The organism is Klebsiella sp. R390, assembly GCF_051131745.1.
Lineage (GTDB): Bacteria > Pseudomonadota > Gammaproteobacteria > Enterobacterales > Enterobacteriaceae > Klebsiella.
The window spans coordinates 4523120-4984492 of sequence record NZ_CP180445.1 but is presented as its reverse complement, the minus strand read 5'-3'; the positions used below and the strand labels follow the sequence as shown (position 1 = coordinate 4984492).

Genomic DNA, 461373 nt, shown 5'->3' with positions numbered 1-461373 from the left:
TGCAGCTGCTCGACGGAAACGTGACGACTCGGTTCGGTGATGATCAGATCCGGTTTTGCCGCCGCCACCGCTTCCAGATCGATATCCGCCGTGCCGATAAACTGAATGGTGCTGTTATCAAAATCGACGCCGGTCAACTGGGCGCTGGAGCGCAGGAAATGGCTGCCGTCCGGGCGCGTCCGTCCGTGGCTGGCCACCGGCGGCACCCCAAGCTCAATCAGCGGGATCGTGATATCGAGGTCGTGCATTGAGACAATGCGCTGCGGATGCAGCGGTACCGTCACCACCCGACCGAGATCGTCGGTAAATGTTTGAGTCTGACGCTCGGCGGCGCCAGCGGTAGCACCCACCACCAACAACAAAGAGATCAACCAACGCATAGCAACCCTTCAACATTACAGGGCGTCACGACGACGCCACAGCAGCAAGATAAAAAACGGACACCCGACCAGGGCGATAACGATCCCGGCCGGAATTTGCAATGGCGCAAAGGCCAGACGCCCGATGGTGTCGGTCAGCAACACCAGCAGCGCACCAATCAATGCGCTACCGCAGAGCAACGCCACCTGGCCGCCGCGCAGCACAAAGCGCGCCATATGCGGTGCCATCAGCCCGACAAACCCCAGGCTGCCGACGCAGGATACGCTGGCGGAGGTCAGCAGCACCGGGGCGAAAAAGCGCAGCAGGGTCAGGCTCTGCAGCCGCACCCCCAGACCGACGGCTGTACGATCGCCAAGCAGCGCCACGTCCGCCGCCCGGGCGGTGAGCAACAGAATCAGTGCGCCAGGAAGCACCCAGATGAGGGCAACCGCCAGCAGCGGCCAGGTTGCCGCATGCAGGCTCCCGGCAAGCCAGATCATGGCGGTCTGGACATCACGGACATCGGCAGTGGTCATAAAAATGCCCACTGCCGACGCCAGCGTCCAGGAGACGCCGATACCGATCAAAATAAAGCGCGGACGCGCGCAGTCGCGGGCCAGCGCCAGGACCAGCAGCGCCACCAGCAGCCCGCCGACGATCCCCGCCAGCGGCCGCCAGACCAGCCCCACCGCCGGGAAAAACAAAATCAGTGCCAGCACCACTACGCTGGCCCCCTCTTTAACGCCAATCAGCCCCGGATCGGCCAGACCGTTGCGGGTGATACTCTGCATCGCCGCGCCCGCCAGGCCGAGCATTGCCCCGCACAGCAGCGCCATCAACAGCCGGGGAAGGCGGATATCAAACAGGATAAAGCGCGGCTGTTCCGCCAGCGCCTGCGGAGCGAACAGCGCGCGAGCCAGGGTACCCGTCGGCAGCGGGAAGCTGCCGCGTGCCAGACCAAAGCACGCCAGAAGCAGGATCGCGACAATCAACACACCGGCGATTTTCAGCGCCGCCGGGCGGATTAACAGCTGGCAGTGCCCGACCCGCAGCGGGCGAAAACCGGCGTGAGCGGCAACGTCTTTCATTTAAAAAATCTCGCGGCAATAAAGATAAATACCGGGGCTCCCACCAGCGCGGTCATCGCCCCGGTCGCCAGTTCCTGCGGCGCGACGAGAGTACGCGCGGCAATATCGGCGACCACCAGCACCAGCGCCCCGACCGGGGCAGCCAATGGCAAGGCCAGACGCAGATCTTCGCTGATCAGCCGGCGCACAATATGCGGGACCACCAGCCCGACAAAGCCGATCGGCCCGGCCACCGCCACCGCCGAGCCGCACAACAGGGCAATGGCCGCCAGGCCAAGCAGCCGGGTCTGGACGATCTTCACTCCCAGGCCCAGCGCCACGTTCTCGCCCAGCGCCAGAATATTCAACCGCGGCGCGATAAACAGCGCCAGCAGCGCACCTGCCAACGCCGGCACCGCCGCCGACCGCAGGATGGCGCCGTTCAGACCGGCAAGATCGCCCGCCAGCCACGTACGCATCGCCAGCAACGTCTGTTCATCGAGGATCAGGATGGCCGCGGTTACCGCAGAGGCAAAGGCCGAAAGCGCCACGCCGCACAGCGTGATGCGCAACGGCGTTGCCCCGCCGCGCCCGGAGGTTGCCAGCAGCATAACCCCGCCAAACAGCAACGCCGCGCCGCAGCCGGCAATCAGCGGACGCTCCCACGCCAGGCCGCCCAGACCCAGCGCGGAGGTGACCACCACCGCCAGCGATGCGCCGGCGTTCAGGCCCAGAATATGCGGTTCTCCCAATGGGTTACGAATCACCGTCTGCAGCAACAGCCCGGCTACGCCGAGCACCGCCCCGGTGAGCAGCGCCGCCAGAAGGCGGACCAGCCGCAGATCGACGATGATCCGATGGTCAAAATTGCGCGGATCGTAATGGGTCAGCGCCTGCAGGATCGTTTGCGGTGCAATCCAGCGCGCACCAAGCCCCAGATGGATCACCGACGTCACGGCCAGCAACAGCATCAGCAGGACCAACGCCAGCAACGGGCGCGACTGACGACGGTGCGACAGCACCAGCGCGGCGGCACTCATTGCCCCGCTCCCTGCGACGAGCGGAACGGCATAAAGAACGGTTTGCCGGTTTGCGGGTTGAGGGACATCTGGACCTCAACGTCAAACACGGTTTTGATTAGCGCCGGGGTGCAGCGTTCGTTTTCTCCTACCACACCGGCGATCCGTCCCTGTTTGAGAAACACCAGCAGATCGGCGTAATTGACCGCGAAGTTCAGGTCGTGCAGCACCGTGACCACCGTACGCCCGTGTTCACGGGTGAGGGTTTGCAGCAGTTCGAGGATATCGACCTGGTAGCGCAGATCGAGCCAGGTCGTGGGTTCGTCAAGCAGAATGGTCGCCGTTTGCTGGGCCAGCGCCATGGCTATCCAGCAGCGCTGCCGCTGGCCGCCGGAGAGGCTGTCTACCGGCAGACGGGCGAATTCCGTAGTGCCGGTGAGCGCCATCGCCTCTTCCACCGCCTGTTGGTCGGCATCAGACCACTGGCGCATAAACCCCTGCCAGGGATAGCGCCCGCGCGAAACCAGTTCAAACACCGTCAGCCCTTCCGGGGTTAGCGGCGACTGCGGCAGAATGCCTAACTGGCGTGAAACCGCCCGGGTCGGCATCTCATGAATGGACTGACCGTCCAGGCGAACGCTGCCGCCAAGCGGTTTCAGCATACGGGCGATGGTCGACAGCAGCGTGGATTTACCGGAACCATTGGCCCCGGCCAGTACCGTCATTTTACCGTGAGGGATCGTCAGATGAATATCGTCGACAATCAGGGTCTGGCCATATCCGGCCGACAGGGCATCCAGTACGATCCCCTGCTCTGCAGGCATCACCCGCTGTGGCATAACTCGCTCCTGCGCCGCAACGGCGTGGCATTGGGCCCGCACGTTCGCACTCAAACAAAAATAAATCTCATTCTCTTTTGATCATGCGGCGGATGAATGTAGTAGTCAATAGCCAAACGCTTCAGGAAACCCTCGTCATCACTACGGAATAAGCCACGGTCGACGCTACCTACTTAAGTATTAATAAACAAGGTGTTAAACAGAATACTCAACGCAATCCTGAGGCAAGGCAGGTGCATTAGCGGGCGGCAATTTTTTTATGTTACATAACATTTACTACTACATCCCCTCGTGATTGAATGATTCTCAATTACATGCCTGAACGCAAATCATCGCGAATAACGGGCAGATAATATTATTAAGGGCAATGATTTAATTGGCTTTTCTGTCCGCAAAGGGCAGATGCGTTCACGAGAAACAGATAATGACTCAATCAACGATCCCTTTCACTACGCTGAAAGGGCGCGCACTTTTTTCACTGATATTTTTAGGTTCCTTTGCCTCACCGGGATTAGTTGCAGCAGAAAACAGCACCACCAGCGATAAAACCACCGCAGATGAAACCATCACCGTGGTCGCCGACAAGTCGCAGCAGCCTGCGACCAACGGCTATCAGCCGGTAAGCAGTTCAACCGCGACGCTAACGTCGATGCCGCTGATGGATATTCCGCAGGTCGTGAATACCGTCAGCGATAAGGTGCTGGAAGACCAGCACGTGACCACCCTCGACGAGGCTTTGTATAACGTCGCCAACGTCGTTCAGACCAATACGCTGGGCGGCACGCAGGATGCCTTTACCCGCCGGGGTTTTGGCGCCAACCGTGATGGTTCGATCATGACTAACGGGCTGCGTACCGTCCTGCCGCGCAGCTTCACCGCCGCCACCGAGCGCGTCGAAGTGCTGAAAGGCCCGGCGTCGACGCTATACGGTATCCTGGATCCCGGCGGATTAATTAACGTGGTGACGAAACGCCCGGAACGCACCTTCGGCGGCTCGATTTCCGCGACCTCCACCAGCTTCGGCGGCGGAACCGGCCAGTTCGACGTGACCGGCCCTATCGAAGGGACCCGTCTGGCCTATCGCATTATCGGTGAGTATCAAAATGAAGATTACTGGCGCAACTTCGGCAAAGAGAAAAGCAGCTTTATCGCCCCTTCTCTGACCTGGTTTGGCGACAACGCGACGGTGAACGTCTCTTATTCGCACCGCGATTACAATACGCCGTTCGATCGCGGAACCATCTTCGATCTCAATACCGGCCACGCGGTCAACGTCGATCGGAAAACGCGCTTTGACGAGTCGTTTAACATTACCGACGGCTATTCCGATCTGGCGCAGCTGAATGCCGAATACCGTCTGAACGACGCCTGGACCGCCCGCTTCGACTACAGCTACAGCCAGGATCACTACAACGATAACCAGGCGCGGGTCATGGCCTACGATTCAGCCACCGGCGATCTGACCCGCCGCGTCGATGCGACCCACGGCTCGACGCAGAAAATGCACTCGACCCGAGCCGATCTCCAGGGCAACGTGGTCGTCGGCGGCTTTTATAACGAAGTGCTCACCGGCGTCGCCTATGAGTATTACGATCTGCTGCGTACCGACATGATTCGCTGTAAAAACGTCAAAGGGTTCAATATCTACAACCCGGTATACGGTACGGTCGGTACCTGCAACACCGTGTCAGCATCCGATAGCGACCAGACCATCCAGCAGGAAAGCTACGCCGCCTACGTTCAGGACGCGCTGTATCTGACCGATAACTGGAATGCCGTCGCCGGGGTCCGCTATCAGTACTACACCCAGTATGCGGGCAAGGGTCGACCGTTTAACGTCAACACCGACAGCAACGATCAGAAATGGACGCCGAAGTTTGGTCTGGTCTATAAGCTGACGCCAAACGTGTCGCTGTTCGGTAACGTGGCTCAGTCGTTTATGCCGCAGTCGTCGATCGCCAGCTACATTGGCAACCTGCCGCCGGAAGAGTCCACCTCTTATGAAGTCGGGGCGAAGTTTGATCTGTTAAACGGCATTACCGCCAATATCGCGCTGTTTGATATTCATAAGCGCAACGTGATGTACACCGAAAGCGTCGGCGATGAGACCGTTGCCAAGACCGCCGGCAAGGTGCGCTCCCGCGGCGTCGAGGTGGATCTGGCCGGCTCGATCACCGACAACCTGAGCGTGATCGCCAGCTACGGCTATACCGACGCCAAGGTGCTCGACGATCCGGACTACGCCGGCAAGCCGCTGCCCAATGTGCCAAAACACACCGGCTCGCTGTTCCTGAGCTACGACATCCATAACGTCTACGACAGCAACACCCTGACCGTCGGCGGCGGTGGTCGTGCGGTCAGCAAGCGCTCCGGCACCAACGGCGCGGATTATTATCTGCAGGGCTACGCGGTGGCCGATGTCTTTGCCGCCTATAAGATGAAACTGCAGTACCCGGTCACCCTGCAGGTGAACGTGAAGAACCTGTTTGATAAGACCTACTACACCTCCTCCATCGCCACCAACAACCTGGGCAACCAGATTGGCGATCCGCGCGAAGTGCAGTTCACGGTGAAAATGGACTTCTGAGCCCGTCACCCTGTCCCGGACCGTGCCGCTGTTGATGCTAACGGCGGCCTGTCCGGGCCTGTTTTTCCCAGCGACCTGACGCTACCAGTCCTCCTCCTGCCCGAGAATACGCAAAATACTCTGCCGGTATTCCAGCAGTTGCGGGTTGTCACGATGGCGTGGAAACGCCAGCGGCAGCGTGAATTCCGCAATGATTCGTCCCGGGCGCGGCGACATCACCAGCACCCGTTCACACAGCAACAGCGCCTCTTCGATGTCGTGGGTCACCAGCAGGCTGGTATAACCCTGCTGCTGCCACAGCCCAATCAGCTCACGTTGCATGCTGATGCGGGTCAACGAGTCCAGCTTGCCGAGCGGCTCATCCAGCAGCAGCAGACGAGGCTCGTTGAGCAGCGCCCGCGCCAGTGCCGCGCGCTGGGCCATGCCACCGGAGAGCTGTCGCGGCCATGCCTCGCTGAAGGCCTGCAACCCGATGCGGGTAATGAGCGCATCGGCCCGGGCTTCCCAGCCCTTCTTCCCCTGCGCCTGCGGCCCGAGCAGGACGTTTTGCCGCACCGTCAGCCACGGGTAGAGCGTCGGGTCCTGAAACACCAGAATCCGCTCCGGTCCCGGTCCGGGCATCGGGGCGTTATCGATGCGGATCTGCCCTTCCTGCAACGGCTCCAGCCCCGCCAGCAGCCGCAGCAACGTGGATTTCCCGCAGCCCGAAGGCCCGAGCAGCGCCACGCTCTCCCCGGCACGCAGCTGCAGGCTAATATTTTGCAGCACCGGTACCGGCGCGTTGCCGAGGGCAAAAGCATGTTGCAGATGCTGGATCTCAACCGCCGCTCCTGATGCTGCCGCGATACGGGTCTGTGCCAGCGCTACCATTTCATTCCTCCTCGCTGCCATTTCAGCAGCCGGTCGCGTACCAGAAAGAGGCCGCTGATCAGGCTTGAACATAACAAGGCCATCACCAGCAGCGCGGCGTACATATTGGGATAGGCGGCCCAGCCCTGCGCCCACTGTAGATAGAACCCAATTCCCGCTTTCACCCCCACCATTTCGGCGACAATCAGCACCGAAAACGATGCCCCCAGCCCCATAAACAGCCCGACGAAGACGTTCGGCAACGCCGCAGGGATCGCCACCCGTAAGATCAGAAAGCGCTGGCTGGCCCCCAGCGTCCGCGCCACGTCATACCAGGCTTTATCGATGCTCACCACCCCCGACCAGGTCAGCACGGTGACCGGAAACCAGGTGCTGAGGGCAATCAGGAAGACGCTGGCGCCAAAGCTTGAGGGAAAAATAAACAGGCACAGCGGCAGCAGCGCAGTAGACGGAACCGGCCCCAGCAGGCGCAACACTGGATGCAGCCAGTAGCCAATCCGCTGAGACCAGCCAATCGCCAGCCCGCTGATAAAACCGCAGGTGGTGCCGAGCAGAACGCCAAGGCTCAACAGCCCCAGCGAGTGCAGCAGGCTGTCCAGCAGACGCGACCAGTCCTCCACCAGCACGCCAATCAGCGCTTGCGGCGGCGCAAAAAACGGCACCGGCAGAATCGTTGTTTTGGCCGTCAACCACTCCCACAGGACAAACAGCAACGGCAGTAGCGCCAACCATTTACCGGCATGCAGAAGACGAGCGCCCCGCTGGTGCCAGTAGCGATAGCTCAACGCCAGCACCAGCAACCCGCCAGCGAGGCTGAACTGCATCAGCGCCCAGGTCTCGCTGTAGGGCCAGCGCCGCCCGGCATCCGGCCAGGCGAGGGTAAAGCCGCCTGCCGCCAGCCACAGCGCGGCGGCCAGCCATCCTTCACCCCATTGAGGATAACGCGCCCCGGCCAGCGGCAGCCGCCGTTCAGGCGAATACGTTGGCATAGATACTCTCCGCAAACTGATGAGGATCGGTCCCCGGTTTGATCACCTGCACCCGTTGCAGGTCGGTGACGTACTGGGTCAATTCGTTGACAAAAGCCTCTCCGACCGCGTGATGTCCATGGCCCTGGCCGTGAATAATCCCCGACACTTCGGCTTCATCGGTATTTAAGGCATGGGCCATAAACGACTGTGCCACGCTTTCAGGATGGGCCGCCGCGTAGCTGTGCGCTTCGAGGATCGCCTGGGTCAGCGCCGCAGCCACCGGCCGGCGATCGCGAGCCAGCGCCCCACTCACCCCTAGCACGCAGCAACTGAGGTTGGCGTAATCGCCGGTCATGTTGCTGGCAATCAGCTGATATTTGCCGCTTTGCAGCAGACGATAGCTGAACGGTTCGCTACCGCTGATGGCGGCGATCTCCTGTTTATCCAGCGCAATACTGAGCAGATCCGCCGGATAGACTTTCCACTGCACGTCGCTGATCGGGTCAATGCCGTGGCGCTTAAGCAAAATAGCGAAAAAGTTTTTATCCGGGCCGGCCATATCCGTGACGCCGATGGTCTGCCCCTTCAGGCTCGCAAGGCCGCTGAACGTCGAGTTTTTGGCGGTTAGCAGATTCAGGCAGCCACCGTGGGTTCCGGCGGTCAGCTTGACGTCAAACCCTTGCTCCAGCGCCTTCAGCCAGCGCAGCGCCATCCCGACCCCGGCATCGGCTTTACCCGTAGCAATCGCCTCCAGCAGGACGTCGGTCGAGTTGCCAAAGTTGACGAACTCCACGTCCAGATTGTATTTGCTGAAGAATTTTTGCTGTTCGGCAACCGCCACCGGGGCGAGACACACCGCACTCTTGTTGATCGCCAGCTTCAGCTTATAAGGCTGGGGCAGCCGCAGCGCGAGATTTTCACCGCTGTCAGCCATCGCCGCCATATCATGCGCCCACAGCGGCCACGCCGCCGCGGCCAGCGCGCTGCCGCCGGTCAGTTGTAAAAAACGACGACGGGAAAGAAGGTGCTGGCTCATGGTGTGGCCTCCTGGGCGGCGGGAACGTCCGGCAGCGTAAACGTCAGGTCAAACGTCGGGCTGACGTCGAGCTTTGTGCGGATCAGGCCGTTGGCCTGGTAAAAATCGGCGGTCGCCTGCTGCTGTTCCACGGTGCGGGAGTCCAGACGCTGCCACTGCGACTGGCGGTTGGCAAACTGCGCCCGGGCAATCTCCGGCGGGAAACGAATAATCTCGCCGAGCGTTTTGCCATAGCTGTCGAGGTTGGCGTACGCCCAGCGTTCCGCTCCTGCCAGACGGGTCAGATAATCCTGTAGCGCCGCCCGCTTCGCCGGGTCCTTTAAGCTCTCATCGGTAGCCGCCAGGAAGGTATTGCCCGGCAGCAGCCCTTTGCCACTCACCAGAATCTGCCCCTCGGCGGTTTTCACCAACTGGGTGGTATAGGGCTCCCAGGTCGCCCAGGCGTCCACCGACCCGTTAAGGAGCGCCACCTTGGCATCCACCGGACCGAGGAAGACCCACTGCACGTCCTTCGGCGAAATCCCGGCCTGCTGCAACGCTTTCAACGCCACAAAGTGGCCAATCGACCCTTTGCCGGTGGCGATCCGCTTGCCTTTTAAATCCGCGGCGTCCTTCAGCGGGCTACCGGGAGACACCAGCACGGCGGTGCCTGCCGGGTTGCTTTTATCCACGGCAATGGCTTTTACCGGCGCCCCGTTGGCCAGGGCGAACAGCAGCGGCGCATCGCCAATAATCCCGGCATCCACCGCGCCGGCATTGAGGGCTTCCGCCAGCGGCGCGGCGGCCGGGAATTCGGCCCATTTGATGTCATAGTTGAGGTTTTGCAGCGCATTGGCCGCTTCAAGCTGCGAGCGCATGCCGCCTTTCTGGTCGGCGATCCGCAAGGTGATGCGCTCCTGCGCCGTCACATAGCCGCTGAGCGCCAGCAGCATCAATGCCCCGGCGATTCGGGTGAGAGTGGGTTTGCCCATAGACATTATCCTTATTAGTGAAAAGCGTGTTGACCTGCCGCCAGCCATGCGCTGTCGTTCTGCGGCGTATGCACGCGTGCGCACAGCACGTTGCGATAGTGACGTTCCAGAGGATGCTGCCGACTCAGACCATGATTACCGGTCAGTTCCAGCGCCAGCGCGACCGCCTGAATGGCGTTTTCAGTGATGGTGACCTTCGCCAGGCCGGCGTCGCTGGTGGAAAATGCCAGTCCGGCCGCTTGCTGAAGCAGGCAGCGGTTGGTCAGTAACCAGCTCTCTATCTGGCCGACCTTTTCCTGTACTCTCGGCAATGTGGAGAGCGGCTTTCCGAGATTGGCCGGCGTGCGCGAACGCAGCCACCCCAGCAGCCAGTCGCGCGCCGCGTGGGCCACGCTGTCATAGATGGCCGCCAGTAAGGCGGTCTGGCGGTTGGCAAAACGTCGCACGCTTTCGGCATCCGTGGCGGGCGGTGCGCTTAGCGGCCAGATATCCACCGCATGGTCCCGGGGGATCACCACATCTTTCAGCACCACTTCGTGGCTACCGGTGGCCCGCATGCCGGCATGGTCCCAGCTTTTGATAATAGTGACACCGTCACTATTTCGCGGAACCAGCCAGGTGCCAACCAGCGGCTCGGCATCGTCGCTACGCGCCCAGATTGCCAGCCAGCTCAGCCCTTCAATGCCGGTGGTATACAGTTTGTGTCCGTTCAGCCGCCAGCCGTCGGCGGTGCGTTCAGCGACCGTCTGCGGCAATCCGCCGCGCGCCGGCGAGCCCAGCTCCGGCTCAACCCGCAGGCTGTTGATAAGCCCTCCCTGTTCCACCGCATCACGATAGACCTGGCGGCGCAACGGTTCCGCCCAGCCGTCGTTTTCCGCCAGTCGCAGATGGTGGATATACTGCATGCAGACGATCAACGCGGTTGCCGGTTCGCCCCACGCGATAGCGGCGATCGCCTGCTGAAGACGCGGTAAATCGGCGCCCGCTCCGCCGTACTGCACCGGCGTCGCGAGACTCAGAAAGCCGGCCTGCTGAAGCTGTGCCAGCGGCCCTGCGGGAAAGTCGCCGCTGTGGTCAAGGGCCGCCGCCTGCTCCGCTATCTGCTGGCGAATGGTGGTCAGCTGCTGCGCCCAGCAGCTCGTCGGCTGCGCTGACGATTGGCCTGCAATGGTCACGATGCGCGCTCCTGCAGGGCGCGCTGTGCAGCTTTCTCCCGGGTAATCGGCAGCAACGCTTTGCCATATTGCTGGGCATCATTGAGAGGGTCGAAACCGCGGATCAGGAAGTTGCGAACCCCAAGGTCGTAGTACTCCAGCAGCGCGTCGGCGACCTGTTCCGGGGTGCCGACCAGCGCCGTCGAGTTATGCCCGCCGCCGACCAGTTTGGCGATCCCGGTCCACAGTCGCGTATCCACGACATTGCCCTGGGCCGCGGTGGCGCGCAGACGTTGCGCCCCCACGCTGTCAGGTTTGGCTTTAAAGCCGTTGCCCGACTGAGCCGCCTGCTGGGTCGCCACGTGCAAAATGTGTTCGGCTTTCTCCCAGGCCTCGGCTTCGGTATCGGCGACGATCGGCCGGAAAGAGACGCTAAAATCAATCTCGCGCTGGTGGCTGGCCGCTTCGGCCCGTACCCGGCGGATCGTCTCCTGCGTCTGCGCTAACGACTCGCCCCACAGGGCAAAGACGTTGGCGTGCTTGCCGGCCACCCGAATCGCGGCCTCAGAGGAACCGCCAAAATAGATGGGCAGATGCGGCTTCTGCAGTGGGCGGATCGCCGACCACGCCTGCTGCGCCTGATAATAGTCGTTGGCAATATCCACGGGCTGCTCGGCGGTCCAGATTTGACGCACCGTATCGAGGAAGGCATCGGTTCGGGCGTAGCGCTGGTCGTGATCCAGATAGTCGCCGTCCCGGCGCTGTTCGGCATCGTTACCGCCGCTGATGATATGCACCGCCAGGCGACCGCCAAGCAGGTGTTCGAGAGTAGCAAATTTACGGGCGGCGACCGTCGGCGAGACAAACCCTGGACGGTGGGCCAGCAGGTAGCCAATCTTCTGCGTCGACAGGCCCGCCAGCGCGGTCACCAGAAAGCCGTCAGGTTGATCGGACCAATGACCGACCAGCAGACGATCGAACCCGGCGGCTTCGTGAGTTTGCGCAAAGCGCACGATATAATCGCGGTCAAAGATTGGGCCGACCGGGGCGATGGTTTCGGATGAGAGGCGATGACCAATCATGCCGAGAAACTGAATGCTCATAACTGAACTCCTTGTGTCAGGATAACGGTTGGCCGCCTCGGCGGCACCTGTCGTTACCCTATACACCGGCATTCAATGAGCAAAATGCATTTTTATCATATCTTAATATGCAAAAATGGCATTTAACTTATTTCCATACTATTTTCAGTCAGATAGCTGTAGCTGCTGCGCCACTTTCCCGGCAAAAAAAGTGAAGGGCTGCTGCAGATTGACCAGGTTATGCGCGTTGACCTGCCACAGCGACACCGCCGGCTGAAAATCCGCCAGCGTCAGCACCGTCACCTCATCGCGCCACGGGCTGGCAACCAGCGCCGCCCGCGGCACCAGGCCGAGTCCTTGCCCCTGAGCAACAAGACCAATTTGCAGTCGGGCGCCCGCGGTTTCGACATTCAGCTGCAGCCGCAGCCCCTGGGCCTGCAGTTCGCGGATTAGCCCCGCACGCAGCCCGCAGCCGTCGGGGTTGAGTACCCAGCCCTGCGCCGCGCAATCCCGCAGCTCCGTCGCCCGCAGGCGCAGGCTTTTCGCGGCAATCACCACGATATCCAGCGGGCACAGCAGCCGCACGCTGTAGCCGTCGGCAAAGGTCTGCTGCGCCGGGCCCATCGCCAGCATACCGTCCAGCTCGACGCTCTCCAGCCGCTTTTGCAGCAGCCCGCTCCAGCCGCAGGTTACCTGAGGTTGCAGCTGCGGAAACTGTTGCCGCAGCGCCAGAAGCGCCGGCTGGAGGGCGATCTCCGCCACGCTCTGCGGCACCCCAAGGCGCAAGATACCGTGCGGCTCCGCCTCCGGGTCGAGCAATCCGTACAGTTTTTTGGTCTCTCGCTTGATGCTCAGGCACTGCTCATACACCCGGTGGCCGGTGGCGGTCAGCGTCAGCGGCCGGGTCTGGCGCTCCAACAAGGTGACGTCCAGCGTCTGCTCCAGACGCTGCAGCCGACGGGTGATGGCCGACTGGGTGATCCCCAGATAGTCCGCCGCCTGATTGAGGGAGGAAAACTGGACCGTTGCCAGCAGTGCGTCAATGTCGTCGATGCGCATAGAATCCTTAATGTGATTTTTGCATATTAATATATGCGTAAATTGCATTTAAATAATATTAACGCCTTTGTTAGCGTAATGACCAGTCCCTCTGACAGGAACCGCTCATGACCGCACCACGACTGGAAAAATTACGTCATTTTATTCAAGAGGTTGATGCTCTGCATCGCGAGTTCTCCTCTCCCTCGCCGCTGCTCGACGCGGTGGCGCAGCGTCTGGCGCTGCTGGTGAAACACGACGACTGGCTACCGGAAGAGTACAGCCTGCCGCACCCTCACCACTACCAACAGTACCTGCTGTACGCTGACGCCGGGCAACGTTTTTCGATCGTCAGCTTTGTCTGGGGACCGGGGCAATCTACGCCGATTCACGATCACCGGGTCTGGGGCGCCATCGGCATGCTGCGCGGCACGGAGGAGAATCAGCGCTATCGCCTGAATGGCGCGGGGCTGCCGGTGGTGGACGGGATTGCCACGCGACTCTCCCCCGGCGAGGTAGAAAAAGTCTCTGCTCAGGACGGGGATATTCACCGGGTCAGCAACGCGCTGGCCGACGGGGTATCCATCAGCATTCATGTCTACGGCGGCAATATCGGCGCCGTGAAACGGGCCGTGTACACCCCGGAAGGTCTCGTCAAACCGTTTATCTCTGGCTACTCCAATCGCCACCTCCCCAATCTCTGGGATTTCTCGAAGGATAATTAATATGCCCGTTTATCTGTATCGCCAGGCCGCTGAAGTGCGCCAGGCCCTGCTCGACCACGCCGAAATGGCGTTGATTGATGTGCGTGAAGAGGCCGATTTCGCCGATGCGCACCCGCTGTTCGCCGCCAATCTGCCGCTGAGCAAGCTGGAGCTGGAGATCCATCGTCGGGTACCGCGCCTGACTACCTCGATCACCGTTTACGATAACGGCGAAGGTCTTGCTGCAACGGCGTACCAACGCCTGCGTGAGTGGGGGTATCAGGATGTCACGCTGCTGGAAGGTGGCCTGAGCGGCTGGCAGCGCAGCGGCGGTGAGCTGTTCCAGGATGTGAACTCCGCCAGTAAAGCGTTTGGCGAGCTGGTAGAGAGCGTGCGCCATACCCCGTCGGTCACCGCCGAGGCGCTGAACGCGCTGATCGATGCCCGGGAGCCGCTGTTAATCGTTGATGCCCGGCGCTTCGATGAGTATCACACCATGAGCATTCCCGGCAGCATCAGCGTGCCGGGCGGCGAACTGGCGCTGCGCATTGAAGGTCTGGTGAACTCAACCCAGACGCCGATCGTGGTCAACTGCGCGGGCCGGACCCGCAGCATTATCGGCGCCCAGTCGTTAATCAACGCCGGCGTGCGCAACCCGGTCTACGCCCTGCGTAACGGCACCATCGGCTGGACCCTGGCCGGACTGCCCCTCGAACACGATCAGCAGCGTCGCTATGCCAACGAAACGCTGGCCTCAAGCGCGCGTCTGCAGCAGGCTAACCAGCTGGCACAACGTGCCGGCGTGACCTTTATCGATCTCCCGACGCTCCAGCGCTGGCAGCAGCAGCCGGACCGCACCACCTACCTGTTCGATGTCCGCAGTCCGCAGGAATATGCCGATGGCCACCTGCCGGGCAGCCTCAGCGCCCCAGGCGGCCAGCTGGTGCAGGAGACCGATCACCACGCCAGCGTACGCGGGGCGCGCATTGTGCTAGTGGATGATGACGGCGTGCGCGCCGCGATGAGCGCCTCGTGGCTGGCACAGATGGGGTGGGAAACCGCGGTCCTGCACGGTCTGAGCGCCGCCCACTTTAGCGAACGCGGCGTGCCGGCCGCCAGCGTGCCGCCGGCGCCGCAGGCGGATGAGATCGACGACGAGCAGCTGGCGGCGCAGCTGCTGACGCCGGGCACGGTGGTGCTCGACTTCACCACCAGCGCCAACTACGTGGCGCGGCATATCCCGGGCGCTTACTGGCTGGTACGCTCGCAGCTGAAACAGGCGCTGGAGACCATCCCGCCCGCCAGTCGCTACGTGCTGACCTGCGGCAGCAGCCTGCTGGCACGTTACGCTGTCACCGAGGTAGCGGCGTTGACCGGCAAACCGGTGCAGGTGCTGCGCGGCGGAACCAGCGCGTGGATTGCCGCCGGACGCCCGCTGGAACAGGGAGAGACCGCGCTCGCCACCCCGCGTCGCGATCGCTATCGTCGGCCCTATGAGGGCACTGATAACCCCCGCGAAGCAATGGCGGCCTACCTGGAGTGGGAGTATGGCCTCGTCGACCAGCTGGCACGCGACGGCACCCACGGCTTTCGGGTGATCTAAGCCAACCTCCCGGGCATCAGGCGTCGCGCATAATCCACGAGTACTGGAAGGTTTTCTCTGCCGGGAAGTGGGTGCGACGCCGGAACGATCCCAACGATTGCGGCGTGCAGTAGGTACAGCTCCCCAGCCATTCGATGTTGCGCTCGGGCACTCCGGCATGGTCCAGCAGCAGCTGGCCGAACGCTCGCAGATCGAACCACTGATTATCCGGCCCCGTGGCCCTGGCTTGTGCTGCGCCGGTGGATAGCGCATCTCGCGGCGCAAATAAGCGCTCCCGGTGCTGGCAGGCCAGCTCGCCGGCGGGGGTCGCCAGCAGCTGCGGATAAAAATCCGGGGTCACTTCATAACAGCAGGCCTGAATATGCGGCCCGATCGCCACCACCACCTCTTCCGGCGCAACGCCCTGTTGCGCAAAGCAGGCAAGACTATTGGCGATAATGCCGTTTGCCGCACCGCGCCAGCCGGCGTGGACGCTACAGACAAAGCGCCCATCGCGAGAAGCCATCAGCATCGGCAGGCAGTCCGCCGTCACCACCCCGACCTTTTGCCCGCCGCGTTCGGTGAAGACCGCATCGGCGTGCGGACGTTCCGCCAGCGGCGCCTGGTAGTGATGCACCACATTGCCATGCACCAGCTTCACCGGCGCCATCTCGTGATAGGGAAAGGCGGCGGTTTCATGGACGTCAAGAAAGGCATAGCGAATGCCGGGAATATCGCTCAGTAAACGGGAGTGAAAGGACATGGTGGCAGAACGTATCGATGGAGGATGATTTACCCTAGGTCAAAGTCTGCCGCAACGCAAGACGCAAACCGGGCCATGCCGGCCCGGCAACAGGTGCCAGGCCGGGTGGATTCATCAGGCGAGCGACTGACGCCGTTGGCGGTTCATCAGCCAGAATACCGCCACCCCCGCCAGCAGGATCCCCGGCGCCGAAGCGGCCATCACCCCCACGGTGCCGGTCCCTAAGGCCAGCATTTTCCCCGCCAGCAGCGGGCCGCTCATCGCCCCCAGCCTTCCGACCGCCACCGCCGTGCCGACGCCGGTGGCACGAATTTCAGTGCGATAAAACAGCGGGGCCAGCGCGTACAGCACGCTTTGTCCCCCGGTGGCAAACAGCCCGGCGACAAAACCGGAGGCAAGCATCGCGGTCAGGGTGGATGCGCTGCCGAGCGCCAGCAGCGACGCCAGCATGCCGCTATAGATAAGCAGCGACATCAGTAGCGGGCTGAGCTTGTCCATCAACGCCCCCAGCAGCAAGGTGCCGCAGGCCGCCCCCAGCTGCAGCACAAACATCACGCCAGCCGCCTGACTGCCGCTGAATCCCTGTTCAACCAGCAGCATCGGCAGCCAGTTGATCAGCATGTAGACCACCAGCAGGGTGAAGAAATAGCACAACCACAACAGCAATGTCGCCGAGGCGTTGCCGGGTGCCAGCAACGTGCGCAGCGGCGCCGGTTGCACGCCGGTGTGAAAAACGGCGGACTCCGGCAGCCAGCGCATCAGCATCGGTACCAACAGCAGCGGCACAACACCGCCGACCCAAAATACCGTCTGCCAGGCTGACGCCAGCCCCGAGAAGCCCAGCGCCGCCGCCAGCGCGGCGCCAATCGGCACGCCGCAGTACATCAGGCTCACGGCGGTCCCACGAAAACGCGGCCCGGCGGCTTCAGAGGTTAAGGCGATGAGGTTCGGCAGCGCCGCCCCCAGCCCTACGCCGGTCATCAGACGGGCCAGCAGCAGCGTCGGGAAGCTCCACGCCAGCGCGGTAGCAATGGAGAACAGGCCAAACAGCATCACCGAGATAATCAGTACCCGCTTGCGTCCATGGCGGTCAGCGAGCATCCCGCCCACCAGCGCGCCGGGCAGCAGGCCGAGGATCCCGGCGCTGAAAATCCAGCCCATCTGCATTTTATCCAGCGCGAACGCCTGGGCCATACCGACGGCGGCAATCCCGGCGGCCTGCAAGTCCAGCCCCTCCATCAAAGCCACCATAAAACAGAGCCCGATGGTTAACACCAGGCGTGAAGCCGATCCAGAGGTCGTTGTGGTCATAAAAGTACCTGTGCGATAGGGGTAACAGAGCAGGTGAATCGCGGCTGATACGTTGCCAGCCGCCTGTTGTTTTATTTCGCGCGGTTCAGCAGATCCAGCGCCACATCGACGATCATATCTTCCTGGCCGCCTACCATCCGGCGTTTACCCAACTCAACGAGAATATCCACCGCGCTGAGGCCGTAACGCGCCGCGGCCACTTCGCTATGGCGCAGGAAACTGGAGTAGACGCCGGCGTAACCCAGCGCCAGGGTTTCGCGATCGACCCGAACCGGACGATCCTGCAGCGGTCGCACCAGCTCATCGGCGGCGTTCATCAGGGCGTACAGATCGGTACCGTGATCCCAGCCGAGCTTGTCCGCCGCGGCGATAAACACCTCCAACGGCGCGTTCCCGGCACCGGCCCCCATCCCGGCGAGGCTGGCGTCGATACGATCGCAACCCTCTTCCACTGCGGCCAGCGAGTTCGCCACCCCGAGGCTCAGGTTATGGTGCGCGTGGATCCCGGTCAGGGTTTCCGGTTTCAGCTCCGCCTTCAGCGCGCGGAAGCGATCGCGGATGTCGTTCATGTTCATCGCCCCGCCGGAATCGACGACGTAGATACAGGTGGCGCCGTAGGACTCCATCTTTTTCGCCTGCTGCGCCAGCTGTTCCGCGCTGGTCATGTGGCTCATCATCAAAAAGCCGACGGTGTCCATCCCCAGCTCGCGGGCAAAGGCGATATGCTGTGCGGAGACATCCGCTTCGGTGCAGTGGGTCGCGACGCGCACCACCCGCGCCCCTGCCTGATAAGCCTGTTTCAGATCGTGCAGAGTGCCGATCCCCGGCAACAGCAGCGTGGCGATTTTGGCCTGTGATACCGATTCCGCCGCCGCCTCAATCCATGCAATATCGCTATGAGCACCGAAGCCGTAGTTAAAGCTCGACCCTTGCAGGCCATCGCCGTGGGCCACTTCGATAGAGTCAACGCCGGCCTGGTCCAGCGCACGGGCGATCTGGCGTACGTTATCCAGCGAATATTGGTGCCGGATGGCGTGCATCCCGTCGCGTAAGGTCACGTCCGAGATATAAAGTTTCTTACCGTTCATGCGTTTTCTCCCGCCGCGTCGTTCATTGACTGGGCCATTTTCTCCGCCGTTGCCAGCGCCGCCGAGGTCATAATATCGAGGTTGCCGGCGTAAGATGGCAGGTAGTGGGCGGCCCCTTCGACTTCCAGATAGACCGCGGTTTTCAAGCCCGAGAAGCGGCCGATACCCGGCAGGTTGACCGGGTTGTCTGCCGCAATCACCTCAAACTGCACCCGTTGCTTCAGGCGGTAGCCCGGCACATAAGCCTGCACTGCCGCCGCCATGTCGTTGATGGATGCTTCGATCGCGTCCTGTGATGCGGCCTCGCTGAGGACGTACACCGTGTCGCGCATCATCAGCGGCGGCTCTGCCGGGTTGAGGACGATAATCGCCTTGCCCTTCGCCGCCCCGCCGACTTGTTCAATCGCCTGGGAGGTGGTTTCGGTAAATTCGTCGATGTTGGCGCGGGTGCCCGGCCCCGCCGATTTACTGGCGATGGAGGCGATAATTTCCGCATAGTGGACCTTCGCCACCCGTGAGACCGCCGCCACCATCGGAATCGTGGCCTGCCCGCCACAGGTCACCATATTGACGTTGTGCTGGTCGAGGTTGTCCGCCAGGTTAACCACCGGCACACAGTACGGGCCGATTGCCGCCGGGGTCAGGTCAATACAGCGGATCCCCGGTTTCGCCTCGCGCAGCGCGGCGTCGTTTTTGATGTGCGCGCCGGCGCTGGTGGCATCAAAGACAAAATCGATATCGGCGAATTCCGCCATCTGCATTAACCCGCCCACACCTTCGTGGGTGGTCGCGACGCCCATCCGGCGGGCCCGCGCCAGGCCGTCAGATTGCGGGTCGATACCGACCATCACCGCCATCTCGAGGTGCTGCCCGTGACGCAGGATCTTAATCATCAGGTCGGTACCGATATTTCCGGAACCGACGATCGCCACTTTACGTTTACTCATGCCACCTCTCCTTTATCTACCGCGTCGGTCGCCACAAAACTGGCGGCAACCGAACCAATACCTGCAATGTGCGCCTCGAAGCGATCGCCTTCGTTAATTGCCACCATCGGCCCCAGCGCCCCGGTCAGCACGATATCGCCGGCGCGCAACGGCTCCCCAAGAGTGGCCATTTTGCGCGCCAGCCACACCGCGGCATTCAGCGGATGGCCAAGGCATTCACTGCCGAGTCCGCGCGAGACCTCTTCCTGATTACGGGTCAGGCTCATGGTGCAGTTTTTCAGATCCAGTCCCGCCGGATGCCGGGCCGGACCGCCGAGGACATACAGGCCGCAGGAGGCGTTATCCGCCACGGTATCGACAAAGCCTATCGACCAGTCGCGGATCCGGCTGCCGACCACTTCCAACGCCGGAAGCACCCACTCAATGGCGGCATACAGCTCATCGAAGGTGGTATCGACGTGGGGCAAATCCTGTTTCAGCACCAGCGCAATTTCTGCCTCCACCTTCGGCTGGAGCACCCGGGAAAACGGCACCAGGGCGTTATCGCCATAACACATATCAGCAAACAGCGTGCCGAAGTCGGGCTGATCGACCCCCAGCTGCTGCTGCACTTTCGGGTGGGTCAGGCCCACTTTGCGCCCGACGATCCGCCGCCCGTGGGCGACGTGGTGCTGAACGTTGAGACGCTGGATGGCGTAGGCGGCGTCGGCATTATCTACACCAATCAGTTCGCGCAGCGGCTCAATGGCCTGGCCGTGGGTCTCGGCATCGCGCAGTTGTTGCGCCAGTTGTTCGAGAGAAAATGTGCTCATTGCGGCTCCTTATTGGCGCGCCAGGAAATCCAGCACCAGCTGGTTGAAACTGTCGGCGTGTTCCCACTGCGCCCAGTGGCCGCAGTCGCGGTAGATATGCAGTTCGGAAGCGTTGATCCCGGAGAGCAGGCGCAGGCCGGCATCCATCGGGACGAAGCGATCGTTGCGGCCCCAGACGATCAGGGTCTGAGCGGCAATCTCGCCCAGCCGCGGACCAAAATCCGGGAACTGTTTCGGGTTGGCCTCGAGGCTTTTCACAAAGCTGTCGAGGTGATCCCGGCGCGACAGCATGTTGTTCAGCCGTGCTTCAAACAACGCCTCGGTCAGATCGCGGGTGTCGAAGACGAAAATGCTCATCATGCGCTTCAGGTTTTCGATAGTCGGTTCGCGATAGAGCGCGTTCAGAAGCTTGATCCCTTCAGTCGGCATCGGCGTAAACAGGCTCATGCCGCCGGTTCCGCCGCCCATCAGCACCAGTTTGCCAACGCGCTCCGGCCAGCTCAGGGTGAAGGCCACCGCGCTGTGTCCGCCCATCGAGTTCCCCAGCAGATGGACCTTGTCGATCCCCAGCTGATCGACAACCTGCTTGAGGATCCGCGCGTTGAGGTCGGAGCGGGAGCCGGTATTGACGATTGTGTCGCTTTTCCCCCAACCGGGGCAGTCCAGCAGCAGCACGCGGTAGCCTGCGGCCACCAGCGGGTCGATATTGCGGCTAAAGTTGGCCCAGCCGGTGGCGCCCGGTCCGGAACCGTGCAGCAGCACCACGGTTTCAGCGCCGTGGCCACAGTCGTTAAAGTGAACGCGCAGCGTATTTCCGGCTTCTTCGACGGTCAGAAAACGGCTGGTTGCGGCTTCGGTCTGCGGTTGATAAGTCATATTTCTCTCCTGATGATTCAGTTCCGGGGGGTGGCGCTCAGTGAGCCAAATCCAGCAATCCATTCCGGTATTGGCCGGTAGTAGCGCCCTTCGCAGCGCCAGTCGCCAAACGCGGACAGCGCCGCGAAGGCCGCCACCCAGGTTTTAATTTCGTGAGTTGATTTACCGGCCATCGCCGACAGTTCGTCATTGCTGACGGCATCCAGCTCCGTCAGTCGTCCCTGCTCCAGCAGGCTCATAAAGCGGTTATCCCAGACCGGGTTCAGCGGATAGAGCGAGTTCTGGTCGTCAACGAACTGCTTCGCGGCGCTGATCACCCGATGCTGGCGCCGTTCGCGCTCTTCCGGCGGCAGCTGCCTGCCGCTGCCCAGCAGACGATCGCGCATATGGGCATCGGCCTTCGCCAGCTCCGGCACCGGCGGCTGATGCGACAGGCCGCCCGACCCCAGAATCAGCACCCGTTTGTTAAGGGTGGTGAGGAACTGCCCCATCGCCTCGCCCATCATGCGGGTACGCTGGAAACCCGGCAGCGGCGTGGCGACACCGTTAATAAACACCGGCAGCACCGGCACGTTATCGAGGCCGCCCAGCAGGAATTCCAGCGGCTGTGCGAAACCGTGATCCACCTGCATGCAGTAGGAGACCGCCAGGTCTATGCCGCTTTTCATCACGGAATGCGCACAGGCTTCCGCCAGCGCAGCCGGTACCGGTAAGGTCCCGCTGGCGCTGGAGAAATCTCCAATGGAGGTCGCGCCTACCCCTAAGCAAAACGGCGGCATCACATCGTAGAAAAAGCCGTTGTAGTGATCGGGTGCAAACAGCACCACCAGTTCAGGGTTGAACGCGGCGATCCGCGCCCGGGCTGCGGCGATCACGCCGTTCACTTCGTCGAGTACCGCCGGTTCCGGGTCAACATAACCCACCAACGGGGTGTGAGAGAGACAGTGCAAATAGGCATTCATATCAGGCTACCTTGTTGATAACGCTGGCGTCACCGACGGGCGCCAGACTCATTTTGCTTGCCAGACGGTCCAGCTTGCCGCCGAGGGTTTGCGGGATTGCTACCGTCGCCACGAAACGGTCTGGCCGCACCACCGCGATGGCGGTGTCGTATTCAGCAAACCAGCTTTTCAGGCGGTTTTGCGTGTCGCCGACGCGCAGCACTCCGGCGAAATTATCCTGCTGGCGGTGTATCTGGACATCCGGCACCACCTGAATAAAGCGCACGCCGACCGCATGCCACTGGGCGATCTGCTCGCGATTGAGCCCCCACTGCGGGTTACAGCCCCAGGCGATAATCGCGAAACGGGCGCCGAGCACCTCATCCAGCAAGGTGACCGTGCCGTCTTCCAGCGTCACTTTTGGTTGGATGAACATTTTTCCCACCGGCGAGGTCTGGCTTGCGCCTTCCGTCAGCAACGCGCCATCGCGGTACTGCGGCATCGGCTTAAAGCGCATTTCAAGGAAGTAACGCTTCACCGGCGGAACGTAATTCAGAAGCCAGCTGATCCCATCGCGCAGGGTGCCATGCCAGCGTTTAGGCGGCGCCAGCACGTTGCCGGCGGTGACCGAGAGGTCAATCATCGCTTTGGCATGGTCGCGTCGCTCCTGCTGATAGCTGTCGAGTAAGCCGCTCCCCGCCTTGCCGTTGACCACCAGCGCCAGTTTCCAGGCGAGGTTAAAGGCATCGCGCATCCCGCTGTTGTAACCCTGCCCCTGCCACACCGGCATGATGTGCGCGGCATCGCCCGCCAGCAGGATACGGTCCACCCGGAAGCGTTCGGCAATACGGGCGTTATGGGTGTAGACGCGCTGGCGGATCAGTTCGACGTTGTCCGGGTCCGGCAGCACTTTGCTCAGCAAGTTGCGCATATTCTGTGGTTCGCTTAGCTGTGCTTCGGTTTCGCCCGGCATCACCATAAATTCGAAGCGGCGCACGCCGTGCGGCAACGCCGCCGAGACATACGGGCGTACCGGGTCGCAGCACAGATAGACGTGCGGCGTCGCCAGCGGGTCATTAGCAATATCAATGACGATCCACTGGTTGGGCGCGGTTTTGCCCTCAAAGGGGATATTTAAGCTGCGGCGAATCAGGCTTCCGCCGCCGTCGCAGGCCACCAGCCAGTCGGCCTGAACCGTTTCGCGCTCGCCTTCCGGCCCTTTCAGATTTAAGGTCACCGCCTGCGCCGACTGGCTGAAGGCTTCGACTTCACGGGAAAACAGGCAGCGCACGTGGGGAAAGCGTTGCAGCCCTTCGTACATCACCGCATCAACCTGCGGTTGAATAAAGGCGTTACGGCGCGGCCAGCCAAACTCGTCGGTCATCGGCTGAATATCGGCGAAGCAGCGACCTTTCGGCGTCAGAAAACGCATCGCGTGCCACGGGGTGGTATGCGGCAGCACGTTCTCCACCAGCCCGATGCCCTGCATCGCCCGCAGCGATTCGTCATCAATACCGATGGCGCGCGGGTAATCAATCAGCTTGTCGAGCTTTTCGACCACCAACACGCTGACCCCCATCTGGCCAAGGTAGTTGGCTATCATCAGCCCAACCGGACCCGCGCCGGCGATGACCACCTGGGCAGAGTGCTGTACAGCGGGTTGAATATCCGGATTTGATGTTGTCATTTCAGAACCTCACGACTCAGACAAAGTGCCCTGCGCCGGAGACCTGGCGCGGCACAATTTGTTAATCAGATGTGAATGTATTTTTATAGTGAGGCCAGTATAGGCAGGGAGATTTGCGCTACAATCAAAACATCGCCTGATGTGCACCAGGTGCACAACGTTGTTTGCATAGATATTTATCGAGGTATTATGCGAGAAAATAGCGCAGCAGATTACAAAACGGTGCGCGGTTTGACCCGCGGGTTATTGTTATTAAATTTGTTAAATAAATTCGACGGAGGGGCCACGGTCGGCACCCTGGCGGAGTTTAGCGGCCTGCATCGCACCACCGTCAGACGGCTGCTGGAGACGCTTCAGGAGGAGGGTTATGTCCGGCGCAGCCGCTCGGATGACAGCTTCCGTTTAACCATCAAAATCCGCCAGTTGAGTGAGGGATTTCGTGACGAGCATTGGATTTCTGCCCTCGCGACGCCCCTGCTGGGTGAGCTGCTGCGGGAAGTCTTGTGGCCGACGGACATCACCACGCTGGACGTCGACGCGATGGTGGTGCGCGAAACCACCCACCGTTTTAGCCGCCTCTCCTTCCACCGGGCGATGGTCGGGCGCCGCCTGCCGCTGCTGCTGACCGCCTCGGGATTAACCTGGCTGGCCTTCGCACCGGATCACGAACGTCAGGCGATGATCGAGCTGCTTGCGGCCCGTCCGGAAGCGGAGTACCAGCTGGCGCGGGAGCCGGCCAGGCTGGCCGCAATCCTCGAACGCACGCGCCTCAACGGCTACGGCGAGAACTTTCGCGGCTGGCAACAGGAGGAGAAAATCGCCTCCATCGCCGTGCCGATCCGCCTTCAGCAACGGGTGATTGGCTGCCTGAACCTGGTGTATATGGCCAAAGCGATGACCATCGAACAGGCCGCTCAGAAATATCTCATGCCGCTGCAAAACGTCGCCAACCAGATTGAGGCGCGAATGGCCGAAGAAGAGGTTTTTTACGAGTAAAGTTGTTCTGAACGGCTATATCGGTCGCTAAAAAATTGCTTCCTTCATCGCTATATATTTTAATACACAGCGATTCTTCTTACGCAACCGAGCCTTCTCATGCCAACTCTCTCCCGTCTGTTACCGGGGCTGACGCTGATCGGCGCCTGCCTGTTTGCCAGCCATGCTTTTGCTGAACGTACCGTCACCGACCAGCTCGGCCGTGCAGTGACGATTCCTGACCATGTGACCCGCGTCGTGGTGCTCCAGCATCAGACCCTGAATCTGCTGGTGCAGCTCAACGCCGCCGACGATATCGTCGGGGTGATGAGCAGCTGGAAAAAACAGCTTGGCCCGGCATTCGCCCGCTTTATGCCGGCTATCGAACAGCTGCCGATGCCCGGGGATTTAACCCAGGTCAATATCGAAAGCCTGATGGCGCTGCACCCACAGGTGGTGTTTGTCGCCAACTACGCCCCGCCGGCGATGATTCAACAGATTCAGAACGCCGGGATCCCGGTAGTTGCGGTATCTTTGCGCCAGGATGCCGCGGGTGAAAAAAACAAGATGAACCCGTCGATGGCCGATGAAGAGCAGGCCTATAACCAGGGGCTACAACAGGGGATCCGCCTGATTGGCGAGGTGGTCGAGCGCCAGAGCCAGGCGCAAGCGCTTATTCACTACACCTTCGAGGCCCGTAAAGCGGCCAACGCTCCGGTGGCCGATATTCCAGACGACCAGCGGGTCCGCGTGTATATGGCCAACCCGGACCTCAACACCTATGGTTCGGGCAAATATACCGGGCTGATGATGAAGCACGCCGGCGCTTTAAACGTCGCGGCGGCAACGGTCAAAGGGGCGCGCCAGGTTTCGCTGGAACAGGTATTACAGTGGAATCCGCAGGTGATCTTTGTGCAAGACCGTTACCCGCAGGTGGTGAAGCAGATCGTCAACGATCCGCAATGGCAAGGCATTGATGCCGTGAAAAACCACCGCGTGTGGCTGATGCCGGAATATGCCAAAGCCTGGGGCTATCCGATGCCTGAGGCACTGGCGCTCGGTGAACTGTGGATGGCGAAAAAACTCTATCCTTCCCGCTATCAGGGGGTCGATGTTGACGCCCGTGCTGCGGATTACTACCAGCGCTTTTATCGCGTGAAATGGACCCCGGATGCGCAGTAATCGTCATCCGGCCCTGCTACAGAGCGGGCTGGCGCTGGCAACTCTGGTGATTGCTGTCGCCTCGCTCTGCGTCGGCCAGTATCACCTGAGCCCCGCGGCGGTGATAACCCAGCTGACGCAAGCACCGCCCGGGGAGGGGATCGCCGGGCAGATCGTCTGGTCGGTACGGCTGCCCCGGGTGGTGATGGCGCTGCTGGCCGGTGGTGCATTGGGGCTGTGTGGGGCGACGCTGCAGGGTGTGTTCCAGAATCCGCTGGTCGACCCGCATATTATCGGCGTCACCTCCGGCTCGGCGTTTGGCGGCACCCTGGCTATTCTGCTGGGGCTGGACACCTTGCTGATGATGACCTCCACCTTTGGTTTTGGCCTGCTGGCGCTGATGCTGGTGTATCTGATTGCCGCGCTGCAGGGACGGGAAAATACGCTGGTGCTGATCCTCTCCGGGATCGTCCTCAGCGGTTTTTTCGCCGCCCTTGTCAGCCTGATGCAGTATCTGGCCGATAGCGAAGAGACGTTGCCAAATATCGTCTTCTGGCTGCTGGGCAGCTTTGCCACCGCTAACTGGCACAAAGTGACGATGATGGCGCCGCCGATCCTGATTACCGCGGCGATCCTGCTGGCGCTGCGCTGGCGGATTAATCTGCTGGCGCTGGATGAGAAAGACGCCCGCGGCCTCGGCGTGCCGGTGACCGCGCTGCGCCGTGGCGTGCTGGTGTGCTGCGCCGTGCTGGTTGCCGCGCAGGTCGCGGTCAGCGGCAGCATTGCGTGGGTCGGGCTGGTGATCCCCCATCTGGCACGACTGCTGGTAGGCGCTGACCACCGTCGCCTGCTGCCTACCGCCTTCTGGCTTGGCGGCGGGTTTATGATCGTCGTCGATGACCTGGCACGTTCGCTGACCCAGGCGGAGGTCCCGGTGGGCATTATTACCGCCCTGCTCGGCGCCCCGCTGTTTACCTGGCTGCTGGTGCAGTCCCGCCGCCGGAGTGCCGCCTGATGACGCCATCCCTTAGCCTGACGGCCCTGCAGTTTGGCCATCGTCAGCCACTGTTTACCCCGCTCAGCCTGCAGTGCCAGCACGGTGATATCTGGGCCATACTCGGCGCCAACGGCCGTGGAAAAAGCACGCTGCTCGACACCCTGACCGGAGTCCTGCCGCCGCTGGCGGGCGGTTTCCACGAACAGGGCGGCGTGGCGATTGTGCCGCAGTCGTTCCGCCCGGCCTTTAGCTGGCAGGTCGCCGATGTGGTGCTGATGGGGCGCGCGCGCCAGGTCAACCTGTTCGCCCAGCCCGGCGACGACGATCGCCGACGGGTCCACGACGCCCTGAACCAGTTAGGTATCGCCGATCTGGCGAGCAGCGCCTTTCGCTCGCTCTCCGGCGGCCAGCAGCAGATGGCGCTCATTGCCCGGGCGCTGGTGGGCGACAGTCAGAATATCTTACTGGATGAGCCCTGCTCGGCGCTGGATCTCTCCAATCAGCAGGTGGTACTGCAGTTGATCAGCGACCTGGCGTATCGCCAGTCGCGCACGGTGCTGTTCACCACCCACGATCCGACCCATGCCCTGCAGGTCGCCAGCCATACCCTGCTGCTGTTGCCGGGCGGCGAGTGGCTGGCCGGGCGCTCTGACGAGGTACTCAGCGAGCGCCATCTGCAGCGGGCTTACGGGTTACCGGTGCATAAAATCGAGCGCCCCGATTCTGGGGGACCGCTGCTGGCCCCGCAGTTTACGATTCGACGCTAGCCGCTAAAAAGCCAGCGTTACGCAGGTACTGCTGGCCGTCGGCACCGAGGATAAATCTGCATAACTGCTGCGCTCCGGCGCTGGGCTGGGTCATCGTCAGCAGATATTCCGCCTGTACATTCCAGGGGGCGGGGATTGCCACCGTGCACAGGTCGTCTCTGGCTGTCATCTGGCGGGCGTAGTGGGCATAGCCAATAAACAGGTCGGTTAAATTCTCACCGATCAACCATGCGCCGGCGGTCTCCCCCGGCGGCACACTGAGCGAGGTTCTGCCCCCCACCAGTTGCTGAGCGCGGGCCATCAGCGCGCGCCCGACGCCGGGGAAGTCGGCCTCAATGCGGGTAAACAGTTGCCAGGTATAGTCGCCGGAAGGGTCGCAACCTGGGGTTGAGGTTGCCAGCCTAAGCTGCGGGTTGCTGAGCAGCGCCAGCCAGTCGGCATCGTCAGTCGACGCCTGGCGTCGGGCGGTCAGCATCAGCTGGTTGCAGGCAAAGGGATAGCACTCCCCTGCCAGCCCGGCCTGCTGCAGCGCCAGAGGGTGCTGGCTATTGGCGGAGGCAAACACTGAACAGCGCTCGCCGGATTCAATACGCTCGCGCAGCAGGCCTGCGGGGCCAAAACGGGCCTCGACCTGAATGCCGGTTTGCTGATGGAAACGGGCCAGCAGCGGGATAAATGCCCCTTTCAGGCTCCCCGCTGCCAGCAACACGATGGAAGATGTCATACAGATGCTCGCTGAATGCCCGGAAACAAAACGCTATGTTACCCGGGCGCTTAGCGATTCAGTAGTCAATTTGCGCCAGTTCACGCAACTGTTCCGGCGTCGCCACCGGCAGATGGAAGAAACGCAGGTAGGCAGGGATCATTTCAAACAGCATATCGGTACCGCGCTGGATCGGGCAGCCCCGGGCCTGGGCAGCCTGCAGCAGCGGCGTGTATTCTTGCGTCATCACCACTTCGCCCACCCAGGTGCCGGGAGCCAGTCGCTGCGGATCGACGGGCAGCGGATCGCTGGCTTTCATGCCCAGCGGCGTGGCGTTGACCACCAGGTCATGCCCTTGTGGATCGCACTGCATCAGGCTGATATCCAGCGCCGGATAGTGTTGCCATAGCCGGGTCGCCAGCGCTTTGGCGGCCTCCTGGCGGCTATCGAACAGCGTCAGGGCGCGCACTCCCGCCGCCGCCAGCGATGCGGCAATGGCCGAGCCGACGCCGCCGCAGCCAATCACCAGCGCCCGGGTGCCCGCCGGCTGAAAGCCTTTACGGCGGATACCAAGGACAAAGCCGTCGCCGTCGAACATATCGCCACTCAGGCTGCCATCCGCCTCACGGCGAATGGCGTTGCAGGCGCCGGCAATCATCGCCGCCGGACTGAGGTGATCGACCAGCGCGCAGGTGGCAATCTTGTGCGGCATGGTGACCAGCGCGCCGATGATGTTGGTCATCGTAAACAGCGCCGGTACCAGGGTCGCGTACGCCTCGGGCTTCACCCCCGTGGGCACCACTTTGACATCCACCTGCTGACGGTCAAACCACGGGTTATAGATCATCGGCGCTTTAAAGCTGGCGGTCGGATAGCCCAGATGGGCGATCAGCCGCGTATTACCACTAATTATCATTCCCTGCTCCTTGACGGCGATAACTCAATGCGTTTGACATCGCCCAGAATAAACAGATACGCCACCACGCCGAGCAGCGCCGCGCAGCCGATATAGACCAGCGCATAGAAGAAGCTGCCGAAGGCCGCCACGATAAAGCCGATCACCAGCGGAGTGAGGATCCCGGCGAAGTTGGCGCAGAAGTTAAACAACCCGCCGGTCAGGCCACCAAAGCCCTTCGGCGCAATATCAGAGATCAGCGTCCAGCCTAAGCCGACCATCCCCTGGCCAAAGAAGGCGAACGACATCACCAGAATGACCGCCAGATCGCTGGTCAGCCAGTTGGCGGAGATAATGCTGCTGGCCATCAGCAGGCCGGCGACGATCGGTAATTTGCGCGCCAGGTTGGCCGAGCCGGTGGCTTTCAGCAATTTGTCGGAAACCCAGCCGCCGAACATCACCCCGCCCGCAGCGGCGAGAAACGGCAGAATGGCGAAGAACCCGACTTTCAGCCACGGCATATGACGCTCGGTCGCCAGATAGGTCGGGAACCAGGTCAGGAAGAACACCAGCACCGTATTGCCGGCGAACTGGCCAATGCTGGCGCCGAGAATCTGCCGTTTCGCCAACAGCTGACCCACAACCGACCAGTTGAACGCCACCTGCTGGTCGCTGACCGTCGCCAGACCGCCGCCGTTGACGATATGATCGCGCTCCTGCTGGCTGAGGCGTTGGTCTTCATGAGGCTCGCGATAGCAGCGCCACCACACCAGCGCAAACAGCACGCCCGCCACACCGACGCTGATAAACAGCGCGCGCCAGCCGAAACTGCCCATGATCCAGAACAGCAGCGGCGAGAAGCAGGCCAGCCCAAGATATTCGCCAACGGTATACACCGCCGTGGCTTTGGCCCTCTCCTGCTGAGGGAACCAGACACTGACCACCCGGCTGTTGACCGGGAAGCACGGCGCTTCGCTGACCCCTAAGCCAAAGCGGCACAACAGCAGCGTTTTCAGACCGATGGCCATGCCGTGAAACAGGGTAAACAGCGACCACAGGGTTAACGACAGAAAGTAGGTGATCTTGTTACCAAAGCGGTCGAGGAACAGACCGCCGGGAATTTGCGCCAGCGCGTAGGTCCAGGCAAAGGCCGAAAAGACGATCCCCATGACCGCCGCGTCGATACCCAGTTCAGACGTTAAGCCGGGAGCGGCAATCCCGAGTATCGTGCGGTCGAGATAGTTAATCATGGTGCCGACGGCCAGCAGCGCGAGGATCCCAATGCGCCGCCGGGAACGCGGAACGGTAGCCGCGGCGTCCGCCGCCGCCGTCGGGTTATGGCTGTACGAGTTCATAGTCGTTTCCTGTCGTAGGGTGCAGATGAATGTTGTTGTTATGCTTGCGCTATTATTTTTAATGAACCAATTGATACAACACTAGCTGTACTGCATCGCCGAAAGACGCACTGCCGCGTTTGCCGCGCCATACAGCGCGTAGCCGCCCCGCCTTTCGGTCAATTCGAAGAAAAAGCGTCCCGCCGAGAACGGCCGCGTGTACAGATGCAGGAATTCGCCGTCGTACGGCCCCCGGTCATAGAGGATCTGCAGGCGTTTCAGGGTCTCCACGTTCGTCGCATCACCAAAACGCGCCAGCAAATCGTCGTAGTAGTTCGCCGGGATCGGCAGCGCGTTCAGCGACACCTGCGGCAGGTCGTCAAGCGTGGCCGGCAGGTCATGACAGGCGAACGCTGCGTGCTGCAGGCCTGCGCCCTGATAACAGGCGACGGACCGGGCAATCTGGGTTGCGCGGCTCTGTGAGATATTCAGCGCCAGGCGGATGTTGCCCTGCGGGCTGTGTACCGCCAGGCTGCGCACCAGGCCATAAGGGTCGGGCAGCGTCTGCTCATGCTCCAGCGTGAAGCCGAAGACGCTGCGGAAAAACATCACCCAGTTGTCGCGTTGATCGGCTTCCATGCCCAGCGCCAGATGGTCGATACCGCTGTAGTCATGGCGCAGCGTCGGGCTATCAGACAGATGGAAATCGCGGGCGTAGATATCGTCCCCGGCTTCGATGAGGTAGATCAGGCTGCCGTCGGGGGCGCAAATCGCCGGAATGGGGCTTTCATTAGGTCCGGCGTCGCCCTGCCAGGTGGCGTAGCCGTAGGCGCGGGCCCGTTCAACAATCGCGGCGCTGCGGCTCACGCGCAGGGCCATGGCACATAACGAGACGCCGTGACGCTGGTGAAAATGATCGGCCCAGCTATGGGGCTGATAGTTAACGATCGCCCGCGCTCCGCCGTTGCGCCACAGCGCTACCTGTTTCGAACGGTGGCGCCCCTGCTGGCAAAAACCAAGCTGCGTCAGACGCTCGCCGAGCGCTTGCGCTTCTGACGGGCTGGCGGCAAATTCGATAAATTCCAGGCCGAGGTATTCCGGCAGCGCCGCCGGTGCAAACAGCTCTGCATCACTGTCGCTCAGGTGCTGGCGGGTTTGTTCTTCCAGCCACTGCAGCGAGCGGTAACCATCTTTGGCGGTGGCGCCATTTGGCGAGGCGCGGAAGCTGTCGTTGAAGATCTCCAGCGACCACGGCCCGCGATAGCCGCAGCGGGTTAGCTCGCAGGCAAACTCCACCAGCGGCAGCTGTCCCTGTCCGGGAAAACAGCGGAAATGGCGGCTCCATTCGAGCACGTCCATCTTCATCAGCGGCGCATCGGCCAGTTGCAGGAAGGTGATTTTGTCGACCGGGACGTCCGACAGACGTTGCAGCGTGTCGCCGCGTGCCAGAATATGGAAGCTATCCAGCACAATCCCCAGCGCCGGGCTGTCGACGCTTTTCACCCGCTCCCAGGCCTGATGCCAGCGGTTTACGTGGGTGCCCCAGGCCAGCGCCTCGTAGCCGATGACAATCTTTTCCTGTTCGGCCAGCTGTGCCAGCGCCGCTAAGTCCGCAATCTGCAGCGAGACGTCCGCGGAGCAGTCTGGCTGCACGTTGCTACACAGTAGTAACGTGTCGCAACCCAGTTCATGCATCAGCGCAAATTTACGCTTCGCCCGCTCCATATTGGCGGCAAACTGGCTACGGCTTGCCCCCTCAAAATCGCGAAATGGTTGAAAAAGCGTGATTTTTAGCCCTAAATCCGCCGCCAGATTGCGAATATCCGCCGGTGTACCGGTATAATAGAGCAGGTCGTTTTCGAAAATTTCGACGCCCTGATAACCCGCAGCCGCAATAGCATGGAGCTTTTCGGGCAAGGTGCCAGAAATCGAGACGGTGGCAATGGATCGCAGCATAAGTCCTCGTGTCATCAGTCGACGTGAGCACTGAATATGTATCATTTGGTTCATTCACGCCACACAAGGTTGCAAAATTGTGATCGTTATGTGTATTTTTTGTCCATTGAAAAAAGGAGTCGTTATGTCTGTCGTGGATCACGTGGATCAAGATGAAGCGCAACCGCTAAAGGAGCGGATTTTTGCCGCAGCCATCGTCGTCTTTGCCGAACATGGCTTGTCCGGGGCGCGAATGGAACAAATTGCAACCGAAGCGCAGACAACCAAGCGAATGGTGGTGTACTACTTCAAAACCAAGGAGCAGCTGTACCAGGCGGTGCTGCAACACGTCTATGCGCGCATTCGCGAAACCGAGCAGCAGCTCGGACTGGAGCACCTTCCTCCGGTAGAGGCGCTGGTGCAGCTGGTTCGCTGGAGCGTGCGCTATCACGCCACCCATGCGGACTATATGCGGGTTATCTGTATGGAGAACATGCAGCGCGGGAAGTGGCTGAAGTCGTCAGGGCAGTTAAAGCCGCTGAACCGTACCGCCCTGTCGATTCTGGAGGATATTCTCCAGCGTGGGCAGCAGCAGGGTGTTTTTCAGGAGGGATTGCAGGCGCGGGATGTCCACCGGCTTATCAGCAGCTTTAGCTTTTATCAGGTCTCGAACTTTTACACCTTCAATAGCCTGTATCTCGACGATCCGTTGCCGGCCATCGACGATGAAGCAATGGTCGCGCACCACTGCGATATCGCAGTCAAAGCGGTGGTTCGCTTTGTGATTTCCTGAGTGCCTTTCAGCGTGATGCCGGCTGACTACTCATGGCCGGACAACGCATGAACCACTTTCTCCATGGCGGCTCTGGTCAGTTCGCTGCGCGCAATTTTCGGGTTGGCCAGCGCGGTGCGAACCACCCCGGCGATGACAATGTGTTTCGGCTCCTGGCCCAAATCGCGCATTTCAAGCACCACTTTCCCGACAACCCGGCACATTTCCTGATACAACTCGTCGTCTTTGGCTTTATTTCCCATTCTTTTTTGCTCATAAATTATCATTATCAATCAAATCATTATTGATAGGATTTTGGGATAAATCAAACTCCCCTCCTTTTTTCTCGCCAACGAAGTATTTCCATGGCTGAACCGTGACAGGCAACCCCTGATAGCCGCCAGTTAACTGTGCGGTTGGTGGAAATTTGTGTTGCGAATACGATTGCTATTGGTATGAGTTTTGTTACATTTTTATGGCATATAATGAAACGCTGTTTTCATTTTCTTTTTTTGTTTCAGCGTCGTATAATGCCCACCGATTCTTTCTTGAATGGTTTCAGCGCATTGGACTGCACAACTAAACGCATAAAATACTGCTCCTTTTTATGGGCTGAACCGCCAGCACACTTTCTTCTGCACGCTCTTTTGTTGTCACCTATTCTTAGAGCGTGGCATAGCAACTTTCGCAATACAGGTTTGACTCCACGGCGGCATGCCAACGGAGCGAGTTTTCCATATCCTTCACAACTTAAAGACTAAAACTTTCATGAAAAAGACCAAAATTGTTTGCACCATCGGTCCGAAAACCGAATCCGAAGAGATGCTGTCCAAAATGCTGGACGCGGGCATGAACGTCATGCGTCTGAACTTCTCTCACGGTGACTATGCTGAACACGGTCAACGCATCCAGAACCTGCGTAACGTGGTGAGCAAAACCGGTAAGACAGCCGCTATCCTGCTGGATACCAAAGGCCCGGAAATTCGTACCATCAAGCTGGAAGGCGGCAATGACGTCTCCCTGAAAGCGGGTCAGACCTTCACCTTTACCACCGACAAATCCGTGGTCGGCAACAGCGACATCGTGGCAGTGACCTATGAAGGTTTCACCACTGACCTGTCCGTCGGCAACACCGTACTGGTAGACGATGGTCTGATCGGTATGGAAGTGACCGCCATCGAAGGTAACAACGTTATCTGTAAAGTGCTGAACAACGGTGACCTGGGCGAAAACAAAGGCGTTAACCTGCCGGGCGTTTCTATTGCTCTGCCGGCACTGGCAGAAAAAGATAAACAGGATCTGATCTTCGGTTGCGAACAAGGCGTCGATTTCGTTGCCGCTTCCTTTATCCGTAAGCGTTCTGACGTAGTGGAAATTCGTGAGCACCTGAAAGCCCACGGCGGTGAGAACATTCAGATTATCTCCAAGATTGAAAACCAGGAAGGCCTGAACAACTTCGACGAAATCCTCGAAGCCTCTGACGGCATCATGGTTGCTCGTGGCGACATGGGCGTTGAGATCCCGGTTGAAGAAGTTATCTTCGCCCAGAAAATGATCATCGAAAAATGTATCCGTGCACGTAAAGTGGTTATCACCGCGACTCAGATGCTGGATTCCATGATTAAAAACCCGCGCCCGACCCGTGCTGAAGCCGGCGACGTCGCGAACGCCATCCTCGACGGTACCGATGCGGTAATGCTGTCTGGCGAATCCGCCAAGGGTAAATACCCGCTGGAAGCGGTCACCATCATGGCGACCATCTGTGAACGTACCGACCGTGTGATGACCAGCCGTCTGGAGTTCAACAACGACAACCGTAAACTGCGTATCACTGAAGCAGTTTGCCGTGGCGCTGTCGAAACGGCTGAAAAACTGGAAGCACCGCTGATTGTGGTCGCCACCAAAGGCGGTAAATCTGCACGTGCCGTACGTAAATACTTCCCGGATGCAACCATCCTGGCGCTGACCACTAACGAAACCACTGCCCGTCAGCTGGTGCTGACCAAAGGCGTTGTACCGCAGCTGGTTGCACAGCTGGATTCCACCGATGACTTCTACCGTCTCGGCAAAGAGCTGGCGGTACAGAGCGGCCTGGCGCGTAAAGGCGACGTGGTTGTGATGGTATCTGGTGCACTGGTACCGAGCGGAACCACCAATACAGCATCCGTACACGTGCTGTAATCTTTTACAAGTTAATTATTTTTATAAAACGCCTCTTCGGAGGCGTTTTTTTTATTCAATCCTTAGCTCCTCTTAATAAAAATGCAAATCGGAATTTACTATTTAATAAGAGATTATCTAAGATGAATCCGATGGAAGCGTGCTGTTTTCACAAAGAATTTTTAACTCGCCCGTCAAATTCGATGGTTCTTTGAGCGAACGATCAAAAATAAGCGTATTACCGTAAAAAAATATTCTCATCCCAAAAAAGTTTGTGTAATACTTGTAACGCTACATGGAGATTAACTCAATCTAGAGGGTATTAATAATGAATCGTACTAAACTGGTACTGGGCGCGGTAATCCTGGGTTCTACTCTGCTGGCTGGTTGCTCCAGCAATGCTAAAATCGATCAGCTGTCTTCTGACGTTCAGACTCTGAACGCTAAAGTTGACCAGCTGAGCAACGACGTGAACGCAATGCGTTCCGACGTTCAGGCTGCTAAAGACGACGCAGCACGCGCTAACCAGCGCCTGGACAACGCTGCTACCAAATACCGTAAGTAATAGTATTTGTAGCTGTGTTATAAAAATGGCGCACATTGTGCGCCATTTTTTTTGTCTGTGATTCGCCGTTCCCTTCCCTGTTTATCCATACGCTATTGCGTTACCCGCGTTTCTGACGCCGTCGCCGGCGTACCGTTCAGGACTGACTGCACCGGATTTTCCCCACTGACCTCAGGCGTCGCACCGGCTGAAACCACCACTGGTACTCCCATCCGACGATGCATCGCTTTATCCGCCATCGCCTTATCTGTTCCCTTGTCACTGGCGAACTGCGCGTAGCCTTCCGGCAGCACGTAGGCAATGGTCTGCGGGTTCTGCGTTTCACTCTGGGTCATCGGGCGATGTACCTCCAGATAGCGCGTGCCGTTCGATTCGATGGAAAACTTCACCGGCTGGTTGATAACCCGCACCGGCGTGCCCACGCGCACCTGGGCAAACAGCGCTTTGATATCATCGGTAAACATCCGCATGCAGCCGGAGCTGACGCGCAGCCCGACGCTGTTCTGCGCATTGGTACCGTGAATCAGGTATTCGCCGTTACCGTACGCCAGGCGCAGGGCAAAGCGGCCTAATGGATTGTTCGGCCCGGCCGGCACCACCGCCGGCAAAGTGATGCCCTTTTCCAGCGAGCGCTGGCGAATACCGGCGGTCGGCGTCCAGGTCGGATTAGGAATTTTTTGCCCAATGCGGGTCGTCATCTCCGGCGTTTCAAGCCCAAGCTGCCCAATACCTAACGGGTAGACCTGCACCGTGTTGCCGTCCGGCGGGAAATAATAGAGCCGCAGCTCTGCCAGGTTCACCACAATCCCTTCACGCGGCACATCGGGCAGCAGCAGCTGCAGCGGAATCAGCATCTGCGTCCCGGGCTGCGGGACGGGGGCAACGGTGTTGTTGGCTTCCAGCAGGATCATCGCCGCAGTATCAAACCGTCGGGCAATAGTCTGCAGGCTGTTATCGCCCTCCTGCACCGTGTAGGTCTGATTCTGTCCCACCAGACGACTGCCGTTGGCCGGTAACGTGTATTCAACCGCTCTGGCGGCCTGAGACGCGCCTAGAGCACCTAAAAGCATAAGAGTGAGCAGAGACGCGCGTTTCATACTGAGTTTCCCTCTTAGTCACTGACAGGCCGTCAGAAAGTTGAACCACCCGCGAGACGGATACCCCGTCTCGCTTAACAGAATGAAAGCTTCAACAATAGTTTAGCTAAAAGTGAGAGCCTGCGCGCGAATTGCGCGGATCATTGCTTCCAGCCCCTGCGAACGCGAGGGCGTGAGGTGTTGCGTGAGCGCCATTTTTTCAAACCACGGGCGCACGTCGAAGTCAGTGATGTCTTTAGCGGTCATCTGATCATACAGAATGAACACCACGGCGATCAGCCCTTTGACAATCGCGGCGTCGCTATCTCCGCGCAGCGAAAGCACGCCGCCTTCGCGCTGCTCCACCACAATCCACACCTGGCTCTGGCAGCCCTGAATGATGTTTTGCGCGGTATGTTCTTCGGCCGGTAACGGTACCAGGCGCTGGCCGAGCTCGATAATATAAAGGTACTTCTCTTCCCAGTTGGCGCAACGACTAAAGTTGCGCAACAGTTTGTCTTTATCCGGTAACGCCGCCATGATTGCTTCCTTTAGCCTAATAGCGTGTGGATGCGCTGCAGCCCTGCGACCAGCCGATCCACCTCTTCCGTCGTGTTGTACATCGCCAGCGATGCCCGACACATTGCCGGCACCTGATAGAACGCCATCAGCGGCATTGCGCAGTGGTGACCGGTGCGGATCGCAATCCCATAGTTATCAAGGAAGCTCCCCACATCGTAGGCGTGATGCGTGCCGAGGTTAAAGGCAATCACCCCCAGGCGATGGTCAGGCCCATAAATGGTCAGATCGGGCACGTTCTTCAGCGCCTGCAACGCATAGTGCATCAGCGTCTGCTCATACTCACCAATCTGGGTCAGGCCCAGCGCGTTAATGTACTCGAAGGCTGCTCCGAGGCCGATAATCCCGCCGGTATTGGGCGTTCCCGCTTCAAAACGCCATGGCGCTTTCGCCCAGGTGGTGCCTTCGGTCAGGCTGACGGTGGCGATCATCGCCCCGCCGCCTTCCCACGGTGGCATTGCCTGCAGCAGCGCCTCTTTCACATACAGAACGCCAATCCCGGTCGGGCCATACAGTTTGTGCCCGGAGAAGACATAAAAGTCGCAGTCCAGCGCCTGAACATCGACCGCATGATGCATCACCGCCTGGGCGCCATCGACCAGGACTTTAGCCCCGTGCTGATGGGCCAGTGGGATCAGGGCCGCCAGCGGGTTTTCCGTTCCCAGCACGTTGGAGACCTGAGTAATCGCCAGCAGCCGGGTGCGCGCATCGAACAGCCCGGGGATCGCGTCCAGCTGCAGGGTGCCGTCCGGATTGAGCGGAATGACCCGCAACTGCGCCCCGACCCGGGCGCACAGCATCTGCCACGGCACGATATTGGCGTGGTGCTCCATGGCGCTGATGATAATGTTGTCCCCGGCACCAACGTTGGCATTCCCCCAACTGTTGGCCACCAGATTGATCCCTTCGGTGGTCCCACGTACAAACACCAGCTCTTCTGCAGAGCGGGCGTTCAGGAACGTGGCCGCCTGCTGGCGCACCTGCTCCATCCGCGCCGTGGCTTCTGCGCTGAGCGTGTGGATACCGCGATGAACGGCGGCGTAGCCATGGCGATAAAACTCCGCCTCGGCGCGAATCACCGCCTCTGGTTTTTGCGCGCTGGCGGCGCTGTCGAGATAGGCCAGCGGCTGACCGTTAACCTCCCGGCTGAGCACCGGAAAATCCGCGCGTATCCGTTCGGCAGAAAATGTCATGCTGATTCTCCCGGTAAACGTTGGCCAATTCGCGCCAGAATGGCAGCCCTGAGCGTGTCGTCGGCGACCGCTTCCGTCAGTTCGGCGGCGAAAGCGTAGAGGATCATATGCTGTGCTGCCTGCCCGGAGATACCGCGCGAGCGCAGGTAGAACAGCTGTTCGTCGTCGATGCGCCCGATGGTGGCGCCGTGGCTGCACTTGACGTCGTCGGCATAGATTTCCAGCTGCGGCTTGGTATCCACTTCGGACAGGCGCCCCAGCAGCAAATTGTTATTGGTCATCTGGCCATCGGTTTTAATTGCATGCTTCGCGACATTGATCAGGCCGTTAAAGACCGCCCGCCCCTTATCGTTGACGATGGTTTTATGCAGCTGGCGGCTATTGCAGTAGCCCACCTGATGGTCCAGCCAGGTGCGGCTGTCGCACACTTCATTGTTCACCGGCATCGCCAGCGAGTTGATCCGCAGGTCGCTGTTCTCACCCTGCAGCCGGGTGCTGGTATGATGACGCAACACCGCGCCGCCAAGCAGGAAACTGCTGCTGAAGGCCGAGGCGTCACGGCCAAGCGTGAGGTCATTGTGTGAAAAATGGTAGCTCTGGGCATTTTCAAACGCCAGCTTGAGATGCTGCAGATGGGCGTTATCCGCCACCGACATGGTCAGGCGCGCGCCGGTAAAATGGCGCTGTTCATCGAGGCTCAGGTAGTGCTCCACGACGGTTGCTTCAGCACCGCTCTCCAGCTCCAGATGGTGGCGGTAATGCGCACTGTTCATCTCGCTCCCCGCCAGCCCACGCGTCACGTGCATCAACAGCAGCGGCTTTGCCGGGCGCTGATGGCGTTTGACACGGATACGGGTCACCGTCTGCGCCAGGCTTTCAGTGAGGTGCAGAAAAACTTCCGGCTGTAGCGCCTCGGGTATCCCCTGGCGCTGGTTATCGACGCTGACCTCATAACCACTGTCGGCCAGATCGTCACTCAGCGCTTCGCTAAACTGTCCGTCGATAAACACCAGACGCCAGGCATCCAGCCCCAGCGCGCGTTCGTCCCGCTGCGCCGCGCTGAAGTCGCCGGGCTGCAGGGCCACGAAGGTATCGTTGCACAGCGCCTCCAGCGGCGTATATTTCCACTCTTCATGTTTGCGCGTCGGCAGGCCAAGACGCAGCACCTGCTGGAGATGCTGGCGGGCCTCTGGGGTGCGCTGCGCGCCCTGCGCCTCAAACAGATGGTGCCACTGCTGCAATGTGTTACTGCTGTTCGGTAAGCCAGCCATAGCCCTGCTCCTCCAGCTGTTTGACCAGCGTAAAATCACCGGATTTAACGATCCGCCCTTGATAGAGCACGTGAACAAAGTCGGGCTTGATGTAGTCGAGAATACGCTGGTAGTGCGTCACGATAATAAACGCGCGCTTGCCGTCGCGAAGCGCGTTGACGCCTTCAGAAACAATTTTCAGGGCATCGATATCCAGACCGGAGTCGGACTCATCCAGGATGCACAGCTCCGGCTCCAGCACCGCCATTTGCAGGATGTCATTACGCTTTTTCTCGCCGCCGGAGAAACCAACGTTGACCGAGCGGGTCAGTAAATCTTCCGGCATCTTCAGCAACTGAATTTTCTCTTCCATCAGGTCCTGGAAGTCGAAACGGTCCAGCGCCTCCTGACCACGATATTCGCGTACCGCGTTGAGCGCGGTTTGCAGGAAGAACTGGTTGCTGACGCCGGGGATTTCGACCGGGTACTGGAAGGCCATAAAGATCCCCTCACCCGCGCGTTCTTCCGGCGCGAGGCTCAGCAGATCTTTGCCTTTAAACTCCACGCTGCCGCCGGTGACTTCATAGTCTTCCCGTCCGGCAAGCGTCGCGGATAACGTACTTTTTCCGGAGCCGTTCGGCCCCATAATGGCATGTACTTCGCCTGGACGGATGTCCAGATCCAGGCCACGCAGGATCGATTTATCTTCAACGGCAACCTGCAGGTTTTTAATACTTAACATCTTGTTTCCCTTAATTCGTGTCGCCTGGCGCTTAGCCGACGCTGTGTTCCAGACTGATAGCCAGCAGTTTTTGCGCCTCGACGGCAAATTCCAGCGGCAGTTCTGAGAAGACGTCTTTACAGAAGCCGTTGACGATCATCGAGATGGCGTCGTCTTCGCTAATGCCGCGCTGCAGGCAGTAGAACAACTGGTCTTCACCGATCCGCGAGGTCGTTGCTTCATGCTCAAGCTGGGCACTGTTGTTGCGGCATTCAACATACGGGAAGGTATGCGCCCCGCAGTCCGGTCCAATCAGCATCGAGTCACACTGGGTGAAGTTGCGCGCATTGGTGGCGGTGGGCATGATTTTAACCAGCCCCCGGTAGCTGTTCTGGCTCTTCCCGGCAGAGATCCCTTTCGAGATGATCGTCGAGCGGGTGTTTTTGCCGATATGAATCATTTTGGTGCCGGTGTCCGCCTGCTGGTGACCACTGGTGAGGGCGACGGAGAAGAATTCGCCGATCGAGTTATCGCCGCGCAGAATGCAGCTCGGGTACTTCCAGGTGATGGCGGAACCGGTCTCGGACTGCGTCCACGACATTTTGCTGTTCTCGCCTTCGCACAGCGCACGCTTGGTGACAAAGTTGAGGATCCCGCCGGTGTTGTTATCTCCGGGGAACCAGTTCTGCACCGTGGAGTATTTCACTTCGGCGTCTTTGTGAATGATCACTTCGACCACCGCCGCGTGCAGCTGATAGCTGTCGCGCACCGGCGCCGAGCAACCTTCGATATAGCTGACGTAGCTCCCCTCATCGGCCACCAGGATCGTCCGTTCAAACTGGCCGGTTTTTTCGGCGTTGATGCGGAAGTAGGTGGACAGCTCCATCGGGCAACGTACGCCTTTTGGCACATAGATAAAGGTGCCATCAGAGGCCACCGCCGCATTCAGCGCGGCAAAGAAGTTATCGTTACCGGGTACTACGGTACCGAGATACTTTTTCACCAGGTCCGGGTGGTCGTGAATCGCCTCTCCGAACGAGCAGAAGATGATCCCCTGCTCCGCCAGTTTTTCCCGATAGGTGGTGGCCACCGACACCGAGTCAAAAATCGCGTCAACCGCCACTTCACGCCCTTCACGGACCGGCACACCCAGCAGGTTAAAGGCCTCTTCCACCTCTTGCGTCAGGTAGGCCGCCGGACCCGTTTGCTGTACCGCACCAGGTTCTGATGCGCAGGTGTCATCGCAGTTTCCACAGGAGGGCGCGGAGTAATAGCTGTAATCCTGATAATTAAGGTGCTCATATTGCGCTTTCAGCCAGTGCGGCTCTTCCATCTCCAGCCAGGCGTTAAACGCACGCAGGCGGAACTCGAGCATCCATTCGGGCTCATTACGACGGGCAGAGATGGCGCGCACCACCTCTTCATTAATGCCTTTCGCCAGCTCATCGGTTTTTAGTTGGGTAAAAAAACCTTCTTTATAATTCAGTGAGCCGTCGGACCAGGTTTTGACATCGTCAGTTGCTTCAGTATTACGAGACATAATTACTCCGCCTGAACCCCAAAGCTTTCACCGCAACCACATTCATGCTGCGCTTTTGGGTTATGAAACTTAAAGATTTCATTTAATCCTTCCCGGACGTAATCCAGCTCCGTGCCATCGATAAACGGCATGGCCTGCAGCGGCGCCCACAGCTTCGCACCGTCACGTTCAAACAGCAGATCGTCTTTCGCCGGTTCGGCAATCAGTTCAAGTACATAGGCAAATCCGGCACAGCCGCTGGTTTTAATCCCCAGACGCAGGCCTTGCTTGTCGGGCTGCTTCGTCACCAAATCACGAATATGCGCGGCGGCGGTCGGGGTCATCATCAGACCACGCCAGCTAAACTCATCGGGATTGAAGGTTCCAGTATCTAATTCCATCGCTCTACCTCATTGGTTGGCGCCATCAGGGCATACGGCTATGTTAATGATAACGATTATCACTTCAACCCAGCCGGAGAAGGGATATTCGCTGCTCTGATGCTTTTTTAGCGCTTTTTATAAGCATAGACCCTGCCTCGCAGGTTAACAGCGGTCAATTTACAAATATAAAATATTGATAAATAACGAATTAATTCAGCAATCACCGGGCGATTTGGCGCAAGATAAAAGATGCATCGGAAATGCCTATTTTTGAAATAGAAAATGGCCCCTTCTGTGAACAACAGGCCTAACAAAATCAATGGATTAATCGCGAATAACGCTTTTCAGTGGTTATTTCCCCCGTGACCAACCACAACAATCAATAAATATCGATCGGCAAGATTGTCGGTTATCTGGAAAAATGAAGCCGCGATTCTGATAAATTCGGACAAAACCCTGGATTAAAGCGTATTAGTCTGGTGGCAAAGTGATGTACAATTCCCGCTCATATTTCCAACAGTTTTCGGCCCGTCGTCGGAGTCACTGCTCACCCGGAGTTACGTAGTACAGAATGATAGATATCAGTATTATGTCGATGTGCATGGTAGTGCTGCTGGTGATGAGCGTACTGTTGAACTAAATCAGTCCCCTTTCCGCTATAGACCGCCCGGGCTTCACATTCGTGATGAAATGAGGAGTTTTGGAGGATTCGTCCCCCGTGGGATTGTTCACTAACCTGGTTATCTCTAAGATTTCGCTCACATTCAAAATCTATACCCTAAATAATTCGAGTTGCTTGTAGGCAGCAACTTGAAGTATGACGGATATAAAGAGGTAACGAAGATGAAAAGAACGATTATTGCTCTGTTAGCCACTGTATCTGTTGTCGCCGCCAGCGCGTTTGCGGCAGATAAAACCGAGAGTCCTGCCCCTGCCGACCATTATGCCGGTCAGCCAATGATGGATATGCCTCAGGGCCGCGGCGCGATGCCCATGCCGCCATTCCCGCCGAGAAAACCGGTGATATTCTCCGCCACCGTCGCCACCGATAACCCGGTTGAGACCATTAACAAACTCACTCCGCTTATCCCGACGGATAAAGCAAAACATTATGAAGTGCGTGTGGAAGTGGTTCCCGTCCCGGATATGCCTGAACGCGGCTGAATTCGTTTATCTGATTCCACTTTGAAGACAAAAAAAGCTGCCGGTGTTGAGGGCAGCTTTTTATTTTACGTCTGACTTCGTGCTACAAATCTTTATCCTCGTGGCAACCTGCACCGAGGACGCATGAATGACGACGGGATATTAACTTTTAATCTTTCTGTAGATAAACAGTACAACTAATGCACCAATTACCGCGACGACAAAGCTACCGAAATTAAACCCATCGACCTTGCCGAAGCCAAAAAACGTGCTAATCCAACCACCTACAACCGCACCGATAACCCCCAGAACGATAGTGACGATAAAGCCGCCGCCGTCTTTGCCTGGCATAATCCACTTAGCCAAAATACCGGCAATAAGACCAAAAATGATCCAGGAAATGATACCCATAGTTAACTCCGTCCTCTATGTTACTCACAAGTATATCGTTCTTAAATAGTAGCATAAATAACGTGAATGATTCATGAATTATATTTTTTGATGTTCTACCTTGCTGCATAAACAATCATAGTCTACATATCAAGGGGTCATTGTTAATCCGCAAAGGAGTTAAAGATGGGGTATTACGTTATTAAAAAGTCTGAGAAAAGCGTGTCCCAGCCGTGGTATTTCCTGCTAAAAGCCGATAACCACGAAACCATTGCCACCAGTGAAATGTATTCCTCGAAGGATGCGGCGAAAAAGGGAATTGCCTCGGTGCAAAAGAATGGGCCGAGCGAGACTATCAAAGATGAGACCGCATCCTAATGCGTGACTGAAGCAAGGAGATAAGGGGGAAACCGCGCCCCCTTATTGGCTAATGAACGGCGCGAAACGCCGTGGGGCGAAGAGATAAACTCTCTTCGCCGATGACCTCAGACAACTGCGGTGGTGAGGCGCGAAGAGCAGCACAAACGCCCCTGTTCATCAGAGATGTCAATCTGCCACACCTGATGACGCGAGCCGACATGGAGCGCCCGGCATACGCCGCGCACCCGGCCGCCGCGCACCGAACGAATGTGGTTGGCATTGACCTCCAGTCCCACTACTTTTTGCTCACCCTCACTGCACAAATAGCCGGCAACCGAGCCGAGCGTTTCAGCCAGCACCACAGAGGCACCGCCGTGCAGCAGGCCAAACGGCTGATGCGTACGCTGATCCACCGGCATGGTGGCTTCGATAGTCTCATCGGTAAAGACATCAAACTGAATATCCAGCAGCCCGACCATATTGCCTTCGCCCATACCGTTGAGCTGTTCCAGGGTTGTCTGACGTTTCCAAATCATCCAATAATCTCCAGCAGCGCCTGCAGCGGATGACGAACCCCGCTGCCTTCAATACGCTTCACCTGGCTACGACAGGAGTATCCGGTCACCAGGCAACGGTTGCGCGGTAAACGCTGGATCGCCTGTTGCCAGGAAAGCGCGTAGATATCCAGCGAGTTGGCATGGTTTTTCACCTCATGACCATAGGTTCCGGCCATACCACAACAGCCTACGCTGACGTTTTCCAGCTTCGCGCCGAAGCGCGCAAAAATCTCGGCCCACTGCTTCGGCGCGGCGGGTAGCGCCGTCACTTCGGTACAGTGACCAAACAGATACCACGCTTCGCCGCCGCGATCCTGCTCGCGGCTCTCCGGCAGCGCTTTAGGCAGCCACTCGTGCACCAGCATCACGTGGAAATCGCCGCGTTTGTCGCCGAGTACCTGGTTGTACTCATCGCGGTAGCACAGCACCAGCGCCGGGTCGACCCCCACCATCGGCATGCCCAGCTGCGCCACGCGGTTGAGGAAGTCTGCGGTCTTTTGTGCCGTACGGGCGAAGCGCGACAGGAAGCCTTTGATGTGCTGAGCCTTACCGTTCGGTGAAAACGGCAGCAGCACCGGCTGGTAGCCGACTTTTTCGACCAGCCGGACAAAATCAGCCACCACCTGCGCATCGTAGTAGCTGGTGAACGGATCCTGCACCACCAGCACCATCCTGGCTTTTTGCTCCGCACTGAGGCTTTCCAGCAGCTCGAGAGTCATATTCGCCGAGCGATGACCTACCATTTGTTGCTTCAGCGACGGCGTCGAGAGCAACGGCAGATCGACCATGCCGATATGCTTCTCGGAAAGCTTGCGCACCCACGGCTGATTAATAAAGAAGTTAAAGGTCCTGGGTGCATGAGCCATCAGCGGCGCATAGGACTCGACCGTCGCCACCAGATGGTCGCGCACCGGCCGCAGATAGCGGCTGTGATAGAGTTGCAGGAAGCGTGAACGGAATTCCGGCACGTCAATTTTAATCGGGCACTGGGTCGAACAGGCTTTACAGGCCAGGCAGCCGGACATCGCCTCTTTCACTTCGTGGGAGAAATCATACTCCCCCTTGCGCGCATGCCAGCTATTGCGGGTACGCTCTACCAGGGTGCGTAGGCTAGCGCGTTTTTCCGGCAGCCCCTTCTCCAGCTGATTGGGGTCAACGCCACGGTCGGCCAGCAGGCGCAGCCATTCGCGCACCAGCGTCGCCCGCCCCTTCGGCGAATGGATCCGGTGATTGCTGACTTTCATTGACGGGCACATTGGGCTTTTCACGTCAAAGTTAAAGCACAATCCGTTGCCGTTACACTCCATCGCCCCGCGCCAGGAGGTGCGCACCGCGATCGGGATCTGGCGATCCCAGGTGCCGCGCTTCACCGCGTCCACCTTCATCATCGGCGCGTCCACGCCTTCCGGCGAACAGATTTTACCTGGATTGAGGCGGTTATGCGGATCGAACGCCGCTTTAATTTTGCGCAACTCACCGTACAGAGCCTCACCAAAGAACGCCGGACTGTATTCCGCCCGGAACCCTTTGCCGTGTTCACCCCACAGCAGGCCGCCGTATTTTGCCGTCAGGGCCACCACCTCATCAGAGATCTGCTTCATCAGCACTTCTTGCTGCGGATCGCACATATCCAACGCCGGACGGACGTGCAGCACCCCGGCGTCCACGTGACCAAACATGCCGTAGCTCAGGCCGTGGCCATCCAGCAGGGCACGAAACTCAACGATATAGTCGGCAAGATGTTCCGGCGGTACGCAGGTATCTTCGGCGAACGGAATCGGCTTGGCGGCACCTTTGGCATTCCCCAGCAGACCAACCGCTTTTTTACGCATCGCGTAGATTCGCTCAACGCCGTCCAGTTCGTTACACACCTGCCAGCCGATGACACCGGCTTCGCTGGCGGCGATCAGTTCATCCAGACGCTGGCACAGCGTGGTCAACTGATTGTCGATAAGCTCCGCATCATCGCCGGCAAATTCGACAATATTCAGCCCCAGCATCTCTTTATCCGGGACATCGGTGATCAGTTCACTGACCGAATGCCAGACGATATCTTCCCGCGCCAGGTTAAGCACTTTCGAGTCGACAGTTTCCACCGACAGCGCTTTGGCCTCGACCATAAACGGCGCGTTGCGTAACGCCGAGTCAAAGGAGTCATATTTGATATTCACCAGACGGCGTACTTTCGGCAGGCGGGTAATATCAAGGCGTGCTTCGGTGATAAAGGCCAACGTCCCTTCCGAACCGGTAAGAATACGCGTCAGATCGAACTCGCTCATGTCGTCATTAAAGACGTGGCGCAGGTCGTAGCCGGTCAGGAAGCGGTTAAGTTTGGGGAATTTATCGATGATCAGCTGACGCTGCGCTTTGCAGCGCTGGTATACCGTGCGGTAAATGCGCCCTATCGCCGACTGCTCCTGGCTTAGCGTTTCAGCCAGCGCCACGGGGACCGCCTGGGTATCAAGAATGTCGCCGCCCATCAGCACCGAGCGAACACCCAGCACATGGTCTGAGGTTTTGCCATACACCAGCGACCCCTGACCGGAGGCGTCGGTATTGATCATCCCGCCCAGCGTCGCACGGTTGCTGGTCGACAGCTCCGGGGCAAAAAAGTAGCCGTAGGGTTTCAGATATTGGTTGAGCTGATCTTTAATCACCCCGGCTTCAACGCGTACCCACCCTTCTTCAGGGTTAATTTCGAGGATGCGGTTCATATAGCGGGACATATCGACGATGATCCCGGCGTTCAGCGCCTGACCATTGGTTCCCGTGCCGCCGCCGCGTGGGGTAAAGACCAGTGATTTGAAACGTTCTTCCGCCGCGATCCTTGCCAGCAAAACCACATCTGCCGTCGAGCGGGGAAATAATATGGCATCCGGCAACAGTTGATAGACACTGTTATCTGTTGCCATGGTCAGCCTGTCGGCATAACTTGTGGCGGTATCGCCGGTAAATCCTTGTTGCTCCAGTACCTGCAAAAAATTCAATACCAGTTGAACGACACCTGGTGCTTGAGAAATTTGTGGGATCATAACGCTTGACCCTGCCTGACTATGTTGTGTTGTATAGACGTCATCCTTCAGATTGCCTCTCGTTGGCGCATTGGCGTGCGAATCCAGGCGTGACGCAGAACCTTACGGGTCAACGCCCTACGCGAGTGATTCGGGACACCATTATTTCCCGGGGGGTTTACTGACGTAAAACCGAGGGACCCATTCGCCGCCTTAATGCATCCTGGATGATTTTGTGTATAGGTAACTAAACGATTGCGTAGTGCACTCAACTTTTTATCACATTTTTTTCATATGCGCCCACCAGATTTATGTGCAAAATCAGGCCCGTGAAATTATTGATATTATTATCAGTACATGGATTTACGCAGCGTCAGCATTTTGGCGCCACTGGAAAGGTAAAATTTCTCTATGATTAACGATCGCCAGCCCCGGGATATACCACAAGTTCTGCTGTCGGTACTGTTCTTGTCCCTGATAATTATCTCCTGCTTATGGGTGGTGCAACCTTTTATTCTGTCTTTCGCCTGGGCCGGTACCGTGGTCATTGCCACCTGGCCGGTGCTGCTACGCCTGCAGCGTGTGTTATTCGGCAAACGCGCCCTTGCGGTGCTGGTGATGACCGTATTGCTCTTTTTATTGTTCGTCATCCCCATTGCATTGCTGGTCAACAGCCTGGTGGATAACAGCGCGCCGCTGATAAAACTGATCTCGACCGGGAATGTCACGCTGCCAGATTTTGCCTGGCTCAATAGTGTTCCACTGATCGGTGACAAACTCTACGCAGCCTGGCACGGCCTGCTGGATATGGGCGGCGCGGCCATCATGGCTAAAATTCGTCCCTATATCGGCACCACCACCACCTGGTTTGTCGGCCAGGCGGCGCATATTGGCAAGCTGCTGGTTTACTGTGGTCTGATGCTGCTGTTCAGCGCCCTGCTGTACTGGCAGGGTGAAAAGGTTGCCTACGGTTTCCGCTATTTTGCGACCCGTCTGGCGGCTAAACGCGGCGATGCGGCAGTGCTGCTGGCTGGTCAGGCGGTTCGTGCCGTGGCACTGGGCGTCGTGGTCACCGCGCTGGTCCAGGCCGTGCTCGGCGGGATTGGTCTGGCCATCTCCGGCGTGCCTTACGCCGCCTTGCTGACCGTGGTGATGATCTTCACCTGTCTGGTGCAGCTGGGGCCATTGATTGTGCTGATCCCGTCAATTATCTGGCTCTACTGGACCGGAGATACCACCTGGGGCACGGTGTTGCTGGTGTGGAGCTGCGTCGTGGGCACCATGGATAACGTTATCCGCCCGATGCTGATTCGAATGGGCGCCGATCTGCCGATGATCCTGATTCTTTCCGGCGTTATCGGTGGCCTGATCGCCTTCGGGATGATTGGTTTGTTTATCGGTCCGGTGCTGCTCGCCGTCTCCTGGCGCCTGTTTGACGCCTGGCTGCATGAGGTTCCGCCACCGCCAAAAGATCCGGATCAGGTGCTCGCCGAACTGGAAGAGCTCAATGCGGTGAATAACCGCTGCGAGAAGTAAAAAATGAGGCGGGGAAACCCGCCTTAAATATAAGAAAATCTAATAAAAACACCCTTAACTTTCACGTTCATCGCCGTAACTTCCCTCATTCTCGCAATCATACTTCACATCAATTTAACTATTGAGATGAATCCGATCGACGCATTAATCAGCGATATCTACTATTAGGGCACGGTTATGAATCAATACATTGATTTATAAGCATGGAAATCCCCTGAGTGAAACAACGAATTGCTGTGTGTAGTCTTTGCCCATCTCCCACGATGGGCTTTTTTTTATCCTGTTGCGTCAGATTTTTGTGATGGCGACCGGTCTTCAGGGTCACAGGCCGCCTCCCCCGAATAAATACCTGAACGATTAACTTACCTCGCAGCGGCTCATCATCTGCCAGTTTTGCGGTAGTTCGCGCACCTGACCGCCTACCGTCACGGTGGCTGTACCGCGGATATCCGCCGAAGACGCCCCGATCTGCAGCTCAAATTCACCCGGCTCGACGATGCGTTTGCCATCACGGCGGGTGAAGTTCAGCATGTCTACCGGCACGGAGAAGGTCAGCGTGGCGCTGGCACCGGCGTCAATCGTCACCCGCTGGAAGGCTTTAAGCTCCTGCAGCGGACGCACCATCGACGCCACTTTATCGCGGACGTAAAGCTGGACGACTTCGCTCCCGCGACGTTCGCCGCTGTTGCGTACCGTGACCTGAAGAGCGATTTCCCCGTCCGACGCTACCTGAGCCGCCAGTAATTTGGGCTGACCGTACTTAAAGGTGGTCCAGCTTTGCCCGTAGCCAAACGGATAACGTGAGCCAAAGTGGAAGGCAAACGGTGTTCCGCCGCTTTTGAGCTTGTGGTTGTAGTAATAGGGCATTGCACCGGCGCTTTTCGGCACGCTGACCACCAGTCGTCCCTGCGGCTCCTCGCGTCCGGTAAGCACGTCGGCGATGGCCCATCCGCCCTCCTGTCCCGGCGCCCAGGCCATCAGCAATGCCGCCACGCGATCTTCAAGCCCTTGCAGGTGATAAGGCCGCCCGCCGGTCATCACCACAATCACCGGCTTGCCGGTGGCCACCAGCGCCTCCAGCAGCTGCTGCTGTACCCCTGGCAAATTCAGACTATCGGTATCGGACCCTTCGCCTACGGTTCCGCTCTGGAACAGCCCGGCCAGATCGCCCACGCAGGCAACGATGACATCGCTTTCCTGGGCCACCCTGACCGCCTCAGGGATCAGGCGGGTATCGAACGACACCGGCGACGTCTGCATCGGTTTACCGCCGCTGTCGCCGGGGAAGACCGGTGCCCCCGCCATACGCTGTTCGATGATATGACAGCCTTTGGCGTACTTGACCCGCGCCTCACCCAGGGTGTGGCGCAGGGCCGCCAGCGGCGTGGTCACCTGAGATACTTCATCAACCATATCGCTAATAATCAGGTGTACCGGAAAACTGTAGCCGCTAAGCAGCGCCAGCGGGTCGTCGGCGGTGGGTCCCACCACCGCGACCCTCGGCTGCCCTTTCAGCGGGAGGATGCCGCGGTTTTCCAGCAGCGTCAGCGAACGTGTCGCGACGTCACGCGCCGCCTGGCGTGCCGCAGGTGACTGCAAAGTAATGCCGGCCACATCGGTATAAGGCTGCTCAAACAGGCCAAGCCGGAACTTCTCCGTCAAGGTTCGACCGACAATTTCGTCGATTTTCTCCAGGGAGATCAGCCCCCGCTCCAGCGCCTGCTGTAGATGGCGCGCGCAGTCATCTTTCGGCAGTTCGACATCGAGACCGGCGTTGAAGGCCAGCGCGGCGGACTCCGCCGCATCATGGGCAATACCGTGGTGCTGATGCAGCAGACTGACGCCGCCATAGTCGGCCACGATAATGCCGTCAAACCCCCACTGTTCGCGCAGGATGGTGGTTAACAGGAAGTGGTCGCTGTGCCCGGGCTGATTATCAATATCATGGTAGGCTGGCATCACCGATCCGGCATTTGCCAGTTTGACCGCCATCTCAAACGGCAGCAGGAAGGTATCGTTAAGTTCGCAAAATCCCAGATGCACCGGTGCGTGGTTGCGGGCGCCTTCACTGAACGAGTGGCCGACGTAGTGCTTCAGGGTTGCCAGCACATCGCGCTTTTCCCCCTGCAATCCTTCGACATAGGCACAGGCCATGACGCCAACCAGCCACGGGTCTTCACCGAACGTCTCTTCGGTGCGTCCCCAACGCACGTCGCGTGACACATCTAACACCGGCGCCAGCCCCTGCTTACAGCCGGTCGATCGCGCTTCAGCGCCGATTTCCCGCGCCGCCCGCGCCACCAGCATCGGGTCCCAGGTCGAACCATAGTTAAGCGACGAGGGGAACAACGTCGCCTCTTTGCACAGCAGTCCCACCAGGCACTCTTCATGGAACAGCGCCGGGATCCCAAGCCGGGTCTCCTCGACCAGCATTTTTTGCAGGCGGTTGGCCGCGCGCACGCCGCTTTGTGCCGTCACGATGTGGGTCCCTAGCGGGCGGGTTATCTGCCCGACGCCGAGCGTTAAGCGTTCGGCCAGGGAAGTCTGCACGCTGACGCCAGCAAACTCATCGCTCATGTCGCTGCGTTCCCGGTGTTCGCCATCCTCCGACAACACCAGCCAGTAGGCGTGCATCTGGGCAATTTTCTCGTCCAGCGTCATGCGCGACAGTAAATCTGCGACACGTTCCTGAATCGGGCGATGGGCATCCTGATAGATTTCGGTCATACAATTACTCCTGTAAGGCGGTATTCAGCGCCGGTTTCGCGGTTTCAGTGAGGTTGGTTTCGCGGCGAAGGATAAGCTCGCGGGCAATGCTGTCCGCCGTGGCGCTGTTGAGCTTGTAGAACACCAGCAGCAGCGCCATCGCGATAAACAGAATCGCAGGGATCAAGGTGAACAGGGTATTAATGGTGCTCAGCACCGCCGCCGACTGGGTCGTGGCATTAGGGATATAGTCGACAATACCGAGGACCCACCCCACCACCGCGCCCCCCAGCGCAAGGCCAAACTTAATGGCGAACAATGCCGTGGAGAACACCAGCCCGTCGAGGCGACGGCCGCTGCGGTGCTCTTCGTAATCCACCACGTCCGAAAACATCGTCCACTGCAGTGGCGTAGTCAGGTTTTGAATAAAGCTAAAGACCACGTTAACGCCAAATATCAGCCAGACCTGATTCGCCGGGATAAAGAAAATAGCCGTAGCAAAACAGACGAAGGTAATAATTGTCCATTGATAGGCACGTACCCGGTCGAATTTACCCAACAACCGTTCAGATAATAATGCCCCGAGCAGAGCCGCAATCATTCCGGAGACAATAAACGTAAACACCATATCCGGGCGCTGCATCACGTACTTGACGTAATACATGGTCGCCGAACCGCGCGTAACAACAGCCGTTAATAATAAAATATTAAAGACGAAGATGATTCGCCACTGGCTATTGCCGGCCAACAGTTTGAGGTCCTTTAATAATGAACCGGAGGTATCACGCGGTGGCGTATAGCGCTCACGTGTGAGGAAAAAGCAGCTAAAGAAAAGCACGATGCCAAGCAGTCCCATCAGGCTCATGGCATAAAAATAGCCTTTCTGCGCATTCCCGGCCCCCAGTTGAGCCACCAGCGGCAGCGCAATCACGGTAACAATCAGGCCGCCGATAAACGACAACGCAAAGCGCCACGATTGCAACGAATGCCGTTCGTGCGGATCCATAGTCAGGGCGCCAGGCATCGCGCAATACGGGACGTTAATTGCCGAATAGATAAAGCTCAGAATGGTGTAGGTCAGGCAGGCGTAGATGATTTTTCCGGTTTCGCCGACGTCAGGAACGTAAAAGGTGATGATGCAACTGACACCAAAGGGAATCGCAAACCACAGCAGCCAGGGACGGAACCGTCCGTGACGAGTCTGGGTACGATCTACCAGCGCGCCAATACAGGGATCGACCACGGCATCCACCACCCGCACGACTAAAAACATCGTGCCCATAATCGCCGCTGGCAGACCAAAAACGTCGGTATAAAAATAGGCCAGAAACAACGTGGCGGTTTGCCACACCAGCGCGCTGGCCATATCGCCAAGGCCGTAACCAATTTTATTTTTTATCGTCAATACAGAGGAGATAGTCATTATTATCCTTCCACGCAAGATAGCGTTTATCACTAAGTCGTTAGTATCAGAATCCGATGACGCGCTATCAGTATTGAGAATGTCCGGCAAGGCAACAATTGTCGAAATTCACTGCGTGATTACGATATTTTGTTTTTTTCTGTTTATGTGACTGACTGCAAATATGCAGATATGAACCAGGAAGTGAAAATAAAAAAATCCCCGTCATTACTGACGAGGATTTTGTGGTTTTAACGCAGGACTTATTTATTCAGTTCAGCCAGGCCAAGCCAGGTTTGCACAACGGTGTCCGGGTTGAGGGACAGACTGTCGATCCCTTCATCCATCAGCCACGCGGCAAAATCTTCATGGTCTGACGGGCCCTGCCCGCAAATGCCGACATATTTACCCTGTTTCTTCGCCGCGCGAATCGCCATCGACAGCAGCGCTTTCACCGCGTCGTTACGTTCATCAAACAGCTCAGAAACCACGCCGGAATCGCGGTCCAGACCCAGCGCCAGCTGCGTCATATCGTTCGAACCGATAGAGAAGCCGTCAAAATACTCAAGGAACTGATCGGCCAGTAACGCATTCGATGGGATTTCGCACATCATAATGATTTTCAGGCCGTTCTCACCGCGCTTAAGCCCCTGACGCGCCAGCTCTTCAACCACCGCTTTCGCCTGGGCAACGGTACGCACGAACGGCACCATGATTTCGACGTTGCTCAGTCCCATATCGTTACGCACGCGCTTAACCGCATCACACTCCAGTGCGAAGCAATCGCGGAAGCTATCGGAGACGTAACGACCGGCGCCGCGGAAGCCAAGCATCGGGTTCTCTTCTTCCGGCTCATAACGCTCGCCGCCGACCAGGTTGGCGTATTCGTTAGATTTAAAGTCAGAGAGACGAACGATCACGCGCTTTGGATAGAACGCCGCACCGAGGGTAGCGATCCCTTCGGTCAGACGACCGACGTAGAACTCTCTCGGTGAGTCATAGCCTTTCATCAGCTCGCGGATTTCGTTCTGCAGCGTCGGCTCCTGGTCATCAAACTCCAGCAGCGCGCGCGGGTGAACGCCAATCATCCGGTTGATGATAAATTCCAGACGCGCCAGACCCACGCCTTCGTTTGGCAGACAGGCGAAGTCAAATGCGCGATCCGGGTTACCGACGTTCATCATGATCTTCAGCGGCAGGTCCGGCATTTCACCGACGCTGGAGCTCTTAATGCTGAAGTCGAGCAGTTCGGCGTAGACGTAGCCGGTATCACCTTCGGCGCAGGAGACGGTCACGTTCTGGTTTTCCTGAATGCGATCCGTCGCGTCACCGCAACCCACCACCGCCGGGATCCCCAGCTCACGGGCGATAATCGCCGCGTGGCAGGTACGGCCACCGCGGTTGGTCACGATCGCCGAGGCTTTCTTCATGATCGGTTCCCAGTCCGGGTCGGTCATGTCGGTCACCAGCACGTCGCCCGGCTCGATACGATTCATTTCACTGATATCGTGAATCACCTTAACCGGACCGGCCCCAATACGATGGCCGATGGCGCGGCCTTCAGCCACCACCTGACCTTGCGCATGTAGGGTATAGCGCTCCATCACCTGACCGCGAGAACGGACGGTTTCCGGACGCGCCTGCACGATAAACAACTCACCGGTGTGGCCGTCTTTCGCCCATTCGATATCCATCGGACGGCCGTAGTGTTTCTCGATTTGTACCGCCTGGACGGCCAGCGCCTGCACTTCCGCATCGGTTAACGAGAAAATGTCGCGCTGTGCTTGCGGCACGTCTTCGATACGCACCTGCTTGCCATGCTCCTGGGTCGGCGCGTAGATCATGCGGATCTTTTTCGACCCCATGGTACGGCGCACGATCGCCGGGCGGCCAGCGGCCAGCGTCGGTTTGTGAACATAGAACTCATCCGGGTTCACCGCCCCCTGCACCACCATTTCGCCGAGACCCCAGGCGGAGGTAATAAACACCACCTGATCAAAACCGGACTCGGTATCAATGGAGAACATGACGCCGGACGAGGCGAGGTCGGAGCGTACCATCCTTTGAACCCCGGCGGACAACGCCACGCCGCGATGGTCATAACCCTGATGCACGCGATAGGAGATCGCGCGATCGTTAAACAGTGAAGCAAATACGTGCTTCACGGCGACGAGCACGGCATCAAAGCCCTGCACGTTGAGGAATGTCTCTTGCTGCCCGGCGAAGGAGGCGTCCGGCATATCTTCCGCGGTGGCGGACGAGCGCACGGCAAAGGAGGCCTCGGCATTGTCAGCGGACAGCTGTCGATAAGCATCGCGAATGGCGTCTTCCAGTTCGCTCTGGAATGGCGTGTCAATGATCCACTGACGGATCCGGGCGCCCGCTTTCGCTAATGCGGAAACGTCGTCAATGTCGGTTTCATCCAGCAACTCATAGATGCGCTGGTTAACACCGCTTTGGTCCAGGAATTGATTAAAAGCATCAGCGGTGGTGGCAAAGCCGTTCGGTACGGAAACACCCATACCGGACAGATTCGTAATCATTTCACCAAGGGAGGCATTTTTGCCCCCAACTCTGTCTACATCATTCATGCCGAGTTGGTTATACCAAAGCACCAGCGGTGACGAGCCATTGTTGGACATCGAGACAATCCTTTTGTGATTTAATACCAGTGATAAAAAACTCACGATCAACTACGGGATTTATCCTGACATATTTATGCGGCTGAAAAAAACGGTGAATCGTTCAAGCAAATTATTTTTCCTGTTTTAGGACAGTTCCAGCAATATACCTAAGCCAATGATTCTGCTGAAATCTGCTGCAATTTGATACAGGATGCAGAAAAAACAGAAAACTGAACCATCCTTTTCATTAAAAATAAAAATACCGTTTCATTTTTAAAGTGAGACAAGCCGAGGGGGGATATGCTTAAATTTAATATCTGCTTTCAGGTAATTAATCTTCTTATACCGGATGGTCAAAAATGGAAAGTGCTGTAGATCGCCACGTATTTTATATTTCTGACGGTACTGCCATCACGGCAGAAGTGCTGGGGCATGCGGTAATGTCGCAATTTCCTGTTGCCATCAGCAGCTTTACCCTGCCGTTTGTCGAAAACGTCAGTCGCGCGCGGGCCGTCAAGGAGCAGATTGATACCATCTACCAGCAGAGCGGCATCCGTCCGCTGGTATTCTACTCCATCGTGATCCCGGAAATTCGCGATATCATCGTGCAAAGTGAGGGATTTTGTCAGGATATCGTGCAGGCGCTGGTGGCCCCGCTACAGCAAGAGCTGCGTCTCGACCCGACCCCCATCGCCCATCGCACTCACGGCCTGACGCCGGGAAATCTCAATAAATATGATGCTCGTATCGCGGCCATCGACTACACCCTCGCCCACGATGACGGTATTTCGTTACGTAACCTCGATCAGGCCCAGGTGATTCTGCTCGGGGTTTCCCGTTGTGGTAAAACCCCAACCAGCCTCTATCTGGCCATGCAGTATGGTATCCGGGCGGCAAACTATCCGTTTATCGCCGACGATATGGATAATTTAATCCTGCCGGCCTCCCTTAAGCCGTTACAGCATAAGCTGTTCGGACTGACCATTAACCCGGAGCGCCTCGCGGCTATCCGCGAAGAACGTCGCGAAAACAGCCGCTATGCTTCGATGCGCCAGTGCCGGATGGAAGTGACCGAAGTGGAAGCGCTCTACCGCAAGAATAAAATTCCGTGCCTGAATAGTACTAATTATTCGGTCGAAGAAATTGCGACTAAAATCATGGACATCATGGGGCTGAATCGAAGAATGTACTAATGCGCTAGTACATTGGAGGAAATTTGTTTATGCTATCACTCGTGGCCTATACAGGATCATGACCTGCTCTTGCAATAAGCAGAGATTGGTTTATCGTGATGCGCATCACTTCCCGGCATTTTCGCCGCGGAAGAAACAGATTTTTTGAGACCCCAATGAATAAAACAGACGAATTGCGTACCGCGCGCATTGAAAGCCTGGTGACGCCCGCGGAACTGGCGCAGCGCCACCCGGTGTCTGCCGATGTTGCGGCACACGTAGCCGCCTCTCGCCGTCGGATAGAAAAGATCCTTAATGGTGAAGATCGCCGTCTGCTGGTGATCATCGGCCCCTGCTCCATTCACGATACTGAAGCGGCGATGGACTATGCCCGCCGCCTGCAGGAGATGCGTGAGCGTTACCAGCCACAGCTGGAAATAGTGATGCGCACCTACTTTGAAAAACCGCGAACCGTAGTGGGCTGGAAAGGGTTAATTTCGGATCCTGACCTGAATGGCAGCTACCGGGTGAACCATGGTATCGAACTGGCACGCCAGCTGCTGCTGCAGGTGAACGAGCTGGGCGTGCCCACCGCAACCGAGTTTCTCGATATGGTGACCGGGCAGTTTATTGCCGATCTGATTAGCTGGGGCGCCATTGGCGCGCGTACCACCGAAAGCCAGATCCACCGTGAAATGGCCTCGGCGCTCTCCTGCCCGGTGGGCTTCAAAAACGGCACCGATGGCAACACCCGAATCGCCGTTGACGCCATTCGCGCCTCTCGCGCCAGCCATATGTTCCTGTCGCCAGATAAACAGGGGCAGATGACCATCTATCAGACCAGCGGCAACCCGTATGGCCATATCATCATGCGCGGCGGCAAACGGCCGAATTATCACGCAGAAGATCTTGCCGCGGCCTGCGAGGCGCTGCGCGAGTTTGACTTGCCGGAACAGCTGGTGGTGGATTTCAGCCACGGCAACTGCCAGAAGCAGCACCGTCGTCAGCTGGAAGTATGCGCCGATATCTGCCAGCAGATCCGCGCAGGCTCCACCTCAATTGCCGGCATTATGGCCGAAAGCTTCCTGCTGGAAGGCACCCAGAAGGTGGTTGCCGGACAGCCGCTGACGCGCGGGCAGTCGATCACCGATCCTTGCCTGAGCTGGGAAGATAGCGAGCGTCTGCTGGCCGAACTGGCCGCCGCGACCGCTACCCGCCTGTAGTTCACGTATCGCCCTGTCCCTGCCACTCTGTGGCAGGGCTGTTTCCCCCTTCGTTGCGCGCAATTCCCTCGCTAACGCCCCCCCAAATATAGGGTTTTCACAAATAACGCTTGCCGTGAAAATTAACATTACTGATAATGATTATCATTGTTGCTTTTATTTTTATTTTGGTGCTATGACGCGAATGGATAACACTGCCACAGCAGAAAAAACAAAAGACAATGCCCCTTACCCCGTGCCGACGGATCGTAAGGTAAACAGCCGCACGCTGCTTGGGCCAGAAGGCCGGGTGGTGATTGAACACGGCGGTCAGCACTATTTGCTGCGCCAGACCCATGCGGGAAAACTGATCCTCACCAAATAAGCCCTCTCCAGCTACTCGGGCGGAGAAGGCACTTAGCGCGGCATCAGCTTGAGCAACTGACCTCGAGATGCCTTCCCCAGTCGGGTGGACGGTTAACATAATCGTCCTGCCGGTCGCTAAACGGCTGGGTTAATACCTCATGCAGACGCGCTAGTTCCCCCATATCCCCCTGTTCCGCCTGCTCAATAGCACGTTGTGCTAACCAGTTTCGTAACACCAGCGCCGGATTAATACTCTGCATGTGCTGCTGACGCCGGGCGTCATCAATCTGCTCGTCACGCAAACGCGCACGATAGCGCTCGAACCAGCTATCAAAGCCTGCCCGGTCGATAAATTCGTCGCGCAGCGGCGAAGCGGCGCTGTGCTGTTCGCTGACGCTGAGCATGCGGAAGGTACGGGTATAATCGCTGCCCTCATGGATCATCAGGGCGAACAGGCCATCCAGCAGGTCGTTGTCGCCTTTCTGCTGGCTAAACAGACCCAGTTTGTCACGCATACGGCGGCCATACACCGTCAGCAAAGCATGCTGATAGCCGTCTAGCGCCGCATTCAGCGCCTCAACCGCAATGAACGGCGACAGCGACTGCGCCAGGCGCTGGAGGTTCCACAGGCCAACAGCCGGTTGATTCTCAAAGCTGTAGCGCCCCTGATAATCAGAGTGATTACAGATAAAATCAGGTTTGAAGTCATCGAGGAAGCCGTAAGGGCCATAGTCCATGGTCAGGCCAAGAATCGACATGTTATCGGTATTCATCACCCCGTGGGCAAAGCCTACCGTCTGCCAGCTGGCGATCATCGTCGCCGTTCGCGTGACAACGTCACGGAACCACAAAACATATTTATCCGCTTCATCGATCAATTCTGGCCAGTGATGGCGGATCACATAATCCGCCAGCTGCTGGACTTTCTCCGGCTCGCGGCGGTAGTAGAAGTGCTCAAAATGGCCGAAGCGCACGTGGCTCTCGGCAATACGCATCAACATCGCCCCGCTCTCGAGGGTTTCGCGCTGTACCGGCGTATCGCTGGTGACCATGGCTAAGGCGCGGGTCGTCGGGATCCCTAAGGCCTGCATCGCTTCCGAGGCCAGACTTTCACGAATCGTTGAGCGCAGTACGGCCCGCCCGTCTCCCATTCGTGAATACGGGGTCAGCCCGGCGCCTTTCAGGTGCCAGTCGACGCGACGACCATCAGTCAATTGCTGCTCGCCGAGCAGTATCCCCCGGCCATCGCCCAGTTGACCGGCCCAGGCGCCAAACTGGTGGCCGCTGTAGACCTGCGCCAGCGGCGACATGCCGGGCAGTAACGTTTCACCGCCCCACACGCCAGCGCCCTGCGCCGGGTGGAACAGAGCATCAGGGACGCCCAGGGTTTGCGCCAGCGCCGGGTTATGCCAGATAAGCCGGGCATTGTGCAGCGGTGTGGGCGCGAGCGCAGTATAGAAATCCGGCAGTTCATCACGCCAGTGGGTAGTAAAAGACAGGGTCATGGTTCCTCCTGTCTCCAGTGTAGTGCCTTCAACAAGGTATTAACACGGGTGAACCGCAGGGTTATCCACATAAAAAAAGGAAAGCTCACGCTTCCCCTTTCACGGCATCCACGATACATACACGATGCTATATTCTGCGTGCCTGCCAGAATTTCTTATTCCAGTAGACGTTATCCAGTGAAGAACGTGTTACGCCCTGGCTGGTAGAGGCGTGGATAAACTGATTATCGGTATCGTAGATCCCCACGTGCAACCCGCTGTCACCGGAACCGGTTTTGAAGAACACCAGATCCCCCGGCAGCAGGTCGCTTTTATCAATTTTGGTGCCGACTTCCGCCTGTTCACGCGTTTCGCGCGGTAGCTGCATCGAGAACTTATCGCGGAAGGTCATCACTACGAAGCCGGAACAGTCCACGCCGCGTGGTGACATGCCGCCGTAGCGGTAAGGCGCGCCTCGCCAGTTGCGCAGCTGCTCATTGAGGTTGGCGATAACGGTGATGGAATCTGCCAACCGCGGATTCGGCGGCGGCGCCCGATGGTGGCTACAGCCAGCCAGAAATAGCGCCGTCAATAAAATGAACCACAAACGCATCTCAGACGATTCCTCTGTTCCCTATGATTTCGTCAGGATAATTTAGCTGGTTTATCAATACACTGGCAAGGTAGCATCGTGCTACTGTGATGCAACGAGCATAAAATGACCAGCAACCGCAATACGCTCAAAGGGAATGTCGTAAGCGGCGATCAAATTCTCTTCGGTTAATACCGCGCATGTTTCACCACAGGCGATCGCCTGCCCGCGACAGATCAGCCACGCCCGCTGCGCGTGCCGCAGGGTATGATTCAGATCGTGACTGCTCATCACCACCGCTACCCCCGCCTCGCACAGCCCGGCCAGTACGCGGTCAAGTGCCGCCTGTTGTGCGACGTCAAGGCTGTTCATGGGTTCATCCAGCAGCAGCAACTGCCCCGCCGGGTTGGCCTGCGGATGGACCTGCAGGATCACGGCTGCCAGACGCACGCGTTGCCACTCCCCGCCCGACAGATGGCCGACCTGACGCCCGAGCTTGTCGCTCAGGCCCAGCTGCGCGGCAACCGTGCCGAGCACTTCGTTTTGCACACCGTTTTGCAGATGCAGCGACAGATAGTGCCAGACCGGCATGGCGAAGGGCGGCGCCTGGTGTTGACTCAGATAGGCCCGGTGCCGGGAGAGTTCCTGGGCCGGCCACTGCGTCAGCGGGCGTTCATTGAAGAGAACCTGTCCGGGGCCACTGCTCAGCCCCGCCATGCGCATCAGCAACGTGCTTTTACCGGCGCCATTTGGCCCCACCAGATGCACCATTTCTCCAGGGCGAACCTGCGCGCTAAACGGCGCCAGGCGTCCGGCCTCTTCGACATCTTCAAGCTGCATCAAAAACGGCATTATTTCGCGAGCGCCCCTTTAATGGCGGCAACCAGCTGCGGATCGTCCGGGGTCATATCCGGCGAGAAACGCTGGATAACCTGACCATCTTTACCGAGCAGGAATTTTTCGAAATTCCACAAAATGTCGTTGCTGTTGACCGGTGCGCGACCTTTGCTTGCCATCCGCTCGTAGAAACCGCTACCTTCCGGGGCCACGGCCTGGGGGGCTGCATCGACCAGTTTCTGATACAGCGGATGACGATGCTCGCCATTGACATCAATTTTGCTGAACAGCGGGAAAGTCACGCCGTAGGTGGTGCTGCAGAAGGTTTTAATCTCCTCTTCGCTCCCCGGCTCCTGGCCCAGGAACTGGTTGCACGGGAAACCAAGCACGGTAAATCCGTCTTTTTCAAGATCCTTCTGCAAAGTTTCCAGTTGCTCATACTGCGGCGTCAGACCACATTTTGACGCCACGTTCACGATCAGCAGTACCTGACCCGCGTAGCCCGCCAGCGTCGTTTTTTCGCCATCGATAGTGGTGACTTCCGTATTCAGAATATCGTGTTGCATAGCCTTCCCTCAGTCGATAAAACCGGTTTTTGTTTAAGGTGATCCCTATCTACTGTAGCGGATTCACGGCGCGCTATTGTACTTTGAATCCGCTATCGGTGACACCGCACCGACCCTCTGGCAACATGAATTCCTCTCAATATGGTCGGCAGGCAATTCAGTGTACAGTGTTAAATGGATGTAATAGCATTTTCTTATGGACTAATTTGAGAGAGTTTTTGAGATGAAAAAGTTGTTAAGTTCGGCGTTAATCGCTGCATCGGTGGTGTTGTTATCGGCCTGCTCTCCTGACGATAACAACAAGGTGAAAGTGGCGATCAACACCGGTCCGGATGAAGCTATCTGGAAGGTCGTTGAGCAGGTTGCCAAGGAAAAATACAACCTCGATGTCGAGGTGATCTCCTTCAATGATTATGTGCTGCCTAACGAAGCGTTAAATAATAAAGACGTGGATGCTAACGCCTTCCAGACGCTGCCATACCTCGAGGCACAGTCAAAAGAGCGTGGCTACAAATTTGCTGTCGTCGGCAAGACCTTTGTCTTCCCGATTGCCGCCTATTCGCGCAAAATTAAAAACCTCAACGAGCTCCCGGATGGCGCGACGGTGTCTATCTCGAATGAAACCACTACGCTGGGCCGCAGCCTGCTGCTGTTACAGGCGCAGGGCTTAATTAAGCTCAAAGACGGCGTCGGCTATCTGCCAACCTCGCTGGATATCATCGATAACCCGAAACATTTGAAAATTGTTGAAGTGGACACCCCGCAGCTGACCCGTACGCTGGACGACCCGAACGTCGCGCTGTCGATTATCAACACCAACTTCTCGGCGCAGGCGGGGCTTTCTGCCGCTCGTGACGGTCTGTTTATGGAAGGACCTGACTCGCCGTATGTCAATGCGATCGTCTCTCGCGAGGACAACAAAGACAGCAAGAAGATTCAGGAGCTGACCGCGGCCTTCCAGACCAAAGAAGTCGCGGATAAAGCGATGGAAGTCTATAAAGGTGATGCCATCAAAGGCTGGTAATCCCTGTGCTGGCGCGGCGGCCCGCGCTGCGCCAGCGTACTCGAGCGTTTTTGCTTAATGCGAATGAACAGATTTCAGTAACAGCCAGATAAAGACCGGCGCCCCCAACGTCGCGGTAACGACCCCGATCGGCAGTTCCGCCGCCGACAGCGCCAGGCGGGCAATAATATCCGCCCCTAACAGCGCGCTGGCGCCGCTGAGCACGCAGGCAGGTAACAGGACGCGGTGATCGCTTAATCCGCAGAGTCGCAGAATATGGGGGATAACCAGACCAATGAAGCCAATCGCCCCCGCCAGCGCCACGCTTACCCCCACCAGCCAGCCGGTTGCGACCACCAGCAGCCGCCGCCATAACCACAGCGGTAGACCCAGCTGACGGGCCGAGACTTCACCCAGCGCCAGAAGATTCAGCGCTTGCGACTGCAGGCATCCCCAGACCAGCACCGGCAACAGCGCCAGCATCAGCCAGAGCTGCTGCCAGTCCACGCCGCCAAACCCGCCCATCATCCAGTACATCAGCTGACGCAGGTCGAAGGAGGTCGAAAAGTAGACCGCCCAGGTCATCAGCGCGCTACAGATGATCCCCAGCGCCACCCCCGCCAGCAGCAGGCGGCTGGTTGAAAGATGGCGGCGGGCAAAACGCAGTAGAATAAAGGTGATCAGCAGCGCGCCGGCAATGGCGCACAGTCCCAACGCCCAGCCCGGTAGATAGCCTTTCCCCAGCAATACCGCGGCAATTAACCCGACTCCGGCGCCGTTAGAGACCCCAAGCAACCCCGGCTCCGCCAGCGGGTTTTCAAAAAGCGCCTGCATAATGGCCCCGGAAAGCGCCAGCGCACCGCCCACCAGCAGCACCGCTACGGTGCGCGGCAGGCGGATCTGCCAGATAAACAGCTGCCCTTTGGCGCTGAACCACTCTTGCGGGCCGATCCATTGTTCTCCGGCGCAGAGGCTGACGACGACCATGGCGAGGAGCAACAGCAGTAAAGCAATAAGCCAGCGCCGACTGCGGCGCTGTTGAATCTGAGCAAAGGTCAGCATAATTTCCGTGACGCAAGAAAGAGATGCCGTTGATTTTACGGTGGGGATCCGGGGGAGAAAAGCAAAACCTCCGTCGACAGCATTTATCGCGGAGGTTTCGGGGAGCGCGGCGCCAGAGATTCAGGCGCGTCGCGCAACGTCTGAAGAGCGGTTACACCAACACCTGGAACAACAGTGCAAAGAGGATAATATTGGCGATAACGATAGCCCAGCCGTTATAAAGCATATATTTGAGATGCGTCGATTGCGCCAGCCCCATCTGACCAAACATATCCGAGGACGGGAACGGACCAAACCAGTCAACCTGCGATGAGGCCAGCAGCACCGCAGTGGTTCCCTGCGGCGGCACTCCGGCAGCCATCAGCATCGGGCCAAAGATTTTATGGGTAAAGGTCATCTGCGCCACCGCCGCACCGGGCACGTGGCCAATAATATTAAACGCAAAGATACAGAAGCACAGCCAGGCCGGCGAGATCCCCTCCAGCAGCGGCTGGGTATAATCCAGCAGGCCCTGGTAAGCATGGAGTCCGTCCATCAGCTCAAGGATCGGGTTATACAGCCAGTAGAGGATAAACATCCACACCAGACGACCGCAGCCATGATACAGCGCCTGCAAAATCTGCGTAGGCCGCAGCCCGCCGACCAGCCCGGTGATCAGCGCCACCAGCAGCATGACAATAATCGCGAAGCTAAAACCGGCTTTAATTACCACCCCAATCACCGCCATCACGATGATCGTTGCCGCAAAGGCCAGGGCGCTCAGCTTCTTGCGGCGAGAGACGGCGGGGTTCTCTTGCTCCTGGACTTTTTCAGACAGGTCAACTTCATAACTCAGTTTGCCTTCGGTCATTTTCTGAATCCGCCCCGCCATCACCCAGCCGGCCAGCAGGGTTACGGCACTCATTGGCAGCCCGACATATAGCAGGTAATCCGGGTAGCTCAGCCCCCCGAGTTTGAGGATGGTCACGGTACTGGGGGTAAACGGCCCGGTAAAAAGGCCGATGGAACCGGCGGTCATCATCAGTGCGGCAACCGTCGGCGGCGTCAGCCTGACCGCGGCAGCAACGGGAATAATCACCGCCACAATGATCGCGTTGCCGCCGGCCATCGTGCCCAGCGCCCCGCAGATCAGGATCGACGAGATGACGATGCCAAATTTAACCCGGGTCTGGCTGGAAAGACCAATGCGATGCACCACAAATTTTACCAGTTCCACCGCTGCACCGGTGCGGGTGGCCACTTCGCCGACTCCGGCGCCGAGCATAATAATCAGGCCGACGGTGGCGATAAAAGAACCGGTGGACTTCGCCAGCATCGTGCCCATTTCAGGCAGGCTGGTAGAGGTCATGATCATCGCGATAATAATGGAAGAGATCACCGCCAGCACAATATCCACGCCGACAATCGACAGCACCGCTAATGCGACCAGCGGCGTAAAACTCAGCAAGCCTAATTCCGCGACGGGCTGGTTGTGACACCAGAGCGCAGTCAATAAAAACACCCCTAACAGCAGGCCAATAAAAATATTTTTTCTGGTGATATTTTGTCTGGATATCGGTTTGCCAGAGAGCGTTGAGTCACTCATATAACTCCTTATTGCCAATCAAACCGGCCGTTATTTCAGCGCGGCGTTTCGGACCTGCTCAGAAAATATCCCCCCTCGTTATCGTTGTTGGCTCTGTCGCCTGAGGGGTATGTAGGGTTTACAGATCATGTTCTGAGAATCGGATTATCCGCCTGACGGCGGCGCAGCCAGCGCAATATGTGAACGGTGCGCTGAACGCGGATTAAATTTATGTTAACTTACTGTTATTAGAAAATGACTTTTTATCTGTTCTCTATAACCCTGAGTTAACTCGTCATGAAACTGCGTCACCTGGAAATCTTCCACGCCGTGATGACCTGCGGCACACTTTCTCGCGCGGCGGAGTCGCTTAATATCTCTCAACCCGCCGCCAGTAAGGCGCTCAAAAACGCCGAACAAAAGCTGGGTTTTCAACTCTTTCAGCGGGTTCGCGGCAAGCTGCTGCCAAGCAGCGAGGCGCTGACGCTGTTCGAGAAAGCCCAGAATATCTATCAGGATCTCGATAACCTGCGTCTGCTCGCCGATAACCTGGCCCGTGACCCGAGAGCGAAAATCAGCCTTGGTTGTCTGCCGAGCCTCGGCCTGAGCCTGGTCCCGGAACTGGTCACCGATTTCTATCAGCAAAACAGCAATCTGGTGATGACGCTCAGCACCGAACATACTGAGACCCTGGTCAAAAAACTGGACCTGCGCGAGATCGATCTGGCTCTGACCTTACAGCCCGTTCAGCAAGGAGAGATCACATCCATCGTGATTGCCGAGGTTCCATTGGTCTATATCGACCGGGATTTCCGTCAGAGCCCGGTGGCGATTGACGAAATTGACCAGCAGCGCTGGATCTCGCCCAGCCCCCACTCGCTCTCCGCCGCCATCGCCACCCGCCGTGATTTTTTAACCACCCGCCTGAACGTGCAAACCTATTACATGGCCACCGAGTTCGTGAAACGCGGAATGGGATGCAGCATTACCGATATTTTTTCCGCCCGGCATAATCTCGAACCGGCGCTGATTCACCCTATCGAGCCGCCGATGCTGCTCCCCCTGTGCCTGCTGCGACGGGCGGACGTTTCGCTTAGTCCTATTAGCCAGAAGCTGGTCGATTTTCTCTGCAAGCGACTTCGCCATCAGCTGCAGGAGATTAACCTGGAGTTATACCCTGAAAATAAAAAGTCAATTGCGCCACACCGGTAAATGCTTTGACATAAAGCGCAGGTATTTATCAGTGGCGGATATATCAGGATATGAAAAAGCGCATTGTCATTATCGGCGGCGGAGTGATTGGGCTGGCAACGGCCTATGAGTTAATTAAAGGCGGCCACCAGGTTCAATTGCTGGAGCGTCAGGCACAACCCGGTATGGCGACCAGTTTCGCCAATGGCGGACAGCTCAGCTACCGTTATGTGGCACCGCTGGCCGACCGTGGCGTTCCCCTGCAGGGAATAAAGTGGATGGGGAAAAGCGACTCTCCGCTGAATATGCGTTTGAAAATGGCGCCGGATCAATGGCGCTGGCTGCTACAGTTTCTTCGTGCCTGTAACAGCCAGACCAATAAGGTCAACGGCGACCATATTCTGCGTCTGTCATTATTGAGCCGTCAGGTGATGCAGGAGTGGCTGAATGAGGATAATCTGAGCGACTTTCACTGGCGACGTTCCGGGAAATTAATTGTTCATCGCCGGGCATATGACTTCAATAAAGCCGCCAAAGGTATTAACCCGCAATATCAGCAGGCGCTGAATGCCGATGAGTGTATTCAGCTTGAGCCGGCATTGAAATACATTCACTCCGCGCTGCAAGGCGGTATTTATTCCCCTGGCGATGAAACCGCCGACTGCCAAAAATTCTGCCAGGCGCTGCTTCGCAAGCTGAACGCCAGCCCCAGTTTTACGTTGACCAGCCATTGCGAAGTGCAACAGTTGAATAAGCAAGGCGGCCGTATCCACTCCGTCGACACCAGTCAGGGAACTATTGTCGGCGATGAGTACATCGTGGCGGCAGGTAACGGCAGCGCCCCCTTACTGGCAACGACCGGCGTGCGCGTGCCGCTGTGTGCGCTGAAAGGCTACAGTCTGACCCTGCCCTTCCCGACCACACCCGGTATCGCCCCCGACATCAGCGTGACCGACTACGGCCATAAAGTGGTCTACGCCCGCCTGGGCGACCGCCTGCGCATTGCGGCGATGGTCGACATTGGCTATGACGGCGATGAACTGCGCCCGGAGCGGATCCAGGCGCTCAAAAAGATCGTCACCCGCAGCTTTCCGCAGCTACAGGGCATTGAGGATGCTGAAGCCTGGTGCGGAATGCGCCCTTCGACACCCGCCGGGCCGCCGCTGCTTGGCCGTGCCGGCTATCAGAATTTGTGGATGAACCTCGGTCAGGGGAGCCTTGGCTTCACCCTGGCTGCCGGCAGCGCGGTGATCCTTGCCGCCCTGCTCAACGACGATAACCCTGCTATTTCTCTGGCAGGTCTGACATGGGAACACGCCGTATGACAATCCAACGTAACCACCCGCAGCCCCGACTTTCCGCCAGCGTCGGCTATGGCGATCTAATTTTTTTATCCGGGCAAACCCCAATAAGCAGCGACCAGGACATCCGGCTACAGACACAGGAGGTGTTAGCGAAAATTGATGCGCTGCTGGCTGAAGCCGGGAGTGATAATCGTCATCTGCTTTCCGCGCAGGTGTGGCTAAAGAATATGGCGCGAGATTTTGCCGGGTTTAATGAGCAGTGGGTTGCATGGTTGCCGGAAGGTCACAGCCCGGCACGAGCGGCGGTGCAGGCCGAGATGGCGCGTCCGGACATTCTGGTCGAAGTGATGATAACGGCCGTAAAGTCGTAACGTTCGATGCAACAGAAAAAGGCAATAGAAAAAGAATGCCAAAGAAAAAGGCCGCAGAAGCGGCCTTTTTAGTTAGTTCAGATTATTTTTCTCTGGGCGAAGCGTTTTCGACACGGCTTTTCAGTTTCTGACCGGGTCTGAAGGTCACCACACGCCGGGCTGTAATGGGAATATCTTCCCCCGTTTTCGGGTTACGACCCGGGCGTTGGTTTTTATCCCGCAAATCGAAGTTGCCGAACCCGGAGAGTTTAACCTGTTCTCCGTTTTCCAAAGCACGACGAACCTCTTCGAAAAACAACTCTACCAGTTCTTTGGCATCCCGCTTGCTAAGCCCAAGCTTATCAAACAGATATTCTGACATTTCAGCTTTTGTAAGCGCCATAGGTTCAATCCCTCAATGATGCCTGGAATCGCTCTTTTAATGCCTCTACACATTTGGCAACGGTAGCGGCAATCTCCTCTTCTTCGAGTGTACGGCTGGTATCCTGAAGGATTAGGCTAATCGCAAGGCTTTTACTGCCTTCCGCCACACCTTTACCACGGTACACGTCAAATAAGTTTACGCCAACTACCTGATTTACGCCAACTTTCTTACACTCGGTCAAAACATCAGCTGCAGGTACGTTTTCAGCGACCACAACAGCGATATCGCGACGGTTCGCCGGGAAACGTGAAATATCGCGCGCCTGAGGCACCACGCGGTCTGCGAGCTTGTTCCACTCCAGTTCGAAAGCTAAAGTGCGGCCGTTCAAATCCAGTTTACGTTCCAGTTCCGGGTGAACAACCCCAATGAAACCAATACGTTCACCTTTCAGATAAATCGCTGCTGACTGGCCCGGATGCAGTGCGCTGTGCGTTTCTGCACGGAACTCGATGTCGGCTAATTTACCGGTCAGGTCCAGAACGGATTCCAGATCGCCTTTTAAATCATAGAAATCGACGGTCTCTTTTGCCAGATTCCAGTGCTCATCATTGCGGTTACCGCAGATAACGCCGCCCAGCATCACGTCCTGGCGAATCCCCAGCGGCGCCTGAGTATCAGGTACGAAGCGTAAACCGCTCTCAAAGATACGCACACGGCTTTGCTGACGGTTCTGGTTATAGACCACCGTTCCCAGCAGGCCGGTCAGCAGCGACAGGCGCATAGCCGACATTTCACTGGAGATCGGGCTTGGCAGAATCAGTGCTTCTTCACCTGCGTGAATCAGTTGCTGTACTTTCGGATCAACGAAGCTGTAGGTAATCACTTCCTGATAGCCTTTGTCGTTGAGCATCGTTTTTACACGTTTCAGCGACAGATTGGCTTCGCGGTGGGTGCCCATAATCAGCCCCGCCTGCACCGGCTCATCAGGAATATTGTTATAACCGTAGACCCGGGCCACTTCTTCCACCAGATCTTCTTCGATTTCCATATCAAAACGCCAGCTCGGTGCCACCGCCTGCCATTCGCCGTTGCCTGCTGTCACTTCACAGCCCAGACGGGTAAGGATGTCGCTGACCTGCGCATCATCAATATGATGGCCGATCAGACGATCGAGCTTGCTACGGCGCAGCGTAATGGTCGCCGCCTTCGGCAAGGCCGCTTCGTTGGTCACGTCGATGACCGGGCCGGCTTCACCGCCGCAGATATCGATCAGCAGACGAGTTGCGCGTTCCATTGCTTTATACTGCAGCGCGGAATCAACACCACGCTCATAGCGATGAGAGGCGTCGGTGTGCAGGCCATGACGGCGCGCGCGACCGGTGATTGACAGCGGGCTGAAGAAAGCACACTCCAGCAGCACGTTCTGGGTTTGATCATTGACGCCAGAGTGTTCACCGCCAAAGATGCCGCCCATTGCCAGCGCTTTGTGATGGTCAGCAATCACCAGGGTGTCGGTATCGAGTTTGGCTTCGCTGCCATCCAGCAGCACCAGCGTCTCGCCCTCTTTCGCCATACGCACCACGATGCCGCCGTCAATACGGTCGCAGTCGAACGCGTGCATCGGCTGGCCCAGCTCAAGCAGCACATAGTTGGTCACGTCAACCACCGCATCGATCGAACGAATGCCGCAGCGACGCAGCTTCTCTTTCATCCACAGCGGCGTCGGCGCGTTGACGTTGATGCCTTTGACCACACGGCCCAGATAGCGCGGACAGGCGTCCGGCGCTTCAACGCTGATAGGCAGCGTATCGGCAATGGTCGCCGCGACCGGTGCGATCTCCGGCGCATTCAGCGGAGATTTGTTCAGCACCGCCACATCACGGGCCACGCCGATGATACCTAAGCAGTCAGCGCGGTTCGGCGTGACGCTGATTTCGATGGTGTTATCGTCCAGCTTCAGGTATTCACGGATATCGGTGCCAATCGGCGCATCCGCCGGCAGTTCGATAATACCGCTATGATCGTCGGAAACTCCGAGCTCGGAGAACGAGCACAGCATTCCTTCAGACGGCTCGCCACGCAGTTTAGCCGCTTTAATTTTGAAGTCGCCCGGCAGTACGGCACCGATCGTCGCCACCGCAACTTTCAGCCCCTGACGGCAGTTTGGCGCGCCGCAGACGATGTCCAGCAGACGTTCACCGCCGACGTTGACTTTGGTCACACGCAGTTTGTCAGCATTCGGGTGCTGGCCACACTCAACTACTTCACCAACTACCACGCCATTAAACGTACCCGCTACCGGCTCAACGCCGTCAACTTCCAGACCAGCCATGGTGATCTGGTTCGCCAGCGCTTCGCTGTCGATCGCCGGGTTTACCCACTCGCGTAACCACAGTTCACTGAATTTCATTATGCTGTCCTGCCCTTATTTAAACTGTTTGAGGAAACGCAAATCGTTTTCGAAGAACGCACGTAAATCGGTCACGCCGTAGCGCAGCATCGTCAGACGCTCCATCCCCATCCCGAAGGCGAAGCCGGAGTAGACTTCCGGGTCAATGCCGACATTACGCAGGACGTTCGGGTGCACCATGCCGCATCCAAGCACTTCCAGCCACTTACCGTTTTTACCCATCACGTCAACTTCAGCGGACGGTTCGGTGAACGGGAAGTAGGACGGGCGGAAACGAATTTGCAGGTCTTCTTCAAAGAAGTTATTCAGGAAGTCGTGCAGCGTCCCTTTCAGGTTGGTGAAGTTGATGTTGGTGTCAACAATCAGGCCTTCCATCTGGTGGAACATTGGGGTGTGGGTCTGGTCGTAGTCGTTACGATAGACGCGGCCCGGGGCAATGATACGGATCGGCGGCTGCTGGTTTTCCATGGTGCGGATCTGCACGCCAGAGGTTTGGGTACGCAGCAGACGCGTGGCATCAAACCAGAAGGTGTCGTGATCGGCACGGGCCGGGTGGTGGCCCGGAATATTCAGCGCATCAAAGTTGTGGTAGTCATCTTCGATTTCCGGACCGGTCGCCACGGTAAAGCCCAGCTCACCGAAGAAGTTTTCGATACGGTCGATGGTGCGGGTTACCGGATGCAGGCCACCGTTTTCAATACGGCGCCCTGGTAAAGAGACGTCGATGGTCTCAGCGGCGAGGCGGGCGTTTAACGCAGCGCCTTCCAGGTCAGCTTTACGCGCGTTAAGCGCCTGCTGAACCTGCTCTTTCGCTTCGTTGATGACCGCACCAGCAGCCGGACGCTCTTCTGGCGGCAGCTCACGCAGGGTGGTCATCTGAAGGGTCAGATGCCCTTTCTTACCCAGGTATTCCACGCGGACGTTGTCCAGCGCGGCAACATCTGATGCCTCATTAATGGCTGCCTTCGCACTGGCAACCAGCTCTGCGAGATGTGACATGGTTTTCCTCATTATGTCGGTGCAGACACCGGTTATGGTCATTATGTCGTTCTGACTATTTCGAGTTACAGGCAGCGCCGCGCATCACGTGGCAAAAAGAGCTCTGTCGTCGCAGGCGCAAACTCACTAACGCCCCTGCAGCTTGAAATAGCATGAACGGGTTCATATACGAAAAAAGCCTCCACAGTGGGAGGCTTTCTGGCGCTGTTTTCCGTTTCATCTTTCACGCGCTAGCCTCCTGGATTCAGGTGCTAAAGTAAAAAAAGAAGCGGAAAATAGCAGCATTCATGCTTGCATTACCTTGTCAGGAACTAAACGTCAGAGCTGTATTGAAAAGCTTACAGCAATAAAAGTCAATCTTCTTATAGGGTTATGCCCGAAATAATTCTAAGACGGGCATAAACAAAAAGAGGGAGACAAGCTCCCTCTTTCAACTGGCTTATGCCAGAGCTGCTTTCGCTTTTTCGACCAGCGCGGTGAACGCTAATTTGTCGAATACGGCGATGTCAGCCAGGATCTTACGGTCGATTTCAACAGAGGCTTTTTTCAGGCCGTTGATGAATTTGCTGTAAGAAATACCGTTCTGACGTGCTGCTGCGTTGATACGCGCAATCCACAGTTGACGGAACTGACGCTTTTTCTGACGACGGTCACGATAAGCGTACTGACCTGCTTTGATAACAGCCTGGAAGGCAACGCGGTATACGCGAGAACGCGCACCGTAGTAACCTTTAGCTTGTTTCAAAATTTTCTTGTGACGTGCACGGGCAACTACACCACGTTTTACGCGAGCCATATGTGCTCTCCTGTATCTATTCTAATTAAAAAGTTAAAAGGGTTAACGACTTATGCGTACGGCAGGCACGCGATTACCAGGCCCAGATCGCCTTTGGAAACCATGGCTTTCGGACGCAGGTGACGTTTACGCTTGGTAGCTTTTTTGGTCAGAATGTGACGCAGGTTAGCGTGCTTGTGCTTAAAACCACCTTTACCGGTTTTTTTGAAGCGCTTAGCAGCACCGCGTACGGTCTTAATTTTTGGCATTTTAATAACTTCCACTTCGCATTGTTAATAAACGAAACGTAGGCGAACAACAGCTGCGGAACCTAAAAGGCTCCACAGACATTGCTACTTGAAGGCCTTACTGTTTCTTCTTAGGAGCGAGCACCATGATCATCTGGCGGCCTTCGATCTTCGTTGGGAAGGATTCGACTACTGCCAGTTCACTCAGATCGTCACGGACGCGCGTAAGCACTTCCATACCGATCTGTTGGTGGGCCATCTCACGACCGCGGAAACGCAGCGTGATCTTGGCCTTATCGCCATCTTCCAGAAAGCGAATCAGGCTGCGGAGTTTTACCTGATAGTCGCCATCATCGGTACCAGGTCGGAATTTAATTTCCTTAACCTGGATAACTTTTTGCTTCTTCTTCTGTTCCTTAGAAGACTTACTCTTTTCATAAAGGAACTTGCCGTAGTCCATAATACGACAAACTGGCGGTTCGGCGTTAGGGCTGATTTCAACTAAATCTACTCCGGCCTCTTCAGCCTTTTCGATAGCTTCTCTCAGACTCACAATACCCAGCTGCTCACCTTCCAGACCTGTTAAGCGAACTTCCAGGGCGCGAATCTCGCCATTGATACGATTCGGACGTGCCGTTTGAACTCGTTTTCCGCCTTTAATACCTTATTCCTCCAGTTGTTGAAGACTGCGGCTGCGAATCTCTTGTTGCAGCTTTTCGATCACTTCGTTTACGTCCATGCTGCCGAGGTCTTTACCACGACGGGTACGCACCGCAACTTTGCCGGCTTCGACTTCTTTGTCGCCACAGACCAGCATATACGGGACACGACGTAAAGTGTGCTCGCGGATTTTAAAGCCAATCTTCTCATTTCTCAAGTCCGCTTTTACCCGAATACCCGCATTTTGTAGTTTACGGGTCAATTCGTTAACGTATTCAGACTGAGAATCAGTAATATTCATCACCACGACCTGCACCGGCGCAAGCCAGGTTGGGAAGAAGCCGGCGAACTCTTCGGTCAGGATGCCGATGAAGCGCTCCAGTGAACCAAGAATTGCGCGGTGAATCATTACCGGGACCTGACGCTCGTTGCTTTCGCCAACATAAGAGGCGCTTAAACGCTGCGGCAGGGAGAAGTCCAGCTGTACAGTACCGCACTGCCATGCACGATCGAGGCAGTCATACAATGTAAATTCAATTTTCGGACCGTAGAACGCGCCTTCACCCAGTTGATATTCAAACGGGATATTGTTTTCTTCCAGCGCGACTGCCAGATCCGCCTCAGCACGATCCCAGGTCTCATCACTACCGATACGTTTTTCCGGACGAGTTGAGAGTTTGACGACGATTTTCTCGAAGCCAAAAGTGCTGTACATATCGTAGACCATACGAATACAAGCGTTAACTTCATCACGTACCTGATCTTCAGTACAGAAGATGTGTGCATCATCCTGCGTGAAGCCGCGTACGCGCATCAGGCCATGCAGTGCACCCGATGGCTCGTTTCGATGGCAGCTACCGAACTCTGCCATACGCAACGGCAGATCGCGGTACGATTTCAGACCCTGGTTAAAGATCTGTACGTGACCCGGGCAGTTCATCGGCTTGATGCAGTATTCACGGTTCTCAGAAGAAGTAGTGAACATCGCATCTTTGTAGTTGTCCCAGTGCCCGGTTTTTTCCCACAGCACACGGTCCATCATGAACGGGCCTTTCACTTCCTGATACTGGTACTCTTTCAGTTTAGAACGTACGAAAGTTTCCAGTTCGCGGAAGATAGTCCAGCCGTCATTATGCCAGAACACCATTCCCGGTGCTTCTTCCTGCATATGATACAGGTCGAGTTGCTTACCGATCTTACGGTGGTCACGCTTAGATGCTTCTTCCAGACGCAGCAGATGCGCGTTAAGCGCTTTTTTATCAGCCCATGCGGTACCGTAAATACGCTGCAGCATCTTATTGTTGCTATCGCCACGCCAGTACGCGCCTGCCGTTTTCATCAGTTTGAAGTGATGGCAGAAGCGCATATTCGGTACGTGCGGTCCACGGCACATATCGACATATTCTTCGTGATGGTACAAGCCAGGCTTGTCATCATGGGCGATGTTTTCATCAAGAATTGAAACCTTGTAGGTTTCGCCACGCTTAACGAAGGTTTCACGCGCTTCGTGCCAGCTGACTTTCTTCTTAATGACGTCGTAGTTCTTTTCGGCGAGCTCGTGCATACGTTTTTCGAGCGCGTCGATATCTTCCTGGGTCAGCGTATGGTCGAGGTCGACATCATAATAGAAGCCGTTGTCGATAACCGGGCCGATAGCCATTTTGGTATTGGGCCACAGTTGCTTGATCGCGTGACCTAACAGATGCGCGCAGGAGTGACGAATGATCTCCAGGCCATCTTCATCTTTAGCTGTGATGATAGAGAGCGTTGCATCGTTTTCGATAGGGTCGCAGGCATCAACCAGCTCACCATTAACACGTCCGGCGATAGTCGCTTTCGCGAGGCCTGGACCGATATCCAGAGCGACATCCAGCGGGCTGACTGCGTGGTCAAAATGGCGTTGGCTGCCATCAGGAAGCGTAATTACAGGCATTTCATGTCCTTATTTGCAGTGGTGCCCCGCACGAAAGAGCACATACAAAACAATATAATCATAATTATCAACAAGTTGTAGCACAGCTCCCGCTTCACTCTGCGAAATATGAGGACGCCCGTTTACCGAACCGTTCCCACCTGTAGCCGCCTGCTGATAACACCGACCTTTAGTCTACACATCATTTCTGCGGGTTAAAAGTCTGAACAGGATAAATGGTTGCAATGATTGATAAAACAAGAGGGGTGGATAAAAAACTATGAGGTCATTCGTCAGTGGATAAACCACGAGAGCGCGCTGCCGTCATTAAAATAATCCGGCGCGGAATACAGGAAAAAACATAAATGACTGCTGAGCAAAACTCGGGAAATAAACCGGTACATCTTTACCCGGCTTTATATTTCCTGAATTTAATATACGCGATGTACAGGCGAAATATCAGGACCACTCACCGGCAACAAGAGTATGCACATTAAAAGCATCATCCATAGTGTGACCAGTTGATTGTGAACCGGGAGCAATATTAGAACCCGCTTCGACATCCGTCGCTTTGGCAATGCCAATTTGTGTATGTTCGGTAGCGCCTGACGGAGGAACCTGATCGGCGGCGAACGCGCCAAACGACAGGGTGCACAGCACGGCAGCCGCCATTGCGATTTTGCTATTTTTCATGATGGTGGTTCTCTTATTTACTTAAGGTTTTTCGGCAAAGCATTCATCTCTGTCGATAAGCCACAGTATAGATCCAGATCACAACTTTGTCCGAGCCAATATTTAGCTATTTGTGTCAAATTAACGTAAAACTTGTCAGAAGGCGTGTCGAAAAAACCGATTATGGAGAAAGTATGGAGGCTATTTTCTTTTTATAAAAAACAAAACTGAAGACCAAAAATAATAATGTCACTTATTGCTAATTTTAAAACAATCAGGCCGGATTTACCGGCCTGAAATATATTACATTTTATAACCTAGCGACAGCGTGGTGCGACGATCGGTGTGCTCTGGCGCCGATGCCGGCGGCTCGGAGTTCCAGGTCAGATTGTAGGCAACCCGCAGTGCAAAATGCGCATTGATCGCGACGTTTAATGCACTTTCCGAGTTCAGCGTCGTGTCCTGCGCGCCAAAGACCGATACACCCTGAGTGAATTTGGTGTTATCCGTCATCTGCCAGGCCCAGGTACCGGACGCATAGCCCAGCGGCTGGGTATCATTGTCGCCGTCGGTGTATTCGTCATAACGTACGCCAGGACCGAATTCAAAACGCAGGCTGTGGACCGGGCCGTTGAGGATCTGGCGACCGTAACCTGCAGTTAATACATCGCGCTGCTGATAACCGTTATAGCGGTCAGTCAACCAGCTGGCCTGACCAAAGACATAGTTGCTGTCGGTCAGGTTGTAACGACTACGACCACCCACCGCATACTTCTCGGAAGAGCGCTGGTCGTTCGACGAGGTGTTGCTGGCATTACCCCACAGCGACCATGCGGTCGTATTGCCGTACCAGGTGAGCGTTGAATCCGCAGTCATTGAAGAACTTTTCGTATTACCGGACTGCGCCAGATAACCGGCGTTAACAGCACCTTCGAAAGGTTTTTTGGCAGTGGAAGGGTCATCCATAACAGTAAAAACGGAATCATCGGCCAGTGCGTGCATAGACGCAAAGAGCCCCCCCGCCAGCAATGCCGCTGCGGGTACTGTCATCAAAAGCTTCATTTAATTTAGAGTCCGTACAACAAAAAGAGAGACCCGCTGGGTCCCGGAAACTTTCGCAAGGATCGCTATACGCGTCATCCTTCAGGCTACTTCTTTTCTGGCGCCACTAAGACTTCCTCTATCACAGCATGTGCTGTGCTCCCGGAGGTAAATCTTTCCTTGCCGCCTCGACGCATCTTGAATGATTTTTTGTATCTTGCAGGTCCAATGAAAGGCAAAGAATTATAAAAAAGCACGATTAACATAGCAATCAATTACTATTTCATTTTTTGAATAAGACAGCTCTCAGAACAATCTTTATTTCATAATGATAAAAATAAATAGCGCTTTACAAAACACCACCTGCCACCGCTTCCCCTTCCTGACAAGAAGTGCCATGCTTAAAACCACAGCAGCTAAATTCGTATCATGGAGGAACCTGGATGACCAAAATTTATACGCTTACGCTGGCCCCTTCGCTCGACAGCGCCACGCTGACCCCGCAAATCTACCCTGAAGGTAAACTTCGTTGCAGCGCGCCGGTTTTCGAACCCGGCGGTGGCGGCATTAATCTCGCACGAGCCATCACCTTCCTTGGCGGTGCAGCTACGGCGATTTATCCGGCCGGTGGCGCCACCGGAGAGCACCTCACCGCCCTGCTGGAAAGCGAACATGTCCCGGTTGACACCATCGAAGCCCAGGACTGGACACGGCAAAACCTGCATGTACACGTCAGCGCCAGCGGCGAACAGTACCGTTTTGTCATGCCAGGTGCTGCCATAACGCCAGAGGAGTTCCAGCGCCTGGAAGAAAAAGTGCTGGCTATCGAACCAGGCTCATTGCTGGTGGTCAGCGGCAGCCTTCCGCCGGGAATTAGCGTGGATGACCTGACCCAACTGGTAAAAAACGCGCAGCAGCACGGACTGCGCTGCATTATTGATAGCTCCGGCGACGCGCTGGCGGCTGCACTAACAGTCGGAAATATCGAGCTGGTCAAGCCCAACCAAAAAGAGCTCAGCGCTTTGGTCCAACGCGATCTCAGCCAGCCGGATGATGTGCGCCAGGCCGCGGAAGAGCTGATCCACTCGGGTAAAGCACGCCGGGTGGTGGTGTCGCTCGGTCCACAGGGAGCGCTGGGTGTTGATGCCAGCGGTAGCGTTCATGTGGTACCGCCGCCGATGAAAAGTCAAAGCACCGTCGGCGCCGGTGACAGCATGGTCGGCGCCATGACCCTGCGTCTGGCTGAAAATGCCAGCCTGGAAGACATGGTTCGCTTCGGCGTCTCCGCCGGCAGCGCCGCCACCATCAACCAGGGCACCCGTCTGTGCTCGTTGGAAAACACGCAAAAAATCTACCGTTACCTCTGCGGCCGCTAATTCCCCTTCCCTCTGCTCGCGCAGAGGGAGTCGCCAAATCATCATCTTGGTCTATGCTAAAAATTTCATGGATTACAACAGGGTGAAAAATGAGCACAGAAATTGTTACTCACGTCGCAACGGTTAACTTTCAGGAAGAGACGCTAACCGAAATTAACGAACTCAGTAATCACCTCACCCGTGCAGGATTCACGCTCGTGCTCAATGATGAGAACGGCAAAGTCCATGAACTGGGCACCAACACCTTCGGCATGATCTCTGTTCAAACCGCGGATGAGGTCAAAGCGCTGTGTGCCGGACTGGCGGAAACCGCGCTCGGTCGCCCCGTTGACGTTACGGTCACCACATTTGATGCGTGGTTGAAAGCTCAATAAGTGCGATTAGCGCAGCGGAAAGCACCAGTTGTGCGTCAGTTCGAATTTTACACCGGGGTTATGAGCTAACCTTATGAAATGGTGGAAATCAAGGGGAGAGACAGCATGTGGCAAGCTATCAGTAATTTGTTAAGCGACTGGCACACTGAAGCAGCTGAAATCGAACTGCGCAATGAACTACCCGGTGGTGAAATTCACGCAGCCTGGCACCTGCGTTTCGGTGGGCGAGATTACTTTGTCAAATGTGATGAACGTGAATTGCTGCCTATCTTTACCGCTGAAGCCGACCAACTGGAACTGTTGTCGCGCAGTAACACCGTTAGCGTCCCGAAAGTTTATGCCGTCGGCAGCGATCGCGATTACAGCTTTGTGGTGATGGAGTATCTGCCCCCTCGCCCGCTGGATGCGCACAACGCCTTTTTGCTCGGACAGCAAATTGCGCACCTGCATCAGTGGAGCGATCAGCCGCAGTTCGGGCTGGATTTTGATAACGATCTTTCCACCACGCCGCAGCCCAACGCCTGGCAACGTCGCTGGTCGACATTTTTTGCCGAACAGCGCATCGGCTGGCAGCTGGAGCTGGCCGCCGAAAAAGGGCTCAACTTTGGCGACATCGATACGATTGTCGACCATGTGCAACAACGTCTCAGCAATCACCAGCCTCAACCGTCGCTGCTGCACGGTGATTTGTGGTCAGGTAACTGCGCGCTTGGGCCAAACGGCCCCTATATCTTCGACCCCGCGTGTTACTGGGGTGACAGAGAGTGCGACCTTGCCATGCTGCCGCTGCATCCGGAACAGCCGCCGCAAATCTACGATGGCTATCAGTCGGTTTCGCCGCTACCTTCAGGTTTCCTCGACCGCCAGCCGGTCTACCAGCTTTACACGCTGTTGAACCGGGCGATTTTGTTCGGCGGGCAGCACCTGGTGGTGGTGCAAAAAGCGCTGGATGACGTGTTACTGGAAAAGGCCCCATAGGGGCCTTCTTTTTGGTGAACTGCGCGGTTAACTGATTTCCACCCCTTTCAGGCGGAATTTGATGGTCATCGTCACGCCGGTGCCCGGTTTGCCCGGCTCGTAGCGCCATTTACGCAACGCGTTTTTGACTTCACGTTCAAACATATTCGCCGGCTGTGCGGAGAGAATTTCCACGTTATCAATCCGCCCATCCGGGGTCACATCAAATTTAACGCGAACTGAACCTTCAATACGCAGCGCCTGGGCACGTGCCGGGTATGCTGGTTGGTTTCGGCTCAATGCTCTCGGGCCGCTCGGCGCCGTTAGCGTAGGCTTAGCGTTTGCCGTCGCGGTGCTCGGTTGGGTACGCGCCGGTGCGGTATTCGTCGATTCAAACGGTGAGACCGCCTTCGGTTCTGCCGGCTTCACTTCACGCTTCGGCTGCTCAACTTTTTTCTCAGGTTTTGGCTTCGGCTTCGGCTTTGGTTTCGGCTCGGGCTTATGGATTACCACCGGCGCTTCTTTCGGCGGCTCCGGCACCACTTCCGGTTCAGGTTCAGGTTCCGGCTCAACAACAGGCTCAGGCACCGGTTGTACTGCCTGAGGCGGTTCGAGATCCGCCGGCGCGACCATGGTTATCTCAATGGGCTGAGAGGGCGATGGCCGTTCAATAACCTGATGTACCGAGGTGTAAAGCAGCCCGGCAACAACGGCACCGTGGATAACCACGGACAGCAGCGTCGGCCACGGGAAGCGGCGAGGTAAATCAAGGGTCATTGCGCTCATAGTCGTTTCTGTTGAAAAATGATGGTCTGATTTTAAATGCAAATAGCAATCATATTCAATAAGCCGTGTTATCTGGCATCAATATTTGCCTCATTTTGTGGAAAAAAAGCGTTGGGGCCAGACATTTTCGTGCTGACTCGCATCTTTACATTGCAGTCAACGGTGGATTCACTTAACGTGATTCGCCAATTTATTGATAAGGAGCCTTGCCGTGCTTTACGTTATCTACGCTGAAGACATCGCCGATTCTCTGGAAAAACGCATGTCGGTTCGCCCTGCCCATCTGGCACGTTTACAATTATTACGTGATGAAGGTCGTCTGCTGACCGCCGGGCCAATGCCGGCAGTTGACAGTAATGAACCTGGCGCGGCTGGCTTTACCGGTTCAACGGTCATTGCAGAGTTTGAATCGCTGGAAGTGGCAAAAGCATGGGCAAATGATGACCCTTATAACGCCGCTGGGGTATATCAGAACGTGTCAGTAAAACCTTATAAGCAGGTTTTCTGAGACAGGTTGGGCGCTTAAAGAACAGAGGCACCGTAAACGGTGCCTTTCTTATCGGTACTCAGCTATCAGTAATCAGTGAAGACAAACAGCAGGGAGCCACGTTGTCGTTTCACCAACTCCTTTCTGATAGAAAGGATGCGCATGTTGCGGCGCGATTGGGCCTCCAGCCAGCGGGACTTACGGCGACTCACCTGTCTTAGCATACGCCAGCGCCCTACTTCCGTTCTACTACGCTTCATTGCTACTACTCTACAAGTGAAAAACAGTCCACATTATAAACCTATGAATCTGGCAGACCAACGCTTTCGCTGTGTTTTTATTTGCCAGATGCATGTTGATGCGTAAACTCATGACATAGAGTAATTCAAAAGGATTTTTCATCTATGACAACCTTTTACACGGTAGTGAACTGGCTGGTCATTCTTGGTTACTGGCTACTCATCGCCGGTGTAACATTACGCATATTGATGAAACGGCGTGCCGTTCCCTCCGCAATGGCGTGGTTGCTCATTATCTATATTCTGCCGCTGGTCGGGATTATCGCCTATCTCTCCTTCGGCGAACTGCATCTGGGCAAACGCCGGGCAGAGCGAGCTCGCGCGATGTGGCCTTCTACCGCCAAATGGCTTAACGACCTTAAGGCCTGCAAACATATCTTTGCCGATGACAACAGCCCGGTTGCGGAATCCTTGTTCCAGCTCTGCGAACGCCGTCAAGGGATTGCCGGTGTTAAAGGTAACCAGCTCCAGCTGCTAACGGAATCGGATGATGTGATGCAGGCGCTGATGCGCGATATCCAGCTGGCCCGGCACAACATCGAGATGGTGTTTTACATCTGGCAGCCTGGTGGTATGGCCGATAACGTTGCCGAATCGCTGATGGCTGCGGCACGACGTGGCGTGCATTGCCGCCTGATGCTCGATTCGGCCGGGAGCGTCGCCTTCTTCCGCAGCCCATGGGCGGCGATGATGCGCAACGCCGGGATTGAGGTTGTCGAAGCGCTGAAGGTCAATCTGATGCGTGTGTTTCTGCGTCGCATGGACCTGCGCCAGCACCGCAAAATGGTCATGATTGATAACTATATTGCCTACACCGGCAGCATGAACATGGTCGATCCGCGTTTCTTTAAACAGGATTCCGGTGTGGGCCAGTGGATTGATTTGATGGCGCGCATGGAAGGCCCGGTCGCCACCTCGATGGGTATTGTCTACTCCTGCGACTGGGAAATTGAGACCGGCAAACGCATTCTTCCACCGCCGCCGGACCTCAACATCATGCCTTTTGAAGAGGCCAGCGGCCATACTATCCACACTATCGCCTCGGGCCCGGGCTTCCCGGAAGACCTGATTCATCAGGCATTGCTGACCGCCGCCTATTCCGCCAAAGAACACCTGATCATGACCACGCCGTACTTCGTGCCCAGCGACGATCTGCTCCATGCTATCTGTACGGCAGCGCAACGTGGGGTCGACGTCAGCATTATCCTGCCGCGTAAGAATGATTCGCTGCTGGTCGGCTGGGCCAGCCGGGCCTTCTTTACCGAGCTGCTGGCTGCCGGAGTAAAAATTTATCAATTCGAAGGCGGTCTGCTGCATACTAAAAGTGTTCTGGTTGACGGCGAGCTTAGCCTGGTGGGTACTGTGAACCTCGATATGCGCAGCCTGTGGCTTAATTTCGAAATCACTCTGGTGATAGATGACGTCGGATTCGGCGGCGATCTGGCGGCCGTTCAGGATGATTATATTTCCCGCTCGCGCCTGCTGGATGCGAAGTTGTGGTTAAAACGTCCGCTGTGGCAGCGGATCGCTGAGCGACTGTTTTACTTCTTCAGTCCGTTGCTGTAAAACGTGCCAATCAGATGTTTAACGGGTAGCAATCATGGATATGGATTTAAACAATCGCCTGACCGAAGACGAAACGCTTGAACAAGCGTATGACATCTTCCTGGAGCTGGCTGTCGACAACCTCGATCCGGCGGATGTCATTCTGTTCAACCTGCAATTTGAAGAGCGCGGCGGTGCTGAGCTATTTGACCCTGCGGCGGACTGGGAAGAGCATGTCGATTACGACCTGAACCCGGACTTCTTCGCCGAAGTGGTGATTGGCCTTGCCGATACCGATGGTGGCGAAATTAATGATATCTTCGCGCGCATTCTGCTGTGCCGTGAAAAAGATCATAAGCTGTGCCATATCCTGTGGCGTGAATAAGCGCCCCGCTCACCGCATCAGCTAAAAAAAATGGCAGCCGCTCATCAGACCGGCTGCCATTTTATTTTCACTCTCCCGTCACTCCGGCAGTTCACTCCCGCAGGCATTGCAATAACGTGCATTTTTATCATGCGCCGTATGCTGACAGCTGGGGCACGTCCGGCGAGCGCGACGCTCCTGCAACGAACTGGTCATATGGGTGGTAATCAGCCCCGTCGGTATCGCAATAATCGAGTAGCCGATTAAGATTAGGATCGACGCCAGCACCCTTCCCATTGGAGTATGCGGGGTGATATCCCCATAGCCGACCGTTGTGATAGTGACGATTGCCCAGTACACCGACGCATTTAAGGTGGTGAAACCATATTCCGGGCCTTCAATCAGGTACATCAGCGATCCGAAAATCACCATCACAATCGCAATAAATGAATAGAACAGGATTAACTGATGGCGGGCGCTGACAATCGCTACCCAGAAAATATTCAGTGATGGCATAAACCGCAGCAGTTTGAGAATACGCAAACAGCGGATCGCCCGCATTGCTCGCCAGGCAAAAACATAATTAAGGCTCATTTCTGGCCACATCCACATCACATAGAGCGGCAGAATCGTGGCGAGATCGATGACGCCCCAAAAGCTGAAAATATAGCTCAGCGGTTTCGGCCAGGTGGCAATGCGCAGGAAATATTCCAGGGTGAAAACGACGGTAACAAAAATCTCAAGCCAGACAAAAATATGCCATTCATCAAAGGTCAGATGATATTGCGTGCCAAGACCAGACTCGATAAATATTACCAGCACGCTAAGCAGCGCAAACATGCCGCACAACGCTTCAAAGCGGCGCCCGGAGCGTCGGGTTTGATCGAAGAGTAAATGATACAGCCGCTGGCGGGCGGAATAAGCATGAACGGCCACGTTAACCTCTCAAAAAATAAGGGGCTGACCTACGTCAGCCCCTGAGATTATAACGGGTCTACCTTCAGACAGGAAACCGCATGACGGAAGCTCCCCTCCAGTACCGGCCGCGTTTTCGCACACTCCGGCCCGGCGATAGGACAGCGCGTGCGGAACACGCATCCCGAGGGCGGGTTAATCGGCGAGGGTAGCTCGCCCTCCAGCAGCTGGATGGTTTTATTCTTTTCCAGGTCCGGGTCAGGAACCGGCACCGCTGACATCAGCGCCTTGGTATAAGGGTGCAGCGGATTATGGTACACCTCATCATAGGTGCCCAGCTCCACCGCATGCCCGAGATACATCACCAGGACGCGATCGGAAATATGCTTCACCACCGCCAGGTCATGAGCGATAAAGATCAGTGACAGGCCCATTTCCCGTTGCAACTGCTGCAGCAGATTGACCACCTGCGCCTGAATCGACACGTCCAGCGCCGATACCGGCTCATCACAGATGATCAGTTTCGGTTCCAGGATCAGCGCGCGGGCAATACCAATACGCTGACACTGGCCACCGGAGAACTCATGCGGATAGCGGTTAATCAGGTTGGGCAATAGCCCCACCTTCATCATCATCGCTTTCACCCGGTCACGCACTTCCTGACGCGTCATTTTCGGATGATAGGTACGCAGCGGCTCTGCAATAATCTCACCGATCGTCATACGCGGGTTCAGCGAGGCCAGTGGATCCTGGAAGATCATCTGGATATCGCTGCGCACCGCACGCCACTCTTCCTGCTTCATGCCGAGCAAATCTTTACCGAGCCAGGCGACTTTGCCATCGGTCGCTTTCACCAAGCCAATAATCGCCCGCGCAAAGGTCGATTTGCCGCAGCCAGACTCGCCAACGACGCCAAGGGTCTCACCTTCGTACAGACGTAACGTGACGCCATCTACCGCTTTCAACGTTTTGGCGGGCTGCCAGAACCACTGTTTCCCATCCTTAATATCGAAATGGACTTTCAGGTCGGCGATTTCGAGCAGGACTTTTCTTTGTTCGGTAACGGCATTCATAGCAGATCCCCTACTGGTTGAAAGCAGGCGCGCAGGCGGCCCGGTGCAAACTCCTCCAGCGGTGGAGCACTATGGCAAATTTCCATCGCATGCGGGCAGCGCGGCTGGAACGGACAGCCTTTCGGCAGACGCAGCAGGTTGGGCGGATTGCCCGGAATGGTCAGCAGCGACTCGCCTTCGGCATCCAGGCGCGGTACCGCATTCAGCAGGCCAATCGAATACGGATGCGAAGGATGATAAAAGACATCGCGCGCCATCCCGTATTCCATGGTCCGCCCGGCGTACATCACCAGCACTTTGTCACAGATCCCGGCAACCACACCGAGATCGTGAGTAATCATGATGATCGCGGTATTAAACTCGCGTTTGAGTTCATTCAGCAGGGTCATAATTTGCGCCTGGACGGTCACATCCAGCGCGGTCGTCGGTTCATCAGCAATCAGCAGTTTTGGCCGACACAGCAACGCCATGGCAATCATCACGCGTTGACGCATCCCGCCGGAAAACTCGTGCGGATACATTTTCATGCGCTTGCGCGCTTCCGGCATTTTGACCGCATCAAGCATCTTCACCGACTCTTCAAACGCTTCGGCTTTGCCCATCCCCTTATGCAACATCAACACTTCCATCAGCTGCTCACCCACCCGCATATAGGGGTTCAGGGAAGTCATCGGGTCCTGGAAGATCATTGAAATTTGTTCGGCACGCAGCTTATTCAGCTCGTGTTCCGGCAGATTAAGGATCTGGCGGCCGTTAAACAACGCCGAGCCACCAATATTGCCGTTAGAAGCCAGCAGGCCCATTAACGCAAACGCGGTCTGCGATTTACCGGAGCCCGATTCGCCGACGATACCCAGGGTTTCCCCGGCGCGCAGGTTAAAATTAAGATCATTAACCGCCGTAACATCGCCATCCGGGGTCTTAAACGTCACCCGGAGGTCTTTCACATCCAGCAGCAGGCCAGAGTGTTGCTGGGCCTGCGGCGCTTTTGCCGTTTCAATTATGCTCATGACGGCGCTCCTTAGCGGTCTTTCGGATCGAGGGCATCACGCAGGCCATCGCCGATAAAGTTGAAACAGAACAGCGTTACCACCAGGAAACCGGCAGGGAACAGCAGCAGCCATGGCGATACTTCCATGGAGTTGGCACCGTCACTGAGTAATGCGCCCCAGCTGCTCAGCGGCTCCTGGGTACCCAGACCAAGGAAGCTTAAGAAGGATTCAAACAGGATCATGCTCGGCACCAGCAGAGAGGCATACACCACCACCACCCCCAGCACGTTCGGCACGATATGGCGAACCACAATATTAAAGGTGGATACCCCGCCAACCTGTGCTGCTTCGATAAACTCTTTGCGCTTAAGGCTCAGCGTCTGACCGCGCACGATACGCGCCATATCCAGCCAGGAGACCATCCCAATAGCCACAAAAATCAGCAGGATGTTCTGACCGAAGAAGGTGACCAGCAGGATAACGAAGAACATAAACGGGAAGGAGTTGAGGATCTCCAGCAGACGCATCATCACCGAATCCACTTTGCCGCCCAGATAGCCGGAAAGTGAACCGTAGAGCGTCCCCAGCACCACCGCCACCAGCGCGGCAGCGACGCCGACCATCAGCGAGATACGCCCGCCGATCGCCACCCGAACCAGCAGGTCACGGCCGGAAGAGTCGGTGCCAAAGTAGTGACCGGACTCCATCTCCGGGGCACTGGACATCATGCCCCAGTCGGTATCAAAGTAGGAGAACTGGGATACCATCGGTGCAATCGTCACGAACAGCGCGATAATCACCAGCACAATCAGGCTGGCAACCGCGGCGCGGTTATGCATAAAGCGGCGGCGGGCGTCCTGCCACAGGCTACGACCCTCAACTTCCAGCTTTTCACTGAAGTTTTCCAGCGCCTCGCTATTTTTCTTACTTAACATCATGGCGAACCCCGGCTTCAGTAGCGAATCTTCGGATCGATGACGGCATACAGCACGTCAACAATCGCGTTAAACAGAATAGTCAGCGCGCCGACCAGAATGGTCAGACTCAACACCAGTGAATAGTCGCGGTTCAACGCGCCATTCACGAACAGCTGACCAATTCCCGGAAGACCGTAGATCGTTTCGATGACCATTGAGCCGGTGATGATCCCAACAAACGCGGGCCCCATATAAGAAAGGACCGGCAGCAGCGCAGGCTTCAGCGCATGGCGGAAGATAATACGGCGCATCGGCAGCCCTTTCGCCCTGGCGGTACGGATGAAGTTAGAGTGCAGGACTTCAATCATTGAGCCGCGGGTAATACGCGCGATACTGGCGATATAAGCTAACGACAGGGCCACCATCGGCAGGATCATAAATTTCAACGCCCCGCCGTTCCAGCCGCCACCGGGCAGCCAGTGCAAGGTGATGGCGAATATCATCACCAGCAGCGGCGCGACCACGAAACTGGGTATAACGACCCCGGTCATGGCCACCCCCATCACCGCATAATCCCACTTGGTGTTTTGTTTCAGTGCCGCAATCACCCCCGCCGTCACGCCGAGAATGACCGCCAGCAAAAAGGCGGCAAGGCCTAATTTGGCAGAGACCGGGAAGCTCGAAGCCACCAGATCGTTTACCGAATAGTCTTTGTATTTAAAAGAAGGACCGAAATCACCGTGAGCCAGTTGTTTCAGATAATGAAAATACTGGGTCATGATGGGGTCATTTAAATGGTATTTGGCTTCGATATTCGCCATCACTTCCGGCGGCAGCGTGCGTTCACCGGTGAACGGACTCCCCGGCGCAAGACGCATCATGAAGAAAGAAATAGTAATTAGAATGAATAGCGTCGGAATCGCTTCCAGACAGCGACGAAATATAAATTTTAACATTGCCCGTACCTTCTGGCCTGTGCCTATCGAGTGCGATGAATTCAGACACGGTGGGGCAAGCTGCGCCTGCCCCACGTATTGCCATTAATGTTTGATAATATACAGATTTTTAACGTAGATATTATCTAACGGGTCTTTACCGGTGTAGCCACCCACCCACGGTTTAACCAAACGGGCGTTGACATAATAGAACACCGGTACGATCACAGAGTCTTTATCCAGCTGTTGTTCCGATTGTGCGTACAGGTCTGCACGTTTCGCATCATCAGTAGTCTGCAGGGTTTCAGCGATGATCTTATCGAAGGCCGGGCTCTTATAATGAGAGGTGTTGTTTGAGCTATCGCTCAACATGGTATTAAGGAAGGAAGTCGGTTCGTTGTAATCCGCACACCAGCCGGCACGTGCCACATCGAAGGTCCCCTGATGGCGATTATCGAGGAAGGTTTTCCATTCCTGATTTTCCAGCTTCACGTTGGCACCCAGGTTTTTCTTCCAGATGGAGGCAACGGCAATCGCCAGTTTTTTATGCAAATCAGAGGTGTTATACAGCAGATTAAAGGTCAGCGGTTTATCCGCGGTATATCCCGCTTCAGCCAGCAGTTTTTTCGCTTCTTCGTTACGCTTGTCCTGAGTCCAGTTGAACCACTCAGGTTTAACAACTTTCATTCCATCGGTATATGGCGGCGTATAACTATAAGCCGGCAGATCGCCCTGGTTTTTCACTTTATTGACAATGATGTCGCGATCCAGCGCCATTTTAAGGGCGGTACGTACACGCACGTCGGTAAACGGTGCTTTCTGGTTATTAATTTCGTAGTAATAGGTGCACAGATACGGATCGACGTGAACTTCTTTCGGGATCTCTTTCTTCAGTTTCTGGAACAGTTCAATCGGCATGTTGTTATAGGTCATGTCGATTTCGCCACTGCGATAACGGTTAACGTCAGTTACTTCCGATGAAATCGGCAAATAGGTAACCTGATTAACGACCGTTTTCGCGTTATCCCAGTAGTTGGTATTACGCTCAAGCACAATGCGCTCGTTTACCACCCAGTCTTTCAGTTTATAGGCGCCGTTGGTGACGATATTAGCAGGCTGAGTCCACTTCTCACCGTATTTTTCAATGGCCGCTTTAGGGACCGGAGAAACAGATGGGTGCACCAGCAGCTTATAGAAATATGGAACGGGTTCGCTCAGCGTGACTTCAAAGGTTTTATCATCGATGGCTTTCACGCCGAGGTCGCTGGTCGGTTTTTTGCCGGCGATAATCTCATCGACATTCAGCACGTGGCCGTATTGCAGGTAGCTGGCGTATGGGGAAGCCGTTTTTGGGTCAGCCAGACGCTGCCAGCTGTAAACGAAATCTTGTGCGGTAACCGGCGAGCCGTCAGACCATTTTGCGTCTTTGCGAATATGGAACGTCCAGACTTTAAAATCTTTATTATCCCAGGACTCCGCCACGCCAGGAATGGGATGGCCTTCTACATCGCCGATCACTAATCCTTCAAACAAATCACGGTTAATGTTGGATTCCGGCACGCCTTCAATTTTATGCGGATCCAGCGATTGCACTTCTGCGCCGTTATTACGAACCAGCGTTTGTTTGTCCGCCAGCTGCACTCCAGCAGGAACATCTGCCGCCATGGCAACATTGGCGGTAATTAGCGCAGAGAGAACCCCTGCAGCTACCAGACTTTTTTTGGTGATGATGGTCATTGTGTTGTTACTCCATTCATTATAATTACTGGCTATTTAACCAGCCTGTTTTTTTCCCCTTTCGGGATTCTGTACAGTGCAGGAGTTTATGCTGCTGTCAGACTTTACTGCTTGCTATCACCGACTTATTTATTACGGCCGCTCAAACGGCAGCCTTAGCGTCGATTCTTTCACCCGCTTATTCAGGGTGCTCGCAATGAGTTAATTAATAATGATTCTCATTTACGTGTATTATTGAGCGAAGGATCAGGCCGGAAAATATCAAAAGGCCATCACCACCGCCAATGCAATTTGCAAATATGTTACCGAATTCTCTTTTATCTTTTTTCTTACCCTGCCGCCCCGCCCTGTTTTCAAAACCCCGGCAAGGTAAAATTCTTTTATTTCATACAGATAAGATTTCACCCTTCGCGCAGAGCTCCGGAAACGTGGTGATGATGCTTTTTTGTACGAAAATTTAACAATAGATTATTTTTTAGCACATTCATCTGCTCTGATAGTGAAATTACTAATATCATTTCAATTATCTAACGGCAAGCACCAGAGAATGATGTGAAGAAAATAACAGTTGTTACGATGGGGAGAAAATGAGGGAAGTAGAGAAAAAACACGATAACAACATGATAATTAACGATAAAAACAACTATCACAGAAAAGTATTTTACGCGCTTATATCAACCATATTGATATGTTTTGCTAATAATCAAAAAAGGCGAAGCGCTCCGCTTCGCCGTATGTCAGTTGGCTTACCCCACCAGGCCAGGAAACAGCGCTTTAATGCCGGTGACGATAAACTCAATACCCAGCGCCATCAACAACAGGCCCATAATACGCGTGATGACGTTGATCCCCGTTTGCCCGAGCAGGCGAACCAGCCATGGTGCCATGCGGAAAATGCCCCAACAGCACAGCGCAAACAGCGCGATCGCGACCGAGAAACCAAACAGGTGCGCCACGGTGTGATAGCGAGTTCCCCAGACGATGGTCGAACTGATTGCCCCTGGCCCGGCCATTAACGGCAATGCCAACGGCACGACGCCAATGCTTTCACGAATCGCCGTTTCTGATTTTTCCTGCTTGTTTTGCTTATCCTCACCCAGCTTGCCGCTGATCATCGACATCGCAATCGTCACCACCAGGATCCCGCCGGCAATACGGAATGAATCAATAGAGATGCCGAATATTTGCAGAATGGAGTCGCCGAGGAACAGCGAAGTCCACAGAATGATGGCGACGGAAAGATTGGCCGTCAGGTTGGTTTTATTGCGGATCGCCGCCGTCTGGTAGCTGGTCATACTAATGAAGACGGGAATGATGCCGACCGGGTTTACCAGCGCAAATAACCCGATGAAAAACTTGAAGTAAGCTGAAAAATCAAACAACGGTTGGATCACAGTGCGCTCCGCAGCATCATTAATAATGGCTGTTGACAGTTAGTCACATAAAATATTCGCGCAGAAGATACGCTTTTTGGCAGCATAATTCATCTCAAATGTGCGTAAAACTGTGACAAAACCGGATGTTATATATTTGTTTCCACCCTGCTACTTACTCACTTATTTTGCATAATTATTATTACACTTGAGTTGATCGGTCAATAAACAGCCAGCTGAAAGGTGTCAGCTTCACGTAAACTTGATCTAAATCACGTAAATCGTACTCAGAAGTGAGTAACCTTGTTCACACCAAAGAGTGCAAAACAGCGGTACCTGAGAGGCAACACCAGCAAGCTTATTTAGTAAATCAATGAAGCCAGCAGCGTCTGAATCGTCCCCTTAACATTTAGATGCAAGCTGTTAACAGGCTGACTATACTGTCGAATCGAGCTACTGATTTACTAAAAAAGTTTAACATTATCAGGAGAGCATTATGGCTGTTACTAATGTCGCTGAACTTAACGCACTCGTAGAGCGCGTAAAAAAAGCCCAGCGTGAATATGCCAGTTTCACTCAAGAACAAGTTGATAAGATCTTCCGTGCTGCCGCTTTGGCTGCCGCAGACGCTCGAATCCCTCTCGCTAAAATGGCCGTTGCCGAATCCGGCATGGGCATTATCGAAGACAAGGTCATCAAAAACCACTTCGCTTCTGAATATATCTATAACGCATATAAAGATGAAAAGACCTGTGGCGTTCTCTCTGAAGACGACACTTTCGGTACTATTACCATCGCCGAGCCTATCGGTATTATCTGCGGTATCGTTCCGACGACCAACCCGACTTCTACAGCAATCTTTAAATCACTGATCAGCCTGAAGACGCGTAATGCGATCATCTTCTCCCCACATCCGCGTGCTAAAGATGCAACGAACAAAGCTGCTGATATCGTGCTGCAGGCTGCCATCGCCGCTGGCGCGCCGAAAGATCTGATTGGTTGGATCGATCAGCCTTCTGTTGAACTGTCTAACGCACTGATGCATCACCCGGACATTAACCTGATCCTCGCGACCGGTGGTCCAGGCATGGTTAAAGCAGCATACAGCTCCGGTAAACCAGCAATCGGTGTTGGTGCAGGTAACACGCCGGTTGTTATCGACGAAACGGCTGATATCAAGCGTGCCGTTGCTTCCGTACTGATGTCTAAAACCTTCGATAACGGCGTTATCTGTGCTTCTGAACAGTCCGTTGTCGTCGTTGACTCCGTATATGACGCCGTTCGCGAACGTTTCGCTAGCCATGGCGGTTACATGCTGCAGGGCAAAGAGCTGAAAGCAGTTCAGGACATCATCCTGAAAAACGGCGCACTGAATGCCGCTATCGTTGGTCAGCCGGCAGCCAAAATTGCTGAACTGGCAGGCTTCACCGTTCCGGCTACCACCAAGATCCTGATTGGTGAAGTGACCGACGTTGATGAAAGCGAGCCGTTTGCTCACGAGAAACTGTCTCCGACGCTGGCAATGTACCGCGCGAAGAACTTCGAAGACGCTGTTGATAAAGCTGAAAAACTGGTTGCGATGGGCGGTATCGGTCATACCTCTTGCCTGTACACCGACCAGGACAACCAGCCGGCTCGCGTGACCTACTTCGGCCAGATGATGAAAACCGCACGTATCCTGATTAACACCCCGGCATCTCAGGGTGGTATCGGTGACCTGTATAACTTTAAGCTTGCACCTTCCCTGACTCTGGGTTGTGGTTCCTGGGGTGGTAACTCCATCTCTGAAAACGTTGGTCCGAAACACCTGATCAACAAGAAAACCGTTGCTAAGCGAGCTGAAAACATGTTGTGGCACAAACTTCCGAAATCTATCTACTTCCGTCGTGGCTCACTGCCAATCGCACTGGATGAAGTGATTACTGATGGTCACAAACGCGCGCTGATCGTGACTGACCGCTTCCTGTTCAACAACGGCTATGCTGACCAGATCACCTCCGTGCTGAAAGCATCTGGCGTTGAAACTGAAGTCTTCTTTGAAGTTGAAGCTGACCCGACACTGACCGTTGTCCGTAAAGGTGCCGACCTGGCGAACTCCTTCAAACCTGACGTGATTATCGCCCTGGGCGGTGGTTCCCCGATGGATGCGGCCAAAATTATGTGGGTGATGTACGAGCACCCGGAAACCCACTTCGAAGACCTGGCGCTGCGCTTTATGGACATCCGTAAACGTATCTACAAGTTCCCGAAAATGGGCGTTAAAGCCAAAATGATCGCGGTCACCACCACTTCCGGTACCGGTTCTGAAGTCACTCCGTTTGCGGTTGTAACCGACGATGCAACTGGTCAGAAATATCCGCTGGCAGACTATGCGCTGACTCCGGATGTTGCGATTGTCGATGCTAACCTCGTCATGGATATGCCGAAATCACTGTGTGCATTCGGTGGCCTCGATGCCGTAACTCACGCCCTGGAAGCTTATGTTTCCGTGCTGGCTTCTGAGTTCTCCGACGGTCAGGCTCTGCAGGCTCTGAAACTGCTGAAAGAGTACCTGCCAGCGTCCTACCACGAAGGTTCTAAGAACCCGGTAGCACGTGAGAAAGTACACAGTGCAGCGACTATCGCCGGTATCGCGTTTGCTAACGCCTTCCTGGGTGTATGTCACTCCATGGCACACAAACTGGGTTCTCAGTTCCACATTCCGCACGGCCTGGCTAACGCCCTGCTGATCAGTAACGTTATCCGTTACAACGCGAACGATAACCCGACTAAGCAGACCGCATTCAGCCAGTACGACCGTCCGCAAGCACGTCGTCGTTACGCTGAAATTGCTGACCACCTGGGCCTGAGTGCACCGGGCGACCGTACCGCAGCGAAAATTGAAAAACTGCTGGCATGGCTGGAAAGCATTAAAGCTGAACTGGGTATTCCTAAATCTATCCGTGAAGCTGGCGTGCAGGAAGCTGACTTCCTGGCCCACGTTGATAAGCTGTCTGAAGATGCCTTCGATGACCAGTGCACCGGCGCTAACCCGCGCTACCCACTGATCTCCGAGCTGAAACAGATTCTGCTGGATACCTACTACGGTAACGAATTCAGCGAAGGTGAAACTGCTGCAAAGAAAGAAACCCCAGCAGCGCCGAAAGCCGATAAAAAAGCGAAAAAATCCGCTTAATCGACCCGGTTAACACCTCTACAAGCCTCATCTTCGGATGGGGCTTTTTTTATGCCTGGCCTTGCCGAATATGCCCGCCCCAAAGCTGAATAGCGCAGGCACACCTGCCCACTGGCCCCCTCTATTCCCACGCAGGAACAGGCCGAGGTGAAGGAAGCCATCATCATTGATGTTTTGTTCTGTCAGGAGTGCGTCTGAGGGACAGGATATCGTCAACTATACGGGGGGCAGGAACTGAACACAGACGCCGTCGGTGTGCGCCTGTGGGGTTATTATCGCTGCAGCCTTAACCGGCGCGAGATTGATTCTGTACCAGCGTGAGGGATCCCTCGCTCAGCGCTTCTTTATAATGCTTACGGCAAACGGAAACATAACGTTCATTCCCGCCAATCACTACCTGTTCTCCTTCATTGTAAGGCCGTCCCTCTTGATCAAGACGCAGCACCATACTGGCCTTACGGCCGCAGAAACAGATCGTTTTTAATTCAACCAGCTTATCGGACCAGGCTAATAAATACTGGCTGCCGATAAACAGTTCGCCGCGAAAATCCGTTCGTAAACCGTAACACAGCACCGGAATATCCAGTTTGTCGACAACCTCAGATAATTCATGCACCTGCTCACGCGTAAGGAACTGGCTTTCATCCACCAGAACGCAGTGAACGGACTGCTTCGCGTGCTCGCTGGCGATATCGGTAAACAGCGATGTCTGAGGGTTAAACAGTCGGGCTGGCGACGAGAGACCGATTCGTGAGCTGACTTTTCCGGAACCAAAACGGTTATCAATTTCGGCGGTATAAACCAGGGCGCGCATGCCACGTTCCTGGTAATTGTATGACGACTGCAACAAGGCCGTCGACTTACCTGCATTCATTGCAGAATAGTAAAAATAAAGTTGAGCCATTGGCTGCCTAACCCCAATCAGTATGTTTTATCGCGGCGGAATTGTAGCATATTTTCTACCGTTATCGGTCTTTTCAGCGTCACGGCTACGCTGAATGTGAGCCTGCCTGCATCCTGATAGATTAAGGATTTTTAATGAATATTGGCGGCGATCATTTGCTCAACTCTGGCACCATCGCCGCTAATGATTGTCCTTTCGTGCGAATCATCCGATTTTCCAGGGCGGCGATAACGCGATTTCCTCACGCGTTATATTAAAGATTGCCCCAACTAATACGCTATTACCTCAGGGGGATATTTATCCCTGCAAACTATAATTTTACTCCCGGCCCCTCGAGAAAAGCATACTATCTCAGGGTTTTAGCTAAGGGTTTGCCCTAAGCTATAAGCGAAAAAGATGTGAACTCGCACGAGAAATTTAACTTAAATTAATTAATTATCGAGACAAATAACAAGTAATTTTGAATTACTTACATTCAACCCTATTGCACATCTGATTATATCGCTCTATTATTACTTCAACAAACCACCCCACAATATAAGTTTGAGATTACTACAATGAGCGAAGCACTTAAAATTTTGAACAACATCCGTACTCTTCGTGCGCAGGCGAGAGAATGCACCCTTGAAACGCTAGAAGAAATGCTGGAAAAATTAGAAGTTGTTGTTAACGAACGTCGCGAAGAAGAAAGCGCTGCGGCTGCAGAAATTGAAGAGCGTACTCGTAAACTTCAACAATACCGTGAAATGCTGATTGCCGATGGCATTGACCCGAATGAACTGCTGAGCACCATGGCAGCGGTTAAAGCGGGTACTAAAGCTAAGCGTGCTGCACGCCCGGCTAAATACAGCTACGTTGACGAAAACGGCGAAACCAAAACCTGGACCGGCCAGGGCCGTACTCCGGCAGTGATCAAAAAAGCAATGGACGAGCAGGGTAAAACCCTGGACGACTTCCTGCTGTAATTGAAGATCGTATTTGAAGAATCCCGCTTCGGCGGGATTTTTTTTGTCTCGGGTATACCACAAGTAAGCTCGGGGTATAAAAAAACCGGAAAGCGAACTCGCCTCCCGGTTATCTGCTCAGCAGAAAACGATTACTTAGCTACAGCGTTTTCCAGCCAGGCTTTAAAATCCGCGCCCAGGGTTTTATGACGAATGCCATATTCTACAAACGCCTGCATATAACCCAGTTTATTACCGCAGTCGTGGCTCTTGCCTTTCATGTGATAGGCTTCAACGGTTTCTTTGGCGATAAGCATATCGATCGCATCGGTCAGCTGAATTTCGTCCCCGGCTCCCGGAGGAGTTTTAGCCAGCAGCGGCCAAATATCCGCGCTCAGCACATAACGGCCTACGACTGCGAGGTTAGACGGCGCCACATCAGCTTTTGGCTTTTCAACCACGCCAACCATCGGCACGCTTTCACCCGGCTGCAGAGATTCGCCTTTGCAGTCAACCACGCCGTATGCCGTTACATCAGCAACCGGCTCAACCATAATCTGGCTGGATCCGGTTTCATCGAAACGGGAGATCATTTCAGCCAGGTTATCGCGGGAAAGATCAGATTCAAACTCGTCCAGAATAACGTCAGGCAGAATAACCGCTACCGGCTCATCACCAACTACCGGATGTGCGCACAGCACCGCATGACCCAGCCCTTTTGCCAGACCCTGACGAACCTGCATAATGGTCACGTGCGGCGGACAAATAGATTGAACTTCTTCCAGCAGCTGGCGTTTTACACGTTTTTCCAGCATCGCTTCCAGTTCAAAACTGGTATCGAAATGGTTTTCAATAGAGTTTTTCGAAGAGTGAGTCACCAGAACAATTTCAGTAATCCCGGCCGCAATACACTCGTTTACAACATATTGAATTAAAGGCTTATCTACCAGTGGCAGCATTTCTTTCGGAATAGCTTTAGTAGCGGGTAGCATCCTGGTGCCTAATCCCGCAACCGGGATAACAGCTTTTCTTACTTTAGAATTAATGGCAGCCATTGAAATCTCCTGGACTGTTCGTTTTTTAAACTTTTCGTTAATAATAACGGTATGAGTATATCAGTCCGCTCAGGCAAACCCGGTCAGAAAGGTTTGGATTCCCTCGAATTAGGACTATTACTTATAAACTTCAATGATAGTACCACCGCAAAAGATTGGCCGGTAATCCCATCAGCTTAAAAAAATACACAATTGTTCATTCCGCAGACAACATCAGGCGTAAACGCCCGCCTGCCCCCCAAATTTGGCACTGCCACGATGTGCAGCGTTGGCTAATTTGGTTGAGATAAGCATTGCCCAGCGTCCCCAACGGGACACCGTTACTGATCTGAATTTGATGTTCCCCGGTATTGAGTGTGCCATTCAATCCCGCAGACACCAGAATCAAATTTTTCAAACCGCTGTGGTAATACCCCACCAGTAATGGAAATTGCCCCGGCAGGTTTGCCTGACGCAGTAACTGGTTTACCTGTTTTAACAGGCTACCCATTTCCGGCAAACGTTGACCCTGATGAGCAAGCTGCTCCTGCAGTAAGCCATTAAACAGTGCCCGTAGCAGCAACGCCGCGAGGACACCATTATCACCTGCTCGTGTGACATCCAGACAGTAGAAAGCCAGATCGTTTTCAGATAATGGGGCAATATCCAACACCAGACCGGGCCGGTCAGCCGATACCAGTTGACGATAATGAATACGACACTTCGATATTTCCTGCTGAACCGGCGGCTGGAGCTCCTGCAATAATCGTGATGCTGCGGTCGGGTCGCTCACCAGCGCATCCCAGTCTTCAAACAAACGCTCTTCTTCTTCAACCCGCGAGCTGAACATATTGGGATACAGGCAGGCATACACCGTTTCCCGCAGGCGATTGAAATCTTTAACCGGCTTTAACAACACATCCTGAACACCCAGCCGCAGCGCTTTTGCGATATCAGCCATATTTTCCGTGGCAGATATCATCAGAATCGGCAATTGCTCGCCCCGGTTACGCAAATGCTCGACCAGCTCAAGACCGTTCATTCGCGGCATAGAGATGTCACAAATCATCAGGTCGGGTTGTGACTCGGCCATTTTCTGGAGCGCATCAACGCCATCCTCCGCCTGCACCGTTGCGGCGCCCAGTGAGGTTAGCCAGGAGTGCAAGAGTGAGCGGAAAACGGCTTCGTCTTCAACTATCAGAATCAGTTTTCCCGCCAGTGGCTGCGTCATGATCTCTCCTCTGACTGACGATGACTAAATAGTGGCATGCAATTCACACTATCGCCTGTCAGAATTTACTTAAGTCTAAGCCAAATGGTGTCACACCGCAGTGGGAACCAGAGGTAATAATTCATCCATTTTCTTTTCAACAGACAAATATCCGGCAGCAATCGCTTCACCGGCGCGATGAAAATCTAGCGTGGAGATTTGCGGACAGAATGGCTGCAGCAGAATATCGGGCGGATCGCCCGCCATACGATTACGTTTCAGGCGATTTTCCAATACCTGTATAGAGGTGGACATAATTTCCATCGCGGTCGGGGTGGCCGCACGACGCGAGGTCATTCCGCTAAGGCGTGCGCGAATGCGCGCATGCCAGGAAAAATCCCTGTCGTCTTCCAGCGGTGGCTTTTCGAGTGACCACATATCTTGCTGCATCAGATGCGCGTCATGCTGCAAGTCAACGGCAATCACGATATCGGCGCCCAGCGCACGGGCCAGGGAAACCGGTACGGGATTGACCACCGCGCCGTCCACCAGCCAGTAGCCATTATGCATCACCGGAGACATCAGGCCCGGCATACTGCAGGAGGCGCGCACCGCCTGGTGCAAATCGCCCTCGGTGAACCACAGTTCGCGGCCGGTGCTTAAGTTGGTCGCCACCGCCGCAAAGCGACGGTCGCAGCGTTCGATCTCAGAAACAGGCATGACGCGTCGGAACTGATTGAATACGCGTTCCCCGCGCAGCAGGCCCCCACGACGCCAGGACAGGTCCATCAGCCGCAGTACATCCCAGTTATTAAAGGAACAGACCCATTTCTCCAGCGCCGGAAGACGGTTGCAGGCATACGCGGCCCCCACCAGCGAACCGATGGAACATCCTGCGACGATATCGACTTCAATACCCGCGCGCTGCAGTGCCTTAATCACACCAATATGCGACCACCCGCGGGCCGCTCCTGCGCCTAACGCCAGACCAATCTTAAGCTTTCTCATTATTCCCGATATACTTCCTTCCGCTGCGAACATAGCATCATTGCTACAGCTCAGTTAACATAAAACAGGTTGGCGCCACTGCGCCGTGAATTTTTTCCATGGAGGCCGATTTGTCGCCATTATGCCCTTGTGGCAGCGCTCAGGAGTATAGCTCATGTTGTCAGCGATATCTGACCGGCTCACTGCTTGCGCCAGATCCATCACACTTGATGCGCTCCCGCTACAGTGCGTTTGTCATGAAGGATGCCGATTACCTGATCAAAACCTGGCACCCTTCCTGCCAACCGCAGCTGTTTCGTGCCGATCTGGAAAAGGGCTTCGCCAAAACACACTGGCAAGGCCTGACGGTATTCGCTGCCGATGAAGGCAGCCATCCCGACGAGGGCTTTGTCAGTTTCGTCGCACGGTTTGATGAAGATAACCGCCCCGGCGCCATAATTGAACGTTCCAGATTCTTAAAAGAAAAGGGACAGTGGTACTATATCGACGGTACACGACCACTGTTTGGTCGTAACGACCCCTGCCCTTGTGGTTCAGGTAAAAAATTTAAAAAATGCTGTGGCCAGTAATACGGCACCAGCAATAGCAAACACTACAGGATTTTCCTCGCGATGCATTCATTACAACGTAAAGTACTACGCACCATTTGCCCTGATCAGAAAGGACTCATCGCGCGTATCACGAACATTTGCTACAAGCACGAACTGAACATTGTTCAAAATAACGAGTTCGTCGATCACCGCACCGGCCGTTTCTTTATGCGTACCGAGCTGGAAGGGATTTTTAATGATGCCATTTTACTGGCAGACCTCGACAGCGCACTGCCGGAAGGTTCCATTCGCGAGCTGACCCCAGCCGGCCGCCGCCGGGTAGTCATTCTGGTGACCAAAGAGGCACATTGCCTGGGCGATCTGTTGATGAAGGCCAACTATGGTGGCCTGGATGTAGAAATTGCTGCCGTCATCGGCAACCATGAAACACTGCGCACGCTGGTTGAGCGTTTTGACATTCCGTTCCAACTGGTGAGCCACGAAGGTCTGACCCGTGAAGAGCACGATAAACAGATGGGTGATGCTATTGAGTCTTATGCCCCGGACTACGTGGTGCTGGCGAAATATATGCGGGTACTGACGCCGGAATTTGTTTCCCGCTTCCCGAACCAGATTATCAATATCCACCACTCCTTCCTGCCGGCCTTTATCGGTGCCCGTCCTTATCATCAGGCTTATGAGCGTGGCGTGAAAATCATCGGTGCGACCGCCCACTACGTCAACGATAACCTGGACGAAGGCCCGATCATTATGCAGGACGTGATTCACGTCGATCACACCTATACCGCTGAAGATATGATGCGTGCAGGGCGTGATGTTGAAAAGAATGTGTTGAGCCGCGCACTCTATAAGGTTCTGGCCCAGCGCGTGTTCGTCTACGGCAACCGAACGATTATTCTTTAATCAATAGTAAAATTAACTGGTTAGCTTTACGCCTTTGCGCATAAATTTCAGGCAACCAGTTTATTTTTCTCAACGGAAAGCTTTACAGGGGCGCGTCATTTGATATGATGCGCCCCGCTTCCCCAGAAGGAAGCCGGCCAGTAATAAGCATTACCCCGTGGTGGGGTTCCCGAGCGGCCAAAGGGAGCAGACTGTAAATCTGCCGTCATCGACTTCGAAGGTTCGAATCCTTCCCCCACCACCATCAAAATTCTACGCTCAATAAGTACATACCCCTGGCGGGGTTCCCGAGCGGCCAAAGGGAGCAGACTGTAAATCTGCCGTCATCGACTTCGAAGGTTCGAATCCTTCCCCCGCCACCATCACTTCCTTGCAGTACGTCAGCCAAATCAAACCGCAAAATCTTATATTCTGCCCATGCGGGGAAGGATGAGAAGCTTCGACTAAGGTTCGATTCGAGCACCAGCGAGAAAGCGTTGCCGCAGGCAACGACCCGAAGGGCGAAGCGCGTAGCGCTAAGTCATCCTTCCCCCGCCACCATCACGTCCTTGCAGTACATCAGCCAAATCAAACCGCAAAGTCCTATATTCTGCCCATGCGGGGAAGGATGAGAAGCTTCGACTAAGGTTCGATTCGAGCACCAGCGAAAAAGCGTTGCCGCAGGCAACGACCCGAAGGGCGAAGCGCGTAGCGCTGAGTCATCCTTCCCCCGCCACCATCACTTCCTTGCAGTACATCAGCCAAATCAAACCGCAAAATCCTATATTCTTCCCATGCGGGATCGGCTCCCATATGGCACTACGTTTACCGGGATTACCAGCCCCATCCGGAAGGCATAAAAAAACCCCGACAATGCGGGGTTTATCAGGTTCTGATTGCGACAATCAGCGACGTGCGCGAACAATCTGGTATTTGCGTGTCAGATACTCTACCGGCACGCTCCAGATATGAACCAGGCGCGAGAACGGGAACAGCACAAACAGCGTCATACCGAGCACCAGGTGCATACGGAAGATAAACGCCACGCCGTCGAGGTGCGCAGACGCGCCACCGTGGAAGGTCACCACCGACTGCGCCCAGCCAACCAGCTTCATCATTTCACTGCCGTCCATATGCTGGGCAGAAAACGGAATCGTCAGCAGACCCAGCGTACACTGGATAACCAGCACCGACATCACCAGAATGTCCGCCCCGGTCGTTGTTGCGCGAATGCGCGGATTGAACAGGCGGCGCTTGAGCAGCAAAATACCACCAACCAGACACATCAGGCCCGCGGCACCGCCGCCAAACATTGCCATCTTCTGCTTCACGTCAAGCGGCAGCCAGGCTTCATACATCCAGTGTGGTGTCAGCATCCCAAAGGCATGACCCGCAATCACACCGAGGATCCCAATATGGAACAGGTTCGATGCCAGGTTCATCCCTTTTCGATCCAGCATCTGGCTGGAGGCAGCGCGCCAGGTATATTGCCCGTAGTCGTAACGCAGCCAGCTCCCCACCAGGAATACCGCCCCGGCAATATACGGATAGATGTCAAAGAAGAACATATTCAGGAAGTGCATTATTGCTGTCCTCCGTTAGAGATATTCAAATATTGCGGGGCAACGGCTCCGGCAAAACGACGCTGGTGAGCGGCGATATCTGACTCAGCGCAGCCCTGATCGGCAAAGAATTTCACCTGTTCTTCTTCCCACACCGCATCCAGCGCCTGCGGCGTATCATCGCGGGCCTCATCGGCAATTTTCTCGGCCACCTGTTGGCTGTCAACTTGGGTGTTGGCCAACGTCAGCAGCAGTTCAAACAGCACCGCGTAGTGGCTTTCACGCTGTCGCAGACGGGCGCTGAGCAGACCGAGAATCGGCGCCACATCCTGCAGCCCGGCAATGGCTTCGTCCGCGGGCAGTTGCGCAAGATATTCCAGATACAGCGGGAGATGGTCCGGCAGTTCACGACTGTCGAGCGCCAGGCCGTGGCGTTCATACTGCGCCATCAAATCCACCATCGCCTGACCACGATCGCGAGATTCACCGTGAACATGTTCAAACAACAACAGGGACGTTGCCCGGCCGCGGTCGAACAGTTCGCTGTAATACGCCTGCGCGTCTAGCGGATCCTGCGCGGTCAAATCACGCAGGAAAACGCCCAGTTGCTGGGCATCCTCTTTACTCAGCGTTTCCGAGGACGCCAGCGCCTCGAACATCTCCTGCTGATGCTGCCACAAGGCAGCATCCGGGTACTCCAGCAGGCGCGACACAATGACGAGTTCAATCATGAGTGCGGCTCCGTTTTGCTGGTGACATTGATGGCATCGATACGACGGCTGTTGAACAGGTTGAACTTGCTATCTGAGCCATGACAACCATCACCAAAGGTGAAGCCGCAGCCACGCTGCTCCGGGAAAGCATCGCGAGCTTGCTCACGATGGCTGCTCGGGACCACGAAGCGATCTTCGTAGTTTGCAATTGCCAGGTAGCGGTACATCTCCTGCGCCTGAGCTTCGGTCAGACCGACCTCTTCCAGCGCACGGGTATCAACCACGCCATCCACGCTTTCTGCGCGTTTAAAGTGACGCATCGCCAGCATGCGTTTCAGCGCCAGCAGCACCGGCTGAGTATCCCCGGCGGTCAGCAGGTTAGCCAGGTACTGGACCGGAATACGCAGGCTTTCAACGTCTGGCAGGATCCCGTTACTGCCCAGCTCGCCGGCATCAGCCGCGGACTGAATCGGTGACAGCGGTGGCACATACCAGACCATCGGCAGCGTGCGGTATTCCGGGTGCAGCGGCAGCGCCAGCTTCCAGTCCATCGCCATTTTGTACACCGGCGACTGCTGCGCAGCGTCAATCACGCCCTGCGGAACGCCATCTTTCAGCGCCTGCTCGATGACTTTCGGGTCATTCGGGTTGAGGAACACGTCCAGCTGACGCTGATACAGATCCTGCTCGTTTTCGGTGCTGGCCGCATTTTCAATCGCATCAGCGTCATACAGCAGCACGCCGAGGTAGCGAATGCGTCCGACGCAGGTTTCAGAACAGACGGTCGGCATCCCGGATTCGATACGCGGATAGCAGAAGATGCATTTCTCGGACTTGCCGCTCTTCCAGTTGAAGTAGATCTTTTTGTACGGGCAGCCGGTAATACACATCCGCCAGCCGCGGCACTTATCCTGATCGATCAGTACGATGCCATCTTCTTCACGCTTATAGATGGCGCCGCTTGGGCAGGTCGCCACGCAGGCCGGGTTCAGGCAGTGTTCGCAAAGACGCGGCAGATACATCATGAAGGTGTTTTCGAACTGGCCGTACATCGCCTTCTGCATGTTGTCGAAATTGCGGTCTTTGGAGAGCTTTTCAAACTCGCCGCCAAGGTCATCTTCCCAGTTCGGACCGCTAGTGATCTTGTCCATCCGTTGCCCGGTGATCAGCGAACGCGGACGGGCGATCGGCTGATGCTTGCTCTCCGGCGCGGCCTGCAGGTTCTGGTAGTCGAAATCAAAAGGCTCGTAGTAATCATCGATGCCCGGCAGATGCGGGTTGGCGAAGATTTTACCCAGAAGCATCGCACGGTTACCCATGCGCGGCTGCAGTTTGCCGTTAATTTTACGGATCCAGCCGCCCTTCCATTTCTCCTGGTTTTCCCAGTCGTTCGGGAAACCAACGCCTGGCTTGGTTTCGACGTTATTGAACCAGGCGTACTCAGTCCCTTCACGACTGGTCCAGACGTTTTTACAGGTGACTGAGCAGGTGTGACAGCCGATGCATTTATCGAGATTCAGCACCATGCCGACTTGTGAACGAATTTTCATTTTACGCTCTCCTGTACCTGGTCATGACCTTCACCATCCAGCCAGTTAATATTCTTCATCTTGCGTACCACCACGAACTCATCGCGGTTAGAGCCCACGGTACCGTAATAGTTAAAGCCGTAAGCCAGCTGCGCGTAGCCGCCGATCATATGGGTCGGCTTCGGCGTAATGCGCGTGACCGAGTTGTGGATCCCGCCGCGTTGGCCGGTAATTTCCGAGCCCGGTAGATTCACAATACGTTCCTGAGCGTGGTACATCATGGTCATCCCCGCCGGCACGCGTTGGCTGACCACCGCACGTGCGGTCAGTGCCCCGTTACTGTTGAAGACTTCAATCCAGTCGTTGTCCTCAATGCCCAGTTCTTTGGCATCCGCTTCGCTCATCCAGACGATTGGCCCACCGCGTGACAGGGTCAGCATCAGCAGGTTGTCGCTGTAGGTCGAGTGGATACCCCATTTCTGGTGCGGCGTCAGGAAGTTCAGCGCCTTCTCCGGGTTACCGTTAGACTTCTCACCCATCACCGCTTTCACCGAACGGGTATCGATCGGCGGACGGTACACCAGCAGGCTCTCACCGAAATCACGCATCCACTGATGGTCCTGATACAAGGACTGGCGACCGGACAGGGTCCGCCACGGAATCAGCTCATGTACGTTGGTATAACCAGCGTTATAGGACACATGTTCATCTTCAAGACCAGACCAGGTCGGGCTGGAGATGATTTTGCGCGGCTGGGCCTGAATATCGCGGAAACGAATTTTCTCGTCTTCTTTATTCAGTGCCAGATGGGTATGGTCGCGACCGGTAAACTCACTCAGCGCAGCCCAGGCTTTCACCGCCACCTGACCGTTGGTTTCTGGGGCCAGCGTGAGGATCATCTCGGCGGCATCAATCGCCGTATTCAGCATTGGCTGACCTTTAGCCGGACCGTCGGCCTTGGTGTAATTCAGCTTACGCAGCAGATCCATCTCGCTCTGGGTATTCCAGGCAATGCCTTTACCACCGTTGCCGATCTTCTCCATCAGCGGGCCGATAGAAGTAAAACGTTCGTAGGTCGCCGGGTAGTCACGTTCCACCGGAATAATGTGCGGCGCGGTTTTACCTGGGATCAGGTCGCACTCGCCTTTTTTCCAGTCCTTCACGTCGAGCGGCTGCGCCAGCTCTGCTGCAGAGTCATGCTGAATCGGCAGCGTAACGACGTCCGTCTCTTTACCAAGATGGCCTACGCAAACTTCGGAGAATTTTTTCGCGATGCCTTTGTAAATTTCCCAGTCGCTTTTCGATTCCCACGCCGGGTCGACGGCGGCAGACAACGGATGAATAAAGGGATGCATATCCGAGGTATTCATGTCGTCTTTTTCGTACCAGGTCGCCGTAGGCAGTACGATGTCGGAGTACAGGCAGGTGCTCGACAGGCGGAAGTCCAGCGTCACCACCAGATCCAGCTTGCCGTCGAGGCCGTTATCGTGCCACTCCACCTCTTCTGGCTTCACGCCGCCCTGCTTGCCGAGATCCAGTCCCTGAATACCGTGCTCGGTACCCAGCAGATACTTCAGCATGTATTCATGACCTTTACCGGAAGAGCCCAGCAGGTTAGAGCGCCAGATAAACAGGTTACGCGGGTGGTTCTTACCGTTTTCAGGTTGTTCGGCGGCAAAACGAATCGTGCCGTCTTTCAGCGCCTTAACGGTGTAATCAACAGGCGTCATTCCGGCCTGTTTCGCGGCTTCAGCAATGCGCAACGGGTTGGTACCCAGCTGCGGCGCTGATGGCAGCCAGCCCATACGCTCGGCACGAACGTTGAAGTCCAGCAGATGGCCGGTATAGCGGGATTTATCCGCCAGCGGCGACAGCAGCTCCTGCGCGGTTACCGATTCGTAGCGCCACTGGCTGGAGTGATTATAGAAATACGACGTACTGTTCATATGACGCGCCGGACGCTGCCAGTCGAGGGCAAATGCCAGCGGCTGCCAGCCGGTCTGCGGACGCAGTTTTTCCTGGCCGACATAGTGCGCCCAGCCGCCGCCACTCTGACCCACGCAGCCGCAGAAAATCAGCATGTTGATCAGGCCACGATAGTTCATATCGAGGTGATACCAGTGGTTCAGACCGGCACCGACGATAATCATTGAACGCCCGTGAGTCTTATCGGCATTATCAGCAAATTCGCGAGCGGTACGGATAATCTGCGCCCGGGATACCCCGGTGATTTTCTCTGCCCATGCCGGGGTATAGGCCTTGACGTCATCGTAGCTGCTGGCGCAGTTTTCATCGCCGAGACCGCGATCCAGGCCATAGTTCGCCAGGGTCAGGTCATACACGGTAGTGACCAGCGCGCTGGTACCATCAGCCATCTGCAGGCGTTTCACCGGCAGTTTGTGCAGCAGCACGTTTTCCAGTTCAACTTTATTGAAATGCTCGGTGCCGTCGCCGCCAAAATAGGGGAAGCCCACATTCGCAATATCGTCATGGCCGCCCAGCAGGCTGAGGCGCAGTGCGACCTCTTCGCCGGTGCTGCCATCACGCTGCTCAAGGTTCCACTTGCCTTTGTCGCCCCAGCGGAAGCCGATCGAACCGTTCGGCACGGTCATTTCGCCCTTTTCATCAAAGGCAACGGTCTTCCACTCCGGGTTCTGCTGCTGGCCTAACGCATCGACCAGATCCGCCGCACGCAGCATACGGCCCGCTGCGTAGTAACCGTCGCGCTCTTCAAGCATCACCAGCATCGGCATGTCGGTGTAACGACGAACATAATCGGTGAAGTACTGGCTCGGCTTATCGAGATGGAATTCGCGCAGCATAACGTGGCCCATCGCCAGCGCCATTGCCGCATCGGTACCCTGTTTCGGCGCCAGCCACAGATCGCACAGCTTGGCGATTTCGGCGTAATCCGGGGTGATAGCGACGGTTTTGGTGCCTTTATAGCGCACTTCCGTAAAGAAGTGAGCATCCGGGGTACGGGTCTGCGGAACGTTGGAGCCCCAGGCAATGATATAGCTGGAGTTATACCAGTCGGCCGATTCTGGCACGTCGGTCTGCTCGCCCCAGGTCTGCGGGGAAGCCGGCGGCAGGTCGCAGTACCAGTCGTAGAAGCTCAGACAGGTCCCGCCAATCAGTGACAGATAGCGCGCGCCGGAAGCATACGACACCATCGACATTGCCGGGATCGGTGAGAAGCCCGCCACGCGGTCAGGACCATAGTTTTTCACGGTATAGACATTAGAAGCGGCAATCAGCTCGTTCACTTCCTGCCACGAGGAGCGCACGAAGCCACCGCGACCACGCGCCTGTTTGAAGCTTTTCGCTTTATCGGCATCTTCAATAATCGATGCCCAGGCATCCACCGGATCGCGATGCTGAGCTTTCGCTTCACGCCACATTTTCATCAGGCGTTTGCGCATCAGCGGATACTTAAGGCGGTTGGCGCTGTAGAGATACCAGGAGTAGCTGGCGCCGCGTGGGCAGCCGCGTGGCTCATGGTTTGGCATATCAGGGCGAGTACGCGGATAGTCGGTTTGCTGGGTTTCCCAGGTTACCAGACCATTTTTAACATAAATCTTCCAGCTACAAGAGCCGGTGCAGTTAACCCCGTGAGTGGAGCGCACAACTTTGTCATGCTGCCAGCGCTGGCGGTATCCCTCCTCCCAGTCCCGGTTAGTGTGTAGAAGCTGGCCGTGGCCATCGGCAAAGGTTTCACCCTTCTGTTTGAAGTAGCGAAACCGGTCCAGGAATTTACTCATCGGGTTTCTCCTGTGTGGAGCCTGGCGGCTCTCTGATAAATCGACATTGCTGGAATGCCAGCGAAGGTAACGCTCTGAAAGCGGGAGAGAATTGATAACGATCAAGACCAAATGGCTTATAAATCGGCCATACACCGACAAATACTCCAAAGGGAGTATCTTTTTCTATTTTCCATCCACTTGTTTTAAAAAGGTTTTATTGCAAAATTACCCCTAACTACCCTATTCAGACATGTCGCCGGGTATTAAGGGGTAGAGCGGTGTAAACCGGTAGGATGCCGTGCAGACGCGGCGCCGGAAGATGACACAAAAAAAGGGCGCAATCTGCATTGCGCCCTGAGTTAAACGGCGATACCGCTTAAGACTTCTGCTTACGGCCGTAAACTGCCCAGGTGATGATCACGCAGGCTACGTAGAAGACGAAGAAGATCTTCATCGCGCCAGCCGGCGAACCGGTCAGCTCCAGCGAAATACCAAATGCTTTCGGGATAAAGAAGCCGCCGATGGCGCCAATCGCGGAAATAAAGCCCAGCGCCGCTGCCGTATCGGTAGCCGCCTCACGCATGGCCTGCTCTTCGCTCCCACCCTGCGCTTTTACGCGGGTCATCGTCATCTTACGGAAGATTAACGAAATCATCTGGAAGGTGGATGCACTCCCCAGACCGGCGGTCAGGAACAACACCATAAACACGCCGAAGAAGGCAATGAAGTTACCGCCTTCACCATGAGAAGGCAGCGTCAGGAACAGCAGACCGCTGAAGATAGCCATCACCACGAAATTCACCAGCGTCACGCGCGTCCCGCCCAGACGGTCGGAGATCGCCCCGCCCATTGAGCGAGCCAGCGCGCCAATAAACGGCCCGAAGAAAGCAAAGTGCAAAATCTGCACGTCCGGGAACTGGGTTTTCGACAGCATGGCGAAGCCTGCGGAAAAGCCGATAAACGAACCGAAGGTTGCCAGATACAACAGCGCCATGATCCACAGGTGACCACGCTTAAGTACCGGTAACTGTTCACTAAGAGAAGCTTTTGAGGCGGACAGATCGTTCATAAAGAACCACGCCGCCAGCGTCAGTACCACCAAAAACGGCACCCAAATCCAGGCGGCATTTTCCAGGTACATAACCGAGCCATCCGGCTGTTGAGCACCGGTTCCGCCGAACACGGCAAAAACCGACAGCGAAATCACCAGCGGAGCAACCAACTGCATCACGCTGACGCCCATGTTACCCAGGCCACCATTCAGGCCAAGGGCGCCGCCCTGCTTCTGTTTCGGGAAGAAGAAGCTGATGTTAGCCATACTGGAAGCAAAGTTTGCCCCGGCGAAACCGCACAGCAGAGAGATGATCACAAAGATACTGAACGGGGTTGAGGTATCCTGCACCGCGAAGCCCAGCCAGACGCAAGGGACAATCATGATCCCGGTACTGAATGCGGTCCAGCGACGGCCACCGAACAGCGGCACCATGAAAGCGTAAGGCACGCGCAATAACGCCCCCGACAACGCCGGCAGCGCGGTCAACATAAATAACTGGTCAGTGGTAAACTGGAAGCCAACTTTATTCAGATTCACCGCCACCGCACTGAACAACATCCATACACAAAACGCCAGCAGCAGACAAGGAACGGAAATCCATAAATTTCGGCTCGCAACACGATGGCCTCGCTGTTGCCAAAACTCGGGATCTTCAGGACGCCAGTCGGTGATAACTGAAGAACTGGCCTTCTCCGGGAGGGAAGATTGACTCATAAATGCCTCTGATTATCTAGATTTTCTTCCGCTACATTAGGGGTTACGAAGGGCGGTAAGTTGATATAAATCAAAGGAAAAGTGGGCATCATTTTGCTTTAAAAAAAATTATCATCCGAAGTGAGTAGTCTTTCCTGCCAAAAAAAGTGTGGTTTTTCACATGGCTGCTGGGTTTATCTCCTGCTGTGCCGTAAACCTACCTATCACCGACAATTAAGGGGTAATACTTTATAGGTATGGGTATACTCCATGAGATAGCTGAGAATAGCCGCCACTCCCGGATGGTTTGCCGGTCAGGAGCCACGCATTCTATGTTAAAACGTCTTTTTACCCCGCTTACGTTAGTGAATCAACTGGCGTTAATCGTGCTGCTATCGACGGCGATCGGTGTTGCCGGTATCGGGATCTCAGCCCGACTGGTGCACGGCGTGCAGGGTAGCGCACACGCCATCAATAAAGCCGGTTCGCTGAGGATGCAAAGCTATCGCCTGCTGGCGGCGGTCCCGCTTACCGACGGTGACCAGAAGCTGCTGGAAGATATGAACGCCACCGTTTTCAGCGAAGAGCTGCAAAATGCCGCCCTCAGAGACGGGCAGGATCGCCAGCTTAAAGCCTTGCAGCAATACTGGCAGATGGAACTGGCGCCGGGCATGAAACGCGCGAAAAACCAGGCCACCGTCGCCACCGATGTTGCCAACTTTGTCGATCGTATCGACCACCTGGTTACCTCGTTTGACCACACCACCGAACAGCGTATCCGCTACGTGGTCTGGCTGCAGCGGGGGATGGCTTTCGGCATGGCGCTGCTGTTTTTATTTACCATCGTCTGGCTGCGGGCACGGCTGTTACGCCCGTGGAAACAGCTGCTGGCGATGGCCCGGGCGGTCAGCCATCGCGATTTTACCCAGCGCGTGAATATCAGGGGTCGCGATGAGATGGCCACCCTCGGCACGGCTCTCAACAATATGTCGGCAGAGCTGGCGGAAAGCTACTCCGTCCTCGAACGGCGGGTGCAGGAAAAAACCGCCGGACTAGAGCAAAAAAACGAAATCCTCGCCTTTTTGTGGCAGGCAAACCGCCGCCTGCACTCCAGTGCCCCGCTCTGCGAACGAATTTCACCGGTACTCAATGGCCTTCAGGGGCTGACGCTGCTGCGCGATATCGAAGTGCGGGTCTATGATTTCGAAGATGAAGACAATCATCAGGAGTTTGCCTGTCATTCCGATCTGCAGTGTGACGATAAAGGTTGCTATTTATGCCCGCGCGATCTGCCGCCGCTGCCGGATTCCGGCGCCACGCTGAAATGGCGGCTGTCGGACGCCCATAACCAATACGGGATCCTGCTGGCCACGCTGCCGGTGGGCCGCCATCTGAGCCACGATCAACAGCAACTGGTCGATACCCTGGTCGAGCAGCTCACCTCGACCCTCGCGCTGGACCGCCACCAGGAACACCAGCAGCAGCTTATCGTGATGGAAGAACGCGCCACCATTGCTCGCGAGCTGCATGACTCTATCGCCCAGTCGCTATCCTGTATGAAGATGCAGGTTAGCTGTCTGCAGATGCAGGGCGACAACCTGCCGGAAGAGAGCCGTCAGCTGCTGGGCCAGATCCGCAACGAGCTGAATACCTCCTGGGCACAGCTGCGCGAGCTGTTGACTACCTTCCGGCTACAATTAACGGAACCGGGACTGCGCCCGGCGCTGGAGTCAAGCTGTCAGGAATACAGTGCTCATTTCGGTTTCACGGTGCAGCTGGACTACCAGCTTCCACCGCGGTTTGTCCCCTCGCATCAGGCGATTCACCTGCTGCAAATTGCCCGTGAAGCGCTTAGCAATGCATTGAAACACGCCCAGGCGACTGAAGTGACCGTCAGCGTATCGCTCAACGATAACCAGGTACGGCTGGTGGTCGCCGACAATGGCTGCGGCGTGCCTGACCATGCAGAGCGGAGCAACCATTACGGCTTAATTATTATGCGGGATCGCGCCCAGAGTTTGCGCGGAGACTGTCAGGTGCGTCGTCGGGAAAGCGGCGGCAGCGAAGTGGTCGTCACCTTTATCCCGGAAAAATCGATTTCAATCCAATAAGGAGAACCCTATGAGTCAACAGGAACGGGCCACCATTCTGCTCATTGATGATCACCCGATGCTGCGCACCGGCGTGAAGCAACTCGTTAGCATGGCAAGCGATATTCAGGTTATTGGCGAAGCCAGCAACGGCGAACAGGGTATCGCCCTCGCGGAAACCCTCGATCCTGACCTGATCCTGCTGGATCTCAACATGCCCGGCATGAACGGCCTTGAGACTCTCGACAAGCTGCGTGAAAAGTCACTCTCCGGACGGATTGTGGTCTTCAGCGTCTCCAACCATGAAGAAGACGTGGTTACCGCGTTAAAACGTGGAGCCGACGGCTATCTGCTGAAAGATATGGAGCCCGAAGACCTGCTTAAAGCGTTGCAACAGGCCGCGGCCGGTGAAATGGTGCTCAGCGAAGCCTTAACCCCGGTGCTGGCGGCCAGTCTGCGCGCTAACCGTGCAACATCAGACCGCGATATCAACCAGCTGACGCCTCGCGAGCGCGATATTCTCAAGCTGATCGCCCAGGGGCTGCCGAACAAAATGATCGCCCGTCGTCTGGAAATCACCGAAAGTACCGTGAAGGTGCACGTGAAACATATGTTGAAGAAAATGAAGCTGAAATCCCGCGTGGAAGCTGCGGTCTGGGTGCATCAGGAACGGATTTTCTAAGGCGTTTCCTGCCAGGAGATGCCCTCGGCCGAGAACTTAACCAGCGGCTCGGTCAGCGCCAGCGCTATCTCATTGGAGGAGACGCGCTGACCCGCGCCATCTTCCACTACCACCGACAGATGCCAGACGTTTGCGGCCCCCGGCGTCGTGTCCCATACCGGCAGGATCACGCTCCAGCCATCCGTGCTGCTGGAGTTAGCTGGCGCAGTGAGGCTCAGCTGTTGGGTATCGCCCTGCCATTTCAGCGACTTAATGCCATGCAGGCTGCGAATCTGCAGCTTCAGCTGCACCGTTTCTCCCGAGTGCAGTTCCCACGGCGGCGTCGCCAGATAGACGGTCAGCGATTTACGCTGTCGATACTCCACCACCGGCAAATTATCACGCTCCGGGCTGTCGTAACGGCTGCCGCGTAATGACCGGCTGGCCGCCACTTCATCGGCCGCCAGTTGCTGTTTGAGCGGTACGCCAAAGCGGTAATTCAGATTCAGCCCCACATTATTCTGGCTGATGCCGTTCTCGCCCTGCTTATGTTTTGCCGTCATGGTCACCAGCGGCACCGGCGTGTAGTTTAGCCCCACCGAGACCGCCACCGGGTTATGGTAGCCGGTACCGGAATGGAACAGATCGACGCTATCGCCAAAATACTGCTCGACGCTGACGCTGGTATTAATGTGTTGATAAAACGGCAGGCGCGCCTGGGCGGTCACATCATACCCGCTGGCCATGCGCTGCTCCTGAGTCAGGCTTTCGTTGCGTTGCCAACTGCCGACAGGATGGTAATAGTTGGCCGACAGGCGCAGGTATTCACCCCACGCCTCAGCACCGACGCTGCCTCGCGCCATGCTTTCACCCAACACTTTATCGTAGAAAGAGTTGTAGCCCAGCAGCCAGTCGCCTTTTCTCCAGCGCTGCCCCAGGCCGATGTTACCCACCAGATCGTTATCCCGTTGGGTTACCGAATACTGGTTCCAGGTCAGATAATCGCCGTTATCCTGCAGCGGAATAAACCAGCTGCCTTTACTGCCGGTAAAGTGGCCTTCTTTATCCACCAGCAAGTCAACGTTGGCATTACCCCAGGGCGAAAGCCAGTTTTCCAGCTGATGGCTCACCTCGTTACCCAGCTTACCGATCGCCATCACGCGCGCCTGCTCGCCGGTTGTCAGGCCATTATCGCTCATGCTGGCCTCACCAAATTTTTTGGCCATTTCGGCAAAGTGACGGGCATCATCATCGACCTGCGGAGCGATCCCCAGGTCCGGCAATGCCGCCTGTTTTGCGCTGAACGGCTGGCTTTCTTGCAGAGCACAGGCAGGGCCCCCTGCCAGCAGCAAGGGTATCGCAAGGAGTGGGGCCACGCGGTACAACAACAACATTGAACGGATTACGTTAACTCATTAATAAATGACATCTACGGTAAGTTTACCGTTTTTTGCCGCCCCCCGCAGCCTCGGGGTCAACTTCAGGAATATACTGAATCTCACGCCGGCGTTTTCACCAGCGCCAGCAGCGCTTTAAGTTCCGGAATGCAGGAGCCGCAATTGGTCCCGCACTTCAGTGCCTTACCCAGCTCGCCGGGGGTACGGCAACCACTGGCAATCGCCTCGTTGATGGCACGCTCACCCACGCTAAAACAGCTGCAAACGATACGTCCCGGCGGCAGCACATCCCCCCCTTTTTTGCCACCAAGCAGCGCATGGCGCAACGCCGGTTCGGGCGATGGCACGTTAAAAGCGTCGGCAATCCACGCGACGTCGATCGTCGGCTCAGTGATATCGCTCCACCAGCCGAGCATCAGTTGCCCGTCGTGCCAGGCCAGCAGGTTCCAGACTGCACCGGCATCGGCGATCTGCATCTGCCACCCCTGCTGATGGCACCAGTCGGTTAACCACCGGCGCGGGCTCTCTTCTCCGGCTAACGAGAAATGGCTCACGCCCATTGCAGCGCGGCGCCGCCAGTGTATCGAGGCCGGGAGCAACACCGGCTGGCGACAAAACAGTTCCCCCTGCCAGGCCGGCTGCCACGGGGCTATCGCCACCGCCACCTGTTTGCTCTCCGGCTGACCGGACCACGGGTCAGTCACTGCTGCCAGCAGGTTGTTCACCCGCCCATGGCGCGCAAACTGGTTATTCCAGTGCATCGGGACGAACAGTGAACCAGGCCGCTGCCCGTTGCTGACGCTCACTTTCGCCACCATGACGCCATGACGCGAGCGGATCCGCGCCAGTGCACCATCGTACAGCTGTAAGCGCACGGCATCCGTCGGGGCGACTTCCACCAGCGGTTCGGCAATATGCTGCATCAGACGCGGCACGCTCCCGGTACGGGTCATGGTGTGCCACTGATCGCGGATACGGCCGCTATTGAGGATCAGCGGATAGAACGCGTCGGTTACCGCCCGGGTGCCCTGTGGCGTCACCGGTACCATCCGCAACCGGCCATCACGATGCCAGCCCTGATGGATATTGAGATCGCTAGCGTGTTGGCTGACCGGCCAGCGCACCGGGGCCAGGTCATCCCACGCCTCACGGCTCAGCTGCGCCAGCCCGCCAATATCAAACGCCCGCTGGCCATTATTTTCAAACCCCGAAAGCGCCGCATGCTCGCTGAACACATCATGTGGATGGTGCCAGGCAAACGCCTCGCCATATCCCAGTTGTTCGGCGACCCGGGAAATAATCCACCAGTCGGCTTTTGCTTCTCCCGGCGGCGGCAAAAAACTGCGCTGCCGGGAAATGCGCCGTTCCGAATTGGTGACGGTGCCATTTTTTTCGCCCCACGCCAGCGCCGGAAAGCGGATGTGGGCGAAGGCCGCGGTGTCGGTTCCGGCGGTGACATCGGAGACCATCACCAGCGGGCAAGCGGCCAGCGCCTGGCTGACGGCATGGCTATCCGGTAGCGACACCACCGGGTTGGTTCCCATAATCCATACGGCTTTCACCTCGCCGCGTCCGATCGCGGCAAACAGATCCACCGCCGTCAGCCCCGGGGTTTGCGCCAGCCGTTCAGTGCCCCAAAAGCGCGACAGCCGCTGCAGATCCTCGGGTTCAAAATTCATATGCGCCGCCAGCATGGTCGCCAACCCGCCCACTTCGCGCCCGCCCATGGCGTTTGGCTGTCCGGTCAGCGAAAATGGCCCGCAGCCCGCACGGCCATATTTGCCGCTGGCCAGATGGGCGTTAATAATGGCATTGCACTTATCGCTGCCGCTGGCCGACTGGTTGATCCCCATGGTGTATAGGGTAATCGCCCGCGGTGCGGTGATAAAATCGTGGTAAAACGCCGCCACCTGCTGCTCATCCAGCCCGCAAAAAGCGGCCACTTTCGCCGTCGTCCACGCTTCTGCTGCCGCCAGCGCCTGCGGCCGATCGCGAAAGTCCCCCGTTAGCTCGCCGGCCCCGGCAATGGCGTTCAGCAGGCCGACAAACAGCCCGCCATCGCTGCCGGGGGCCAGCGCCAGGTGGCTGTCGGCAATATCGCAGGTGGCGGTGCGCCGCGGATCGATCACCACCACTTTCATCTGCGGATTGTCGCGTTTCGCCTGCACCAGTCGCTGATAGAGGACCGGATGAGCCCAGGCGGCATTCGAGCCAACCAGTACCACCAGATCGCTACACTCCACATCCTCATAACTGCACGGCACCACATCGGCGCCAAACGCACGCTTATAGCCGGTCACCGCGGAGGACATGCACAGACGAGAGTTGGTGTCGATATTGGCGGCGCCGATAAATCCCTTCATCAGTTTATTCGCCGCGTAATAGTCTTCGGTGAGCAACTGCCCCGAGGCATAAAAGGCCACCGCCTGCGGACCATGCTGCGCAATGATTTCCTGCAGACGGCTTCCGGCCGCTTCCAGCGCCTGCGACCAGCTAACGGGTTCACCATCGAGTTCCGGCGTCAGCAGCCGTCCTGCCAGACCGGTCGTCTCGCCAAGCGCCGCACCTTTGACGCACAGACGCCCAAGGTTAGCCGGATGTTGTTCATCGCCGCGCACCTTGAGCTGGCCGTTCTCCGCCACCTCGACCAGCACGCCGCAGCCGACCCCGCAATAGGGGCACGTGGTTCGGGTTTCCACCATTAAGACGCCTCCGCCCGGGCCAGCAGCACCTGGTTTCCAACCCACACCGTGCCGTTTTCCACCTTCACCGGCCAGGCGCGAACCGCTGGCTCACCGCCCTCGCACGAGCGGCCATCGCGCAAGCGAATACGCTGTTTATACAGCGGCGAAATAACAATTGGTTCTCCCGCAGCATCGCCGAGGATACCGCGCGACAAGACGTTGGCATCGCTACCGGGTTCCAGATTATCGAGCGCATAAACCTGCTCGCCGAAGCGGAACAGCGCAATCTGCCGCTCTCCCAACCGCGCGCCAATTCCGGCCTCGGCGGGGATCGCATCCAGCGCGCAAATAGCCTGCCACGGGCGGGACGAGGCCGCGCCTTCACGGTGTATCGGCGTGGCGACCGGCTGCGGTTGGCCACGTAAGCTGTGTCGTTGTACCGCTTCATCCGGCTGTTCGCTATTGACGTAAGAGCGGAACAGCGCCAGCCGCTGCGGATCGTTCAGGGTGGTCTGCCACTCGCACTGATAGCTCTCCACCACCCGCGCCATCTCCTGCTCCAGCTCTTCGCCGATGCCGAGGCTGTCGTTGAGGATCACCTCCCGCAGGTAGTCGACGCCACCTTCAAGGTTGTCCATCCAGGTACTGGTGCGCTGCAGTCGGTCGGCAGTCCGGATATAGAACATCAGCAGACGATCCACCGTGCGGATCAGCGTCGCGTCGTCGATATCGCTGGCAAACAGGTCGGCGTGGCGCGGCTTCATGCCGCCGTTGCCGCAAACGTAAAGATTCCAGCCTTTCTCAGTGGCAATCACCCCAATGTCTTTCCCCTGCGCCTCGGCACATTCCCGGGTACAGCCGGAGACCGCCATTTTGATTTTATGCGGCGCGCGCAGCCCTTTGTAGCGATGTTCAAGGGTAACCGCCAGCCCCGTCGAATCCTGCACGCCATAGCGACACCAGGTCGAGCCGACGCAGGATTTTACCGTGCGCAACGATTTGCCGTAGGCGTGCCCGGTTTCAAATCCGGCGTCCGCAAGCTCGCGCCAGATATCCGGTAACGACTCCAGCCGGGCACCGAACAGGTCAATACGCTGGCCGCCGGTAATTTTGCTGTACAGTTGATAGCGTTTGGCAATCTGGCCGATGGCAATCAGCCCATCCGGCGTCACTTCCCCCGCCGCCATCCGCGGCACCACCGAATAGGTGCCGTCTTTCTGAATATTGGCAAAGTAACGGTCGTTGGTATCCTGCAGCGGCAAATGCGCCGGTTTAAGCAGGTACTCGTTCCAGCACGAGGCCAGAACCGACGCCACCAGCGGTTTGCATACTTCGCAGCCGTGTCCCTGCCCATAGCGGCTAATTAGCTGCTCAAAGGTACGGATATGGTTGACCCGCACAAGGTGATAAATCTCCTGGCGCGACCACGGGAAGTGTTCGCAGATATCTTTATTGACTTCAACGCCCTGTGTCGCGAGCTGGTACTCCATCACCTGTTTGACCAGCGCGCTGCAGCCACCGCAGCCGGTGGCGGCTTTGGTGCAGCTTTTCAGCGCCGCCATATCACCCGCACCGTCGTTCACCGCCTGGCAGATATCGCCTTTGCTGACATTGTGGCAGGAGCAAATCTGCGCGCTGTCCGGCAGCGCCGCCACCCCCAGCGCTTTCGGGGCGCTGCCCTCCAGCGCCGGCAGAATCAGACTTTCCGGGCGCGCGGGCAGCGCCATTGCGTTTAGCATCATTTGCAACAGGGTGGCATAATCGCTGGCATCCCCCACCAGCACGCCCCCGAGCAGCGTTTTTCCGTCCTCGCTCACCACGATTTTCTTGTAGATTTGCTCCGGTCCATGGGTCCATTGATAGCTTTGGCAACCTGGCGTACGCCCCTGCGCGTCGCCGAAAGAGGCCACGTCGATGCCTAACAGTTTCAGTTTGGTACTCATATCCGCGCCGCTGAAGCTGGCCGTTTCCCCGGCCAGCTGCGCCGCCGCGGTTCGCGCCATTTGATAGCCTGGCGCCACCAGCCCATAGATTTTGTTATCCCACAAGGCGCACTCGCCAATCGCCAGCACGTCGGGGTCTGAGGTGCGGCACTGGTCATCGATGCAGATCCCTCCGCGCTCTCCCACCGTCAGGCCGCCGCGGCGCCCCAGCGAATCCTGCGGGCGGATCCCGGCCGAAAACACCACCATATCGGTGGACAGCGTCCCGCCATCGGCAAAATTCAACACCAGGCCATCCTCGTGACGCACGATCGCCTGAGTTGCCTTACTGGTGTGGACGCCAACGCCAATGGCGGTGATTTTCTCACGCAGCATCGCCGCGCCTGGGCCGTCGAGCTGCACCGCCATCAGGTTGGGCGCAAACTCGACAACGTGGGTTTCCAGTCCCAGTTGCTTCAGGGCGTTGGCGGCTTCCAGCCCCAGCAGGCCGCCGCCAATCACCACCCCGCGTTTGGCGGTACTGGCACAGGCAGCGATGCGGTCGAGGTCGTCCAGCGTTCGGTAGACAAAGCAACCGTCACTGTCGTGGCCCGGCACCGGTGGGACGAAAGGATACGAACCGGTCGCCAGCACCAGTTTGTCCCAGTGGGTTTCATGCCCGCTGGCATCGCGCACCAGCCGCGCTTCACGGTCGATACTTGCCACCGGCTCAGACAACCGTAGCTCAATGCCATACTGGTTGAAGAAATCCCCTTCCACCAGCGACAGCGACTGCGCGCTGCGTCCGGCAAAGTACTCCGAGAGATGCACCCGGTCGTATGCGGCGTAGCGTTCTTCACCAAACACCACGATGCGAAACTGTTGATGCAGGTTGCGGCTGACGCACTGCTCAAGGAAATGGTGGCCGACCATACCGTGGCCGATCAGAACTAAAACAGGTTTTGTCATGGTGATCTGTCCTGCAGCACGCGGCTGCGTTGAAGAAGGGTCGAAAAGCCAGTCAGTTGGCGCGCTGGCGCCCAGCTGCGCGGTCAGCGGCGCCGCGTGCTGGCAGTCGCCAAACAGCAAAACGCCGCGCAGGATGCCGTCGCGAACCAGCAGACGCCGGTAGTGACGGGCCAGCGGGTCCCAACTGGTCCACTGTTGATCCTGTTCCGCGGCCCGCAAGTCGCCGGCGCTGAACAGTTCGATGCCGGTAACCTTCAGGCGAGTACCACTCTCCTGCCAGGTAAAGTCCTCTCCCGGTGTGCCGCAGAGCCGCTCGGCCAGCACTTCGGCCTGGCGCAGACAGGGGGCCACCAGCCCCCAGGTTTCGCCGTCAATTTCACAGCATTCGCCGAGCGCGCTAATTCCCGGCAGCGCGGTGGCCAGCTGGCGATCGACGACGATGCCGCGACGACAGGCCATCCCGCTACGCTGCGCCAGCGCAATATTCGGGCGCACCCCGGTCGCCAGCACCACCCGGCTGGCCGCAAAGGCCCGGCCATCCTCCAGCACCACCTCATGCTCGCGTATTGCGGCAATCGCACAGCCGGTGACACAGACGATCCCGCGTTCCGTCAGCTGCTGCTGGAGCTGCTGGCCAGCGAAAGCATCGGTTTGTGGCTCCATCAGCCACGCTCCGCGATGCAGTAAAGTGACGTTGTCACCATGGCGGCGTAACGCTGCTGCGGCCTCGACGCCCAGCACCCCGCCGCCGATGACCACCGCCGGGCCACCGCTCGCCAGAATGCGGCTAACGTCGGCAAACGTGCGGAACGGATAGACATGCGGCAGCTCTACTCCAGACAACGGCGGAATGAGGGCCTGCGAGCCGGTGGCAAAAATCAGTTCGTCCCAGCCATATTCCCCCTGAGTGGTACGCAGCGTGCGCGCCTCGGTATCCACCGCCAGTACCGCCTCGCCGGTCAACACCGTCACCCCGTGCTGCGCATACCACTCCGCGGGTAACAGCTGCGTTTGCTCTAGCGTTTTTTCCCCGCCGAGAACCGGTGACAGCTGGATACGGTTGTAGGCCTGATAGGGTTCGTCGCCGATGATCGTTATCTGAAATCTACCGCCTCCCCGCGCCACCAGCGTTTGCGCCAGTCGGGTGGCCGCGATGCCGTTGCCAATAATCACCAGTTGCCGTTTCATGGCCGCCCCTTACGCCGCTTTCGGCTGCTTTTCGTAGAGGAAATGCAGGATCTGCTGGCGCAGATGGTGGTAGCGGCTGTCGTCGGCGAGCTGGACCCGGTTCCGCGGGCGCGGTAGATCGACATTGAGGATTTCCCCTACCGTCGCCGCCGGGCCGTTGGTCATCATCATTACGCGATCGGAGAGCAGGACCGCTTCATCGACGTCGTGGGTGATCATCACGATGGTGGTATTCAGCGCCTGCTGGATCTGCATCACCGCATCCTGCAGATGGGCGCGGGTTAAGGCATCTAGCGCCCCAAACGGCTCGTCCAGCAGCAGCACCTTTGGCTTCATCGCCAGTGCCCTGGCAATACCAACCCGCTGCTTCATACCGCCGGAGATCTCCCCCGGGCGTTTGTACATGGCGTGGCCCATCTGCACCCGCTCGAGGTTGTGTTCGATCCACGCTTTACGTTCGGCTTTGCTCATGGTGCGGCGGAAAACCTGATCGACCGCCAGCGCCACGTTGTCAAAACAGGTCAGCCACGGCAGTAGCGAGTGGTTCTGGAACACCACCGCGCGCTCCGGCCCCGGTCCGGCGATTTCCCGGTTATCGCACAGCAGCCCGCCTTCCGTGGGGGAGGTAATGCCGGCGATGAGGTTTAACAGCGTCGACTTCCCGCAGCCGGAGTGGCCGATCAGGCTGACAGTTTCCCCTTCGTGGATATCAAAAGAGACGTTTTGCAATGCCAGAAACTCGCCGCTGGCGGTGTTGAAACGCTGGCTCACGGCCTGTACCTGAATTAATGGTTTCATAGCGACTCTCCTATTTATCCTGCCAGCTGAAGCGGCGAGCGATCAGCATCAGTCCCTGCTCAAGCAGCAGGCCGACGACACCAATAATGACGATGGCGATGATGATGTTTTCCACGTTGAGGTTGTTCCATTCGTTCCAGATCCAGAAGCCGATCCCGAGGCCACCGGTCAGCATTTCGGCAGCGACGATCACCAGCCAGGCAATGCCGATGGACAGACGCACCCCGGTCAGCACCGCGGGCAGCACCGCCGGAAACAGAATGCGCCGCATCACCGTCCACTCCGAAAGCTGTAAAACCCGGGCCACGTTGAGATAGTCCTGCGGAATGCGGCGCACCCCTTCGGCGGTGTTGATCACCATCGGCCAGATCGAGCAGATGAAAATAGTCCAGCTGGAAGCCGGTTCAGCCTTCTGGAACAGCAGCAGGCCGATAGGCAGCCACGCCAGCGGGCTGACCGGACGCAGCAGCGCAATCAGCGGATTAAACATGCGGGCAAAGAACAGCGAGCGGCCGATCAAAAAGCCCAGCGGGATGCCCACCAGTGCCGCGAGGCCAAACCCCACCGCCACTCGCTGCAGCGACGCCAGCACGTTCCAGCCGATCCCCATATCGTTCGGCCCGTCCTGATAGAACGGGTCGGCAAACAGCGTCAGAGCGGAATCGAGGGTGCTGAGCGGCGTCGGGAAGCCTTTGCCGTTGATCGCCGCCAGCTGCCAGCACAGCAGCAACAGTCCCAGCCCCAGCAACGGCGGCAGGAGTCGCTGAACGGTTTCACGCAGCCAGCGTTTGAGCGGTGGCGTAGTCCGCCGAACCTGTACCGGCGGCAGAACGATGACTTCACCCGGCGCGTGTTCGGCGCTGACCGGCGGTTGCGTTTTGTGTGCGTGTTTCATTTCATGCCCCCTTACGTTGAATCGCGAAACTACGGGCGTAACCTTGCGGATCGGCCCCCGTCCAGACCGTGCCGTCCATCAATGTGCTGCTGCGCATCAGGCTCGAAGGCGGAGTGATCCCCCCCACCGCCTGCGCCGCCTCTTTCCATACGTCAATGCGGTTGATGCGCTGCGCCACCGCCTGATAATCCGGCTCCGTTTTCAGCAATCCCCAGCGGCGGAACTGGGTTAAAAACCACATGCCGTCCGAGAGCCACGGGAAGCTCACCTCCCCCTGGTCGTAGAAGCGAATCGGGTGGGCATCCTGCCAACGACGCCCCAGCCCGTTGTCGTATTCTCCGAGCATGCGCCCGACGAGGTACTGCTCTTTGGTATTCAGCCACGCGCGTTTCGCCAGGATTCGCGCCGTCTCGCGCTTGTTGTCTTCAGAGGCCTCGATCCAACGTGAAGCCTCCAGTACCGCCGCTACCAGCGCACGCGCGGTGTTGGGATTGCGCTCCACCCATTCGCTACGGGTGCCGAGAATTTTTTCCGGGTGTTCAGGCCAGACGTCCTGAGAGGTCGCGGCGGTAAAGCCGATGCGATCGTTGATCGCCCTGGCGTTCCACGGTTCGCCGACGCAAAAACCGACCATGTTGCCAATGCGCATGTTCATGACCATCTGCGGCGGTGGCACCACCACGCTGCGCACATCGTCAAACGGGTTAATGCCGCCACTGGCCAGCCAGTAGTACAGCCACATAGCGTGGGTCCCGGTGGGAAACGTGTGGGCAAAGGTGTAGCTACCCGGTGCGCTTTGACCAATCAGCCGTTTCAGCCCGCCGAGGTCGGTCACCCCTTTCTGCTGCAGATCGCTGGAGAGCGTGATGGCTTGCCCGTTGCGATTGAGGGTCATCAGGTTAGCCATCGACTGCGGCTTGCTGGCGATCCCCAGCTCCAGGCCATACAGCAGACCGTAAAGGATGTGCGCCGCATCCAGCTCACCGGCGATCAGCTTGTCGCGCACCGCCGCCCAGCTGGCCTCTTTAGTCGGCACCAGGGTAATGCCATATTTCTTATCGAATCCTTTCAATGACGCGATGGCTATCGGCGCGCAGTCCGTAAGCGGAATAAACCCCACCCGGACGGTGGTTTGCTCCGGTTTATCGGAGCCCGCTGCCCACGCGCCGTGCATCATGCCAGGCAATAACATGGCACCGCCCAACGCGGCCCCCGCCTGTAAAAAACGCCGCCGTGAAATCGAAAATTTATCGCCCATACCCACCCGCTCCAGAACGCGCAAAAAAAAAAGCGCCCGGCAGTGCTTACGCACTGCAGGACGCCTTTATCCATGGACACACGGACCGTCGTTGGCCCGTTGCCCAAAACTTTTATTCACTCGGATTATCTAATGCAACGCGGATGCCAGGTTTATCACAGGCCGTTTTACGCGCTTTTACCACTCTTGTTGCCTGGAACGCCCCCCGATTTGCACCGTCGACTGGCAATAAATGCCCACTGATTGTGCATCTACTCCTTTGGAGTTACCTGCCATAGCGCTTTCACCGTCAGCAGCGCCCGGGCAATCTCTACCATCCGCTGATTCTTATCCATCGCCATTTTCCGCAACGTCTGCCAGGCCTGTTCTTCCGGCATTCCCTTGTGCGCCATCAGCACGCTTTTGGCTTTTTCGATCAGCTTGCGCTCTTCCAGCGCATCTTTTAACGAGGCCAGTTGCCCGGAGAGCTGCTGCAGCTCGAAGGCCTGCTGGCGAACCAGCGGCAGCAGCTGTTTGTCGAGACGCCGCGCGACGCCGTCGCCTTCGTCCTCTTCCGACCAGCCTGCGGGCGGCATCGGCGGTTCTTCGCCGCTGAGCAACCGATCGGCTGCGTTGAGCAGGCCATCAATCAGGTGCTCCTCCAGACCGCGCATTTGCTCCAGCCGTTGGGTCTGGGCGCAGAACCAGCGCAGCGCCGTCTCTCCCCGATCTTCTGCCGGCTGACGGGTACAGGCGATCCGCCGCAGCTGTTCGATCTCCAGGCTTGCCTGGCACTGTTTCAGAAACAGCTCGCGCTGTGACTCGCCGGTCAGCGCGACAAAACTGTCAAAACAAGGCTGCTGGCCGTCAATCCGGTCCACCAGCCGCTGGCGTAATTCGTCGCTGAAATGACCACGGGCAAACCCGGAAGCCCCGAGGGCGCGCTCTTGCCCTACCAGCTCTTTGCCCTGCATAAAGCTATACAGCGCCACCATGCTCCCGGCGATTTGCGGGTCGTCGATGCTGTCATTAAGCTGCGGTACGATATTCAGCAGGTGGCGGATGATGCGGCTAAACTGGCTTGTCGCCTCTTCGGCGACAATCGTGCGGCGGCCAACGGCATCACGCAAATGCGGGAGCTGCTCGAGATACCAGACCGCGCTGGCAATCCGCCAGCAGAGCGCGCTGCTGGCACACCCCTGGGTGGGCTCCAGCTCGGTGCGGAACACCATCAGCTGTTCATCAACCAGCGCGCTGCTTGCCCGGACTTCTGCGGCATACAGCCGTCCCTCGGTGCATAACCAGATATTGGAGGCACCGCGTTCACACTGCAGCATATGCACCAGGGCGCTGATCTGATTCGCCAGGGCACCAAGCTGCGCAAGCTGGCGCAGCTGCTCGTTTTGCAACTGCCGCGCGCGGTGAAACCAGCGATTGGCGTCAGAGACGGTACCGGTGGTATTCTTCATATCCCCTCACAAGTTAACGCTTTATCAAGACCTAGCAATAACCGTGCCTTATACCAAGGAGTCTTTATGCAACGTATTGTGATTGTCGCCAACGGCGCTGCTTACGGTAGCGAATCGCTGTTTAACAGCCTGCGTCTGGCGATTGCCCTGCGCGAACAGCAGTCCGAACTCGACCTGAAGCTTTTTTTGATGTCTGATGCAGTCACCGCCGGTCTGCGTGGGCAGAAGCCCGCTGAGGGCTATAACATTCAGCAGATGCTGGAGATCCTCACCGCGCAGAATGTCCCGGTGAAATTATGTAAGACCTGCACTGACGGTCGGGGAATCAGCGCCCTGCCGCTGATTGACGGAGTCGCTATCGGCACGCTGGTTGAGCTGGCGCAGTGGACTCTGGAAGCGGATAAGGTCCTCACCTTCTGAAAAAGCCGCCTCTGGCGGAATTAAATATCATGCTGGCACCAATTGTTAACCGAAAACATATGCCAGCTGAATGCTTTCAGGCAGAACATCATTTTTGTTTAATCTTTATCCCTTTTTTTGATCAAAATCAGCATTCGTCTACGTGCCATTTGGTGTTATGCACTGAGTAAAGTGTGAACAATATCACGCGCGGGATTGAGCTGGCAGGATGCTGTAGACAGACAACAACGGGGTGGGTAAATGGCAATGGTGAAAACAAGTTTGATGTTATTTGGTGGCGATACGCTGGTGGTTCGGTGCTCTGAACGCTGCCATATTCATATGATGAGCGCGAAGGCCGCCGGCGACAGCCACGCGGATATTCTGAGCGTCCAGGATCGTGACAGCGCGTATTTAACCGTGCCTTACAACGGGACCTGGAACGTCCTGATTGACAGCCACAGTCAGTCGCTGGAGCACTCCATCAGCTACGTTCCCGCCTGATAAGTCTTGCCCGGGGCTTTCCCGGGCACACGTCACGCCAGCCCAGGCTGGCTGCTTTCCCCAATCAGGTTGCGCACTTTGACGACGAGATCGTCAAGGCAATCGTCGTGCATCCCGAGTTTACGCAGCTCCTGTTCGAGCGAGAAAAGATACTGAGCATTAGTACCAAGCGGCCCGCTGGCTTTGGCAATCAGCGGCGCAATAACCTGGGCACTGGTGTCCGGCTCAAACAGCGGATGGCGCGGATCCATAATGAATACCAGCGCGTTGACCGTCCGCCCGTCGTCAAGCTCCAGCTTGCACCAGGTCGGCAGATAGCAACCGGTGATCATCTCCCGCTTCCACAGCAGGGTCAGCTCCTCGTCCAGCGTCTCATCGGGCAACCGATAGGCCACACCGGTGGTACGTCCGCCCTCTTTCAGCGCCAGCATCCGCCCGGGTTGACAGGCGCTGCCTCGCCCGGCGGTCAGCCGCAGGCAAAAGGCACGATGCCAGCCCGGCAGCGTACCGGTACAGGACTCGCGATAATCGAGAGCCGGGTTCCACATTAGTGAACCGTAGCCAAAAATCCAAACTGAGCCGGCATCCGGACGACAGGCCAGAGTAGCAGCCAGCGAGGCTGCCCGTTGCTCTGCCGACCAGAGTAGCGATTCCTCAATAGCACCAAACGCCGTCTTACAATCTGCATTGATTAAGAAATCACGTGTTAACACTTTCTACTACCTCCGCCACTGCCCGCTTCCCGGCGATTATCTGATGGCATCCTTGTAATATTGCCGAATTATTATCCAGCTTTACTCGACAATAAGCAATGAATGGCACGCTGGCAAGGCGCGGAGCAGCAGATGAAGCAGCAAGAGGGATTATTTTTTCTTATGCCACTTATCATCGTCTCCCTTTTGATAGTCATTTTTGACCGCAGCCCAGGCGACCTTATGCGCCGTCTCTTCACGGCTGGCGTCGTCCTGCCGGTCGGCTTTGTGCTTATATTGCTCCCAGGCGCTATTAAACGCTGATTTATAGATCTCCTGAGCATGCGCCGGCAGCACGTGCTGGACGCTATCGGGTAACGCTTGTTTATTGCGATAAGGCATATGCACCTCAGTATGATGGTAAAAACATAAGTCTGGGACACTAATTCAGGGTTTTCAAGGCGGGATATCATTCAGAATGTTTTTTAGTAATTACCTGAATAATAAATGAAAAATACAAATAATCATAAGTTATGGCAATCTAAAGGCATTAGTTACCAATAGCCGTAAATTTAAGTAAAAAAGCAATTAAAAGTGCAAAATGTCTGTTATTTTATCTACTTACGTTATCTATAATTATAACACCTGCAAAAATGGAGATGGTTCATGACGCATGCACATGAGGCGGTGAAAACCCGCCACAAGGAGACATCGCTTATTTTCCCGATTCTGGCGCTGGCGGTGCTGATCTTCTTCGGAAGTAGTCAGTCGCTGCCAGCGGTTATCGGCATTAATATTCTGGCCCTGGTGGGTATTTTATGTAGCGCCTTTAGCGTAGTCCGCCATGCCGACGTGCTGGCACACCGCCTGGGAGAGCCGTACGGCTCGTTAATTTTAAGCCTTTCCGTGGTTATTCTTGAAGTCAGCCTGATTTCCGCCTTAATGGCTACCGGCGACGCGGCCCCGACGCTGATGCGCGACACGCTCTATTCGATCATCATGATCGTCACCGGCGGTCTGGTCGGCTTTTCGCTGCTGCTGGGCGGGCGCAAATTCGCCACCCAGTACATGAATTTATTTGGCATTAAGCAGTACCTTATCGCCCTCTTCCCGCTGGCGATCATCGTACTGGTCTTCCCGATGGCGCTGCCAGGGGCCAATTTCAGCACCGGTCAGGCACTGCTGGTGGCGCTGATTTCCGCCGCCATGTACGGCGTATTCCTGTTGATACAGACCAAAACGCACCAGAGCCTGTTTATCTATGAGCATGAAGATGACAGCGACGACGATGACCCGCACCACGGCAAGCCATCTGCGCACAGCAGCGCATGGCACACCGCCTGGCTGCTGGTTCACCTGGTGGCGGTTATCGCCGTAACCAAAATGAACGCCAACCCGCTTGAGACGCTGCTGACCAGCATGAACGCGCCGGTGGCCTTTACCGGTTTCCTGGTGGCCCTGCTGATCCTCTCGCCGGAAGGGCTGGGAGCGCTGAAAGCGGTGCTGAACAATCAGGTCCAGCGTGCCATGAACCTGTTCTTCGGCTCGGTGCTGGCCACCATATCGTTGACCGTACCGGTGGTGACCTTAATCGCCTTCTTAACCGGGAATGAGCTGCACTTTGGTCTGGGTGCCCCGGAAATGATTGTGATGGTCGCCTCGCTGGTGCTGTGCCATATCTCGTTCTCCACCGGACGCACCAATGTGCTGAACGGTGCCGCACACCTGGCGCTGTTTGCCGCCTATCTGATGACAATTTTCGCCTGATGCTCTTGCCCCGGCGGCGTACTGCCGACCGGGGTAGTCCACGCCTCTCCTGCAAAAGTGGCATAAAAAAAGCCTGCCGGTTTTACAACGGGCAGGCTTTTCGCATTCTACAACGTGGTCTTAGTTGCTGGTATCCAGCTCATCAAAGCCTTTCACCAGGTCGTCGATGGCTTTCATTTGCTTGAGGAACGGCTCCAGCTTCGCCAGCGGCAGCGCGGACGGGCCGTCGCATTTTGCGTGTTCCGGGTCCGGGTGCGCTTCGATAAACAGACCCGCAATACCTACGGCCATACCTGCACGAGCCAGTTCAGCAACCTGCGCACGACGACCACCAGAAGCGGCGCCAAACGGGTCACGGCACTGCAGCGCGTGGGTCACGTCGAAGATTACCGGGGAGTTGTTGGACGCTTTCTTCATCACGCCAAAGCCCAGCATATCGACAACCAGGTTGTCGTAACCGAAGTTAGCGCCACGATCGCACAGAATCACTTTGTCGTTACCGCCTTCAATAAACTTGTCGACGATGTTACCCATCTGGCCCGGGCTGACAAACTGCGGTTTCTTCACGTTGATGACCGCGCCCGTTTTCGCCATTGCTTCTACCAGGTCAGTCTGACGCGCAAGGAACGCCGGCAGCTGAATCACGTCAACCACGTCGGCAACCGGCTGCGCCTGGCTGGCTTCGTGAACGTCAGTAATGATTTTCACGCCGAAGGTTTGCTTCAGCTCCTGGAAGATTTTCATCCCTTCTTCCAGGCCCGGACCACGATAGGAGTGGATGGAAGAACGGTTGGCTTTATCAAAAGAGGCTTTGAACACGTAAGGAATGCCCAGCTTCTGCGTAACCGTTACGTAGTGTTCGCAGATGCGCATCGCGAGATCGCGGGATTCCAGCACGTTCATCCCACCAAACAGGACGAAAGGCAGGTCGTTTGCTACGTTGATATCACCAATGCTAACCACTTTTTGTTTCATAAGATCGCCTTATCAGGGTGTAACCGGATTCATTCCAGATTAGTGAAGAGTAATTTGTTTATGCGAAATCGTGTTGATTTGCGCGCGGATCATTTCGCTGATCGGGTCCTCAGGACACTGCTCAACAAAATAGTTCAGATCCAGCAACGCCACATGGTCGCACTCAAGCTGGGCGTAGATCAGTCCGCGATCGCGAATTTCGTAGGGATCTTCCGGGTTAAACTGCAGCAGCGCTTCGCTGGTTCTCAGCGCCAGCTCCATCTGCCCCTCTTCCATCAACGCTGATTTTAAGGTGTCGAGCAGTTTATGGATAACTTCAGCGTTATCCGCCTCTTCGAGATCTTCATTAAACAGCTCGGCAACCGGGCTGATATTGCCCTTCAGCCAGACTTCCAGCGTGTGCTCGTTGAGGGTTTCACCGTTGAACGGGTTAATCAACCACATCTCTTCGCTGGTTTCAGGATCGGCACGTAACAGCAGCTGGGTCGGGAAGATAACCGGCACCAGCGGCAACGACAGACGCTGGGCAATCCACAGCACGATGGCGCCGAGCGATGCCGCGCTGCCCTGGCGGTTAATCAGCACTTTGTCGATCCACAGCGCATCGGACAACTTATAGACACCATGAGAGTCGCGGAAGCCCCACTCGTGGTAGAACAGCTCAAGCAGCCGTTCCAGCTGGCGCTCCTGATCCCACGAAGACGCAATTTCTTCCTGCGCAAGCGCCAGCAGCCGCTCCAGTTCATCCTGCACATAGTGCGTCGGAAAATCGTCGCGGATTAATTCCGAAATGAGGACCATGCCATCGCACAATGGTGCTTTATTAAATTCGAAATCAGCTAATGACCTCATGACTTACCCCAGTAACGGTGTTCTTGTAATGGCGAGTTGTATGATGATGAACAACACCACCAAAGCCAACAGAAAGGCAATAAACCGACTCTGCTGGCTGCGCGGACGACGACGGCCCAGCGCGATAAAACCCAATGCGATGTAAATAATAACGCCAAACAGCTTTTCAGTCAGCCATGAGCCGTCTTCGGTAAATGGCAGATAGTCGGTCAAGACCATTAATCCGGCACCGCTGAGGAATAACAGCGTATCGCTGCAGTGCGGTGCAATCCGCACCCAGCGTTGATTCAGCTGGACACTACCGTTGTAGGTCCACCAGTAGCGCAGGGCAAACAAACTGACCGATATCACCACACACGCAATATGCACATACAGCACCGTGCTAAACAGATTCATGACGCGGTCTTCTCCATGCCGGGAAATCGCCCGATCGTCAGACGCTCGTTATCACCGTAGTCACGGCAGGTCACGACATCAAGGTAACCCGCCTGCTGGAACAGTGCCCGAACTGCCTCGCCCTGTTTCCAGCCATGTTCCAGCAACATCACGCCATCGGGGGTCAGGAAATGACGCCCGTGGCCGATAATATGCGCGAGATCGGCCAGCCCGTGATCGGCCGCCACCAGCGCCGTCTTCGGCTCAAAGCGCACGTCGCCCTGGTCCAGATGCGGGTCGGTTTCGTCGATATAGGGCGGGTTGCTGACAATCATCGAGAATGTCTGCCCAGCCAGCGCTGCAAACCAGTGGCTTTGCAGCACGGTCACGTTAGTGATGGCAAGGCGTTCAGCATTGCGCGCGGCTAATGCCACGGCATCAGGCATAAAATCAACCGCCGTCACCTGACAATCCGGCCGTTCACTGGCTAACGCCAGGGCGATAGCCCCGGTGCCGGTACCTAAATCCAGGATCCGGCAGGCGGTAGCTGGCAAGCGTGCCAGCGCCTGCTCGACCAGACACTCGGTATCCGGGCGGGGAATTAAAGTGGCCGGAGAGACCAGCAGCGGCAGTGACCAGAACTCGCGTTCACCGATCAGGTGAGCCACCGGTTCACCGCGCTGACGACGGCCAAGCAGCGTCTCCAGCTGCGCCATCTGGGGCGGCGTCAGCGCCGTTTCACCGAAGGCCAGAATATAGGTCCTGGCCTTGCCGGTAACGTGCCCCAGCAGGATCTCGGCGTCGCGTCGCGGACTGTCACTCTCACTCAGGCGGCTTATCGCCTGGGCCAGCCACTGTTGAAATATCATCATTCCAGCTCGGAAAGCGCCGCCAGCTGATCGGCCTGGTATTCCTGAACGATCGGCTCAATCAACATATCCAGCTTGCCTTCCATCGCTTCATCCAGACGATACAGCGTCAGGTTGATACGATGATCGGTGACGCGGCCCTGCGGATAGTTATAGGTACGGTTACGATCGCTACGATCGCCGCTGCCCAGCAGGTTACGACGTTCGGAGGCTTCGGCCTGTTGGCGTTTAGCCACTTCGGCAGCGCGAATACGCGCCCCCAGCACCGACAAGGCCTTGGCTTTGTTTTTGTGCTGAGAACGTTCGTCCTGGCACTCCACCACAATACCGGTCGGTAAGTGAGTAATACGGATCGCCGAGTCGGTGGTGTTAACGTGCTGGCCACCCGCCCCGGAGGAACGGAAGGTATCAATGCGCAGATCGCCGGGGTTGATATCCGGCATTTCGGCTTCCGGCAGCTCCGGCATCACCGCCACGGTGCAGGCGGAGGTGTGAATACGCCCCTGGGATTCGGTCGCCGGCACGCGCTGGACGCGATGGCCGCCAGACTCAAATTTCAGACGGCCGTACACGCCGTCGCCGCTGATCTTGGCAATCACTTCTTTAAAACCGCCATGTTCACCTTCGTTGGCGCTCATGATCTCGACGCGCCAGCGGCGCGCTTCGGCATAACGGCTGTACATCCGGAACAGATCCCCGGCAAACAGCGCCGCTTCATCCCCGCCGGTACCGGCGCGGACTTCAACAAAGGCGTTACGTTCGTCATCCGGATCTTTTGGCAGCAGCAGCACCTGCAGCTGTTGCTCCATCTCTTCGCTTTTGGCTTTCGCGTCGCGCAGTTCTTCCTGCGCCATTTCGCGCATTTCCGGATCGTCGAGCATCATCTGGGCGGTTTCAATATCGTCCTGCACCTGACGCCATTCGGTATAGCAGCGGGCGACGTCGCTCAGCTGCGCGTATTCCCGCGACAGCGCGCGGAATCGGTCCTGATCGGCGATGGTCGCAGCATCACCCAGCAGCGCCTGAACTTCCTCATGGCGTTCGTACAGAGCTTCCAGTTTGGCAACAATAGAAGGCTTCATAGGCGTGAATTCACCCTGTCCTAAAAAAAGAGAGAAATGTGCGCTATTCCAGCCCGAGGCTGTTGCGCAGAATATGCAGGCGTTCATCATCCCCGTCACGGGCAGCCTGCTGAAGAGATTTGGTTGGTGCGTGGATCAGGCGATTGGTCAGCTTGCGTGCCAGATCCTGCATGATTTCCTGCGCATCGCCCCCTTGCTCCAGCGCCGCAAGCGCCTTCGCGGTCAGTTCCTCGCGGAACTGCTCGGACTGGGAACGATATTCACGGATAGTCTCGCTGGCGCTCTGGGCGCGCAGCCAGGCCATAAATTCGCTGGTTTCCTGCTCGACGATCGACTCAGCCTCGACCGCCGCGGCTTTACGCTGCGCCAGGTTGTGCTGAATAATGTTCTGTAGATCGTCCACGCTGTATAAATAGGCATTCGCCAGCTTACCCACTTCCGGTTCGACATCGCGAGGTACCGCGATATCCACCAGCAGCATCGGCTGGTTGCGACGCGCTTTCAGCGCGCGCTCGACCATCCCTTTGCCAATAATCGGCAGCGGGCTGGCAGTGGAACTAATAATGATATCGGCCTCTTGCAGCCGCTCGCCGATGTCGCTGAGCGCGATCACTTCCGCGCCGACTTCCTCGGCCAGTGCCTGAGCCCGCTCGCGGGTTCGGTTGGCAATCACCATTTTACGCACGTGGTGTTCACGCAGATGCCGCGCCACCAGTTCGATGGTCTCCCCGGCGCCGACCAGTAACACCGTCACGCTGGAGAGGGATTCGAAGATTTGTCGCGCCAGGGTACAGGCGGCGAAAGCCACGGAAACCGCGCTGGCACCGATATCAGTTTCGGTACGTACGCGTTTGGCAACGGAGAACGACTTCTGGAACATCCGCTCCAGTTCGCTGACGTTGAGGTGACCCCGGCTGGAATCGGCAAAGGCTTTTTTGACCTGTCCCAGAATCTGCGGCTCGCCGAGAACCAGCGAATCCAGGCCGCTGGCAACGCGCATCAGATGGCTGACGGCATCGTTATCCTGGTGCCAGTAAAGGCTTTTACGCAGGTCTTCTTCATTCAGATGGTGGTAATCACACAGCCAGCGGATGAGCACTTCCTGCAGATTATCCTGCTCCTCAACGCTGAGATATAGCTCCGTGCGGTTACAGGTCGACAGCACCACGCCCCCCTGCACCATTGGCTGAGCCAGCAGGCTCTCCAGCGCCTTATCGAGCGTATCCGGCGAAAACGTTACACGTTCTCGCAGCGCGACCGGGGCTGTTTTGTGATTAATGCCAAGAGCTAAAAGGGTCATTGTGAGGGAGTAGTACCAGCGTTGCTAAGGTTAGTCTGAGCGCATCATACAGGATGCGCGGAATCAATAAAAGAGAGGCTCCCCTTTTGGAGTAATAGGTACGGGAGTAAAAGCCATTAACGGTAATTTTTTGATTTCAGACCATTTGAACGTAGACGCTATCGCAGGGCAACGCTAGCATTATGGGTTAGAATTGTAACCTGCTACACAAATCGTGGGCGCCCTTGCGTCGCCGGATTTCACTGTAGACATCAAGGATTTGTCAACATTATGAATCGACTGCTCCGCCTGTTACCGCTGGCAAGCCTGGTCCTCACGGCCTGTGCAATCAACCCCCCGAAAGGCCCCGCTACCAGCCCGGATTCCCCCCAGTGGCGTCAGCATCAGCAAGATGTCCGTCAACTGAATCAGTTCCAGACCCGCGGCGCCTTCGCCTGGCTTTCCGACGAGCAAAAAGTGTATGCCCGCTTTTTCTGGCAACAAACCGGCCAGGATCGCTATCGCCTGCTGCTGACCAACCCGCTGGGCAGCACCGAGCTGTCACTGGTGGCCCAGCCGGGTAGCGTGACCCTGATTGATAACAAGGGCCAGACCTACACCGCGACCGATGCCGAAGAGATGATCGGTCGCCTGACCGGTATGCCGATTCCGCTGAACAGCCTGCGCCAGTGGATCGTTGGCCTGCCGGGCGACGCCACAGATTACAAGCTGGACGACAAATACCGTCTGAGCGAACTGAACTACACGCAAAATGGCAAAACCTGGCACGTGACCTACGGCGGCTACACCAGCGATACCCAGCCAGCACTGCCGGCCAATATGGAGTTGAACAACGGCAATCAGCGCATCAAGCTGAAAATGGATAACTGGATTGTGAAATGATGACCCGCTGGCCTGCTCCTGCAAAGCTGAACCTGTTTTTGTACATCACCGGTCAACGCGCCGATGGTTATCACCTGCTGCAGACGCTGTTTCAATTTCTCGATTATGGCGATACGTTAACCATTGAACCGCGTCAGGACGGCGAACTTCGTCTGCTGACGCCGGTTGCCGGCGTGCCTGACGAAGAAAACCTGATCGTGCGCGCCGCACGGCTGCTGATGCAGGCCGCTGCCGATCGTGGGCAGCTTGCAGCAGGCAGCGGCGCCGACATCAGCATCGACAAACGTCTGCCAATGGGCGGCGGGCTGGGCGGCGGCTCCTCTAATGCGGCTACCGTCCTGGTGGCGCTCAACCATCTCTGGAACTGCGGCTTCTCTGACGATGAGCTGGCGGCGCTGGGCCTGCAGTTAGGCGCCGATGTGCCGGTGTTCGTGCGTGGGCATGCCGCCTTTGCCGAAGGGATTGGTGAAGTGCTGACCCCGGTCGAGCCCGAGGAAAAGTGGTATCTGGTTGCCCATCCGGGGGTCAGTATTCCAACGCCGGTGATTTTCCGCGACCCTGAGCTACCACGAACGACCCCGGTCAGGTCAATAAGTACGTTGCTAAAATGTGAATTTCGCAATGATTGCGAGGTTATCGCAAGAAAACGTTTTCGCGAGGTTGATGCGGCGCTTTCCTGGCTGTTAGAATATGCGCCGTCGCGCCTGACCGGCACAGGAGCGTGTGTCTTTGCTGAATTTGACACCGAATCTGCCGCTCGTCAGGTGCAAGAGCAAGCCCCGGAATGGCTACAAAGCTTTGTTGCACGAGGCGTTAACGTCTCACCGCTCAAGCTAGCCCTACTAAAGTAATCGGCTTTTCGCCGCCATTACCGCACGTACGCCGGGCAAATTGAGTAACGGTGACAACGTCACCCTGTTCCAGACGTTGCATCGTTCTCTATTAAATACACCGCCTGGATAGATTAGTGCCGCCCGCACAGTTTTGGCGCTTTTCATCCACCACTGGACGCATGCCTGAGGTTCTTCTCGTGCCTGATATGAAGCTTTTTGCTGGTAACGCCACCCCGGAACTAGCACAACGTATTGCCAACCGCCTGTACACTTCTCTTGGCGACGCCGCTGTAGGTCGTTTTAGCGACGGCGAAGTCAGCGTACAAATCAATGAAAACGTACGCGGTGGTGATATTTTCATCATCCAGTCCACTTGTGCTCCCACCAACGACAACCTGATGGAATTGGTTGTTATGGTTGATGCTCTGCGTCGCGCTTCGGCGGGTCGTATCACCGCTGTTATCCCTTATTTCGGCTATGCTCGTCAGGACCGCCGTGTGCGTTCCGCTCGTGTGCCAATCACCGCTAAAGTGGTCGCTGACTTCCTGTCCAGCGTCGGCGTTGACCGCGTACTGACCGTTGACCTGCATGCAGAACAGATCCAGGGCTTCTTTGACGTTCCGGTTGATAACGTATTCGGCAGCCCAATCCTGCTCGAAGATATGCTGCAACTGAATCTGGATAACCCGATCGTGGTTTCTCCGGACATCGGCGGCGTGGTACGTGCTCGTGCCATTGCTAAGCTGCTGAACGATACCGACATGGCGATCATCGACAAACGTCGTCCGCGCGCCAACGTTTCTCAGGTGATGCACATCATCGGTGACGTTGCCGGCCGCGACTGCGTGATGGTTGACGATATGATCGATACCGGCGGCACGCTGTGTAAAGCAGCAGAAGCGCTGAAAGAACGTGGTGCTAAACGCGTATTCGCTTACGCGACTCACCCGATCTTCTCCGGCAACGCAATCCAGAACATTAAAAACTCTGTGATTGATGAATTCGTCGTCTGCGATACCATCCCGCTGGCGCCGGAAATTAAAGCGCTGGAAAAAGTTCGTACGCTGACCTTGTCCGGCATGCTGGCAGAAGCGATTCGTCGTATCAGCAACGAAGAATCCATCTCTGCTATGTTCGAACACTAATCGAGCCCGGCCAAAAAACCCGCTGCGGCGGGTTTTTTTGTCTCCGAACCCAATTTGTATGATTAATGCCTCCTTCACCTGCCATTCGTTGACAGATGATGCGCTCATGGATGAAACATTATTGTGAACCGATTATTTTCCTCACATGTGATGCCTTTCCGCGCCCTCATCGATGCCTGCTGGAAAGAAAAGTACACCCTCGCGCGCTTTAGCCGCGATCTGATTGCCGGCATAACGGTCGGGATTATTGCCATTCCGTTGGCGATGGCGCTGGCCATTGGCAGCGGCGTCGCGCCGCAGTACGGACTGTATACCGCGGCGGTAGCCGGGATTATTATCGCCCTTACCGGCGGTTCACGCTTCAGCGTCTCCGGCCCGACGGCGGCTTTTGTGGTGATCCTCTATCCGGTATCACAGCAGTTTGGCCTCGCAGGGTTGCTGGTGGCGACCTTGATGTCAGGGATCTTTTTAATTCTTTTCGGCCTGGCCCGCTTTGGCCGACTCATTGAATATATCCCGCTTTCGGTCACCTTAGGTTTTACCTCCGGTATCGGTATTACTATCGGTACCATGCAGATTAAAGACTTCCTGGGCCTGCAGATAGCGCACGTTCCGGAACACTATCTGCAGAAAGTGTCGGCGCTGGTGATGGCGCTGCCGACCACCAATCCTGGCGATGCCGCGATCGGCGTCGTCACCCTCGGCACCCTGATCCTGTGGCCACGCCTCGGCATTCGTCTGCCAGGCCATTTGCCGGCCCTGCTGGCGGGCTGCGCGGTGATGGGCGTGGTGAATCTGTTCGGCGGCCACGTCGCCACTATCGGTTCTCAGTTCCACTATGTACTGGCTGATGGCAGCCAGGGTAACGGGATCCCGCAATTGCTGCCGCAGCTGGTGCTGCCGTGGGATATGCCGGGCTCCGACTTTACCCTCAGTTGGGCGTCATTGCACGCGCTGCTGCCGGCAGCGTTCTCGATGGCGATGCTCGGGGCGATTGAATCCCTGCTGTGCGCGGTGGTGCTCGATGGCATGACCGGCACCAAGCATAAAGCCAACAGCGAGCTGATCGGCCAGGGGCTTGGCAACATTGTTGCCCCCTTCTTTGGCGGGATCACCGCAACGGCGGCGATTGCCCGCTCGGCGGCTAACGTCCGCGCTGGCGCCACCTCTCCGGTCTCGGCAGTGATCCACGCGCTGCTGGTGATTATGGCACTGCTGGTCCTGGCGCCGCTGCTCTCCTGGCTGCCGCTGTCAGCAATGGCTGCCCTGCTGTTGATGGTAGCGTGGAACATGAGCGAAGCGCATAAAGTGGTTAATCTGCTGCGCCATGCGCCAAAAGACGACATCGTGGTGATGCTGATGTGCATGTCGCTGACCGTGCTGTTTGATATGGTCATCGCCATCAGCGTCGGTATCGTGCTGGCCTCGCTGCTGTTTATGCGCCGTATCGCTCGCATGACCCGTCTGGCACCGGTTAATGTAGACACACCTGACGACGTGCTGGTCCTGCGGGTCATCGGGCCGCTGTTCTTCGCCGCCGCCGAAGGGCTGTTTGCCGACCTGGAAACCCGGATCGTCGGCAAACGTATCGTGGTGTTGAAATGGGATGCGGTGCCAGTCCTGGATGCCGGCGGACTGGATGCCTTCCAGCGCTTCGTTAGCAAGCTGCCGGAAGGTTGTGAACTGCGCGTCTCAAACCTCGAGTTTCAGCCGTTACGCACTCTGGCCCGGGCAGGCGTCCAGCCGATCCCCGGACGCCTGAGTTTCTATCCGGACCGCGCCGCCGCGCTGGCCGATATCTGACTACCGTGACGCGGGCGTACGCGCCTGCGTCATCATCACGCCAATCGCCTGCTGTAGCCAGCTCAGCACCTCCGGCGTCATCCACGTCCCCTTCATCAGGTGCGGTTCACGCTCCATCGCCACCCGAAATTTTTGCTGGGTCGCGGGGCTGGTCCCGGCGTACGACTGAAAGAGTACCAGCCATTGCCGGGCCAGCGCCTGGCCGGCGTCCGATGCCGGGTCAAGACGATCGCGACAGGCCTGGTGCAGCTGCGCCACCAGCACCGGCCACTCCATCAGGCGATCGAAATAGTGCTCGCGGGTAAAGGCCAGTTCATCGGCATCGAGATAGCGCGCCCAGATGGCCAGTTTGCTCTGGGCAAAGGCGCGGGTAATGTAGTCGACTACATCAGCGGTGATGCCGGTCTGTTCGCGCATCTGCGGCTCCGCCGCATGCATCTCGTTCAGGCGGGTCAGAAATTCCGGCCGCCCGGCGGTATCCTGTTCCAGACGTTCCATCCAGCGGGTTGCCAACGCCATTGCGCGCGGATCATCCTCCGGACACCCTTCGCCAATCAGCTCCCGCACCTCTGCGACCAGCGCCAGCCAGATCTGATTCCGTTGCTCATCTTGTTCAGCAAACGGCAACCCCTGCAACTCCTGCGGACTAAACCAACGATCGTACATTTTCATTAACTCCAGCGTCTGTAGCCAGGACTCAAGATCGGGCTCGTTGCCGCAGCCCAGCTCATCGCGCAGGGTCACCAGCCGCTCACGCAACGTACTGATGGTGCGCAACTGGGTATCCAGCGTCGCGATCTGCTGCACCAGCAAATCAGATAGCGAAAGCGAATCCTGATCCAGATAGTCCTTAATAGTGGCGAGCTCCAGCCCGGCCTGCGCCAGCGCCTTGATCATATGCAGACGCTGCACCGCCGCCAGGTTATAGAGTCGGTAACCCGCCGCGCTTCTGGCCGACGGCATCAGCAGCCCCGTTTGTTCATAGTGATGGAGTGTGCGTACGGTCATGCCGGCACGCCTTGCCAGTTCACCCACCTGAATTAACATAACTGCTCCCGTCGTTGACCAGTGACGCCACCTTGCCACCTGACGTTACGTCAGGGTCAAGGGGAAAAGTGACGGCATTTTATCGTGAAGGTATCAACCTGGCAGCAGGAGAATCTATTCGGCAGCTATAGGGATAAGCACAAAATAAAACAGCCAACGACCCGAAGGACGCTGGCTGCATAAGAAAATCGTTAAATTTAAGCCCTGTCGCGGGCGACGGATGCGTTAGTTAGCTGTGCCGGTGCTGGTCACGGCGGCAGCGTTTATCATAGTGACGAACCCACCAGTACTTGTCACAGACCTGTTCATGGCCGCCCACACGTGCCCCGGCAAGCCACAGCACCGCACCGACGAAGATGCTTAACACTGCGCCATGCGCAAAGAACTGCGGCAGGTCAACTTGCGGAAGCTGGTTTAAAATGGAGTAACCGACGCCAACCACCATGACAAGGAGTCCTAAACCCATCAGCGTATTACCGAGTAACGAAGCGTTTCTGCGTTTCATATGTCACCTCCGGAACCTTGGGCCATAGGGAATATCCCTAAAACTTATAGGTCTAGTATAGACAATGAACTAATCAATGAGTGCGTTAGCGATCACATTAGTCAATATCTGCACAACAAATATTTACAAATAACCCTCTGAACAACATCAAATTCTAATGGTTCAGTGGGTAAATTATCGTTTTCCTCGTCGCAATACGGGCAGAATTTTGTCAAGCGCCCCGGCAACCAGTACACTACGCGCCAGAGAACGACCCAAGCAGGATAGAAAAGTGACGATAAAACTGATTGTCGGCCTGGCAAACCCCGGCGCAGAATATGCGGCCACCCGCCATAACGCCGGTGCCTGGTACGTAGATTTACTGGCTGACCGCCATCGCGCCCCGCTGCGCGAAGAGAGCAAATTCTTCGGCTACACCTCGCGGATTAACTTCGCCGGTGAAGATGTCCGTCTGTTGGTCCCGACCACCTTTATGAACCTCAGCGGCAAAGCCGTGGCGGCGATGGCGACCTTCTACCGCATTAACCCGGATGAAATCCTGGTGGCGCACGATGAGCTGGATCTGCCACCTGGCGTGGCGAAATTTAAGCTCGGCGGCGGTCACGGCGGCCACAATGGTCTGAAAGATATCATCAGCAAGCTGGGTAATAACCCCAACTTTCATCGCTTACGCGTCGGAATCGGCCATCCAGGCGATAAAAATAAAGTTGTTGGCTTTGTTCTGGGTAAACCACCGTCAAGCGAACAGAAACTGATTGATGAGGCCGTAGACGAAGCGGCACGTTGTACCGAGGTCTGGCTGAAAGAGGGCCTCACCAAAGCGACCAACCGTTTACACGCTTTTAAAGCGCAATAACCGGTCGCCGTGCGGAATTTTTGCCGCGCACCGTGTATAATAGGCAAAGCTATTTACTTTTCTGCAATCTGTTCCCTGTAACAGGTTGATTATCCAAAGATTAAGGTGATTTAAATCATGGGATTCAAATGCGGTATCGTCGGTTTGCCCAACGTCGGCAAATCCACCCTGTTCAATGCGCTCACCAAAGCGGGTATTGAAGCGGCCAACTTCCCCTTCTGTACCATTGAGCCGAACACCGGTGTCGTGCCGATGCCCGATCCGCGTCTGGACAAACTGGCTGAAATCGTCAAACCGCAGCGTATTCTGCCGACTACCATGGAATTCGTCGACATCGCCGGTCTGGTGAAAGGCGCGTCCAAAGGCGAAGGCCTGGGTAACCAGTTCCTGACCAACATCCGTGAAACCGAAGCTATCGGTCACGTGGTTCGCTGCTTTGAGAATGACAACATCATCCACGTGAATAACAAAGTCGATCCGGCTGACGACATCGACGTTATTAACACCGAGCTGGCGCTGTCCGATCTCGACACCTGCGAACGTGCTCTGCACCGCGTACAGAAGAAAGCCAAAGGCGGCGACAAAGACGCGAAAGCCGAACAGGCCGCGCTGGAAAAATGCCTGCCGCAGCTGGAAAACGCCGGTATGCTGCGCGCGCTGAAAAACCTGACCGAAGAAGACAAGGCGGCCATCAAATACCTGAGCTTCCTGACCCTGAAGCCAACCATGTATATCGCCAACGTCAACGAAGACGGTTTCGAGAACAACCCGTACCTGGATAAAGTTCGCGAAATCGCCGCGGGCGAAGGTTCTGTCGTGGTCGCCGTGTGTGCCGCAGTTGAGTCTGATATCGCAGAGCTGGACGACGCCGACCGTGATGAATTCATGGCGGAACTGGGTCTGGAAGAGCCGGGCCTGAACCGCGTGATCCGCGCAGGCTATGAGCTGCTGAACCTGCAGACTTACTTCACCGCAGGCGTCAAAGAAGTTCGCGCGTGGACCATCCCTGTTGGCGCAACCGCACCGCAGGCGGCCGGCAAAATCCACACCGATTTCGAAAAAGGCTTTATCCGTGCGCAGACCATCGCCTATGAAGACTTTATCACCTACAAAGGTGAGCAAGGGGCGAAAGAAGCCGGCAAGATGCGCGCCGAAGGCAAAGACTACATCGTTAAAGATGGCGATGTGATGAACTTCCTGTTCAACGTCTAAATTAAATTTGTTGTCTCATGAGATTTCATTGAATCTCATGAGGATTAACAAACCTTTTAAAATCCACGCGGTTGCGTGGATTTTTCATTGCATAGTGTCTTAGTTCATCTCCTTTGAGCCGATCGCCAAAGAGTGGTTGCAGATGAAAGACTGGGCCGAACTCACCAAACGCGCCGACTGGATATGCTTGAACGAGTGGTTTTCCCCGCAATCGGTAAACTCCCGGTCAGAGAGATCACCCCACGCCACATTCTAAAATTCATCAGGAAACGGCTAAACGAGGAGCACCGACAGTTGCCGCTGAAGCCCGTCGAACCATTTCATCAGTTTTCGAGTTGGCAGTAGCGACACTTAGAGCTGATAGCGATCCTGTATGGGCCTGTGCGCAAGGCTCTTCCGGCCAATAACACACCGCATAAACAAGCACTGAATCCTCAGCAAATCGGAAAGTTATTAAGCTGTTTTGACAATAGTCGTGGCTCGTACCAGGTTAACTAATGCATGTGGTTGATGTGGTGGACATTGGCGTGTCCTGCAGAAGCCCCCGAAGCTGAATGGACAGAATTCGATCTTGATAACGCCCTGTGGACCATTCCGACAGCGCGGATGAAAGCCCGGAGAGAACACGTTATTCCCCTACCCTTCCAGGCTGTCAAAATGCTCAGAACACCACAGGGATTAACCGGGTATCGGCAGCACCTTTTCCCGGGCAGAAATAATCCGCCAGGACCAATGACATCGCACTCACTGCACCAGCTACTTAAAAGCCTCGGCTGGAGTGGCATTTACAGTCCCCATGCTACCCGAACTACAGGAAGTACGCGTTTAAACGAAATGGGCTATCGACCTGATGCTATTGAGGCCCAACTTGCACACGCTGATACCAACAATGTTCGTCGTACACACAACCATGCAACTTATCTTGATGAGCGTAAAGTGATGATGCAGGAATGGGCTGATATGTTGGACAAATGGGTAGCAGGATTCGAGTAGCACTTAGTGAACCACGAGATAGAACTCATTCCTCAGGGTCCACTTTGTGCCAAAAGCAGACGTTGCTTAAACAGTATGAATTGATCTCCGGGGAGCAGGTCACAGTATGTAAGATTCTGTTCTTGCTACAAAAACTCCCGCTCATGCTGGCTCATATCTGATATGGATTATTTAGTCTCACGCGGGTTATAATCGGGCAAGATAATAAACAACGATAGGGAGATGAAGATGAGTTCCGCAGTCACACCGCAGCTAGTTCAGCGAGTTTTTGAACTGTACTTGGAAAATAAATTGGTCGTTAATCGTCGATACCAAAGAAAGTTGGTTTGGACTATTGAAGAGAAGGAAAAATTTATCGACTCGCTTGCCAGTGGGTATCCGATACCACTGATACTAACGTCTAAACAAGAAGAAAGTGGTGCAGATGTTGGTGTATTAGAGATTTTAGATGGGTTGCAACGACTTAATGCTATTACATCTTTCATTGAATGTGACTTTTCTTTAAATGGAAAGTATTTTGATTTGGAAACCACATCTCTAACAAAAAAACAAAAAGACAGTGGGGAGTTATTGCAAAAAACACCAATATTAGATAATAAAACTTGCTCTGCAATACTTAACTATCAAATACCATTTCTGACAACACATATAAACACGCCAGCCTTTATAGATGAAACCTTCAGGAGAATAAACACTGGAGGAAGAAGGTTGTCCATGCAGGATGTAAGGCAGGCTGGATCACTAGGAATAGTTCCTGAAACAATAAATAGAATATCTAACTACGTTAGAAAGGATTCATCTAGAACCGATGTGGTAACACTGAGAAACATGAAAAACATCAGCATTGGTGATGACAGGCTAAATTACGGAATAAACATAAACGACATATTCTGGGTAAAAAGCGACATTATAAGAAAAGAAGATATAAGAGAATCAAGAGATGAGGAGTTGATAACTCATTTATTGAGTTATGTATCAGTACCAAGAGAATGCCATACGACATCAGACTATTTAAATAAAGTTTACGATGCTTCAACGAGAGAGCATCAGAACTTAGCTAGTACACTGGAAAAATACAAAGAAGACTTTATCATTAAGTCTTTTAACTATATATTCGATGAATTGAATAAAGTATTCAAAGATGACAGGGGAAATTTTTCAGAAACCATATATTCTGATAGAAAACAAAAATCATCAAGATGCTTCCAAGTTATATTCCTATCTATGTATGAGCTTATCATCAACGATGGAATGGCTGTATCTAACTATAAGGATCTACATACCTCTCTGAAAGGCATCTATGACAAACACTATAAGTCCATCATGGGTAACGGGCGAAAGTGGCATAATGATGAAAGGACGGCTTTAATTGAAGCAACTAAGGGGATCATCTCAAAGCACTTTATCAAATCAAAAGACAACACTTTCGAGCCAGGTAACTGGATAAGAAACATAGAAAATATCATTAATGAATCTAAAACCGAACAGCAGTCTTACGATTTCAAAATGGGATTAATGACCCTATCAAACACCAAGCGAGAATTTAACTTTTCACTTGTTGATAAAATATTAAAAACATTAACGGCAATGACAAATAGTATAAGTGGAGAATGCACTGTTATTGTTGGAGTTGCAGAGAGTGAATCTGACGCCAAAGATCATGAAATGAAATTCAGACGCAGCTATATAAAATATAACAATAAGTTTATAGTTGGTATCGATAGCGAAGCTGATTTTCTTCATGGCGGAATAGAACAATATTTAAAGCAACTAAAAGATTACATCGGAAAAACCAAGTTGATATCCGATGATTTCAAAAAAAGAGTATTAAACAGACTTTCAAATTTCACCTATAAGGAAAAGGAAATACTTATTTTCAGGGCTGAGAGAGGCATTTCACCAGAAGCATATGACAATAAGTATTATGAGAGGCACTTATCTCATAATGCAGAGGTAACACCAGGTGCAGCAATGAATGACCTATTTAGAAGATTTTGATTTATTTCTAAAGAAAGTGCTTCGGCTAATTCCCATAGCTAACCAAGGAGCGCCCAAAGATGGGCGCCCACCTCCAGAAATTTTTCTGCCTCTTGCCGACTGAATCTCAGATGCGTTGACCAGCTCCCCGTTGATTAATACACCGCGATGTTAGTAATGTCTTCATCAGTCACATGAGGACATCCCCATGAAGAAGAGATTTTCCGACGAACAGATCATCAGTATTCTCCGCGAGGCCGAAGCCGGAGTTTCAGCCCGGGAACTCTGCCGTAAGCATGCTATTTCAGGCGTTACCTTTTACACCTGGCGCAAGAAGTTTGGCGGCAAGGAAATTCGATAACCATCTATAAATCCTGCGTAATATTAAAAAATATAACTTTACACTCAACCTGCTGCGTAATGGACATGGAATGTCCGCTCCTCGCTCAAAGCTGACCTCATAACCTGGCTTTCTGTCCGCTCCGTGTCAGAAGCGGACCTGTTACCCAGGTCTGTGTACAACCCCATCTTCATTCCAAATTCTCAATGTATCGATAACCGCTCGCAACGCGGGTGACACATTGCGGTGCGGATAATAGAGAAATGAGCCTTCCAGGCGGTGGCTGTAGCGTTGTAAAACTCTGATGAGTGAACCCTGTTCTAAATCATCGGACACCAACTCTTGCGGAACATAAGCCAGCCCCAGGCCCAATCTTGCCGCTTTGGCTTCCATATAGCTGTCGGCGAAAGCCCACTGCCCCTGCGGCCGGTGGGTGATTTTTTTACCATCCTGGTGAAGTTCCCATGCGTACTGGGTTCCGTCGCCAAACTGATAAGCAATGCAAGGATGAACCGCTAAATCTGCGGGGACTTGCGGAAATCCATAGCGGCGAAAGTGATCTGGCGCACCGACGATAGCCATCTCCATGTCGGGGGAAATACGAACAGCAATCATGCCACTGCCTACTTCTGGCCCCAGACGCACACCGGCATCAAATCTCTCGGCAATGATATCGACAAACCGGCTTTCGCTGATGAGCTCCAACCGGATGTCAGGGTAGCGCTGCTTAAACACCGCAAGCTTCGGCAGGAGCAGCTTATCAATAGCGTGTTGACTCGCATTGATGCGTACCGTGCCCGATGGGGACTGGCGATAATGGGCCATCGTGGCGAGTCCCATATCTAAAGCATCGAATCCTGACTCAAGGGTCCGATAGAGCTGCTCACCGGCATGGGTGAGAGATAGTCTGCGCGTGGTGCGCACCAGAAGCTGAACGCCCAATCGTTCTTCCAGCTCGCGCACTGCGCGGCTAATTCCTGACTGCGCCAGGCCAAGCCTCTGCGCGGCGGCGGTAAAACTCCCTTCTCGCACGACCTGCATAAACAGATAGAGATCGTTATAGTTTTCCCGTTTCGCCATCATCCCGCTCCCGACACTGCATCACCATTTAGAACATTATGATATTAATCCTAGCATTTTCACCCCACTAATCAGCACTATTTCTGCTAACTATAATGAGCGCATTGCAACAAAGCACAGCAGCGTTGTCCGTATGAAACCTGTATCTGGCACGTTTTAGGAAGGGGATTTTGATGACTGCTTTCACCCAAAAATTGACAGCCGCGATACCCGCCATGCTGTTATGCGCATCATTAAGTGGAATCACAAATATGAGTTACGCTGATACAACCAATCCGAACGCGCCCGTTTCGCTGGTCGAGAAATGGGATAAAACTTTTGCTCAGAGCGCGAAAGTTGATCACCGGAAGGTGACCTTTCCGAACCGCTACGGGATCACCTTAGTCGGGGATCTCTACGTCCCGAAGGATCGTGGTGATCGCAAGCTGGCGGCTATTGCTGTTAGCGGCCCCTTCGGGGCGGTGAAAGAGCAATCCAGCGGCCTGTATGCGCAGACGCTGGCTGAACAGGGATTTGTCGCTCTGGCTTTCGACCCTTCATACACGGGAGAAAGTGGTGGCTCTCCGCGTAATGTCGCCTCTCCGGATATCAATACCGAGGATTTCAGCGCGGCGGTTGACTTCTTAGGCCTGCAAAAAGAGGTGGATCGCAACCGTATCGGGCTGCTCGGTATCTGCGGATGGGGCGGTATGGCCTTAAACGACGCCTCGATGGATACGCGCGTCAAGGCGGTGGCGACCAGCGTGATGTATGACATGAGCCGTGCGATAGGTCATGGCGTGGGCGATGGCAAAGACCGTTACACCACAGCGGATCGTCGCGCCGTATTACAGTATCTGAACGCACAGCGTTGGAAGGATGCTGAAAATGGCGCTTTCGCGCCAGGCGGGCATGACATTTATGTTGATGCGAAGGGCAACGTCACCGCTTCCGATCGTATTCTGCCAGAAACGCTGCCCGCGAATCCTAATCCGGTATTGAAAGAGTTCTTTGATTATTACCATATGCCGCGTGGTTTCCATGCGCGTTCGGTCAACTCAACCGGTGCCTGGAATGCAACCATGCCGCTGTCATTTATGAATATGCCGCTACTGAGTTACGCCAATGAAGTCACTATCCCTACGCTTATTGTGACCGGCGAAAAAGCCCATTCACGCTATTTTGCTGAAGATGCCTTTAAGGCAATCGGCAGCAAGGAGAAAGAGCTTGTAATTGTTCCGGGGGCAAACCACGTTGATCTGTACGACAACGATGCTGGCAAGATCCCATTTACTAAATTTGAGCAGTTTTTCAAAGCCAACTTAAGATAACGACCTGAAGTCGCCTGATATTTGCAGGCGGCTTTTCATCGTCTGCACATCATTCTCACCCACGTTTTTGTCGTTATTCCCTGAATAGCGTCTGTCCCGACTGCGGCTAAATCTCGCCGGCGCGATATGAAGAGAAGCTGATAATGTTCACAGTAAGTCCTAAAACATCACCCAACAAAACAAATGCACACTGGGGAGCCGTGTTTGCCATGGCACTCTGCGTGTTTGTGCTAATCGCTTCCGAGTTTATGCCGGTCAGCCTGCTTACGCTTATTGCCAGCGATCTGCAGATTACTGAAGGGCTGGCAGGCCAGGGAATTGCTATATCTGGTGCGCTGGCGGTACTGACCAGCCTGACCATCACCCATATTGCTGGCGATCTGAACCGAAAATATATACTGCTGGGGCTGACAGTCTTAATCGCTATATCGGGAATCGTTATCGCCATGGCGCCCAACTATCCGGTGTATATGCTAGGAAGGGTTATGATTGGTATCGCCATCGGGGGGTTCTGGTCAATGTCGGCTGCAACCGCCATTCGGCTCGTGCCACAACACCAGGTTCCCCGCGCACTGGCGATTTTTAACGGTGGGAACGCGCTGGCGACCGTAATAGCTGCACCGCTGGGTAGCTATCTGGGGGAGACCGTCGGTTGGCGTGGCGCTTTTTACTGTCTCGTTCCCCTTGCGATAGTCGCGTTCATCTGGCAATGCATCAGCCTGCCTTCAATGGAAAACAATAAGCCGCAAAAGCCTCAGGGGTCTGTGCTTCCCCTGTTTAGCGTCTCCATCGTACCTATGGGACTGCTGGCGTGTGGACTCTTCTTTATGGGGCAGTTTGCCTTGTTTACCTACGTACGCCCCTTCCTGGAGACTGTACCCAAAGTGGGTCCTTTTGGTCTCTCTCTGATTTTGCTTGCGTTAGGCATAGCAGGTTTTGTTGGCACATTAGTCGTATCGACATTCTTGAACGCCAGGTTTTATCAAACCTTAATAATGATCCCCTTACTTATGGCAGCGGTAGCCGGTACGTTACTGCTGCTCGGACACAGCACCTGGGTGGTTGCCGTTTTGCTAAGCCTGTGGGGGTTACTGGCCACGGCTGCGCCTACGGGATGGTGGATATGGGTAGCACGAGCGCTACCCGCTGACGCTGAGGCAGGTGGAGGTCTCATGGTTGCGGTGATCCAGCTCTCGATTGCTATTGGTTCAACGGCAGGAGGCATGGTATTCGACAGCCTGGGATGGCGAAGTGCCTTTGGTTTGAGTGGTTTGTTACTGCTGGCGGCTGCAGCGGTGACATTTGTTACATCGCATCAAAACAGTAAAGCACACTAGCACGATCCCTTTATTTCTGGCGCTCTCTTTGTCATGACATACAGCAGAGATCTGAATGTTCGCCCATAGCGGATATTTGTATTTTTTAGAGGAGGACGGTGATGACTTCCCCTCCTCTTACGCAATACGGTGCCTGACCGAAGCAATACTGTGTGCAATGCGCATCCGTACTTAGGATGCAAACCGAAGCCCTTTCCCGGTGGCTTTAAGCGCCGACCGTTTTCAGGCCTGCCGCCGGTACAGTGCAAGCCCGGTAGCCATACAGGCCAGCGTTGCCGCACTTATACGATTCATCCATGTCAGATAGCGGACTGACAGGTAACGTGCGGCGTAATAGCCAGCCATGGCGTAGCACGCCATAATAACGACATCAATCATAACGGTCAGTAATGCAAAAGAGACATACTGGGGTATAGCCGGTTGTGTCGTGTCCAGAAATTGCGGCAGAAACGCGCCAAAAAATAACAGTCCCTTGGGGTTAGACAGCGCGGCAAACAGGCTCCGGAGAAACGCTGAGTTACCGCGCGTGACATGAGGATAAGCAGCGTTTACTTCCGTAGAGAGTCGGGATGAAACCTTTGCCCGGAAAAGAGACACGGCCAGCCACAGGAGATAAATCACCCCCACCCATTTGACCACGCTGAAAAGTGTTTCCGATGCCACCATGACGGCCCCGAGGCCAAGCGCGACAGCACCGATCAGTATGATATCTGAACATGCAGCCCCCAGTATTCCCATGCTAATCACTTTTGCCCTCCTGGTTGTACCGTTTGAAAGCGCCAGCAGCATGGTAGGCCCCGGAATAATGGTGACGGCCAGAGAAGAAACAGCGTAGAAAATCAGTGTGTTTATCATATGGACTCCTTGTCCCAAAGAGGGGGCTGTTGCACGACAGCAAAATGGTTCTGCGTTAACGTTTGTACTATTAAGCTAGTTTTATAGAGCGAAATACCAAAATACCACAGAACGTCGAAACAGGTGACGTGATATTTTTCCCTATTGATTTAATGACGGAGTGATAGTGGATGATTCATTTATCAGGTCTCTAAAGAGACCGGAAATGATAAATTATGTAACGAGATCAAATACAATACCGTTCTCTTTGCTAACGGCTCTGGCAATATTTCTGCACTATCAAAGATGAGTTATCCAGCGTGTTTCCCTCGCACGCCCACTGCACTATTTTGTCCATCGCCCCTCACCACCGCAACTTAATCCTGCCAGTGCACAAGCATAGCCAGCGTTGTCACCCACCCGCCATGACACACTAATGCTCTCTCTTTAACCCCGAAATCCACTTAAGGGATAAGGTAATCGAAAGATGGCGAGCTATTTCTTTTCTCTTCCTGACATCTATTTTGGTGACGACGCAATTCACACATTGCAGCGCCTGAACCATAAAAATGTGGCCATTGTGACCGACAATTTTATGGTGACATCCGGTAAAACGCGCTACCTGATTAATGAAATGCCGCAGGCCAGTGTCTCTATTTTCAGCGACGTCAAACCCGACCCCAGCGTGGAAATTCTGCAGGCTGGCGCCACCCAGTTTAAAAGCTTTAAGCCGGACGTCATCATCGCCCTCGGCGGAGGCTCTTCTCTGGATGCCGCCAAAGGGATTAAGGTGACGCTGGAGGAGTACCTACCCGGCCACGCCATCGAGCTTATCGCTATTCCAACCACCAGCGGTTCCGGGTCTGAAGTGACCGCCTACGCGATTATCTCCGACCCGCAAAACGGTCGTAAATATCCTCTGATTGCCGAAGCCCTGGTTCCGGACTGCGCGATCCTCGACCCTAACCTGGTGCTGTCCGTTCCTCGCCAGGTCGCGGTGGATACCGGCATGGACGTACTGACCCACGCCATTGAGGCGCTGGTGTCCACCGGGGCAAATGACTTTAGCGACGCGCTCGCGGAGAAAGCCATTGCGCTGGTCTGGCAACACCTACCCGAAGTGTTTGACGATGAGCACAATATTGCGGCGCGGGGCCATATGCACAACGCCTCCTGCATGGCCGGCATGGCATTTAACTCGGCAGGACTAGGGTTAGTGCACGGTATGGCGCACGCCATCGGCGGGATGTTGCATATTGCGCACGGCAAAATTAACGCCATGCTGCTGCCCCTCATTATTGAACACAATGCCCGGCACGCCCCGCGTGCGCGGATGAGATACCTGAAATGCGCCGCCATCATGGGTATCCGCGGCGAAACGCCAGACCACACCCTGAGGGCGCTGACAGCCAGCATCCGCGAGATGAATCAGCGGTTTGGCATTCCCTCCACGCTGCAGGCGCTGGGCAAAGCGCCGGCGGACGTTGGATCCCTGCGCCAGGCGCTGATCGCCGCCACCTTAGCGGATGGCTGCACGCTCACCAATCCCTGTCGCCCCAGCTCCGCGGATGTCGACGGTCTGCTGAGCGCCATCGCCGGCTGAATCTGGACAAGATTGTCCTGCCGGCGGCGGACCGTCAAAAAAGTCCTGCGTAACCGCAAAAAGGCCAGCGCGGGACTGAATATGCTGGTACCGCTCTTTTCATCACTTTCAGGTTGTTGACGCTATGAATGACACCCAGCAGCAAGCCGAATGGATCGCCCGTGAAATCCTTCAGGAACTTAAGACCCGCGGCCCGGTCGCACTACGCGCTGAATACCGTACCGCGCCGACGTTGAGCATCCCCGTTGGCATCTCGAACCGCCACGTCCATCTGAGCCGCGAAGATATGGACGTCCTGTTTGGCTATGGTTCCACCCTCACCCGCATGAAAGCGGTTAAACAGCCGGGCCAGTATGCCGCCGAAGAGACGGTGACGCTGCGCGGGCCAAAAGGAGAACTCACGAAAGTGCGGGTCCTGGGCCCACTGCGCAGCGCCACCCAGATTGAAATCTCCGTCTCCGACGGCTTCGCCCTCGGCGTCAAGGCGCCGGTCAGAATGTCTGGCGATCTGCAGGACTCGCCGGGGATCGAGATTATCGGCCCGCGTGGACGGGTCAGCAAAAGCGACGGCGCCATTGTCGCCTGGCGACATATTCATATTTCACCTGCCGAGGCCGAGCAGCACGCCCTGCGCGACGGCATGGAGATTGACGTGCACATCGACGGGCATCGCGGCGGGATCCTCAGCCACGTGGTAGTCCGCGTGAGCGCCGATGCGGTACTGGAAATGCATGTTGATGTTGAAGAGGCCAACGGCTTCGGCCTGCGCAACGGCGATTGCGTCACACGCGCAGTCACGGACCGCCATCATGGCTGACAGCGTCATGCCCGGTTGCTGAGGAGAATCACCATGGATGCACTGCAGCTTTCGCAGCACCTCGACAGCCTTATTGCCGACATGCTGGCGCAACGCCGACAACGCCTACAGGCCCACAACAAGGTCATGCGGGTGGTCATCAGCGGGGAGGATCTCACCGCGCTCCCGACGACGCTGGATTGCCTGGCGGCGTTGGATCGCAGCGGCTATTTGCTGGTCATGACCTTCTCCCACAGCGCCATGCAGGCGTCGCTGCCCTCATCCTGTCTGGCGGCGCTGGCGCGTCGTGGCGTCGACGCCCTGTGTGACAACCGGGACCCCGGACAAACAGAAGCTGCGTTCTCCGGCCTGTATCTGCCCTCGTTGTCCACCAACAGTCTGAGCAAAATCGCGTTAGGTATTCGCGATAACCGGGTGTGCCGCTGGGCTTTTCACGCCCTGAGCCGGAGTACCCCGACAATCGTCACGCTCAATGCCGAGTGCCGGGACGACCCCGACAACCTGCTCCCACCAGCGTTCCGGGCGCGGCTGGCTAGCTACGTCGCCACAATCGGGGAGTATGGCATCACGGTGATTGGCCGCCCCATGGCGAAGCGCGAGCCCAGCCCGCTAATGCCGGCAGGTAAGGCGCTGCTCACGCTCAGCGATGTGCGCCAGCACCCCACAGGGGCGGTGATGTCCATCGGACCGCGGACGCTTATCACTCCCGCCGCGCGCGATGCCATTCGCGACCGGGGTATTGTCATTGCGCAGCAACCGCAGGAGGAAATATGTATCTGGCAAAAGTAACCGGGGCGCTGGTTTCAACCACTAAACACGCCTCGCTCAACGGCGCGAAATTGCTGATTGTCGCCCGTCTGGATGAACACTATCAGCCCACCGGCACGGCGCAGGTCGCCGTCGACTTTGTTGGCGCGGGGAATGGCGAAACGGTGATCGTCACCACCGGCAGCTCCGCGCGGATGACCACCAGCAAAGAGCATTCCGTCATTGATGCCGCCGTGGTCGGCATTGTCGATTCGCTCGATCTGAACGCCCTGTAAGGGCCACGGAGGAGACACCATGCGCCCCACCCCGAATGCCGAGCTCGATCGCTGTATCAATGAAGCGATTACCCGTCAGCTAACCTCGCCTCCGGCCTCGCTGAGCCTGACGGATGCGGCCACTCTGGCCCACTATGCCGAAGCCGCCGCCAACGAGCTGCACGTGCCCATCGTTTTCAGCCTGGTAGATGCCCACGGCCTACAGCGTTACTTCTTCAGTCAGGATAACGCCCTGCTGATCAGCCATACCCTGGCGACGCAAAAGGCGTGGAGCGCGGTCGCCCTCAGGATGCCGACGCAGCGGCTCGCGGGCGAAGTCCAGCCCGGCGCCAGCCTGTATGGCTTGCAGCATTCACAAGGTCTCTGCTGCGTTGGCGGCGGGCTGCCCTGCTGGTCAGCCGGGGTCTTGCTCGGCGCTATCGGGATCAGCGGTGGAAGCGTCGAGGAAGATATGGCGATTGCCACCCGGACGCTGGAATGTTTCAGCCGCGAGCGATTTTCACTCACACCATTCAATGAATCTTTCTAAACAAAAACAGCCATATGCAGGGGTTATTATGTCGTCAGCGTCACTGGTTCTGGTTATCAACTGTGGGTCATCATCCCTTAAGTTTTCCGTTATTCCGCGTAACCAGCAAGCCCCGGTGCTCTCCGGGATTGCGGAGAAACTCGGGCTACAGGACGCCAGCATCAGCTTTAAAGATGCGGCGGGAAATAAAACCAGCGAGGCGCTTCAGGGTGCCAGCCATACCTGCGCTCTGAAGGCGCTGTTTACCCGGCTTGAAGCGCTGGCGTTGCTGCCGGATGTGGGCGCCATCGGCCATCGGGTGGCGCACGGCGGGAGTGATTTCAAGCACTCGGTGCGCGTGACGCCGGCGGTCATCGAGCGTATTCGGGAACTATCGGCGCTGGCGCCGCTGCACAATCCCGCCAACCTGATGGGGATTGAGGCAGCGATGGCCCTGCTACCCGACCTGCCGCAGATTGCAGTGTTTGATACCGCCTTTCATCAGACGCTGCCGCCGGAAGCCTACACCTACGCCATCCCGCTGACCTATTTACAGCAGCTGCAGGTCAGACGCTACGGCTTTCATGGCACGTCTCACCGCTTTATCGCCACCGAAACCGTCGAGCGCCTGAGGCTTGATCCCGCCGACCACGGCATTCTGATCGCCCATCTCGGCAACGGCTCGTCGGTCTGCGCGGTGAAAAATGGCCACAGCGTGGATACCTCGATGGGCATGACGCCGCTCGAGGGCCTGGTGATGGGCACCCGCTGTGGCGACCTCGATTTAGGCGCAGCGGCCTATATCGCCCGCTGCACCGGGCAGACAATCGAGTCGCTCTATAACATGGTCAATAACGAAGCCGGGCTGTTTGGTCTGTCGGGTCTTTCCAGCGATTGCCGCACGTTACAAGAGGCCCGCAGCCACGGCGATCCCCGGGCAACCCTCGCGATTGACGTCATGGTTCACCGTCTCGCCCGCCATCTTGGCGCCCATCTGGCCTCTCTGCATCGCTTCGACGCGCTGATCTTTACCGGCGGTATCGGGGAAAACTCGGCGCTGGTGCGCGAGCTGACCGCCGGGCGGCTGGCAATCTTCGGCGTGCAGCTCGACCCGGCCAGCAATGCGCAAATGGTGGGCGGTCGCCAGGGGATCATTTCACGTCCGGGTTCGCCGGTTGTCGCGGTAATCCCCACCAATGAAGAGCAGATGATTGCGCAAGATGCCGCAGCGCTTGCCCCGCAGCTGGAAGGTGCCGCCTGAGCGTTTTTCCACCGTTGTCATTCGGGGAGGATTTTATTGTCCAGCTGAAAACGGGAAAACAAGAAAGTCTCTCTGACGGGCAAAACATTTTGTCCATCGCGCAATAACATCGTAGTGCATGAATTTATTAAGTCGATGAACTCAACCCCTGCGGTTATTTCATGACTTGCTTTTACTCTCACCTGGAAATATTGAGGTCGTTATGCAACAAGAAGCATTAGGTATGGTTGAAACAAAAGGTCTGGTATCCGCAATTGAAGCTGCAGATACCATGGTGAAATCCGCCAACGTCACCCTGGTGGGTTATGAAAAAATTGGTTCCGGCCTGGTGACCGTAATGGTTCGCGGCGACGTTGGTGCAGTAAAAGCGGCCACCGACGCAGGCTCTGCGGCAGCCACCAAAGTGGGCGAACTGGTCTCCGTACACGTTATTCCACGCCCGCATATCGAAGTGGAAAAAATCCTGCCGAAAGCTATCAGTTAATAAAGCCAGAGGATACCGACCATGAGAGATAATCTTGTTGAGCAGATTATATCTGAAGTAATGCACCAGCAGACTGACGATCGAACAAATAACAAAACGGCGGCCAGCTTTATTGGCTGTGGTTTAACAGAATTTGTCGGGACCGCCCTCGGGCATACCATTGGATTAGTCATTGCCAATGTCGATCATCAATTACATGAAGTTATGAACATCGACAAGAAATATCGCTCAATCGGTATTCTTGGCGCCCGTACCGGGGCCGGCCCGCATATCTTTGCAGCGGATGAAGCAATTAAAGCCACCAACAGTGAAATTCTGTCTATTGAGCTGGCCCGCGATACCGAGGGTGGCGGTGGACATGGTTGCCTGATCGTTTTCGGTGCCTCCGATGTCTCCGATGTTCGTCGCGCGGTGGAAGTCGCCCTGGGCGAAATTCAGCGCACCATGGGCGATGTTTATGGCTCCCCGGCCGGTCATCTGGAGTTCCAGTATACCGCCCGCGCCAGCAGCGCCCTTAACAAGGCTTTCGGTGCCCCGATAGGTAAATCCTTCGGGCTGACCTGCGCCTCTCCGGCAGCGATTGGCATCGTGGTGGCCGACGCGGCGGCTAAAGCCGCGGTTATCGAGCCGGTGGGCTACGCCAGCCCGGCGCACGGCACCAGCTTCAGTAACGAAGTGATCTTCACCTTTGCCGGTGATTCCGGCGCGGTACGCCAGGCGGTCATTGCCGCCCGAGACGTCGGAAAACAGCTGCTGGCCACGCTCGACCCGGCCCCCATCACATCAACCACCACGCCGTATATTTGATGATGGCAGTCACGAGCGAAGTGAAGTAAGGAAGATACAGCATGAACGATCTTGATATTACTCAGGCCGTCTCCCGTGTGCTGAGTAAATACACCAAAACGACCGCGCCGGCCCCAGAGCCATGCACCACGGCAGCCACATCGCCGCTCGAAAGCCGCAACATCGATGCGATTGTCGCCAGCGTGCTCGCCAGCCGTACCGAGGCTGCCAGCGCTGTCGACAGTACCTCCGGAGACGGTGTTTTTGCCACCATGGATGCCGCGATCGCAGCAGCGCAGCAGGCGTACATCCAGTATCGCCACTGCTCAATGCAGGATCGCGCCGGCTTTGTTAATGGCATTCGTCAGTTTTTCCTGCAGGAAGAGGTCCTGCACACCCTCTCCACGATGGCGGTTGCAGAAACCGGAATGGGAAATTATGCCGACAAACTGGTGAAAAACCGCGTTGCCGCGCAAAAAACCCCGGGAATTGAAGACCTCACCACCGCGGCGATCAGCGGCGACGGCGGTCTGACATTAACCGAATATTCCGCCTATGGGGTGATTGGCTCAATCACCCCGACTACCAATCCGACTGAAACCATCATCAACAACACCATCGGGATGCTGGCGGCAGGCAACGCCGTGGTGTTTAGCCCACACCCGCGTTCACGTCAGGTGTCGCTGCACTGCGTCACGTTAATTAATCAGCAACTGGCCCGCCTCGGCGCGCCCGCCAATCTGGTGGTAACGGTCGCCAACCCGTCGATTGACAACACCAATGCCTTAATCGGCGACGCGCGTATCAACATGCTGGTCGCTACCGGCGGACCGGGGATTGTGAAAACCGTGATGTCATCCGGCAAGAAAGCGATTGGCGCCGGTGCGGGCAATCCCCCCGTGGTGGTGGATGAAACCGCCAATATCGAGAAAGCCGCCCGGGACATCATCAACGGCTGTAGCTTCGACAACAACCTCCCCTGCGTGGCGGAAAAAGAGGTCATTGTCGTCAATGAGGTGGCGGACTATCTCATTCATTGCATGAAAAAAAGCGGCGCCTGGCTGCTGTGCGACAAGCAGCATATTCAGCAATTACAGGCGCTGGTGCTGAATGAAAAAGGCAACGGCCCGAGCACCGCGTTTGTGGGCAAAGATGCGCGCTACATTTTGCAGCAAATCGGTATCAGCGTTCCGGAGGAGATCAAAGTCATCCTGATGGAAACCGAGCGCGATCACCCCTTCGTCGTGCATGAATTAATGATGCCGGTGTTGCCGGTGGTACGGGTTGAAAACGTCGATGAAGCCATCGATCTGGCGGTAAAAGTTGAGCATGGCCACCGCCACACGGCCATGATGCACTCCACCAACGTCGAAAAACTGACCAAAATGGCGCGGCTGATCCAGACCACTATTTTTGTCAAAAATGGCCCGTCCTACGCCGGGCTAGGCGTCGGCGGCGAAGGTCACGCGACCTTTACCATCGCCGGTCCGACCGGTGAAGGCCTGACCTCGGCCCGCTCGTACGCCAGACACCGCCGCTGTGTGATGGTTGAAGCGCTCAATATTCGTTGACTGAAGCAGGATGGCTGACTCGATCATGAAAAAACGCATTATCAACGCGCCAACGCCGGAAACCCTCGCCATGCTCAAAAGGCGTATGCCTTCAGAAGCGCGAAACCGGCTGGAAGGTCTGCGCATTGACGCCATCGGGTTGATGATGTTGCCAGTACCGGACCTCTATTATTACGCCGACCTGGCAAGTAAAAGCGCACATGTGGCGGTATCGGAGATCTTTGGCAGCTGTCCGCAACATATTACGACGCTGGCGCTATTCGGCGAAATCGCCGCGGTGAATGAAGCCCTGCGTATTATTGAGGATGATGACAGTCCTTTCTGAGCGTTTATTTAACCGGCAGCAAGATTATTGATTAACTCACGTACCCGGCACCACCGTCAGGTAAACAAAATTCAGATGTGGTTATCAACCACGCTTAAATCATTTCGGGAGTTATTGTATGTTAGAAAAAGGTTTTACTCATCCGACCGACCGTGTCGTCAGACTCAAAAATATGATTCTGCATGCGAAACCTTATGTCGAATCGGAACGTGCGGTGCTGGCAACCGAAGCTTATAAAGAAAATGAACAGCTTCCTGCTATTATGCGCCGGGCCAAAGTGGTTGAGAAAATATTTAATGAGTTGCCCGTCACTATTCGCCCTGATGAATTAATTGTCGGCGCTGTCACCATTAATCCACGCTCGACGGAAATATGCCCTGAATTCTCTTATGACTGGGTCGAAAAAGAATTCAACACTATGGAGCAGCGGGTTGCCGACCCGTTTATTATTGAGAAAAAAACCGCCGATGAACTACACCAGGCGTTTAAATACTGGCCGGGAAAAACCACCAGTTCGCTCGCCGCGTCTTATATGTCCGAAGGGACCAAAGAGAGCATGGGCAACGGTGTTTTCACGGTGGGAAACTATTTCTTTGGCGGCGTCGGACACGTCAGCGTCGACTATGGCAAAGTGCTAAAAATCGGCTTCCGCGGGATCATTGATGAGGTCAATCGCGCGCTGGAACGTCTCGATCGCAGCAGCCCGGATTACATTAAGAAAGAGCAGTTCTACCACGCCGTGATTGTGAGCTATCAGGCGGCGATCAATTTCGCTCATCGTTACGCTCAGGAAGCCAGCCGTCTGGCCCGCGAAGAACGCGATCCGACCCGCCAGCGCGAGCTGGAACAGATTGCCAACAACTGTACTCGCGTGCCGGAACACGGCGCGACCACCTTCTGGGAAGCCTGCCAGACGTTCTGGTTTATTCAGAGCATGCTGCAGATTGAGTCCAGCGGCCACTCGATCTCTCCCGGTCGTTTCGATCAGTACATGTATCCCTATCTGGCGGCGGATACCGCCATCAGCAACGAATTTGCCCAGGAGCTGGTGGACTGCTGCTGGATCAAACTGAACGATATCAACAAAACCCGCGATGAGATTTCCGCCCAGGCCTTCGCCGGCTACGCGGTGTTCCAGAACCTCTGCGTCGGCGGTCAGACCGAGGACGGTCGTGATGCGACTAACCCCTTAACCTACATGTGTATGGAAGCCACGGCCCACGTACGCCTGCCGCAGCCCTCTTTCTCCATTCGCGTCTGGCAGGGCACGCCGGATGAGTTTCTCTATCGGGCCTGTGAACTGGTGCGCCTGGGTCTGGGTGTCCCGGCCATGTACAACGACGAAGTGATCATCCCGGCGCTGCAAAACCGTGGCGTCTCTCTACACGATGCCCGTGACTACTGCATCATCGGGTGCGTAGAACCACAGGCGCCGCATCGTACCGAAGGCTGGCACGACGCCGCCTTCTTCAACGTGGCGAAGGTGTTGGAAATCACGCTAAACAACGGGCGTTCTGGCAGCAAGCAGCTCGGTCCAATGACCGGCGAAATGACCCAGTACACCGGCATGGACGACTTCTACGCCGCATTCAAAAAACAGATGGCGCACTTTGTCCACCAGCTGGTTGAAGCGTGCAACAGCGTCGATATCGCTCACGGCGAACGTTGTCCGCTGCCGTTCCTGTCGGCGCTGGTGGATGACTGTATCGGGCGCGGTAAATCCCTGCAGGAAGGCGGCGCGATCTACAACTTTACCGGTCCGCAGGCCTTCGGCATCGCCGATACCGGTGACTCGGTCTACGCCATCCAGAAACAGGTCTTTGAAGATCGTCGCCTGACGCTTCAGGAACTGAAGGGGGCGCTGGATGCCAACTTTGGCTACCCGGTCGGCGGGACTCCACATTCCGCGGCGGCGAAAACGTCGCTGGGCGAGCAGGATGTTTACGAAGTGGTGAAACGCATTATCGACCAGCACGGTTCGCTGGATCCGGCGGCGATCAAAAACGAGGTCTATCGCCAGCTTGCCAGCACCAGCCCGGCCCCCTCCGCTGGGAATCCGCGTTATGAAGAGATTCGCCATATTCTGGAAAATACGCCGTGCTTTGGTAACGACATCGACGACGTGGACCTGGTCGCCCGCAACTGCGCGCTGATCTACTGCCAGGAAGTGGAGAAATATACCAACCCACGCGGCGGACGTTTCCAGGCCGGTATCTACCCGGTGTCGGCGAACGTGCTGTTTGGTAAGGACGTCAGCGCCCTGCCGGACGGCCGTCTGGCGAAAGAGCCGCTGGCAGACGGCGTATCGCCGCGCCAGGGGAAAGACACCCTCGGCCCAACCGCTGCCGCCAACTCGGTAGCCAAACTGGATCACTTTATCGCGTCGAACGGCACGCTCTACAACCAGAAATTCCTGCCTTCTTCGCTGTCGGGAGAAAAAGGTTTGCGCAACTTCGGCGGGCTGGTGCGTAACTACTTCGATAAGAAAGGGATGCACGTCCAGTTTAACGTTATTGACCGCAACACCTTGCTGGAGGCGCAGAAAAACCCGCAGCAGCACCAGGATCTGGTGGTGCGCGTCGCGGGCTATAGCGCGCAGTTCGTGGTGCTGGCAAAAGAAGTCCAGGATGACATCATCAGCCGTACCGAACAGCAATTCTGATTTTGCCTGTCCTGCCAGGGCCATACGGCGACGTGTGGCCCTGTATCAGACCCGATTTTAGCGGCTGACTTGCTGTTGCCTGGTGGTCGCTTTTTTGACGAGTGATGTTATGAACAGAGTCGAATACGATACCGAAGGCGTGTTATTCAACATTCAACGCTACTCCCTGCATGATGGCCCCGGCATCCGCACGATCCCCTTTTTTAAAGGCTGCCCGCTGGCCTGCAAGTGGTGCAGCAACCCGGAATCGCAGCGCCCGCAGCCGGAGCTTATCTATAAAAAAAGCGATTGTATCCGCTGTGGAAAATGCGTGGATGCCTGCAAGCAGCGCGCGCTTTCCCCGGAGAATCCTTTTTTTATCGACCGCGAGCGCTGTATCCAGTGCGGCGAATGTACCGCCGTCTGCCCAACCCAGGCGCTGGAGATGAAAGGCAAACGCATGACCGTCAGTGAGGTGGTCCGCGAGTTGCAGAAAGAAGAAAACTTATTTCGCCGTTCCGGTGGCGGTATCACGCTGTCAGGTGGCGAACCGCTGGCGCAGCCGGTGTTTGCTCGTGAACTCTTAAAAGCCTGTAAAGCCAAAGGCTGGCACACGGCGATGGAGACCACCGGCATGACCAGCAAAGCGGTGATCGAGGATGTCTTCCCGTGGGTCGATCTGGCGCTCACGGATATTAAAGCCGTCAATCCCGCCATTCATCAACACAATACGGGTGTCGATAACCGCATCATCCTTGAAAACCTGATTCGCATCTCTTTTATCACTCACGTCATTGTGCGTATCCCGGTGATCCCCGGCGTTAACGACACCCCGGAGGAGATTCGCAACATCGCGGAATTTGCCCGCCTGATGTCTGGTGTGGATACCGTTCACCTGTTGCCGTATCACACCTTTGGGGAAAATAAATACAGCCTGCTGGGCCGCATCTATCCCATGGGCGAGGCAGGTTTACACTCGGAAGACAAAATGGCAGAGCTGAAAAAAGTCGTGGAATCACTGGGATTTCATTGCCATATCGGCGGTTAGGCCTGACACAACAAAAATGACTTTAACCTCTTATCCCTTGTACCCCAATCGTTAAGCGAGGGCTGAGCGCCTCGCTGAATACAGGAAAACACTATGAGCCACTCTCGAGAATCCGTCACCGGGCCGTGCATTGCCGAATTTCTTGGTACCGGGCTGTTTATATTTTTCGGCACCAGCGTGTTGTCTGCGGCAAAGCTGGCCGGCGCCAGCTTTGGCCTTTGGGAAATTTGCGTGGTGTGGGGGCTGGGCATTGCGCTGGCGGTCTACCTGACCGCCGGGACTTCCGGTGCGCACCTTAACCCGGCAGTGACCATTGCGTTGTGGATGTTTGCCCGCTTTGACGCCAAAAAAGTGCTGCCCTATATTCTGGCGCAGATGGCCGGTGCGTTCTGCGGCGCCGCGCTGACCTATGTGCTGTACCACAATCTGTTCGCCGATTATGAGCAAGCGCATCACATGGTGCGCGGCAGCCAGGAAAGCCTGTATCTGGCCAGTATCTTTTCGACCTACCCGGCGGCAAGCATTAGCGTGTGGCTCGCGGGGCTGGTGGAAATCGTCATTACCTCGATGCTGATTGGCCTGATTATGGCCCTGACCGATGACGGTAACGGCGTGCCGAAAGGGCCGCTGGCGCCGCTGCTGATCGGCCTGCTGGTGGCGGTTATCGGGGCGGCGACCGCGCCGCTCACCGGATTTGCCATGAATCCGGCCCGTGATTTCGGCCCCAAACTGTTTACCTGGCTTAATGGCTGGGGCTCGATGGCGATGACCGGCGGCCGGGAGATCCCCTACTTCCTCGTGCCGTTAATCGCGCCAGTCATTGGTGGGATCCTCGGCGCAATGATTTACCGCTACGGTATCGTGCGCAATCTGCCTGCCGCAAAAGCCGTCGATACGACGGTAAATCAACCAACGCCTTAATTGACCTGACACGCACACCCACTCCGCCAGCGGCTCCAGCGCCTGGCGGAGTGTTCCCCAGAATGATCTGAGACATCCCGCTTTCATCCACACCCCCTCAGCCGACCCTCAGCATTACCCTCAACAGAACGTCCCTGCCTGACCGCCGCGTCTAAAATCATGCATAAAAAAATCCGCCATCGCTGAGAGATGACGGATTGTTATCCTGCACGCCAGTCGTTCAAAAGCCCCTGGCAGCTTCACGCAAAATGTAACGGCTAGCGACGAGTGCTTTTCCCACGCGGTCGCGTCGTTTTTTTCTCGTCTGACGGTGCCCGTTCCTCCGGCACTGGCGCCGAAGCCTCGCTCAGGCGCTCCTCAAGATCAAGGCAGGACGCGCCCTCGGTGACCGGCTCAAGATTAACCACCGGGATTGCCGCATCTTGCGGTTCCACCGCGGCAGGCATGACCTCTGCGGTGGGTTCTGGGGGAGCAACAGGTTGTACGGGCTCGGCTACCGTACCGCAGGTTTGTGCGGAGGCAATCAGACGGTCAATACCGGTGGCGGTGCGGGCAATCACTTTCCAGGCGTACACCTGCCCTACCCGTCCGGCGGCAGCCACTCCGGCAGAAACGGCGGCATTCATGGCCCCAACTTCACCGATGAGTTTGACGGTCACCAGCCCGCCGCCCTTAGTCAGCTCGTATCCGACCAGTTCGACATTCGCCGATTTTATTGCAGCATCGGCGGCCTCTACCGCCACCGTTAAGCCAACGGTTTCAATTAAGCCTAAGCTCTGCCCGGACATAACTCTCTCCTGTTATTTTTCATGCAATTGGGAACTGACGGGAGTGCACCGTTGACCGGCGGCATCATCACGCAGCAGTTGCGCGCGGTCCGTACGTTCCCAGGGGAAGACTTCCCGGCCAAAATGGCCGTAGCAGGCCGTCTGACGATAGCGAGGCGCCAGCAAATCCAGCTCGCGGATGATGCCGTAGACGCTAAGATCAAAATGGTGGCTGACCAACTGCGTCAGCCGGTTCGCCGACAGGCGGGAAGTCCCAAAAGTATTGATAGCCACCGATACGGGGCGGGAAAGGCCAATGGCCCAGGCTAGCTGGACTTCACAGCGCGTGGCCAGCCCGGCGGCGACGATATTTTTCGCCACATAGCGCGCCGCATAGGCCGCCGAGCGATCGACTTTCGATGGATCCTTACCGGAAAAGGCGCCACCGCCGTGGTGCGCTGCGCCGCCGTAGGTATCCACAATGATTTTGCGCCCGGTCAGGCCGCAGTCCGCGGCGGGCCCGCCGTGAATAAACGACCCGGCGGGGTTAATCAGTATCCGCGTGACGGGCGTCAACCAGCGTGCCGGGATCACCGGTTTGACGATCTCCTCCATCACCGCTTCGCGTAGCATAGCCAGCGAGAAATCGGCGCGATGCTGCGTGGAGACCACGATGGTGTCCGCGTGGCGTATCCGCCCGTCGCCGTAGTGCAACGTAACCTGGCTTTTGGCATCCGGAAGCAGGCCATCCAGCTGGCCCGTTTTACGTAGCTGCGCCTGGCGGGCCATCAACCGGTGCGCGTACACGATGGGTGCAGGCATCAGCTGCGGCGTTTCATCGCAGGCATAGCCGAAAGTCATCCCCTGGTCCCCTGCCCCCAGCGAGGCCGGATCGTCGGCGCGTATGCCGCTGGCGATATCGTCAGATTGCCGGCCAAGCATGCTGATAACCGCACAGGTTGCGGCATCAAAGCCTTTCAGCGAGTGGTCATAGCCCACCGATTTCACGGTTGCCCTGACAATCTGTTCGATATCGATCCTCGCCTGCGACGATATTTCCCCGGCCACAATCACCGCCCCGGTTTTCACCAGGCATTCGCAGGCTACTTTCGCCCAGGGGTCGTTGAGTAAGCAGGCATCAAGAATGGCGTCAGAGATCTGGTCCGCCATCTTATCCGGGTGCCCTTCGGCAACCGATTCTGAAGTAAAAAGGTAGTCGTCCACGGCAGGGCCACTGTAAAAAGAATCGTGTCCCATCTTAGCGGCGCGGGGGGCGCCAACGAGTAAACAATCTTGCCGCAATGGCGGACTTTCTTGCGCTTACGCCACGGTCAGCGCAAGAAAGGCCGGGTGCACATCAGCACGCTTCGGGCGCGGCGTTGCGGCGATAATCCGATGGCGCGATGCCGGTCTCTTTTTTGAAGATCCGGCAAAAATAGTTCGCATCCTGCCAGGAGAGCTCGAGCGCAATGGTGTTGACTTTTAAATCACTGAACTGCAGCAGGGATTTGGCGAGCGCGATTTTGCGGCTGGTGATATAGCTTGAGAACCCGCTACCGGTGCTCTTCTTAAATGCCCGGCTCAGGTAACACGGGCTGACGAAGGATTCCGCAGCAATATCATCCAGCGTCATGTTGTTCAGCAGGTTTTTCTCAATATGAAAGCGGGCTCTGGCGACAAAATCCATGCTGCCGCTGGCGCCTTTAAACAACAGTTCGAAGAGATCGTGGCTGAGGCTTAACAGTCCTCCCATGGTCTGCCAGTAGCGGCCAGCAGACAGGCCGTGCTGATGAATACTCTGCACCAGCGCGCTGATTTTTTGCCGACACGGGGTATATTTGTCGCCCAGACCGGCAAGATGCTGCTGGAGCAGTTCCAGCACGTCAATCAGCGCGTTGGCCCCGACGATATCCGCGGGCTGTTCGGCACAGGCCGTATCAAGCGCCGCGAATAAAAAGCAGTGCCAGCCGGGATAATCGCAGCCGCTTATCAGATCGCTTATCGTTTGCCGCTGCTCCCGCGTCGCCACCGCCCCTTGTTCATCCACCAGCAAGGTTTTACGAATCGTATCGCTGAGAATGCTCTGCTTGACCGGCTTTAACAGATAATCGTCTACCTTCAGGCTCAGCATATGACGCACAATGTCAAAGTCATCATTTGCCGTCGTCACAATCACTTTGGTATGGCTATTTTTCTGCTTGAGGTACTCAATCACCTGGTTGCCGTTGGGTAACGGGATATTGATATCTACCAGCATCATATCGATTTGATTGAGCTCATCGATAAGCTTAATGGCTTTATTGCCGGTCGATGCTTCATGAATCACCGAGTTTTCCACACAGCGAGAGACGATTCGCTTGAGCGACTCTGACTCAATGCGCTCATCTTCAACAATCACAATATTATACATACTCACACTCCAGGCTCGGTCGGCACCATCGGGAACCGCAGTCTTACCGTAGTACCGAGCATCGGCTTATGGGGGCTGGTGATTTGTAAACCATAGTTTTCGCCAAATAATAGTTGCAGGCGGTTGTTGATATTATTAATGCCGATGCCGCCTTTCTGTCGGTTCTGATTGCCAGAGAGGATGTGCGCAATGTCCTCTGGTGAAATACCATCACCGTTGTCGGTGACATCAATAATCACATCGTGGCCATCGTCGGTGGCGCGCAAAATAATATGGCTGGTGGTTTCACGTGGTTCGACAACATAATTAAAAAAGTTTTCCACCAGCGGTTGCAAAATTAAAAACGGACACACCGTTTCATTATATTTTTCCGGAATGTCGCAGACATAATCAAAGCGCTCATTCATTCTGACTTTCTGAATCGACATGTAGCAATTGACATAATTCATTTCCCGACCAAGCGTAATCAGGCCGTTGTGATTTTTACGCAGCAAGTAGCGCATCATGTCAGAAAAGTCGTGCACCATAGTTTCGGTACGGCTGGCATCTTCGAGGAATGCCAGTCGACCGATGGTATTCAGCACGTTAAACAAAAAATGGGGGTTAATCTGGTAGGAAAGCGCCTTGAACTCGGCTTCATGCAGTGAGCGCTCTATCTCCACGCGCTTGCGTAGCTCGCTGGTGAGCTCCTGATCTTTTTGGCGTAATTCGCGCTGAATATTGTTGGCATGCGCCTGCTCAACCAGATAGGAGGCGACATGCAGCAATGTATAGGCCGTTGATTCAAAACGCTCGTAAGGCATACGCGGCGTATTTTCATGCAGATCCAAAAGCCAGGGGTTTTCTTGCCACAGATGATTATTGTTGAGGATATAGGGAATGGTTTGCTCTTTCTCCGCTTCAACTTTCACCTGTCCGGAGATAAAGGCGCCAAGATAGTGGTTATTAATCATGATTGGCACGGCAAACTCGACGAAACCACAGTAGCAACGGTATACCACCGGTTCGCCGGCGAGCATCGCCGCCTGTCCACCGGCGCTATCGCTATCGTAGCAGTGGCGGGCCAGGCTGGTGTTCATTCTTGATCGGGCGCAAAAATCAGAGAAACCGCTCGCGCGCGTAACTGGAATACCGTCCTGATCGACCACCACAAGGGCAATCATCATGGATTGACTAAAATTGTCCTGCAGCGTTTGCAACCGGTCAACATCAAGAAATTCGTGTAATTTGTATTTATTATTCATGATATCCGCCAGGTCAGGTCAAATGCAGCCAGACCATACCTTATTTACGCTTTTAAAATAATGAAATCGCTCACAAACAAAAAATGAATAATAATTAATATGTTAAGCTAATGTTCTATTTTTTCGCGTTAATTAACATTTCCCTATGGCCTTTACATAAATATAAAACGCAACCGCAATCCGATATAAACAATACCATTAAATATGCGGAATTTATCCTTAGCTCGCGGGTTCAATATCGCGACGCTAATGCTCCGTCGGTTGCGCCTTCGGGTTACCTGACGGGCCTCGCGCCGCTACGCCCAATGCGCCCGACGTGGCCGCCTGTTGACTTATTTTGCCAAAGCGTTACTTTTCAGGACATGAAGAAAATACTGATTATCGTCCCCGATGGCGGAATGTTGTTTGAGTCCGCCGGCATTGCCGACATTTTGATGCAGGCTAACCGACTGCACCCTGACGGCGCCGGCTCACCGTGCTACCGCATCGCCGTGGCCACTACCCAGCCGCATCAGGTGATTCACGGCCAGTCCGGCCTCAACCTGCTGGCCGACCACCGCCTGCACGAGCTGGATCCACGAGAGCCGCTCGACACCATCATCATTACGGGCAAAGGACAGAGCGAACAGGAAGGAGTTGCGGTTGTCGACTGGCTGCGCCTGGCCGCCCCACATGCCCGCCGCATCGCCTCCATCTGCGGCGGCGCATTATTGCTGGCGCAGAGCGGGCTGCTGAACGGCAGGCGCGCCACCACCCACTGGAAATTGCTGGAATCGATGCAGGCCACCTACCCTGAGATCCGCGTCGAAGGCGGGCCGCTGTATGTCCAGGACGGGCCCATCTGGACCTCCGGCGGCGTCAGTTCCGGCTTTGACCTGACGCTGGCGCTGGTGGAAGAGGATTATGGTTTTAGCCTCGCCCGGGATGTCGCCCAGGATATGGTGATGTACCTGCGTCGTCCCGGAGGTCAGCTACAGTTTAGCCGCTATAACCTCGCCAGAATCAACACCCCTGGCCCTATCGGCGACCTGCTGACGTGGATCCTCGCTAACCTGACCGCCGACCTGTGCGTCGAAAACCTGGCGGAAAAAGTGGCCATGAGCCCGCGCAATTTTACCCGCGTGTTTACCCGGGAAACCGGCGCCTCGCCGGCGCGCTACGTGGCCGAGGCGCGCCTTGCCGCCGCCCGACAGCGGCTGGAGCAGACCAACGACACGCTGGACATCATTGCCGAAGACACCGGGTTTGGCAGCACCATTAACCTGCGCCGCCTGTTCGAAAAACAGCTCCACCTGACGCCGGGTGAATACCGCCAGCGCTTCCACTGCCGTAAGATGGCGTAAAGTGATCCTTATTTGTCATTTACGCCAAAACCGTCGCGACCTACAGTAACGCCAGAGACAGCAATTAAGACAGCCTACTGGAGGAGTTAATTATGGTTAAGGTCGGTATTAACGGTTTCGGCAGAATCGGACGCAACGTCCTGCGTGCAGCATTAAGTCATCCAGAGATTCAGATTGTGGCGATCAACGATCTGACGGACAGCAAAACGCTGGCCCATCTGCTGAAATATGATTCGCTGCTGGGCACCCTGCCGGTCAGCGTAGAGGCGGCTGACGGCCAGCTGCAGGTTGATGGTCAGCCGGTCATCGTCTACAGCGAACGGGACCCGGCGCGGATCCCGTGGCGCGACGCCGGGGTGGAGATTGTCATCGAGGCCACCGGTTTCTTCACCGAACGCGAACAGGCCGCCGTCCACATTCACAGCGGCGGCGCCAAACGGGTGATCATTTCCGCCCCCGGCAAGAATGATGATTTAACCATCGTGATGGGCGTTAACCATCAGCTGTACGATCCGCAGCAGCACGCGGTCGTGAGCAACGGTAGCTGTACCACCAACGGTCTGGCCCCGGCCGCCCAGGTGCTGCATCAGCAGTTTGGTATTCAACACGGGCTGATGAATACCACTCATGCCTACACCAACAGCCAGGCGCTGCACGATCAGCCGGAAAAAGATCTGCGCGGCGCGCGAGCGGCGGCGCTCTCCATCGTGCCCTACTCCAGCGGCGCGGCGAAAGCGCTGGGCAAAGTTATCCCGGAGCTTGACGGACGCTTGACCGGCTATTCACTGCGCGTGCCGGTGCCGGTGGTCTCAATCGTCGACCTGACCGTCACGCTCGAGCGCGACGTCACGGCGGAAGAGGTCAATAACGCCTTCCGTCAGGCGGCGGCATCTGGCCCGTTACAGGGGATCCTCGGCTACAGCGACGAACCGCTGGTCTCCAGCGATTATCAGGGCGACCCGCGCTCATCGATTATCGATGGCCTGTCGACCCTGGTGATTGGCGGCAATATGGTGAAAATCCTCGCGTGGTATGACAACGAATGGGGCTTCTCTAACCGCCTGGTTGAACTGGCACAGTATATCGCCCGGCGCGAACAGTAGCCGGTACCGGCGGCGGCCTCCTGTCCAATGGGGGCCGCTGTCGGCACCAGAAAGTCGCCAGCGGAGGGAAAATTCGTTATTATCCGCCCCCACCCTTTTTAAGCGCCCGCTCATGTCCGCCATCGTCGATACCTTTGTTGCGCCCCCCTGCCACGAGCAGATTGCCATCCTCTATCAGGATCACCATCTGCTGCTGATCGACAAGCCCAGCGGCCTGCTCAGCCTGTCAGGAAAAAATCCCCAGAATCTCGATTCCGTGCACTATCGCCTGGCGCAGGAATTTCCCGGCTGTACGTTGGTGCATCGCCTTGATTTTGGCACCTCCGGGTTGCTGGTGGTGGCCAGGAATAAAGCGATCAATGCCGCGCTGTGCCAGCAGTTCAGCCAGCGTACGGTGCAGAAGGTTTACAGCGCCTTGCTGTGCGGCCATCTTGCCGACGACCAGGGCCTGATTGATGCCCCCATCGCCAAAGACCCGGCGCTGTTCCCGCGCATGACAATCTGTGCCATTAACGGCAAACCCGCGCGTTCTCGCTATCAGGTGGTGGAGCGTCTGCACCAGACCAACGCCGACGGCACCTTGCTGGCGCTGACCCGGGTCCAGCTGTTCCCGGAAACCGGGCGCACCCACCAGCTGCGGATCCACTGTCAGCAGCTGGGGCATCCGATCTTAGGCTGCGATCTCTACGGGGGATTGAGCTGGCCCGGTAGCGAACAGGCGTCGCGCCTGATGCTGCATGCCAGTGCGCTGCACTTTGTTCACCCGGTCAGCGGCGAACCGTTTCACGCCATCCACGACAGCCCGTTCTGACCACACATCTGGCCTGACACAGCAGCATGCCTCGCAAATAAGCTTCGCGATATTATTAATTAGCAGTAAAAGTGAATCATATTAAAATCGGCAATCGGTCGCGATAACCGACAGGAGGACGGCGACGTTAAATGATGGCGCTTTTACGTGAATATTCAAGTAAAATGCGAGCTTTATTTAACCACCTTGAAGTGCATCACTTTCTGCCTCCTGCATCTGCTGTCCACCAGCAGCATAAAGCGTAATATCCGCATGACGCTACCCTCCTGAAAATATCTGCCTGACTCTGGTTCCACTCGGACGATAACGTCGACATTTTGTGGCATTCCCTCCGGCAAACTATCGATCTCTGGACACGCGATCGGGATCTCATTGTGATTCTTAAATGTCGAGTCAATAACATTTTTGTATCATTTATTGAACATTAAATTGACGTTTACCCGCTCTGTTTCCTATACGTTTAGCCGACCTGTTGGCCAATATAAATAATCACAATGTGGAGCTTTTGATGAACAATAGCCCGTCAATGGAACCGTCTCGCTCCGAGGTTCTGGTCTCGCCTGCCCCTGCGGAGCGAGCACTGGATGCCCGTCAGCAAGCCGTGATCAATAAACTCTTTCGTCGCTTAATCGTTTTTCTCTTTATTCTGTTTGTCTTCTCCTACCTCGACCGTATCAATATCGGCTTTGCCGGTCTGACCATGGGCAAAGACCTCGGCCTCACCAGCACCATGTTTGGCCTGGCGACCACCCTGTTTTACGTGATGTACGTGATTTGCGGCATTCCCAGCAACATCATGCTCAGCATCGTCGGCGCACGCCGCTGGATTGCCATTCTGATGGTTATCTGGGGGATTGCCTCCACCGCCACCATGTTTGCCACCGGTCCGAACAGCCTGTACGTGCTGAGAATGCTGGTAGGCATCGCCGAAGCCGGCTTTTTACCCGGTCTGCTGCTCTATTTAACCTTCTGGTTCCCGGCGCAATATCGCGCCCGCGCCAACGCGCTGTTTATGATTGCCATGCCCGTCACCATGGCGCTTGGCTCACTGGCTTCGGGGTATATCCTCAACCTCGATGGCGTACTGAATCTGAAAGGCTGGCAGTGGCTTTTCCTGCTGGAAGGCTTCCCTTCAGTGTTGCTGGGGCTGGTGGTGTGGTTCTGGCTGGACGACAGCCCGGATAAAGCCAAATGGCTGACCGCAGATGATAAGGCCTGTCTCAATGAGATGCTGGAAGCGGATCGTGCAGCGCTGCAGGCGTCGCGGCTCAGCGAAGCCAGCCCGCCGCTGTCTCAGCGCAGCATGCTGCGGGAGCTGTTTACGCCGATCATCCTGCTCTACACGCTGGCCTATTTCTGCCTGACCAACACCTTAAGCGCCCTTAGCGTCTGGACGCCGCTGATCCTGCGTAGCTTCAACGAGCAGAGCAGCAACGTCACCATCGGTCTTCTGAGCGCGATCCCGCAGGTGTGTACCATCGTCGGGATGATCTGGTGGAGCAAACGTTCTGACCGCCTGAAGGAGCGGAAGCTGCACACCCTGCTGCCCTATCTGTTTGCGGCGGCCGGCTGGATGTTAACCGCCTCCAGCAGCAACCCGCTGTTGCAATTCACCGGGATTGTGATGGCCTCCAGCGGCGCCTTTGCTGCCATGGTGATTTTCTGGACCACCCCTGACCAATCGATTTCGCTGCGCGCGCGAGCGCTGGGAATTGCGGTGATCAACGCCACCGGGATGACCGGTGCGGCGCTGGGGCCGCTGTTGATGGGCTGGCTGAAGGACGTCACCGGGAACTTCAATGCCGGGATCTTTATGGTCGCCGGGTTCCTTGTGCTCGGTGCGCTGATCATTGCCCTGATTCCGATGAAAGCGGCGGTGCAGCACAGCCGCCTCGCATCATCGACATAAGTCGCTGTACCTGAACCTGTCGGCATCGCCAATATGGGGGCGGTTTTCTGTACGGACCGCCCCCATCAAAGCCGCTTAGACGCAAAGTACTTTTATCGCCAGCCCGCCGCGGGATGTCTCCCGGTACTTATCATTCATATCCTTGCCGGTCTCGTACATGGTTTCGATCACCTTATCCAACGAGACATGCGGTTCGGAGGTGCGACGCAGCGCCATTCGCGCGGCATTGACGGCTTTGACCGCATTGATAGCATTACGCTCAATACAGGGGATCTGTACCTGCCCGGCAACCGGGTCGCAGGTCAGGCCGAGGTTATGCTCCATGGCAATTTCCGCGGCATTGCAGACCTGCGCCGGACTGCCGCCCAGCAGTTCGGTCAAACCAGCGGCCGCCATCGAACAGGCCACGCCAATTTCCCCCTGACAACCCACTTCGGCCCCGGAAATAGAAGCATTCATTTTATACAGCGCGCCAATGGCACCCGCCGCCAGCAGATAGCGCGCCAGCGAACTGGCGTTGACCGGACGACGGAATTTATCGTAATAGGCCAGCACAGCCGGGATAATCCCGCAGGCGCCGTTGGTCGGCGCGGTCACCACCCGGCCACCGGCGGCGTTCTCTTCGCTAACCGCCAGGGCGAACATGTTGATCCAGTCAATGACGTTCATTGGATCGCTGGAGAGGCTGTCGCTGGAGACCAGCCGCCGCCGCAACGCTGCGGCACGCCGCGGGACATTCAGTGGGCCAGGCAGCACGCCTTCCGTTTGCATGCCACGCTCAATACCGTCCCACATCACCGCATGGATGTGCTGTAGCCCGGCGTCGATCTCCGTCTTACTGCGCATAGCCAGCTCGTTTTGCATCATCAGTCCGGAGACCGATAGGCCGTTGTGCTGGCACAGATGCAGCAGTTCACTGGCCGAGCGGAATTCAAACGGCACCTGGATGGCGGCATCGCAGCGCTGTCCGGCTTCCCCTTCGGCAACGATAAACCCGCCCCCAACCGAGTAATAGGTCTGGCTGGCCCACGGGCCGGAGTGGCTCCATGCGGTGATCCGCAGACCGTTTTCGTGATACGCCAGGGTGTGGGAGTGGAACAGCATATCGTTAGCCATCTGAAAATCGACGCTCTGCGCGCCGCTGGCGAGCGGTAAACGCCCGCTCTGCATAACCTGTTGAATAAAAGCCGGAATAGCGTCGATGTCGACATGTTGCGGGCTGTTGCCCGCCAGTCCCAGAAGAATAGCGACATCGGTCGCATGGCCCTTGCCGGTCGACGACAACGAGCCATACAGATCGACCACAATACGGGTGATGTGGACCAGTTCGCCCTGGGTCACCAGCTGGTCGATAAAACGTTTCCCGGCATTCATCGGCCCCACAGTATGCGAGCTGGAAGGGCCGATTCCCGGTTTGAAAATATCGAATGCGCTAATCATATTTACCGCCTCGGATTACCGTTCAGAGAAGAGCGCGGGTCACGCTCCGTGCGGCGGTACGGGAAGAACCCGCCCCGCCGCCGTTGCCTCAGAGGTCGCGGATCGCGATAGCTTCAATTTCCAGCTTCACGTCCTTCGGCAGGCGAGCCACCTGCACGCAACTGCGCGCCGGATAGGTCGCCTGGTGTTCGTCAAAGAACTGCTGATAGACCTGGTTGATGGTGGCGAAATCGTTAAGGTCGGTAATAAAAACCGTGGTCTTGACGATACTGCCGACCGTTAACCCCGCCGCCGTGACAATGGCCTTCACGTTTTCCAGACTCTGGCGCGCCTGGTCGGCCACGTTGTCCGCAATAGTGCCGGTTCGTGGGCAGACCGGGATCTGCCCCGAGGTCAGCACCTGGGTGCCGAGGTCAACACCCTGAACATAAGGCCCGATGGCCCCTGGCGCATCCTGGGTTACGATTATATTTCTCATGGTTCCTCCGGCGTCACAGCGCCTGGGTAAAGGTGCGGGAAATAACATCCTGCTGCTGTTCACGGGTCAGCGCGTTGAAACGCACCGCGTAGCCAGAGACGCGAATGGTCAGGTTCGGGTAATTTTCCGGGTGTTCGATGGCATCCAGCAGCATGTCCCGGTTCATCACGTTGACGTTGAGATGCTGCCCGCCTTCGACGTGAGCCTCATGGTGGAAGTAGCCGTCAAGCAGCCCCACGAGGTTGGTTTTACGTACCGTCTCCTCTTTGCCCAGCGCCGCAGGCACGATAGAAAAGGTGTAAGAGATGCCGTCTTTGGCGTAGGTAAACGGCAGCTTAGCGACCGAGGTTAATGACGCCACTGCCCCTTTGCGGTCGCGCCCGTGCATCGGGTTAGCCCCTGGGGCAAACGGCGTCCCGCCGCGGCGACCATCCGGGGTATTGCCGGTCTTCTGGCCATACACCACGTTAGAGGTGATGGTCAGGATCGACTGGGTCGGTACGGCGTTACGGTAGGTCGGCAGCACTTTGATTTTCTTCATAAAGCGCTCAACCAGATCGCAGGCGATGCTGTCGACCCGCTGGTCATTATTGCCATACTGCGGATAGTCGCCTTCGATAACAAAATCGACCGCCAGGCCGTTATGGTCGCGGACCGGTTTCACCTTCGCGTACTTAATAGCCGATAGCGAATCCGCCGCCACCGACAGACCGGCCATGCCGCAGGCCATGGTGCGATAGACGTCACGGTCGTGCAGCGCCATCAGTGAGGCTTCATAGCTGTACTTGTCATGCATGTAGTGGATGATGTTCAGCGCGCTGATGTACTGCACCGCCAGCCAGTCCATAAAGTGGTCGAGGCTCTCCATCACCGTGTCGTAATCGAGCACTTCATCCAGCAGTGGAGCGGTTTTCGGCCCCACCTGAATCTTGAGTTTCTCATCCACCCCGCCATTGATTGCGTACAGCAGCGTTTTAGCCAGGTTGGCGCGGGCGCCGAAGAACTGCATCTGTTTGCCGATAATCATCGGGCTGACGCAGCAGGCGATGGCGTAATCGTCGCTGTTAAAATCGGTGCGCATCAAATCGTCGTTCTCATACTGCAGCGATGAGGTGACGATCGAGACCTGAGCCGCGTACTTTTTGAAGGCAATCGGCAGCGCTTCGGACCACAGCACCGTGAGGTTTGGCTCCGGGGCCGGCCCCATGGTGTGCAGGGTATGCAGGTAGCGATAGGCATTTTTGGTGACCAGGGTACGCCCGTCCAGCCCCATGCCGCCGATGACTTCGGTTGCCCAGATCGGGTCGCCAGAAAACAGTGTGTCGAACTCCGGCGTACGCAAGAAGCGCACCATGCGGATCTTCATAATGAAGTGGTCGATCAGCTCCTGGGCCTGCTGCTCGGTGAGGTGACCACGGTTGAGGTCGCGTTCAATATAGATATCAAGGAAGGTGGCGGTACGCCCCAGCGACATGGCACCGCCATTTTGTGATTTCACCGCCGCCAGGTAGGCAAAATAGACCCACTGCACCGCTTCCTGGGCCGTGGATGCCGGACGGGAAATATCGCAGCCATATTTTGCCGCCATCTCCTGCATCTGCAACAGCGCACGGCGGTGTTCCGCCAGCTCTTCACGCAGACGAATCGTCGCTTCCAGATTCTGCCCGTACTCCAGGTTGGATTGCAGGTCGGCAAACTGCAGCTCGCGCTCGCGTACCAGATAACGAATACCGTACAGCGCCACGCGACGGTAGTCGCCAATAATCCTTCCCCGGCCATAGCCGTCCGGCAAACCGGTCAGCACCCCGGATTTACGGCAGCGCAGCATATCCGGGGAGTACGCATCAAATACCCCCTGATTGTGCGTTTTACGCAGGTCGGTAAACAGGTACTCAAAGTGCGGATCCATGTCACGACCATAAGCCTCGAACGAGCTTTTGATCATATTGATGCCGCCGAACGGGTGCAGCGCGCGTTTAAGCGGTTTATCGGTCTGTAGCCCGACAATTTTTTCCAGCGCCGGGTCAATATAGCCAGCATCATGTGCGGTAATCGAGGTCGCGATATTGCTATCGAAATCGACCGGTGCATGGGTCGCATTTTCAATATGAATCCCCGTCATCACTTTGCCCCACAACGCGGTGGTTGCCGGCGTGGCTTCGCTCAGAAAAGATTCATCCCCTTCATATGGCGTATAGTTGTGCTGAATAAACTCGCGGACATTAATGTCTTCTTTCCAGTCCGTACCGTGAAAACCTTGCCATGCGTCGGCATACAGCCGGTCGCTGGTATCGATATTTACCTTCATGAAAAATCATCTCTCTACAGAACAAAAATTAATTAAGCAAATTCCACTTGCGCGTGCATTGCCCCTAAATGAATGGCATCGAGGGCAATCATTTTCTCTTCATTGGTGGGAATAACGGCGCAGCTGACCCGGGTGTCTGGTGCGGAAATAATTCTTTCACCACGGGAATTCGGCAGGTTATTCATTTCCACATCCAGGGTCACCCCCAATACGGCTAAATGATCAATCACCAGTCGGCGAATTAATAATGAGTTCTCACCAATACCGCCGGTGAAAATAATCGCGTCGAGGCGCTGGAGTGAGGCCGCATGGCCGGCAATATGACGGGCGATACGATGCACAAAGGTTTTAATCGCCAGCCGGGCGCGTTCATGCCCCGCGTGCCAGGCTTTCTCCAGCACCCGCAGATCTGATGAAAGGCCGGAGATCCCCAGCAACCCGGACTCCTTATTGACCACCCGTTCGAGGTCGCTCAGGGTCTGCTGGGTTTCGCTGGCGATCCACGCCAGAGCGCCGAAGTCGACATCGCCGCTGCGGGTTCCCATCATCAGCCCTTCCAGCGGCGTCATCCCCATGGAGGTATCGACGCTTTGCCCGTTGCGCACCGCACAAACTGAGGCACCGTTACCCAAATGGGCGATAACCAGCCCGGAATCGTCTTCATCCAGCGCCAACAGGTCGTGCGCGCGCTGAGCAACATAGCGATGCGAGGTCCCGTGGAACCCATAGCGACGCACGCCAAGTTCCTCATAATATTTCCACGGCAGTCCGTAGAGATAAGCTTCCGGCGCCAGGGTCTGGTGGAAGCTGGTATCAAACACGGCCACCTGTCTGACGCCGGGGAAAAGGTGTTGCGCCGACGTAATACCGCTGAGATTGGCGTAATTATGTAGCGGGGCTAATGGCGAAACCCGGCGGATATTCTCAATAACCTCATCAGTAATAATGACCGACTCCGTAAAGATATTTCCGCCGTGCGCAATACGGTGACCAATTAACGCTACGCTGTCGATTAATTCACGTTTCTCCAGCTCAAAGGCGATAGCCTTTAATGCGCCTTCGTAGCTATGCTGCGCCAGTTTAACTGGCGCGCCGTCATTAATGGCTAAAAATGCATTCTCAGAATTAATCCCATCGGCAATACCGGCCATTAATACATCACAGCTCATTGCATCAAGGACTGAAAATTTAATTGAAGACGATCCGCAGTTAATGACCAGTACTACCGGGAATTCATTCATATATTGACTCCGCTCATCCTGAGCTTAATTAAAACAGTTTGTAGACGATATTCAGAATGGTCAGCAGACCCACCACGGTGACGAAGACGTTATCCAGACGGCCACGGTATTTCGCCAGAGACGGCGCTTTACGGATGGCGTACATCGGTAACAGGCACAACAGCGAGGCAATAATCGGCGCGCCCATCGCTTCAATCAGGTCGAGGATATTGGGGTTAGCGTAAGCCACCACCCAGGTGGAGCCCATAATGAAGACCATGCTGATGGTATTCAGTTTGCTTGTGGAAACCTTGGTTTTATCCCCCTTATAACCGAACTTCAGTACCAGACCGTTCAGCCCTTCCAGGGTGCCGAGATAGTGGCCGAAGAAGGATTTGAAAATGGCCACCAGCGCGATAATCGACGCCCCGTACTCGAGTACCGTGGCAAATGACGATTTACTGCCGGTCATGGAGGCAAAGTGGTTTGCCAGGTAAGAGAGCACCGGGATGTTCTGCGCTTTCGCATCCGCCATGTTTTCCGGCGACAGCGTAAACAGGCAGCTGAAGGCAAAGAACATCACCACCGCCACCATCAGCATGCTGGCGCGAGAAATAATTTTTGAACACTTACGTTCGGTGTAGTCGCGGCCAAACTCTTTTTCATACTCTTCGCGTTTAGAAACCACGAACGAGGAGACAATCGGCGAGAAGTTAAAGGAGAAGACCATAATGGAGATCCCCAGCCATACGGTCACCAGGATGCCATCGTGGCCGGTCAGGGCGATATCGCTGAGATTCACCTGATCGATAACCGCGGAGTTCCAGTAAGGGATCAGCGACAACGAAATCAGCACCAGGCTGGCGATGAACGGGAATACCAGGAAGCTCATCACTTTCACCATCAGGTCCTTACCGAACCAGATGACAAAGGCCATCAGCAGCAGCAGGAACAGCGCCACAAGGCCGCGATTAAGCGCCGGCATCTGCAGCTGATTTTCCCAGAAGGTCATAAAGGTATTGGTAATGGTGACGCCATAAATCCACAGCAACGGGCAGATGGCGAAGAAGTACAGCAGCGTGATCACCACCCCACCGGTCTTACCAAAATGCTCTTCTACCGTCTCGGTGATGTTTCCGGACGGGTTCGAACCGGACAGGCACAGGCGCGCCAGCGCCCGGTGGCAATAGAAGGCAATCGGGTAGGCTAAGACCAGCATCAGTAAGATGGGGATCAGGCCACCAAAACCGGCGCGAATGGGGAAGAAGAGCACCCCGGCGCCGATGGCGGTCCCGAACAGGCCCAGGGTCCACGTGGTGTCCGATTTACGCCACGATGATTCTCTTGTCTCGCTGGATATAATGCTATCGGTAGTACTCATATCCTGTCCTCACATAAGATTAAGCGTCAACTAAACCAGTAATTTGCGAAACACGTGAAAGGTCGATATTGCCACCAGAAATAATGCTGACCGTTTTACGGTTCTGGATATAGCTATCTAACTTCCCGCTCAATAATGCTGCGCAGGCCAGGGCGCCGGCGCCTTCAGTAATCACTTTATTGCGCTGAATTAAGGCAATCATGCTGTTGCGAATTTCATCTTCACTGACCAGTACAATATCGTCGACCAGCTCACGGACGATGTCGTAAGTCAGATTGCCGGGACGCGAAACATCGCAACCGTCGGCTAATGTGCTGGTATTACGATGTGACGTAATTGCGCCAGCATAATAAGAGGCGGCCATCCCGTGGACGTTTTCAGACTGTACGCCAATAATACGAATGGTGGGGTTAATGGATTTAATCGCCACCGCGATACCGGCAATCAGACCGCCGCCGCCGATGGGTACAATAACGTTGTCGACGTCATACAGGTCTTCCATTATTTCCAGGCCGATGGTGCCCTGACCGGCAATGACTTTCGGGTCGTCATAAGGCGGAATAAAAATACGCCCTTCCATTTCGACAATTTCACTCACTTTGGCGATGGTGTCATTGAAGTTATCGCCGTGGAGAATCACTTCAGCCGAGTAATCGCAGGTGGCGGCAACTTTTGATTTCGGCGCCCCTTTCGGCATCACTACCTTGCCATCAATGCCCAGCATGGCGCAGGAGAGCGATACGCCCTGCGCATGGTTGCCGGCAGAACAGGCGACTACGCCCTTGCGTTTTTCCGCTTCGCTGAGCGAACTCAGTTTGTTAAAAGCACCGCGGATCTTAAACGAGCCGGTACGCTGCATATTTTCAAACTTGAGGAATATTTCACCTTTGCAACGCTCGCTAAAATAATTAGAGCGCGGCATGCCTGTTTTATAAATTTTACCCGCCAGTCTTTTTTTCGCTTCGAGGATATCTTCAATGGCAACCGGGAGATCGTATGTAATGTGCATTAGAGCCTCTTAACCTTGGTATAAAATAATAAAAATGACGCTCAATCCGTAATTACGGCGTAGAAAACCCCTCCGCTATTATGGATCGAATATTTAATCGTAAAGTTCACCGTAACCGCCGACTGAATATCAGCCGACGATCTGAATGTTAATAATCAGAATAGATAATTCATTTAATCAACAGTTATTAATTGTCTTTTCCTACAGCCAGTAAATGCCGAATATTCTTTTGCTAATTCTACCAGCACCGAGGCGGCATTTTTTATACGATAATTCTTCGACCAGATTGCGGCATAACGGGCAACCGGTAATGCTTCGCTAATTGGAATGGTAATAAACTGACTGGAGCCAAACGGTGTGGTCATATCGCAGGGAATGACCGTCAGGAAATCAGCATTGAGAACAAGATTATAAATGGTGACGACCGAGTCGGTTTTAACGATGTTTTCACTGTTGATGCCGCTGCGCTGGAGGGTGGTGAGGAGTTCACTGTAGTAACCCATATTGGTTTGCGGCAACACCCACTGTTCGTCCTGCAACGACGCCAGCGTGGTGGTGCCGCTGCATGTTCGGGACTTATTGGCCACCAGCACAAACTCGGATTCAAACAACGGTTCCACATGGAGGTCGTGTAGTTTCATTTCGTCGCTCAACGTACCGATGGCGAAGTCGAGACGGCCGTCGCGGATCGCCGGGAGAAACGAGGAGAGCTGCGCTTCGTACATCGAGACCTGAGCTTTAGGAAACACCTTTTTGAACTTGTGGATCATGTCAGACATAAAGGTGAAGCCAATCAGCGACGGAAAACCGAAAGAGACATCGACCACCGTGTTGCAGGTCATGCTGTGCATCTCATTGACCATATTTTTCATTTCACGGGTGATCGATTCAGACCACGACAGCAGCACTTGCCCGGTATTGGTCAAGGTGACGCCGGTATTTTTTCGCACCACTAATTCGGTCCCGAAATAGGCTTCGATATCATTAATTATCTTACTGACGGCAGGTTGCGTTAATCCTAATTCTTTTGCTGCTGAGCCGATGGAACCACTTCTGATGACTTCCTGGAAAACCACCAGATGCTGTGTTTTTGGCAGAGTAATCGTATTCATAGCAACCTGCTTCCATTATTTTCTCGACGCGGTGAAGTGTACCAAATGGCGATCCGATGGTTATGTGAGAGCACTCACAAACACCCCCTTCACGTATTTTACATCTCGCAAGAGATGAAAATAATCACTTATATATCAACCCCTTACGTTCATCAAAAGCCATTCCAACATGACTTTTATCAAGAATATATGCGGGGATAAAAATATTTTATGGGGATAACAAAGGTTAATTTTTGATCTGTTTTTGTGGGTATTAAGACTGATATTTAACCATTAGCCGTATAATTATTCGCCGGCATCGTCATTAAACTGTTAATGTAATTAATAAAATATTATGACAAATAACAGCAAACAGAGTTTAAAAATCGTAAGGGGTCACACTTTTTACCCCCGGTTGTGCGCAAAAAACTATTTTATTCATTATCACGCAATATTTAAGACACAATAAAACACCATTTACTTAACACTTTTATCTCTGGATTATGGCCATAATGCAGCAGGTAATTTTTTGATTAAAATCAAACGCAATTTTTCATTCGATCAAATAAAACCAGAACAGCCATTTGTGCTGCTTATCACAATTTAGCAAATCGATATTCGGCTGACCGGTCTGGCAGAGAGAAAAATGACCGTCGCGCGGCCATTCGCCCAGGGCGGCAGGATAAAAATATCGCTATTGGCTTTGTACCAGATCAAACCGCATTCCTTCGGTTCAAGAATTGCTCAGATTCCGACTATGCAAATGCAAATAACGTATTTGCCCTCCCTGTAACCTCTCGGTAGTTTGTAAGGTGTCAACTCCGCGACAAAAGCCACAAACCACTTATAAATTCAGAGTGTTACAACACCAGATGATCAGATTAGAAAACATTCACAAGACCTATTCCGGCAGCGCACATGCGGCAATACGCGGCCTTAACCTGGTTATTAATAGCGGTGAACTCTGTACTTTCGTCGGCCCCAGCGGCTGTGGCAAAACGACAATATTGCGCATGATTAATCAGCTCGATAAACCAGATTCCGGCAACGTGTATGTGCAGGGGGTGAACATTGCGCTGGCTGATATTATTCAGGTCCGCCGTAATATTGGCTTTGTGATGCAAAGCGCCGCCCTCTTTCCCCACCGGACGGCGGCACAAAATATCGCAACGGTCCCGCGATTACTTGGCTGGCACAAATCACGCATTCGCGCACGTATTGATGAACTGGTCGACTTGATGTCGCTGGATCGTCATCTGTTGACACGCTATCCACACCAACTCTCTGGTGGACAACAGGGACGCGTAGCCATCGCCCGGGCGTTAGCCGCCGACCCGTCGATTCTGTTGATGGATGAACCCTTTGCCGCCATTGACCCGGTGGTGCGCGAACGCTTGCAGGATGAACTGTTGCTGCTACAGCAACGCCTGCATAAGACCATTGTGGTGGTCACACACGACATTAATGAAGCCATCCGCCTGGGCGATAAAATCGCTATTTTCCAGGAGGGGGGCGTGCTGGCACAGTGCGATACGCCAGAGCAGATTCTGGCACACCCGGCCAGCGAGTTTGTGCAACGTTTTATTGGTCCCGAACCAAATCTTAAGCGCCTCGGGATGCTCCAGGTCGGTCAGCTACCGCGACACGATGTGCCGCTGCTGGATGAAGGTTTGTCACCGATTGCCAGCGCACACCCAACGGTCGCCAGCCCGCTGCGGCTGGTGCTGGATCAACAGCATCGCCCTCTGCACTGGTTTGATCCCGATAAGCGCATTACGTTGCCGATAGCCCAGCCGCTTTCGGCCCTGAACTCTTTACGTTTTGCCTACAGCGCCCTGCTGGATGCGCCAGGCGGCGTGCTGGTCCACGTAGATAGCAACGGGCAGTACCAGGGCAGTATTTCGCATATTCTGCTGCGAAATGTGCTGGACGGCGACGTGGAGATTCGCCGCTATGATTGACTGGTCGTGGATTTATGCCAACAAAATCCTGATTGGCGAGCTGCTATGGCAGCATACGCAGTTGGTCGGCATCTCGCTGTTTTTTGGCACCTTGTTGACAGGCGCGTTCATGGTGCTCACGCTACGCTGGCCGATCGCCACGCAACCGTTAATTTATCTTTGCGGCGTTATCTTTACGATCCCATCGCTGGCGTTATTTATTCTTTTATTACCTTTTACCGGCTTGTCGCTGACGACGTCAGTCATTGGTTTAACAGTTTACTCGCTGTTGATCCTGTTACGTAATGTCATTGCCGGCATCGAAAAACTGCCCATTGCCGTGCTGGAATCAGCCCGCGCACTCGGCTACACCCGCGGGTATCGTTTTATTGATATTGAGCTGCACCTGCTGGTGCCCTCCCTGTTTGCCGGGCTGCGGATTGCCTCGGTGACGCTGGTCGGGCTGGTGACCGTGACCGCCCTGATTGGCCAGGGAGGGCTGGGGCAATTGCTGCTGGCAGGTTTTAATCAGGATTTTCTGACTCCCATTATTGCCAGTGTGGCATTAAGCCTCATGCTGTCATTTTTACTGGACTTCCTGATAGCCCATGTCGGCTATTGGCTCACGCCCTGGACACGCTAATGGATATATTACTGGCGACCCTTCGCTGGCTTTCCCAACCCGAACACTGGCTCGGCGATACGGGCATATTGCTGCGCCTGCGCGAGCATCTTTATTATGTCCTGATTAGCATAGTGCTGTCATCGGCCATTGCCCTGCCGCTGGGTATTGCGCTCGGTTATTGGCGCAAAGGGGCGTTTATCATTATTAATCTGTTTAATATTGGTCGTGCCATCCCGTCATTAGGGCTCATTTTATTATGCATTATTGTCTTTGGCTTTAATGATATTCCGGTTTTTGCGGCGCTGGTGGCGATGTCGGTCCCGCCGATCCTGACCAATGCCTGGGTCGGTATTTATCATGCCGACCGCCCGCTCTGCGATGCCGCCACCGCGTTGGGAATGACGCCATGGCAAAGCCTGTGGCAGCTGCGCATCCCGTTGGCTGCACCGCTGATTATCGCCGGGATACGTACCGCGCTGGTCCAGCTTATCGCCACCGCCGTTGTCGCCGCCTATGCAGGCCTTGGCGGCCTGGGTCGCTTCCTGATTGACGGGCTTGGGCAACGCGATTTCCCGCAGGTTATTGCCGGGTCGCTGGTGGTCTCGCTGCTGGCTATCGGCAGTGAATTATGTTTTTCCTGTTTCACCCGAAAATATCGCCGTACCACGCTCGTAGCCGAGCATTAAGAGCCTAACAGAATAGGCCCTGACTCCACCAATCATCTGCATATAAAGAGGCATTATGAAGCATATATTAGGGTTTCCTGTTAACACCCGCCGGTGGCGCTTATCGATTATTACCGCGGGATTACTGAGTCTTAGTTTCAGTACTCTGGCAGAAAGCGTCACCATCGGTGGCGCTAATTTCACGGAGAGTTCTATTCTCGCGAATATATATGCCAGCGCGCTCAAGAAAAATAATATTGAGGTAAAAACGCGACTGAATCTTGGCAACCGCGAAATCATCCTGCCCGCATTAAAGAGCGGCGAAATCGATATCGTGCCGGAATATCTCGGCGCCCTGCTCAACTATTATGACGGGAAAACCCAGGCCACCAGCCAAAGTGATGTCAGCGCCGAACTGGCGAAGGTATTGCCTGCCGACTTCACGCTACTCACCCCCTCTCCGGCCACATCGATTACCGCCTGGGCGGTACGCGCTGAGACGGCGAAGAAATACAACCTGACGACCTTGTCCGATCTGCAGCCGATTGCCCATCAGCTGACTATCGGCGGACCGCCGGAGCTGGCGGTCCGTGCCCTCGGGCTTCCGGGACTTAAACGGGTCTACGGCCTGGAGTTTAAGGCGGTGAAGTCGCTTGATATGGGGGGACCGTTGACCCGCCTGGCGCTGAATTCCGGCAAGATCGATGTTGCCACGGTTGTCTCAACCCAGGGTAACCTGGCAAAAGAAGATTGGGTGGTATTAGCCGATGACAAGCATGAGCAGCCCAGCCAGAACGTCGTGCCGCTGGTGCGAAAAGCCAGCCTTTCCCCCAACGTTAGTAGCATTCTTAATCAGGTCTCCTCCCGGCTTGATAATGCGGCGCTGATCGCGCTGAACCAACAGGTTGATCTGCAGCACAAAGACCCGGCAACCGTTGCCGAACAGTGGGTTAATGCCAATCTGCCTGGCCACTAATCATCACGGCCAGGGAGTGGCTATCAGCAAAAGAGCATGACGATGTCTAAAGACCATATCATTTTGAACCTGTTCTTCTTCAATCCCCAGGGCGATTACCGCTTCTCCTGGCGCCACCCGCAGGCCCCGACAACAGAAATTTTCAGCCTGGACTACTATGTCGGGCTGGCTAAAAAAGCCGAGGCGGCCACGTTAGATGCCATTTTTGTTGCCGACCATATTGCTATCTGGGATAAGGTGCCCAGCGGCCTGACCCATTACGCCAATGCGCGCCTCGAACCCATCACATTACTCAGTGCGCTGGCAGCCGTCACCGAACATATTGGCCTGATGGGCACGGCGTCCACCTCCTATAACGAACCCTATAACCTTGCTCGTTATTTTGCGTCACTCGATTTTCTGAGCAAGGGCCGGGCAAGCTGGAACGTCGTCACTTCGTGGCTTGAGGAAGAAGCCGCCAACTTCGGTCTCGACCAGCTGCCACAGCACGGCAACCGCTATCGACGAGCCGGTGAATTTATTGATGTCGTCACCCGGCTTTGGGACTCATGGGAACAGGATGCGGTGCTGTACGACAAAGCGAGCGGCCTGTTTGCCGATAAACAAAAAGTGCATCATCTCGATCATCGCGGTGACTATTTTTCCGTTCGCGGGCCGCTGAACCTGCCGCGTCCACCGCAGGGCCATCCGGTACTGGTGCAGGCGGGATCATCAGAAGCGGGGAAAGATCTGGCGGCAACGTGGTCAGATATGCATTTCGTGTTTATTCAGTCCATCGAAGAGGGGCTGAGCTATCGCGAGGAGATGAATCAACGGTTGCGGGCTAAAGGACGTGACCCGGCGCATTTTAAGATCATCGCAGGCGTGCTGCCGGTGGTAGTAAATTCTGATGCGGAAAAAACGGCGCGCCAGCAGCTTAATAACCGTCTGATGAGCGATCGCATGGCTATCGATCTGCTCTCTTCATACCTGCGCATGGACCTCTCGAACCACGCGGTCGACCAGCCGCTACCGCCGCTGCCGGACGAAGAGACCTTCGACGGGATCCGCACCGCGTTGCGGCTGATCCGCCATTACGATCCGTCACTGACCATCCTGGAGCTGGGACGTTTACTGCTGCAAAGTTCCGATAGCTGGCTGTTGATTGGCAGTGCGGAGGAGATCGCCAGCGCGCTGACCGAGACCTGGCGCGCCGGTGCTGCCGATGGCTTTAATCTGATGTTCCCGTTATTACCGGGAGATTTCGATCGTTTTGTCGAGCAGGTCGTGCCGATTCTGCAACACAGCGGCGTTATGAGAACGAGCTATCCGCCGGGTACGCTACGGGAAAAGCTGGGCTTGCCGCCAGCGGAAAACCACTTTGCCCATCACCCACCACCGGCAGATGCGCGCTAATCCCAATGCCGGAGAAGCCCGCTTCTCCGGCCACTTACAATTGGGTTACCCCTTTTAGTCGCGCCTCTTCCCGCCACGCCAGCAGCCGGGTATACGGCGCCCGGGTCAACGGGCTAAACCCACAGATAAACTGCGCGTTGCAGCGCTCACGATACTGCGGGTCGCTGACCAGCTGTTGCAACGCCGCTCTCAACCCCGCCAGGGTCTCCGCTGAGGTGTGCGGCCCGGTGATAAGCGGTAGCCCTGGCGCCAGTGGACCGTGGTCAATTACGCACAACCCCTCCAGTACCGCAGGTTCATGACGGGCCAACAGCGCCCAGCTAATGCAATCAATGGCGGCAATATCCCCCACGCCTTGTTGCAAATCGACAAGTGATTGCCGGTGACTGCCGCTGAAAATGACGTCGCCAAAAAAATGCCCACGGCGGGCAAGCGGCGCGACCATCTTCAGCAGCACATTGTAGCCAGACTGCGAATCGGGAGAATTACAGACCACCCGCCGTCCGTAAAAATCGGCCAGTTGCCGTGCGCTATCTGCCGCACGCATTACCAGCAGACTACGGTATTCTATCCCTTCGCAGCCGGGCGCTGAGTAGTGAAAGCACCCCACCGTCTGCACGTCAGGCAGCAGAGTCACCAGCGGATAGCCGCAGGTCTGGCTCAGCAACAGATCCGGTTGGCACCATCGGGAGAGTAAATCCGTCGAGGCTGACGGCAGGCTCGCGGCGATGCCTCTGGCCAGCAGAAGTTCTCGTACCGCTGCCTCCAGCGCCTGATTCTCCTGTGGATGGATGGCATACATCGGTAAATCCACACTATGGTGCATCGTTTTCCCCGTCTTGCTGACTGTTTCTGACGCCGGGATGCGCATTGACATCTACCGCCTTGAAAAGAAAGGCGCGCAACCATTCCCCATAACCACGCACCAGAAATCCCTGGTTACGCTGCTGGTAGCGCTCGCGTTCAAGCAGGTAGATTTTTCGCAAACCGTACCACGGAACACCGGGCAGATCATGATGGACAGAGTGATAGTTCAGATTAAGAAACAGCACGCGCCACAACAGGCCTGCCTCGTTGATGACTGAGCGGGCCAGCGGGTCATCTGCGGCCCGGTGCTCGAGGAAGGAACGAATTTTGGTCAGTGCCAGCGCCGGATAGCTGACCGCAACCACAAAATAGAGTGGCGAAAAACCACAATGCGCGATCCACGTCAGCAGGCCGGCCAGTAATCCGACGTGAATCAGCCACATCGCCATCGCTTTGCCTTGCCGATAGCGAAACGCGTTCACCGCGCTGGCGAGCGTCTGCCCGATATCCAACAGCGGGGCCAGCAGCAGCCGGCCAATAAAGGTATTGCGCAGATGAATCACCTTACGCTGCCAGGGCGAGAAACGCCGCCAGCTCTCGTCGGTAAAATAGTAGGATTCGGGGTCGTCGACTGGCAACGTCAGGCGATCGTTATGGTGATGTGCCAGATGGGAATCCCGATAAAGGCCATAGGGATACCACACCGCCAGCGGCAACGTGCCCAACAGTTGATTACACCACGCCCGGTTGGTGGGATGGCCGTGAATCAGCTCATGCTGTAGCGACATATACCAGGCGGTAAACCAGATTAGCAGCATCGTCGCCGGGAATATCCCCAGCGTCTGCCAGTACGCCAGGGTCATAAACCAGCCGCCGTAGATCACTATAATTAATAACCAGGTGGGTAATTCACTGCGCCATAGCCAGCGACGGGACAGCTGGTGGAGAAGCGCACGTTGCTGTGGATGCAGATACATCGACGTTTTTTTTGTCATGACTACCGGGGCTCTTTGTGCGTGACTTTTACCCCCCGACGATGTGAGAAATCAAAGAAAATAACAAAGAATTTAAATCACTTAGCTTTTCCAGAAACGGAATATCAGGTGCCGGACACGTCGTGTGACACGCACAGTATGTCACCAGGATCCACCACCCGAATTACCCGACGTGGCCCGCATTATTCGGGACACGCGGACCTACTTCATCAGGGCCTGAAACTGAGGGTTAAACTCGTCAAAAATCGGTAGCGCGGCTGCACCGAGAGCGGCGGTATCGGTCCCCGTCATCCCCATTTTGACGCGCATCGCCGGAAGATAACGCCCGCGTACCGACTGATAAAGCGGTGGCAAACGGGCCAGCACTTTCTCCAGCAGCGGCGCGGGCATCATCCCCCCCACCACCACCGTCTCGGCATCGAACACGCACTCCAGCAGATTGATAGCCTGACGCAACGAAGGCAGCGCCGTGTCAATCCAGCGATCGAATCGCGCGGCGTCTACCGCCAGCAGGTCTTCGGGCAACGCCCGGTAGGGATCGAGCCCGCAAAACTCATAGGCGGCCTGCAGTGAAACATAACGCTCCAGACACCCTTCGTTACCGCAGTAACAGGGGCGCCCGCCCGGATGTACCACAATGTGCCCGACCTCCCCGGCGTTATGTGCATGCCCGGTATAGATGTGGCCATCGGTAAAAATCCCGGCCCCCAGACCCGTGCCGATGTACAGATAGACGAAGGAGTTAAGCTGGCGGGCCACCCCGTGAAAACGCTCGCCGATGGCCGCCACCGTCGCGTCGTTCTCCAGCGTTACCGGCAGACCGCTTATTCGCGCCAGTTCTGCCGCCACATCGACGCCCTCCCAGCCATTGAGCGTGGTTGGCCCGGTTGAAGAAATCCCTTCCACACCAAACGGGCCCGGCATCACCACGCCAATGCCCAGCACCCTGCTCCATTCAAGCCCGGGCAGCGTTTTCATCTCCTGCAGCACCTCCTCAATGCGGGCAAAGGTGGCACCAGGTTGGGGCTTTTGCACCAGGATGAGCCGGCGAAAATGCACCTCACCGGTCAGATCGACCAGCACAATAATCAGCGTCTGATGATCGAGATGAATCCCGATCGACCAGGCGCTGGCAGGGTTAAGGCTCACCGGTACTGCAGGTTGCCCACGGCCGGTCGGCCGCCGCGGTTCATGGCTGGTGAGGATCGCCATTTGCTGCAGCTCAGCGACAATATTGGAGACCGTTTGCGGCGTCAGCGCGGTTAATCGCGCCAGCTCCGCCCGGGTTAATGTTCCGTGCAGGCGCACAGCTTCAATCACCACCCGGCGGTTATGAACACGCGCATGTTCAAGGTTCGTTCCCGAGGTTTTCATTTCGTCCCTTCCTGTCGCATCATGCTGCAATTTTAGCCAGCGTCACAATTCCCGCAACGAGATTCTCAACCGGCCTTTCGGGTGGCATAAGCTTTGCTACGCTTAGCCTAAGGGCCAGCAATGATGTTGATGCCGTATTGTTGCCCCGATTAAATCAATCAAATTGATTTAATAAATCATATTCCTCTTTTCAGTACAGCGGAGAGCAACATGAACCACCACAGCGCATTTCGGGTTAAAGCCGGTCTGTTGGCGATGCTAGTCATCAGCGGGAGTGCGGCAGCCGCCGCGACTCAGGTTAACGCCCTGTTTATGACCCAGGCGGCGTACAGCGAAAACGACATTCGTGCAATGACCGCCGACTTCGAAAAACAAAACCCGGATATTAAAATCAACCTCGAGTTTGTCCCGTACGAAGCACTGCATGACAAAATCGTCGCCGCACGCGGCGCCGGCGCGAATGGTTACGACGTGGTGCTGTTCGATGCTATCTGGCCTGCCGAATTCAGCCACTTCGATCTGCTGCAGGATGTCTCCGCACGCATTCCCGCCGAGGAACGGCAGAAAGTCTTCCCCGGCGCCATGAATACCGTGGTCTACAAAGGCAAAACCCTCGGAATGCCGTGGATCCTCGATACCAAATATCTGTATTACAACAAAGCCATGCTGGAAAAAGCCGGCATCAAGCAGGTGCCCACCACCTGGCAGCAGGTTCTGGATGACGCCAAAATTATCAAAGACAAAGGTATCGTTAAATACCCGCTGGTGTGGAGCTGGTCACAGGCTGAAGCGCTGGTGTGCGACTACACCACGCTGGTCTCCGGGTTTGGCGGGCAGTTCTATCAAAACGGCAAGCTCGATTTCTCGACCCCGGCCTCGTTAAAAGCGGTCACGCTGATGAAAAGTTCGCTGGATGACGGGTTGAGTAACCCGGCCTCTCGCGAATACCTGGAAGAAGATGTGCGTAAGGCCTTCTCCAACGGCGATGCGGCGTTCGCACTGAACTGGACCTATATGTACAACATGGCCAACGATCCGAAACAGAGTAAGGTCGCGGGCAACGTCGGTATTATTCCGGCACCGGGCGATACGCCGGATAAACCGGGCGCGGTAAATGGTTCGATGGGATTAGGCATCGCCAAAGCCAGCCAGCATCCGCAACAGGCGTGGCAATATATTCAGTATCTGACCTCCCAGCCGGTACAGGATAAATACGCCAAACTGAGCCTGCCGGTGTGGAAATCGTCCTATCAGGACCCGGCCGTTGCCAAAGGCCAGGAGAGCCTGCTCGCCGCAGCGGATAAATCACTGAACGTCATGCTCTCGCGCCCGGAAACGGCAGACTACTCGCGGCTCTCCAACACCTTGCAGCAGCAGCTCCAGGCCGTACTGCAAGGTAAGACCGCGCCGGATGCCGCCATGCAAGCCGTCGATCAAAGCGCGGCGCGCCTGCGTTAAGGAGTGTTGATGCTGAGCCTGCAACAACGCGAGCATCGTCAGGCATGGGTGCTTCTGGCACCCATGCTGATCGTGATGTTTCTGCTAACCGCCTGGCCACTGGCGCGCACCCTGTGGCTGAGTTTTACCGACACCGCGCTGGTGGGCAATGGCGATGCGACGAATTACGTCTGGCTGGATAACTATCTGTATGCGTTAACCGACCCGGATTTTCGTGCCGCCTTTGCCCGCACGCTCTATTTCACCGTGGTCTCAGTCGCCATTGAAGGTGTCATCGGCGTGCTGGTGGCGCTGTTGCTCAATCAGCCATTTGTCGGGCGCAATATCCTGCGGGTGCTGGTTATTTTACCCTGGGCGTTGCCGACCATCGTCAACGCAATGATGTGGCGACTGAACTTCAACCCTGACTACGGCAGCATTAATGCCCTGCTGACCCAACTGGGCATTATCGACAGCTATCGCAGCTGGCTGGGATCGCCGGATTCGGCCCTGAACGCGGTGATGCTGGCGGATATCTGGAAAAACTATCCGCTGGTCACGCTGCTGGTGCTGGCCGCGCTGCAGTCTATTCCTGAGGATTTGTACGAGGCGGCGCGCCTTGACGGTGCCAAAGCGTGGCGCCGTTTTCGTGCCATCACCTTGCCGGCGATTGCCGCGCCGCTCGGCGTGGCCCTGATTCTGCGCACCATCGATGCGTTTAAGGTGTTCGATATTATTTATGTCATGACCCGCGGAGGGCCGCTGGACAGTACCCGCACGCTGAGCTTCTTCGTCTATCAGGAGTCCTTTAGCTATCTGCGGGCCGGCAGCGGCGCAGCCTACGCCATCCTGATGACCCTGATGTGCGCGCTGTTGATCGCCCTGTATCTGTTTATGCTGCTCCGTCAGCGTCGCCGGAGTGCCGATAATGAAGCGTAAACTCCGTACCCTGCTGCGCTATCTGGCGGCATTGCTTGTTGCGCTGTCGATTCTGGCTCCGATGGGGTGGCTGTTTTTGATGAGCGTTAGCGCCACGGCTGACCTGACCCGGGTGCCGCTGGAGTGGCTACCCCGCCAGTGGGATTTCAGCCGTTATGCCAGATTGCTGTCGCTCCAGCCCGGGGAACCTGGCGCGCTGTTTCTTCCGGCCCTGCGTAACAGCCTGCTGGTAGCCGCCGGGGCGACGCTGGTTTCGCTGCTGCTGGCGGTGCCCGCCGCCTTCAGCTTCTCGCGCTATCCCGGCCGTGACGGCTGGCTGTATGCCGGACTGGGTATCTACATGGTGCCGCCGGTGGCCTTTGTGCTGCCGCTGTACTTTATTCTCGAACATTTCGGCCTGCTGAATACCCGTAGCGGGCTGATACTGGTCTACTGTTCGCTGATCATGCCGTTCCTCACCTGGATGGTGAAAAACCAGTTCGACGCCTTACCGCAGGATATTGAACAGGCGGCTCGGCTTGACGGGCTACGGGTCTGGCAGGTACTGCTGCGGATCACGATTCCGTTGGCGAAACCGATGCTCGGCGCCTCGGCGCTGTTCGGCTGGCTGCTGGCATGGGACGAGTTTTTCTACTCGCTGCTGTTTACCAGCAACATTGCCGCCCAGACCCTCCCGGTCACCATTGCCGGTTTTACCGCCGGTCGGGCCACCGATGACGGGCTGGTTGCTGCCGTCGGTATTCTGGCTTCGGTCCCGCCCCTGTTTATCGCCATCTGGTTACAAAAAACGCTGGTCAGCGGCCTCACTAACGGTGGAAGTAAAGGATAACTATGCAACAGCTCACCGCACCTGTGCTCTATATCGCAGGGAATTACAATATTGACTTAATTATGGGCACCCTCGGACAGTGGCCGGCGCCGGGCACTGAAGTGATGCTGGAACACAGCGCGCTGCGCCCTGGCGGCTCGGCAGGCAACTGTGCGCTGGCTGCTGCGGCGATGCAGATCCCCCATTGTACCGTCGGTTGCCAGGGGGACGATGCCTTTACCGCCTGGCTGGCGGCCCAGTTTCCCGGCAGCGCAGAGCGCTGGCCACAGTATACCTGCGAAACCTCGCTGACGGTGGCGGTGACCCACCCCGATAAAGAGCGTTCGTTTCTCAGCAACTACGGTCATATCACCCGGTTATCTGCCGACGACGTGCTGGCGCAGCTGCCGCCACAGGCTACCCCTGGCGATATCGTGTTGCTCTGCGGCACGTTCTTATGCACCACCTTGCTGGCAGACTATCCCCGCCTGCTTGCAGCCCTGCACGGGCGCGGTTTTCAGGTGGCGGTCGATACCGGCTGGCCGCCGCACAACTGGGATAGCGCGCTGCGCGAGACAACGTACCGCTGGCTGGCGGATTGCGACTGGTTGCTGCTCAATGAGGTCGAAACCCTTGGCCTTGCTGATATGACCGAACTGCCGGCGGCGGCCCAGGCGCTGGCGGGTCGGTTGAGCGGCCGGGGAGGCTGTATCGTCAAATGCGGCGCCGATGGCGCCTGGTGGTGGACAGCAACCCACGGCCATCACGCGCCGGTAAAAACGGTAGCGGTCATCGACACCATCGGTGCCGGGGATAGCTTCAATGCCGGTTTTCTTGCCGGGCTGTTAAGCGCTAAACCGCCCGCGCAGGCTTTACGTTGGGGCAATGCCGTTGCCGCCTGCGCCATCAGTTCATCCCCCCGTCAGTATCCCGACTGGCAGACCCTGCAGCACCATCTTGAGGAGAGCGCCTATGGCCAGCGTTGAACTGGTAAACGTTGCGAAACAGTACGGCAAACAGACGGTACTGCATCCGCTGGATCTGACCATCCCGGACGGCAGTTTCACCGTGCTGGTGGGGCCCTCCGGCTGTGGAAAATCGACGCTGCTGCGTCTTTTGGCCGGTCTGGACAGCCTGTCCGCGGGGAATATTTTGATGAATAACCGCCCCATCAACGACCTCGACCCTGCGGACCGCGATGTTGCCATGGTTTTTCAGAGCTATGCTCTTTATCCTCACCTGACGGTGGCCGAAAACCTTGCTTTTCACATGCAGGTCAAAAACATCGATAAGGCCACGCAGAAAAACAAAATCCAGCATATCGCCAGCCTGCTGGGGATCGACAAGCTGCTTGCCCGCTATCCGCGTGCGCTTTCCGGCGGCCAGCGCCAGCGTGTGGCAATGGGACGCGCGATGGTACGAAATCCGCAGGTGTTTCTGTTCGATGAACCACTTTCCAACCTCGATGCCCAGCTGCGTATGGAGCTGAGAGCGGAAATAAAATCCCTGCATCAGCGCTTCAACACCACCATGATTTACGTCACCCACGATCAAGTGGAGGCGATGACCCTCGCCGACCAGATTGTGGTGATGCGCGACGGTCATATCGTCCAGCGCGGCGCCCCTCTGGAGATCTACGATCGCCCCTGCAATACCTTCGTGGCGCGGTTTATCGGCTCCCCGCCGATGAATCTGCTCGAGGGTACCATTCGCCTGCAGCATGGCCAGCCCGGCGTGCAGTGCGGTGAGCTGTGGATTGCGCTGCCTGAAAGCTGGTATCAGGCCGCCGAACGCCAGGCCAACGTGGCGGTTATTGTTGGCCTGCGCCCGCAGGATATCCAGCCGGCTGCCGACGGGACGCCGGGGAACGTCAAGATTATGGAGGTCACCGGCGAATCCACGCTGCTCCATCTGGAGTGGCAGGGCTTTCCGATCCACATGCAGGTCGCCGGACGCATCGACGCCCGGGTAGACCAACCGTTACCGCTGATGGTAAAGCGCGAGAAAATACACCTGTTCGACGCTGCCAGCGGCGAGCGACTGGGGCAGACCCTCTGACCACGGCGGTGGCATCAGCCACCGTTTTCTCCACCGCCGAGCGCCCTACCCCTGGTTCCCGGCGCCAAACGGCGGCAGCGTCAGAAAGGTGTTTTGCAGCCCTTCGGACCAGGCTTTGCGAATGGTATTGAAGTAGGGATCTTTGTCAGTGATGCGGTGCTGCTCGCCGCTGCTGAGGCTGTCGCTGCGATACAGCAGCGTGTCCAGCGGCAGGCCGACGGAGAGATTACTGCGTAACGTGGAGTCAATCGAGATCAGGGCGCAGCACATCGCCTGCTCGAGCGACGTCTCACGGCTTAATACCCGGTCGATGATCGGTTTGCCGTACTTGCTCTCGCCAATCTGGAAATAAGGCGTATCGCTCGATGCTTCGATAAAGTTACCTTCCGGGTAAATATGAAACAGTCGATGGGTTTCACCGGCAATTTGCCCGCCCAGCAGCAGGTTGCAGTTGAAGTTGGTATTGCCGCAGTTCTGCTGGTTGCTGCTGTCTCGCTGAATCACCTCCTGCAACGTTTTGCCGATCAGCATCGCCGCGTCATACAGCGAACTGACCTGCATCAGATGCGGCTCCTGCTGCGTCGCCATCCGCGTCGTCAGCAGGCTTATCACGCTCTGGGTGGTGGCCAGATTGCCGGCGGATTGCAGCACCATCACCCGTTCACCGTCTTTGGCAAAGACATGGAGCTTTTTAAAGGTTGCGATATGGTCCACTCCCGCATTGGTGCGGGAGTCAGAGGCAAAAACCAGCCCATCTTCTAAACACATGGCCACACAATAGGTCATCGTCGTTTGTTCCTGCCCTTATTGCTGCTGCGCCTGTTGCGAATGTGCGCGCACTTCAGCATTGGTTAACATAATTTCCCCGCCGCCGCCCAGTCGGGTACCGCGTACCGGACAGGCATCGAGATAGTCCAGCCCGGTGGCCAGACGCAGATGCTGATTCAGATGGCGGGTGTTATTGGTGATATCAAAGGATTTCCAGCGCCCGTTAAGCCACACTTCCGCCCACGCGTGCATCGCGACATGCTGGGCATTATCGCTGTAAACATAGCCGCTGACGTAGCGCGCCGGGATCTCCAGCGCCCGACAGCAGGCGAGAAACACATGGGTATGATCCTGGCAGACACCCCTGGCACGCGCAAAGGCATCGGCGGCGCTGTCCTGCACCTGGGTGGAACCCGGGGTGTAGGGCATTCTCAGCAGCAGCTCGGCCATCAGTTGATTCAGGCTCTCTTCCGGGTCGTCGCCGCGATACAGGCGCTGGGCAAACTCACGGATCTGTTCGTCGGCGCGCGTCAGCGGCGTGCTGCGCAAAAAGACCAGCGGCGAGAGCAGCTCCGCCTCCAGGATCTCGTGCTCTTCCTCGTCCTCCGCGATATCCACCACGCCGCTGGCGCGGATAGCAATCTCTTTGTGCGGGTTATCGAGGGTTAACACATGCAGAACGTTACCCCAGGCGTCGGTGGTGGTTATCGCCGAGCCATCCGGGAGCGTCAGCGTCCATGAACTTACGGTTTGCCGCCCGGTGCTGCGCGGCGTCAGGCGCAGATACTGGGTCGAAAACTTCACTTCTTCATCATAGCCGTAGCGGGTCAGGTGATCGATGACCAGTTTCATAGCGCCTCCAGATAAGTTTGTCTGATGCTGTCGGACAGGGCATTAATACGCGCCAGCAGCCCGTTGAGATAACTTTGAATATCCGCGCTCGCCAGATCGTCGCGGGTGCTGAAACGCAGATCGACATTCAGCTGATGCGCCAGGCGTAGCGGCAGGTGTGAGCGATCGTTGGCAATATGCTCCAGTTGACCAATCAGGTCAGAGATACAGGCCCGAAGCGATCGGGGCACGTCATTGCGCAGGATCAGCAGCTCCATCACCGTTTCCCGGCTGACCGGCTGACGATAAATGCTGTTGTAGGCTTCCCGGGCGCTGACCGCGCTCAGCAGCGTGTCCAGACGATAGTATTCGCGCACCGAATCCGGGTCGCTGTTCAGCTGCTGGTCCTTAATCAACAGCAGTTGCGTCGTGGAATAGGCCCGTTCGATTAACGTGCCGATGCCGATAAAGCTCAGCGCATCGTTGCGCAGCAGCGTGCCGATCACCGCCCCGCGAAACAGGTGGACCCGCTCTTTGACCCATTCGAAAAAGCCGTCGGGGCCCAGCTCGCTAATCCCCTGCTGGCGCAGCTTACGTAGCTCAATGCGGGTGGCGTTGATGCACTCCCAGACTTCCGCTGACAGGCTGCCGCGCACCGCGTGGGCATTGTTCCAGGCCATCTCCACGCAGCTGTAAATGCTGCAGGGATTGTTACCATCGAGGGCGAAGAAATTGAGCAGATTGCTCATGGTAAAACGGGCATGCCGCGCCTGAAACAGCTCATGGGTTGAGGACAAATTCAGCGGCAACGCCAGGTCCCTGGACTGCTGGCTGTGACGCGGGATCATCGACAGCTTCCAGGTCACGTCCAACACCCGGGCATAGCTTTCCGCGCGCTCCAGATAGCGCGCCATCCAGAAAAGTTCACTCGCAGTCCGGCTCAACATGATTCGTCATCCTCCATTACCCAGGTATCTTTGGTGCCGCCACCCTGCGATGAGTTCACCACCAACGAGCCTTCCGTGAGCGCCACCCGCGTCAGGCCACCGGGCACCAGACGGATCTCATGACCGGAGAGCACATAGGGACGTAAATCAATGTGTCGCGGCGCCAGGCCGTCTTCCACGAAGGTCGGGCAGGTCGATAACGCGAGGGTGTCCTGTCCGATATAGTTGGCCGGGTTGGCGAGCAGGCGCTGGCGAAACGCCTCGCGCTCCTCTTTGGTTGAGCGCGGCCCCACCAGCATGCCGTAGCCTCCGGCACCGTGAACCTCCTTGACCACCATGGTCTCCAGATTGCCGAGCACGTACTGGAGATCCTCCGGCTTGCGGCACTGCCAGGTCGGAATATTGTTGAGGATCGGCTGCTCGCCGAGGTAAAAGCGGATCATCTCCGGCACAAAAGGATAGATGGACTTGTCGTCCGCCACCCCGGTGCCAATGGCGTTGGCCAGCACCACCCCACCGGCGCGGTACACCGACAGCAGCCCCGGCACCCCGAGCATCGAATCGGCCCGGAAGGCCAGCGGGTCGAGGTAAGCATCGTCGATACGACGGTAAATCACATCCACCCGACGCGGCCCTTCGGTGGTTCGCATGTAGACGGCGCCCGATTTGATAAACAGATCGGCGCTCTCCACCAGCTCAACCCCCATCTGCTGAGCCAGGAAACTGTGTTCGAAATAGGCGCTGTTGAAGCGCCCCGGCGTCATCACCACCACGCAAGGGTCGTCGACCGGGGAACTTTCGCGCAACGTCTGGAGCAGGTATCCCGGATAGCGTTCCACCGGCGCAATATGGTGATTTTCAAACATCTCCGGGTAGAGGCGCATCATCATCTTGCGGTTTTCGAGCATATACGACACCCCTGACGGGGTCCGCAGGTTATCCTCCAGCACGTAATACTGGCCGTCGCTGTTGCGCACCATATCGACGCCGGTAATGTGCGCATAGGTATTATTGGGCAGGTCAATTCCCTGCATGCAGGGCTGATATTGCTCATTGGCCAGCACCTGCTCCGCCGGGATCAGCCCGGCGCGCAGGATGTTCTGCTCATGATAGATATCGTATAAAAAAGCATTGAGCGCTTTGACCCGCTGGCGGATCCCGCGATCGATCCTTTTCCACTCTGCGGCGGGAATGATGCGCGGTACACTATCGAACGGAATCAACCGCTCGGTACCTTCATCTTCCCCATAGACATTAAAGGTGATGCCGATACGGTGAAAAAGCAGCTCCGCCTGCTGTTTCTTTTGCCGGATAGAGAATTGATCGGTGCTGTGAAACCATTGCCACCAGGCGTTATAGTGCTGACGCTGCTGCCCCTGCGCGGTAAGCATCTCGTCATAATAATGCCCGTCAGGAAGCGTTATTTTTATCATGGCCGTCTCCTCCGGTTATACTCACTTTGGGGTAACTCCGGTAAGAGATAAGCATTTATTATGCCAGGTAGCGGGCCGCGAGATCGGCGTGCAATGCCTGTTGAGCATGCCGCGTCACTGTGCAAAAAATAACCAGCACGCTAGCTGGATTCAGGCCCGTTTTGCACCATCATGAAGCAAAAAATCAGCCGTTTGCGCCATTGCGGTTATCGCCCTTTCAACCATTGTGCATAGTGCTCCGGCCACTCTACGGTTGCGGTACCGGCACGTCCCATGGCAAAACCGTGCCCGCCGTGGGCATAGCGATACAGGCTAACCGGAACCTGATGCTGGCGGCAGGCGTCGGCCATGATCAGCGTGTTATGCGGGTCGGACAGCGGATCGTCTTCGGCCTGAACCAGAAAACAGGGCGGGGTTTGCGCATTCACGTAGCTCTGTACCGACCAGGCGCGGTCAACTGCATCAGAGGCATGCGGACCCGCAAGGATCCGGTGTGTCGCGGTATGGCTGTAGGGCGGCAGCAGGGAAATAATCGGGTATATCAGCGCCGCCCCGTCGGCGCGGGCGGGCTGCGTATCGAGGGCGTCTATCGGCGGGTACGCCGCAAAAGCGGCGCGGCAGGCGGCCATACCCAGCAGATGCCCGCCGGCGGAAAACCCCAGCAGGCTGACCCGTTGCTCGCGCTGACGGATCAGCCGCAGCGCCCGCTGGGCGTCCTGCAACGGCGCCAGCGCACCAGCCCGCCACCCTTCCGCGGGCAGCCGGTAGCTCAGCACGTAGGCGGTATAGCCACGCGCCGTCAGCCAGCGTGCAGCAGGCCAGGCCTCCTTCGCCAGTTCAATATGGCGATACCCGCCTCCGGCAGCAATCAGCACGCCGTGGCCACGGGCTGTCGCCGGTTGCCAGACCGACAGCTGCGGCACGGCAACCTGGCTGAGGGCGCCGCTTGCCGATAACACGGATCTGCCCGAAGGGCCTCCGCCGCCCGGCGGTTCACCCGGCCAGAGATCTAATTGCTGCTGCCGGGCGTCAAGGGCCTGAGCACCGCGGCCCGCCAGCAGCGACGCGGCCCCCAGCAGCAGAAAATGACGTCGATTCACCCTCACCCTCCTCACTCTGCTAATCATCCCGGCCACATCACCTGCCGGTCGGCATAGGTTTTTTGTTTCGCCGTGTCGCCTGCCTGCCGGAGCTGACAGGTAAATTGTCTGTTTTCACGCAAAATGTTATCTGCGACACCCCGGACAACGGATCTTCGTCTAAGGTTTCCAGATGGTCAAACGCAGTGGTAAGACCGTCTGAAATAATAAGGAGAACGCCCCATGACGAGTCAGGTTTCACGTCGCCCCCCTACGCTACCCTACGCTTTAGCGCTGGGAGGCGCGCTGTTCGCGCTATCGACCCTGAGTGCCCAAGCCCTGGAAAATTCCCCCGCGCCGCAATCCCCGGATATTCTGCTCGGACCGCTGTTTAACGATGTGCAAAGCGCCCGGCTCTTTACCGATCAAAAAACCTTTGCCGATGCCATCCCCAATAGCGACCCGCTGATGATCCTCGCCGATTATCGAATGCAAAAAAACCAGACCAGCTTCGACCTGCGCCATTTCGTCGAGCTCAATTTCACGCTGCCGCGGGAAAATGACCAGTATGTGCCGCCGAAAGGCCAGACGCTACGTCAGCATATTAACGGCCTGTGGCCGGTACTGACCCGCAGTACCGTTGAGGTCGAGAAGTGGGATTCGCTGCTGCCGCTGCCCAAACCGTATGTGGTTCCCGGTGGGCGTTTCCGCGAGGTCTATTACTGGGATAGCTACTTCACCATGCTGGGCCTGGCGGAGAGCGGCCACTGGGATAAAGTCGCCGATATGGTGGCGAACTTCGCCTCTGAAATTGACACCTGGGGGCATATTCCCAACGGTAACCGCAGCTACTATCTGAGCCGCTCACAGCCGCCGTTCTTCCCGTTTATGGTGGAACTGCTCGCCACCCACGACGGCGATCGGGCGCTGAAGACCTTCCTGCCGCAGATGGAAAAAGAGTATCAGTACTGGATGCAAGGCGCCGACGCGCTTGAGCCGGGGAAAGCCAATCAGCGGGTGGTGCGCATGGAAGATGGCGCGTTGCTGAACCGCTACTGGGATGATAATGACACTCCGCGCCCGGAATCCTGGCTTGATGATGTCACCACCGCGAAGAACAACCCCAATCGCCCGGCCACCGAGATCTATCGCGATCTGCGTTCCGCCGCCGCCTCGGGATGGGATTTTAGTTCGCGCTGGATGGATAATCCGCAGCAGTTGGGCACCATTCGTACCACCAGCATCGTCCCGGTGGACCTGAACGCCCTGATGTTCCATATGGAGAAAGTGCTCTCCCGGGCCAGTAAAGCGGCCGGTGATAATGCCAAAGCGACGCAGTATGATGCCCAGGCCAACGCCCGTCAGAAGGCGCTGGAGAAATACCTGTGGAACGATAAAGCGGGCTGGTACGCCGATTACGATCTCAAGACCCATAAGGTCAGAAACCAGCTGACCGCCGCCGCGCTGTTCCCACTGTACGTCAATGCCGCCTCCAGCGAGCGGGCCGCGAAGGTGGCCGCAGCTGCCGAATCGCAGCTGTTGAAACCCGGCGGTTTAACCACCACCACGGTCAACAGCGGCCAGCAATGGGATGCCCCCAACGGCTGGGCGCCACTGCAGTGGGTAGCTGCGCAAGGGTTGCAGAACTACGGTCAGAAAAAGGTCGCCCTCGAGGTAAGCTGGCGCTTCCTCAGCAACGTCCAGCACACCTACAACAGTCAGCAAAAACTGGTTGAAAAGTATGACGTCAGCTCGACGGGCACCGGCGGAGGCGGCGGTGAATATCCGCTGCAGGACGGCTTCGGCTGGACCAACGGCGTGACGCTGAAAATGCTGGATCTGGTCTGCCCGCAGGACAAACCCTGTGACTCGCTGCCGGCCACCCGCCCGGTCGACAGTACAACCCAACCGACCACTGCCACCAGCACGTCACCCACCACCGCACCTGCCGCCAACGATGCAGTAGCGGCTCCGGCAGCAAAAGCGGCACCGTAATCCTCTGGCGCGACGGGATCGCCGTCGCGCCCTGTTCTTCCAGACCAGCCTTTGCTGCATGTTCTCCTGATTCGCCCGGTAGCGATCTAATTCAAGATGCCTTGATCTCAAGCAATTTAATCATCGCTATATATGTAAATATACAGCGATATTTTAATCAATTTGTTTCAGGATGGAAACATATGCCCCTTTCGCGACGGACGTTTCTCCAGTCACTGAGCTTCCTGCTCTGCCTCCCCAGCCTGAAGGCTACAGCAGCCCCGCCGCTGGTCTTCAGCATCGGCAATCGTCCCTCTCCCACCCGCATTCGGCGGATTATCAGCGCAGGCTCACCGGCTGACATGCTGCTGCTTGCTGCCGCACCGGAAAAATTGCTGGGGTTCTCATCTTTCGACTTTTCTCGCTTCCCGGATGTGCCCTTCCCCGCGGATATCGCCCGGCTTCCCAAACTAGGGCGACTGGCCGGACACGCCAGTACGCTATCGCTGGAAACGCTGCTTGCACTTGAGGCAGATCTGGTGGTGGACTGCGGCAATACGGACGGTAGCTGGCGCTCCCAGGCCCAGCGGATCAGTGAACGCAGCCACATTCCGTGGGTATTGATCGGCGGAACGCTGGCGTCATCTGCCGAACAGTTGCTGGCGATTGGCGAAATCGTCGGAACCGAGGACCGTACGCGACAACAGGCGGCGCTGGCGCAGAAATTTATCGCCGATGCCCAGGCCTTTTCAACCGGAGGCGGAGCTCGAACACGCTTTTATGCGGCACGCGGGGCAAAGGGGCTGGAGACCGGGCTGGCCGGATCGCTGCATACCGAAGCGGCAGAACTATTGGGGCTGGAGAACGTCGCTCGGGTTGCTGGACGCAGTGGGCTGGCACAGGTCTCGCTGGAGAATCTGCTGACATGGCAGCCGGATCTGATCCTGACCCAAAATGCCGCCACTCGCGATTACATCCTGCAGGATCCGGCGTGGCAGAGCGTCACCGCCGTGGCAAAACGCCAGGTTATGCTGTTGGATGGCCTGCCGTTCGGCTGGCTGGATGCACCGCCGGGAATTAATCGTCTTGCCGGAATGCGTCGGCTGCACGCCTGGCTTGACCCGCGGATACAGCGCTCGCTTCAGGAAGATTTGACCCGCTATAGTACGCTCTTCTGGCACAGCACGCTCACCCCTGCCCGCTACGCAACGCTGATGCATAGCGTATGAAATTATCCACGCTTAGTACGATCTTACTGCTTGCCGGGCTGCTGACCATTACGGGCGCATTGCTAACCGGGCCATGGAATCTCACCGTCGGCCGTCTGTTCGATCTCCTGTTTGTGCCTGACAGCGCCGCGCTTTCCCCCCAGGCCAGTGTCGTTTTCTGGCAGATACGCCTGCCGCGTATTGGGGCGGCCCTGGGGATCGGCGCGGCCCTCTGTGCGGCGGGAACTGCCTACCAGGGGATGTTTCGTAACCCGCTGGTCTCGCCAGATATCCTCGGTGTTGCCGCCGGTGCGGGTCTGGGTGCCTGTATTGCCATCTGGTGCGGTTTATCGACATTCTTTATCCAGTTCTTTGCCTTCTGCGGTGGTCTGCTGGTGGTTGCGGGAGTCGGCGCATTGTCCCACGTCATCACGCGGCGCGATCCGGCGCTAACCCTGGTACTGGTGGGCATTGCATTGGGAACCTTATGCGGTGCCGGCATTTCGTTGATTAAAACCCTTGCCGATCCCTATACACAGTTACCTTCTATTACCTTCTGGTTGCTGGGAGGGTTAGCGGACATCACCCCTCGCGATCTGGCATTTGCCGCCCCGCTAATGATCGCCGGGTGTCTACCGCTATGGCTGCTGCGCTGGCGCCTTAACCTGTTAACGTTGTCTGATGATGAAGCTCGTTCATTGGGTATTGATGTCACACGTTTGCGGCTGATGGTGGTAGTGTGCGCCACTCTGACCACCGCCAGCGCCGTGGCCATTGCCGGGATTATTGGTTGGATCGGGCTTATCATCCCGCACGCGGGGCGCCTGCTCATTGGCAGTAATCACCAGCGTCTACTGCCGGTATCAATGGGGCTCGGCGCGATTCTGCTGCTCTTCACTGACACCCTGGCGCGTGGCCTGAGCGCGACCGAGATCCCGCTTGGTATCCTGACCTCGTTTGTTGGCGCACCATTCTTCCTGGTATTACTGATTCGTGGGAGCCGCCCATGACAATACTCAGGGTGCGTCACGCCGACGTGGGTTATCCCGGCCGGGTAGTGCTTCACGGGGTGTCATTTTCGCTGTCGCCTGGTTCGATTTGCTGCCTGCTGGGGACTAACGGCAGCGGTAAAACCACCCTGATGCGATCGATCCTCGGCCTTCTTCCCCTGTGTGCAGGCCAGGTGCTTATCGATAATGTGGATATCAGTCAGATGCGCGCCCGCGAACGCGCACGCGCCATTGCCTGGGTACCACAAGCACATGACAGCGTGTTTACATTTCATGTACTTGATATGGTACTCATGGGGCTTAGCCCGAACATCAGCACCTTTTCCCAACCTTCCAGACGCGAACGGGATATTGCCCTCGCCCAACTGGATATCCTCGGCATCGCCCACCTCGCCAGCAGAAGTTACGCGACGTTGAGCGGCGGTGAACGCCAGCTGACGCTTATTGCCCGGGCGCTGGCGCAACAGTCACGGCTGTTGCTGCTCGATGAGCCGGCCTCAAGCCTCGACTTTGGTCATCAAATTCGCCTGCTCGATACCCTACAACACCTTCGCCAGCGTGGCATCACGCTGCTGATGGCAACGCATCATCCGCTGCACGCCCTCGCTATCGCCGACACGATCCTCAGCGTCGAGCCAGACGGGACTATCGCCCAGGGTGAACCGCGCACGCAGCTGCAACCAAGCAAACTCGCCGGACTCTACGGCGTGACTGCCACCCAAATCCACCGCCACCTCGGCAACGTTCACTTTCAGGAATGATTATGCTTATCGATGATATTGATTTTGCCCACCTGTACCGACAACAGCTCAAGATTGCCAGACGCACGGAAAAGACCCCTGCCCACTGGGACGCCCGGGCGCAAAAAATGGCCGCCAACTGCGCGCGGCCAGCGGACGGCTATCTCTTACAATTACTGGAAAAAATCGACTTAACCGGCGCAGAGACCCTGTTCGATATGGGCTGCGGTCCGGGAACCGTGGCGCTGGCGTTGGCCGACCGGCTACAGGCGGTGCATGGCGTTGATTACAGCCCGATGATGCTGGAAGTAGCCAAAACGCGTGCCGCGCAGATGAACATCGTTAATGCACACTGGCACTGTCGCGCCTGGGAGGATACATGGGATGACATTCCCCGCTGCGATGTTGCGGTCGCTTCGCGCTCAACGCTGGTGAGCGATATGCGCGAAGCAATGACAAAGCTCAATCGCCAGGCGCGACTGCGCGTCTATACCACCCACCTTGTCAGCCCGACGTTTATGTCACCGGCTATCCAACGAGCATTAGGGCGCGAAGTCATTGAGCTGCCTAACTACATCTACGCGCTGAACGTGCTGTATCAAATGGGAATTCAGGCACGAGTCGATTTTATCCGCGGCAATAACTGCCAGGGGGATAACACCACTTTTGCGCGTTTCGAGGAAAACGTCAGTTGGACGCTTGGCACGCTGAACGATGAAGACCGCGCGCGACTTCAGCACTGGTATCAGCAACAAGACCCGCAGACCATCGCACCAGCTACCCGGGACTGGGCGCTTATTTCCTGGGATTGCGGAGAGACAGCATGATCTACTTCCCCCAGGCGCTCACCGATGCATGGCTGATGGAGGATATTCAGGGTGGCGATCTAACGACCCGGGCTCTGGGGATTGGCAGCCAGCCCGGCATTATGGAATTTCGCCATCGCCAGGGGGGTTGCGTCAGCGGCATTTACCCTGCGTCCCAGATGCTGCGTAGCCTTGGTCTGACGGTCACCGCATCTCTTGAGGACGGACAACAGGCCGCACCTTGCGGCCTGTTGCTACGAGCGAGCGGCAGCGCAAACGCGCTGCATCAGGGCTGGAAAGCGGCGCAGAACGTGCTTGAATGGAGCTGCGGCGTATCAAACTATGTGTCGCAGATGCTGGCCCTGCTGCATGCCCGCCTTCCCGATGCGCACATCGCTTGTACCCGGAAGGCCATTCCCGGCACCCGTCTGCTCGGCGCTCAGGCCATCGTTGCAGCAGGTGGCTTGATCCACCGCGCCGGCTGTGGCGAAACCGTGCTGTTATTTGCCAACCACCGGCATTTTCTCGCGCATAACGGCGACTGGACGCAGGTGATTGGCCTGCTACGCCAGCGTTCACCTGAAAAAAAGGTGGCCGTCGAAGCCGATACGCTCCCCGAAGCACTGGCCGCGCTACAGGCGCAGCCCGACATCTTGCAGCTGGATAAATTTTCCCCCGAACAGGCCCGTCAGGTTGCCAATCAGGCACGCAATATTGCCCCTGCCTGCACGCTGGCGCTGACCGGCGGGATCACTCTGAGCAGCCTGGGGCAATACCTCGATTGTGGAATTGAATTGTTTATAACTTCGGCGCCGTGGTACGCGCCGCCGGCTGATATTCAGGTTCGACTGCAGCCGGACACAGCAAAATAAATAAACAGAAAAAGGAATAATAAAAATGAGAGTCAGGAAACAGTACCTTTGTATCTCGATCGGTCTGATGATCAGCCAGATCGCATGGGCGGAACGGTCAGAGGACTCAATGACCGTATGGTCCAGCACCATTCCCGCAACAACGATCAGCATTCTCGGGCAAGAAACCATCCAGAGTCTGGATAAACAGGATGTTGCGCACGCCCTTTCCGTCGTCCCTGGCGTGGTGTTGCAAAAATCAGGTAATCGCAATGAACTACAGGTAAAAGTGCGCGGCTTTGACGGCCGCCAGGTGCCCGTATTTTTCGACGGTGTACCGATTTATGTCCCCTACGATGGCAATCTCGATCTCGGGCGCTTTCTCACCTCGGACGTGGCCTCAGTTGAAGTGTCGAAAGGGTACTCTTCCCTGCTTCAAGGCCCCAACCAGATGGGGGGAGCTATCAATATTACGACACCTCGCCCAACCAAACCCCTGGAAGCCAACATCGGCTACCGCCAGGGCTGGAGCCGCAGTGAAGACAGTGCCTATGACACGCACGCCTCGCTTGGCGCAAGCAATGATTTGGGGTATTTCCAGCTCAGCGGCAGCCGCCTGAAACGCGACTTCCTGGCATTGCCGCATGGCACAACCAACCCGGTCGCCGGCGAAGACGGCAAAATGACAAATTCGGCGAGTGATGATAAGCGCGGCATCGTGAAGATCGGTTTCACTCCACGTGGCAATGATGAATACGCCTTAACCTGGCTAAAGCAGGATGGCGAGAAACAAAACCCGCCCTATGCCGGGAGCAGCTCGCAGAAAGCCCGATACTGGCAGTGGCCGGAGTACGATAAAGAGAGCTACTACTATCAAGGAACAACCCACCTTGGCGAGCGCTTCACGCTAAAAAGCCGTCTGTATCATGATACTTTCAAAAATACCCTGATGATGTATAACTCGCTGGCCGATCTGCACAGCAAAAATGGCAGCTACAGCCGTTATAACGACTACAGCACCGGCGCGGGCCTCCAGCTCTCCGCCGACGTTCGTCAAAACGACCAGCTCGCCTTTGCCATCAACTGGAAAGATGATGTTCACAGAGAAAAAAGCACCAGTGACGGGCCCTACGACCGTTACCAGGATCGTACCTGGTCACTCGCCAGCGAATATCAATGGGAGGCGGCGGACAATCTCGATATCGTCGCCGGGATGAGCTATGACTGGCGCAACAGCATTGAAGGCATGAAGCACGAAAACAACGGCAGCGTCACCCGCTACGACGGTAACAGGCAGAATGCGTTCAACTGGGAAACGCTGGCCCGCTATCATTTTTCTGACCAGGATACCCTGACGCTCTCCTGGTCTGACCGTACCCGGTTCCCCACGCTCAAAGAACGTTATACCACCATGAAACCAGCCAAAGACCAGATAGCGTTGGTCAACCCCCAGCTGAAGCCTGAGCGCGCCCGCAGCGTCGACCTGACCTGGAATGGCCATTTGACCGATCGCTGGGCCTATGAGGCCAGCGTCTACTATAACCGCGTCAGCGACGCAATTTTGTCGATTAATATCGATGCGGATACCGTACAGAATCAGAACAGTGGTCGGGTCGACTATACCGGTCTGGATCTGGGCATTAAGGGAGCGCCGTTCGCGTGGCTGGACACCGGGCTAAGCTATGGCTGGATCCACAGCAACCCCAAACAACAAGACGTAGGCGACATTACCGGTCTGCCGGATCACACGCTCAACGCCTGGCTAACGTTTAAACCGACGGCGTCACTAAAGGTTACGCTCTCTGAAGAGGCGCGTTCTTCCAGCTACAGCAACAGCGATGGTTCACAAAAAGCGGCTGGGTTCGCTATCTCTCACCTTCGTGCTGACTATGCCATTGGTCACGGCTTTAGCCTCAACGCCTCAATCAATAATCTCTTTGACACACGCTACTACTATAGCGAGGGGTTTATCGAAGAGGGTCGTAACTTCTGGGCCGGCGTGGAATACACCTTCTGATTCATTCCCCGCCCTGCGGAGCAATATGGAGAACCCTATGATGACAGATGTTAACGTCGTGCTACGTACGATACTCGGCAATCAACGCCAGGCTGATGGTTCGCTGCGCAAAGTAACATTAAGCGGCAGGGTATACCTCAGTGCCCATGGTCTGGAGGCTGACAACGGCGTGCAGGAGCGTTTTGAGGATCCGGACTGTGCTTTGATGCACTATGCGCGCGAGCATTACGAATTCTGGCGTGAACGATACCCGGTACTCTCCGGGCAGCATCTGCATGCCGGTCTGTTTGGCGAAAATTTTTCCACTTACGGGATGACGGAAGCCGATGTCTGTCCGGGCGATGTGTTTCGCCTTGGCGCTGCTGAAGTGCAAATCAGCTGGGGACGCGTTGCCTGCCAGACGATGGCAACGCGCTTACAGGATCCCGATGCGCCAATGCTGATGCACAGTCTGTCGCGCAACGGCTGGTTTTATCGGGTTGTCAGGCCCGGAGAAACACGCTGCGGTGATACATTCCGGCTGATCGACCGCTCCGCCGCAGAATGGCCGCTTAGCCGGGTTCAATCGATTATCTTCGGTGAAGGCGGCACCAAAGAAGAGCTGCTGGCGCTATCGTCGATGCCCTATCTTGCCGATCCCTGGCGGGCGATTGCGCAGCTGCGCTTAGACAGTCGTCCGTAATCGCGGTTTTTCTTCCCTCCTGGCTACCAGATCTGGTAGCCAGTCATCACGCCTGCTGCTCCGCACGCCCCGGTCTGTCCGCGCTGGAGTGAATAAACAGCAGTCTTTTCATGGCTTTTGATTGTCACGCTACGTAATCACCGCTTGATAACGCAAAGAGTAACAATAATAATTCGCATTACTTTTTTACGAAAGAAGACACTTTCGCCTTTTCCGTAGCGGCGTACAGGAGTACCAGGCTGCGGTTACTCAGGATTATGTCATGATCACCCGCATCACCTTTAAACGCTCCGCGTTACTGTGCGCCCTAGCCACCGCCTTCCCTCTCGCCAGCCTGGCGGAAGAGACGGTGGTCGTCACCGCGCAACCCGTTGACTCCGCCACCGCCCCCACCGAGGGCTATAGCGCGAAAACCTCCGCCGGGGCGACCAAAACCGACCAGCCGTTGATTACCACCGCGCAGTCGGTCTCGGTGATCACCCGACAGCAGATGGATGACCAGGGAGCCAACACCATCAGCCAGGCGCTGGAATACACCCCAGGCGTGTACTCCAGCTTTGGCGGCGGAGCAACCCGTTTTGATACGGTGTCATTACGTGGCTATCACGGCGGCGACGTGGATAACCTGTTCCTCGACGGCATGCGCCTGATGAGCGATGGCGGGAGCCACAACGTTCTGCAGATTGACCCGTGGTTTATCGAACGGGTGGATGTGATCAGAGGCCCCTCCTCGGCGCTGTATGGCCAGAGCGTCCCCGGCGGCGTGGTTAACCTGACCTCGAAACGTCCGCAGTTTACGTCGGAGGGCCATTTCCGCCTGAGCGGCGGGACGCAAAACACCAAAGGGGCCGCCTTCGATTATACCGATGCCATTAACGATCAATGGGCTTACCGGATTATCGGGATGACGCGCAACAGCGACACCCAGTACGACAATACCCGTGAAGAGCGTTATGCTATCTCCCCGTCCCTGCTCTGGCAGCCGGATACTGACACCTCGTTGTTACTGCGCGCTTATCTGCAAAAAGATCCCTCTGGCGGCTACCATGGCTCGCTGCCGCTGGACGGCACCCGCTACGCGCACAACGGGCGCAAGCTCTCCACCAGCACCAATGAAGGCGATCCGTCAGACGGCTATCAACGTCGCGAGCAGATCTACAGCTACGAGTTTACGCATCAGTTCGACGATACCTGGTCGGCCTATTCCGCCGGAAGCTACACCCACACTAATGTCTCTCTCGATCAGGTCTACCAGGTCGGCTGGGTTGGGGACAGCGACATGCTGTCACGCGGCTACAGCGGCTCTCGCGGCTCGCTCGATGCGTGGTCCACCGACAACCGCCTGCGCGCTGACTTTAACACCGGGGAGCTGGCCCATACGCTGATCCTCGGTGCGGAATATCACCGCTTCCGCAACGATCTGTGGACTGGTGCGGGCAGCGCCTCACCGCTCGATCCGTTTAGCGGCTATACCGAGCAAACCGGGCATACCGTGACCTACAGCGATAACAATAATCGTCGCTACTATCAGACCGGGATTTATCTGCAGGATGAAATGGTGTGGGATCGCTGGCATCTGGACGTCTCCGGCCGTTACGATCGCATCGTTTCGCAGCAGGTCAGCGATACCTTCGGCACCTCCAGCCGCCGTTCCGATGACCATATCAGCGGTCGCGCGTCGCTGCTGTATGCTCTGGAAAATGGCCTCTCGCCGTATCTGAGCTACAGCCAGGCCATTACGCCGGCGATGCTGCCGGGCGCCGATGGAACCTTACTGAAGCCCACCACCGCCGAACAGCTGGAAGCGGGGCTGAAATTCCAGCCGCCGGGTAGCCGCGATATGTACAGTATCGCTATCTATGATTTAACCCAGAAAGATGTGGCCACCCGCGATCCGAATATCGCCACCGCCACCTTTATTCCAGCCGGCAAGGTCCACTCGCAAGGGGTCGAACTGGAGATGCATAACCAGATTACGCCAGAGCTGAGCACCCTGGCTTCTTACACCTGGAACCGCCTGCGCTTCCAGGACACCAAAGATGGCACCAACGACAATACGCCGCAGCTCACGCCGGATCAGATGGCCTCATTCTGGGCGCGTTATCAGTTCCCGGCCGGGATCAGCGCGGGGGCTGGTGTGCGCTATATCGGTAAACAGTGGGCTGATGATGCGAACACCGAGCGTCTGCCGTCGGTGACGCTGCTGGATGCGATGGTCCGCGCCGATCTCGGCGTCTGGTCACCGTCATTGAAAGGGGCTTTTGTTCAGGTCAATGCCAACAATCTCAGCGACCGGGAGTATATCTCCGGCTGCTACGGAACGGGCAACTGTTACTGGGGCGCCGAGCGCAGCATCACCGCCACCGTCGGCTACGACTTCTGAAAAACGCCCCCGGTGGTCACCTACCTGCCGGGGGCATACTCCAGATGGCTACATGGCGTCCAGCGCCTGCTGCAGCTTCCAGATATAGCGGGGAGCCTGCGGTGCGGGATGCTTTTTCGCCACGTGTTCAAAGAACTCATCGGCATCCATATCGTTGATCTCATCAATCGCATCCTGACGATTCGACGAGAACGTGCGCAGCAGCGCCCCGGCGCCGTTGGCGTAGGAAACCACCACCGCATAACGCATCACCTGCGGGTCTTTAATCCCGGCAAGCGGGCCATTTTCAAGGATGCTCAGGTAAGCGGCCCCCATCGAGATATTGCGTTCGGGGTTTTTCAGCTCGCTTACCGACGGTTCACCCCGCCAGCCCATGCGCTGGTATACGTCGCGACCCGATGTTGAAGGCTTTAGCTGCATCAGGCCTACCGCGCCGGATTTACTGACCACCGTAGGGTTACCGCCGGATTCAATGGCGATAATCGCCGTCACCAGCTGCGGGTCAACGCCCCACGCCGCACCGGCTTTTTCACTGATCGGCATCCACTGCATCGCCCGCTTGACCGGAACTTCAGCGTTCCACGGCGGGTTACGATAATCCTTTTTCGAGCTACAACCGGCCAACAATACCATCAAAAAAACACACCATCTCAATTTCACACATCTATCCTTATTGGCTGAAGTTTGCCGTCTGGAGATGACAATAATCCCTCCAGGCGGCATGATAACCCTTTCATTCTTAGCAAGGAATTGTCATGTCTCAGTTTTATCTGGTCGCGCCTTCAGGCTACTGCATTAACCAGGAGGCGGCGCTCCGCGGCGTTGAACGTCTGCAGGAGGCCGGACATCAGGTGATGCACCAGGAGGTCATCCCCCGTCGGCAACAGCGCTTTGCCGGAACTGAACATGAGCGCCTGAACGATATTAACCAGTTGGCCACCCTCGAAGGCCGTAACCGCATTGTCATGCCGGTGCGCGGCGGCTACGGTGCCAGCCGCCTGCTGCCCCATATCGACTGGCAGGCTCTGGTCGCACGCCAGCGGGAAAACCCGCTTTTAATCTGTGGTCATAGTGACTTTACAGCGATTCAGATGGGCCTGCTGGCAAAGGGTAGCATAATCACCTTCAGCGGTCCGATGCTGGCAGGTAACTTTGGTGCTGAAACGATGAACGCGTTTACCTGGCACCACTTCTGGCAGGCGCTGCGCAGCCCGGAATTTACCCTTGAATGGCCGGGAGATGGCCAGCCATGTGATGTTATGGGCACCCTGTGGGGCGGCAACCTGGCGATGCTAACCTCGCTGATGGGCACCCCGTGGATGCCGCAGATGAGCGACGGCATTCTGGTACTGGAAGATATTAATGAGCATCCGTTCCGCGTCGAGCGCATGCTGCTGCAGCTGCTGCACAGCGGCGTCCTCGCCCGCCAGCGGGCGGTGATCCTCGGCAGCTTCAGCGGCGCGAACCCGAACGACTACGACGCCGGTTACGATCTGCCGGTGGTCTACGACTATCTGCGCACCCAGCTGGATATCCCGGTGATTAGCGGGCTGGATTTCGGCCACGAACAGCGAACCGTCACCCTGCCGCTTGGCGCCAACGCGCGGCTGGTGCATCGCGACACCACCACCACCATAACGCTCAGCGGGCATCCGGTGCTGACAGAATAAAATCTTCTGTTACACATTTCAGGATACTTCGAGGGTTGGTAAACTGGGCCTCATTGTCTAAAAATTCACGCAGTAAGGAGTACGTCAACATTGGACGCCGGTGCGGTCATTAGCCTGTTTATTCTGGGTTCTGTTTTAGTAACCTGTAGCATTTTATTGAGTTCCTTTTCTTCGCGCCTGGGCATCCCGATTCTGGTTATCTTCCTGGCCATTGGTATGCTGGCCGGGGTTGACGGTATCGGCGGCATCCCTTTTGACAATTACCCTTTCGCTTATATGGTGAGTAACCTGGCGCTGGCGGTGATCCTGCTTGACGGCGGCATGCGCACCCAGGCCAGCTCCTTTCGTGTTGCCCTCTGGCCCGCACTCTCTCTGGCGACCGTCGGCGTACTGATCACCTCCTGTCTGACCGGGCTGATGGCCGCCTGGCTGTTCCATCTCAACCTTATCGAAGGTTTGCTGATCGGCGCGATTGTCGGCTCCACCGATGCGGCAGCGGTGTTCTCGCTGCTCGGCGGCAAAGGCCTGAACGAACGTGTCGGCTCCACCCTGGAGATCGAATCCGGCAGCAACGACCCGATGGCGGTGTTCCTGACCATTACGCTTATCGAGATGATTCAGCAGCATGAAAGCGGCCTGAGCTGGATGTTCGCCGTCCATATCGTGCAGCAGTTTGGCCTCGGGATTGCGATTGGACTTGGCGGCGGCTATCTGCTGTTACAGATGATTAACCGCATCGTGCTGCCGACCGGGCTCTATCCACTGCTGGCGCTCAGCGGCGGGATTATGATTTTTGCGGTGACCACCACCCTCGACGGCAGCGGCATTCTGGCGGTATATCTGTGCGGCTTCCTGCTGGGCAACCGGCCGATTCGTAACCGTCATGGGATCCTGCAAAACTTTGATGGGCTGGCGTGGCTGGCACAGATTGCCATGTTCCTGGTGCTCGGCCTGCTGCTCACGCCCTCGGACCTGTGGCCTATCGCTATCCCGGCGCTGCTGCTCTCGATGTGGATGATTTTTGTCGCCCGTCCGCTGTCTGTTTTTGCCGGTCTGCTGCCGTTTCGCGGGTTTAACCTGCGCGAACGAGTGTTTATCAGTTGGGTGGGTCTGCGCGGTGCGGTGCCGATCATTCTCGCCGTCTTCCCGATGATGGCCGGTCTCGAAAACGCGCGTTTGTTCTTTAATGTCGCCTTCTTCGTGGTGCTGGTCTCGCTGCTGTTGCAGGGGACCTCCCTCTCCTGGGCGGCCAAAAAAGCCAAAGTGGTGGTGCCGCCGGTCGGCTGGCCCATCTCCCGCGTCGGGCTGGATATTCACCCGGAGAATCCGTGGGAGCAGTTCGTCTATCAGCTCAGCGCAGACAAATGGTGCGTTGGCGCGGCGCTGCGTGATTTACATATGCCGCCGGAAACCCGTATTGCGGCCCTGTTCCGCGACAATGTCCTGCTGCATCCGACCGGCAGCACCCGCCTGCTGGAAGGGGATATTCTGTGCGTGATTGGCCGCGAGCGTGACCTGCCGGCGCTGGGTAAAATGTTCAGCCAGTCGCCGCCGGTGGCGCTCGACCAACGTTTCTTCGGGGACTTTATTCTCGATGCCAGCGCAAAATTCGTCGATGTGGCGCAAATTTATGGCCTCGATGATGTGGAAGATTTTAACGATAATCAGCAGTCGCTGGGCGATGTGGTTCAGCATCTACTCGGCGCCGCCCCGGTTGTCGGTGACCAGGTTGAATTCGCCGGCATGCTGTGGACGGTTGCGGAAAAAGAGGATGACCACGTACTGAAAGTCGGGGTCCGCGTCGCAGAAGATGAGGCGGAGTAACCCGCCGCTGTCCTGTCATGCAATCAAAGGCGCATCGGTGGCCCTCAAGACCACTGATGCGCCGCGTTGGTTTGTCCCTCGCCTCAGGCGGTACGCCATTTGCGGGTTAACGGCTTTTCCACTTCCACAATCAGGAACATTACAAATCCGATAATAAAGGTGATCACCCAATAGCGGAACGGCAGCCCGGTGGTCCCGAACAGCATCTGCATGAACGGGGCGTAGATTATCAGCAGTTGCAGCACCAGCAGGACGCCGCTGACGATCCAGATACCGCGGTTTGCCAGCAACCCTTTACTGAGAGAAAAACCGTCGGATATGCGGCAGTTGAGCATATAAAACCACTGGGCCGTCACCAGAGTTTGCAGCAGGACGGTACGAATAAACTCCGGCGAGTAGCCACGTGGCTGGAGCCAGGCTTCCAGCACAAAGGCGCTTACGGCAATCATTGAACCAACAAATATCACCCTCCAGATAGCGAAACCATCCATCACATGCAGTTTGGGATCGCGCGGTGGCCGCTGCATGATGTTCTTCTCGCCAGCCTCAAACGCCAGGCCGAAGGAGAGCGTGGCGGAGGTCGCCATGTTCATCCATAAGATCAGCACCGGGGTCAATGGGATCAAATTCCCCGCCAGCAGCGCAATGATGATTAAAAGCCCCTGCGCCAGGTTGGTTGGCATAATGAAGAGAATGGTTTTCTTCAGGTTATCGTACACCCGCCGCCCTTCTCTGACCGCACTGGCGATGGTGGCGAAGTTATCATCCGTCAGCACCATATCGGCCGCTTCCTTGGTCACCTCTGTTCCCTTAATGCCCATCGCAATCCCGACATCAGCTTGCTTCAGCGCCGGCGCATCGTTGACCCCGTCGCCGGTCATCCCTACCACCTCTTTTCTGCTCTGCAGCGCCTGCACCAGGCGGAATTTATCTTCCGGGCTGGTACGGGCGAAAATATCAAATTTCTGCGCGGCTTCGCTGAGTTGCAGGTCGTCCATCACCTCCAGCTCACGCCCGGTGATGGCATTTTCCGCATTGCCAATGCCGAGCATTTTGCCGATGCTCATCGCCGTTTGCGGATGATCGCCGGTGATCATCTTCACCCGGATCCCCGCCTGCAGACAGTCGCCAATCGCCGCAATCGCTTCCGGTCGCGGCGGGTCCATCATCCCGGCAATACCGAGGAGGATCACCCCTTGCTGTAAATCCTGGTGCGTCAGCTCGGTTTGCCCGCTGGCCGCAGGTTTCCACGCCGCCGCCACCATGCGCAACCCTTCCCGGGCATACTCTTCAATTTTGGCTTCCCAGTAAGGCTGGTTCAGCGGCTGCAGGCCATCATCCGTCTGCTGCTGCTGACACAGCCGGAACAGGACATCCGGAGCGCCGGTAATTAAGATCATCTCTTCATCACCGATCCGATAGAGCGTAGACATATATTTGTACTGCGAATCGAACGGAATTTTGCTGCGCAACTCGGTCGCCAACGTCGGCAGCGCGATTTTTGCCGCCAGCACCTTCAGCGCCCCTTCCGTCGGGCCGCCGGTGATTTTCCATAACCCGCTTTCATCCTTGATCAATTGGCTGTCATTACATAAATCAATGGTGCGCAAATAGCGTTCAAGCAGCGTACCGGGGGCGACCACCACCGGCCCGGAACCATCAACAGGATGAATATTTCCAATCGGCTCATAGCTATCGCCTTCGACCCGATAGACGGTATCCGCCGTAATGACGGCTTTGACCGTCATCTCGTTCATGGTCAGCGTCCCGGTTTTATCCGAGCAAATCACCGTCATCGCCCCGAGGGTCTCAACGGTCGGCAGCTTACGAATGATCGCCTTCTGCCGTGCCATAGTCTGCACGCCCAGCGAGAGAATGATCGAGATGATGGCCGGCAACCCTTCCGGCACCGACGCTACCGCAAGGCTAATCAGCGAGAGCATCAGCTCTGAAACCGGCATATCGCGGAACAGCAGGCTGAAGACAAACAGCGCCGCCATCATCACCAGGATGATAATAAAGATGGCTTTGCCAAGCTTATCCATCTGAACCAGCAGCGGCGTCCGGTGCTTTTCAATGTCCGCCATCATCTGGTTGATATGGCCCAGTTCGGTATCACCGCCGGTCGCCACCACGAGCCCCTTGCCCCCGCCGGAGCTGACCGTGGTCCCCGAAAACAGCAGGTTGGTGCGATCGCCGAGGGGTAGCTCGCCGCTCAGCGCCTCAGTGCTTTTTTCCACCACCGTCGACTCGCCGGTGAGTATCGCCTCTTCCACCCGCAGATTGTGGGCTTCAATCACCCGCAGGTCGGCCGGAATTCGGTCACCCGCGCGGATCACCACGATATCGCCCGGCACCAGCGCGGTAGTCGGCACCGTTTCATGGTTCCCCTGGCGGACCACCACCGCCTCGCTGGACAGCATATTACGAATGCTCTGCAGCGATTTTTCCGCATTACTTTCCTGAATATGCCCAATCAGGGCGTTGATGACCGCGACCCCGAGAATCACGAGGGTATCGACCCAGTGCCCCATAACCGCAGTCAAAAGCGCGGCAGCCAGCAGGACGTAAATCAGGACATCGTTGAAATGTGCCAGGAAGCGCAGCCACGCGGGTTTGCCCGGCTTTTGGGGTAACGCGTTCTCGCCGAACTGCTGGAGTCGCGAAGCCGCTTCGGCACTGCTAATACCTTCGGAGGAACTGTTGGTGCTGGTCAGGGTTTCATCGACGGAGAGCTTGTAGAACGGGCCAGCCGGTTTGTCTGTACTCATAGTTATCCCCTCACTCCTGTAACGGAAATCAGAACAGCGTCGGGCCGCCCTTAACGCACCACAAAAACCGGAACGTGAGCATAACGAACGATGCTTGCCGCTTCAGAACCCAGCAAATGCGTCTGAATATTGGGGTTGCGCGAGCCAATAATCACCACGTCAGCCTGCAGTTCATCAGCCAGTTTTATCACCTCATCACGGATATTACCGCTGCGCACATGAATGTGGATGCTACTCTCCTGCAGGGTCGACTTTTTGGCCAGCTCGCTAAGTTTTTCCTCAGAGTTTTTAATCAGATAGTCATCCATTTTTCGCGCATCAGAAATAAACCCGCGCGTCAGCTCAGGAGAAAAAAGTGGGTTGACGTGTAGTAAATGAATTTGTCCGGAAGCGCTGTTGGCAAGAAATTGCGCATGGGATAACGCTTTGTCGGCCAGGCCGATTTCAAAGACATCAACCGGGACCAGTATATTTTTATACATAGAAACAATCCTTTTGTTACCAATAGAATAGAGGGCGAATAACGCCCAACTTGTCGTATTGAGGAAAGAATCTCAAGAACCAAAGCTGGCGCAGAAGTCGGTATAATTAAACGTAGCACAGGACTGTTAACATTATGAAACTACCAATTATTATATTAAAAAATATCACAGAGACCGCCAGCCTCAGACAAATCGGCTGAAAATGACAGCAAATCGTCGACATAAGGGCAATTTTTACTCTTTTTAACATTTCCGCTTTTCTACGACTATGCTCATAATCAGGAACAACAGTGCCTGTAAAAACCATTCAATAATTAAGTAGATGAGATATTTCTTGCCATATGATTAACACTGAGGGAGTAACGATGTTTGGTTATAATCTGTTTCGTCTGAGCCTCTTTATCGCCCTGGCAATAATCGCCTGTACGGCCACAGGGTTATTAACTTATGTCGTTGTTTCTGCTTTAGCTGAATAATCACAACGTTTGTGAAAAATAGGTAAAATAAACCATTTAGCTCTGAGGGGAATACAGTGAACCGTTATTTTTCTCTCATTCCTGTTGTTATTTTAATAACAACAGCTTGCGATCAGAAAACGCCGCAGGTCACACCGCTGCCACGAATGGTTAAAGTGGTGGAGGTGACCGCCGTCGGCGATTCACAGCAGCGTATTTTCCCGGCACGTATCGAGTCCGGTGACTCAACGGACCTGTCGTTTAAACGCGGCGGCCAGATTGAATCACTCGACGTTCGCCAGGGGGCAAGCATTACGCAAGGACAGGTGCTGGCCCGGCTTAACGCGCGGGAAGCCCAGCAGCGTGTAAATGAACGACAAACCGCCGCTACGCTTGCACAGCGGCAGTTCGACCGTTTTCAGACCCTCGCAGGCCGCCAGGCGATTTCAAAAGCCGAAATGGACGTCCAGCGTGCCAGCCGTGATTCGGCCAATGCCGCGCTGAAAATTGCCCGCGAAGAGCTCGATCAGATGACATTAAACGCGCCGTTTAGCGGGATTGCGGCCAGCGTGCCGGTCCGTAATCACCAGGTGGTCGCCGCCGGTCAGACCGTTGTGACCCTGACGCGCACCGATCTCCTTGACGTGGTGTTCAGCATCCCGGAAAACCTGTTTACCGCCTTTGATATCCGCAACGCGCAGTATCGCCCGATCGTGAAAATCAACTCCCTGCCGGATCGACAGTTCACCGCCGAGTACAAAGAGCATTCCGGCAGCAGCGATAACCATACCCTCACCTGGCAAGTGATTTTGACCATGCCACGCCCGGCGGATTTCCCGACGGTGGGCGGCGTCAGCGGAACCGTGACCATCAATCTGGCAAACCTGCCAGCCAACGCAGGTCGCGAGGCGCTGGTGGTTCCGGTTGAAGCGGTGTTCAATCCCGATAATCATCAGCGCAACGAGCCCCACGTGTGGGTGATCAAAGGTGATGGAGAACAGCTGCAGCTGGAAGACCGCAAAGTGCGGGTCGGGCAGGTCACAACCCAGGGGGTGGTGATCACCGAGGGACTCAGCGTCGGCGAGCGCGTGGTGGCGGCTGGGGTAAACGAATTGCATGCGCAACAGCCGGTGCGTATCTGGACGCGTGAACGAGGCCTGTAATGGATATCTCTCGCCAGTTTATTAATAATCCCGTTCGCGTGTGGTTATCCATTCTGCTGCTGGGCGTTGGCGGTATTTTCGCCTTGCTCAATATCGGCCGCCTGGAAGACCCGGCCTTTACCATCAAAACGGCGGTGGTCATTACCCACTATCCGGGCGCCTCGGCGCAGCAGGTCGAAGAAGAGGTCACCCTTCCGCTGGAAAACGCCCTGCAACAGCTGCCCTATCTCGATAACGTCAGCTCGATTTCATCCAACGGACTGTCGCAGATTACCGTTAATATCGCCTCGAATTACCACTCCAATGAGCTACCACAAATTTGGGATGAGCTGCGCCGCCGGGTCGGCGATGCCGCCCGCCTCTTTCCGCCAGGGGTGGTCACTCCCTTCGTGAACGATGATTTCGGCGACGTGTTCGGCTTCTTCTTTGCGATTTCCGGCGATAACTTTACCAATCCAGAACTGGCCCGCTACGCCGAACAGCTGCGTCGGGAGCTGGTACTGGTGCCCGGCGTCGGCAAGGTCGCTATCGGTGGTGAAATCCCGCAGCAAATTAATATTGATATCTCTTTGCCTAAAATGGCCGCGCGCGGCATTACGCTCAGCCAGCTTTCCGCCATTCTCGGTCGCCTGAACGTCGTCTCCAGCGCCGGGGAGATCAAATCCGGTAGCGAGTCCATTCGCCTGCATCCGACCGGAGAATTTGAGAATATCGACGAGCTGGGCGACCTGCCTGTCAACCCGCACGGCACCGGGGCCGCCACGCGCTTACGGGATATTGCGACAATATCCCGTGGCCTGAGCGAAACCCCCTCCAGCATCTACCACGCCAATGGTCGCCAGGCGGTGACGATGGGCGTGTCGTTTATCCCTGGCGTCAACGTCATTGACGTTGGCCACGCGCTGGAAGCAAAACTTGCCCACATGTCGGCGGAAAAACCTGCCGGGATCCATATCGATCTGTTCTACGATCAGGCGGCGGAAGTCGGCCACTCGGTGAACGGCTTTATCACTAATTTCCTGATGGCGCTGGCCATTGTTGTCGGCGTGCTGCTGATCTTTATGGGCGTTCGCAGCGGGATTATTATTGCCTTCTCGCTGGCCCTCAACGTGCTGGGTACGCTACTGATTATGTATCTGTGGGGCATCGAGCTACAGCGTATTTCGCTGGGAGCGCTGATCATCGCCCTCAGTATGCTGGTCGATAACGCCATCGTGATCGTCGAGGGGGTGCTGATTGCTCGCCAGCAGGGCTCCTCGCTGCTCACCGCCATTAACTATGTGATCCGCCGTTCCGCTCTGCCCCTGCTGGGAGCAACCGTGATTGCGATCCTTGCCTTTGCGCCAATAGGCCTGTCGCAAGACTCGACCGGGGAATATTGCAAGTCGCTGTTCCAGGTGCTGTTAATCTCCCTGATGCTCAGCTGGTTCTCAGCGCTCACCATTACCCCGGTGCTTATTAAATGGTGGCTGTTCAAGGGGAACGCCTCCCCGGCGCCCGTCGCCGAGGCCGATCCCTACCGTGGGGGGGTTTACCGCAGCTATCAGAAGATCCTCAACGCACTGTTGCTGCAGAAAACCGTGACCCTGGTGGTGATGGCCGCGCTGCTGGCCGCCGCTATCTGGGGATTCGGCTCGGTGCGGCAGAACTTCTTCCCGTCATCCAACACGCCGATCTTCTTTGTTGATCTGTGGCTGCCCTACGGCACCGATATTGCCGCAACGGAACAAATGGCCAGCGATATCGAAACCGCAATTAACGGCCAGCCCGGCGTGGTCACTACCGTGGCGACCGTCGGCCAGGGCAGCATGCGCTTTATCCTTACCTACAGCGGCCAGCGACAGTACAGTAACTATGCGCAGATCATGGTGCGCATGGACGACCAGCGCAATATTGCTGCTCTCACTCGCCACGTGGATGCCTACATTGCTCGCCACTATCCGCAGGTGAATGCCAGCAGCAAGCGGGTGATGTTCGGCCCGTCCGGCGACAGCGCCATCGAGGTGCGGGTTAAAGGCCCTGACCCCGACAGATTGCGGCTGATCGCCAGCCAGGTCAGCGCGATCCTCACGGCGGACCCGGCCATCAGTAGCGTGCGTAACGACTGGCAAAACCGCAGTAAAACGATCCGCCCGCAATATTCCCCCACCCTGGGCCGTGAACTGGGGGTCGATAAGCAGGACATCGATGAGGCGCTGCAGATGAACTTTTCCGGCAGCCGCGCGGGGTTATACCGGGAAGGGGCCGACCTGTTGCCGGTGGTGGTGCGCCCGCCAGCCGATGAACGTCAGGATGCGAACCATCTGAACAACGTGCTGGTATGGAGCCAAAGCCGTCAGCAATATATTCCGCTAAGCAACGTCGTCAGCGGTTTTAACCTCGAATGGGAAGACCCGTTGATTCTGCGTCGCGACCGCAGTCGCGTACTCACGGTCATGACCGACCCGGACCCGCTGAGCAATCAAACCCCGGGCGACGTTCTGGCACGTGTGCAGCCGCAGATTAACGCGCTCAGTCTGCCGCACGGATACAGCATTGAATGGGGAGGCGATGCGGAAAACTCCAGCGAAGCGCAGCAGGGACTGTTCACCACTCTGCCATTAGGTTATCTGGTGATGTTTGTCATCACCGTCCTGATGTTCAGCTCGCTGAAAAATGCCGTTGCCATCTGGCTGACCGTGCCGCTGGCGCTGATCGGCGTCACGCCGGGCTTTTTAATGACCGGCATCCCGTTCGGTTTTATGGCGCTTATCGGTTTACTGAGCCTGAGCGGCATGCTTATCCGCAACGGTATCGTGCTGGTGGAAGAGATTGAACAGCAAAAGCAGGAAAAGCCACAGCATGAGGCGATTCTGTATGCAGCAACGTCGCGCTTACGCCCTATCCTGCTCACCGCCTTCACCACCGTGCTTGGGCTGGCACCGCTGCTGCTGGACGTGTTCTTCCAGAGTATGGCGGTGGTTATCATGTTTGGGCTCGGTTTCGCGACCATTCTGACGCTACTGGTTCTGCCGGTGATTTACGCCTGTTTCCACCACAAGGATAAGCCGCAACCACAATGAACACCACCGGGCTGAATATTATTAAAACGCTGGGATGCATGACGGCGGTAACGTTCTTTACCATCTATAACACCTGGGATCGCTATGATTACGACTATCACTGGATCCTCGGTTTTCTGACCTTTATCTCGACCATCGCCACCCCGCTGTTTTTTGTGGTGGCGGGCTATCTCGATGCGCAATCCCGGCACAACGCCCGCTGGCAGATGGGGAAAATTAAAAGCGTGGTGATCGTCTTTCTGTTCTGGGTGACGATTTACTATCTCTGGGAGCCTTATCAACGCGGCTATCTTATCCAGCCGTGGTTTGTCTTCGCCTTTATTGTGATTTATACCTTTCACCCGGTAGTCGAGTGGCTAAGCCTGCGCAGAAGGCTGTTTTTTGGCGTGGTATCCGGCTTGCTGCTTTTCTCCTACGGCTACGATCTGCTGGCGGTTCTCTACCCCGATGTTCATGCGCTAACCCTGGCCCCACAGTATCGCCTGTGGACCTGGCTGCTATTCTATTTAACCGGGCAGCTGTTTAACGATCCGCTGGTTGTTCGCTGGCTTAGTCGCGATAAGGTGGTCAAAGCCGCGATGATCGCCATACCGTTTATTTATATTTTCACCTGGTTTTATGAACGTCATTTCTTTTTTGCGCTGTTTAAGGCCGATAGAAATGCGTTCATTCTGACGGGTTCGCAAATTTATATTCTGGTGGTCGCCTTGGTAATTGCGGCAAACGGCGTTCGTTTTCGTAAAAACAGCGAGTTTAAAGAGAGTATTCTGGCGGCAATCAGCAAAACGATGACCGGGGTCTATATCCTTCATTACTCCATTTTCCATCTGCTTAGCGCGCTTATTCCCATCGGGTCGCTGACCACAAAGTTAATTCTGATTGCCCTGACGTTTGTCGCCTCGGTATTGATTTCAATGCTGGCGTTATCAAATTCTGTCGCGAAGAAAGTGATCACCCTTTAATGCTGCGGGTTTAAAAGCCATAGCGAAGCCAGGCAAACAGCACGTTGCCGTTATTGTAGGTACCGGGAATATAGGTGAACTGTACGCTAAGCCGCCGGTAGCTGGCGGAAAATAGCGGTAGAATAATCGGTAAAGGGACGTAATTTGCAAAATCATCACGGGCGGTGATCCCGGCGGTCACGCCGAGACCGAGGCGGAAATCCTTGCGGCTGTCCAGATACCAGCCCTTTTCCCAGCCGTAGCCGACGATCGGCTGCCACTTGTTATGCGAATCTTTAAACATCATGGCATACAGCGAACTCCAGTCGCCGTCATCGTGATAGCGAGAGAAGCCGAAGCCGCCGCCCCAGGGCATCTCATTGTAGTTATCCGTTTTTTCTTTATCGTAGGTTAAGCGGTTGTGCCAGCTAAGAAACGGCAGATACAGGTCATAGTTTTGCGGCTGGTTCCAGGTTTGCGACACATCATTTTTCAGCCAGTTCCACCAACCGCTGATGCGCGTCTCGCCGTAAACCGGCTCATCAGCCTGCACCGCAGAAGCGAAAAGCATCAGGGTTCCCCACACCATCGGCCGACACTGTTGCATAGGTTTTTCCTTAAAGAAAAAAATCAGCGGTAAGTTATTTATTCTGGAAATAATAAACACGCTTTGCAAATCTCGCCGATCCCCATTGCTGGTAATACGCAGCGCTTATGGCCGATCGATAAGATCTATTTTGCTGACGGCGGGACGGTGCCGGGGATATGTTGCTGAATGCGCGCCATCATATACGGGAAGAACGGATTGGAAGTGACGCGCATCAGCGTATCCAGTCCGACGCTCAGGGTGGAGGTTTCGCCGCGCAGCGAAATCGTACCGATGCTGATGCCATAACGATTCTTTTGCGTCGGCTCGCGACCATACAGCGAATCACTGATCGGGAACGGCACCGCCACGTGCGACAGCGAATACATATCCTGCGGCCAGGCGATGTTCAACGGCGTCACCTGCTCCGTATTCTCGCCTGCTGGCGTCGTACGAGCGACGGCATCGTAGGTCGTGGGCGACGCATTGGTGATCACCGTGGTGCTGTACCGGCGCGGTACAGACGGCAGGAGGGTACTGAGCGCGGTGTAGACCGCGGGTCGAAACAGCGCGCGCAAATTCGCGGCCTGGTTGATATCAAACACCACCAGCTCGCTGCCGTTATCCGGTAAATAGCGATACAGCGAATCCACCACCGCCCGGGTGCTGACCGTGGAGTCTATCACCGACTGAAACGTCAGCACCGGCGCCAGCGCTGCCAGACGTTGCGTGCGGGAGTCCTGCACGATTTGCTCCTGCAGCGCCTGGGTTAGCAGCCACGACTGGCGGGCCGCCTTCACCGGAAAGGAATTGTATTTATAAGGGTTAAACTCGGGCACCACGTTGAGCCATGCCGCCCGCGCAAAAGCAGGAAACACCGCCGGTATTCCCGTCAGCCCGGCAAACCGGGCAAAGGCGGTCACGCCGATCATCGGCGACAACAGGACTATCTGCTGCGGCGATGGCAAGGTTTTATCATCCAGCGCGTCGAGCGCATATTTCAGCGCCAGCGCACCGCCGTTGGAATAGCCGATCACATGCAACGGCACCTTTCCCCCGGCCAGCCGGGTGGCTTCGCGCACCGCCAGGCGTGTTGTTGCCAGCCACTGCTGCCAGTCTACGGCGGTCAGCGATCCCGGCGCAGTACCGTGCCCTGGCAGCCTCGGTACCACGGCAACGAACCCCTGTTGCTGGTAGGCGGTTGCCAGATAACGCACGCTGTAGGGCGCGTCTGTCAACCCATGAAGCAACACCGCGGCACCGCGCGGCGTCCCCTCAGGCAGCAGCACAAAGGAGCGATTCCAGTCAGGCTGAAACTGTTGCGGGTAGACCTGACTGTGGGCGTAAAAACGGTTAAGCGGCGTTTTTTCATCATCATCAAGCTTATCCGTCAGCTCGGTCTTCATATCGCGAAAAATCGCCGCTTCTTGCGCCTGATACCCGGCGAAGGTGGTGCGATCAATCTCAGCGGCGGACATTTCATCAGCGGACCAGGTGTGCCACGGATGCAGTGCCGGCCCCCGCTGCGTCTCATAAATCCGCCCGGCAAAAAAAACGATCGCCATGATAAGCAGGCCAATCGCCATCTTTTTGATTAGCGAGGCCACTGTCAGACCCGCTTTATTGAGGTATCGGGCAAAACTCATCATTGCTATCCCATCATCGACGCTGTTTGCACGTGCATTGTAGTCATGTCATGGGCATTCTTGCCAGTTGGCAGGCCTGAGGCGATGGTTTTTTTGACTGTGGTGGACTGTGGTGATGGAAAAGCCAGAATTCCCACAACCGGTTGAAATTCTGGCTTATACGTTCGGCAGAGGAGCCGCCTTACTGAAGGTTACACTGTCACTACCGGCACGCGAGGCGCCAGCGCGCACATTAACTCGTAGCCGACGGTGCCGCAGGCGCCGGCAACATCGTCAATTTTAATCTCTTTACCCCACAGTTCCACCGGCGCGCCGATGCCGGCCTGCGGGCACGGCGTTAAATCCACCGCCAGCATATCCATCGATATGCGCCCTACAGTGGTAGTGCGCACGCCGTCGACCAGCACCGGCGTGTTGCCCGGTGCCAGACGCGGATATCCGTCAGCATAACCGCAGGCCACAATCCCGATGCGCTGCTCGCCAGAGGCCCGGTATAGGCCACCGTAGCCCACCGCATCTCCCGCTTTCAGGTTCTGCACGGCAATGATTTCGCTGCTGAGGGTCATCACCGGCTTGAGGCCGCTGTTGGCAATATCCTGCCACTGCCCGGACGGTGAAGCGCCATACAGCACAATTCCCGGTCTGACCCAGTCAAAATGGGCTTCCGGATGCCACAGGGTCGCCGCGGAGTTGGACAACGAACGCGGACAATCAAGTCCCTCCGCCGCCTGCTCGATACGCCGCATCGGCTCAACAATTCCCTGTGGATTTTCCGCATCGGCAAAATGCGACATCAGCGTCATTTCGCTGACGTTACTCAGCGCCCGCAGCTGCTGCCAGACGATGTGGATGCGATCCGGCATAAAGCCGAGGCGATTCATGCCGCTGTTTACCTTGACGTAGATATCCAACGGCGCGTGCAGCTTCGCCTGCTGGAGCGCCTTGATTTGCCAGTTGCTGTGAACGCTGGTAGTCAGACGGTACTTATCAAACAATGCCAGTTCATCGGCATGGAAGAAGCCTTCCAGCATCAGAATCGGCCCTTTCCAGCCATGCTCACGCAGCAGGATCGCCTCTTCGAGGTTGAGCATCGCAAAACCATCGGCACCGCTGAGCGCGTTCCACACGCGCGACAGCCCGTGGCCATAGGCGTTGGCTTTCACCACCGCCCACAGGCGCGAGGTGGGAGCCGCTCGCCGGACAATCTGCAAATTCTGTCGCAAGGCCGACACATCAATGCTGGCCAGTACGGGACGGGACATGAAGACTCCTTAGTTATGCACACCGTGCAGGTGCTGCGCTCGTGCCGGGACAAAACCGGGGCTGTAGCGTGCAACGGCAAGGTCATCATACGGAATGGCCGGCGTGCGGCCGGAAATCAAATCGCTGAGCAACTGCCCGGAACCGCAGGCCATGGTCCAGCCCAGAGTGCCATGCCCGGTATTCAACCATAAATTCTTATACGGCGTCCGCCCGACGACCGGCGTACCGTCTGGGGTCATTGGGCGCAGCCCGGTCCAGAAGGTCGCCTGTTCGACATGACCGCCGCGCGGGAACAGATCGCGCACCACCATCTCCAGCGTTTCGCGCCGCGGTTTCAGCAGCTCTTTATTAAAACCGACGATTTCCGCCATGCCCCCGACGCGAATGCGTTGGTCAAAACGGGTAATCGCGATTTTGTATGTCTCATCGAGGATAGTCGATACTGGCGCGCCGTCTTCCTCGGCAATTGGAATAGTCAGGGAATAGCCTTTCAGCGGATAGACCGGAATATCCACCAGCCCCTTCAGCATCGCGGTGGAGTAAGAGCCAAAGGCCATCACGTAGGCATCGCCTTTGATAATTTCATCGCCACATTTTACGCCGGCGATCTGCTCACCTTCGTACAGCAGCGCATCAACTGAGGTATTAAAGCGGAACGTGACGCCCGCCTGCTCCGCCATGGCGGCCAGTCGGGTGGTAAACAGCTGACAGTCGCCGGTTTCATCATTCGGCAGACGCAGACCGCCGGTGAGCTTGTGGCTCACTTCCGCCAGCGCCGGTTCCACTTCCAGCAGACGTTTCGCCTCCAGCAGCTGATACGGCACCCCGGCCTCTTCCAGCACGGCGATATCGCGGGTGGCGTTTTCATACTGTTTTTCGGTACGGAACAGCTGCAGGGTGCCACCCTGACGGCCTTCATACTGGATACCGGTTGTTTCACGCAGCGCTTTCAGGCAGTCACGGCTGTACTCCGCCAGGCGCACCATTCGCCCTTTGTTCTCGATGTAATGGCGGGTATCGCAGTTGCGCAGCATCTGCCACATCCATTTCAGCTGGAACGGCGTACCGTCGAGGCCAATCGCCAGCGGTGCGTGGCGCTGGAACATCCATTTGATGGCCTTCAGCGGCACGCCAGGCGCTGCCCACGGTGCCGCATAGCCTGGAGAAATTTGCCCGGCATTGGCGGCGCTGGTCTCTTCCGCCGCACCCGGCTGGCGTTCAATGACCGTCACCTCGTGTCCCGCCTGGCTTAAATACCAGGCACTCGCTACCCCAACGACCCCACTTCCCAGTATGACGACTCGCATAGCGACTCCGTAATAGTTAAAGAACAATCATCTGATTACAAATTGATAACTCAGTTGAAAATATTATTCAACATACGCTTTATTTATGGTGACTTAACTCACAGCACACCGCACCAGTACTGCCCCTATGGATTTACTATCTCCTGCTGCACTTCATTTTTACTCAGAATAATATTCTGAGAATAAGCTCAAACCAGGCCTTTAAGATTGCTAAATCGCGAAGAAAAGAAATTGTCCGCAGGCGCAGTTTGTCATGCCGTGTTCTATGCTTATTGGGAGGCTCTCCGCACAGAGAGGGCCACCTACAACGAGGGCGCGCTAATGGCTACGATTGATTCCATGAACAGGGACACCACTCGTTTAAGCGATGGACCCGACTGGACTTTTGAACTGTTGGAAACCTACCTTGCCGAGGTTGACCGGGTAGCGAAGCTGTATCGTCTCGACACCTATCCACACCAAATCGAAGTCATTACCTCCGAGCAGATGATGGATGCCTATTCCAGCGTCGGTATGCCCATCAACTACCCGCACTGGTCGTTCGGTAAGAAATTCATCGAAACCGAACAGGCTTATAAGCACGGACAGCAGGGCCTGGCCTATGAGATTGTCATCAACTCTAACCCCTGCATCGCCTATCTGATGGAGGAGAACACCATTACCATGCAGGCGCTGGTGATGGCCCATGCCTGCTACGGGCATAACTCCTTCTTCAAAAATAACTATCTGTTCCGCAGCTGGACCGACGCCAGTTCCATCATTGACTACCTGATTTTTGCCCGCAAATACATCACCGACTGTGAAGAGCGCTATGGCGTTGATGAGGTCGAGAAGCTGCTCGACTCCTGCCATGCCCTGATGAACTACGGCGTCGATCGCTACAAACGTCCGCAGAAAATCTCGTTGCAGGAGGAGAAAGCGCGGCAGAAAAGCCGGGAAGAGTATCTGCAAAGTCAGGTGAATATGCTGTGGCGAACCCTGCCGAAGCGCGAAGAAGAGAAGACCATCGAATCCGCCCGTCGCTACCCGTCAGAGCCGCAGGAAAACCTGCTGTACTTTATGGAGAAGAACGCGCCGTTGCTGGAGCCGTGGCAGCGCGAGATCCTGCGTATTGTGCGTAAGGTCAGCCAGTATTTTTACCCGCAGAAACAGACCCAGGTGATGAACGAAGGCTGGGCGACCTTCTGGCACTACACCATCCTCAACCATCTGTATGATGAAGGGAAAGTGACCGAGCGCTTTATGCTGGAGTTCTTGCACAGCCACACTAACGTGGTGTTCCAGCCGCCCTATAACAGCCAGTGGTATAACGGGATTAACCCGTATGCGCTTGGCTTCGCCATGTTTCAGGATATCAAACGCATCTGCCAGTCTCCGACCGAAGAGGATCGTTACTGGTTCCCGGACATTGCCGGTTCCGACTGGCTGGAAACGCTGCATTTTGCAATGCGTGATTTTAAAGATGAGAGTTTTATCAGTCAGTTCCTGTCGCCGAAAATTATGCGTGATTTCCGCTTCTTTACGGTACTGGATGACGATCATAACAACTATCTGGAGATTTCGGCGATCCACAACGAAGAGGGATATCGCGAGATTCGCGCGAAGCTGTCCGCCCAGTACAATCTCAGCAACCTGGAGCCAAATATTCAGGTCTGGAGTGTCGATCTGCGTGGCGATCGTTCCCTGACGCTGCGCTACGTGCCGCATAACCGCGCACCGCTGGATAAGGGGCGTCGGGAAGTGCTCAAGCACGTTCATCGGCTGTGGGGGTTTGATATCCTGCTGGAGCAACAAAATGCCGATGGCAGCATCGAACTGCTGGAGCGCAGCCCGCCGCGCCCGAATTCGCTGTAACAGGCGCTAACGCAGCAAACAAAAACGCCCGGTTCATCGCCGGGCGTTGTTATTCAGGAGTCTGCGACAGTTAGCGCATGCCGATCACGAGATCGCCCGGCATGGTTTTCTGCATCCGATGCCAGATTTCTCCGCTGTCATGACCGTAGCGACGGACGATTTCGTAAACCTGCTCGTGCTGCCCTTCTTCACATATTTTTGTCAACTGATGGTAGAAACCGAGCGCCAGGCTGCGGGCTTCCGGGTTGGCAAAATAGTGACGACCGATGCGGGTATACAGGCCTTTCATCCCGTTGATGATCAGCCCGTAGATTGGGTTGCCAGAGGCAAACGCCAGGCCGCGGAAAATGTTGTAATCCAGGTCGGCAAACGCGTCAGCGTGGTCTTCGACCTCACGCGCGCTGGCGAGCACTTTCAGCGCATCTTCAGGATGCTGGCGGAAGGCGGTACGGATGAAAATGGTGGAGATGTTGGTTCGCACCGACAGCAGATTATCAATCAGCTGTGGAACGCTGTCATGATCAAGACGCGCCAGAGTTTCGAGGATATTCAGCCCGGATGTTTCCCAGAAATTATTCACCTTCGTCGGCTTGCCGTGCTGGATGGTTAACCAGCCGTCACGGGCCAGACGCTGCAACACTTCGCGTAAGGTCGTGCGGGTCACACCGATCAGTTCAGAAAGTTCACGTTCAGCAGGGAGGATGGTGCCTGGGGGGAAACGATTATTCCAGATACTCTCAATAATGTACTCTTCCGCGAAACCCGCAGGGCTTTGCGCCTTAATGACCATAGTTAGATTTCCATTACACAGCGTTGCAAATTCTACTCATCATACCAGAGCCGTTATAGGGCAGATAGCGCCACGAGGTAATTAAAAAGGGTTCGCTGTTTCATTTTCGGCCTTCCGTCACAGAATGCATTCCCGGAACGCGAGGCGAAGAAAGTTGCTTCTCATTTTGCTCAACTGGTAATCTTGCACATAGTTACGTGCAAAATCATGTCATTAAATTGACGGGAAGGATGTCTGTCGTGGAAATATCGTACGGCCGCGCACTATGGCGCAATTTTCTTGGCCAGTCACCGGACTGGTATAAACTAACGCTGCTGATCGTTTTACTCATTAACCCACTGGCCTTTTATTTCGACCCTTTCATTGCCGGGTGGATGCTGGTAGTTGAGTTTATCTTCACCCTTGCCATGGCGCTGAAGTGCTACCCGCTGTTGCCGGGAGGCCTGCTGGCGATTGAAGCCGTGTTTATCGGCATGACCAGCCCCGAACATATTCGCGACGAGATCGCCAGCAACCTTGAGGTACTGCTGCTGCTGATGTTTATGGTGGCGGGTATCTACTTCATGAAGCAGTTGCTGCTGTTTATCTTTACCCGTTTGCTGCTAGGCATTCGTAGCAAGATGCTGCTGTCGCTCGCTTTTTGTCTGGCGGCGGCTTTCCTTTCCGCTTTCCTTGATGCGTTAACCGTCGTGGCGGTAGTGATAAGCGTCGCGGTCGGCTTCTATGGCATTTATCATCGCGTGGCCTCCGCACGCCCGGATGATAACGATATGCTGGACGACAGCCATATCGACCAGCACTATCGTGATGTGCTGGAACAGTTCCGTGGCTTTCTGCGTAGCCTGATGATGCATGCCGGCGTCGGTACCGCCCTGGGTGGTGTGATGACCATGGTCGGCGAGCCACAAAACCTGATTATTGCCAAAGCGGCGGGCTGGCACTTCGGTGAGTTCTTTTTACGCATGTCCCCGGTGACGTTGCCGGTGATGATCTGCGGCCTGCTGACCTGCCTGTTGCTGGAAAAATGGAAGCTGTTCGGCTATGGCGAGCCGCTGCCGGCAGCGGTACGTAAGGTGCTACAAGATTTTGACGATCGTAGTACCCAGCAACGCACCCGCCAGGACCGCCTGCGTCTGATTGCCCAGGGCATTATCGGTATCTGGCTGGTAATTGCCCTGGCGATGCATCTGGCAGAAGTGGGCCTGGTAGGGTTATCGGTGATCATTCTGGCAACCAGCTTCACCGGTATCACCGATGAACACGCCATTGGCAAAGCCTTTACCGAGGCGCTGCCGTTCACTGCCCTGCTGACCGTGTTTTTCGCGGTGGTGGCGGTGATTATCGACCAGCATCTCTTTACACCGGTGATTCAGTTTGTCCTCCAGGCCTCGCCCCACGCCCAGCTGTCGCTGTTCTACCTGTTCAACGGCCTGCTGTCGTCCATTTCCGATAACGTGTTTGTCGGGACGGTGTACATCAATGAAGCCAAAACCGCCCTTCAGCACGGCGTGATCAGTCTGCCGCAGTTTGAACTGCTGGCGGTGGCGATCAACACCGGTACCAACCTGCCTTCTGTGGCGACGCCGAATGGTCAGGCGGCATTTCTGTTCCTCCTGACCTCCGCCCTGGCGCCGCTGATTCGCCTCTCCTACGGCCGTATGGTGTGGATGGCACTGCCTTACACCGTGGTGATGACGCTGGTGGGACTGCTGTGTGTTGAATACACTCTAATGCCCGCGACCCAGTGGATGCTCGATCACCATTGGCTCGTCACGCCGGTACTCCCTTAAGATCCGACTGGCCATTTGCCGCATGCAGGCAAATGGCTACGATTCTTTTCGTATTAATTTCGGACTAGCTGCTGGCGTCGGTTCGGTTTTCGTTTACACTGCCATGATTTAGCATGTTCCAGGGAAAAGACATATGTTGCGATATTTAAACCAGTGCTCAAGGGGACGCGGAGCCTGGCTCCTGATGGCGTTAACCGCGTTCGCTCTTGAGTTAGTCGCGTTATGGTTCCAGCACGTGATGTTGCTGCAACCTTGCGTGATGTGTATTTATGAACGCTGTGCGCTATTGGGCATTATGGGCGCCGGGATTGTCGGTGCTATCGCGCCGAAAACACCGCTGCGTTATGTGGCGTTGGTTATCTGGCTGTACAGCGCGCTGCGAGGCCTGCAACTGGCATGGGAGCACACCATGATTCAGCTGCACCCTTCCCCGTTCCAGACCTGTGATTTCGCCGCCCGCTTCCCGACGTGGCTGCCGCTTGATAAATGGATACCGCAGATGTTCGTGGCCAGCGGCGACTGCTCCGTTCGCCAGTGGGAGTTTCTGACGCTGGAAATGCCGCAATGGCTGGTGGGGATCTTCGCCGCCTATCTGATCGTGGGTGTGCTGGTCCTGATTGCTCAGCCGTTCAAACCGAAAAAACGCGATCTCTTTGGTCGCTAAGACCGATTGCTGATAAAGCGCTCCTTCGGGGGCGTTTTTTTTGCACGCGAGTTGACCCTCTCGCCTTAAAGATGCATATTAAATACATCTTATATGCATTAACTAAGGAGCACATGATGTCTCATTTGCGTATTCCCGCTAACTGGAAAGTAAAACGCTCCACCCCATTTTTTACCAAACAAAATGTTCCTGCCGCCCTGCTGACACACCACAACACCGCTGCGGGTGTTTTCGGTCAGCTATGCGTGATGGAGGGGACGGTAACCTATTACGGTTTCGCCGATGAACAGGCAACGGAGCCAGAGGCGAAAGTGGTCATCAATGCCGGTCAATTCGCGACCAGCCCGCCGCAATACTGGCACCGTATTGAGCTAAGCGATGATGCACAGTTCAATATTAACTTTTGGGTTGAAGATGACGCCGACGGTGAAAGTGGGCTGTTCCACGCGAAGAAAGCCTGACCCTGGTCGCCGTGTTTTCATTCGGCAGGGAACACCAGGTGCCCCAGTAGCCTGCTGTAATAGCAGGCTACTGGGCAAAATATCTAGTACAGACTCGCTACATAACGATTAATCGGCTGAGGTAGCAGATCTTGCGGGTGATCGCCTCCAAACGTCATCCACTTGCTTTTTCCACTCAGAATAGATGAAGCAACCACGCGATCCGTTGCTGAGTTATAGACGGTTATTTTTAGCTCGATTTTATCCGGGATACCGGACCATTCGGTTGCCCGATCCTCCCAGTGAAGAATCTGAGGAACCACGTAATATCCCCCGGTGAGCGTGTGCTTTTCTTTCAAGCAGCTCAAAGTTGAACACGCTGGTACCACGGACGCATTATCGGTGTAGAGCGAAAACGCGGCGAGGACGGCCTGCGCTGATGTCGCCCCGGAACCGTTATAGACCGTGGTTTGATACACACCATTCTCCGGTTGTGCAATAACGACGGGCTTATTTTTCATCAACAGCTCCGTACTTTTGGTGACTTCTGCCGATTGATATTTTGCCGAACATCCGCCGAGCAGCAGCCCACCCAAAGCCAGGAGAAAAATTTTCTTCATCTTATATTTCCAGTGATTTTAACTGGAAATATGTTACCACCTGGATATGTATGACAAAACAAAAACCCCACATGTTAGCGGGGTTATGTTATGAAAATTCGGGGATATCACTGCGCCCAGTCAGGTTTATCCAGGATGGCGAGAATATTTTTTCTTCTGGGTTTTTCTCAGTGATATCTAGGTTAACTTGAAGGAGTTACCGCAGACGAATTCACCTCCTGTGTTCTCATGTGAATAGTCTGCGGTACTTTTATGCCCCATCCATGCCCCATTACCTGGCTCACACCGGAGAGCGGTCCTCTCTCACATCGATAATGGTGAGCGTCATCACTCCGAGAACATGCACATCATCAAGAGCCTCACCCTCGATCGCCTCTCCGTCCCTGGTGATGAACGCGCGCCCCATAACCTTTGCAAAATCGGTCAGGCCGTCGTAAGCAATCAGGACGGTGCTCTGCTGTTGAGGTTTCAGCGACAAATCTATCACCGCATAACCCGAGTCAGTTTCGATGATCCTGGTGTTCGGGCCGGTACCGCACAGAGAATCCGCCGAAAGGCGTTTCTCTACATAGTCAGTAGCTGGCGAAGGAAACCCCATCACAGACCTCCGTTCGGGTTGAATAACTGAAAAGTGCGGTCATCACCCTCTTGCGTTGAAACATCCCGGAATGTCGTAACATAGTGCTCTATCCACTGATTGGCCTGCCGTGGCGACCAGTGCCAGTTCACCTTTTCCAGTTCCTGCAGAAAGCGCCAGGTAGTGATAGTGCGCCGGCCATTGGGCTCGATAACTATCACCGCCCGGCAGGCTACTTCTATTTCATATAGACGTGGCATGATCTGAACCTCCAAATAACACTGTTTTTATATACAGTTGCTTTATCGAAACTCCAGATCAAGAGCGGTTGTGCCTATCAATTTTTATCGCCGATGTAACACTATGATCGGGATGGCATAACTACATGCAATATGATGTAGCCAGAAGGTGATGCATATCGTTAACATCGGTTAACCAACGCATGTCCCCCTCTCCATACTAACTCCACATTTTTACCCTACTGTTCACCTTTCCAAGGACAAATTTCAGGAGCACGCTTTTTATGCCTCCCTAACCTTAAATAATCCATATATCTTTAGTGGTTTTTATTAACCAAAACAAATCTATAAAAATATAAGTAAGAATGACAAAAAAAGAATGAATAAAGACCATAAAGAGTTTGATGACTTGTTACGTAGCCATTGGCTGACCAGGCTAGCGGGAGTCGTATCAGTTGCATCTATAGCCACCGGATTCACTGCATGGCCAGACATAATGTTTATATCATCATGTGTTATGATTTTTTTGTGGCTTCATGCTGAATACCAATGGATATGGCCAAAGATTAAAAATCATATAATGAAAAACCAGTAGGCCGTAGCAACCTACCGTTAATAACAGAATCAGAATAGATAAATACCATGCAGTGCACACCGAGTTTTGACATTAACATAGGAAGTCTGTAGATCAGCAAGCGTTGGCGGGCTATCGCGGTATAAACCATCAACCACTTCAAGCTGTGTTGAATACCCATTGGTGTTATATGTTGTATTTCATAGACCTATCCCGTTAAGAAATACTTGTAAATTGTCTTCATTCCCACCTCGGCTACATCTTCCACATACCGCCGTGTGGCTATGTTCTCCAGCATTCGGCGTCCACGTTAAACACTCTCCGGAGTCATTATCTGACGACAACCACTGATACTACCCTGCATCATCGTCGTGGAAGGCCTACATATAGACTCTACTATTAAATTTAATCCGATTGACTTATGGCACTCTTTAAGTGCAAGATTTATGCGCAACGACAACGGTTAATAGCATGAGTGTTAAATAATGAAATTAATAAGTACTTCCACCATGGCTTCTTTAATGTTAAGCCTGTTATTTTGTAGCCAATGCAACGCGGATGCCTCAGTTAAGAGTAGCCCTGAATATATAAAGCTCAAAGAAATGTATTCTCGACACCCGGGTCATTTTGATTATATAATGCTAGGTGACAGCATAACAAAAAGTGGAAAATGGAATAATTTGCTTCCTGGGTATTCTGTAGGTAATAGAGGAATTAGTGGTGATGATACAGCAGGTATGTTGGACAGGATCATAGATATTGAGAAAACAAATCCTAAGATGGTGTTTATAATGGCTGGAACCAATGATATAACAAGAAAAACAAAGCCAGAAGAGGTTGCCAACAATATAATTTCAATGACTAACGAAATGAAACGAAAAAACATAAAGGTGGTAATTCAATCAACCATATTATCTGGTGAAAAAAAGAAAAACAAAAACCAATCCATCAACACTTTAAATTCTTTACTTAAAAAATACGCAATGAATTCCGGGGTTTATTTCTTGGATTTAAATAACAAGTTATCAGACAATGGAGTGTTAAAGAATGAATATACTATTGATGGTACACATCTTACAACCGAAGGATATAAAGCATGGAGTGATATATTAATAAATTTCTTGAAAAAGAACAACATGCACTAATAGTGTTTAGTAAATGGCTTTTACGGCTAACACAGCTCATTTAATTGCAACGATTCAGCAATTAGAACCAATGCTTACAGTGCCACTAAAGACACGCATTTAGAATGGTTATTTATCATGCAATCAGATCGCCCTGTTAATTTATCAATATAAATCAACTGGATACAAAAAATGACTTTTGAAAGCAAATACTTACAAAACCATCTACATTTTGTTATGCTTAGAAACATATTCAATCTAACATTTCTGGGTAAACAGAATGTCTCAACCAAAAAATTGGGCTCCAGAACTCGATGGTTTGCGTGGTTATGCCTCGCTGTGGGTTGTTCTTGGGCACATCTGCAACTTAACGAATTGTAACATTCCGATTCTAAGAACACCCAGCATCGGTGTTGATGTGTTCATCTTATTGTCAGGTTATCTGATGGCGAAAAACTATACAGAGCGCCAACATCTTGAACCATGGGACTCACCGAAAACTATCACTACGTTCTGGTTGAGACGGTTCTTTCGTATAGCCCCTCTTTTTTACATTCTACTCATCGTTGCGCTTTTCTTCGGTGAAACATTTGGTCATTACCGTGATTTAATATCCTCCACATGGATTGAAACGCAGGCCGACACCGATAAATATGATGATACTTCGTTCATCAATTTATTTACCCACCTGTCATTCATGTTTGGTTTCCTGCCTTACTTTTCAGCAAGAACCGCAATCCCAGACTGGAGCATCGGACTGGAAATGCAGTATTATGCGATTTTCCCCTTCCTAATGTTGCTGATAATGAAGTTTGGTTACATTCGCTCGTCCGTTGTGTTGATGGCTTCATGCGTAGTTGTATCATACATGGCCCCTGATTATTTTTCCGCATTCCCTCGCCCATCAATGATTCTTTTTAAACTACCGTTATTTATAGCTGGAATGCTAATTTACAAATCAGTAGTGGAAAACAAAAAACATTTTATTATCATAGCGCTGCTCGCTCCATTATTTTCATGGTTCATGGGATACTTCATGTCCAGAGGACTGGTCGTCATCGAAATGTTTATCATTATCGCCTTGGCAACGTTGCTCATGAAACATGGAGAAAAAACATTAATAAATCGCGTTGCATTAACTGGAAAATGGTTCCTATCCATTAGATTGAGTCGATTCCTCGGCGAGGTTTCATACTCAGTTTACTTACTACATTTGATGATCATAATTCCAACAATAGGGGTTCTGGTTCAGTACCCATGGTTTGCTGAACTGGCACCGATATTACGTTTCTTGCTTGTCACTGTAACTGTACTTCCAGTAACATATGCTTTATCGACACTTTTATTTAAGTATGTAGAAGAAAAAGGCATTGCTGTTGGCAAAAAGCTAATCAAATCAAGATCTGTCAAAACTAGTGAAATAGCCTGACGGATATTGGCAATACAATAAAAAACGGCGGTATAGATATAATCTAAACCGCCGTTTTTTCTTTATCAATTACAATTACTGCCAACTGATAAAATCTTCCATTTCCTGACTGGTTAGCGCCTGCGGCCAGTAAATCAGCTTTTTGATGTACCCGTTAAACCAGTATTCTGGACCTACATAATATCGCCCTACACAGACACGATTTAAAGCGTCTGGTATAGAAGTAACTGTCCGTGAGTACCAGTTGAAACCGTCAAAAAGCTTTATTGCCAGGCTTACCTTATCGAATGAAAATATAGCCGATTGCCGGGAATCACGAATCGGGCACATGCTGTAAATTTCCAGAGATTGCGATGTGCCGGCTGCATCTGATGTTGCCCACTGGGCCTACCCGTTGTTATTGGTCAGGTTTCGATATGCCAGTCATAGATGAGCGCCAGCAGCTGAATTATCAATAACGGTCGCGCAAGCCAGAGAGTTGTATACGCCACTTACAGACTGAATACTGTGGAGCTGTACGCAGGTCAACATGATAGTTCCACCCGTAGCAACAACAAAATCAGCGTTTGTTGGCGTTGTGCAGATAACAGCAGCGCGTAATCCTTCAGCGCCAGATGTCGGAATATATGACGAACAACCATCACCCCTTTCAGCCTGCGCCCCCCAAATCAACACAGACGCAGGCGAGAATGCAATGTAGGATGGAATGGCTGCTGCTGAAGTGTCTCCCCCAGTAAGCGCCAGCGTGAATTGCGGTGATACTGATGACGTCGGCGAGATAGTGATGGCGCAATGGTACCAGCCATTCACGAACGCCTGCATAGTCGCCTGAAGCACCTGCGGGAAAGACTTACCAATTTTACGGTTATTCAGATCGAAATTAACGAACAGAGTTGTCGCGACCGCCCCCTGCGCGGCGATCTGCAACACACCACAGGTATTTGCTTTAGCCTAGATGCTGAATGTTTATAGCTGCCCGCTGGTCGCCGCCAAAGTCGTAATAGCCAGTAACGTGTAAACGGATGCGGTGCTTCCTGCCGTTTCGATCAGCTTCGTCGCCGTAACATTACCGTCTGGTGATGAGGAGTCATTCCCTATCAGCATCACACCTGAAGGTGTTCAGCCTGCGGTCTGAGTGAAGTCCTGACTGTATGCCAGTCGGTTGTTAGACGAAGACTCCGCCAGAACCCCAAGACACTCATAAGTGGTCGGGTGATTTCCAATGGCCGGTTGATCTGTCAACAGATATTCAATAAGCCCGGTACTACCAACTCGCGTTCCTGTACTTGCCCGGCTGAATGACAATACATCGCTCAGTGAAGCGGCACGTTTAACCTGCCCTGTCAGATATTTCATGACAAATCGAGAACCAGCAAAATCAGCTAAAAGTGCTGCCCCCTTCAGCCTGCAAGTCCGGCAAACCCTGGCAACATCGATATGAGCAACCTCCGCAGGCCTGTTCGCCGCATCCACCATTTCCTGCACGACTTTGCTAGCGCCGTAACGTCGCACCACGCCAACGAACTCTTCGACGTCGTGGCCGCGAAGTTTCAGCACTCCTGTTTCTTTGTTGAACTTCGGAGCACCGTACTCGTCGGTAGCCAGAGCTATGTGGTAAAGCTCATGTTCAACCAGTGCGCAGAATTCGACATCGCTGCATTGCTCGCAGTAATCAGCAGCCAGCGTGATGATGAACGTCGGAATGCGACCGAACCATTCATGCATCTGCTGCTCCATGCGGGACTTCTGCCAGCCGCCGGCGCGGAGCATTACCTCTTCGCACTGTCCGGGAACCACACGTCCACGCTTATCAAAGGCATTCGATGCCCACATAAATGCGATGTCAGCCGTGTGGAGATGGGAGCGATCCTCATTATGAATGACTGCCGCTTTCCATCAGGATATTGTCGCTCACCCACCCATAGACCTCATTTGCCGGGATGATTGCAATGTATGGGCGGAAGTTTTCCGTGCTAGTAAAGTTAACAGGTGGATATGGTCTGCCTTCGCTATCGCCTGGCATGATTCACTTTACCTCTTTGGTCGCATCCTGAATCACCTTGATGGCCCTGGCAACCACAGTGATTTCAGTAAAACACGATTAATCCGCTGAATTAAAATCTGTACTATGTGTTAAGCAAATAAACCGCCCGAAAACGGTTTATTATTTAGTAACAGTGAGATAAAACACAGTTCTAAAAATTAAAGCGAATTGAAGTGCGTGTTAATCTGCGCATCAATATTTACCGCATTGTTTAAAGCCAAATCTGAATAATTTTTCACGTGGAATTCAGGTGTGCTTTCGTAAACAGTTACAAATGCATACTTAGAATCCCCATTTTCAAACACTTCGTATTTAGCTCGTTTCCCGGCGTCATTCCTGAGCATGACGGTTTGCACAAGAACATCTCTGATAACCAGCACACCTTGCTCAAATGCCGTATAAACCATGCCCTGAATCTCATAGTAACCTTCAACAGAGGTCATGAAATCAAGATACATATGCACTTGACTATCAGAGTAGTCAATCTCGATGATCATGTGATCCGGGTATACATTATTCCAGTTTGTAAGTAGAGCTTTAAGTGCATCAAGATTTTCTTCATCTTGATAAGTTCCATATAATTTCACCGGAAAAGTAATGATTTTGACTGCATCTTCTTTATTCATCGAAAATCCTTAAAATATTAACATATCGGAGAGTGTTTATAAAAAAACCAGATTTATTAATAGCACCTACTTGTTAAATCAGCCACCTACTAAATATATGTATCACATAACTAATTAAGGCACTGCGTGCGGATGTAGTCCTGCAGTTAGCTCACTTGCCCTGTGATGGTGACGATTCGCTCTCTGAGGGTGAAATAATACCGTTGGGCGGAGTCTGTAAGTCGGGGCCCGGAAGCATCGCCCATGCCGTCGGTGCCGTTCGCTCCGTTCGCGGAGCATTGTGCGTTGACGCGCAACCCACACTTGCCAGAGCTAACGCAACGCTGCAGGTCATCAAGCTGAGATTTCGCATCGGCTAACTCCTTCATGTACTTAGCATCCAGCGCAGCAACGTCACGCTGGCGGGTTATCATGTCGGTGGTGGTGGCGTTAGCCAGGCCGAGCTTTTCAGTGGCTTTATCGCGCTGCTCTTTGAACTCGCGCTCAATTTCACGACGGCTTATTAAACCCTTCCACTGCTTACCGCTGGCATATGTCCAGCGCTGTAATTCTTTACAGGCCCCAGGTACATCTCCAGAATTCAGTTTTTCCAGCAGCGTGGATTTGCTGAATGCGCCAGCGCCCACGTTATAGGTGAATGAGTAAAGCGCCGCCCGGAAGGTGTCGGGGATCTTTACCTTAATCAGCGGGTCAATGGCCGTTGCCACCTTGCGCAGATCTGAATGCAGCAGAGCATCACATTCTTTGTCAGTGTACCGATGCCCGCAGCGAATGTCGGCACCAGTGTGACCATCGTATATAGTCCATACATCAACTACGCCTGAGTATGAGTAATAGCGGCGCCCTTCCAGACCATCGGCATTACCCAGCATTACAGAAGCGATTGCGATGACACCGGAACCGACAGCAATTGAGCCAATCAGTTTATTCCTGAGCGTCGGATTCATCTCGACTCCTGTTGCACCGGTTGTCTTCGCGGATTTTGAAATAAAGATTCGTCAGGTATGTCAAGACAGCAATGATAATGCCCACCAGTACACCGATAGCGTTCCACTGCTCGGGGCTGTAAGCATTTAACATGCCGTTTAAGATGCTCCCGGCTGAAGCGCCATAGGCTGCACCAGTGGTTATTTTTTCCATGCGATGCATATACTCTCACCTCGCGTTGTTTGCGGGTGCTATGTGTGTTTGAAAAGGTCAGGCTTCACGGGCTGGATTAACAACAACACGCGTCGAGGATGATTCCCGTGAGCCTGAGTGAGCCTGAAATAGAAAAGCCAGCGCTAAGGCTGGCAAAAGATAACGAGGGTCGAACAATGCGGCTCTTTGGGCCGAAGATACCCTGGCTGGGTCTGGCGGCCTGTGGCGCTGTTGACGCAACGCCCCTGATCGATTGGATTATGAGCCCGTCATCAGGTCAGGCCATTATCTGGCGGGACCGGAATGATTCGAACCTTCGACCATTCGGTTAACAGCCGAACGCACAACCGCTGTGCTTCTGACCCAGAAACGATAAAGCCCCGACGTTTCCGCCAAGGCTCTTTTTATTCTTCATGCCGCCACTTAAAGTTAAGGCAGCATATCAAAGTAGATTCAAACATGACGCATTTAATCCAGTCTTGCAAGACTTAGGTCTAAATTTGTCGCCTTTTGTTGTGAACGTGATCACGTAAGCTGCAAAAGTGCCTCGCTATCCAGTTGGTTAAAGATTCCTTTCATTGTCTCCCAGCGCTCTGTGAAGGTTTCCGACCAGTTCTTGGGGGTTACGCCCACCATATCCGCAAGGTCCGCGTACTGATGCTGGTCGCGTCCTGCCAGCTGCGCTTTCGCATCTTGAGCCGCCAACCAGATAAGCTGACGCAGACGCTCGACCGTTTTCTTCGCAATACGCATGCCGGGCAGCTTCTCACTGAATTGCTCCCATGCCCACCGGGTGATCGTCTCACGGAGAATGCGCACAAGCGTTACACCTCTTACATAAAAATATGCACTGAAATTCTCGGGCCAGAGAAACCAGTAGGTGCATTCAGTAACGAAGATGCTCTGCTTGTGCGCAAAGAACTGCTAACCGGTTTTCAAATCTGTGGCAAACACCAGAAGAACCGATCAGCAAAAAAAGGACACTTCACCACACCTAAAACTGAAAGCGGGAACCGGGTTATTAATCTGACAGAGCCAGCCATTCAGGCGCTGAAAAACCAACTTGCGTACACGCGCATGGGTAAACAGCACCAGATTAAGGTTCATCTTCGCAAGTTTGGCCGGTTACGAATAGACGCATGCACGTTTGTTTTTGTGCCGCGCCTGACAGCACGTAACGGTATGGGGGGAGATTGGTACGCGCCCGGGTCATTTGGTGCGACATGGAATGACATCCTTAAGCGTTCCGGGATCCGGCATCGCCGCGCCTACGAGTCACGACACACCTACGCTTGCTGGGCGTTAAGTGCCGGGGCAAATCCAAACTTTATTGCCTCCCAAATGGGGCATACATCAGCCCAGATGGTTTACAACGTCTACGGCAAATGGATGAGCGATAACAACGTCGATCAGTTGAGCATTTTGAACGCTAATTTTGCCAGTGATGCCCCACTGATGCCCCAGACTGTTGCGGTGTGATATAAAAATCATTATTAATCAATGCATCACTGCGCCCAGTCAGGCTCATTTAAAATATGATCCTGCCAGTCGCGCACGGTCTCTTCTTTTACCGCGATATGCCGCACCGAGATACGCTCGCCATGCATCGCCGCTTTCGAGCCGCTCAGCAGCGGGTGCCAGTGCGGCAGCGCTTTCCCTTCAGCCAGCAGACGGTAGGCGCAGGTCGGCGGCAGCCATTCGAAGGTCGGCAGATTGTCACGCGTCAGCTTAATGCAGTCGGGTTCATACTCGAAGCGTCGCTCATAGTTACGACACTGGCAGGTTTTGATATTTAACTGACGGCAGGCAACGTTGGTGAAATAAATTTCATCGGTATCCTCATCCATCAGCTTATGCAGGCAGCACTGTCCGCAGCCGTCGCACAGAGATTCCCACTCTGCGTCGGTCATTTCATCAAGTGTCTTGTGCTGCCAGAAAGGTTGTTCGCTCATAGGGGGATGTCCGTCATTGCAATTCAGGGTGCACCTTATAACCAGTCTGGCACACTGATGCAAGTTTTGCCGCCCGTGAAGGCGGCAAGAGGACGTTACAGCACGCGGGTGGAGAGCGTAAGCCCGTTGAAACCCACTTCCAGTTCGTCACCGTTGCTGAGCGGGCCGACACCTTCTGGCGTCCCGGTCAGGATGATATCTCCGGCCTTCAGGGTAAAGAAACGTGACATGTAGGCGATCAGCGGCACGATTTTATGGATCATATCAGCCGTGGTCCCCTGCTGGCGAATCTCGCCATTCACTTTCAGGCTCAACGCCGTATTTTGTGGGTCAGCGTGAAACTCCGCCGCCGGGATAAAACCGGAAACCGGACAAGAGTTATCAAAGCCCTTGGCCTTTTCCCACGGTTGACCCGCTTTTTTCATTTTGCCCTGCAGGTCGCGCAGCGTCAGATCCAGCGCGACGCCGTAGCCGGCAATCGCTTTCAGCACGTGATCGTCCGTTGCCTGGCGCAGCGTGCCGCCAATCAGCACCGCCAGTTCCACTTCATGGTGCACCGAACCCAAACCTTCAGGGAGCACCAGCGGCTGACGGATATCGCATAGCGCCGTCTCAGGTTTAATAAACAGCACCGGTTCTTCCGGCATGACACTGCCCATTTCCTTGATGTGGTTGGCATAGTTACTGCCCACACAAACCACTTTGCTTACCGGATAATCCAGTAATGCTCCCTGCCAGTTATGATGTTGGTACATTATTTCCCCTCAGTGGGTTAATCAGATTTATACCCGTCATACTTCAAGTTGCCTGGGTGTTGGCTGCACCCGTTCACCCCAGTCACTTACCTGAGTAAGCTCCTGGGGATTTACGGCCTTGCCGCCTACAAGCAACTCGAATTATTTAGGGTATATTCCCCTGTTCCGCCAGGTGTTTCTTCAGTAGATTTTCAGTCGGAGGAGGAAGTTGCAGATAATAGCCCTGATCGGTTAGCGCTTGTTTGACTTTTTCCAGGTCAGCGCCGGCGAGTTGCTTACGCCCGTCAAGCGGTAACAGCATGGTCAGTTGTGGCGTACCGAAGCTTGAAAGCAGTTCAGCAGGAACGCGAGAGAAATCGTCCTTTTTTTCGACATATAAATAGGTTTGTTCGCGTTTGGCACTTCGATAGATCACACAAAACATAGTTTTACTCGGAATTAGACCCGTGGTCACTTGCCTCAATATATCAGTGACTATAACATGCCTTTTAGTCTTCGGAATATCACCGCACTTCGGCGAGTGATAAACAGCAAATTGAGTAAGGCCAGGATGTCAAATACGCCAATCGAACTTAAGGGCAGTAGCTTCACCTTATCTGTCGTTCATTTGCACGATGCAAATCCCGAGATTATTCGTCAGGCGTTAGAAGACAAAATCGCCCAGGCTCCCGCATTTTTACGTCATGCCCCCGTGGTGGTGAACATCAGCAATGTCGAAAACGACCTTGACTGGCGCGTCATGCATGAGGCTATCGCGAGCACCGGTTTACGGATTATGGGCGTGAGTGGATGCAAAATCCCCCGGCTGAAAACGGAAATCGACCGCACCGGCATTCCCTTACTGACGGAAGGGAAAGAGAAAATGCCCCGTCAGGCGCCACCAGAGCCGGTTGCGCCACCGCCAGTTGTTACTCCGATCACAAAAACGCGTTTAATTGATCTGCCGGTACGTTCCGGTCAGCGCATTTATGCACCAAACTGTGATCTGATTGTTACAAACCATGTGAGTGCCGGTGCGGAACTTATTGCCGACGGTAATATCCATGTATATGGCATGATGCGCGGACGTGCGCTTGCGGGCGCGAGTGGCGATAGAGAAGCACAAATATTTTGTTCAAATCTCACGGCGGAACTGGTGTCCATCGCGGGGGAATACTGGCTGAGCGATAACATCCCGGCCGAATTTTATGGCAAAGCGGCGCGCCTGCGTTTGGGTGACAGCGCTTTGACTATTCAACCATTGAGTTAGTCCCTTTTTAACAAGGAATTTCTATGGCACGCATTATTGTTGTGACTTCGGGTAAAGGGGGCGTTGGCAAGACCACCTCCAGCGCGGCCATCGCTACTGGTTTGGCTCAGAAGGGAAAGAAGACCGTCGTTATCGACTTCGATATCGGCCTGCGTAATCTCGACCTGATCATGGGCTGCGAGCGTCGGGTGGTTTATGACTTCGTCAACGTGATTCAGGGCGATGCGACACTGAACCAGGCGTTAATCAAAGATAAACGCACCGAGAATCTCTACATCCTCCCTGCATCCCAGACGCGTGATAAAGATGCGTTGACCCGGGAAGGCGTAGATAAAGTTCTCGAAGAACTGAAAAAGATGAATTTCGATTTCGTGGTCTGCGACTCACCAGCAGGCATCGAAACCGGTGCGCTGATGGCGCTCTATTTTGCCGACGAAGCCATCATCACCACTAACCCGGAAGTCTCCTCCGTTCGTGACTCCGACCGTATTCTCGGCATTCTCGCGTCTAAATCCCGCCGTGCGGAAAATGGCGAAGAGCCGATCAAAGAACACCTGCTGCTGACGCGCTACAACCCAGGCCGCGTCAATAAAGGCGACATGCTGAGCATGGAAGACGTTCTGGAAATTCTGCGTATCAATCTGGTAGGCGTGATTCCGGAAGATCAGTCCGTGCTGCGCGCCTCAAACCAGGGTGAGCCGGTGATTCTGGATGATGCATCAGACGCAGGCAAGGCCTATGCCGATACGGTTGAACGTCTGCTCGGAGAAGAACGTCCTTTCCGCTTCATTGAAGAAGAGAAGAAAGGTTTCCTCAAACGCCTGTTCGGAGGATAAATTATGGCATTACTCGACTTTTTTCTCTCGCGGAAAAAGAACACGGCCAATATTGCGAAAGAGCGCCTGCAAATCATCGTCGCCGAACGTCGTCGCGGCGATGCTGAACCACACTACCTGCCACAGTTGCGCAAAGATATTCTGGAAGTCATCTGTAAGTACGTGCAGATTGACCCGGAAATGGTCAGCGTCCAGCTGGAACAACGGGATGGTGATATTTCGATTCTGGAGCTGAACGTGACTTTGCCAGAACCGGAAGAGTCGAAACCCTGACGCTGGAATCACCCGGTAGCCTTGCGCTATCGGGGCGGTTAGAAAATAAGCCCGGATAACGCATCCGGGCTATTTGCTGTGGCTAATCTGGAGTTTAGCGCGGGTATTCGCTCAACAACGCTTTCAGACGATCGGCCATCAGATCGCTACGCCAGCCGGAAATTAGTTCAGGCATGGTCGCCCCATTCTTCAGCTGCCAGTGCCAGTTCAGTAACTGGTTAATCTGCCGCCTGGATGCCAGCAGCTCCGCACTCAGCCCCGTTTCAGTACTCACTTCCTGCACCAGCGCTTTAATCTCTTTAAAGACTTTACGGTAACCCGGCATATCAATCAGGTTTTGCAGCGGCTCCGGCAGCGCCGATTCGGGCAGTTCCTGGGCTTTGGCCACCAGGCTAATCAGCGTCTTGCCATGGAAGCGAATTTCACTGCCGGAAAGCCCGAGGCTGTCCAGCTCGCCGAGGCTTCCCGGCATATAGCGGGCGACGTTCCACAGATGCTCTTCGCGAACGACAAAATTTACCGCCATATCGCGATCGCGCGCCTTACGTAAACGCCACTCTGCCAGCAGTTGCAGACAGCCAAGCTGACGAGTACGTAACTGCCAGGCGTTGCCGATATCACGCCACGCCTGGGCCGGATCCTGTACTTCCTGGCGGCGCTGCTGCATCAGACGGCATTCGTCCAGCGCGGCGTCCAGCCAGCCAGCGGCTTCGGTTTCCGCCATCAGCTTGCTGGCGATAGGCAGCAGATACCAGACATCCGCGGCGGCATAATCGCACTGGCGCGAAGTCAGCGGACGCGCCAGCCAGTCGGTCCGCGATTCGCTCTTGTCCAGCGCCACGCCCGAATACTCCTCAACCATTGAGGCAAATCCCCAGGACATCGGGCGACCGCAAAAGGCCGCCAGAATCTGGGTGTCAATCAACGGCTGCGGCAGCAGATTAAAGGTGTTAAGGAACACTTCCAGATCTTCACTACCCGCATGCAGGAATTTGGTGACCTGCTGATTCAGCAATAACTCGCGCATCGGCGCCCAGTCGGTGATGGTCAACGGGTCGATCAGTGAAACCTGTTCGCCGTCGAACAGCTGGAGCAGGCCCAGTTGCGGGTAGTAGGTGCGGGTACGGACAAACTCGGTATCCAGCGCAATCGCCGGGGCCACGCCTGCCGCTTCACAGATGGCGCGCAGCTCATCGTCGGTGGTGATCATCTGATAGTTCACATCATGCTCTCTTAACTTGCGCCCATAAAAAACGCCGGCTAGGCCGGCGTCTGGCGACTCTTGTATACCTTAGGCTTTATTGTCTACTTTAGCGCGCGCTTCGTCACGCAGTTCTCGCCGTAAAATTTTTCCAACATTGGATTTTGGCAGCTCATCACGAAATTCAACCAGTTTCGGAACTTTATAGCCCGTCAGATGGCGGCGACAAAACGTCACCAGCGCCTCTTCGGTCAACGTGGCTTCTTTTTTGACCACGAAAATCTTCACCGCTTCGCCGCTGCTTCCTGACGGTACGCCGACGGCTGCCACTTCCTGAACCCCGGAGTGCTGCATCACCACCTCTTCAATTTCGTTCGGGTAAACGTTGAAGCCGGAGACCAGAATCATATCTTTTTTACGATCGACAATGCGCATAAAGCCCTCATCATCCATCACCGCGATATCGCCGGTATGTAGCCAACCGTCTTTGATGATCTCGTCGGTGGCATCCGGACGCTGCCAGTAGCCCAGCATCACCTGCGGCCCTTTCACACACAGTTCGCCAGGCGAACCCAGAGGCACTTCGTTGTCGTCATCATCCACCAGTTTTACTTCGGTCGACGGTACCGGCAAGCCGATGCTCCCGCTGTGATAGTCAATGTCATGCGGGTTCACGCTAACCAGCGGCGCGCACTCGGTCAGGCCGTAGCCTTCCAGCAGATACTGCCCGGTGAGTTTGACCCAGCGTTCGGCAACCACCTGCTGCACCGGCATTCCGCCGCCGGCAGAAAGGTGCAGCGAGGAGAAATCAAGCTGCTGAAACTCTTTGTTGTTCAGCAAAGCATTGAACAGCGTATTCACCCCGGTCATTGCGGTGAACGGGTACTTTGCCAACTCCTTCACCAGACCCGGAATGTCGCGTGGGTTGGTAATCAGCAGGTTCTGCCCGCCAAGTTCAATGAACAGCAGGCAGTTCATGGTCAGCGCAAAGATGTGGTACAGCGGAAGCGCGGTGACGACAAACTCTTTGCCACGGTGCAGCAGCGGGCCGTAGGTCGCATTGACCTGTTCAAGGTTGGCCAGCATGTTGCGGTGGGTCAGCATCGCCCCTTTGGCCACGCCGGTGGTGCCGCCGGTGTACTGCAGGAAGGCCAGATCCTCAGAGACAATCTCCGGCTTGATATACTGCATCCGGTAGCCGTTATGTAGCGCACTGCGAAATGAAATGGCATCAGGCAGGTGATACTTCGGCACCAGCCGTTTGATGTACTTGACCACGAAATTGACCAGCGTGCCTTTCGCCGTCGAGAGCTGATCGCCCATCCGGGTCAGGATCACATGCTTCACCTGGGTTTTATCAACCACTTTTTCCAGGGTGTGGGCAAAGTTGGAGACGATCACAATCGCCGCCGCCCCGCTGTCATTCAGCTGATGCTCAAGCTCGCGCGGGGTATACAGCGGGTTGACGTTCACCACGATCATCCCGGCACGTAGAATACCGAACAGCGCAATCGGGTATTGCAGCAGGTTTGGCATCATCAGCGCGACGCGGTCGCCCTTTTGCAGCCCCAGCCCCTGCTGAAGGTAAGCGGCGAAAGCACGACTGCGCTCTTCCAGCTTACGGTAGGTCATCACCTCGCCCATATTGATAAACGCCGGTTGGTCGGCGTAGCGCGCGGTGCCGTGTTCAAATAATTCAACCAGGGATTGGTAGCGGTCAGGATTTATCTCCGCCGGAACATCGGCGGGATAACGGTTTAGCCAAACCTTTTTCACTGCATCACCTCTGAAATAGTTATTCGTCGTCATCACAGCCCCTGATCAACAAACATTCTGTTAACATTATATTAACTCAGCGTACCAGTTTATTAATTAGGCGTTTTACAGGTTGCGAAGCGCGTCACTATTTATTTTTCTTATCAGGCCAGAAATAGCGAAACAGCGGACAAGCCGCTGTTTCATCTGGCTTACAAAAACTGCAAAATCATTCAGTTACGACATTTCTGACTTCTGCAGGGCCTGGGTTGTACCAGCCCCAGCCGCCATAACCGTAAGCCCAGGGGCGCGGACCGATCATCCACGGGTCAATCGGCTGCGGCGGCATCACCACCTGCTGCACGACGTTCCAGCGCTTGTAGCCGGTCGCATTCATCAGCATAAATTTATACGGTGTGCTGCCGACTTTGCCGTCCACCACCCCGGTAATCGGGCCAACGACGGTGACCAGTTGGCCGCGGAAATCTACCGGGTCGAGGAAGCCGTTCACATCGGCGTATATACGCCCGCGCGAAGGCTCATTCAGCTCAGGCCGGGCGCCGCTGTCCAGCGGGACCGTCGCAATTTCCAGCCGGGTTTTGCCCTGCTGGTTCTGAATATTGACAACTTTGCCGCCGAAACGGGCTTCCTGACCAACGTACAGCTGAGGCGCAGCCATCACCCGGACTAAATCTTGCTGTGGCGTCGGGCTGGTGCCTTTAATGGCATCCGGCACGGAAACGCACCCACTTAACGCAGCGACAACCGCGCCCGCTAATAACCAACGTACTGCTTTGTTTTGACCCGCCATGATGCGACTCCTTCTCTCAGTCTTATGATTACTGAGATTCATCCTCGGCCAGGAAGTTTCTTCCACGCCACTTCGTTACGCAAATAAACCGGTTCGGCTTTCTCTACGGCAACGGTTTTGCCACTGGCAAGCAGCACGCAGGCCAGCGGCAGCATGTCTTCTGCTGTCGGCAGCGTAATCTCACCATCGGTTAACGTCAGCGCTGAGTCCTTAGCCAGATCGGGCCATGCTTGCCAGCCGGTCCCTACGGTCGCCCAGTCGCCTTCCAGCTGCTGCAGACGTTCGCTGACGGCTTCGGGTTTCAGCACTGCTTCACTTTCTTCACCGTGCCAGACGCCCTGCTCATCACGCTGGTATTCGGCCCAGTAGACTTCGCCCATTCGCGCATCAATGGCTGCCAGTACACGGGTCGCCCCGGTTTTACGCCATGCGCCCTGCGCCATGGTCGCCAGCGTCGATACGCCAATCATCGGCAGTTCGGCCCCCAGCGCCAGTCCTTGTGCGATACCGATCCCAATACGCACACCGGTAAAGCTGCCTGGACCGCGGCCAAAGGCCAGCGCGTCGAGGTCAGTCAGCGACAGTTTGCTTTCCGTCAGGACATCCTGCACCAGCGGCAGAATACGTTGAGTGTGTTCACGGGGACAAATTTCGAAATGAGCACAAAGAGTGCCATCATTCCACAGCGCCGCGGAGCAGGCCTCCGTGGCGGTATCGATAGCCAAAATTCGCATGGGTTGTCGCGCTCTCGCTATAGCAGATTGACAAAATGGCGCGCAGCTTACCACATTTTGCGCCAGATTACCTCGCTGGCGGTACGGCGAGAAAACGCACGGCCCGGCGGATATCGCGGGTTCGCGGCGCTGGCGGGAGGCTGGCCAGGAACACCGCGCCGTAGGGACGCATCACCAGACGGTTATCGCAAATCACCAGTACGCCGCGGTCGTCGATATCACGAATCAAGCGCCCTACTCCCTGCTTAAGGGTAATAACCGCATCGGGTAGCTGTACTTCCTCGAAGGGATCGCCGCCGCGCAGACGGCAATCTTCCATCCGTGCTTTCAGCAACGGATCGTCCGGCGAGGTAAACGGCAGTTTATCAATGATCACCAGCGACAACGCATCGCCGCGCACGTCCACCCCTTCCCAGAAGCTGCTGGTCGCCACCAGCAACGCGTTGCCGGCACTGACGAACTGTTGCAACAGCTGGCCTTTGCTGGTTTCGCCCTGCAGCAGAACCGGCAACGTCATGGTGGCGCGAAACTGTTCGGCCAGGTCACGCATCATCGCGTGTGACGTGCACAGCATAAAGCAGCGCCCGTCGTTCGCTTCAATCAGCGGTTTAAGCATCGCCGCCAGATGACGTGCCGCGCCAGGTTGATTGGGTAGCGGGAGATTACGCGGTACACAGAGCAACGTCTGATGGGCATAATCAAAAGGACTCGGCAACAGCAGCGATTGCGCCTCTTCAATGCCGAGGCGCGCGGTGAAGTGGTGCAGATCGTCATTCACCGACAGGGTGGCCGAGGTAAAAATCCAGCTGCCTGATTTTTGCGCCATGACCTCTTTGAATTTTTCCGCCACGGTCAGCGGGGTGAGCGCCAGAGTAAAATGACGGGAAGTACATTCGTACCAGTAGCTAAAGCCCGGCTGGTTAATCTCTTTCAGGCGTTTCAGCCTGGCACGATAAACCGTGGCGCGTTCAAAAGCCGCATCCAGCAGCGCCGAGCGGCCAAGCGACAGTTTCGCCACGTCGTAACAGAGCTCAAGCGCGTCATCGAGCAGCAACAGCGCGCGCTGGATATGACTGTCCGCCAGCAGATCGCGCAGATTGCCCCGGTAGCCGGGATCCCCCAGTTGCAGACGAAAATCCTGCGCGCTCTGGGCCAGGCGATCGGCGCATTTTTGCAGCTGCTGGGTATCTTTCAGCTCGGTGCGATAGGCAATGGTGATGTCTTTTGCCAGATCCACCAGCTGACGGCTGGAGAGCGACTGGCCAAAATACTGGCTGGCGATGTCGGGAAGCTGATGGGCTTCATCGAAGATCATCACTTCCGCCTCAGGGATAAGCTCGGCGAAGCCACTCTCTTTCACCACCATATCGGCGAGGAACAGGTGATGGTTCACCACCACCACATCGGCATCCATCGCTTTTTTACGCGCTTTGACGACAAAGCAGTCCTGATACACCGGGCAGTCACTGCCGAGACAGTTATCGTTGGTGCTGGTGACCAGCGGCCAGGCCTGAGAATCTTCGGCAACGCTGACGCAGGTGCTGATATCGCCATCAAGGGTTTGGTTTGACCACGAACGCAGCAAAATAACATCGCTCAGGGTTTGCACCGGGAGATCGCCGCCGGCCAGGGTCTGCTGCTCCAGGCGTTCAAGACACAGGTAGTTCGAGCGCCCTTTAAGCAATGCCAGTTTGCCGGTGAACTTCAGTGCTTTTGCTACCGTCGGCAGGTCACGACTGTACAGTTGATCCTGCAGCGCTTTCGAACCGGTGGAGATAATCACCTTCTTATTGGCCCGCAGCGCAGGCGCCAGATAGGCGTACGTCTTGCCGGTACCGGTCCCCGCTTCCACCACCAGCGGCTGCGCCTGCTGGATGGCCTCAGCCACCGCGATCGCCATCTGGCGCTGCGGTTCGCGTGGTTTGAATCCGGGAATCGCTTTGGCCAACTGGCCGTCTGCTGCAAAATCGTCGATCACAATACCCCCTGGTGATTTGGACAGTGATTATGTCAGGCAGCATACCTTTTCACCAGTCCGGGTAGTGACGCAAGCGGCACATTATGGCAGTCTTGCCCGCAGTCTGATGGAATGAAACCAAGGAAATGATAATGACAATTACGCGTATCGATGCTGAAGCCCGCTGGTCTGATGTAGTAATTCACAACCAGACCATTTACTACACCGGCGTGCCGGCAAACCTCGAAGCGGATGCGTTTGAGCAAACCGCGAACACCCTGGCACAAATTGACGCCGTGCTGGAAAAACAGGGCAGCAACAAGTCGCGTATTCTTGATGCCACCATCTTCCTTGCGGATAAAAGCGATTTCGCGGCGATGAACCAGGCGTGGGACGCGTGGGTTGTGGCCGGTCATGCGCCGGTGCGCTGCACCGTCCAGGCCGCCTTAATGAAGCCGGAATACAAAGTCGAAATTAAAATTATCGCCGCACTGTAATTATTCGTCTTCGTCTTCATCTTCAAAGCGCGCCACGATCCGGTCACCGGTATGGCTGGCGCGCAGTTCATTCGCGACCAGCGAAATCGCCTCACCGCTGCTCATCCCCTGGGACATCAGTTCCTGGATACGCTCTACCGCTTTTTGCTGCTGCTCGTGGCTCAGCGAAGGTAAACCTGCAAACATAACTCACTCCTGCTACATTGTGTGGCGTCATTATTTCATGCCGCCCATCTGAGATTCCAGAGGACGGCAACGCTTAGGATCGAGGAAGATGTTGTCCCCCGCTATTATTACTCTGCCCTGGCACCCGGATGCTGCCGAGCGCTACTTTACGCCGTTAAGCACCGCCCCATGGGCCATGCTGCTGCATTCCGGCTTTGCCGACCATCCCCATAACCGTTTTGACATCATCGTGGCCGATCCGTGCGCCACGCTGCTGACGCGCGGCGGGACAACCGTAGTAGATAACGGCCGGACACGGAGTCAGTCGACGCAAGATCCGCTGACGCTGTTGCAAACGCAACTGGCTCAACGTGGATTAACGCCTGCGGCGCATCCCCATTTGCCGTTCCTCGGCGGCGCGCTGGGACTGTTTGGTTATGACCTCGGCCGGCGCTTTGAATCTCTGCCCTCACACGCCGTGGCGGATATTGCCCTGCCTGATATGGCCGTGGGGATCTACGACTGGGCGCTGATTGTCGATCATCAGCGCCAGGAGGTCTCGCTGCTTAGCTACGGCGATCCGCATGCCCGTCTGCAATGGCTCCAGGCGCAAGCTGCCGCGCCTACCGAGCCGTTCGCCCTGACATCTGCCTGGCGTTCAAACATGAACCGCGAGCAGTATGGCGAGAAATTCCGCCAGGTTCAGGCCTGGCTACACAGCGGTGACTGTTACCAGGTCAACCTGGCACAACGTTTTCAGGCCAGCTACCGCGGTGATGAGTGGCAGGCGTTTTGCCAATTAAATCGAGCCAATCGCGCGCCGTTCAGCGCCTTTATTCGTCTCGAGGACGGCGCCGTGCTAAGCCTGTCTCCGGAACGTTTCATCCAGCTGCATCAAGGTGAGATCCAGACTCGCCCGATCAAAGGCACGCTGCCACGCCTGGCCGATCCGCAACAGGATGCTCTGCAGGCGCAAAAACTGGCCCGGTCGCCAAAAGATCGGGCTGAGAACCTGATGATCGTCGACCTGATGCGTAATGATATTGGCCGGGTTGCCGAGCCCGGTAGCGTCCGGGTTCCGGAACTGTTCGTCGTGGAACCCTTCCCGGCGGTGCATCATCTGGTGAGCACCATTACCGCCAGGCTGCCGGCCCATCTTCACGCCAGCGATCTGTTGCGTGCGGCGTTCCCCGGCGGCTCCATTACCGGCGCGCCTAAGGTGCGGGCGATGCAGATCATTGACGAACTGGAACCCCAGCGACGTAACGCGTGGTGCGGCAGTATCGGCTATCTCAGCCTGTGTGGCAATATGGACACCAGCATTACCATCCGCACGCTGACGGCGTACCAGGGCGCGCTATACTGTTCTGCCGGCGGTGGTATTGTGGCCGACAGTGAAGAGGCCGCTGAGTATCAGGAAACCTTTGATAAAGTTAATCGCATCTTGCAACAACTGGAGAGCTAGACCATGGCGGATGACGCCCTTGCGCTGGACGACTTTCTTTCTCGCTTTCAATTACTGCGCCCGCAACCCTCGCGCAGCGCGCTGAATCAGCGCCAGGCGGCGGTGCTGGTGCCCATCGTTCGTCGACCGCAGCCCGGCCTGCTGTTGACGCAGCGATCGCCGCGCTTGCGCAAGCACCCGGGCCAGGTTGCCTTCCCCGGCGGAGCCGTCGATAACACCGATGCCACCCTGATTGCCGCCGCGCTGCGGGAGGCGCAGGAAGAGGTCGCTATTCCTCCCGATCGGGTGGAGATTATCGGCGTTCTGCCGCCGGTGGATAGCGTCACCGGTTTTCAGGTTACGCCGGTAGTCGGCATTATTCCGCCTGACCTGCATTATCATGCCAGCCAGGATGAAGTGTCGGCGGTGTTCGAAATGCCGCTTGCTGAAGCATTAAGCTTAGGCCGCTATCACCCGCTGGATATCCACCGCCGCGGGAATTCGCATCGTGTCTGGCTGTCGTGGTATCAGCACTATTTTGTCTGGGGCATGACCGCCGGTATTATTCGCGAACTGGCCCTGCAAATCGGCATAAAACCTTAGCCTTCCTGTTCACGGCTGACGCGATGGCCACCTGGCCCGCGACAGCCGCGCTGACGATACGTTTCCCTGCGCAATCCTCCCTCTGAGTTAGGGTGTATACTTAAAATGAGATTGCGCTCTCATCATTAGTAATTTCGCCGTTATCCATTAATTTAATTCATGTGAATAGTTAAGCTGATGGTGCGGTTCCCTCTTACACTATGCGCAGTTTTCACATCGTTACCGCCACTGCGGTAACCCTGTCAGGAGTGTTATCGTGATTAGTATATTCGACATGTTCAAGGTGGGGATCGGTCCCTCATCTTCCCATACTGTAGGGCCGATGAAGGCCGGTAAACAGTTCGTCGATGACCTGGTCGAAAAAGGATTGCTTAATGAAGTGACCCGGGTGGCGGTTGACGTCTACGGCTCGCTTTCATTAACCGGCAAAGGCCACCATACGGATATCGCCATTATTATGGGACTGGCGGGTAATCAGCCCGATACGGTTGATATTGATGCCATACCTGGATTTATCCGCGATGTCGAAACCCGCGGACGTTTGCTGCTGGCACAAGGTCAGCACGAAGTTGATTTCCCACACGATGACGGCATGCGTTTTCGTAGCGACAACCTGCCGCTGCACGAAAACGGCATGACCATTCATGCCTGGGCCGGTGAGAAAGAGATCTACTGCAAAACCTATTACTCTATCGGCGGTGGTTTTATCGTCGATGAAGAACATTTCGGCAAAGACAGCGTGGATGAGTTAAGCGTGCCTTATCCCTTCAAGTCGGCGCAAGAGATGCTGGCTTACTGTAAAGAAACCGGGATGTCACTCTCCGGCATGGTGATGCAGAACGAACTGGCGCTGCACAGCAAGAAAGAGATTGAAGACTATTTTGCTCACGTCTGGCAGACCATGCGTGCTTGTATCGATCGCGGCATGAACACCGAGGGCGTCTTGCCTGGTCCTTTGCGCGTACCGCGTCGTGCATCGGCGCTGCGTCGCCTGCTGGTAGCCAGCGATAAACTGTCCAATGACCCGATGAACGTCGTTGACTGGGTGAATATGTTCGCCCTGGCGGTCAACGAAGAGAACGCCGCCGGCGGACGCGTGGTCACCGCGCCAACCAACGGCGCATGCGGCATCGTCCCTGCCGTACTGGCCTACTATGACCACTTTATCGAGTCGGTCAGCCCGGATATTTATATTCGTTACTTTATGTCCTCTGGCGCCGTGGGTACGTTATACAAAATGAACGCCTCCATTTCCGGTGCTGAAGTGGGCTGTCAGGGTGAAGTCGGTGTCGCTTGCTCGATGGCGGCAGCGGGCCTGGCTGAACTGCTTGGCGCCAGCCCGGAGCAGGTTTGCGTCGCGGCAGAAATCGGTATGGAGCATAACCTTGGGCTCACCTGCGACCCGGTAGCCGGACAGGTACAGGTTCCGTGTATCGAACGTAACGCCATTGCTTCAGTGAAGGCGATAAACGCCGCACGTATGGCGATGCGCCGCACCAGCGAACCACGCGTCTCCCTCGATAAAGTCATTGAGACCATGTACGAAACCGGTAAAGACATGAACGCCAAGTATCGCGAGACCTCTCGCGGCGGCCTGGCCATCAAAGTTCAGTGTGACTAAACTATTTTTTATCCAAATGCGCCCACCGGGCGCATTTTTTATGTTATTTATTTACACCCACTACACTTGCTCACTCGCGGTTGTTATTCTCGTCCGCATTCAGAGCCGACAGGGTGTCGCGCATGCACAATGCTCAGAAAGTCATTTCGACTTACCGCCGTAAACGCGTTGTCATTTGTTTGATTGTGGCGTTGTTGACGTTAACGACGACACTGGTTATCCGATTTATTTCACAGCGCAGTTTAAATCAGCAACGTATCCAGACCACCACCCATCAGATGGTGGCTGCCATGGATAAAATGCTGCTTCCGTTATCAGAGCAACATCATGCCCTGCTGCAGATGGTGGGAAAACCGTGCCAGGATGTCCGCCTGCCGCTGCGCAAACTGGCGGCGTCACTGCAAACCGTGCGCTCCATCGCCCTGGTAAAGTCGCAGACGCTGTACTGCTCCAGTATCTTTGGCGATCGTAACGTTGCCATTCATCAGCTACAGTCAGCGCTCCCTTCTCCCCAACCATTGCTGATGCTTTCAACAGACCACTCGCTGCTGCTCGGCTCGCCAGTATTAGTGCAATGGTATCCCTCCCGGTTCAACAGCGCCGATGGTGTGATAATCGTCATCAACATCGAACTGCCTGGAGAGTTAATTCTCGCTGCAAAATCACCTCTGATTACCGGTATCGGGTTGAGCGTCGGCGCACAGAATTTTATTCACGGCATCGGCATTACCGAGCAGCAAGTGCCGTCTGGCGAGAAAGTGATTTACCACCAGCAGTCCACCCAGTTTCCGTTCGCCATTAACGTCAGTGGCCCCGGCGCCACGGCTATCGCCCTTGCGGAGCTGCCCGGAGGGCTGCCGCTGGCGCTGATCCTCAGCGTGATGCTGGGCGGCATGATGTGGCTGATTACGGCGGGGAGAATGAGTTTTGCCAGGGAGATCAGCCTTGGGATCACCGCGCGCGAATTTACGCTGTGGTGTCAGCCGCTAAAAGATCTGCGGTCGCAAAAATGCATCGGCGTCGAAATTTTGCTGCGCTGGAATAACCCGCGGCGGGGAAATATCTCACCCGATGTGTTCATTCCTCTCGCGGAGGGGGCCAACTTAATTGTGCCTCTCACCCGCTATGTCCTGAAGGAAACTGCGCGCCAGCTCTCGCTGTTCCCGGAAGATAAGAATTTTCATCTTTCGATTAATGTCGCCGCCCGCCATTTTGCCAACGGGGAACTCATGCGCGATTTGCATCATCTGTGGTTCAGCGCTCATCCGGTGCAACAGCTAGTGGTGGAGCTGACCGAACGTGATGTGCTGCAGGAGGGGGACCACCATATGGCGGAGCTTCTGCATTTTAAAGGGGTAATGCTGGCGATTGACGATTTCGGTACCGGAAATAGCTCACTGTCATGGCTGGAAAAACTACGGCCGGATGTATTGAAAATTGATAAGTCCTTCACCAGCGCCATCGGCGTGGATAGCGTGAATACGACGGTGACCGACATGATCATTGCTCTGGCGCACCGCCTGAATATCCTGACGGTGGCTGAGGGCGTTGAAACCGAAGCCCAGTCGCTGTATCTGCAACAACACGGGGTTGATGTCTTACAGGGGTTCCACTACGCCAGACCGATGCCAATAGCGGCGTTTCCGCAATGGCTGTCAGAGCGTGGTGAGGGCTGATAAAAAAAACCGGCCAGCCCCCTGAGGAGACTGGCCGGTCAGCATGACAACGGAGCGCAGATTACTCGTCTTCGTGGTTCTCGTGCCGGGTTTTAATCACCCGTACCAGATCGACACGATAGTTGTTTGCTTCAACGATAGTAAACTGCAGCGGCTCCCGTTCCACCACATCGCCAACGCGTGGTATATGGCCGTTCACGGCAATAACCAGTCCGGCTACCGTCGCAATATCGTCCTCTTCATTGACCAGGTCGTCCAGTCCGACCGCCTGCTGCAGCGCATGCAGGTCCGTAGAACCTTTGATCAACCAGCCGTCGCCATCGGTGATGATTTCCGGGGTTTCATCCGCATCCGGGAATTCACCGGCAATCGCCTCCAGGACATCCAGAGGCGTCACCAGACCTTGTACCACGCCAAATTCATTGGTCACGATAACAAAGCTCCCACGAGCCCGACGCAGAACACCCAGCAGGTTGATCGGATCCAGCGTTTCCGGCACCACAATCGCCGGTGACGCTGAGGCCAGCGCCGCGACGTCCTCGCCCGCTTCCAGCGCAACCAGCATCTCTTTCGCCCGGACGATACCAATGATTTCATCCAGTTCACCGTGGCAAACCGGGAACAGACTGTGTGGCGAGGAGAGTAACTTGAGGCGAATTTCTTCTTCGCTTTGTTCCACATCCACCCAGCTAATTTCACCACGTGGGGTCATGATGCTGCGCAACGAACGCTGAGCCAGAGTCAGAACACCGTTGATCATATAGCGTTCTTCTTCGGCAAATCCCCCTTCAGGCACCGGAACCGGCGCCGGGCTATCACCATCATGACTCACGGCATGTTGTTTACGTCCCCCCATCAGACGCAAAATCGCATCCGCCGTACGGGCACGCAACGGCAGCGTTGATTGGTGGCGAATAAAGTTACGGCGCGCAATCTGGTTGAAGAACTCAATAATAATCGAGAAGCCAATCGCGGCGTACAGGTAGCCTTTCGGAATATGGAAGCCAAAGCCTTCAGCCACCAGGCTCAGGCCAATCATCAACAGGAAGCTCAGGCACAGCACGACGACCGTCGGATGCTGGTTAACGAAGCGGGTTAACGGCTTCGATGCCAACAGCATCACCGCCATCGCAATCACTACCGCCGCCATCATCACCGGCAGATGGTTCACCATACCAACGGCTGTAATGACCGCATCCAGCGAGAAGACCGCATCCAGCACCACGATTTGCAGTACTACCACCCAGAAGCTGGCATAACCTTTACCATGGCCTTCATCGTGCTGGCGATTCTCCAGCCGCTCATGCAATTCCGTGGTGGCCTTAAACAGCAGGAACAGTCCCCCGACCAGCATGATCAGGTCGCGTCCGGAAAAGGTAAAATCGGCGACGCTGAAGAGCGGTTTTGTGAGAGTCACCATCCACGAAATAACCGACAGCAGCCCAAGGCGCATAAACAGGGCCAACGACAGACCAATCAAACGCGCTTTATCACGCTGTTTAGGCGGCAGCTTATCCGCCAGAATGGCGATAAAAACCAGGTTGTCGATACCGAGCACGATCTCCAGTACGACCAGCGTCAGCAAGCCGACCCAGATAGAGGGATCCATCAAGAGTTCCATGAGTTGCTCCAGTTGACGACAGACGAAGTCATCGTGATGTCACGCATGACAGAGATAATGGTTGCGGGTAAAAAAGCGTAGCAGGTTGTCGCGGCAGAATAGTGCCAGAAAGTGAAAAGGCGTCGATGAGGGTCCATACAGCGGGCTATGCCCTATACTCCTGAGTAATTAAACGGAAGCTAAACATAGCAAAAAATGCAGAGAGTTTGGAAAAAACTTTACCAGTCTTTGCAATAGCTAAGGCTATTTTTTGCGCTGCGAAATTATTAATTGCAGATGAGTGATTTACGGATCTTCATCACATTAATTATTTTTTCACTATCTAAAATAAATCACGGTAGTCAATATTTTCGATCTTACACCCTTACTGAATCGATTTTGTTCGCAAGAGTGATTCAGGATGTATCAACACAGATGATGCATTCACGATAATAAAGGAGGTAGCAAGTGACGATTGCTATTGTAATAGGCACACATGGTTGGGCTGCAGAACAACTGCTAAAAACAGCAGAAATGTTGTTGGGCGAGCAGGAAAACGTTGGCTGGATTGATTTCGTTCCTGGTGAAAACGCAGAAACGCTGATCGAGAAGTACAACGCACAGCTGGCAAAGCTTGATACGACGAAAGGCGTGTTGTTCCTTGTCGATACATGGGGAGGCAGTCCGTTTAACGCTGCCAGCCGCATCGTCGTTGATAAAGAACAGTACGAAGTCATTGCCGGTGTCAACATCCCCATGCTGGTCGAAACGCTGATGGCGCGTGACGACGATCCCTCTTTCGACGAACTGGTAGCGCTGGCAGTAGAAACGGGTCGTGAAGGCGTGAAAGCGCTGAAAGCGAAAACCGTGGAAAAAGCCGCTCCGGCACCGGTTCAGGCAGCAGCACCGAAAGCGGCAGCGCCGTTAAAACCAATGGGTCCCGATGACTATATGGTTATCGGACTGGCACGTATCGATGACCGACTGATCCACGGTCAGGTCGCGACTCGCTGGACCAAAGAAACCAACGTCACCCGCATTATTGTCGTGAGCGATGAAGTTGCGGCCGATAACGTTCGTAAGACGTTACTGACCCAGGTTGCTCCTCCGGGCGTCACTGCCCACGTTGTTGATGTGGAGAAAATGATCCGCGTTTACAACAACCCTAAATACGCAGGCGATCGTGTCATGCTGCTGTTTACCAACCCAACCGACGTAGAACGTATCGTTGAAGGCGGCGTGAAACTCACCACCGTCAACATCGGTGGTATGGCTTTCCGTCAGGGTAAAACGCAGGTGAACAACGCCGTTTCGGTCGATGAAAAAGATATTGAAGCATTTAAAAAGCTGAATGCTCGCGGTATCGAACTGGAAGTCCGTAAAGTTTCCACCGACCAGAAACTGAAAATGATGGACCTGATTAGCAAGGTAGCGAAATAACCTTGCGGGTCACGCCCCAATTTTCAACTTAAGACTTAATCAACAGGAGAAGTACAATGGAGATTACCCTTCTTCAGATTGTGCTGGTGTTCATCGTCGCGTGTATTGCGGGTATGGAGTCGGTACTTGATGAGTTTCAGTTCCACCGTCCTCTGATCGCTTGTACGCTGATCGGCGCCGTTCTCGGCGATATGAAAACCGGTATCATCATCGGTGGTACGCTGGAAATGATCGCGCTGGGCTGGATGAACATCGGTGCTGCCGTTGCACCTGATGCGGCACTGGCATCCATTATTTCCACCGTTCTGGTTATCGCCGGCCATCAAAGCATTGGCGCCGGTATCGCCCTGGCAATCCCGCTGGCAGCAGCAGGCCAGGTACTGACCATTATCGTTCGTACTATTACCGTGGCATTCCAGCACGCCGCTGATAAAGCTGCCGAAAATGGCAACCTGACGGCGATTTCCTGGCTGCACGTGTCGTCCCTGTTCCTGCAGGCCATGCGTATCGCCATTCCTGCGGTTATTGTGGCAATTTCCGTCGGCACCAGCGAAGTACAGGGTCTGCTGAATGCGATTCCTGAAGTGGTCACCGGTGGTCTGAACATCGCGGGCGGTATGATCGTCGTCGTCGGTTACGCAATGGTCATCAACATGATGCGTGCGGGCTACCTGATGCCGTTCTTCTACCTGGGCTTCGTTACCGCCGCGTTCACCAACTTCAACCTGGTTGCTCTGGGTGTGATCGGTACGGTAATGGCTATCCTCTATATCCAGCTGAGCCCGAAATACAACCGCGTAGCGGGTGCGCCAGTGCAGGCTGCTGGTAATAACGATCTCGATAACGAACTGGACTAACAGGTGAGCGAAATGGTTGATATGACTAAAAATACCACCGAGAAAAAACTCACTCAGAGTGATATTCGTGGCGTGTTCATTCGTTCTAACCTGTTCCAGGGGTCATGGAACTTTGAACGTATGCAGGCATTGGGCTTCTGCTTCGCTATGGTACCGGCAATTCGTCGCCTGTACCCGGAGAACAACGATGCCCGTAAACAGGCGATTAAGCGTCACCTGGAATTCTTTAACACCCATCCGTACGTCGCAGCACCGGTTCTTGGTGTAACGCTGGCGATGGAAGAGCAGCGTGCTAACGGCGCAGAGATCGACGATGGTGCAATTAACGGTATCAAAGTTGGTCTGATGGGGCCGCTGGCCGGCGTTGGCGACCCGATTTTCTGGGGTACCGTTCGTCCGGTATTCGCCGCACTGGGTGCCGGTATCGCGATGAGCGGCAGCCTGCTGGGCCCTCTGCTGTTCTTCATTCTGTTTAACGCAGTACGTCTGCTGACCCGTTACTACGGCGTAGCATACGGCTACCGTAAAGGTATCGACATCGTTAAAGACATGGGCGGCGGCTTCCTGCAAAAACTGACCGAGGGGGCGTCAATTCTCGGCCTGTTTGTCATGGGGGCCTTGGTTAACAAGTGGACGCACGTGAATATCCCGCTGGTGGTGTCGACAATCACCGGTCAGGATGGTCAGACCCGCGTAACCACCGTGCAGACGATTCTTGACCAGCTGATGCCTGGCCTGGTTCCGCTACTGCTGACCTTCGCCTGTATGTGGCTGCTGCGTAAGAAAGTGAACGCCCTATGGATCATCGTTGGCTTCTTCGTCATCGGTATCGTAGGTTATGCTATCGGCCTGCTGGGCCTGTAAGTATCCTGTTGTGCGCCGGGGGCTTAGCCCCCGGTTTTTTTTACCGGAGGATGGATGACAATCACGGATCTGGTGCTGGTTCTGTTTATTCTTGTTCTGCTGGCGTTTGCAATTTATGACCAGTTTATTATGCCGCGGCGCAACGGTCCGCAGCTCCTGACTATCCCCCTGCTCCGCCGCAGTCGTGTCGATGGGATTATCTTCGTCGGCCTGGTGGCCATTCTGATTTATAACAATATTACCAACCACGGCGCGTTAATCACCACATGGTTATTATCTGCACTGGCGTTGATGGGCTTGTACCTGTTCTGGATCCGCACACCGAAAATCATCTTCAAAGCCAGTGGTTTTTTCTTCGCCAATATCTGGATTGAATATAGCCGCATTAAAGAAATGAATTTATCGGAAGATGGCGTGCTGGTGATGCAATTAGAACAGCGGCGTTTGCTTATTCGTGTCAAAAACATTGACGACCTGGAGAAGATATACAAACTTCTCGTTTCAACTCAATAAGTTATAAATATACCCCGTGCTATATCTCATCAATTTTTAACCAATTTTAGCGAATGGAACATAGCACCGGCTATATTCCATTCGCGCACTTCACCGATATTAATTAACGAATTATTTACTTGTAAATCCAAATGAAAATCGTTATCATTTGGTTATCAAAATAAATAAATCCTGTTATTGTTTTATATTCTAAAAATATGTTAAGGTTGCGCCCGTCGTTGGGGAGTAGCCGATTTCCTGCCTGTCAGGAAATGTACGTGTCAACATACTCGTTGCAAAACGTGGCACGTACGGGTCGAAAAGAAGTTCGATCAGGCGAGACCATAGACACATCACCGCTATACGCCATCCCTCCTTACCGGGTCGCGTATGTTTACTGGGGGTAGTGATGTGTCATATGGATTTTCCCCGGTCAGGACGCATGTATGAACCTATCTGCCACGATTCTTCTTGCCTTTGGCATGTCCATGGACGCTTTCGCCGCATCAATCGGGAAAGGCGCCACCTTACACAAACCTAAATTCTCTGAAGCCTTACGCACCGGACTGATTTTCGGCGCGATCGAAACCCTTACCCCACTCGTCGGTTGGGGCATGGGAATGCTCGCCAGCCAGTTCGTCCTCGAGTGGAATCACTGGATCGCCTTTGCGCTGCTGATTTTTCTTGGCGGCAGGATGGTGATTGAAGGTTTCCGCGCAGGTGACAGCGAAGCCTGTGAGGCCCCTCTGCGTCACGGATTCTGGTTGCTGGTGATGACCGCTTTCGCCACCAGCCTCGATGCGATGGCCGTCGGCGTGGGCCTGGCTTTCCTGCAGGTGAACATCATCGCCACCGCCCTCGCCATCGGTTGCGCCACGCTTATCATGTCAACGCTGGGAATTATGGTCGGACGGTTTATCGGCCCGCTGCTCGGCAAACGGGCGGAAATTCTTGGCGGTATCGTTTTGATTGGTATCGGCAGCGAAATTCTCTGGAGCCACTTCGCCGGCTAATTCTCAGGCCTCGCGCTGCCAGAAGTGGAGCATAAAATCCGTCTGGCAGCTAAAAATGTCCTGCGCACGCAGCGTTTCACGGACTTCAGGCTTTGCCCGCCACGCAAACGGCGTCATCTGCAGTAACGCTTCGGCTTCCAGCCCGCTCAGCTGCATCGGATAGGCCAGCTGTTGCTGCTGACGTAAGACAAAGCCGGGCATTGCCTCATGATTTTCCTCATGCAGGCGCACCTCATCATAAATCAGTCCTTTCAGCTCCATCAGGTGGCGAGGCCCCGGCGTAGCGGTAATCACCCATCCGCCTGGAACGATCGCCCGGGCCAGCTCTTGTGCATTACAGGGAGCATAAATCCGCACCACCGCATCAAGGCTGGCATCTTCAAAGGGCAGCCGCTGGCTGGAAGCGACGCAAAACGCCACCTGCGGGTAGCGTTTCGCCGCCGCACGAATGGCTGATTTAGAGACATCCAGGCCCCAGCAGTGACCGACAATGTCGGCAAAGGCGTGAGTGTAGTACCCTTCCCCACAGCCAATATCCAGCAGATGTGCAGGCGTCTCGGTGCGCAGAAACTCGCAGATAGCATCGCGCAGGGGTTGATAGTGGCCTGCGTCGAGAAACGCCCGGCGGGCCTGCATCATCTCGGCGCTATCGCCCGGATCGCGAGAGCGTTTGAACTGCACCGGCAGTAAATTGACATACCCCTCTTTCGCCAGATCGAACTGGTGCCGCTGCGGGCAGGTAAAACTGTTGTCTCGGCGGACAAGCGGCGCGTGGCAAAGCGGGCAACTGTATGACATAACAACTCCGGTGTCGCTAAAAGGGCGAAAGTGTAGCGCTATTCGCCCTTTCAGGCCACTGTTACAACTCAGGTGGCGCGGCATCACCGTTGTGCATCACGATAAGATTCTCAGACCCCTGCGGCATACCATCTGGCATGACATTTTCCAGACGCAGCACATCGCCCATGATCTGACTGAATACCGGTGCGGAAACTGCCCCACCATAGTAGGCCCCGTTGCTGGGATCGTTAATCACCACAACCAGCGCGAACTGCGGATGGCTGGCGGGGGCAACCCCTGCGGTATAGGCCACATATTTGTCGATGTATTTACCATCCGGGCCAATTTTTTTCGCCGTCCCGGTCTTTACCGCAATGCGATAATCACGAACCGCCGCCTTGGTCCCACCGCCGCCTGGCAGCGCCACGCTCTCCATCATGTGCTCCACTTCATGCACGATCGGTTCTGGCATCACCCGGGTACCGATTACCGGCGGGTCGATTCGGGTTATCGACAATGGACGTTCGATGCCAAAACCGCCGATGGTGGCATAGACGTGTGCCAGCTGGAGCGGCGTCACCATCAAACCATAGCCAAACGCAAAGGTCGCCCGGTCAAGCTGCCCCCAATAGCGACGCTGCGGCATCAGACCCGAACTTTCGCCGGTGAGGCCCAGACCGGTCGGTTCGCCAAACCCAAACGCTTTATAAGTATCGAGAAGATGTTGAACCGGCATCGCCAGTGAGAGATGTGAGACCCCGGTATCACTGGATTTTTGCAGGATACCGGTCAACGTCAGTTCCGGGTAGTAACCCACATCGCGGATCCGGTGACCATCCAGCACAAACGGGTGGGTATCGACCACGCTGTCCGGCTGCACTATCCCCTGCTGGAGCGCCGTCATCACCACCAGCGGTTTAACCGTCGAGCCGGGTTCAAATGTGTCACTGATGGCCCGATTGCGGAAGTCATCCAGCCCGGCGTCATCACGATTGTTAGGGTTGAAATCAGGATAGCTGGCCATCGACAGAATTTCCCCGGTGTCGATTTTAATCAGCACTGCGGCACCAGACTCTGCCTTATTCCACTTCACGGCATTATCCAGCGCATCTTCCGTCACCGTTTGCAGGCGCTCATCAATACTTAACTGAATCGTGTGCGCGGGCACCGCCGGCACCTCGGTGATATTTTCAATCACGTGGCCATGACGGTCTTTACGGACCAGTCGTCGCCCGGCTTTCCCCATCAGTTGACTATTGAAACTCTTTTCAACCCCTTCAATGCCCTGGTTATCAATATTGGTGAATCCCAGCAGGTTGGCCGCCACATGCCCTGCCGGATAAAACCGTCGGGATTCATCGCGCAGGTTGATCCCCGGCAGATGTAGTTTATCGATCCATTCGGCCTGCTCCGGATTGACCTGGCGAGCCAGATAGATAAAGCGCATATGGGGATGCGCTTCGATACGTTTGGCCAGTTCACCCAGGTTAAGGTGCAACGCCTCCGCCATCGCCTGCCAGCGCGGTCCATAGCCGACGCCACCTTTTTCCATCATCGTCTGCGGGTCAGCCCAGATGGCACTGACCGGGACGCTGACCGCCAGCGGACGGTTTTCACGATCGCTGATGGTGCCACGTTGCACGTCAATGGGTTCTTCCCGTAACGAGCGCATATCTTCCTGTTTAACCAGGTTATCTGGTGAAATGATTTGCAGCCAGGCCACGCGGCCCAACAGAAATCCGAGACACCCCAAAATCGCAACGCACAACAACCCAAAGCGGACCGGGGTGAAATGAGCAGCTGACTGATTTTTATTCTTTGGCACCGTAGCTCCAGCTTTATTTTGCAACCACCTGATTTAACAGGAAATCACCAAATCAGAATGCGAAACAGTGCGAATAACGGTGATGTTTTGCAACAAGGCGCGACAAAGGAGGGGGAATGGAAATGTTTTGCAATAAAAACTAAAAAGCCCCGCAGAGGCGAGGCTTTTCTTACAAGATGAGTGGTCTTGAATCAGATAGCAGTAACGTTAACTGCTGCCGGACCTTTCTGGCCGTCCTGAATTTCAAACTCAACGTTCTGGCCTTCAGCCAGAGTTTTGAAGCCATTACCCTGGATAGCGGAGAAGTGTACGAACACATCTTTGCTGCCATCAGCCGGAGTAATGAAACCAAAACCTTTAGACTCGTTGAACCACTTAACCTGACCTTTAATCTTTGCCATTTGCAAAATTCCTTAGACTGTTTTCTTCGCCCATCGGCGCTTACATAGATAAAACTCTGACACACTACTGCATGAGGCACTAATATAAGGTTCGGCAGAGAAGCAGTATTCAACGACAACGTGTTTACTCAGGACTTCTTTACTGAAAATGCCACACATAAACAGAACTGTACCTCGTTTAACCCGAAACGTGTTATCACATACAACGTAAATAATGGCAAGCCATTTTTAAAGGTGTCTCGATCCTTCGCACAGATTATAAGGGAATCATTTGATCGCCTGCACATTTATGCGTCCTTAACTGCTGAGGACTGCACTCGTCAGTACCCCGCTCAGGCCCTGATAATGCGCGCAAAGCTTGCAACTTTTTTACCATTGCTCAACAACTTCTGTCGGTTTGACACATCGGCATATGCGCTGTGACCTGCGGGCGTATGAGCAAAGGCATGCGCATAATGATGCACATGCTGGCGTATATCGATAGTTGAATATTGTCTTAAATGGCGCCTGTATGGTGATATAAAACCGACGCACCGGTCACAGTATGAATATTATGGATAATACTATTTAAACATGAAGTATTAATGACAGAATTGTCCATCAGGTAATTAAAACATATTGTTATTAGTTTATTTGATTTACTAAAAAGCCGTGACATCGACAGGTAGAATTGGGACCCAGCCCACATTAACGCACAAGAACCAGGCAATCGGAGTAAGAAAAAAGATAAGAAAAAGTTATAGCCGGGTGGGATAATCCAGGTGCACACCGGGCGGTGCACACCTGTCAACGTGTTACCGTTCAGCGACCAGACGGATGAAGTCATCCCCGTCTTGTTCTGCCACTGATGCTTTGGCAACCTCTTCCTTCTCAGGTTCATTGGCTTCACAGAGACGACGCAGCAGCACATTTTGCCGCTTTTGCTGATCCAGTAAGGCCTGCAGCAGTTCAATCTGCTCATTGGTGCGCGAACTTGCGCGATTAACAAAAAACCATAACAACAAGCCGACAAGCACCAGCACGATAGAAAGCGCCAGTGAAGCCAGATTTAAGATCCCAGGATTTAGTAACTCACTCATTTCACCACCTCAAAGAGAAGGCGTTTATTCTACCACTCGCAGAGCAGAAGAAAATCCGTCGTAATAAAAATGTCTTACCAGGGGATAAACTTGTTGATGGTGCAGATGCCGCTGAAAAATTGTACATCCTGATCGCACATTACGTTAAGCATCTGAGTCCATAGCAATAAGCAACCGGCTATGACGACGATCAGCAAAACCCAGCGTAATTTTTTCACTCCACTCTCCGCATCAGTATCAGATGTTTCCAGGATAACATGCGCATCTTAAACCGTGACTAACTGTAATACGAAAGGTAAGTTTAGGAATCATAGACTTGTTTCAAAGCGTGTAGCTGTCACTATACCCTCAAGGATAATGCAAACAATGAGGCAACAATGCGATTAATCATTCGTTCCATTGTAGTACTGGCCATCGTATGGATTGGTATTCTATTAAGCGGTTATGGGATTTTGATAGGCAGTAATGAGAACGCCGCAGGACTGGGGCTTCAGTGCAAATATCTGACCGCTCGCGGCACCAGCACCGCACAATACGTGCACTCCGACAGCGGAATTATCGGGCTGACCGATTGCCCTGTTTTACGCAAAAGTGAAACGGTGATCGACAAAGGCTAACGCAATCCGGCCACAGCAGAAGCAGGTCTTCTGCTGTGGCCGGTGAACCCGACAGCCATTCACATCAGAATGGGTAGTCGTTGTATCCCATCTGTTCTGAAATTTTGCGCGCCGCGGTGTGCAGCATCTCAACATATTCGTGCAGACGCTCTTCAGAAAAGCGCAGCGTCGGGAATGAGATACTCAGGCCGGCAATCACCACGCCAAAGCGGTCGAATACCGGTACGCCGATGCAGCGCAGCCCTTCTTCCTGCTCTTCGTTGTCTTCGCCATAACCCTGTTGACGCACCTGCTCCAGTACCCCAATCAGCTCTTCCGTGCTGGTAATGGTACGGTCAGTGCTGCGTTTGTACTCAACGCCTTCCAGAATTTGCTCGACTTCCGCGCGATCGCGCCACGCCAGCAGCACTTTACCAATGGCGGTACTGTACAGTGGGTTGCGACGGCCAACGCGCGAGTACATACGCAGGTTGTACATTGAGTCAATTTTGTGGATATAGACAATGCTGTCTTCATCCAGCGCACCCAGGTGGACAGTCTCTTTCGTCAGACGTGAAAGTTCACGCATCTGAATGTCGGCACTGCGAATCAGGTCGACGTTTTGCAGCGCACGGGCACCCAACTCAAATAGCTTCAGGGTCAGAGAGTATTTCTCAGATTCGCCTTCCTGAGCCACATAGCCCAACGATTTCATGGTCTGCAAAAAGCGATAAACGGTGCTTTTTGACATCATGACACGCTGGGACAGTTCGGTAATACCAATTTCACGCTCTTCACCAAGCGCCTGCAGAATGCCAAAAACCTTCAATACCGAAGAGACAGAATCTGGCTGTTTATCCAAATCTGCAACTGCCATTTATCACCTCATCGTAACTGTTTTATAAAAATTAGAACCGGTTTTTATTATAAATTCGCATCACCGCCCCCGCAATCGATCTTCTGCCCATTCGTTACAAATCTGCGACATACAACCGAATAATCAATGCTAAAATTATTATCCATAGAATAATACCCCCTTAAAGACACATATTTGACATGGATAAAAATATTTCTGATGGCCTGCCGACGCCGCAGCGCCATGGCGCAATCCTGACCATCATTCTGGGTCTGGCTATGGCGGTCCTTGATGGCGCGATAGCCAACGTCGCGCTGCCGACCATTGCTACGGACCTGAATGCCTCCCCAGCGGCATCGATATGGATAGTCAATGCTTACCAGATAGCCATCGTCATCGCCCTGCTGCCGCTTTCCTTTCTGGGCGACATGTTTGGCTACCGCCGGGTTTACAAGATCGGCCTCGCGCTTTTCACCCTGACCTCATTAGCCTGTGCCCTCTCCCGTAGTCTGGAGATGCTGACCCTCGCACGCGTCGCTCAGGGTCTTGGCGGCGCAGCATTGATGAGCGTGAACACGGCGCTGATCCGTCTTATCTTCCCCCAGCGTTTCCTCGGACGTGGGATGGGGATTAACTCATTCGTGGTGGCGGTGTCATCGGCGGCAGGTCCGACAATTGCTGCCGCGATCCTTTCAGTCGCCTCATGGCAATGGCTGTTTTTGATTAATATTCCGCTGGGGATTGTTTCGCTGATCCTCGCCATGCGCTTTCTGCCCGCCAACACCGGACGGAGCAAAATCACCCGCTTCGACCTTCCCAGCGCCATTATGAATGCACTGACCTTTGGCCTGCTGATTACCGCCCTCGGCGGTTTTGCGCAAGGTCAGTCCGGCCAGCTGGTGCTGGCTGAAGTGGCCGCGGTCCTGGTGATCGGCTTCTTCTTTGTTCGCCGCCAGCTGCAAATGCCGGTGCCGCTGTTACCGATAGACCTGCTGCGGATCCCGCTGTTTTCACTGTCGATCTGCACCTCAATTTGCTCTTTCTGCGCGCAAATGCTGGCGCTGGTCTCCCTGCCCTTCTTCCTACAGTCAATGCTGGGGCGCAGCGAAGTGGAAACCGGGCTGTTGCTGACGCCGTGGCCTTTAGCGACGATGGTGATGGCGCCGCTGGCAGGTTATATGATCGAGAAAGTCCATGCGGGATTACTTGGCGCGGTCGGCCTGCTGGTGATGGCCGGTGGCCTGTTTGGTCTGGCGCTATTGCCTGCATCCCCTTCCGACCTGGATATTATCTGGCGCATGGCGCTGTGCGGTGCCGGTTTTGGTCTGTTCCAGTCGCCGAATAACCACACCATTGTCTCTTCCGCTCCTCGCCATCGCAGCGGCGGTGCCAGCGGCATGCTAGGGACCGCGCGTCTGCTGGGGCAAAGTGCCGGCGCCGCTTTGGTTGCATTGTTCCTTAATTTACAGGGTAACAGCGGTACCCACAGCGCATTGCTGCTGGCCGGCGGGCTGGCAGTGATGGCTGCCGCCGTCAGCGGACTTCGTGTTACTCAGCCTCGTCCAGAATCCTGATCGACGGCGTTCGTGCGGCATAAAAAAACGCGGCCCGGAGGCCGCGTTTTTATCTGCAAGTACTGCGTTACTTCAGGTATTCACCGCTACGCAGCGCTTCGATACGCTTATCCAACGGCGGGTGAGTCATAAACAGTTCGCTCATTGACTTCGCTTTGCCGTTAATGCAGAACGCCATCATGCTGCTGGCTTCCTGCGGCTCGTAGCTGGTTTTCAGACGCTGCAGCGCCGCAATCATTTTCTCACGACCGACCAGTTTCGCAGACCCGGCATCGGCGTGGAATTCACGATGACGCGAGAACCACATGGTAATAATGCTCGCCAGAATACCAAAGACCAGTTCCAGCACCGTAGCCACTGCGAAGTAAATCAGTGGATTACCGTTACTGCTTTCGCTGTCATCACGGTTGCCGCCAAGGAATCCGGCAGCAATCTGCGCGATAACGCGCGAGATAAAGATAACGAAGGTGTTCACCACCCCCTGAATCAGGGTCATGGTAACCATGTCACCGTTGGCGATGTGGCTGATTTCGTGAGCAATAACGGCTTCAGCTTCGTCACGGCTCATGTTCTGCAGCAGTCCGGTACTTACGGCCACCAGCGACGCATCACGGCGCGCACCGGTCGCGAAGGCGTTGATATCCGGCGCATGGTAAATAGCCACCTGCGGCATACCGATACCCGCCTGCTGCGCTTGCTGCGCAACGGTATTCATCAGCCAGCGTTCGGTTTCGTTACGCGGCTGCTCAATCACTTCCCCACCCACTGATTTCAGCGCCATCCATTTCGACATCATCAGCGAAACGATCGAGCCACCAAAACCAAAAAGCAGCGCCATGATCAGTAATCCGGTCATGCTGCTCGACTGAATTCCCGTCAGGCTAAGCACCAGCCCGAACACAACCATAACTGCCAGGTTGGTCATCAGGAAAAGCGCGATTCGCATCATAATTTTCTTTTAACCTCGATTTAACAAAACGCACTATGCGATTACCCATATCGTATGGGTAGTAGGCTAATTTTCAACTATCAACCCCTGCTAAGTCACGAGAAAAACACAACTTTACATTTTGTCGCACTGTTCTGACACCAGCATCACTTGTTGACATTTTGTATATTCGAAGAGGGAATAACCGGTGGGACGCAGAAAAGAAAACGGGCACATGATTTGTGCCCGTTGGGTACTTATTTCGCTACCGGTGGCTCTACCGCCGGCTGCGCTTTCTCAAGATGCGCAAGGTCGATCGCGATGTGGACCGTTTCATCGAGATACGGATCCGGCTCCTGGTAATCTTTTGGCAGATCGTCCAGTTTCTTCAGCGCCGGCTTGCCTTCACGCTTCAGACGGTCATTGATCCGCGCCAGGCGGGTCGCATCGTCTTCTTCGTTCTCTTTCTCACGCTGGGCGTAATTCAGAGAGACGATATAACGCTTATCTTTCATTGCGTTATAGCGGGCAATATCCTTCATGATGTACTGGAATTCCGGATCTTTGGCAATGCGTGCATCATGCAGCTTCAGCAACTCAGGGTCGAAAGGCTGCAAATCACCGGATTTCACATAGGTCGCGGCATTAACGCTATCCCACGGCAGCGCGTTATCTTCATACTGCTCGCCGGTTTCACGATCTTCGGTGCCGGTTGGCATCATGATGTCCGGCGTCACACCTTTACGCTGAGTACTGCCGCCGTTGATGCGGTAGAACTTCTGGATGGTGTACTGTACCGAACCCAGCGCAGGCCAGTCGGGACGTAGCATCTGATCGTAAATGCGGTTCAGAGAGCGATACTGCTGAACGGTGCCTTTGCCGAAGGTCGGCTCGCCAACAATCAGCCCGCGGCCATAATCCTGCATAGCGGCGGCGAAAATTTCAGACGCAGAAGCACTGAAACGGTCAACCAATACCACCAACGGACCTTTGTAATAAACCACGCCATCAGTGTCGCTGTCTTCGCGCACTTTACCGTTGTTATCACGAACCTGTACGACCGGCCCTGACGGAATGAACAGACCAGAAAGCGAAACCGCTTCGGTCAGTGCCCCACCGCCATTGCTGCGCAGGTCGATAACCACACTGCTGACGTTCTGCTTCTCCAGCTTTTGCAGCTGAACTTTAACATCGTCCGTCAGGCCAACGTAGAAGCCAGGAATGTCCAGCACGCCGACTTTTTCTTTACCGACGGTTTTCACCGACATTTTCACCGCGCGGTCTTCAAGGCGGATCCGCTCACGGGTCAACGTCACGATACGGGTTTTAGCGCCCTTGCCGGCCGGCAGAACCTCAAGGCGAACCTTGCTGCCCTTCGGCCCTTTAATCAGGGCAACCACATCATCCAGACGCCAGCCGATGACATCGACCATGCCTTTACCAGACTGGCCGACACCAACAATACGATCGCCAACGCTAATTGACTTGCTCTTCGCTGCTGGGCCACCGGCCACCAGCGAGTTGATCACTGTATAGTCATCGTCCATCTGCAATACCGCACCGATCCCCTCTAACGACAGGCTCATTTCGGTGTTGAACTGCTCAGTATTACGCGGTGACAGATAGTTGGTGTGCGGATCGATTTCGCGAGCAAATGCGGTCATCACCAGCGAGAACACATCTTCGCTATTGGACTGCGCCAGGCGGCGAATCGCAAATTTATAACGACGCGTTAAGGTCTCGCGGATCTCTTTGTCATCTTTGCCAGTGAGCTTCAGGCTCAGCTGATCAAACTTCACCTTGGCGTCCCACAGCGCATTCAGCTCGGCTTCGTCTTTCGGCCAGGGCGATTTGCTACGGTCAAGATTAAAGTTATCGTTGCCGGTGAAGTCCATCGGACGTTCCAGCACCTTCAGTGCGTACTGGTAGCGCTCAAAACGACGCTTCTGCCCCAGGTTATACAGGTCGTAGAAAACGTCCAGCTTTCCGGTGCGCAGTTCATCGCCGATTTGATTTTTCTTTGCCGAAAACTGAGCAATATCACTGGCTAACAGCACGTTGTGGCTGTAGTCCAGCAGGTTCAGATAACGATCGAAAATTTTTGCCGAGAAGGCGTTGTCGAGATCAAACTGCCGGTAGTGAGAACGCGTAAAGCGGGAAGTGACTCGTTCACTCACCGTCGCGTGCTGCGGCTCTTCTTTCAGCACCGGAATTTGATCGACTCGGGTAATATCGTCCACGGCGAACGCATGGCCTGCTATTGCTAGCAGGCCCGCAAGCGCGGTGAGCTTAAAGAGTTTGTTCATGCCTGGCCCGGCCTCCGTTTCAGAACACCAGGTGTTCTGCGCGTACAATCATTGACAAACCAGAAGTCAGCTGTACACGAACGCCATCTTTGGTGATTTCCAGAACGGTGGCGTCCATCGCGTTGTTGCCTGCTTTCACTTTCAGCGCCTGACCTACGCTTAACGCGGTCAGATCTGAGACTGGAGTCAGGCGCGGCTCTTCACGCGGTGCTTTCGCAACGGCAGGACGCGGCTTACGCTGTTCGGTGCCTTCTTTGCGGCGAACCTGAGGACGTGGCTTACGCTCACGACGCGCACCATCCTCCTGCTGACCTGCAGCAGCGGCGGCTTCGCGCTTTTTAGCCTGCTGGCTTGCGCGCTGCGCCTGGACGCGAGCTTTTGCTTCTTCGAGCTGCTGACGGGCATGAGCAACATGCTGCTCTTCCAGTTCACCACACGGGTTGCCATCGAGGTCAACGCGGATAGCGCCTGGCTTCACGCCGTACAGATAACGCCAGCTCGAAGTATAAAGACGTAAAGCGGCACGAAGTTGGGTTTTACTGAGATTCATCTCCCCCCCAACACGCTCAACAAGATCCTGAAAAATACCGACTTTCAGGGGGCGAGCTTCGCCTTCAGCGCTGAAGCACTGAGGGAAACGTTCGGCCAGAAACGCGATAACTTCTTTACTGCTATTCAACTTAGGTTGATTTTCCATGAAATTTCCTGATTACAACGGACGTAGCCAACAAGCCGCAGGCATGAACAGGCGACATTATAATGACGCCATCGCTAAATGCTACGTTATCCGTTGATTATCCTGCGACGCGGGCAAATATTTTTTGGTAGTCGGTCGCAGAAATGAGTTTTTCCAGATGCGCGACGAGTTCTGCCAGCCCCTGCTCATCTTCAGCGGTGAAGCGGGCATACGCGGTACTGTCGATATCCAGAACGCCAATAATCTGGTTGTTCACCTGCAAAGGAAAAACGATTTCCGAATTGCTGGCGGCATCACAGGCAATATGTCCGTCAAAGGCATGGACATCTTCCACGCGCTGTACGCGGTTTTGTGCGACAGCAGCACCGCAAACCCCACGTCCGACTGGGATCCGCACGCACGCCAGCTTGCCCTGGAATGGGCCCAACACCAGCGTATCGTCTTCGAGCAGATAGAAACCTGCCCAGTTAACCTCAGTCAGGCGCTCAAACAACAGCGCGCTGGTATTAGAGATCATCGCCAGAAAACTGGTTTCACCTGCCATTAATGCCTGAAAGTCACGGTTAAGATCCGCGTAAAACTCTGTTTTGTTCATTATGTAATCACTTAGTTGTCTTACTGCCAAATACGTACAGCCTAATAAAATAAGCATTAAATGCGTTCAGGCTCAAGATGAATTCAATCCTGGGTTAATATAGTGAGATACATTCATCCCTGTACGTTATAAATGCCACTAAAAACACAACCGCTGACACCAGCGAAAAAAATGATCGTACATGCGGTCAGCAGTCCACTGCCGCAGGCGCATTATCACCGCTGCCCGCAGTGCGATATCCTGTTCCGCCTGCCGGTGCTTAAGCGCCATCAGAGCGCGTGGTGTCCGCGCTGCAATGCGAAGATCCGCGATGGCCGCGACTGGTCTCTCACTCGTCTGGGCTGTATGGCTATCACCATGCTGCTGCTGATGCCCTTCGCCTGGACTGAGCCGCTGCTGCGCCTGCATCTGCTCGGCGTGCGCATCGACGCTAACGTTTTACAGGGCATCTGGCAAATGACCGGCCAGGGCGATCCGCTCACCGCCGCCATGGTGCTGTTTTGCGCCATTGGTGCCCCGACAATTCTGGTGGTCGCCATCGCCTACCTGTGGTTGGGAAACGTGCTGGGCATGAATCTCCGTCCGGTATTGTTGATGCTGGAAAAGCTCAAAGAGTGGGTGATGCTGGATATTTATCTGGTCGGCATTGGTGTGGCGTCCATCAAGGTGCAGGACTATGCGTTTCTGCAGCCAGGCGTCGGGCTTGTGGCTTTTATTTCGCTAACCTTGCTCAGCATTCTGACGCTCATCCATATGAATGTGGAGGAGCTTTGGGAGCGTTTTTACCCCCAGCGACCCGCGCTGCGTCCCGATCCGGCGCTGCAGGTGTGCACCGGCTGCCACCACACCGGTTTTCGCGATGCACGCGGGCGTTGTCGGCGTTGCCATACGCCTTTACATCATCGGCGACCGCAAAGTCTGCAGCGTAGCTGGGCCGGGCTGATTGCCTCCATGGTCTTTTTGCTTCCCGCCAACCTGCTGCCGATATCGGTCATTTACGTGAACGGCGCGCGGCAGAATGATACGATTCTGTCCGGCATCATCTCGCTGGCAAACAGTAATGTGGCGATCGCCGCGGTGGTGTTTATCGCCAGTATTCTGGTGCCTTTTACCAAAGTTATTGTGTTGTTTACGCTGCTGGTCAGCATACAATTCAAGTGCGAGCAGGGTCTGCGCACCCGAATCCTGTTACTCAGGCTGATTACCTGGATTGGCCGGTGGTCAATGCTAGATCTGTTTGTTATCTCATTAACCATGTCACTGATTAATCGCGACCAACTCCTCGCTTTTACGATGGGGCCTGCTGCGGTATATTTCGGCGCCGCAGTAATATTAACTATCCTTGCTGTTGAATGGCTGGACAGCCGCTTACTTTGGGACGCACATGAGTCAGGAAACGCCGGCTTCACCGACTGAAGCCAGAATTAAAACCAAACGTCGCATCTCGCCTTTCTGGCTGCTGCCGGTGATTGCGCTGATGATCGCCAGCTGGCTCATCTGGACCAGCTATAACGATCGCGGAACCACTATTACGATTGATTTCCAGTCGGCCAACGGCATTGTTCCGGGGCGCACCCCTATCCGCTATCAAGGGGTAGAGGTGGGCACCGTTGAAAATATTTCGTTAAGCAAAGACCTAAGCAAAATCGAAGTGTCCGCCAGTGTTAAAGGTGACATGAAAGGGGCGCTGCGCCAGGACACTCAGTTCTGGCTGGTGACGCCAAAAGCCTCTCTGGCCGGCGTTTCTGGCCTTGATGCCCTGGTTGGCGGTAATTATATCGGCATGATGCCGGGTAAAGGTGAAGCCCAGGATCATTTCGTGGCCCTCGATACCCAGCCGAAATACCGTATCAGCAACGGCGAGCTGATGATTCATCTGCAGGCACCTGACCTCGGTTCGCTGACCAGCGGGTCGCTGGTCTATTTCCGCAAAATTCCGGTGGGCCGGGTGTACGATTTTGCGCTCAACGATAACAATCAGGGCGTCAACATCGATGTCCTGATCGAGCGTCGCTTCACGAACCTGGTGAAAAAAGACAGCCGTTTCTGGAATGTCTCCGGTATTAAGGCGGATGTAGGCCTGAGCGGCGCTAAGGTCCAGCTGGAGAGCCTGTCGGCGATGGTGAATGGTGCAATTGCCTTTGACTCACCGGCCAGTTCCCAAACCGCGCCGCAAAATGCCGAGTACGGGTTATACGAAGATTTGGCCCACAGCCAGCGCGGCGTGCTGGTGACCCTTGACCTACCGGGTGGCGAAGGCCTGAAAGCCGGTTCTACGCCACTGATGTATCAGGGGCTGGAAGTCGGACAGCTGACAAAGCTCAACCTCGCTCCCGGCAGTAAAGTCACCGGTGAGATGACGGTCGATCCCAGCGTAGTCACCCTGCTGCGGGATAAAACGCTTATTCAGATGAAAAAACCTAAGATTTCGCTGGATAACCCAAGCCTCAGCGCCCTGCTGACCGGCAACACCTTTGAGCTGGTACCCGGCGAAGGGGAAACCCGCAATCATTTCGTGGTTCTGCCGGCAGACAAAGCGCTGCTTGAAGAGCCGGATGTTGCCACCCTCACCCTGACGGCGGCGGAAAGTTACGGCATTGATGCCGGGCAACCGCTGGTGCTGCACGGCGTCAAAGTAGGTCAGGTTCTTGAGCGCAAGCTCACGGCCAAAGGCGTCACCTTCCAGGTAGCGATTAACCCTGAATATCGCGATCTGGTCCGCGGCGACAGTAAGTTTGTCGTCAACAGCCGGCTGGATGTCAAAGTCGGTCTGGACGGCATTAAAGTTCTGGGCGCCAGCGCCAGCGAGTGGGTCGATGGCGGTATCCGCATTATTCCTGGTGATAAAGGGGCGATTCAGTCCAGCTATCCCCTGTATGCCAATATGGAAAAAGCGGAAGAGAATAGCCTCAGCGACGTCCCCACCACCACCCTGAGCCTGACGGCGGAGACCTTACCGGATGTGCAGGAAGGCTCGGTCGTGCTGTACCGTAAATTTGCCGTCGGCGAGATTATCTCCGTTAAGCCGCGGCGCAATGCCTTTGATATCGACCTGCATATCAAGCCGGAATACCGCCACCTGCTGACCAGTAACAGTGTCTTCTGGGCGGAGGGCGGAGCCAAAGTGCAGCTCGACGGCAACGGTCTGACCGTACAGGCATCTCCGCTGTCCCGCGCCCTGCGAGGCGCTATCAGCTTTGACGAACTCAGCGGCAACAGCGCCAGCGCCCGGGTGGACAATAAACGCATTCTCTATGCATCAGAAACTGCCGCGCGCGCCGTCGGCGGGCAGATTACATTGCATGCGTTTGACGCTGGCAAAATCTCTGAAGGGATGCCGATTCGCTACCTCGGGATTAACATCGGCCAGATTCAAACCCTGAATCTGATTACCGCGAAAAACGAAGTGCAGGCGAAAGCGGTGCTCTACCCGGAATACGTCAACACCTTCGCCCGCGCCGGGACGCGTTTCTCGGTGATCACGCCGCAAATTTCGGCGGCCGGCGTTGAACATCTGGATACCATTTTCCAGCCTTATATCAACGTCGAACCGGGCCGCGGCTCACCACGTCGTGATTTTGAGATTCAGGAAACGACCATCAGCGACTCGCGCTATATCGACGGGCTGAGCATCGTGGTTGAAGTGCCGGAAGCCGGTTCACTGGATATCGGTACGCCGGTGCTGTTCCGTGGGCTTGAAGTCGGGACCGTCACCAGCCTGACGCTCGGCTCCATGTCGGATCGGGTGATGGTCAAAATGCGCATCAGTAAACGCTACCAGTACCTGGTGCGCAACAACTCGGTATTCTGGCTCTCTTCCGGCTATAACTTCGACTTTGGCCTGATTGGCGGCGTGGTGAAAACCGGGACCTTTAACCAGTTCATTCGTGGCGGCATCTCCTTTGCGACACCGCCTGGCACGCCGCTGGCGCCGAAGGCTCAGGATGGTAAGCACTTCCTGCTGCTGGAGAGCGAGCCAAAAGAGTGGCGCGAATGGGGCACCGCCCTGCCGCAGTAGTCAACCTAACGCTCCGGTGTCCCCCGCCGGAGCGTTTATGCTAAACTGCGCACCCTTTTTTCTTGTGGTGCGCAGCAGTGGCTCATAACGCAGTCTATTTTCCCGAACAATTCCTCGCCCAAATGCGTGACGCTATGCCCGCGCATCTCTCCTTCGATGATTTTATCGCCGCCTGCCAGCGCCCGCTGCGCCGCAGCCTGCGTGTCAACACGCTGAAAATCACCGTTGCCGATTTTCTGCAACTGGTCGCCCCTTACGGTTGGCAACTGACGCCGATCCCGTGGTGCGAAGAAGGTTTTTGGATCGAACGGGACGATGAAGACGCCCTGCCGCTGGGCAGCACCGCCGAGCACCTGGGCGGCCTGTTTTATATTCAGGAAGCCAGCTCCATGCTGCCGGTTGCTGCGCTATTCTCCGACGGCGAGATGCCGCAGCGGGTGATGGATGTCGCCGCCGCGCCGGGGTCGAAAACCACCCAGATCGCCGCCCGCATGGGCAACGAAGGCGGGATCCTGGCCAATGAATTTTCCGCCAGCCGGGTGAAAGTCCTGCATGCCAATATCAGCCGCTGTGGCATCAGCAACGTGGCGCTGACCCACTTTGACGGCCGGGTATTTGGTGCCGCGCTGCCGGAGTGTTTCGATGCCATTCTGCTCGACGCCCCCTGCTCCGGCGAAGGGGTGGTGCGTAAAGATCCAGACGCCTTAAAAAACTGGTCGCCGGAAAGCAACCAGCAGATCGCCGACACCCAGCGCGAGTTAATCGACAGCGCCTTTCATGCATTGCGTCCCGGCGGCACCCTGGTTTACTCCACCTGCACCCTCAACCAGCAGGAAAACGAGGCCGTCGTACAGTGGCTGCTAGCGCGTTACCCGGAGGCGGTTGAAGTACTGCCGCTTGGTGGACTGTTCCCGCAGGCCACAGAGGCCTTAACCGCTGACGGTTTTCTCCACGTCTTTCCGCAAATTTTCGACTGCGAAGGCTTCTTTGTCGCCAGACTGCGTAAAACCGCCGCCATTGAACCGCTGCCGGCTCCCGGCTATAAAGTCGGCAAATTTCCATTCTCACCGCTGAAAGGCCGGGAAAGTGCCGCCGTTACCGCAGCCGCCTCCGCCGTCGGCCTGCACTGGGACGACAGCCATAGCCTGTGGCAGCGCGATAAAGAAATCTGGTTATTCCCGAAAGCGCTGGAGTCGTTGATCGGCCAGGTCCGTTTTTCACGCATTGGCTTGCGGCTGGCAGAGACCCACAACAAAGGATATCGTTGGCAGCATGAAGCGGTGATCGCCCTGGCCGCGCCGGACGCCCCCTTCGAACTGACTCAGGCGGAAGCCGAAGAGTGGTATCGGGGCCGCGATGTTTACCCCCAGACACCACCACGCCAGGATGAAGTCATCGTGACTTTCCAGGGCGCCACCCTGGGGCTGGCGAAAAAAGTGGGTTCGCGGCTGAAAAACAGCTATCCACGAGAACTGGTGCGCGACGGGAAACTTTTTGCCGGTCTGGCGTGATCGCGTGCAAAAAAATCGCATTTTTTGACTGGCGATTTACGCCCCATTGTCTACGCTGAAAAATGTCGGCCTTAACTGGTCGTACCACAATTCAGCAGATCAATGGGGTGAGTGTATGAGCAAAACCAGCATACGTATCGGCGCGTTTGAGATAGACGATGCCGAACTGCACGGTGAACAGCAGGGCGAGCGAACGTTAAGTATTCCTTGTAAATCCGATCCGGATTTATGCATGCAGCTGGATGGCTGGGACACAGAAACCAGCGTACCCGCGATTCTTGATGGTCAACATTCCGTACTCTACCGTAAGCATTACGATCAACAATCCGATGCCTGGGTCATGCGCGTAGCCTGATTCAAAAAGAACCCGTCGCCTGAGACGGGTTATTTATCCCCGCCGCTTCTGAACTACCCTATACTGATTAACAAACCCGGACATGAGGCCAGGATGTTTGCCTTAGTTTTGTTTATTTGTTACCTGGATGGTGGTTGCGAGGATATTGTCGTGGACGTTTACGATAACGAATCCCGGTGCCTGGTCGCCATGGACGATCAGCGAATACGCCACGGTGGCTGCTTCCCCGTCGAGGATTTTGTCGATAGTTTCTGGCTACCCGCCAGTGAATACAGCGATTTTTAAGTCTCTTATTGCAGCTGCACCAGCGTCAGCTCACCGCCAAATACCGCCCCGGTATCGATATAATGCTGATTATCGCTGTCATAACGCTGCTTCAACGGCGTATGGCCGAACCAGAAATGATCCGCCCCATCAATCGCACCATGCCGACCGGCAAAATGATCGGCGAGACGCTGGCGGTTCCACAATACCTGCTGTTCATCCACCGGCTGTAGCCACCGGTACCGCTGCGCCGGATAGTCGGCGTGGGCGACAATATGCCGCGTCGATCCACAATTTAGCTCGACGATCGACGGCAGTTGCCGACAACATGAGAAAAGCGTATCGATCTGCTGGCGCTCGGCACGCGAACTCGCCTGATACCACTGACCACCGTTCATCATCCACAGCATTTGCTCTCCCTGCGCTTGAGCATCCAGCGCCATCTGTTCATGATTTCCCCGCACCGCAAGAAACCAACGGCAACGCAGCAGTCCCAGGCATTTCGCGCTTTGCGGCCCGCGATCGATCAGGTCCCCCACCGAGATCAGAAGATCCTGATAAGGGTCGAATTTTACCTGACGCAGCCGGGCCATCAGCAGGGAAAAGCAGCCGTGCAGATCGCCCACCACCCAGATATAGCGCCAGGATGAACCATCAATACGCTGATACATATTTTATCCTCCCGATACACTTATCATTAATTATCGTTCGCGACCTGGTCGCCAGCCACCTCAATCAAATTTAAACGAAACACGAATTTAGTCTTCCGGGATATTAATATCGCCGCGACCAGCCTTTAAAATAGAGGCTAAATAACGACGAGGTATTTTATCGTGACGGACAATAGCCTGCACTCAGTCTACACCCAACAGCCATCCACAAATTTGATTGCCGATCTGCTGATGGGCAGAGTTATTCCCGCTCCGATTTGGCGCAAGCGGCAATATCGATTTAAGTTTTTGCTGCGTACGCTTTTATTTTATACCGCGACCCGGGAAATGTTAGATAGCCTTTCGCTACGTCCTGATTTCAATCAGCTGCTTGCCGCACAGGTGACGCTACCAGGGAAAGTCCATCGCCAGTATCTGACCCGGGGTTTCAACGCTCACCAGCGCGCTCAGGCGATAATCAGCCACTATCAGTTTGTGGATTCGCTCTCCGGCACGCCGCTGGCCGCCGCGATGACCTCTGCCAAAGAGACGCCGCTGATGGAACTGCAGGGTAAAGACGACGCCCGCTTCACCCTGTCCGCTTCCTCCGCCGGTAAAGCCGAACGTGAAGGCGAAACCACGCTATGGCTGCGTGATGGCAACCAGACGCTGCTGGCCAGCGTGACGTTCAGCATCGTGCGCCAGCAGGATCGGTGGCATCTGATCATCGGTGGTCTTCAGGGGCCGCGGCGCAACGTATCCCATGAGGTGATTAAGCTCGCCACCCGCGCCTGCTACGGATTGTTCCCGAAACGCCTGCTGCTGGAGTTTATCTGGGCGCTGGCAGCCAGAAGCGATATTCAGGCAATAAATGGCGTGAGCGATAATGGCCATGTTTTCCGGGCGCTGCGCTATCGCCTGAGCAAAGGTCGTCACTTTCACGCGAGCTATGATGAATTCTGGCGCTCGATTGACGGCGTACCGGCAGATGGCTGGAGCTGGCGTTTACCGCTACGGCTGGAACGAAAATCGCTGGACGAGATCGCCAGCAAAAAACGGGCTGAATATCGCCGCCGCTTTCAGCTGCTCGATGATATGACGGCGCAGGTCGTCGGGCTCACGTCCCATCGTTAACCGCGTGGGTCCGGTTAAAATCAAATAAACGCCGTTTTCGCAACGGCGTTTGCATCTTATAGCGTGGTTTCGTTACTATCGTACCTTCATCGTTTCCGTTCAGGTAGCCATTGAAGTTATGAGTAAAGCAGAAGCCGTACTGTTGGCTATCCTTTTAATTATTTTAACGGCTTCCCTGTGGTTTATTTTCAGCGGTGAGATCTGGTCCCTTGTCAGTTATCTGGAGACCCAGCTGTACCCCACTTTGGTCGCGCCAGAATAAATAGTTTTTCATATTACAGTTCAACCGCCTGTTTCTTGCTCCCGCCATATCATTCATTCCCGAATAAGTAAAAATGAATAAAAATGAATAAAAATGACTCACCAATATCGTTTTATTCATCCAAAACTGACTAATCGGCCAAATTTCAAATACTTCTTCACCTATGAATCACCTGGTTTGAACCTTAGGCCTTAACTAGAACCCCATTTTTGTCCAATTTTTTTGTTCTGAAATTTGCACCAGATACAGGTTTTTAAAAATTTTAAGAAAGCTCGCAGTATCAGAGTGGCAAGACAAGAAATAAAAACCCACAAATAAATCAACAAACATATAAAAGAAGCCACTTAATTCACAAAACACAACACAAAATACCATAAATTAAATATAAAACAATATATTATATAAAATTACCCTTATCCGCTATTAGTCGTTATACGTTAAAAAATAAAAACCAGCCTTAGTGATTGGTTTAGAAGAATTCTCGTTGTGTATCTCTCTGCGGCTTTCACATTTAAAGAGGTTCGCCATGAACGTCAAAACGATGACAGGCAGCGTATTAAGTGGCTTGTTCGGCGCTATTGTTGTGACTCAATCTGCATTTGCACTCCCATTAACGACCGGTACATTAACCGGCCAGGTGGGGGTACAGCTGACTATCGGAGACGGGTGTACGGTAAAGAATGGTACCAGCGCGGCTGGCGCCAACAGCTGGGGCACCATTGATTTCGGCAGCTATAGCGATCTGGTCAACGCGATTGACGCCGATATGTTAGGTAGCTCTGGAACCAATGCGGTCTCAGTAACCTGCAGCGACGGTCTCAATTCAACGTTAACCCTTAATGGCGGGGAGCATAGCGGCACAGGAACGGTAAGGAAGCTGGAGAACGCCGATGGCGATCAGATTCCCTACCGCCTCTATTCGGATAGTAGCCGCCTCACTGAAGTCGCTCCTGATGGTGAGATTGCCATTGAGGGCACAGGCACAGCGCAGAACATTCCTATCTATGCGCGAATTCTGCCAGTAGATCAGGGCGCTGTAACCGCACCGTCTCCAGGTTTATATCAAGATATGGTTATTGCCACCCTGACCTGGTAACGGCACGAGGAAATGGACGTCATGGTTCGATCGGAGTGGTTGTTTTTTATTATGCTCGTTAGCGCAGGCGCTTGCGCTGATGTCGCTCAGAAGACCTTTAAAGTCTCGGCGCAAATTACGACGGGCTGTTTATTAGGCAGTAGCGGTGCCCCGACAGCGGATTTCGGCACCCTTAGCTTCGGGTCGATGTCCTCTCTTTATAATAACGTCGATGTTGCCAGCTCCTCGGGGGCTGGCTCTATTGTCGTCGCCTGCACGCCAGGAATGGCTATCTCTATCGCCCTCGACTATGGCGTCAACGGTGGCTCAGCCACTCAGCGTTACCTGGCAAACGGTAGTGGTAATACCCTTGCCTATCAACTCTTTCAGGATACTAACCGCTCCAACGTTTGGGGCACTAACGCCCTGGCGTACAGCGTTGCTTCATTTCCGAACACCACACAAACCTATACGGTTTATGGCCGCCTTTTTGCCACGAATGGCTTCCCGGCGCAGGGTTCGTATACCGATACCGTCACGGTCACACTGACATATTAAATAATAAGCAGGTTAAATATGATTCGCAGTAGTGTTGCCTTGTTGTTGCTCTCCTCATCGCTATTTTCTGCCGCCCACGCCGCCAGCGCCGTTCTGGTCTGGCCGATTTTTCAAACCATCAGCGATAACGAAAAAGGCTCTGAACTTTGGTTGGAAAATCGCGGTACTACCCCGGTCAATCTGCAGTTAAGAATTTTCGCCTGGGATCAGAAAGACTCTTCTGACGCCTACGCCGATCAGAGCGAGGTGGTTGCCAGCCCCCCGTTCACCACCGTGCAGCCTGGACAGCGCCAACTGGTGCGTCTGATGCGCATCGCGCCCGTCGCCAGCGGTAAAGAAAAATCGTATCGCATCGTGATTGATGAAGTTCCGTCTAACCAACCGACGGTTCAGACGGAGAAAAGCTCCGCCGGGTTGAAAATGCGTATGCGTTATGTGCTGCCGCTATTTACCTATGGACAGGGTCTCTCTCCGCTGAAGCTCGAAAGCCCCGTCGAACCTGTAAGAGCAAACCTGGGCTGGACGCTTTCAAGCCAACAGGGTCGCCAGATGCTTTGTATTAAAAATTCAGGCAACCAGCATGCGAGACTGAGTGATGTGTACTGGGCTAAAAACGCAGGTAAGCGGGAAGTCACCCAAACCCAGGGACTGCTCGGCTATGTGCTGGCGCAGCGCAATGTTTGCTTCCCGATGGCAAGCAAAACGTCAGTATCAGGAGGCCAGCGACTGTTCGCCAAATTAACCGACAATAGCCAGGCGGTGGAAATTCCGGCCATCCATTGATTATGCGGCTCCTGGCAGGGACGGCAACGGGGGGGCTGCTGGCAATCGCATCGTCGACCAGCCATGCGGCAACCTACGACAGCTTACCGGCACCGATGGCTTCATTTAGCCCGAAGCTGGAGTATGTGCTGTATCTGGGCCTGTCCGTAAATGGCAATACTCTGGCTGGCACGGTTCCGGTAAAAGTGAGCAACGATCGCTATTGGGTTTCAGCCTCGGTGTTAAAACAGGCCTACATTCCCCTCCCGGAAGGTGAAACACTGGTCGATGTTTCGCAGATCCCTTCGGTGCAGTTCGAGTACGATCAGGCCCGGCAAATGCTCAAGCTCAAAGTTCCCGATAGCTGGTTACCGGAACAGCGGATTGATAACACCGGCGAGCAAAATTACCATCGGCCGCTCAGTACGCCGGGGCTGCTCTTCAACTATGACTCTTACAGCCTCGTCTCGTCTGACCATAGTAAAACCACCAGCACCTCAACGGAAACACGCTTTTTCGGGGCGGCAGGTACCTTTTCCAACTTCGCCGTCATCCGGCAGAACTGGTCTTCAGGGAACGCTGATCAGCAGGGCTATATCCGCTACGACACCCAGTGGAAATATAGCGATACCGAGCGAATGCTGAGCTATCAGGCTGGCGATGTGGTTAGCGATGCCCTGACCTGGAGTAGCTCTGTACGCCTTGGCGGCCTGCGTTTTAGCCGTAACTTCAGCGTTCGCCCGGATTTAGTGACTTATCCGCTGCTCAATCTGTCGGGCAGCGCGGAAGTCCCTTCGAGCGTTGATCTCTTTATCAATGGTTATAAGGCCAGCTCAACCCAGATCAACGGTGGTCCCTATACCCTGACGAACGTGCCCTATATCAGCGGTGCGGGTGAAGCAACGGTAGTGACCACCGACGCACTGGGCCGTCAGGTGACAACCAGCGTTCCCTTTTACGTCTCGAATACCCTGCTACGCGAGGGTCTGAGTGATTTTGACTTTTCTATCGGCGCGCTACGCAATAACTACGGGATCAAAAATGCTGACTATGGCGCCGGCGCGGTCAGCGCCATTTACCGTTACGGCGTAAGCAACTGGTTAACGCTATCAACACACACCGAGGACCGCGAAGGGCTAACCAACGCGGGTGTCGGCAGTGATATTAGCGTCGGGACGTTAGGCACCTTAAGCCTCTCTGCGAGCGCCAGCCAGGGAGAGGGAAAAGGTAACCAGTTGACCTCTGGCTATTCCTATTACAGCGGTATTTGGGGGGTGAATTATCAGCATATTCAACGCAGCGCCGACTTCGATAACCTTAGCAGCTACCGTTCGACCTCCACCCTCAGCCGCCAGTCGGATCAGGCGACCTTAAGTTTGAGCCCGTGGGGCCGAGTGCTGGGATCCTTTAGCCTGGGCTACTTCGATATTCAGGCGCAGGACAGTAGCCGTACGCGCCTGATGAACCTGTCATGGAGTCGGGGATTGTGGAAAAACAGCAGTGTGAATATCAGCGTTAACCACGATCTGCAGGCCAATACGTATTCCAGTATGCTGCAGCTTATTATCCCGTTGGATGACCTGGGGAGTGTACAAACCAGCGGACAACGTTCCAGTTCAGGCGAGTGGGGACAAAACATCGCCTACAACCGCTCAGCACCGGTAGAGGGCGGATTCGGCTGGAATCTCGCCCATTCCATCAGCGGCGATAATTATAGCCAGGCCGATCTGACGTGGATCAATAAGCTAGCAACGTTAAGCGGTGGTTATTACGGCTCACGAGACGATCGTCACGGCTGGTTTGAAGCCGCAGGCTCGGTGGTGCTGATGGATAACAGCCTGTTTTTCGCCCGCCGAATTAACGATGCGTTTATCGTCGTGTCGACCGATGGATACCCTGACGTCACGGTGAATTATGAAAACCGCAAAGTCGGTGCCACCGATAAGAATGGTCATCTTCTTATTCCATGGGCTACGGCGTGGTACCCGGGCAAAGTAACGCTGGATACCCTGCCCCTGCCCACGGACACCGAAGTTCCGCGGGTGGAACAGCGGATCGCCGTACGGGAGTCCAGCGGCGCGCTGGTGGAGTTCCCGGTCCGTCGGGTTCGCTCGGCCACGATCACCCTTGTGGATAGTGCCGGCCAGCCTTTAGCGCTCGGCACTCCGGTTGAGGAAACCACCAGTCGTCAGGTTAGCGTAGTGGGATATGACGGGATCGTCTGGCTTTCACACCTCAACAGAGAGAATAAGCTGGTTATCAATGCCGACAAAGGCCAGTGCGTTGTGCACTTCGAACTGCCCGAACAGACACCGGTCCCGCAGCGGGTGGGACCAATACGTTGCCAATGAAAAACGCGGAGACGATGTTGAAACGTATTCTGATTTTATGCACGCTGCTGTTTTTATTCAGTCCACTCGCTCGCGCTGATATCAGCTGTTCATTTCAGCTCACCAACGCGGCAAGCTTTGGCTCCGTTAACTCATTTACCCTCGCCACTACGCCGCAAACGGTTAAATCGGCATCAGGTTTTGCCTGCTCCGGCAGCGCGCTGTCGCTACTCAGTACCAATACCATTAGCGCTAAAATCGTCTCATCGGATCATCCAAATGGCACGGTTCCACAGATGATGAGCGCCAGCGGTACCGATTTTGTACCCTATACCATTTGCTCAGATGACAGTTGTTCGGAGGTGTACCCAATTGGCTATATCAAAACCTGGAGTATCACCTCACTTATCGGGCTGCTGGGGTTATTCAACGCCAGCGATGGTTCGCTGCCCATTTTTCTGAAAATTCCGGCAGGACTCAATATGCCCGCAGGAACCTATACCGACAATATCAACATTTTGTGGGATTACAGAATTTGCGTCTCAGGTATCATCACCTGTAACTACGCCACCGGCCATCAACAGGTAGTGCTTAACGTGACGCTGAAAGTGACGAACTACTGTTTTCTTGATAGCGCGCCGGATGTCGCCTTTGTGCCCGCCTCCCTGCCTTCCAGTTTTTCCGACCTGAGCGGCAAATTTTCGGTGCGCTGCACCAAGAACGCAGCCTTTACCGTTAATCTGACCAGCACCAACACCATCAGCGGAGGCTGGCGCCAGCTGATGGCAACCATAAATCAAAACAGCTATGCATTGCAGTATCAGTTCTATCAAACGTCAGGCAGCGCATGGACCCAGAGCAACGACCTTAACGTTAGCGGGACCGGCGTTTCTCAGGATGTAAACTACACGCTGAAGATTAATCCTGCCCAAACCAGCAAGCCGGCGGGAACCTATAGCGATACCGTCACCGTGACCGTCTCCTATTGAGATTTTAATACCGCGTTTTTCTGTAAAGAGAATGTTAAGGCGTTTTGGGTTGTGGTATAAGAAGGACTGACCGCCATGGAGAATGAAGGAATATTTGCGGTCAGATAGCATAACAGATTGATAAACAACAGATAAAAAGAGACCGAACACGATTCCTGTATTCGGTCCAGGGAAATGGCTCTTGGGAGAGAGCCGTGCGCTAAAAGTTGGCATTAATGCAGGCTAATCGCCTTGCCTTATAAGAATAGATTACCGTGACAGGTTTTCCAGTCCGCGACAAAAGTGGTCGAATAATTCCTGACGAAATCACGGTGCCAGCAAAAAACCGCCGATCCTGAACAAGGATAACGGCGGTTTTTTTATATGCGAATACAGCAGGATAGGTGTGGGATTCAGCAAAGTTTCTGCGCGCGTTCAATAAATGGCGCCAGACTCTTTTTTTGTCCCGGTTGCTGAGGATCGTCCGCCTGGATCACCGAGATCGGCTGCCCGCTGGTCTTACCGGCCTTCACCTGCTGCTCGGCAATCTCATTGAGCGGATACTGTACCAGCGTGCTGGGGTTAATGGCAAACAGCGCGTTGCCCGGACGACAGGTCAGCATCACCTCTTCGCGGGTAAATGCCCAGTTGTCTTTGCCCATCTCAAAGCGGCTGACGGTAATAATTTGCGGTGCCGCCAGCGCGACACCCGAGCTTGCCAGTAACAACATCGTCAAAAGAGTTTTTTTCATGATTTAGCCAGTTAATTCAATAAGGTTCCCAGGTTGCAAACAGGCTGACAGCCAACAACGCCAGGGCACCAAGCACAATTTCTGCCTGCGTGGTGCGCACAATGAGCTGTTCCGCTCGCGATGCGCTGACCGACATACGTGGCACCAGAACATACCTGTTCACCAGCGCAATTGCCACCATCCCGGCGACCAAAGCACATTTGATCAACAGCATCTGTCCCCAGAGGGAATCGCGGATCAATCCCCCCTGAATCAGCAGCGAGTTCACCACGCCGCTGGCAATCGCCCCCGCCACTGCCAGATGACCGTAACGCGAGAAGCGCATCATGGTGCTGATTGCCGACTGACGCCAGCGCCCTCGCGCCAGCCGCAGGCAATAGATAAACGGCAGCAAACCGCCAAACCAGCTGGCAACGCTGAACAGATGCACGGCATGGTTAGTGCGTTGCAGGACGCCGCGAAGGCCCTCGCTCATTGCCGCATGCCCGACGCCCGCCATCAGTATCAGCTGCCCGCAAAGCAGCACCAACAGCAATCGGGCCAGGCGACGCGGTCGCAGCCACACCACCGCCAGCGTGACCCAGGCCAGCAGAATTTGCCAGATCCAGACGCTGCCGAAACGGGTGCCGGCGACCGCCTGCCAGATAGCAGGCTGCCAGACATCTCCCCAGCCGTCCCCCATCAGCCCGCCCTGCGCCATTAGCATCAGCAGGGCCGTGACGGCGCTTAACAACAGCAGATGACGCAGCAGCGGCAAAAAACGCTGCATCAGTAAACGGCGCAGAGAGACCGGCGCCCACCACGCGCCATACAGCACGCAGCCAAAGGCCACCATCAGCGACAGGAAATGGACAAAACGCAGGCCGATATAAATTCCCGTCAGCATCGGTTATTTCACGGTAAAGTGGTACTGCCCTTTGGTCTTGTGACCGTCAACGGACACCACATGCCAGTCGACGGTATATGTTCCTGGGGTCAGCGGTTGGGTCAAAGGGACAATCAGCTGGGTCGGGCTGCTGTCGCTGCGGGCCAGTTTTCCGGTTGCCACTGATTGCTGCTGCGGACCGGTCACCGCCACGCCGCTGAATGACGTTTCAATACCTTCAGAAAAGTTGAGGGTCAGCCGCTCGGGAGACGCTGCCACCGTCGAATCTGCAGCGGGGGTTTGCTGTTGAAGATGGGCGTGGGCGAAGGCCGCGGCGCTAACAAAGAAACCGGCGAGAAGAGCAGAGACACGCAGCGCGCGCCCGGCAGTGATACGCATAATCGTCATTCCTTTTCGTTATGATATGTAGCACAGAGAATAACCCTGTATAATGGCGTAGTCGAGCGGCGCGTCTGAGCCTGACGACTCGCCCGAACGCTTTACGGCATCATGAAGGAGAAACCCGTTGGAAAAAAACCTGGCAAAACTTTCGCAGGATGAGATGGACAAAGTGAATGTCGATCTTGCCGCGGCCGGCGTCGCCTTTAAAGAGCGCTACAATATGCCGGTTGTCGCCGATTTAGTGGAAAGAGAGCAGCCAGCGCACCTGCGCGACTGGTTCCGAGAACGTCTGATTGCCCATCGCCTGGCCTCCGTTTCCCTGTCGCGATTGCCTTATGAACCCAAAGCAAAATAATTTCCATTCCCTGCGGACACCCTACCTGGCGAGGCCGGTGTATTCCCGTGCGCGGGGAACTCTGGCCTGGAGCAGCCCATGCTACGCGTAATAGATACCGAAACCTGCGGGTTACAAGGCGGCATTGTCGAGATCGCCTCCGTGGACATTGTCGACGGGCAGATAACCAACCCAATGAGCCACCTGGTGCGCCCCGATCGCCCGATCAGCCCGCAGGCCATGGCGATCCACCACATCACCGAAGAGATGGTGGCGGACAAGCCGTGGATTGAAGAGGTTCTGCCGCATTATCTCGGCAGCCCGTGGTATGTCGCCCACAACGCCAGTTTCGACCGTCGGGTCTTACCCGAAATGCACGGAGAATGGATCTGCACCATGAAGCTGGCGCGGCGTCTGTGGCCCGGCATTAAATACAGCAATATGGGGCTGTACAAATCGCGTAAGCTTAGCGTCGCCACGCCGGCGGGGCTGCATCATCACCGCGCGCTGTACGACTGCTATATCACCGCAGCGCTGCTGCTCGATATCATGGACGTCTCCGGCTGGCAGCCTGACGATATGGTGACCATCACCGGCCGTCCGGCGCTCCTGACGACCTTCACGTTCGGCAAGTATCGCGGGAAAGCGGTGGCCGAAATCGCGGAAAACGATCCCGGCTATTTACGTTGGCTATTCAATAATCTGGATCGGATGAGCCCCGAGCTGCGCCTGACGCTCAAGCACTATCTCGGGGAGTAGCAGGGTTAGACGTCGGCCTGGCCAGGCAAGGTCCCCTGCGCCAGGCCAATCAGAAAGGCAAACTCCAGCGCGACGCCTTCATAGCTTTTATAACGCCCCGACTTGCCGCCGTGACCCGAATCCATATCGGTGCAGAGCAGCAGTAGATTATCGTCCGTTTTCAGCTCGCGCAGTTTCGCCACCCATTTTGCCGGTTCCCAGTATTGCACCTGGGAATCATGCAGACCGGTGGTCACCAGCATATGAGGATAGGCCTGAGCGGTCACGCCATCGTAGGGGCTATAGCTCTTCATATAGTGGTAATACGTTTCATCCTGCGGATTGCCCCACTCCTCAAACTCCCCGGTGGTTAGCGGAATCGACTCATCGAGCATGGTCGTCAGGACATCGACAAACGGCACCTGGGCGACGATGCCGTGAAAGCGTTCCGGACGCTGATTAATAGCTACGCCCATCAACATGCCGCCAGCGCTGCCGCCCATGCCGTAGCATAATTGCGGATCGCCATACCCCTGATCCACCAGCGCGTCGCAGACATCAAGGTAATCATTGAAGGTATTTTTCTTGCTCAGAAACTTGCCGTCTTCATACCACTGTTGTCCAAGCTCGCCGCCGCCACGTACGTGGGCAATGGCAAACACAAAACCACGGTCAAGCAGGCTCAGGCGACTGGCGCTGAAATCTGCATCTTCACTGGCGCCGTAGGATCCGTATGCATAGACCAGCAGCGGGTTGCCTCCCTTGCGAAAGTGCTCCCGACGGTAAACCAGCGAGACCGGCACTTCGACGCCATCCCGCGCCTTAATCCACAGGTGCTCGCTGCGGTACTGGCTGGGGTCGAACCCTTTCACTTCCTGCTGCTTGAGCACCCGCCGCTCGCCGGTATCCATATCCAGCTCAAACAGGGTATCCGGCGTGGTCATCGACGAGTAACCGTAACGTAAGCGGGAGGTTTCAGGTTCCGGGTTCCAGGCAAGCCAGGTCACATAGGCCGGATCGTCAAAGGCGATCCCGACCACTTCATGGGTTTTACGGTTAATCTGGCGCAGGCTGGTTAACCCGCGTTGACGCTCTTCGACCACCAGCCAGTCGGTAAAGAGCGTAAATCCTTCCAGCATCACGTCCTGGCGCGGCGGGATCAGGGTCTGCCACTGCTGCTCGTCACGCTCGTGTGTACGATAGAGGCCGAAATTTTTACCTTCGCGGTTAGAGCGCAGATAGAAAGCATGCTGGTAGTGATCGAGGCTGTACTCATGATCTTTGCGGCGTGGCAGGAAGCACACCGGCTCGGCATCCGGCATTTCGGTATTCAGCAAGCGCACTTCGCTGGTTGTCGCGCTTGCCAGATAGATCACTGCGAACTGCCGGGAGGTGGTGGTATGGAGACTGACGTAAAACATGTCGTCTTTCTCTTCATAGACCAGCGTGTCTGAGCCAGGTGGCGTACCGACGGTGTGCCGCCAGACCTGATAAGGCAGCAAGGTGGTTGGGTGCTTACGGACATACCACAGGGTCTGTGAATCATTGCTCCAGGCAAATTCCGGGGTGACGTTCTCCAGTACCTCAGGATACCACTCGCCGTTTTGCAGATTGCACAAGCGCAGGCCATACTGCCGCCGTGAGAGATAGTCCTCCGCCACCGCCATGAGCGTGTTATCCGGGGCAATTCCCAGCCCGCCAAGGGTATAGAATTCACTCTGGGCCGCGCGCTGATTGCCATCCAGCAGCACTTCCCATTCATCCCACTCCTGTTTCAACACCGACTGACGCTGATAGATGGCGTATTCACACCCCGGCTCGTACACCTGGCGATAGCGGTAGCCGTTTTTGCTGTAGGGGGCGGAAACCTCCCGCGGCGGGATGCGGTCGATAATCTCTTTCAGCACCCGATCCTGCAGGCTGCGCTGTGTCGACATGACCTTGTGCCCGTACTCATTTTCCTGGCGCAGATAGTCAAGCACTTCTGGCCGCTCGCGATCGTCGTCGCGCAGCCAGAAGTAATTATCGATACGGGTATCGCCATGTAAGGTCATGGCGTGGGGGATTCGTTTTGCTTTTGGTGGCATCGTCTGCTCTTTTGTATCCTTTTCTACTACACAAAATCATTCAAGAAGCGGCTTGAAAGATGGCGTGTCTATACCCTAAATAATTCGAGTTGCTTGTAGGCGGCAAGGCCGTAAATCCCCAGGAGCTTACTCAAGTAAGTAACTGGGGTGAACGGGTGCAGCCAACACCCAGGCAACTTGAAGTATGACGGGTATATAAGGGTGGCAAAAGTAGCCCACGTTGCAAGCAAAACCTGTTTATTTAGGTGGAAAGCGCCTGTTTTTGCGCCTGGATGTCCTGTTCGATCTCGGTCCGCACTTCCGCCGGCAGGCGTAACGCCTCTCCGAGGGCATTGAGGTAGCTGCGTTCCATAAAATGATCGATATCGATCACCGCGCAGCTGATGTAGTACACCTCCAGCGCTTCTTGTTCGCTGCTGATTCCCTGTGCCAGACGCTGCGGGTCGAGCGGTTGCGCCAGCGCGCGATCGATTAATACCCGCCCCTGCACATCAATATTGGCGGCTCGCAGTTGCTCTTCGATGTTGGCCCGTTCGTGGCCGTCAATGTGGCCGTCGCTTTTCGCCGCGAACACCAGCGCCAGTATCAACCGCTCGCTGCGGGCATCAAGCCCGGTAGAGGGAGGAACCGATGGTGCTGGTACAACCGATGGCGCAGCGGGCGTTGCCGCCGACGCTGGTGCGCTCTCGCGCAATTTCTGCTGATACTTATTCCACAACACGCTTCCAGCCACCGCCCCTCCGCCGACCAGCAGCGCGCTGGTGCCATACTTCGCCAGCAGCTTGCGCGATGATTTACTGGCTACCAGCAAACCGGCCAGGCCGCCCAGCGCACCGGGCAGGAGGAAACTTTTCCCCTCCTGGCGTTCACCTGAGGAGGCAGATTGTCCCTGCTGACCCAGCAGAGACTGGAGTTGATTAAGCCAGTTAGACATGATTTCCCTCGTTGCATAGTAAGCGAAACCATCAGCCTAAACGACGAGATGTCAGGAAATGTGATGAGCAGATAAAGATGCGCAAATTCAGGCCGCCATCACGCGGCCTTCACCTTGCGGGTTTTCCCGGTTGTCGCCGCTGCAACCTGCGGTTCGCCTGGCTCATCCGCTGCAGCTTCTGCAGTGTCAGCCTGAGGCTCCTGCCCTGCCGCCTCTTCGTCTGCTTCTGATGCTTCTGCTGCTTCTGCTGCTTCTGCTGCTTCTGCTGCTTCTGCTGCTTCTGCTGCTTCTGCTGCTTCTGCTGCTTCTGCTGCTTCTGCTGCTTCTGATTCGGCTTCCGGCGCTTTTCCTGTCCTCAGGATGTGATGCAGGGTCTCTTTGCGTTCTGCCAACCACAGCGCCATTTCATCACGCTGCGCTTCTTCAAGCGTCAGCGGGCACGCTACCAGCCAGTCGTTAAGGACTTCGGCAAGATCGAGCATTTTGTCGTAAGCATCGGCCTCTTTTTTGCTGGTAAACGACATTTTTTCCTCACCTTCGCGGATCACCACATATTTAATTTCAACCGCCATTGTGCAGCCTCTTTATACTGTATTTTTATACAGTATAACAAATTTTCACCCTCGACTCAACTGACAGCCATAAAGACAGACGCAAACGTTTTCGTTTATACTACGGCGCATGTTTTTTTACTGTGGAAATGAGTCATGACGTTATTAGGCACAGCCCTGCGCCCCGCAGCAACGCGGGTCATGTTGTTAGGTTCCGGCGAGCTCGGCAAAGAAGTGGCCATCGAGTGTCAACGGCTGGGTATTGAGACGATCGCCGTGGACCGCTATCCCGACGCACCGGCGATGCAGGTGGCACACCGTTCGCATGTGGTCAACATGCTGCACGGCGATGCCCTGCGGGCGCTGATTGCAGAAGAAAAACCGGACTTCATTGTGCCGGAAATCGAAGCCATTGCCACCGATACGCTGGTTGAACTGGAGCAAGCCGGGCAAAAAGTCGTCCCCACCGCTCGCGCGGCAAAGCTGACCATGAACCGCGAAGGGATCCGCCGTCTGGCCGCAGAAGAGCTGCAACTGCCGACCTCCTCCTACCGCTTCGCCGATAGCGAAAGCGCCTTTCGCGATGCGGTGGATGAGATTGGCCTTCCCTGCATTGTGAAACCGGTCATGAGCTCCTCCGGCAAAGGCCAGAGCTTTATTCGCCACGCTGAACAGCTGGCCGATGCCTGGCAGTATGCGCAGCAAGGCGGCCGCGCCGGTGCCGGTCGGGTTATCGTTGAAGGGGTGGTGAATTTCGACTTTGAAATCACCTTGCTGACCGTCAGCGCCGTGGATGGTGTACATTTTTGCGCGCCGGTCGGCCATCGTCAGGAAGATGGCGACTATCGTGAATCCTGGCAACCGCAGCAGATGAGCGAGCTGGCGCTGGCTCGCGCCCAGGAGATTGCCAGCAAGGTGGTACTGGCGCTTGGCGGTTATGGTCTGTTCGGCGTGGAGCTGTTTGTCTGCGGCGATGACGTGATCTTCAGCGAAGTCTCTCCGCGTCCGCACGATACCGGCATGGTCACCCTAATCTCTCAGGATCTCTCCGAGTTTGCTCTGCACGTCCGGGCGTTTCTCGGCCTGCCGATCGGCGCGATTCGTCAGTACGGCCCGGCGGCCTCGGCGGTCATTCTGCCTCAGTTAACCAGCCAGGACGTCACCTTTAGTAATATTCAGGCGGCGGTGGGTGCAGGCCTGCAGCTGCGCCTGTTTGGCAAGCCGGAAATTGACGGCTCCCGTCGACTCGGCGTCACGCTGGCGGTGGCTGACAGCGTTGAAGAAGCGGTGGCGCGGGCAAAAACCGCCGCCTCCGCCGTCGTGGTTCAGGGATAAAAAAAACCCGGTAGCACGAGTGCTACCGGGTGAGTACTTTACGATAAATCAGGGCGTGAAAATTACTTCGCGCCTTCTACCGCTTCGCGAGCAATGCTGGTGATGCGGTCATAATCGCCGCTTTCCAGCGCATCTGCCGGTACCAGCCAGGAACCGCCGATGCACAGCACGCTGTTCAGCGCAAGGTAATCACGGTAGTTCGCCGGAGAGATCCCGCCAGTCGGGCAGAAACGGATATGAGCGAATGGACCGCCGATAGCCTGCAGCGCTTTCACGCCGCCGTTGGCTTCCGCCGGGAAGAATTTGAACTCTTTCAGGCCATACTGCATGCCCAGCATCAGCTCAGAAACGGTGCTGATACCCGGGATCAGTGGGATGGTGCCTTCTTCCGTTGCCGCTTTCAGCAGGGACTCGGTCAGGCCCGGGCTGATAGCAAACTGTGCGCCCGCGTCGGTAACTGCTTTCAGCTGCTCGACGTTGGTAACGGTACCTGCGCCAACAATCGCGTCCGGCACTTCTTTGGCAATCGCACGGATAGCCTCAAGCGCGCATTCGGTACGCAGCGTTACTTCCAGTACGCGTACGCCGCCTGCAACCAGCGCTTTTGCCATCGGCACAGCGTGTTCCAGCTTTTTCACCACGATTACCGGTACAACCGGGCCGGTGGTGAGGATTGCTTCTGCAGTTGTTTTCCAGTTTTTCATCAGATTTTCTCTCGCCAGATCTACAATTCGAATCGTCTTAAAAAGTGATGCAGGTTGCGCCCTGTTCCGCTCCGGAGAGGTTCTCACGCAGCGCAGAGAACATTTCCCGGCCGGTTCCCACTCGCGAACCGCTCAGGTCAGGAATATGCGGCTGACGCGCAGCCAGTTCAGCATCATCCACCAGCAGCGTCAGTTCACCGGTCTGCCCGTTGACGCGGATGATATCGCCATCACGTACTTTTGCCAGCAGGCCGCCATCGTAGGCTTCAGGCGTGACATGGATTGCTGACGGTACTTTGCCGGATGCGCCAGAGAGTCGACCATCGGTAACCAGCGCAATTTTGAAACGGCGGTCCAATAATACACCAAGTGGCGGCATAAGTTTATGTAATTCTGGCATGCCGTTCGCTTTTGGCCCCTGATGACGGACCACCACCACGCAATCTTTGTCCAGCATCCCGGCTTCAAACGCCGGCAGCACGTCGTGCTGGCTTTCAAAAATCACCGCCGGAGCTTCGATAACCTGGTTTTCTACCGGCACGGCGGAGGTTTTCATGACCGCACGGCCAAGGTTACCGCTGAGCACTTTGGTCCCGCCATGGCGAGAGAATGGCTTGTCGAAAGTGGCGATAACCTGATCGTCCAGAGGCGCACTTGCCCCTTCACGCCAGTCCAGCTCGCCGTTATTCAGCCACGGTTCCATGGTGTAACGGGAGAGCCCGTAACCGGCCACGGTGTTCACATCTTCGTGCAGCAGACCGCCCTTGAGCAATTCACGCACCAGCACCGGCACGCCACCTGCGGCCTGGAAATGGTTGATGTCGGCCGGGCCGTTCGGGTAGAGACGCGCCAGCAACGGAACGACGTCGGACAGATCGGAGAAATCATCCCAGTTGATGATAATGCCGGCGGCGCGAGCCATCGCCACCAGGTGCATCGTATGGTTGGTGGAACCGCCGGTCGCCAGCAGCGCCACAATACCGTTCACCACCACTTTTTCATCGAACATTTTGCCCAGCGGCATCCATTCGTTGCCGTTACCGGTCAGGCGCGTCACCTGACGGGCCGCCGCGGTAGTCAGCGCCGTACGCAATTCGGCATCCGGGTGAACAAAAGAGGAGCCAGGAAGCTGCATCCCCATAAACTCAACCACCATCTGGTTGGTGTTCGCGGTGCCATAGAAGGTACAGGTGCCCGGCGCATGATAGGAGGCCGCTTCGGATTCCAGCAGCGCCATACGATCGACCTTACCTTCAGCATACAGCTGTCGAATCCGTACTTTTTCTTTATTAGGCAGGCCGCTGGCCATCGGGCCTGACGGCACGAAAATGGACGGCAGGTGACCAAAGGAGAGCGCCGCCATGGTCAGCCCCGGCACGATTTTGTCGCACACGCCAAGGTACAGCGCGCCATCGAACATGTTATGCGACAAGCCAACCGCGGCCGACATCGCAATCACTTCACGGCTCAGGAGCGAGAGCTCCATGCCATCCTGCCCCTGGGTGACGCCATCACACATTGCCGGCACCCCGCCCGCAACCTGGCCAACCGCATTCACTGAATGCAGCGCCTTGCGGATGATATCCGGATAGTACTCGTAGGGCTGATGGGCGGAGAGCATGTCGTTGTAGGAGGTAATGATAGCAATGTTGTTACGCAACATGCTTTTCAGCGAGGCTTTATCATCCGACTGACAGGCAGCAAAGCCGTGGGCCAGGTTACCGCAGGCCAGTTGGGCACGATGGACGGTATCCGTCTTCGCCTGGTTAATCCGTGCGAGGTAGGCGGTGCGGGTGTCACGCGACCGCTCGATAATGCGATTTGTTACCCGTAACATTGTCGAATTCATAAAGGCTCCTGAATTTTTATCTGTCCGGCTACAGCGATTTAACGATGACTTATTCGGTGAAAGGCACCAGCACTGCAGCTCAGCGGCAAAATATCTACAGGCAGTGTAATAAAAAAAGCCCCGGGGGTGAATCCTCCCGGAGCTTAAAAGGCTAAAAATTATGCGACATACTGCGTCAGATCATGTTACCGGTAAAATAACCCATCCGGATAACCCACTGACTATTCGAATTCGTTCCAGGAACGACCATCGCGGGTGATCATCGCCACGGAGGCAACCGGTCCCCAGGTCCCTGCCTGATAAGGCTTAGGCGCATCGCGATCCGCCGCCCAGGCTTCGGTAATGGAGTCCACCCACTTCCACGCCTCTTCCACTTCATCACGACGCACGAACAGCGCCTGAATCCCACGCATGGTTTCCAGCAGCAGACGCTCGTAGGCATCCGCCAGGTGAGTCTGATTGAAGGTTTCCGAATAGCTCAGATCCAGCTTGGTGATCTGCAGATTGTGTTTGTGATCAAGACCTGGCACTTTGTTGAGCACCTGAATATCAACGCCTTCGTCCGGCTGCAGACGAATGGTTAATTTGTTCTGCGGCAGCTCCTGCCAGTTCTCTTTGAACAGGTTCAGCTCCGGCGTCTTGAAGTAAACCACGACTTCAGAACATTTGGTCGGCAGACGTTTACCGGTACGCAGGTAGAACGGCACGCCGGCCCAGCGCCAGTTATCGATATCCACGCGGATCGCCACGAAGGTTTCGGTATTGCTGGATTTGTTCGCGCCCTCTTCTTCGAGGTAGCCCGGTACTTTTTTACCCTGGGCAAAACCGGCGGTGTACTGACCACGGACGGTTTTTTCACGCACGTTGGAGCGATCGATACGGCGCAGTGATTTCAGTACTTTGACTTTTTCATCACGGATGCTGTCGGCGCTGAGATCTGACGGCGGCGACATGGCAATCATGCACAGGATCTGCAGCAGGTGGTTCTGGATCATGTCGCGCATCTGCCCGGCCTGATCGAAGTAACCCCAGCGGCCTTCAATGCCCACTTCTTCCGCCACGGTGATTTCAACGTGGTCGATGGTGCGGCAGTCCCAGTTATTCACAAACAGGGAGTTCGCAAAACGCAGCGCCAGCAGGTTGAGCACCGTCTCTTTGCCGAGATAGTGGTCAATGCGGTAGACCTGGCACTCTTCGAAGAATTCGCCGACCTGGTCGTTGATTTCGCGTGAGGTATCCAGAGAGGTCCCCAGCGGTTTTTCCATGACTACGCGCGCCGGTTTAGCGTTCAGTTTTGCTTCACCGAGGCCTTTGCAAATCGCGCCAAAGGTGCTTGGCGGCATGGCGAAATAGTTAATGGTGACGCGATTTTCCTGATCCAGCATTTTGCCGAGGCGAGAAAACGCTTTGGTATCATTCACATCGAGGTTACAAAAATCCAGACGTCCGCTCAGGGTATCCCACAAACTTTCATCGATTTTTTCCTTCATGAAAGTTTCCAGCGCTTCACGAACTACTTTGGTGTAAGCATCTTTATCCCAGTCAGCACGTCCGACCCCGATAATGCGGGTGTCAGGGTTGATCTGGCCAGCCTTTTCAAGCTGATACAGGGAAGGCAACAATTTACGACGCGCCAGGTCACCCTTTGCGCCGAAAATGACCAGATCGCATGCCTGGGCCGTTTGCGTTACCGCCATGTCATTCTCCTCAGTTGATAGTCTGGTGCTTATGCCAGGCTATATTTGTAATTTTATTACACTGCACTGTACTGTGTTTACGAACTTCCCGAAACCCTCTGGCCCCTATTCCCGCAGCTAAACCGCACACGGAGAAAAGTTCTGCCGACAATTTGGGCAAACGGCCTGGTGAGTTCGTTGTTTCGACCGGTTTTAAGTTAATAAAATACGACTCTGATCATGTAATGAAAAAAAACAACATTTTTTAACGTCATTCCTCCCCGCTGGCGACAGCAGAGGGGTATATTCTTGCTAAAACGCCTGATGATTTCATCCATTAATGAAATCGTTTCCACTGATGAGCGCCCTGTTACCCATGAATATGCTGGAAAAAATCCAGTCCCGACTGGAACACCTTAGCAAATCCGAACGCAAAGTGGCGGAAGTCATTCTTGCTACGCCTGCTCAGGCCATTCATTCAAGCATTGCGGCCCTGGCGCTGGAGGCTGGCGTCAGCGAGCCTACCGTTAACCGTTTTTGCCGGAGCCTTGAAACCCGCGGCTTTCCCGATTTTAAGCTCCATCTGGCACAAAGCCTGGCGCACGGGACCCTCTATGTTAACCGCAATGTCGATGAAGACGACAGCGTAGAGTCCTACACCGGTAAAATATTTGAGTCGGCCATGGCCAGTTTAGATCAGGTCCACCATTCGCTCGACATGTCAGCGGTAAATCGGGCTGTCGATCTGTTAACCCAGGCCAAGAAAATAGCCTTCTTTGGCCTCGGTTCGTCAGCGGCAGTCGCCCATGACGCCATGAATAAATTTTTCCGTTTTAATGTCCCGGTCATCTATTCCGATGACATTGTCCTGCAACGCATGAGCTGTATGAATTGCGATGACGATGACGTGGTGGTGATTATCTCCCATACTGGTCGGACGAAAAGTCAGGTCGAACTGGCGCAGCTGGCGCGTGAAAACGATGCCATGGTCATTGCCATTACCTCGCCAGGCACACCGTTGGCCCGTGAAGCCACGTTGTCGATTACGCTTGATGTCCCTGAAGATACGGATATCTACATGCCAATGGTTTCACGTCTTGCCCAGCTGACGGTCATTGACGTGCTGGCGACCGGTTTTACCCTCCGTCGTGGCGCTAAATTCAGAGATAACTTGAAGCGGGTCAAGGAAGCATTAAAGGAATCGCGTTTTGATAAAGAACTACCCGTACGCAGCGATAACCCATAAAACCTGATAATGAAGTAGTGACCTATTAGACCTTCGGTTTTGTCCCGGCACAGCAACTTTGCTGGCTGGCACCACCGATTCCATGTTCACGCAACACCAAAGTTGTTTTAGTCAACGGAGTATTACATGTCCAGAAGGCTTCGCAGAACCAAAATCGTAACGACCTTAGGCCCAGCCACCGATCGTGATAACAACCTCGAAAAGGTTATCGCCGCGGGCGCTAACGTAGTACGCATGAACTTCTCTCACGGTACCCCGGAAGATCATCAGATTCGCGCGGATAAAGTCCGCCAGATTGCGGCAAAACTGGGCCGCCATGTTGCGATCCTCGGTGACCTCCAGGGGCCGAAAATTCGCGTATCCACCTTCAAAGAAGGCAAAATTTTCCTCAATATCGGCGACAAATTCCTGCTGGACGCAGAGCTGGGTAAAGGTGAAGGCGATAAAGAGCGCGTCGGCATTGATTATAAAGGCCTGCCAGCGGACGTCGTGCCGGGTGATATCCTGCTGCTGGACGATGGACGCGTACAGCTGAAAGTGATCGAAGTTCAGGGCCTGAAAGTGTTCACCGAAGTGACCGTCGGCGGCCCGCTGTCGAACAACAAAGGCATCAACAAACTCGGCGGTGGCCTCTCTGCAGAAGCGCTGACCGACAAAGACAAAGCCGATATCGTTACGGCGGCTAAAATTGGCGTCGATTACCTCGCCGTCTCCTTCCCGCGCTGCGGTGAAGACCTGAACTATGCCCGCCGACTGGCACGTGAAGCCGGCTGTGACGCGAAGATCGTCGCCAAAGTGGAACGTGCGGAAGCCGTGTGCGATCAGGACGCGATGGACGACGTGATTCTGGCCTCTGACGTGGTGATGGTGGCACGTGGTGACCTCGGCGTTGAAATCGGCGATCCGGAACTGGTCGGTATTCAGAAAGCCTTGATCCGCCGCGCTCGTCAGCTGAACCGTTCGGTGATCACCGCGACCCAGATGATGGAGTCGATGATCACCAACCCGATGCCAACCCGTGCGGAAGTCATGGACGTTGCAAACGCCGTCCTCGATGGTACCGATGCGGTAATGCTGTCTGCGGAAACGGCCGCCGGTCAGTACCCGTCAGAAACCGTCGCCGCGATGGCGCGCGTCTGCCTCGGTGCAGAAAAGATCCCAAGCCTCAATGTGTCCAAACACCGTCTGGATATTCAGTTCGACAACGTTGAAGAAGCGATCGCTATGTCTGCGATGTATGCGGCTAACCACCTGAAAGGCGTTACCGCTATCATCACGATGACCGAATCTGGCCGTACCGCTCTGATGACTTCTCGCATCAGCTCCGGGCTGCCGATTTTTGCCCTCTCCCGCCACGAGCGTACCCTGAACCTGACTGCCCTGTACCGTGGCGTGACGCCGGTGTATTTCGACAGCACCAATGACGGCGTTGCTGCGGCCCACGATGCGGTGATTCTGCTGCGCGATAAAGGCTACCTGGTCTCCGGCGACCTCGTTATCGTTACCCAGGGTGACGTGATGAGCACCATCGGCAGTACCAACACCACGCGTATCCTCACCGTCGAATAATTTTCGCTCGCGAAACGCCTGAAACCTGCCAGCATCACGCTGGCAGGTTTTTTTATTCATAGCAACGTGGACTTTTCATCACCTGAAGCCCGGTGAATCACACAATCCAGCTCATCAAAAGCGTGGCGGCAATCACCGTTGAGGCCCCGCCGATGCGGGTGGCAATCTGCGCGAAGGGCATCAGCGACATGCGATTAGATGCCGAGAGGATCGCAACATCCCCGGTTCCCCCAAGACCGCTGTGGCAGCTGGTAACAATGGCCGCTTCCACCGGATACATATTCAGACGAGAGGCGATAAAAAAGCCGCTTAGCGCCATCGACATCACCACCGACCCGCACACCACGACGTAGCCGACGGAGAAGACCGAAACCACGCTCTCCAGCGGCACATACAGCATGCCCAGCCCAATCATCAACGGCCAGACCAGTGCGGCAGAGACAAATTTGTAGCAGCTGTGCGCCCCCAGCTCCATCGCGGCGGGGATAACTTTGGTGTATTTACATAGCACCGCCGCCAGAATCATCAACACCGGGCCCGGAATATGCAGCACCTTCTCCAGCAAGCCGCCAACGATGAAAAAGGCACAGATCATCAGCAGTCCGGCGCCCATCAGCTGGAAGTCGGTCGGCTGGCCGATCTGTGCTTGCGAGAAGACCCGGTTATCATCATGGCTGCGGATCAGCATGCCATCGCCGGAAAGTTGCGGACGGCGCGCGCCGAGACGCGCCAGGAAGCCAGCGCAGATGATGGCAAAAATATTCCCCACCACCGCGGCTGGTGCCAGCTGCGCGACATAAACATCCGGAGTCTGTCCAAGGATCGCCGAGTAGGCCAGCGACAGCGGCAGGATCCCTTCCCCGATACCGCCGCCAATAATCGGTACGATAATAAAGAAAAAGGTGTGGTACAGGCTGTAGCCAAACAGGCTGCCCACCAGCAGCCCGGTGAGTATCGCCGCACCGGTACCGACCACCAGCGGCACGAACATCCGTACCATCCCCTGGATCAGAATGGTTCTGTTCATGCCCAAAATACTGCCAACCACCAGACAGGCGATGACGAAATAGAGCAGATTGGCCTCTTTCATCAACAGATGCACGGTACCCAGGGTGTGTGGATCAAACACGCCAAAATAGACCAGCACCGACGGCATCATCAGGCACAGGATTGCCGGACCGCCGATATCTTTCAGCACCGGCACCATCCGCCCTATTTTGGCCAGTGCAAACCCTAAGGTCATAATGACCGCCAGCCCGCCGATCATATTCTTTGGCAACACTCCCGCCATGGACGCCACCACCACAATCGTGGCGATACCGACAAACAGGGTTAACGGCACGGCGCCGACGTCAACGTTCGAAAAAAAGCGCGCGGTTTGCCCACTCGAGTGCGTTTTTTCAATCGGGTGGTTCAGTGAATTATTTTTCATATCTCACCTGCGTTGTAATAGCTTGCGTAGGATCGGGGCGCAATATACCTGTCATACTTCACGTTGCATGAGCGTTGGCTTGACTTACTCCAGTCACTTACTTCAGTAAGCTCCTGGGGATTCCTTGCGTCGCCGCCTGCCTGCAACGCGAATTATTTAGGGTATATAAACATCGCGCCATTAAATAAAAATGGAAATAAAAATTAAAAATAAAATGCTTTTATAAGTGAAACCATCAAAACGGTAACACAGGGTTTTGCTATTAAAAAGCCAATACCCCGGTTACCTGCCGATTTTGTGACTGACACAATAACTCGCTTTTAAGTAATTTAATTTATTGCTGTGAAGCTAAAGTTATCAGCAGGCCAGAGTCCATAACACCCGCCATATAAAACAAGGTGTTATTCTCACCTGCGTTATTTGTAAGTAAAGTTCCTGAAGCGAAATTATTTAAACACGGACCACTGTGATGTCAATCACCTTTCAATTCTTATGGGATCGTTAAATTAAAAAACACAACCAACCCTACATTATAATTTCAGGATCACCTATGCCGACACTGCTACTACAATCATTGTTTCCGTTAGTTTTTATCATGCTGCTCGGCTGGCTCAGTGGTAAGTTAGGTTATACCCGGCGCGAAGATGCTTCAGTTTTAGCCACCGTCGTGATTCGGTTTGCCCTGCCGTTCCATCTTTTTATCGGGGCCTTACATACCAACCCCGATAAAATTAAAAACTTCACCTTTATGGCGGTATTAGTGATTGGCCTGATGGGGTCATATTTCCTCACCCTACTGATCTCCCGCTACGTCTTTCGCCACGATATCAAAACCAGCGCCATTCAATCCCTGGTGTGCGCATTTCCTGATATGGCCTATTTCGGCGCGCCGGTGCTGGCGGTGTTGATCGGGCCAGAAGGATTTCTCGGCGTGCTGATCGGCAACTTAATCACCAGCGTTTTTATGATCCCACTGACGATAATTCTGATTCGCATGGGGGACAAAGATTCTGACGCGACCCAGCGCATTCACGCCGGCACGCTAATCCTGCAGAATTTACTCAATGCCGTCAAAAACCCTATCGTCTGGATCCCTATTTCTGGTGTCCTGCTAAGTCTCGCCGGGGTGCAGTTACCGCATATGCTCAGCATGCCGATTGAAATGGTCGGGAAGATTGCCGGCGGTCTGTCTTTATTTGCCCTGGGCCTGCTGTTTTACGGCGAACGTCCAACGCTGAATATCCAGACCTGCACCAACATCAGTATTAAAAACCTGATTCAGCCCGCCATGATGGCTGCCGCCGGTCTGGCTTTTGGCCTCAGCCATACGCTGATGCAGCAGGTAATTATTATCGGTGCGACACCTTCAGCGATTGCCGCCGGAATGTTTGCCTTGCGCAGCGATACTTATATTGAATCTGCTTCATCCTCTATTTTACTGGGCACCGCCATTGGCGTCGTCACCGAAGGCATCATGATTTACTTTATATCTTAGACATTGCGCTACACCAGCACCATCAAATACCCACAATATTATTTTTAAATAAGATTCAGGAGTCATAACATGTTAGTCAGCGAAACCGTATACACTCCCTATAATGGCGCAGTCCTGCTGGAAAACCCGCTATTAAATAAAGGACTGGCATTTACTGAAGGTGAACGTACGGCATTTAACTTACAGGGATTATTGCCGCATAATATCGAAACTATTGAAGAACAGACGGAACGCGCATGGATGCAGTTTTGCCAGTTCAAACGTGATATTTCCCGGCACATTTATTTGCGGAATATACAGGATACCAACGAGACGCTGTTTTATCATTTGCTGCGCGATCATATGAAAGAAATGCTGCCGGTGATTTATACCCCTACGGTGGGCGAAGCGTGCGAACACTTCTCGGAAATATACCGTCGCGGGCGCGGCCTGTTTATTTCCTGGCCGAACCGCCATCATATTGACGAGATGCTGCAAAGTTTTTCCCGCAACGACATCCAGGTGATTGTGGTCACCGACGGCGAACGTATTCTTGGCCTAGGCGATCAGGGGATTGGTGGGATGGGGATCCCGATCGGCAAGCTTTCTTTGTATACCGCCTGCGGCGGCATTCACCCTGCATCAACGCTGCCCATCATGCTGGACGTTGGTACCAATAACGACAAGCTCCTGGAAGACCCGCTGTATATGGGGTGGCGCCATCCACGAATCAACGACGAGCAGTATATTGAATTTATGGATATGTTTGTCGATGCGGTGAAACAGCGCTGGCCGCACGTCCTGCTGCAGTTCGAAGATTTCGCCCAGAAGAACGCCAGCCGGTTGCTTAACCGCTATCGCCACCAGCTGTGCTGCTTCAATGACGATATCCAGGGAACCGCCGCGGTCACCTCCGGTACGCTGATCGCCGCCGCCACCGCTGCGGGTACCCGCATGCGTGACCAGCGGGTAGTGTTCCTCGGCGGTGGCTCCGCCGGGTGCGGGATTGCCGAAAAAATCATTGCCCTGATGGTGGATGACGGCCTGACGGAACGTGAAGCGCGCAACAGGATCTTCATGGTCGACCGTGCGGGACTGCTGACGGAGGAGACGCCCAGCCTGCTCGATTTCCAACAAGCCCTCGTCACGCCACAGGAAAACCTCGTCCACTGGGATACCGACGGCGCTGCTTTGTCATTGATGGATGTCGTGCGCAACGTCCAGCCAACCGTGCTGATTGGCGTCTCCGGTCAGCCAGGCCTGTTCAGTGAAGCGATAATCAAAGAGATGTACCGCCACTGCCCTCGCCCGATCGTGATGCCGCTCTCCAACCCCACCTCGCGCGCGGAAGCGCAGCCGCACGACCTCCTTGAATGGACCGAGGGAAACGCCTTAATTGCCACCGGCAGCCCGTTCGACACGGTGATTTATCAGGGGGAAACCTACGAGATTGCCCAGTGCAACAACGCCTATATTTTCCCTGGGCTGGGATTAGGCATTCTGGCCGCAAAGGCACAACGCGTCACGGAAGCCATGCTCATTACCTGTAGTAAGACACTGGCCGCCCACTCCCCGTTAGTCACCACAGGGAAAGGCGGATTACTTCCACCGGTGGAGCAGATTGAGATGATTTCCAGAGCCATCGCCATGGACGTGGCTCGCGTAGCCCAGCAAGAAGGCGTGGCCCCCGACATCAGCGAAGAGCATCTGGCCGCCAGTATCGATAAAACCTTCTGGAAAGCGCGCTATACCTCGTATAAACGCTCGGCGCTGTAACGCCCTACGTTAAACCCTGCGGGAAGCATCACGGCACCGACGCCCGTGCTTCCCGCTCGTTCAAGGAACCGCGCATGTTCAATGTGCTTATTGTCGATGATGATGCCATGGTCGCCGGGTTGAACCAGCTGTTTATCAGCCGGGTCGACGGCTTTCACTGTTGTGGTATCGCCACATCGATTGTTGAAGCGGAGCAGATGCTGAGCCAGTTACCGCAGGTTGACCTGGTGCTACTGGATGTCTATATGCAGCACGAAAATGGCCTCAGCCTGCTGCCTTTCCTGCGCGCCAGCGCCCGCCATATCGACGCGATCATGATAACTTCCGCCGCCGATGCAGCAACCGTCCAGACGGCGATGCGCTACGGTGTCGTCGATTATTTGATTAAGCCGTTTCAGTTCCCACGCTTTGAGGAGGCATTGCTGACATGGCGCAAACGCCACGCGCTTCGCCAGGCAAAGAGCAGCTACGTACAATCGGAGGTTGACGATTTACTACGCAGCAGCCTGCCGCGCCAGGAAGGCATCCGCCGGTTACCAAAGGGATTAACGCCGCAAACGCTGCGTATGGTATGCCGCTGGATTGATACGCATCACGCTCGCGACTTTTCGACCAATGAACTGGCCGCGGCCCTGCTTATCTCGCGGGTTTCATGCCGCAAATATCTGATCTGGCTTGAGCAGACGGGCATTCTGTATACCACCAACCACTATGGCATGACCGGTCGCCCGGAGTATCGTTACCAGTTAATCGGCGAGCATGTTGCCCTGCTCAGACAATACAGCCAATGAACCACGCAGGCCCATTGGCTGTTGTCGATGATGCCAACGGAGTGGCAATCAGGTGCTATTTGTTTTTCGGATACAGCTCTTTGCGCTTGTACGGCTCGGTTTCACCCGGTTTACGGGTCTTCAGCAGTTTGAGGATCCAGGTATATTGCTCAGCGTTCGGTTTGACGAAAATTTCCACCTCTTCGTTCATCCGCCGCGCAATCGTCCGATCGTCAGCCTCCAGCAGATCGTCCATCGGCGGACGCACCAGCACCGTCAGACGATGGGTTTTACCATCATAGACCGGGAACAGCGGCACCACGCGGGCGCGGCAGACTTTCATCAGCCGGCCAATTGCCGGTAAGGTGGCTTTATAGGTCGCGAAGAAGTCGACAAACTCGCTGTGTTCTGCGCCGTGATCCTGATCGGGCAGATAGTAGCCCCAGTAGCCCTGACGCACCGACTGAATAAAGGGTTTGATGCCGTCGTTACGGGCATGCATGCGCCCACCGAAGCGGCGGCGAACGGTATTCCAGACATAGTCGAACACCGGGTTTCCCTGGTTATGGAACATCGCCGCCATTTTCTGGCCGCCAGACGCCATTAGCATCGCCGGAATATCCACGCCCCAGGCGTGCGGCACCAGGAAGATCACTTTCTCGTTATTGCGCTGCAGCTCGTCGATGATCTCTTTGCCCTGCCAGTCAACGCGGGAGAGAACCCGTTTTGGATCGCGCAGACCCAGCTCGGCCATCATCACCATCGCCTGTGGCGCAGCCATATACATGTCATCAATGATGGCTTCGCGTTCTTCTTCGCTTTTTTCCGGGAAGCAGTACAGCAGGTTGATCTGCGCCCGACGGCGCGAACTCTTCGCTAATCGGCCAACCACACGCCCCAGCTTACCGAGGATCGGATCGCGAAACGCGGGCGGCGTCAACGCGATACCAGCAAATGCAAAAACCCCTAACCAGGCACCCCAGTAGCGCGGAAGTAAAAAGGATTTCTCAAATGTTGGAATAAATTCACTGTTATTTTTTTTCGTTTCCATGCCCAGTCCACAGCTGTACTAATAAGGGGGGAATCCCGTAAAAACGGCATATCGCAGTCACCAGGCCGTAACCCGACGTATTCTGGATATAGTTTAGCGATACGCTGGGGAACCTACAAAAGAAAAAGCCGGTGCGCAACGGGCACCGGCTTCGAGTGACGATGGCTTAGTCAAATCGCAGTTGCGGGATGACCTCTTTTACCTGCGCCAGATAATCCGTACGATCGGAACCGCTCAGCCCTTCTGTGCGCGGCAGTTTCGCCGTAAGCGGGTTCACCGCCTGCTGGTTAATCCACACTTCATAGTGCAGATGCGGGCCGGTAGAACGCCCGGTGTTGCCGGACAGCGCAATACGGTCTCCGCGTTTCACTTTCTGTCCCGGTTTCACCAGCAGCTTACGCAAGTGCATGTAGCGTGTGGTGTAAGTACGGCCGTGGCGCAGAGCGACATAGTACCCCGCGGCGCCGCTGCGCTTAGCGACAACCACTTCGCCATCACCGACTGCGAGAACCGGCGTCCCCTGCGGCATCGCAAAATCTACACCACGGTGCGGCGCGACGCGTCCGGTCACCGGGTTCAGACGGCGCGGGTTAAAGTTCGAAGAAACGCGGAACTGGCGGGCCGTCGGGAAGCGCATAAAGCCCTTCGCCAGGCCGGTACCGTTACGGTCGTAGAACTTCCCGTCTTCGGCGCGGATCGCGAAGTAATCTTTGCCATCAGAGCGCAGACGCACGCCCAGCAGCTGGCTCTGCTCACGCTTGCCGTCAAGCATCTCGCGCGACATCAGCACTGAGAACTCATCGCCTTTTTTCAGCTTGCGGAAGTCCATCTGCCACTGCATCGCTTTAATCACCGCACTGACTTCGGTACTGGTCAGCCCCGCCGAGCGGGCACTGGCGACAAAGCTACCACCGACGGTGCCTTTCACCACGCTGTTGACCCAGTCGCCATTTTGCAGTTCACTGCTCATTTTGAAGCCGTTTGCTACCCGGTTATAGGTGCGCGTTTCGCGGCGCGACATCTCCCAGGTCAGGCTTTGCAGATCGCCGTCGGCGGTGAGTGTCCATGACAGCTGTTGACCGATTTTCAGGTTTCGCAACGCTTTATCAGCAGAAGAGAGCTGGGCAATATCGCCCATATCGATGCCGTACTGATTGAGGATGCTGCTCAGGGTATCGCCGGTGGAGACCACGTATTCATGACCGTTGGCGTCACTATCGGCTTTGTCATCCAGCTCATCCTGAGGAATCGCTTCCTCTTCCTGCGGTGCCTGATCGATGGGTTCAGAAGCTTCCGGCAGCAGCGAGCGTATTTCGCTCTTTTCCAGCTCGATTGTCCTGACAATAGGGGCTGATTCCGGATGGTAGATGTAGGGTCGCCAGACGGCGACCGCTAATGTCAGTACGCTCAACGACCCCAGCATGACGCGGTGAGGTCGTGGCAAATTGTTGAATGCCTGAGTGACAGCACGGGCTATCTGTTGCACGTATTCACTTCCTCGTTAATCTCCTTTCAGGCAGCTCGAATACTGTTTCGCCAGTTGTTCCAGAAACTGCGGGTAGCTCTCTTTACCCAGCTTAATTCCTGTCCCTAACGGGTCCAGAGTCCCCATACGCACAGAGGTACCCCTGGCAACAGCTTCTATAACGGCTGGCCTGAACTGTGGCTCAGCAAAAACGCAAGTTGCTTTTTGCTCAACCAACTGTGTTCTGATTTCGTGTAAACGCTGCGCACCAGGCTGTATTTCAGGGTTCACGGTGAAATGACCAAGTGAAGTCAGACCGTAGTGTTTTTCAAAGTAGCCATAGGCATCATGAAAAACGAAATACCCTTTCCCTTTCAGCGGTGCGAGCTCGTTACTTACCTGTTTATCGGTCGCGGCTAATTGTGCCTCAAACGCGGTCAGGTTTGCGTCAAGCCTGGCTCGACTCTGGGGCATAAGTTCCAATAATTTATCGTGGATTGCAACCGCCGAAAGCCGCGCTATCTCTGGGGATAACCACAAATGCATATTGTAAATACCGTGATGGTGATCGCCGTCACTTTTTTCTCCTGCGCCATGGTCGTGGCCGTGATCGTCATCATCATCATCCGCCCCTTTCATGAGCAGCGGTTTCACCCCATCCAGTTGCGCAATGGTCACCTTTTTATTCGGCGCAATGCTTTGCGTCGACTTATCCATAAACGCTTCCATTTCTGGACCAATCCAGACCACTAAGTCTGCGTTCTGTAAGCGTTTTGCATCGGAAGGTCGTAGAGAATAATCATGCTCTGATGCACCGTCCGGCAGCAGAACCTGAGTCTCCGTGACCCCATCAGCGATAGCGGAAGCGATAAAGCCTAAAGGTTTCATTGAGGTAACCACAGCCGCGTTGGCGACGGAGGTATGGGTGAACAAAAAAACGGCGCCAAGTCCAGCGCAAAGAAGCGTATTTTTATGTAACATAATGCGTCTAATCATCGTAATGAACAAGAAAGATGTGATATTATAACATTCACTGACTTGTGCAACTCCTAATTTGACATGACAAATCTTGTAACGCTGGAAAACGTCTCGGTCGCCTTCGGCCAACGGCGCGTACTGTCTGACATTTCGCTGACGTTAAAACCCGGCAAAATTTTGACCTTACTCGGCCCCAATGGTGCGGGAAAATCGACCCTCGTGCGGGTGGTTCTTGGACTGGTAGCACCGACCGACGGTGTTATCAAGCGCGAGAGTCATCTGCGCATTGGCTACGTCCCGCAAAAATTACATCTTGATGCCACAATGCCGCTGACCGTCAGCCGGTTTTTGCGTTTGCGCCCTGGAACGCATAAGCAGGATATCCTGCCGGCGCTGAAACGAGTCCAGGCCGGGCATCTGATTGAAGCCCCGATGCAAAAACTCTCAGGTGGTGAGACCCAACGCGTGCTGTTAGCCCGTGCGCTGCTGAATCAGCCACAGCTGCTGGTGCTCGATGAACCGACCCAGGGGGTTGATGTTAACGGTCAGGTCGCCCTCTACGATCTGATTAACCAGCTGCGCCAGGAGCTTGATTGCTCGGTGCTGATGGTCTCTCACGACCTGCATCTGGTGATGGCCAAAACCGATGAGGTGCTGTGCCTGAATCAGCATATTTGCTGCTCCGGTACGCCGGAGGTGGTCTCGATGCATCCGCAGTTTATCTCCATGTTTGGTCAACGCGGTGCGGAACAGTTGGGTATTTACCGCCATCACCATAATCACCGCCATGATCTGCAGGGGCGGATTGTACTGCGTCGGGGAAATGAGCGCTGATGATTGAATTACTGTTACCCGGCTGGCTGGCCGGGATGATGCTCGCCTGTGCGGCTGGCCCGCTAGGATCGTTTGTGGTCTGGCGCCGCATGTCTTATTTCGGCGATACCCTGGCCCATGCCTCTTTGCTTGGCGTGGCCTTCGGCTTGCTCCTGAACGTAAATCCGTTTTATGCGGTGATTGCCGTCACCCTGATGCTGGCGGCGGGCCTGGTATGGCTGGAGAAGCGCCCGCATCTGGCGCTCGATACGCTGCTGGGGATTATGGCGCACAGCGCACTGTCGCTGGGTCTGGTAGTCGTCAGCCTGATGTCGAATATCCGCGTCGACCTGATGGCCTATCTGTTTGGCGATTTGCTGGCGGTGACGCCGGAAGATTTGATCGCTATCGCTATCGGCGTGGTCATCGTACTGGCGATTCTGCTGTGGCAATGGCGCAATCTGCTGTCAATGACCATCAGTCCTGACCTGGCGTTTGTCGATGGCGTGAAGCTACAGCGGGTAAAATTGCTGCTGATGCTGGTGACCGCGTTGACTATTGGTGTGGCGATGAAATTCGTCGGCGCATTGATTATTACCTCACTGCTGATTATTCCGGCAGCAACGGCTCGTCGCTTTGCCCGCACGCCGGAACAAATGGCCGGTGTCGCGGTTGGGGTCGGGATGGTGGCGGTCACCGGAGGGCTGACCTTCTCGGCGTTCTATGATACCCCAGCCGGCCCGTCGGTAGTGCTGTGCGCAGCCCTGCTGTTTGTCTTCAGTATGATGAAAAAAAACAGCGCCTGAATACGCAACTTTCCCCGGGAGCACTGATGCTTACCGGGGAATTAACGCTGAGTTTACCGACGTTATGGCATCTCGGGTGGCGTAATGCCAAAGTGGTTCCATGCCCGCACCGTCGCCATTCGGCCGCGCGGTGTGCGCTGTAAAAAGCCCTGCTGAATCAGATACGGCTCAAGAACGTCCTCGATCGTTTCCCGCTCTTCGCCAATCGCCGCCGCCAGGTTATCCAGACCGACGGGACCGCCAAAGAACTTATCGATCACCGCCAGCAACAGCTTACGGTCCATGTAATCGAACCCTTCGGCATCGACATTCAGCATATCCAGCGCCTGAGCGGCAATGTCCATTGAGATGCTGCCATCGTGGCGCACTTCGGAAAAGTCACGAACCCGGCGCAGCAGACGGTTAGCAATACGCGGCGTACCGCGCGCGCGACGCGCCACTTCCAGCGCCCCTTCATCGCTCATTTCCAGCCCCATATGACGGGCGCTGCGGCTCACGATATGCTGCAGGTCAGCCACCTGATAGAACTCCAGGCGCTGAACGATCCCGAAACGGTCACGCAGCGGCGACGTCAATGACCCCGCACGCGTGGTGGCGCCAATCAAGGTAAACGGTGGCAGATCGATTTTGATCGATCGCGCCGCCGGCCCTTCACCGATCATAATATCCAGCTGATAGTCTTCCATCGCCGGATATAACACCTCTTCCACCACGGGAGAAAGACGGTGTATTTCATCAATAAACAGCACGTCATGGGGTTCGAGGTTGGTCAACATGGCAGCCAGGTCGCCCGCTTTCTCCAGCACCGGGCCAGATGTGGTGCGCAGATTAACGCCCATCTCGTTGGCAACGATGTTGGCCAGCGTGGTTTTCCCCAGCCCCGGAGGACCAAAGATCAGCAGGTGATCGAGGGCATCGCCGCGCAGTTTTGCCGCCTGGATAAAGATCTCCATTTGCGAACGCACCTGCGGTTGCCCGACATACTCTGCCAGCAATTTAGGACGGATTGCGCGATCGGCCGACTCTTCAAACCCGGTGCTGTCTGCCGATACCAGCCTGTCTGCTTCAATCATCCCTTACCTCACAACGCGGCGCGGAGCGCTTCGCGGATTAGCGTTTCACTGTTGGCATCCGGACGGGCGATTTTGCTCACCATCCGGCTGGCCTCTTGAGGTTTATAGCCCAGCGCCACCAGCGCAGCAACCGCTTCCTGCTCGGCGTCATCATCAGACGGGCCGGCCGGTGAAGTCAGCACCAGATCCGCGGCAGGGGTAAACAGGTCGCCATGCAGGCCTTTAAAGCGATCTTTCATTTCGACGATCAGGCGCTCTGCGGTTTTCTTACCGATGCCCGGCAGTTTCACCAGCGCCGCCAGCTCTTCGCGTTCGACGGCGTTGACAAACTGCTGCGCCGACATGCCGGAGAGGATCGCCAGCGCCAGTTTTGGCCCGACGCCGTTGGTTTTAATCAGCTCTTTAAACAGGGTGCGCTCCTGTTTGTTATTAAAGCCATACAGAAGCTGCGCATCTTCGCGAACGACAAAGTGGGTAAAGACAATTGCCTCGTTGCCCACTTCCGGCAGTTCATAAAAACAGGTCATCGGCATATGAACTTCATAGCCCACGCCTCCCGTTTCCAGTAAGACCAGCGGGGGTTGTTTTTCGAGAACGATGCCTCTGAGTCTGCCTATCACATAATGCTCCTGCGTTAAGGGCTATAGTATCTGCGGTATCATAAAAAAAGGCTGGATAAATATCCAGCCTGATTTGAGGTTATCGTAGGCGTCCACGCGCCAGATTGAGCCGCGCCTCGCTGATTTGAGCCGCGTTCTGGCTGACGTGGCAGTGGGTAATGGCAATCGCCAGGGCGTCCGCCGCATCCGCCTGGGGATTGGCGGGAAGCTTAAGCAGCGTGCGCACCATGTGCTGCACCTGACTCTTTTCCGCACTACCGATACCTACCACGGTTTGCTTCACCTGTCGCGCGGCATACTCAAAGACCGGCAGGTCCTGATTCGTCGCCGCGACAATCGCCACACCGCGTGCCTGTCCCAGCTTCAACGCTGAGTCGGCATTTTTCGCCATAAACACCTGTTCAATGGCAAAATAATCCGGCTGGAACTGGGTAATGATTTCCGTCACGCCAGCATAAATCAGCTTCAGTCGCGACGGCAGGTCGTCAACTTTGGTGCGAATACAGCCGCTGCCAAGGTAACTTAACTGCCGCCCAACCTGGCGGATAACGCCATAGCCGGTGATGCGCGAGCCCGGGTCAATGCCGAGAATAATAGCCATCACGCCTCTCCGGTAATAACTAACCCCTGAGACCCTGAATGATTCAGTTCACAGCCAGGCGGCCACCCGGAGAATCCCCTACAACGTAGATTAACTACGTGACCGGGGACAACGAGGAGAGCCAGCACCGCTGTGGGCTGAAAGATTACGGGTATCACAGCGTCGCGGCGACCTCATCAGAGATCTCGCCGTTGTGGTACACTTCCTGCACGTCGTCGCAGTCTTCCAGCATATCGATCAGACGCAGCAGTTTCGGTGCGGTTTCCGCATCCATATCGGCTTTCGTCGATGGGATCATGGAGACTTCAGCGGCATCCGCTTTCAGCCCAGCGGCTTCCAGCGCGTCACGTACGGCACCCATTTCTTCCCATGCGGTATAGACGTCAATCGCGCCGTCGTCATAGGTCACCACGTCTTCAGCACCGGCTTCCAGCGCCGCTTCCATGATCACGTCTTCATCGCCAGCTTCAAAAGAGATAACCCCTTTTTTGCTAAACAGATAGGCCACGGAACCATCGGTGCCGAGATTGCCGCCGGTTTTGGTGAATGCGTGGCGCACTTCGGCAACGGTACGGTTGCGGTTATCACTCAGACATTCAACCATGACCGCGGTGCCGCCAGGGCCGTAACCTTCATAGATGATGGTTTCCATGTTCGCATCGTCATCGCCACCGACACCGCGCGCGATCGCACGGTTCAGGGTGTCACGCGTCATGTTGTTGGACAGCGCTTTATCGACAGCCGCGCGCAGACGTGGGTTGGAGCCGATATCGCCGCCGCCCAGACGTGCAGCGGTAACCAGCTCACGAATGATTTTAGTAAAGATCTTACCGCGCTTCGCATCCTGTGCTGCTTTGCGGTGCTTGGTGTTGGCCCATTTACTGTGACCTGCCATAAATAATATCTCCAAAAAAGCCTTTTCCCGATCGCTAAAAGTCCGGGGAAAATTAGTTGGCGTTAATTACAAATTCTTCAATCGCCTGCCGGTTGCTCCACGACTTGGTTAATGCGGCGGCTTCCGTCGCATTAACCCAGCGGTAATCCAGGTGCTCAGTAAAGACAATCTGGCGTTCATGCGGGAGCGCAAGACAGAACCAAAACTCGGTATTGCGCTCAACCCCCGGCGCATAGCGATGACGTAAATGCGAAAATATTTCGAAATCCACCGTGCGCTGACAGTCAATTAAGGCCAGTTGCTCGTGAGCAACATCGATTGCGACCTCTTCCTTTACTTCACGCACGGCGGCTTGCGCTGCGCTCTCCCCCGCTTCCAGGCTGCCGGTAACCGACTGCCAGAAAGCAGGATCGTCGCGTCGCTGCAACATCAGCACCCGCTTCGTATCTTCGGCATAAATCACCACCAGAACAGAAACGGGAAGCTTGAATGACATCTTACTTATTCTCCGGAGACTCTTTTGTCTCTTTCGCCACAACCTGGATACCTAACTCACCCAGAGACGCAGGATTAGCAAAGCTCGGGGCTTCCGTCATCAGACAGGCGGCGGCCGTGGTTTTCGGGAAGGCGATAACGTCACGGATGTTATCGGTACCGGTCAGCAGCATGGTCAGACGGTCAAGACCGAAGGCCAGACCTGCGTGCGGCGGTGTGCCGTATTTCAGCGCATCCAACAGGAAGCCGAATTTTTCACGCTGTTCTTGTTCATTGATGCCAAGAATGCCGAACACGGTCTGCTGCATGTCGCCGCTGTGAATACGCACAGAACCGCCGCCGACTTCATAGCCGTTGATAACCATATCGTAAGCGTTCGCAATTGCGGTTTCCGGTGCGGCTTTCAGTTCATCCGCGGTCATGTCTTTCGGCGAGGTGAACGGGTGGTGCATCGCGGTCAAGCCGCCTTCACCATCGTCTTCGAACATCGGGAAGTCGATGACCCACAGCGGTGCCCATTTGTTTTCGTCAGTCAGGCTCAGGTCTTTACCCAGCTTCAGACGCAGCGCACCCAGCGCATCGGCCACGACTTTCTTGTTGTCGGCACCGAAGAAAATCATGTCGCCATCCTGAGCCGCGGTGCGCTCAAGGATTGCTTCAACGATCTCAGCGTTGAGGAATTTTGCCACCGGGCTGTTGATGCCTTCGAGGCCTTTGGCGCGCTCGTTGACTTTCATGTAGGCCAGGCCTTTGGCGCCGTAGATCTGCACGAACTTGCCGTATTCATCAATTTGCTTACGGGTCAGTGCAGCACCACCCGGAACGCGCAGCGCGGCAACGCGCCCTTTAGCATCGTTCGCCGGACCGGAGAAGACTGCAAACTCAACCGCTTTCACCAGATCGGCAATATCGACCAGCTCCATCGGGTTACGCAGATCCGGTTTATCAGAACCGTAGCGGCGCTCGGCTTCTGCAAAGGTCATGATCGGGAACGCGCCCAGATCGACACCTTTGACGTCCAGCCACAGCTGGTGCACCAGCGCTTCCATCACTTCACGCACCTGAGGCGCGGTCATAAAGGAAGTCTCGACGTCGATCTGGGTAAATTCCGGCTGGCGGTCAGCACGCAGGTCTTCGTCACGGAAGCATTTAACGATCTGATAGTAGCGATCAAAACCGGACATCATCAGCAGCTGTTTGAACAGCTGCGGAGACTGCGGCAGCGCGTAGAATTTGCCTTTGTGGACACGGGACGGCACCAGGTAATCACGCGCGCCTTCCGGCGTGGCTTTGGTCAGCATCGGGGTTTCGATGTCGAGGAAGCCGTGATCGTCCATAAAGCGACGCACGAAGCTGGTGATTTTGGCGCGAGTCTTCAGGCGATTAGCCATTTCCGGACGACGCAGGTCGAGATAGCGGTACTTCAGACGCGCTTCTTCGGTGTTTACGTGATTGGAATCCAGCGGCAGCGATTCTGAACGGTTGATGATAACCAGGTCAGATGCCAGCACTTCGATTTCGCCGGTCGCCATATCGGCGTTGACGTTTTTCGCATCACGCGCACGCACGGTGCCGGTGACTTTAATGCAAAACTCATTACGCAGTTCGGAAGCCAGCTTTAAGGCTTCGGCCGTGTCCGGATCGAAGAACACCTGCACGATGCCTTCGCGGTCACGCATATCGATGAAGATAAGGCTGCCGAGGTCACGACGGCGGTTGACCCAACCACACAGAGTCACCTGCTGCCCAACGTGGGACTGACGCAGCTGCCCGCAATATTCTGTACGCATGAGATATCCCTTAACTTAGCCGCAGGCGGATTGTTGCCTGCCTCGCAGGCGACGGAGTCGCAGCTTTAGCTGAATGTCACAACTGAATGAAAAAAGGCGGTCATTATAATGGAATTTCCGCCGCACGATAAGCCCGACGCAGTTTGTACGCTGCTTTGCTGTACGCTTATTGTCCGTGCTCACAAAAATTAACAATAATTGTTAGCCAAAAGCGCGTTCGGCAACGGTATTGTAACGGGCAAACGACATAACAAGATACGGGGTTACCATGTTAGAACTCAATGCGAAAAAAACCGCTCTCGTCGCCATCGACCTGCAGGAAGGCATTCTGCCTTTTGCCGGTGGGCCACACCGCGCTGAGGACGTCGTGACGCGTTCAGCCAGCCTGGCGCAAAAATGTCGTGAGCTGGGATCGCCGGTGATTCTGGTACGCGTTGGCTGGTCCAGTGATTTCGCCGAGGCGCTGAAGCAGCCGGTTGACGCTCAGACAGGCGCGCACGCGCTGCCAGAGAACTGGTGGAGCTGGCCGGCAGCATTAGGTAAACAGGAAAGTGATATTGAGGTCACTAAACGCCAGTGGGGCGCCTTTTATGGCACCGATCTGGAGCTGCAGCTGCGCCGTCGCGGCATCGATACCATTATTCTCTGCGGTATCGCCACCAATATTGGCGTGGAATCCACCGCCCGTAATGCATGGGAGCTGGGCTTCAACCTGGTTATCGTTGAAGATGCGTGCAGCGCACCGTCTGCGGAGCAACATCAGGGCAGCATGACGAATATTTTCCCGCGTATTGCCCGGGTGCGCAGCACTGAGGATGTCCTCGCCGCCTTATGATTTATATTGGGCTCCCGCAATGGTCGCACCCGAAATGGGTGCGGCTGGGCATCACCAGTCTTGAAGACTACGCTCGCCATTTCAACTGCGTTGAAGGCAATACTACGCTGTATGCTCTGCCCAAAGCCGACATTGTCAGCCGCTGGTACGATCAAACCAGCGATAATTTTCGCTTCTGTTTCAAGTTCCCCGCGACGATTTCCCATCAGGCGGCCCTGCGGCATTGTGATGATTTAACCCTCGAGTTTTTTTCACGCCTGGCGCCGCTGGCGTCGCGCATTGGCCAGTTCTGGTTACAGCTGCCCGCCACCTTTGCTCCCACAGACCTGCCTGCGTTGTGGCAGTTCCTCGATACTTTACCGGAACAATTTACCTACGGCGTCGAGGTCCGACATCCGCAATTCTTCGCCAAAGGCGAGGCCGAGCAGGCGCTCAATCGCGGCCTGCATCAGCGCAATGTCAATCGCGCGATCCTCGACAGTCGTCCGGTTCATAGCGCCATCGCGCGCAACCCGGCAATGGTCGATGCGCAACGTAAAAAGCCCAAATTACCGGTGCATGCCGTGGTGACCGGCGGCAATCCGCTGGTGCGCTTTATTGCCAGCGACGACATGACGCAAAGTCAGCGCTTGTTTGAATCCTGGCTACCAACGCTAGCCAAATGGAGCCAGACGACAACGCCCTTCTTGTTTCTCCATACGCCAGACATCGCCCATGCGCCGGAGCTGGTTCATACGCTGTGGGGAGATTTACGCCGGACGTTGCCCGAGGTAGGCGATGCACCGTCAATTCCGCAGCAAACCTCTCTTTTCTGATATCCTGCTATGCTAATCGGAATCATCGATGCCCAAAATGATTCGAGTTGCTTTGCCGCCAACACCCAGGCAACTTGAAGGATCAAGGGTATAAAAGAATAAAAGGGAGTTTTTGGTATGGTCAGCGCGCTTTACGCGGTTTTGGGTGCGTTATTGCTCATTAAATTTTCTTTTGATGTGGTTCGTCTGCGCACGCAATATCACGTCGGGTATGGTGACGGGGGATTTAGCGAGCTGCAGGTCGCTATCCGCGTGCACGGTAACGCCGTTGAGTATGTTCCCATTGGCCTCATCATGCTGCTGTTTATGGAGATGAACGGTGCGCAGAACTGGATGGTGCACGTGTGCGGCATTTTGTTGATTGCCGGACGGCTGATGCATTCTTATGGTTTTCACCACCGCTTGTACAGCTGGCGCCGTTCAGGAATGAGCGCGACCTGGTGCTCGCTGGTGCTGATGGTGCTGGCGAATTTGTGGTATATGCCCTGGGAGTTGGTTTTCTCCTTACATTAGCGCACAATACGCCGTTTTCGATTTTTCGGGTTTAACGTTATGTCTCACCGCGATACGCTTTTTTCCGCGCCGATTGCCAGTCTCGGCGACTGGACCTTTGATGAACGGGTTGCTGAAGTCTTCCCGGATATGATCCAGCGCTCGGTCCCCGGCTATTCCAATATTATTTCGATGATCGGCATGCTCGCTGAACGCTTCGTCCAGCCCGATACTCAGGTTTACGACCTCGGCTGTTCACTCGGCGCGGCGACGCTCTCTATTCGACGTAACATCGCCCATGCCGGCTGCAAGATTGTGGCGGTGGATAACTCCCCGGCCATGGTTGAACGCTGCCGTCGTCATATTGACGCCTATAAAGCGCCAACGCCCGTCGAGGTGGTGGAAGGCGATATTCGCGATATAACGATTGAGAACGCCTCAATGGTGGTACTGAACTTCACCATTCAGTTTCTTGCGCCCGATGAACGCCAGGCGATTCTGGATAAAGTCTACCGTGGGCTGAACCCTGGTGGTGCGCTGGTGCTGTCAGAGAAATTCAGTTTTGAAGATAGCCATGTCGGTGAGCTGCTGTTCAATATGCACCACGACTTCAAACGCGCCAATGGCTATAGCGAGCTGGAAATCAGCCAGAAGCGCAGCATGCTGGAAAACGTCATGCTGACCGACTCCGTAGAGACGCACAAAGCACGCCTGCGTAAAGCTGGTTTTGAACATGCCGAATTGTGGTTCCAGTGCTTTAACTTTGGTTCACTGGTTGCGGTGAAGTCCGGGGAAAAAGCATGATCGATTTCAGTAATTTCTATCAGCAAATCGCTAAAAGCCCGTTATCTCACTGGCTGGAGACGTTGCCCGCGCAGGTCGCCGCCTGGCAACGCGAGGCGCTGCATGGCAAGTTCCGGGAGTGGGAGCGGGCCGTCGAGTTTTTGCCTGAGTTTGCCCCCTATCGTCTGGACTTGCTGCACAGCGTGACCGCCGAAAGCGAAACGCCGCTAGGCGAAGGTCACCGTCTGCGCATTGAAAATCTCCTCAAGAACCTGATGCCGTGGCGCAAAGGCCCCTACTCGCTGTACGGCGTCAACATTGACACCGAATGGCGATCCGACTGGAAATGGGAGCGTGTGTTACCGCATCTCTCCGACCTGACCGGACGCACCATTCTCGACGTCGGCTGCGGCAGCGGCTATCACATGTGGCGGATGATCGGTGCCGGCGCGCATCTGGCAGTGGGTATCGATCCGACACAGCTGTTTTTATGTCAGTTTGAAGCGGTGCGTAAGCTGCTGGGCAACGATCAGCGCGCTCACCTGCTGCCGCTGGGCATTGAGCAACTGCCGGCGCTAAACGCCTTCGATACCGTCTTTTCCATGGGCGTGCTGTACCACCGCCGTTCACCGCTTGACCATCTGTGGCAGCTCAAAGATCAGCTGGTCGAAGGGGGCGAACTGGTGCTGGAAACGCTGGTGATTGAGGGTGATGAAAACACCGTGCTGGTGCCGGGAGACCGCTACGCGCAGATGCGTAATGTCTATTTTATCCCGTCTGCTGCGGCGTTGAAAATGTGGCTGGAGAAATGCGGCTTTGTCGATGTGCGCATCGTCGACGTCTGCGTCACTACCACCGACGAGCAGCGTCGTACCGAATGGATGACTACCGAATCGCTGGCCGACTTCCTCGACCCCAACGACAGCAGCAAAACCCTTGAGGGCTACCCGGCTCCGCTGCGCGCGGTGATCGTCGCGACCAGGCCAGAAACCCAGCAATCGCTGGCGAAAAAAGCGTCCGGACGTAAATAAAGGCGAAAAAAAGACCCCTGTTGAAATTGCAGGGGCCTGGTACGGGCAATCATCATATTGGGCGACATGATGTGCAGCAAAAAACGGTTTAACTGCTTTGTGCAGAAATGATGTGCTTCATTTCTGCCACCGCTACGCCATTAACGGCATAGCGCGAATATTCATCTGCGTCTGCATCGGTCGACATCGACAACCCGGGATTACGAAAGCGCATTGGCGAAGGCACCCACTGCCCGGCCGAACTGTGCACCTCTTTGACCCCCGCCTGGAGGAACTTTTCCAGGTTGGCCGCTCGAACACCTGCACCAGCCATAATGGTTGGAGTATCGCCCAGGGCAATAAGTTCCGTAATTAATGAAAGACCTTTTTCAGCACTGGATTGTTGTCCCGATGTCAGGATGCGAGCGACACCGAGATCGGCCAGTGCATGCCAGGCTTCATGCGGGTTGACGCACATATCGAAGGCCCGATGAAAGGTCACGGCCAGCGGTCCCGCCGCCGCCATTATTTTTTTCATCCGCGGGATATCAACCCGCCCGTCAGGATCTAACACGCCGATCACCAGGCCGGGAAAACCGAGTTCCCTGACCATGGCGACATCTTCAAGCATCGCCGCAAATTCGCCGTCGGTGTAACAAAAATCGCCGCCCCGCGGGCGAATAATCGGATGCACCGGGATCGTCACCGTCTGACGAACCGTTTTCAACACGCCCAATGAAGGCGTTAAGCCCCCTTCTTGCGGCGCCGCGCACAATTCAATGCGGTCGGCCCCCTGGCGCTGCGCCTCTTGCGCGCACTCCATGCTGTAGCAGCAGACTTCCAGTAACGTCATTTCCCTCTCCTTGCACGCTGCAGGCAACACAGCATGTCATGATTTATCGGTTCAAAAACCGCGTCGCTTCACACTGTCACGCATCAGATTGTTCACTGGCAACAATTTGCTCAATCGACCACGGGTGAAATTTGATGGTCACCGTACCGTCGGTCACCGCCAGCGTCGGGTTCGGCAGTCGTTCGCGCTCTCCTTTCGGTGAGCTGGTTTTGACAAAAATCCCCGGCTGCGCCAGCCCTTCGTCGCTGAGCAGCGCCAGCGCACGGGCATTCAGGGTTTGCGGCTCCCCTGGCAGCACGATCTCAATGTGCTCCCAGCCTTCATGGGGATAACGCTTTTCTCCCGGCCACGGCAGTTCAACAATGTGGAAACGCCAGTGGGCGACGCTGACCGGCTCATCAAGTTTAAACAGGCAGATCGGGCGACCGTTGATGATGTTTTCTGACAGCAGCGTGCCACACTGTTCAAAACCACGACGCCAGCGTTCTGCGGTGGCGTTTTGATGACAGCGCAACGAAATATGGTCGGCATCCAGCGGCGTGATATCCAGCCCCAGTCGCTCAGCCAGGGCGCTTAACGCATCGCTAAAGCGCGGCAGATCCGCGGAAATATCGTCGAGTTCATCAATTTGCTGCCAGTTCGCCATTTTTAACCTCAATCCACGCCAAAGAGAGGGTAATTTATCGCGTTTCCCGGCGGCGACCAACCGGGAATACGGCCGGGCCGTCGCTGAGTGGTTATGGAATAAGCACGCCGCCCGGCCACGCGCGCCAGGTGCTGACGCATGGGCGCAAATGCAGTATACTCCTGCCCTAATTTGTCCACATTCCGGCGCCTCCCCGTAAGGGTTATCGCGCCTTAAAAGTAAGGTATTCCGGTGAATATTCAGGCTCTTCTCTCAGAAAAAGTCAGCCAGGCCCTGGTCGCAGCAGGTGCCCCTGCCGATTGCGAACCTCAGGTCCGCCAGTCAGCAAAAATCCAGTTCGGTGATTATCAGGCCAACGGCGTGATGGCAGTCGCGAAAAAACTGGGTATGGCGCCGCGACAACTCGCTGAGCAGGTCCTGACTCATCTCGACCTCAACGGCATTGCGAACAAGGTTGAAATCGCCGGACCTGGCTTTATCAATATTTTCCTCGACCCGGCCTTTTTAGCGGACAACGTCAACAACGCACTGGCCTCAGATCGCCTGGGCGTAGCCCAACCACAGGCGCAGACGATCGTCGTCGACTATTCGGCGCCAAACGTGGCCAAAGAGATGCACGTCGGCCACCTGCGCTCCACAATTATCGGTGACGCGGCGGTTCGTACCCTCGAATTCCTGGGTCATAAAGTGATCCGCGCGAACCACGTCGGCGACTGGGGTACGCAGTTTGGTATGCTGATCGCCTGGCTGGAAAAACAGCAGCAGGAAAACGCCGGGGAGATGGCGCTGTCCGACCTCGAAGGCTTCTATCGTGACGCTAAAAAACATTATGACGAAGATGAAGTCTTTGCCGAGCGCGCCCGTAGCTACGTAGTTAAACTGCAGGGCGGCGACGAGTATTTCCGTCAGATGTGGCGCCAGCTGGTCGACATCACCATGTCGCAAAACCAGATTACCTACGATCGCCTGAACGTCACCCTGACCCGCGATGATGTCATGGGTGAAAGCCTGTACAACCCGATGCTTCCAGGTATCGTGGCCGATCTGAAAGCCAAAGGCCTCGCCTGTGAAAGCGAAGGCGCGACCGTGGTGTTCCTTGATGAGTACAAAAACAAGGAAGGTGAACCGATGGGCGTCATCATCCAGAAAAAGGATGGCGGCTACCTCTACACCACCACCGATATCGCCTGTGCGAAATACCGTTACGAAACCCTGCACGCCGACCGCGTGCTCTACTACATCGACTCTCGTCAGCATCAGCACCTGATGCAGGCCTGGACCATCGTGCGTAAAGCCGGTTATGTGCCGGATTCCGTACCACTGGAACACCACATGTTCGGCATGATGCTGGGTAAAGACGGCAAGCCGTTCAAAACCCGTGCGGGCGGTACCGTCAAGCTTGCCGACCTGCTGGACGAAGCGCTGGAACGCGCCCGTCGCCTGGTGGCAGAAAAGAACCCGGATATGCCGGCCGATGAGCTGGAAAAACTGGCCAACGCGGTGGGTATCGGCGCGGTGAAATACGCCGACCTGTCAAAAAACCGTACCACCGACTACGTGTTCGACTGGGACAACATGCTGGCCTTTGAAGGCAATACCGCGCCTTATATGCAGTATGCCTACACTCGTGTGCTCTCCGTGTTCCGTAAAGCGGAAATTGACGAGCAAGCCCTGGCCGCGGCACCGGTGATCCTGACTGAAGATCGTGAAGCACAGCTGGCGGCCCGCCTGCTGCAGTTCGAAGAAACCCTGACCGTCGTGGCTCGTGAAGGCACCCCGCACGTGATGTGCGCGTATCTCTACGATCTGGCTGGTCTGTTCTCCGGTTTCTACGAACACTGCCCGATCCTCGCCGCCGAAAACGAAACCACGCGTAACAGCCGCCTGAAACTGGCGCAGCTGACCGCCAGAACCCTGAAGCAGGGTCTGGATACGCTGGGTATCGAAACCGTCGAGCGGATGTAAACGCGGTAAAAAACAAAAAAACCCGGCCTTGGCCGGGTTTTCTTTTTGTCGGCCCGACAGGCGTTGCCCCCAGGCCGTCTTTTTCTCAGTGCATCAGAAATATTTGCGCAGATACTCCGTCAGGCACAGGATCGCCATCGCCTGGCCATAGGGCATTGAAGTCAACGGGATCTCGCGGTAAAAATCGAGATTCGATCCCATTCCGGTACCAAACGACGTTTGCAGCAGCTCGCCTTCCGGGGAGATATGTTTGACGACACCGCGAATGGCCCGCTCCGCCACGGCGGCGTACTCCTGACTGACGTAGCGTTTACGCACCGCTTTAAGAATGCCGTAGGCAAACCCGGCGGTGGCCGAAGATTCCAGATAAGAATCCGGATCGTCCAGCAGGGTATGCCACAGGCCGCTCTCGTGCTGACACGTAGCCAGTGCGGCTATTTGTGCGTTCAGGACCTGCACCAGGTAACGTCTGACGGCGCTGTGTTCAGGTAAATCGACCAGCTCCAGGAAATCCGGGATCACCATCGTCAGCCAGCTGTTGCCCCGTGCCCAGCGGGCCCGGGCAAAGTTATGCTGACCGTCGTAGTTCCAGCCGTGGAACCACAGCCCGGTTTCGCGATCCATCAGATTTTGCACATGCAGTAAAAACTGGTACACCGCCTCTTCCACGTACTGCGGGCGATCGAGCAGTTTGCCAATTTTCGCCAGCGGCAGGACGGTCATCATCAGCGTGTCGTCCCACATCTGCTGATGGTTCTCCTCCGCCAGAGTGATATGCTGCATTCCGCCGTGTTCAGTGCGCGGCATCTCATGCATCGCCCACTCCGCCCAGCTGTCGAGCCACGGCAGATACTCCGGTTTACCGGTCTCCTCGTAGCGATAGGCCAGCGTCAGAAACGGCGCCATGGTATTGACGTTTTTAGTGGTGGCCCCTTCGGCAAAGCGCTCGGCAAACCAGTTGTCGATAATCTCGCACATCGTGCTGTCCCCGGTCTGCTGATAGTACTGATGGATCCCGTACAGTCCGACCCCGTGCGTCCATTCCCAACCGGCCCACCCTTTAGTATCAATCACCCGGCCGTCATCAAGGCGCAGCAGGAATGTCCCGGCATCATCGTGAATATTGACCAGGTTGTGCGTCACTTTCTGGATCAGCGCCTGCAGTTCATTCCGGGCGATAAAATGCTCTGGCTGACGGAGTAATGGGCTATGTTTGACAGGCCAAACCTTCATATCGTTAACCTCTGTTATATGTCGAATTCATTTCTGTACCCTGCTTAAGCGATGGTGCGGCAGGTTTTTTGCGATTCAGATAACCAATATTGTTATTTCCCCACAGCGTGTCGTACGGCATCCCCGCCAGCATCTCCACCACTGCGCGGTCTTCGGCCGTCGACAGCTCCGGCTGCGCGCGTCCTGACTGGCGCATTTTGAGCGTTTCCGCCCGCAGCACACTGTGTGTCGCCAGATTGAGCTTAAAGCGCAATGAGACCAGGAAACCGCAGGCCAGTACCAGCAACGTCCCCACGCTCAGAATCAATAAAATGGTATGGCTGACTTCTTCAGGCTGAACTTTCTGCCCGGAGACGAAACCGGAAAGCTGCATGATGATCCCCACCAGCATTACCGCCCCTGCCTGAGAGGCTTTGCGGGTCAGGGTCATAATGCCGGCGAAGATCCCCTCGCGGCGCTGCCCGGTGATCACCTCATCGACATCTGCGATATAGGTATAGGTATTCCACGGTACATAGTTGATCCCGCCACGGCCCAGTCCAGCGACGGCAGACACTAACAGCAGCAGAGAGTAAACATCGCTCAGACCGGCGTAGTAGAGCAGCGCATATGACAGCGAACTCAGGCCGAACAGCACCACCACCATGCGATAGGACGGTGCCGGGCCAAAGCGGATGCACAGCGGGATCATGGCAATCACCGCAATAAACTGGAAGATAGCCATCGTGCCCAGCAGGTTGGATGCCATTGCGGCCTCCTGCATCAGCACAAAAACCACATAGTAGGTAAACACGGCATTGAAGACGTCCTGGGCGATATAGCCGCCGAGGTACATGCCTAAATGCTGACGGAAAATCTTGATCCGCAGCGTCGAACTGAGCTCAATAAACAGGCGATTAAGGCTCTGGGCCAGCGACAAATTGCGCTTTTCTTCTTCCGCTCGTAGCGCCGCTTCAGACCACTCTTCCCGCGGTCGTTCCCAGGTAAAGAACCAGACGAAGGTGAGCATCAGCGCACAAAGCACCGAGAACACCAGGCTGGCGTAGAAAAAGGAGACCGCATTGTCCTTACCAAAATGGGTCAGCAGAATACCGGGCAGGAACGATGCCAGAATGGCGGACATCTGCGCCATCGAAATACGCGCGCCGGAGAATTTGGTCTTTTGTTTAAAGTCATCCGTCATTTCCGGTACCAACGTTTCGTACGGCACCAGAATCATGGTGTAGACAATATCAAACAGCAGATAGGTGAGCAGGTAGTACCAGAAGCCCATGTCGCCCACCCACATGATGGAGTAGCTGAACACACAGGGAATGCCGAGTAAAATAAAGAACTTGCGTCGCCCGAAGCGTTTACCGAGCCACGTGGTGCCAAAGTTATCGGTCAAAAAGCCCATCAGCGGACTGATAACCGCATCCAGCACCCTCGCCGTCGCGAAGATCAATGTCGCTTCAATGGGTGAGAGACCGCAGAACGTCGTATAAAAGTAGAGGAGCCAGGCCGCCGTCAGGGCGGTGGTCCCGGCCCCAAGGAAATCACCCGAGCCATAGGCAAGATAGTTAGCCAAACCGATTTTACGTGTTTTCATCGCCGCAAATCCTGTGTCTTTTTATTAGAGAACTTCGATCCTCTTTTTGGCGCTGCCAATAAAGGAGTGGATACATGGCTACAGTAAAAGCAGCGACAAAGGGTTACCTTTCCCTTATTGCCAGCCCACTCCCATCCATGGCAAAAACACAAAGAGTCAGCGAACACGCATCACCGATTTATAAAACACCATTTCTTTTATAGCAAAATCAAAGACCATTAAGAAAAGCTGAAGCGCAGAAACGTGATTTCCCACGACAAGAAATTGTGTGACCGGGCTGTGACGAATAGCCCTTGCGGGAGGGTGAAAATGGGAGTAAAGAAAGTGTTAATGGTTGTTTCGCGTATCTCAAGGAGGCCTGATGCCGTACTCACACCTGTTAGTTGCCGTCGCCCCCACGCCAGAAAGCCGCGTGTTGATCAACAAAGCGGTGTCGATTGCCCGCCCGCTTGATGCCAAAGTCAGCCTGATTACCCTGGCCACCGATCCGGAACTTTATAATCAGTTCGCCGCCCCGATGCTGGAAAACCTGCGGGATCTCATGCAGGAAGAGATCCGGGATTTCCTCTCTGAACTGGCAAAAGAGGCCGACTACCCTATCGAAAAAGTGACGATCGCCAGCGGCGAGCTGTGCCATCACATCAACGATTTTTGCCAGCAGTATCAGGTTGACCTGGTGATTTGCGGTAATCACAACCACAGCCTGTTTTCCCGCGCGACCTGCTCGGCAAAAAGCATCATTGGCAGTAGCGGCGTTGACGTGTTGCTAGTGTCGCTGGAAAAAGGCTAACGCCGAAGGCGTCAGCCTGCAGGGTGATCAGGCGGGTTTAGGTAACGCGGAGACCTTCTGCGCTAAGGGGGTATGCTCACCCCGTGGTTTAATCTGCTGGAGATCGCTGATAAACCGCGCCTGCCAGTGGTGGATATCGTTGTCCTTGATCACCGCCATCATCTGCGAGTGGCGCGCAATCCGCTCTTCCAGCGGCATGGTCAGACCGCGGTCCAGCGCCGCCGCTACTTCATCGCGATCGTAGGGATTAACGATTAGCGCGCTGGTTAGCTCATTTGCCGCACCGGCAAACTGCGACAGTACCAGCACCCCCGGATTCTGCGGATCCTGGGCGGCAACAAACTCCTTCGCGACGAGGTTCATGCCGTCACGCAACGGCGTCACCAGGCCGACGTCGGAATAGCGGTAAATCTTCATCAACAACTTGCGCTCAAAATGCTGATTCAGGTAGTAAAGCGGCGTCCAGCCCAGCTGACCATACTGGCCGTTAATTCTGCCGCTCGCCGTCTCCAGCTGATGACGAATATCCTGATAGGCCTGCACTTCGCCGCGCGAGGTCGGCGCAATCTGGGTGTAACGAATCTTCCCGTGGTGTTGAGGATAGTTCTCCAGTAAAGCCTCATAGGCGAGAAAGCGCTCCGGCAGCCCTTTGGAGTAGTCCAGTCGCTCGACGGAAAAGATGTTTTGCACGCTCTTAAGCTCGCTTTTCAACTGCGCCAGTTTTGGCGGCAGCGGGCCTTTGGCGCTTTGGGCAATTTCAGCGGGGTCAATGCCGATTGGGTAGACCTCGGTACGGAAGGTTTTCCCCCAGGCATCGTGATTCCGGTCGCCTCGCGTCACCAGACGGGTCTGCAACGCGACGCTATCCAGAAACGCCAGCCGATCGCTTTCGGTCTGGAATCCCAGCAGGTCGTAGTCGCACAGTTGCTCCAGCAGTTCGGCGTGCGGCGGCAGCGCGTTGAAGATTTCCGGCGTCGGGAAAGGAATGTGCAGGAAAAAGCCCGTGCGGTTGGTCATCCCGCGCCGACGCAGTTCGCTGGCCAGCGGCAGCAGATGATAATCGTGGATCCACACAATATCATCGGGCTCAATCAGCGGCAGGAGTTTTTCTGCGAGGTTTGCATTGACCCGCAGATAACCGTCCCAGGAGGCACGCTGATAATCCACTAAATCCAGGCGATAGTGGAACGCCGGCCACAGCACCGCGTTGGAAAACTGGTTGTAGTATTCATCGTGGTCCTGCTCATTAAGGGTAAAGGACACCCAGGTAATATTGCCGCGCGTGACCCTGGTGAGCGGCTTCTGGTCGTCGCCGATTTCCCCGCTCCAGCCAAACCACAATCCCCCTGCGGCCTTCAGCGCCCCGAGGATCCCCACCGCCAGGCCACCGGCGCTGGCTTTTTTATCATCCGGCGGCGCAATACGATTAGATATGACGATTAAGCGTCCCATGGCCATCCCTCCTGTCGTTTCGCGCATCGGGTTGTTGTCTGTTATTGGCGATGCTAAGTAGCCACTGCTGAACGGCAGCCACATCCGGCAGATGCCAGTGTGCCTGGGTGTCACCACCCCCGACTTTTACCGACATGCCGCCCAGCCGATTCACCACGTTAAAACCGGCTTCATCCGTCAAATCATCCCCCACAAATACCGGCTCACGTCCCTGAAACGGCGCTTCCTGCATAAACGTGGCGATCGCCTCGCCTTTGTTGACGCCGCGCGGCTTGATCTCCACCACGCACTTCCCGGGCTGTAGCGCCAGGATCGGATAGTGCTTCACCAACTGCTGCGCCAGCAACAGCGCCTCGTGGTGGTACTCCGGCGCCTGACGATAATGCAGAGCAAACGCCATCCCTTTACGTTCCAGCTCGCAGCCCGGCATCTCCTCCAGTGCGCTCTGCAGCTGTTCATCCAGTTCTTTCAGCAATGCATCAGGCAAGGAGACGATATGGGTTTTACCATTGATATCGCGGCGCTCAGCCCCGTGAACACCGGCTAACGGTAGCCGATAAGGACGGGTAAGTTCATCAAGCTCAGCCATTGAGCGCCCTGAAATCAATGCCACGGCACCATTGTGCTGCAACACCAGTTGTCGCAGCGCCAGCAGTGCATTAGCGGGGATAACAACCTGATCGGGATGAGGTTTGATATCGGCAAGGGTACCGTCGAGGTCAAAGAAAAAGGCGTAATTTCCGGTTGGCACAGGCGGTACAGATATCTGGTCAGCCACCCTGGTTTCCTCCTTTCATGGCCAGCGAAATGCTGGTTGTTAACGAATTGTTAGCCATGTAAGTATAGACAGTGTGACCGGGATCGCCATTTTTGATTGTTGACGCCAGCGCAGCGGGCGCTGGCGTCAATCGAGGAGTAAACTTGAAGGTTGGGACTCGTTACGCTGCGCGTTTCGCTTTTTGTTTGTAGCGATCGAAGATAACCGCCGCCAGCAGAATCACGCCACGCACCACATACTGCGAGAACGGTGAAATGTTCAGCAGGTTCATTGCGTTCTCGACGGTACCGAGGATCAGGATCCCGGCAACCACATAAGAGATCTTGCCGATCCCGCCTTTCAACGACACGCCGCCCAACACGCAGGCCGAAATCACAATCAGCTCATAGCCAATAGAAGTCATCGGCTGGCCGCTGGTCATGCGCGATGCCAGGATGATCCCCGCCGCGGCTGACACCAGACCGGAAATCACGAAAATGATGATTTTGGTGCGAACCACCGGAACACCAGCCAGACGGGCCGCCTCTTCATTGCCGCCAATCGCCAGGGTATTGCGGCCAAAGGTGGTTTTGTTCAGCAGCAGGCCGAAAACAATCAGGCAGGCGACGGTCAGCCAGATCGGCGCCGGCAGACCAAACCAGTTGGCATAACCTAAGGTAAAGAAGCGTTCATCTTCGATACCGACCGCTTTACCATCGGAGATGATATAGGCGAGCCCACGCACAATCTGCATCGTGGCCAGGGTGGTGATCAGGGCGTTGATCTTCAGCCGGGCAATCACGAAGCCATTAACCAGCCCGCTCAGCGCTCCCAGCAGCAAACCGGCGGCAATGCCGATCCACATGCTTTCCGTCAGGTTGATCACCACCGCGGTGGTCACCCCCGCGCAGGCGATAACCGACGCAACCGACAGGTCAAAATCGCCGGACGCCAGGCAAAACAACATCCCACAGGCCACCATGCCGGACATGGAAATCGCCAGTCCCAGCCCTTTCATATTGATGAACGAGGCAAAGTTAGGCACAAAAATCACGCAGCCGATAAACAGCACGGCAAAGACCACGAGCATGCCAAACTGATCCCAGATTCGGGCAAAGCTGAATGCGGAACGGCTGGCGTTTGGGGTAGTAACAGAGGACATCTTTGACTCCTTACTCAGGCGACCGCCTGGCTCACTTTTGGCATCGCAAGGCTTAACGCCTGCTGTTCATTGGCATCTTCATGCAGCAGTTCACCCGCCACTTCGCCTTCGCGCATGACCACAATGCGATCGGCCACACCGAGCACTTCCGGTAAGTCGCTGGACGCGAACACCACCGCCACACCAGAGGCCGCCAGGGCATAGATGACGTTATAAATTTCGTGTTTCGCCCCTACGTCAATCCCACGGGTAGGTTCATCCAGCAGGATCACTTTCATCTCTTCCGACAACCAGCGCCCAAGAATCGCTTTCTGTTGATTACCGCCGGACAGATTCATAATTAACTGTTCGGCACCGGGGGTTTTAATGTTGAGCGCGTTGATATGATGCTCGGCGTTCTGCGCTTCCCAGCCGTTATTGATAATGCAACCGGCATGGATATGCCGACGCCGGGCGCTGATATTGATATTGTCGCGTACCGAATGAACCGGAATAATGCCTTCGGCTTTACGATCCTCCGGGCACAGCATCATCCCGGCCTCAATTGCCTGGGCCGGTTTGCGAATATCAATTGCCTGCCCGTCGATATAGACCTGGCCGCCGGTAATGCGGGTGCCGCCAAACAGCCCTTTCAGTAATTCACTGCGCCCGGCGCCCACCAGCCCGAACAGGCCGACGATCTCGCCGCTGCGCACCGACAAACTCACCGGCTCACGCACGCCAGGGGCTTTCACCTGCTCAAGACGCAGACGCTCCTGGCCATATTCACGCGGTTTCCAGCCGTAAACATCGCCCAGCTCGCGCCCCACCATCGCCTGGACCAGCGCATCATGGTTAACGGTGGCCATATCATCAAAGGTGCAGACATAGCGGCCATCTTTGAAGACGGTGATCGCATCGCTCAGTGCGAAAATCTCCTCCATTCGGTGCGACACATAAATAATGACGCGCCCTTCCTGCCGCAGTTCGCGGATGACGCGGAACAGATTGTCGATCTCACGGGCCGAAAGCGAACTGGTCGGTTCATCAAAGGCGATCACTTTGGCGTTACGGGTGAGCGCTTTGGCTATTTCCACCATCTGCCACTGGCCAATCGAGAGGTATTTCAACGGCGTTTCCGGATCGATATCTAAACCCAGATGCTCAAGCTGCAGACGGGCTTCGTAGTTCAGCAGCGAGCGGTTCACCAGCCCGTATTTATGCGGGATCTGGCCGAGGTAGATATTCTCCGCGACGGTCATTTCCGGGATCAGGTGTAGCTCCTGATAAATAATCGCCACGCCGGCGTTGAGCGCTTCGGTGGTGTTGGTAAAGACCCGGGGCTGTCCACTAATCTGCAGATCGCCTGAGGTCGGAATATAGTTGCCGCTAAGGATTTTCAGCAGCGTAGATTTCCCGGCGCCGTTTTCTCCCATCAATGCGTGTATCTGTCCGCTATAGCAGTCAAAGCTAATATCAGACAGCGCTTTAACGCCGGGGAAAGTCATGGTGATACCGCGAAATGAGAGATAAGGGGTAGACTGTTGCATAACGACTCCGCTCTTCTGGACTCAGCCTCCCGCGCGAGCAGGAGGCGTGGTAAGCCAGGCCTTACAGCCCTTTCTTCGCCAGCTCTTCTTTGAAATTGTCGCGAGTGATCAGTACCACATCGGTAACCGCGGTGAATTTTGGCGGTTCTGCGCCTTTGGTCACCCAGTTATAGAGCATCTCACTGGTTTTATAGCCGTGGATATCCGGGCTTGGCAGCAGAGAGCCGTAGAAGCCGGTCGCCTGGGCTTTCGACAATTCGTTCACCGCATCAACACCATTAATACCGATGCCAATCACGTCTGCAGCTTTAAAGCCCTGCCCTTCGGTTGCGCGCACGCCGCCAAGCACGGTGTTGTCATTCATACCTACGATCAGCCAGTGTTTCACCTGCGGATGCTGAACCAGCATTGAGTTACCGGCATCGAAAGCGCCTGGGATATCGTTAGATTTAGTCGGCACGCGGTAGATCTGTTTCTCCGGGAAGCCGGCCGCTTTCAGGGCATCCATCGAGCCGGTAGTACGACGGCGGGCGGTATCGAGCTCATCGGCGGTAATGGCCATCACGCCGGTTTCCTTGACGTCCCAGCCGCGTTTTTGCATCTCTTTGTACAGTTCCTGGCCCTGACGCGCGCCGATTTCACTGGCGGCCATCATTACCAGCGGTACGCTGTCCATCGGCTTGCCTTTGGCATTGACAAACTGGTCATCGACGGTGATGACTTTCATATCGTAGCCGCGCGCTTTCGCAACAATAGCGGCCCCCAGTTTCGGGTCTGGAGTACAGATAACAAAGCCTTTGGCGCCGCTGGCCGCCAGGCTATCGATAGCGTTGAGGGTTTTCTCGCCATCCGGCACCGCAATTTTAATGACCTCAAACCCTAAATCTTTGCCGGCCTTATCGGCAAATTTCCATTCGGTTTGAAACCAGGGTTCTTCCGGTTGTTTCACCAGAAAACCGAGTTTAAGGGATTCAGCCATAGCTGATTGTGACATAACCGCAGCGAGACCGATCGCCGCCAGCGCTTTAGTAAATTTGTGCATGGTAAACTCCAGCTTTATTTCGCTTTTCTGTAGGGAAGTATCGGACTTAATTTTTTTATCGGACATAAAACAAGGCATTAGACGAAACCGCAACCCATACTGCCGTTGTTCATTAAGTAATAACCGGAAATCAATTCTCCATACGAGAGCATTATCACATCGCGGAATTACAGTAATTGCGTGCATAGATTCAGCGAAAAAAGACATAAAAAAAACGCCAATTGTCAGACAATTGACGTTATAAATAGCAAATTTATCCATACTGACAGCAGAGTTATCCTTGTGACGCGCATACCGCTGCCAGGCCATTGCTGACAGGTCTGGCGGGACCAGCGCGCCACGCTCGTGTAGAAACGCAGCCACACCATTTATTTTGACATTTTTTTCGCAATATTTATTCGTTATGACCGAATTATTAACGTCAGGTTAAATTCTTATTTAAGATAAACATCGTAGCTCTAATATTTTTATCTAAAAAATAAAAAGCACATTAAAATCAATGCAATAAGAAAATAAAAAATGAGAATAAACCATAAAACAATACATTTAACAGGGATGTTGTAACGAAACGTAAATACCAATACTTGAGAGTTTTCTTAATTCATTCTTACGCGTATTCTATATTTATCGATAGTCGAAAATAAATTATCGATGGCACAGGGAAAGGCAAATTAATTTTTTGCTAATAATGTGGCACGCAATGAGTCTTGCATGCGGATGCTTACGGATGAGGGCTCTCGACGTGCGAATGATACCTCCAGCTTAAATAAGGATATTTTTATGGTTGTTCCTGGAATGGCTCAAAAACTCAATCATCAGATGAACCTCGAGTTCCACGCGTCAAATTTATATCTGCATCTCAGTGAATGGTGTGAACAGCAGCGTCTGAGCGGCACCGCCACCTTTTTACGCTCCCGGGCGCAGTCCCGGGTAACGCAGATGATGCGCGTATTCGATTTTATGAAAACTGGAGGCAGCTGGCCGATTGTCAAAAGCAAAAGCTGCTATCGTCATGACTGCGATTCTCTCGAAGAGCTTTTTACCGCTACGCTTGCCGATCACCAGCAGCGTAGCAACATGCTCTCCGGGCTAGCCGAAGAGGCCAAAGCCCACAGCGATGACACCACCTGGCGTTTCCTGACTCAGTTAGAGAAAGAACAGCGCCAGGATGGCATCCTGCTGCAAAGCGTGCTGGAAAAAGTCCGTCACGCCGATAAAGCCGGCCTGTGTATGCAACAGACCGATCGCCAGTTGCTAAGCCTGGTCACGCCTCGCCCGAACTAAGGCCTGGCGGCAGGCACCACATTAACCGTTCCCTCAGCGAAAGGGATTGCAGGGGGAACGGCTACGCGGGCCACGCCACAGCGCTGCAGCTAACCGCCATGCACTCACGCTTCCCCTCTCGATTTCTCTGAAACATCATTTTCGGCGCTTCGGCGCCGTTTTTTATTCCAGAAAAGCATTAAAAACTTTTAAGCAGATCTCATTACGGCCTGGCCGAATATCGCAGGCGGTAATTAGTGACGGCGATCACTTTTTAACATTCCCCATAAGAATATAAAAACAGCGTTTCAAAAATTTAAAACACGGAGTTTATATTAATGGCAAGAGATACGGTTTCAACCTCACAAGCGTTGCAGGGAAGACCGATTTTGTTACGCCATCAGCTAGCCTACGGCGGCGGTAACTTACTGGGGAGTGGCGCACTGGCAATCAGCGGCGCCTGGCTATTGTATTTCTATACGACGTTCTGCGGCCTGACGCTGATCGAGGCAGCATTTATCTTTTCCGTCGCCAGCATTATTGACGCGATTAGTAACCCGCTGATGGGTTACCTTACTGATAATTTTGGTAAAACACGGCTTGGCAAACGCTTCGGGCGGCGGCGTTTCTTTTTGTTGATTGGTATTCCACTGATGATGTTCTACCCGCTGCTGTGGGTTGAAGGCCTCAGCTTCTGGTACTACCTGTGCACTTACGTCATCTTCGAAATCATTTATACATCAGTTATGGTGCCTTACGAAACATTAGCCACAGAAATGACTGATGATTTCGCATTACGCTCAAAACTTACCGGTTATAAAGCGATTTTCGGTAAGCTGGCCAACTTCCTGGCGGCCTTTATTCCAGGCCAGTTTATCCTTCTGTACGGCAAAGATTCAGCCACTCCATTCTTCCTCACCGGGGTGACCTATGGCCTGATTTTGATTATTGCCATCTCCTGCTTGTGGTTCTGTAGCTGGGAGCGTCCGCGTGAAGAGGACCATGCGGTTAACAAGAAAAAAAGCCTGTTGACGACGCTATCGACGCTGGCAAAAGATATGATTTCCACTTTTTATCTGCGGGTATTCCGTAAACACCTCGGCATGTATCTCTGTGGTTTCGGCGCAGAATGGCTGTTTGCCTCGATCTTTACCTACTTCGTGATCTTCGTGCTGCAGCACGATCCGGCGATGGTTGCCGGGCTGAACAGCCTGAACTCCATCCTGCAGCTGATCTCCACCGCGTTGTTTATCGGCCTGTGTGTGAAAAAGGGGTTCAGCAAGCCCTACATCCTGGCGCTGAGCATCGTGATTTTCTCCGTGTTGCTCTACACCTCGCTGTGGTTCTTCCACCTGCCGTCCCACCTGGCGACCATTTTGATGTTCGGGATCACCGTGCTGTTTGGCCTCGGTACCGGCGGCGTGTACTACATTCCGTGGACCGTCTATACCTTCCTCGCCGACGTCGATGAGATCTATACCGGCCGTCGTCGCGAAGGGATTTACGCCGGTGCCATGACCTTCTCCGGTAAAATTTTGCGTTCGATTATCGTTTTCACCATGGGCGCTATTCTCAGCTACTACGGGTTCCAGTCCAAAGCGCATACGCAGCCTGAAAGCGCGGTGACTGCGATTGCCGTGGTCTTCTGTAGTGGCGTGATTCTGCTGGCGCTGGCGGCGATTGTCTTCAGCAAGCAGATGAAGCTGGATCGCAAAGCGCACCTGATAGTGTTGCAGGAAGTGGCGCGAATTAAGGCTGGCGGCAAGATTAGCGATATTCCGTCCGACGTGCGCATCGTGGTGGAAGGGTTAGTCGGCCATCGTTATGAAGAGTGCTGGGGTAACAGTAAGCTGTTCAGAGATGAGCAAGCGACCCAGATCACTCCGGTTGCTTCTCATTAATCGGTGTTAACGCCCCGCCAGGATTCTGGCGGGGCGTCTGCTTTTAGTGCGCTTCTCCCTGCGGCGTAAATTTCAGCTCGATCAGGGCAATGGCCTTTTGTACCGCACGCAGCGTTACCGGATCGGCGGAGGCTGGATGGCTGGCGAAATCGATGGCTTTCAGCTGCGTGGTCATCTTCTCGCGCACTTCAACAGGGGCGATAACATCAATGACGTCGAGAATCTGTTTGATAACTAGCTGGCAGGCGACAACGTCAGATACCAGTTCGTCTTGTTCAGTGAGGTGTTGAGACATTTATTACTCCTATTTCGAGGAGCGTAATAGTAACCTAAATTCCGAGAGATAAAAAAACCTGCCGCAGCAGGTTTTTTTATCAGAACATACCGGCAGGCGGTACATCTTTGAAGGTTTTGCAATATTGTTCGAACATGCTCTTCAGGATTTTGCGCAACTTCATGGAGTGACTCCGTTATTTTGTTATGCAGGTGTTACTGTCTATAGGGCTATAATATGACTTGCGTCACATAAATCAATAGAAATTTGCTACAAATCACATTTTTTTTACAAGTATAATTTAAAAAATAAACAAAATGAGGAAGGTACGCGTAACGCGTCTGGGGCGTACTTCGCGGCTGACCTCACATTGCTATGGCAGACACAATGAGTACAGATATCTCTTCACGGGAAGACCGCGCCTTCTCCGCCCCCGCGTTGCTGGTCGCCGGGGCCTTTTTCATGGAGTTTCTCGATGGTACGGTGATCGCCACCGCATTACCGGATATGGCGAAGGATTTTGGCGTCGCGGCGGTGGACCTCAATATCGGTATCAGCGCCTACCTGATTACCCTGGCGGTATTGATCCCGGCCAGTGGCTGGATTGCCGACCGCTTTGGTGCCCGAAAAATCTTCACCCTCGCGCTGGCGATATTTACCCTGGCCTCGGTTTTTTGCGGCTTTTCCACTAACGTCGACAGCTTTGTCGCCATGCGTGTTCTTCAGGGCATGGGCGGCGCGCTGATGGTTCCCGTTGGCCGGCTGGCGGTGTTGCGCACCACGCCAAAGGATCAGTTGATCAAAGCGATTGCCACCCTGACCTGGCCCGCGCTGGTCGCCCCGATCATCGGCCCACCGCTGGGTGGCTTTATCACCAGCTATGCCAGCTGGCACTGGATATTCTTTATTAATGTCCCCCTCGGCTTGATCGCCATCGCGCTGTCGCTGCGCATTATTCCGAATATCCGGGAAGAGGAACGGCGTCCCTTCGACCTTCCCGGCTTCCTGGCGACCTCGGTAGCGATGGTCAGCCTGGTGAGCGCGATGGAGTTGCTCGGCGATACTCAGCCTCAGGGTTGGGCCACCCTCGCTCTGCTGGGATTGGGGATCGCCTGCATGCTGTTTTCGCTGCGCCATTTCCGCCGCGCGGCCTGGCCGATGGTGCGCCTGGACGCGCTGCAGATCCCAACCTTCCGGGTCACCATGTATGGCGGATCGCTGTTCCGCGCCTCAATCAGCGCCGTCCCCTTCCTGCTGCCGCTGCTGTTTCAGGTCGGTTTTGGCATGGATCCCTTCCACTCCGGGCTGCTGGTGTTGGCGGTGTTCGTCGGCAACTTCACGATCAAACCGGCCACTACGCCGCTGATTCGCTGGCTGGGCTTTCGTCGTCTGCTGTTGATCAACGGTGCGTTAAACGTGCTGTCGTTGCTGGCCTGTGCGTTCTTAACCCCAGAAACGCCGGTATGGTTGATTTGCCTGATCCTGTACCTCGGTGGCGTATTTCGTTCGATCCAGTTCACCGGCGTCAGCACGCTGGCCTTCGCCGATGTACCGTCGCCACAGATGAGCTACGCCAACACCCTGTTCAGTACCGCTTCGCAGCTGGCCGTCGGTTTAGGGATCACCCTCGGTGCCATCGGGATACGCATCGGGGAAAAAGCCAGCGAATGGTTGAACCTGACCAGCGTGCCGGGAGTGAGCTTCCGCCTCTCTTTCGTGTTTATTGCGCTGATTTGTCTGGTGGGAATGGTTGATAGTCTGCGCCTGACCAAAGATGCCGGCAGCAGCGTCTCGAAGAAGCAGAAGAGATAAAACAGAAAGGGCCAGCAGCTGCTGGCCCTCTTTATACTCGAGTAAACCCGATTAGCCGACGATCTGACGCACGAAGGCTTCGATCTCTTTGTCCTGGCAGTTTTCAAAGAAGCACTGCTGGAAGCGTGGGCCGGAGACCGCCGTTTTGACCAGTTCCGGGTCGATAGCGCGCAGGGTGTCCAGATAGTTCTCTTTCACCACGGCAGCTTTAACGGTGTTCAGAATACCGGCGTTGCGTACCTGCGGCTCTTTACGCTCCGGCGGGTAACCTTCACCTTTACGGCCGGTGAAGGCTTTTTCAAAGATAAAGCGTACGTTCAGTTCGGCGCCCCAGCCAAAACCTTTGGCGAAAGGCAGAGACAGCGCGTTACCGTTATTGATCTGAGCAAACAGGAAGGCATCAGCAGGATCAATACAGTAGCCGCACACAACACCTGGGTGGATGTTCAGAGACATCAGCGCGCCCTGTCCGGTACCACAACCGGTGACAACGAAGTCCACCGCTTTCGAGTTCAACAGAATGCTGGCCATGATGCCCAGGTGGATATAGGTCAGATGATGGTCTTGCTCATCGCTCATCCCGACGTTGTATACCGGGAAACCTTTTTCATCAGCAACGGCGTTTAACTCGTTGAGGATGGTGGCGTTTTTGCTGGCCTGGCTGTTTTCCATCATCAATGCGATTTTCATGCTTTACTCTCCTGAATGCTGCGCGGGTACTCCCGCAGTAGTTCGTTAGCGTTGTGAAAGACTCTACTACTTAACAAACGCACTTTCAAATTTTATGAAAAGTTGTTTTATAAATTACGTAGTGCTTCACATTTTTGCCTTCCTGTTGCCGCTAACGCCCCGCCCTTCCCCGAGAGCTCTTGCAGGATCCACAAACGAAAACTCACACACTGTGACGGTGAATGGCCGATCACTTGCACTGTATTACTGCCAATAGCAGATAATTAAAATATTAAACCAAAACCATTCTCATTTATTATTAAATTGCCAATGCGTTTTATTCCCATTATCATTTTTAATAAATACATTTTTTAATTTACTTTTTGCAAATAAATTAATAACAAATTATAGTAACCGCACAATAATCTTTAGCCTTTATTTTCGGAGCACACGCTATGCTGAAAACAGAAATGATCGATAAACTGAATGAGCAGATGAACCTCGAGCTTTATTCTTCTCTGCTGTATCAGCAAATGAGCGCATGGTGCAGCTACCACAGCTTTGAAGGTGCGGCCGCATTCCTCCGCCGTCATGCGCAGGAAGAGATGACCCATATGCAGCGCCTGTTTGATTACCTGACCGACACCGGCAGCCTGCCTTGCATCAACACCATTGCATCACCGTTTGCCGAGTACGCATCGCTGGACGATCTGTTCCGTGTCACCTACGAACACGAGCAGCTGATCACACAGAAAATTAATGAACTGGCCCATGCAGCAATGACCAATCAGGATTATCCGACCTTTAATTTCCTGCAGTGGTATGTTGCTGAGCAGCACGAAGAAGAGAAATTATTTAAATCTGTTATTGATAAACTTACCCTCGCCGGTAAAAGCGGCGAAGGTCTGTACTTTATTGATAAAGAGCTGGCTACGCTCGACACCCAGAATTAATTATCACGGCGGCGAGGCAGCGCTTCGCCGCCCTGTTAATGACGGCAGATTTTACTTTCCCGGGTATTAAAGCCCGACTCTTCAGCAATAAATTTCCCTTTTTTCTGCAGAAAAGCCACCAGCTCCGCCGCGCTTAAATTTTGTGCCGAACAGGTATGAAAACGAGCATCGGCGCCAAAACGCGCGCAAATTGCCGCTTCAAGAGTGTCGGTAGTGTAATGCTCCCCTGAAGCAAGCATCATCTGCAGCACTTCATGACCATGAATCGATGACATAACCCCTCCTGTAAAACGCACAGCATAGCCGGACCAACCGGTGGACATGTTGCGCCAGCGCAGTCTTCAGGCAATCACTTGATCATGTAAACTTGTGATTACAGGCACTGTAACCCTCATTTGACGAACGTGCCGATTTCACATACTCTGCGCGGCATATTTTATTGCTTATTCCTTCATGGATAGAGAAAAACGTGAAGAACCGCACTCTTGGTAGTATTTTAATCGTCGCCGGCACCACCATCGGCGCAGGGATGTTGGCGATGCCGCTGGCTTCAGCGGGCGTGGGTTTTGGGGTCACGTTCTGCCTGCTGATCTCACTGTGGGCATTGATGTGTTACACCGCGTTGCTGTTGCTGGAAGTCTATCAGCACGTACCGGCGGATATGGGGCTCGGTTCGCTGGCCGCACGTTACCTCGGTCGTTACGGACAGTGGATGACCGGTCTTTGCATGTTGTTCCTGATGTACGCGCTCACCGCCGCCTATATCAGCGGCGCGGGCGAGCTGCTGGCATCCAGCCTTAACCAATGGCTGGGCTGGACTCTTCCTCCGGCGGGTGGCGTATTGCTGTTTACCGCCGCGGGCGGAACGATTGTCTGCCTGGGCACCTCGTTGGTCGACCTGTTTAACCGCTTTCTGTTCAGCGCCAAGATTATTTTCCTCGCCATTATGCTGGCACTGCTGTTACCGCATATTCACCAGATCAATTTGCTGACCTTACCGCTCCAGCAAGGCCTTGCGCTGTCAGCGATACCGGTGATTTTTACCTCTTTCGGTTTTCACGGTAGCGTGCCGAGCATTGTCAGTTATCTCAACGGCGATATTCGTAAGCTGCGCCGGGTATTTATCATCGGTAGTTTTATCCCGCTGGTGGCCTATATTTTCTGGCAACTGGCGACGCTCGGCAGCATTGATTCCCCCGCCTTTACAGCGCTACTGGCGAAGAATGCTGGCCTGAACGGGCTGTTAGAAGCGGTGCGTGAAGTGGTCGCTTCACCACACGTCGAACTGGCGGTACATTTGTTTGCTGACCTGGCCCTGGCGACGTCATTCCTCGGCGTGGCGCTCGGTCTGTTTGATTATCTGGCGGACCTGTTCCAGCGCAAAAACACCCCCGCCGGTCGTCTGCAAAGCGGTGCGCTGACCTTTCTGCCGCCGCTGGCCTTTGCCCTGTTCTATCCGCGTGGGTTTGTCATGGCGTTAGGTTATGCCGGCGTCGCGCTGGCGGTACTGGCGCTGATACTGCCGTCGCTGCTGGTGATGAAGAGCCGTCAGCAGCATCCACAGGCCGCGTGGCGGGTCGCCGGAGGTGGGCTGGCGCTGTGGTTAGTGCTGTTGTGTGGTGTCGCAGTGATTGCGATTCAGTTCAGCATCGTCGCCGGGTTGCTCCCGGCGGTGGGATAAAAAAAGGGGCCTGATGGCCCCTTTTTTATTTGGCTAAGCAACACTGCTTATATTTTTTACCGCTGCCGCACGGGCACGGGTCGTTACGCCCGATTTTGGCCTCATTTCTGATGGGCTGCGCCACTGCTTCTGGCTCGGCATGTTCTGTCCAGTAGTGATACAGAGAGAGCGCTGCCGGGGTAATGTTGTCTACGCTGGCGATAAACTCATCAACTGAGAGCCCTTCAACCGCCGTAAACTGCGCTTCTGTGCCGTGCAGGGCGATGCAGTCCAGCGCCGCCTGCTGCTCTTCCGGCAATGCAGACCAGTCGCTAAGCCCCACGCCGCGCATATAACCGAAGCACCACTCTTCAACGATAGTCAGCTCCTGCCCTTCTTCTTCACGGGTGCCGAACAGCGGTTCGAACTGGTCAGGATACTCCTCCAGGCGCTCGGCAATATCGCTCATATGCTGCAGCGTGAGGTTCACAAAGTGGTCACGCTCGCGATCGTTTGCCCAGCGCGGCACGTTGTCTGCGCCGCCCCAGATAGCCAGCAGCCACTGCGCAGGCTCAATCTCTTTCGGGCCGGAGAGAATGGCCGTCAACAGACCGTCAAGCTCTGAGACATCAAGGATGGCACCATCGGTGGCGTATTTCGACAGGATATCGTCCAGCCATTCAAGTTCGTTTTCGTTCAGGGGTCCGGTTTTCATCAACAGGCTCGTCATGGTAGAAAATGGCGCATACAGTAGCGGAAATGCCGGGAGAAAACCACCCGGCAGCGAGCTTAGTCAGGGTGATTAGATATCTTTAATGATGCTGGCACGCATTGTTTCGTATTCGCTCTCATTAATCGTGCCGTCTTCAAACATTTTCTTCGCCTGCGCGAGACGCTCTCTGACGTCTTCCGCAGAAGAGTGTACGGCACCCAGCTGACCAGCAGGCGGACTGTTATCATCGTCCTGCTGTTCATCGCCATAGCGGTTGGTGCCGGCGGTGCCACGAGCAAACAGCAGCCAAATGGACATTACCAGCACCGCAATACCGCCCAGCCCGGTGAACCAAAGCCAGCCAGCCGCTTCGCCGTCCTCAACGGTAGCCACGATACCGATAAAGCCAATCAGCAAGATGAGATAGGGAGAAAGCAGCCACCATCCGGATTTGTTCAGATCATGCAGGCGACGGACCGCCACCGAGATACCGGGGATTATAATGAGCAGACCAAATAACCCACCAATGACGGGGATCAGCCCCAGAACAATAGACAGCACAAAGTTGGCGACGGTGAAAACCACATATTCCTGGCGCGCTGACCGGCCGCGAAAAGTGGCATATTTACGGAAACAATTACCGTAGCTTTCGAACAATGTAGCCATAAGATCCCTCATTTAAATTGTTTTTATTGTCGTACTGACATTCTGTTCCCAAAGGATAATGCCCGGCATGCCGGCGCGTTATTTTAGCGCAGTTTGCTAATAATGTGAGCCGCAGAAAATGGAACAATCCTGACAAGCATGACGAGTCGACAAGCGGCGCCTGGCGGTATCTACTGAAGGTTTAAACAGGGTGAGCGAAGCGTCGTGAGGCCGCGCGGGAAAGGGACAAAAACAAAAAAACCACCCGTAGGTGGTTTCACGACACTGCTTATCATTGATTTTATTCTATAATCCCAATGGTACCCGGAACGAGACTTGAACTCGTACAGCCTATGGCCGAGGGATTTTAAATCCCTTGTGTCTACCGATTCCACCATCCGGGCTCGGGATGTAAATTGGAGGCGCGTTCCGGAGTCGAACCGGACTAGACGGATTTGCAATCCGCTACATAACCGCTTTGCTAACGCGCCTTTAAATCTGAACACCCGCAATTGCCGATGTTTTAAACTGGAGCGGGAAACGAGACTCGAACTCGCGACCCCGACCTTGGCAAGGTCGTGCTCTACCAACTGAGCTATTCCCGCAATATCAAGCTAATTTGCTAATCACTTGATTTTGTTATCGTCTGGCAAGCTGTGCTGCCGTTCGATGCGATGCATTCTACTTACCTGGCGAAATGAGTCAACGATATTTTTTAAATCATTGTGTCGTTTGCTGAAAATTACGCCGAAACGATCACTGATCAAGCAAATCTCCGCGCGCAGCGTTCAAATACTGCAGCATAGACCACAGCGTCAGCACCGCCGCCACGAGAAACAGCCCAATACCGGCCCACTCGACCCACATATTTGGCCGCCACAGCATCCACACCAGCGCCGTCATCTGCGCGGTCGTTTTCACTTTGCCGATCCAGGACACGGCCACGCTGCTGCGTTTACCCAGTTCCGCCATCCACTCACGCAGTGCAGAAATAATAATCTCTCGCGCGATCATCGTAGCCGCCGGCAAGGTCACCCACCAGGTGTGGTAATGCTCAACCACCAGCACCATCGCAATCGCCACCATGACTTTATCGGCAACCGGATCGAGGAAAGCGCCGAAACGCGTGCTCTGATTCCAACGACGCGCCAGAAAACCGTCAAACCAGTCGGTCACCGCCGCAACGAAAAAGATCAGTGCGCAGGCAAACGGCGCCCAGGCAAAGGGGAGATAAAACGCCAGCACGAAGAACGGAATCAGGACGACGCGAAACAGAGTCAGCAATGTAGGGATATTAAATTGCATAGTAACGGGTAACTATTTGTTAGAAGTAAAAATTAGCCCTATGTTGCTACAGAGCCCCTAATGTTTCAACGAGTAGAAGATCTTTTCTGCCAGACCGTGAGATATACCCGGTACTTTAGCAATCTCCTCGACGCTTGCTTGCTGCAACCCCTGCAGACCCCCCATGTACTTCAGTAGCATCTGACGGCGTTTTGGCCCCACACCTTCGATGGTCTCCAGCGAACTGGTGCTTTTCACTTTTGCCCGTTTTTTGCGGTGTCCCGCAATGGCGTGGTCGTGCGATTCATCGCGAATATGTTGAATGACGTGCAACGCCGGCGAATCAGGTGACAGGCTAAATCCCTCACCCTCTGGTTCGAAGAATAGCGTTTCCAGCCCGGCCTTACGATCGCTACCTTTTGCCACACCTAATAATAGAGGATGATGCTTATCCCACGGCACCTCCAGTTCAGCAAAAACGCTCTTCGCCTGTCCGAGCTGGCCTTTGCCACCATCGATCAGGATAACATCCGGGATCTTGCCCTCTTCTATCGCCTTACCATAGCGACGGCGTAGCACCTGGTTCATCGCCGCATAATCGTCGCCCGGGGTGATCCCGGTGATATTGTAGCGCCGATATTCCGCACGCAGCGGCCCGTTGCTATCGAACACCACACAAGAAGCTACCGTCTGCTCGCCCATGGTGTGGCTGATATCGAAACACTCCATGCGCTTTACCGCTGGAAGTTTGAGCACGCTGGCGAGCGCCTGCAGACGTTGATGAATTGTCGACTGCTGTGACAATTTGGTGGTCAATGCCGTGGCGGCGTTAGTTCGTGCCAGCTTCAGATAGCGGGCGCGGTCGCCCCGCGGTTTGGTCTGGACGTTGACCCGACGCCCCGCCAGCTCAGAGAGAGAATCCGCCAGCAGAGTTTTATCGCCAAGCGCAAAGTCGAGCAGAATCTCCCCTGGCAAAGTCCGCATCTGGCTGCCTTGCAGATAGAACTGCCCGACGAAGGTTTCCACGACTTCGCCAAGTTCGGTCCCGCCGGGCACCTTAGGAAAATAGCTCCGGCTGCCCAGCACTTTGCCCTGGCGAATAAACAGCACGTGGACACAGGCCATGCCGGCTTCAAAGGATACGCCGATAACGTCGAGGTCATCACCGGTGTTAGAGACAAACTGCTTCTCGGTGACTCGTCGCACGGCCTGAATCTGATCGCGAATCCGCGCAGCTTCTTCGAACGCCAGCGACTGGCTGGCTTTTTCCATCCGGGCAATCAGTTGCGTCAGCACCTGATCGTCTTTACCCGCGAGGAACAGCCGCACATAGTCTACCTGCTGCGCGTACTCTTCTTCACTGACCAGTCCTGCGACACAGGGTCCAAGGCAGCGGCCAATCTGATACTGCAGACAGGGACGCGACCGGTTGCGGTAGACGCTGTTCTCACACTGGCGGACGGGGAAAATTTTTTGCAGCAGCGCGAGGGTTTCACGCACCGCATAGCCATTTGGGAAAGGACCGAAATATTCACCCCGGGCGTGTTTAGCGCCTCGGTGCATCACCAGACGTGGATGAGTATCACCACTGAGGAATATAAAAGGATAGGATTTATCATCACGCAGCAGCACGTTATAGCGCGGCTGATAGAGCTTGATGTAGTTGTGCTCTAGCAGCAGAGCTTCTGTTTCCGTATGGGTTACGGTTACATCGATTTGCGCGATCAGCGCAACCAACGCCTCGGTTTTACGCGAAGCTAGGTTGCTCCGAAAATAGCTGCTCAGCCGTTTTTTCAGATCTTTTGCTTTGCCAACATAAATGACGGTGCCGCCAGCATCATACATGCGGTAGACACCCGGCTGGCTGGTGACCGTCTTCAGGAAAGCTTTTGCGTCAAAAACATCACTCACTGACTTGCTAACGACTCCGCATTGCACAGGCCATGGCGAATTGCCAGGTGGGTCAGCTCGACGTCACCATGGATGTTTAATTTACTGAACATCCGATAACGGTAGCTGTTGACGGTTTTAGGACTCAGATTTAACTGCTCCGAAATCTCATTCACCTTCTGACCTTTAGTGATCATCAGCATAATCTGCAATTCACGTTCAGACAAACTGGCAAACGGCGATTCCGTTTTTTCCGGCTCAATCTGACTGAGTGCCATTTGCTGTGCGATATCAGAAGCAATATAGCGCTGACCGGAGGCGACACAACGAATGGCATTCACCACTTCCTGCGGCGCCGCACCTTTGCTGAGATAGCCTGCAGCACCAGCCTGCATCACTTTCGCTGGCAGCGGATTTTCAGTATGCACGGTGAGCATTATGACTTTGGTATCCACGATGGCGCGCGCAATTTTACGCGTGGCTTCGAGACCACCGATCCCCGGCATGTTCATGTCCATCAGGACAACATCAACGGAGTTGGCACGGCACCATTTTACGGCATCCTCGCCGCAACTCGCTTCACCGACAACCTTAATCCCTTTTATATCTTCCAGAATGCGTCGTATCCCTGCGCGCACTAGCTCGTGGTCATCAACAAGAAGGACGTTGATCAAAGGAATAATCTCCAGAATTAGGGACAACGCGACAGAAAACTTATCGCATACATATTACCGGGTTTTATCGTCACTTTAAAAGCCAAAAGAATGCCCGGCAGAAAGTTTCTTAACTCGTTCTGTCAATTTGTTTGCACAGTGATTGGAAACTTATACATAACAGTAAGTTGTATTACGCTTCAATTTTAACATTTACCCTACAAAACGGCGGCTGCGTCACGCCTGACACCACTGAAAAATAGGATGTTAAATATGTAACAATAATTATCGTTGAAAATGCTCTACGTCGTAATTAACGCTTTTTTTGCGAAAGAATACGTATTATTCAGTCAATTAAATGAGCCAACAGCTCTGATGAGAGAACAGATATTACTCACTCATTTTTTTTCCGCCGCTTGTGGTATACTGCGCCGCCTTAACAGTTAGTATTGCGCAAAAGCGCCGATAGCAAACGAGGATATCGATGAGCACTCCAGATTTTTCCACTGCAGAAAATAATCAAGAACTGGCACAGGAAGTGACCTGCCTGAAAACGCTGCTGACGCTGATGCTCCAGGCAATGGGCCAGGCCGATGCTGGTCGTGTGATTATTAAAATGGAAAAACAGATCACGCAGATGGAAGACGAGGCTCAGGCTGCCGTATTCTCCAGCACCGTTAAGCAAATTAAACAAGCTTACCGCCAGTAACACCAAACCGGCTGTGAGTATCTCTGACAGCCGGTCCCCCACGTCTGACACGCAGAACAACCTACGGGCTCAAATTAAACCAGTCGCCACCGCATAACAGGCGATTTGCGTTTTATTTGGTGCGTTGAATTTGCGCTGCATATTCTTTTGATGAAAATTAACGGTGTTTTCCGAGATCGAGAGAATAATCGCCACTTCTGCAGATGTTTTCCCTTCCGCGGTCCATTTCAATATTTCCAGTTCACGCCGACTAAATTTCATTTCCGGCGGCATCACCATCGCATCTTCCAGACGCAATAGCGTCAACAGACTGAGTTCGATCAGCGTCCTCAGGCGCATCTCTTGCTCATCGTCAGGATAAGGTCCAGCCCCCTGCTGCTGACCTGAAACAGACAGGAAACCCTGGGCGTGATTCGGCAAGGTCAGACACTGCGTGACCCCTTTCAACAGCCCGTGATCGCGCGCGCCATTCCACAACTCCGGCGTATCCCGAAAGAGGCTATCATTCCATGGCAGGTGACCGCGCAGAAAATTCTCAGCTCGCAGGACCGGATCAATCGCGAAGAAATTCTCAGCCTGATAGTGCGACATCCACGCCTGCGGGTAGGTCGATTGCAGCGTAATTCTGGGCCGTGTAAAAGGCACGGGATGACGTACGCATAGCGCAAAATAGTCATATTCCAGGCCCTGAGTTTGGTGCTGCAGGAGATTATAAACCTCTTCTCCGCGCGAGAATGACTGGAATTGTTGCAGCATTTCCCGCCGCCAGCTGAAAAAATCATTGTCCCTCATAACCGAGCAAATAACCCCTAAGTAATAATCATTATTAGAAATACAGAAAACTAACACATAAATCTTATTTCTATGTATAAAATATCGTATACATCGCACTTATTAGATCGTTAGCGATACCATCCAGCGATTCCAGGAGAAGAGTATGTCGCCCCCACCCTCGCTACCGACGATATATTCGCGACTCTGGCGCGCCTTTAGTCACCAGCCAGCCCCCGAGATCGAATTTACCGCCTCCGGCGCATTGCCCTCCTGCTTTGCCGTTACCGATTTTGCTGCAGCCTCGCTGGCCGTCGTTGGCGGCCAACTCACTCAGCTAGTCAACACCGCACCGACGCCGAGTGTCGATCGCCGTCTCTCGGCGTTCTGGTTCAACCGTAGTCTCTATCCTGTCAACCGGACGCCTCAATCACTCTGGGATCCCCTGGCGGGAGACTACGCCACTCAGGATGGCTGGATTCGACTACACACTAACGCAGCCCACCACCGGCGGGCGATGGCGGCTGTTTTAGGTGAGCATGATACCCGTGATTCGCTGGCATTCCGGGTGCGTCAGTGGCGGGCAGAAATCCTGGAACAGGCGGTTGTCGATGCGGGGGGTTGTGCCGCCGCAATGCGTAGCGCCCGGCAGTGGCTGGCACACCCGCAAGGACAAGCAGTCTGCAGGGAACCGTTGCTGATTGAGGAGCACTTACCGTCCGTTTCTCCCGTCAGCTGGGCCCTGCCACCTGGCAGGCCTCTGCGCGGTCTACGGGTTCTTGATTTAACCCGTATTATTGCTGGCCCGGTCGCTACTCGTCTGCTGGCCGGGCTCGGTGCTGACGTCTTGCGAATCGATCCACCAGCGTGGCAAGAAGCCACGCTCGAAGAAGAAATTACCCTTGGAAAACGTTGCGCCAGTGTGGATGCAAAATCGCCAATTGGTAAGCAATGCTTAATTAATTTGCTCCATCAGGCCGATATCATCGTGCACGGCTATCGTGCCGACGCGCTGGATGCCCTGGGATTAGATAGCCAGATGCGAGCAAAAATTCGCCCGGGGCTGATCGATGTCTCGCTGAATGCCTGGGGATGGAGTGGACCGTGGCGCAACCGTCGTGGATTCGACAGCCTGGTACAGATGGCCTGCGGCATTGCTGCGGCCGGTCAGGACTGGCTCCAGGCAGATAAACCGGTGCCTCTGCCCGTGCAGGCGTTAGATCACGCCACCGGCTACTTGATGGCGGCGGCAGTGCTCAAAGGTGTTCACCGGCGCTCCGTTCTGGGAGAAGGTTATCGCGCCCGCCTGTCGTTAGCCCGGGTAGCAGCAGAGTTGATGCAGTGGCCAACACCGCAACAGGATGAGACTTTTTGCCCCCCGCGGCAGCCCGATTTTCAGCCAGCACTTGAGTGGTCAGCCTTCGGGCTGGGCCAACGTCTGCGCTTTCCGTTGCATCTGCCGGGAACACCGGTGGTATGGTCGCGACCGCCCGCGCCGCTGGGGACGGCCACACCAGGCTGGATCTAATTACTGCATCAAGAATTTTTCAAGGAACTGACGGGTGCGTGGCTGCTGAGGGTTGGCAAACAGCGTTTTTGCCGGGCCCTGCTCGATGATACGGCCCTGATCCATAAAGATGGCGCGATCGGCCACATCACGGGCGAAGCTCATTTCATGGGTCACGATGACCATCGTGCGCTTCTCCTGTGCCAGCTGGCGGATAGTATTCAAGACCTCGCCCACCAGCTCAGGATCCAGCGCGGAAGTCGGTTCATCAAAGAGGATCACGTCCGGGCGCATCGCCAGGGCGCGGGCAATCGCTACGCGCTGCTGCTGCCCACCAGAGAGGCGACGCGGGTAGCTGTTTTCTTTCCCCGTCAGCCCGACTTTTGCCAACAGACCCCGGGCGCGTTCAATCGATTCGTTTTTATCTTCACCCTTGACGATAACCGGCCCTTCGATGATGTTCTCCAGCACCGTGCGGTGAGGAAACAGATTGAAGTTCTGGAACACGAAACCCACATGCTGGCGCAGGCGGCGAATCAACCCTTTCTGCTGGCTAAGACTGCGCGCGGTATCAATGGTGACATCCCCCACGCGAATGGTTCCGCTTTCCGGCTGCTCCAGCAGATTAATACTGCGCAGCAGCGTCGTTTTACCGGAACCGCTGGGCCCAATAATGGCCACAACTTCCCCTTCCTGCACATTGAGGTCAATACCGTGCAGCACCGTCTGGCCATGGAATTTTTTCACCAGGTTTTTGACGTCAATGGCACTCATTTTGGATCACGCTCCTGGCGGTTCAGCTGGTTTTCAAAATAGTTTTGCAGCGAAGACAACACCGTTGCCATCACCCAGTAAATCAGCGATGCGGCAAGATACATGGTGAACACTTCCAGCGTACGTGACGTAATCAGCTGGGCCTGACGGAAAAGCTCAGGGACCTGAATTGTCGCCGCCAGCGAAGTATCCTTCACCAGGCTGATAAAACTGTTGGAGAGCGGCGGCAGCGCCACGCGCGCGGCCTGGGGCAAAATGGCCCGACGCAACGTTTGCCACGGTGTCATCCCGATACTGGCCGCCGCTTCCCACTGCCCTTTGTCGATAGAGGCGATCGCCGCACGCAGCGTTTCCGCCGCGTAGGCCGCGGTATTCAGCGACAGGCCAATCATGGCGGCCGGGATCGGATCCAGCTCAATACCAAACTGCGGCAGGCCGTAGTAGATCATAAACAGCTGGGCGATCAACGGTGTGCCGCGGAAAATAGAGATGTACATTCTCGCCAGCCATTTCACCGGCCACAGCGTCGACATGCGCATTAACGCGAGGACAAAGCCGAGTATCAGGCCAAAAATCATGCCGCCGATACTGAGCTGTAAGGTAAATACCGCGCCCTTTAACAGAAACGGCGCGGAATCGATAACCAGTTGGATACTCTCTTGCATTCTGTATGTTCTGCTTTAGATATGAGGATGATAGGCGAACAACGCCGGCGCTCCGCCAGTGTGAATAAATAAAATGGGCCCTTCATCCTTAAAGCGCTTCTGATTAATACCATCAATCAGGCCTGCCATCGCTTTGCCGGTATAAACAGGATCCAACAGAATACCTTCCAGCTGCGCCAGCAGCCGCACGGCTTCCATACCCTCGTCATTCGGCGTGCCGTAACCAGGGGCAAAATAGTCATCCCACAGCTGAATGTCCGCCTTGGCCTGCAGCTCAAGGCTGTTAGCAACCGCTTGCTGCAGCGCGACCACTTTCGGCAACTGGTCTGCAACCTTGCGGGAAACCGTCACCCCGATCAGCTCGGCGTCAGGCATCAGCTGTTCAAGGCCAACCGCCAGACCGGCATGAGTCCCCGCGCTGCCGGAGGCAACGACCACGGATGAAATCTCGACGGCCCCTTCGCACTGCTGAGCAATTTCCAGCGCGCTTTCCACATACCCCAACGCCCCAAGCGCATTAGACCCCCCCACCGGGATCACGTAGGGACGATAGCCCTGCGCTTCGATGCGGGTTGCTAGCTCCTCCAGTTGGGCATTCGGATCGGTCAACGCATCGCACATCTCGACCTGGGTGTTAAACAGATCCAGCAGCAGACGGTTACCGTTGGTCAGATAGTTCTCCGCACGGGTGCCGATTGGGTTTTCCAGCAACGCCACACAGTGCAGGCCCAGTTTTGCTGCCACCGCGGCGGTTTGTCGAACGTGGTTCGACTGAATCGCACCGGCGGTAATTAATGTATCAGCGCCTTCACGCAGCGCATCAGCCGCCAGAAACTCCAGCTTACGCAGTTTGTTGCCACCCATGGCGAGCGGGGTTACGTCGTCACGTTTGATAAAAATTTCGCGCCCCAGATGGTCTGACAAGCGCGGCAGATATTCCAGTGGCGTCGGTGCGCCGATCAGTTCCAGGCGCGGGAAGCGCGTTAAATTTTGCAGTGACATGGTACCTCCAGACTCAGTTATCTTTATTATGCACGTACTGGCGGACGAAATAAAAAAAGGCGCTATCAGAAGCGCCTTTTTTCACCGCCGACCGTTAGTGTGTCACGTCAGCGCCAAACCATTTTTCAGACAGCGCTTTCAGGCTGCCATCTTTCTGCATCTCTGCAATCGCGCCATCAACCGCCTTCAGCAGGTCTTCATTGCCTTTACGCAGCGCCACGCCAGACTCCTGACGGGAGAACGCTTCGCCGGTGACCGCAAGAGTGTTACCGGTTTTCTTCACCAGATCCAGCGCAGCCAGACGGTCAACCAGAATCGCGTCAATACGTCCTACGCGCAGATCCTGGTATTTCGTCGGGTCATCATCATAAGTACGAATATCTACGCCCTGTACATTCTGGCGCAGCCACTCTTCATAGTTCGTGCCCAGACCCACGCCGACTTTTTTACCTTTCAGGTCAGCCGCGGTTTTAATAATGCCTTCATTGCCTTTTTTCACCAGCGCCTGAATACCGGATACGGTATACGGGGTAGAGAAGTCATATTTTTTCTTACGCTGGTCAGAAATCGTCACCTGGTTGATGACGACATCGATACGTTTAGAATCGAGGGACGCCAACATACCGTCCCATTTGGTCGGTTTCAGGTCAGCCTTCACGCCCAGATGTTTTGCCAGTTCATTGGCAAATTCGACTTCGAACCCGGTCAGTTTACCGTCGTCACCCTGATAGCTGAACGGCGGATAGGTCCCTTCCAGGCCAACACGCAGCGTACCGCGCTCTTTAATCTGACCCAGCAGATTTTCTGCTGCGAACGTTTTGGTGCTGACGCCTGCCATCAAGACTACGGCCATGGCGCCCATCAGCGCCTGACGACCCAGAAGTGCTAATTTCATAGATACCCCTAACAGTGATATTTTCCTGTAGTGTAAGGCGTTTAGCAGCACGTACCAACACCTATACGCTACATCTTATTCCGAATTATTATAAACGTTACCATTTAGGACATAGCGAAAACTCGCGAAAATTCATCGGATTTGCTGGAGATATCTCATACTGCAATGGTCAGCTTGATGACGTCTGGAGCACGGAAGATGAAAAACCCCACGTTATTGCAGTGCTTTCACTGGTATTACCCCACCGGCGGTGAGCTGTGGCGCGAGGTCGAAGCCCTGGCACCGAACCTCAACGAGATTGGTATTAACATGATTTGGCTGCCGCCGGCCTACAAAGGCGCCTCCGGCGGCTACTCCGTCGGCTATGACAGTTACGATCTGTTTGATCTGGGCGAATTCGACCAAAAAGGATCTGTGGCGACCAAATATGGCGATAAAGCGCAGTTGCTGGCCGCCATCGCGGCGCTGCGACAGCATGATATCGCCGTACTGCTGGATGTGGTGCTCAACCACAAAATGGGGGCCGATGAGAAACAGCACATTCGTGTGCAGCGCGTGGATGAACAAGATCGGACGCAGATTGCTGATGAAGTTATCGAATGCGAGGCCTGGACGCGCTACACCTTCCCTGCCCGGGCCGGGAAGTATTCGCAATTCATTTGGGATTACACCTGTTTTAGCGGTGTCGACCACATTGAAAATCCCGATGAGGACGGCGTTTTTAAAATCGTTAACGACTATACCGGCGACGGCTGGAGCGATCAGGTCGATGACGAAATGGGTAATTTTGACTACCTGATGGGCGAGAATATCGACTTTCGTAACCATGCGGTCGCCGAAGAGCTGAAGTACTGGGCCCGCTGGGTGATGGCAGAAACCGGCTGCGACGGTTTCCGCCTTGATGCGGTGAAACATATCCCCGCGTGGTTTTACAAAGCGTGGATCGAACACATCCAGGAAGTGGCGACCACCCCGCTGTTTATCGTGGCCGAATACTGGTCGCACGAAGTCGATAAGCTCCAGCAGTACATCGCGATGGTCGACGGCAAAACGATGCTGTTTGACGCCCCACTACAGATGAAGTTTCACGAAGCCTCCCGCCAGGGGCGCGACTACGATATGAGCCAGATTTTCAGCGGTACGTTGGTCGAAGCAGACCCATTTCATGCCATCACTCTGGTGACCAATCATGACACCCAGCCGCTGCAGGCGCTGGAGGCACCGGTGGAACCGTGGTTTAAGCCGCTGGCCTATGCGTTGATCCTGCTGCGTGAGAACGGCGTGCCCTCGGTCTTTTATGCCGATCTGTTCGGCGCTATCTATGAAGATACCGGCGGAGACGGGCAAACGTATCGCATTGAGATGCCGGTTATCGAACAGTTGCATGAGCTGATTGATGCCCGCCAACGCTTTGCCCACGGGGTACAGACACTGTGGTTCGATCACCCGAATTGCATTGCGTTTAGCCGCAGCGGTACCGAAGAAGATCCGGGCTGCGTTGTGGTGCTATCGAATGGTGATGACGGGGAAAAGTCGCTGGAGCTAGGCGTAAATTATGGCAACAAACGCTGGAAAGACTTCCTTGGTAACCGTCAGGAGGTGATTGAAACCGACGAAAACGGCTGCGGCACGTTTATTTGTAACGGCGGCAGCGTCAGCGTTTGGGTGATGGAAGAGGTGTTATAGGCACTGATAAGCGTGCGGGCTGAGGAGCGTCGCAGCCCGCCGGTTTCTTAGTGCCCACTCGAAGTAGCAGTTTGCGCCGCAGAAGCTTTTTTCCACGCCTGCTCACACTCAGTCGTTAAGCGATCGACGCGAACCAGGGTCATCCGGTCGTACTGCAGCGTATTCCCCGAACGTTCGATCGGGTAGATATCCAGCGCGGAGGTAACGTTGTAGGTCTGAGCGTCACGTTGCATTAATTTACCCGGCGTCGCAATCACACGTTGCCATTGGCGGCAATCAAGGGTATCGCCATTTTTGGTCACAATCAGGCTGGCAATGGCATCCGGGCTCATCATTTCACTCTGTGGGCCTTTTGATTGCCAGTAACCTTCCAACCCGGCAGGCGCTGGCGCTTTGACCACGTCACTGTAATTATCAACCTGAACACATCCTGCCAGAGTCAACAACGCACCAGCAATCACTAACTTTTTCATCATTCATCCCAAAAACCGATAAAAAAGTATTGTGGCATTAAAGCGTTAAGCCCGCCACCCCTGTGGCAGGTCTGCATCGACCAGGCAGAGAACGTCAAAGAGCCGAAATAGCGGCAATATAACGATCATTATTTGCGCAATTAACATAAGGAAATTCTCAAAATACAACACTCATCGTATGACAGATATACCTGGAATTGAGAGTATTGTTGTTAATTCCCTCACATAACCGCAGGCTGACTTTACTTTGAGAATATTCCAGGCAAATTATGAGAGATATTGAGAAATAGTTTAGACTATCTGATGGTTCCAACGCTGAACCGGATTTATTACCAGGTAAATGGATTTCATCGCGCTTGTCGGCGAGGGATAAATTATCGTTACGTGTTGAATGAGGATGGGTCATGTCAACGATTATCATGGATTTGTGTAGCTTTACCCGACTGGGATTATTCGGGTATCTGACAAGCAGGGGAATAAAACGGCGTGATATTGCTGAAGTGCATAGCGTAGCTGGACTGGCAACACTCTGTGATCAAACGTCGCCAGCGGTGGCGTTCCTCAATGAGGATTGCTTTATTCATAAAGCGGAGAGCAACCAGCTTATCCGTCAGGTCATTACCGAGCATCCCGGGACGCTATTTGTTATCTTCATGTCGCTGGCGAATATTCACTTTGATCGCTATCTGCTGGTGCGCAAAAATTTACTGGTTTGCTCTAAATCAATCACCCCAAAAGACCTTGATGAAATTCTGGGTAATCGTTTGAAATACGATAATTACAACGCTGCGCGGATAAATATACCCACACTATCGTTAAGTCCTACTGAATCGAATATGCTGCAAATGTGGATGGCCGGTTATGGCACAGAGCAAATTTCGACGCAGATGAACATTAAGGCCAAGACGGTCTCCTCACATAAGGGAAATATTAAGAGGAAAATCCAGACCCATAATAAACAGGTGATTTATCACATCGTCCGGTTGGCAGAAAACATTACCACAGGACTCTATACCCCCTCTCGCGGAGATCGTTGTTAAGGCCAGCATAGTGGAATAACTGGCGGCAATTACCGCCAGCTTATGGTTTGTCGGGCTAGTCATCCATCTCGACAAAGATGCCGTCTGCATGCCCTATCTCATTGAAAAACCAGATCCCTAACGGATAATCTTCCAGCGATACCAGATACATGGTCCCTTCGTTAAACGACTCTATTGCCAGAACAACGCCCGATCGACGTGGGCCACCGTCGGTCTTCACCGTGACACGATCGTTCACCTGCATAGCATATCTCCTCTATTTTTGAGCCAGTGTAGAACAAAAAGGCCCACTACGCAGCGCCTCACACGGTGACTGGCGTTTTTATCCGCGACTCAACCCCTTCAGGCTTTCACGCCTCACCCAGCACAGCAGGATTTTATGCCTATACTTAAACAGGCAAGATCACAGCCATGCGAGGTAACCATGATGAAAACCGCCAAAGATAATGAGTATGCAGGGAGTAGTGGGGTAAATATTGATGCCCTGCTGGCGGCGATTAATGAAATCAGCGAGAGTGAAGTACAGCGTACGCGGGACGATCCTTATCATGTCAGCATTAACGGTCGTAGCGATCACACCTGGCGCGAACTAGCGGAAGCATTTGAGCTCGATATTCATGACTTTAGCATCACTGAAGCCAACCGCTAGGCACAGGTGAAAAAAATCCCGACTCGCAGGAGTCGGGATGAAACTTGCTAATGCAAGAAGCACTTGAAATTCGTTACACCGGGATATCCGTTGCGTGGGAAACATTATCCTCAATTATTTTGCATGACAAGCCCTATTCATGAGGAAAATTATTGAGCACTGACATCACCTTGTCATCTTTTGCTGTAAGGGCTGATGGCATAAGGCTTTGGCGGCATGATACTGCCTTCACTCCCAACCTCCCGGCGAAATTTTTTTAAGAATAACCTTAAATTGATCCGCCTGCCCCACCGTCCTCACCATTATGGTCGGCAAAACAAACCTGATTGCGCCCATTTTGCTTCGCCAGGTACAATCGATTGTCAGCCACTGACTGCAGGGTTTCAAAATTGTACACCCCTGTTTCTTCACTGCTACTGACTCCCAGCGACGCGCTGATCCTCAGGCTGGTATCGTTGCACAACAGAATTTCGCGGCTGTATATGCGCAGGCGGATGCGCTCAGCGACGGCCCTCGCGACCTGCGACGTGGTCCCCGGCATAACGATACAGAACTCCTCGCCACCGACACGCCCGGCCAGATCGCCTTCGCGGATGTTGCCTGCAATGGTGCTGGCCACCAGCGACAATACACGGTCACCAGCCTGATGCCCGTGCAGATCGTTCACCTTCTTGAAGAAATCGAGATCGAGTTGGATGACCGAAATGGCCTGTTTCGACTGTTCGCACATTTTCGCCGCAGCGATCGCCCGGTCAAACAAGGCGCCACGGTTTAACAACCGGGTTAGCGCGTCATGCCAGGCCTGCCACTCCAGTGATTTCTGCAGCACGCTCATATTGCGCACCATCCGCAGGATCACCAGCCAGGAGATGATGAGCATCAACGTGAAAAGCAGCCACATCAGCGTCAACGCAATGGTGATGGTACCGAAATCGCCGCGAACCCCTTCCTGCAGGGTATGAATGCGTAACAGCACACCATCGAAATTGTTGAGCTTTTGCCAACTGATATAGCGTGTTAATAACCGGATGCCGCCCCGGTTATCATGCAAAAAAGCATAGCTCAGCATCGCCTGCTCACGCGGTGAGAGCTGCGCCAGCACATTTCCTTCATCCGAGGACGCAATCAGGTTCATCCTGCCGTCATACAGCTGGTACTCCCCTTCCTGACCGCCTTGGATCGCTCTGACGAGGAACGCTTTCATTTCGCGTACGGAGAAGTCCATCGACAGCACGCCGAGCCAGTCGTGCTCAAAATCAAGGGGAATGGAGGCAGTCACAACCGGATCGTCGGTTTGGGTGTCCTCACCCAGCGCCGTTTGCCAGACAACACCGCGGCCGGGGTTATTGCGCAGCGATTGCCGGGTGAACCACGGGGCAACGATCGCCTTGCTATACAATGCCTGCGCCTGTGCCAGGTTTTTAGGGAGTTCGGTAGTAGTGAAAAAACCACTGCGAGAGATATAGAGCATGCGATCTTTAAAGCCGTGATTGGTGTTGGCCAGGCGTAGTAGATATCCTAGCTCCAGCACGGCCATCATCTCATTGCCGGTCTGAGTATCGTTGCGGGATAAGGTACTTTCACTTTCGACAAAGGCGTCTGAAACACCATAGATTGGCAACGTACGGCGGTTATGCAACGCCACAGACCAGATAGGCAGATGCCGTTTAGTCATATACTCTTGCTCAGCGTTGCGCAAAATTTCAAAATCTAACGGCGTTTCCAGTGCCGATTGCATACCGTTGCGAAAGAAAACGATCCGATCGATGTTGAACTGCAGCAGGCTGTCCATTTCGTGGCTGACATTTTCGAGATTATTGCGCTGATTAGTGACGTAGGCCCCTTCCAGCACCATCACTTCACGCCAGATCAACAGCGTAGAGAAGAACAACACGACGACAAAACAATAGTTGACTACCTGTCCCGGGTTCGAAACGCGGAGAAGTTTGCTTACCCACAGCGGTTTATCCATCGTTCTCTCGCAGTACAATCAAGGACAGCAACGTCATCAACGCTCCTTGTCAGTTGCTTCAGGAATAAAACAGTAAAACGCCCGACCTATGCCGGGCGCTATGTGCGGTTCAGGTTACGTGATGCTGCCTGCCTTCCCCGCGCACTAACTCATCTTCACGGAATGCCTCGCGCTTTACGCCATAGCCGTCATACCAACGACACTCGACCATTCCATTGGCGAAGCCCGTCACCACCATCCGTGGCCCTCCGTTCTTTCGCCGCACTTCATCACTGACCAATAATACCATTTTTTAGTCCGTCATCTGGGAGAAACAGTTTCACCATAGACGACGCTGGGCATTTTTGCATAATCGCCAGCTGATATTACTGCGATCTGTTTTGTAACGGTGTCCTGCTGTTATTGCGATGCGCTACGCAGCCCGGCGATCATCTTCACGCCAGCCAGTACCACCCCACCGACGATAAAGCCGAGTACCAGGTTGATCCCCGTCGGCAACAGCGAAGCGATAATTCCGGGCTGGCCATGCGACAACTGCTCGATTGCATGATGCAGCGGCGCAATGCCATGCACAATAATCCCGCCGCCGACCAGAAACATCGCCAGCGTGCCGACGACGGAGAGCAACTTCATCAGTCGCGGAGCAACCGCCAGCAGGCCTTTACCGACCCATTGCGCCGCCGCGCTGCTTTTTTCCACCAGCCAGTAACCCATATCGTCCAGCTTCACGATAACGCCCACCAGGCCATACACGCCTACGGTCACCAGAATGGCAATCCCTGACAGAATCAAAATCTGGTTTAACAACGGTGCATCAGCCACAATCCCAAGCGTAATCGCCACAATTTCCGCGGACAGAATAAAATCGGTGCGTATCGCCCCTTTTACTTTATCGCGTTCAAATGCCTGCGGATCCTGATCAGCCAAAGCCTCCAGACGTTGCTGGCGGGCCTGCGGGTCTTCTTTGTGTTTACGTGACTGCAGGCTGTGCAGCACTTTTTCGACCCCTTCGTAGCACAGGAATGCGCCGCCCAACATCAGCAACGGCGTGATCGCCCACGGAATAAAAGCGCTGATCAATAGTGCCAGCGGCACCAGAATGACTTTGTTAAGGAACGAACCTTTTGCCACTCCCCAGACAACGGGTAATTCGCGGTTGGCGCGAACACCACTCACCTGCTGAGCGTTGAGGGAAAGATCGTCGCCCAGCACCCCGGCGGTTTTCTTCGCCGCGAGTTTTCCCATCACCGAGATATCGTCAAGCAAGGTGGCAATATCATCCAACAGCGTTAAAAGACTACTTCCTGCCAAAATTACATTCCTTCATTTATTGATGGTAAACAACTTCATCCCTTTGGCCATCACTCAATCTCCAGCCGCCACGATGAGATGCCCTGTCAGCATAGAGTATGAGTGAAAAGTGCTTTTTCGCCCAGAGGGCAAAATAGTCAATATAAATTTAACAACTTACCTACAATTAAACTTCTCGCCAGCACGATAGTTTTCACGTTTACTATATGCCTCCTTTCTTTCTCAGTACCGCCGTGAGGACGTATGTCTACCCGCCAGCTTCTGCCGCTCATCGGGGCGCTGTTCGCGCTTTATATTATTTGGGGTTCCACCTACTTTGCCATTGCTATCGGTGTTGCCAGTTGGCCTCCGCTGATGATGGCCAGCATTCGTTTTCTCTCTGCCGGTGCGGTGCTGCTCGCCTACCTGCTGGTAACGGGACATAAGCTCCCCCGGCTCAAACCGTTGCTCAATGCCGCAGCGATCGGCATTCTGCTGCTCGCTGTTGGCAATGGTTTTGTGACCCTGGCTGAACATCAGCACGTACCTTCAGGTATCGCCGCGGTGATGGTCGCGACCGTGCCGCTTTTCACCCTCTGCTTTAGCCATTTTTTTGGTATCGCCACCCGCAAGATTGAATGGCTGGGGATCGCGATCGGTCTGGCAGGGATTATTCTGCTTAATAGCGGCGGCAATCTGAGCGGCAACCCTTGGGGCGCCCTGCTGATCCTGATTGGTTCAATGAGCTGGGCGTTCGGTTCCGTTTACGGATCACGCATTGAGTTGCCGACGGGTATGATGGCTGGTGCCATTGAAATGCTTGCCGCCGGACTGGTGCTGGCGGTCGCCTCATGGCTGTCAGGTGAAACCCTGACTCAAATGCCGTCATGGTCCGGTATCCTGGCCGTGGCCTATCTGGCAATTTTTGGCTCGCTTATCGCCATCAATGCCTACATGTATTTAATTCGCAACGTCACCCCCGCCGTGGCCACCAGTTACGCTTACGTTAATCCGGTAGTGGCGGTCCTGCTGGGAACCGGTTTTGCGGGGGAAAACCTGTCGCCGGTCGAGTGGCTGGCGCTGGGGATCATTATTTTTGCCGTGGTGCTGGTAACGTTGGGGAAATATCTGTTACCCGCCAGACGTGAAGTCACGCCTTGTGAGGCGCCAAAGTAGGCCCCTGTCCGGTAATGCCGTGAGTATCGATCTGCGCGTGACAACCGCCACCGCAGATCCACTCTTCAAGGCGTTCAATCAACGCTTCATTGCTCAGCTTACCGCGCCCGCGCAATGCGCACTCCCACACGATCAGCACCCGCCACCCTTGCGCCTGTAAAAGAGCCATGTCGCGCCGATCCCGCGTGACGTTCTTGCCAATTTTATCCAGCCAGAACTCAGTACGCGTTGCCGGTACTTTAAACAGATAGCAATTATGATGGTGCCAGAAACAGCCGTGGGTAAAAATCACGCAGCGATACGCTTCGACAACAAAATCCGGCCGGCCTGGCAACGCGGCATCCTGCACGGTAAAGGCAAACCCGGCCTGCGAGAGTAGCGCCGCAAGCCGCTTTTCGATCGCCGTATCGCGCTGACCGATGGCACGCATATTTTTGCTGCGTGTGGCTTTATCGTGGACGTCCAGCGTCATTTTCCTCAGCTTTGCGCAGCGCGACGGCCTGGGCAATGCGCGGCGCCAGCAGTTTCGCCACGGCGGCAAACACCGGCACCACCACCGAGTTACCAAACTGGCGATAGGCCTGGGTATCGGAAACAGGAATACGGAAGCGATACCCTTGAGGTGTTTCAAACCCCATTAAGCGCGCGCACTCCCGCGGGGTTAAACGCCGGGGGCGACGCTGCTGGTTTTGCGGATCATCGAAGTGCTTTTCACCCAGCGGACGGTCCCAGCCACGATCGATCAGGATCTCGGCGCCATCCTTGTAGTAACGGGCAGACAGCGTCCGCGCCACGCTGTGTGGATTCTGCGGATCAACTAACCCGTAACCAAACCCATTCCCCAGCGCCTGATGCTTGCGCGCATAGTTATAGAGGTACTTCCAGAGCACCGGCGTCAGGATAAATTTAGCATCGACCGTCGGCTCCAGCAGCTCGCCAAAGGTCGGGCGTGCGGAAGGATACAGCGAGGCGATATCGCGAAGGGTGAACCCCTCATGCAGCTGCAGGTCACGGCGAAAACCGACCAGTACAATACGCTCGCGATGCTGAGGTAAGAAATGGCGGCCATCAATCACTTTCGGATCGTCCGGGCCGCTGTGTCCGGCATCGGAGACAACATAACCCAACTCATCAAGGGTCTGCATGATAATGCGGAAGGTCCGCCCTTGATCATGGCTTTTCAGATTTTTGACGTTCTCGAGGACAAAAATCGGCGGTTTGCGGGCAGCAATGATCCTGACAACATCAAAAAACAGTGTCCCCTGAGTTTCGCAGGCAAATCCGTGGGCCCGACCGAGAGCATTTTTTTTCGAGACTCCGGCCAGAGAAAAGGGCTGGCAGGGAAAACCTGCCAGTAAGACATCGTGTTGCGGAATAACGTCGCGAATGTGCTGCGCGGCGTCATCGTCACTGACATCCAGCCGGTTGCTCAACGTGATATCGCGAATATCGTCATTGAAACGATGCTGCTGCGGATCGCAATACCAGTTGGCTTTGTAGGTCCGTACCGCATGTTTATTCCACTCGCTGGTGAAAACACACTGTCCGCGAATGGACTCAAAACCGCTACGGATGCCGCCAATACCGGCAAAGAGGTCGACGAAACGGAAGGCATAGTCAGGATGGTGGGCCGGCGGTGACGGCAGCAGCGTCGACAGATGCGCGTACTCTTTCGCGGTTATCCGACTGGCCGCTCGCTCAACCGTCGCAACGCGTTTTAATATTGCCGGGCTCCAGTGCCTGTCGCCGACGGCCAGCAGTTGCGCCACCAGCGTTTTGACATCATAGACAGCCATCAGCCGGCGTAACAGCGCCTGCGCGGCCTGAGCGGAATGTTCGAGAGGCACAGCGAGGCTCTCTTCCTTAGATAAATTTTGCGGCATAACCTCAACCAACCCGGACATTTTTGCAGAGATTACCACAAATAGCGTGGCCAGTTTCAGGCCTGTGGGTCAAAGCGCCTTAAAACCGCCTCATCCATCGACAACGGGTCCCCCTGAAGCTCGGCGCTGAGTTTAGCCATAAACTGCACGAGAAAACGCGCGTTGTGTCGCGCCATCTCTTTCCCTTTCTCTGTTTGCATGGTTTCAGGCAGACGCAGCAGCTTGCACTGAAAGTGGTCCAGGGCATATTTTTTGTCATTCAGTTCACGTCTGTCCGCGAAGGGATCATCGGCATCAAACAAGATGTTATTTAATGCCCCGGAAACGGCGAAGACACGGGCCAGCCCAATGGCGCCTAAGGCCTCCAGGCGGTCAGCATCCTGGACAATTTTGGCCTCTTCACTACGCGTAGGGATCGCGGCGCTGAAACTGTGCGCTTCAATGGCATGGTACACGGCAGCATAGCGTTCCCTCGGAAAGTCAGGAAACGACGACTGGAGAATCTCCAGCGTTTTTTCTGCCGCCATCACCGACGAACGGCTACGCTCGGGGTGGTTTTTCGCCAGACTGATAATGTCATGGAAATAACAGGCGGTCAGAATAACAAGATGGTCAACCTGGCGTGCTTCGGCCAGTCGTTGCGCGGTTCCCCAGACACGCCGGAAGTGCGAAATATCGTGGGCGGAGTCGCCCTGCGAATGGTGTCCGGTTAGCCAGTTTTCAAATCGTTGCTGCCAGTCAAGCAATGCCATGCGTATTCCTCAGAGAAAAGGTCTGCGCTGAGCATAGCAACTTTATTCACGATATTCATAGGTCCTGGCGCCAGGTCGGGTATACCAGGCGATAGCTCCCAGGACGGCCCCAACGAGACCGAGAACGAGGAATCCAAGCAAAGCTCCGATCCACTTACCGGTAGTTGATCCCAAATCACCATCAATCACCGTACCGGGCGAACTTTGGATCCTGCCGACAACCCACCAGTAACGCAGCATCGCCCAGATGAAATAACCGCAAAAGGCATAAAAAACCCACAGTGCAAGCTTCCCACCAGGGCCCCGTTTCGCTTTCCCTTCCATTACCCGTTCTCCTTTTACTGAATGTGAAGACGAAACATCAGCGCACGCCAAAAAGGTGACGAGCGTCACATTATACTGTGAAAAAGGTGATGAAACAGCATCTTCTGAGACCAGAAAGCCCCTTTTCTCGAGGGATGAGCGGCAATACGTCGCCTGGTTGTGAAGGGATACAGACGACACCGCAATATCATGGGCTGTGAAAAACAGGCAGCAGGAAGTGTACATATTATTTCCACTCCACGCTTAACGCTGAGGCAGGAAATATTTCACATATGAATTCACATTTCGCCCGCCAAATAAACAACAGCAATATCTCACACCAAAATAATAGTCAAAGTGAATTTAATCAACACAACACGACACCCATAAATTCAACCATAAGCCAATGTTATAAAACCAATAATCATCAAAAATAGTTAAATCAAAACCCATACATTAAAAATATAAACATTCAAAATGTAACACTTTGCAATATTTGAAATAGATTACTTGCATTTTAAATTTAAATTAAAATGAACCTTATCGATAGTATTAAATTGCTTTTGAATGACATTCAATTATTTACGTTAATGATAATACAAAGGGAATTTATAATGAAAAGAAAAGCTCTGGCCATTCTGGTACCCGCTTTAATCATCGCTGGCACCGTTAACGCAGCGGAAATTTATAATAAAAACGGAAATAAACTGGATTTTTACGGAAAAATGGTGGGTGAACACATTATCACCAATACCGATGACGATGATAGTGACCATAATTCTGAGGACACGTCTTACGCGCGTTTTGGCGTAAAAGGTGAAACACAGATCAACAGCGAACTGACCGGCTATGGTCAGTTCGAGTATAACATCAAAGCCAATAGGCAAGAAGGCGACCAGGGAACCGCAACCCGCCTGGCCTTCGCAGGACTTAAATATGCCGACTACGGCTCATTTGATTATGGCCGCAACTATGGCCTGATTTACGATGCCTTAGGTTATACCGACATGTTAGTTGAATGGGGTGGCGATGGAGTGGTTCATACTGACAACTTTATGACCAGCCGTACTGTCGGTGTCGCAACCTACCGTAACAGCGACTTTTTCGGCCTGGTTGATGGCCTGAATTTCGGCTTGCAGTATCAAGGAAAAAATAACAATAACAGCACATTAAAGTCTAACGGCGACGGCTATAGCCTGTCTGTGGACTACAGTATCGACGGATTCGGCTTTGCTGCCGCTTACGGCAACTCAGACCGTACTCACGAACAGTCTGCGGATCGTAAAGGCGAATCGGCAGAAATCTGGAGCATCGCGGCGAAATATGACGCCAACAGCCTCTATGCCGCGGTGATGTATGCTGAATCCCATAATATGACCCCGATGGCAAATGGTATCGTCACCAACGAAGCGCAGGGTATTGAAGCCGTTGTTCAGTATCAGTTCGATTTCGGTCTGCGCCCTTCTCTTGGTTATGTTTACACCAGAGGTAAGGACCTTGGGAATAACAATGGCCATAATGCCGATATGAAGAACTATGTTGAACTGGGTACCTGGTACTACTTCAACAAAAACTTCAACGTCTACACTGCTTACAAATTTAACCTGCTTGACGAAAGAGACCACTATTACACTGGCGCCGCCACTGACGATCAGTTTGCTGTAGGTATCGTCTACCAGTTCTGATGCTGCAACAACCTCTGCTTTAAGCCCGCGCATGCGCGGGCTTTTTCGTCGCGTGACCTCTTCCCTATCCACCCTATCACCGGAAGCTTTGCAAGCAGTCGCTACCGCCCCGTGCTCACGTCCTCGACGATATGCTTTACGGACTGGTATGACGATAATCCCCACGGCCCGAGTTCCCGGCCAATACCGCTGCCTTTGGTCCCCCCCCACGACGTTTCGACAAAAACAGCCTGCACGGAATTAATCCAGACGTGCCCCACATCCAGCTGACGGGCGACGCGCCGGGCGCGAACGGTATCGCCACTGACGACGGTGGCCACTAACCCATAGTCAGAATCGTTAGCCAGTCGGATAGCTTCGGCCTCATCGCTGAAGCGGTGAGCGCAGAGCACCGGGCCAAATATCTCTTCCCGCCAGAGCCTGCTGGTTAAGGGAACGTCGGCATAAAAAGTCGGTGCAACAAACCATCCTTCACGGGATAGCGGCTCCCCTCCGGCCAGACAGGCGAGTTGCTCATCGCGGGCCGCAGCGAAATATGACTGCACTTTACGCCATTGTGCTTCGCTGGTCAGCGGCCCCATCTCCACCGTGTCGTACCCGGGATCGCCAACGACTAAAGCCTGCATGGCTGCCGCTAACCGCATATACAGGACCTCAGCAATACCGTCCTGCACCAGCAAACGCGAGGTCGCAGAGCACATTTGCCCGGCATTCCATGTGATACCAGCCATAATCCACTCGACGGCCCGCTCCACATCGCAGTCATCGAAGACAATGATGGGTGATTTGCCGCCGAGTTCCAGTGTCACCGGCAGGCACCTTGCCGCCGCAGCGGTCATCACATGGCTGCCGGTCGCGGTACTCCCGGTAAAGGAGAGCTTATCGATACCGTCATGCTGGCTCAACCGACTCCCGCACTCCGCCTCTCCACTAAGAATATTAAGTACCCCTGGCGGCAAGCCGAGGCTCTCGGCAATCGTGCCGTATTCCAGTTCGGCAAGCGGCGTAATTTCCGAGGTTTTGAGGACTACGGTGCAACCGGCAGCCAACGCCGGTGCGATTTTCCAGGCACTGGTCACCAGCGGGAAATTCCACGGCACAATCAGTGCGACCACCCCGATAGCCTCATATCTTATCTGCGCTGTAAAACCAGGTGCCGGTAAAGCGACCTCCATTCCCTGTCGCTCATCCAGACCATCGGCGAGATCCGCGTAATATGAAAATGTCGCGATCGCATCATTAAGGTCGACTTCCACCTCATGGCGCGGTTTTCCATTATTGCGGATCTGTATCGCCAGTAGCGCATCGCGCCGCAATTCCAGCTGCTGAGCAAAGCCCCGCAACATGCTGGCCCGCCCCGCCGATGGTGTATCACGCCAGCCGGGAAAGGCCGCCCGCGCAGCAGAAACTGCAGCATCAATATCTGCCGCTGCAGCCATGGATACAGTGGCAAAATGCTGAGCCGTCGCTGGTTCGAAAACCTTTCTGAGATTGCCTCTGCCCTGAACCCACTGACCGTTGATATAAACCGGCCGGATCGGCATTACCATTTCTTCGCTCACTGAACACCGCCTTGTGCCTGCACCCTGTGCGTAGAGGTCGATACGCCGTTATGGACGGTTGGCTCAGGAAAAGCACGTAACAACATGAGGTAGAGTAATGCCGCCATGCCAAGCGTCACCGGCAGGCTGACGTCAATGCCGTCGACCAGATTACCGAGCGGGCCGACAAACTGTCCCGGCATATTCACCAGGCATAATCCAACGATCGCGCTGGGGATCCAGGCACCCAGTCCCCGCCAGTTCCAGCCATGATGGAACCAATAGCGCCCGCCTTTCTGGCCGCGTGAAAACACGTGCAGATCGTCGCTATGGTAGACTCCACGGCACTTGATCATGCCGAGAATCATAATGATCATCCACGGTGACGTGCACGTCACAATCAGCACGGCAAAAGTCGATACGCTTTGCACCAGATTGAAAGCGAACCGGCCAATAAAAATAAAGGCAATGGCGATAAGCCCGATCAGTAGCGTTGCCTGCGCGCGGCTGAGCAAGCGCGGGAAGATACTCGACATATCCAGGCCAGTGCCATATAGCGCCGTGGTACCGGTAGACAATCCGCCGATGATAGCAATCACGCAAACCGGCAGGAAAAACCAGCCCGGCGTTACCGCCAGCAGTCCACCCACATAATTATTGTTGGCGATGTACTGTGGCGCATGAATGGCAACAATCGTCGCGGTACACAGGCCAAAGATGAACGGGATCAAGGTCGCGATTTGCGCTGCAAATACCGACAGCATAATGCGCAGCCGGGAGGTCTCTTTCGGAATGTAGCGCGACCAGTCACCGAGGAAAGCCCCAAAAGAAATCGGGTTGCTCATGGTTAACAGCGTTGACCCAATAAAGGCCCCCCAGAAGCCAGGCTGGCCCAGTTGCAGACTGCCGCTGTAGCCCGAGTCAAAGACGCCGTAAAAGGCGATAACGCCCAGCAGGAACATGAGGCTGGACGCAAAAACGGCGATTTTGTTTATCCACAGCATAAAGCGGAAACCATAGATACAAACAATCAACACCAATACGGCGAACAACCCGTAAGCCATACCTAAAGTGACATCGTTTTCCGCCATACCGAGCAGATGATGGGTCCCGCCGATCAGAGCGTCGCCTGAGCTCCATACCGAGAGAGAAAAAAAAGCAACGGCTGTCAGGAGAGATAAAAATGAGCCGATAATCCGCCCGTGGACGCCAAAATGCGCGCCGGATGAGACCGAATTATTGGTACCATTGATGGTTCCAAACACCCCCATCGGCGCCAGGATGAGCCCGCCAATGACGACACCCGCGACGATCGCCAACAAACCCGCCTGGAAAGAGAGGCCAAAGAGGACCGGGAAACTCCCCAGTACAGCAGTAGCAAAGGTATTCGCCCCACCAAACGTCAGGCGGAAAAGATCCAGCGGCGTCGCATCACGTCGCGCATCCGGAATTTGCTCAATGCCAAACATTTCAATCTTGCTTGTAGATTCTGACATGATGACCTCAGAGGATGTCATAGATGCATCCGTGTGATTTCAGAGACGGGGTGACAGATGTTCGTGGCAGGCTAACCAGCCCTGTGAGGTGCGACGGAAAATAATGGTTTCCCGCTCCGTCAGCAGGCTTTGCTGACCATCGACCTGTATGCGCGTGTCGACATCATGAAAGAAGATCGCTACCTCGCCACAGACCTGCACATGTGTGTTGCTGGACACGCAGTCGAGGATGGAGAACCCTTCCGCCTGCCAGTTAGTCCACTGTGTGTACCAGGCATGGCGGGAACGTAATGGCAGTTCAAGGTTATGAAGCACAAAGGTGGCATCTTCGGTAAATGACGCAAAGTACGCCTGCGTATCGTTACGTGCAAAAGCCGCCACCAGTTGCTGGGCAGCCGACTGTACTTCAGCCACGTCATTCCTGAGCGTATTCGCATCGCTGAGATGATACGCAGCGACAGCTATCTCAACCCCATCATCACCTTCCGCCATTACCCTTTCCGGAAACGAATCAATTTGATGCGCCATAGTGTCCTCTGTCTGTTGCTCCGCGACGGGAGCGGATTACCCTGAGAGAAAAAGAGTGCAACAGAAGACATCTGGGTAAAATAGCGTGCAGCAAAAGGTTACTTCACTAAATCAATAAGTAATATTTCCTTATACCCTGATAACTCACAACAAAATAAAATACTAAAAATCAATTGGTTATTGCATTGCCCACGCATTTATACGTCAGAGAGGTTGACGCTTTGCTAAGCAAAGCCATTTTTTAGGTATGTCATCCGTTGAATATCATGACTAGGTTCACATTTAGTGAAGTATTTGCCAGCAAAGACATTACGCGCGATTAAATAGTATCGATTGGGCGTGTATTCAGTGTGTTATCGCGACAACATCATATAGATATGCATGCCGCCAGCATGTCTGTACCTGCCGGTGGTCGTTGAAGAGCAAGAGAGACTTAAGCCCCGTGCATGCACGAGGTGATTCAGAGAACACCTACGGCAAATTCGCTGTCGATGGCACATTTTTAAATGAATGCTTCACGGATGGATTCACACGACTAAGTTCACAGAATGAAGGAGATACTGGCAAACCGCTACCTTGGGTGATAGCGAAGTGATAACTTATACGGATGAGGGAAATGCCCGATCCTGTCCGGCAAACGCCGCTGCTTATTGACATACAGAATGGTATGCAGGACAAAAGCGTAGAGTTAAATGTTTTTTAAATCAGGAAGGTAAGGGAAGAAGTGGCGGAGAGAGGGGGATTTGAACCCCCGGTAGAGTTGCCCCTACTCTAGTTTTCGAGACTAGTCCGTTCAGCCGCTCCGGCATCTCTCCGCTGAGGTGGCTATAATGCCAGGTTCTTTGGCATTTTAATAGTTCCTGTCTCTTTAAATCCGTTCAAGTGACGACTTTGCGAGCAATATGATGTTTAAATGGCCCTGGAAAGTAGATGAAGAGTCCGGCAACACGAAAATACCATGGGAACAAGCGCTTGCCATTCCTGTTTTAGCCAATCTTTCCGCGCAAGAGCAGCGGGAACTGGTGCAGCTGGCAGCACGTTTTCTACAACAAAAACGCCTGGTCCCTCTGCAAGGTCTTGAGCTTGAGCCGGTCCACACCGCCCGTATCGCGATGCTGTTCTGCCTGCCGGTACTTCAGTTAGGTATTGAATGGCTTGATGGTTTCCACGAGGTGCTGATCTACCCTGCCCCATTTGTTGTTGATGATGAATGGGAAGATGACATTGGCCTCGTCCATAACCAACGGGTCGTTCAGTCCGGGCAGAGCTGGCAACAGGGGCCGATTATTCTCAACTGGCTTGATATTCAGGACTCCTTCGACGCCTCCGGCTTTAATCTGATCGTGCATGAAGTCGCGCATAAGCTGGATACACGAAATGGCGATCGCGCCAGCGGGGTGCCGTTGATCCCTCTACGCGAAGTTGCCGGGTGGGAGCATGACCTCCACGCTGCGATGAATAATATTCAGGATGAGATCGATCTGGTGGGTGAAAGCGCCGCCAGTATTGACGCCTATGCAGCAACCGACCCTGCCGAATGCTTTGCGGTACTGTCAGAATATTTCTTTAGCGCGCCAGAGCTGTTTGCTCCGCGCTTCCCGGCGCTGTGGCAGCGTTTTTGCCATTTCTATCGCCAGGATCCGTTGCAACGATTACGTGAAAATGGCCTGCTGGATGGCGATGATAGCCAGGTTGTGCACTAAAACAACGGTTTGACTTAAATTTAGCCATTTGAATCAGTGGCTTAATTTTAGTGTTGACACAAAAATGCCGGGCCAGTAGTATGCGCCTCGTTCACACGATTCCTCTGTAGTTCAGTCGGTAGAACGGCGGACTGTTAATCCGTATGTCACTGGTTCGAGTCCAGTCAGAGGAGCCAATTTAAGGGAAGCAGACGTTCACTGACGTCTGCTTTCTGCATTTCTACCAGTTGGTTATCCCCTTCTTCAGGTTCACCCTCGTTCACTAAAAACCACTCGAAGCCATACCCATTTGCTGGTAAATATGTTGGTAATGGTAGCTCGATTGCGTTTTTATCAACAAGCGGGGGATGCCGTTATGCCACTTACTGATACTAAAGTAAAAAACGCCAAATCCCTTGATAAGGAATACAAGCTAACCGATGGCTTTGGTATGTTCCTTCGCGTTACCCCTAAAGGTTCCAAATACTGGTGTAAGCATCCCGCCAGAACCAACGCAGCCCCGCCATTAGTAAGATTTTTTTCATCTTCATATCCCATCAATGTTAACGAACTGACTGTTCGTGGCAGGATTGAAAGCAAAAGAGAGCCTACTCCAAGCCGGATCACACCCGATCCACAAACAGTCTGTTTAACCAATTGATAGAATTTAATTATTTTCGATTTTCGTCATATCGTTTAAATCGATCGATATAAACAATTAAAATAACGATCAATCAACCGTTTTCAATCGACAAGAACTATCAATGATGAATTATTGATCTTTTATATCAATTGATTGATAGTCGTGGTCAGCAATGGAACGCCACAGTTGGGGGCTTTGGCTGGATGTTCTAAGGGATAAAGGACGAAGCAGCACACAAGGTGTGTTGTGCTGCTTATGTTGGATAGATAATTGAAAACGCGCTTTAAAGCGAGGATAACTCTATTTCAGAGTTCCCCACCTGATATTTGAAAATCCAAATCTTCTTGGAAAAAGTTTTTATCCAATATTTTCTCAATTGCCTTGACCTGTTGGCTGGTAAGATCCCATCCACCGATCCCTGCAGTAAAGTCACTATAGTCTTCATCCGTCCAAACCATGACTTTAGCTATTTCCGGGAGTTTTTCTTTTGGTATATTGATTTCGAAGACGAGTAGTTCATCTACACGTTCGAAAGCATCAATAGTATAAACAATTGTCATTTTTCTACCTTTCTTGTCGGATCTGCTGGTTTAGTTTGCTCACCTGTTATTGGGTCAAACTCGCCTAAATGATTGCGCCCTGAACGATCATAAATTTCGACCGTACCGTGTTGCGAATCCCATTCATAGATACGCCCTTTAGAATCTTTCCATCTTGAACGCAATGATCCCCCGCCCTTAACCGGGGTCCTTTTTTTAGCTGTTTTAGCATCTGGGAAGGCAGGTAATGGAGGATTTCCCTTTGGAGCCACATGATATTTATGATCAGCATTCAGATAAATATATATTGGTGGAATATTCGGCAACGGCAGAATAAGAATATAATCCGCAAAATTCTTTTCTTCCAGGGTCGGAGTGGTTGTAGCTTCAATACTGGTATCTTCCGGCAACGGATCAACAACTACCGGATTAGGTATCCGTACCGGGTTCTGGTTGCCTGTATTTGAAGGAACATTGACAACTGAACTGTCGGGCGTCCAGATGATGGTGATACGTGGATCTTCCTCTGTGGTGAACGTATATGCCTTTCGGGTGCTGTCCCACTCCATTTTGCGCACACGCACCATATCTTTACCGGGTGGCGTATGCCAGCCATGAGGAACAGGATTACCTTTATCATCTTGTTCCCATGTATAACGCACACGGCTTGGCGCTTCACGCATTTGCTCAAGTCTCATGCGGTCAATAAAATCCTGTTCACCGTCATTGAGCCTGCCGGGCATCATTCCCAACACGGCTGCTGCGATGGGGGCACCGGGGCCACTGGCAGCAATCCTTCCAATTCCTGTAGCCATCTCACCAAGTTTTACTGCCCACGTTCCTGACGTAATGGCATTTCCGCCTACCAACCCAAGAACGCTGGCACCTTCAACAGCCATTTGAGCATTAGCAGCACTTGTAGCTGCAGCCGTTGCCCGCTGATATTCGATTTCTTCGTGATCACCGTTCAGCCATTTATACAGGGCACTTCGCTTTTTCGGTTTCGGTATATCGTCTACAGGTTTCTTTTTCTTGGCGGTCTGAGCATGTTGGGGAACATCAGTATCGGAAGCTGGATCGGCAGAAGGAACAGACTGATAAAATGCCATTGAAGCAAAATTGGTATGAGGCTCCTGATCTTCTCCGACATCATTACAGCCCTCACCACGAAGGCAGGATTTGGCGAATACCCGATGGCGGTCACGCTCTTCAGCCAGTTGTTTAGTTCTTTCTTCTTCTGCGGCCTTACGTTCAGCAACCAGTGCTGCAAGGGCCGCAATAGAAGGATCCGGGCCTCTGCCAACCCATTGTCCTGCTGGCGCAATAATCCAGTTAGACCCGGAAGGGCAGGCACAGCGCACGATTGAACCATCCACTGCTGCTATTTTTCCATTATTGGTATCACGGGGTTCACCGGATACGATAACCCCTACCTCACCGCATTTAGGACAGGGGGTTGTTTTATCCCCAACGCGAACAACTCTGCGCCCATGTTCAGTATCATTGGACATTGAGGCAATGCATTCAGCACCCGTGGTTGTTTTATCACCCTCAAGTGCTGTTCCTCTTCCATAACAGTCAGATCGATTTCCCATTACGCCACCTCTACAGATAACAGGAAATCCTCCGGCATCTTTTCTCCTATACGACCTACAATCATCTGTCCATCGCACGGTGTGCTGATAATCTCATCTCCGTTATCCAGATGGCTGTTGACCAGTGCTACACCACGACCATTCACTTCACTCATTCTACCCGCACCAGTGACAATTCTCGCCGTTCTCCCATCAGGGTAAACAACATCATCACCAACCAGCGAAACATTAACCTTCCTACCATCTGAAAGTTCGATTTCGTTTCCGTTGTATGCTGCACGAACTGTTCCGCCATCTCTGGTAAGGCTACCATCAACTGCAATACGGTATATGGCATTAACAGGATGCTGACGGCAATATTCCTGCTGGTCAGAGATGTGCGCCCGCGTTTCATCATTCATTCCGGCCAGTTGTTCCACCGTAAACGGTGATTGATCCATTGTTGCCAGCACTTCCGGTGTCAGTTCATTGTTGTATTGACGATTCATTTCCTTTTCCTTGTCATGAGCCTGGTTAATTTGATGCAATACTAATCGATCCTTAATTTGACTTAAAAGCATTATCTATCATAATGCTAAGACATGGCTTCGAAGCAATAACAGACGAAATCTGATCCCAGCTGATAGCTACAGGATGTGTTTTCCAGCTTTACAGAGATCCCAGTGTTCTGTTCAGCAACAGAATAGTTTTTAATCTATCGCTATATTCAAAGCCGGATAAATTATCCTGTGTATTTTATCTGAAATCTTTTAAATAGCATTTTTAACCAATATCTCGTTTCGGGTCTTTGAACTGAGAATCATCGTCCCATCGAATGGGAAAAACGTTTTTAACGCAGCCCACTATGTTGGTATCAACAATCACATGGCTGAGCAGGACTTGTTTCTGTTAATGATGGATTTATCCATAAACATTGCGGACAACCTGCTTGCCAGCCTGGACGATCAGATCTGATCCAGTAATTGGTCATCTACCGGTAACGGAATGGAAACCCCGTTATTTCATCGATCGGCTGAAAGGTATCGAGACAAGAGGTCCGTTGGAAGTTGCATCCCGCACGCGTCTATATTAATGCCCCCACCGTTCAGTCCAAAATTTGTGACCAATATCGCAAACTCAACCCCAAACGCCAAAAACAAAAAATGAAATAAATCAAATAAGTAACTGTTAATTCCAATCACGATAAACATGACAAAAGTCACAAAATCACAATCAGGTGACTATTTTTAAGAAAAGGTCACTTTTTTACTATGTCATCGCCATTGCGAAAAGGGAAAGATAGCGAGATCGGCAACACGTTGACGCGCGCAAAAGCATTCAGGAGTCGAGATGGCGGTGGTTATAACCTATATATGTGAGCTCTATGAAGGTGTTCATGCCCGGCCTGCCGGATACATCGCGAGGCTATGTAATCTGTTCCAGGCCGATATCGACTGGGAAAATACCCGTACGGGACTGCTGGCAAATGCGAAAAGCGCCCTCTCGCTGATTGCCAGTGACACACTGTTAAACGATACATGCCGCATCACCCTTAGCGGAGAGGATGAACAACAGGCCGCAGCCCAGCTGCGCACGCTGCTTTCCGACCTTCCAACCTTTAGCCTTGAGCCGGAACCTGTAACCATGCAGGGCTATCTGCCCCGCTGCCTTCGGGAGTTGAACCCACAGGTGATTCAGGGAACCCGCATCAATAAGGGTGCCGCCATTGCCAGGCCACAGGTTATGCAGAGTCTGGCTTTCACCGATATTATCGCCCGCAATCCAGGGCACACCGGCAATATTGAAAGCGAAAGAGCCCGCCTTCTGGCCGGTTTAGATGCATTACGCTTAAAGCAAGAAGCTGCTCTCGGAAAAACCCAGGGTATTGAGCACGACCTTATTGCGGCGCATCTCTCTCTGATAACCGACATCGCATTTCAGAATAGCGCGATCGGTTATCTGAACAACAACATGAACTCCTGGTCGGCCATCGCGCAGGCGTCTCTTGACTTTTGCCATCAGCTTGAGCGCTCACCTAGCCAGTATCTGCAGGAGCGCACACTGGATATTCTCGATATTGCTACACAGCTCATCAGCGCGGTTTATGGCGAACAAGCCCTGGCTTATCACCCGCCTTTGCTAAATGAACCGACGATTGTTTTCGCCAGCCACCTGACCCCCAACCAGTTTCTGGCGCTGAACCGCAGACACCTTGCAGGTCTGGTGCTGTCCTCTACGGGGAAAACCTCTCATACGGCCATTCTGGCCCGTTCGTCAGGTATCCCAACCCTGGCGGATATCGATTTTTCATCGCTGGGGATCGATGTCGATCAACTGATAATCATTGATGGTGAGCCGGGGATCCTGATTACTCATCCGGATGAGAAAGTTCTGCGCTACTACCGTCATGAAATTTCCGTCCAGCAGGAAATGCAGCAGCGGCTGCAGGAAAATGCTTTAGCACCCGCAAGAACCCGTGACGGGCATCGCGTAGAGGTAGCAGCTAATATTTCGAGCCTTGCCGAAGCGCAGGCGGCCTTTGAAAACGGTGCAGAAAGCATTGGCCTGTTTCGCACCGAGATGACATATATGGGCCGCGATTGCCCGCCCTCCTGCGCTGAACTGACGGACCTGTATAAACAGGTTGTGACTCTGGCAGGGGGAAAGCCCGTTATCTTCCGCACCTTCGATATCGGCGGTGATAAGCCGGTTGAATACCTTAGCGTCGATAATGAAGAAAACCCGTTTCTTGGTTTCCGGGCAGTACGTACCTATCCGCAATATCGCGACCTTTTCTCCGCCCAGTTGAAGGCTATTCTGAGCGCCTCAGCAGCAGGTAAAGCCAAAATTATGCTGCCGATGATCTCACGGGTGGAAGAACTTATCTGGTGTCGTGAGGTGCTGGAATCGGTCAAGCAGGAGATGCGCCGCAAGGGGTTAGCATTTGATGAAGAGATAACTCTCGGCATTATGCTGGAGGTACCTTCGGTACTCTTCTCTATGGAGGAGCTAGCAGAACATGCTGATTTCTTCAGCGTGGGTAGTAATGACCTGACGCAATACTTTTTCGCCGCAGACCGGGGGAATGCCCAGGTAAAAACGCTTTACGACAGTTGCACCCCACCGTTTTTACGCGCCCTGCAGTTCGCAGTTAGCGAGGCTCATCGCGCCGGTAAACCAGTCGGGCTGTGCGGCGAACTCGCTGCCGACGAAACTATTCTCCCGCTGCTTGTCGGTATTGGCTTTGATGAATTGAGTATGAACTGCACCGCGATTCCGGGGATTAAGCACGCCCTGGGCAAACTCAGTGCCGGAGATTGCCGGGGGCTGGCGCATAATCTTTTGCAAAATCACGACGCACAGCAGTTCAAAGCCGCATTACAAAATTCGAGCGTGAGTGCGGCACAACAACCACTGCTATCGCCAGAGATGGTTTTATGGGGGATTGACGCCGCTGATAAAAACGAGGCAATCAAAATGATGGTTGATAACCTGTGGCTTCAGCAGCGCACTAATGCACGTGACAAGCTCTGCAGTGATATCTGGGCTCGCGAAGTACCTTTTCCTACAGTCGTTGGCTCGGGCTTTGCGATCCCCCATGCCCAAACGGACGCAGTCATGGAATCCGCCGTCACTATTGCCACGCTCAGACAACCTATCGCATGGGGAGGCGTGATGGTCGATACCCTCTTTATGCTGACGATTAGCAAATCCGCGCAGGGTAACGAGCATATGAAGTACTTCTCCACCCTGGCGCGCATGCTCATGAATGATGAATTTGTCAGCCAAATTAAAGCGGCAAAAAGCCCGAACGCGCTTTACACGCTGATATCCAGAACTCTGGCCTTCTGAGCAGCAAATGTTATGAGGCTGACATGTTAAAACTATTAAAAACAACTAAACGACATTTTATGACCGGCGTCTCCTACATGATCCCGTTTGTCGTCGCCGGCGGCGTTTTGTTGGCACTCGCGGTGATGTTTAACGGTGAAGCCGCAGTACCGGACCATGGTTTCCTGAAGGCCATGTCGCAAATTGGTATGGCTGGCTTAACCCTGTTTATCCCTATCTTGTCAGGGTTTATCGCTTATTCGATGGTCGATAAACCAGGCATCGCGCCCGGCGCCATTGGTGGCCTGATGGCTTATCAGATGGGTGCCGGATTTTTAGGCGGCATGCTCTCCGGGATTATTGCCGGGCTGGTGGTCTATGTCCTGCTGAACCTGATCGCGCGGCTCAGGATCCCCCATTTTCTGCGCATGGTATTACCGATATTTATTATTCCACTTATCGGCACATTCCTCACCGGCATGGCGGTGTATTACATCATTGGCGACCCTATTGCCGGGCTGATGAAGTGGCTTAGCGTCTGGCTTGGCAATATGCAGGGAGCGTCATTTATTATCCTTGGCACCATCCTGGGCTGCATGATCGCCGTCGATATGGGCGGCCCAATGAATAAAACCGCGTTTTTCTTTGCCGTTGCCCTGATTTCAACGAACCCGCAGTTGATGGCGGCAGTCGCTGCTGCCGACTGTACGCCGCCGCTGGGGCTGGCGCTGGCAACATTTCTGTTTAAAGACATTTTTAATGATGTGGAGCGAGAAGCCGGTAAGCCTGCAGTGATTATGGGCTTTATGGGGATTACAGAAGGGGCAATTCCGTTTGCGGCGGCGGATCCGGTGCGGGTTATCCCGGCAATTATGCTTGGCAGCGCGGTTGCGGCAATCCTTTCACTATGGTTTGGCGCAACCAACGCCGCCCCCTGGGGCGGGCTTATCGTATTACCGGTAGTCAGCAACCATTTTGGCTACATCGTTTCGGTGGTTGCCGGGACTATCACCACCGCCTTTGCGGTGAAAATCCTGAAGACCGTTATCAAACCTCGGGCATAATATGGCTACGTTTATTCAATCTATTCTCAGCGAATTCAGCGCTCAGGGCTCGATAGACAAGGGCATCATGGTGGCTAACGGCAATACACCGGCCCCGGCGATGGCCTACCATCTGCATGTTCCGCGCATTGAGCTGACGGTAAAGGGCACGCTCAGCATGCTGCTGCCGAAAGGCGTGGACCGCATCGTGAAATATGAACGCCCGGTCGGCACCATCACCTACATTCCCACCAACAGCTGGAACTCGCCGCTGTGGGAAAGCCCGGTTATCTGCATGTCGATAGTCTTCTGGAAGCAAGACGTTGGTTTCAGCATCAGCAACTGGGACGGCACGCAGTTTAAAGAAGTGGAAAAGTACAACCTGCAAAACTCCAGCAGTACGGTTCGCGACCGGCTTCTCGACCTGGCCGAATCGCTGGCGTGGTCGCAGGATAACACCAGCGAGACCTTTGCCCACGTGGTCTATGCGCTGATTAACGACCTGTTGTATCAAATTACCGATGGCCTGAATAACCAGCGGGGTCCCTTCTCTCTGCTGGATGAAATAAAGAGCTATATCGATAGTCACTACCACACGGACATTAGCCGGGAAAGCGTCGCCGAAACGTTTAATATTTCCCCTGGCTATCTGTCGCGTCTGTTTTCGAAGGAGTCAGACGTGAAATTTAATGAATATCTCAAGTTAGCCCGCATTTCGCGTTCAAAAACGCTGCTAACCAATACCACTATGAAAATCAACGAAGTTTCAGAAAAGTGCGGTTTCACGGATACGAACTATTTCTGCAAGGTGTTTCGCGATATTAACGATTGTACGCCGCTTGAGTACCGCCGCAAAAATAAGGGAGCAAGATCATGACCACTCGTGCAACAAGAGATGAGATTCAGCCTTTCTCCAGCGAACGCAATCTGCATATTGTAGCGGTGACCGCATGCGCTACCGGCGTGGCGCATACCTATATGGCCGCAGAACAGCTGGAAAAGCTGGCTAAGCAGTATCACTTTGCGATCAAAATCGAGACCCAGGGCGTACTGGGACTTAAGAATCCAATTACCGATAAGGATATTTTCGAATCGGAACTCACCATCATCGCGTCCGATATTACTATCGATAATCCTTCACGCTTTGAGGGTTGCCGTATTCTGAATGTCTGTATTAACTCGTTGCTGCTCAAACCAACGGAGGTTATCGCCGCCATGCGCAAGTCTCTGAACTTACCAAGAGGCAACGTTATTGATATGTAGGTAGTTTCCCGTGCGGCAACGGTCTCGCGTCAAAACCGCACGGGCACGCCTTACGCCCTCCCCCTTTTAGGGAGAGGGTTTAACCCGCAATTTTTTAGGCCTGCAGCGCATCAAGCTCAGCTATCCGCTCCCCGCCGCGCTGTTCCAGAAACGTCAGCACCCGTCGTACAGAAGTATTCAGTACTCTTGATGCCGGAAAATCAGCCTCCACCAACAAGTGCTGGCAGGCACTAAAATCGCCCAGTGAAAACGCGCTGTGTGAATCGCTACCCAACGAGAGAAGCCCGCCGCTGTCGCGCACGGCTGCTACAATTTTGCGACAGTTCCCCTCACTGCCCTTACGCGAATGGACGAAAGAGGCATTATTGACCTCCAGTGCCACGTGACACTCTTTCGCCGCAGTCGCCACCGCCGGGATATCAAGCGGATACTCCGGGTTACCGGGGTGGCTGATAATATGAACTTTACCGCTTGCTATCACTGCAATCAGCGCATCGGTGTTGGTGGTAATGTCAGCAGGCGCAAACACCTGCTTGTGGAATCCGGCAATAACTAAATCCAGCGACGCACGCATTTTGTCGCTGCAGTCGGTCTCACCACCGGGTTTGATATTGGCCTCAATACCGCGCAAGATCCCCACACCATCGACAACGCGCGGCAGCACGCGCAAATTATTAAAGTGAAACGGATGCGGCGCATCAACCATTTCCGGGCCATGGTCAGTAATGGCGATCAGGCGAATATGATTACGCACCGCGGCGGCGATATAGTCATGAACCGTGCTGTAGGCATGGGTACTGGCCAGGGTATGCATATGAAGGTCGACGGGATACATGTTATCTCTCCCCGAAATGAAAAGCGGCCCCTTAGCCTGTAAGGAGCCGTTAAAGGTTAAGCCAGAAGCGCTTTTGCCTGCTGCAACACCGCCTCAACGGTAATGCCAAACTCCTGATAAAGCTGTTCCGCCGGGGCGGACTCGCCGTAGGACTGCATACCGATAATCGCGCCGTTCAGCCCGACATATTTAAACCAGTAATCCGCGATCCCCGCCTCCACTGCGATACGAGCAGAAACTGCCTGCGGCAGCACCGCTTCACGATACGCCGCATCCTGCTTGTCGAAGACATCGGTAGACGGCATGGAAACCACCCGCGCCTTCACACCTTCAGCCGTCAGTTGCTGCCATGCGGCTACCGCCAGCTCCACCTCCGAGCCGGTCGCAATAAGGATCAGCTGCGGTTGCCCCTCGCAATTCTTCAGTACATAGCCGCCGCGCGCGATATCCTGCACCTGCTGCCAGGTCCGTTCCTGCTGGGTCAGGTTTTGCCGGGAAAAGATCAGCGCCGTCGGGCCATCCAGGCGTTCAACACCATATTTCCACGCCACCGCCGATTCCACCTGATCGCAGGGACGCCAGGTACTGAGGTTCGGCGTCATGCGCAGTGAGGCAATCTGTTCGACCGGTTGATGGGTCGGGCCATCTTCGCCCAGGCCAATGGAGTCATGGGTATAAACCAGCACCTGACGCTGCTTCATCAGCGCCGCCATGCGCACCGCATTGCGGGCATATTCGACAAACATCAGGAAAGTCGAGGTGTATGGCAGGAAGCCACCGTGCAGAGCGATACCGTTAGCGATAGCGGTCATGCCGAATTCACGCACGCCGTAGTGAATGTAGTTACCGGCGGGATCTTCGTTAATCGCTTTAGACCCGGACCACAAGGTCAGGTTCGACGGCGCCAGATCTGCAGAGCCACCGAGGAACTCCGGTAACAGTTGGCCGAAGGCTTCAATCGCGTTCTGCGACGCTTTACGACTGGCGATTTTCGCCGGTTTGGCCTGCAATCTTTCAATAAACGCCTGCGCGTTGCTGGCAAACTCAGCGGGCAGCTGCCCGTTTACCCTGCGGGTAAATTCAGCTGCCAGCTCGGGGAACGTTTTCGCGTATGCGGCAAACTTCTCGTTCCACTCGGCCTCCTTCGCCTGTCCTGATTTGCGGGCATCCCACCGTGCAGCTATATCAGAGGGGATAACGAACGGTGGGTACGTCCAGTCCAGTGCTTCACGCGTAGCCGCGACCTCAGCCTCACCCAGCGGCGCGCCGTGAACATCATGGGTGCCCGCTTTGTGCGGTGAACCAAAACCAATCACCGTTTTGCAGATAATTAACGTCGGCATGCTGGTAATCGATTTTGCGACATCAATCGCAGCGCGAATGGATTCAGGATCGTGCCCATCTACTCCGCGTACCACGTGCCAGCCGTAGGCTTCAAAGCGTTTAGCGGTATCATCGGTGAACCAGCCTTCAACGTGACCGTCGATGGAGATACCGTTGTCGTCATAGAACGCCACCAGTTTACCAAGATTCAGCGTCCCGGCCAGGGAGCAAACTTCATGAGAAATGCCCTCCATCATGCAACCATCGCCCATAAAGGCATATGTGAAGTGATCGACAATGTCGTGGCCCGGACGGTTAAATTGCGCCGCGAGGGTTTTCTCGGCAATCGCCATGCCGACCGCATTGGCGATCCCCTGACCCAATGGCCCGGTGGTCGTTTCCACACCAGGGGTATAGCCCACTTCCGGGTGACCTGGCGTTTTAGAATGCAGTTGACGGAAGTTTTTTAGTTCATCAATGGCCAGATCATAGCCGGTGAGGTGCAGCAGGCTGTAAATCAGCATCGAACCGTGGCCGTTGGAGAGCACAAAGCGGTCACGGTTAGCCCACGCTGGGTTATTCGGGTTGTGGTTGAGAAAATCCCGCCACAAAACTTCAGCAATATCCGCCATCCCCATTGGGGCGCCCGGATGGCCTGAGTTTGCACGCTGCACGGCATCAACGCTCAGCATACGGATGGCATTGGCCAGGGTTTTTCGTGATGGCATTTAATACTCCCTCTGAATTTTTAGGAAAAAATCCGCCTCGCCCTTCTGCGTTACGCTCAGGTCAAGGTAGTTATCGATGGTTTGCCAGGTGTCAATATCGTGAATGACCGACTGACGGGTCAGAACTTCCACCACGACGCATCCCGCCTGAGTGGCGGAATGCAGACCGGCAGTGGAGTCTTCAAAAGCGAGGCAACGGGCGGGTGAAAGGTCTAGCCTCGCGGCACCAATATGGAACGGTTCAGGATGTGGTTTGCCGTGGTGAATATCTTCACTGGTCACCAGTACCGGCGGAAACGGAAATCCAACCTGGCGGATCCGTGCCGAAGCAACCTTCAGCGACCCGGAAGTCACTACCGCCCAGGGGACATGTAACTGCTCAAGCTGGCGGAGAAAATCAACGGCCCCGTTAACCGCAGTAATGCCGTCAGTATTGCTCGCTTCAAACTCTTCCAGCGCAAGAAATTCGTCGATAATGGTCTGTTCGCTGGCATCGGGCATAAAATGACGCAACGTACTCAGGGCGGGTTTTCCGTGGAGATAATTGCATACCGTCCGCGCATCCAGCCCTTTTGTAGTGGCCCATAAACTCCAGGAGGCTTCAACGAAATCCAGCGAGTTCACCAGTGTTCCGTCTAAATCCAGTAATATTCCACGAAAATGCATCGTAATTACCACCACGAAATAAATAGAGTGTGTATTATTTTGTACTCTATTACCCCATGACTATTGAATAGAAAGAAAGTCACTTTAATAGCAATTGCGTGACCACTATTTATCCATTAGTAATAGTGCGACCGCCATCACAATGACTTAAATCATCTCGCAATATACATGATGCAGTAATTTCATGACTACGATCACAAAATAATAACCAGGCTTTTTTATTCAAGCAAAGGTCACTTTTTTTCTATTCAAAACCAGCTGAGAACGATAAAGGATATAAAACATGAAAGGCAGGCACTCAAACCTGCAGAAAAATTAATTAGCCATGGCTAAAAGATTATCGGGAGCAATGATGTCAGAGATAATAACGTATCAATGTGATCTGAAGGATGGTATTCACGCCAGACCGGCGGGGCATGTCGAACGGCTGTGCAACACATTTCAATCTGAGGTGTGCTGGAATAATATTCGCACCGGCATTCAGGGTAATGGTAAAAGCGCTCTCTCGATTGTCGCCACCGATACCTTACTCAACGATGCCTGTGAAATTACAATCAGCGGAAAAGATGCGGCAAGCGCTGCTCAGCAACTTAGTGCGCTGCTTAAAAAACTGCCCTCCTTCGAGGTTAGCCATGCAGACGAAGCTACCGCGCCTGCGGGCTATCTCCCGCGTTCGCTGTGGGAGACTCAGCTCAGTTTTATTCAGGGCTCACGCATCAGTGGCGGTGTTGCCATTGCCAGACCCGTTCGTATTCAGAGCTTGTCATTAGACGAAATGCTGGTGCGTAACCCGGGCGGTGTATATTCCACTGAGCACCAGCAGCGTATCTTCCTGGCGGGCTTAGAGGCGCTTAAGCAAGAGAAGCAGGCGGCACTAGATATTAAGAAAGGCGTTGAGCATGATATTTTACAGGCGCATTTATCCATTATCACCGATGCGACCTTTCAAAGCCATATCTCCTCGGCGATTTCCCGTGGTGACAATACCTGGGATGCGGTAATTAAAGCTGCAATAGAGTTCTGTGAAATACTGAATCGCTCATCGAGTAAATACATTAAAGAACGGACCCTTGATGTTCTCGATATTACCGGGCAATTACTTACTGCGATCTATGGCCCGGGCATATTACCGCAGAACAGCCTTGAATTAACGCAACCGTCGATTATTCTGGCCAACAGTCTGACACCAAGCCAGTTTCTTGGGATCAATAAAGAGTATCTTGCCGGGATGGTATTATCCGCCACGGGTAAAACGTCGCACACCGCTATCCTTGCACGTTCGCTCGGTATCCCGACTCTGACAGATATTGATTTTTCGACCCTGCAGCTGAATACAGAAATGGACATTATTATTGATGGCAATCCGGGAATTCTGATTACCGCGCCGGATGAGAAAGTCCTGTGCTATTACCAGAATGAAATTGCCGTTCAGCAGAGTATGCAGCAACAGATGCTGGCTAACGTTTTTCAGGCAGCGACCACCAGCGATCATCATCGTGTCGAGATAGCAGCCAATATCGCCAGCCTGGCGGAAGCCGAGGCAGCCTTTAACAACGGCGCTGAGGGTATCGGGCTGTTTCGTACCGAAATGTCATTCATGGACCGTGAATCCGCACCTGACTACCACGAACTGGCTGAGCTCTACAGCCAGGTGATACAGGTTGCACAAGGGAAGCCGGTTATCTTCCGCACCTACGACATTGGTGGCGATAAACCTGTCGACTATATGAGCATCGGGGAAGAAGAAAACCCGTTTCTCGGCTTTCGGGCGGTGCGAACTTATCCGCGTTATCGCGACCTTTTCGCCATGCAGCTCAAGGCTATCCTCAGCGCCTCGGCTTTTGGCGATGCCAAAATCATGATCCCGATGATCGCCAACGTTGATGAAGTTATCTGGTGCCGTGAAGTCCTCGAAGAGGTCAAAAGTACGATGCGTGATGAAGGGCTGGCATTCAACGACAGCATCTCGCTCGGCGTGATGCTGGAGATCCCCTCCGTTATCTTCGCGATTAGCGAAATAGCGGAATACGCAGATTTCTTCAGCGTGGGCAGCAACGACCTGACCCAGTACTTTTTTGCCGCCGACCGCGGGAATACCCAGGTTGAGGCGGTATACGACAACTATGCCCCGGCATTCCTGCGCGCCATGCAGTATGCCGCCGATGAAGTCCACCGCGCGTGCAAGTGGATAGGTATCTGCGGAGAGCTGGGTGCCAGCAAAGATTTTCTGCCGCTGTTCGTTGGGATGGGCTTTGACGAACTCAGCATGAGCGGCACCGCTATTCCGGGCGTCAAACATGCGCTGCGGGAGCTGAGTTTTGCCAAGTGCCAGGGTCTGGCCCAGGATATTGTGGCGTTAAAACGTTCTGCGGATGTCAAAGCCGCGCTGCGTTCACCGGACGTAAAAGCGGTCAGCAAAATGCCGATCCTCGCCCCGGAGTTTATTCTCTGCGGACTACAGGCACGCGACAAAAACGAAGTTATCAAAAAGATGACCGACAATCTGTGGCTGCACCATCGCACCGATAACCGGGATCAATTAACTGATGATATCTGGGCCCGCGAAGACTCCTTCTCCACCGCCGTGGGCTATGGCTTCGCCATTCCGCACACCAGGTCGGACCATATTCACTACTCCACCATTAGTATGGCAACCCTTGCGTCGCCAATTATGTGGGACGATCAGGAGGTCGAAACCGTATTTATGCTCACCGTCAGTAAATCCGCCGACCCTAATGAGCATATGAAATATTTCTCCACGCTTGCCAGAAAACTCATGAAAGAGGATTTCCGCAATGAAATAAAACAGGCCGAAAACGTCAACGTACTCTACAACCTGATGGCCAATACTCTGGCCGTATGAAATCAGGATTTATTAAGCAATATTTAAAACCACAGCCAAATAAAAATCAGGAGTCACTCATGAAAATTGTCGGAGTCGCAGCATGCATTACCGGTGTCGCCCACACCTATATGGCACAGGAAGCTATCGAGCAGGAGTGCAAAAAAAGAGGTTATGACGTCAAGGTCGAAACTCAGGGCGGCATGGGGATTGAAAATGAATTAAGCGAAGATGAGATTGCTGAAGCTGACGTAGTTATTCTGGCGATTGCTATTGGCATTGAAGGTGTCGAGCGTTTTGAAGAAAAAGAAGACGCCGGACTGATTATTTCGCTGAACCCAGCAGAAGTAGTTCGCGATCCAGCAGCGATTATTGACCGGGCTGAACAACTGGTGAAATAAACCAATCCGCCGGTCCTGATTTACTTTCGGCATTCAGTACCGGTGAATAATAACGTTAATTAAATTTCTGCGACCCTTTTATTTAAATCACGACGCAAATGCGTCCGGGGATGATTGCGCCTGAATATAGCAGTCATCTTAAAAATAAAGTGTCCTGGAGGATGAAAATGTCGGAAAAAATGAAAGCCATCAAGGATGATTTAGTCAAAGCATTCAGTACCGGGGTGTCATATATGATGCCGGTGGTGGTGGTCGGCGGTATCTGCCTGGCACTCTCCCTGATTGGTGGTGAACCGGTCGCGGGCAAAGGCATGGTGGTCACCAACCCATTCTTATTAAACCTTGGGGCGATCGGCAGCGCGGGGTTGGGAATGATGATCCCGGTGTTGGCGGCCTATATCTCCTACTCTATCGCCGGTAAACCGGGCCTCACGCCAGGTTTAATCACCGGCTTTATGGCCAGCACGCCGCTGGGTGCAGACCACGTCGTTACCGGTTTTCTGGGAGCAATGCTGCTCGGTATTCTCAGTGGCTACGTGGCGAAATGGGTAAAAGGTTGGAAAGTCGGCAAGGTGCTGATGCCGGTCATGCCGATCATGATTATTCCTATCGTCTCCAGCGTCATCGTCGGAATGCTCTATCTGTACGTGCTGATTGGGCCAATCGGTTTTGCCATGAAATGGCTGGTTTCGATGCTCTCACATATGCAGGGAAGCAGTGGGCTGGTGCTGGGTCTGATTGTCGGTGCCATGGCGGCCTTTGATATGGGCGGCCCGGTCAATAAAACCGCAACGGCATTTACCCTCGCATTAATGGCTGAAGGTATTTATGGCCCGAACGGTGCTTACCGTGTTGCCTGCGCTATTCCGCCACTGGGCATTGCCCTCTCTACGTTTATTTCACCCCGTAAATGGGCTGAAGATGAAAGAAGAATGGGGACTTCAGCTGCCTTTATGGGGTTAATTGGCATTACCGAAGGAGCTATTCCTTTCGCCGTTAAAAACCTGAAGACCGTTCTGCCTTCAATAATTATCGGCAGTGCCGTCGGTGCCGGTCTGGCTATGGTTCACGGAGTTGAATCTATGGTTCCCCACGGCGGATTAATTGCCATCGCAGGCGTCAATAAAGCACCAGTATGGTACGCCATTGATATGGCCATCGGCGTTATTGTCACCGCCATCTGCCTATATATTCTGCGCCCCAATATTAGCGAGCCGGTAAAAAAAGAGTCGGCTAAAAAAACCATCACTTCTGATATGAATAAAGCCTGAGGAGTTATCATGAAAAACACAATGAAACAGTACGTCGATTATATTGTTAACGGTGGAAAATCAACAATGCTGGGAATTGGCCCTATGTCTCCGGCATTAATTCAGGCCTGTTTTGAGCTGGGTAAAGAAAAGGACCTGCCGCTGATGTTTATCGCCAGTCGCAACCAGGTTGATGCCGATGAGTTTGGCGCGGGTTACGTTAATAACTGGGATCAGTTCCGCTTTGCCGCCGATCTGAAAGCGATGGCGGAAAAAGTCGGCTTCGATGGCGATTACTTCCTCTGTCGTGACCATGGTGGTCCGTGGCAGCGTGATAAAGAGCGTAAAGACCATATTCCGGAAGCCGAAGCGATGAAGCTGGCTCGCCGCTCTTATCAGGTAGATATGGATGCCGGTTTCGATCTGCTGCATATCGATCCGACAAAAGACCCGTACGTCGTCGGTAAAGTCATTGATATCGAACTGGTGCTGAGCCGCACCGTTGAATTGATCCGCTTCTGCGAAGAGTATCGTAAAGCGAATAACCTGAAAGAGTTCTTCTATGAAGTCGGTACTGAAGAGACCAATGGCGGCCTGACCGACGTCAGCGCCTATGAAGGGTTTATTATCGAGCTGAATAAGCGCCTGGCTGCCGAATCGCTGCCGCAGCCGCTGTTTATTGTTGGACAGACCGGCACCCTGACCCGCCTGACCAAAAACGTTGGCCACTTTAACGATAAGCAGTCCGCTGAACTTTCGGCTATCAGCACCCGTCACGGCGTCGGTCTGAAAGAGCATAACGGTGACTACCTGCCGGATGAGATCCTGCTAAAACATCCGGGTCTGGGCATTACGGCGATGAACGTTGCCCCGGCCTACGGCACTATCGAAACCCGCGCCTATCTGAAGCTGGCGGAAGTCGAGAAAGATCTGGCGGTAAAAGGCTTTATCAAGTCAGCGTCTGATTTAAAAACCGTCCTGACCCGCGAGTGCGTGCTGAGCCACAAATGGGAAAAATGGATGACCGATGAGCACAAAAACAAGTCCGAAGAGCAGATCTTTAACGAGCCTGAATTATTGAGAGAGATCCTCGAACTCAGCGGCCACTACAACTACGAAAAACCGGCGGTAGTCAAAGAGATGCAGACCATGTTTGCTAATCTAAAGTCGTTTGGCGTCGAACCCGAACGTTACGTTGTCAATAAAATTAAAGATATGATCCAGAATGAAGCCGAGTGCTTCAATATGCCAGGCCTGACCACCCGCGTCGCGCAGGCAAAATAATTACCCATTCTGCTTAGCAACAAGGTGCGGGCCCTGGCCCCTCCTTGTTGTTTCATGCCCAATTATTGAAATACAGGTCTATGCCATGAATCAGCTTGAACAATTAAAGCAGCAAACCACGATTGTTGCCGACAGCGGGGATATTGACAGCATTATGGCTTACCAGCCTGAAGATGCGACCACCAACCCCTCGCTTATATATAAAGCGGCGCAGCTTCCGCAGTATCAGAAACTGGTGAAAGATGCCGTCGCGGCGGTGAAGTCTCGCCAGAATGGAAAGCCGGCACAGCCTGCGGATATTGCCGATTATCTTGCGGTAAGTATCGGGGTGCTGATCCTGAAAAGTGTACCGGGACGTATTTCAACTGAAGTGGATGCTCGCCTGTCGTTTGATACCCAGGCCAGTATTGCTAAAGCGCGGGATATTATAGCGCTGTATGAAGAGAAAGGGATTAATAAAGACCGGGTTTTGATTAAGCTTGCCGCCACCTGGCAAGGGATCCGCGCCGCGGAAACGCTGGAAAAAGAGGGTATCCAGTGTAATCTGACGCTCCTGTTCTCCTTTGCCCAGGCCAGAGCGTGTGCCGACGCCAATGTTTTCCTGATTTCACCGTTTGTGGGCCGTATCTACGACTGGTACAAGAAAAACCATCCTGATACCACCTTCACCGTCGAGAACGATCCAGGCGTCAAATCAGTACAGAAGATCTACCGCTTCTATAAGATGCACGGCTATCGCACCGTCGTGATGGGCGCCAGTTTCCGTACGCCGGGACAGGTGCTGGCGCTTAATGGATGCGATCGTCTGACCGTTTCTCCGGCGTTGCTGGCGCAGTTGCAGCAAACTCAAGGGCCAATACCAACCCCGCTGACGTATGAAGGTGAGATCCAGGCGAAGCTCACAGCGATGACCGAGGCTGAGTTCTACTGGGCGCATAATCAGGATGCGATGGCGGTGGAAAAGCTCGCTGAAGGTATTCGCCTGTTTGCCGTAGATCAGAACAGCCTTGAGGCGCTCCTGAGCCAGTATTTATAAGATGTAGCTAAACCGGGTTGCGGCTGTATTGGGTTATGCTCGACATATAAACAGCACTTTCCCGCGCCAATATATATCACGGCCCTCGCAACGAGGGCTGCTCGAAAAACACCAGAAAAGACACTCGCGGGTCAAGCATTCACATAGTTTCTGTAATAGGGCAGGAAGATGGCTGGCAACGAATAAAAATTAGTTCTCCCAATAAATATTTCCACAGGACGTAGCCATCTATGTGATAAAGGCATGGCAAAGCGATTTTTTCTGGCCTAAAGAAACAAAGATTCAGGCCAACAGAAGAGGCAATCAAGCCGTTCGCAGTCAAGAACGATTGGACCCTGTTCTTAGCAAAAGGTCACTGCTCTGCTTTCACATCGTGGATTAACCAGTCGTGGAGGATTTTCACTTCAGGTCGCATCTGCGAATGTTCAGACATCACCAGGTAATAGGACCAGGTGAGCGGCCAGCTAATATCGCTAAACAGCACGCGCAACTGATGGTTATCGATCGCCTGCTGTACCAGAGCCCGGCGGACCAGCGCCACCCCTCGTCCGCTCAGGGCAGACAGTATAACCGCGGAGGTCGAGTTAATATGCAGACCGCTGATGCTGGCTGGCGGCGCACCGACCTTTGCCAGCACGGTGTCCCAGGCGGGAAAATGGGCGCCTGGATGTGGCGTATCATCATGGATCAGCTTTTGCTCTGACAACCATGCCGGCGTGCCGTCTTTGACATCAGGCAGCAGCACCGGGCTGCAGACCATCACCACATCTTCATCCATGAGCCACGTTTTGCTTAACCCGGCCCAGTCTCCCGGGCCACAACGAATACCCATATCGGCTTCACCATGCACCACATCCATGAGTTTCTCGGTGACATCAAGCCGGATATCAATGTTCTCATGCTGTTCTGAAAAGCGATTCAGGCGCTCCATCAGCCAGTTCATCATCAGTACCTGTGAGGCGGTAAGCACGATAACTGAACGAGATTTTCTTCCTCTCAGTTTATTCAGACCGCGCTCCAGACTGTCCAGTCCCTCACTGATATCCTTTAAGGCGTCCTGCGCCTCACTGACCAATGTCAGTCTTTCCTTGCCGCTACGCAGCCGATGAAGCAGCGGATAACCCACCCACTCCTCCAGCGATCTGACGAGCTGCCCGACCGCGGCAGGCGTGACACCCAGCTCTTCAGCTGCCCCGGTAAAACTGCCGTGACGTGCCGTTGCCTCGAAGGCATGTAGCCATTTAAGCCGGTTGAGCGAACGCATGAGGGTTATCCACGATAAGGGTTTCCTCTATTCTGGCACACTACCAGCAGCATGAAATAGATTTTCTATCTCGCCATTAAATATCTTCTGATTCGCCAGCCGAATACGAAAGTGTGAATATGCCGCCACAGAAAGGGGAGGCATCGGCCACCTTCACATCACAGAGAAACCAGTACAGAGGTTATGATGACAACATCATTTGCAGGTAAAAAATTGTTAGTGGTCGGCGGCACCAGCGGCATGGGCTTTGAAACAGCAAAATACGTTCTGAAAAACGGCGGCAGTGCGGTGCTGGTAGGCAACCGTCAGGATAAAGCAGAAGAAGCGCGCCGGGTTTTATCTGCCCATGGCCAGGTGTCCATCATTATTGCCGACCTGATGACCGCGCAAGGCATGCAGCATGCCACCGATATCATCAATGCTGAGCACCAGGATATCAGCCTGCTGGTGAATGCCGCAGGAGTCTTCTTCCCGAAATCCTTTACCGAACACGAGACGGCTGACTATGATATGTATATGAATATTAACCGTGCAACGTTCTTCATCACCCGTGACGTGGTGCGTAATATGGTCGCGGCAGGGATCAAAGGATCGATTGTTAATATCGGCTCAATGTGGGCACATCAGGCGATCGGCGCCACTCCGTCCTCTGCTTATTCGATGGCAAAAGCCGGTCTGCATGCGCTGACCAAAAATCTGGCTATCGAGTTGGGTGCGAAAGGTATCCGCGTTAATGCCGTCGCCCCTGCGGTTGTTCATACGCCGATTTACGAAGGTTTTATCGCGAAGGATGAGGTTAAAGAGGTCATGAACAGCTTTGACAGTTTCCATCCGATCGGCCGCGTTGGCTCGCCGGTCGACATTGCCGAAACCGTGGCGTTCCTGCTGTCCGACAATACCGGCTGGGTCACGGGCGCCATCTGGGATATTGACGGCGGCGTTATGGCCGGTCGTCAGGCCTGACTGACGGATAAGGGGAGCAATGGCTCCCCTTTTCTGTTTTGTCGGCGATAACTATCCGTCACAATGGTTGAATGATTATCCCCACCACATTGCGCGTCGTCAGATACCGGCCCCGGAGACCGAGCTATGTTATTAAAAATCCTGCTGACGATGATCGCCTTTGCCGCAAATTCGGTGCTCTGCAGAGTGGCAATAACAGGCGGCTATATCGACGAGGTCTCGTTTGGCAGCATCCGTTTGATCAGCGGCGCATTGGCCCTGTACCTGTTTATTCTCCTTCGTCGCGGGAGCCACAAAATTGAGTACCACCCGCTCAACGCGCTGTTATTGTCCGGCTACGTGTTTGCCTTTTCTCTCGCCTATGTGTCGTTAAACGCGGCGACCGGTGCGCTGCTGTTATTTGGCACGGTCCAGTTGGTCATGACCGGTTGGGGAATGTTGCATGGCGAGAAAATCACCCGCTGGAAAGTCATCGGTATCTTGGCAGCACTGTCAGGCATAGGTATTTTACTCCTGCCTGGCGCCACACCGCCGCCCGCATTTGCGGCCGTCATGATGATCCTGTCCGGTGTTGCCTGGGCGGCATACTGCATTACCGGAAGAGCGGCAACCAGCGCCGCCTCGGCCACCGCAGGCAACTTTATCCTCTCCGTCCCTATTGCTGTAGTGGCCGTCGCCGTGCATTTTCATGCGCTGCAACTGGATGCAACGGGACTGCTGCTGGGGATCGTCGCCGGTGCCATCACCTCTGCAGGCGCCTATCTGCTCTGGTATACCTTATTGCCGAAACTATCGTCATCCACCGCCAGCACCATTCAGTTAAGCGTCCCCTGCCTGGCCGCGCTTGGCGGGGTTCTGTTTATGAATGAGGCGCTGGATCGCCAGATCGTCATTTCAACATTGATTATTTTATCGGGGATTGGCTTAGTCATCTGGTCAGACAAAATATAACAGGCCGCGCCATGCCCCGGCTTCCGGCATGACGCGATGTTGGCAAGTCTCAGCACCAAGGGTCAACTGCCGAACTGATTAACCGTTCCCGCCCCGCTGATATTAACAGGCATGCCCGAACGTCGCTCAAGCGCCTGTGTGGCCAGGCTGGCATTCACACCCTCTCCTTTGACAAATGACTGGATCCCCGTGGTCATCGGCAAAGGAACTTTGCGGTCAGATTCATATTCAGCACGGTTGCGCGAGAGCGGTTCATGGACTTCAACCCAGCGACTGCCGTCCGGTTCGAGGGTATATTTCACCGGCCGATCGATAATCTGGACGCGGGTCCCCACCGGTACGTTGTCGAACAGATATTTGATATCGTCGTTGCGCAGACGGATGCATCCCTGACTGACGCGCAAGCCGATCCCGAAGTTGGCATTAGTGCCATGAATGGCATATAGCCTTCCGATATAAATAGCATACAGCCCCATCGGGTTATCCGGTCCGGCAGGGACAAACGCCGGTAGGGTTTCCCCCCGGCTGGCGTATTCACGGCGGGTATTCGCGGTCGGCGTCCAGGTAGGCGCTTCCTGCTTGCGTTCTACCGTAGTGACCCAGTTACGCGGCGTTTCACGCCCCGCCTGGCCAATGCCAATCGGCAACACCTCAACCGTGGTACCCTCAGGCGGATAGTAATAGAGGCGCATTTCGGCGACGTTAACCACAATACCGTTACGGACCGTATCCGGTAAGATTAACTGCTGCGGCACCACCAGGGTCGTACCTGATTTCGGCAAATAGACATCAACGCCGGGGTTGGCTTCCAGCATATTGCTGAGCCCTTGCCCATATTGCGCGGCAAAGGCTTCCAGCGGCTGGGTATTATGGTCCGGAACGGTAATCGTCAGCGGCATACCGACCAGACGGCTTCCTTCCGGCGGTAACGGATAACTCACGGCCAGCACACTCTGGCTTGAGAGGAACACTAAAAGAGAGCAAAACCAATTCACACGCCGCATCATTTCCCTTTCCTCAATAGCGACAACTGTGCGTGAATTATAGCTTTTATATCCTCTCCGCGTGGATAGATGTGCCTTCTATTATCCACCCCAGTGATGAATTAATCATATCTGGTAATCAATTGCCGCCTCTTCCGGCTCCATCGCCTGACGCTTGATTTCATCCAGCGACAAGCCGGCGTTGCACAGTTCGATAAAGCGCCAGACATAATTGCGCTGTAACTGCCCGCGTTTTAAGCCTAACCAGACTGTATTGGCGTCGAACAGGTGCCGGGTTTCGAGGCGGGTCAAGGTGTCCGATTCCCGGGCATCTCCGGATTGCTCCGCCACCAGCCCGACTCCCAGCCCCAGCTCGACATAGGTTTTAATCACATCAGAGTCCTGGGCGCTCAGGACGATATCCGGCATCAACCCTTTACGGTTGAAAGCTTCATCAATGCGTGAACGCCCGGTGATGCCCTGGCGGTAGGTTATCAGCGGCCAGCGGGAAATGGCTTCCAGCGTTAAGGGCGAGACCTGAATCAGCGGGTGCTCTTTAGGGACCAGCAGGCTGTGGTGCCAGCGGAACCACGGAAAGGCCACCAGCGTGGGATCGTTACTTAAACGCTCACTGGCAATGCCAATATCAGCGCCGCCGTTATGCAACAGCGCTTCGATTTCCTGAGGCGTCCCCTGGATAAGCTCCAGTCGGACATCGGAAAACAGTTCGCGGAAAGCTTTAATGACCGGAGGCAGGCTGTAGCGTGCCTGAGTGTGGGTGGTGGCAATGGTTAAGACACCGGAAGCGTCATTGGTAAACAGGTCGGCGAGCCGACGGACGTTACCGGCTTCATTGAGGATACGCTCCGCAATGGTTAATAAGGCTTTACCCGGCTCGGTCATTCCCAGTAAACGCTTACCGCGCCGGATGAAAATCTCAATGCCGAGCTCTTCTTCCAGTTCACGAATATGGCGACTGACGCCCGATTGCGAGGTATATAACATATTTGCGACTTCCGTCAGGTTGTAATCCTGACGGGCCGCCTCACGAATGATTTTAAGCTGCTGGAAATTCACCCTTTCCTCCGGGCTATCAGACATAACGTATACGCTATTGTTAAAGTCTGTTGTCCTTGCTAACAAATAATAAAAACCAGCAACTTATTCCATTACGGAATATAGATTAACTCACCAGCAGTAATTCACGGTTCTCCAGCGAAGGTCGGCTGACCAGAGAGAGTAAGATTTCTTTTACCGCCTGCGCCTGCGGCGACAAGCTTCCCTTAGCAGACATGTTCAGGGACAGCGACAGGCTCATCGATGGTGTACTGATCCGCGCCATCCAGCCATTTGCCGCCTGGCACAATGAGCGAGCGGCGGATTCCGGCAGAACGGTGACGCCCATCCCGCTGGCAATCGCCGCCGTTAAGGTGGTGATGGATTCAATTTCACCAATGATCTTCGCCGACAGTCGGCGCAGGGTAAACGCTTCAGTAACCCGTGCGCGCACCGCGCTGTAATCACGCGGCAGGAACAGATTCATTTCTGCTACTGCGGTCAGGTCGACGCTTTGCCCTGGACAATCACGGGTTCCAACCAGGTAGAGGTCTTCTTTCAGCAAAGGCTGGCTGACGATCCCGGCCACCGGTGAACGCTCATACAGCACCGCCATATCCAGCTGCCCGCCGAGCAATTTATCGTTGAGGATGGTGCCACTGCTCTCCTGCAGATAAACCATTACTTCAGGGAGTTCGTTACGCACCGTCTGCAGCAAAGGCATCGTAATGGCGGAAGCCGCAGTGCCCGGCGCCAGGCCAATAGAAACCTGCCCGCTCAACGTATGGCCAACATTGTTGACCGCCAGTTGGGCCTGCTCGCACTGGCGCAGGATGGTCCGGGCATGGGTATAAAGAATCTTCCCGGCTTCGGTCGGCGTCACGCCGCGTTTTGTGCGAATCAGCAGTTGCTGGTCCAGTTCGCCTTCCAGGGTCGCCACTTGCTGGCTCAACGCCGGTTGTGCGATATGCAAGACTTCGGCGGCCTGGGTCAGGCTACCGATATCGACGATTTTCACAAAATACTTCAGTCGTCTTAAGTTCATTTTGCCTCCTGTAAGGAAAGCCAGTACCAACGCTGGCTATTGAGATACAGAAGGTTTTGCAATTTGCTTGCCAGTTTTTACAAATCGATGCAAAGGCCGCTATTCGCGGCGTAATAAGCGATTCTGATAGCAACGGACGATTTATTTGCCCGGTAAGCAGTTTAGGCTATGCCCCATTCGGGGTATATGTGCACTAGCATGGTGCACAATGTCGAAAAAAAGCGCAAAAGCGGCCGGTCGCTGAAATTGTCAGCAATCAAACACATTTTGATGAATCAGACTTTGACAAGGTCATCCGTCGCCGTTAATATGCGCCCCGTTCACACGATTCCTCTGTAGTTCAGTCGGTAGAACGGCGGACTGTTAATCCGTATGTCACTGGTTCGAGTCCAGTCAGAGGAGCCATATTTAGAGAAGCCTGCCTAAGGAAACTTAAGCAGGCTTTTTGCTTTGTGGTAGAGAGAATTCACTACAGGGTAAAGCCGTAATGGGAACCATCCGGTAGCTCCACGTCAAGACGTAGTTTACCGCCAGTCGCCTCTACATAGCGTTTGAGCGTGGACAGTTTCAAATCCCGCCCCGGTTTTTCCATACTGGCAACCGTAGGTTGCCGGATCCCCAGGGCCTGCGCCATTTCTACCTGGGTTTTCTGTACTTTCTCACGCAGTTCGGCAAGGTGGATATTGAGCAGGATGTCCGTAGCCATTGCCCGTGCATCGGCCACGACATTCGGTGTTTCATCAGCAAGAAGCTGTTCGAGCGTTCTGCCCATCGCGCTATTCCTCATCATCTGGCATATTTAAATAATCGCTGAACTCCCGATCGGCGACCGGGATCATCTGGTCATAAAAGCGTTTTTCATTCCCGATCTTGTTACCGGCACACAGCAGAATGCCAGCCCGAAATGGGTCGAAGGCGAAAAACACCCGTATCGGCTTCCCTTTGCTCTGAACTCGTAATTCTTTCATATTGCTGTAGCAGGAACCTTGAATGGTATCGGCGTAAGGTCTGGACAATCCAGGTCCTTTTTCCCGCAGCACAAGTAGCGACGCCAGTACACAGGCCCGGTCAGCGGCACCAAGTTCACTAAACCAGATATCAAACCGATCCGTAGTCTTAATCGTCCACACAGGCCCCTCCTTGCAATATAGAACCCAGGCTATATAGATGCAAATCAATAATGCAGATAATGGGGACTCGCCAGACAAAATGCATGGCCATTTATTGATAAAAGGAAAACGTATTCCAACCATTGATTGAAAGGGGTGTAAATGTGCCGTTATATTGCGGCCGGGCTCGAATGCCAGACAGGACAGTTACCGGATCCCCCTGTGACAATTCCTCCCGAGCACGGCCACTAAATTCCTGGTCCCGTGTGATTCGATTCATCCGACAGCCCAGACGCCACAAGGCTTCTGATGCCCGGGAAACGTATATTGATGATGTCCGCCTCATGCGACGGGAGGGCAAAACAGCCACCAGAGCCGCGATATCATTTTCTTTCGGTGCGGATTATGATGAACCGCATTATCTTTGCGCAATGCGGTGATTGAGAATAAATGGATGTAATAAGCATCATTATGTCGGCGGGTAAATCTTCCGTTGATGTCGCACTTTATACGCTCTTACCCATCATGGTCGTGATGCTGATGATCATGAAGTACCTCGAAGTGCGCGGCGTGCTCGATGTTATCGTCCGCTGGGTCGCGCCGTTACTCAAGCCTTTCGGCCTCAGCGGCATGAGCGCTTTCGCACTGATTCAGATGAATTTCGTGAGCTTTGCCGCCCCGCTGGCTACGTTGTCGATCATGGATAAACGCGGCGTCTCAGACCGGCAAATGGCCGCGACTCTCGCCATGGTGTTTGCCATGGGACAGGGTAACGTCTTTTATCCTTTGACCCCTTTTGGCCTGCACTGGACCGCCTCGATTGCCATCTCGATGGTCGGCGGCCTGTGCGCGGCGGCGGCTACCTGGTATATCACCGGTCGTCGGCTGTCTATCGCCGAGAATCCACGTGCTGAAGCGCTGCCGAATAGCGAGCAGAACAGCCAGGGGATGCTCGCGGTGATTAACAACGCCGGTTCCGACGCGATTCGCCTTGCGCTTGGTGCCGTCCCCATGCTGATCCTGTCGCTAACCATCGTCGGCATCATGAAGGCGGCTGGCCTTATCGAACTGCTGCAGCAGCTGCTGATGCCGCTCCTCCTGTGGTTAAACATTCCAGTGAATTTCGTCCTGCCAACCCTGGTGAAATGCGTCGCCGGCGGCACCGCCTATTTCGGGGTCGTTTCTGAATTAATTCAGCAAGGGAAAGCCACCGTCAGCCAGCTCAATGCCTCCGCCGGACTACTGGTCCAGTCGTTTGACCTACCGGGTATTGGCATCTATCTGGGGATCAGCTCGCGCTTTGTTCGCCTGTTCCGTTTTGCCGCCCCTGGCGCCATTGTCGGCATTCTGGTGCGGACGATCATCCATGTGACGATATTCTGAATCATCGCCGGTTAAACACAGACTAAACCAATGGTCTATTATGATTGTAAGAAATGAGGGAACGGGCAATTATCACCTGGGGAAATCATAACGCAGAGAAAGCCGGATGGAATGGTGGGTCAAAAAAATGCGGTCAGCCAACGAGACAGGTCAGTATTGTGTCGTTTTGCAAAGTGGCCAGTTAGCGATAATCGCCACGATTGATTCCTGCCACAGCCTCCTGCAGTGCGGTGATAAGCTCACGCCACTGGCAAACGCCCGCTATTGCGTTAATGGCGACCTGGCAAACACCATTAAAGTCACCAAAGCGCGCCCCTACAGTACCGAATACTGGGCTGAAGCCGTCACGCCTGCATAAAACATCATCAACAATATCGAATTCAATCACTTTCGCCGCTAAGCCGCTGAAATTCCCCTTCGCACTTTTCCGTCTGTGACATACTATCGGGCATGTCAGCAGACCTGAAATAAGGAGCGAAGATGAACCAGAAGGCCGCCAGTCTGACCCCGGAGCAAGCGCTGAGCCAGCTTGAAGCGCAGTATGAACGTTCGGTCGATGCATTACGTAAAGCCATCGGCGAGTATATCAACCACAGCGTACTTCCTGATGAAGCAGAGCGTGCGAACGGACTGTTTGTCTATCCACAGCTGTCCGTATCGTGGGATGGCGCCGACCATAAAGCGCTAAAAACCCGGGCATGGGGCCGCTTCACTCATGCCGGTTGCTACACCACCACCATTACCAATCCCAAACTTTTTCGCGCCTATCTGCTGGAGCAGCTCACTTCGCTGTATCAGGATTATGGCGCGCATATTAGCGTCGGGCTGTCGCAGCATGAAATCCCGTATCCGTATGTCATCGATGGTTCAGCTTTAACGCTCGATCGTTCAATGAGTGCTGGCCTGACCCGCCATTTCCCGACCACCGAGCTGTCGCAAATCGGCGATGAGACCGCGGACGGGCTGTTCCACCCTACCGAGCACCATCCGCTTTCCCATTTTGATGCCCGTCGCGTGGATTTCTCACTCGCGCGCCTGCGTCATTATACCGGCACACCGGTCGATCATTTCCAGCCGTACGTCCTGTTTACCAACTACACACGTTACGTCGATGAGTTCGTCAGTTGGGGGTGCAGCCAGATTCTTGATCCCGACAGCCCCTATATCGCCCTCTCCTGCGCCGGCGGCATCTGGATCACCGCCGATACCGAAGCGCCGGAGCAGGCCGTTTCCGATCTGGCATGGAAAAAGCATCAGATGCCTGCCTGGCACCTGATCACCAAAGATGGTCAGGGAATAACCTTGATTAATATCGGCGTCGGGCCGGCAAACGCCAAAAACATCTGCGATCACCTGGCGGTTCTGCGTCCGGACGTCTGGTTGATGATTGGCCACTGCGGCGGGCTGCGTGAAAGCCAGACCATTGGTGACTACGTGCTGGCGCATGCCTATCTGCGCGATGACCACGTGCTGGATGCCGTACTGCCGCCCGACATCCCAATCCCCAGCATTGCCGAAGTGCAGCGCGCTCTTTACGACGCCACCAAGCAGATCAGCGGCATGCCGGGAGAAGAGGTCAAACAGCGACTACGTACCGGTACTGTCGTGACCACGGATGACCGGAACTGGGAGCTGCGCTATTCCGCCTCGGCGCTGCGCTTTAACCTTAGCCGTGCCGTCGCCATTGATATGGAAAGCGCCACCATTGCCGCCCAGGGCTACCGCTTCCGCGTGCCGTACGGCACATTATTGTGCGTGTCTGACAAACCGCTGCACGGTGAGATTAAGCTGCCAGGCCAGGCTAACCGTTTCTATGAAGGGGCTATTTCCGAACATTTGCAAATCGGTATCAAGGCCATTGATTTACTGCGCGCGGAGGGCGACCACATGCACTCCCGTAAGCTGCGCACCTTCAACGAACCCCCGTTCCGCTAACGTCATATCCCGTTCCCTGCGCAAAGCTCGTGCAGGGAACGGGAAAACTTCGGAAGCAAGAAAGCAAAAAACCCGCTTAAGTTTCCTTAAGCGGGTTTCTTAAATATGGCTCCTCTGACTGGACTCGAACCAGTGACATACGGATTAACAGTCCGCCGTTCTACCGACTGAACTACAGAGGAATCGTGTGAACGGGGCGAATATTAACGGCGGTGGATGCCCTTGTCAAAGGCTGTTTTCATAATTCACACCGTTTGCCGATTTATTCTTCACTTTGTGCAAAATTTACCGCTTTCACTGAAAAGTGGTTATGTTTCGTCCACTTGAGTTTTGACGCGGGGATATTTCCACAGCCAACGCCCGCTCACCATACGGCCATAGAACAGCACGCCGCGTACCGCCCAGTCGAGCACCATGCCCAGCCAGACCCCGATGACCCCCATCCCCAATACAATCCCCAGGGTATAGCCAGCCACCACGCGACAGCCCCACATCCCCAGCATCGATACCCACATGGTGTAGCGCACATCGCGCGCACCTTTAAATGCACAAGGTAAAATCCACGAGGTCGCCCAGATAGGCATAAAGAAGGCGTTCAGCCACAGCAGTTCTTTAACCACGACTTTGACATCTTCTTCGCTGGTATAGAACGAGGCGATCAGATTAGCAAACGGCGCCGTCCCCCACGCAATAACCGTGAGCACCACCGTCGATAGCCAGAATACGTGCCACGCCTGGCGCTCCGCCTGCCCTATTTGTCCTTTACCCAATCGTTTACCGGTAATGATCGTCGAGGCGGACCCCAGCGCGTTACCCGGCAGGTTAATCAGCGCGGCGACGGAAAAGGCAATAAAGTTACCGGCGATCACGTTGGTACCCATTCCGGCCACAAACATTTGTGTCAGCAATTTGCCGCTGTTGAACAGTACGGACTCGATGCTGGCCGGAATACCAATCCCCATCACTTCCCAGATAATCGCAAAGTTGAAAGGCTGAAAATAACTTTTTATCGAAATCCGCAATGCCGGGTTAAAACCAATCGCCAGCACCCAGATAATCGCTACCGCACCAATATAGCGGGCAATCGTCAGCCCCAGGCCTGCGCCAACAAATCCCAAACCCGGCCAGGAAAAAATACCGTAAATCAGGATACTGCTGATAATGATGTTGAGAATGTTCATCCCGCCATTAATCAGCAGCGGAATTTTCGTGTTGCCCGCCCCTCGCAACGCCCCACTCCCGATCAGCGCAATGGCCGCTGCCGGGTAGCTCAGTACCGTCAGCTCAAGGTAGGTCAACGCCATCGCCTTCACCTCTTCCGAGGCATCTCCGGCAACCACATCGATGATCTCTTTACCAAAGGCATGGATCACTACCGCCAGCAGGATCGAGAACAGCGTCATGATCGCCAGTGACTGCCGGGCCGCGGCTCTGGCCCGTCGACGGTCACGTTTACCCAGGCTAAAGGCAACCACCACCGTGGTCCCAAGGTCAATGGCGGCAAAGAAAGACATGATCACCATATTGAAGCTATCAGCCAGACCGACGCCGGCCATCGCCTCTTTTCCCAGCCAGCTAACCAGGAATGTGCTCAGCACGCCCATCAGTAAAACACAGGTGTTTTCGAGGAAAATAGGCACCGCGAGGGGGCTGATTTCGCGCCAGTACAGCACACGGTAACTCTTACGTTTTTTGAACCAGGTTGTTCGTTCAAAGACCTGGCGCACTACGGAGGTGGCGTTCAAGGGAGACCTTAGTGAGAAAAGTTGAAACTACATTTCAAATGATGATGGAGAATGGCCGATCCTGCAAAACATTTTTCCTTATTAATCGTCTGTAATAGCAACAAATTGTTGATGGAACCGCCAGTTAGTTCTTAGGGGGCAATTAGATGTTTGACAAAATTTTTTTCGCCGCTAAGATACGACTCCACACCGATTCCTCTGTAGTTCAGTCGGTAGAACGGCGGACTGTTAATCCGTATGTCACTGGTTCGAGTCCAGTCAGAGGAGCCAAATTCTTGTTTTCATGCCACTTTGCGAATCCCTATGTAATTCAGATTCAATAAGTTAGCGTGAAAAGTCTCCCCGATGCATTTTCAGTTTACCCTCCGCATCGGGAGAATTTGGTGGTCAGATTTGGGGTCAAGTTGGTTCGATGACGGAGTGACCCCCAAATGTCTCTTAACGACTCAAAAATCCGCAACTTAAAACCATCCGCTAAACCCTTCAAAGTTTCCGACTCTCATGGTCTATACCTTTTAGTCAATCCTGGCGGTTCACGTCTTTGGTATCTCAAATATCGCATCAATAGAAAAGAATCCCGCCTCGGCTTAGGTGCCTATCCTGATGTTTCTCTGGCTGATGGTCGTCAGCAGCGTGACGGTATTCGTAAATTGCTGGTGCAGAATATCAACCCAGCACAACAGCGCTCCACTGAAAGAGCCACTGTCTTACAGGGAGAGACCTTCAAGGCTGTCGCATTGAGCTGGCATAAAAGCAACAGATCCTGGTCAGAAAACCATGCCGCCCGTCTGCTTGCCAGTATGAACAATCATATCTTCCCGATAATTGGACACCTGCCAGTCACAGAACTGAAAACCCGCCATTTCATCGACCTGCTGAAAGGAATTGAGAAAAAAGGTCTGCTGGAAGTGGCAGCACGCACTCGGCAGCAAATGTGCAACATCATGCGTCATGCCGTGCATCAGGAGTTGATAGAGCATAATCCGGCGGCCAATCTGGACGGTATCATCGCCCCACCCGTTAAACGCCACTATCCTGCCCTTCCGTTGGAACAACTACCAGAATTGTTAACCCGTATTAAGGACTACAAGCAAGGACGAGAATTAACCCGCCTGACAGTATCACTCACATTGCACCTGTTTATCCGTCCCAGCGAACTTCGCTTTGCTCGTTGGTCTTGTAAGCATCCCGCTTAAACGAACCATTCATTTTTAGAGATCTTCCGACATACTGATTATGTCCTGTGAGGAGATCACCATGCGTAAAGCCCGATTCACCGAACACCAGATCATTGCCGTTCTGAAGTCCGTCGAAGCCGGACGTACCGTTAAGGATGTCTGCCGTGAAGCCGGTATCTCTGAAGCCAGCTATTACAACTGGAAAGCGAAGTTTGGCGGTATGGAAGCCTCTGATATCCAAAAGATGAAAGACCTCGAGGATGAAAACCGTCGCCTCAAACAGATGTTTGCTGATCTCAGCCTTGAATGCCAGGCACTTAAAGACGTCATCGAAAAAAAGCTTTAAAACCAGCGATAAAGCGTGAGCTCGTCGGTTATCTGACTACGCAATTTACCATGAGCATCCGCCAAGCCTGCAGGACGTTATCGCTGAGCAGGACGGTCTATTTTTACCAGCCCGATACCCGGCGCGATGACCCGGTGATCCAGGCACTGACTGAGCTGGCGGAGCGCTATCCGCGATACGGGTTTAAGAAGCTGTTCCAGATGATACGCAGGCAGGGTAACGCCTGGAACCATAAACGCGTTCACCGGATTTACTGCCTGCTGAAACTGAATTTTCGTCGTAAGGGAAAACAGCGTTTACCCGCGCGTAACCCGGCGCCACTGGCTACGCCGGAAGCGCTTAACCAGAGCTGGTCCATCGATTTTATGCATGATGCGCTGGTCTGCGGCAGACGCTTCCGGACCTTCAATGTGGTTGATGACTTTAACCACGAAGCCCTCGCAATAGAAATCGATCTGAATATCCCGGCACAGCGGGTGGTCAGGGTGCTGGACAGAATCGTAGCAAACCGGGGTTATCCACTAAAACTGCGGATGGACAACGGACCGGAACTGGTCTCACTGACGCTGGCGCAGTGGGCTGAAGAGCATGGAGTGATGCTGGAATTTATCAAACCGGGAAAGCCAACGCAGAATGCCTTTATCGAACGGTTTAACCGGACGTACCGGACAGAAATTCTGGATTTTTATCTGTTCAGAACCCTGAATGAAGCACGGGAAATCACAGAGCACTGGCTGATGGAATACAACAGCGAGCGGCCTCATGAATCCCTGAATAACCTGACACCGGAGGAGTACCGGTTGATGGCCGAAAATCCGGAAATCTCAAAAAATGCGTGGAACTAAAACGGGTGTGCTTACACCCGGATTTCTTTATCTGAGTCTGCGCGCTTCGCTTGCGGACGGTTCTACACACGAGGGCATCGGTGCGGTTCTTAAGGTTAGGTGCACGGCGACTTCGGTTTATCAGCGCATTCACGCCGTCTTCATCAGCCAGTTCGCGGTAACGATAGAATGTATCATGTGAGACCCCCATGATTTTGCAAGCTTTGGATACATTGCTGAGCTTTTTAGCCAGATTGAGCAAACTGGCTTTGTGTTTAATAACGGGATTAGTAGTATGAAACATGAGAGTTACCTCGTATTTAGTATAAGGATTCGACACCCATATCAAATCGGTAACTCTCAACCTTTCAAGGCCATGTGTCAGATCAAGTCGCGACTAATACACTTAAAGGTATTCAGGCCATAGCACATGGCCTGATCAAGAATAACCCACGTTAAACGCTGATAAAATTAGTTATGCAACATCAAACGCGATATTTTTTCCAGAAGAGATGTCTGACTGACTTCGTTATAACGGGTAGTATCGTAAGTTAAAGTTCGTAACAGTAATTCAGTTGCTGCTTGCTTCATCACATCAGCCTCTTTACCATCAAATGTTGTCGCCACCAAATTATAAACTAAGGTTGCCCTGTCCATAATCTGGTTGGGCTGGTTGCTTTTAGTACAAAAAAGTAATGCTTCATTACCTCGTTTTTCAATAAAGAGTTGTTGATACTGGCTGACAGCATGATTTTTAGGTTTTGGAGTTAAGTAGTAAGGCAAACATGTTTTATCCGCTGCACCAAATTTATTAATTTTATCATGATTTTCTTTTGCTACCTGAAGAGAACATCGCTCCGCAGAACCTAATAATCTCGGAATACGAACAGTATTATATCGCTTAATCACAACCTGATTTATTGTATCAACAAGATAGAAATTATCATCACGCAATTTATCAATACAGTTGATATTCATTCCTGGAATATTATTACGGAAATCGACCTCATCGGTATACATTTTCGGCTCTGAGATGTTCATTACGCCATGGCTGAATACGACGGGCGTAGCAACGCCATAAAAATCATTCCCTCTTTTGTTTCCGGAAGAGGAACACCGAATTGAGACAAGAATATACTCACCATCGTTAATGCTAAAACCGGTAAGTTTCTTTCTCACCAGCACAGCTTCTTTTAGCCAGAGTTCGCTGCGGATCATTTCCAACTTAGCGACAGATACAGGATTAATAAAACTTTTAACAACCTGGGTAACAGGATCTTTTTTATTCTGCTCTATGGCTTCAATATTACATCCCTGAAAGACTCGCTGATGATTTTTCTCAAAATCAAGGATAAAATCCACTTTTAGCCTTGAATAATAATCTAACAGATCCTTTTTACCCGCTTTTGCCTCATTCAGTGCCTGCCAGGTAGAGTTCAAAAAAGTATCTTCGCCAAGGGAAATGCTGGACCCATTTACTTTTTTAGACTGATTCAGCACTAGATAGTTAACATTTTTATCAAGATCAATAAGTTCTTGAGGTGAAATTATATCTACTGCTCCTAATTCTTTTTTCAGATAGTGAATAAATCGTTGGTGCGCTTCTGGTTCTTCGCCATTATCAAGATTGTCTATAATAACTAACGGGCGCTGAAGTACTTTGACATTGGTCGTTAAAAAGTCTAACTGGCTGTGGGTTGCATAAAAAATACGTGGTGAAAAAGTGATTTCAGCCTGAGACAGGATATCACCGAGCACGCTCTGAACCAGATTTTCTGCATGATTTTTGCAGCCAGAATAAGCCTTACTGGCAAAACGCATATAGGGCATTTTCCGGTATTTTCTACCATCTACTTTCTCAAGCAACTGCAATGATTTCTTACCCTTAATCAGAATCCGACCATAATCGCTTAGTACGCCAAGCTCTTCCGCTTTAGCTCTGAAGCAGATCCCTTTTAAGGTAAAAGTGAGGTCACCATAATCCGGGCTGTAAAAGAGGTCACTTTGCAATGTATCGACGTAATAGTTTCCTCTCTTGTCTGGTTCTTCTTTTTGTACGACGGCACCCAGAAAAACTTCGCTATTATAAGCCCCATAACTCACATCAAAATACTTTCCGGCATTATCTAAAAAATGTAGTTTCAGACGCAGAGCGAGGACAGTTTGAGCAATTTTATATTGATCAAAGCCCTTTATTTTTAGTTCATTAACCCATTGATGATACGGTCGGGAATCTGGTGAAAGAAACATCACTAGATAGTTGTTTGCTTTTTTTAAAGTTTGATACTGAAACTCCCTTTTATTCTTCACCCCTAGTTTTAAGGATAATAAATTTTGAATTTCTCTGTGCAATTCAATAAAAAAACCATCCCATTTCATGGAGTATTCTTTTACCTTATTGATACAGATTGCATCAACTCCCCAACCATTTGCCGAGGGTAATTGCAGAAGTTTTTCCAACATTACATCTGCAGTATCATGGATATCAAAGAGCTGTGTTCGTGCTTTAGGAGCATAATCTGGAGGCTGAAGCTCCCATTCGGCAGCCATCACAACATCCGTTTCATTATGCTGTTTATTATCAGTTAAATCAGTCATGATTCACTCCTAAAAGATTAAGTAAGTATTGATTTATTCTTAATTCTGATTTTATTTTTGCATCATAAGGATTTTTGCCATTATCTTTTTCATAAGATGAAATATTTTTAAAAAGATTATAATAACAGATGCCCTTATGGTTAGAATGTTCGGCACGAATGTTGAGGCTGTTTAAAGCATATCGGGTATTAAGATAAACAACGTCAACACCATCAAATTGTGTTTTTTCTGTAACGATTTTCTGCAACTCACTGACTTTCCACAATGAGTTATTATGCATTTTTTTCGCTAATTGGCGGTTATTACCTTGCATTCGCCAGTTTTTTACATCGATTGCAACAATCCGGTTCTTGTTAATGGAATACACATCAAACAGCTCATAACAAGAGCTATCCAGATAGTGTGATAGCTCTTGTGGTCGGATCGGCGTAATATTCATTTCCTGGAGAACAAGGTGTAATTGCCATTCACCAATATTGCCAATCAAAAGTGGCATCAATGAAGGAATGGGGATGTATTGTTGTAAAGGTGTGGCGTCTAATCCCAGAATCTTCGCAAAAATACGCTGTTCAGTTCCGGATGACTCTTCAGCCATGGCTTCATGATATTGGGGTAAACAATATTCCGGTTTGTATGGATTTGCACCAGTTGAAATATCTGTTAATCCATAACCATCTAAGGTTTTAGCCAGTATCACATTTTTCCAGTCGGCAGTACGCTCCAGATAAAAATGGCTTACACAGTCGCTAAGATAAGCATTTTTCTTAATAATCGCATTGCGTTTAAGACGCTTTATATATGACTGAGGATCGGTAAAACTGTCCCGGTGACGTAATGCTTCATTTAACTCAACTGCATCTCGATTACCTTGTCTTGCCAGTGGCAGAATTTTATTTTTCAGTTCAGCTTCAAAGTCGCTATACATATCTATTGCTTTAGCAACTTTATTTTCAAATTCGCTACGCTGACTATCAGAAGAAAAGCTGGCTTTTAATAAATCATCTTTTGAGCGTTTGAACCATAGGTGGTTATGCAGACTCAGGGAAGCAAGTAACGATTGTGCATTTGGGTGACGATCCAAATCCCGAAAAACACATAATGCATTATGATGAACACCAGAAGGTAAACGAATAATCCCATTCATTTGGGCATCACGCCGTTCTGTACGGCCAATAGTTTGCATTGCAATTTTATGAAGCTCGACGGTATGTTCAGTATTCAGCAATTGGGCAGCATCAGAATCAACTAGATCCGTATCGAAATCACCAACCTGACGAGGAACACTTCCATGAGCATAATGCTTGAGTAAGGTAATATAATTTTCCAGCGTGTTTCGCGATGGAGTTGCATTAATCTGACTCCAGTAACTACCGCAGACCATTGCTAATTCATCAAAGTCGATTTGCTCTGAATCTACTCCTGCAGGTTCTGACGGTGCCGGATAAGTGACATAATAATTAAGCCCTGTCCCGGCCCCCTGGAAATGGGAAACCATGCATATTGCTAAATTTTGGTGATCAATTTGCAGATAGTCTCTTACCGGATCTTCCCGGTTGAGTTTTGAATCAAACATGACAACACGCAATCTATGCCGCTCAGCAAAAGGGGTGATTTCAAATACACGAGGTAAATCATTCCCCCGACGTGTTTCATTGTCAATAATGGCAACCCCACGAAAGGGATTTGCACTTAACTTATTGGCACGAAGAAAATTCCCGATAATCGCAAAAAAACGGCTACTGATCCCGATACATAAAATGTGCCGGCCAGTATAAGCCGCAAGTAACATACACTGTAACTGGCGATGAAACTCTCGTTTATGATAGCGATTAAACTGAACTGCTGTAGAGTATGGTTCGAGCATTTTGAGCCAGAAACGATATGCATTCCTGAACTCAGGCTCCTCGTTTTGTGGTAAAAACTCCAGTACCTGATCGTCAAATACCTCCAACGCTACAGGACGATGAAGGTTTCTATTGTTGCGGATCGCCGACAGGGGCGAAGCAGAATCAACATCCCGCTGCCTGATGCGATAGTTCAAGTCTCGGGCGTATTTATCCAGAAACGGGCGGCTGTATTGCCCATTATACGTTGCAGGAAATCCTGCTGTAGCAGACAGTAAAATGATAGTATTACGTGTATTATAAAGAACACGTAATAATGCTATTTCGGGTAACTCCTTAATTAACTCCATCCGAAATTTGAGTAATACCCATCCCTTCAGTTGTTCAGCCTCAATTCTTACCTGTTCACGTGGCGAAAGGGAAAACAATGTCTTGGGTTGAAAATAGGTAAAAAAGTCATCTATCAACTGTTCTTTCTGAGGCTCACTGGAAGATAAATGATCTATATCTCCTTTAATAGTTTGGGCTTTACGAATGAAAACAGATAATGGGTTATTCTGATTTGCCATCTCCTGCTGTGCCAGCAAATCGCAGACATGTTTAGGTGTATCCAACCGGGCAGAGGCTAATAATAGAGCAGTCAGTGTCTGATACAGTTCATATAAGGTAAATTCATCTGGAACTTTTTTGTCATCCTCAGAAACATAGACTTCAGTGTATGAATGGCGCCCGTGACTACGTAAATGAATACGACGAAGATCTGACTCACGGTAAAATCGCTGAATCTGATAACTGAAAATATTACCAATTAACGCGATAACCTGCTCAGCATTACGGATATCGACGACGATATCAAGCAAACTATTTCTAAAGAGTCTGGTCAGCTTCTTAAGATCGAAATCAGGTCGTAAATCACATTGAGATAAGGCTTTATTGATCTCATCAACGTAATTTTTCAGAGGGGTATACCCTGGTGCTCTTTCATCTGAAGAACATTCATCCACATATTCCAGTACACGATGTAAAATTGCCAGTAACGAAGGAAGCTGCTGATCGTCGTTCATTAATGTCTGGCAAACATTCTGCTGGAATATACGGTAGGCTTCGTGCTCTTCGTCCAGAACTAATGTGAAACGAATATCACGTTGTGCAAAAGGTGAGTCTTCGTCGGTTATCCAATATTGCTCTTTTAAGCTCTCAATTCGCTGTGGATTAGTCTGGTTAGCAATCTCGCCTAATGGATTTACTTTGAGGCTTTTTTTCTGACCCAGAACGTGGTCCAGTTGTTTTGAACTCCGGTGATAGTCGCCTTCTTTATCGCGTTTCAGTAACAGCACACTGCCATCGAACTTTTTCGTCGTGGCCAGCAGGATACATCGGCGATATAGTGCAATCTGAAACGGGAAAAGATGTTTAATCATTTCCATCGCCAGTGCATATCGAGGGTTAGCCGCCTCCCCATCAAGTAAAGCCGCCAGATCCTGATTCAGGGCATTAAGCATCGCCACAGCCGCTTCCTGTAAGCGACCGGCTAAATGAAAACTATTGAGACGTAACTCATCTTCCAGACGCTTTTGTTCAAACGTTGCCCCCACTTTAATCTCTGTTTCCAGACGTACTTCCAAACTATTACGCGCATCAACTTCAGCTTTCAGACGTTGAAAAATAAGCTGAATTTCACCCGACATCAATTCGTTGGCTTGCTTGATCCAGCGACGATAACGTTCCCGGTTTGTAGATGTTTTCCCTTCAGGAGATTTGACCCATGACGTAAAACCAAGATCTGCGATATCCCCTTGCGAAAGATAAGGTAACAATTCTATCTTCTTATCTCGGGCGCGAGCGATGAGTTGTTCCGGGATGTCAATTTGTGATTTCAATGGTGTGATAAACACCAGATTGCGATGGCTATTGCCTGGATTGATTGCTGGATTTACACTTTCAATGTATTGCGCGAAAACGTTATAGCTTTTGCCACTCGCCGTACCATCCTGGGACTGAATCAGTAGTGGTGCATCTGCTTCGGTAAAGGCGTAAAACGTACCGGCCTGTTTTCTTGCTGCGGTAATGGCTTCTCTGACACTTTGTGGCAATGGAAAATGTCGGATGTTGTGATTTTGTTCGGATTGCATGTCTTCAATTCCTTCTGGCACAACTGCATTTAGAAAAATGGGTAAGGACGTTTTGGCACAGCAGACACAGCGTTAGCAGGTTGAGTAAAATACACTCAGTATACTACGCTCAATCGCTACTATGATGGCGACTAAGTGTGTATTTTACCTGACATTATGCAAACATCAGAAACTTAATTCCATAATTTTATATGGATAAAAACCCATGTCTACAGTCGTCGTTTGGGATACGTTTTTGATGTAACCGATGAGATCGAAAAAGCTTTAATCGTGTTGTAAGCATGCCGTAAAGCTGGAATTTATCAGGCCGGGCAAACCAACGCAGAATGCTTGTATATAACGCTTTGACCGAACATACCGTATAGAAATATTCGATTTTTATCTGTTCAGAACACTGAATGAAGTACGGGAAGTAGCGGAAAAATGGTTGTCGGAATATAACTGCGAACGTCCACATGAATCACTGAACAATCTGACACCGGAGGAATACCGACTACATTATCTGGCCGGGATCTCAAAAAATGCGTGGAACTTAAACGGATGTGCTTACAGTATGCTTACAAATCCGCCATGAATTATTATTAAGAATAAAAAAGATAAACTCAAAGAAAATACTTTGAGTTTATTCTAATATTGAAAATTACTCTGTGACTGTTTCTTTACTCTCAATAATCAGAGAGTCTTCTTTTAGAAGAACGCCTTTAAAGAGAAGTTGTTCAATTACCTCTGAAATAACTTTACGTAAGGTCCCGCTTGTTGCTTTAAACCCAAGAGATCTAGAGATAGACATAACTATCTCTTCTTCTGTCGCACCAAGGTTATTTTTTACTACCTGAGAAACTCCGACAGCAATCTCTTGAGGTGGCAACATTTCGGATTTACGCAGTCCCAACGACTGAACATTTTGTCGGTTTCGTAAGACAATCTTTGATTTCTGATGTATTAAAAATTGTCCATCCTGAAGGATATCACCTTTGTTGCAGACCAGATTAACAGCTTTGTTCACAACGGCCTCAATTCTGGCCCCTGCACGTTGTAATCCCCAGGCAGTTCGCAACCTGGTGATAACCTCGCTTACATGAACAGGAGATTCAACCTCAACTATCTGCTCAATAATTTCGCTGAGAATACCCAATGGGGTTTCATGCAGTTCATACCCCATATTAGCTGATGGGGTAGCCTCCACATAGGCAATCTCAGATTCTTTTGCAATATACGAATCGACAAGACCAATCTCGACGACAGGTCCTCTATCGACAGTCACAATTTCAACAGGTACCGCACGAATCCTTTGCTTCAATTGTTCAGTCCGTTCTGAGAGCTCTTTTTTGGCAGACTCTATAGCCTGAAGTGTTCGTTCCAACTGTTCTTCAGGCCGGTGGAACCAATCCGTACTCCAGATACGATGGATAATCCACCCGTGATCTTCTAGTACAGCCTGACGCAAGCGATCTCGTTCTCGCGCAGAACGTGATGAATGATAAGCACGGCCATCGCACTCAATACCAATCAAGTATCGCCCTGGCATATCTGGATCAGCAATAGCTAAATCTATAAAGAATCCAGCAATACCTACCTGGGGATGGACTTGATAACCAGCTTTCTGAAGCGCATCAGCAACCTGCTCTTCAAATACACTATCCATTTCTCTTTCAGTCCGTTGAGCTAACGATATCCGACCGGTACGGGCATATTGTAGGAAGAGTTTAAAGGCAAATACACCTTTGCCCTTTGCTCTTTCCAAATCAATATCTTCGTCTGTGATCGAAGCGAAAACCTCACATCGACGTTTGGCTCGACTGATTAATACGTTCAACCTTCTTTCCCCTCCCTCTGATCCCAGGGGACCAAAACGCATCGCCATGTATCCTTGCGTATTTCTGGCATAGCCGACGGAGATCATAATGACATCACGCTCATCACCTTGTACGTTCTCAAGGTTTTTAACGAAGAAAGGCTCACTCGGATGCGCATTGAAGAACTCTTCTAAATCGGGATTCAGACGGCGTAGTAACTCAAGCTCGTCCTGAATAGCCTTACGCTGAGAAACAGAAAATGTTGCAACGCCGAGCGACTGTTCCGGATATTTACGGGCATGCTCCATGATTGCTTTAGCGACAGCTTTAGCTTCTATCGTATTGGTTCCCTTACCACCTGATTCGAACACACCATCCGGGATGTAGTGGAATTGCAGACCCATGCCTGCTTCCTGAGTGTATGGACTCGGCACGATGAAGAGTTTATTCTCATAGAACTGACTATTGGATACAGCAATCAAGGATTGATGACGGCTGCGATAGTGCCAACGCAACATACGTTGAGGTAATCCCCTAGCAACAAACAGGCCCAATACACTCTCTATATCCGCAACCTGAGATACTTCATCACCATCATCATTAGCAGCAGATTCTGTCATCTTAGCGAAGAATCGCGTAGGTGGAAGTTGGCGTTCATCCCCGACGACCACAACCTGCTTACAGCGAGCAATTGCACCAATCGCATCAACCGGTTGTATCTGACTCGCTTCGTCCATGACCAGAAGATCGAACTTTTGTTTTCCCGGGATGAGGAATTGAGCAACAGATAACGGACTCATCATCATGATCGGCTTGAGTGCTTGAATCGCCACTCCAGCCTTCAGCATTAACTGACGAATTGGTAGATGCCCCCTCTTTTTCACCATTTCCGAACGCAGAACCCCCACTGGGCCAATACCGCCGCTCCTGGAAGGGATTTGTCTATGATGGGCACGCACAACCTCAAGACTGGCGACTTTGATACGTTTAAGGTCAAGCTCTGCAAATCCTGCAACCTGACGAGAATGAAGCTCACCATCAAAACGCACTAAATCGGGTTCTTCGAGAACCATGATTTTAAGTAGCGACTCAAAATAGGTTCGCTCTACGGCAGAAATAGCAGAATCTAGCGAAAGATCTCCACTCGCGAGTTTTTCTACTACCTCAGATAATCCATATTTTCGAGCCTGCGTAATACGATGCTGATACGCAACCCATTTAGAAAGTTGTTCTGAATTCTCAGCCCATGTTTGAAGTTTCTCGCACACAAGCGCTATCATTAATTTATCAGATGATGAGCCCAAAAGGGTTCCGATAGTTCCTTTTAATTCCGTCGCGATTTGTTCCAGTTCATTGACTATCTTTTGGCTGAACAGTTGAGTTTCTCGTGCAATATGGGCAGTTTCAGCTTTGTCTGCCAGTTTTGCCGCTACGAAACGTAACGCACTGTTCTCCTCTAACCAGGAACAAGCCTGACTCAGATAATCCCAATCAGATGACAGCTCTTTCCACTGTTCGTCAAAAGCGCTTTTTGCAAGCGGGGCTTCTGCACGTATTTCTGCAATCAGTTTCTGCAACTCAACCATTCGGGTAATTAGCTGGCTACGCTCATCAATACGAGCAGGAGGGTTAATCATTACACGAAAGCATTGTTCATCAATCACTATGAGATTTTGGATCTTCTCTTCAATGAAAACTAATGAGACGCGGGTGATAGATACCTGATTGGAAAAATATTCCTCTGGTGAAAAACCGAACGCGCTCCATAAGATGTCTAACTGGGTCCGAACCTGCTGCAGTAACTGGCTTAGTTGTTGCGCACGAAGCTTCACACCCTCGCGGTCGATAAGTCGGCTGGCCAACAGCCGAGCCTCAGCGCCTACACCACGGAGCGTTCTCATCCATTCAACTAATGCCATTAAAGAAGGGCTGTCACTTCTTTCACCGCGCCAATCGCTACCGAAAGCAGAATGACCAAAATCATTGCCTTCCTGAATTATTTTCCTCTCTGCCTGCGCCTTAATCAACTTGTCCAACAATAAGATCTGCTGCTCAACGGGCAACGAACGATCTCGCAGTAAAGAACCAACAAGTCCCCTCGCTTTTCTCCAGTTTCCATTGAGGTATCGGAAAATACCAGTATGGCTAGCCAGAAGATTCCTGGCCTCCTGAACATCCGTATTCCAGGCTACCTCATTAATTTGGGAATCAAGAGCTTCGCTAACGGTTCTGAAGGAGGCAATCGACTCAACCAGTTCAGCAGCTTTCTCAATACCATGATCCCAAACTGATGCGATAAAGGCGTCAGGACTGGCATTAGGGGCAGCAGCAATTCTTTCCCCCAAGGTGATGAGACGTTCTATTTCCTGAACAGTGTAATACCCTTCCTGAGTACCGAGTTCTTCATGTAAACGAGCAGCATCAAGACGCAACTTAGATAAAGGTTTCACCAGAGAACAAGCTGCGGAAAAACCATTAACCTGAAAATCACGAGGAAGCCTTGCCAGCGCATCTTCCAGTTCGGTAACTGGAGTTTCAATTTCTTCAGTTACTATATCCATCTCAAGATCTAAGCGAGCTTGCTGATACTGCTTACCCACCGCAACAAGTCGTTTGATTGCAGGCGCCTTATCATGCCAAACAGCAGAAATAAAGGCTTCCGCTGACAGGTCTGGTGCTTTATTGATACATTCAGCAACCTCAACTAATTTATAAATTGAAGAGAATGTTTCCGGTACGGGTGTAACGGAAAGCTCAGCAGACAGATTTGCAACAACGTTTTTAAGACGTACGACATCTCTTTCAAGCTCTTGCAGACGTGGAAGTAATTTTTCTACATCTATAGGTAATATCTGCTCAAGACCAACGCCACTCCACGGATGCTGAGCGGGCAAACCAATATCTCGGATGCGATCAACAATCTCTTTCACGAGCTCAAGGCGTTTCTCAAGATCGCTGGCATTCCAATGTTCAAATTCTTCGAAATGAAAATCGGTCGGGGCCTGGCCTAACTGACGTAATCGAACAAGATGCCCCATGACCTGATAGGGAGAGAAAGTTGAAGGATGATATATCTTGTGCAGCCTTGCTGGATGCTCGTTAAGTTTATCCCTCGCCTCCGTTAGGTTTCCTACCAGTGTGTCTGGAAACTCACCTCTAGGCGATCCCAGCTCCCAGACCCTTTTCAATTCCTCCAGGAAGACCCTTTTATTCGTCTTATTACTATGCAACTCTAAACAGGCGTCGCCCACACCCGCATGGTCAAGGCGACGTTTCACCACTTCAAGAGCAGCCATTTTTTCTGCGACAAATAAGACAGTTTTGCCATCTGCCACTGCAGAAGCAATGACATTCGCAATCGTCTGAGATTTCCCTGTCCCAGGAGGACCTTGAATAATAAGGTTTTTTCCTTTCCGTACATCATGGATAGCAAGAGTTTGAGAAGTATCGCTATCCATGATATGGAGCATATCCCTCGGCGAAATAAAAGGATCTATAGGTGCATCATCTGAAATCCTTTCATCCCTTTCATCAAACCCATCAACCATAAGTGACTGGATAAGAGGTTGTTCTGTGATATTGTCATTCTCTGGCCAGTTTTCTGGATCTAAATCCCGGTACATGAGGAATTTAGCGAAGGAGAAGAACCCCAGAGTAATATCGTTTTCTTGAACGCTCCAGTCAGACTTTGTCTGCACAGCCTTAGCAACCTCATCGATATACCCAGAAAGATCCAGCTCCTCATCAGTGTTGATCTTAGGCAATAAAATCTCATGTGTTCGCTGTAGATATGCCTCCAGAGAAAGGTTTTCAATAATCTCATCCTGCCTTGCCCGTAGTTTAAACCTCTCACCAGCAGTTCCACGCTCAAGAGACGCGGGGATCAAGATTAAAGGGGCATATCTAACATTTTCTTTATTATTGGGATCAATCCATTTTAAGGTACCGAGCGTCAGATAGAGTATGTTTACACCCTGTTCTTCTTCTAACGTTTTAGAATCGTGATAAAGATCCAACAATCTCTTTTGCAAACCTTGCGGAGTTAGCCTTGTTTGTAGTTTTGTATCCTGATGCTCAGCGCTGATTGCTTTTGGATCAACATCATCATCAAAAACAAGCAGCCGATCATCAACAAGAGCATCATCCGAATCCGATACAATGCCCTCATCATCAATTAGCTCCCCCTTCTTGCCTTCCCGTCCCGGTAGAAAAGTAAATACTTTTCCTTCTTTAACCAGCAAACGATAAATCTCAGTAGACCTCTCATCGATAATTTCTAAGAGTTTGGTTGTTTTAGAGCGAGGAATATTGAGGAGTTTATTGCGCGCAGATAAGTCAAGAAGCTCTGTACGAGCTCGCTCTAGTTTTTGCTGAAGAGAAAGATTATTATTCTTAAACAGTGAGTCTTCGTTATCATTCATGGCTGGGATTCCGTAGGTTCCATAACATCATCATTGCATACCCAATCTATAGTGTAACGAAGGTATTCAACGTCAGAATTCTACTATCTTAGCCATTTTTTTAGGATAACTCTAATAGATATCTTTGAAATCAAGGTAGGTAGAGTGGTATCCATAGTAGCTTCATTCTGATGAATGAGTTACAGGCTTTGACCTGTTTCCTATGGAGCGCCCCTTCACTGTTAAGATAACTTTTATTATTGGCAGAAAAACACTGAACCCCCCACACAAAAGAGATCAACTCCAAGTTAAGCAAATAAAACAGAATAAAATCCTTTAAATTCTCCACAAGGAAGAGTCTATTCATATAAAATATAATTTTTCTAGCAAAGCTTATTGGTGGTCATTCTGGTGGTCTTGACAGAAAGTGGATTCAGGTTTAGCTTAATTATTAGCCAGTTACCGGCAAAGGCGATCCCAGTCAGAGGAGCCATATTTAGAGAAGCCCGCTCAGGGAAACCCGAGCGGGCTTTTTGTTTGTGCATGCGACGAAAGCCTGGCCCGGCTTTTCGCGGACAGCTGTGCTTCAGGCTATCCGTTCCTCTCCGGGACATCGTTCAGGAAAGCGCTTCTGAAAGCTCCGATAAAGCGGCCCTGCTAGCACCGGCTGTTTATCTCTTCTGACCTACCAGCCACACACGTTAGTCTCTTCATCCGATTCATAGCCGCGCACGATATTAATCAGATCTTTTACCGCATCGGCAGCCACCCCTGGCGCCTGCAGTTCGCCCAAAGAGGCAAACTCTTTATCCACCGATACGCCATTGTTATTATTGGTCACCGACACAATAAAGCCCTTACTCTGCGCATTATCAGAAGAGAGCGGCGCCACCAGCTCCGCCAGCGCCTGCTCGGCCATTGCGGGAATGTAGAGCGCCATCGGCTTCAAATAGACTTTCTCTTGCCTGTCATTGTTGTTGCCGTTAACAACGGCCAATGAATAACCTTTGTTATCACTGTTCATACGTTCGTCCTTATCCCTCTATCAGAATGCGGGGATCGACATAGAAATCCACATTGAAGACGGTATCCTCGGTCAATGCTTCAATTCGGTGCCATTTCTCCGGCGGAAAAACACCAAACTGCCCGGCTTCAATCGTCAGCGTTTCTACAGGTTCCGGGCTGGTCTCATCGGCATAGCCGTAATAGCGTATTGTCCCCTGCATTACTGCCAGACGAGGATATACGCCCTGCCGCGTTCCGGCATCAAGATGCCGCTTCCAGATAGATGCCGGCGCCGTCTCGCGGGTCCACAGCGGCGTGGTCCGGGTATGTACATAATGGGTGGGAATAATAATTCGCTGCATGATTTGGCCTCGCTTTCCATACCGTTAAGTGCAGTCGGAAATGGTGAAATTTGTTGCATATAATATACCCCTTTTAATCACTAAGGGGATTGTTTTTTTAAATGACTAAGCCCTACCCCTTTATATACCCAATAAGAGTTAGTTTTATTTAAATATAAGAATGGCCGGATCTGGTTATTCAGATCCGTAATAAGAAAGGAGAAAGGAGGGTTTATTTTGCTGGGGTATTCAGTGGACCAGGTTTACCAATCAGATAACCCTGAACCAGGTCGCAACCAAGTTGCTGCAATGAACGTAACTGCTCTTCCGTTTCGACACCTTCGGCGACGATGCGCATGTGTAGGCTTTTCCCCATGCTGATAATTAACCGGACAATATCCAGGTCATCTTTCTGCATCGGAATATTCACCACAAATGAGCGGTCAATTTTAATCTTATCGAACGGGAAATAGCTCAACCGCGATAATGACGAGTAACCGGTACCAAAATCATCAATAGAAATCTGAATGCCCAGCTCGCGCAGCTGGCTGAGGATCTCTAAAGAACGAGTATTTTCATTGAAAATATCCGACTCGGTAATTTCCAGATCCAGACGATGCGGGTCCAGCCCTGTCCGCTTGAGGACGGAGATAACGACCTCGGTCAACGAGCTGTTAATTAACTGAATGGGCGACACGTTAACGGAGACCTTCATCGGAGATGACCATTTCGCAGCTTCCTCACAAGCGGTGCTCAACACCCACTCACCAAGCGCATTGATCATACCGGTCTTCTCGGCGATCGGGATAAAGGTCGTGGGCGGCACCACGCCACGCACAGGATGGAACCAGCGCACCAACGCCTCGTAACCATAAATATCGCCATTCACCGTATCGGCTATCGGCTGGTAATAGACCCGGAACTCACCATTATCAAGAGCCTGCAGCAGATCATCCTCAAAGGACTTATTCTCCTGGAGACGTTGCAGCATGTCAGGGCGGAAGATTTTTATCGTACCGGCCCCCTCTTTCTTTGCTTCATACAACGCCAGATCGGCACACTTATACAGATAATCGGTACGGGTTTCCCGGTCAGAAAGTACGACGCCGATACAGGCATCAATATTTATCAGCGAATCATAGATTTGATAAGGCTGGGTAATTTTTTCACGAATGACCTGCGCGCGATCCAGTGCCATTTCTTCGCTTAGATCGCTGGAGACCAGCGCAAACTCATCCCCTCCCAGGCGATAGAGTGTTTCAGAGGTTTTACGGAAAAAAGAGAGCCGACTGGCCAGTTCCTGCAGCAGCTTATCACCGGAATCGTGCCCCAGCGTATCGTTCACATCTTTAAAATTGTCGAGGTCGAATAACATGATCACCGCCGAGCCGTTGTAAGGCCTGACCTGGTTAACGACTTCCTGCAATTTTTGCCAGAAAGAAAGCCGGTTCGGCATTCCGGTTAATGAGTCATGATAGGCATCGTACTGCAGCCGACGGTTCTGCACCTGCAGCTTCTCTTTCGATGACTGCAGATCGTCGGCCAGCAGTTTCATTCTGACATGGGCACGGCGCAGGTTGTTATTTTGACGCAGCATCAACAGGCCCAGGGTAATACAGGTGGTAATCAGCAGGACAGAAATAATCGAGTAGATAAAATACAGATTCTGTATCTTGTCGTGGGTCTCATTAACCACATCGATCCCCTGCACCAGCGAGGTGGAGGCAATCGACGTCATCGGCCCGTCAAGCTCGCTCATGTCGCGTAATACGAGCTTGATCTGTGCCGGGGTCATCGTATCAAGTTCCCCATCGAGCTGACGTAAAATATGAATCAAACTCGCCACGGTTGCCTTACGCCCGGCGTCCTTACGAATAAAGTTGCCCAGATCGCCCTGCTCCAGCAGTTCAATCTGGCTCAGCATGATATCCAGACGCAGGCGGACCTTATCGTGGTCTACGCTATCAACACCGAGCGCATACGCGCCCAAACTCGCCTCCAGCCGCATATATTCGGAAACCATCTGGGATACTGACCAGGAGTCCGTATATCGGGTTAATTTCTGTAACTCACCTTGCCGCTCATGCACCAGGTAGGTGATGTACCCGGTGATGATGAAAAGCGACAAAATAATAGCGGTAAGTATTCGATTCAAGATCAAACCCTTACTCAATGATAATTTTTGAAACTTGCCATGCAGAACGAGAATAATAAATCTGATTCTGTAGCTCAGGCTGGCTATCGTAAGGGTAAACAATAAATAACGGGCCTTTATCACGGATCTGCATATATTCGCCGTTCATTTTTAGCGCGAGAATCGTTGGGAACTTGCGGAAGTCTTCAAGCGGGACGGTAGTGGTATAGTCATTGAGGGCAATGACCTTTGCGGTTTCACCTTTGGCGCCCACTAAATCCATCAATTTCTTAAGGGAAATACCGTCGAAACGCACCTTACCCGAATACCATGGCGTGGTGGTAACAATCGTCTCCATCCCTAGTTTTTCCAGCATATCCCGGTCAAACACCGCGGTATCGCCAGCATTCGTATTCCCAATCAGGCCGGAAATGGTTAAAACGGGCTTGCCAGTGGGGGCAGGCAGTTTTTCTGCAAACGCATTTGGCACAGCCATAACACAAAATAACACTGCGAAAAGTAGACGCATTTTGCTCACCATTCCGTAATTGGAGTTTTGTTAATTGTAAACCATTAGGGTCAATTCTTAAAAGATGTCAGCCCCGGGTTGTGAGGTTCTGGATTAAAAATATTTCCGCATTTCAGAGTCCTCCTGACTTATGTTTACACCTGGTGATAAAAAGAACGTTTTTTGCCATTTATGCAACGTCTCCGGTAAAAATCTTTTCTCTGCCCGGACTGCGAGGTAGTCTCTGTAAAGACGCAGCTAAGACTGCGTCTCATTCCAATAATGACAAATATGACAACAGACAGGACTAGTATGGACTCAACGCTTATTTCTCATCCCCCCGGCAAGGAGGTTTGTTCACTTAATCGCGCCAGAAGAGCGGCCTGGGGCAGCTTTGCCGGTGCGGTGGTCGACTGGTATGACTTTCTACTCTACGGCATCACCGCCGCGCTGGTGTTTAACCGTGAGTTTTTCCCTCAGGTTAGTCCCGCTATGGGGACTCTGGCGGCCTTCGCCACTTTCGGCGTGGGTTTCCTGTTCCGCCCGTTAGGCGGCATTATTTTTGGTCATTTCGGCGATCGTCTCGGGCGTAAACGGATGCTGATGATGACCGTCTGGATGATGGGCATTGCCACTGCCTGCATCGGCCTGCTTCCCTCCTTTAACCAAATCGGTTGGTGGGCGCCGGTTATGCTGGTCACCCTGCGAGCCATTCAGGGCTTCGCCGTTGGCGGAGAATGGGGTGGCGCGGCGCTGTTAGCCGTGGAAAGCGCCCCCAAACACAAAAAAGCCTTTTACAGCAGCGGAGTGCAGGTAGGTTATGGCGTCGGCCTGCTGCTCTCCACCGGCCTGGTCTCGCTGATTAGCGCCAATACCACCGACGAGCAGTTCCTGAGCTGGGGCTGGCGTCTGCCCTTCCTGTTCAGCGTCGTGCTGGTATTGATAGCTCTGTGGATCCGCAACGGCATGGCCGAATCGGCAGAATTTGAAAATCAGCAGCAACAGAAACCGCAACCGTCCGAGAAACAACGTCTTCCGGTCATCGAAGCACTGCTCCGCCATCCCGGCGCGTTTCTACTGATCATCGCCCTGCGCCTGTGTGAACTGTTAACGATGTATATCGTGACCGCCTTCGCTCTGAATTACTCCACCCAGAATCTCGGGCTACCGCGCGAACTGTTCCTGAATATTGGCCTGCTGGTCGGTGCCATCAGCTGTCTGACGATTCCCTGCTTCGCCTGGCTGGCTGACCGCTTTGGCCGGCGACGCATCTATATTACCGGTGCGCTAATCGGCACCCTGAGCGCCTTCCCGTTCTTTATGGCCCTGGAGAGTCAGTCCTACTTCTGGATCCTGTTTTTCGCCCTGATGCTGGCCAATATCGCCCATGATATGGTGGTCTGCGTTCAGCAACCGATGTTCACTGAGATGTTCGGCGCCAGCTACCGCTACAGCGGTGCCGGTGTCGGCTATCAGGTGGCCAGCGTGGTTGGCGGCGGCTTTACGCCGTTTATCGCGGCTGCGTTAGTCACCTTCTCCGGTGGTTCATGGCACAGCGTGGCGATTTACCTGACCGTCGGCTGCCTGCTCTCTGCCCTCACGGCGATGCTGATGAAACAGAAACCTCACCCCTGATAGCATACGGACGGCGGAGAAACCGCCGTCCATAAGGAGATGTCATGATCCAGGAGAACCGCCCCGCCTGCTGGCCCGCGCAGTTTCATCATCAGGAACTCCCGCTGCGGTTCTGTCCTGACCCGACCCTTGCCGAGCAACCACTGATTGAGCAGGCGCGTAATGGCCTGGCGGTGGCCCAGCTCTGGCAGGCACCGCAGGGGTTTGTCGTGCCGGGAAGCTATCGCAAATTTAGTGAACTCGACCACGTGAATACGCTTTTCAGCCAGCGCGGCTGGCCGGTATGGATACGCCGATCCGGCGGCGGGCTGGTGCCGCAAGGCCCGGGGATCGTTAATCTCAGTCTCGCCTGGCCGGTATCACAACCGCTGGGAGAAGCGGCGGAGCCGATCTACCTCCTGCTCTGCGGGCTGCTGCAGCGCGCCCTGGCGACGTTCGGCGTCACCAGCCATTTTCAGTCCGTTACCGGTTCGTTTTGCGACGGGCGCTACAACCTGGCCTGCGGCGAGGGTGAGGATGTGCGCAAAATTGCCGGAACCGCCCAGTACTGGCGGCCACTGGCGCAGGGAGAAGGACATATCGTCCTCGCCCATGCGGTGATCTTAGTGGAAGCCGATCTGCCCGCCGCACATCAGGTGGCGAATGCGTTCGAAGCCCGGCTCAACAGCGGACGGGTCTATCGGGCCGATAAAACCGTCTCGCTGTCACAGCTGCTGCCCGGTGAAACCAATCTGCTGGATCGTTTTCGCCAGGCGCTGGCGCAACAACTACACTCGCCAGCTTAGGCACTCTCAGATAGCGACGACAGACAATCGTGATTTGCCATCGTTACCGGATTCCTGCGCCTTACGCTAGAATCCATTTTTCCATCGGGGATTAACCCGCTCTACGCACTGAAGGTCACAATACCGTGAATAATAAGACAAACTTTACGAAAGACGTGGCATGGGCCCGCCAGAATATGCCGCGGACGCTGCGCCAGGTTGCCGCGCTTCCAGACCTGAGCCAGGTGCGACTGGCCTGCTGCATGCATCTGGATATGAAAATGATCCCACTGGTGCAGGGGATCCTCGGAAAAGGGGCAAAAGTCTTTCTGACCACCTGCAACCCGACCACCGTTCAGGATGATGTGGTTGCCTGGCTGGTCGAGCGCGGCGCTGAGGCCTGTGCCTGGCGCGACATGAGCGATGCCGACTGGCAGCAATCCTGGGAACAGGCCATTGCCTGGGAACCGACGCATTTGTGCGAAATGGGGGCGGATATTACCACTCTGCTCCACCAGCGCGGTGAGTTTGGCAATATCGTTGCCGGCCTGGAAGCCACCGGCTCCGGCGTCAGCCGCCTGGGCGATATCCGTCCCGGCTATCCTATTTTTAACTGGGACGACCTGCCGGTGAAAGAGGGTTTGCATAACCGCCACATGGTTGGCCTCACCGCCTGGCACACCTTTTTCCAGACCACCCACCTGACCTTGCATGAGAAAAAAGTACTGGTGATCGGCTATGGCCTGGTGGGGCAAGGCGTTGCAGCCTCGGCGAAAGCCTTTGGCGGACAGGTCATGGTGGCCGAAATCGATCCCGCTCGTCGCCTGCAGGCGGCCTATGATGGCTGGCATGTTGTCGACTTACAGGATGCCATCGCCTCTGCGGATGTGGTCGCTACCGCAACCGGCGGCAAAAAAGTGGTCAACAGCCAGGCCCTGGACAAGGCGAAAGACGGGGTATTTATCCTCAACGTGGGCCACGTTGCCGAAGAGATCGACTGTGGCTATCTGCGTCAGTTCAGCCATGAAGAGGTCATGCCGTTCATCAACGCCTACCGGATGGAGAATAAAACCGTGTATCTGATGGCCAACGGTTCGATGCTGAACCTGACCGCAGGATTTGGCGACAGTCTGAACGCCTTTGACGTCACTCTGGCCGTGATGGCCAGCGGCATCAAGCATATCGTAACCGACGGAATGCAGGCGTCGGCGGAGGTCTATCTGCTGCCGCAAAGCGTGTGGCAACAGGCGCTCTAAATCCGTGTGGATATCAGGGCGACGGCTGTCGCCCTGATTGCTGGTTAGTGGCTTTCCGGCAGTACAATATTACTTTCAGCCAGCGTTCCCATCTCGTTGTAGACCGTACAGGCGGCCTGCACCAGATGCATCGCCAGCGCCGCCCCGCTCCCTTCACCCAGGCGCATCCCCATGTTCAGATAGGGTTCCAGCTGTAGATGTTCCAGTGCGATACGCGCCCCTTTTTCCGCCGACAAATGTGACGGGATCAGATACGGGTGAACCCCAGGCGCCAGACGACAGGCCGCCAGCGCCGAGGCATAAGACAGAAAACCGTCCAGCACCACCGGCAACCCACAAGATGCAGCCCCCAGCATCACACCGGCCATACCGACCAGATCAAACCCGCCGACTTTCGCCAGCACGTCCAGACCATCATCCGCCTGCGGTTGATTGACCGTAATCGCCTGACGCACGACATCGGCTTTGTGCGCCAGTTGAGACACCGGCAGGTTAGCGCCAATGCCGACCACCTCATGAGCATCATTGCCGGTCAGCACGCTGACGACTGCCGCCGCGGGGGTGGTATTGGCCATACCCAGTTCGCCGACGCCAAACACCTTCACGCCTTGAGCAGCCAGCTCGCGGGTATAGCCAATGCTGGCCACCAGCAGCGCCGTCGCCTGTTCGCGGCTCATGGCCGCCGTGTGGGCAATGTTAGCGCTGCCGCGCGCGACTTTCATATTCACCAGGCCGGGAATTGGGTCCGCGTCGATACCGGCATCAATTACGTGTACCTGGGCTCCGGCCTGCGCCGCCAGCACGCAGACGCCGGTATTTTTCCGGGTCATGTTTGTTGCCTGAATTGCCGTCACCACCTGAGGTGAAATCGCAACCCCTTCATGCCAGACGCCATGATCGGCGCACATCACGACAATGGCTTTCTCCATCAACTGAAGCTCGCCGCGCAACCCCGGCATGCCGGCTAGCTGTACGGCCAGCGCCTCCAGCCGCCCCAGGCTACCCGGCGGTTTTAATAATCCGTCCAGATGCTGTTGCGCCCGCGCCATTGCCGCCCGATCCGGCGGTGCAATTGCGGCAATAAAAGCCGAAAGATTGTCCATTATGTTCCTCGTCGCACTGTCAAATGCTGTGTCAAAGCCCATTGTGAACACTGTGGCGTGCAGAAATACACGTGACAAGACCGTTCACCACAGGGGAAAGGAGATAAATCAGAGGGGGAAATTCCCGGCGACGAGGGCCGCCACCGGGCAGGTACAGCGTGCTTACTCTTCGACTTTCGCTTCGCCAATCACTTTCAGCTTTTTGGAAATGTCGCGGCGTTCTTTGGACAGCTCAGCATTTTTGATGATGTAGTCATCAACACGATCTTCGTAATCGCTTTTCATGCTGGCAATGATGCCCTGAATGGCTTCAACGCTCATGCCTGGCTTGATGTAGTCACTGAGGTTGTCCAGCAGCAGTACGCGCTTCTGGTTGTCACGGATCTTTTTCTCAACGTCCTGAATTTCACGCTGCAATTTGTTCTTACGACGATACAGGCGAACAAACTCCAGTACGTCCTGGAAAGAAGGCTTAGTTGTTTCCATTTTTACACCCCTAATATTTGAGATTCGGATTCGTAAAGCGGCTGCTATATAGGGCTAACATAACTGTTAGCAGACGCTGATGACAATGTTTTTTCCTTTACGTTTATCATAACCCTAAATGCAGCTGAATCGAAGCAACCTGTGGGCAAATTGCGTGCATCTGGCTTTTATTTACGCAGTGCCCGACAGATTAAATTCGACAGCAGCTCAAGCTGACGCGCCAGTTCGATGCTCAGCCAGACGTAACCATGGATGGGGGTTTCCGACAGGTTTTCCCCCTGATGCTCGTTCATCAGCTGGCGCAGTTCAGCCACAACCTCGTTGAGTTTTTCAGTGTTGGCGCGAATGGGCTGCGGATTACCCTCATACAAGGCATGCGCAATGGTCAGCAGGGTTTGCTGGGTCATCTGTTGGGTTTCGCGCAGCGTATGAGCGTTGAGCATCACAAAATGGCCGGGACGGGAAATCCAGTAGGCGTTGACCTGCAGTTCAAGCATGCAGACCAGATTGCGGCTGACGGTCTGAATCGCCTCAAAAATGGCTTTCTGGATATGGGTCTCTTTGCTGGCCGGAGTGATCAGGCCGCGCATCTTGACCACATCGTTCAGCACCTTCTGCAGGTGTTTCTCCAGACGCGGTCGTTCCACCAGGTTGGGGGAAAAACCAGCCTGATAAAGACGGTTGAAGGCGGTGACATAGTTGGCCATCTGAATGCGCCAGTGCAGAAACGCCCGCTGTGGCCAGATGCCGGTGAACAACATCGCCAGCAAAGAACCAAAGATAACATCGCCGCTTCGCCAGAGCGCGGTATGCATATCGCCGGGCGGAGCCCCAACCACCACCGACAGCGTAATGCCGATAAGCAGCGCCTGATAGGGCTTTTTGCCTAGCGCTAACCAGCCGCAAAGGAACATCGCCAGACCACACCACAACACCATAACAGGTAAGGAGATCAGTTCAAGCTTGAGCGCCACCAGCCCCAGTGCCGAGCCTAAAATGGTGCCGCCGATACGTTCAAAAGCACGCGGTACCACGTTGCCCCAGAAAGAAATCGGGCCCATCACTACCACCAGGGTAATCAGCGGCCAGGTACCTTCCGGTACATTCAGCAGACGAACCAGCAAAAAAGTGAGGACAAAGGCCAGGGCAATTCGAATACCATGCACCACGCGATAATGGCGATACAGACGGATTTCGAAAGGCTTGAGTGATTTATCAGCGCGCACAACGCTCTCCAGCAAGAAAGCAGGTAGCAAAGGCCAATTGTAACTGCTTTTTCACTATAAGCAGCACGCCGATCAAAAAAACCTTTTCACCGGGGGATTATCGGGTTACTCCCCGACCGGCGTTACCGCAACATACATCTCAATGTCCCAGTAACCGTCCTGATTGCCGTCGTTCAGATAAAGCTCGAAACACGGTTTGTCCGCAATGTGGTATGCCTTGTCCTGCATCAGGCTGTTGAAGAAGGCCAGCCACGGCGTGGAGAAGTCATGATTTTCCACCCGTGCACGGGCGAAAGCATACTCTCCGCCGGCTATCTGAGTGAGAATCACCCCTTCACTGCCGGGCGGGATAATATAATCTTCCGCTACGGTAACGACCGTATCGCAGCGCAGTTTCTCGGGCGGCACCTGGTCGGGGTTATCGTAGTAAACGGCCACCCACTCCTGGGCCGGCACCTGATGGTTTGTGACCCATGCCATCAACTGTTCGAAACCCTGTTTAACGGTCTGTTCCCAGGGCCCCACCAGATGAAAACCGGCAATGTTACGCTTGTCGACGGACTTAACGTGATATTCCATGCTGCCTCCATTGTTGATAACAACTGTATAAATATACATGAAGTGTAACCAGGCGATGAAGATCAGTATGTGAGTTGATTCGCAGAGTTGCCGTAATATTATCCAAAAAAAATGCCCCGAACGGGGCATTAAGATTACAGGCCGTGGTGCAGATAATCGCTCAGTCGCGAGAAGAAGCCGCCCTTGCCGACGCTTTCCAGGGTGACCAGCGGCCAGTGGGCTACCACTTTGTCACCATCGTACAGTGAAATCTCGCCCACCCGCTGATTGGCGGCAATCGGCGCTTCGAGATCTTTCTTATCCAGCACATATTTCGCTTTGATGCGTGACACTTCCGACTTCGGCAGCGCTAACCAGAAATCCTGATCGGTACCCAGCTCAATGTGATCTTTATCGCCGTACCAGATCTGCTCGCTGCCGACTTTTTTGCCCTTTTGCAGCACCTGGACGGTATCGAAATTTTGCTGACCCCAGTGCAGCAGTTTTGCCGCCTGCTGCTCGCGCCCTTTCGGGCTGTCGGCGCCCATCACTACGGCAATAAGACGACGCTGACCGTCGACCGCAGAGGCAATCAGGTTAAACCCGGCGCCAGAGGTGTGTCCGGTTTTCAGGCCATCGACATTCATGGTTTTATCCCACAGCAGCCCGTTACGGTTCTGCTGGGTGATGCCATTCCATGTCAGGCTTTTTTGACTGTACATATGGTAGACGTCAGGTTCGCCGTGAATGATCGCCCGTGACAGTACCGCCAGATCGTATGCGGAACTGTGCTGACCCGGCGCATCAAGACCATGCACGGTTTCAAAATGAGTATCCTGCAGATGCAGCTTTTCAACATAGCTGTTCATCAAGGCGACGAATTGTGGCTGGCCGCCGGCCACATAATCCGCCAGCGCGACGCAGGCGTCATTACCGGAATCGACGATTAATCCCCGGCTTAAATCACGTACGCTAACCCGGTCACCTTGCTTCAGGAACATCAGTGATGAGCCGTCAAATACCGGGTTGCCTTTAGCCCAGGCGTCGCGGCCGACGGTGACGATGTCGTCAAAGGTGATACGGTGGCTGTCGATGGCACGATCGACCACATAGCCGGTCATTAATTTCGTCAGACTGGCAGGGTTACGCTGCTGGTGCTCATTGCCCGCAGTCAGTATCTGTCCGGTGGTATAATCCATAAGTACCCAGGAGCCAGCCTGAATCGACGGTGGCGCCACGGTAACGGGGAAATCAGTAGCAGCAAATGCGCAAGAAACGCTCGAAGCGAGCAAAGTTACAGCAATAAAAAAACGGCCTTTCAACGGCATATCCTCTAGATTGGCAGACTCGCCGTCCTTTTTACGGAAGTTCTTCTTACAAATCAGGGTTTAATTGCAAGAAAATATGACACGGTAAAAGTCTGCCGCGGCCAACGCCCTTCTGATGCCCAGGCAAATCGTTTACCATAACGGATGCACGCCACCATGGATAATGAACAGACTATGCAAGATAGCGCCAATCAGCCCGGATTTTTGTTTCACGATTACGAGACCTTCGGCACCAGCCCCTCGCTTGACCGGCCGGCGCAGTTCGCCGCCATCCGCACCGATGCGGAGCTGAATATCATCGGCGAACCGGAAGTCTTCTACTGCAAACTGGCCGACGACTATCTGCCGCAACCACAGGCGGTCATGATCACCGGGATCACGCCCCAGGAAGCTATCGCCAAAGGCGACAACGAAGCGGCCTTTGCCCGCCGTATTCACGATCTGTTCACGGTGCCAAAAACCTGCATCGTCGGCTATAACAACGTGCGCTTCGATGATGAAGTCAGCCGCAATATTTTCTATCGCAACTTCTATGACCCCTATGCCTGGAGCTGGCAGCACGATAACTCCCGTTGGGATCTGCTGGATGTGATGCGTGCCTGCTACGCGCTGCGCCCGGAAGGGATCAACTGGCCGGAGAACGACGACGGCCTGCCAAGCTTCCGCCTGGAGCATCTGACCGTCGCCAACGGCATTGAACACAGCAACGCTCACGATGCGATGGCCGATGTTTATGCCACCATCGCCATGGCGAAACTGGTCAAAACCCAGCAGCCGCGCCTGTTTGACTATCTCTACAGCCATCGCAACAAGCGCAAGCTGGCGACGCTTATCGACGTGGTTCAAATCAAGCCGCTGGTCCATGTTTCCGGCATGTTCGGCGCGGCGCGCGGCAACACCAGCCTGGTCGCCCCGCTTGCCTGGCACCCGGACAACCGCAATGCGGTGATCATGGTCGATCTTGCCGGCGATATGACTCCGCTGCTGGAACTGGATGCCGACACGCTGCGCGAACGTCTGTATACGCCAAAAACCGATCTCGGCGAGCTGGCGGCGGTGCCGATTAAGCTGGTCCATCTGAATAAATGCCCGGTGTTGGCCCAGGACAACGCGCTGCGCCCACAGGATGCCGACCGACTAGGGATTAACCGCCAACGCTGCATGGATAACCTGCAGCTGCTGCGAAGCCACCCTCAGCTACGTGAGAAAGTGGTCGCCCTCTTTGCCGACGCGGAACCGTTTGTACCGTCTGACAACGTCGATGCTCAGCTCTATAACGGCTTTTTCAGCGATGCCGATCGCGCGGCGATGAAAATCGTCCTCGAAACCGAGCCGCGTAACCTGCCTGCGCTGGACATTACCTTCGCCGACCAGCGGATAGCTCGTCTGCTGTTTAACTATCGCGCGCGCAATTTCCCCGGCACTCTCGACGAAGCCGAGCAGCAGCGCTGGTTAGAGCATCGTCGTGAAGTCTTTACCCCGGAGCGTTTACAGGCCTACGCCGATGAGTTACAGATGCTGTATCAGCAATATCCGGATAACACAGAGAAGCAGGCGCTTTTGAAAGCGCTGTGGCAGTACGTGCAGGAGATTGTTTGATTGGGAGACGTTCCCGGTGACGCAGCTTAACGAGCCTGATGGGTTGTCGCCCGGGTTGGGCGTAAAGCTCAACCCGGGAACGGTTAGTTAACTTCTGGCGCGGCTGGCGATAATCGCCTCCGCGACATTGCGCGGAGCTTCCGCGTAATGGTGGAACTCCATGCTATAGGTGGCGCGTCCCTGCGACATCGAACGCAGCGTGGTGGAATAGCCAAACATCTCAGCCAGCGGCACATCCGCACGGATAATCTGGCTGCCGAAGCGCTCTTCCATCCCTTGCACCATGCCGCGCCGGGAAGAGAGATCGCCCATAATGTTCCCGGCGTACTCCTCCGGCGTTTCCACTTCCACGTGCATTACCGGTTCGAGGATCACCGGATCGGCCCGGCGCGCCCCCTCCTTGAAGCCAAAAATCGCCGCCATGCGGAAAGCCATCTCCGATGAGTCGACATCATGGTACGAGCCAAAGGTCAGGGTCGCTTTGACATCCACTACCGGATAACCGGCCAGTACGCCGGTGCCCATCGCTTCACGCAAGCCTTTCTCCACCGACGGGATATACTCGCGCGGCACCACCCCGCCTTTAGTAGCATCTTCAAACACAAAGCCACCTCCCGGCGCCAGCGGTTCCAGCGTCAGCACCACATGACCGTACTGCCCTTTGCCGCCGGACTGGCGCACAAATTTGCCTTCCACCTCTTTGACCGTTTTGCGGATCGTCTCGCGGTAGGTTACCTGCGGTCGGCCGATATTCGCCTCCACGCCAAACTCACGTTTCATGCGGTCGACGATAATTTCCAGATGCAGTTCCCCCATCCCAGAGATAATCGTCTGGCCGGACTCTTCGTCAGTGTGCAGACGAAATGACGGGTCTTCCGCCGCAAGCCGCTGCAAAGCGATGCCCATTTTCTCCTGGTCGGCTTTGGTTTTCGGTTCAATCGCCAGCGAAATCACCGGCTCCGGAAACTCCATGCGTTCCAGGGTAATCACCGCATCGGGATCGCACAGCGTGTCGCCGGTGGTCACATCCTTCAACCCGACGCAGGCAGCAATATCCCCGGCATGCAGTTCATCCACCTCATGGCGATCGTTGGCATGCATCAGGACAATACGTCCAATACGCTCCTTCTTGCCTTTCACCGGGTTGTACACCGCATCACCTTTTTTCAGGGTGCCGGAGTAGACGCGGATAAAGGTCAACTGGCCAACGTACGGATCGGTCATCAGTTTAAATGCCAGCGCCGAGAACGGCTCGTCATCGCCAGGGTGACGTTCTGCTGACTGGCCTTTCTCATCGACCCCTTCAATCGCCGGAACATCCAGCGGCGACGGCATCAGTTCGATTACCGCATCGAGCATGCGCTGCACGCCCTTGTTCTTAAACGCGCTGCCGCACAGCACCGCCTGGATTTCCCCGCCAACGGTGCGTTGACGCAATCCGGCGATAATATCAGCCTCGCTGAGTTCGCCAGTTTCCAGATATTTATCCATCAGCGCGTCGTTGGCTTCTGCCGCCGCCGAGACCATTTTTTCGCGCCACTCACGGGCGGTCGCCAGCAATTCATCCGGCACTGGCGCGTAGCTGAAGGTCATTCCCTGAGTCGCGTCGTCCCACAAAATAGCGCGCATTTTGATGAGATCCACCACCCCGGTGAAATGCTCCTCGGCCCCGATGGGGATCACGATCGGCACCGGGTTAGCTTTCAGACGGTCGATCATCATCTGCACGACACGGAAGAAATCCGCGCCGGGGCGGTCCATCTTGTTAACGAAAGCCAGCCGTGGTACGTGGTATTTATTCGCCTGTCGCCAGACGGTTTCCGATTGCGGCTGCACGCCGCCGACGGAGTCATACACCATGACCGCACCGTCCAGCACGCGCATCGAGCGTTCCACCTCAATGGTGAAATCCACGTGCCCTGGGGTGTCGATAATATTGATGCGATGCGGCTCGAAACTGCGATCCATACCGGGCCAGAAGCAGCTTACCGCCGCGGAGGTAATGGTAATTCCGCGCTCTTGCTCCTGCGCCATCCAGTCAGTGGTTGCCGCGCCATCGTGTACTTCCCCCAGCTTATGGCTCATTCCAGTGTAAAACAGAATGCGCTCGGTAGTGGTGGTTTTGCCGGCATCGATATGCGCGGAGATACCGATGTTGCGATAACGTTCGAGGGGGATGGGTCGGGGCATGATGCGTCCTTAGTCGTATTGACTGTCAGTGAGCGGCTGAATAGTGCCGCAATGTGTTTATCGGCCTCTATCATAGTACAACTGTACGAGTATATTCGAACTATTTTTGCTATCGTTTCTATTGGTGAAGCTGAACTGACGTACGTGGCGTTAGCCATGTAGTTTGGGTATATTACCGGCCAGCCGCCGATACGGGCTGCTGCTCCCGGGAGCAGAGCAACCGCCGACACAGGAATATTATGATCGCCAATCATCCCGAACGTGAACAAATCCGCCTGGAAAATGTTCTTTTTGCCCTTGGAAACCCGATGCGTCTGGAGATTATTCGCATCCTGGCAGACGGCAATGAACAGAGCTGCAACGCCCTGCGCCCTGAAGATATCGCTAAATCCACGATGACTCACCACTGGCGCGTTCTGCGCGATAGCGGCGTGATCTGGCAGCGCCCTCAGGGACGCGAGAACATGATTTCGTTACGCAGAGACGATCTCGACGCCCGCTTCCCAGGGCTGCTGGATGCGCTGCTCAAGGTGATGGCTTAGGCCGAAAAAAGGATGTGATTCAGGCAGGTTGCGGGTCACGTGCCGCGACAAAAACAAAAAAGCCGGAGGTTTCCCCCCGGCTTTTTTATCACAACGTGTATTTACGCCACGTCTTCGTACTGCGGAACCGGGTTGCGGAAACGCTTGGTCACGCAGGCCAGGTATACCAGGCCAATGGTGCCCCAAATCAGACCCAGAACCATAGAGCTCTGCTCCAGGTTAACCCACAGAGCGCCTACGGTCAGTGCGCCACAGGACGGCAGCACCAGGTAGTTGATGTGGTCTTTCAGCGTCTTGTTACGCTTCTCACGGATCCAGAACTGCGAAATCACCGACAGGTTAACGAAGGTAAACGCCACCAGCGCACCAAAGTTAATCAGCGCCGTTGCGGTAACCAGGTCGAATTTAATCGCCAGCAGCGCAATCGCGCCAACCAGCAGCACGTTAAACGCCGGGGTACGCCATTTCGGGTGAATATAGCCGAAGAAGCTGGTCGGGAACACGCCGTCACGGCCCATCACGTACATCAGGCGAGAAACACCCGCATGTGCGGCCATACCGGAAGCCAGAACGGTGACGCTGGAGAAAATCAGCACGCCCCACTGGAAGGTTTTGCCCGCGACGTACAGCATGATTTCAGGCTGCGAAGCATCCGGATCTTTAAAGCGCGAGATGTCCGGGAAGTACAATTGCAGGAAGTAAGAGGCACCGATAAAGATCATGCCGCCAATCAGCGCGGTCAGGAAGATAGCCTTCGGGATCACGCGCTCTGCATCTTTGGTCTCTTCAGACAGCGAAGAGATGCCGTCAAAGCCGAGGAACGAGAAGCACAGAATGGTCGCCCCGGTAATCATCGGCACCACGTGGGCCCCTTCGGACCAGAACGGACGGGTGCTGGTCAGCGTACCGGCACCTTCACCGTGCATCACACCGTAGATGATCAGGCCGACAATCACCGCCACAATACCCATCTGCAGAACCACAATCAGGGTGTTGAAGTTCGCCACAGCCTTGATGCTGCGCAGGTTAGAGACGGTCATGAAACCGACCAGTGCGACCACGAAGATCCATGACGGCACGGAAGGCATCAGCGCTTCAAAGTAAATTTTTGCCAGCAGGATGTTGATCATCGGCATGAACAGGTAGTCCAGCAGCGATGACCAGCCAACCATAAAGCCCACTGTCGGGCTGATAGATTTCTGGGCGTAGGTATAAGCGGAACCCGCTGACGGGAAACGACGAACCAGTTTGCCGTAGCTCAGTGCCGTAAAGAGAATCGCGATCAGCGCGAAGGCGTAGGCCGTCGCGACGTGACCGTCAGTCAATCCAGAGACGATACCAAACGTATCGAACAGCGTCATCGGCTGCATATAGGCCAGGCCCATCATTACAACCGGAATCAACGTAAGCGTTTTACGTAATTCCACGCGAGAGGTTTTTGGAGTAGCGTTATGCGACATGGTGGTTATCCCCTTTCACGGCGAATGCCATCGCGTAAGCAAAAAATTGCCCCATTTCAGTGTATTCCTCAGCGACAACGACTGTCGGTTTTTAGTAAATATCTATCCGGTACGAAGCCCGGCCTCTTGTATTGAATGATGTGCCTTGAAAGCAAAAAAATAACCGACACTTCAAAAAGCGTCGGCTAAATTCCATTTTTCAGGCCGCGTATTTTGCAACATTTTCTGGTCGGATGACAAGATGTTGAAAAGCCAAATTGTCACTACATTTATTTAACAGCTTAATATTCATACGTTTTTAGTATGATAGATTGTATGGATAGCATTATTTGCTAAAATTTCGCTGCGCCACCAGTCACAGGAACGCCCGCTCGCCTGGTCGTTCCAGCCCACCCATGCCCGATGCGACGGAAAATGGGAGGCGACGACCTTCTCCACCAGCTCGCCACTCTCCAGTTGGGCGCGAACCAGATACTGCGGTACATACCCCCATCCCAGCCCGGCAGCGATCAGCATCAGTAGTCCCGGATAGTCACACGCCACCAGGCAGTCCTGGTCGTCAACCGGCGGCCACTGTCCGTCGATCGCAATCGCCCGATGGCGCTTCAATACCCGCCAGCTCAGCGGCGCGGTGATGGCGGCAAGCGGATGCTGCGGGGCAACTACAAGACCATACGGCAGTTCGCCCAGCAGACTGAAGCTGTAGCCACTCATCGTTGGAGGATCGCTGACCACACCCAGCACCATATCCGCCCGTCCCTGAACCAGCGCATCCCAGCCATGGGACGATGCTTCGCGAAGAAACCGCAGTTGTGCGAGGGTATGTTGCTGATAGAACTGACTCACCAGCGGCGCCAGTAAAAAGAAAGGGAACGCCGCATCCACGGCCAGCACCAGGGTATTTTCCCATCCCTGATGCAGTTTAATTGCCTGTTTTTCCAGTTCGCGGGCGGTATGCAAAACCTCGCGGCCCTTCTCCAGCAGCATCTGCCCGGTGGGCGTAAAACGTGCCCGATGACCGCTGCGGTCAAGCAGCTGAATATTCAGATCGCTTTCCAGCTTGTGAATGGTATAGCTCAGCGCAGAGGGGGTTTTGTACAGCTTTGCCGACGCCGCGGCAAAGCTCCCTTCTTTATCCAGAGCATCAAGAATAACGAGGACATCCAGCAGTGGTTTCATCGCCGCCCCCTCAGGTACGCGATTACCGCTGGCGGATCACTCCATCGGCATTACCAGCGGGTCGGGGTACTGATATTCGAACCCCAGTTCGTAGCAAATTCGGTTGCCATCGATGATCTTACCCGGCCCGCTATTCGGATTATCGGCAAATACCGGTGCCGGCAGCCCCAGTTCGCGCGCCATTTGCGGGTAGAACACGCCGCGCGCCGGATGTTTGGGCGCACATATATTATAGATGCGTCCGCCCTTCGGAGCCTGCAACAGCAGTTCGATGGCCGAAACCACATCCTGCAAATGCACGAGGTTCACGCCATGTTGACCGTCCGGCGCCGATTTCCCGGCAAAGAAGCGTCCGGGATGACGGGATGGCCCCACCAGCCCCGCCAGACGCAAAATATCCACCGACGTTCCCGGCAGGTTGTGCAGCCAGTCTTCCAGTTCTTTCAACACCCGGCCGCTGGCGGTCTGCGGGTCGCGCGGTGAATTCTCTTTTAGCGTCCCGTTGGCATTGCCGTAAACGGAAGTGGAGCTGGTAAATACGATGCGCGGAATATGGTAGGCCAGCGCCGTATCGACAATCTCCTGTACCGCCTGCAAATAAAACTCTTCACCCGGCCCGCTACGCCGCGCCGGTAAGGTGATCACCAGCGCATCCACTTTCATCAATGCATCCAAATCATCGGCATCGCAGACCAGCTGCGGCTCCAGGCGTAGCGGATAGCTATCAATACCGCACATCCTCGCCGCCTCCACGCCATCCCGGGTGGTTTTGCTGCCGGTGACCTGCCATCCGCGTGCATTTAATGACAAAGCAAGCGGCATGCCCAGCCATCCTAAACCGACAATTGCGACCTTTTTCATACCTGGCTCCTGACTCTTTCGCTGTGCTGCTATAAGGCTACGCCAGCCAACCGTAACTGACAATTTCTTCAGTGAATATGAAATGAATTAATGATAGTAAAAAGCCCTTGCTTTCTGCGCTTGAAGTGGTTTAGGTTAAAAGACATCAAATGCATAGTCATTCAAAGAGAATTTTATGAACCGCGTTCAATTTAAACACCACCATCATCACCATCATCCTGACTAGTCTTTCAGGCGATGTGTGCTGGAAGACATTTAGATCTTCCAGCGGTGCATGAGCGCGAAATGAGCCCCCGGAAGATTCACTTCCGGGGGCTTTTTTTTGAACCAAATTCGGACAGATTCAGACAGGAATTAAGAGGAAATAAGAATGTTAGACAACAGCCGTTTACGCATAGCTATTCAAAAATCAGGCCGCCTGAGTGAAGATTCACGCGAATTACTGAGCCGTTGTGGCATTAAAGTGAATTTGCACACCCAGCGCCTGATTGCGCTGGCGGAAAATATGCCAATCGACATTCTGCGTGTGCGTGATGACGATATCCCGGGCCTGATTATGGATGGCGTGGTCGATCTGGGCATCATCGGCGAGAACGTGCTGGAAGAAGAGCTGCTGAGCCGTCGCGCTCAGGGTGAAGATCCGCGCTATTTCACACTGCGTCGTTTAGATTTTGGCGGCTGCCGCCTGTCACTGGCGACCCCGGCAGATGAAAGCTGGAACGGCCCGGCGGCGCTGGATGGCAAACGCATTGCCACCTCTTACCCGCACCTGCTGAAGCGCTACCTCGATCAAAAAGGCATCTCCTTTAAATCCTGCCTGCTGAACGGCTCTGTAGAAGTTGCTCCGCGTGCCGGTCTGGCCGACGCGATTTGTGACCTGGTCTCCACCGGCGCAACCCTCGAAGCAAACGGCCTGCGCGAAGTGGAAGTGATGTTCCGTTCCAAAGCCTGCCTGATTCAACGCGATGGCGAAATGGCCGAGGCTAAACAGCAACTGATTGACCGTCTGCTGACCCGTATTCAGGGCGTGATTCAGGCGCGTGAATCGAAATACATCATGATGCACGCGCCAACCGAGCGTCTGGAAGAAGTCGTGGCCCTGCTGCCGGGCGCCGAACGTCCGACCATTCTGCCGCTCGCGGGTGATAAGCAGCGCGTGGCGATGCACATGGTCAGCAGCGAAACGCTGTTCTGGGAAACCATGGAAAAACTGAAAGCGCTGGGTGCCAGCTCCATTCTGGTACTGCCTATCGAGAAGATGATGGAGTAATCCAGGCGGAACAGGCCTGCGGGCCTGTCTCAGAAAGTAGACAGGGGAAACGACCATGAGCTTCAACACAATTATCGACTGGAACAGCTGTAGCGCAGCACAACAGCAACAACTCTTAATGCGCCCGGCCATTTCCGCTTCCGACAGCATCAGCAAGACGGTGTCGGAGATCCTCGCCAACGTCAAAGAGAATGGCGATGCAGCCTTGCGCGAATACAGCGCAAAGTTTGATAAGACCGATGTCAAAACACTGAAAGTCACAGAAGAAGAGATTGCCGCCGCCGGCGCGCGCCTGAGCGATGAGCTTAAACAGGCCATGGCGGTTGCAGTGCGCAATATCGAGACCTTCCACAACGCGCAACAGCTGCCGGGCGTCGATGTGGAAACCCTGCCGGGCGTGCGCTGCCAGCAGGTAACCCGCCCCATCGCATCGGTGGGATTATATATTCCCGGTGGCTCGGCACCGCTGTTTTCGACGGTGCTGATGCTGGCGACTCCGGCACGTATTGCCGGATGCCAGCAGGTGGTGCTGTGCTCGCCGCCGCCGATTGCCGATGAAATTCTGTATGCCGCCCAGCTCTGCGGCGTGCGCAATATCTTTAACGTCGGTGGCGCGCAGGCCATCGCCGCGCTGGCGTTTGGCACCGAGTCAGTTGCTAAAGTCGATAAAATCTTTGGCCCAGGCAACGCCTTCGTCACCGAAGCCAAGCGCCAGGTCAGCCAGCGTCTGGACGGCGCCGCCATTGACATGCCCGCCGGCCCTTCTGAAGTGCTGGTGATTGCCGACAGCGGTGCGACGCCAGATTTTGTCGCCTCAGACCTACTTTCTCAGGCCGAGCACGGCCCGGATTCGCAGGTTATCCTGCTGACGCCGGATGCCGCGATGGGTGAACGCGTCGCCCTCGCCGTTGAGCGCCAGCTGGCTGAACTGCCGCGCGCCGACACCGCTCGCGAAGCGCTCTCCGCCAGCCGGATTATCGTTGCCCGCGATCTGGCACAGTGCGTGGAGATTTCCAACCTGTACGGACCGGAGCACCTGATTATTCAGACCCGCCAGGCCCGCGATCTGGTTGACGATATCACCAGCGCCGGTTCCGTGTTCCTCGGCGACTGGTCGCCGGAATCCGCCGGCGATTACGCCTCCGGGACCAACCACGTGCTGCCGACCTATGGCTACACCGCCACCTGTTCCAGCCTTGGACTGGCGGATTTCCAAAAGCGCATGACCGTGCAGGAGCTGTCACGCGAAGGCTTTGCCGCCCTCGCCTCGACCATTGAGATTCTGGCCGCTGCCGAACGCCTTACCGCCCACAAAAACGCCGTTACGCTGCGCGTCGCAGCCCTTAAGGAGCAAGCATGAGCATTGAAGAGTTAGCCCGCGCCAATATCCGTGCGTTGACGCCGTATCAATCTGCTCGCCGCCTGGGCGGTAAAGGCGACGTCTGGCTGAACGCCAACGAATTCCCGACGCCGGTCGAATTCCAGTTGACCGAGCAGACCCTGAACCGCTATCCGGAACCGCAGCCGAAGGCGGTCATTGAGAACTATGCGCGCTATGCCGGGTTGAAGCCGGAGCAGGTGCTGGTGAGCCGCGGCGCCGATGAAAGCATCGAGCTGCTGATCCGCGCGTTCTGCGAGCCAGGGCAAGACGCGGTGCTCTACTGCCCGCCAACCTACGGCATGTACAGCGTCAGCGCCGAGACCATCGGCGTGACCTGCCGTACGGTCCCGACTCTGGCCGACTGGCAGCTCGATCTGCCGGGGATTGCCGCCAGTCTCGACGGCGTGAAGCTGGTCTTTGTCTGCAGCCCCAACAACCCAACCGGGCAGATTATCAACCCTGACGATATGCGGGAACTGCTGGAGATGACCCGCGGCAAAGCCATCGTGGTCGCCGATGAAGCCTACATTGAGTTTTGCCCGCAGGCGACGCTGGCCGGCTGGCTGAGCGACTATCCGCACCTGGTGGTGCTGCGCACGCTGTCGAAAGCGTTTGCTCTTGCCGGCCTGCGCTGCGGCTTTACCCTGGCGAATACCGAGGTAATTGCGCTGCTGATGAAAGTCATCGCGCCCTACCCGCTTTCGACGCCGGTGGCCGACATTGCCGCCCAGGCACTGAGCGAACAGGGTATTGCCGCGATGCGCGCCCGCGTGGCGCAGATTGTTGCCGAGCGTGAGTACCTGATTAGCCAGCTGAGCGGCATTCCCTGCATAGAGCAGGTCTTCGGCGCCGAGACCAACTATATTCTCGTGCGTTTTAAAGCCTCCAGCGCGGTATTTAAATCTTTGTGGGATCAGGGCATTATCTTACGAGACCAAAATAAACAACCTTCATTAAGCGGCTGCTTGCGTATCACTATCGGTACCCGTGCTGAGAGCCAGCGCGTGATTGACGCTTTGACTGCGGAGAATGTATGACCCAGAAGTTTCTCTTTATTGACCGTGACGGTACGCTGATTTCCGAGCCACCGGTTGATTTTCAGGTAGACCGCTTTGAAAAACTGGCCTTTGAGCCGCAGGTGATCCCTGTTCTGCTGAAGCTCCAGCAGGAAGGTTACAAACTGGTGATGATCACCAATCAGGATGGTCTGGGTACCGACAGCCTGCCGCAGGCGGAATTTGACGGCCCGCACAACCTGATGATGCAGGTCTTTGCTTCTCAGGGTGTCGAATTTGATGACGTGCTGATTTGTCCGCACCTTCCATCCGACAACTGCGACTGCCGCAAGCCGAAAACCCAGCTTGTTCTGCCGTGGCTGGAAGATGGCGTGATGGATAAAAGCCACAGCTTTGTCATCGGCGACCGTGCTACCGACATTACGCTGGCCGACAACATGGGCATCACCGGCCTGCGCTATGACCGCGAGACGCTGAACTGGCCGACGATCTGCGAGCAACTGACCCGCCGCGATCGCTACGCCCACGTCGAGCGCGTCACCAAAGAGACTCAGGTAGATGTGAAAGTCTGGCTGGATCGAGAAGGCGGCAGCAAAATCCACACCGGCGTCGGTTTCTTCGATCATATGCTCGATCAAATCGCTACCCACGGCGGTTTCCGCCTGGAGATTAACGTCGGCGGCGATCTCTACATTGACGATCACCACACCGTGGAAGATACCGGCCTGGCGCTGGGCGAAGCGTTGAAGCTGGCGCTGGGCGATAAGCGCGGGATCAACCGTTTTGGTTTCGTACTGCCGATGGACGAATGTCTGGCCCGCTGCGCGCTGGATATCTCCGGGCGCCCGCACCTGGAATATAAAGCCGACTTTGCCTATCAGCGCGTTGGTGACCTGAGCACCGAGATGGTTGAACACTTCTTCCGCTCGCTCTCCTACACCATGGCGGTGACGCTGCACCTGAAAACCAAGGGCAAGAACGACCATCATCGCGTCGAAAGCCTGTTTAAAGCCTTTGGCCGTACCCTGCGTCAGGCGATTCGCGTTCAGGGCGATACGCTCCCCTCTTCGAAAGGAGTGCTGTGATGAACGTGGTGATCCTCGATACCGGCTGCGCCAACCTCAACTCGGTAAAGTCAGCGATCGGACGCCACGGCTATGAGCCAGCGGTCAGCCGCGACCCGGATGTGGTGCTGCGTGCCGATAAGCTGTTTTTACCCGGCGTTGGTACCGCGCAGGCGGCGATGGACCAGTTGCGCGAGCGCGAGCTGATTGAGCTGGTGAAAGCCTGCACCCAGCCGGTGCTCGGTATTTGCCTCGGCATGCAGCTGCTGGGGCGTCGCAGCGAAGAGAGCAATGGCGTCGATCTGCTGGGCATCATCGCAGAAGATGTGCCGAAAATGACCGACCACGGTCTGCCGCTGCCGCATATGGGCTGGAACCGGGTCTACCCGAAGGCGGGAAATCGTCTGTTCCGCGGCATTGATGACGGCGCCTATTTTTACTTCGTCCACAGCTATGCGATGCCGGTAAATCCTTACACCATTGCGCAATGCAACTATGGCGAGCCGTTCACCGCCGCGGTGCAGCAAGATAACTTTTTTGGCGTCCAGTTCCACCCGGAACGCTCGGGCAGCGCCGGTGCGCAGCTGCTGAAAAACTTCCTGGAGATGTGATGATAATCCCGGCTTTAGATTTAATTGACGGCACCGTCGTCCGTCTCCATCAAGGCGATTACGGCCAGCAGCGCGACTACGGTAACGATCCGCTGCCGCGGCTGCAATCCTACGCCGCGCAGGGTGCAGAAGTCCTGCATCTGGTGGATTTAACCGGCGCGAAAGACCCGCAGAAGCGCCAGATCGCCCTGCTGAAAACGTTAGTTGCCGGCGTTGATGTGCCGGTGCAGGTCGGTGGTGGCGTGCGCACGGAAGAAGACGTCGCTGCACTGCTGGATGCTGGCGTCGCACGCGTGGTGGTCGGTTCAACCGCGGTGAAGTCCCCTGACGTTGTCAAAGGCTGGTTCAAACGTTTTGGTCCGCAGCATCTGGTGCTGGCGCTGGACGTACGCATCGATGACGAGGGCAATAAACAGGTGGCCGTGAGCGGCTGGCAGGAAAACTCCGGCGTAACCCTGGAAGAGCTGGTTGAGAGCTATCTGCCGGTCGGTTTGCAGCACGTCCTGTGTACCGATATTTCTCGCGACGGGACCCTCGCCGGGTCGAACGTATCGCTGTATGAAGAAGTGTGCGCCCGCTACCCGCAGGTGGCATTCCAGTCCTCCGGCGGCATTGGCGATCTGAATGATATTGCCGCGCTGCGCGGAACCGGCGTGCGCGGCGTGATCGTCGGTCGTGCGCTGCTGGAAGAGAAATTCAACGTAACGGAGGCCATTCAATGCTGGCAAAACGGATAATCCCCTGCCTCGACGTTCGCGATGGTCAGGTAGTGAAAGGCGTGCAGTTCCGTAATCATGAAATCATTGGCGATATCGTCCCTCTGGCAAAGCGCTATGCCGACGAAGGCGCCGATGAGCTGGTGTTCTACGATATCACCGCCTCCAGCGATGGCCGGGTGGTCGATAAAAGCTGGGTGTCGCGGGTCGCGGAAGTGATCGATATTCCTTTCTGCGTTGCCGGCGGGATTAAGTCGCTGGAAGATGCGGCGCAGATCCTCTCCTTCGGCGCGGATAAGATTTCGATTAACTCCCCGGCGCTGGCGGACCCGACGCTGATTACCCGTCTTGCCGACCGCTTTGGCGTGCAGTGTATTGTGGTGGGTATCGATACCTGGTTTGATGCCGAGAGCGGCAAGTATCACGTCAATCAATATACCGGCGATGAGAGCCGTACCCGGGTCACCCAGTGGGAAACCCTCGACTGGGTGCAGGAAGTACAGAAGCGCGGCGCCGGTGAGATCGTCCTTAACATGATGAACCAGGACGGGGTGCGCAACGGTTACGATCTTGAGCAACTGAAGAAAGTGCGCGCCGTCTGCCGTGTGCCGCTGATCGCCTCTGGCGGTGCGGGCACCATGGAACATTTCTTCGAGGCGTTCCGCGATGCCAACGTCGATGGTGCGCTGGCAGCCTCGGTGTTCCACAAACAGATTATTAATATTGGTGAACTGAAAACGTACCTGGCAGCACAGGGCGTGGAGATTAGGGTATGTTAAGTGAACAGCTGGACTGGGAAAAAACCGACGGCATGATGCCGGCCATCGTGCAGCACGCCATCTCTGGCGAGGTGCTGATGCTGGGCTACATGAATCAGGAGGCACTGGCGCAGACCGAAGAGAGCGGGAAAGTCACCTTCTGGTCGCGGACTAAGCAACGTCTGTGGACCAAAGGGGAAACTTCCGGCAACTTTCTGAACGTGGTGAGCATCACGCCGGATTGCGACAACGATACCCTGCTGGTGCTGGTAAACCCAATCGGCCCAACCTGCCATAAAGGCACGTCCAGCTGCTTCGGCGAGGCTGGCCACCAATGGCTGTTCCTGTACCAGCTCGAGCAGTTGCTGGCCGAGCGTAAACATGCTGACCCGGAAAGTTCGTATACCGCCAAGCTGTACGCCAGCGGCACCAAGCGTATTGCGCAAAAAGTCGGGGAAGAAGGTGTGGAAACGGCACTGGCGGCAACGGTGCATGACCAGTTTGAGCTGAAGAACGAGGCATCGGATCTGATGTATCACCTGCTGGTACTGCTGCAGGATCAGGGGTTGGATTTGACGGCGGTGGTAGAGAATCTGCGTAGCCGGCATAAATGATGCTTCAGGCAGGGTTAAACTGACGTTATCTAAAAAGTAGTTTTCAGATAACCCTTGGTTAATCTCATCATCAGTATTCCTGATTTTGTTAGCCGCCTTAAAACAAAATCAGGATTTTCTATCTAAGACCTCTCGTCAGATATCGAATAATAAGAGGGTATATTTTCTCGGTTCCTGATGCGAACTCATATTATTTGCATAAAAACCCACTGATTAAGACCCTTACCCATAGATACAAAACCAAGTAAAATCAATTACCTACACACAATCAAGCATCAGAAATTGCGGATAACCCCTGAACGCTTTCTGAAAAATCTTATATTTATCAAATCTGTACAAAAGTTATCCTCGCCCTATTGCATCATCGTTCCACGCGCCGAAAAATAATAAACAGAAAGATACGAATTATCCGACAGAACTATACATTCACGAATGAAAAATATAAGATACTGCCCTTTGTTTTATGTTGGCGTTGATATTAAAACATGCATTCTACAATACATCTGGATCATCAATCTGCAACCAGAGAGTAACGAGCAAGAGATTTTTTAACATTTGCATAATGACAGTTGTAGTGCAAATCTATTCCCCTACTGTTTAGGATGAAACATGCTCCAGTTGTTTGCCAGATATACGTCGATTGGCGTCGTCAACACGTTGATACATTGGGCTATTTTTGGTCTGATTCATGCGCTTGGTGCCGGGCAATCCCTTTCAAATCTGATTGCATTTAGCGTGGCAGTGACGTTCTCTTTTTTTGCCAATGCCAAATGGACGTTCAAAGCACAAGCAACAACAGCACGATACACTATGTACGTTCTGTTTATGGGGGCCATGGCTGCATTCATCGGGTGGATTGCAGATAAGATGCATATCCCGGCAGTAATGACGCTTATTGTATTTTCAGCTATCAGTCTGGTGTGTGGTTTTCTCTATTCCAGATTATGTGTGTTCAGGGACAAATAAAACATGAAAGTATCTTTGATTGTTCCGGTACTCAATGAAGAAGAAACGATCCCCCTTTTTTACAGTGCCGTTCGGGGCTACCAGCCACTCAACAGCTATGAAATTGAGATTGTTTTCATCGATGATGGAAGTACTGACTCAACATTGCAGGTTGCCAGAAGTTTCGCATCCGAGGACCCGTTGGTAAAAGTGCTCTCATTCAGTCGCAACTTTGGCAAAGAACCTGCACTTTTTGCCGGTATTGAGTTTGCGACTGGTGAAGCCATTATCCCTATTGATGTTGATTTACAGGATCCGATTGAAGTGATTCCTAAATTAATAGAGAAATGGCGTAATGGTGCAGACGTCGTTCTGGCTAAACGAATGGACCGACGTTCTGATGGTCTTCTCAAACGTATCACGGCGGAGTGGTTTTATCGTTTACATAATAAAATTAGCTCCCCCAAAATTGAGGAAAATGTCGGCGATTTCCGTCTTATGTCCCGCGCTATTGTCGAGAACATAAAAAGATTAAAAGAGCGCAATCTTTTTATGAAAGGGGTTTTAAGTTGGGTGGGTGGAAAAACCGACATAGTAGAATACACACGGGCAGAACGTGTGGCAGGCAAAACAAAATTTAACGGCTGGAAATTGTGGAATCTCGCACTGGAAGGCATCACCTCCTTTTCCACTGTACCACTACGTATATGGACTTATATTGGCTTCATTGTTGCCGCAATTTCGTTTATGTATGGTGTGTGGATGATTATCGATAAACTGGTATGGGGAAATGAGGTTGCGGGATATCCTTCGATTCTGGTTTCGATCCTCTTTCTTGGTGGCGTACAGCTTATTGGCATCGGTGTCTTAGGTGAATACATTGGTCGAATCTATCTTGAGACCAAGCACAGACCACGTTATATCATTAGAGAGCAGAAGGATCTAAATAGTGAAGATTAATAAAGATAAAATTAATTCCAACATACTATTCCTTGTACTTTCGTCCGCATGTCTGATTATCATGATGGCTATATTTATAATATGGAACAAGCCCGTAATCGTTAACGATTGGCATGCGAAAAGTCTGACCAATGAAGTGCCAAAAATTAAATACAGCGTAGACTCATGTCGTGTCGACAAAGGAAACCTGCACATCAAAGGTTGGCTTTTTACCGAAAACAAACCCAACGATGGCACGCTAGTTATCACGGCAAAATACAGTAACAATGAGATTGTCATACCATCATTTACGTTTGAACGTGCCGATGTTTCTACAATTTTTAACAGAAACTTCATGTTTGACAAAGTTGGATTCAATGCTGCCATCAATCACTATTTTATCAAAACCTCGGAAGTGCCAACATTTAATTTTTATATTAAAGATAATAATGAAAAAATCAGTAAGGTGCTGAGCTATGAATGCAAAAAATAAATCTTTAGCTGACTTTGTTCTTTACTCGACGGTATTTATCGCATTCATTTTTCTTTTAGCAAAATTAAGACTAATGTCCTATGCTGATGATGTGACATTCTCTCACGCGCTGGATAACACCGACATCATCGATTATTTAATACAAAGATACAACACCTGGAGTGGTCGAATCGTCATTGAGGCGATCATGGTGTCGACGATTACCATATCGATTTTCTGGAAAATAATGATTCCAGCGTCTCTAATCGCCTCATCCTGTTTTCTATGGGCAATAACCCTTAAGGGCACAATCAAAAGAAACCTTGGCGTACCGATCGCTTTGTTGCTACTGCTGTGTATGAATGCTTCCGTTGCAGGTGACGCTCAGTGGTGGGTTACGGGATTTTATAACTATTTATTACCTGTTACCTGCGCTTTATTCCTGATCAATACACTGATGACATCTACCAGCGCTCGCCTGACAATCGCACTGGCCTTGATTTTATCATTTATCGCGACCTCGTCGGAGCAGGTTGCTGTTTTCTTGATACTGCTGATCCCGTTTCTTTTCCTGCAATCAGACCACTGCGGGCAGAAGAAAGTGGTCATTTCAGCGGCCTATATTGTCGTGATCATAGGTTCAGCCATCACGTTGTTAAGCCCCGGCTCCGCGGGACGCTTTACCGTTGAAGCTAGCCGATATATGCCACAGATTATTGACATGAACATTCTGCAAAAGGCCATTATCGGAGTAGACAGACTGGTTGAAAATATCGCACTAAATCGTAATATGCTTTTCATTGCGGCATTGGTTAGCCTGTTGGCGGTGATCATCAAAAAAGGCGAAAATAATTTATTCAGTAAATTATACATCGTCATCGCCAGCATCATGTTAATAACGACTATGACCGCACATTCATTTTATATGAAAGATATTGATTACCTGACCTACACCGAAAAATTCCATTCTGGAAATTTTGCAGATTTACGTATTTATGGCTGTTACTTTTTCTATATGTTAACGATCATAACCATGGCGGTGGGTTCTATTACACCTGATAAATCAGGTCAAAATTACCATGCATTTATTGTCATACTTTTGGGTAGTATCGTAACAATTGCTATTGGTCTCTCTCCAACCGCCTATGCATCAGGAGAAAGAGTAATGTATGTGTTTAACGTATCTCTGGTTCTTTACACATTATTAAACCTGAAGCAGTGCTTACCAGAAAAAGCATAACCCCCAGCGAGATAGAGATATAAAAAAAGGCCCCATAGGGCCTTTTTATTTAATATGGACTGTTTTAATCATGCAAAACATTTCGCATGAAATCACAAATAGTCGGTAGCAACCAGTTGCTTGTTCCGTGAACTTCCCCACGCATCGAAGTTTTTAAGGCTGGTTATGAGCGAGTATTTATCCCAGTTTTCCGTACTGGCTAACTCAATCATCGGCATCGCTAACATTTGCGGACTTAGCGATAAATCGAGCCGTTGCTGAGCAGGATAGAACACCTGAGCAAAGCGCTCACTACCACGACATAATGCGTTAACGGATGCGGACAGCCCTTGATCCGCACCACGGCCCGGATCTTCAACCGAGGTGACCGGTTCTCCCGGTAATAACCCAATAATAGAGGCGTGAGGGGCAGAAAAGAAGAATTCTACCGCGACTCTGGCGCTGTAAATCTTAGACACCAGCTCAGGACGACTATTCGAGCTATCAAAAAGCGCGGCCATATTCATCGTACTCTGTCGATGCAAACGTTCTGGGGTATCGGCGAGACAGAAATAATAGCCATAAATATCCACTTTCATAAATGCGCTAATTGCATGGCTGAAAGCTTCCTGAGTCGTACCACTCCATCCGACATCTACCACCGCAATTTTTTGGTGGTTTTTTATCCCAACTTGTCTCAGGTACTGGAATAGTGCACGACGATTACGCTGGCAAACTTTTAAAATCTCCCAGCGCCAGGCGTACAGAAACTCAACTAATTTATCATGTACTGCCGGGGTTATCGCAATGTCGTCGCCAAGGCCGAAGGCCTTCATAATCTCTGGTGCCGGAACCTTCACCCCAATTCTTTCAAGGACTTCACAAGGGGCCAGCCCATCGCTTCCAGAGACCAGAAAAGGAATATAGGCACTGAAATTACTGTCTGTGATTGCCGCGAGGGTAAACGTGGTACGGGAACCATAAAAATAATTAAATGGCGGTAGTTCCTGTTGCATTTGCTGGTTGGCAACCGAGGTCAGCACATAGCCGTCACGGGCGAAAAAGAGAATATGATCGATGCCGTCAGCTTGCGATTTTGTTTTGATCCATTCAAGAAAACCAACGCTGGCAGGTCCACCGGTTAAAAAGCCCAGCTCTTCATACGAGCCATACTCTATCTCCCGGGCCTCCATGCGTAGCAAGCCTTCAGCCAATGAGGTACTCAGGCTGACATTTTTCTTTTTTTCTCGAAAACGACTGGCAATGTAGTGGTAGCTCATCAGCCCTTTTTCGGCCGGACGCTTAAAATCTCCGATTTCACTATCACCAATATGCACAATCCTGGCTGCTGGCACACCCAGCTTTTCACTGACAAGAGTGAACAACTCACCGCAGTCACGCTTGGTTGCATTCTCATCTGCAGATGAAAAAACAGCCACGCCATTAATTTGCTGTTTTGCCAGAGCCTGATCGAAGAATCGCGCGGAAAAATACATATCCGAGATGATAACAACGCGTTTTCCAGCAGCAAGCAGCTGCTCAAACAGCGGGAACAACTCATAGTTAGGCTCAATAAGCTGTAGCTCCAGCTCATACTCTGCCTGCATCAGCGCATCTTTCGTGTACTGACAATCCGGGAAACAACTATAAATATTATCAAGGGTTATTTCTTTACGCCCTTCCCGAACCATAACGCCAAAAGCATCTGTTTGTGCCTGTTGGCGTTTAGCCCTGAAGTTTTCAATATTCAGTTTTTCACCTAAAAGGGTGAATGCATCTTCCGGGTCTGAAAGCGGGCGCAGATATAACGTATCAAAAAAATCGAATGAAACAACCTCAGCCGCATCAATCATTTTAGCCAGTTCAGGCTCACAATGAAGCTGGCCCATCGAAAGTTCGTCCATCTTTTACTCCAAATCTAAAATCCAGAAGCGACTCAAGCTGTTAAATCAAAGTTAATTCCATTCGGAGCTAAATTGACGTTGTAGAAAGGATCATACTGATAGAAATTAGGGTGCTTCTCATACAAACGACGTAACTCACTAAACAGACGCTCTTGTTTAACCGGGTCGACGAGGTCTAAACCGCGGCTAATCGATTCGTAGTGATAAAGTGTTACCGCCTGGCACACGACGTTATAGAAGCCATTTTTGGACAATGTAAAACATAAATCCACGTCGTTATACGCAATAGGGAAAGATTCATCAAACCCGCCGCTCTTCTGATATTTCTCACGCTCGATCATCAAACAGGCCCCGGTTACTGCCAGCCAGTTATATTCCAGCAGGTTACGCATGAAGTACCCCGGGCTATTGCTATCATGGCGCAAGAAGGCATGTACCGGGCCACACTGCAGGTTCAGCACACCAGCATGCTGAATTTGCTGAGTGCCTGGATATAACAGTTTTGCGCCGACAGCACCAATATGTGGCAGTTGCGCATATCCCGCCATTCGCTCCAGCCAGTCATCCACCAGCACTTCGGTATCATCGTTAAGGAACAGTAAAATGTCGCCTGACGATGCCGCAACCCCTACGTTGTTCAATTCTGAGAAGTTAAACGGGATATCGTGATGTATCACCTTCACACGCGGAACAGACGTTAGCTCAGAGAAATAAGCCAGTGTGGTTTCCGCCACTGAACCGTTATCTACGATGATAACTTCATAATGCTCATATTTCGTCTTCTCGATAATGGAATCAATACAACGACGTAGAACTTCCGCATTATCACGGGTAGGAATAATGATAGAAATCAGCGGGGTACCCGTCAGATGATAATTGACACGGAAATACCCTGGGACCTCCGTCACAGGCTCGACGGTCCCTTGTAACCCACGGCGTTTTAACGCATCAACACG

General features: G+C 54.5%; 410 protein-coding genes, 11 tRNA genes, 3 other RNA genes, 16 pseudogenes and 2 other annotated features (2 of these 442 only partly in view). Of the genes and pseudogenes, 199 read left to right on the top strand and 241 right to left on the bottom strand.

Translation table 11 applies throughout. From position 1 onward, the window contains the following. The 4 genes in view from ACMYSP_RS23320 to ACMYSP_RS23305 are tightly spaced (at most 15 nt apart) and all read right to left on the bottom strand, a layout consistent with a single transcriptional unit that may run on beyond the window. Positions 1–380: the start of an iron-siderophore ABC transporter substrate-binding protein gene (locus tag ACMYSP_RS23320; protein WP_434584427.1), read on the bottom strand. It extends 574 nt beyond the left edge of the window; 380 of the gene's 954 nt are visible here — the first part of the coding sequence; it begins with the start codon at positions 378–380; its stop codon lies beyond the left edge, outside the window. Between the two features lie 15 nt (positions 381–395). Then, the gene (locus ACMYSP_RS23315) at positions 396–1448 is read right to left on the bottom strand and encodes a FecCD family ABC transporter permease (protein ID WP_434584425.1); all 1053 of its coding nucleotides are present in this window, start codon (positions 1446–1448) and stop codon (positions 396–398) included. Next, positions 1445–2467: a FecCD family ABC transporter permease gene (locus tag ACMYSP_RS23310; RefSeq protein ID WP_434584423.1), complete on the bottom strand. Its 1023-nt coding sequence runs from the start codon at positions 2465–2467 to the stop codon at positions 1445–1447. Before ACMYSP_RS23310 ends, ACMYSP_RS23315 begins: the two co-directional genes overlap by 4 nt. Next, the gene (locus ACMYSP_RS23305; protein WP_434584422.1) at positions 2464–3285 is read right to left on the bottom strand and encodes an ABC transporter ATP-binding protein; all 822 of its coding nucleotides are present in this window, start codon (positions 3283–3285) and stop codon (positions 2464–2466) included. Before ACMYSP_RS23305 ends, ACMYSP_RS23310 begins: the two co-directional genes overlap by 4 nt. A gap of 424 nt (positions 3286–3709) precedes the next feature. Here ACMYSP_RS23305 and ACMYSP_RS23300 point away from each other — a divergent pair, with 424 nt between their 5' ends. Then, on the top strand, positions 3710–5872 hold the full coding sequence (locus ACMYSP_RS23300) for a TonB-dependent siderophore receptor (RefSeq protein WP_434584420.1): 2163 nt from the start codon (positions 3710–3712) through the stop codon (positions 5870–5872). 81 nt (positions 5873–5953) lie between these two features. Here the strand turns inward: ACMYSP_RS23300 and ACMYSP_RS23295 are convergent, their stop codons facing one another. From ACMYSP_RS23295 to ACMYSP_RS23265, 7 genes and pseudogenes are all read right to left on the bottom strand, one after another. Beyond that, positions 5954–6742: an ABC transporter ATP-binding protein gene (locus ACMYSP_RS23295; RefSeq protein ID WP_434584419.1), complete on the bottom strand. Its 789-nt coding sequence runs from the start codon at positions 6740–6742 to the stop codon at positions 5954–5956. Next, positions 6736–7731 (bottom strand): ABC transporter permease, encoded by a 996-nt coding sequence (locus tag ACMYSP_RS23290; RefSeq protein WP_434584418.1) that lies wholly within the window; start codon positions 7729–7731, stop codon positions 6736–6738. The genes ACMYSP_RS23295 and ACMYSP_RS23290 overlap by 7 nt, the downstream gene beginning before the upstream one ends. Further along, complete coding sequence (locus ACMYSP_RS23285) at positions 7712–8749, bottom strand: ABC transporter substrate-binding protein (protein WP_434584417.1); 1038 nt, start codon at positions 8747–8749, stop codon at positions 7712–7714. The genes ACMYSP_RS23290 and ACMYSP_RS23285 overlap by 20 nt, the downstream gene beginning before the upstream one ends. Beyond that, positions 8746–9720 (bottom strand): ABC transporter substrate-binding protein, encoded by a 975-nt coding sequence (locus ACMYSP_RS23280; RefSeq protein ID WP_434584415.1) that lies wholly within the window; start codon positions 9718–9720, stop codon positions 8746–8748. The genes ACMYSP_RS23285 and ACMYSP_RS23280 overlap by 4 nt, the downstream gene beginning before the upstream one ends. A 14-nt stretch (positions 9721–9734) precedes the next feature. Beyond that, positions 9735–10889 carry an acyl-CoA dehydrogenase family protein gene (locus tag ACMYSP_RS23275; RefSeq protein ID WP_434587274.1) on the bottom strand — a complete coding sequence of 385 codons (1155 nt, stop codon included), beginning with the start codon at positions 10887–10889 and terminating at the stop codon, positions 9735–9737. Position 10890: 1 nt separating this feature from the next. Next, positions 10891–11977: pseudogene (locus tag ACMYSP_RS23270) on the bottom strand (LLM class flavin-dependent oxidoreductase); the annotation flags it as partial. 144 nt (positions 11978–12121) lie between these two features. Then, entirely contained in the window at positions 12122–13015 is an 894-nt protein-coding gene (locus tag ACMYSP_RS23265) for a LysR family transcriptional regulator (protein WP_434584414.1), read from the bottom strand. Between the two features lie 107 nt (positions 13016–13122). Here ACMYSP_RS23265 and ACMYSP_RS23260 point away from each other — a divergent pair, with 107 nt between their 5' ends. Next, entirely contained in the window at positions 13123–13719 is a 597-nt protein-coding gene (locus ACMYSP_RS23260; protein ID WP_434584412.1) for a cysteine dioxygenase, read from the top strand. Position 13720: 1 nt separating this feature from the next. Then, on the top strand, positions 13721–15301 hold the full coding sequence (locus tag ACMYSP_RS23255; RefSeq protein ID WP_434584410.1) for a rhodanese homology domain-containing protein: 1581 nt from the start codon (positions 13721–13723) through the stop codon (positions 15299–15301). A gap of 16 nt (positions 15302–15317) precedes the next feature. On the opposite strand, the gene ACMYSP_RS23250 is transcribed toward ACMYSP_RS23255, so the two are convergent. The 8 genes from ACMYSP_RS23250 to ACMYSP_RS23215 form a co-directional block, all read right to left on the bottom strand. After that, a complete protein-coding gene (locus ACMYSP_RS23250) occupies positions 15318–16043 on the bottom strand; it encodes a polyphenol oxidase family protein (protein ID WP_434584409.1) in 726 nt (241 codons plus the stop codon). A 114-nt stretch (positions 16044–16157) separates the two neighbouring features. Beyond that, positions 16158–17354: a 3-(3-hydroxy-phenyl)propionate transporter MhpT gene (gene mhpT / locus ACMYSP_RS23245; protein ID WP_434584407.1), complete on the bottom strand. Its 1197-nt coding sequence runs from the start codon at positions 17352–17354 to the stop codon at positions 16158–16160. Positions 17355–17425: 71 nt separating this feature from the next. Continuing rightward, on the bottom strand, positions 17426–18442 hold the full coding sequence (gene mhpE, locus ACMYSP_RS23240; RefSeq protein WP_434584406.1) for a 4-hydroxy-2-oxovalerate aldolase: 1017 nt from the start codon (positions 18440–18442) through the stop codon (positions 17426–17428). Then, positions 18439–19389: an acetaldehyde dehydrogenase gene (gene mhpF / locus ACMYSP_RS23235; RefSeq protein WP_434584405.1), complete on the bottom strand. Its 951-nt coding sequence runs from the start codon at positions 19387–19389 to the stop codon at positions 18439–18441. The genes mhpE and mhpF overlap by 4 nt, the downstream gene beginning before the upstream one ends. After that, a complete protein-coding gene (gene mhpD, locus ACMYSP_RS23230) occupies positions 19386–20201 on the bottom strand; it encodes a 2-keto-4-pentenoate hydratase (protein WP_434584404.1) in 816 nt (271 codons plus the stop codon). The genes mhpF and mhpD overlap by 4 nt, the downstream gene beginning before the upstream one ends. Positions 20202–20210: 9 nt before the next feature. Continuing rightward, the gene (gene mhpC / locus ACMYSP_RS23225; RefSeq protein ID WP_434584402.1) at positions 20211–21077 is read right to left on the bottom strand and encodes a 2-hydroxy-6-oxonona-2,4-dienedioate hydrolase; all 867 of its coding nucleotides are present in this window, start codon (positions 21075–21077) and stop codon (positions 20211–20213) included. A gap of 17 nt (positions 21078–21094) precedes the next feature. Next, positions 21095–22039: a 2,3-dihydroxyphenylpropionate/2,3-dihydroxicinnamic acid 1,2-dioxygenase gene (mhpB, locus tag ACMYSP_RS23220; RefSeq protein WP_434584401.1), complete on the bottom strand. Its 945-nt coding sequence runs from the start codon at positions 22037–22039 to the stop codon at positions 21095–21097. A 1-nt stretch (position 22040) separates the two neighbouring features. Then, positions 22041–23705 (bottom strand): bifunctional 3-(3-hydroxy-phenyl)propionate/3-hydroxycinnamic acid hydroxylase, encoded by a 1665-nt coding sequence (locus ACMYSP_RS23215; RefSeq protein ID WP_434584400.1) that lies wholly within the window; start codon positions 23703–23705, stop codon positions 22041–22043. Between the two features lie 189 nt (positions 23706–23894). Here ACMYSP_RS23215 and ACMYSP_RS23210 point away from each other — a divergent pair, with 189 nt between their 5' ends. The 4 genes from ACMYSP_RS23210 to ACMYSP_RS23195 all read left to right on the top strand — a co-directional run bounded on the left by ACMYSP_RS23210 (position 23895) and on the right by ACMYSP_RS23195 (position 27605). Beyond that, positions 23895–24701: a DNA-binding transcriptional regulator gene (locus tag ACMYSP_RS23210; RefSeq protein WP_434584399.1), complete on the top strand. Its 807-nt coding sequence runs from the start codon at positions 23895–23897 to the stop codon at positions 24699–24701. A 99-nt stretch (positions 24702–24800) separates the two neighbouring features. Continuing rightward, the gene (locus ACMYSP_RS23205; protein WP_434584398.1) at positions 24801–25862 is read left to right on the top strand and encodes an ABC transporter substrate-binding protein; all 1062 of its coding nucleotides are present in this window, start codon (positions 24801–24803) and stop codon (positions 25860–25862) included. Then, the gene (locus ACMYSP_RS23200; RefSeq protein WP_434584397.1) at positions 25852–26856 is read left to right on the top strand and encodes a FecCD family ABC transporter permease; all 1005 of its coding nucleotides are present in this window, start codon (positions 25852–25854) and stop codon (positions 26854–26856) included. Before ACMYSP_RS23205 ends, ACMYSP_RS23200 begins: the two co-directional genes overlap by 11 nt. Continuing rightward, the gene (locus ACMYSP_RS23195) at positions 26856–27605 is read left to right on the top strand and encodes an ABC transporter ATP-binding protein (RefSeq protein WP_434584396.1); all 750 of its coding nucleotides are present in this window, start codon (positions 26856–26858) and stop codon (positions 27603–27605) included. Before ACMYSP_RS23200 ends, ACMYSP_RS23195 begins: the two co-directional genes overlap by 1 nt. Here the strand turns inward: ACMYSP_RS23195 and ACMYSP_RS23190 are convergent. The 4 genes from ACMYSP_RS23190 to ACMYSP_RS23175 form a co-directional block, all read right to left on the bottom strand. Further along, positions 27589–28329 (bottom strand): substrate-binding domain-containing protein, encoded by a 741-nt coding sequence (locus ACMYSP_RS23190; RefSeq protein WP_434584394.1) that lies wholly within the window; start codon positions 28327–28329, stop codon positions 27589–27591. The two genes, ACMYSP_RS23195 and ACMYSP_RS23190, sit on opposite strands and share 17 nt — an antisense overlap. A gap of 58 nt (positions 28330–28387) precedes the next feature. Next, entirely contained in the window at positions 28388–29224 is an 837-nt protein-coding gene (locus ACMYSP_RS23185; RefSeq protein WP_434584393.1) for a shikimate dehydrogenase family protein, read from the bottom strand. Beyond that, on the bottom strand, positions 29221–30558 hold the full coding sequence (locus ACMYSP_RS23180) for an MFS transporter (protein ID WP_434584392.1): 1338 nt from the start codon (positions 30556–30558) through the stop codon (positions 29221–29223). The genes ACMYSP_RS23185 and ACMYSP_RS23180 overlap by 4 nt, the downstream gene beginning before the upstream one ends. Before the next feature lie 81 nt (positions 30559–30639). Then, the gene (locus tag ACMYSP_RS23175; RefSeq protein ID WP_434584391.1) at positions 30640–32493 is read right to left on the bottom strand and encodes a bifunctional sugar phosphate isomerase/epimerase/4-hydroxyphenylpyruvate dioxygenase family protein; all 1854 of its coding nucleotides are present in this window, start codon (positions 32491–32493) and stop codon (positions 30640–30642) included. Between the two features lie 124 nt (positions 32494–32617). On the opposite strand from ACMYSP_RS23175, the gene ACMYSP_RS23170 reads away from it, so the two are divergent. Continuing rightward, positions 32618–33265 carry a TetR/AcrR family transcriptional regulator gene (locus tag ACMYSP_RS23170; protein WP_123754690.1) on the top strand — a complete coding sequence of 216 codons (648 nt, stop codon included), beginning with the start codon at positions 32618–32620 and terminating at the stop codon, positions 33263–33265. Between the two features lie 26 nt (positions 33266–33291). Here the strand turns inward: ACMYSP_RS23170 and fumD are convergent, their stop codons facing one another. Next, positions 33292–33507, bottom strand: a complete 216-nt coding sequence (gene fumD, locus ACMYSP_RS23165) for a fumarate hydratase FumD (RefSeq protein WP_123754691.1) — start codon at positions 33505–33507, stop codon at positions 33292–33294. 192 nt (positions 33508–33699) lie between these two features. Here fumD and ynhH point away from each other — a divergent pair, with 192 nt between their 5' ends. The 3 genes from ynhH (at position 33700) to lpp (ending at position 35969) form a co-directional block, all read left to right on the top strand. Further along, complete coding sequence (gene ynhH / locus ACMYSP_RS23160; RefSeq protein WP_434584389.1) at positions 33700–34005, top strand: protein YnhH; 306 nt, start codon at positions 33700–33702, stop codon at positions 34003–34005. Between the two features lie 7 nt (positions 34006–34012). Beyond that, on the top strand, positions 34013–35425 hold the full coding sequence (pykF, locus tag ACMYSP_RS23155) for a pyruvate kinase PykF (protein WP_434584387.1): 1413 nt from the start codon (positions 34013–34015) through the stop codon (positions 35423–35425). A 307-nt stretch (positions 35426–35732) separates the two neighbouring features. Further along, positions 35733–35969 (top strand): murein lipoprotein Lpp, encoded by a 237-nt coding sequence (lpp, locus tag ACMYSP_RS23150; protein WP_003029373.1) that lies wholly within the window; start codon positions 35733–35735, stop codon positions 35967–35969. 92 nt (positions 35970–36061) lie between these two features. Here the strand turns inward: lpp and ldtE are convergent, their stop codons facing one another. The 7 genes from ldtE to sufA form a co-directional block, all read right to left on the bottom strand. Further along, positions 36062–37066: a L,D-transpeptidase LdtE gene (gene ldtE / locus ACMYSP_RS23145; RefSeq protein WP_434584385.1), complete on the bottom strand. Its 1005-nt coding sequence runs from the start codon at positions 37064–37066 to the stop codon at positions 36062–36064. Between the two features lie 102 nt (positions 37067–37168). Then, positions 37169–37585: a cysteine desulfuration protein SufE gene (sufE, locus tag ACMYSP_RS23140; protein ID WP_434584384.1), complete on the bottom strand. Its 417-nt coding sequence runs from the start codon at positions 37583–37585 to the stop codon at positions 37169–37171. An 11-nt stretch (positions 37586–37596) separates the two neighbouring features. After that, the gene (gene sufS / locus ACMYSP_RS23135) at positions 37597–38817 is read right to left on the bottom strand and encodes a cysteine desulfurase SufS (RefSeq protein WP_434584382.1); all 1221 of its coding nucleotides are present in this window, start codon (positions 38815–38817) and stop codon (positions 37597–37599) included. Continuing rightward, positions 38814–40088, bottom strand: a complete 1275-nt coding sequence (sufD, locus tag ACMYSP_RS23130) for a Fe-S cluster assembly protein SufD (protein WP_434584380.1) — start codon at positions 40086–40088, stop codon at positions 38814–38816. Before sufD ends, sufS begins: the two co-directional genes overlap by 4 nt. Then, entirely contained in the window at positions 40063–40809 is a 747-nt protein-coding gene (gene sufC / locus ACMYSP_RS23125; protein ID WP_434584379.1) for a Fe-S cluster assembly ATPase SufC, read from the bottom strand. The genes sufD and sufC overlap by 26 nt, the downstream gene beginning before the upstream one ends. A 31-nt stretch (positions 40810–40840) precedes the next feature. Further along, on the bottom strand, positions 40841–42328 hold the full coding sequence (sufB, locus tag ACMYSP_RS23120) for a Fe-S cluster assembly protein SufB (RefSeq protein ID WP_434584378.1): 1488 nt from the start codon (positions 42326–42328) through the stop codon (positions 40841–40843). A gap of 2 nt (positions 42329–42330) precedes the next feature. After that, positions 42331–42708, bottom strand: coding sequence for a Fe-S cluster assembly scaffold SufA (gene sufA, locus ACMYSP_RS23115; RefSeq protein ID WP_123754699.1), 378 nt, complete (start codon positions 42706–42708; stop codon positions 42331–42333). 825 nt (positions 42709–43533) lie between these two features. Between sufA and ACMYSP_RS23110 the strand changes: the two genes are divergently transcribed. Then, the gene (locus ACMYSP_RS23110) at positions 43534–43854 is read left to right on the top strand and encodes a hypothetical protein (protein WP_434584376.1); all 321 of its coding nucleotides are present in this window, start codon (positions 43534–43536) and stop codon (positions 43852–43854) included. Positions 43855–43995: 141 nt separating this feature from the next. Here the strand turns inward: ACMYSP_RS23110 and ACMYSP_RS23105 are convergent, their stop codons facing one another. Beyond that, positions 43996–44244: a GlsB/YeaQ/YmgE family stress response membrane protein gene (locus tag ACMYSP_RS23105; RefSeq protein WP_004863295.1), complete on the bottom strand. Its 249-nt coding sequence runs from the start codon at positions 44242–44244 to the stop codon at positions 43996–43998. A 165-nt stretch (positions 44245–44409) separates the two neighbouring features. Here ACMYSP_RS23105 and ACMYSP_RS23100 point away from each other — a divergent pair, with 165 nt between their 5' ends. Beyond that, a complete protein-coding gene (locus ACMYSP_RS23100; RefSeq protein ID WP_434584375.1) occupies positions 44410–44601 on the top strand; it encodes a YegP family protein in 192 nt (63 codons plus the stop codon). A gap of 107 nt (positions 44602–44708) precedes the next feature. Here ACMYSP_RS23100 and menI read toward each other — a convergent pair whose 3' ends face one another. Both menI and ydiJ read right to left on the bottom strand, forming a co-directional pair. After that, complete coding sequence (gene menI, locus ACMYSP_RS23095; protein ID WP_434584374.1) at positions 44709–45119, bottom strand: 1,4-dihydroxy-2-naphthoyl-CoA hydrolase; 411 nt, start codon at positions 45117–45119, stop codon at positions 44709–44711. Next, a complete protein-coding gene (gene ydiJ / locus ACMYSP_RS23090) occupies positions 45116–48172 on the bottom strand; it encodes a D-2-hydroxyglutarate dehydrogenase YdiJ (protein WP_434584373.1) in 3057 nt (1018 codons plus the stop codon). The genes menI and ydiJ overlap by 4 nt, the downstream gene beginning before the upstream one ends. Before the next feature lie 390 nt (positions 48173–48562). Here ydiJ and ydiK point away from each other — a divergent pair, with 390 nt between their 5' ends. Together ydiK and rprA are read left to right on the top strand one after the other, a co-directional pair. Next, positions 48563–49687, top strand: a complete 1125-nt coding sequence (ydiK, locus tag ACMYSP_RS23085; protein ID WP_434584372.1) for an AI-2E family transporter YdiK — start codon at positions 48563–48565, stop codon at positions 49685–49687. A 171-nt stretch (positions 49688–49858) separates the two neighbouring features. Continuing rightward, positions 49859–49966, top strand: an RNA gene (rprA, locus tag ACMYSP_RS23080) — antisense sRNA RprA. Positions 49967–50044: 78 nt separating this feature from the next. On the opposite strand, the gene ACMYSP_RS23075 is transcribed toward rprA, so the two are convergent. The 3 genes from ACMYSP_RS23075 to ppsA form a co-directional block, all read right to left on the bottom strand. Beyond that, complete coding sequence (locus ACMYSP_RS23075; RefSeq protein ID WP_434584371.1) at positions 50045–52414, bottom strand: glycoside hydrolase family 3 N-terminal domain-containing protein; 2370 nt, start codon at positions 52412–52414, stop codon at positions 50045–50047. Between the two features lie 4 nt (positions 52415–52418). Next, positions 52419–53816 carry an MFS transporter gene (locus ACMYSP_RS23070; RefSeq protein ID WP_434584369.1) on the bottom strand — a complete coding sequence of 466 codons (1398 nt, stop codon included), beginning with the start codon at positions 53814–53816 and terminating at the stop codon, positions 52419–52421. Positions 53817–54058: 242 nt separating this feature from the next. After that, positions 54059–56437 (bottom strand): phosphoenolpyruvate synthase, encoded by a 2379-nt coding sequence (gene ppsA / locus ACMYSP_RS23065; protein ID WP_434584368.1) that lies wholly within the window; start codon positions 56435–56437, stop codon positions 54059–54061. Positions 56438–56778: 341 nt separating this feature from the next. On the opposite strand from ppsA, the gene ppsR reads away from it, so the two are divergent. The 3 genes from ppsR to hemP all read left to right on the top strand — a co-directional run bounded on the left by ppsR (position 56779) and on the right by hemP (position 59178). Further along, the gene (gene ppsR / locus ACMYSP_RS23060; RefSeq protein WP_434584367.1) at positions 56779–57612 is read left to right on the top strand and encodes a posphoenolpyruvate synthetase regulatory kinase/phosphorylase PpsR; all 834 of its coding nucleotides are present in this window, start codon (positions 56779–56781) and stop codon (positions 57610–57612) included. 155 nt (positions 57613–57767) lie between these two features. Next, a complete protein-coding gene (aroH, locus tag ACMYSP_RS23055) occupies positions 57768–58814 on the top strand; it encodes a 3-deoxy-7-phosphoheptulonate synthase AroH (RefSeq protein ID WP_434584365.1) in 1047 nt (348 codons plus the stop codon). A 184-nt stretch (positions 58815–58998) separates the two neighbouring features. Further along, a complete protein-coding gene (hemP, locus tag ACMYSP_RS23050; RefSeq protein ID WP_434584364.1) occupies positions 58999–59178 on the top strand; it encodes a hemin uptake protein HemP in 180 nt (59 codons plus the stop codon). A gap of 43 nt (positions 59179–59221) precedes the next feature. On the opposite strand, the gene selO is transcribed toward hemP, so the two are convergent. The 4 genes from selO to ACMYSP_RS23030 all read right to left on the bottom strand — a co-directional run bounded on the left by selO (position 59222) and on the right by ACMYSP_RS23030 (position 62638). Continuing rightward, entirely contained in the window at positions 59222–60664 is a 1443-nt protein-coding gene (selO, locus tag ACMYSP_RS23045; protein ID WP_434584362.1) for a protein adenylyltransferase SelO, read from the bottom strand. A 127-nt stretch (positions 60665–60791) separates the two neighbouring features. Continuing rightward, the gene (locus ACMYSP_RS23040; protein WP_434584361.1) at positions 60792–61256 is read right to left on the bottom strand and encodes a C40 family peptidase; all 465 of its coding nucleotides are present in this window, start codon (positions 61254–61256) and stop codon (positions 60792–60794) included. A gap of 81 nt (positions 61257–61337) precedes the next feature. Beyond that, a complete protein-coding gene (gene btuD, locus ACMYSP_RS23035; protein ID WP_434584360.1) occupies positions 61338–62087 on the bottom strand; it encodes a vitamin B12 ABC transporter ATP-binding protein BtuD in 750 nt (249 codons plus the stop codon). Continuing rightward, positions 62087–62638: a glutathione peroxidase gene (locus ACMYSP_RS23030; protein ID WP_434584359.1), complete on the bottom strand. Its 552-nt coding sequence runs from the start codon at positions 62636–62638 to the stop codon at positions 62087–62089. Before ACMYSP_RS23030 ends, btuD begins: the two co-directional genes overlap by 1 nt. A 223-nt stretch (positions 62639–62861) precedes the next feature. On the opposite strand from ACMYSP_RS23030, the gene ACMYSP_RS23025 reads away from it, so the two are divergent. After that, positions 62862–63662, top strand: coding sequence for a MetQ/NlpA family ABC transporter substrate-binding protein (locus tag ACMYSP_RS23025; protein WP_434584358.1), 801 nt, complete (start codon positions 62862–62864; stop codon positions 63660–63662). A gap of 54 nt (positions 63663–63716) precedes the next feature. On the opposite strand, the gene btuC is transcribed toward ACMYSP_RS23025, so the two are convergent. Both btuC and ACMYSP_RS23015 read right to left on the bottom strand, forming a co-directional pair. Beyond that, positions 63717–64703, bottom strand: coding sequence for a vitamin B12 ABC transporter permease BtuC (gene btuC / locus ACMYSP_RS23020; protein ID WP_434584357.1), 987 nt, complete (start codon positions 64701–64703; stop codon positions 63717–63719). A gap of 151 nt (positions 64704–64854) precedes the next feature. Next, positions 64855–66288, bottom strand: a complete 1434-nt coding sequence (locus tag ACMYSP_RS23015) for a gluconate:proton symporter (protein WP_434584356.1) — start codon at positions 66286–66288, stop codon at positions 64855–64857. A gap of 276 nt (positions 66289–66564) precedes the next feature. Between ACMYSP_RS23015 and ACMYSP_RS23010 the strand changes: the two genes are divergently transcribed. From ACMYSP_RS23010 to ACMYSP_RS23000, 3 genes are read left to right on the top strand one after another with little or no spacing between them, the layout of a single operon-like run. Continuing rightward, positions 66565–67479, top strand: a complete 915-nt coding sequence (locus ACMYSP_RS23010) for a LysR family transcriptional regulator (RefSeq protein WP_434584355.1) — start codon at positions 66565–66567, stop codon at positions 67477–67479. Between the two features lie 50 nt (positions 67480–67529). Continuing rightward, the gene (locus ACMYSP_RS23005) at positions 67530–68783 is read left to right on the top strand and encodes a D-amino acid dehydrogenase (RefSeq protein ID WP_434584353.1); all 1254 of its coding nucleotides are present in this window, start codon (positions 67530–67532) and stop codon (positions 68781–68783) included. Next, on the top strand, positions 68780–69133 hold the full coding sequence (locus ACMYSP_RS23000; RefSeq protein WP_434584352.1) for a RidA family protein: 354 nt from the start codon (positions 68780–68782) through the stop codon (positions 69131–69133). Before ACMYSP_RS23005 ends, ACMYSP_RS23000 begins: the two co-directional genes overlap by 4 nt. Before the next feature lie 82 nt (positions 69134–69215). Here the strand turns inward: ACMYSP_RS23000 and ihfA are convergent, their stop codons facing one another. The 10 genes from ihfA to ACMYSP_RS22950 form a co-directional block, all read right to left on the bottom strand. Then, positions 69216–69515, bottom strand: coding sequence for an integration host factor subunit alpha (ihfA, locus tag ACMYSP_RS22995; protein ID WP_004851790.1), 300 nt, complete (start codon positions 69513–69515; stop codon positions 69216–69218). Between the two features lie 4 nt (positions 69516–69519). Next, positions 69520–71907: a phenylalanine--tRNA ligase subunit beta gene (gene pheT / locus ACMYSP_RS22990; protein WP_434584350.1), complete on the bottom strand. Its 2388-nt coding sequence runs from the start codon at positions 71905–71907 to the stop codon at positions 69520–69522. A 15-nt stretch (positions 71908–71922) separates the two neighbouring features. Next, positions 71923–72906, bottom strand: a complete 984-nt coding sequence (gene pheS, locus ACMYSP_RS22985; RefSeq protein WP_032687130.1) for a phenylalanine--tRNA ligase subunit alpha — start codon at positions 72904–72906, stop codon at positions 71923–71925. 168 nt (positions 72907–73074) lie between these two features. Then, positions 73075–73200 (bottom strand) — a sequence feature (Phe leader region). Further along, a complete protein-coding gene (gene pheM, locus ACMYSP_RS22980; RefSeq protein ID WP_001386830.1) occupies positions 73151–73195 on the bottom strand; it encodes a pheST operon leader peptide PheM in 45 nt (14 codons plus the stop codon). It overlaps the preceding feature by 45 nt. Before the next feature lie 145 nt (positions 73201–73345). Then, on the bottom strand, positions 73346–73702 hold the full coding sequence (gene rplT / locus ACMYSP_RS22975) for a 50S ribosomal protein L20 (protein ID WP_004102963.1): 357 nt from the start codon (positions 73700–73702) through the stop codon (positions 73346–73348). A 50-nt stretch (positions 73703–73752) separates the two neighbouring features. After that, entirely contained in the window at positions 73753–73950 is a 198-nt protein-coding gene (gene rpmI / locus ACMYSP_RS22970) for a 50S ribosomal protein L35 (protein WP_001124225.1), read from the bottom strand. 97 nt (positions 73951–74047) lie between these two features. Continuing rightward, complete coding sequence (infC, locus tag ACMYSP_RS22965) at positions 74048–74590, bottom strand: translation initiation factor IF-3 (RefSeq protein ID WP_123754723.1); 543 nt, start codon at positions 74588–74590, stop codon at positions 74048–74050. A 3-nt stretch (positions 74591–74593) separates the two neighbouring features. Beyond that, on the bottom strand, positions 74594–76522 hold the full coding sequence (gene thrS, locus ACMYSP_RS22960; RefSeq protein ID WP_123754724.1) for a threonine--tRNA ligase: 1929 nt from the start codon (positions 76520–76522) through the stop codon (positions 74594–74596). A gap of 438 nt (positions 76523–76960) precedes the next feature. Further along, the gene (locus tag ACMYSP_RS22955) at positions 76961–77194 is read right to left on the bottom strand and encodes a hypothetical protein (RefSeq protein ID WP_123754725.1); all 234 of its coding nucleotides are present in this window, start codon (positions 77192–77194) and stop codon (positions 76961–76963) included. Between the two features lie 282 nt (positions 77195–77476). Continuing rightward, positions 77477–78235, bottom strand: a complete 759-nt coding sequence (locus ACMYSP_RS22950) for a DUF481 domain-containing protein (RefSeq protein WP_434584348.1) — start codon at positions 78233–78235, stop codon at positions 77477–77479. Between the two features lie 422 nt (positions 78236–78657). On the opposite strand from ACMYSP_RS22950, the gene pfkB reads away from it, so the two are divergent. The 3 genes from pfkB (at position 78658) to ACMYSP_RS22935 (ending at position 80942) form a co-directional block, all read left to right on the top strand. Then, positions 78658–79590, top strand: a complete 933-nt coding sequence (gene pfkB / locus ACMYSP_RS22945) for a 6-phosphofructokinase II (protein ID WP_434584347.1) — start codon at positions 78658–78660, stop codon at positions 79588–79590. 89 nt (positions 79591–79679) lie between these two features. Then, positions 79680–79964 carry a type V toxin-antitoxin system endoribonuclease antitoxin GhoS gene (gene ghoS, locus ACMYSP_RS22940; RefSeq protein WP_434584346.1) on the top strand — a complete coding sequence of 95 codons (285 nt, stop codon included), beginning with the start codon at positions 79680–79682 and terminating at the stop codon, positions 79962–79964. A gap of 105 nt (positions 79965–80069) precedes the next feature. Further along, on the top strand, positions 80070–80942 hold the full coding sequence (locus ACMYSP_RS22935; RefSeq protein ID WP_434584344.1) for a fructosamine kinase family protein: 873 nt from the start codon (positions 80070–80072) through the stop codon (positions 80940–80942). A 27-nt stretch (positions 80943–80969) separates the two neighbouring features. Here ACMYSP_RS22935 and tonB read toward each other — a convergent pair whose 3' ends face one another. Further along, a complete protein-coding gene (tonB, locus tag ACMYSP_RS22930) occupies positions 80970–81707 on the bottom strand; it encodes a TonB system transport protein TonB (protein WP_434584343.1) in 738 nt (245 codons plus the stop codon). A gap of 211 nt (positions 81708–81918) precedes the next feature. On the opposite strand from tonB, the gene ACMYSP_RS22925 reads away from it, so the two are divergent. Further along, on the top strand, positions 81919–82215 hold the full coding sequence (locus tag ACMYSP_RS22925; protein WP_123754731.1) for a YciI family protein: 297 nt from the start codon (positions 81919–81921) through the stop codon (positions 82213–82215). Positions 82216–82280: 65 nt separating this feature from the next. Here the strand turns inward: ACMYSP_RS22925 and ACMYSP_RS22920 are convergent, their stop codons facing one another. Further along, a complete protein-coding gene (locus ACMYSP_RS22920; RefSeq protein ID WP_123754732.1) occupies positions 82281–82454 on the bottom strand; it encodes a YciY family protein in 174 nt (57 codons plus the stop codon). Between the two features lie 144 nt (positions 82455–82598). On the opposite strand from ACMYSP_RS22920, the gene cls reads away from it, so the two are divergent. Both cls and ACMYSP_RS22910 read left to right on the top strand, forming a co-directional pair. Then, on the top strand, positions 82599–84059 hold the full coding sequence (gene cls / locus ACMYSP_RS22915; RefSeq protein WP_123754733.1) for a cardiolipin synthase: 1461 nt from the start codon (positions 82599–82601) through the stop codon (positions 84057–84059). A gap of 34 nt (positions 84060–84093) precedes the next feature. Continuing rightward, a complete protein-coding gene (locus ACMYSP_RS22910; protein WP_123754734.1) occupies positions 84094–84423 on the top strand; it encodes an HI1450 family dsDNA-mimic protein in 330 nt (109 codons plus the stop codon). Positions 84424–84501: 78 nt separating this feature from the next. On the opposite strand, the gene ACMYSP_RS22905 is transcribed toward ACMYSP_RS22910, so the two are convergent. From ACMYSP_RS22905 to ACMYSP_RS22875, 7 genes are all read right to left on the bottom strand, one after another. Continuing rightward, positions 84502–85338, bottom strand: a complete 837-nt coding sequence (locus ACMYSP_RS22905) for an ion transporter (RefSeq protein WP_434584341.1) — start codon at positions 85336–85338, stop codon at positions 84502–84504. A gap of 47 nt (positions 85339–85385) precedes the next feature. After that, entirely contained in the window at positions 85386–86390 is a 1005-nt protein-coding gene (oppF, locus tag ACMYSP_RS22900) for a murein tripeptide/oligopeptide ABC transporter ATP-binding protein OppF (protein WP_434584339.1), read from the bottom strand. Further along, positions 86387–87400: an ABC transporter ATP-binding protein gene (locus ACMYSP_RS22895; RefSeq protein ID WP_434584338.1), complete on the bottom strand. Its 1014-nt coding sequence runs from the start codon at positions 87398–87400 to the stop codon at positions 86387–86389. The genes oppF and ACMYSP_RS22895 overlap by 4 nt, the downstream gene beginning before the upstream one ends. Positions 87401–87411: 11 nt before the next feature. Then, positions 87412–88320, bottom strand: a complete 909-nt coding sequence (gene oppC / locus ACMYSP_RS22890) for an oligopeptide ABC transporter permease OppC (protein ID WP_123754738.1) — start codon at positions 88318–88320, stop codon at positions 87412–87414. A 14-nt stretch (positions 88321–88334) separates the two neighbouring features. Then, positions 88335–89255: an oligopeptide ABC transporter permease OppB gene (gene oppB, locus ACMYSP_RS22885; RefSeq protein ID WP_123754739.1), complete on the bottom strand. Its 921-nt coding sequence runs from the start codon at positions 89253–89255 to the stop codon at positions 88335–88337. A gap of 84 nt (positions 89256–89339) precedes the next feature. Then, on the bottom strand, positions 89340–90971 hold the full coding sequence (oppA, locus tag ACMYSP_RS22880) for an oligopeptide ABC transporter substrate-binding protein OppA (RefSeq protein ID WP_434584335.1): 1632 nt from the start codon (positions 90969–90971) through the stop codon (positions 89340–89342). Positions 90972–91717: 746 nt separating this feature from the next. Then, positions 91718–92365, bottom strand: coding sequence for a YchE family NAAT transporter (locus ACMYSP_RS22875; protein WP_434584333.1), 648 nt, complete (start codon positions 92363–92365; stop codon positions 91718–91720). Positions 92366–92840: 475 nt separating this feature from the next. On the opposite strand from ACMYSP_RS22875, the gene adhE reads away from it, so the two are divergent. After that, positions 92841–95519 carry a bifunctional acetaldehyde-CoA/alcohol dehydrogenase gene (gene adhE / locus ACMYSP_RS22870; RefSeq protein ID WP_434584331.1) on the top strand — a complete coding sequence of 893 codons (2679 nt, stop codon included), beginning with the start codon at positions 92841–92843 and terminating at the stop codon, positions 95517–95519. 286 nt (positions 95520–95805) lie between these two features. Here adhE and tdk read toward each other — a convergent pair whose 3' ends face one another. After that, entirely contained in the window at positions 95806–96423 is a 618-nt protein-coding gene (gene tdk / locus ACMYSP_RS22865) for a thymidine kinase (RefSeq protein ID WP_434584329.1), read from the bottom strand. Between the two features lie 557 nt (positions 96424–96980). On the opposite strand from tdk, the gene hns reads away from it, so the two are divergent. After that, the gene (gene hns, locus ACMYSP_RS22860) at positions 96981–97388 is read left to right on the top strand and encodes a histone-like nucleoid-structuring protein H-NS (protein WP_004863421.1); all 408 of its coding nucleotides are present in this window, start codon (positions 96981–96983) and stop codon (positions 97386–97388) included. Between the two features lie 131 nt (positions 97389–97519). On the opposite strand, the gene galU is transcribed toward hns, so the two are convergent. From galU to rssA, 3 genes are all read right to left on the bottom strand, one after another. Beyond that, positions 97520–98422: a UTP--glucose-1-phosphate uridylyltransferase GalU gene (gene galU / locus ACMYSP_RS22855; RefSeq protein ID WP_434584326.1), complete on the bottom strand. Its 903-nt coding sequence runs from the start codon at positions 98420–98422 to the stop codon at positions 97520–97522. Between the two features lie 196 nt (positions 98423–98618). Beyond that, positions 98619–99632 (bottom strand): two-component system response regulator RssB, encoded by a 1014-nt coding sequence (rssB, locus tag ACMYSP_RS22850; protein WP_434584324.1) that lies wholly within the window; start codon positions 99630–99632, stop codon positions 98619–98621. Positions 99633–99722: 90 nt separating this feature from the next. Further along, entirely contained in the window at positions 99723–100619 is an 897-nt protein-coding gene (rssA, locus tag ACMYSP_RS22845; protein WP_434584322.1) for a patatin-like phospholipase RssA, read from the bottom strand. A 110-nt stretch (positions 100620–100729) separates the two neighbouring features. Between rssA and ACMYSP_RS22840 the strand changes: the two genes are divergently transcribed. From ACMYSP_RS22840 to ACMYSP_RS22815, 6 genes are all read left to right on the top strand, one after another. Then, the gene (locus tag ACMYSP_RS22840; RefSeq protein WP_217426875.1) at positions 100730–101188 is read left to right on the top strand and encodes a YchJ family protein; all 459 of its coding nucleotides are present in this window, start codon (positions 100730–100732) and stop codon (positions 101186–101188) included. A gap of 42 nt (positions 101189–101230) precedes the next feature. Next, a complete protein-coding gene (gene purU, locus ACMYSP_RS22835) occupies positions 101231–102073 on the top strand; it encodes a formyltetrahydrofolate deformylase (RefSeq protein WP_123754748.1) in 843 nt (280 codons plus the stop codon). A 159-nt stretch (positions 102074–102232) separates the two neighbouring features. Continuing rightward, positions 102233–102317: transfer RNA gene (locus ACMYSP_RS22830), tRNA-Tyr, on the top strand. 33 nt (positions 102318–102350) lie between these two features. Next, positions 102351–102435, top strand: a tRNA-Tyr gene (locus ACMYSP_RS22825). A 46-nt stretch (positions 102436–102481) separates the two neighbouring features. Continuing rightward, a non-coding RNA gene (locus ACMYSP_RS22820) (RtT sRNA) lies at positions 102482–102613 on the top strand. Positions 102614–102659: 46 nt separating this feature from the next. Continuing rightward, positions 102660–102791, top strand: a non-coding RNA gene (locus ACMYSP_RS22815) — RtT sRNA. A gap of 166 nt (positions 102792–102957) precedes the next feature. Here the strand turns inward: ACMYSP_RS22815 and narI are convergent. The 5 genes from narI to ACMYSP_RS22790 form a co-directional block, all read right to left on the bottom strand. After that, positions 102958–103635: a respiratory nitrate reductase subunit gamma gene (narI, locus tag ACMYSP_RS22810; RefSeq protein ID WP_434584320.1), complete on the bottom strand. Its 678-nt coding sequence runs from the start codon at positions 103633–103635 to the stop codon at positions 102958–102960. Beyond that, positions 103635–104345 (bottom strand): nitrate reductase molybdenum cofactor assembly chaperone, encoded by a 711-nt coding sequence (gene narJ, locus ACMYSP_RS22805; protein ID WP_434584318.1) that lies wholly within the window; start codon positions 104343–104345, stop codon positions 103635–103637. Before narJ ends, narI begins: the two co-directional genes overlap by 1 nt. Next, entirely contained in the window at positions 104342–105877 is a 1536-nt protein-coding gene (gene narH, locus ACMYSP_RS22800) for a nitrate reductase subunit beta (protein WP_434584316.1), read from the bottom strand. The genes narJ and narH overlap by 4 nt, the downstream gene beginning before the upstream one ends. Further along, on the bottom strand, positions 105874–109617 hold the full coding sequence (locus ACMYSP_RS22795; protein WP_434584314.1) for a nitrate reductase subunit alpha: 3744 nt from the start codon (positions 109615–109617) through the stop codon (positions 105874–105876). The genes narH and ACMYSP_RS22795 overlap by 4 nt, the downstream gene beginning before the upstream one ends. A gap of 358 nt (positions 109618–109975) precedes the next feature. After that, positions 109976–111367 (bottom strand): NarK family nitrate/nitrite MFS transporter, encoded by a 1392-nt coding sequence (locus tag ACMYSP_RS22790; protein WP_434584312.1) that lies wholly within the window; start codon positions 111365–111367, stop codon positions 109976–109978. Positions 111368–111678: 311 nt separating this feature from the next. On the opposite strand from ACMYSP_RS22790, the gene narX reads away from it, so the two are divergent. Continuing rightward, a complete protein-coding gene (narX, locus tag ACMYSP_RS22785; RefSeq protein WP_434584311.1) occupies positions 111679–113457 on the top strand; it encodes a nitrate/nitrite two-component system sensor histidine kinase NarX in 1779 nt (592 codons plus the stop codon). Between the two features lie 10 nt (positions 113458–113467). Continuing rightward, positions 113468–114118 (top strand): two-component system response regulator NarL, encoded by a 651-nt coding sequence (gene narL, locus ACMYSP_RS22780; protein WP_434584309.1) that lies wholly within the window; start codon positions 113468–113470, stop codon positions 114116–114118. Here narL and ACMYSP_RS22775 read toward each other — a convergent pair. The 7 genes from ACMYSP_RS22775 to nasR form a co-directional block, all read right to left on the bottom strand. Next, on the bottom strand, positions 114115–115491 hold the full coding sequence (locus tag ACMYSP_RS22775; RefSeq protein WP_434584307.1) for a YchO/YchP family invasin: 1377 nt from the start codon (positions 115489–115491) through the stop codon (positions 114115–114117). The genes narL and ACMYSP_RS22775 overlap by 4 nt on opposite strands. 104 nt (positions 115492–115595) lie before the next feature. After that, positions 115596–118196 carry a nitrate reductase gene (locus ACMYSP_RS22770; RefSeq protein WP_434584305.1) on the bottom strand — a complete coding sequence of 867 codons (2601 nt, stop codon included), beginning with the start codon at positions 118194–118196 and terminating at the stop codon, positions 115596–115598. Continuing rightward, complete coding sequence (gene nirB / locus ACMYSP_RS22765; RefSeq protein ID WP_434584303.1) at positions 118196–122257, bottom strand: nitrite reductase large subunit NirB; 4062 nt, start codon at positions 122255–122257, stop codon at positions 118196–118198. The genes ACMYSP_RS22770 and nirB overlap by 1 nt, the downstream gene beginning before the upstream one ends. 9 nt (positions 122258–122266) lie before the next feature. Continuing rightward, complete coding sequence (locus ACMYSP_RS22760) at positions 122267–123055, bottom strand: ABC transporter ATP-binding protein (protein ID WP_123754759.1); 789 nt, start codon at positions 123053–123055, stop codon at positions 122267–122269. A 10-nt stretch (positions 123056–123065) separates the two neighbouring features. Beyond that, entirely contained in the window at positions 123066–123950 is an 885-nt protein-coding gene (gene ntrB, locus ACMYSP_RS22755) for a nitrate ABC transporter permease (protein ID WP_434584300.1), read from the bottom strand. Position 123951: 1 nt separating this feature from the next. Further along, entirely contained in the window at positions 123952–125208 is a 1257-nt protein-coding gene (locus tag ACMYSP_RS22750) for an ABC transporter substrate-binding protein (protein ID WP_434584298.1), read from the bottom strand. Positions 125209–125459: 251 nt separating this feature from the next. After that, a complete protein-coding gene (nasR, locus tag ACMYSP_RS22745) occupies positions 125460–126656 on the bottom strand; it encodes a nitrate regulatory protein NasR (protein ID WP_434584296.1) in 1197 nt (398 codons plus the stop codon). 66 nt (positions 126657–126722) lie between these two features. Between nasR and ACMYSP_RS22740 the strand changes: the two genes are divergently transcribed. Both ACMYSP_RS22740 and ACMYSP_RS22735 read left to right on the top strand, forming a co-directional pair. Further along, complete coding sequence (locus tag ACMYSP_RS22740; protein WP_434584294.1) at positions 126723–127076, top strand: DsrE/DsrF/TusD sulfur relay family protein; 354 nt, start codon at positions 126723–126725, stop codon at positions 127074–127076. A 240-nt stretch (positions 127077–127316) separates the two neighbouring features. Next, on the top strand, positions 127317–127559 hold the full coding sequence (locus tag ACMYSP_RS22735; protein ID WP_123754764.1) for a DUF1883 domain-containing protein: 243 nt from the start codon (positions 127317–127319) through the stop codon (positions 127557–127559). 32 nt (positions 127560–127591) lie between these two features. On the opposite strand, the gene ACMYSP_RS22730 is transcribed toward ACMYSP_RS22735, so the two are convergent. Both ACMYSP_RS22730 and chaB read right to left on the bottom strand, forming a co-directional pair. Continuing rightward, entirely contained in the window at positions 127592–128272 is a 681-nt protein-coding gene (locus ACMYSP_RS22730; protein WP_434584292.1) for a gamma-glutamylcyclotransferase, read from the bottom strand. 150 nt (positions 128273–128422) lie between these two features. After that, positions 128423–128653, bottom strand: coding sequence for a putative cation transport regulator ChaB (gene chaB / locus ACMYSP_RS22725; protein ID WP_434584290.1), 231 nt, complete (start codon positions 128651–128653; stop codon positions 128423–128425). Between the two features lie 264 nt (positions 128654–128917). Here chaB and chaA point away from each other — a divergent pair, with 264 nt between their 5' ends. Continuing rightward, a complete protein-coding gene (gene chaA / locus ACMYSP_RS22720) occupies positions 128918–130018 on the top strand; it encodes a sodium-potassium/proton antiporter ChaA (protein WP_434584288.1) in 1101 nt (366 codons plus the stop codon). A 120-nt stretch (positions 130019–130138) separates the two neighbouring features. Here the strand turns inward: chaA and kdsA are convergent, their stop codons facing one another. Genes kdsA through hemA form a run of 6 tightly spaced genes read right to left on the bottom strand, consistent with a single transcriptional unit; the run spans position 130139 to position 135471 of the window. Next, entirely contained in the window at positions 130139–130993 is an 855-nt protein-coding gene (gene kdsA / locus ACMYSP_RS22715) for a 3-deoxy-8-phosphooctulonate synthase (RefSeq protein ID WP_123754767.1), read from the bottom strand. Between the two features lie 39 nt (positions 130994–131032). After that, entirely contained in the window at positions 131033–131845 is an 813-nt protein-coding gene (gene sirB1 / locus ACMYSP_RS22710) for an invasion regulator SirB1 (RefSeq protein WP_434584285.1), read from the bottom strand. A gap of 3 nt (positions 131846–131848) precedes the next feature. Beyond that, positions 131849–132241 (bottom strand): invasion regulator SirB2, encoded by a 393-nt coding sequence (sirB2, locus tag ACMYSP_RS22705; protein ID WP_434584283.1) that lies wholly within the window; start codon positions 132239–132241, stop codon positions 131849–131851. Continuing rightward, positions 132238–133089: a peptide chain release factor N(5)-glutamine methyltransferase gene (gene prmC, locus ACMYSP_RS22700; protein ID WP_434587263.1), complete on the bottom strand. Its 852-nt coding sequence runs from the start codon at positions 133087–133089 to the stop codon at positions 132238–132240. Before prmC ends, sirB2 begins: the two co-directional genes overlap by 4 nt. Next, entirely contained in the window at positions 133089–134171 is a 1083-nt protein-coding gene (gene prfA, locus ACMYSP_RS22695; RefSeq protein WP_434584281.1) for a peptide chain release factor 1, read from the bottom strand. Before prfA ends, prmC begins: the two co-directional genes overlap by 1 nt. Positions 134172–134214: 43 nt before the next feature. Further along, positions 134215–135471 (bottom strand): glutamyl-tRNA reductase, encoded by a 1257-nt coding sequence (hemA, locus tag ACMYSP_RS22690; RefSeq protein WP_434584279.1) that lies wholly within the window; start codon positions 135469–135471, stop codon positions 134215–134217. Between the two features lie 270 nt (positions 135472–135741). Here hemA and lolB point away from each other — a divergent pair, with 270 nt between their 5' ends. The 4 genes from lolB (at position 135742) to dauA (ending at position 140134) form a co-directional block, all read left to right on the top strand. Beyond that, positions 135742–136353 carry a lipoprotein insertase outer membrane protein LolB gene (gene lolB / locus ACMYSP_RS22685; RefSeq protein WP_434584277.1) on the top strand — a complete coding sequence of 204 codons (612 nt, stop codon included), beginning with the start codon at positions 135742–135744 and terminating at the stop codon, positions 136351–136353. Next, positions 136353–137204, top strand: a complete 852-nt coding sequence (gene ispE, locus ACMYSP_RS22680; protein WP_434587261.1) for a 4-(cytidine 5'-diphospho)-2-C-methyl-D-erythritol kinase — start codon at positions 136353–136355, stop codon at positions 137202–137204. The genes lolB and ispE overlap by 1 nt, the downstream gene beginning before the upstream one ends. A 179-nt stretch (positions 137205–137383) precedes the next feature. Next, a complete protein-coding gene (gene prs / locus ACMYSP_RS22675; RefSeq protein WP_004863536.1) occupies positions 137384–138331 on the top strand; it encodes a ribose-phosphate diphosphokinase in 948 nt (315 codons plus the stop codon). A 123-nt stretch (positions 138332–138454) separates the two neighbouring features. Beyond that, positions 138455–140134, top strand: a complete 1680-nt coding sequence (dauA, locus tag ACMYSP_RS22670) for a C4-dicarboxylic acid transporter DauA (RefSeq protein ID WP_434584274.1) — start codon at positions 138455–138457, stop codon at positions 140132–140134. On the opposite strand, the gene ACMYSP_RS22665 is transcribed toward dauA, so the two are convergent. Together ACMYSP_RS22665 and ychH are read right to left on the bottom strand one after the other, a co-directional pair. Continuing rightward, the gene (locus tag ACMYSP_RS22665) at positions 140135–141181 is read right to left on the bottom strand and encodes a MerR family transcriptional regulator (RefSeq protein WP_434584272.1); all 1047 of its coding nucleotides are present in this window, start codon (positions 141179–141181) and stop codon (positions 140135–140137) included. Positions 141182–141410: 229 nt separating this feature from the next. Then, positions 141411–141686: a stress-induced protein YchH gene (gene ychH, locus ACMYSP_RS22660; RefSeq protein WP_434584270.1), complete on the bottom strand. Its 276-nt coding sequence runs from the start codon at positions 141684–141686 to the stop codon at positions 141411–141413. Positions 141687–141957: 271 nt separating this feature from the next. Between ychH and pth the strand changes: the two genes are divergently transcribed. The 5 genes and pseudogenes from pth to ACMYSP_RS22635 form a co-directional block, all read left to right on the top strand. After that, positions 141958–142542, top strand: a complete 585-nt coding sequence (pth, locus tag ACMYSP_RS22655) for an aminoacyl-tRNA hydrolase (protein ID WP_123754778.1) — start codon at positions 141958–141960, stop codon at positions 142540–142542. A gap of 117 nt (positions 142543–142659) precedes the next feature. After that, entirely contained in the window at positions 142660–143754 is a 1095-nt protein-coding gene (gene ychF, locus ACMYSP_RS22650) for a redox-regulated ATPase YchF (RefSeq protein WP_123754779.1), read from the top strand. A gap of 109 nt (positions 143755–143863) precedes the next feature. Continuing rightward, a pseudogene (locus tag ACMYSP_RS22645) lies at positions 143864–144747 on the top strand (tyrosine-type recombinase/integrase); the annotation flags it as partial. A 228-nt stretch (positions 144748–144975) separates the two neighbouring features. After that, a complete protein-coding gene (locus tag ACMYSP_RS22640) occupies positions 144976–146745 on the top strand; it encodes a GmrSD restriction endonuclease domain-containing protein (protein ID WP_434584267.1) in 1770 nt (589 codons plus the stop codon). Between the two features lie 187 nt (positions 146746–146932). Then, a pseudogene (locus ACMYSP_RS22635) lies at positions 146933–147079 on the top strand (transposase); the annotation flags it as partial. A gap of 147 nt (positions 147080–147226) precedes the next feature. Here the strand turns inward: ACMYSP_RS22635 and ACMYSP_RS22630 are convergent. Then, entirely contained in the window at positions 147227–148144 is a 918-nt protein-coding gene (locus tag ACMYSP_RS22630; RefSeq protein WP_434587259.1) for a LysR family transcriptional regulator, read from the bottom strand. Positions 148145–148317: 173 nt separating this feature from the next. On the opposite strand from ACMYSP_RS22630, the gene ACMYSP_RS22625 reads away from it, so the two are divergent. Both ACMYSP_RS22625 and ACMYSP_RS22620 read left to right on the top strand, forming a co-directional pair. After that, positions 148318–149454 (top strand): alpha/beta hydrolase, encoded by a 1137-nt coding sequence (locus ACMYSP_RS22625; protein ID WP_434584265.1) that lies wholly within the window; start codon positions 148318–148320, stop codon positions 149452–149454. A gap of 143 nt (positions 149455–149597) precedes the next feature. Next, on the top strand, positions 149598–150791 hold the full coding sequence (locus ACMYSP_RS22620) for an MFS transporter (protein WP_434584263.1): 1194 nt from the start codon (positions 149598–149600) through the stop codon (positions 150789–150791). A gap of 222 nt (positions 150792–151013) precedes the next feature. Here ACMYSP_RS22620 and ACMYSP_RS22615 read toward each other — a convergent pair whose 3' ends face one another. After that, positions 151014–151646 (bottom strand): LysE family translocator, encoded by a 633-nt coding sequence (locus ACMYSP_RS22615; protein WP_434584261.1) that lies wholly within the window; start codon positions 151644–151646, stop codon positions 151014–151016. Between the two features lie 466 nt (positions 151647–152112). On the opposite strand from ACMYSP_RS22615, the gene ACMYSP_RS22610 reads away from it, so the two are divergent. From ACMYSP_RS22610 to ACMYSP_RS22550, 13 genes are all read left to right on the top strand, one after another. Then, entirely contained in the window at positions 152113–153228 is a 1116-nt protein-coding gene (locus ACMYSP_RS22610) for a 1-propanol dehydrogenase PduQ (RefSeq protein ID WP_434584259.1), read from the top strand. A 124-nt stretch (positions 153229–153352) separates the two neighbouring features. Continuing rightward, a complete protein-coding gene (gene pduL, locus ACMYSP_RS22605; RefSeq protein WP_434584257.1) occupies positions 153353–154045 on the top strand; it encodes a phosphate propanoyltransferase in 693 nt (230 codons plus the stop codon). Positions 154046–154078: 33 nt separating this feature from the next. After that, on the top strand, positions 154079–154834 hold the full coding sequence (locus ACMYSP_RS22600) for a hypothetical protein (protein WP_434584255.1): 756 nt from the start codon (positions 154079–154081) through the stop codon (positions 154832–154834). Continuing rightward, positions 154816–155088, top strand: a complete 273-nt coding sequence (locus ACMYSP_RS22595) for a EutN/CcmL family microcompartment protein (protein ID WP_123754793.1) — start codon at positions 154816–154818, stop codon at positions 155086–155088. Before ACMYSP_RS22600 ends, ACMYSP_RS22595 begins: the two co-directional genes overlap by 19 nt. A gap of 19 nt (positions 155089–155107) precedes the next feature. Beyond that, on the top strand, positions 155108–155617 hold the full coding sequence (locus ACMYSP_RS22590) for a GlcG/HbpS family heme-binding protein (RefSeq protein ID WP_434584253.1): 510 nt from the start codon (positions 155108–155110) through the stop codon (positions 155615–155617). A 28-nt stretch (positions 155618–155645) separates the two neighbouring features. Further along, positions 155646–156857: a propionate kinase gene (tdcD, locus tag ACMYSP_RS22585; RefSeq protein ID WP_434584251.1), complete on the top strand. Its 1212-nt coding sequence runs from the start codon at positions 155646–155648 to the stop codon at positions 156855–156857. Positions 156858–157059: 202 nt separating this feature from the next. Further along, positions 157060–157341 carry a propanediol utilization system shell hexameric protein GrpH gene (grpH, locus tag ACMYSP_RS22580; protein ID WP_123754796.1) on the top strand — a complete coding sequence of 94 codons (282 nt, stop codon included), beginning with the start codon at positions 157060–157062 and terminating at the stop codon, positions 157339–157341. A 21-nt stretch (positions 157342–157362) separates the two neighbouring features. Beyond that, entirely contained in the window at positions 157363–158148 is a 786-nt protein-coding gene (pduB, locus tag ACMYSP_RS22575) for a propanediol utilization microcompartment protein PduB (protein ID WP_434584249.1), read from the top strand. 41 nt (positions 158149–158189) lie between these two features. Further along, positions 158190–159698, top strand: a complete 1509-nt coding sequence (locus ACMYSP_RS22570; RefSeq protein WP_434584247.1) for an aldehyde dehydrogenase family protein — start codon at positions 158190–158192, stop codon at positions 159696–159698. Positions 159699–159723: 25 nt separating this feature from the next. Next, entirely contained in the window at positions 159724–160023 is a 300-nt protein-coding gene (locus tag ACMYSP_RS22565) for a hypothetical protein (protein ID WP_434584245.1), read from the top strand. A gap of 118 nt (positions 160024–160141) precedes the next feature. Beyond that, complete coding sequence (gene grpM / locus ACMYSP_RS22560) at positions 160142–162685, top strand: glycyl radical diol dehydratase GrpM (RefSeq protein WP_434584243.1); 2544 nt, start codon at positions 160142–160144, stop codon at positions 162683–162685. A gap of 109 nt (positions 162686–162794) precedes the next feature. Next, positions 162795–163712: a glycyl-radical enzyme activating protein gene (locus ACMYSP_RS22555; RefSeq protein WP_434584241.1), complete on the top strand. Its 918-nt coding sequence runs from the start codon at positions 162795–162797 to the stop codon at positions 163710–163712. A gap of 93 nt (positions 163713–163805) precedes the next feature. Next, on the top strand, positions 163806–164633 hold the full coding sequence (locus tag ACMYSP_RS22550) for an MIP/aquaporin family protein (protein ID WP_123754802.1): 828 nt from the start codon (positions 163806–163808) through the stop codon (positions 164631–164633). Between the two features lie 521 nt (positions 164634–165154). Here the strand turns inward: ACMYSP_RS22550 and ACMYSP_RS22545 are convergent. From ACMYSP_RS22545 to ACMYSP_RS22530, 4 genes and pseudogenes are all read right to left on the bottom strand, one after another. Further along, positions 165155–165421: pseudogene (locus tag ACMYSP_RS22545) on the bottom strand (BMC domain-containing protein); the annotation flags it as partial. Positions 165422–165433: 12 nt separating this feature from the next. Further along, positions 165434–166624: a methionine adenosyltransferase gene (gene metK, locus ACMYSP_RS22540; RefSeq protein ID WP_434584240.1), complete on the bottom strand. Its 1191-nt coding sequence runs from the start codon at positions 166622–166624 to the stop codon at positions 165434–165436. Between the two features lie 133 nt (positions 166625–166757). Continuing rightward, on the bottom strand, positions 166758–167810 hold the full coding sequence (locus ACMYSP_RS22535) for a response regulator (protein ID WP_434584239.1): 1053 nt from the start codon (positions 167808–167810) through the stop codon (positions 166758–166760). A gap of 2 nt (positions 167811–167812) precedes the next feature. After that, positions 167813–169054 (bottom strand): sensor histidine kinase, encoded by a 1242-nt coding sequence (locus tag ACMYSP_RS22530; protein WP_434584237.1) that lies wholly within the window; start codon positions 169052–169054, stop codon positions 167813–167815. A gap of 362 nt (positions 169055–169416) precedes the next feature. Here ACMYSP_RS22530 and ACMYSP_RS22525 point away from each other — a divergent pair, with 362 nt between their 5' ends. The 4 genes from ACMYSP_RS22525 (at position 169417) to hpaX (ending at position 174220) form a co-directional block, all read left to right on the top strand. Beyond that, on the top strand, positions 169417–170397 hold the full coding sequence (locus ACMYSP_RS22525; RefSeq protein WP_434584236.1) for a GlxA family transcriptional regulator: 981 nt from the start codon (positions 169417–169419) through the stop codon (positions 170395–170397). A gap of 92 nt (positions 170398–170489) precedes the next feature. After that, on the top strand, positions 170490–171500 hold the full coding sequence (gap, locus tag ACMYSP_RS22520; RefSeq protein WP_434584235.1) for a type I glyceraldehyde-3-phosphate dehydrogenase: 1011 nt from the start codon (positions 170490–170492) through the stop codon (positions 171498–171500). Positions 171501–171612: 112 nt separating this feature from the next. Beyond that, positions 171613–172311: an RluA family pseudouridine synthase gene (locus ACMYSP_RS22515; RefSeq protein WP_434584233.1), complete on the top strand. Its 699-nt coding sequence runs from the start codon at positions 171613–171615 to the stop codon at positions 172309–172311. Between the two features lie 526 nt (positions 172312–172837). Then, positions 172838–174220: a 4-hydroxyphenylacetate permease gene (gene hpaX / locus ACMYSP_RS22510; RefSeq protein ID WP_434587257.1), complete on the top strand. Its 1383-nt coding sequence runs from the start codon at positions 172838–172840 to the stop codon at positions 174218–174220. A gap of 75 nt (positions 174221–174295) precedes the next feature. On the opposite strand, the gene tdcG is transcribed toward hpaX, so the two are convergent. The 7 genes from tdcG to tdcA form a co-directional block, all read right to left on the bottom strand. After that, positions 174296–175660 (bottom strand): L-serine ammonia-lyase, encoded by a 1365-nt coding sequence (gene tdcG / locus ACMYSP_RS22505; RefSeq protein ID WP_434584232.1) that lies wholly within the window; start codon positions 175658–175660, stop codon positions 174296–174298. A gap of 88 nt (positions 175661–175748) precedes the next feature. Then, on the bottom strand, positions 175749–176138 hold the full coding sequence (locus ACMYSP_RS22500; RefSeq protein ID WP_434584230.1) for an enamine/imine deaminase: 390 nt from the start codon (positions 176136–176138) through the stop codon (positions 175749–175751). Between the two features lie 13 nt (positions 176139–176151). After that, positions 176152–178446: a formate C-acetyltransferase gene (gene pflB / locus ACMYSP_RS22495; protein WP_434584229.1), complete on the bottom strand. Its 2295-nt coding sequence runs from the start codon at positions 178444–178446 to the stop codon at positions 176152–176154. A gap of 32 nt (positions 178447–178478) precedes the next feature. Further along, entirely contained in the window at positions 178479–179687 is a 1209-nt protein-coding gene (gene tdcD, locus ACMYSP_RS22490) for a propionate kinase (RefSeq protein ID WP_434584228.1), read from the bottom strand. Between the two features lie 28 nt (positions 179688–179715). Further along, a complete protein-coding gene (tdcC, locus tag ACMYSP_RS22485) occupies positions 179716–181047 on the bottom strand; it encodes a threonine/serine transporter TdcC (RefSeq protein ID WP_123754815.1) in 1332 nt (443 codons plus the stop codon). A 19-nt stretch (positions 181048–181066) separates the two neighbouring features. Further along, positions 181067–182056 (bottom strand): bifunctional threonine ammonia-lyase/L-serine ammonia-lyase TdcB, encoded by a 990-nt coding sequence (gene tdcB / locus ACMYSP_RS22480; protein WP_434584226.1) that lies wholly within the window; start codon positions 182054–182056, stop codon positions 181067–181069. Positions 182057–182229: 173 nt separating this feature from the next. Further along, positions 182230–183168, bottom strand: a complete 939-nt coding sequence (gene tdcA, locus ACMYSP_RS22475) for a transcriptional regulator TdcA (protein ID WP_434584225.1) — start codon at positions 183166–183168, stop codon at positions 182230–182232. 851 nt (positions 183169–184019) lie between these two features. On the opposite strand from tdcA, the gene ACMYSP_RS22470 reads away from it, so the two are divergent. From ACMYSP_RS22470 to ACMYSP_RS22450, 5 genes are read left to right on the top strand one after another with little or no spacing between them, the layout of a single operon-like run. Next, complete coding sequence (locus tag ACMYSP_RS22470; protein WP_434584224.1) at positions 184020–185108, top strand: ABC transporter ATP-binding protein; 1089 nt, start codon at positions 184020–184022, stop codon at positions 185106–185108. Continuing rightward, a complete protein-coding gene (locus tag ACMYSP_RS22465) occupies positions 185101–185730 on the top strand; it encodes an ABC transporter permease (RefSeq protein ID WP_434584222.1) in 630 nt (209 codons plus the stop codon). The genes ACMYSP_RS22470 and ACMYSP_RS22465 overlap by 8 nt, the downstream gene beginning before the upstream one ends. After that, entirely contained in the window at positions 185730–186398 is a 669-nt protein-coding gene (locus ACMYSP_RS22460; RefSeq protein WP_434584221.1) for an ABC transporter permease, read from the top strand. Before ACMYSP_RS22465 ends, ACMYSP_RS22460 begins: the two co-directional genes overlap by 1 nt. Positions 186399–186453: 55 nt before the next feature. Beyond that, entirely contained in the window at positions 186454–187353 is a 900-nt protein-coding gene (locus tag ACMYSP_RS22455) for an ABC transporter substrate-binding protein (protein ID WP_434584219.1), read from the top strand. Positions 187354–187395: 42 nt separating this feature from the next. Further along, positions 187396–188748, top strand: coding sequence for an LLM class flavin-dependent oxidoreductase (locus ACMYSP_RS22450; RefSeq protein WP_434584218.1), 1353 nt, complete (start codon positions 187396–187398; stop codon positions 188746–188748). Between the two features lie 34 nt (positions 188749–188782). Here the strand turns inward: ACMYSP_RS22450 and ACMYSP_RS22445 are convergent, their stop codons facing one another. From ACMYSP_RS22445 to ACMYSP_RS22435, 3 genes are all read right to left on the bottom strand, one after another. Further along, positions 188783–189574 (bottom strand): phosphate/phosphite/phosphonate ABC transporter substrate-binding protein, encoded by a 792-nt coding sequence (locus ACMYSP_RS22445; protein ID WP_434584217.1) that lies wholly within the window; start codon positions 189572–189574, stop codon positions 188783–188785. Then, the gene (locus ACMYSP_RS22440) at positions 189564–190550 is read right to left on the bottom strand and encodes a fatty acid desaturase (RefSeq protein ID WP_434584216.1); all 987 of its coding nucleotides are present in this window, start codon (positions 190548–190550) and stop codon (positions 189564–189566) included. Before ACMYSP_RS22440 ends, ACMYSP_RS22445 begins: the two co-directional genes overlap by 11 nt. Positions 190551–190751: 201 nt before the next feature. Then, the gene (locus ACMYSP_RS22435) at positions 190752–191924 is read right to left on the bottom strand and encodes an ROK family transcriptional regulator (RefSeq protein ID WP_434584214.1); all 1173 of its coding nucleotides are present in this window, start codon (positions 191922–191924) and stop codon (positions 190752–190754) included. A 210-nt stretch (positions 191925–192134) separates the two neighbouring features. Between ACMYSP_RS22435 and ACMYSP_RS22430 the strand changes: the two genes are divergently transcribed. Genes ACMYSP_RS22430 through ACMYSP_RS22410 form a run of 5 tightly spaced genes read left to right on the top strand, consistent with a single transcriptional unit; the run spans position 192135 to position 197166 of the window. Next, the gene (locus tag ACMYSP_RS22430) at positions 192135–193382 is read left to right on the top strand and encodes an extracellular solute-binding protein (RefSeq protein WP_434584213.1); all 1248 of its coding nucleotides are present in this window, start codon (positions 192135–192137) and stop codon (positions 193380–193382) included. Between the two features lie 9 nt (positions 193383–193391). Next, entirely contained in the window at positions 193392–194300 is a 909-nt protein-coding gene (locus ACMYSP_RS22425; protein WP_434584212.1) for a carbohydrate ABC transporter permease, read from the top strand. Further along, positions 194290–195129, top strand: coding sequence for a carbohydrate ABC transporter permease (locus tag ACMYSP_RS22420; protein ID WP_434584211.1), 840 nt, complete (start codon positions 194290–194292; stop codon positions 195127–195129). Before ACMYSP_RS22425 ends, ACMYSP_RS22420 begins: the two co-directional genes overlap by 11 nt. 2 nt (positions 195130–195131) lie before the next feature. Continuing rightward, the gene (locus tag ACMYSP_RS22415; protein WP_434584210.1) at positions 195132–196094 is read left to right on the top strand and encodes a carbohydrate kinase family protein; all 963 of its coding nucleotides are present in this window, start codon (positions 195132–195134) and stop codon (positions 196092–196094) included. Further along, entirely contained in the window at positions 196081–197166 is a 1086-nt protein-coding gene (locus ACMYSP_RS22410; protein ID WP_434584209.1) for an ABC transporter ATP-binding protein, read from the top strand. Before ACMYSP_RS22415 ends, ACMYSP_RS22410 begins: the two co-directional genes overlap by 14 nt. 45 nt (positions 197167–197211) lie before the next feature. On the opposite strand, the gene ACMYSP_RS22405 is transcribed toward ACMYSP_RS22410, so the two are convergent. From ACMYSP_RS22405 to ACMYSP_RS22385, 5 genes are all read right to left on the bottom strand, one after another. Continuing rightward, positions 197212–197952, bottom strand: coding sequence for a peptidase (locus ACMYSP_RS22405; protein ID WP_434584208.1), 741 nt, complete (start codon positions 197950–197952; stop codon positions 197212–197214). Between the two features lie 18 nt (positions 197953–197970). Next, positions 197971–198786, bottom strand: a complete 816-nt coding sequence (locus ACMYSP_RS22400) for a transglutaminase family protein (protein ID WP_434584207.1) — start codon at positions 198784–198786, stop codon at positions 197971–197973. Continuing rightward, on the bottom strand, positions 198783–199712 hold the full coding sequence (locus tag ACMYSP_RS22395; RefSeq protein WP_123754827.1) for an alpha-E domain-containing protein: 930 nt from the start codon (positions 199710–199712) through the stop codon (positions 198783–198785). Before ACMYSP_RS22395 ends, ACMYSP_RS22400 begins: the two co-directional genes overlap by 4 nt. After that, the gene (locus tag ACMYSP_RS22390; RefSeq protein WP_174508078.1) at positions 199706–201145 is read right to left on the bottom strand and encodes a circularly permuted type 2 ATP-grasp protein; all 1440 of its coding nucleotides are present in this window, start codon (positions 201143–201145) and stop codon (positions 199706–199708) included. Before ACMYSP_RS22390 ends, ACMYSP_RS22395 begins: the two co-directional genes overlap by 7 nt. A 206-nt stretch (positions 201146–201351) precedes the next feature. Beyond that, positions 201352–202245, bottom strand: a complete 894-nt coding sequence (locus ACMYSP_RS22385) for an alpha/beta hydrolase (protein ID WP_434584206.1) — start codon at positions 202243–202245, stop codon at positions 201352–201354. A 222-nt stretch (positions 202246–202467) separates the two neighbouring features. On the opposite strand from ACMYSP_RS22385, the gene ACMYSP_RS22380 reads away from it, so the two are divergent. From ACMYSP_RS22380 to ACMYSP_RS22340, 9 genes are all read left to right on the top strand, one after another. Then, a complete protein-coding gene (locus ACMYSP_RS22380) occupies positions 202468–204219 on the top strand; it encodes an alpha,alpha-trehalase (protein WP_434584205.1) in 1752 nt (583 codons plus the stop codon). A gap of 182 nt (positions 204220–204401) precedes the next feature. Further along, on the top strand, positions 204402–205427 hold the full coding sequence (locus ACMYSP_RS22375; RefSeq protein WP_434584204.1) for an ABC transporter substrate-binding protein: 1026 nt from the start codon (positions 204402–204404) through the stop codon (positions 205425–205427). Further along, positions 205424–206416: a FecCD family ABC transporter permease gene (locus ACMYSP_RS22370; protein WP_434584203.1), complete on the top strand. Its 993-nt coding sequence runs from the start codon at positions 205424–205426 to the stop codon at positions 206414–206416. The genes ACMYSP_RS22375 and ACMYSP_RS22370 overlap by 4 nt, the downstream gene beginning before the upstream one ends. After that, the gene (locus ACMYSP_RS22365) at positions 206413–207177 is read left to right on the top strand and encodes an ABC transporter ATP-binding protein (protein ID WP_434584202.1); all 765 of its coding nucleotides are present in this window, start codon (positions 206413–206415) and stop codon (positions 207175–207177) included. Before ACMYSP_RS22370 ends, ACMYSP_RS22365 begins: the two co-directional genes overlap by 4 nt. A 2-nt stretch (positions 207178–207179) precedes the next feature. Continuing rightward, positions 207180–207983 carry a class I SAM-dependent methyltransferase gene (locus ACMYSP_RS22360; protein ID WP_434584201.1) on the top strand — a complete coding sequence of 268 codons (804 nt, stop codon included), beginning with the start codon at positions 207180–207182 and terminating at the stop codon, positions 207981–207983. Then, on the top strand, positions 207980–208834 hold the full coding sequence (gene modD / locus ACMYSP_RS22355) for a ModD protein (RefSeq protein WP_434584200.1): 855 nt from the start codon (positions 207980–207982) through the stop codon (positions 208832–208834). The genes ACMYSP_RS22360 and modD overlap by 4 nt, the downstream gene beginning before the upstream one ends. Before the next feature lie 25 nt (positions 208835–208859). Continuing rightward, positions 208860–210830, top strand: coding sequence for a TonB-dependent receptor plug domain-containing protein (locus ACMYSP_RS22350; RefSeq protein WP_434584198.1), 1971 nt, complete (start codon positions 208860–208862; stop codon positions 210828–210830). A gap of 37 nt (positions 210831–210867) precedes the next feature. Further along, positions 210868–211512, top strand: coding sequence for an MOSC domain-containing protein (locus tag ACMYSP_RS22345; RefSeq protein WP_434584197.1), 645 nt, complete (start codon positions 210868–210870; stop codon positions 211510–211512). A 262-nt stretch (positions 211513–211774) separates the two neighbouring features. Then, positions 211775–213895, top strand: coding sequence for a TonB-dependent siderophore receptor (locus ACMYSP_RS22340; protein WP_434584196.1), 2121 nt, complete (start codon positions 211775–211777; stop codon positions 213893–213895). Positions 213896–213943: 48 nt separating this feature from the next. Here the strand turns inward: ACMYSP_RS22340 and emtA are convergent, their stop codons facing one another. Next, the gene (gene emtA, locus ACMYSP_RS22335; protein WP_434584195.1) at positions 213944–214555 is read right to left on the bottom strand and encodes a membrane-bound lytic murein transglycosylase EmtA; all 612 of its coding nucleotides are present in this window, start codon (positions 214553–214555) and stop codon (positions 213944–213946) included. Between the two features lie 95 nt (positions 214556–214650). Between emtA and ldcA the strand changes: the two genes are divergently transcribed. Then, entirely contained in the window at positions 214651–215565 is a 915-nt protein-coding gene (gene ldcA, locus ACMYSP_RS22330) for a muramoyltetrapeptide carboxypeptidase (RefSeq protein WP_434584194.1), read from the top strand. A 90-nt stretch (positions 215566–215655) separates the two neighbouring features. Next, positions 215656–217323, top strand: a pseudogene (locus ACMYSP_RS22325) (potassium/proton antiporter); the annotation flags it as partial. A 149-nt stretch (positions 217324–217472) separates the two neighbouring features. Here the strand turns inward: ACMYSP_RS22325 and ACMYSP_RS22320 are convergent. Next, positions 217473–220160: a cation-transporting P-type ATPase gene (locus ACMYSP_RS22320; RefSeq protein ID WP_434584192.1), complete on the bottom strand. Its 2688-nt coding sequence runs from the start codon at positions 220158–220160 to the stop codon at positions 217473–217475. 50 nt (positions 220161–220210) lie between these two features. Further along, positions 220211–220642, bottom strand: coding sequence for a universal stress protein (locus ACMYSP_RS22315; RefSeq protein WP_434584191.1), 432 nt, complete (start codon positions 220640–220642; stop codon positions 220211–220213). Positions 220643–221174: 532 nt separating this feature from the next. Here ACMYSP_RS22315 and ACMYSP_RS22310 point away from each other — a divergent pair. From ACMYSP_RS22310 to ACMYSP_RS22300, 3 genes are read left to right on the top strand one after another with little or no spacing between them, the layout of a single operon-like run. Further along, complete coding sequence (locus tag ACMYSP_RS22310) at positions 221175–222260, top strand: efflux RND transporter periplasmic adaptor subunit (protein ID WP_434584190.1); 1086 nt, start codon at positions 221175–221177, stop codon at positions 222258–222260. Then, positions 222260–225322 (top strand): efflux RND transporter permease subunit, encoded by a 3063-nt coding sequence (locus tag ACMYSP_RS22305; RefSeq protein ID WP_434584189.1) that lies wholly within the window; start codon positions 222260–222262, stop codon positions 225320–225322. Before ACMYSP_RS22310 ends, ACMYSP_RS22305 begins: the two co-directional genes overlap by 1 nt. 38 nt (positions 225323–225360) lie before the next feature. Then, positions 225361–226284 (top strand): acyltransferase, encoded by a 924-nt coding sequence (locus ACMYSP_RS22300; RefSeq protein ID WP_434587255.1) that lies wholly within the window; start codon positions 225361–225363, stop codon positions 226282–226284. Between the two features lie 10 nt (positions 226285–226294). Here the strand turns inward: ACMYSP_RS22300 and pagP are convergent, their stop codons facing one another. The 4 genes from pagP to ACMYSP_RS22280 form a co-directional block, all read right to left on the bottom strand. After that, complete coding sequence (pagP, locus tag ACMYSP_RS22295) at positions 226295–226870, bottom strand: lipid IV(A) palmitoyltransferase PagP (protein ID WP_434584188.1); 576 nt, start codon at positions 226868–226870, stop codon at positions 226295–226297. 125 nt (positions 226871–226995) lie between these two features. Then, positions 226996–228498 (bottom strand): alpha/beta hydrolase, encoded by a 1503-nt coding sequence (locus ACMYSP_RS22290; protein ID WP_434584186.1) that lies wholly within the window; start codon positions 228496–228498, stop codon positions 226996–226998. A 188-nt stretch (positions 228499–228686) separates the two neighbouring features. Then, positions 228687–229757, bottom strand: a complete 1071-nt coding sequence (gene dadX, locus ACMYSP_RS22285; protein ID WP_434584185.1) for a catabolic alanine racemase DadX — start codon at positions 229755–229757, stop codon at positions 228687–228689. 9 nt (positions 229758–229766) lie between these two features. Next, complete coding sequence (locus ACMYSP_RS22280; protein ID WP_434584184.1) at positions 229767–231065, bottom strand: D-amino acid dehydrogenase; 1299 nt, start codon at positions 231063–231065, stop codon at positions 229767–229769. Between the two features lie 321 nt (positions 231066–231386). Between ACMYSP_RS22280 and ACMYSP_RS22275 the strand changes: the two genes are divergently transcribed. Continuing rightward, a complete protein-coding gene (locus ACMYSP_RS22275) occupies positions 231387–232919 on the top strand; it encodes a SpoVR family protein (protein ID WP_434584183.1) in 1533 nt (510 codons plus the stop codon). Positions 232920–232989: 70 nt separating this feature from the next. On the opposite strand, the gene fadR is transcribed toward ACMYSP_RS22275, so the two are convergent. Continuing rightward, the gene (gene fadR, locus ACMYSP_RS22270) at positions 232990–233709 is read right to left on the bottom strand and encodes a fatty acid metabolism transcriptional regulator FadR (RefSeq protein WP_434584182.1); all 720 of its coding nucleotides are present in this window, start codon (positions 233707–233709) and stop codon (positions 232990–232992) included. Positions 233710–233948: 239 nt separating this feature from the next. Here fadR and nhaB point away from each other — a divergent pair, with 239 nt between their 5' ends. From nhaB to ACMYSP_RS22255, 3 genes are all read left to right on the top strand, one after another. Beyond that, complete coding sequence (gene nhaB, locus ACMYSP_RS22265) at positions 233949–235499, top strand: sodium/proton antiporter NhaB (protein WP_434584181.1); 1551 nt, start codon at positions 233949–233951, stop codon at positions 235497–235499. Between the two features lie 133 nt (positions 235500–235632). Next, positions 235633–236163: a disulfide bond formation protein DsbB gene (gene dsbB, locus ACMYSP_RS22260; RefSeq protein ID WP_434584180.1), complete on the top strand. Its 531-nt coding sequence runs from the start codon at positions 235633–235635 to the stop codon at positions 236161–236163. A 116-nt stretch (positions 236164–236279) separates the two neighbouring features. Beyond that, a complete protein-coding gene (locus tag ACMYSP_RS22255; protein ID WP_434587253.1) occupies positions 236280–236624 on the top strand; it encodes a DUF1971 domain-containing protein in 345 nt (114 codons plus the stop codon). Positions 236625–236707: 83 nt separating this feature from the next. On the opposite strand, the gene ACMYSP_RS22250 is transcribed toward ACMYSP_RS22255, so the two are convergent. The 3 genes from ACMYSP_RS22250 to ACMYSP_RS22240 form a co-directional block, all read right to left on the bottom strand. Next, positions 236708–237223, bottom strand: a complete 516-nt coding sequence (locus tag ACMYSP_RS22250; RefSeq protein ID WP_434584179.1) for a DUF4823 domain-containing protein — start codon at positions 237221–237223, stop codon at positions 236708–236710. A gap of 280 nt (positions 237224–237503) precedes the next feature. Then, entirely contained in the window at positions 237504–237821 is a 318-nt protein-coding gene (locus tag ACMYSP_RS22245) for a hypothetical protein (RefSeq protein ID WP_434584178.1), read from the bottom strand. Then, positions 237821–238060 carry a DNA polymerase V gene (locus tag ACMYSP_RS22240; protein WP_434584177.1) on the bottom strand — a complete coding sequence of 80 codons (240 nt, stop codon included), beginning with the start codon at positions 238058–238060 and terminating at the stop codon, positions 237821–237823. The genes ACMYSP_RS22245 and ACMYSP_RS22240 overlap by 1 nt, the downstream gene beginning before the upstream one ends. Positions 238061–239098: 1038 nt before the next feature. On the opposite strand from ACMYSP_RS22240, the gene ACMYSP_RS22235 reads away from it, so the two are divergent. Beyond that, positions 239099–239758 (top strand): GDSL-type esterase/lipase family protein, encoded by a 660-nt coding sequence (locus ACMYSP_RS22235; RefSeq protein ID WP_434584176.1) that lies wholly within the window; start codon positions 239099–239101, stop codon positions 239756–239758. 259 nt (positions 239759–240017) lie between these two features. Further along, a complete protein-coding gene (locus tag ACMYSP_RS22230) occupies positions 240018–241166 on the top strand; it encodes an acyltransferase family protein (RefSeq protein ID WP_434584175.1) in 1149 nt (382 codons plus the stop codon). Positions 241167–241589: 423 nt separating this feature from the next. Here the strand turns inward: ACMYSP_RS22230 and ACMYSP_RS22225 are convergent, their stop codons facing one another. The 8 genes and pseudogenes from ACMYSP_RS22225 to ACMYSP_RS22190 all read right to left on the bottom strand — a co-directional run. After that, positions 241590–242096, bottom strand: a complete 507-nt coding sequence (locus ACMYSP_RS22225; RefSeq protein WP_434584174.1) for a phage head spike fiber domain-containing protein — start codon at positions 242094–242096, stop codon at positions 241590–241592. A 462-nt stretch (positions 242097–242558) separates the two neighbouring features. Further along, a pseudogene (locus ACMYSP_RS22220) lies at positions 242559–243189 on the bottom strand (putative metallopeptidase); the annotation flags it as partial. Between the two features lie 179 nt (positions 243190–243368). Then, the gene (locus ACMYSP_RS22215) at positions 243369–243836 is read right to left on the bottom strand and encodes a hypothetical protein (protein ID WP_434584173.1); all 468 of its coding nucleotides are present in this window, start codon (positions 243834–243836) and stop codon (positions 243369–243371) included. A 146-nt stretch (positions 243837–243982) separates the two neighbouring features. After that, the gene (locus ACMYSP_RS22210) at positions 243983–244273 is read right to left on the bottom strand and encodes a lysis protein (protein WP_434587251.1); all 291 of its coding nucleotides are present in this window, start codon (positions 244271–244273) and stop codon (positions 243983–243985) included. Positions 244274–244291: 18 nt separating this feature from the next. After that, positions 244292–244783: pseudogene (locus ACMYSP_RS22205) on the bottom strand (lysozyme); the annotation flags it as partial. Beyond that, on the bottom strand, positions 244761–244985 hold the full coding sequence (locus tag ACMYSP_RS22200; RefSeq protein ID WP_434584172.1) for a class II holin family protein: 225 nt from the start codon (positions 244983–244985) through the stop codon (positions 244761–244763). The gene ACMYSP_RS22200 and the pseudogene ACMYSP_RS22205, both read right to left, overlap by 23 nt. A 281-nt stretch (positions 244986–245266) precedes the next feature. After that, a tRNA-Asn gene (locus ACMYSP_RS22195) sits at positions 245267–245341 on the bottom strand. A gap of 160 nt (positions 245342–245501) precedes the next feature. Continuing rightward, positions 245502–245783, bottom strand: a pseudogene (locus ACMYSP_RS22190) (bacteriophage antitermination protein Q); the annotation flags it as partial. On the opposite strand from ACMYSP_RS22190, the pseudogene ACMYSP_RS22185 reads away from it, so the two are divergent. Next, positions 245778–246455 (top strand): annotated as a pseudogene (locus ACMYSP_RS22185) (tyrosine-type recombinase/integrase); the annotation flags it as partial. The pseudogenes ACMYSP_RS22190 and ACMYSP_RS22185 overlap by 6 nt on opposite strands. A gap of 26 nt (positions 246456–246481) precedes the next feature. Here the strand turns inward: ACMYSP_RS22185 and ACMYSP_RS22180 are convergent. From ACMYSP_RS22180 to ACMYSP_RS22170, 3 genes are all read right to left on the bottom strand, one after another. Beyond that, positions 246482–246928 (bottom strand): YcgN family cysteine cluster protein, encoded by a 447-nt coding sequence (locus ACMYSP_RS22180; RefSeq protein ID WP_434584171.1) that lies wholly within the window; start codon positions 246926–246928, stop codon positions 246482–246484. Between the two features lie 95 nt (positions 246929–247023). Further along, complete coding sequence (locus tag ACMYSP_RS22175) at positions 247024–247683, bottom strand: fumarylacetoacetate hydrolase family protein (protein WP_123754851.1); 660 nt, start codon at positions 247681–247683, stop codon at positions 247024–247026. A 145-nt stretch (positions 247684–247828) separates the two neighbouring features. Further along, positions 247829–248107 (bottom strand): YcgL domain-containing protein, encoded by a 279-nt coding sequence (locus tag ACMYSP_RS22170; RefSeq protein ID WP_434587249.1) that lies wholly within the window; start codon positions 248105–248107, stop codon positions 247829–247831. A 126-nt stretch (positions 248108–248233) separates the two neighbouring features. Here ACMYSP_RS22170 and minC point away from each other — a divergent pair, with 126 nt between their 5' ends. From minC to minE, 3 genes are read left to right on the top strand one after another with little or no spacing between them, the layout of a single operon-like run. After that, the gene (gene minC / locus ACMYSP_RS22165; protein WP_434584170.1) at positions 248234–248932 is read left to right on the top strand and encodes a septum site-determining protein MinC; all 699 of its coding nucleotides are present in this window, start codon (positions 248234–248236) and stop codon (positions 248930–248932) included. 23 nt (positions 248933–248955) lie between these two features. Beyond that, positions 248956–249768 (top strand): septum site-determining protein MinD, encoded by an 813-nt coding sequence (minD, locus tag ACMYSP_RS22160; RefSeq protein ID WP_041146180.1) that lies wholly within the window; start codon positions 248956–248958, stop codon positions 249766–249768. A gap of 3 nt (positions 249769–249771) precedes the next feature. Next, positions 249772–250041 carry a cell division topological specificity factor MinE gene (gene minE / locus ACMYSP_RS22155; protein ID WP_123754855.1) on the top strand — a complete coding sequence of 90 codons (270 nt, stop codon included), beginning with the start codon at positions 249772–249774 and terminating at the stop codon, positions 250039–250041. A 94-nt stretch (positions 250042–250135) separates the two neighbouring features. Here minE and rnd read toward each other — a convergent pair whose 3' ends face one another. From rnd to ACMYSP_RS22130, 5 genes are all read right to left on the bottom strand, one after another. Next, positions 250136–251251: a ribonuclease D gene (gene rnd / locus ACMYSP_RS22150; protein ID WP_434587247.1), complete on the bottom strand. Its 1116-nt coding sequence runs from the start codon at positions 251249–251251 to the stop codon at positions 250136–250138. A gap of 81 nt (positions 251252–251332) precedes the next feature. After that, complete coding sequence (fadD, locus tag ACMYSP_RS22145) at positions 251333–253018, bottom strand: long-chain-fatty-acid--CoA ligase FadD (RefSeq protein WP_434584169.1); 1686 nt, start codon at positions 253016–253018, stop codon at positions 251333–251335. A gap of 208 nt (positions 253019–253226) precedes the next feature. Further along, positions 253227–253808: a Slp family lipoprotein gene (locus tag ACMYSP_RS22140; RefSeq protein WP_434584168.1), complete on the bottom strand. Its 582-nt coding sequence runs from the start codon at positions 253806–253808 to the stop codon at positions 253227–253229. 38 nt (positions 253809–253846) lie between these two features. Next, on the bottom strand, positions 253847–254542 hold the full coding sequence (gene tsaB / locus ACMYSP_RS22135; protein ID WP_434584167.1) for a tRNA (adenosine(37)-N6)-threonylcarbamoyltransferase complex dimerization subunit type 1 TsaB: 696 nt from the start codon (positions 254540–254542) through the stop codon (positions 253847–253849). 67 nt (positions 254543–254609) lie between these two features. Beyond that, positions 254610–256520, bottom strand: a complete 1911-nt coding sequence (locus ACMYSP_RS22130) for an ATP-dependent DNA helicase (protein ID WP_434584165.1) — start codon at positions 256518–256520, stop codon at positions 254610–254612. A gap of 131 nt (positions 256521–256651) precedes the next feature. Here ACMYSP_RS22130 and ACMYSP_RS22125 point away from each other — a divergent pair, with 131 nt between their 5' ends. Next, positions 256652–256996, top strand: a complete 345-nt coding sequence (locus ACMYSP_RS22125; protein ID WP_434584164.1) for a RidA family protein — start codon at positions 256652–256654, stop codon at positions 256994–256996. Here ACMYSP_RS22125 and ACMYSP_RS22120 read toward each other — a convergent pair whose 3' ends face one another. After that, entirely contained in the window at positions 256997–257182 is a 186-nt protein-coding gene (locus ACMYSP_RS22120; RefSeq protein WP_187042597.1) for a YoaH family protein, read from the bottom strand. 88 nt (positions 257183–257270) lie between these two features. On the opposite strand from ACMYSP_RS22120, the gene pabB reads away from it, so the two are divergent. The 4 genes from pabB (at position 257271) to ACMYSP_RS22100 (ending at position 262505) form a co-directional block, all read left to right on the top strand. Next, positions 257271–258626, top strand: coding sequence for an aminodeoxychorismate synthase component 1 (pabB, locus tag ACMYSP_RS22115; RefSeq protein WP_434584162.1), 1356 nt, complete (start codon positions 257271–257273; stop codon positions 258624–258626). Between the two features lie 3 nt (positions 258627–258629). Further along, on the top strand, positions 258630–259208 hold the full coding sequence (locus ACMYSP_RS22110; protein WP_434584161.1) for a CoA pyrophosphatase: 579 nt from the start codon (positions 258630–258632) through the stop codon (positions 259206–259208). Positions 259209–259464: 256 nt separating this feature from the next. Beyond that, positions 259465–260829: an L-serine ammonia-lyase gene (gene sdaA, locus ACMYSP_RS22105; protein ID WP_434584160.1), complete on the top strand. Its 1365-nt coding sequence runs from the start codon at positions 259465–259467 to the stop codon at positions 260827–260829. A 122-nt stretch (positions 260830–260951) separates the two neighbouring features. Then, positions 260952–262505, top strand: coding sequence for an EAL domain-containing protein (locus tag ACMYSP_RS22100; RefSeq protein ID WP_434584158.1), 1554 nt, complete (start codon positions 260952–260954; stop codon positions 262503–262505). Positions 262506–262566: 61 nt separating this feature from the next. On the opposite strand, the gene yoaE is transcribed toward ACMYSP_RS22100, so the two are convergent. Beyond that, a complete protein-coding gene (gene yoaE / locus ACMYSP_RS22095) occupies positions 262567–264126 on the bottom strand; it encodes a CNNM family cation transport protein YoaE (RefSeq protein ID WP_434584157.1) in 1560 nt (519 codons plus the stop codon). Positions 264127–264573: 447 nt separating this feature from the next. Here yoaE and manX point away from each other — a divergent pair, with 447 nt between their 5' ends. From manX to mntP, 5 genes are all read left to right on the top strand, one after another. Continuing rightward, positions 264574–265545 carry a PTS mannose transporter subunit IIAB gene (gene manX / locus ACMYSP_RS22090; protein WP_434584156.1) on the top strand — a complete coding sequence of 324 codons (972 nt, stop codon included), beginning with the start codon at positions 264574–264576 and terminating at the stop codon, positions 265543–265545. A 56-nt stretch (positions 265546–265601) separates the two neighbouring features. Next, on the top strand, positions 265602–266402 hold the full coding sequence (manY, locus tag ACMYSP_RS22085; protein ID WP_434584155.1) for a PTS mannose transporter subunit IIC: 801 nt from the start codon (positions 265602–265604) through the stop codon (positions 266400–266402). 12 nt (positions 266403–266414) lie between these two features. Beyond that, positions 266415–267266 carry a PTS mannose transporter subunit IID gene (locus ACMYSP_RS22080; protein ID WP_123754868.1) on the top strand — a complete coding sequence of 284 codons (852 nt, stop codon included), beginning with the start codon at positions 266415–266417 and terminating at the stop codon, positions 267264–267266. Positions 267267–267320: 54 nt separating this feature from the next. After that, a complete protein-coding gene (locus ACMYSP_RS22075) occupies positions 267321–267779 on the top strand; it encodes a DUF986 family protein (RefSeq protein WP_154144715.1) in 459 nt (152 codons plus the stop codon). Between the two features lie 425 nt (positions 267780–268204). After that, positions 268205–268771: a manganese efflux pump MntP gene (mntP, locus tag ACMYSP_RS22070; RefSeq protein WP_434584154.1), complete on the top strand. Its 567-nt coding sequence runs from the start codon at positions 268205–268207 to the stop codon at positions 268769–268771. A 3-nt stretch (positions 268772–268774) separates the two neighbouring features. On the opposite strand, the gene rlmA is transcribed toward mntP, so the two are convergent. The 6 genes from rlmA to mgrB form a co-directional block, all read right to left on the bottom strand. Continuing rightward, the gene (gene rlmA, locus ACMYSP_RS22065; protein ID WP_434584153.1) at positions 268775–269569 is read right to left on the bottom strand and encodes a 23S rRNA (guanine(745)-N(1))-methyltransferase; all 795 of its coding nucleotides are present in this window, start codon (positions 269567–269569) and stop codon (positions 268775–268777) included. Between the two features lie 61 nt (positions 269570–269630). Then, positions 269631–271376: a peptidoglycan glycosyltransferase FtsI gene (gene ftsI / locus ACMYSP_RS22060; RefSeq protein ID WP_434584151.1), complete on the bottom strand. Its 1746-nt coding sequence runs from the start codon at positions 271374–271376 to the stop codon at positions 269631–269633. 191 nt (positions 271377–271567) lie between these two features. Then, positions 271568–271777 carry a transcription antiterminator/RNA stability regulator CspE gene (gene cspE / locus ACMYSP_RS22055; protein ID WP_001062678.1) on the bottom strand — a complete coding sequence of 70 codons (210 nt, stop codon included), beginning with the start codon at positions 271775–271777 and terminating at the stop codon, positions 271568–271570. Between the two features lie 12 nt (positions 271778–271789). Then, the gene (locus tag ACMYSP_RS22050; RefSeq protein ID WP_154144708.1) at positions 271790–271936 is read right to left on the bottom strand and encodes a DUF2627 domain-containing protein; all 147 of its coding nucleotides are present in this window, start codon (positions 271934–271936) and stop codon (positions 271790–271792) included. Positions 271937–272571: 635 nt separating this feature from the next. Next, complete coding sequence (locus tag ACMYSP_RS22045; protein WP_434584146.1) at positions 272572–272856, bottom strand: YebO family protein; 285 nt, start codon at positions 272854–272856, stop codon at positions 272572–272574. Positions 272857–272930: 74 nt separating this feature from the next. After that, positions 272931–273074, bottom strand: coding sequence for a PhoP/PhoQ regulator MgrB (gene mgrB / locus ACMYSP_RS22040; RefSeq protein WP_041146201.1), 144 nt, complete (start codon positions 273072–273074; stop codon positions 272931–272933). 159 nt (positions 273075–273233) lie between these two features. Between mgrB and ACMYSP_RS22035 the strand changes: the two genes are divergently transcribed. Further along, entirely contained in the window at positions 273234–273473 is a 240-nt protein-coding gene (locus ACMYSP_RS22035) for a YobH family protein (RefSeq protein ID WP_123754873.1), read from the top strand. Between the two features lie 64 nt (positions 273474–273537). On the opposite strand, the gene kdgR is transcribed toward ACMYSP_RS22035, so the two are convergent. Further along, positions 273538–274329: a DNA-binding transcriptional regulator KdgR gene (kdgR, locus tag ACMYSP_RS22030; protein ID WP_123754874.1), complete on the bottom strand. Its 792-nt coding sequence runs from the start codon at positions 274327–274329 to the stop codon at positions 273538–273540. 179 nt (positions 274330–274508) lie between these two features. Between kdgR and ACMYSP_RS22025 the strand changes: the two genes are divergently transcribed. Continuing rightward, positions 274509–275882: an MFS transporter gene (locus ACMYSP_RS22025; RefSeq protein WP_434584145.1), complete on the top strand. Its 1374-nt coding sequence runs from the start codon at positions 274509–274511 to the stop codon at positions 275880–275882. A 67-nt stretch (positions 275883–275949) separates the two neighbouring features. Here the strand turns inward: ACMYSP_RS22025 and htpX are convergent, their stop codons facing one another. The 4 genes from htpX to ACMYSP_RS22005 form a co-directional block, all read right to left on the bottom strand. Next, positions 275950–276831 carry a protease HtpX gene (gene htpX, locus ACMYSP_RS22020; RefSeq protein WP_434584144.1) on the bottom strand — a complete coding sequence of 294 codons (882 nt, stop codon included), beginning with the start codon at positions 276829–276831 and terminating at the stop codon, positions 275950–275952. A gap of 236 nt (positions 276832–277067) precedes the next feature. Continuing rightward, positions 277068–279116, bottom strand: a complete 2049-nt coding sequence (gene prc, locus ACMYSP_RS22015; RefSeq protein WP_434584143.1) for a carboxy terminal-processing peptidase — start codon at positions 279114–279116, stop codon at positions 277068–277070. Positions 279117–279135: 19 nt separating this feature from the next. Further along, entirely contained in the window at positions 279136–279813 is a 678-nt protein-coding gene (proQ, locus tag ACMYSP_RS22010; protein ID WP_434584142.1) for an RNA chaperone ProQ, read from the bottom strand. Between the two features lie 97 nt (positions 279814–279910). Next, positions 279911–280408, bottom strand: a complete 498-nt coding sequence (locus ACMYSP_RS22005) for a GAF domain-containing protein (RefSeq protein ID WP_434584141.1) — start codon at positions 280406–280408, stop codon at positions 279911–279913. 132 nt (positions 280409–280540) lie between these two features. On the opposite strand from ACMYSP_RS22005, the gene yebS reads away from it, so the two are divergent. The 5 genes from yebS (at position 280541) to ACMYSP_RS21980 (ending at position 286577) form a co-directional block, all read left to right on the top strand. Beyond that, entirely contained in the window at positions 280541–281824 is a 1284-nt protein-coding gene (gene yebS, locus ACMYSP_RS22000; protein WP_434584140.1) for a membrane integrity lipid transport subunit YebS, read from the top strand. Further along, complete coding sequence (locus tag ACMYSP_RS21995) at positions 281793–284426, top strand: MlaD family protein (protein ID WP_434584139.1); 2634 nt, start codon at positions 281793–281795, stop codon at positions 284424–284426. Before yebS ends, ACMYSP_RS21995 begins: the two co-directional genes overlap by 32 nt. 77 nt (positions 284427–284503) lie before the next feature. Further along, entirely contained in the window at positions 284504–285937 is a 1434-nt protein-coding gene (rsmF, locus tag ACMYSP_RS21990; protein WP_434584138.1) for a 16S rRNA (cytosine(1407)-C(5))-methyltransferase RsmF, read from the top strand. A 115-nt stretch (positions 285938–286052) separates the two neighbouring features. Continuing rightward, entirely contained in the window at positions 286053–286292 is a 240-nt protein-coding gene (locus tag ACMYSP_RS21985) for a YebV family protein (RefSeq protein WP_154144702.1), read from the top strand. Positions 286293–286385: 93 nt separating this feature from the next. Next, the gene (locus tag ACMYSP_RS21980; RefSeq protein WP_434584137.1) at positions 286386–286577 is read left to right on the top strand and encodes a YebW family protein; all 192 of its coding nucleotides are present in this window, start codon (positions 286386–286388) and stop codon (positions 286575–286577) included. A gap of 5 nt (positions 286578–286582) precedes the next feature. Here ACMYSP_RS21980 and pphA read toward each other — a convergent pair whose 3' ends face one another. After that, the gene (gene pphA / locus ACMYSP_RS21975) at positions 286583–287227 is read right to left on the bottom strand and encodes a protein-serine/threonine phosphatase (protein ID WP_434584135.1); all 645 of its coding nucleotides are present in this window, start codon (positions 287225–287227) and stop codon (positions 286583–286585) included. 141 nt (positions 287228–287368) lie between these two features. On the opposite strand from pphA, the gene ACMYSP_RS21970 reads away from it, so the two are divergent. The 7 genes from ACMYSP_RS21970 to ACMYSP_RS21940 all read left to right on the top strand — a co-directional run bounded on the left by ACMYSP_RS21970 (position 287369) and on the right by ACMYSP_RS21940 (position 294316). Then, positions 287369–288340, top strand: coding sequence for a VirK/YbjX family protein (locus ACMYSP_RS21970; protein WP_434587245.1), 972 nt, complete (start codon positions 287369–287371; stop codon positions 288338–288340). 118 nt (positions 288341–288458) lie between these two features. Then, positions 288459–288602: an Ecr family regulatory small membrane protein gene (locus tag ACMYSP_RS21965; protein WP_148060384.1), complete on the top strand. Its 144-nt coding sequence runs from the start codon at positions 288459–288461 to the stop codon at positions 288600–288602. A 526-nt stretch (positions 288603–289128) separates the two neighbouring features. Further along, on the top strand, positions 289129–289698 hold the full coding sequence (locus tag ACMYSP_RS21960; protein ID WP_434584134.1) for a Csu type fimbrial protein: 570 nt from the start codon (positions 289129–289131) through the stop codon (positions 289696–289698). 21 nt (positions 289699–289719) lie between these two features. Then, complete coding sequence (locus tag ACMYSP_RS21955) at positions 289720–290235, top strand: Csu type fimbrial protein (protein WP_434587243.1); 516 nt, start codon at positions 289720–289722, stop codon at positions 290233–290235. Between the two features lie 18 nt (positions 290236–290253). Beyond that, positions 290254–291018 carry a fimbrial biogenesis chaperone gene (locus ACMYSP_RS21950; protein ID WP_434584133.1) on the top strand — a complete coding sequence of 255 codons (765 nt, stop codon included), beginning with the start codon at positions 290254–290256 and terminating at the stop codon, positions 291016–291018. 2 nt (positions 291019–291020) lie between these two features. Next, positions 291021–293348 carry a fimbria/pilus outer membrane usher protein gene (locus tag ACMYSP_RS21945; protein WP_434587241.1) on the top strand — a complete coding sequence of 776 codons (2328 nt, stop codon included), beginning with the start codon at positions 291021–291023 and terminating at the stop codon, positions 293346–293348. A gap of 14 nt (positions 293349–293362) precedes the next feature. Next, entirely contained in the window at positions 293363–294316 is a 954-nt protein-coding gene (locus ACMYSP_RS21940) for a Csu type fimbrial protein (RefSeq protein WP_434584132.1), read from the top strand. Between the two features lie 392 nt (positions 294317–294708). On the opposite strand, the gene ACMYSP_RS21935 is transcribed toward ACMYSP_RS21940, so the two are convergent. The 3 genes from ACMYSP_RS21935 to yobA are packed head-to-tail and all read right to left on the bottom strand — an operon-like array spanning position 294709 to position 296311. After that, the gene (locus ACMYSP_RS21935) at positions 294709–295047 is read right to left on the bottom strand and encodes a YebY family protein (protein WP_434584131.1); all 339 of its coding nucleotides are present in this window, start codon (positions 295045–295047) and stop codon (positions 294709–294711) included. A gap of 16 nt (positions 295048–295063) precedes the next feature. Continuing rightward, a complete protein-coding gene (gene copD / locus ACMYSP_RS21930; protein ID WP_434584129.1) occupies positions 295064–295933 on the bottom strand; it encodes a copper homeostasis membrane protein CopD in 870 nt (289 codons plus the stop codon). A 3-nt stretch (positions 295934–295936) separates the two neighbouring features. Further along, entirely contained in the window at positions 295937–296311 is a 375-nt protein-coding gene (yobA, locus tag ACMYSP_RS21925) for a CopC domain-containing protein YobA (protein ID WP_434584127.1), read from the bottom strand. A 127-nt stretch (positions 296312–296438) separates the two neighbouring features. On the opposite strand from yobA, the gene ACMYSP_RS21920 reads away from it, so the two are divergent. Both ACMYSP_RS21920 and exoX read left to right on the top strand, forming a co-directional pair. Next, the gene (locus ACMYSP_RS21920) at positions 296439–296669 is read left to right on the top strand and encodes a DNA polymerase III subunit theta (protein ID WP_123754895.1); all 231 of its coding nucleotides are present in this window, start codon (positions 296439–296441) and stop codon (positions 296667–296669) included. 78 nt (positions 296670–296747) lie between these two features. Then, positions 296748–297407 (top strand): exodeoxyribonuclease X, encoded by a 660-nt coding sequence (exoX, locus tag ACMYSP_RS21915; RefSeq protein WP_434584125.1) that lies wholly within the window; start codon positions 296748–296750, stop codon positions 297405–297407. A gap of 5 nt (positions 297408–297412) precedes the next feature. Here the strand turns inward: exoX and ptrB are convergent, their stop codons facing one another. From ptrB to ACMYSP_RS21900, 3 genes and pseudogenes are all read right to left on the bottom strand, one after another. Next, complete coding sequence (gene ptrB / locus ACMYSP_RS21910) at positions 297413–299473, bottom strand: oligopeptidase B (protein WP_434584124.1); 2061 nt, start codon at positions 299471–299473, stop codon at positions 297413–297415. A gap of 241 nt (positions 299474–299714) precedes the next feature. After that, positions 299715–300407: a tellurite resistance TerB family protein gene (locus tag ACMYSP_RS21905; protein ID WP_434584123.1), complete on the bottom strand. Its 693-nt coding sequence runs from the start codon at positions 300405–300407 to the stop codon at positions 299715–299717. Positions 300408–300634: 227 nt separating this feature from the next. Further along, positions 300635–300979 (bottom strand): annotated as a pseudogene (locus tag ACMYSP_RS21900) (YebG family protein); the annotation flags it as partial. A gap of 135 nt (positions 300980–301114) precedes the next feature. Here ACMYSP_RS21900 and purT point away from each other — a divergent pair. Then, positions 301115–302293, top strand: coding sequence for a formate-dependent phosphoribosylglycinamide formyltransferase (gene purT, locus ACMYSP_RS21895; RefSeq protein WP_434584122.1), 1179 nt, complete (start codon positions 301115–301117; stop codon positions 302291–302293). 62 nt (positions 302294–302355) lie between these two features. Here purT and ACMYSP_RS21890 read toward each other — a convergent pair whose 3' ends face one another. The 3 genes from ACMYSP_RS21890 to zwf form a co-directional block, all read right to left on the bottom strand. Then, positions 302356–302997, bottom strand: coding sequence for a bifunctional 4-hydroxy-2-oxoglutarate aldolase/2-dehydro-3-deoxy-phosphogluconate aldolase (locus tag ACMYSP_RS21890; RefSeq protein WP_174508035.1), 642 nt, complete (start codon positions 302995–302997; stop codon positions 302356–302358). A 37-nt stretch (positions 302998–303034) separates the two neighbouring features. After that, positions 303035–304846, bottom strand: a complete 1812-nt coding sequence (edd, locus tag ACMYSP_RS21885) for a phosphogluconate dehydratase (protein WP_434584121.1) — start codon at positions 304844–304846, stop codon at positions 303035–303037. A 221-nt stretch (positions 304847–305067) separates the two neighbouring features. Next, positions 305068–306543, bottom strand: a complete 1476-nt coding sequence (zwf, locus tag ACMYSP_RS21880; RefSeq protein ID WP_123754903.1) for a glucose-6-phosphate dehydrogenase — start codon at positions 306541–306543, stop codon at positions 305068–305070. Positions 306544–306862: 319 nt separating this feature from the next. Here zwf and ACMYSP_RS21875 point away from each other — a divergent pair, with 319 nt between their 5' ends. Continuing rightward, on the top strand, positions 306863–307768 hold the full coding sequence (locus ACMYSP_RS21875; protein ID WP_174508033.1) for a MurR/RpiR family transcriptional regulator: 906 nt from the start codon (positions 306863–306865) through the stop codon (positions 307766–307768). Between the two features lie 126 nt (positions 307769–307894). Further along, entirely contained in the window at positions 307895–309337 is a 1443-nt protein-coding gene (pyk, locus tag ACMYSP_RS21870; RefSeq protein ID WP_434584120.1) for a pyruvate kinase, read from the top strand. 97 nt (positions 309338–309434) lie between these two features. Here pyk and ACMYSP_RS21865 read toward each other — a convergent pair whose 3' ends face one another. Next, positions 309435–310769 carry a 2-hydroxycarboxylate transporter family protein gene (locus tag ACMYSP_RS21865; protein WP_434584119.1) on the bottom strand — a complete coding sequence of 445 codons (1335 nt, stop codon included), beginning with the start codon at positions 310767–310769 and terminating at the stop codon, positions 309435–309437. A 550-nt stretch (positions 310770–311319) separates the two neighbouring features. On the opposite strand from ACMYSP_RS21865, the gene ACMYSP_RS21860 reads away from it, so the two are divergent. From ACMYSP_RS21860 to dcuR, 3 genes are all read left to right on the top strand, one after another. Continuing rightward, positions 311320–312264, top strand: coding sequence for an AEC family transporter (locus ACMYSP_RS21860; RefSeq protein WP_434584118.1), 945 nt, complete (start codon positions 311320–311322; stop codon positions 312262–312264). Between the two features lie 69 nt (positions 312265–312333). Then, on the top strand, positions 312334–314019 hold the full coding sequence (locus ACMYSP_RS21855; protein WP_434584117.1) for an NAD-dependent malic enzyme: 1686 nt from the start codon (positions 312334–312336) through the stop codon (positions 314017–314019). 74 nt (positions 314020–314093) lie between these two features. Continuing rightward, a complete protein-coding gene (dcuR, locus tag ACMYSP_RS21850; RefSeq protein ID WP_434584116.1) occupies positions 314094–314810 on the top strand; it encodes a two-component system response regulator DcuR in 717 nt (238 codons plus the stop codon). A 55-nt stretch (positions 314811–314865) separates the two neighbouring features. On the opposite strand, the gene lpxM is transcribed toward dcuR, so the two are convergent. The 3 genes from lpxM to znuA form a co-directional block, all read right to left on the bottom strand. Continuing rightward, a complete protein-coding gene (gene lpxM, locus ACMYSP_RS21845) occupies positions 314866–315840 on the bottom strand; it encodes a lauroyl-Kdo(2)-lipid IV(A) myristoyltransferase (protein WP_434584115.1) in 975 nt (324 codons plus the stop codon). 166 nt (positions 315841–316006) lie between these two features. Further along, positions 316007–317326, bottom strand: coding sequence for a murein DD-endopeptidase MepM (gene mepM / locus ACMYSP_RS21840; protein WP_434584114.1), 1320 nt, complete (start codon positions 317324–317326; stop codon positions 316007–316009). 15 nt (positions 317327–317341) lie between these two features. Then, positions 317342–318286, bottom strand: coding sequence for a zinc ABC transporter substrate-binding protein ZnuA (znuA, locus tag ACMYSP_RS21835; protein ID WP_434584113.1), 945 nt, complete (start codon positions 318284–318286; stop codon positions 317342–317344). A gap of 78 nt (positions 318287–318364) precedes the next feature. Here znuA and znuC point away from each other — a divergent pair, with 78 nt between their 5' ends. Next, the gene (gene znuC, locus ACMYSP_RS21830; protein ID WP_123754911.1) at positions 318365–319117 is read left to right on the top strand and encodes a zinc ABC transporter ATP-binding protein ZnuC; all 753 of its coding nucleotides are present in this window, start codon (positions 318365–318367) and stop codon (positions 319115–319117) included. Next, positions 319117–319902: a zinc ABC transporter permease subunit ZnuB gene (gene znuB / locus ACMYSP_RS21825; protein ID WP_434584111.1), complete on the top strand. Its 786-nt coding sequence runs from the start codon at positions 319117–319119 to the stop codon at positions 319900–319902. Before znuC ends, znuB begins: the two co-directional genes overlap by 1 nt. A gap of 62 nt (positions 319903–319964) precedes the next feature. Here the strand turns inward: znuB and ruvB are convergent, their stop codons facing one another. The 6 genes from ruvB to aspS all read right to left on the bottom strand — a co-directional run bounded on the left by ruvB (position 319965) and on the right by aspS (position 325376). Continuing rightward, positions 319965–320975: a Holliday junction branch migration DNA helicase RuvB gene (ruvB, locus tag ACMYSP_RS21820; protein WP_123754913.1), complete on the bottom strand. Its 1011-nt coding sequence runs from the start codon at positions 320973–320975 to the stop codon at positions 319965–319967. A gap of 8 nt (positions 320976–320983) precedes the next feature. Continuing rightward, complete coding sequence (gene ruvA / locus ACMYSP_RS21815) at positions 320984–321595, bottom strand: Holliday junction branch migration protein RuvA (RefSeq protein ID WP_123754914.1); 612 nt, start codon at positions 321593–321595, stop codon at positions 320984–320986. Positions 321596–321674: 79 nt separating this feature from the next. Beyond that, positions 321675–322196 (bottom strand): crossover junction endodeoxyribonuclease RuvC, encoded by a 522-nt coding sequence (gene ruvC / locus ACMYSP_RS21810; RefSeq protein WP_416870776.1) that lies wholly within the window; start codon positions 322194–322196, stop codon positions 321675–321677. 154 nt (positions 322197–322350) lie between these two features. Beyond that, the gene (locus tag ACMYSP_RS21805; RefSeq protein ID WP_434584109.1) at positions 322351–323091 is read right to left on the bottom strand and encodes a YebC/PmpR family DNA-binding transcriptional regulator; all 741 of its coding nucleotides are present in this window, start codon (positions 323089–323091) and stop codon (positions 322351–322353) included. 52 nt (positions 323092–323143) lie between these two features. After that, positions 323144–323587, bottom strand: coding sequence for a dihydroneopterin triphosphate diphosphatase (gene nudB, locus ACMYSP_RS21800; protein WP_434584108.1), 444 nt, complete (start codon positions 323585–323587; stop codon positions 323144–323146). 1 nt (position 323588) lies between these two features. Further along, positions 323589–325376, bottom strand: a complete 1788-nt coding sequence (aspS, locus tag ACMYSP_RS21795) for an aspartate--tRNA ligase (RefSeq protein ID WP_434584107.1) — start codon at positions 325374–325376, stop codon at positions 323589–323591. A gap of 268 nt (positions 325377–325644) precedes the next feature. Here aspS and ACMYSP_RS21790 point away from each other — a divergent pair, with 268 nt between their 5' ends. The 5 genes from ACMYSP_RS21790 to cmoB all read left to right on the top strand — a co-directional run bounded on the left by ACMYSP_RS21790 (position 325645) and on the right by cmoB (position 329332). Next, on the top strand, positions 325645–326211 hold the full coding sequence (locus ACMYSP_RS21790; RefSeq protein WP_434584106.1) for a hydrolase: 567 nt from the start codon (positions 325645–325647) through the stop codon (positions 326209–326211). Beyond that, positions 326208–327026: a DUF72 domain-containing protein gene (locus ACMYSP_RS21785; RefSeq protein ID WP_434584105.1), complete on the top strand. Its 819-nt coding sequence runs from the start codon at positions 326208–326210 to the stop codon at positions 327024–327026. The genes ACMYSP_RS21790 and ACMYSP_RS21785 overlap by 4 nt, the downstream gene beginning before the upstream one ends. A gap of 117 nt (positions 327027–327143) precedes the next feature. Continuing rightward, on the top strand, positions 327144–327539 hold the full coding sequence (locus ACMYSP_RS21780) for an MAPEG family protein (protein WP_123754920.1): 396 nt from the start codon (positions 327144–327146) through the stop codon (positions 327537–327539). A gap of 39 nt (positions 327540–327578) precedes the next feature. Next, positions 327579–328322, top strand: coding sequence for a carboxy-S-adenosyl-L-methionine synthase CmoA (gene cmoA, locus ACMYSP_RS21775; RefSeq protein WP_434584104.1), 744 nt, complete (start codon positions 327579–327581; stop codon positions 328320–328322). Next, positions 328319–329332: a tRNA 5-methoxyuridine(34)/uridine 5-oxyacetic acid(34) synthase CmoB gene (cmoB, locus tag ACMYSP_RS21770; protein ID WP_434584103.1), complete on the top strand. Its 1014-nt coding sequence runs from the start codon at positions 328319–328321 to the stop codon at positions 329330–329332. Before cmoA ends, cmoB begins: the two co-directional genes overlap by 4 nt. A gap of 88 nt (positions 329333–329420) precedes the next feature. On the opposite strand, the gene cutC is transcribed toward cmoB, so the two are convergent. Both cutC and ACMYSP_RS21760 read right to left on the bottom strand, forming a co-directional pair. Then, the gene (cutC, locus tag ACMYSP_RS21765; protein ID WP_434584102.1) at positions 329421–330164 is read right to left on the bottom strand and encodes a copper homeostasis protein CutC; all 744 of its coding nucleotides are present in this window, start codon (positions 330162–330164) and stop codon (positions 329421–329423) included. Positions 330165–330240: 76 nt separating this feature from the next. After that, positions 330241–330810, bottom strand: coding sequence for a VOC family protein (locus ACMYSP_RS21760; RefSeq protein WP_434584101.1), 570 nt, complete (start codon positions 330808–330810; stop codon positions 330241–330243). 231 nt (positions 330811–331041) lie between these two features. On the opposite strand from ACMYSP_RS21760, the gene argS reads away from it, so the two are divergent. Beyond that, a complete protein-coding gene (argS, locus tag ACMYSP_RS21755) occupies positions 331042–332775 on the top strand; it encodes an arginine--tRNA ligase (RefSeq protein WP_434584100.1) in 1734 nt (577 codons plus the stop codon). Positions 332776–332868: 93 nt separating this feature from the next. On the opposite strand, the gene ACMYSP_RS21750 is transcribed toward argS, so the two are convergent. Next, positions 332869–334008, bottom strand: coding sequence for a glycoside hydrolase family 88/105 protein (locus ACMYSP_RS21750; RefSeq protein ID WP_434584099.1), 1140 nt, complete (start codon positions 334006–334008; stop codon positions 332869–332871). Positions 334009–334012: 4 nt separating this feature from the next. Next, positions 334013–335596, bottom strand: coding sequence for an MFS transporter (locus tag ACMYSP_RS21745; protein ID WP_434584098.1), 1584 nt, complete (start codon positions 335594–335596; stop codon positions 334013–334015). 74 nt (positions 335597–335670) lie between these two features. Here ACMYSP_RS21745 and ACMYSP_RS21740 point away from each other — a divergent pair, with 74 nt between their 5' ends. Continuing rightward, on the top strand, positions 335671–335799 hold the full coding sequence (locus ACMYSP_RS21740) for a hypothetical protein (RefSeq protein WP_326933819.1): 129 nt from the start codon (positions 335671–335673) through the stop codon (positions 335797–335799). Positions 335800–335957: 158 nt separating this feature from the next. Next, entirely contained in the window at positions 335958–336386 is a 429-nt protein-coding gene (gene uspC / locus ACMYSP_RS21735) for a universal stress protein UspC (RefSeq protein ID WP_434584096.1), read from the top strand. A 27-nt stretch (positions 336387–336413) separates the two neighbouring features. On the opposite strand, the gene otsA is transcribed toward uspC, so the two are convergent. From otsA to ACMYSP_RS21710, 5 genes are all read right to left on the bottom strand, one after another. Then, positions 336414–337838, bottom strand: a complete 1425-nt coding sequence (gene otsA / locus ACMYSP_RS21730; RefSeq protein WP_434584095.1) for an alpha,alpha-trehalose-phosphate synthase — start codon at positions 337836–337838, stop codon at positions 336414–336416. Then, positions 337813–338616 carry a trehalose-phosphatase gene (gene otsB / locus ACMYSP_RS21725; RefSeq protein ID WP_434584094.1) on the bottom strand — a complete coding sequence of 268 codons (804 nt, stop codon included), beginning with the start codon at positions 338614–338616 and terminating at the stop codon, positions 337813–337815. Before otsB ends, otsA begins: the two co-directional genes overlap by 26 nt. Before the next feature lie 160 nt (positions 338617–338776). Beyond that, on the bottom strand, positions 338777–339757 hold the full coding sequence (araH, locus tag ACMYSP_RS21720; protein WP_434584093.1) for an L-arabinose ABC transporter permease AraH: 981 nt from the start codon (positions 339755–339757) through the stop codon (positions 338777–338779). Between the two features lie 14 nt (positions 339758–339771). Continuing rightward, the gene (gene araG, locus ACMYSP_RS21715; RefSeq protein WP_434584092.1) at positions 339772–341286 is read right to left on the bottom strand and encodes an L-arabinose ABC transporter ATP-binding protein AraG; all 1515 of its coding nucleotides are present in this window, start codon (positions 341284–341286) and stop codon (positions 339772–339774) included. A gap of 61 nt (positions 341287–341347) precedes the next feature. Then, positions 341348–342328, bottom strand: a complete 981-nt coding sequence (locus tag ACMYSP_RS21710) for an arabinose ABC transporter substrate-binding protein (protein WP_434584091.1) — start codon at positions 342326–342328, stop codon at positions 341348–341350. Positions 342329–343108: 780 nt separating this feature from the next. Between ACMYSP_RS21710 and ACMYSP_RS21705 the strand changes: the two genes are divergently transcribed. Next, a complete protein-coding gene (locus ACMYSP_RS21705) occupies positions 343109–343612 on the top strand; it encodes a non-heme ferritin-like protein (RefSeq protein WP_434584089.1) in 504 nt (167 codons plus the stop codon). A gap of 368 nt (positions 343613–343980) precedes the next feature. After that, positions 343981–345492 carry an MFS transporter gene (locus tag ACMYSP_RS21700; RefSeq protein WP_434587239.1) on the top strand — a complete coding sequence of 504 codons (1512 nt, stop codon included), beginning with the start codon at positions 343981–343983 and terminating at the stop codon, positions 345490–345492. Between the two features lie 43 nt (positions 345493–345535). Here the strand turns inward: ACMYSP_RS21700 and ACMYSP_RS21695 are convergent, their stop codons facing one another. Together ACMYSP_RS21695 and azuC are read right to left on the bottom strand one after the other, a co-directional pair. Next, entirely contained in the window at positions 345536–345787 is a 252-nt protein-coding gene (locus tag ACMYSP_RS21695) for a DUF2766 family protein (RefSeq protein ID WP_004864113.1), read from the bottom strand. 79 nt (positions 345788–345866) lie between these two features. Next, on the bottom strand, positions 345867–345950 hold the full coding sequence (gene azuC / locus ACMYSP_RS21690) for a stress response protein AzuC (RefSeq protein WP_015583995.1): 84 nt from the start codon (positions 345948–345950) through the stop codon (positions 345867–345869). Between the two features lie 203 nt (positions 345951–346153). Here azuC and ACMYSP_RS21685 point away from each other — a divergent pair, with 203 nt between their 5' ends. Continuing rightward, entirely contained in the window at positions 346154–347578 is a 1425-nt protein-coding gene (locus ACMYSP_RS21685) for an MFS transporter (RefSeq protein WP_123754935.1), read from the top strand. Positions 347579–347629: 51 nt separating this feature from the next. Here ACMYSP_RS21685 and ACMYSP_RS21680 read toward each other — a convergent pair whose 3' ends face one another. Then, the gene (locus ACMYSP_RS21680; RefSeq protein ID WP_123754936.1) at positions 347630–348268 is read right to left on the bottom strand and encodes an RpiB/LacA/LacB family sugar-phosphate isomerase; all 639 of its coding nucleotides are present in this window, start codon (positions 348266–348268) and stop codon (positions 347630–347632) included. 267 nt (positions 348269–348535) lie between these two features. Here ACMYSP_RS21680 and ACMYSP_RS21675 point away from each other — a divergent pair. Further along, positions 348536–348638 (top strand): annotated as a pseudogene (locus tag ACMYSP_RS21675) (hypothetical protein); the annotation flags it as partial. Between the two features lie 64 nt (positions 348639–348702). Further along, the gene (ftnA, locus tag ACMYSP_RS21670) at positions 348703–349200 is read left to right on the top strand and encodes a non-heme ferritin (RefSeq protein WP_123754937.1); all 498 of its coding nucleotides are present in this window, start codon (positions 348703–348705) and stop codon (positions 349198–349200) included. 35 nt (positions 349201–349235) lie between these two features. Here the strand turns inward: ftnA and ACMYSP_RS21665 are convergent, their stop codons facing one another. Further along, a complete protein-coding gene (locus tag ACMYSP_RS21665) occupies positions 349236–349475 on the bottom strand; it encodes a YecH family metal-binding protein (protein WP_434584088.1) in 240 nt (79 codons plus the stop codon). A 194-nt stretch (positions 349476–349669) separates the two neighbouring features. Between ACMYSP_RS21665 and tyrP the strand changes: the two genes are divergently transcribed. Further along, entirely contained in the window at positions 349670–350881 is a 1212-nt protein-coding gene (tyrP, locus tag ACMYSP_RS21660) for a tyrosine transporter TyrP (RefSeq protein ID WP_434584087.1), read from the top strand. A gap of 25 nt (positions 350882–350906) precedes the next feature. Here tyrP and ACMYSP_RS21655 read toward each other — a convergent pair whose 3' ends face one another. The 8 genes from ACMYSP_RS21655 to uvrY form a co-directional block, all read right to left on the bottom strand. Then, a complete protein-coding gene (locus tag ACMYSP_RS21655) occupies positions 350907–351575 on the bottom strand; it encodes a YecA family protein (RefSeq protein WP_434584086.1) in 669 nt (222 codons plus the stop codon). Between the two features lie 87 nt (positions 351576–351662). After that, positions 351663–352238, bottom strand: coding sequence for a DUF805 domain-containing protein (locus ACMYSP_RS21650; RefSeq protein WP_434584084.1), 576 nt, complete (start codon positions 352236–352238; stop codon positions 351663–351665). A gap of 297 nt (positions 352239–352535) precedes the next feature. Further along, positions 352536–352621: transfer RNA gene (locus ACMYSP_RS21645), tRNA-Leu, on the bottom strand. Positions 352622–352634: 13 nt separating this feature from the next. Continuing rightward, positions 352635–352708, bottom strand: a tRNA-Cys gene (locus ACMYSP_RS21640). A gap of 38 nt (positions 352709–352746) precedes the next feature. Beyond that, positions 352747–352822: transfer RNA gene (locus tag ACMYSP_RS21635), tRNA-Gly, on the bottom strand. Between the two features lie 151 nt (positions 352823–352973). After that, on the bottom strand, positions 352974–353522 hold the full coding sequence (gene pgsA / locus ACMYSP_RS21630) for a CDP-diacylglycerol--glycerol-3-phosphate 3-phosphatidyltransferase (protein WP_123754940.1): 549 nt from the start codon (positions 353520–353522) through the stop codon (positions 352974–352976). Between the two features lie 57 nt (positions 353523–353579). Continuing rightward, on the bottom strand, positions 353580–355412 hold the full coding sequence (gene uvrC, locus ACMYSP_RS21625) for an excinuclease ABC subunit UvrC (RefSeq protein ID WP_434584083.1): 1833 nt from the start codon (positions 355410–355412) through the stop codon (positions 353580–353582). Continuing rightward, positions 355409–356065: a UvrY/SirA/GacA family response regulator transcription factor gene (gene uvrY, locus ACMYSP_RS21620; RefSeq protein ID WP_434584082.1), complete on the bottom strand. Its 657-nt coding sequence runs from the start codon at positions 356063–356065 to the stop codon at positions 355409–355411. Before uvrY ends, uvrC begins: the two co-directional genes overlap by 4 nt. Before the next feature lie 463 nt (positions 356066–356528). Between uvrY and ACMYSP_RS21615 the strand changes: the two genes are divergently transcribed. Further along, positions 356529–356753, top strand: coding sequence for a DUF2594 family protein (locus tag ACMYSP_RS21615; protein ID WP_004864152.1), 225 nt, complete (start codon positions 356529–356531; stop codon positions 356751–356753). A 69-nt stretch (positions 356754–356822) separates the two neighbouring features. Here the strand turns inward: ACMYSP_RS21615 and sdiA are convergent, their stop codons facing one another. Further along, positions 356823–357545, bottom strand: coding sequence for a transcriptional regulator SdiA (gene sdiA / locus ACMYSP_RS21610; protein WP_434587236.1), 723 nt, complete (start codon positions 357543–357545; stop codon positions 356823–356825). 145 nt (positions 357546–357690) lie between these two features. Here sdiA and ACMYSP_RS21605 point away from each other — a divergent pair, with 145 nt between their 5' ends. Beyond that, complete coding sequence (locus ACMYSP_RS21605; protein ID WP_434584081.1) at positions 357691–359052, top strand: CoA transferase; 1362 nt, start codon at positions 357691–357693, stop codon at positions 359050–359052. On the opposite strand, the gene tcyN is transcribed toward ACMYSP_RS21605, so the two are convergent. The 4 genes from tcyN to tcyJ form a co-directional block, all read right to left on the bottom strand. Next, positions 359053–359805 (bottom strand): L-cystine ABC transporter ATP-binding protein TcyN, encoded by a 753-nt coding sequence (gene tcyN, locus ACMYSP_RS21600; protein ID WP_434584080.1) that lies wholly within the window; start codon positions 359803–359805, stop codon positions 359053–359055. After that, positions 359802–360470 (bottom strand): cystine ABC transporter permease, encoded by a 669-nt coding sequence (gene tcyL / locus ACMYSP_RS21595; RefSeq protein ID WP_434584079.1) that lies wholly within the window; start codon positions 360468–360470, stop codon positions 359802–359804. The genes tcyN and tcyL overlap by 4 nt, the downstream gene beginning before the upstream one ends. A 15-nt stretch (positions 360471–360485) precedes the next feature. Further along, positions 360486–361472, bottom strand: a complete 987-nt coding sequence (gene dcyD / locus ACMYSP_RS21590; protein ID WP_434584078.1) for a D-cysteine desulfhydrase — start codon at positions 361470–361472, stop codon at positions 360486–360488. 94 nt (positions 361473–361566) lie between these two features. Then, on the bottom strand, positions 361567–362367 hold the full coding sequence (gene tcyJ / locus ACMYSP_RS21585; RefSeq protein ID WP_434584077.1) for a cystine ABC transporter substrate-binding protein: 801 nt from the start codon (positions 362365–362367) through the stop codon (positions 361567–361569). 198 nt (positions 362368–362565) lie between these two features. On the opposite strand from tcyJ, the gene amyA reads away from it, so the two are divergent. After that, positions 362566–364053, top strand: a complete 1488-nt coding sequence (gene amyA, locus ACMYSP_RS21580) for an alpha-amylase (protein WP_434584076.1) — start codon at positions 362566–362568, stop codon at positions 364051–364053. Between the two features lie 47 nt (positions 364054–364100). On the opposite strand, the gene yedD is transcribed toward amyA, so the two are convergent. Continuing rightward, on the bottom strand, positions 364101–364529 hold the full coding sequence (yedD, locus tag ACMYSP_RS21575; RefSeq protein WP_434584075.1) for a lipoprotein YedD: 429 nt from the start codon (positions 364527–364529) through the stop codon (positions 364101–364103). A gap of 401 nt (positions 364530–364930) precedes the next feature. Here yedD and rcsA point away from each other — a divergent pair, with 401 nt between their 5' ends. Then, positions 364931–365566, top strand: coding sequence for a transcriptional regulator RcsA (gene rcsA / locus ACMYSP_RS21570; protein ID WP_434584074.1), 636 nt, complete (start codon positions 364931–364933; stop codon positions 365564–365566). A gap of 55 nt (positions 365567–365621) precedes the next feature. Here rcsA and dsrB read toward each other — a convergent pair whose 3' ends face one another. Further along, positions 365622–365810, bottom strand: coding sequence for a protein DsrB (dsrB, locus tag ACMYSP_RS21565; protein WP_123754951.1), 189 nt, complete (start codon positions 365808–365810; stop codon positions 365622–365624). 183 nt (positions 365811–365993) lie between these two features. On the opposite strand from dsrB, the gene yodD reads away from it, so the two are divergent. Beyond that, entirely contained in the window at positions 365994–366215 is a 222-nt protein-coding gene (gene yodD, locus ACMYSP_RS21560; protein ID WP_434587234.1) for a YodD family peroxide/acid resistance protein, read from the top strand. Positions 366216–366483: 268 nt separating this feature from the next. Here yodD and dgcQ read toward each other — a convergent pair whose 3' ends face one another. The 3 genes from dgcQ to ACMYSP_RS21545 form a co-directional block, all read right to left on the bottom strand. Beyond that, the gene (dgcQ, locus tag ACMYSP_RS21555) at positions 366484–368187 is read right to left on the bottom strand and encodes a cellulose biosynthesis regulator diguanylate cyclase DgcQ (RefSeq protein WP_434584073.1); all 1704 of its coding nucleotides are present in this window, start codon (positions 368185–368187) and stop codon (positions 366484–366486) included. A gap of 109 nt (positions 368188–368296) precedes the next feature. Further along, positions 368297–368476: a YodC family protein gene (locus ACMYSP_RS21550; RefSeq protein ID WP_123754954.1), complete on the bottom strand. Its 180-nt coding sequence runs from the start codon at positions 368474–368476 to the stop codon at positions 368297–368299. 110 nt (positions 368477–368586) lie between these two features. After that, positions 368587–369498: a DUF808 domain-containing protein gene (locus tag ACMYSP_RS21545; RefSeq protein WP_434584072.1), complete on the bottom strand. Its 912-nt coding sequence runs from the start codon at positions 369496–369498 to the stop codon at positions 368587–368589. 243 nt (positions 369499–369741) lie between these two features. Here ACMYSP_RS21545 and yedA point away from each other — a divergent pair, with 243 nt between their 5' ends. After that, on the top strand, positions 369742–370653 hold the full coding sequence (yedA, locus tag ACMYSP_RS21540; protein ID WP_434584071.1) for a drug/metabolite exporter YedA: 912 nt from the start codon (positions 369742–369744) through the stop codon (positions 370651–370653). Here the strand turns inward: yedA and ACMYSP_RS21535 are convergent. The 4 genes from ACMYSP_RS21535 to drpB form a co-directional block, all read right to left on the bottom strand. Further along, the gene (locus ACMYSP_RS21535; RefSeq protein WP_434584070.1) at positions 370628–371125 is read right to left on the bottom strand and encodes a very short patch repair endonuclease; all 498 of its coding nucleotides are present in this window, start codon (positions 371123–371125) and stop codon (positions 370628–370630) included. The genes yedA and ACMYSP_RS21535 overlap by 26 nt on opposite strands. Further along, positions 371103–372449 (bottom strand): DNA cytosine methyltransferase, encoded by a 1347-nt coding sequence (locus ACMYSP_RS21530; protein ID WP_434587233.1) that lies wholly within the window; start codon positions 372447–372449, stop codon positions 371103–371105. Before ACMYSP_RS21530 ends, ACMYSP_RS21535 begins: the two co-directional genes overlap by 23 nt. A 143-nt stretch (positions 372450–372592) precedes the next feature. Then, the gene (locus ACMYSP_RS21525; RefSeq protein WP_434584069.1) at positions 372593–373288 is read right to left on the bottom strand and encodes a phosphohydrolase; all 696 of its coding nucleotides are present in this window, start codon (positions 373286–373288) and stop codon (positions 372593–372595) included. Positions 373289–373330: 42 nt separating this feature from the next. Then, positions 373331–373612 (bottom strand): cell division protein DrpB, encoded by a 282-nt coding sequence (gene drpB / locus ACMYSP_RS21520; protein ID WP_434587231.1) that lies wholly within the window; start codon positions 373610–373612, stop codon positions 373331–373333. Between the two features lie 593 nt (positions 373613–374205). Between drpB and ACMYSP_RS21515 the strand changes: the two genes are divergently transcribed. After that, a complete protein-coding gene (locus tag ACMYSP_RS21515) occupies positions 374206–375276 on the top strand; it encodes a porin (protein WP_434584068.1) in 1071 nt (356 codons plus the stop codon). A gap of 101 nt (positions 375277–375377) precedes the next feature. Here ACMYSP_RS21515 and ACMYSP_RS21510 read toward each other — a convergent pair whose 3' ends face one another. From ACMYSP_RS21510 to ACMYSP_RS21495, 4 genes are all read right to left on the bottom strand, one after another. After that, on the bottom strand, positions 375378–376838 hold the full coding sequence (locus tag ACMYSP_RS21510; protein ID WP_434584067.1) for an aldehyde dehydrogenase family protein: 1461 nt from the start codon (positions 376836–376838) through the stop codon (positions 375378–375380). Then, entirely contained in the window at positions 376835–378313 is a 1479-nt protein-coding gene (locus ACMYSP_RS21505; protein WP_434584066.1) for a purine-cytosine permease family protein, read from the bottom strand. Before ACMYSP_RS21505 ends, ACMYSP_RS21510 begins: the two co-directional genes overlap by 4 nt. 39 nt (positions 378314–378352) lie before the next feature. Continuing rightward, entirely contained in the window at positions 378353–378841 is a 489-nt protein-coding gene (locus tag ACMYSP_RS21500) for a YybH family protein (RefSeq protein WP_434584065.1), read from the bottom strand. Between the two features lie 725 nt (positions 378842–379566). Further along, a tRNA-Ser gene (locus tag ACMYSP_RS21495) sits at positions 379567–379656 on the bottom strand. 87 nt (positions 379657–379743) lie between these two features. On the opposite strand from ACMYSP_RS21495, the gene mtfA reads away from it, so the two are divergent. The 3 genes and pseudogenes from mtfA to ACMYSP_RS21480 form a co-directional block, all read left to right on the top strand. Further along, positions 379744–380544 (top strand): DgsA anti-repressor MtfA, encoded by an 801-nt coding sequence (gene mtfA / locus ACMYSP_RS21490; protein ID WP_434584063.1) that lies wholly within the window; start codon positions 379744–379746, stop codon positions 380542–380544. Between the two features lie 100 nt (positions 380545–380644). Continuing rightward, positions 380645–380720 (top strand) — tRNA-Asn (locus ACMYSP_RS21485). A 179-nt stretch (positions 380721–380899) separates the two neighbouring features. Further along, positions 380900–381013: pseudogene (locus tag ACMYSP_RS21480) on the top strand (Arm DNA-binding domain-containing protein); the annotation flags it as partial. A 458-nt stretch (positions 381014–381471) separates the two neighbouring features. Here the strand turns inward: ACMYSP_RS21480 and ACMYSP_RS21475 are convergent. The 3 genes from ACMYSP_RS21475 to ACMYSP_RS21465 are packed head-to-tail and all read right to left on the bottom strand — an operon-like array spanning position 381472 to position 383788. Continuing rightward, on the bottom strand, positions 381472–381726 hold the full coding sequence (locus ACMYSP_RS21475) for a pyocin S6 family toxin immunity protein (protein ID WP_434584062.1): 255 nt from the start codon (positions 381724–381726) through the stop codon (positions 381472–381474). Then, positions 381723–383300: a colicin E3/pyocin S6 family cytotoxin gene (locus tag ACMYSP_RS21470; protein WP_434584061.1), complete on the bottom strand. Its 1578-nt coding sequence runs from the start codon at positions 383298–383300 to the stop codon at positions 381723–381725. Before ACMYSP_RS21470 ends, ACMYSP_RS21475 begins: the two co-directional genes overlap by 4 nt. Continuing rightward, on the bottom strand, positions 383300–383788 hold the full coding sequence (locus ACMYSP_RS21465; RefSeq protein WP_434584060.1) for a PAAR domain-containing protein: 489 nt from the start codon (positions 383786–383788) through the stop codon (positions 383300–383302). Before ACMYSP_RS21465 ends, ACMYSP_RS21470 begins: the two co-directional genes overlap by 1 nt. Before the next feature lie 415 nt (positions 383789–384203). Between ACMYSP_RS21465 and ACMYSP_RS21460 the strand changes: the two are divergent. The 5 genes and pseudogenes from ACMYSP_RS21460 to ACMYSP_RS21440 all read left to right on the top strand — a co-directional run. Then, a pseudogene (locus ACMYSP_RS21460) lies at positions 384204–384363 on the top strand (phage integrase central domain-containing protein); the annotation flags it as partial. Between the two features lie 266 nt (positions 384364–384629). Beyond that, positions 384630–387131 (top strand): phosphoenolpyruvate--protein phosphotransferase, encoded by a 2502-nt coding sequence (gene ptsP, locus ACMYSP_RS21455; protein ID WP_434584059.1) that lies wholly within the window; start codon positions 384630–384632, stop codon positions 387129–387131. 23 nt (positions 387132–387154) lie between these two features. Then, positions 387155–388174, top strand: coding sequence for a PTS fructose transporter subunit IIC (locus ACMYSP_RS21450; RefSeq protein ID WP_434584058.1), 1020 nt, complete (start codon positions 387155–387157; stop codon positions 388172–388174). A 1-nt stretch (position 388175) separates the two neighbouring features. After that, the gene (locus tag ACMYSP_RS21445) at positions 388176–389030 is read left to right on the top strand and encodes a helix-turn-helix transcriptional regulator (RefSeq protein WP_434584057.1); all 855 of its coding nucleotides are present in this window, start codon (positions 388176–388178) and stop codon (positions 389028–389030) included. Beyond that, positions 389027–389416, top strand: coding sequence for a PTS fructose transporter subunit IIB (locus ACMYSP_RS21440; RefSeq protein WP_434584056.1), 390 nt, complete (start codon positions 389027–389029; stop codon positions 389414–389416). Before ACMYSP_RS21445 ends, ACMYSP_RS21440 begins: the two co-directional genes overlap by 4 nt. Before the next feature lie 94 nt (positions 389417–389510). Here ACMYSP_RS21440 and ACMYSP_RS21435 read toward each other — a convergent pair whose 3' ends face one another. From ACMYSP_RS21435 to ACMYSP_RS21425, 3 genes are read right to left on the bottom strand one after another with little or no spacing between them, the layout of a single operon-like run. Next, positions 389511–390251 (bottom strand): phosphatase, encoded by a 741-nt coding sequence (locus tag ACMYSP_RS21435; protein ID WP_434584055.1) that lies wholly within the window; start codon positions 390249–390251, stop codon positions 389511–389513. A 56-nt stretch (positions 390252–390307) separates the two neighbouring features. Further along, on the bottom strand, positions 390308–392302 hold the full coding sequence (tkt, locus tag ACMYSP_RS21430; protein WP_434584054.1) for a transketolase: 1995 nt from the start codon (positions 392300–392302) through the stop codon (positions 390308–390310). After that, complete coding sequence (locus tag ACMYSP_RS21425) at positions 392303–392926, bottom strand: HAD-IA family hydrolase (RefSeq protein ID WP_434584053.1); 624 nt, start codon at positions 392924–392926, stop codon at positions 392303–392305. 394 nt (positions 392927–393320) lie between these two features. Here ACMYSP_RS21425 and ptsP (ACMYSP_RS21420) point away from each other — a divergent pair, with 394 nt between their 5' ends. The 5 genes from ptsP (ACMYSP_RS21420) (at position 393321) to tal (ending at position 399781) form a co-directional block, all read left to right on the top strand. Then, positions 393321–395831, top strand: coding sequence for a phosphoenolpyruvate--protein phosphotransferase (gene ptsP, locus ACMYSP_RS21420; protein WP_434587229.1), 2511 nt, complete (start codon positions 393321–393323; stop codon positions 395829–395831). 59 nt (positions 395832–395890) lie between these two features. Beyond that, on the top strand, positions 395891–396211 hold the full coding sequence (locus ACMYSP_RS21415; protein ID WP_434584052.1) for a PTS fructose transporter subunit IIB: 321 nt from the start codon (positions 395891–395893) through the stop codon (positions 396209–396211). A 167-nt stretch (positions 396212–396378) separates the two neighbouring features. Further along, on the top strand, positions 396379–397482 hold the full coding sequence (locus tag ACMYSP_RS21410) for a PTS fructose transporter subunit IIC (RefSeq protein WP_434584051.1): 1104 nt from the start codon (positions 396379–396381) through the stop codon (positions 397480–397482). 9 nt (positions 397483–397491) lie between these two features. Then, complete coding sequence (locus ACMYSP_RS21405; RefSeq protein ID WP_434584050.1) at positions 397492–398745, top strand: class II D-tagatose-bisphosphate aldolase non-catalytic subunit; 1254 nt, start codon at positions 397492–397494, stop codon at positions 398743–398745. Between the two features lie 85 nt (positions 398746–398830). Further along, positions 398831–399781, top strand: a complete 951-nt coding sequence (tal, locus tag ACMYSP_RS21400) for a transaldolase (protein WP_434584048.1) — start codon at positions 398831–398833, stop codon at positions 399779–399781. Positions 399782–400133: 352 nt separating this feature from the next. Here tal and ACMYSP_RS21395 read toward each other — a convergent pair whose 3' ends face one another. Then, positions 400134–401045 (bottom strand): LysR substrate-binding domain-containing protein, encoded by a 912-nt coding sequence (locus ACMYSP_RS21395; protein WP_434584047.1) that lies wholly within the window; start codon positions 401043–401045, stop codon positions 400134–400136. Between the two features lie 186 nt (positions 401046–401231). Between ACMYSP_RS21395 and ACMYSP_RS21390 the strand changes: the two genes are divergently transcribed. Both ACMYSP_RS21390 and ACMYSP_RS21385 read left to right on the top strand, forming a co-directional pair. After that, positions 401232–402008, top strand: coding sequence for an SDR family NAD(P)-dependent oxidoreductase (locus tag ACMYSP_RS21390; RefSeq protein WP_434587227.1), 777 nt, complete (start codon positions 401232–401234; stop codon positions 402006–402008). A gap of 126 nt (positions 402009–402134) precedes the next feature. Continuing rightward, positions 402135–402959, top strand: coding sequence for a DMT family transporter (locus ACMYSP_RS21385; protein ID WP_434584046.1), 825 nt, complete (start codon positions 402135–402137; stop codon positions 402957–402959). Between the two features lie 62 nt (positions 402960–403021). On the opposite strand, the gene ldtA is transcribed toward ACMYSP_RS21385, so the two are convergent. The 3 genes from ldtA to nac all read right to left on the bottom strand — a co-directional run bounded on the left by ldtA (position 403022) and on the right by nac (position 406043). Continuing rightward, positions 403022–403963 carry a L,D-transpeptidase gene (ldtA, locus tag ACMYSP_RS21380; protein WP_434587225.1) on the bottom strand — a complete coding sequence of 314 codons (942 nt, stop codon included), beginning with the start codon at positions 403961–403963 and terminating at the stop codon, positions 403022–403024. 105 nt (positions 403964–404068) lie between these two features. Then, positions 404069–405019: an HTH-type transcriptional regulator Cbl gene (gene cbl / locus ACMYSP_RS21375; RefSeq protein WP_123754969.1), complete on the bottom strand. Its 951-nt coding sequence runs from the start codon at positions 405017–405019 to the stop codon at positions 404069–404071. A 106-nt stretch (positions 405020–405125) separates the two neighbouring features. After that, the gene (nac, locus tag ACMYSP_RS21370) at positions 405126–406043 is read right to left on the bottom strand and encodes a nitrogen assimilation transcriptional regulator NAC (RefSeq protein WP_434584044.1); all 918 of its coding nucleotides are present in this window, start codon (positions 406041–406043) and stop codon (positions 405126–405128) included. A 329-nt stretch (positions 406044–406372) separates the two neighbouring features. Between nac and ACMYSP_RS21365 the strand changes: the two genes are divergently transcribed. Further along, positions 406373–406448: transfer RNA gene (locus tag ACMYSP_RS21365), tRNA-Asn, on the top strand. A gap of 64 nt (positions 406449–406512) precedes the next feature. Here the strand turns inward: ACMYSP_RS21365 and ACMYSP_RS21360 are convergent. Both ACMYSP_RS21360 and ACMYSP_RS21355 read right to left on the bottom strand, forming a co-directional pair. After that, complete coding sequence (locus ACMYSP_RS21360) at positions 406513–406815, bottom strand: helix-turn-helix domain-containing protein (RefSeq protein WP_123755004.1); 303 nt, start codon at positions 406813–406815, stop codon at positions 406513–406515. A gap of 4 nt (positions 406816–406819) precedes the next feature. Next, positions 406820–407173 (bottom strand): type II toxin-antitoxin system RelE/ParE family toxin, encoded by a 354-nt coding sequence (locus ACMYSP_RS21355; RefSeq protein ID WP_434584043.1) that lies wholly within the window; start codon positions 407171–407173, stop codon positions 406820–406822. 429 nt (positions 407174–407602) lie between these two features. Here ACMYSP_RS21355 and ACMYSP_RS21350 point away from each other — a divergent pair, with 429 nt between their 5' ends. The 3 genes from ACMYSP_RS21350 to ACMYSP_RS21340 all read left to right on the top strand — a co-directional run bounded on the left by ACMYSP_RS21350 (position 407603) and on the right by ACMYSP_RS21340 (position 410470). Beyond that, positions 407603–408535, top strand: coding sequence for a nucleoside recognition domain-containing protein (locus ACMYSP_RS21350; protein WP_434584041.1), 933 nt, complete (start codon positions 407603–407605; stop codon positions 408533–408535). A 106-nt stretch (positions 408536–408641) separates the two neighbouring features. Then, complete coding sequence (locus ACMYSP_RS21345) at positions 408642–408893, top strand: histidine kinase (RefSeq protein WP_434584040.1); 252 nt, start codon at positions 408642–408644, stop codon at positions 408891–408893. 122 nt (positions 408894–409015) lie between these two features. Then, entirely contained in the window at positions 409016–410470 is a 1455-nt protein-coding gene (locus ACMYSP_RS21340; protein WP_434584039.1) for an AMP nucleosidase, read from the top strand. A gap of 106 nt (positions 410471–410576) precedes the next feature. On the opposite strand, the gene ACMYSP_RS21335 is transcribed toward ACMYSP_RS21340, so the two are convergent. Beyond that, positions 410577–410652, bottom strand: a tRNA-Asn gene (locus ACMYSP_RS21335). A 126-nt stretch (positions 410653–410778) separates the two neighbouring features. Next, on the bottom strand, positions 410779–412215 hold the full coding sequence (locus ACMYSP_RS21330; RefSeq protein WP_434584038.1) for an EmmdR/YeeO family multidrug/toxin efflux MATE transporter: 1437 nt from the start codon (positions 412213–412215) through the stop codon (positions 410779–410781). A gap of 194 nt (positions 412216–412409) precedes the next feature. Between ACMYSP_RS21330 and ACMYSP_RS21325 the strand changes: the two genes are divergently transcribed. The 3 genes and pseudogenes from ACMYSP_RS21325 (at position 412410) to ACMYSP_RS21315 (ending at position 414584) form a co-directional block, all read left to right on the top strand. Further along, positions 412410–412485: transfer RNA gene (locus ACMYSP_RS21325), tRNA-Asn, on the top strand. A 161-nt stretch (positions 412486–412646) separates the two neighbouring features. Next, positions 412647–413393, top strand: a pseudogene (locus ACMYSP_RS21320) (tyrosine-type recombinase/integrase); the annotation flags it as partial. A 79-nt stretch (positions 413394–413472) separates the two neighbouring features. Beyond that, a protein-coding gene (locus ACMYSP_RS21315; RefSeq protein ID WP_434584037.1) for an IS3 family transposase occupies positions 413473–414584 on the top strand; the annotation gives its coding sequence in 2 pieces (ribosomal slippage) (positions 413473–413734 and positions 413734–414584; 1113 coding nt in all). Positions 414585–414657: 73 nt separating this feature from the next. Here ACMYSP_RS21315 and ACMYSP_RS21310 read toward each other — a convergent pair. The 3 genes and pseudogenes from ACMYSP_RS21310 to ACMYSP_RS21300 all read right to left on the bottom strand — a co-directional run. Then, positions 414658–414867 (bottom strand): annotated as a pseudogene (locus ACMYSP_RS21310) (helix-turn-helix domain-containing protein); the annotation flags it as partial. A 167-nt stretch (positions 414868–415034) separates the two neighbouring features. Continuing rightward, the gene (locus ACMYSP_RS21305; protein WP_434584036.1) at positions 415035–417161 is read right to left on the bottom strand and encodes a hypothetical protein; all 2127 of its coding nucleotides are present in this window, start codon (positions 417159–417161) and stop codon (positions 415035–415037) included. After that, the gene (locus ACMYSP_RS21300; RefSeq protein WP_434584035.1) at positions 417154–421137 is read right to left on the bottom strand and encodes a hypothetical protein; all 3984 of its coding nucleotides are present in this window, start codon (positions 421135–421137) and stop codon (positions 417154–417156) included. The genes ACMYSP_RS21305 and ACMYSP_RS21300 overlap by 8 nt, the downstream gene beginning before the upstream one ends. A 277-nt stretch (positions 421138–421414) precedes the next feature. Between ACMYSP_RS21300 and ACMYSP_RS21295 the strand changes: the two are divergent. Beyond that, positions 421415–421711, top strand: a pseudogene (locus ACMYSP_RS21295) (integrase core domain-containing protein); the annotation flags it as partial. Positions 421712–421777: 66 nt separating this feature from the next. On the opposite strand, the gene ACMYSP_RS21290 reads toward ACMYSP_RS21295, so the two are convergent. The 5 genes from ACMYSP_RS21290 to ACMYSP_RS21270 all read right to left on the bottom strand — a co-directional run bounded on the left by ACMYSP_RS21290 (position 421778) and on the right by ACMYSP_RS21270 (position 431342). Continuing rightward, a complete protein-coding gene (locus ACMYSP_RS21290; protein WP_434584034.1) occupies positions 421778–427354 on the bottom strand; it encodes a DUF3320 domain-containing protein in 5577 nt (1858 codons plus the stop codon). Between the two features lie 664 nt (positions 427355–428018). After that, positions 428019–428357 (bottom strand): DUF1869 domain-containing protein, encoded by a 339-nt coding sequence (locus tag ACMYSP_RS21285; RefSeq protein WP_434584032.1) that lies wholly within the window; start codon positions 428355–428357, stop codon positions 428019–428021. A 10-nt stretch (positions 428358–428367) separates the two neighbouring features. Next, positions 428368–428700, bottom strand: a complete 333-nt coding sequence (locus tag ACMYSP_RS21280; RefSeq protein WP_434584031.1) for a DUF1971 domain-containing protein — start codon at positions 428698–428700, stop codon at positions 428368–428370. A gap of 211 nt (positions 428701–428911) precedes the next feature. Further along, positions 428912–430834, bottom strand: a complete 1923-nt coding sequence (locus ACMYSP_RS21275) for a putative bifunctional diguanylate cyclase/phosphodiesterase (protein ID WP_434584030.1) — start codon at positions 430832–430834, stop codon at positions 428912–428914. A gap of 10 nt (positions 430835–430844) precedes the next feature. Further along, positions 430845–431342 carry a molybdopterin-dependent oxidoreductase gene (locus ACMYSP_RS21270; RefSeq protein WP_434584029.1) on the bottom strand — a complete coding sequence of 166 codons (498 nt, stop codon included), beginning with the start codon at positions 431340–431342 and terminating at the stop codon, positions 430845–430847. A 291-nt stretch (positions 431343–431633) separates the two neighbouring features. On the opposite strand from ACMYSP_RS21270, the gene shiA reads away from it, so the two are divergent. The 3 genes from shiA (at position 431634) to ACMYSP_RS21255 (ending at position 434976) form a co-directional block, all read left to right on the top strand. After that, the gene (gene shiA, locus ACMYSP_RS21265) at positions 431634–432956 is read left to right on the top strand and encodes a shikimate transporter (protein WP_434584028.1); all 1323 of its coding nucleotides are present in this window, start codon (positions 431634–431636) and stop codon (positions 432954–432956) included. A 44-nt stretch (positions 432957–433000) separates the two neighbouring features. Then, entirely contained in the window at positions 433001–433741 is a 741-nt protein-coding gene (locus ACMYSP_RS21260; RefSeq protein WP_434584027.1) for a lipoyl protein ligase domain-containing protein, read from the top strand. Positions 433742–433917: 176 nt separating this feature from the next. After that, positions 433918–434976, top strand: a complete 1059-nt coding sequence (locus ACMYSP_RS21255; RefSeq protein ID WP_434587222.1) for an adenosylhomocysteinase — start codon at positions 433918–433920, stop codon at positions 434974–434976. Positions 434977–435020: 44 nt separating this feature from the next. On the opposite strand, the gene cobT is transcribed toward ACMYSP_RS21255, so the two are convergent. The 5 genes from cobT to dacD all read right to left on the bottom strand — a co-directional run bounded on the left by cobT (position 435021) and on the right by dacD (position 439671). Further along, entirely contained in the window at positions 435021–436079 is a 1059-nt protein-coding gene (cobT, locus tag ACMYSP_RS21250; protein ID WP_434584026.1) for a nicotinate-nucleotide--dimethylbenzimidazole phosphoribosyltransferase, read from the bottom strand. A 162-nt stretch (positions 436080–436241) separates the two neighbouring features. Then, positions 436242–436565: a DUF496 family protein gene (locus ACMYSP_RS21245; protein ID WP_041146350.1), complete on the bottom strand. Its 324-nt coding sequence runs from the start codon at positions 436563–436565 to the stop codon at positions 436242–436244. Positions 436566–436732: 167 nt separating this feature from the next. Then, positions 436733–437791, bottom strand: a complete 1059-nt coding sequence (locus ACMYSP_RS21240; RefSeq protein WP_434584025.1) for an FUSC family protein — start codon at positions 437789–437791, stop codon at positions 436733–436735. A gap of 105 nt (positions 437792–437896) precedes the next feature. Then, positions 437897–438370, bottom strand: coding sequence for a DNA gyrase inhibitor SbmC (gene sbmC / locus ACMYSP_RS21235; RefSeq protein ID WP_434584024.1), 474 nt, complete (start codon positions 438368–438370; stop codon positions 437897–437899). A 134-nt stretch (positions 438371–438504) separates the two neighbouring features. After that, positions 438505–439671, bottom strand: a complete 1167-nt coding sequence (gene dacD, locus ACMYSP_RS21230; protein ID WP_434584022.1) for a serine-type D-Ala-D-Ala carboxypeptidase DacD — start codon at positions 439669–439671, stop codon at positions 438505–438507. 180 nt (positions 439672–439851) lie between these two features. On the opposite strand from dacD, the gene sbcB reads away from it, so the two are divergent. Continuing rightward, positions 439852–441276, top strand: coding sequence for an exodeoxyribonuclease I (gene sbcB, locus ACMYSP_RS21225; protein WP_434584021.1), 1425 nt, complete (start codon positions 439852–439854; stop codon positions 441274–441276). 87 nt (positions 441277–441363) lie between these two features. Here sbcB and fusA read toward each other — a convergent pair whose 3' ends face one another. After that, positions 441364–443466 (bottom strand): elongation factor G, encoded by a 2103-nt coding sequence (fusA, locus tag ACMYSP_RS21220; protein ID WP_434584020.1) that lies wholly within the window; start codon positions 443464–443466, stop codon positions 441364–441366. A 239-nt stretch (positions 443467–443705) separates the two neighbouring features. Here fusA and ACMYSP_RS21215 point away from each other — a divergent pair, with 239 nt between their 5' ends. After that, positions 443706–444008 carry an ArsR/SmtB family transcription factor gene (locus ACMYSP_RS21215; RefSeq protein ID WP_123755019.1) on the top strand — a complete coding sequence of 101 codons (303 nt, stop codon included), beginning with the start codon at positions 443706–443708 and terminating at the stop codon, positions 444006–444008. 101 nt (positions 444009–444109) lie between these two features. Here the strand turns inward: ACMYSP_RS21215 and ACMYSP_RS21210 are convergent, their stop codons facing one another. The 3 genes from ACMYSP_RS21210 to ACMYSP_RS21200 all read right to left on the bottom strand — a co-directional run bounded on the left by ACMYSP_RS21210 (position 444110) and on the right by ACMYSP_RS21200 (position 447508). Next, complete coding sequence (locus tag ACMYSP_RS21210) at positions 444110–445468, bottom strand: APC family permease (protein WP_123755020.1); 1359 nt, start codon at positions 445466–445468, stop codon at positions 444110–444112. A gap of 288 nt (positions 445469–445756) precedes the next feature. Next, positions 445757–446647 carry a LysR family transcriptional regulator gene (locus ACMYSP_RS21205; protein ID WP_434584019.1) on the bottom strand — a complete coding sequence of 297 codons (891 nt, stop codon included), beginning with the start codon at positions 446645–446647 and terminating at the stop codon, positions 445757–445759. 36 nt (positions 446648–446683) lie between these two features. Next, on the bottom strand, positions 446684–447508 hold the full coding sequence (locus tag ACMYSP_RS21200) for an SDR family oxidoreductase (protein ID WP_434584017.1): 825 nt from the start codon (positions 447506–447508) through the stop codon (positions 446684–446686). Positions 447509–447683: 175 nt separating this feature from the next. Between ACMYSP_RS21200 and hisL the strand changes: the two genes are divergently transcribed. The 13 genes from hisL (at position 447684) to ACMYSP_RS21135 (ending at position 458534) form a co-directional block, all read left to right on the top strand. Beyond that, positions 447684–447734, top strand: a complete 51-nt coding sequence (gene hisL, locus ACMYSP_RS21195; RefSeq protein WP_004899375.1) for a his operon leader peptide — start codon at positions 447684–447686, stop codon at positions 447732–447734. After that, positions 447710–447832: a sequence feature (His leader region), on the top strand. It overlaps the preceding gene by 25 nt. Positions 447833–447878: 46 nt before the next feature. After that, complete coding sequence (hisG, locus tag ACMYSP_RS21190) at positions 447879–448778, top strand: ATP phosphoribosyltransferase (RefSeq protein ID WP_123755023.1); 900 nt, start codon at positions 447879–447881, stop codon at positions 448776–448778. Positions 448779–448833: 55 nt separating this feature from the next. Then, positions 448834–450138: a histidinol dehydrogenase gene (hisD, locus tag ACMYSP_RS21185; protein ID WP_434584016.1), complete on the top strand. Its 1305-nt coding sequence runs from the start codon at positions 448834–448836 to the stop codon at positions 450136–450138. Next, positions 450135–451196 carry a histidinol-phosphate transaminase gene (gene hisC / locus ACMYSP_RS21180; protein ID WP_434584015.1) on the top strand — a complete coding sequence of 354 codons (1062 nt, stop codon included), beginning with the start codon at positions 450135–450137 and terminating at the stop codon, positions 451194–451196. The genes hisD and hisC overlap by 4 nt, the downstream gene beginning before the upstream one ends. After that, a complete protein-coding gene (hisB, locus tag ACMYSP_RS21175) occupies positions 451193–452260 on the top strand; it encodes a bifunctional histidinol-phosphatase/imidazoleglycerol-phosphate dehydratase HisB (RefSeq protein ID WP_434584013.1) in 1068 nt (355 codons plus the stop codon). Before hisC ends, hisB begins: the two co-directional genes overlap by 4 nt. Continuing rightward, positions 452260–452850: an imidazole glycerol phosphate synthase subunit HisH gene (gene hisH / locus ACMYSP_RS21170; protein WP_434584012.1), complete on the top strand. Its 591-nt coding sequence runs from the start codon at positions 452260–452262 to the stop codon at positions 452848–452850. Before hisB ends, hisH begins: the two co-directional genes overlap by 1 nt. Next, positions 452850–453587 carry a 1-(5-phosphoribosyl)-5-[(5-phosphoribosylamino)methylideneamino]imidazole-4-carboxamide isomerase gene (gene hisA, locus ACMYSP_RS21165; RefSeq protein ID WP_434584011.1) on the top strand — a complete coding sequence of 246 codons (738 nt, stop codon included), beginning with the start codon at positions 452850–452852 and terminating at the stop codon, positions 453585–453587. The genes hisH and hisA overlap by 1 nt, the downstream gene beginning before the upstream one ends. Beyond that, positions 453569–454345: an imidazole glycerol phosphate synthase subunit HisF gene (gene hisF / locus ACMYSP_RS21160; RefSeq protein ID WP_434584010.1), complete on the top strand. Its 777-nt coding sequence runs from the start codon at positions 453569–453571 to the stop codon at positions 454343–454345. Before hisA ends, hisF begins: the two co-directional genes overlap by 19 nt. Then, positions 454339–454938 (top strand): bifunctional phosphoribosyl-AMP cyclohydrolase/phosphoribosyl-ATP diphosphatase HisIE, encoded by a 600-nt coding sequence (gene hisIE / locus ACMYSP_RS21155; RefSeq protein ID WP_434584009.1) that lies wholly within the window; start codon positions 454339–454341, stop codon positions 454936–454938. Before hisF ends, hisIE begins: the two co-directional genes overlap by 7 nt. 609 nt (positions 454939–455547) lie before the next feature. Further along, positions 455548–455904 (top strand): GtrA family protein, encoded by a 357-nt coding sequence (locus tag ACMYSP_RS21150; protein WP_434584007.1) that lies wholly within the window; start codon positions 455548–455550, stop codon positions 455902–455904. Positions 455905–455907: 3 nt separating this feature from the next. Then, positions 455908–456843: a glycosyltransferase family 2 protein gene (locus ACMYSP_RS21145; protein ID WP_434584006.1), complete on the top strand. Its 936-nt coding sequence runs from the start codon at positions 455908–455910 to the stop codon at positions 456841–456843. Beyond that, entirely contained in the window at positions 456833–457315 is a 483-nt protein-coding gene (locus ACMYSP_RS21140; protein ID WP_434584004.1) for a hypothetical protein, read from the top strand. Before ACMYSP_RS21145 ends, ACMYSP_RS21140 begins: the two co-directional genes overlap by 11 nt. Then, on the top strand, positions 457299–458534 hold the full coding sequence (locus ACMYSP_RS21135; RefSeq protein WP_434584003.1) for a hypothetical protein: 1236 nt from the start codon (positions 457299–457301) through the stop codon (positions 458532–458534). Before ACMYSP_RS21140 ends, ACMYSP_RS21135 begins: the two co-directional genes overlap by 17 nt. Before the next feature lie 92 nt (positions 458535–458626). Here ACMYSP_RS21135 and ACMYSP_RS21130 read toward each other — a convergent pair whose 3' ends face one another. Together ACMYSP_RS21130 and ACMYSP_RS21125 are read right to left on the bottom strand one after the other, a co-directional pair. Next, complete coding sequence (locus ACMYSP_RS21130; protein WP_434584002.1) at positions 458627–460417, bottom strand: HAD family hydrolase; 1791 nt, start codon at positions 460415–460417, stop codon at positions 458627–458629. Between the two features lie 32 nt (positions 460418–460449). Continuing rightward, positions 460450–461373: the end of a glycosyltransferase gene (locus ACMYSP_RS21125; protein ID WP_434584001.1), read on the bottom strand. It continues 3285 nt past the right edge of the window; 924 of the gene's 4209 nt are visible here — the last part of the coding sequence; its start codon lies off the right edge, out of view — the gene reads right to left on this strand; its stop codon occupies positions 460450–460452.

Excerpts from the sequence above, each read along its gene's own strand:
- ACMYSP_RS22305 (WP_434584189.1), top strand. The coding sequence starts at position 222,260 with ATGGATATCTCTCGCCAGTTTATTAATAATCCCGTTCGCGTGTGGTTA.
- ACMYSP_RS21280 (WP_434584031.1), bottom strand. The coding sequence starts at position 428,700 with ATGCAGCGAATTATTATTCCCACCCATTATGTACATACCCGGACCACG.
- sufA (WP_123754699.1), bottom strand. The coding sequence starts at position 42,708 with ATGGAATTAGATACTGGAACCTTCAATCCCGATGAGTTTAGCTGGCGT.
- sufE (WP_434584384.1), bottom strand. The coding sequence starts at position 37,585 with ATGGCGGCGTTACCGGATAAAGACAAACTGTTGCGCAACTTTAGTCGT.
- ACMYSP_RS23250 (WP_434584409.1), bottom strand. The coding sequence starts at position 16,043 with ATGTCCTTTCACTCCCGTTTACTGAGCGATATTCCCGGCATTCGCTAT.
- ACMYSP_RS22440 (WP_434584216.1), bottom strand. The coding sequence starts at position 190,550 with ATGACAAAAAAAACGTCGATGTATCTGCATCCACAGCAACGTGCGCTT.
- ACMYSP_RS23300 (WP_434584420.1), top strand. The coding sequence starts at position 3,710 with ATGACTCAATCAACGATCCCTTTCACTACGCTGAAAGGGCGCGCACTT.
- narJ (WP_434584318.1), bottom strand. The coding sequence starts at position 104,345 with ATGATTGAACTCGTCATTGTGTCGCGCCTGCTGGAGTACCCGGATGCT.
- ACMYSP_RS21650 (WP_434584084.1), bottom strand. The coding sequence starts at position 352,238 with ATGGCTACATTGTTCGAAAGCTACGGTAATTGTTTCCGTAAATATGCC.
- ptsP (WP_434584059.1), top strand. The coding sequence starts at position 384,630 with ATGGCGGTGGTTATAACCTATATATGTGAGCTCTATGAAGGTGTTCAT.
- ACMYSP_RS21445 (WP_434584057.1), top strand. The coding sequence starts at position 388,176 with ATGGCTACGTTTATTCAATCTATTCTCAGCGAATTCAGCGCTCAGGGC.
- tal (WP_434584048.1), top strand. The coding sequence starts at position 398,831 with ATGAATCAGCTTGAACAATTAAAGCAGCAAACCACGATTGTTGCCGAC.
- copD (WP_434584129.1), bottom strand. The coding sequence starts at position 295,933 with ATGCTGACGGGAATTTATATCGGCCTGCGTTTTGTCCATTTCCTGTCG.
- ntrB (WP_434584300.1), bottom strand. The coding sequence starts at position 123,950 with ATGAAACACGCACACAAAACGCAACCGCCGGTCAGCGCCGAACACGCG.
- ACMYSP_RS21290 (WP_434584034.1), bottom strand. The coding sequence starts at position 427,354 with ATGAATGATAACGAAGACTCACTGTTTAAGAATAATAATCTTTCTCTT.
- pflB (WP_434584229.1), bottom strand. The coding sequence starts at position 178,446 with ATGAAGGTAAATATCGATACCAGCGACCGGCTGTATGCCGACGCATGG.
- drpB (WP_434587231.1), bottom strand. The coding sequence starts at position 373,612 with ATGGAAGGGAAAGCGAAACGGGGCCCTGGTGGGAAGCTTGCACTGTGG.
- ACMYSP_RS21200 (WP_434584017.1), bottom strand. The coding sequence starts at position 447,508 with ATGAAAAAGGTCGCAATTGTCGGTTTAGGATGGCTGGGCATGCCGCTT.
- ACMYSP_RS22125 (WP_434584164.1), top strand. The coding sequence starts at position 256,652 with ATGACAATTACGCGTATCGATGCTGAAGCCCGCTGGTCTGATGTAGTA.
- pheS (WP_032687130.1), bottom strand. The coding sequence starts at position 72,906 with ATGTCACATCTCGCAGAGCTGGTTGCCAGTGCGAAGGCAGCCATTAAT.
- ACMYSP_RS21345 (WP_434584040.1), top strand. The coding sequence starts at position 408,642 with ATGGAATGGTGGGTCAAAAAAATGCGGTCAGCCAACGAGACAGGTCAG.
- ACMYSP_RS21890 (WP_174508035.1), bottom strand. The coding sequence starts at position 302,997 with ATGAAAAACTGGAAAACAACTGCAGAAGCAATCCTCACCACCGGCCCG.
- mhpT (WP_434584407.1), bottom strand. The coding sequence starts at position 17,354 with ATGACCACAACGACCTCTGGATCGGCTTCACGCCTGGTGTTAACCATC.
- ACMYSP_RS22215 (WP_434584173.1), bottom strand. The coding sequence starts at position 243,836 with ATGAATAAAGAAGATGCAGTCAAAATCATTACTTTTCCGGTGAAATTA.
- ACMYSP_RS22640 (WP_434584267.1), top strand. The coding sequence starts at position 144,976 with ATGAGTTCCGCAGTCACACCGCAGCTAGTTCAGCGAGTTTTTGAACTG.
- ACMYSP_RS21615 (WP_004864152.1), top strand. The coding sequence starts at position 356,529 with ATGAGCACTCCAGATTTTTCCACTGCAGAAAATAATCAAGAACTGGCA.
- ACMYSP_RS22315 (WP_434584191.1), bottom strand. The coding sequence starts at position 220,642 with ATGTATAAAAATATACTGGTCCCGGTTGATGTCTTTGAAATCGGCCTG.
- ihfA (WP_004851790.1), bottom strand. The coding sequence starts at position 69,515 with ATGGCGCTTACAAAAGCTGAAATGTCAGAATATCTGTTTGATAAGCTT.
- ACMYSP_RS22775 (WP_434584307.1), bottom strand. The coding sequence starts at position 115,491 with ATGTTGTTGTTGTACCGCGTGGCCCCACTCCTTGCGATACCCTTGCTG.
- ACMYSP_RS23265 (WP_434584414.1), bottom strand. The coding sequence starts at position 13,015 with ATGCGCATCGACGACATTGACGCACTGCTGGCAACGGTCCAGTTTTCC.
- ACMYSP_RS22350 (WP_434584198.1), top strand. The coding sequence starts at position 208,860 with ATGAGAGTCAGGAAACAGTACCTTTGTATCTCGATCGGTCTGATGATC.
- pheT (WP_434584350.1), bottom strand. The coding sequence starts at position 71,907 with ATGAAATTCAGTGAACTGTGGTTACGCGAGTGGGTAAACCCGGCGATC.
- kdsA (WP_123754767.1), bottom strand. The coding sequence starts at position 130,993 with ATGAAACAAAAAGTGGTTAGCATTGGTGATATCAACGTAGCAAACGAC.
- ACMYSP_RS21780 (WP_123754920.1), top strand. The coding sequence starts at position 327,144 with ATGGTCAGCGCGCTTTACGCGGTTTTGGGTGCGTTATTGCTCATTAAA.
- ACMYSP_RS22760 (WP_123754759.1), bottom strand. The coding sequence starts at position 123,055 with ATGAAACCATTAATTCAGGTACAGGCCGTGAGCCAGCGTTTCAACACC.
- ACMYSP_RS21405 (WP_434584050.1), top strand. The coding sequence starts at position 397,492 with ATGAAAAACACAATGAAACAGTACGTCGATTATATTGTTAACGGTGGA.
- ACMYSP_RS22395 (WP_123754827.1), bottom strand. The coding sequence starts at position 199,712 with ATGTTGAGCCGGACTGCGAGTGAACTTTTCTGGATGGCGCGCTATCTG.
- ACMYSP_RS22245 (WP_434584178.1), bottom strand. The coding sequence starts at position 237,821 with ATGGGGTTTCCTTCGCCAGCTACTGACTATGTAGAGAAACGCCTTTCG.
- lpxM (WP_434584115.1), bottom strand. The coding sequence starts at position 315,840 with ATGGAAACGAAAAAAAATAACAGTGAATTTATTCCAACATTTGAGAAA.
- rssA (WP_434584322.1), bottom strand. The coding sequence starts at position 100,619 with ATGAGAAAGCTTAAGATTGGTCTGGCGTTAGGCGCAGGAGCGGCCCGC.
- tkt (WP_434584054.1), bottom strand. The coding sequence starts at position 392,302 with ATGCCATCACGAAAAACCCTGGCCAATGCCATCCGTATGCTGAGCGTT.
- ACMYSP_RS23210 (WP_434584399.1), top strand. The coding sequence starts at position 23,895 with ATGCGAGAAAATAGCGCAGCAGATTACAAAACGGTGCGCGGTTTGACC.
- hpaX (WP_434587257.1), top strand. The coding sequence starts at position 172,838 with ATGGAACCGTCTCGCTCCGAGGTTCTGGTCTCGCCTGCCCCTGCGGAG.
- hisG (WP_123755023.1), top strand. The coding sequence starts at position 447,879 with ATGTTAGACAACAGCCGTTTACGCATAGCTATTCAAAAATCAGGCCGC.
- nirB (WP_434584303.1), bottom strand. The coding sequence starts at position 122,257 with ATGAAACGGCAACTGGTGATTATTGGCAACGGCATCGCGGCCACCCGA.
- ACMYSP_RS21440 (WP_434584056.1), top strand. The coding sequence starts at position 389,027 with ATGACCACTCGTGCAACAAGAGATGAGATTCAGCCTTTCTCCAGCGAA.
- ACMYSP_RS21960 (WP_434584134.1), top strand. The coding sequence starts at position 289,129 with ATGAACGTCAAAACGATGACAGGCAGCGTATTAAGTGGCTTGTTCGGC.
- ACMYSP_RS21905 (WP_434584123.1), bottom strand. The coding sequence starts at position 300,407 with ATGTCTAACTGGCTTAATCAACTCCAGTCTCTGCTGGGTCAGCAGGGA.
- ACMYSP_RS22515 (WP_434584233.1), top strand. The coding sequence starts at position 171,613 with ATGTCCGCCATCGTCGATACCTTTGTTGCGCCCCCCTGCCACGAGCAG.
- mntP (WP_434584154.1), top strand. The coding sequence starts at position 268,205 with ATGAACCTATCTGCCACGATTCTTCTTGCCTTTGGCATGTCCATGGAC.
- htpX (WP_434584144.1), bottom strand. The coding sequence starts at position 276,831 with ATGATGCGAATCGCGCTTTTCCTGATGACCAACCTGGCAGTTATGGTT.
- tdcD (WP_434584251.1), top strand. The coding sequence starts at position 155,646 with ATGTCGTCAGCGTCACTGGTTCTGGTTATCAACTGTGGGTCATCATCC.
- znuC (WP_123754911.1), top strand. The coding sequence starts at position 318,365 with ATGACAAATCTTGTAACGCTGGAAAACGTCTCGGTCGCCTTCGGCCAA.
- araH (WP_434584093.1), bottom strand. The coding sequence starts at position 339,757 with ATGTCCTCTGTTACTACCCCAAACGCCAGCCGTTCCGCATTCAGCTTT.
- ACMYSP_RS21875 (WP_174508033.1), top strand. The coding sequence starts at position 306,863 with ATGAAATCGTTTCCACTGATGAGCGCCCTGTTACCCATGAATATGCTG.
- ydiJ (WP_434584373.1), bottom strand. The coding sequence starts at position 48,172 with ATGATCCCACAAATTTCTCAAGCACCAGGTGTCGTTCAACTGGTATTG.
- ACMYSP_RS22625 (WP_434584265.1), top strand. The coding sequence starts at position 148,318 with ATGACTGCTTTCACCCAAAAATTGACAGCCGCGATACCCGCCATGCTG.
- narI (WP_434584320.1), bottom strand. The coding sequence starts at position 103,635 with ATGCACTTCCTGAATATGTTCTTCTTTGACATCTATCCGTATATTGCC.
- ACMYSP_RS21340 (WP_434584039.1), top strand. The coding sequence starts at position 409,016 with ATGAACCAGAAGGCCGCCAGTCTGACCCCGGAGCAAGCGCTGAGCCAG.
- ACMYSP_RS23185 (WP_434584393.1), bottom strand. The coding sequence starts at position 29,224 with ATGATAATTAGTGGTAATACGCGGCTGATCGCCCATCTGGGCTATCCG.
- dcuR (WP_434584116.1), top strand. The coding sequence starts at position 314,094 with ATGTTCAATGTGCTTATTGTCGATGATGATGCCATGGTCGCCGGGTTG.
- ACMYSP_RS23215 (WP_434584400.1), bottom strand. The coding sequence starts at position 23,705 with ATGACAACATCAAATCCGGATATTCAACCCGCTGTACAGCACTCTGCC.
- ACMYSP_RS22025 (WP_434584145.1), top strand. The coding sequence starts at position 274,509 with ATGGATAAAAATATTTCTGATGGCCTGCCGACGCCGCAGCGCCATGGC.
- ACMYSP_RS21300 (WP_434584035.1), bottom strand. The coding sequence starts at position 421,137 with ATGCAATCCGAACAAAATCACAACATCCGACATTTTCCATTGCCACAA.
- tdcC (WP_123754815.1), bottom strand. The coding sequence starts at position 181,047 with ATGAGTACTACCGATAGCATTATATCCAGCGAGACAAGAGAATCATCG.
- ACMYSP_RS21500 (WP_434584065.1), bottom strand. The coding sequence starts at position 378,841 with ATGGCGCATCAAATTGATTCGTTTCCGGAAAGGGTAATGGCGGAAGGT.
- cobT (WP_434584026.1), bottom strand. The coding sequence starts at position 436,079 with ATGGACAATCTTTCGGCTTTTATTGCCGCAATTGCACCGCCGGATCGG.
- ACMYSP_RS22120 (WP_187042597.1), bottom strand. The coding sequence starts at position 257,182 with ATGTTTGCAGGTTTACCTTCGCTGAGCCACGAGCAGCAGCAAAAAGCG.
- tcyL (WP_434584079.1), bottom strand. The coding sequence starts at position 360,470 with ATGCAAGAGAGTATCCAACTGGTTATCGATTCCGCGCCGTTTCTGTTA.
- ACMYSP_RS22620 (WP_434584263.1), top strand. The coding sequence starts at position 149,598 with ATGTTCACAGTAAGTCCTAAAACATCACCCAACAAAACAAATGCACAC.
- sufB (WP_434584378.1), bottom strand. The coding sequence starts at position 42,328 with ATGTCTCGTAATACTGAAGCAACTGACGATGTCAAAACCTGGTCCGAC.
- prfA (WP_434584281.1), bottom strand. The coding sequence starts at position 134,171 with ATGAAGCCTTCTATTGTTGCCAAACTGGAAGCTCTGTACGAACGCCAT.
- ACMYSP_RS22365 (WP_434584202.1), top strand. The coding sequence starts at position 206,413 with ATGACAATACTCAGGGTGCGTCACGCCGACGTGGGTTATCCCGGCCGG.
- dcyD (WP_434584078.1), bottom strand. The coding sequence starts at position 361,472 with ATGTCACTGCAAAATTTAACGCGCTTCCCGCGCCTGGAACTGATCGGC.
- ispE (WP_434587261.1), top strand. The coding sequence starts at position 136,353 with ATGACCCGCTGGCCTGCTCCTGCAAAGCTGAACCTGTTTTTGTACATC.
- btuD (WP_434584360.1), bottom strand. The coding sequence starts at position 62,087 with ATGCCGTTTTTGATGCAGCTTGAAGATGTCGAAGAGGCCGGACGCCTG.
- ldcA (WP_434584194.1), top strand. The coding sequence starts at position 214,651 with ATGTCTCAGTTTTATCTGGTCGCGCCTTCAGGCTACTGCATTAACCAG.
- ACMYSP_RS21255 (WP_434587222.1), top strand. The coding sequence starts at position 433,918 with ATGCCGCGGACGCTGCGCCAGGTTGCCGCGCTTCCAGACCTGAGCCAG.
- tonB (WP_434584343.1), bottom strand. The coding sequence starts at position 81,707 with ATGAGCGCAATGACCCTTGATTTACCTCGCCGCTTCCCGTGGCCGACG.
- ACMYSP_RS21995 (WP_434584139.1), top strand. The coding sequence starts at position 281,793 with ATGAGTCAGGAAACGCCGGCTTCACCGACTGAAGCCAGAATTAAAACC.
- rlmA (WP_434584153.1), bottom strand. The coding sequence starts at position 269,569 with ATGTCATACAGTTGCCCGCTTTGCCACGCGCCGCTTGTCCGCCGAGAC.
- ychF (WP_123754779.1), top strand. The coding sequence starts at position 142,660 with ATGGGATTCAAATGCGGTATCGTCGGTTTGCCCAACGTCGGCAAATCC.
- aspS (WP_434584107.1), bottom strand. The coding sequence starts at position 325,376 with ATGCGTACAGAATATTGCGGGCAGCTGCGTCAGTCCCACGTTGGGCAG.
- rcsA (WP_434584074.1), top strand. The coding sequence starts at position 364,931 with ATGTCAACGATTATCATGGATTTGTGTAGCTTTACCCGACTGGGATTA.
- ACMYSP_RS21665 (WP_434584088.1), bottom strand. The coding sequence starts at position 349,475 with ATGTCATCGATTCATGGTCATGAAGTGCTGCAGATGATGCTTGCTTCA.
- ACMYSP_RS23040 (WP_434584361.1), bottom strand. The coding sequence starts at position 61,256 with ATGCGTTTGTGGTTCATTTTATTGACGGCGCTATTTCTGGCTGGCTGT.
- ACMYSP_RS23190 (WP_434584394.1), bottom strand. The coding sequence starts at position 28,329 with ATGACATCTTCCATCGTGTTGCTGGCAGCGGGGAGCCTGAAAGGGGCA.
- ACMYSP_RS23015 (WP_434584356.1), bottom strand. The coding sequence starts at position 66,288 with ATGAGTGACTCAACGCTCTCTGGCAAACCGATATCCAGACAAAATATC.
- ACMYSP_RS23100 (WP_434584375.1), top strand. The coding sequence starts at position 44,410 with ATGGGGTATTACGTTATTAAAAAGTCTGAGAAAAGCGTGTCCCAGCCG.
- ACMYSP_RS22370 (WP_434584203.1), top strand. The coding sequence starts at position 205,424 with ATGAAATTATCCACGCTTAGTACGATCTTACTGCTTGCCGGGCTGCTG.
- dgcQ (WP_434584073.1), bottom strand. The coding sequence starts at position 368,187 with ATGGATAAACCGCTGTGGGTAAGCAAACTTCTCCGCGTTTCGAACCCG.
- ACMYSP_RS23255 (WP_434584410.1), top strand. The coding sequence starts at position 13,721 with ATGCCCGTTTATCTGTATCGCCAGGCCGCTGAAGTGCGCCAGGCCCTG.
- ydiK (WP_434584372.1), top strand. The coding sequence starts at position 48,563 with ATGATTAACGATCGCCAGCCCCGGGATATACCACAAGTTCTGCTGTCG.
- grpH (WP_123754796.1), top strand. The coding sequence starts at position 157,060 with ATGCAACAAGAAGCATTAGGTATGGTTGAAACAAAAGGTCTGGTATCC.
- ACMYSP_RS23285 (WP_434584417.1), bottom strand. The coding sequence starts at position 8,749 with ATGAGCCAGCACCTTCTTTCCCGTCGTCGTTTTTTACAACTGACCGGC.
- mhpD (WP_434584404.1), bottom strand. The coding sequence starts at position 20,201 with ATGAGCACATTTTCTCTCGAACAACTGGCGCAACAACTGCGCGATGCC.
- ACMYSP_RS22790 (WP_434584312.1), bottom strand. The coding sequence starts at position 111,367 with ATGAGTCAATCTTCCCTCCCGGAGAAGGCCAGTTCTTCAGTTATCACC.
- ACMYSP_RS21470 (WP_434584061.1), bottom strand. The coding sequence starts at position 383,300 with ATGGGAAATCGATCTGACTGTTATGGAAGAGGAACAGCACTTGAGGGT.
- ACMYSP_RS21395 (WP_434584047.1), bottom strand. The coding sequence starts at position 401,045 with ATGCGTTCGCTCAACCGGCTTAAATGGCTACATGCCTTCGAGGCAACG.
- ACMYSP_RS21550 (WP_123754954.1), bottom strand. The coding sequence starts at position 368,476 with ATGGTATTATTGGTCAGTGATGAAGTGCGGCGAAAGAACGGAGGGCCA.
- prmC (WP_434587263.1), bottom strand. The coding sequence starts at position 133,089 with ATGATATTTCAACAGTGGCTGGCCCAGGCGATAAGCCGCCTGAGTGAG.
- ACMYSP_RS22750 (WP_434584298.1), bottom strand. The coding sequence starts at position 125,208 with ATGGGCGATAAATTTTCGATTTCACGGCGGCGTTTTTTACAGGCGGGG.
- ACMYSP_RS23025 (WP_434584358.1), top strand. The coding sequence starts at position 62,862 with ATGAAAAAGTTGTTAAGTTCGGCGTTAATCGCTGCATCGGTGGTGTTG.
- ACMYSP_RS23030 (WP_434584359.1), bottom strand. The coding sequence starts at position 62,638 with ATGCAACACGATATTCTGAATACGGAAGTCACCACTATCGATGGCGAA.
- ACMYSP_RS22610 (WP_434584259.1), top strand. The coding sequence starts at position 152,113 with ATGGCGAGCTATTTCTTTTCTCTTCCTGACATCTATTTTGGTGACGAC.
- hisIE (WP_434584009.1), top strand. The coding sequence starts at position 454,339 with ATGTTAAGTGAACAGCTGGACTGGGAAAAAACCGACGGCATGATGCCG.
- chaB (WP_434584290.1), bottom strand. The coding sequence starts at position 128,653 with ATGCCTTATCGCAATAAACAAGCGTTACCCGATAGCGTCCAGCACGTG.
- minD (WP_041146180.1), top strand. The coding sequence starts at position 248,956 with ATGGCACGCATTATTGTTGTGACTTCGGGTAAAGGGGGCGTTGGCAAG.
- tdk (WP_434584329.1), bottom strand. The coding sequence starts at position 96,423 with ATGGCTCAACTTTATTTTTACTATTCTGCAATGAATGCAGGTAAGTCG.
- minE (WP_123754855.1), top strand. The coding sequence starts at position 249,772 with ATGGCATTACTCGACTTTTTTCTCTCGCGGAAAAAGAACACGGCCAAT.
- dadX (WP_434584185.1), bottom strand. The coding sequence starts at position 229,757 with ATGTCCCGTCCCGTACTGGCCAGCATTGATGTGTCGGCCTTGCGACAG.
- pagP (WP_434584188.1), bottom strand. The coding sequence starts at position 226,870 with ATGCAACAGTGTCGGCCGATGGTGTGGGGAACCCTGATGCTTTTCGCT.
- purU (WP_123754748.1), top strand. The coding sequence starts at position 101,231 with ATGCATTCATTACAACGTAAAGTACTACGCACCATTTGCCCTGATCAG.
- ACMYSP_RS21150 (WP_434584007.1), top strand. The coding sequence starts at position 455,548 with ATGCTCCAGTTGTTTGCCAGATATACGTCGATTGGCGTCGTCAACACG.
- ACMYSP_RS21940 (WP_434584132.1), top strand. The coding sequence starts at position 293,363 with ATGTTGAAACGTATTCTGATTTTATGCACGCTGCTGTTTTTATTCAGT.
- rssB (WP_434584324.1), bottom strand. The coding sequence starts at position 99,632 with ATGACGCAGCCACTGGCGGGAAAACTGATTCTGATAGTTGAAGACGAA.
- ACMYSP_RS22275 (WP_434584183.1), top strand. The coding sequence starts at position 231,387 with ATGGCTACGATTGATTCCATGAACAGGGACACCACTCGTTTAAGCGAT.
- ACMYSP_RS23005 (WP_434584353.1), top strand. The coding sequence starts at position 67,530 with ATGAAAAAGCGCATTGTCATTATCGGCGGCGGAGTGATTGGGCTGGCA.
- ACMYSP_RS23170 (WP_123754690.1), top strand. The coding sequence starts at position 32,618 with ATGTCTGTCGTGGATCACGTGGATCAAGATGAAGCGCAACCGCTAAAG.
- ldtA (WP_434587225.1), bottom strand. The coding sequence starts at position 403,963 with ATGCGGCGTGTGAATTGGTTTTGCTCTCTTTTAGTGTTCCTCTCAAGC.
- sufC (WP_434584379.1), bottom strand. The coding sequence starts at position 40,809 with ATGTTAAGTATTAAAAACCTGCAGGTTGCCGTTGAAGATAAATCGATC.
- ACMYSP_RS23010 (WP_434584355.1), top strand. The coding sequence starts at position 66,565 with ATGAAACTGCGTCACCTGGAAATCTTCCACGCCGTGATGACCTGCGGC.
- tdcD (WP_434584228.1), bottom strand. The coding sequence starts at position 179,687 with ATGAATGAATTCCCGGTAGTACTGGTCATTAACTGCGGATCGTCTTCA.
- ACMYSP_RS22600 (WP_434584255.1), top strand. The coding sequence starts at position 154,079 with ATGGATGCACTGCAGCTTTCGCAGCACCTCGACAGCCTTATTGCCGAC.
- ACMYSP_RS22500 (WP_434584230.1), bottom strand. The coding sequence starts at position 176,138 with ATGAGAAATATAATCGTAACCCAGGATGCGCCAGGGGCCATCGGGCCT.
- ACMYSP_RS21475 (WP_434584062.1), bottom strand. The coding sequence starts at position 381,726 with ATGACAATTGTTTATACTATTGATGCTTTCGAACGTGTAGATGAACTA.
- chaA (WP_434584288.1), top strand. The coding sequence starts at position 128,918 with ATGACGCATGCACATGAGGCGGTGAAAACCCGCCACAAGGAGACATCG.
- ACMYSP_RS22565 (WP_434584245.1), top strand. The coding sequence starts at position 159,724 with ATGAAAAAACGCATTATCAACGCGCCAACGCCGGAAACCCTCGCCATG.
- ghoS (WP_434584346.1), top strand. The coding sequence starts at position 79,680 with ATGAGCACAGAAATTGTTACTCACGTCGCAACGGTTAACTTTCAGGAA.
- yoaE (WP_434584157.1), bottom strand. The coding sequence starts at position 264,126 with ATGGAACTCTTGATGGATCCCTCTATCTGGGTCGGCTTGCTGACGCTG.
- cmoB (WP_434584103.1), top strand. The coding sequence starts at position 328,319 with ATGATCGATTTCAGTAATTTCTATCAGCAAATCGCTAAAAGCCCGTTA.
- ACMYSP_RS23290 (WP_434584418.1), bottom strand. The coding sequence starts at position 7,731 with ATGCCAACGTATTCGCCTGAACGGCGGCTGCCGCTGGCCGGGGCGCGT.
- proQ (WP_434584142.1), bottom strand. The coding sequence starts at position 279,813 with ATGGAAAATCAACCTAAGTTGAATAGCAGTAAAGAAGTTATCGCGTTT.
- ACMYSP_RS23205 (WP_434584398.1), top strand. The coding sequence starts at position 24,801 with ATGCCAACTCTCTCCCGTCTGTTACCGGGGCTGACGCTGATCGGCGCC.
- ACMYSP_RS22455 (WP_434584219.1), top strand. The coding sequence starts at position 186,454 with ATGAAGCATATATTAGGGTTTCCTGTTAACACCCGCCGGTGGCGCTTA.
- ACMYSP_RS21135 (WP_434584003.1), top strand. The coding sequence starts at position 457,299 with ATGAATGCAAAAAATAAATCTTTAGCTGACTTTGTTCTTTACTCGACG.
- mhpB (WP_434584401.1), bottom strand. The coding sequence starts at position 22,039 with ATGAATGCCTATTTGCACTGTCTCTCTCACACCCCGTTGGTGGGTTAT.
- ruvC (WP_416870776.1), bottom strand. The coding sequence starts at position 322,196 with ATGGCTATTATTCTCGGCATTGACCCGGGCTCGCGCATCACCGGCTAT.
- ACMYSP_RS22470 (WP_434584224.1), top strand. The coding sequence starts at position 184,020 with ATGATCAGATTAGAAAACATTCACAAGACCTATTCCGGCAGCGCACAT.
- ACMYSP_RS22175 (WP_123754851.1), bottom strand. The coding sequence starts at position 247,683 with ATGTACCAACATCATAACTGGCAGGGAGCATTACTGGATTATCCGGTA.
- prc (WP_434584143.1), bottom strand. The coding sequence starts at position 279,116 with ATGAACAAACTCTTTAAGCTCACCGCGCTTGCGGGCCTGCTAGCAATA.
- nudB (WP_434584108.1), bottom strand. The coding sequence starts at position 323,587 with ATGTCATTCAAGCTTCCCGTTTCTGTTCTGGTGGTGATTTATGCCGAA.
- ACMYSP_RS21410 (WP_434584051.1), top strand. The coding sequence starts at position 396,379 with ATGTCGGAAAAAATGAAAGCCATCAAGGATGATTTAGTCAAAGCATTC.
- ACMYSP_RS22555 (WP_434584241.1), top strand. The coding sequence starts at position 162,795 with ATGAACAGAGTCGAATACGATACCGAAGGCGTGTTATTCAACATTCAA.
- cspE (WP_001062678.1), bottom strand. The coding sequence starts at position 271,777 with ATGGCAAAGATTAAAGGTCAGGTTAAGTGGTTCAACGAGTCTAAAGGT.
- ACMYSP_RS22235 (WP_434584176.1), top strand. The coding sequence starts at position 239,099 with ATGAAATTAATAAGTACTTCCACCATGGCTTCTTTAATGTTAAGCCTG.
- ACMYSP_RS22425 (WP_434584212.1), top strand. The coding sequence starts at position 193,392 with ATGCTGAGCCTGCAACAACGCGAGCATCGTCAGGCATGGGTGCTTCTG.
- kdgR (WP_123754874.1), bottom strand. The coding sequence starts at position 274,329 with ATGGCAGTTGCAGATTTGGATAAACAGCCAGATTCTGTCTCTTCGGTA.
- fumD (WP_123754691.1), bottom strand. The coding sequence starts at position 33,507 with ATGGGAAATAAAGCCAAAGACGACGAGTTGTATCAGGAAATGTGCCGG.
- rplT (WP_004102963.1), bottom strand. The coding sequence starts at position 73,702 with ATGGCTCGCGTAAAACGTGGTGTAGTTGCCCGTGCACGTCACAAGAAA.
- sirB1 (WP_434584285.1), bottom strand. The coding sequence starts at position 131,845 with ATGAGGTCATTAGCTGATTTCGAATTTAATAAAGCACCATTGTGCGAT.
- ACMYSP_RS21760 (WP_434584101.1), bottom strand. The coding sequence starts at position 330,810 with ATGGCGAACTGGCAGCAAATTGATGAACTCGACGATATTTCCGCGGAT.
- ACMYSP_RS22180 (WP_434584171.1), bottom strand. The coding sequence starts at position 246,928 with ATGAGCGAACAACCTTTCTGGCAGCACAAGACACTTGATGAAATGACC.
- ACMYSP_RS23175 (WP_434584391.1), bottom strand. The coding sequence starts at position 32,493 with ATGCTGCGATCCATTGCCACCGTCTCGATTTCTGGCACCTTGCCCGAA.
- sdiA (WP_434587236.1), bottom strand. The coding sequence starts at position 357,545 with ATGAGGGACAATGATTTTTTCAGCTGGCGGCGGGAAATGCTGCAACAA.
- ACMYSP_RS21965 (WP_148060384.1), top strand. The coding sequence starts at position 288,459 with ATGAGTAAAGCAGAAGCCGTACTGTTGGCTATCCTTTTAATTATTTTA.
- tsaB (WP_434584167.1), bottom strand. The coding sequence starts at position 254,542 with ATGCGAATTTTGGCTATCGATACCGCCACGGAGGCCTGCTCCGCGGCG.
- dsrB (WP_123754951.1), bottom strand. The coding sequence starts at position 365,810 with ATGCAGGTGAACGATCGTGTCACGGTGAAGACCGACGGTGGCCCACGT.
- ACMYSP_RS21285 (WP_434584032.1), bottom strand. The coding sequence starts at position 428,357 with ATGAACAGTGATAACAAAGGTTATTCATTGGCCGTTGTTAACGGCAAC.
- ACMYSP_RS22920 (WP_123754732.1), bottom strand. The coding sequence starts at position 82,454 with ATGAAGCGTAGTAGAACGGAAGTAGGGCGCTGGCGTATGCTAAGACAG.
- ACMYSP_RS22415 (WP_434584210.1), top strand. The coding sequence starts at position 195,132 with ATGCAACAGCTCACCGCACCTGTGCTCTATATCGCAGGGAATTACAAT.
- aroH (WP_434584365.1), top strand. The coding sequence starts at position 57,768 with ATGAATAAAACAGACGAATTGCGTACCGCGCGCATTGAAAGCCTGGTG.
- ynhH (WP_434584389.1), top strand. The coding sequence starts at position 33,700 with ATGAGTTTTGTTACATTTTTATGGCATATAATGAAACGCTGTTTTCAT.
- oppF (WP_434584339.1), bottom strand. The coding sequence starts at position 86,390 with ATGAATGCCGTTACCGAACAAAGAAAAGTCCTGCTCGAAATCGCCGAC.
- fusA (WP_434584020.1), bottom strand. The coding sequence starts at position 443,466 with ATGCCCCGACCCATCCCCCTCGAACGTTATCGCAACATCGGTATCTCC.
- ACMYSP_RS22345 (WP_434584197.1), top strand. The coding sequence starts at position 210,868 with ATGATGACAGATGTTAACGTCGTGCTACGTACGATACTCGGCAATCAA.
- ACMYSP_RS21950 (WP_434584133.1), top strand. The coding sequence starts at position 290,254 with ATGATTCGCAGTAGTGTTGCCTTGTTGTTGCTCTCCTCATCGCTATTT.
- sbcB (WP_434584021.1), top strand. The coding sequence starts at position 439,852 with ATGCAAGATAGCGCCAATCAGCCCGGATTTTTGTTTCACGATTACGAG.
- minC (WP_434584170.1), top strand. The coding sequence starts at position 248,234 with ATGTCAAATACGCCAATCGAACTTAAGGGCAGTAGCTTCACCTTATCT.
- ACMYSP_RS22405 (WP_434584208.1), bottom strand. The coding sequence starts at position 197,952 with ATGACCTATTGTGTGGCCATGTGTTTAGAAGATGGGCTGGTTTTTGCC.
- ACMYSP_RS21415 (WP_434584052.1), top strand. The coding sequence starts at position 395,891 with ATGAAAATTGTCGGAGTCGCAGCATGCATTACCGGTGTCGCCCACACC.
- sufD (WP_434584380.1), bottom strand. The coding sequence starts at position 40,088 with ATGGCTGGCTTACCGAACAGCAGTAACACATTGCAGCAGTGGCACCAT.
- ACMYSP_RS22895 (WP_434584338.1), bottom strand. The coding sequence starts at position 87,400 with ATGAGCATAATTGAAACGGCAAAAGCGCCGCAGGCCCAGCAACACTCT.
- ACMYSP_RS22570 (WP_434584247.1), top strand. The coding sequence starts at position 158,190 with ATGAACGATCTTGATATTACTCAGGCCGTCTCCCGTGTGCTGAGTAAA.
- ACMYSP_RS22590 (WP_434584253.1), top strand. The coding sequence starts at position 155,108 with ATGCGCCCCACCCCGAATGCCGAGCTCGATCGCTGTATCAATGAAGCG.
- ACMYSP_RS22375 (WP_434584204.1), top strand. The coding sequence starts at position 204,402 with ATGCCCCTTTCGCGACGGACGTTTCTCCAGTCACTGAGCTTCCTGCTC.
- ACMYSP_RS23305 (WP_434584422.1), bottom strand. The coding sequence starts at position 3,285 with ATGCCACAGCGGGTGATGCCTGCAGAGCAGGGGATCGTACTGGATGCC.
- ACMYSP_RS23070 (WP_434584369.1), bottom strand. The coding sequence starts at position 53,816 with ATGACTATCTCCTCTGTATTGACGATAAAAAATAAAATTGGTTACGGC.
- ACMYSP_RS21945 (WP_434587241.1), top strand. The coding sequence starts at position 291,021 with ATGCGGCTCCTGGCAGGGACGGCAACGGGGGGGCTGCTGGCAATCGCA.
- ACMYSP_RS22230 (WP_434584175.1), top strand. The coding sequence starts at position 240,018 with ATGTCTCAACCAAAAAATTGGGCTCCAGAACTCGATGGTTTGCGTGGT.
- modD (WP_434584200.1), top strand. The coding sequence starts at position 207,980 with ATGATCTACTTCCCCCAGGCGCTCACCGATGCATGGCTGATGGAGGAT.
- ACMYSP_RS21270 (WP_434584029.1), bottom strand. The coding sequence starts at position 431,342 with ATGCGTCTACTTTTCGCAGTGTTATTTTGTGTTATGGCTGTGCCAAAT.
- yebS (WP_434584140.1), top strand. The coding sequence starts at position 280,541 with ATGCCACTAAAAACACAACCGCTGACACCAGCGAAAAAAATGATCGTA.
- ACMYSP_RS21215 (WP_123755019.1), top strand. The coding sequence starts at position 443,706 with ATGATCGCCAATCATCCCGAACGTGAACAAATCCGCCTGGAAAATGTT.
- thrS (WP_123754724.1), bottom strand. The coding sequence starts at position 76,522 with ATGCCTGTAATTACGCTTCCTGATGGCAGCCAACGCCATTTTGACCAC.
- ACMYSP_RS22465 (WP_434584222.1), top strand. The coding sequence starts at position 185,101 with ATGATTGACTGGTCGTGGATTTATGCCAACAAAATCCTGATTGGCGAG.
- znuA (WP_434584113.1), bottom strand. The coding sequence starts at position 318,286 with ATGTTACATAAAAATACGCTTCTTTGCGCTGGACTTGGCGCCGTTTTT.
- narX (WP_434584311.1), top strand. The coding sequence starts at position 111,679 with ATGTTAAAACGTCTTTTTACCCCGCTTACGTTAGTGAATCAACTGGCG.
- ACMYSP_RS23200 (WP_434584397.1), top strand. The coding sequence starts at position 25,852 with ATGCGCAGTAATCGTCATCCGGCCCTGCTACAGAGCGGGCTGGCGCTG.
- ACMYSP_RS22110 (WP_434584161.1), top strand. The coding sequence starts at position 258,630 with ATGGCGGATGACGCCCTTGCGCTGGACGACTTTCTTTCTCGCTTTCAA.
- narH (WP_434584316.1), bottom strand. The coding sequence starts at position 105,877 with ATGAAAATTCGTTCACAAGTCGGCATGGTGCTGAATCTCGATAAATGC.
- mhpE (WP_434584406.1), bottom strand. The coding sequence starts at position 18,442 with ATGAACGGTAAGAAACTTTATATCTCGGACGTGACCTTACGCGACGGG.
- ACMYSP_RS21605 (WP_434584081.1), top strand. The coding sequence starts at position 357,691 with ATGTCGCCCCCACCCTCGCTACCGACGATATATTCGCGACTCTGGCGC.
- hisH (WP_434584012.1), top strand. The coding sequence starts at position 452,260 with ATGAACGTGGTGATCCTCGATACCGGCTGCGCCAACCTCAACTCGGTA.
- ACMYSP_RS22535 (WP_434584239.1), bottom strand. The coding sequence starts at position 167,810 with ATGTATAATATTGTGATTGTTGAAGATGAGCGCATTGAGTCAGAGTCG.
- yedA (WP_434584071.1), top strand. The coding sequence starts at position 369,742 with ATGTCTACCCGCCAGCTTCTGCCGCTCATCGGGGCGCTGTTCGCGCTT.
- ACMYSP_RS22290 (WP_434584186.1), bottom strand. The coding sequence starts at position 228,498 with ATGATGAGTTTTGCCCGATACCTCAATAAAGCGGGTCTGACAGTGGCC.
- mhpC (WP_434584402.1), bottom strand. The coding sequence starts at position 21,077 with ATGACTTATCAACCGCAGACCGAAGCCGCAACCAGCCGTTTTCTGACC.
- ACMYSP_RS22435 (WP_434584214.1), bottom strand. The coding sequence starts at position 191,924 with ATGAAAACCTCGGGAACGAACCTTGAACATGCGCGTGTTCATAACCGC.
- ACMYSP_RS21535 (WP_434584070.1), bottom strand. The coding sequence starts at position 371,125 with ATGACGCTGGACGTCCACGATAAAGCCACACGCAGCAAAAATATGCGT.
- narL (WP_434584309.1), top strand. The coding sequence starts at position 113,468 with ATGAGTCAACAGGAACGGGCCACCATTCTGCTCATTGATGATCACCCG.
- dsbB (WP_434584180.1), top strand. The coding sequence starts at position 235,633 with ATGTTGCGATATTTAAACCAGTGCTCAAGGGGACGCGGAGCCTGGCTC.
- yodD (WP_434587234.1), top strand. The coding sequence starts at position 365,994 with ATGAAAACCGCCAAAGATAATGAGTATGCAGGGAGTAGTGGGGTAAAT.
- selO (WP_434584362.1), bottom strand. The coding sequence starts at position 60,664 with ATGACCCTGTCTTTTACTACCCACTGGCGTGATGAACTGCCGGATTTC.
- menI (WP_434584374.1), bottom strand. The coding sequence starts at position 45,119 with ATGATTTGGAAACGTCAGACAACCCTGGAACAGCTCAACGGTATGGGC.
- ACMYSP_RS21745 (WP_434584098.1), bottom strand. The coding sequence starts at position 335,596 with ATGAAAACACGTAAAATCGGTTTGGCTAACTATCTTGCCTATGGCTCG.
- ACMYSP_RS21655 (WP_434584086.1), bottom strand. The coding sequence starts at position 351,575 with ATGAAAACCGGACCCCTGAACGAAAACGAACTTGAATGGCTGGACGAT.
- cmoA (WP_434584104.1), top strand. The coding sequence starts at position 327,579 with ATGTCTCACCGCGATACGCTTTTTTCCGCGCCGATTGCCAGTCTCGGC.
- ACMYSP_RS22320 (WP_434584192.1), bottom strand. The coding sequence starts at position 220,160 with ATGAGTACAGACAAACCGGCTGGCCCGTTCTACAAGCTCTCCGTCGAT.
- cls (WP_123754733.1), top strand. The coding sequence starts at position 82,599 with ATGACAACCTTTTACACGGTAGTGAACTGGCTGGTCATTCTTGGTTAC.
- hisB (WP_434584013.1), top strand. The coding sequence starts at position 451,193 with ATGACCCAGAAGTTTCTCTTTATTGACCGTGACGGTACGCTGATTTCC.
- yobA (WP_434584127.1), bottom strand. The coding sequence starts at position 296,311 with ATGCGTATCACTGCCGGGCGCGCGCTGCGTGTCTCTGCTCTTCTCGCC.
- hemA (WP_434584279.1), bottom strand. The coding sequence starts at position 135,471 with ATGACCCTTTTAGCTCTTGGCATTAATCACAAAACAGCCCCGGTCGCG.
- ACMYSP_RS22525 (WP_434584236.1), top strand. The coding sequence starts at position 169,417 with ATGAAGAAAATACTGATTATCGTCCCCGATGGCGGAATGTTGTTTGAG.
- ACMYSP_RS21205 (WP_434584019.1), bottom strand. The coding sequence starts at position 446,647 with ATGAAACCACTGCTGGATGTCCTCGTTATTCTTGATGCTCTGGATAAA.
- ACMYSP_RS23260 (WP_434584412.1), top strand. The coding sequence starts at position 13,123 with ATGACCGCACCACGACTGGAAAAATTACGTCATTTTATTCAAGAGGTT.
- ACMYSP_RS22595 (WP_123754793.1), top strand. The coding sequence starts at position 154,816 with ATGTATCTGGCAAAAGTAACCGGGGCGCTGGTTTCAACCACTAAACAC.
- cutC (WP_434584102.1), bottom strand. The coding sequence starts at position 330,164 with ATGACGTTACTGGAAGTCTGCTGCTACAGCATGGAGTGCGCGCAAGAG.
- ACMYSP_RS21450 (WP_434584058.1), top strand. The coding sequence starts at position 387,155 with ATGTTAAAACTATTAAAAACAACTAAACGACATTTTATGACCGGCGTC.
- nac (WP_434584044.1), bottom strand. The coding sequence starts at position 406,043 with ATGAACTTAAGACGACTGAAGTATTTTGTGAAAATCGTCGATATCGGT.
- ACMYSP_RS21855 (WP_434584117.1), top strand. The coding sequence starts at position 312,334 with ATGTTAGTCAGCGAAACCGTATACACTCCCTATAATGGCGCAGTCCTG.
- ACMYSP_RS22935 (WP_434584344.1), top strand. The coding sequence starts at position 80,070 with ATGTGGCAAGCTATCAGTAATTTGTTAAGCGACTGGCACACTGAAGCA.
- edd (WP_434584121.1), bottom strand. The coding sequence starts at position 304,846 with ATGAATTCGACAATGTTACGGGTAACAAATCGCATTATCGAGCGGTCG.
- ppsA (WP_434584368.1), bottom strand. The coding sequence starts at position 56,437 with ATGTCCAACAATGGCTCGTCACCGCTGGTGCTTTGGTATAACCAACTC.
- ACMYSP_RS22450 (WP_434584218.1), top strand. The coding sequence starts at position 187,396 with ATGTCTAAAGACCATATCATTTTGAACCTGTTCTTCTTCAATCCCCAG.
- ACMYSP_RS21750 (WP_434584099.1), bottom strand. The coding sequence starts at position 334,008 with ATGAAGGTTTGGCCTGTCAAACATAGCCCATTACTCCGTCAGCCAGAG.
- btuC (WP_434584357.1), bottom strand. The coding sequence starts at position 64,703 with ATGCTGACCTTTGCTCAGATTCAACAGCGCCGCAGTCGGCGCTGGCTT.
- ldtE (WP_434584385.1), bottom strand. The coding sequence starts at position 37,066 with ATGAAACGCGCGTCTCTGCTCACTCTTATGCTTTTAGGTGCTCTAGGC.
- otsA (WP_434584095.1), bottom strand. The coding sequence starts at position 337,838 with ATGGGACGCTTAATCGTCATATCTAATCGTATTGCGCCGCCGGATGAT.
- ACMYSP_RS23180 (WP_434584392.1), bottom strand. The coding sequence starts at position 30,558 with ATGAACTCGTACAGCCATAACCCGACGGCGGCGGCGGACGCCGCGGCT.
- ACMYSP_RS21785 (WP_434584105.1), top strand. The coding sequence starts at position 326,208 with ATGATTTATATTGGGCTCCCGCAATGGTCGCACCCGAAATGGGTGCGG.
- ACMYSP_RS21385 (WP_434584046.1), top strand. The coding sequence starts at position 402,135 with ATGTTATTAAAAATCCTGCTGACGATGATCGCCTTTGCCGCAAATTCG.
- ppsR (WP_434584367.1), top strand. The coding sequence starts at position 56,779 with ATGGAAAGTGCTGTAGATCGCCACGTATTTTATATTTCTGACGGTACT.
- ACMYSP_RS22280 (WP_434584184.1), bottom strand. The coding sequence starts at position 231,065 with ATGCGAGTCGTCATACTGGGAAGTGGGGTCGTTGGGGTAGCGAGTGCC.
- ACMYSP_RS22735 (WP_123754764.1), top strand. The coding sequence starts at position 127,317 with ATGGCAATGGTGAAAACAAGTTTGATGTTATTTGGTGGCGATACGCTG.
- ACMYSP_RS22045 (WP_434584146.1), bottom strand. The coding sequence starts at position 272,856 with ATGAGTGAGTTACTAAATCCTGGGATCTTAAATCTGGCTTCACTGGCG.
- pyk (WP_434584120.1), top strand. The coding sequence starts at position 307,895 with ATGTCCAGAAGGCTTCGCAGAACCAAAATCGTAACGACCTTAGGCCCA.
- tdcA (WP_434584225.1), bottom strand. The coding sequence starts at position 183,168 with ATGAATACGATTACTCTGCCAAAAACACAGCATCTGGTGGTTTTCCAG.
- ACMYSP_RS21955 (WP_434587243.1), top strand. The coding sequence starts at position 289,720 with ATGGTTCGATCGGAGTGGTTGTTTTTTATTATGCTCGTTAGCGCAGGC.
- nasR (WP_434584296.1), bottom strand. The coding sequence starts at position 126,656 with ATGAAGAATACCACCGGTACCGTCTCTGACGCCAATCGCTGGTTTCAC.
- fadR (WP_434584182.1), bottom strand. The coding sequence starts at position 233,709 with ATGGTCATTAAGGCGCAAAGCCCTGCGGGTTTCGCGGAAGAGTACATT.
- rnd (WP_434587247.1), bottom strand. The coding sequence starts at position 251,251 with ATGATCACCACCGACGATGAGCTGCGCGCCATCTGTGAAGCGGCAGGC.
- zwf (WP_123754903.1), bottom strand. The coding sequence starts at position 306,543 with ATGGCGGTAACGCAAACGGCCCAGGCATGCGATCTGGTCATTTTCGGC.
- ACMYSP_RS21525 (WP_434584069.1), bottom strand. The coding sequence starts at position 373,288 with ATGGCATTGCTTGACTGGCAGCAACGATTTGAAAACTGGCTAACCGGA.
- pgsA (WP_123754940.1), bottom strand. The coding sequence starts at position 353,522 with ATGCAATTTAATATCCCTACATTGCTGACTCTGTTTCGCGTCGTCCTG.
- pphA (WP_434584135.1), bottom strand. The coding sequence starts at position 287,227 with ATGTATCAGCGTATTGATGGTTCATCCTGGCGCTATATCTGGGTGGTG.
- ACMYSP_RS21390 (WP_434587227.1), top strand. The coding sequence starts at position 401,232 with ATGACAACATCATTTGCAGGTAAAAAATTGTTAGTGGTCGGCGGCACC.
- ACMYSP_RS21465 (WP_434584060.1), bottom strand. The coding sequence starts at position 383,788 with ATGAATCGTCAATACAACAATGAACTGACACCGGAAGTGCTGGCAACA.
- pduL (WP_434584257.1), top strand. The coding sequence starts at position 153,353 with ATGAATGACACCCAGCAGCAAGCCGAATGGATCGCCCGTGAAATCCTT.
- ACMYSP_RS21350 (WP_434584041.1), top strand. The coding sequence starts at position 407,603 with ATGGATGTAATAAGCATCATTATGTCGGCGGGTAAATCTTCCGTTGAT.
- ACMYSP_RS21805 (WP_434584109.1), bottom strand. The coding sequence starts at position 323,091 with ATGGCAGGTCACAGTAAATGGGCCAACACCAAGCACCGCAAAGCAGCA.
- hisC (WP_434584015.1), top strand. The coding sequence starts at position 450,135 with ATGAGCATTGAAGAGTTAGCCCGCGCCAATATCCGTGCGTTGACGCCG.
- ACMYSP_RS21360 (WP_123755004.1), bottom strand. The coding sequence starts at position 406,815 with ATGGGCAGAACGCTCGAACAGCTTCTTGCTGATGAAACACCGAATGTC.
- mtfA (WP_434584063.1), top strand. The coding sequence starts at position 379,744 with ATGATGTTTAAATGGCCCTGGAAAGTAGATGAAGAGTCCGGCAACACG.
- pduB (WP_434584249.1), top strand. The coding sequence starts at position 157,363 with ATGAGAGATAATCTTGTTGAGCAGATTATATCTGAAGTAATGCACCAG.
- ACMYSP_RS21865 (WP_434584119.1), bottom strand. The coding sequence starts at position 310,769 with ATGAAAAATAATTCACTGAACCACCCGATTGAAAAAACGCACTCGAGT.
- ACMYSP_RS23280 (WP_434584415.1), bottom strand. The coding sequence starts at position 9,720 with ATGGGCAAACCCACTCTCACCCGAATCGCCGGGGCATTGATGCTGCTG.
- araG (WP_434584092.1), bottom strand. The coding sequence starts at position 341,286 with ATGCAACAGTCTACCCCTTATCTCTCATTTCGCGGTATCACCATGACT.
- uspC (WP_434584096.1), top strand. The coding sequence starts at position 335,958 with ATGCCGTACTCACACCTGTTAGTTGCCGTCGCCCCCACGCCAGAAAGC.
- tdcB (WP_434584226.1), bottom strand. The coding sequence starts at position 182,056 with ATGCACATTACATACGATCTCCCGGTTGCCATTGAAGATATCCTCGAA.
- ACMYSP_RS21245 (WP_041146350.1), bottom strand. The coding sequence starts at position 436,565 with ATGGAAACAACTAAGCCTTCTTTCCAGGACGTACTGGAGTTTGTTCGC.
- pykF (WP_434584387.1), top strand. The coding sequence starts at position 34,013 with ATGAAAAAGACCAAAATTGTTTGCACCATCGGTCCGAAAACCGAATCC.
- ACMYSP_RS22615 (WP_434584261.1), bottom strand. The coding sequence starts at position 151,646 with ATGATAAACACACTGATTTTCTACGCTGTTTCTTCTCTGGCCGTCACC.
- ACMYSP_RS22240 (WP_434584177.1), bottom strand. The coding sequence starts at position 238,060 with ATGCCACGTCTATATGAAATAGAAGTAGCCTGCCGGGCGGTGATAGTT.
- ACMYSP_RS21790 (WP_434584106.1), top strand. The coding sequence starts at position 325,645 with ATGTTAGAACTCAATGCGAAAAAAACCGCTCTCGTCGCCATCGACCTG.
- ACMYSP_RS21860 (WP_434584118.1), top strand. The coding sequence starts at position 311,320 with ATGCCGACACTGCTACTACAATCATTGTTTCCGTTAGTTTTTATCATG.
- ACMYSP_RS22630 (WP_434587259.1), bottom strand. The coding sequence starts at position 148,144 with ATGGCGAAACGGGAAAACTATAACGATCTCTATCTGTTTATGCAGGTC.
- ACMYSP_RS22075 (WP_154144715.1), top strand. The coding sequence starts at position 267,321 with ATGACAATCACGGATCTGGTGCTGGTTCTGTTTATTCTTGTTCTGCTG.
- mhpF (WP_434584405.1), bottom strand. The coding sequence starts at position 19,389 with ATGAGTAAACGTAAAGTGGCGATCGTCGGTTCCGGAAATATCGGTACC.
- ACMYSP_RS22430 (WP_434584213.1), top strand. The coding sequence starts at position 192,135 with ATGAACCACCACAGCGCATTTCGGGTTAAAGCCGGTCTGTTGGCGATG.
- ACMYSP_RS22080 (WP_123754868.1), top strand. The coding sequence starts at position 266,415 with ATGGTTGATATGACTAAAAATACCACCGAGAAAAAACTCACTCAGAGT.
- pfkB (WP_434584347.1), top strand. The coding sequence starts at position 78,658 with ATGACCAAAATTTATACGCTTACGCTGGCCCCTTCGCTCGACAGCGCC.
- ACMYSP_RS22140 (WP_434584168.1), bottom strand. The coding sequence starts at position 253,808 with ATGGCGGGTCAAAACAAAGCAGTACGTTGGTTATTAGCGGGCGCGGTT.
- ACMYSP_RS22200 (WP_434584172.1), bottom strand. The coding sequence starts at position 244,985 with ATGCATCGCATGGAAAAAATAACCACTGGTGCAGCCTATGGCGCTTCA.
- ACMYSP_RS21695 (WP_004864113.1), bottom strand. The coding sequence starts at position 345,787 with ATGTCTCAACACCTCACTGAACAAGACGAACTGGTATCTGACGTTGTC.
- ACMYSP_RS22360 (WP_434584201.1), top strand. The coding sequence starts at position 207,180 with ATGCTTATCGATGATATTGATTTTGCCCACCTGTACCGACAACAGCTC.
- ACMYSP_RS21515 (WP_434584068.1), top strand. The coding sequence starts at position 374,206 with ATGAAAAGAAAAGCTCTGGCCATTCTGGTACCCGCTTTAATCATCGCT.
- znuB (WP_434584111.1), top strand. The coding sequence starts at position 319,117 with ATGATTGAATTACTGTTACCCGGCTGGCTGGCCGGGATGATGCTCGCC.
- ACMYSP_RS22955 (WP_123754725.1), bottom strand. The coding sequence starts at position 77,194 with ATGAAAAATAGCAAAATCGCAATGGCGGCTGCCGTGCTGTGCACCCTG.
- ACMYSP_RS21210 (WP_123755020.1), bottom strand. The coding sequence starts at position 445,468 with ATGTCGCATAACGCTACTCCAAAAACCTCTCGCGTGGAATTACGTAAA.
- adhE (WP_434584331.1), top strand. The coding sequence starts at position 92,841 with ATGGCTGTTACTAATGTCGCTGAACTTAACGCACTCGTAGAGCGCGTA.
- ptsP (WP_434587229.1), top strand. The coding sequence starts at position 393,321 with ATGTCAGAGATAATAACGTATCAATGTGATCTGAAGGATGGTATTCAC.
- oppA (WP_434584335.1), bottom strand. The coding sequence starts at position 90,971 with ATGACCATCATCACCAAAAAAAGTCTGGTAGCTGCAGGGGTTCTCTCT.
- sirB2 (WP_434584283.1), bottom strand. The coding sequence starts at position 132,241 with ATGAATCTGTTTAGCACGGTGCTGTATGTGCATATTGCGTGTGTGGTG.
- sbmC (WP_434584024.1), bottom strand. The coding sequence starts at position 438,370 with ATGGAATATCACGTTAAGTCCGTCGACAAGCGTAACATTGCCGGTTTT.
- ACMYSP_RS22740 (WP_434584294.1), top strand. The coding sequence starts at position 126,723 with ATGCAACGTATTGTGATTGTCGCCAACGGCGCTGCTTACGGTAGCGAA.
- ACMYSP_RS22170 (WP_434587249.1), bottom strand. The coding sequence starts at position 248,107 with ATGTTTTGTGTGATCTATCGAAGTGCCAAACGCGAACAAACCTATTTA.
- ACMYSP_RS21305 (WP_434584036.1), bottom strand. The coding sequence starts at position 417,161 with ATGACTGATTTAACTGATAATAAACAGCATAATGAAACGGATGTTGTG.
- ACMYSP_RS22770 (WP_434584305.1), bottom strand. The coding sequence starts at position 118,196 with ATGGTGGAAACCCGAACCACGTGCCCCTATTGCGGGGTCGGCTGCGGC.
- purT (WP_434584122.1), top strand. The coding sequence starts at position 301,115 with ATGACGTTATTAGGCACAGCCCTGCGCCCCGCAGCAACGCGGGTCATG.
- ACMYSP_RS21680 (WP_123754936.1), bottom strand. The coding sequence starts at position 348,268 with ATGAAAATCGCATTGATGATGGAAAACAGCCAGGCCAGCAAAAACGCC.
- ACMYSP_RS21130 (WP_434584002.1), bottom strand. The coding sequence starts at position 460,417 with ATGGACGAACTTTCGATGGGCCAGCTTCATTGTGAGCCTGAACTGGCT.
- ftnA (WP_123754937.1), top strand. The coding sequence starts at position 348,703 with ATGCTGAAAACAGAAATGATCGATAAACTGAATGAGCAGATGAACCTC.
- manY (WP_434584155.1), top strand. The coding sequence starts at position 265,602 with ATGGAGATTACCCTTCTTCAGATTGTGCTGGTGTTCATCGTCGCGTGT.
- sufS (WP_434584382.1), bottom strand. The coding sequence starts at position 38,817 with ATGACATTTTCTGCCGAACGGATACGCGCGGATTTTCCGGTGCTCAGC.
- tcyN (WP_434584080.1), bottom strand. The coding sequence starts at position 359,805 with ATGAGTGCCATTGACGTCAAAAACCTGGTGAAAAAATTCCATGGCCAG.
- yedD (WP_434584075.1), bottom strand. The coding sequence starts at position 364,529 with ATGATGAAAAAGTTAGTGATTGCTGGTGCGTTGTTGACTCTGGCAGGA.
- ACMYSP_RS22380 (WP_434584205.1), top strand. The coding sequence starts at position 202,468 with ATGACGAGTCAGGTTTCACGTCGCCCCCCTACGCTACCCTACGCTTTA.
- ACMYSP_RS23310 (WP_434584423.1), bottom strand. The coding sequence starts at position 2,467 with ATGAGTGCCGCCGCGCTGGTGCTGTCGCACCGTCGTCAGTCGCGCCCG.
- ACMYSP_RS22460 (WP_434584221.1), top strand. The coding sequence starts at position 185,730 with ATGGATATATTACTGGCGACCCTTCGCTGGCTTTCCCAACCCGAACAC.
- exoX (WP_434584125.1), top strand. The coding sequence starts at position 296,748 with ATGCTACGCGTAATAGATACCGAAACCTGCGGGTTACAAGGCGGCATT.
- ACMYSP_RS21705 (WP_434584089.1), top strand. The coding sequence starts at position 343,109 with ATGGTTGTTCCTGGAATGGCTCAAAAACTCAATCATCAGATGAACCTC.
- ACMYSP_RS21740 (WP_326933819.1), top strand. The coding sequence starts at position 335,671 with ATGGCTACAGTAAAAGCAGCGACAAAGGGTTACCTTTCCCTTATTGCC.
- ACMYSP_RS22530 (WP_434584237.1), bottom strand. The coding sequence starts at position 169,054 with ATGAATAATAAATACAAATTACACGAATTTCTTGATGTTGACCGGTTG.
- shiA (WP_434584028.1), top strand. The coding sequence starts at position 431,634 with ATGGACTCAACGCTTATTTCTCATCCCCCCGGCAAGGAGGTTTGTTCA.
- tcyJ (WP_434584077.1), bottom strand. The coding sequence starts at position 362,367 with ATGAAATTAGCACTTCTGGGTCGTCAGGCGCTGATGGGCGCCATGGCC.
- ACMYSP_RS22250 (WP_434584179.1), bottom strand. The coding sequence starts at position 237,223 with ATGAAGAAAATTTTTCTCCTGGCTTTGGGTGGGCTGCTGCTCGGCGGA.
- ACMYSP_RS21145 (WP_434584006.1), top strand. The coding sequence starts at position 455,908 with ATGAAAGTATCTTTGATTGTTCCGGTACTCAATGAAGAAGAAACGATC.
- ACMYSP_RS23110 (WP_434584376.1), top strand. The coding sequence starts at position 43,534 with ATGAAAAGAACGATTATTGCTCTGTTAGCCACTGTATCTGTTGTCGCC.
- hisA (WP_434584011.1), top strand. The coding sequence starts at position 452,850 with ATGATAATCCCGGCTTTAGATTTAATTGACGGCACCGTCGTCCGTCTC.
- ACMYSP_RS21260 (WP_434584027.1), top strand. The coding sequence starts at position 433,001 with ATGATCCAGGAGAACCGCCCCGCCTGCTGGCCCGCGCAGTTTCATCAT.
- ACMYSP_RS22390 (WP_174508078.1), bottom strand. The coding sequence starts at position 201,145 with ATGATAAAAATAACGCTTCCTGACGGGCATTATTATGACGAGATGCTT.
- ACMYSP_RS23105 (WP_004863295.1), bottom strand. The coding sequence starts at position 44,244 with ATGGGTATCATTTCCTGGATCATTTTTGGTCTTATTGCCGGTATTTTG.
- oppB (WP_123754739.1), bottom strand. The coding sequence starts at position 89,255 with ATGTTAAAATTTATATTTCGTCGCTGTCTGGAAGCGATTCCGACGCTA.
- lpp (WP_003029373.1), top strand. The coding sequence starts at position 35,733 with ATGAATCGTACTAAACTGGTACTGGGCGCGGTAATCCTGGGTTCTACT.
- ACMYSP_RS22795 (WP_434584314.1), bottom strand. The coding sequence starts at position 109,617 with ATGAGTAAATTCCTGGACCGGTTTCGCTACTTCAAACAGAAGGGTGAA.
- ACMYSP_RS21935 (WP_434584131.1), bottom strand. The coding sequence starts at position 295,047 with ATGAAAAAAACTCTTTTGACGATGTTGTTACTGGCAAGCTCGGGTGTC.
- ACMYSP_RS21985 (WP_154144702.1), top strand. The coding sequence starts at position 286,053 with ATGAGCAAAACCAGCATACGTATCGGCGCGTTTGAGATAGACGATGCC.
- ACMYSP_RS23075 (WP_434584371.1), bottom strand. The coding sequence starts at position 52,414 with ATGACCGAAATCTATCAGGATGCCCATCGCCCGATTCAGGAACGTGTC.
- ACMYSP_RS21710 (WP_434584091.1), bottom strand. The coding sequence starts at position 342,328 with ATGCACAAATTTACTAAAGCGCTGGCGGCGATCGGTCTCGCTGCGGTT.
- ACMYSP_RS22550 (WP_123754802.1), top strand. The coding sequence starts at position 163,806 with ATGAGCCACTCTCGAGAATCCGTCACCGGGCCGTGCATTGCCGAATTT.
- ACMYSP_RS22100 (WP_434584158.1), top strand. The coding sequence starts at position 260,952 with ATGCACAATGCTCAGAAAGTCATTTCGACTTACCGCCGTAAACGCGTT.
- ACMYSP_RS22400 (WP_434584207.1), bottom strand. The coding sequence starts at position 198,786 with ATGAAACTGGTCATCGATCACCTGACCCGCTACGGCTATGATGAAGAA.
- ACMYSP_RS22300 (WP_434587255.1), top strand. The coding sequence starts at position 225,361 with ATGACGGCGGTAACGTTCTTTACCATCTATAACACCTGGGATCGCTAT.
- galU (WP_434584326.1), bottom strand. The coding sequence starts at position 98,422 with ATGGCTGCCATTAATTCTAAAGTAAGAAAAGCTGTTATCCCGGTTGCG.
- ACMYSP_RS22420 (WP_434584211.1), top strand. The coding sequence starts at position 194,290 with ATGAAGCGTAAACTCCGTACCCTGCTGCGCTATCTGGCGGCATTGCTT.
- pabB (WP_434584162.1), top strand. The coding sequence starts at position 257,271 with ATGTTGTCCCCCGCTATTATTACTCTGCCCTGGCACCCGGATGCTGCC.
- hns (WP_004863421.1), top strand. The coding sequence starts at position 96,981 with ATGAGCGAAGCACTTAAAATTTTGAACAACATCCGTACTCTTCGTGCG.
- ACMYSP_RS22005 (WP_434584141.1), bottom strand. The coding sequence starts at position 280,408 with ATGAACAAAACAGAGTTTTACGCGGATCTTAACCGTGACTTTCAGGCA.
- ACMYSP_RS22445 (WP_434584217.1), bottom strand. The coding sequence starts at position 189,574 with ATGCACCATAGTGTGGATTTACCGATGTATGCCATCCATCCACAGGAG.
- ACMYSP_RS21685 (WP_123754935.1), top strand. The coding sequence starts at position 346,154 with ATGAGTACAGATATCTCTTCACGGGAAGACCGCGCCTTCTCCGCCCCC.
- ruvB (WP_123754913.1), bottom strand. The coding sequence starts at position 320,975 with ATGATTGAAGCAGACAGGCTGGTATCGGCAGACAGCACCGGGTTTGAA.
- ACMYSP_RS22050 (WP_154144708.1), bottom strand. The coding sequence starts at position 271,936 with ATGTGTGGCATTTTCAGTAAAGAAGTCCTGAGTAAACACGTTGTCGTT.
- ACMYSP_RS21530 (WP_434587233.1), bottom strand. The coding sequence starts at position 372,449 with ATGGCTGTCTATGATGTCAAAACGCTGGTGGCGCAACTGCTGGCCGTC.
- ACMYSP_RS22035 (WP_123754873.1), top strand. The coding sequence starts at position 273,234 with ATGCGATTAATCATTCGTTCCATTGTAGTACTGGCCATCGTATGGATT.
- hemP (WP_434584364.1), top strand. The coding sequence starts at position 58,999 with ATGGATAACACTGCCACAGCAGAAAAAACAAAAGACAATGCCCCTTAC.
- lolB (WP_434584277.1), top strand. The coding sequence starts at position 135,742 with ATGAATCGACTGCTCCGCCTGTTACCGCTGGCAAGCCTGGTCCTCACG.
- ptrB (WP_434584124.1), bottom strand. The coding sequence starts at position 299,473 with ATGCCACCAAAAGCAAAACGAATCCCCCACGCCATGACCTTACATGGC.
- ACMYSP_RS23195 (WP_434584396.1), top strand. The coding sequence starts at position 26,856 with ATGACGCCATCCCTTAGCCTGACGGCCCTGCAGTTTGGCCATCGTCAG.
- ACMYSP_RS22340 (WP_434584196.1), top strand. The coding sequence starts at position 211,775 with ATGATCACCCGCATCACCTTTAAACGCTCCGCGTTACTGTGCGCCCTA.
- oppC (WP_123754738.1), bottom strand. The coding sequence starts at position 88,320 with ATGATGTTAAGTAAGAAAAATAGCGAGGCGCTGGAAAACTTCAGTGAA.
- hisD (WP_434584016.1), top strand. The coding sequence starts at position 448,834 with ATGAGCTTCAACACAATTATCGACTGGAACAGCTGTAGCGCAGCACAA.
- amyA (WP_434584076.1), top strand. The coding sequence starts at position 362,566 with ATGAAAAACCCCACGTTATTGCAGTGCTTTCACTGGTATTACCCCACC.
- grpM (WP_434584243.1), top strand. The coding sequence starts at position 160,142 with ATGTTAGAAAAAGGTTTTACTCATCCGACCGACCGTGTCGTCAGACTC.
- ACMYSP_RS22910 (WP_123754734.1), top strand. The coding sequence starts at position 84,094 with ATGGATATGGATTTAAACAATCGCCTGACCGAAGACGAAACGCTTGAA.
- ACMYSP_RS23315 (WP_434584425.1), bottom strand. The coding sequence starts at position 1,448 with ATGAAAGACGTTGCCGCTCACGCCGGTTTTCGCCCGCTGCGGGTCGGG.
- azuC (WP_015583995.1), bottom strand. The coding sequence starts at position 345,950 with ATGAAGTTGCGCAAAATCCTGAAGAGCATGTTCGAACAATATTGCAAA.
- ACMYSP_RS22665 (WP_434584272.1), bottom strand. The coding sequence starts at position 141,181 with ATGTTAATTCAGGTGGGTGAACTGGCAAGGCGTGCCGGCATGACCGTA.
- ACMYSP_RS21980 (WP_434584137.1), top strand. The coding sequence starts at position 286,386 with ATGTTTGCCTTAGTTTTGTTTATTTGTTACCTGGATGGTGGTTGCGAG.
- ACMYSP_RS21505 (WP_434584066.1), bottom strand. The coding sequence starts at position 378,313 with ATGTCAGAATCTACAAGCAAGATTGAAATGTTTGGCATTGAGCAAATT.
- ychH (WP_434584270.1), bottom strand. The coding sequence starts at position 141,686 with ATGAAACGCAGAAACGCTTCGTTACTCGGTAATACGCTGATGGGTTTA.
- gap (WP_434584235.1), top strand. The coding sequence starts at position 170,490 with ATGGTTAAGGTCGGTATTAACGGTTTCGGCAGAATCGGACGCAACGTC.
- tdcG (WP_434584232.1), bottom strand. The coding sequence starts at position 175,660 with ATGATTAGCGCATTCGATATTTTCAAACCGGGAATCGGCCCTTCCAGC.
- ACMYSP_RS23000 (WP_434584352.1), top strand. The coding sequence starts at position 68,780 with ATGACAATCCAACGTAACCACCCGCAGCCCCGACTTTCCGCCAGCGTC.
- ACMYSP_RS22950 (WP_434584348.1), bottom strand. The coding sequence starts at position 78,235 with ATGAAGCTTTTGATGACAGTACCCGCAGCGGCATTGCTGGCGGGGGGG.
- hisF (WP_434584010.1), top strand. The coding sequence starts at position 453,569 with ATGCTGGCAAAACGGATAATCCCCTGCCTCGACGTTCGCGATGGTCAG.
- ACMYSP_RS21435 (WP_434584055.1), bottom strand. The coding sequence starts at position 390,251 with ATGTATCCCGTCGACCTTCATATGCATACCCTGGCCAGTACCCATGCC.
- rpmI (WP_001124225.1), bottom strand. The coding sequence starts at position 73,950 with ATGCCAAAAATTAAGACCGTACGCGGTGCTGCTAAGCGCTTCAAAAAA.
- ACMYSP_RS22255 (WP_434587253.1), top strand. The coding sequence starts at position 236,280 with ATGTCTCATTTGCGTATTCCCGCTAACTGGAAAGTAAAACGCTCCACC.
- ACMYSP_RS23295 (WP_434584419.1), bottom strand. The coding sequence starts at position 6,742 with ATGGTAGCGCTGGCACAGACCCGTATCGCGGCAGCATCAGGAGCGGCG.
- ACMYSP_RS22410 (WP_434584209.1), top strand. The coding sequence starts at position 196,081 with ATGGCCAGCGTTGAACTGGTAAACGTTGCGAAACAGTACGGCAAACAG.